This window comes from Klebsiella electrica, from assembly GCF_006711645.1.
Taxonomy (GTDB): Bacteria; Pseudomonadota; Gammaproteobacteria; order Enterobacterales; family Enterobacteriaceae; genus Klebsiella; species Klebsiella electrica.
In genome coordinates this window covers 402707-861989 of sequence record NZ_CP041247.1, presented here as the reverse complement: position 1 = coordinate 861989, position 459283 = coordinate 402707, and the positions used below count along the sequence as shown (strand labels likewise).

Genomic DNA, 459283 nt, shown 5'->3' with positions numbered 1-459283 from the left:
TCACGCGCCAGGTTTTCCGCCGTGACTCCCATGTGGTAGTCGTTGAAGGCATCCCACAGGCCATCGTGAACCAGGCTGTCAATCAACTGGCTGTTGCCCAGCTGAGCGCCGGTACGGCTATCGGTGAGAACGTGCGGCGCCCGGCTCATATTTTCCTGGCCGCCGGCAATCACCACGTCGGCTTCGCCGCACTGGATTGCCTGTGTCGCCAGATGCAGCGCCTTCAGTCCGGAACCGCAGACATCGTTAATCGTAATGGCGGAAACGGTATTCGGCAGCCCGCCGCGGATCGCCGATTGACGGGCCGGGTTTTGCCCGGTCCCCGCGGTCAGTACCTGCCCGAGGATCACCTCATCAACACGTTGCGGATCGATGCCGGTACGTTCCACCAGCGCCTTAACCACAAGACTGCCCAACTCTACCGCAGAGTGGCGCGACAACGTCCCCTGAAAACACCCGATAGGGGTGCGCAACGCACCAACGATTACGACATCTTTCATCCTCTACCTCTGCCCTGCCTCTGCGCAAAGAAACAGCAACATAGTAGAGAATTGTTATCAAAAAATTTCGCAATTGTTTAAAAAAAGTGAGACAAATCACAAAGATTAGCCCCGCGTGGCGGGTTCCTGGCACTGTAAATGCTGACGCAGCCAGCTTCCGGCTTTCCCCGGCGGCGCCTTCTTATTCCACAGTAAATCAACGGAAATCGCCCGCGGCCAGCCGGGAATGTTCAGCGCCACCAGCGTGCCTGAACCGGCAAACTCCTCCACCAGCGCGCAGGGTAAAATGCACCATCCCAGCCCCTGTACCGTCATACTGAGCAGCAGTAAATAGTTCGGCGCCGACCAGACCTGCCCTTTCGCCGGCTCGAGCGAGCTGGCCAGAAAAGTGCTCAGGCGTAGTTCTCGCCAGCTATGCAGCTCATCCCAGGCGACCCGCCCCTGTGCCGCCAACGGATGCGCGGGGGCCACGTAGATAGCCATCGCCGTTTGTAACGGCAGGCGGGTACTACCAATCTCCGTCGGATAGCTATCCCTGGCCTCAATCAGCCCCACCTGCGCGCGCTCCTTCTGCAACAGGTCAATGACATCCTCATCTTCCCCTATCAGACACTCAAACTCGGTGTGGGGAAAACGACTATCGAACTGCTGCAGCAGATCCTCCAGCACATCCGGGTGCAGCGTATCGGAAAGCACAAACGTCAGGCGCGCTTCCGTTTCATCAGACAGGGAAATCGCCAGCTCATCGAGCCGATCGCTGGCCGCCAGAATCGCTTTGACATAACTCAGAACCTGTTCGCCCTGCGGCGTCAGCGTGGGATGGCGGGTCGTGCGGTCAAACAGCGCGACGCCCAGATCGGCTTCAAGGTTGGAAATGGCGGTGCTGATGGTGGACTGGCTTTTGCGCAGCCGACGGGCGGCGGCGGAAAACGACCCGCAGGCCACGGCTTCAACAAATGCGGTGAGAGCTTCAGGAGAATAGCGCATGAACTATCTACTTTATCGATGGAATCTATCTTTTGTTTATCATATTTATCCATAAAATGCGGAGGAATTTCTCAGAATCGGTTCTCTCCCTGTCGCAGAAGAACCGGTCAGAACAACGGCTTTTTCGGAGGTAGCAAGCCATGCAACAGAACACATTTCAGCGCAAGACGCTGACAGAGCGCATTATCCATGCGGTCAGTTTTGAAGGACTCGCCACATTAATTCTCGCCCCGACCGCCGCCTGGCTGATGCAGCGTTCGGTTCTTGAAATGGGTGGGTTGAGCGTGCTGCTCGCGACGCTGGCGATGGTATGGAACCTGATATACAACGCCGCTTTTGACCGCCTCTGGCCGGTATCTCGCGTGGCGCGGACCCTGAAAGTCCGCGCGCTGCACGCCATCGGCTTCGAGTCCGGGTTTATTGTTATCGGGATCACCGCCGTGGCGCTGCTTCTCGGGGTCTCGCTGATCCAGGCGATTATGCTGGAAATCGGCTTTATGCTGTTCTTCCTGCCCTACACCATGCTGTTTAACTGGGTATGGGATACGCTGCGCGAGCGCGTACTGAAGTATCGCCAGCAGCGGATCCTGGCGCGCAGCTAACGGTTCTTCATCGCCGGGAGGATACCCGGCGCCCCCGGCCTTATTTGTCATCCGAAAGTATCGCAACGGCCCATTCATTGTTGTGGTAAATTACACTCCTTTTTTTTGTTCTTACGGTTGATAAATTCACACAATGTCTAAAATTTGGTCTAAAGAAGAAACTCTTTGGAGTTTTGCCTTATATGGCACTGCCGTAGGCGCTGGCACCCTGTTTTTGCCGATCCAACTGGGGTCTGCCGGCGCCATTGTTCTGTTTATCACCGCGCTGGTCGCCTGGCCGTTAACCTACTGGCCGCACAAAGCGCTGAGTCAGTTCATCCTCTCCGCGAAAGCTGCGCCCGGCGTCGGGATCACCGGGGCGGTAAACCATTACTACGGCAAGAAAGTGGGTAATCTGATCACCGCGCTCTATTTCCTCGCCTTCTTCGTGGTGGTGCTGATTTATGCCGTGGCCATCACCAACTCGCTCGCCGAGCAGCTGGCAAGGCATACGCCGATTACCCCCGTCGTTCGCGCCATGCTAAGTCTGGCCGTGGTCATGGTGTTGAACCTGATCTTTTTGATGGGTCGCCATATCACGATTAAGGTGATGGGTTTTTTGGTGTTCCCGCTGATTGCCTGCTTCCTGTTCTTGTCTCTCTATTTAATCGGCGACTGGCAGCCTGAGCATCTCACCAGCCAGTTGCAGCTGACCTCACAGACCTTTCACCAGGTCTGGATCTCGATTCCTGTGATGGTTTTCGCTTTTAGCCATACACCCATCATTTCCACTTTTGCTGTCGATCAGCAGGAGAAATATGGTGAGCTGGCGATGGGTAAATGCAAAAAAATCATGAAAGTGGCCTATACCATCATCTGCGCCAGCGTGCTGTTTTTTGTCTTCAGCTGCCTGCTGGCGATACCGGTCTCCTATATCGAAAACGCACGTAACGAAGGGGTGACCATCCTCTCCGCGCTGTCGATGATGCCAGGCTCCCCGGCGTGGCTGTCGGTAACAGGCATCGTGGTCGCCGTCGTGGCCATGTCGAAGTCATTTCTCGGCACCTATTTTGGCGTGATTGAAGGCGCCAGCGAAATCGTGAAAACGTCGCTCAATCAGGTCGGCATTCGCAAAAGCCGCGCCTTTAACCGCGCGATGTCGATTCTGCTGGTCTCGACGCTGACGTTCATGGTTTGCTTTATCAATCCGAACGCCATTTCCATGATCTACGCCATCAGCGGCCCGCTGATCGCCATGATCCTGTTCATCATGCCGACGCTGTCGACCTATATCATTCCCGCGCTCAAACCCTACCGTTCAGTGGGTAATTTCATCACCCTGGTGGTCGGACTGCTGTGCGTTTCGGTCATGTTCTTTAGCTAATCTTCCCCTCTGCGGCGGCGGTTATCACTGCCGCCGCACGTTCTGCCAATATTCCTGCCATCCGGACTTCTTCGCCAGGTTTACACTTAGGGTTTGCACATCAGGGGGGAGTCGTCATGTCCAGCGTAAAATTATCCGGAAGCGGAACATTAGGTCAGCGCCAGGTCTATCGTCTGGGCTACGGAGCCATGCAGTTAGCCGGCCCCGGCGTATTCGGCCCGCCAGCCGATCCGCAGGCCGCTATCCGTGTCCTGCACGCCGCGATAGAGGCGGGAGTCAATCATATTGATACCTCCGATTTTTACGGTCCGCATATTACTAACCAGCTGATTCGCAAAGCGCTCCATCCTTATGCCGACGATCTTTGTATCGTGACGAAAGTCAGCGCTCGTCGCGATGAAAAGGGCAACTGGCTACCGGCGATGTCGCCTGAGGAGCTCACGCAGGCGGTGGAAGATAACCTGCGTAATCTGGGACTCGATGTCCTGGAGATCGTGAATCTGCGCAGTATGCTTGGTACCCACGGACCGGTAGAAGGTTCGCTGGAAGCACCGCTGACCACGCTGCTTGAGCTTAAAGAGCGTGGCCTTATCCGCCACATCGGCCTTAGCAACGTGACCGCAAAACAGGTGGCCGATGCGCAAAAGATGACGCCCGTTGTTTGCGTGCAAAACCAATATAACGTCGCCAGTCGCGCAGACGATGCGCTGATTGATGAACTTGCCGCACAAAATATTGCCTACGTCCCTTTCTTTCCGCTGGGGGGATTTACCCCGCTGCAGGCCCAGGAGCTGAACGACGTTGCCGCCGCGCTGGAGGCGACGCCGATGCAGGTTGCGCTCGCCTGGCTGCTGCAGCGTTCGCCTAATATTCTGCTGATCCCGGGCACCTCTTCGCTCCAGCACCTGCAGGAGAACCTGGCCGCAGGCGCGTTAACCCTGCCTGCGCAAGCCATCGCTACATTAGCAAAACTGCAGCGCTGACCCCCATCGGCACGCCTGTGCATTTCCCTGTGCGCAGGTCCGTGCCGGACGCCATTTTCTCTCCAGCTATTTGTCTGGAATTAGCCCAACGCGGCTGGCACTATATATCCTAAAAACGGCGATATGTTTGCACTATTCTGCGCTCAACAACCCTATATATAGCATTGATTTATACTCTTTTGACAAGTCTCCTTATTGGGGACTTTTGTCGTTTATGCCTTCCCCGGAATTTTTTCAACGCTTAATTACAGGAAAAACAATATCTGATTCGACGTTTATACAAATCAATTTTGCGATAAAGATAGCCAATAACATCGGACGCTCATAAAAACATCTGGTTAATGCAATCAGAATGTTGGTATAGGCATAAGAAAAATTAACTACACACAATAAAAAATCAACAAGGATTTTACATGACAGAGGGAACAATAAAGACCAGTCGGTATGAAATCATTGCTATTTTCAGGGAGGAACTGAGAAAACGCTCCGGGATAGAGATTTTCTTTAATAACAAAAACATCATGACCCAGATTACCCGGGTAGATTTTGCTGAGTTCCATATCGTCACTCATAGCAAGATCCCACCCGGACATAAATATAAATTCATCCTGCATAGTGATTCAGGAAAGATTGAATTCAGTTCGACGCTAAAGAAGAGTTATAACACCGATGCGGAGCGTGGCAATAAAGTCTCCTTTGCCTTACCGGAATGCATTCACGTGGTACAAAGACGCCGCGATCCCCGCATTCGTCTGCACAACCGTTATGACTTTTTTTGCCGTGGTCGACACAGGAATGGCGAAAACTATCTTTTCGAGATTAAAGATATTTCGGATGGCGGCTGCGCGCTGATGGCGAAAAGCCCGAATCTGAAGTTCCTCACGCATAATTCAATCCTCAAAAATTCAGTTCTGTCTCTGGCTGAGTATGGTGAAATCACCATTGATTTAGCCATTAAAAATGTTGTTGAAATGACCTTCGATGAAGACAGTGAAAGCTATCACCAGGTTTCCTGTCAGTTTAAATTCCGCCACCGCGAAGATAAGATCAAAATAGAGAAAATGCTGCTCGATTTGATTCTGGAAGCTAAGCGAAAAAAGAGAGTCTGACCCCTTGGACAGGATATTTTTATATACCGATGATAATTTAATCGGTCAATCAATTCATAGGTATCTGGTTGATAACAATAAAGACATTACCACCTTCCGTTATCAGGATATCACTCAGGGGGCAATCGCTCCCCTGTCTGGGATCGTTATTTTTAACGTCATTCATAAGGACTTTTCTGCTGCCAACACGATGTTATTGCTCAACAATATGCGCTGGTGTCTTCTGCACTGCACCCGGGTAATCCTGGTGGTCAGAAGCGATATCGCCAGCCTGTTCAGCGAGCTAATAACCATAGATAACACTATGATTCTTACAGAAAAAACATCGTTACACGATTTTTATCGCGCCGTCAGCGCAAGCGCTGACGGCGGCGATTTTTCCCTGCCGAAGAAGCTCTCCGCCAGAGAACGCCAGGTGCTGGAGCTGACCATGGCCTGCCATAACAACAAAAAGATTGCCAGCCTCCTGAATATTGACCATAAAACTGTTTACAGCCACAGGATTCATATCATGCAAAAACTAGGCATGCATAGCTCGCGGGCGATGCACGATAGAATCGTCGACATGTATCAATGCTAGGCTGTGTCCCTTAATCGTCTGAGCTATAGTAACCATCTGTTTCTACAACATATTGAACTATGGCCCGCTACGACCTTCCCGATGAAGCATGGGATATCATCCAGCCTTTACTGCCCGCTCAACCTGCAACACCACGGGCCGGACGCCCATGGGCGGAGCATCGTATGATCATCAATGGCATGTTCTGGGTGTTGTGCTCTGGTGCCCCATGGCGTGATTTACCTGAACGATACGGCCCATGGAAAACCGTATATAACCGCTTTAACCGGTGGTCTAAGTCGGGTGTGATTAATATTATTTTCAACAGGTTGCTTTCTTCTCTTGATGCTCACGGCCTCGTTGACTGGTCAGCTACTGCGCTGGATGGCAGCAATATCCGGGCACTCAGGTGCGCCGCCGGCGCGCAAAAAAACATCCCGATATCGCCGGAGATCATGGGCTGGGTCGCTCTCGCGGTGGTTTTGGCACCAAAATCCATATGGCGACGGATGCAGGCGGTCTCCCGTTAAATATCGTGCTGAGTCCCGGACAGGCTCACGAAAGCCAGTTCGCATTACGCCTTCTGGACGGAATTGGTGTTCAGCGCCAGAACGGCAGCATGAAACGTCGTGGTTATGCGGTGCTGGCTGACAAAGCCTACTCAGGACATGCGCTTCGCAATGAGCTGAAACGAAAAGGGATAAAAGTGGTTATCCCGCGGAAATCTAATGAAAAAATGGCAGCAGATGGTCGTTCACAGCTTGATCGTGATGCTTATCGTAATCGCAACGTTGTTGAGCGGTGTTTTGGCTGTCTGAAAGAATACCGTCGCATTGCCACGCGTTACGACAAAACGGCGAGGAATTATCTGGCGATGGTGAAACTGGGTTGCATTAGACTGTTTTACAAAAAATTATGCAATTAAAGGACACAGCCTAGAAAAACCATACCCCAATCACAACCGGACAATTAATTGAAAGGTTACTTTTAATAAACATTCCAAACTGCAGGTATGTCACTTATAATATTTTCACCCTGCAGTAATGTTCTGTAAAATTCCTGACACGAAAAAATGAACGCTAAAATATTTTCTGACCATAACTTATCCCGTGACGACATCTCTGTTCGCTATGTTTTTCAAAAAATGTTCTCTCCGCAGGACACCCTCGTTGCAGTGGAATGTTTAAGCCGCTTCGACTCTATTCCTGTGGCCCCTGAATTTTTCTTCCGTCATGCCAATGCAGCGCTTCGTGAAAGTATTTTCATGGAGCAACTGGCATTGATTGAAAAGCATCAGGCATGGTTTATTGATAATGGCATCTCCGCCACAATCAATGTCGACGATCATATTCTCGGCATTTTGCATCAGCCGCAAATCGAAGCCTACATTAACCATCTGAAGTGTGTGCATTTTGAAGTTACGGAAAATGCCAAAGGCCTGCTTAATAATGCATTAGCCAGCTGGAACGGTCCGCAGACGTCCACATTGTGGCTCGACGATTTTGGTTCTGGTTATGCCGGCATTAGTGCTATTCGCGGATATCATTTTGAATATGTCAAAATTGACAAAGATTTATTCTGGCATCTCATGCAGAAAGAATACGGGCGGCCGCTGATGGATGCCCTGGTGACCTTCCTCTCACGCAATAACCACAATGTTATTATTGAAGGTGTCGAGAGCGAAGCGCATAAAAACTGGCTGCAGGGAATGGAGTGGTTTGCTATTCAGGGTCATTACTGGAAAGAAGTCAGCATTGAACAACTGGTTCAGGAAAAGGTTAGCGTATAAAAATACCGGGGTCATGCGGTATTTTTATACGCTAAATACCGCACGCTTAATTATACACCAGTTCCCAGGTTGCCCAGCTGGTCAGTGGACCGGTTGTCGCCTTTTCCGGGGACGGCGTGACGTAGCCGATATAATAAGTAAATACGCCGCCATTAACCGATTTTTCAACAATCGGCACGCGGTTTTGTTGCGGATCGGCGGGGACAATTTTATTACTCTTATCCAGCGTATTGTTATCATTCGTTGACAGCGCCAGATAGATATTTCGCGCCCCATCCGGTAGCGTGTTCGCCAGATAGCCCGCATTTTCATTCGCGACAGCTTTGATCGTAAATCCATCAATCCAGCGCACATTCACCGCACGAATCTCATTTTTATCCGCCGCGCCGCCATCGTGGCGGAGCTGGCAATTCGACAACTCAAGCGTGAAAGACTGCGGCTTCATAAAGGCGCCGGCCCCGCGGTCGTGGACTTCCGCCAGGTTCACCGGCGCCAGCCAGACGTTGCCGCTACCGTCATTATTACCGCCGTTAAGCGCGACGCTGCAGGAGATATCCGTTACCCGGCCAACAAAATCAACGCGTCCGTTATCATAATTGGTCATAAAACCGTAGGCCGACGAAGCGGCAAGCATCGCGCCAGCAACGGCCAGCCTGATGCATTGTTGGCTATATGTGCCACATCCATATTGCTTCATGCCCGCCTCCTGAATTAATCGTACGTCAGGTTAAAGATCATGTGCGATTCCACCTCGCCGGTGCTCGTGGCCGCCGCATACTGATAAAAACGCGCAAAGAAAGGCAACGTGATGTAGCGAGTTTCCTGATTGTTTAAGGTACCGATATTGTACTTTTTGTTGAACTCAACCGGCGCGCCAGATTTCAGTACCTGGATCCCAATCCCTTTGGCAATAGAGCTACCGGCTTTTTCGTTCAACAGCGCTCCCTGCGTGACGGTAGTGCCGGTTGCCAGAGTACCGGAGAATGAGGCTTCGATATTGGCATAACCGGATGCGCTTAGCCCGCCGCTGCACTGCAGCTCAATATTAAAATTTTTGCCGCCGGCGTAAGTGCCGACGCCGTTCAGATCGCTGCGCTTAATGGTCCCGACATCAACGTTCATATTCTTCCCGCTGAGTACCGAACAGGACGGCGAAACCACGGTTATGGCATTGGCGCTCAGAAACGTCACCAGGATCGGGTTATTACCGTATTCCCAGTCATAGGAGGTATATTTGCCCGCCGCCAACGTACCGCTGCCGGTGACGCTCGCGGTTTTAATGACCTCCAGCGTAAAACGCGACCCTTCAAGAGAAAAATTCCCCCCCCCTGTCGTAAACGAACCGGGATAGACAATATTGACTGTTGAACCACCGCGACTGAAACGCAGTCCGATGCCAGGTACATTGGTGGAATAAACTTTGTTTCCCAGGTCAGTGACCCCTGGAGCAACAATGCTGGCTTTGAAAACGGTGGTACCGGAGCATCGATAGTTAACGCCAGTTCCCGCAGGCATAGTCCAGTTTTGTGTGGCGATGACGCTCCCCACGGCTAAATCAGGATTCACAACCACTCTGCCTATGGCCATATCCAGCTGAACCGTAGGTGCCGGACCACGGGTACAGGCAGCCCAGGCAGAGGTGGTTCCCAGCACCAGCAAGCCAATAAAAAGTGTCAGTCGTTTACTCAGCGACATAGCGTTTCCTTTGTTTTTGCCTGACTTAAATTTACCGAACACTGTCCGCCGCTCCACTTAACGGTCGCGCGCTGAACGCTGGCATCGCTGATAAACATCATGCTGCCCTGGCCGACAACGCCAATCTCTTTGCCGCTCGGATCAAAAATGCTGGCTGCGAACGGTAGCGGCTGGTTATTCGCCTGACGCGCCTGAATCGTCATGTTGTTCTGTACCGTGGTGCCAAACGAGACCTTCACGATGCTGCCTTCCCACGGCACTACCTGGGCCACGGTACGATCGAAGGCAATATCATCCTTGCTGCCCTTCGGGTCGATCTCGATGGCGTTAATCCGGTACGGGCGCAGATAAGGCAGGATGGCATAGCCGTTGCTGTCGACGCGGGTACCCGGCGAGCCTGGCAACATAGCGCCTGCGGCATCTTTGGCTTCAATCAGCGCCATGGTGTTGCCGCTCTCCGGTGAGAACACCACGCCATGACGATGGGCGATCAGCGTCCCGCTGGCGCCCAGCCCGCTCTGCCGGTAACCTTCGCCCTGGCTATAGCTACCGTTAAGGGTGGTCCACGGCGTGCGGTAACTGCCGTTTAAGGCGACATCATGCTGACCACCGCTCGCCGCCGTAGTTGAAATGCCGTAGTTGAGGTTGTTCTCACTATCCAGCGAGCCGTTGATCCCTATCTGCGAGCTGCTAAAGCGCGAGTTATTAAACGAGGTATTCGACGTCAGGTTGGCGGTGCGGTTTTCGCCAAACCACAGCGGATAGCTGAAGTTCAGCGAGATGCGATCGTCACGCCGGTGGCCGGCATTATCCGGCGTATACACGCGCTGCGCGCTGGCTGACCATGAGAGGCGACCGAACATATTGTTGTAGCTAAGCTGGTACTGCTTCTCGGTACCCGAACGGTTCCAGTAATCTGCAATCTGGCCGCTGAGATAAAAACCGCCCCAGCCGTCCGGCAGGTTCTGGTTAACGGTGAAGGTCATCCCGTTTTTCTGCCGCCACAGGGTATAGTTGCTATTGCGGTTCTTCTCCTGATCGACGGCATACAGCGCGTCGTTCAGGTTATAGTAGCCTTTCGTGGAGTAGCGGTACGCCGCCAGCACGATGCTGGTCTGGGTATCGGTAAACATCCGGTTAAAGGTGGCGCGATAGCTCTGCCCTTTTTCATCAAGGGTATCGCTATTCAACCGCGACTGGGTAATGTCAAATGACAGCGCGCCAATACCGGTATTCATCCCGGTACCCAGCAAAAACGCCTGATAATCATCAAAACCCGTCACGCCGGTGTAGCCGGTAAACATGTTGCTCAGGCCACGCTGCCAGGTGGCCTGGTAGAGCATAGGCTTATTGCGCAGCGAATTATCATCGACTTTACCGGCCGACAGCGCATAGCGGGTCATGCCGGGACGCAGCAACTGCGCCACCGACGCATACGGCACGCTGAAGACCTGCACCGATCCATCGGCCTCTTTTACCGAAACCTCAAGGTCGTTACCGTATCCGGACGGGTAAACATCCTGCAAAGTGAAAGGCCCCGGCGGTACCGTGGTCTGATAAATAATATTGTTGCCCTGGCGCACCGTCACCAGGGCGTTGCTCTGCGCGACGCCGCGAATTTCAGGCGCATAGGAGCGCATCCCGTCCGGGAACATGTTGTCATCGGTTGACAGGTTGACCCCACGCAGGCCAATGGTGTCGAAGAATTCGCCGTTGGTAAATATCTGCCCGCCGCTGACAATCGAGTTGATTTGCGGGATCGGGCGCTGAAGATAGGTCTGGTTGCTGTTCCAGTGCGCCTTCCCCTGCTGCTGCTGCCAGTTGAGGTTGCCGATATGCTTGAGCAGCCAGCCATCCCACGACAGACCGGCATTCATGCCGAGATAGGCGCTGCTGTTATCCGAACCGTTCGCCGCTGAGCTGTGGCTGGTCCAGGTGTTCGCCATCCAGCCAAGATTGAGCGCCGCAATGCCTTTATCCCAGAATTCCGGGCTGACAAAATTTTTCAGGCGTTGATCTTCGTAGATTTGCGGTACGGAAACTTCCAGCCGCAGAGAGGACTGTATCAGGTTATCTTTGACGTTTTCTTCATTACGCCACTCCTTCAGACGTCCACAGTAACCTTCCTGCTGACTGAGCTGAGGATTGAGCTTTTCTGCCGAAATGCCATAGCGCTCAAGCATGTCACGGGTGTAGCAGACCCCCATGTTGCCATCTTTATCGCGGGTGACATTCAGCTCATAGCGCCCTTTCCACTCATTGTTGGTATACACATCGAGCGAATAGGTCCCTTCCGTAATGGCGCTGGCGGAGAAGCGAGACAGATCGACCTTTTCCCGGCTACCAACGATAAAACCATCGTTAAACTGGTAAACCGTTCCCGCGCTTTCCTGTCCGCTGGAAAATGGCGGAAAGCAGAACAGCGCCACGGCGATCGCTGTACTTAATCTTCCCGGGCAGATAGACCTCTGCTTCATGATAGTGTCCCTTATTTAACGGTTACTTTCACTGCCACATCTGCGCCATAGTCATTGATATTATTGATAGTCAGGGTCTCGCCTCGGCTCACGGAAGAAGAGAGGGCCACGGTCTGACTGGACTGCGGAGCAAGCATCACCGTTTTGCTGTTCAGGGCTTGACTGCCATCGCGGGAAATACGGCTTACGGTGAGATAAAATGGCGTAGGGTTGCTGATTGACAGGCTGCTCCCGCTGGCTGAAAGCGCTAATTTCTCCGGCGCCGCGTCGCGGTTACCCAGCCCGGCAGGACGGTAGATGAACTTAAAGCGCGAACGGATCGCCAGTTGCAGAATGTTCTGCCCTTCATTTTTTTTATTAGCCTCTACCGGCGGGATTTCCAGCAGATTCAGCCACCACAGCGTTTCTTTATTTTGCGCCAGTCCAGCGGCGCTACCCAATTTAATACGTAAAGTCTGGCCGCTCTTTGCATCGACGCGTGAAATCGGGGGCGTAATAATAAACGGTGTGGTAATCGTATCCGGCGTAGCATCGGCATTGCCGTTATCCAGCCAGGCTTGCGCCAGCGCCGGACGGTCTGCGGTATTAGAAAGCTGTACCGTTATTTCTTTTTCATTTCCCGGATAAATAAAGCGGGTGCCGTTGACAATAATATTATTGGCACTGGCCGCAAAACTAAAAATGAAACAGAAAAAAAGGACAATATGCTTCATGCTGACCTCAGAAGAAAAAAATAAGCGGCAGCAATGGCCGCTTTATCATTGTTTTAAACCGCCTGGAACAAGGCGGTTTTATTTCTGGCGATAATTACTGGTAAGTAATTTCGTAGGTCGCGTAGCTGTTAACCACACCGGTAGTTACAGTATTCGGAGTACTGGTCGCGTAACCAACGAAATAAGTGAAGCGTGCGCCATCCTGAACGGCAGAAGAATCACCGGTAGCTTTAGGCTGAGTGCTGTCGCCCGGGATGATTTTGTTGCTCAGGTTGGTCGCAGCGTCAGTAGACAGAACCAGCTGGATGTTTTTCGCGCCAGCCGCTTCGGTGTTAGCCAGGTAGCCAACCTGCTTGCCCGCTGCGCTTGCCAGCAGGTTACCGCCGGTCCAGTTCACGCCCAGTTTGCTCACGTCATCCTGCTTAGTACCGTCGGCAGCCTGACAGTTGGAAACATCGATGGTGAACGATTTCGGTTTCAGGTAGGTGTCTGCGGTGGCAGCTTTCACTTCGGTCAGCGTAACCGGAGACAGGTATACGTTAGCATCGCTACCCTGGCCGTTGACGGAAACAGTACAAGATACATCGGTAACTTTACCGAAGAAATTAACCTGGCCACCACCCACGGTAGTATTAGCAGCATTCGCCGCGGTCATACCGAAAAATGCTGTTGCCATCGCTGCAGAGAGAAGAACCTTTTTCATTGCCATTTCCTTGTCAGAGTGAGTTTTATATCAATGAACCAACAGTAAATCTGCACAGAGTCAGAAGCGTTATGCGATGCTCACTTGTGCAACTGTGAATAGAAACTTCGACTGACCGGAAGCCGCAATATTTAAGGCGTCAGGACGCGAATTCCGTAAAGAATCCGTTAATGCTGTCGGCGTCAAAGAATGCTATTTTCGTTGGTAAATATACATTTGCTTATAACTTGTTACACCGGCCCCATGATAGATTTAAATTATCAATAACCATGAAACAATAGTTAAAAACAACACTCAGATTATTTACATCAGAAGGGACAAGGCGCGAGGGAGATATTTCGAACGGGAATTATCATGGTAAATAATACGAAGCCATGACTATAGAGAACACTCTGAATAATACTGAGAGGTGGGTTACTGAAATAGCATAAAGCTGGTTAAAAAAGTTTTTAATCCTGGCCATCTGACGTTGAGCGGCCCGCTACAGCTGCAGGTCGAAGCGCTGGCGCAGCGCGAGCCGGCCTGCGCGGGTGATACTCACTTCGCGAAATCCCGGCGTCAGGGTGAACCAGCCTTTTCGTTGACCATGGTCCAGCAATGCGGCCCCCACGGCGCCACCGGGATGGAAACGCCGCTCGCTCCAGTCCAGACATGCGCAGCATACCCTGCGCCGGTTCCCGCCCGGCAAGATAATGCCTGAACGGGCAAACTGCGTCTCGCCGAATGCTGTCAGCGCGCTACCGTCCGGCACGATCCACGCCTCGCGCAACAGAAAATCATAGATAGCCACCGCCACTTCACCGGCAAGGTGATCGTAGCAGGTCCGGGCGGTACGCAGATTCGCCGGGGTCCGGGTCGTCAGCACAATGGCGCTTTTTCCGGCCATCGCCATCATATTCTCCAGCAGTCCGGCGACATCGGCGCCCGCCAGCCGGTAATAGCGATGCCGCCCCTGCGCCAGACAAACCAGCAAACGGGAACTGACCAGACGGCTGAGATGGGCGCTGGCGGTCGAGGCCGAGACCTCGGCCACCGTCGCCAGCTCCGTCGCGGTCCACGCGCGCCCATCCATCAATGCACAAAGCATTTTCATCCGTGACGTATCGGCCATGGCAGATGCCAGCGCCGTGATGGCAACGGCCAGCGACTCATCATCTTCAATAACATGGGCGGGTTTTAGCATAACGCCTCACAACGTCGTGGCCCAGGAACGCGTGACTTCCTGCGCCAGTGGAAAGTTATCGGTCACCAGAATCAGACGGTTAGCATGATCGCTGTATTGCGTCAGGATATTCACTCCGTGGGCGGCCAGCGCGTGGGCTATCGCCCCCAGCTCGCCGGGCTGTTCCTGTTTTAAGCGGCGAATAAGCGGCAGGTAAACGCCCGTTACCGGGATCCCTGCCTGCTCCAGCACCGCTCTGGCCCGCTCCCCCTCGGCCACCAGAAAATGGGCATGGCATTGCTTGCCGACGGTGAAAACCCCTCCCCCTTCAAGTCCCACGCCATGTTTCCCCAGCGTGTGACCTAACCGCGCCAGCTGGCCGGGACTATCTGGCAGGATCACATGAATATCATACATCGCCGCGCTCCTCCCGCACTTCTGAGCCCCAGGCGCGAATGACCTGCACAATGCGAATCTGGTAAGAGGCAAAAAGGGTCGCTTTCCCCTCCTGCTGGGCCGCCTGATGACAGAGATTGTTTTTCCAGGCCCGCACCGCCTGTTCATCACGCCACCAGGACAGGGACAGGATCTTGCCCGGCGTGGTCAGGCTTTGAAAACGTTCAATGCTAATAAAGCCGTCAAGCGTAGCGAGCAACGGCTTCAGCTCCGCCGCCAGCGCCAGGTAACGGGCCTGTTTTGCCGGGGTGACATCGGCTTCAAAGAGTACCGCAATCATCGTGTCGTCCTTCCTCAATCCACAGTGACGCCACTTTATCGTATCCCCACAGGCCGATACTTCGCTGCTAAACGAAGTATGCCCACCCCTGGAAAGCGGGAAAAAGGCCGCCCGTACATTCATTCAGGCAATCCCTTTGCGTAATTTTTCAAAAAAAGCACATAGCGATAACAATATTTTTCCATTCATAACACCCGTTAAGAACAGAGCAACACGTTGTTTTTTAATTAAAAAATAAAAATACCTTCAAGATTTGGTCATCTTACTGACATGAAAGTGTGATCTAAATCGCACTTTTTGCCACTCCGCTTATAATTAGCAGGCTTATTATAAGCTCATCGAAAGCACCACGCTTTCCACCTGAAAAGTTAAAAGGAAAAACACCATGAAAAACGTAAAATTACTTGCCGCCGCCGGTATGCTCTCTCTGGTTTCTTTCGCCAGCTTCGCTCAGCACCCGGTCAGCGTAACGGCTGATACCCTCGACAGCGCAGAAGCGAAAATTGCGACCATCGCTAAAGATCAAGGCGCGTCTTACCACATTACCGAAGCCTATACCGGTAACCAGGTTCATATGACCGCTGAGCTGTCGAAATAAGAGAATGGTTGCAGAGGGAGCTGCCGGACAGGCCGCCAGACGGCGGCTGGTTTCGCTCCCACCGCCCCCTAACCCCCTAGCAATGTCGGGCCCCTTTATGGGGCTTTTTTTGTTAAGGCGCGCTGTATCGACAGCACGCTCAGCAACACCACGATAAGCCCCACCAGCGCGACCCCTTCAATCTTCTGACCGAGAAAGATCCAGCCCAGAAGCACTGCCGTTACCGGACTCAGCAGGCTGAGCGCGGATACAGCGACCGATGGGAGACGGCTAATGCCGCGAAACCACAGCCCGTACGCAATCATCGCGCCAGCCACGCAAAGCCACAGATAGCCTGCCGCCTGAGTCAACGTCACCCCCTGCAGCGGCGGATCCACCAGCCATGCCACGGGAGCCAGCACCACGCCGCCAGTCAGCAATTGCCAGCCGGTCAGCGCCACCACCGGCAGCGAAATCGCCCAGCGACGAGACAGCCAGGTACCCAGCGCCATGCTGACCGCCCCTGAAAACGCCGCCATGATCCCCAGCGGATCCAGCACCGTATGCGGCGACAGCAGCAGCAGCGCCATGCCGATAATGCCGGTCACGGCCGAGAGCACCGCCACCCACGGCGAACGCTGCCTGTCGACACACCATGCCAGCATCATGACCAGCAGCGGCTGAATGGCCCCAATCACTGCCGCCAGCCCGCCGGGTAAACGGTAAGCGGCAATAAACAGCAGTGCCTGAAAAGCGCCAATATTGAGGATCCCGGTCACGATAAGCTTCCACCACTCATTGCGCAGAGGAAAACGGCGGCACCAGATAAGCAGCGCGATCCCTGCGGGCAGCACCCGCAGTAGCGCCGCAATAAAAGGTCTGTCCGGCGGCAAAAACTGGGAGGTGACAATGTAGGTCGTCCCCCAGATAGCCGGGGCCAGGGCAGTCAACAGCAAATCGATAACGGGCGAGCGTGAGAAAAAGGTCATGATTTTATCTTCATATCAAGGTAAATTAGTGGCCAAAGTATGTATCGATAAATATCTTGATATCAAGATAAGTGAGCACAATTGGACAAATCATCCCAGGCTGACGCCGTAGATCGGATTCTTGAACAGTGGCAACGGGAGCGCCCGGATCTCGATTGCAGCCCAATGGGCCCCATCGGGCGCCTGAAGCGCTGTACTCTCCTGCTGGAACCGCGCATCGAGTCCGCCTTTATTCGCCACGATCTGGTGCGCTGGGAGTTTGACATGCTGGCCACCCTTCGCCGGTCCGGCGCGCCGTTTATCCTCTCTCCGACCCAGCTTTTCTCTACGCTAATGATCACCTCTGGCACCATGACGCATCGGCTTAAGGCGCTGGAAAAACGCGGATTTATTACCCGCTTACCCGACCCTGACGATGCGCGAAGCCTGCTGGTCGCCCTGACTGAAAAGGGACGCGCGCGGATCGATGAGGCGGTGGAAAGCCACGTGGAAAACGAACGCCAGCTGCTGGCCGGACTCTCCGCAGAGCAGCGCCAGCAGCTGGATCAGGCGCTCAAGGTCTTTATGCGCCTGCTGGAAGGGTCCTAGCAACCGGCAGCAATATAATCGCCGTTGGCGCTCATCGGGACTACGGTCAGAAACAGCACGCAGGCAAAGAGCATCAGAAGGACGCCGCCGGCAATTTTTACCGCCGGCAGCAGCCATTTCAGGCGACCGTCATCCCAGGCCACCAGGCTGACCGCCCGCTCACGCGCATAGCGTACTGCCAGCGAGAGGCCGAGAATCGATAATGCTGTCCCCAGCGACATCGTCATGACCGCGGCAATTCCCCAACTGACGATGCCCAGCGCATTGGAAAACAGCAGGATCATTATCGCCCCACTGCAGGGTCTGGCGCCGATGGCCAGGACCACGCCGAGCCGGGTTTTCCAGTCAACATTCGCCAGCTCGCGGCCAACGCCATGGTGCCCGCAGCCGCAGTTTTCGCTATGTTCATGCAGCGGAGTCAGCGTCGCGATCGTCATTTTTCGCGGCCGCAGGCTTTTGAGCGTTTGATAAATCACAAATGCGCCAAACGCCCCCACCATCAGGGCGCTGATTTTCTCTACGTACCAGCGGCTGGTGCTGAGATCGCCGGATGCAAGATTCAGCCCGACGGCCAGAATAAACACAAACAGGATAGCGCTCACCCCCTGCATCAGGCTGCCAAGAAATGGCACCACCCGCGCCGCCAGCAGGCTCTCTTTGTTGGTGCTGAGGTAGGTGGTGACGATAAATTTACCGTGCCCGGGGCCAACGGCATGCAGCACCCCATAAAGGAATGCGCCACCCAGCAGCCACATTCCGCCGCTATACTGATGGTTATTAAGCTGCAAAAGATACATCACCAGGTAGCGATGGAGCGTCATTTGCGTCGCCAGACACCACTGTAAAAAAGCCCCCCAGTGTGCATACAGCGTCAGTCCGGCCCACAGCAGCGCCAACAGTGGTAACCCCAGCGACAGCAGACGCCAGTCACGGGTAAGCATGCGAGTTGTCATCATTTTTTACCATTAAGTGAATCTGAATTGTCGCCCGGCGGTGGCGACAAGCGGTGCCACCAGACAGCCACGAGAGCCGCTTTCATAAAGAAGAGTTCCCCTTCTTCTGGGTGGTCAACGTTTATGCAAAGTATACGCAGTTGATGGAAATCGAATGAAAAAAATCGACAGGTAGCCTGGGGCTTCGCTGTCCTGTGATTTCCCGACGGATGACCCACCCGTACCTTTCTGAGTCGTCTGCTGCCAGCCGATGAACGCATCGCTATTCTGGCGCCAATCTCCCTGATGACCCTGCGTTTATCGAGGGCGCGGTTGCCGCGCCCGCCCCTTAAGATTCAGCGCAACATCTCTCCCTTTAGCAGCAATGCCCGCCTGCCAGCGGGCAGATCAACGCGTCAGGTTTACGCTTTCCAGCGGAAAGGGACGATCCTGCACCACGGTTTTCATCACCAGCGTCGAGCGCAAATGCTGCACGCTGGGCATCGCCGAGAGTTTGTCGTCATACAGTTTTTGAAACGCCTGGAGATCCCGGGTGACCACGTGCATCAGGTAGTCCGGATCGCCAAACAGCCGTTGGGCCAGCACGATCTGGGGGATCTCTTCAACCGCCTCTTCAAACGCGCTCACCGCTTTTTTATCGCCTTCTTTTAAGGTCGCAAACACGATGGCCAGGAAATTAAAGCCCATTTTCAGGGGATCCAGGTTAACCCGATAGCCGGTGATAACCCCTTCCTGCTCCAAAGCCCGCAGCCGTCGATGACAGGGCGAGAGGCTCAAATTGACCCTTTCAGCCAGCTCGGTAATCGACAGACGACCATCGGATTGCAGCTCAGCAATAATTTTTCGATCTATGCTATCCATTTGGAAGATTTTCTCTTAAACAGGTTATTTTCAGCATAACATTGAAAGCTTATTTCCCGTAAATCCCGATATTCTTTTCCTCAACAGAATACGGATACAGACGGGGGATCGTTATGCGCAAGACCTTAAAACACGGTGGAGAGAACCGATCATGGAGATGAGTTTTATCGCCGGATTCTGGGTGGTCTCTTTCCTGCTGATCATCACGCCCGGCGCCGACTGGGCCTACACCATCAGCGCCGGCATACACGGACAACGGGTGCTCCCTGCGGTTGTCGGGCTGATGTCCGGGCATCTGCTGGCGGCCATGATCGTGATCGCCGGGATCGGCGTGGCCGTCACCAGTCACCCGCTGGTGTTGTCGCTGATCACTCTGCTGGGCGCGGCCTATCTGCTGTGGTTGGGGATCGCGATTTTGCGGCATCCCGCCACGCCTGACGCCGCACCGCAGCAGGCCGGAAGCTGGAACCGTTGGGCGCTAAAAGGGTTATGTATTAGCGGGCTGAATCCAAAAGTCTTTCTCTTATTCCTCGCCCTGCTGCCCCAATTTACCGATCCTGAAGGACGCTGGCCGCTGGCGCTGCAAATGTCGGCTCTGGGCAGTATTCACCTGCTGACCTGCACACTGATCTATTTTCTGGTTGGCTACGGGTCAAAAAGGCTATTAACCCACCGGCCAGCAGCGGCAAGAAGGGTCAGCATGATTTCCGGAGCAATGATGGTCGCGATAGCTATTTTACTCTTCTACAGCCAGCTGAAATAAAGCCGCAGACCCGGGATGAAAAAAATAGATTGACCTCAGTTTAAGTTATTTGTGCCCTCCCGACAGGAGGGCCATCGCCCCGGCTGAATATTTCGCAACGAGATTTTGCATCTATTTGCCGTGAAAAACACCGTTTCCCTCCGCTACCGGTGAAGGACTCCAGATAACTCCAGTAACCTCCATAAAATCGCAAAACAGCTGCTTAACAAACAACGGGATAGCTAGCCATCGCAAGCGAAAGGAGTCAAATCACTCCAGTAAATCCATAGCCTTCTCCATTTTCAGCGCGCCGTGCTGACCAAATCGCCCCCTGCTCCTTTAGCGAAATTAAGCCCTGCGGCGAGGGAGCGCTGAGGTCTGCGGGCTTATTATGACTATTCTCAAACATAATTTTGCAGTATGGTTTAGGCGCTGTTGTAGTGATGCGGTGAATGCTATCCAGGCGAGTATATCGTTCTTCGCATTCTGCGAAGTGCTTCGCAGAATATTCACCAGACCACAGCCGGAATTCACTTTAGTGAGGAATGGCCGCGGTTTAACGAGCATTTAATTATTAGCAGATCAGACACGAAAATCATTCAACCTGCGCCGCGGCGACAAGGGAGAACCCGGAGATGATTTATCCATCCCCCTCTGCTGAGAGATGCGCAAATCGCGATATCTCCAGGCACAGCGGTATGTATAAGGATGTTGATATCCGTAGGGCTGGCGTCGGAGCAAGGCCCTGCGCCTCAGTATCCCCGGCGTTCGCAACCAGGAGGAATGAAGAATGATCGGGACAGGCTACCCCCCAGGAACAGCATCATTGTTTAACAAAAGAATATTTAATTCATTGCGTTACATGAAGCCGTCCGTTCCAGCACGTGGAGATACTTCATGATTCAACTCACTACCTGCCTTCTGATGACCCGGTTCAGCTTGCTACGAGCTGAAGTGCGTGACATGTTTTAAAAGTACCTGGCGCGATGGCGAAATATAAGAGAAAAAATGTTCAACTGGACAACAATACTGACCTGACGACAACGAATAGTTCGTAATGTACGCCTGCAATTAAAAGGGAATATAATGAAGAATAATGCCGATATCAAAAAAAGGAACTTCCTTACTCAGAATGAGATTGAGTCGCTTCTTAAAGCAGCGAATACCGGGGCACATGCTGCCCGCAATTATTGTCTGACATTACTCTGTTTTATTCATGGATTCCGCGCCAGCGAAATTTGTCGCCTGCAAATATCCGATATTGATTTACGCTCTAAGTGTATTTATATCCATCGACTTAAAAAAGGTTTTTCCACTACCCATCCTTTACTGAATAAAGAGATTCAGGCACTAAAAAACTGGCTGGATATTCGAAAAACCTATCCACATGCCGACAGTGAATGGCTGTTTTTATCGCGTAAAGGCAATCCTCTTTCCCGCCAACAGTTTTACCAGATTATATCCTCCTCCGGAGGCGCCGCTGGATTAACCATTGAAATTCATCCCCACATGCTTCGCCATTCATGCGGATTTGCGCTGGCGAATATGGGCATCGATACCCGCCTTATTCAGGACTACCTCGGCCACCGAAATATCCGCCATACCGTCTGGTATACGGCGAGCAATGCCGGGCGCTTTTACGGCATCTGGGACAATGCCAAACAGAAGCAACGTAACAGCATTTTGCAATGATGCTCCGGGCGTCAAAAGGAGTTGACGCCCGATACTGTCGATGGTGTGAAAATGAACAGCAGCCGAACACATTAATCAATATTAACCATACGCTAATTACGATTATTGTTCCCGCAAGTTCTTATTTCATTCATAATCCGCTTCCGCTTGATACCCTTGTAAATACTCAGGATTTAAGTTCGTTATTTATTGTCTGATAAAACCATTCAGCATTATATTTTCTGTCTAAACCCATCCCCTGATTAACTTTTTTCCTTGTGATTTGATGTACCTGGCGAGAAGCCTTGATGCTCCTGTTGTGATATGTCATAAAATCTATAAAAATAAGAATTGTCGTCTGGCTATATTTTAACTATGTGTAAATGTAATGTGACCATCTATTTTTACAGTTCCAACCTTATGGCAACGTGAAGAATGAACTGTATCTGTGCCTTTATATAATACGCCCGTCACACTGCGGATTATTTTTTAACCGTCCTGATAATTGCTTCAGGGCGCTGTCTTCGTGCAAATTAATTTCAGGAGCATTGTTGTGAATCGACGTCGTTTTCTTACCGCCAAAGAAGTTCAGGCCATGATGCAGGCGGCACGGCAGGGACCAACCGGAGAGCGGGATTATTGCCTTATCCTGCTGGCCTTTCGTCACGGGATGCGCATCAGCGAACTGTTGGATCTGCACTATCGCGATCTTGACCTCAATGAGGGCCGCATCAACGTCCGTCGGTTGAAGAATGGATTTTCGACCATCCACCCACTGCGATTCGACGAGCTGGAAGCGATTGCGCGCTGGACCCAGGTTCGCGCGGGCTGGAAGGCGGCACAAAAAACCAATGCGATTTTTATTTCACGCCGCGGCACCCAGCTTTCCCGCCAGCAGGCCTATCGGATCATCCGTAGCGCCGGAGAAGAGGCCGGAACCGCTACCCATACCCACCCGCATATGCTGCGCCATGCCTGCGGCTATGAACTGGCGGAAAGAGGCACAGATACACGTTTAATTCAGGATTATCTGGGTCATCGCAATATTCGGCATACAGTACGTTATACCGCCAGCAATGCCGCGCGTTTCGCGGGGTTATGGGAAAGAAATAACTTGCTTGAAGAAAATTCTCACGGTCAAAAGAAATGATTTATCTATTTAATAAATAAAGATAAATTTAAAAACGAACAAGTCAATTGGGGCCAAACTGTTTATATCATAAAAATGTTTTGCAAACTTTTGCAACCGGCAAGTACATATATTCTCACAAATTAATTTCATCTGATTGATTACAATCACATTTTACCTTTAAGAAACTTTACTTATCTCTCCATCCTTTCCGCTTACCCGCCACCTCATCCGCGCTGGCCTCGCCCGACAACTGACACTCTTCAAAACAAAAACTCAGACAATGAAACTAATAAACAAAAACAAAATAGATTAATAAACCAAAAACAGTCTATAAAAACATAAAAATTAGATATTTATCTCAATGAGTCAAAATGGCCCCAATTGACTCATCAGTTGGGCGAAAACTGCGCAGAGCCGGCAGTCGAACCATTCGGCTGATACATGGAATGCCTGGAAGGCACGACGACTGCCAATTTCGGTTCGTAATATCGACATTGTTTAAAGGAAAACAGCATGAAAATCAAAACACTGGCTATCGTTGTTCTGTCAGCCCTGTCTCTGAGTTCCGCGGCGGCCCTGGCTGACACCACCACGGTTAATGGCGGCACAGTGCATTTCAAAGGGGAAGTGGTCAACGCGGCCTGTGCCGTTGATGCTGGCTCTATCGATCAGACCGTTCAACTGGGCCAGGTTCGTTCAGCCAAACTCGCTACTGCAGGCAGCACCAGCTCTGCGGTCGGTTTTAACATCCAGCTGGATGATTGCGATACTACCGTTGCAACCAAAGCTTCCGTTGCGTTCTCCGGTACTGCCGTAAACAGCACCAACAGCACCGTTCTGGCGCTGCAGAACTCTGCTGCCGGTAGCGCGACCAACGTCGGCGTACAAATCCTCGACAGCACCGGTACTCCGCTGGCGCTGGACGGCGCCACCTTCGGTGCGGCGACTACCCTGAACGACGGCACCAACGTTATTCCTTTCCAGGCTCGCTACTTCGCGACTGGCGCGGCAACCGCAGGTATTGCTAACGCCGACGCAACCTTCAAAGTGCAGTACGAATAATTCACTCATTACGCAAGGACGCAGCCCGGGCCAGGATGGCCCGTTATCAACAACAGGACTGGGGTGATAACGATGCAAGGAATGAAATCTGGCCTGCTGTTTTTTTTACTGTCGCCGCTCGCGCTGGCCGGAAACCACTGGAATGTGACGTTACCCGGCGGAAACATGCGCTTTCAGGGCGTCATTATTGCCGAATCCTGCCGCGTTGAAGCAGGAGACCAGCAGTTGACGGTCAACATGGGGCAGATCAGCAGCAATCGGTTTCATTCGCCAGGGGAAGATACTGACCCTGTTCCTTTCGATATCCATCTCCAGGATTGCAGCACCGCCGTCAGTCAACGGGTTGGCGTCGCCTTTCATGGCGTTGCCGATGGCAAAAATCCGGACGTGCTCTCGGTTGGCGAAGGCCCCGGCATCGCAACCGGTATCGGCGTCGCGCTGTTCGACAAAGAAGATCGCCTGATTCCGCTCAACAGCCCACCGGGCGCCTGGTCACGACTGTATACCGGCCCCACCACGCTCCATTTTGTCGCCAGATATCGGGCGACCGGACATCAGGTTACCGGCGGAGCCGCAAATGCTCAGGCCTGGTTCTCTCTGACCTATCAGTAATTAACCAGCAGGCATACCGGATGCAGGACATAACGGTGAGTATAAAAGGGGAAAACGTGAGAAAAACACTGGGGATGACACGCTGCTTACTGGCGGGCTTATTGATGACAGCGACCGCCGGTTTCGCTGCGCGTACCGAAGCGGGCGTGGCGCTGGGAGCCACCCGGGTTATTTATCCCGCCGGACAAAAACAGGTTCAGTTGGCGGTGACCAACAATGACGACAACAGCACCTATCTGATTCAGTCGTGGGTCGAAAACGCCGACGGACAAAAAGACGGGCGCTTTGTGATCACCCCACCGCTGTTCGCTATGCAGGGTAAAAAAGAGAATACGCTGCGCATAATCGATGCGACCAACGACACGCTGCCGCAGGACCGGGAAAGTTTGTTCTGGATGAACGTGAAAGCCATCCCCTCCATGGATAAATCAAAGCTTAGCGATAACACGCTGCAGCTGGCGATTATCAGCCGCATCAAGCTCTATTACCGCCCGGGGAAACTCGCGCTGTCGCCGGATCAGGCGGCGGAGAAGCTGACGTTTCGCCGCAGCGCCAACACGCTGACGCTGAAGAATCCCACCCCCTACTACCTGACGGTGACCGAACTCAATGCCGGCACTCGGGTGCTGGAAAATGCGCTGGTCCCGCCGATGGGGGAAGCCTCGGTAAAAATCCCGTCCGACGCCGGACGAGACATCACCTACCGGACGATTAACGACTACGGCGCACTGACCCCACGGATGAAGGGCGTACTGCAATAACCACGGGGAAATCGCGTTCTCCCCAGAAATATAAAAAGAACTGACAGCCGGGCGACTTCGGACCGGAGGGACTATGTCACATCTGAAATATGGATCGGACCGCCAGGGCGCCCGGCATGCGCGGCGCCGCGCGTCGGGATCGGCTCGCGTATTTGCCCGGTTCCCTTTTGCCCTTTTGCTGGCCATGCAGGCCTTTTCCGCGCAGGCGGAACTGTACTTTAACCCACGCTTTCTCGCCGATGATCCTGCCGCAGTGGCGGATCTGTCGGGTTTCGAAAAGGGTCAGGAGGTGCCGCCTGGCACCTACCGGGTCGATATCTATCTGAATAACGGCTTTATGACCACCCGCGATGTGACCTTCAGGAGCGGAGAGAACCACCACGGCCTGACCCCCTGCCTGACCCGCGGCCAGCTGGCCAGCATGGGCGTCAACACCGCCGCCGTGTCCGGCATCAATGCCCTCGCGGCCGATGCCTGCGTGCCGATGTCGGAGATGATCAAAGAGTCGACCAGTCGTTTCGACATCGGCCAGCAGCGCCTGTATTTGACCGTGCCGCAGGCTTTTATGGGCAATCGCGCGCGCGGATATATCCCGCCCGAACTGTGGGATGACGGCATCACCGCCGGGCTGCTGAACTACAACTTTACCGGCAACAATGTCCATAACGACATCGGCGGCAGCAGCAACTATGCGTATTTGAATCTGCAAAGCGGCCTCAACCTCGGTGCCTGGCGCCTGCGCGATAACACCACCTGGAGCTACAGCAGCGGCGGCAGTTCATCGAACAACGAGAATAAATGGCAGCACGTCAATAGCTGGATCGAGCGGGACATCGTTCCCCTGCGCTCGCGCCTGACGCTGGGCGACAGCTATACCAACGGCGACGTGTTCGATGGTATCAACTTCCGCGGCGCCCAGCTGGCCTCTGACGACAATATGCTGCCGGACAGCCAGAAGGGGTTTGCCCCGGTGATCCACGGTATCGCCCGCGGCACGGCGCAGGTCTCGATCAAACAAAACGGCTATGAGATCTATCAGAGTACGGTGCCGCCGGGACCGTTTACGATCGACGATCTCTATGCCGCCGGGAACGGCGGCGATCTGCAGGTTACGGTAAAAGAAGCCGATGGCACCCGCCAGGTGTTCACCGTCCCCTGGTCCACCGTGCCGGTCCTGCAACGTGAAGGCCATACGCGTTTTGCCCTGACGGCCGGGGAATACCGCAGCGGCAACGATCGGCAGGAGAAGCCCACCTTCTTCCAGGGCACGCTGCTGCACGGCTTACCGGCAGGCTGGACGCTGTATGGCGGTACCCAGCTGGCAGACCGCTACCGGGCATTTAACCTCGGGCTGGGGAAAAATATGGGCGAATTCGGCGCCGTATCGCTGGACATCACCCAGGCCAACGCCACGCTCCCCGATGACAGCGATCGCCAGGGGCAGTCGCTGCGCTTCCTCTATAACAAATCACTCAATGAGGTGGGCACCAACATTCAGCTGGTCGGCTATCGCTACTCCACGCGCGGCTATTTCAGCTTCGCCGATACCACCTACAGCCAGATGAGCGGCTACGACGTGGTGACCCAGGATGGCGTGATTCAGGTGAAGCCGAAGTTTACTGACTACTACAACCTCGCCTACAGCAAACGCGGCAAGGTGCAGGTCAGCGTGACTCAGCAGATCGGGCGTACCTCCACGCTCTATTTAAGCGGCAGCCATCAGAGCTACTGGGGCAGCGGCAAAGCCGATGAACAGCTGCAGGCGGGGCTGAACGCCGCCGTCGACGATATCAACTGGACCCTGAGTTACAGCGTGACCAAAAACGCCTGGCAGGAAGGACGCGATCAGATGCTGGCGGTCAACGTCAATATTCCGTTCAGCCACTGGATGCGCTCCGACAGCCAGTCCGCGTGGCGACACGCCAGCGCCAGCTACAGTATGTCGCACGATCTTGATGGCCGGATGACCAACCTCGCCGGGCTGTACGGCACGCTACTGGAGGACAACAACCTGAGCTACAGCGTGCAGACCGGCTATGCCGGCGGCGGCAACGGCGGGAGCGGCGGCACCGGATACGCGGCGCTGAACTATCGTGGCGGCTACGGTAACGCCAACGTCGGCTACAGCCGCAGCGATGGTCTGAAACAGCTGTACTACGGCGTGAGCGGCGGCGTGCTTGCCCACGGCAACGGCATCACCCTGAGCCAGCCGTTGAACGACACGGTGGTGCTGATTAAAGCCCCGGGGGCCGACAACGTGAAAGTGGAAAACCAGACCGGGGTACGTACCGACTGGCGCGGCTATGCGGTGTTGCCATACGCCACCGAATATCGTGAGAACCGCGTGGCGCTGGACACCAACACGCTGGCTGACAACGTCGACCTGGATGATGCGGTGGTCAGCGTGGTGCCCACGCACGGCGCCATCGTGCGTGCGGATTTTAAAGCACACGTCGGGATGAAGCTGCTGCTGACGCTGACCCGTCATGGCAAGCCGGTCCCGTTTGGCGCCATGGTGACCTCAGCCAGTAACCAGAGCAGCAGCATCGTGGCCGATAACGGGCAGGTTTACCTGAGCGGTATGCCGCTGGCCGGCAAAGTACAGGTGAAATGGGGTGAAGGCCCCGATGCCAGCTGCGTGGCCGAATATCAGCTGCCGCAAGAGAGCCAGCAGCAGGCGCTGAGCCAGCTGTCTGCCGTCTGTCGCTAAGGAAGAAATGATGATGACCAAATCGCTGTATCTGCTGGGGGCCGTGCTGTCGCTGACCATCGCCAACGCGTTCGCCGCCGACAGTACCCTCACCATCAGCGGATATGTCCGGGATAACGCCTGCGCGGTGGCGGGCGAGTCGAAAGACTTTACCGTCGACCTGATGGATAACGCCGCTAAACAGTTCAACACCATTGGCGCGACAACGCCCGTGGTGCCGTTTCGCATCGTGCTGTCGCCCTGCGGCGGTTCGGTGACGGCGGTCAAGGTGGGCTTTACCGGCGTGGCGGATAACGACAATACCAGCCTGCTGAAGCTGGACAGCGGCGCATCGGCTGCGGCGGGCATGGGGGTGCAGATTCTCAATGGTCAGCAGACGATGCTGCCGCTGAACGCCCCCGCAACGGCAATCGCCTGGACGACTCTGACGCCCGGGCAGACCAATACCCTGAACTTTTATGCGCGGTTGATGGCCACCCGGGTGCCGGTGACCGCCGGGCACGTCAACGCGACAGCGACATTCACGCTGGAATTTCAGTAACCGGAGGTTGAGATGAAATGGATCCCCCGAGAATGGCTTCTGGCGGGCGCGCTGGCTCTGGCCTGCTCTCCCCTGCAGGCGGCCGATATCAGGATCACCGTTAACGGCAAAGTGGTCGCCAGACCCTGCACGGTTTCCACGAAAAACGCCACCGTCGATCTCGGCGACCTGTATACCTTCAGTCTGATCCCGGCGGGCGCCGCTTCGGCCTGGCACGGCGTGGCGCTCGATCTGAGCAACTGCCCCGTCGGTACCTCGCGCGTCACCGCCAGCTTTAGCGGTACGGCGGACGCCACCGGGTATTACAAAAACCAGGGGACCGCCGGCAATATCCAGCTGGAGCTGCAGGATGACGGCGGAACCACGCTGAACAATGGCGCCACTAAATCGGTGCAGGTGGATGACTCGACGCAGTCCGCCCGCTTCCCGCTGAAGGTCAGAGCATTGACGGTCAACGGCGGCGCCACTCAGGGAACCATTCAGGCGGTGATTAGCGTCACCTACACCTACGCCTGAATCAGGAGAGTAAGTTGATGAAAAAAATGATAACCCTGTTGACCACGCTGCTACTGTTGGGCTGGTCGGTGAATGCCTGGTCCTTTGCCTGCAAAACGGCCACCGGGGCGACGATCCCCATCGGCGGCGGCAGCGCGAACGTTTACGTCAACCTGACGCCAGCGGTGAACGTCGGGCAGAACCTGGTGGTCGATCTCTCCACGCAAATCTTCTGCCATAACGACTATCCGCAAACCATTACCGACTACGTGACCCTGCAGCGAGGCTCCGCCTATGGCGGGGTGCTGTCGAGTTTTTCCGGTACCGTAAAGTATAACGGCACCTCCTACCCCTTCCCTACCACCACGGAAACCTCGCGGGTTATCTACAATTCAACCGCCGATAAACCCTGGCCAACCGTGCTCTATCTGACGCCGATCAGTACCGCCGGCGGGATAGCGATCGCCTCCGGCTCCCTGATCGCCGTGCTGATTCTCCACCAGACCAACAACTATAACGGCGACTCCTATCAGTTTGTCTGGAACATTTACGCCAACAATGATGTGGTGGTGCCGACCGGCGGCTGCGATGTTTCCGCCCGCGATGTCACGGTGACGCTGCCGGATTATCCTGGCTCCATGGCTGTTCCGGTCACGGTCCACTGCGCGCAAAACCAGAATCTCGGCTACTACCTTTCCGGCGCTACCGCCGATACCGCCAGTTCGGTCTTCCGCAATACCGCGTCGACGTCGGCGGCGCAGGGGATTGGCGTGCAGATGACGCGTAACGGCAGCATCGTCCCCGCCAACAGCACGGTGTCGCTGGGTACGGTCGGCACTTCGCCGGTCAATCTGGGGTTAACCGCCACCTATGCGCGAACCACGGGTCAGGTGACGGCGGGGAACGTGCAGTCCATTATCGGGGTGACATTTGTCTACCAGTAATGGCGATGCGACGCAGGCCTCCCCGCCGGTAGACTATATCCTCTCGCCGTGTGCGATGGCTGGCGAGGGGTTGTCTGCAATGATGGACGACGGCGGCGGCCTGCCGCCGCCCAGGCGCCTGTTCCCTCAGCTTCACGAGGCGCTGTTAATCCCCGACATCGTGACCGTCAGGCGTATCGTGGTCTTTCTCCCCGACGATCCGTTCTGGCTGCTGCTTACCCTGCGGCAGGCGGCACTGCTGCTGAAACACAGCGCCGTTCCGCTGCCGATGCTGATCCTCAGCCGTAGCCCGGCCAACTGGCTGTGGCAAACGCTGTTACACCAGGTCGGCAGACCGCGCCATCTGGCCTGGGTACGGGCCGTCGCCTCTGATTTACCCTGCCGACAGCTGGCGGCGCTGCTCAGGCCCGACGGCGGGCAAAGCTATCCCCTGCTGGCGCAGCTGGCGTCTCAGGAGAGGGTCATCTGCGCTAAGCCAGCCGCCGGCGTGAGCAAACCGGAACTGAGTACCGCGCTGGACTGGCTGCGGGGATTCAGCATCAATGATCAGGCGCAACGTCGGGGGCTTAGTCACAAAACCCTCTACACCCAGAGAAGCTCAGGACTGAAAAAGATGGTTGAACATCATCCCCATCTGGCCAGCCGTTTCCCCGGCAGCCACACCAAAGGGCAGAAAACGAGCGCGGTCGCCGCGCTCTCCGCTTTTGAACGTGAATTCATCCATGCCATTCACTGTCGGCAAATTTTCCCGGTGTTTCAGCCCATCACCGATGGTCGCCTGATGTTGCAGGGCATCGAGGTGCTGTCGCGCTGGCGACGCAATAGCAATGTGCTGTTGCCCGGCGAGTTTTTGCCGCAGATACGCTCGGAGTATGCCTGGCTGCTGCTCACGGCGTTCGTCCTGCAGGAGGCCGTGCAGAACATCAATCAATACCCGGGCGACTATTATTTCGCGATTAACATCCCGCCGATCATCGCCACCAACGCCAACATTATCCGGATGATGGAGGCGGCGCGTCAGCAGTTACAGGAACCGCAGCAGGGCGAGAGGCTGGTACTGGAATTTGCCGAAACTGTCGATCTTAACCTGCACAGTAAAACGGGCGACACGATCACCCACTTACAGCAGCAGGGCTTTCGCATCATGCTCGACGACTGCTTTTCACGCAGCAGCGTCCTGTTTCCGGTCCGCACCGTGCGCTTTAATGAGTACAAGCTGGATATCAGTATCGTGAACGATCTGCAGCGGGATCCGCACGCGCTGGCGCTGATCAAGAGCCTGATCTATTACTGCCAGCTCTCCGGCAGTCGCTGCATTGCTGAGGGGGTCGATAGCCTGGAAAAATTCAATATGCTGAAGGCGTTGGGAATCGATCGTTTCCAGGGCTATATCATCTCACCGCCGGTCACTGGCGATAACCTGGAGGATCTTATTCAGCGCTTTTCACCAGGACGCCACCCTACCAGTATTGCCGGATAAGTCGCCCTCGAGTTCCACTTCCGCCCGGCATGAAAAAACCGACCATCCGGGTCGGGATTCTCATTTAAGCCTCAGTCCCGATACCGATTGAAACCGCCATTGCGGATTGATGGCAGAACCCCTGGCACCCGGTTCGCCGTCGCAGCGGGACTAACGGGAGTAGTCCGCCAGTTATCGATGAGCAGCAGCGGGTGTAAGCACACCTGTTTTAGTTCCACGCACTTTTTGAGATTTCCGCTTTTTCAGCCATCAGCCGGTACTCTTCCGGCGTCAGATTATTCAGGGATTCATGAGGTCGCTCACTGTTATATTCACCCAGCCAGCGTTCTGTGATTTCCCGCGCTTCATTCAGTGTTCTGAACAGGTAAAAATCCAGGATTTCTGTCCGGCTTGCGGCGTCGCCAGTGGTGCCGGGTTATGCACTGGCAGCCGCTGTTTTCCCTTACGACGAAAATGTTGCGATCGCTCCAGTTTTTGCCGCCGGGGAGGATAACAGCGACAGCAAAACGCCGGATTGCCCCAGCGGGCAGGTGTATGACAGTACGACAAAGCAGTGCGTAACCCCGCTTCCCAACTGAAGCAAAACGCGCTCACCTTGCAGGCGGCGCTTTCATAGCAAAAGAGGCGCGCCAGTTAATGCACGTTTAGACGTGCCTGGTGCAGGCGGGCCTGAATCGCAATATTGATTGTCACGTTGTCATCAACCAACACCGCGAAACTGGCCATGTTGAATGCTGAGCGTGAAATCGTTGTTGATGCATCCAGGGAAATGTTCTCCGCCCCGCCAGGTCCGGCGGTTTTCCCGTTCAGTGAGGCATCCAGAATGACCGGGCGCGCGACATTCTTAACCGCCAGGGTGCCCAGAATCCGATAATGGCCCTGCCCCAGAGCCACCACCCGACTACTGGTGAACGTAATGTTCGGATAGCGTTCAGCGTCAAAAAAGAGAGCGCTTTTCATCTGATAGGTTAACAGCCGGTTAGAGGCATTCAGCGTCGCCACCGGAATGGCAACATGGATATTGTCGTCTCTATCGTTTCCGGCATTGAGTGAGATATCACCCGTTACATTTCTCAGAGTGGCCTCAGACATATCGCCAAATGCATGCCAGGAGAGGGTAATGGTGGTTTCCTGCGTGTTGATAAGGTAGTCAACCGGGCTGGCATATAACGAAAAGGAGCTGAGCAGAAATTCCAGGGCGATGACAGGCACGATACGCGTCATGTTGATAATCCTTGGGGATGTTTAACGTGTAAACGTGTCAACCCTCTTTTTTATTCGATCATCCCTTGTACTTAGCCTGAAGTGCTGCGCGCGCGGGAAGTTCGATTTCACCTACTACGATTGCAGTGCTTCGTGGGTTGGGCCCTGGAAGTAGATGTGACTTATTATGGCAACTACGCGGTTGAGCCAGCACAAAACGCATCCTCTCCCAGACCGACCGCCCGTTCATCAGACGCTCCCCCATTCTCGATTGACTCCTGATAATGGTATCTAATCCCGTCAGTTCGAAATCCGCTGGGTAGAGCCCGGTAACCCGTACATTTTCTTCCGGGAGCTGCTGTGACAACTTAGTTACAAACCCGCGAATCTTATGTTTACTGGCGAAAAAAGCGGGATGAGTAATGGAATCCGTAAAATTCGGCATACCGCATGTAGAGATGATTGCGACGATATCCGCACTCTCTGAACGCCGTAGCCCGGGCAGCAACGCCTGCATCAGCAGAATCGAACCTATCAGGACTGAACTGACGGTAGTGATAATTTTTGCTTTAGGATACCCGTCAGATGTGCCTGACAACCGCTGCGCAGCATTGAGGATTAAAATGTCGATGAGCTTGTCTGAAGCTGACAGCCGGGCAGAAAAGTGAGAAAGAGATTCAGGCCGGGCTAAATCACAGGGATACCCTTTGGCGATGCCACCTTCCACAGTGATGATGCCGCAGGTTTTTTGAATATCCTCAGCCCACCGTGCGCAAAAAGCCACCTCAACGCCCTCACGAGCCAGCCACACGCACAGCCTATGCCCGTCTCGCTCCGCAAATAACACGCCTGCGACCAGGGGCATAGACTTAAACCAGTTTACGCTAAGCGCCGGGTGGCAAAGCGCACGCCTTGCCACTGCCCGAAGACACAAGATGCCGCACCTTGTCAGGTGGTAAAAATAATGAAAGTCCCTGACGGACTTCACACCAGACCGCCACGATGATGCCGGGCGGAATATTGGCTTTAAATGGGATAAGACTATGGGTTCACAGGTATCCGCAGCGGAAGATTCACTGCTGCGGCACAGGTCGTTCGTCACCTTTTGGCTGGCGCGCACCTGTTCATCATTTGGTTTTCAGATGTTTTCGGTTGCCGTTAGCTGGCAAATTTACGCCATCACCCATAGCGCGATGGCGCTCGGGATGATCGGTCTGATGCAATTCTTACCCTCGGTCCTGCTGGCTCTCCCTGCGGGACACCTTGCGGATCAGTTCGATCGGCGGCGGATCGTGCTGCTTGGGCAGTTTATTGAATGGGTCGCATTACTCGGGCTGGTCGCCCTGACGCTACTGCATTGGGCGGACAAAATTGAAATCTGGGGGCTGGTCTTTTTAATCTCGGTGGCAAAAGCGCTGGAGTGGCCGGCGATCACTTCGATGCTGCCGACGCTGGTGCCGCCGCCGATCCTTGCGCGCGCGATGGCGGCCAGTTCCGTCGGAGGACAGGCGGCGGTGATTATCGGCCCCACCCTTGGCGGTCTGCTGTACGTGGCGGGTCCGGAGGTGGTGTATGGCGTATCCGCGCTGTTCTACCTGCTCTCTCTTGTGCTGGTGAGCCAACTGCGCTACGAGCGGCCGCCGCAAACCCGCCTGCCGATGAACCTCAAGAACCTGTTTGCCGGGGTACATTTTATCCGCGAGCGAAAAGATGTGCTGGGCGTGATTTCGCTCGATCTGTTTGCCGTCCTTCTTGGCGGCGCGACGGCGCTGTTACCGATCTTCGCTCAGGATATTCTCCATACCGGCCCCTGGGGACTGGGGATGCTGCGCGGTGCGCCATCGGTCGGTGCGCTGCTGGTGGGCGTCTGGCTCAGTCGCCACAAGCTGGAGAAGAACGTGGGTCTGATCATGTTCGCCTCGGTGGCCGGCTTTGGCCTGGCGACGCTGGTGTTTGCGCTTTCTGCCCGGCTGTGGCTTTCCCTGCTGGCACTGGCCGCGCTGGGCGGGTTTGATATGGTGAGCATGGTGATTCGCGGCGCGCTGGTGCAGCTGGATACGCCAGACGATATGCGCGGTCGCGTGAATGCGGTGAACGCCATCTTCATTAATACCTCAAACCAACTGGGGGAATTTGAATCCGGCCTGCTGGCGGCGTGGATCGGCGCCGTACCGGCCGCGGCGCTTGGCGGGATTGGCACGCTGGTGGTGGTCGCGATATGGATGACCATTTTCCCGCATCTGCGCAAAAGGCAGAAGCTGGAAAATGAAGGCGCGAGCTGATTGCAAAAACGCGCCGACAGCGATGATGGACATTATGCGATACGCTGGAGCCATACTGGTGCATGACTATTATTCGCCATCAGCGGCAGAAACAGGCATCCCGGATGCAACCGCCCTTCATCACCAATAATTGAGCACCGGCTGAGACCGGTGCCTTTATTTCAGGCCCGGATATCATCGTACTCGCGGGTATTATCAAACTCATGTTTAGCGAAGGGACAGAGTGGGATAATTTTACGCTGCTCTGCGCGCATCTTTTCCACCACTTTCGCCACCAGCTGTTTACCCACCCCCTGCCCTTTCAGGCTCTCATCGACATCGGTATGTTCAATAATGCTGAGATGCTCGCCGGTGGGGACAAAAACAATTTCCGCCACCTGATTCCCCGCCGCATCATTGACGTAAAACTTGTTATGACCTTCCAGTATTTCCATCATTTCCTCGCTTATTTCTGGCGATACTTCAGAGCGCCGCTCGGGCAGGTGTCGATTACCCGCACGACGGTGGCGACATCCACTTCATCCGGGATGATCCACGGTTTACGCTTCAGGTTGAAGAGTTTTGCGCTACCGCGAACGCAGTTTCCCGAGTGCTGGCAGATGTCCGTGTTGAAGTAGACATCAATCCTCTCTCCGGTATATGCGCGGTAGCCCGCCTCCAGTAATTCCTTATCCATGACATTGCCTCAGTTGTTTTTATTGTTCAGGAGCTAAGCATAGTCCTGCCAGCGCAGACCAGCTATGAGGATATCCCAAAACCTCCGCTCATATTTGTGCTGAACTGTCTGTATTAATGCGAAATAAACGATTTTATATTCACTACAACCTCAGCCTCGACCTTGATTACCCAGTTAAAATAGCGCATGCGAATTTCCCCATTCGCTTTTATTTCGCCGAAAGGGCGATTAAACTCACACCACAATGGTATGAGTGCTCAGGAACTATCCTTTGAATTATCGAGTGAAGCTGGCCCGCCCGGCGCTATTATTTATGTTCTCCTTTCTCTCTGGTTGTTCATTATCACCAGCGATTCCGGTATTAGGCGCCGCATTTCCTGGCTGGTTCTTCTGTTTATTGGGCGGCGTGTTGTTACTCATACCCTGTCATATCCTGATCGTCCGCAAAGGCTGGCAATCGCGTTTTTCTCCGCTGGTATTTAGCTACCTGGCTCTGATGTTCCTGTTCGCCACGCTCCTGTGGTTCCTTTTCTTTGTGTACTAAGCCCCTATGACAAACTCCAGCTCAAGCGTATTACGGAAAAAGTGGCCTCTGCTGGCCCTCGTCCTCGCCGCGATCGTGGCGCTTATCCTGGTTATCTGGCAGCTTCAGACCTCGCCGGAAACCAACGATGCCTACGTCTACACCGATACCATCGACGTGGTGCCGGAGGTGAGCGGCCGGATCGTGGAGATGCCGATCCGCGACAACCAGCGGGTGAAAAAAGGCGATCTGCTGTTTCGTCTCGATCCGCGCCCGTACCAGGCGATGCTCGATGATGCCCGGGCGAGGCTGGCCACCCTGGATGCGCAAATCATGCTGACCCGGCGCACAATCAAGGCCCAGGAGTACAACGCCCAGTCCGTCGCCGCCGCGGTAGAGCGCGCAAAGGCGCTGGTTAAACAGACCACCTCGTCACGTACGCGTCTTGAGCCGTTAGTCCCGCAGGGCTTCGCGTCGCAAGAAGATCTCGACCAGGCGCGAACCGCCGAAAAAGCCGCCCGCGCGGAACTCGACGCCACCCTGCTGCAAGCGAAACAGGCCTCGGCCGCCGTCACCGGCGTTGACGCCATGGTTGCCCAGCGGGCGGGGATTCTGGCGCAGATCGCGCTGGCGGAACTGCACCTGGAGTTTACCGAAGTCCGGGCGCCATTTAACGGCGTGGTGGTGGCGCTAAAAACCACCGTCGGCCAGTACGCTTCGGCGTTAAAACCGGTGTTTACCTTAATGGATGACGATCGCTGGTATGTCATCGCCAACTTCCGCGAAACCGATCTTAAAAACGTCCGCCCCGGCGTAGCGGCCAGAGTCACCATCATGACCAACCATGATAAATCGTTCGCCGGCGTGGTCGATTCCGTCGGCTCCGGCGTGCTGCCTGAAGGCGGGAGCGTGATTGAAGGCCTGCCGATTATTCAGAAGAGCATCAACTGGGTTCATGTGTCGCAGCGTTTCCCGGTGAAGATCGCGGTAAAAGATCCTGACCCCGAACTCTTCCGCATGGGTGCCTCCGCCAGCGCCGTTCTTCAGCCTCAGTAAGGAGGCGCTATGCAGAACCTCTGGTCATTTCTCACCCGCGAACTCCGCGACGCACCGGGACGGGCAAACTACACCCTGCGTCTGACCCTGAGCTGCGCGGTGCTGATCGCCCTGTTTATGGCCCTGCAGATCCCTTTTTTAGCCGTGGCGCTGATCGTGGTGTTTTACGTCAGCCAGCCCAACGTGCTGATGATAAAGCTGGTGAGCGTGGTCTTTTTCCTCACCGTCAGCGTGGCGCTGGGCGGTGTGCTGCTGATCATCAAATGGACTTATGACTACCCGCTGATCCGCCTGGTCGCCTCGGTCGTGCTGTTTTTCGGCGCCATCTATCTGATGCGGGTGCTGGGCAAGCTGGGGATGGCCTTTTTCGTCGTCGCTCTGGTGGTTATCTACGCGCAGACGTTCCCCTCGATGACCAGCCAAAGTGAGATTCTGGTGCGCCTGCTGCTCTGGCTGTGGGTAGCCATCAACCTCGCCATTGTGGTCACGCTGCTGGTCAACGCCGGTTTTCAGCAGGCTTTTCCCGGCTATCAGTTCAAAGCGAGGATGGTGGTTTTGCTCCGCGAGGTGGCGACGCTTCTCGCCCGACCGAATGCCAGCTCTGCGCCGACGTTCAAAGAAATTGCCCGACAGTTCGCCGAGCTTCAGTCGCTGTATAAGCAGGCGACCCGCTCCAGCCCCGAGATAGCCGACAGCCCGCAGGCGTGGCAATCCCTGATGGCCGCCACCCTTCACTGCTATCACCTGGCCGCGCTGCTTCAGCCGGAAGAGGCCCCTTCCGCCGGGCGTCTACAGCTTGCCGCCGCGCTCTCGACGCTGGCGCAGAATCTGGACGTCAGCACTCTCCCGGCAATCCTGCCGGAGGCCACTGCGCGGGATACGGCAAACCCTGTTATTTTGCAGGAGATGGCGACTACGCTGAACCAGCTGGCGCGCGGCGAACCGGTGCCGCTGCCGGCGGGGGAAGAGGAAAAAGCGCCTCTGCTGCTGCCTGACGCCTGGTCGAACCCCGCCTATTTGCACTTCGCGCTCAAAACGCTGCTGGCAACGCTGCTGTGCTACGTTTTTTATACCGCCGCCGACTGGCAGGGGATCCACACAATTATGCTCAGCTGCGTGATTGTCGCTCAGCCGGGGCTCGGCGCGACGCTGCAGAAGACCTGGCTGCGCATCGGCGGCGCCCTGCTCGCTACCCTGCTGGCGCTGCTAATGATCGTGTTTATTCAGCCGCATAGCGAATCACTCGTCGGTCTGCTGGCGATGACTCTGCCGGTGATGGCGCTGTCGGCCTGGATAGCCTCGGGGTCTGAACGCATCGCCTACGCCGGGATTCAGATCGGTTTTACCTTCTCGCTGGCGTTTCTCAGCTGGTTTGGGCCACTGACTAATTTGACCGAACTGCGCGATCGCGTCATCGGTATTTTGCTCGGCGTACTGGTCTCTTCGATTGTCCACCTCTACCTGTGGCCGGATAGTGAAGCCCCGCAGCTCAAATCGCGGCTGGCCGACCTCTACCGGCGGATTGCGAATGACCTGCGCGCCAGTCGCGACGAGGTGAAATTAGTCCCGCTGTTTCACGCCCTGAACCGCGCCGAAACGCTGATGCATCGGGTGGCGGCTGAACCGCTGAATGCATATGCCCACCCGCATCCCGAGGCGAAAACCTGGCCGGTGAAGGCCACCTGGACGCAGGCCCTCGAAATCGTGCGCTTCAGCGAAGGCTACCGGCTGTACGCCGCCCCGGGAGATACCTTTCTGCGCCGCTGCGCCGGGTCGCTTGAGACCTACGCCGATGATATCGACCAGCAGCAGACGCCCATGCCGTTCGGCGAGCTTCAGCCCGACCCCGGCAATCCTTTTGGCCCCCCGCTGGTCACCCTGCTGACGACATTGCCAGGCTGGTCGTCCGCCCCTTCAGCGCTTTCGCGACAGGCAGATAAGTCATGAGAAAAATGGACACCGCAGCCCGCTTCCTGCGCTACTCACCGCTCGCCTTCGCCCTGACGCTGGTTACCGGCTGCGCCTTAATTCAGGACGATCCGGGCCAGGTCACTATCGTAAACCCGCAGCAGGCTGAACTCGCGCAGGTGATTCACCTCGCCAACAGCGGCTGGCCAGCGGCCAGATGGTGGGAAGGCTATCACGATGCCCAGCTCAATATGCTGGTCAACCGCGCGCTGCAAAACTCCCCGACCCTGCAGGCCGCCCGGCTGCGGATTGCGCAATCGCAGTCCACCATTGAGCTGGCGCAGTCGGCAATGGGCGTCCAGGCCACCGCCGTGGCGGCCCAGAACCGGCTGCGGGTTACCAACAAACAGTTCACCTGGCCCTACTCTTATTCGCTGCCGGTCGATAAAAACGGTCCGTGGTACACGCTGAATACCGTCGGCGTCGGCGCCACGCTGAATATTGATTTGTGGGGAGCCGATCGCGCCCGCGTTGCCGCCGCCATTGGCGAGAAAAATGCGCGGCAGGCCGAAACGGCCGGAATCGAGCTGGATCTCGCCAGCAGCGTGGCGCAGCTGTACTTTGCCATGCAGGCCACCTTCCAGAAGATTGCCTTGTTGCATCAACTGGAAGAGATTGCCCGTCTCTCTGTGCAGGCGCATGAGCACCGCACCCGGCGCGGCGTTGAGGATAGCGTGGATATCGCCAATGCCCAGGCCGAGCTGCTGGCGGCGCAACAACAGGTGATTACGGCAAACGGGACGTTGACGCAGTACCGGGAAACATTGCGGGCGCTGATCGGTGCCGATGCGCACAGCATGCCGGAGATCCACCCGGTCCCGCTGCCGACGCTACAGGAGACGCTGCCCGACTCGCTCTCCTTTGAACTGCTGGCCCGCCGCCCGGACCTCCAGGCGCTGCGCGGCTATGTCACGGCATCGTTAAGCCAGGTCGATGCGGCGAAAGCGGCATTTTACCCGCACTTTGATATCAAGGCATTCTGGGGATACAACGCCCTGAGCGTCGGGGATCTGTTTAAATCGTCCTTCCAGCAGTTCAACCTGCTGCCAGGCCTGTATCTGCCTCTGTTCGACGGCGGCCGACTGAATGCCAATCTGCAATCGGTCCGTACCGCCAGCAATATTCTGATCAAGCAGTACAACCAGGCGGTACTGGATGCCGTGCGCGATGTGGCGATCGGCTCCAGCGAGCTGAACGATCTGAATCAGCAGGTGGTGTTACAGAAGCTGAAGGTGACGGCCGCCATGGCCACCTCCCGCAGCGCCAGCGCCCACTATCAGCGAGGGCTGGTCAGCTACTATGCGGCTCAGGAAGCGCGTCGGCCCGTCATCGCTCAACAACTGCTCCTGCTGGATATCCAGGCGCAGCGGTTGAGCAGCGACATTACGCTGATTAAGGCCTTAGGCGGGGATTACCGCGGCCCGGCGCTGGAGAATCTGGGGCAACAGGCGCGCTGAGGCGCCGCTTGCGCGTCAGTCGAATAACTGCCACTCGCGCGCCCGATTCAACGCCTGAATCCGACCATTGACCTGTAGCTTTTCGTACAGCTGTTTGAGATGCCATTTCACGGTTTCGGCAGTAATTCCTAAGGCCCGGGCGATCTCTTTATTGGAGTAGCCTTCGGCGATCAGCCCCAGCGTCTGCTGCTCCCGCTCGGTCAGGCGAAGCTGCGCGGGCGCCCGACGGCTGGCCAGCGGCAGGACTCCGGCCGCGCTGAATCTGGCGAGATGCTGCGCCAGCGCCTCGCTGAAGCCCTCATCGTGCCCCCCGCGTTGCTGAATTGCCGCCAGCAATGAGGCCATCTCCTCTCCGCCATCGAGCAGGCTGCGCCACAGCTTCTGCTGAAAGGCGCGACGCAGCGTCGGGATCCCCAGCGTTATCGCCCGCTCCTGTTCTCCGGCGCGCCACAGGGCAATGGCCTGCATAAGCCGCAGGCGTACCGCAAACAGCCACTCGCCGCCGCGCTCCTGCTCAGCGGCCAGCGTATCGAGCTGCCGCGCCGCCGCCAGCGGTTGTCCGCCGGCCATCAGCATCCGGCTGTGGCTGAGGGTTAAACAGGCGCTCACCACGTCATTTTTCTCCGCGCCGGGGGACAGCCCCTGCAGGCGAAGAAGCAAACTGTCGGCCGCCGCGCTATCGCCGACGTGGAGCGCATTGGCAATACGCTCAGCCAGCAGCGGCGCCTGCGCCCGCAGCCATCCGCGCTGAACCGCCAGACCTTCGGCATGCAGCAGCAGCGATGTCATCTCATCCGTCTGCCCATGACGTTGCGCCAGCCTCGCCAGCACGATGTAACAGCGGCTAAACCCATCCGGCGGGCAAAAGTCATCGATCGTCTCAAGACGTAGCGTCAGCAGAGTGGGGATGCGCTGCACCTCCCCCTGCTCCCAGGCGATTTCGGCCAGAATCGGCGCCAGGGTGGCGCCGCTGCTGGAGTGAGAACCGGTCTGCTGTTCGGCATACTGTAGCGCCCGCTCCGCCTGCCGCTGCGCTTCGGCCAGATTGCCCTGGCGCAGGTATCCCTGGGCCATGACAAACGCCCGGTAGACCTCCACGAACAGATTACGATTCGCCACCCGCACGCCCGATACCCGCTGCTGGACATCCAGCGCCTGCTGTGGCCGGGCGTTCGCCAGATGGCAGTAGCTGAGAATATTGCATACCAGACCATCCACCCAGATATCGCCGCAGGGCACCTCATGCAGCAGCGGTTCCACGATAGCAATGCTCCGGGCAATATTGTCGGCGAAGGCTTCGCAGATAGCCCGGACGACGCGGAGCTTCACCCATGAACTGTGGGCAATCTCGCTGCGGTTGGCGACCGCCAGCGACTCAATGGCGTCCAGCAGTTGGCGGGCATCGTGAAAGCGAAAGCGGTGCGCGAGCGCCCAGGCGAGATTGGTTTGCAGCTCGATACGGGAAGGGTCCAGATTGGCCGGCAGATAGCGGATCCAGCGCACCATCGTCTCGATATCGCCCTCTTCCGCCAGTGACTGCACGCCGGCTTCCGCATGCCCGGCGCCCGTTTTTCCGCCTTCCAGCGCATGGCGAATCGCCTCCGCCCACAGCTGCTGGCCGGCAAACCAGTTGCTGGCCTGTTCATGCAGCACGCGGATATCCACCTGCGCACTGTGCTGCAGACGATACAGCAGCGCTTCACGCATCAGCGGGTGGTAACGGAACCAGAACCCGTCCGTATCAAGGGCGGAGAGAAACAGATTGTGCCGGGCTATCCACGCCAGCATGGCTTCTCCGTTGCGTTTCCCGGTCACGGCATCGCACAGCGACGGATGCAGGCGGTTGAGTATTGAGGTGCGCAGAAGAAAGTCCAACACCCCGGCGGGCAATGGCGCAAAGATCACCTCTTCCAGATAGCGGGAGAGCGCGCGGGAGGTGGTATTCAGCTTGCCGTCGGTCGGGCAATAACGGGCGCTGCCGCTTGCTAAAGCCGCCATTTTCATACCGGCAACCCACCCCTCCGTGCGGGCAATCAGGCGTGGGATCTCCTGCGGGTCCGGCGCCGGGGAGATCGAGGTTGAAAAATAGGTTCTGGCCTCCGCGACATTAAACCGCAGCGCATGATCATCGATCTCCACCAGCCGATCCTGCATGTGCAGACGACTCAGCGCCAGGGGCGGCTGGCTGCGACTGGCAATAATCAGATGCAGAGACGGCGGCGCGTGATTCAGCAGCCAGTTCATACCATCATGAATCTCCGGGTGGGCGATATTCTGGTAATCATCGAGAATCAGAGACAGCGGAGCCGGATAATCATGCAGCTGGTTGACGAGACCGGCGAGAAACAGCCGGAAGTCGTCCCCGGGAGCGCCCTCCGGCAGAGCCTTCTCCGCTTGCCAGAGCGGCCGCAGCGCCGCCTGCAGATAGCGCATAAACAGCAAGGGCGTATTGTCATCTTCGTCAATGCTCAGCCACGCCAGCGAATCGCCCTGCTGCTGTCGATGCTGATACCACTGGGCCAGCAGCGTGGTTTTGCCGAACCCGGCGGGGGCGCATACCAGCGTCAGCGTGCTGGCGAGCGCGGCGTCCAGCCGCTGCAGCAGACGTTCGCGCGGCTGCAATACCCCCGGCGAACGCGGCGGCGTAAAGCGAGTCGCAATAAGCGGCAAGGTGCGCGCAAGGCGGAACGGTTCTTGATGAACAAATCCGCTCAATGCGTCATCCGTCGGGGGTAACAATTCCATAGCGCCATGACCTCCTCATCCCATGCATACGCCATTATCCCCCCCAACCGGGGGGTAGGCCACGTTTATCCATACCTATAAAGTAGTTTTATCCTTTGCCACCGATGGGCGATACGCCAGGTCTGCGCCTGCGTACAGCGAACCTTTCTCCATCAGGCATCCATCGTTTCTTAATCAGTACAAGGTGTGTACAGAAATGGCTATCGAAAATAAAGTTGCTTTAGTCACCGGTGCCGGTCAAGGCATTGGCCGCGGTATTGCTTTACGTCTGGCCAAAGAGGGTGCGTCGTTAATGCTCGTCGACGTGAACCCGGAAGGGATTGCGGCGGTTGCCGCCGAAGTTGAAGCGCTGGGTCGTAAGGCCGCCACCTTTGTGGCGAATATTGCCGAACGTGACCAGGTGTATGCCGCCATTGACCAGGCGGAAAAAGAGCTGGGTGGTTTTGATATCATCGTCAACAACGCGGGGATTGCCCAGGTGCAGGCGATCGCCGACGTGACGCCTGAAGAGGTCGATCGCATCATGCGTATCAACGTTCAGGGGACGCTATGGGGCATCCAGGCCGCGGCGAAAAAATTCATCGACCGTAAGCAAAACGGCAAAATTATCAACGCCTGCTCCATTGCCGGCCACGACGGTTTTGCTCTGCTGGGGATCTATTCCGCCACTAAATTTGCCGTTCGCGCCCTGACCCAGGCGGCGGCGAAAGAGTACGCCAGCCGTGGGATCACCGTAAACGCCTACTGTCCGGGGATTGTGGGGACCGGCATGTGGACCGAAATCGATAAGCGTTTTGCCGAAATTACCGGTGCGCCGGTCGGCGAGACCTATAAAAAATATGTTGAAGGGATTGCGCTCGGCCGTGCGGAAACGCCGGACGATGTGGCGAGCCTGGTCTCTTATCTGGCCGGCCCGGATTCCGACTATGTTACCGGCCAGTCGATCCTGATCGATGGCGGGATTGTTTATCGTTAATGCCCGCTGCGGGTCGTCTCAGACAGACGGCCCGTTTTCCCGCCCTCTTCTTCTTACACACCCGCTGACCTCCCCTGAGCGCGTGCCTCCTCGCGCTGGCTGATGGCTATTTGCCGTTAAACTGCAGGCGAAAAAAAAGCTGGCGCATCACGCGCCAGCCTGCAGAGTGTCGCTTTCCGTTGCCATCAGGCTTGGGTCAGCGGTTTCTGTGCGGCTTTGTCCTGGGTGTTTTCCAGCATCCGACGCACCGGTACGATCAGCACGCAAAGCACGGCGGCGCAGATCAGCAGCGCAATCGAACAACGCGCGAAGAGGTCCGGCAGCATATCCAGCTGGTCGGCCTTCACATGGCCGCCGATCAGGCCAGCCGCCAGGTTACCCAGCGCACTGGCGCAGAACCACAGCCCCATCATCTGGCCGCGCATTCTTTCCGGCGCCAGCAGCGTCATGGTCGCCAGGCCAATCGGGCTCAGGCACAGCTCGCCCAGGGTCAGCATCAGAATACTGCCTACCAGCCAGAATGGTGATACGCCGGTCCCACCGTTGTTCAGCACGTTCTGTGCCGCCAGCATCATCAGGCCAAAGCCCGCTGCGGCGCAGAGAATGCCGATGACGAATTTGCTGATGCTGCTCGGGCGGACGCCATTACGCGCCATCGCCGGCCATGCCCAGCTAAATACCGGCGCCAGCAGAATAATAAACAGCGCGTTGATTGACTGGAACCAGACCGCCGGGATCTCAAAGCTGCCGATCATACGGTTGGTATAATCATTGGCGAACAGGTTGAAGGAGGTCGGCTTCTGTTCAAATGCTGACCAGAAGAAGGCGGCGGAAACCAGCAGAATAAAGCACACCAGCAGACGGGCGCGCTCTTTGCGACTCAGTCCGGCGAAGGCAAACAGATAGATAAAATAGAGAACGACCGAAGCGGCAATCACGTATACCAGCATGCTGGCAACGGCAACAGGGTTAACCACAATCACGCCCTGCGCAATCAGCGTGATAATCACCGCGGCGCCCACTGCCAGCGCCAGCAGCCAGGCGCCCACGCCGTTCTTCTTCGCCACCGGACTGTTCCAGGTTGAATCGAGGCCCACTTCGCTGTCGTAACGCTTCATCGCCGGTACCGCGAAGACCCGGAAGATAACCAGCGCCACCAGCATCCCGATGCCGCCGATGCCAAAGCCCCAGTGCCAGCCGTGTGATTTAATCAACCAGCCGGAAATCAGCGGCGCGATGAACGACCCCATGTTGATGCCCATGTAGAAAAGTGAGAATCCACCGTCACGACGCGCATCTCCCTTCTTGTACAGCGTGCCAACCATAACCGAGATACAGGTTTTGAACAGACCCGATCCCAGCACGATGAACATCAGCCCGATAAAGAACAGGTTGTCGCCCAGCACCGCTGACAGGGCAATCGACAGATGACCCAACGCGATGAGAATCGACCCGTACCAGACCGCCTTTTGCTGGCCCAGCCAGTTATCCGCCAGCCAGCCGCCCGGCAATGCCGCGAGGTACATACTGCCGGCGAAGATACCGACGATCGCCGAGGCATTTTCACGCGCCAGCCCCATTCCGCCGTCGTAAACCGTGGCGGCCATAAACAGAATCAACAGGGGACGAATGCCGTAAAACGAGAATCGCTCCCACATTTCGGTAAAGAACAACGAACCCAGCGGATAAGGATGACCAAAGAAGGTCCGGCTTTCATTTTTATTCACAGAGGAATGCATAACTTCTCCAGATAAGGTGCACCGCAGCGCAGAGAGACCGCGGAAAGCGTGTTAGCCATTTTTACACTGGCCAATCATTTACATGGGGCATGATGTTTTTTAACTATTTGATAACCAGTATCTGGTTTTGTCTAGCCCCTTACCCCCATCTTTTAGATGAAAAGTCGACAAACGTCTACTTTTATAGATTTAAAGTTGGCTGACAACAAAATATGATTGACATCTCAAATGATAATAATGCATATAATTATTTGTTTATAAACAACAAGTTAATAAACTATGCATTCATACTCATGGATAGCATGCGTCGCGGATAAAACGCGATAGAAAGTAGGGTAAATACGAGGTTGGTCTTCACGACAGGGGAAAGTCTCGATAAATCACGCTCTTGATGATTTAGTCACCGCGTGATGCTCGCGTACGCAAACGGCGGCGAGGCGGACAGAAGCCATATGCCGCAGGCGACGGCTATAAACGACTCCATATCTCAATCTATTCAATAACCTGACGCGGTGCAGAATAACAAATACCGTACTCCGCGCATTGGGTTCTGCCCGCCCTTGCCAGCGGACAGGGCCACGCTGAACCGCCGTTCTGTCCCGGGCCTCCAGTCTATGGCCATTCCCGGTTCTGAAGCACCACCCGATAGCCGTCATCATCGACGAAGGTGTTGCCATTGATATCCCAGTAAGGGTTAAACGAACTCAGCGCCCGAAAACCCGCCGCCGTCATCCTGGCGCACGCCCGCTGCCAGTCTGCTTTATCGGGGTAATACAGCACGAGCAGGTCTTCATCGGTCGGCGCAGGGTGTCGCGGATGTTCGTGACAGTGGGTGAACTCGATATGCCAGGCCAGCTCCGGACGGCCCACCATGACCCCGCTAAAGCCGGCATGATTGACGAAGTCCGCGATTCGCATGAGCTCCAGCCCTTGAGTATAGAGGGCGCAGGTACGTTCAAGGTTGGTGACGGGTCGGGCAATTCGCATATGGCTGAACATGATAACGGGCTCCCGCGGGGCAAAATAAGTTTCCGGAATGGGCAACATCGCCCCTACTGTACCCGGGTTTCAGATGGCGATTTGTCGAGAAGAGCCGTGGTTTTGCCCGTCAGTCCCCTGTGGCAGCGGAACAGCATTGCCACAGGAGAGAAACGTTAATCAGGCTTTACTGGGTAATGCGCTTACGGCATGTGAACTTTTCACTGTCAACGTGACTAGCGCAGAACATAGCAGAGCGGCGATCATAAAGATAAATGCGCTGTTGTAGCTTCCACCGCTGGTTTGGATCAGCCAGCCGATGATCGGTGCTGAAACAACCCCCGCCATCTGACCGCCAAAGTTAACGATACCAGACGCCCGCCCCATGATATTGCTGGGGATGGTATCCATCAAAATGCCCCAGAAAGTGGCCATGGCGAAGAACATGAACAGAGCTGAAACGCACTGATAAACCACCGCCATATCCGCGCTGCTCACGCTGAAGGTCAGGTAGAGGAAACCCGCGGCAATAACTGAGGTCACAACATATAAAGTTTTACGCTGAGGTTTGAATTTGTCTGAGCAATATCCGCCTAACAATGTTCCACCTGCGCCAAACAGGAAGGGGATTGCCGCCATCACACCGGTTTTGGCTAACGAGAACTCACGAACGGTAATCAGGTAGCTTGGTAACCAGGTTGAAAATCCCCAGAAGGTAATATCAAACAAAAACCAGATACCAGCCATCTGCCAAAGCACCGGCATTTTCAGCACGTCTTTAAACGCAATAGCGCTGGTGTCTTGTAAACTGCCCCGATCGTCAGCGGCCAACTCCACCAGATCCTGTTGCGTGATAGCAGGATGATCTTTCGGGTTGTCTCGCGTAAACAAGTAGATACCCGCAGCAATAAACAGCCCCGGAATACCCAGCACAATAAAGACCATGTGCCAACCAAACGCTCCGATAATGCTCGCCGCAACCACAACCGCCAGCGCCGGGCCTAAGGTATTTACCGTAGACTGAATAGCCGTGGCGCGGCCACGCTCTTTCGACGGGAAGTAGGTCGAAATCATCTTCCAGGATGCCGACGGGAAGCACCCTTCACCGATACCAAAGAAAAAACGTACGGCCAGCATCAGCGGCAACGTCAGCACCGCGCCGGTTAAGCTGGTAAAAACGGACCACCAGGCGATACCAATGGCCATAATTTTACGCGAGCCAAATTTATCCGCCAGCAACCCGCCGGGAATTTGAAACGCGGCATAACCAATAAAAAAGGCGCTAATAATTAAGCCCTGCTGCGTTGTATCAAGATTTAAATCTTTGCCGATATAGGGTAACGAAACGCTCATGACCATTCTGTCGAGGAAAGAGAGTAGCCACGCCAGCCAGATCAAGGTCAGGACGGTATATCTTGCTTTCCAGGTCTTTGGTTTACCTGAAGGTAAAGATGTTTGTAGGTTCATTGTGATGTCCTTAGGGTGTAGCGATCTCCCGCAACCATTTATGATCGCGGCAGATCAATGCGTGTTTAGCGTTATTTATTGATATTGTTTTCTAATAACCGTACCGCTACAGGCGTAACTTTCTGTGCCATTAATTAAGGCAATACGTCCATTGACCATCACGACTTCAATACCTTCCGGATACTGATTTGGCTCAACAAACGTTCCCTTATCCGCAATGGTGTCGGGATCGAACATCACAATATCCGCCGCATACCCGACTTTAAGCAGCCCGCGATCTTGCAGACCCAACACCTCAGCGGGTTTACCTGTCATCTTGCGAATTGCCGCTTCCCAACTCAGGCACCCTTCCTCGCGCACATATTTACCCAGGACGCGAGGGAATGCGCCAAACACACGTGGATGGGGTTTGCCTGCCCCCATTAAACCGTCAGTACAGACGTTCTGCTCTGGCCGGCAGAGAAACTTAATCACGTGCTCTTCAGTCCCGTAGAAATCGACCATCCCCACGGCGTTTTCTTCTTCAAAGAGCAGATCAAAGGTGGCGTTGTACGGATCTTTACCGCGTAATTCCCCCAACTGAACAAGATTCAGGCCCACGGCATCCTGATTCTTTGCCGTTTTCACGCTAGTGACAAAAATCTGCTCCAGGCCAGCAAAGTCAATAAAGTTATCCCACCCTGCAATACCTTGCTGAATGTCCTCGATCATTTTGGCGCGCAGTTCAGGCGAGGCCAGACGCTCAAGTAATTTGTCAGTGCCGCCGGAGTGAACCCAGGGCGGCAGGATCACACCAAGCATGGTGCTGCCTGCCACATAAGGATACTGGTCGTAAGAGATACGAATCCCCTCTTCCTGCGCCTGCTCCAGCATGCCCAGCATCTGGTCGATGAGCCCCCAGTTTTTCTTACCGCAGACTTTCATATGCGAAATATGCAGCCAGACGCCGGTAGCTTTAGCGATATCGATAAGCTCTTGCGTTGAATTGATGATGTCGTCAGCTTCACTGCGCTGGTGTACCACAAAGATCCCGTCATATTTCGCCGTCACCTTGCACAGCGCGATCATTTCGGCGGTATCGCCAAAGGCACAGGGCATATAGATAAGACCGGTGGACAGACCAAACGCACCGGCCTTTAACTCACGCTCCAGCACTTCACACATCTTCGCCACATCTTCACGGGTGGAGGGGCGCCCATCCAGCCCCATCGCTTCCATGCGCACATTACCGTGCGGAACCAGATATGCCAGATTGGTCGCCGGGTGGCGGGATGCCAACAGGTTGAGATAACCGTCCGTGTTTTTATATTTCCAGTCGATTTTGTCGGTATCACCATCCAGTCCGGCAATATTTTTACGCCAGGCCGGAATATATGCTTCAGGCAACGGCGCCAACGCGACGCCATCCTGCCCCAGCAGTTCCGTAGTAATACCCTGACGAATTTTCGCCGACAGCGCGGGATGAATAATGGCCGACAGATCTGAGTGTGTGTGGGTATCGATAAAGCCAGGGCAAATAATTTTTCCTGTCGCATCAATTATCTGTTCATTAATACCTGCGTCAATGTGACCTATTGCGACAATACGTCCTTCATCAACCATTACATCGGTAATGGTGCCTGGCTTGCCCGTCCCGTCGATGACCTTTCCGTTTTTAAAAATGGTTTTCATCGTTATTCTCCATAGCCGTGTCGCTTCACAACACGGCTTGTAAGGTAAGAGGTTGTTATCTTTATTTTTATTGGCGATAGAGTGTCTGGATGATGCTGTAATAGCCGCTGGCCGAACCGGTTAACTGATCGATCTCAATATACTCATCAATGGTATGCGCCAGGTTTTCACGCGAAGGTCCGAAGCCAACAGTCTTGATCCCCGCTTCGCCCGCGTAGTGGCTGCCATTAGTGCAAAAGGAATACTGAGTGATGGTCGGATCAAATCCAGCCTCACGAACGCCAGCCAGCACGGCCTGCACGAATTCATCGGACTCTTCATACACCCAGCCAGGAAAGAAGCGTTCGCCCTCGATGGTGGCTCCGGTATAGCAAGACTCATGACCCACCGCATAGGACACGCGGGCTTTAAACTGCGGATCTTGCGCAATAAACTCTGCAAGCGCATTTTCCAGCGGGGCCAGCACGCTTTCTTTGCTTTCCCCCACCAGCAAACGGCGATCGTAGGTTGCGCGGCAGTAATCCGGCACCACCGATGCGCCCGGATAGGGCGAAGATTTAATGTCGGTCAGTTCCAGGATGCCGGGGCCGAGCACCGGATGCGTTGGCGGAGTGATAGTGCGGATTTTGTCGATCAGCCGCGCCATGGTGTACACCGCGTTAATTCCGGCCTGCGGGTTGGCGGAATGCGCGGGTTTACCCAATGTTTCAACCACAATTTCAGCGCGACCACGCTGACCAATTTTCAGGTTTAATTCGGAAGCTTCCCCAATGATGACGTAGTCAGGCTTATAGCGTTCACTGACCAGACGGGCGGCAATGCCTTCAAAGCACTCTTCATGGACGATACAGGCGACGTAAATTTTTCCGGCGAAGTTACGCTGATTGTCCTGAGCGAAAAAACCAACGGCTGAGATCATCGCCGCTACCGCGCCTTTCATGTCCGTTGTGCCACGGCCATACATTTTGCCATTTTCGATATCGCCACCGTAGGGGTCCCGGGTCCACTTCTCCTCATTCACCGGCACTGTATCAATATGACCATCGAGAACCAGCGTTTTCCCCGGCTGATTGCCCACGATGCCACCAACGATATTGCCGTACTTATCGACATGAATGTCATCGAACTGGTAATGCTGCATCATGATTTTTATGGCATTAACCACGTTCCCTTCCTGGCCGGAATAACTTTTCTGCTGGATCAATGCCCGGCAGTTTTTAACCACTTCTTCATAACGATTTGCAGATAGCATGGTGTTTCTCCGTTATCACTCTCAATCAGGAAGTGACTGGTGGATGACCGGATACTGACCGCCCCAGACAATATCAAGATATTGCTGCGGGTCGGTATCGCCTTCGGTACTAATCAGCAACACGCGGGAATGTTCGTCGAGCCCCAGTTGTTCACGGGTTTGCGTCAGCGCAGGAGAGGTCATCAGTAGTGCCAGAAGACCGGTGGTCACTGCGCCAGACTCTCCGGAAACAATCCGCGGATCGCCCGCTAACGGATTGCCCAGCATGCGCATACCGAGCGCGGCGACATCATCAGGACAGGAGGCGAATGCGGTAGCATAGTCGCGCAGCAGTTTCCAGCCGATGCTGTTCGCTTCACCACAGGCGAGACCGGCCATCACCGTCTGCAAATCGCCGCCTACCGCCACAGCATCCCCCTCTTTCGCCAGTGCCGACTGGTAGAGGCAATCGGCAATTAACGCTTCAGCGACGATCACTTTCGGGCGGTTTTCCCCCCAGGCAGCCGTCACCATTCCCTGAACCATTCCGGCAAACGACCCTACGCCCGCCTGAACAAAAACGTGAGTAGGGGCAACCTGATGGAGCTGGTCTATCGCCTCCAGCATCAACGTGCCATAGCCCTGCATAATCCACAGCGGGATCTTTTCATACCCTTCCCATGCGGTGTCCTGGACCACAATCCAGCCGTGTTTTTCCGCCTGTTCGGCAGTCATACGCACGGCATCGTCATAGTTCATATCGACGATGTCAGCCGTTGCCCCTTCATTGCGGATCGACGCCAGACGTTGCTGAGAAGATCCCTTCGGCATGTAAACCACGGCATGTTGCTTCAACTGGCGCGCCATCCACGCCACGCCACGACCGTGGTTTCCATCGGTGGTGGTGGCAAACGTGACGGTCTTCAGGTCATGACGGACTTCCTCACTGGTCATGACCGCAAACGGCAGCTCGCTGATATCTTTCCCCACTAATTCCGCGATGTGACACGCCATCGCATAGGCGCCCCCCAGCGCTTTAAAGGCTTTTAAGCCAAAACGCTGAGATTCATCTTTGAGGTAAATATTTTTAACGCCCAGTCGTTTTGAAAGCGCAGGTAGCGAATAGAGCGGAGTCGGCGCATAACCCGGAATCGAGCGATGAAAATTCAACGCCTTTTCCAGTTCCTGGCGACTAAACGGCGCTAGCGGCGCGCTGGGCTGCCGGGTAAACGGTGTCCGGTTGATAAAAAATGATAAGTTTTCCTGCATCATAAACCTCATTGTCCTGGTATTTCATTCCCTGTCATGGGTCTGGTACCGCGATATTTCCGATATCGGCATTCCTGAAATGCAAAATGCTTACCAGTTTTTTAGAAAGTAAAAACACCCCTTAAAAAACCTTTTACCTCAATGAATTGAACAAAAAAATAATTGCCAGCAAAAATCAACCGTCGTTAATTTATCGCCTCACCTTGATAAATTCTCATGAATGAGAATTTATGTGATCGCTGAAGATAAAACAAAAAAAACGGACAAAAACAGAACGATAGATTGATTTTTCGCAAATCAATTTTGCCTTAACTCGCCTATTTATCATTTTATTTGAGAAATGCCACCTGTCGGAGACGTACGATGATTTCAGTGCTCAGTAATATTCAGGATGATATCTGCAATTATGCCGACGCTATTTCTGGCATAACCGGGACAGATGTAGAAATCATTGATGAATCTTTAATGCGCATCGCCGGCACGGGTAAATACCGGCACATGCTTAATAAGAACGTGGCACAAAATGGCTACATCTATCGTCATGTTTTACAGGTACGAGAAACGGTACTCATCAAAAATCCTGGCGAACATCCTCTGTGTCAGCGCTGTGAAAAACATCACTATTGTTCCGAAATGCTGGATTTGAATGCCCCGATTTTTCTCAACAATCGCGTCATCGGGGTGATCGGAATTATTTGCTCAACCCAGGCACAGCGAGACACGTTACTAAGCCAAATCGATAAATTTGTCACTTTTATTGAGCAAATTGCCGTAATGATCTCCAGTAAGGTCTTTGAGTGTCTGGAACGTTTGCGCGCACAGGAAACACTCGGCGCATTCCGTCGTCTGATTGATGCCATGGATCGCGGTGTCGTCGCGATTGATGGCAATGGCCGAATCTGGCATGCCAACCATTCAGCCGATCGTATCCTCAACCGGGACGTTCAGGGATTGCCATTAACCATCGAAACAACCGGGGACATTTTGTATGGCGATGAGGAAGCGTGGCTGACGCTTGAAGGCCAAAAACACCATGTACTGTGCAAGCAAATTTCGCTCTCCTCGTCAGACAACGATCGGTTAACCATGGTTATCTTTCGGGATGCGCACGACTATCTGAGTACCATCACCACGTCCCCTTATGAGTCCGATACGCAGGTGCGGCTGATTGGCCACTCTCCGTCAATGGAACAGCTCAGAAGCACCATTGGCAAAATCGCCAACAGTTGCGCCAGCGTGCTGATTACCGGGGAAAGCGGTTCAGGGAAAGAGGTCGTAGCATTTGCCATTCACCAGAACAGTCCACGTAAAACCGCCCCATTCATAACAATTAACTGCGCCGCCATCCCCGAGCAACTGCTGGAAAGCGAACTGTTTGGTTACGTCCGCGGCGCGTTCAGCGGCGCAGATCCTAAAGGGCGAATTGGAAAATTTGAACTGGCTAACGGGGGCAGTCTGTTTCTGGATGAGATCGGCGATATGCCGCTGCACCTGCAGGCCAAGCTACTCAGAGTTTTGCAGGAAAAGGCTATTACCCGCGTTGGTTCGAATAACACTATTAATATTGATGTGCGCATTATTGCCGCGACCAATAAAAACATTAGCGCGATGGTGGAAAATAATCAGTTTCGCGAAGATCTTTTCTATCGTCTTAACGTAGTCCCTCTGGTTCTTCCTTCTCTGCGGGAACGACGGGCTGATATCGCAGTCCTCGCCCAATATTTTGCCGATGAGTTCTCAGTAAGTTACCAGCGGCCAGGGCAAAAACTCCCTGATGACGTTATTAACCGCCTCTATGCCTGGCACTGGCCGGGTAATATCCGTGAATTACGCAACGTCATAGAATATATTTTTGTAATGCGCGGGGAAACCGCTGGAATCAATGCCAGCCACCTTCCCCCTTATCTACTCACTGCGGACGATGGCAGAAAATCCATAATGACTGCGCAGTCCGGGCAACTAGCCAACCAGGGAAGGCAAGCAGAAAGGAAGGTTATTGAAGCGGCTTTACAAAGATTTAGTCCCGGCGTGGAGGGGAAAAAACAAGCTGCGACCGAACTGGGGATCAGTATTGCCACGTTATACCGAAAGATAAAACTATACGGTTTATAAAACCTTTCTTCTTGACGCCATAAGTTCACATTCATCAGGGCAGGTATAGACGATGCGAAACGTTCGGATTTTTAGGTGGGCTGCGGTACTGATGGGTATCGTGGCTTGCTACGGGGTGTATAAGGCGCTCAACTCTCCAGTCATTCAGACTGTTTATAAGGTTGAGAAAATCAATTCTAAGGTGTCACTATACATTACAGAGGGCAGCGCAGGTGCTACGACAAACTTTGTGTACCAGTTTTATTTAGTCCCTCCAGAAGTTAGCAAAGACGCTTTCCTGAAAGGTGTGGGAGATAAGTATCACGCCTTTTTATCAACATCTGACGCAAGCGCAAAGGTAGACATAAGTGATGGCGCTATTCACCTGAACGTGAAAGGCAACATATATCGCTTCACTAATGGGGCGAGCTACTCAACCACAATCTACCTGAATGCCTCACCATTCTAAAAACGTAGTCAGCTTTCACGCTGGCTATTTCTTATGATTTAATAAAACAGCCATGATTAATATATTTTGTTACATAAAAAAACACTCAACGGATGAAATTAACACTCAACTTACTTAATTAAATTAATGACAGGATGTGGTCAATACGTATTTAATCTTAATTAACAAATATATTTAAATCAGAGGAAATGTGACGAATATCACGGTAACTCATTTTTATAATCGAGATGCGAAAAAACTCAATTGTATGATAAAGTGAGAGGTGTCTATATCAGGGATATCAAAACTAAACTGGAGACTAACCAATGTCATATTTCCCTGAAGTTGAACAAATTAAATTCGAAGGTACTGGAAAATATAATCCTCTTGCTTTCCGTCATTACAATCCGGATGAGATCATCCTCGGTAAAAGTATGAGAGATCATCTGCGCTTTGCCGCCTGCTACTGGCATAATTTCTGCTGGAATGGGCAGGATATGTTTGGTCTGGGGGCATTCGACCGCCCCTGGCAGAAGCCTGGTAATGCGCTGGAAATGGCGAAATTAAAAGCCGATGTCGCCTTTGAATTCTTCAAAAAATTGAATGTGCCTTTTTATTGCTTCCATGATACGGATGTTTCACCAGAGGGCAATAGTCTCAGCGAATATCGCCAGAACCTGGCGGTCATGACAGATATTCTGGCCCAGAAACAGGAAGAAACGGGCCTGAAGCTGCTTTGGGGAACGGCTAACGCATTCTCTAACCCACGCTATGCGGCAGGTGCGGCAACAAATCCAAATCCTGAAGTGTTTGCGGTCGCTGCGACTCAGGTTGCTCATGCGATGGATGCTACAAAACGACTTGGCGGTGAAAACTATGTGCTGTGGGGAGGCCGTGAGGGCTATGAAAGCCTACTGAACACAAACTTACGCCAGGAGCGTGAGCAGATTGGTCGTTTTATGCAAATGGTTGTTGAGCATAAATATAAAACGGGTTTTACCGGGACACTACTGATTGAGCCCAAACCTCAGGAACCAACCAAACATCAATATGATTACGATGTGGCGACGGTTTACGGGTTCCTGAAACAATTCGGGCTGGAGGATGAAATCCGGGTAAATATTGAGGCCAATCATGCCACACTTGCCGGGCATTCCTTCCACCACGAAATTGCCTCTGCCATTGCGCTGGGGATATTTGGTTCTGTTGATGCTAACCGTGGCGATCCTCAACTGGGATGGGATACTGACCAGTTCCCGAATAGCGTCGAAGAAAATGCACTGGTCATGTATGAAATACTGAAAGCGGGAGGATTCACCACCGGTGGACTGAACTTTGACGCTAAAGTCCGTCGTCAAAGCACAGATAAATACGATCTGTTCCTCGGCCATATTGGTGCGATGGACACCATGGCTTTATCTCTGAAAATCGCGGCCCGAATGCTCCAGGATGGCGCGCTTGAGCAGTCTGTCATCGCCCGCTATGCTGGATGGAATCAGGAACTGGGACAAAAAATCCTTTCTGGTGATATGAGTCTGTCCCAACTGGCGGAATTTGCCGAAACAGAAAACTTCCGTCCGCAACACACCAGCGGTCATCAGGAAGCAATGGAAAATCTCGTTAACGCTTATATTTTCAGTTAATCCAGCTTTATAAAACAGGATAATCCGCTGATAAATATCAGCGGATTATCCGTTAATGCTCTGAACCACAAATAGATTTATTTGGCTGAGATCTTTCCGCCCTACAGGATTAAATATGAGCACAAAAATGAACTCGTACACGCTGGGTGTCACGTTAGTCGCCACCCTCGGAGGACTGCTGTTTGGCTATGATACGGCAGTAATTTCTGGCACAGTCGGATCGCTTAACAATGTTTTTGTTGTACCCCGGGATTTAGCTGAAGGGGCCGCTAACTCATTGTTAGGTTTTTGTGTTGCCAGTGCATTAATTGGTTGTATTATTGGTGGTGGGCTGGCCGGAATATTAAGCAGTAAGTTTGGCCGAAAAAGATCATTAATGGTTGCTGGTCTTTTATTTTTTATTTCCGCACTGGGGTCATCATTTCCAGAAATAGGGCATCACGCGATCGATAGTACGGCAGGCGTACCAACTTATCTGAGTGACTATGTAAGTACGTTTGTTATTTATCGTATTCTCGGCGGTATTGGGGTTGGGATAGCCTCGATGATTTCACCGATGTATATTGCGGAGATAGCACCAGCTAACATACGCGGCAGGCTCGTTTCTTTTAACCAGTTCGCTATTATATTTGGTCAGCTATTGGTTTACTGTGTTAACTATTTCATTGCCCGCAGCGGTACGCCAGAGTGGCTGGATACCATGGGTTGGCGTTATATGTTCCTTTCCGGGGCAATACCTTCACTGATCTTCTTTGCGCTGTTATTTACCGTACCGGAAAGTCCACGCTGGCTGGCAACCCGTGGTCAGAATGCTCAGGCGTCCGTTATTCTGGAAAAACTGTTGGGTAAAGTTGCGGGTCAGGCTGAATTTAAGAATGTGGTGAAATCAGTAAGCGTCGATACCGTACAATCGGCCCCTCTCTTTTCCTTTGGTATTGCCATTGTTGTAATTGGCGTGATGCTGTCGGTATTCCAGCAGTTCGTGGGGATCAATGTGGTGCTGTATTATGCGCCAGAAGTTTTTAAAGAAATTGGTTCAAGCCAGGATACAGCGTTGCTGCAAACAATCATTGTTGGCATTATCAATCTGCTGTTTACGGTGATTGCTATTATGACTGTGGATAAATTTGGGCGTAAGCCACTGCAGATCATCGGAGCGCTGGGGATGGCTTTCGGGATGTTGCTGCTGGGTACGGCGTTCTATGCTCACTGGGCTGGCGGTGTCGCACTCTTCGCTATGCTGCTGTATGTTGCCATGTTTGCGGTGAGCTGGGGGCCAGTCTGTTGGGTTCTGCTGGCGGAAATTTTCCCGAACCGTATTCGCTCAAAGGCACTGGCTATTGCGGTAGCTGCACAATGGATCGCAAACTATTTCGTAAGCTGGACATTCCCGATGATGGCGAAGTCCACCTACCTGCAAACTCATTTCAACAACGGATTCGCATACTGGGTTTATGGTGTTATGGGGATTCTGGCCGCGCTGTTCATGTGGAAATTCGTCCCAGAAACTAAGGGTAAAACTCTGGAGGAACTGGAAGCACTCTGGAAAAAACCTGACTCGTATAAACATAGAAAGCCGGTTGTATAAAGTTGTCTTTAAAACAGAACTGACTATGCGTACCTGTGATGTATCTGGATAGTACCGTTATTTCCATGCACACAACGTTACCTTATTGCGTTGAGTGCGGAAATATAAGTAATAAACAACAATATCAATGAATTACGGATAATTTTTATGTAAAAAGGCTCGGAAGGGCCTTTTTATTTCCTACAGAAAAATACTTAAGGCGTTTTCTTTGGGCTGTATGAGGATGCGACTGCCGCCAAAGCTGAGTTTTACTGTCATCTCACCCTATAACTTAGCGTGACAGTGGCTAAGGACGGATCACAATGGTAGAGCCCACAGGAGACAAAACAGAAGGTTATTTAAGTTACTGATAGAGAAAGGTTTTAAGGCTTCTCCGTCAGGCGGAGAGATCTGGAGCGGGCGAAGGGAATCGAACCCTCGTATAGAGCTTGGGAAGCTCTCGTTCTACCATTGAACTACGCCCGCTTTAAGGTGCGAGGGCCATTATAGTCCTTACGCACCGTCTTACAAGACTGAATCTTGCTAACTGCTGATAAAATAACCTCTTAGCACTTAGGTTTACTGCCCTGCGGCGGTAAATAGCGCAGTGGATCGATAGCCGTCGCCCGGTAGCGAATCTGGAAATGCAGGCGCACAGAATCGGCGTCGCTACTTCCCATTGTGGCTATCTGCTGGCCAATCTTCACATTCTGACCGTTATTGACCATCATTTTGTCATTATGGGCATAGGCGCTGATGTAATCCTCACCGTGTTTAATCATGATCAGATTACCGTAGCCGCGGAGCTGATTACCGACGTACACCACTTTACCCGCCCCTGCCGCGTAGACCGGCTGACCGCGCGTGCCGGCAATATCAATCCCCTTATTACCGCCATCATTTGATGAATAAGGCAGAATAACTTTACCGCTGGTCGGCCAGCGCCAGCAGCGTTGCCCCACCGGTGGCCAGGAGACCGGCGGCAGCGTCGCCGGCGGCTTACTGGCCGCGGTGCGCGTACCGGCGCGACTCTTCGCGGATGAGCCACCCTTTGTGGTACCCGAACCCGGATTCAGCTTCAGACGCTGTCCAACCTCAATGGTATACGGTGGGGAGATATTATTCAGTCGGGCCAGATCGTTAATGCTGGTACCAGTCGTCCGGGAAATACGGTACAAGGTATCGCCGCGTTTAACGGTGTAGACGGAAGCGGAATCAGATGAACTGGAACACCCTGCAATCACCAGGCTGCTGACCAACATCATCATGATAAAAAAGCGTTTTCTCATCAGGCGTCCTGCACTCAGCACAGCTCTCATCTCTTCACAACGGACGACTATCATACCAGCCCGCAGGCAGATCCCCAATCGATACGCTTGTGTTGGCGGATTCGGGTATCCCCCCTCAGCAGTGCCGACAGCGTGTTTTGGTAATGCCTTTCACGCGGTTATCGGCTACCCTAGTGGCGAGTACGTGACCAGGCGAGTGTATGCCGGGTCACTTTTATTATCAGGAGTTGTCATGACCGGGGAACATGTCATTTTGCTCGATGAGCAAGATAAGCCTGTTGGCAGGCTGGAAAAATATGCCGCCCATACCCTCAATACCCCTTTGCACCTCGCCTTTTCCTGCTGGTTGTTTAATGACCATGGCCAGCTACTGGTGACGCGTCGTTCACTGGGCAAAAAAGCCTGGCCCGGCGTCTGGACCAACTCCGTCTGCGGACATCCTCAGAGCGGAGAGACGTTTGACCAGGCCGTGACGCGGCGCAGCCGTTTTGAACTCGGCGTTAACATTGCCAACATCACCTCCGTTCACCCGGCGTTTCGTTACCGGGCGGTGGCCCCAAACGGGATTGTCGAAAACGAAGTCTGCCCGGTTTACGCCGCACGGATTATCAGTCCGCTGCAGGCCAATAGCGACGAGGTTATGGACTATCAATGGTGTGAGCTGGAGGATTTACTGCAGTCGTTGGCGCTCACGCCGTGGGCCTACAGCCCGTGGATGGTGCTCGAAGCGGCTGATGATAACGCCCGACAAGCGTTAAGAAACTATGTCGCGCAGCTGCGCTATTAGCCGTAATGCCGGATAGCGGTTTTTTCGCCGCCTGTCCGCCCCCTCTCTCGACTCGTGCAGCGGGTGGCTGAGGCACAAACAAAAAACCCCGGCATAGCCGGGGTTGCGCTTTGGGCGGTCGGTCTTATTTAACCGGACGCATCGCCGGGAACAGGATGACGTCGCGGATGGTGTGACTGTTGGTAAACAGCATTACCATACGGTCAATACCGATACCCAGACCTGCGGTCGGCGGCAGACCATGTTCCAGCGCGGTCACGTAGTCTTCATCGTAGAACATGGCTTCATCGTCACCAGCGGCTTTCGCATTCACCTGGTCCTGGAAGCGCTGCGCCTGGTCTTCGGCGTCGTTCAGCTCGCTGAAGCCGTTACCGATTTCACGACCGCCGATAAAGAACTCAAAGCGGTCGGTGATTTCCGGGTTCTGGTCATTACGACGCGCCAGCGGAGAGACTTCGGCCGGGTATTCGGTGATAAAGGTCGGCTGAATCAGGTGCGCTTCCGCCACTTCTTCAAAGATCTCCGTCACGATACGACCCAGACCCCAGCTCTTCTCAACGTGAATGCCGATGGACTCTGCAATCGCCTTCGCAGAATCGAAGTTATCCAGATCCGCCATCTCGGTTTGCGGACGGTATTTCTTGATAGCTTCACGCATGGTCAGTTTTTCAAACGGCTTGCCGAAGTCGAAGGTCTGATCGCCATAAGGAACCGCGGTGTTGCCCAGAATATCCTGCGCCAGGGTGCGGAACAGGGATTCGGTCAGCTCGATCAGATCTTTATAGTCCGCGTACGCCATGTAGAGTTCCATCATGGTGAACTCTGGGTTGTGACGCACGGAGATGCCTTCGTTACGGAAGTTACGGTTGATTTCGAACACGCGTTCGAAGCCGCCCACAACCAGACGCTTCAGGTACAGTTCCGGCGCGATACGCAGGTACATGTCCATATCCAGCGCGTTGTGATGGGTGATGAACGGACGGGCAGACGCACCGCCGGGGATCACCTGCATCATTGGGGTTTCCACTTCCATAAAGTCGCGCCCCACCATGAACTGGCGGATACCGGCCAGAATCCGGGAGCGAATCTTAAAGGTCTTACGGGATTCGTCGTTAGAGATCAGGTCCAGATAGCGCTGACGGTAGCGCGCTTCCTGATCCTGCAGACCGTGGAATTTGTCCGGCAGCGGGCGCAGGGCTTTGGTCAGCAGACGCAGTTCGCTGCAGTGGATAGAGAGCTCGCCGGTTTTGGTTTTGAACAGCTTACCGCGCGCCGCGATGATATCGCCGAGGTCCCATTTTTTGAACTGCTCGTTGTAGACGCCTTCCGGCAGATCGTCACGCGCGACGTACAGCTGAATGCGGCCGCCGACGTCCTGCAAAGTGACGAAAGAGGCTTTACCCATAATCCGGCGGGTCATCATACGGCCAGCAACGGAGACTTCAACGTTCAGTGCTTCCAGCTCTTCGTTTTCTTTCGCATCGAAGTCAGCGTGCAGTTGGTCAGAGGTATGGTCACGACGGAAATCGTTCGGGAACGGAATACCCTGCTCACGAAGCTGAGCCAGCTTTTCACGACGGGCTTTCAGTTCATTATTAAGGTCAATTGCCGCGTCAGCGCCCTGTGCTTGTTGTTCAGACATGTTGGTTCCTCATAACCCTGCTTTCAAACTTGCTTCGATAAATTGATCCAGGCTGCCGTCCAGCACGGCCTGAGTATTGCGGGTTTCCACCCCGGTGCGCAGATCTTTAATGCGGGAGTCATCCAGCACGTAAGAACGGATCTGGCTGCCCCAGCCGATGTCGGATTTGGTATCTTCCATCGCCTGCTTCTCGGCATTTTTCTTCTGCATTTCCAGCTCATAAAGCTTGGCTTTCATCTGCTTCATGGCCTGGTCTTTGTTCTTGTGCTGCGAACGGTCGTTCTGGCACTGCGTCACTAAGCCGGTCGGAATGTGGGTGATACGCACCGCGGATTCCGTACGGTTAACGTGCTGACCACCCGCGCCGGAGGCGCGATAAACGTCGATGCGCAGGTCCGCCGGGTTGATTTCGATATCAATGTCTTCATCCACTTCCGGATAGACGAACGCGGAGCTGAAGGAGGTGTGGCGGCGGCCGCCGGAATCGAACGGGCTCTTACGCACCAGGCGGTGGACGCCGGTTTCGGTACGCAGCCAGCCGTAGGCGTAATCGCCGATAATCTTGATGGTCACGGACTTAATGCCCGCCACTTCGCCTTCAGACTCTTCAATAATTTCGGTCTTGAAGCCACGCGCTTCGGCCCAGCGCAGATACATACGCGTCAGCATGCTGGCCCAGTCCTGCGCTTCCGTACCGCCGGAACCGGCCTGAATATCGAGATAGCAATCGGCGCTGTCGTACTCGCCGGAGAACATGCGACGGAACTCAAGCTGCGCCAGTTTCTCTTCCAGCACGTCAAGTTCGGCAATGGCTTCGTTGAAGGTCTCTTCGTCGTCGGCTTCGACAGCCAGCTCCAGCAGTCCGGAAACATCTTCCAGCCCCTGAGACATTTGATCCAACGTGTCAACGATGGCTTCCAGTGAAGAACGCTCTTTACCCAGCGCCTGTGCGCGCTCGGGTTCGTTCCACACGTCCGGCTGCTCCAGCTCGGCGTTTACTTCTTCCAGACGCTCTTTCTTGGCATCGTAGTCAAAGATACCCCCTAAGAACGTCGGAGCGCTCCGTGAGGTCCTGAATGCGGTTTTTTACCGGATTTATTTCAAACATGATCGATTTTCTTTTAATGGATTGGTCAAAATGCGGTGATAAGAGCGGAATTGTACCGGATCCCCGCTCTCTTTTATAGACACTTCGGCCTTCCGTCAGCCTGTTTGTTGCCGACTTTTTCGTCAGACCGGCCAGAGATGGTCGATGATAAGCTGCAGGCTGCGATTGCCGCGGAACTCATTAATATCGAGCTTATAGGCCAGGGTGACTTCGCGCACGCCGTTATCCGGCCAAATCGAAGTATCAACGTTGAAGGCAATCCCGTCCAGCAGCGGGCCGCCGCCAACCGGCTCGACCATCACCTTGAGATGCCGCTCGCCCACCAGGCGCTGCTGTAGCAGACGGAAACGACCGTCAAACAGCGGCTCCGGGAACATCTGTCCCCAGGGCCCCGCTTCACGGAGCAGATGCGCGACCTCCATGCTCATCTCGGCCGCATCCAGCGGACCGTCAGAGACCACTTCCCCCTGCAACAGCGCCGGATCCAGCCATTCGGTGACCAGGTCGCCAAAACGCTGCTGAAACTCCTCAAAGCGCGCCTCTTCCAGCGACAGTCCCGCCGCCATCGCGTGGCCGCCGAACTTAAGAATGAGCCCCGGATGCAGCGTATCAAGACGTTCAAGCGCATCGCGCATATGCAACCCCTGGATAGAGCGCCCGGAGCCTTTTAACAGCCCGTCGCCGGTTGGGGCGAAGGCAATAACCGGGCGATGGAAGCGCTCTTTAATCCGCGACGCCAGAATCCCGACCACCCCCTGGTGCCACTGCGGATGATACATCGCCAGCCCGCCGGGCAGCGTGTCGCCGCTGCGTTCAAGTTGCTGGCACAGCGTAAGCGCTTCCGCCTGCATCCCTTGCTCAATCTCTTTGCGCGTCTGGTTCAGCGCATCCAGTTCATTGGCCAGCATCCGCGCTTCGCCGACGTTATCGCACAACAGCAGCGCCACGCCGACCGACATATCATCCAGCCGGCCTGCCGCATTCAGCCGCGGTCCCAGGGCAAACCCCAGGTCGCTGGCCGCCAGCTTTTGCGGATCGCGGTTGGCGATCTCCAGCAGCGCTTTGATCCCCGGACGGCACTTACCGGCACGGATACGGCTCAGCCCCTGCCAGGTGAGAATGCGGTTATTAGCATCGAGCGGCACGACGTCAGCCACCGTCCCGAGCGCGACCAGATCCAACAGTTCGGCGAGATTCGGCGGCGCGATGCCCCGCTCTGCAAACCAGTTTTTATCACGCAGGAAGGTGCGCAGCGCCAGCATCAAATAGAACGCCACCCCGACGCCGGCCAGCGATTTCGAAGGGAAATCGCAGTCGCGCAGGTTCGGGTTGACGATAGCCTCCGCCGCCGGCAGCGTCTCACCCGGCAGGTGGTGATCGGTCACCACCACCGGAATACCCAGCGCATGAGCATGATCGACGCCGCTATGCGACGAGATACCGTTATCCACGGTCATAATCATCTGCGCGCCGCGGGCGTGGGCCTGATCGACCACCTCGGGACTTAACCCGTAGCCATCTTCAAAGCGATTGGGTACCAGATAAGAGACATTACTGTAGCCGAGCGCGCGCATTGCCAGCACGCTCAGCGCGGTGCTGGTCGCGCCATCGGCGTCAAAATCACCGACCACAACAATGTGCCGCTGTTGCCTGAATGCGCCGTAGAGCATCTCCACGGCTTGTTCGATGCCGGTCAGTTGCGTCCACGGCAGCATGCCTTTGACGCTGCGCTCCAGCTCCTGCGCATGCAGGACGCCGCGGCTGGCGTACAGCCGCTGCAGCAGCGGCGACAGGTCGGCGGGGAGTTCAGCCCCTTCAACCACCTCACGGCGGCGTAGTTGTATCTGTTGTTTCACGCGAATTATTTACCGCTTGTCTGTTTTTGATGCTCATCAAGGAAGGCTTTCAGCTCTTTCGGCCCCTGATAACCCGGAAGCACGTAGCCGTTGCTCAGCACCATCGCCGGCGTTCCATTGACGCCAAACTGCACGCCAAGCGTGTAGTGTTTGCTGATATCAACCGGGCAGCTCGCCGGCTGGATGCCTTTACCGCTCATCGCGTCATCCAGCGCTTTGTTACGATCTTTGGCGCACCAGATAGCTTTCATATCCTGCGCGGTCTGGCTTTGCAGCCCCTGGCGCGGGAAGGCCAGGTAGCGAACGGTAATCCCCAGCGCGTTGTAGTCGCTCATCTCTTCGTGCAGCTTGTGGCAGTAGCCGCAGGTAATGTCGGTGAAAACGGTGATTACGTGTTTTTCCTGCGGCGCTCTATAGATAATCATCTCTTTTTCCAGCGCATTCAGCTTGCCCACCAGCAGCGCGTTGGTGACGTTTACCGGCTGTGCGCCGCCGACGTCGTACATCGGCCCCTGGATGACGTGTTTACCGTCATCGGTCACATACAGCACGCCGCTGTCGGTCAGTACGGTGCTCATTCCGGCAACCGGCGAAGGCTGAATATCCGTACTCTGTACGCCCAGTTTTGCCAGCGACCGTTTGATAGCCGCGTTATCCGCATGGGCCGCACCGGACAGCGTCGCCGCCAGCAGCGTAAACATCAATAAACCTTTTTTCATACTCAGTCCTTTTATTCAGCACTCACGCCCGCGGGTGGTGCTGTTGATGAAGTTGTCTCAGACGCTCGGTCGCAACATGGGTGTAGATCTGCGTCGTAGAGAGATCGCTGTGTCCCAACAGCATCTGTACCACGCGTAAGTCTGCGCCATGGTTGAGTAAATGCGTGGCAAACGCATGGCGTAAAACGTGCGGGGAGAGCTTCGCGCTATCTATCCCGGCCAGCACGGCATAGTGCTTAATCCGATGCCAGAAGGTCTGGCGCGTCATTTGCTGCGCGCGCTGGCTGGGGAAAAGCACATCGGATGCCACGCCGTTCAGCAGCCAGGGGCGCCCGTACTCCAGGTAGTTCTCAACCCACAGCACCGCCTCTTCGCCAAGCGGAACCAGCCGCTCTTTGTTGCCTTTGCCGACGACCCGCAGGACGCCCTGGCGCAGGCTGATGTCGCTCATCGTCAGACCCACCAGTTCCGACACGCGCAGGCCGGTGGCATACAGCACCTCAAGCATCGCTTTATCGCGCAATTCCAGAGGCTGATCGACCAGCGGCGCCTGCAGCAGGCGATCGACCTGCGCCTCGCTCAGATCTTTCGGCAGCCGCTGCGGCAGCTTCGGCGACGCCAGCAGCGCGCTGGGGTCATCCGGGCGGATTTTCTCCCGATAGAGGTGCTGGAAGAAACGGCGCACGGCGCTCAACAGGCGCGCGGTACTGGTGGCTTTATAGCCGCCCGTTTGTCTCTCAGCCAGCAGCGCCTGCAGATCCTCGCCGCTCACGCTAACCAGCGACGACCCGCGATGATGCAGCCATTCCACGACCATGGTCAGATCCCGACGGTAGGCGCTCAGCGTATTTTCCGCCAGATTGCGCTCCAGCCACAAGGCATCAAGAAACTGTTCGATTCGTGCGAGATCCTCTTTCACATCGCCCTCTTTGCTCGTTAAAACGGCTTCAGTATACCCAAATAAGTGGCCCGACTGGGCAAAAACGGCGGCGCTGTTTTTGCCGGCGGCCTGACAGAGCAGCTTAAGTATGCGGCTGACGACGGCTTTCTGATAAACTAGCCGCAAAATCACCGCATGAATTGAGATGTTTACGCCATGAACATAGGTCTTTTTTACGGCTCCAGTACCTGCTACACCGAGATGGCAGCGGAGAAGATCCGCGATATCATCGGCCCGGAATTAGTGACGCTGCATAATCTGAAAGATGATTCCCCTTCCCTGATGACACAGTATGACGTGTTGATTCTCGGCATCCCGACGTGGGATTTCGGCGAAATTCAGGAAGACTGGGAAGCCGTCTGGCAGCAACTGGATACACTGGATCTGCAGGATAAAATTGTGGCGCTGTATGGCATGGGTGACCAGTTGGGTTACGGCGAATGGTTCCTTGACGCGCTGGGAATGCTGCACGACAAACTGAGCGCCAAAGGCGTGAAGTTTATCGGTTACTGGCCGACGGAAGGTTACGAATTCACCAGCCAGAAACCGATTATCGCCGATGGCCAGCTGTTTGTTGGCCTCGCGCTTGATGAAACGAACCAGTATGACCTGAGCGACGAGCGCATCCAGAACTGGTGCGAACAAATCCTCGGCGAAATGGCAGAGCAATTCGCCTGATTTGCTTAATCCTGTGCCGGTTTTTGTAACACCAACCGGCGCAGATCTCGCCACTCTCTGGCATCCATACTGTCTGCAGCGACCCACAGATGCTGACGGCGGCGCGTTTGCATATCCTGCAGGCGCAGCAACATCCCGCTATTAATCACCCACGGCGTGCCGACAATCTCCCATTCCGCTTTTTGCCAACGCAAACGCGAATCGGTCATCAGCTTTATTTCCCCCCGGCAGGCGTGGATCCGCCGCTGGCTGCGCACGCTGTCGAACACCACCAGCGACAGCAGCAGTAGCCAAAGCGGTGTGTAGCTCAGCGGCCACGGCATCAGCAGCACAATAGCCGCCACAACGCCATGTAGCAGCAACGAGAACCACTGTGAACGCCAGGAAATGCGTAAATCAGATTGCCACAGGACCACGTTCCCGATTCCGAGTCTGGATTAATTTTACCATCCGTTGCAGTTGCGCATCAGCCGGTTCGCCATGATTCATCAGCCAGTTAAACAGATCCGGATCGTCGTTTTCTAACAGGCGGATGAACAGCTGTTTGTCTTCATCGCTGAGCGTATCGTACTCATACTCGAAAAACGGCATGATGGAGATATCAAGTTCACGCATACCCCGGCGGCATGCCCAGTGGATGCGGGCTTTATTCGTAATGTCCATGTTGTCCTTCCAGCATAAAAAGAGTCTGACATCGTCCTTCAGGGCGCCGAAAAGCGGCCTGAACAGACGTTGTTGATAGGTTAGTGTAACCCGTTTTTTGCACTTACTTTACAGCAATATCGAGAACAGAGAACGCCATTCCACAAAAACCACAGCGAAGATATGGACTTATCCCTCACCTTTGTTTCCCCATTTGTGCTTTCAGGGCACAAATGGCCTGCCAAAAGCGCTTGCATTGCACCATAGCTCTTTTACCATTAGCTATTCACTCTGCGTTAAGCTATTCAGGACATGACTATGGCTTTTACACCTTTTCCTCCGCGTCAGCCCTCCTCTTCCGCTCGTCTGCCGTTAACGCTGATGACCCTGGATGACTGGGCGCTGGCGACGATTACCGGTCAGGATGGCGAGAAGTATCTGCAGGGGCAGATTACCGCCGATGTCAGCGCGTTAACCGACGATCGGCATCTGCTTGCCGCGCACTGCGATGCCAAGGGCAAGATGTGGAGCAACCTGCGAGTCTTCCGCCGTGGCGGTGGTTTCGCCTGGATTGAACGCCGCAGCCTGCGCGAAGCGCAGCTCACCGAACTCAAGAAATATGCGGTGTTCTCCAAAGTGACCATTGCCGCCGATGATGAACACGTCCTGCTGGGCGTTGCCGGTTTCCAGGCCCGCGCCGCGCTGGCGCCGCTGTTCAGTGAACTTCCGGGCAGCGACAAACCGTTGGTCACCGATGGCGTGACCAGCCTGCTGTGGTTTGAACATCCGGCGGAGCGCTTTCTGCTGGTGACCGATGTGGAAACCGCTACCCGCGTGGCCGACGCGTTGCGCAGCGACGCGCAGCTAAACAACAGCCAGCAGTGGCTGGCGCTCAACATCGAAGCCGGTCTGCCGGTTATCGACAGCGCCAACAGCGCGCAGTTCATCCCGCAGGCAACGAATCTGCAGGCGTTGGGCGGTATCAGCTTCAAAAAAGGCTGCTATACCGGCCAGGAAATGGTCGCCAGGGCGAAATTCCGCGGCGCAAACAAACGCGCACTGTGGTATCTGGCCGGAAAGGCGAGCCGTGTCCCGGAAGCCGGAGAAGATCTTGAACTGAAAATGGGTGAAAACTGGCGCCGGACCGGCACCGTGCTGGCGGCGGTGCTGCTGGATGATGGTCAGTTGCTGGTGCAGGTGGTGATGAATAACGATATGGAGCCAGACAGCGTATTCCGCGTGCGCGATGATGCCGGCACATTAAACATCGTCCCACTGCCATACTCGCTGGAAGAAGAGTAGATTTTCGTTTCCGGGTAATAGCGATGTTGATGCTATAACCCGGCCAGCACCACCCCGGACTGCGTGGACCTGTAGCCCCGCCGCCGGGGAGTTACCCGATGATGCGACGTTTTATTTATACCTGGCCGACATACAAATAAATAGCCAGGAAGTGACATACGCTGCCGCCCAGCACAAAACCGTGCCAGATAGCATGGTTATAAGGAATGCGCTTGCAGACGTAGAAGATAACCCCCAGCGAATACACCACGCCCCCGACCGCCAACAGCGTGACGCCCCCAGCCGCCAGTTTGATCGCCAGTTGATAAACCACAATCAACGACAGCCAGCCCATCGTCAGATAGGTCACCAGAGAGAGGACCTTAAAGCGGTGCGCAATGGTGAGCTTAAACAAGATCCCCAGCAGCGCCAGGCTCCAGATGACAACCATCAGGCCGCGCGCAAGCGGTGAATTGAGCCCTACCAGGAGAAAAGGCGTATAGGTTCCCGCAATCAGCAGATAGATGGCGCAGTGATCGAATTTTTTCAGCCACTGCTTGGCTCGCTGATGAGGAATCGCATGATAGAGGGTGGAGGCGAGGAACAGCATAATCATGCTGCCGCCGTACAGACTATAGCTGGTTATCGCCGTTGCGCTGGCATTGCTGTCTACCGCCTGCACCAGCAGGAGGACCAGGCCGACGATGCCAAACACCAGCCCGATACCGTGACTGATACTGTTGGCAACTTCCTCTGCCAAAGAATAACCCTGCGTGATTAATGGTTTGCGAACCATATTTGACTCCGAAAACAAGAACGCTTTCAATGCCCGTCTAGGGTAACTGAGAATGATTCCAGTGAACACCTGTTAGCCAAAATAAAAAGATGAATATTTGTAAACATTGTAAAATCATAACGTTACATTAAAATTTCAACTAACAGCCGTTCGCTGTTCTATCAAAGCTTTTTGAATTCAATAACATAAAACTGGTCTTCGCCGGGATAGATCGCCGTAATCACCTGCCGCAGCTGCGCGAGGGTCATATTCTCCTGTTCGGCATGGCGTTCCGTGAGGCTGTCGAGCGTCACCGTGGACGTCGCCGTCACGCTAATCGTGCAAAAATAGCCGTCATCTTCATAACGGCCGACGCGCAGCACGTCGCCGGTTTTAAAATGCGACTCGGCGGCATTACGAATGGTGATGGTTTTACGCCCGGCGAGGATGTCGTCCTGAAAGCGCTGAAAAAAGGTTATGTCATTCGGCTGCATGGTATAATTCCATCCTGGTTATGATGAATTGTGAGTTATTACTGTGAGTATGTTTTCCCACGCCGCGATCGCCAGTCTCAATAATCTTGAGATGATGGTCTACCACTACGTCATTAAAAATCGTGACAAAGTGATGTATATGACCATCCGCGAGCTGGCAGAAGCCGCCGGGGTCTCGACGACCACCGTCCTGCGCTTTTGTCGTAAGCTGCAGTGCGAAGGCTACTCGGAGTTTCGCGTCCGCTTTAAATTATATCTTGAGCAGAACCAGCCTCAACAGGCAAATATCGGCGCCAGCGAAATTATGAGTTTTTTTAAAAGCGTCAACAATGACGAATTTGATCATTTACTCGAGCGCGCCGTCGATATTATTCTCGCATCGGAACGTATTATATTTGTCGGCGCAGGCACCTCCGGCGCGCTGGCAAAATATGGCGCACGCTTTTTCTCCAACGTCGGGAAATTCAGCAATCATATCGACGACCCTTATTTCCCGGTCACCAACGACATGGCGCGTAACGCGCTGGCGATCGTCCTGTCCGTTTCCGGGGAGACCGAAGAGATTCTCCGCTTCGCCAGCCAGTTCAGCCTGCATAACTGCAAGGTGATGTCGGTCACCAGCCATGAGCACTCCCGACTGGCGAAGCTGGCGGACTTTAACCTCTCCTGGCACGTCCCGCAAACCCGCATCGGCGGCGTGTATGATATTACCACCCAAATTCCGGTTATTTATATTCTGGAATCCCTGGGGCGTAAATTAGCCCGTAAACTCAGCTGAAAATAACACCCTGTTTTTTCGATGTAACATATTCCAGCTGAGGGAAATTGTTATATCGTGACATTTATTTCCCCTTTGTTAGACTCGCCAACAGATGCTATTTGACGAGACGAGCAAAGATGAAAAAAATCACCTTACCAAAAGACTTTTTATGGGGCGGCGCGGTCGCGGCACACCAGGTGGAAGGCGGCTGGAATAAAGAGGGCAAAGGCCCGAGCATTTGCGATGTGCTGACCGGCGGCGCCCACGGCGTTCCACGCGAAATCACCCATGAAGTGGAAGCCGGGAAATACTACCCGAACCACGAAGCCATCGACTTCCACGGCCGCTACAAAGAAGACATCAGGCTGTTTGCCGAAATGGGCTTCAAGTGTTTTCGTACCTCCATTGCCTGGACCCGTATCTTCCCGCAGGGTGATGAAACTCAGCCCAACGAAGAGGGGCTGCAGTTTTATGACGACATGTTCGATGAGCTGCTGAAGTACAACATCGAGCCGGTTATCACCCTCTCCCACTTCGAAATGCCGCTGCATCTGGTGCAGCAGTACGGTGGCTGGACCAACCGCAAAGTGGTCGATTTCTTTGTGCGCTTCGCCGAAGTGGTCTTCGAGCGCTATAAGCACAAAGTGAAATACTGGATGACCTTCAACGAGATCAATAACCAGCGCAACTGGCGCGCCCCGTTGTTCGGCTACTGCTGTTCCGGCGTGGTCTATACCGATCACAAAAACCCGGAAGAGACCATGTACCAGGTGCTGCATCACCAGTTCGTTGCCAGCGCGCTGGCGGTGAAGGCGGCGCGACGCATCAATCCGCAGATGCAGGTCGGTTGTATGCTGGCAATGGTGGCGCTCTATCCGTTCTCCTGTAAACCTGACGATGTGATGTTCGCTCAGGAGTCGATGCGTGAACGTTACGTCTTTACCGACGTGCAGCTGCGCGGTTACTACCCGACCTACGTTCTCAATGAGTGGGAGCGTCGCGGGTTTAACATCGCGATGGCAGCGGGCGATGAGCAGATCCTGCGCGAAGGCACCTGCGATTACCTCGGTTTCAGCTACTACATGACCAACGCGGTCAAAGCGGAAGGCGGCAGCGGCGATGCCATCTCCGGCTTCGAAGGCAGCGTACCGAACCCGCACGTCAAAGCCTCCGACTGGGGCTGGCAGATTGACCCGGTGGGCCTGCGCTACTCGCTGTGCGAACTGTACGAACGCTATCAGAAACCGCTGTTTATCGTTGAAAACGGCTTCGGCGCCTACGACAAAGTGGAAGAAGACGGCAGCATCAACGACGACTACCGTATCGACTACCTGCGCGCGCATGTGGAAGAGATGATCAAAGCGGTGACTTACGATGGCGTCGAGCTGATGGGCTACACCCCGTGGGGCTGTATCGACTGCGTCTCCTTTACCACCGGCCAGTACAGCAAGCGCTACGGTTTTATTTACGTGAACAAGCATGACGACGGTACCGGCGACATGTCCCGCTCGCGCAAAAAAAGCTTCAACTGGTATAAAGAGGTCATTGCCAGCAACGGTGAAAATCTCTGATTCCCTCTCAGCAGCGCCCTCTCCTCGCCAGAGGGGAGGGTACTGCCCGCCTTACAGACAGTTCTCTACAGCTTTTAACATTGCTAAAACGCATTCGCCCGAGCGGCGGTGACTGGCATCATAATCCCCGGCTTGCGCTACGCTTAGCCGGGCTACAAGTGCCGGATGGTAGCCGTTATTTGCCGCCGACCAGCGGCTGTAGCCCGGATAAGGCGTAGCCGCCATCCGGGTTCGCACATCTTATTTGCCACCGGCCAGCTCCAGGAAACTACCTGTCACATAAGAGGCTTTGTCGCTCAGCAGCCAGGCGATGGCCTGTGCGACCTCCTCCGGCTGCCCGCCGCGCTGCATCGGCAGCCCCGCTTTCACCCGATCCACGCGCCCGGGCTCGCCGCCCGACGCGTGCATCCCGGTGTAGATAAAGCCGGGACGCACGCCGTTGACGCGAATCCCCTGCGCCGCCACTTCCAGCGACAGTCCGGTGGTCAACGTATCCACGGCCCCTTTCGAGGCGGCATAATCCACATATTCCCCCGGCGCGCCCAAACGCGATGCCGCCGATGAAACATTAACGATAGCCCCGCCTTTGCCGCCGTGGCGATGTGACATCCTCTTCACCGCCTCCCGGCAACAGAGGAAATAACCGGTGACATTGGTACTCAGCACCTGATTAATCCGCGCAGCGGTAAGGTTTTCCACGGTGCTTTGTGCAAACAGGATACCGGCGTTGTTAACCAGCGCGGTCAGCGGCTCCTCAAGACGGTCGATCCCGTCAAACATCGCCACCACCTGCGCCTCATCGCTGATATCTGCCCCCAGCGCAACGGCTTTACCGCCGAGGACGACGATCTCGTTGACCACCGCCATCGCCGCACCGATGTCGTGATGATAATTAACCACCACGGTATACCCTTCCTGCGCCAGCAGCAGCGCCGTCGCCTGACCTATTCCGCGGCTGGCGCCGGTAATCAGTGCTATAGCCATCCTCTCCCCCAAAAAATAAAGGCGCCGAAGCGCCTTTAAAAGATAGTCCAGTCAGTGGATTACTGGTATTCGCTCATCGGTACACAGGAGCAGAACAGGTTACGGTCGCCGTAGACATCGTCCAGACGCTTCACCGTCGGCCAGTATTTATTCGCCAGACCAGCCGGGAATACCGCCAGCTCGCGGGTATACGGATGATGCCATTCCGCCACCAGCTCACCTTGGGTATGCGGGGCGTTCACCAGCGGGTTATCTTCCAGCGGCCACTCGCCCGCTTTCACGCGATCGATTTCACTACGAATCGCCAGCATCGCCTCTATGAAGCGGTCCAGCTCAACTTTGCTTTCTGATTCCGTCGGCTCAACCATCAGAGTACCGGCAACCGGGAAGGACATCGTCGGCGCGTGGAAACCGAAGTCGATCAGACGCTTAGCAATATCCAGCTCGCTGATACCGGTCTCTTCTTTCAGAGGACGAATATCCAGAATACATTCGTGCGCCACGCGACCGTCGCGACCGGTATAAAGCACCGGAAACGCCTCTTTCAGGCGGGTCGCGATGTAGTTAGCATTGAGGATTGCCATCTGGCTCGCCTGCTTCAACCCTTCGGCCCCCATCATACGGATATACATCCAGCTGATTGGCAGAATGGAAGCGCTGCCGAACGGTGCAGCGGAAACCGCGCCCTGACGGGTCAGCATCCCTTCTATCTGTACCACGCTGTGGCCCGGAACAAACGGCGCCAGATGCGCTTTGACGCCAATCGGTCCCATACCCGGACCGCCGCCGCCGTGCGGAATGCAGAAGGTTTTGTGCAGGTTAAGGTGCGAGACGTCCGCGCCGATAAAGCCCGGAGAGGTAATGCCGACCTGGGCGTTCATGTTGGCGCCGTCGAGGTAAACCTGCCCGCCGGACTGATGCACTATCTCGCACACTTCGCGGATCGTCTCTTCGTAAACGCCGTGCGTTGACGGGTAGGTCACCATAATGCAGGAGAGATTTTCACCCGCCTGCTCCGCCTTGAGGCGCAGATCCGCAAGATCAATGTTGCCGTTTTTATCACAGGCGACAACCACAACCTGCATACCGGCCATCTGTGCCGATGCCGGGTTGGTGCCGTGCGCAGAACTTGGGATCAGGCAGATGTCGCGATGGCCTTCATGGCGGCTTTCGTGATAGTGGCGAATAGCCAGCAGGCCCGCATACTCGCCCTGCGCGCCGGAGTTTGGCTGCATGCAGACGGCGTCGTAGCCGGTCAGTTTTACCAGCCAGTCAGAGAGCTGGGCGATCATCTGGTGGTAGCCTTCCGCCTGCTCCGCCGGGCAGAACGGGTGCAGCTCGGCAAATTCAGGCCAGGTGATCGGGATCATTTCCGCCGCGGCGTTGAGCTTCATGGTACAGGATCCCAGCGGGATCATCGCCTGGTTCAGCGCCAGATCTTTACGCTCCAGCGAATGCATGTAGCGCATCATCTCGGTTTCGCTGTGGTAACGATTGAACACCGGGTGCGTCAGGATCGCGTCGTTACGCAGCATGCTTTCCGGGATCGAGCGGCTGTCGAGCGCCACGTCTTTATCCAGCGTCTCAATATCCAGACCATGATCGTCGCCAATAATGGCGCGGAACAGGTTCAGCACATCTTCGCGGGTTGTCGCTTCATCAAGGGTGATACCAACGGCATTATGGATGTCGCTGCGCAGGTTAATTTCCAGCGCTTCGGCGCGTGCCAGCACCGCCGCTTTGTCGACCACTTCCACGCACAGGGTGTCGAAGTAGTGGGCGTGGCGCAGCCTGAGTCCTTTTTTCTGCAGCCCGTCGGCCAGAATATCGGTCAGGCGATGGATACGGCTGGCGATGCGCTTGAGGCCCTCTGGCCCGTGGAACACCGCGTACAGGCTGGCGATGTTTGCCAGCAGTACCTGGGAAGTACAAATATTGGAGTTCGCTTTCTCGCGACGGATATGCTGTTCGCGGGTCTGCATCGCCATACGCAGCGCGGTGTTACCGGCGGCATCTTTTGATACGCCGATAATACGGCCCGGCATCGAGCGTTTAAATTCATCTTTTGCGGCAAAGAAAGCCGCGTGCGGGCCGCCGTAGCCCATCGGCACGCCAAAACGCTGGGCGGAGCCAAAGACGATGTCGGCCCCCTGTTTGCCCGGCGCGGTCAACAACACCAGCGCCATGAAGTCGGCGGCGACGCTGACCACGACTTTGCGCGCTTTCAGTTCGGCGATCAGCGTGCTGTAGTCATGAACTTCGCCGGTGGTGCCCACCTGCTGCAGCAGTACGCCGAAAACGTCCTGATGGTCGAGCGCTTTTTCCGCCTCATCAACGATGACATCAAAGCCAAAGGTTGCGGCGCGGGTGCGCACCACGTCCAGGGTCTGCGGATGTACATCGGCGGCAACGAAGAAGCGATTCGCATTCTTCAGCTTGCTGACGCGTTTAGCCATCGCCATCGCTTCAGCACCGGCGGTCGCCTCATCCAGCAGCGAGGCGGAGGCGATATCCAGCCCGGTCAGATCGAGGGTCACCTGCTGGAAATTCAGCAGTGATTCCAGGCGGCCCTGGGAAACTTCCGGCTGGTAAGGGGTGTAAGCGGTATACCAGCCCGGGTTTTCCAGCATATTGCGCTGAATAACCGGCGGCAGCTGCACGGCGGTGTAGCCCATGCCGATGTAAGACTTGAAGCGCTTGTTGCGACCGGCGATCGCCTTCAGCTCCGCCAGCGCGGCGAATTCGGTAGTCGCGTCACCCACCTGCGGAGGGGTCGCCAGCTGAATATCCTGCGGCACAATCTGGCCAGTCAGAGCGTTAAGCGAATCGGCGCCGACGATATTCAGCATCTCCTGCTGTTGCTGAGCATCCGGACCGATGTGACGTTCAATAAAGGCGCCGCGGTTTTCAAGCTGACCTAAAGTCTGAGTCATGAGCGAGGGTTCCTGAAACGTGCAGTGAATCGTATGTGTCTTTACTTACCTGAACAGACAAAAATCATTCACGCTGCCGGCAGCGGATGCCCGCAGCGTGAAGGGGTAAGATATTTACTCGTTTTCCAGCAGCGCCGTATAGGCAGCCGCGTCAAGCAGGGCCGCAACCTGTGTTTCATCGCTGGCCTTAATTTTGAAGATCCAGCCGTCTGCGTACGGGTCGCTGTTCACCAGCTCCGGAGAGTCGTTCAGCTCTTCGTTCACCGCCACAATCTCGCCGCTAATCGGGGCATAAATATCCGAAGCCGCTTTCACCGACTCGGCAACTGCACAGTCGTCGCCTGCTTCAACAGTTGTGCCGACGTCCGGCAGATCGACGAAAACCATATCGCCAAGCAGTTCCTGGGCATGTTCGGTGATCCCGACGGTGTAGGTGCCGTCAGCGTCTTTACGCAGCCATTCGTGTTCTTTACTGTATTTCAGTTCTGCTGGTACGTTGCTCATCAATTAATCTCCAGAAAAGGGGGAATCACACCACGGCTTTGCCGTTGCGTACAAAAACAGGTTTAGTCACTTTTACCGGCATTTCGCGGTTGCGAATTTGCACAATGGCCGTCTCGCCGATACCGGCCGGTACGCGCGCCAGCGCGATACTGTAGCCCAGCGTCGGCGAGAAGGTGCCACTGGTGATAATACCTTCTTTCTGATTACCGTCTGCATCGCTAAAGCGCACCGGCAAACCGCCGCGCAGGACGCCTTTCTCGGTCATCACCAGTCCCACCAGTTGCTCGGTACCTTTTTCACGCTGCAGTTCCAGCGCTTCGCGGCCGATGAACGCGCGATCGGCGGGTTCCCAGGCAATGGTCCAGCCCATATTCGCCGCCAGCGGAGAGATGCTTTCATCCATCTCCTGACCATACAGGTTCATCCCCGCTTCCAGACGCAAGGTATCGCGAGCGCCCAGACCGCACGGCTTCACGCCAGCGTCCAGCAGGCCACGCCAGAAATCAGCGGCCTGCTCATTCGGCATAGCGATTTCGTACCCGGCTTCACCGGTATAACCGGTGGTCGCAATAAACAGATCGCCGGCCTGCACGCCAAAAAACGGTTTCATCCCTTCTACAGCCTGACGCTGTGCGTCGGTGAACAGGGTTGCCGCTTTCGCTTTCGCCTGCGGCCCCTGTACGGCAATCAGCGAAAGATCGTCACGGACCGTCACCTCAAGGCCATAGGGTTCAGCCTGCCGGGTAATCCAGGCGAGATCTTTTTCACGGGTGGCGGAGTTAACCACGAGGCGGAAATAATCTTCGCGAAGGAAATAGACAATCAGGTCATCGATGACGCCGGCGGACGCGGTAAGCATGCCGGTATACAGCGCTTTGCCAGGCACCGTCAGCTTCGCGACGTCGTTAGCCAGCAGATGGCGCAGGAACTCCCGAATGCGGCTGCCGTGGAAATCGACGATGGTCATGTGCGAAACATCGAACATTCCGGCGTCGCCCCGCACCGCATGGTGCTCATCAATCTGGGAACCATAATGTAGCGGCATCATCCAGCCATGGAAGTCCACCATGCGAGCGCCGCACAGCGTGTGTTGTTCATACAACGGAGTCTGTTGAGCCATCTTTTCCTCATCGAATAAAACGGAACCCGCTACTGGGGTGGGCGATGTCATTGGGGCGATTTTGCACCAGGAAATCCGCCGTCGGCGCGATGTCCAGGTGCCGACGCAAACGTTCTCTTTGGCCTGAACTTACCACCGAACCCGGCGCTAAACCATAAGCTAAATCAGGACATCACATTAGCTTATGACTAAAAGTCGCTAAAAAGACTACAGAGTTATTGACTGGGAAAAAGCGATTTAAGCCACATAAAATTAACATCTGAGACTGACAACACCGAGCATGATGGTATTTTATGCGAAAAAAGAGGCCTGATTTCTGTTTCAAAAAAAGAGAGGCATTAATAAAACTAATGCGAAAAAATGGGTGAAATTAGATTATTTCAAATGAGAGGAGAAAACCCGGCGCGGAGCCGGGAGAGAGAAGTGTGACGCGCTTAACGTAACCAGGCAGGAAGATCGTTTAGGCCCATTGCCTGGCGGATCAACTGCGGTTTGACGCCGGGTAGCGTATCCGCCAGTTTGAGGCCAATATCGCGCAGCAGTTTCTTCGCCGGGTGGCTGCCGGAGAACATTTCGCGAAAGCCCTGCATCCCCGCCAGCATCATCGCGGCGCTGTGCTTGCGGCTACGTTCATAGCGACGCAGGTACAAGTGCTGACCGATATCTTTGCCCTGCGCATGCAGACGACGGAGTTCATCGATCAGTTCCGCTGCGTCCATAAAGCCCAGGTTCACCCCCTGGCCGGCCAGCGGATGGATGGTGTGCGCGGCATCGCCAACCAGCGCCAGGCGATGGGCGGCGAACTGGCGCGCGTAGCGACCGGTCAACGGGAAAGTCTGACGCTCGCTTGCCAGCTGGCACAGACCAAGCCGGTTATCGAAGGCAATATTCAGCGCCTGATTAAACACCGCCTCGTCGGCCTGCTGCATCCGCTGCGCTTCCTGCGGCGCTAGCGACCAGACTATCGAACACAGATGCGGATCGCTCAGCGGCAGAAACGCCAGAATGCCGTCGCCGTGGAACGCCTGTCGGGCAATCGCCTGGTGCGGCTCTTCGGTACGAATGGTGGCCACCAGCGCATGATGGCGATAGTCCCAGAACGTCAGCGATATATCCGCTTTGTTGCGCAACCACGAGTTCGCGCCGTCGGCGCCGACCACCAGCCTGGCGGTCAACATCTTGCCATCCTGCAGGCTGAGAAATGCTTCGTTTTCTCCCCATGCCACCTGCTGCAACTGAGCCGGGGCCAGCAGCGTGACGTCGGCACAACGCTGCGCCTTTTGCCACAGCGCATGATGAACGACCGTATTTTCAATAATATGGCCAAGGTGGCTGAAACCCATACTCTGATCATCAAAGCTGATGTGGCCAAAGCTGTCCTTATCCCACACTTCCATTCCGTGATAGCAGCTGGCGCGCCGGGCGATAATCTCCGGCCAGACATCCAGCCGGGTAAGCAGTTTTTCGCTGGCGGCGTTAATGGCGGATACCCGCAGCGCCGGCGGCGCGTCGGCGTTTAACGGCTGCGGCTCGGCTTGTTCCAGCACCGCAACCCGCAGCCCGCTGCCCTGTAAACCGCAGGCGACCGCCAGGCCCACCATGCCACCGCCAACAATGGCAACATCAACACTTTGCACGTTCAACTCCTTAACGAGGAACCCAACCGAGGGTACGCTGCGCCAGCGCGTCGCGCGCCGGGGTGAATAATTCCATCGCCATCAGACCCACGTTGCGCCCCACCACCAGCGGTGCCCAACGATTAGCAAACAGATGCACCAGCCCATCGGTCACACCGATGGTCGCGGCCTTATCATCCGCTCGCCGCGCCTGATAGTGACAAAGAAGCGAGTAATCGCCGGGATCCTGGCCGTCAGCGCAGGCCTGCGCCAGCGTTTCCGCCAGGCTCATCACATCCCGCAGGCCGAGATTAAAGCCCTGCCCGGCGATGGGATGCAGCGTCTGCGCCGCATTACCGACCAGCGCCAGGCGATGGGAAACCGGACGCGTAGCGGTAGTCAACGCCAATGGATAAACGCTGCGCTTCCCGGCATGCGTGATGCGCCCCAGCCGCCAGCCAAACGCCTGCTGCAGCTGCTCGCAAAATTGTGCGTCGGACCAACCCAGCACCTCATCGCGCCGCGACTGCGGGTGGCACCAGACCAACGAACAGCGTCCGTGCGACATCGGCAGCATGGCCAACGGACCCTGTTCGGTGAAGCGTTCGAAGGCGCGCCCTTCATGGGGCAACGCCGTGCTGACGTTGGCAATAATCGCCAGCTGTTCGTAGGGCTGCTGCTGCCAGCTCATGCCGCAGCGGGCGCCCAGCGTGGAGCGCGAACCGTCGGCGGCGACCAGCAGCTGGCCTTCAATCGTCTCGCCGCTGTCGAGGGTCATGCTGACGCCCTCCTCCCGTCGGGTGACGTCTTCAACTTTCGCCGGGCAATGCAAGGTAATCCCCGGCGCTTCGCGCAGTTGCGCAAACAAGCGCTGGCCGATATCGTGCAGCTCCACCACCTGGCCTAGCGCCGCCAGACCGTAATCCTGCGCCTCGAGAGTCACGAATCCCGCGTGCCCACGGTCGCTGACGTGGACGCGCTGAATCGGCGTCGCGCAATCGGCAATGCCTTGCCAGATGCCGATACGCGCCAGCTGCTGGCAGGTTCCCGCCGCCAGCGCAATCGCGCGGGCATCAAACCCCGGATGCTGCGATGAATCCGGCGGCGCCGCCTCGACCAGATGCACCGGCAGCGCGCCGTCGGTTAAACGGGAAATAGCTAACGCCAGCGTCGCCCCGGTCATCCCTCCGCCAACGATCAGGACGCTCATGACCGCCTCACCGCCGCCATCAGCGCCTCGATATCGTCGGCTTTTTTCACCACGCCAGCGGTCAGGTTTTCGTTACCGTCTGCGGTAATGACAATATCGTCTTCAATACGCACGCCAATGCCGCGATACTGCGGCGGCACATCGGCGTCGACGGCAATATAGAGACCCGGTTCGACGGTCAATACCATGCCCGGCTCAAGGAGACGCGAACGATCGACATCGTAGCGGCCGACATCATGGACATCGAGTCCCAGCCAGTGGCTCAGGCCGTGCATAAAGTACGGACGGTGGGCGTTGTTCACCATCAGCTCGTCGATATCCCCTTTGAGGATGCCGAGGCGCGCCAGACCGCTAATCATGATGCGCACCACCTGCTGGTTAACCTGCTGAATCGAGGTGCCAGGACGGTAAAGCTCTAGCGCGGTTTCCAGCGATTCGAGGACAATATCGTAAATCTCGCGCTGCGCCGGGCTGAATTTACCGTTCACCGGGAAGGTGCGGGTAATATCGCCGGCATAGCCGCGGTATTCACAGCCGGCGTCAATCAGCACCAAATCGCCATCGCGCAGCTCGGATTCGTTTTCCGTGTAATGGAGAATACAGCCGTTTTCCCCACCGCCGACGATGGTGTTATAGGAAGGAAAACGGGCGCCGTGGCGGTTGAATTCATGCAGAATTTCTCCTTCCAGCTGGTATTCGAACATGCCCGGACGGCATTTCTGCATCGCACGGGTATGCGCCAGCGCGGAAATTTCGCCAGCGCGACGCATCACCTCCAGCTCTTCCGGCGATTTAAACAGGCGCATCTCATGCACCATCGGCCGCCAGTCAATCACTGAGCCGGGCGCCTGCAGATTCTGGCGCACGCCTTTACGCAGTTTTTCCAGCGCGGTGAAAACGATTTTGTCGGCATAGGCATATTCGCCCTGGGCAAAATAGATAGCATCAAGGCCGTTAAGCAGCTGGAATAATTGCTGATTAATTTCGCTGAACGCCAGAGCGCGGTCGACGCCCAGCTTTGACGGCGCGGCCTCCTGCCCCAGACGACGGCCGAACCAGATCTCTGCTGTCAGATCGCGGACGCGGTTAAACAGCACGCTATGGTTGTGAGTGTCGTCGCTTTTAATCAACACCAGCAGGGCTTCCGGCTCATTAAATCCCGTGAAGTACCAAAAATCGCTGTTCTGCCGGTAGGGGTATTCTGAATCGGCGCTGCGGACCGCTTCCGGTGCGGCGAAAATCAGCGCGGCGCTGCCTGGCTGCATCTGCGCCAGCAATGCCTGGCGACGAGAAAGAAATTCCTGCTGTGTCATGACGCCCCCTCAACAAATTATCGTTAGTGTAATGTTGGCTTGCGAACTTCCGGTGCGGTTGGCTGCTGGCGAGAAAAGGTTTCGTGGCACAGCAGCGCAGCGACGCGCACATACTCGATAATCTCTTCCAACGACATCTCCAGCTCTTCCTGATCTTCGTCTTCGTCGTACCCCAGTTGCGCAATGTTACGCAGGTCGTCGATGGCTTCGCCGGTGTCGTCTTTGATTTTATCCAGTTTAGGCTGCGTGACGCCCAGTCCGAGCAGGAAATGGTTAACCCAACCGGCCAGCGCGTCGGCGCGTTCAAACACGCTGACCGCGTCACCTTCCGGTAAATAGAGCTGGAACAGGAAACCGTCGTCTTCCAGCGAGTCGCTGGTCACGGAATGGATGGCGCGCAGAGACTCGGCCAGCTCATGCCCGAATGCGAGGCCTTCGTTTGTCAGGTCGTGCACCAGCGGCTGCCAGCTGCTGTCTTTATTGCCGCCGCACAGGATCCCACTGATCAAACCGTGCATTTCGGCCGGGGTTAAGCCCACGCCCTGTTGGTTCAGTAACTGGTCTACGGCGTTGTAGCCAGGCATTTCGTTCTGTATAGACATGCGCATTCGTCATCGTTGGGAGGAATATTCATGATATGCTACCACTTTGGACCCTGGTGAACCAGAATAGGGCTTGTACCTTCGCACCAGGGTAGCTATAGTGTCGCCCCTTTGCAGCCCCGGATTCGGGCGTGAAGGCCGCGCAGTCAATCAGCAGGAAGGTGGCATGTCTGCACAACCCGTCGATCTCCAAATTTTTGGCCGTTCACTGCGTGTGAATTGCCCGCCTGAACAAAGGGATGCCTTGAATCAGGCAGCTGATGACCTGAATCAGCGGTTGCAAGATTTAAAAGAACGCACTAGAGTCACAAATACTGAGCAGTTGGTCTTCATCGCCGCGTTGAACATCAGCTACGAGTTGACTCAGGAAAAAGCGAAAACCCGCGATTACGCCTCCAACATGGAACAGCGTATTCGGATGCTTCAGCAGACCATCGAACAAGCGTTGCTTGAGCAAGGTCGCATAAGCGAAAGAACCGGGCCGAAGTTTGAATAACACTTTGCAGTTAACTGTGTTAGAGTAAGCGCAAGAACAAAATTTCTCTGAGATGTTTGCAAGCGGGCCAGTCCCCTGAGCCGATATTTCATACCACAAGAATGTGGCGCTCCATGGTTGGTGAGCATGCTCGGTCCGTCCGAGAAGCCTTAAAACTGTGACGACGCATTCACCTTGAACCAAGGGTTCAAGGGTTACAGCCTGCGGCGGCATCTCGGAGATTCCCTTCTTTTTCGTTTCATCCCCCCTAAGTTAATTTTCGGCTTTTGCCGTCGTGTATTAAACTACGCCTGTTTGTATCGTTTGCTTACCGATGAGACTCAGGTATGACTCTACTGTCAGATCCCCCCTATACCAGGCAGCAAATTCGCCAGCAGATCCGACAACGCCGACGCGCGTTAACGCCGGAGCAGCAAACGCAGTTCGCCCTCCAGGCGGCGGACAGAATGATGGCGTATACGCCGGTTCTGCTCGCGCATACGGTCGCGGTATTTCTTTCGTTTGATGGCGAGCTGGATACGCGGGCGCTGATTGATCAGCTCTGGCGGGCGGGCAAACGGGTGTATCTCCCCGTGCTTCATCCGTTCAGCCCCGGCAATCTTCTGTTTCTGCACTACCACCCAAGCAGCGATCTGGTGGTGAATCGCCTGAAAATCCGCGAACCGAAGCTCGACGTCCGGGATGTCCTCCCTCTGAGCCAGCTGGATGTACTGGTAACGCCGCTGGTCGCGTTTGATGCCGCGGGACAGCGCCTGGGAATGGGCGGCGGATTTTACGACCGGACGCTGCAAAACTGGCGGCAGCATCGCCTGCAGCCGGTCGGCTACGCTCATGATTGCCAACAGGTCGACGCGCTGCCGACGGAGCAGTGGGATATCCCGCTGCCCGCAGTCATCACGCCGTCAAAAACCTGGCTCTGGTAAAATGCCCGAACAATTGACATTGCTGATTTTTTCACCTAAATTCCTGGGTAAAGGGTGAGGGAGGCGAACCTCCCTCCTGCATTCTCTCTGTTAATATACCGGCCAGGCAATGATTAACAGGATAAGCAGCATGATAAAGAGTCTCATCATCGTCCCTTTCCTTTTAGAGCCCCTGCCTCGGTAGGGGCTTTCCCGTTTCAGCCCCACGCTGAGTCTTTATCGTAGATTCCTTTCTTTCAGGCACAACGACTTCAATCGGCTTTAATCACCGTTTGCGGCAAGACTCGCAAAGCGTTTGGTATGGCGACGGGAAATTGCAGAAGGGTCTATCAGGAGAAAAGGGGCAGGTCGATGACCTGCCCGCTGGTAAAAAAGGAGTTAGAACAGCAGACGGGCGCGAATGGTACCCGGGATTGCCTTCATGGCCTGCAGCGCTTGCTGAGCTACATCTTCTTCAGCTTCGATATCAATCACCACATAGCCCATCTGCGGCGTGGTTTGCAGATACTGTGCTGCAATGTTGATGCTCTGCGCAGCAAAGATCTGGTTGATAGCGGTGAGCACGCCCGGACGGTTTTCGTGGATGTGCAGCAGACGGCGTCCGCCGTGCAGCGGCAGAGAGACTTCCGGGAAGTTCACCGCAGAGAGCGTTGAACCGTTGTCGGAATACTTCGCCAGCTTACCGGCCACTTCCAGACCGATATTTTCCTGCGCTTCCTGAGTCGAGCCGCCGATATGCGGCGTCAGAATGACGTTGTCAAACTCGCACAGCGGCGAGGTGAACGGATCGCTGTTGGTCGCCGGTTCGGTCGGGAAGACGTCAATCGCCGCCCCCGCCAGGTGCTTACGCGCCAGCGCATCGCACAGCGCAGGGATATCCACAACCGTACCGCGCGAGGCGTTGATCAGCAGCGCGCCAGGTTTCATCAGCGCCAGTTCCTGCGCACCCATCATATTTTTGGTGGAGGCGTTTTCCGGCACATGCAGACTGACTACATCGCTCATATTCAGCAGGTCGGAGAGATGCTGGACCTGGGTGGCGTTACCCAGCGGCAGTTTGCTTTCGATATCATAGAAATAGACGTGCATACCCAGAGATTCAGCCAGAATACCCAGCTGGGTACCAATGTGACCGTAGCCGATAATCCCCAGTTTTTTACCACGCGCTTCAAAACTGCCGACCGCCAGTTTGTTCCACACGCCGCGGTGCGCTTTGGCGTTAGCTTCCGGTACGCCGCGTAGCATCAGCAGCAGTTCGCCAATGACCAGCTCAGCAACGGAGCGGGTATTTGAGAACGGCGCGTTGAAAACGGGAATCCCGCGTTTCGCTGCCGCGTCTAAATCAACCTGGTTGGTACCGATACAGAAACAGCCGACCGCCACCAGTTTTTCCGCTGCGGCGAAGATCTCTTCAGTCAGATGCGTACGGGAACGCAGGCCAATGAAATGGGCATCACGGATCGACGCTTTCAGCGCTTCGCTGTCCAGCGCACCTTTATGAAATTCGATATTGGTGTAGCCCGCCGCGCGAAGATTCTCCAGCGCTTTTTGATGCACACCTTCAACCAGCAGAAACTTAATTTTGTCTTTTTCCAGTGATACCTTAGCCATTTCCCCGTCCTGTTTTGTCTTATCTGATGTCGTGCCGAACGAAAGTTCTTCTCAGCAACATATCAAAAAAAACTATCGCGGCAATATGAACGTTTGCGTCGACGACCTGAAGAAATATCACGCAGAGGGAAATGACAGGACAAAACACCAGAAAGAAAAGAAAAGGTAGATTGTTACTAAGGCATAGCACATAAATGTGACAGAAGTCACCAAATTCAGCCTGGAGAAAAAATATTTGCGGGGGAGCCATTCGCCCCCCCAATTATATTATTTTACGATGGTTTTCACGCCATCGGCGGTTCCGATCAGTGCCACATCCGCTCCGCGGTTGGCAAACAGGCCGACGGTGACGACGCCAGGAATACCGTTAATTTTATTTTCCAGCGCGATGGCATCCAGAATTTCCAGGCCGAACACGTCAAGAATCACGTTACCGTTGTCGGTCACCACGCCCTGGCGATACTCCGGACGACCGCCCAGCTTCACCAGCTCACGCGCAACTGCGCTACGCGCCATCGGGATGACTTCTACCGGCAGCGGGAATTTGCCCAGAATATCCACCTGCTTAGAGGCATCAGCGATACAGATAAACTTGTCGGCTACCGAGGCGATAATCTTTTCGCGGGTTAACGCCGCCCCACCACCTTTGATCATCTGCATATGGCCGTTAATCTCGTCAGCGCCATCAACATAGATCCCCAGACGGTCCACGCTGTTAAGATCGAAAACCGGAATGCCAAGGCTTTTCAGTTTTTCGGTGGAGGCATCAGAGCTGGAAACAGCGCCTTCAATCTGCCCTTTCATGGTGCCCAGCGCATCGATAAAATGCGCGGCCGTGGAGCCCGTGCCGACACCCACGATGGTGCCCGGTTGTACATACTGCAATGCCGCCCAGCCTACTGCTTTTTTCAGTTCATCTTGCGTCATGATTATGGTCCGAGATGTGAATACCTGTGGCGCATTATAGAACACCGGGGGCGGAATTGTCCCTGCGGCACGGTCACACAACTGAACAGACCATTTTTCATCTTCATCAAAAGCGAATTTATGTCATAGTGCGAGTTAATGAAAAGTGATAGGGGTACGCCAGAATAATGAAACGACCGGACTACAGAACATTACAAGCGCTGGATGCGGTGATCAGAGAACGTGGGTTTGAGCGCGCCGCGCAGAAGCTATGCATTACACAGTCCGCCGTCTCTCAGCGTATAAAACAGCTGGAAAATATGTTCGGCCAGCCGCTGCTGGTCCGTACCGTGCCGCCGCGTCCGACCGAGCAAGGACAGAAACTGCTGGCTCTGCTGCGTCAGGTTGAACTGCTTGAAGAGGAGTGGCTGGGCGATGAACAGACCGGCTCCACGCCGCTGCTGCTGTCGCTGGCGGTCAACGCCGACAGTCTGGCGACCTGGCTTTTGCCCGCGCTGTCTAACGTCCTTTCCGACTCCCCTATCCGCCTCAATCTGCAGGTGGAAGATGAAACCCGAACTCAGGAACGCTTGCGCCGCGGCGAAGTGGTCGGCGCGGTGAGTATTCAGCCGCAGGCGCTGCCAAGCTGTCTGGTGGATCAACTCGGGGCGCTGGACTACCTGTTCGTCGCCTCGAAAGAGTTTGCGCAACGCTATTTCCCTAACGGCGTCACCCGCTCAGCGCTGCTGAAAGCGCCGGTTGTCGCTTTCGATCATCTGGATGATATGCATCAGGCGTTTTTACAGCAGAACTTCGATTTGCCGCCGGGCAGCGTCCCGTGCCATATCGTTAACTCTTCTGAAGCCTTTGTGCAGCTTGCGCGCCAGGGCACCACCTGCTGTATGATCCCGCATCTGCAGATTGAAAAAGAGCTCAACAGCGGCGAGCTTATCGACCTCACGCCGGGGCTGTTTCAGCGTCGGATGCTCTACTGGCACCGCTTCGCGCCGGAAAGCCGGATGATGCGTCGGGTCACCGATGCATTGATCGATTACGGCCACAAGGTGCTGCGCCAGGACTAAACGCCGGTGATAAAAAAGCCACTTCAGATGAAGTGGCTTTTTGTTTTATGGCTTACTGTGCCGCATCAGGCTGCTTAGCCGGCGCTGCGGGGGCCGCAGCGGGCTGAGCGGGCTGCAGTTCAAACACCACATCGACCTGATCGTCAAACTGAATGGTCGCCTGCTCGTAGGTTTCCTGCGCGGAAACCGGCGCCGCATCGGCCGCCTTCATCATGCGTACCATCGGGCTCGGCTGATAGTTCGACACATGGTAACGCACGCTATACACCGGTCCCAGCTTGCTGTGGAAGCCTGACGCCAGCTCTTGCGCCTGATGTACCGCGTCATCAATGGCCGCTTTACGCGCTTTATCTTTATAGGCATCCGGTTGCGCAACGCCCAGCGAAACAGAACGAACTTCATTCAGACCCGCTTTCAGCGCGCCATCCAGCAGGCCGTTCAGCTTGTCCAGTTGACGCAACGTCACTTCGACGGTGCGCACCGCGCGGTAGCCTTTCAGAATGCTTTTGCCATTCTGATAGTCGTAATCAGGCTGGGTACGCAGGTTTGCTGAGTTGATATCTTTTTTGGCGATGCCATTCTTTTCGAGGAAAGAGAGATACTGCGCCACGCGATCGTCGGCCTGTTTTTTCGCCGATGCGGCGTCTTTCGCGGCAACGTTCACTTCAATCGCCAGAGTGGCGATATCCGGTACAGCGGCGACGCTGGCGGTACCCGAGGTTACAATGTGTGGGCCATTCGGCAATTCATTTGCCTGTACTGCCACCGCACTCAATCCGATTGCTGCCGCGAGGGCCATGAGTTTTAACTTCACTGTCGTGTCTCCATCTTACATTGGGTCGCCCGTCTACGGACGCATGTCTGCAAGCTTAACGCGTCCGCAGCGAAAGTCCATCGGACTAAGCCTGGTAAAAAAGGGCCTGGACATGCTGGAGACCATCTTTCGCCAGCTGCAGCGCAATAAACCCCATCACCAGACCAACCAACACATTAATAATCCGCTGCGCTCGCGCAGTACGCAAGCGTGGCGCCAGCCACGCCGCCAGCAGCGCCAGGCCAAAGAACCACAGGAATGACGCGCTAATGGTGCCTAACGCAAACCAGCGCTTTGGCTCCACGGCCAGCTGTCCCCCCAGGCTGCCCAGCACGACGAAAGTGTCGAGATAGACATGCGGGTTAAGCCAGGTGACCGCCAGCATGGTGACGATAATTTTCCAGCGCCCCTGCTTCATGACTTCCGCGCTGGCCAGTTCCAGGTTGCTGCTCAACGCCGTTCTCAGAGCGCCAAAACCATACCATAGCAGAAAGGCCACGCCTCCCCAGGTGACCAGCGCCAGCAGCCACGGCGACTGCATCAGCAATGCGCTACCGCCAAAAATACCGGCGCAAATCAGCAACAGATCGCTCAAGGCGCACAGGAGCGCGATCATCAAATGATACTGCCGACGAATCCCCTGATTCATCACAAAAGCGTTTTGCGGGCCAAGCGGCAGGATCATCGCAGCGCCCAGCATAAGCCCCTGAAAATAATAAGATAGCATAATAAAAACCCTACTCTTTCGTCATAAGCGCAGACTATACAGAAGCGTTTTTATTAGAGGAAATGGAAAATATTTATTAACTATTAGCGATGCTAATAACAGGCCCGACAGGAGACGCCGGGCCGGGGAGATTACTCAGAAGGCTCTTTGAGACTTTTAACATTCACATCCATCTGCGGATAGGGAAAGTTGATACCGTTGGCATCAAAATCGCGCTTCACACGTTCCAGCACATCCCAGTAGACGTTTTGCAGATCGCTGCTTTTACTCCACACGCGTACCACAAAATTGATGGACGATGCGCCGAGTTCATTCAGACGGACAACCCTTTCACGATCTTTAAGGATGCGATCGTCGGATTCAATAATATCGGTGATCAGCTTCTTCACCAGCTCAATATCGGAGTCATACCCCACGCCAATGATAAGTTCATTACGGCGTGCCGGCTCGCGCGAGAAGTTAGTGATATTGCCTTCGATCACCTTCTTATTCGGGATGATGATGATTTTTCCGTCAGCCGTGCGCAGCGTAGTGGAGAAAATTTGCACGTTGAGCACCGTCCCCGCCGTGCCGCCAAGATCAACGTATTCCCCTGCGCGGAACGGACGGAAAGTCACCAGCAGCACACCGGAGGCAAGGTTCGCCAGCGAGCCTTGCAGCGCCAGGCCTACGGCTAAACCGGCGGCGCCGAGGACGGCGATCACCGATGCCGTCTGCACGCCTACGCGGCCTAATGCGGCAATCAGGGTGAACGCGACAACGGCATAGCGCACCAGGGCGGACAGAAAATCGGCAACGGTCGCATCAATCTTACGCGCCAGCATCAGTCGGTTCACCGTATTAGAGATGACCCGTGCCACAATCATACCGACGATAATAATCGCGATAGCGGCAACGATATTGACGGCATAGCTCAGCAGGACTTCCTGATTGCGCACCAGCCAGGAACTGGCGTTGTGTAGGCTATCGCCAACGTTCAACTCTTCCATTTAATCTTCCTTATGAATACCCGTAGGGGGAATAAAAAACCAAACCTGTACAGTGACAGGTTAACTAAGGGTAAACAATATGCCCGTGTTTTGCCAAGTTGATCACAGTTCACCGCGAGATATCGCGTTGTTCAACCATAAAAAAAGCCCGCTGTGCAGCGGGCTTTCGGGCAAGAAAAAGATTTTTCTTACAGAACGTCTACCGCGTTCAGCTCTTTAAATGCCTGCTCCAGACGAGTCACCATGGACGTCTGTGCAGCACGCAGCCATACGCGCGGATCGTAGTATTTCTTGTTCGGCTGGTCTTCGCCTTTCGGGTTGCCCAGCTGGCCCTGCAGGTAAGCTTCGTTGGTTTTGTAGTACTGCAGGATACCGTCCCAGGTTGCCCATTGGGTGTCGGTATCGATGTTCATTTTGATAACGCCGTAGCTTACGGAGTCTTTGATTTCCTGAGCGGAAGAACCGGAACCGCCGTGGAAAACGAAGTTCAGGCTGTTGTGCGGCAGGTTGTGTTTCTTAGAAACATATTCCTGAGAATCGCGCAGGATGGTCGGGGTCAGGACGACGTTACCCGGCTTGTACACGCCGTGTACGTTACCGAAGGAAGCGGCGATGGTGAAACGCGGGCTGATTTTGCTCAGCTCAGTGTACGCGTAATCAACGTCTTCCGGCTGAGTGTACAGGGCAGAAGCGTCCATGTGGCTGTTGTCCACGCCGTCTTCTTCGCCACCGGTGCAACCCAGTTCGATTTCCAGCGTCATGTCCATTTTGGCCATACGCGCCAGATATTTAGAGCAGATTTCGATGTTTTCGTGCAGGGACTCTTCAGACAGATCGATCATGTGAGAAGAGAACAGCGGTTTGCCGGTAGCAGCGAAGTGTTTTTCACCCGCGTCCAGCAGGCCGTCGATCCACGGCAGCAGTTTCTTCGCGCAGTGGTCGGTGTGCAGAATAACCGGCACGCCGTAGTGTTCAGCCATCTGATGAACGTGATGTGCGCCAGAGATAGCACCGAGGATTGCTGCGCCCTGAGGAACGTCAGTTTTCACGCCTTTGCCAGCGATAAACGCAGCGCCGCCGTTGGAGAACTGAACGATAACCGGAGCACGAACTTTTGCAGCAGCTTCCAGAACGGCGTTGATGGAGTCAGTACCCACACAGTTAACCGCCGGCAGAGCAAAGTTATTTTCTTTAGCTACCTGGAACACTTTCTGAACGTCGTCGCCAGTGATGACGCCCGGTTTTACGAAATCAAAAATTTTAGACATGTTACTTAATCCTGTATCTGTATCTTCGACCGTTGAAGAAGGTTCGCGAGCCTTTAAGCGCGCTGAAAAACAGGCGGGTTACCCCGCCTGAACTGAATTACTTCTTAGCGCGCTCTTCGAGCATGGCTACTGCTGGCAGAACTTTGCCTTCCACGAATTCGAGGAATGCGCCGCCGCCAGTGGAGATGTAGGAAATTTTGTCCGCAATGCCGAACAGGTCAATCGCGGCCAGGGTGTCACCGCCGCCGGCGATGGAGAAACCTTCGCTGTCAGCGATGGCGTTAGCCACGATTTCAGTCCCTTTGCGGAAGTTCGGGAATTCGAATACGCCGACCGGACCATTCCACAGAATAGTTTTCGCGTTTTTCAGGATTTCAGCCAGTTTCTGTGCGGAAACGTCGCCGAGGTCCAGGATCTGCTCGTCATCTTTGATGTCAGTAACAGATTTCAGCGTTGCGGTCGCTGTTTCGGAGAACTCAGTTGCCACGCGAACGTCGGTCGGAACCGGGATGTCGCAGGTGGTCAGCAGACGTTTCGCTTCGTCAACCAGGTCAGCTTCGTACAGGGATTTACCGACGTTGTGGCCCTGAGCGGCAACGAAGGTGTTGGCGATGCCGCCACCGACGATCAGCTGGTCAGCGATTTTAGACAGGGAATCCAGCACGGTCAGTTTAGTGGAAACTTTAGAACCACCCACGATAGCAACCATCGGACGAGCCGGCTCTTTCAGCGCTTTACCCAGCGCGTCCAGTTCAGCCGCCAGCAGCGGGCCTGCGCACGCAACATCGGCGAATTTACCGATACCGTGAGTGGAAGCCTGAGCGCGGTGTGCGGTACCGAAAGCGTCCATCACAAACACGTCGCACAGCGCCGCGTATTTCTTAGACAGCGCTTCGTCGTCTTTCTTCTCGCCTTTGTTGAAGCGAACGTTTTCCAGCACGACCAGTTCACCGGCAGCCACTTCAACGCCATCCAGGTAGTCTTTAACCAGACGTACCGGGTTAGACAGTTTGTCTTTCAGGTAATTAACAACCGGCAGCAGAGAGAATTCTTCGTTGTACTCGCCTTCGGTCGGACGACCCAGGTGAGAAGTAACCATCACTTTAGCACCCTGTTTCAGCGCCAGCTCAATGGTCGGCAGAGAAGCACGGATACGCGCGTCGCTGGTTACTTTCCCGTCTTTGACTGGTACGTTCAGATCGGCACGGATAAAAACGCGTTTACCAGCCAGATCCAGATCGGTCATCTTAATTACAGACATGGTGAATCCTCTCAATGATTCTTAAAGTTTTGCAGACGCCATGCGCTCCATCGCGAGCAATGTTGCGCAGGGATGTCTCACCTGAAACCAATAACGGCCATCGCTAACGTCGTGTCGAGCATCCGGTTAGCAAAGCCCCATTCATTATCACACCAGACCAATGTTTTGATCAGATGGGCACCACTGACCCGGGTTTGCGTGCCATCAACGATAGCGCTGTGCGGGTCGTGGTTGAAATCTATCGAGACCAACGGCAATTCCGTATAGTCAACTATACCATGAAATGCACCTTGTGCTGCTTTTTGCAGCAACTGGTTGACTTCGTTAGCCTTTACGGGTTTTTTCACCGTCACGCTAAGGTCAATTGCCGTCACATTAATCGTCGGTACGCGGACCGCAATCGCCTCGAAACGGTCGTTAAACTGCGGGAAAATTCGCGTGATCCCCGCAGAGAGTTTGGTATCAACCGGAATAATCGACTGGCTGGCCGCGCGCGTACGGCGCAGATCCGGATGATAAGCATCGATCACCTGTTGATCGTGCATGGCGGAGTGGATTGTCGTTACCGTTCCTGACTCGATGCCGTAGGCATCATCTAACAGTTTTATGACCGGGATAATGCAGTTGGTCGTGCAGGAGGCGTTAGAGACAATACGGTGCTCCGGGCGCAACTCATCATGGTTGACGCCAAATACAACGGTTGCGTCGAGATCGCTGCTGCCGGGGTGGGAAAAGAGCACTTTCTTCGCCCCTGCCCGAATATGGGCTTCGCCGTGTTCGCGGCTGCCGTATACGCCGGTACAATCGAGAACAATATCAACCGCCAGCTCCCGCCAGGGCAACGCCTCAATCGAAGGTTCGTGCAGCAGACGTATGGCATCATCGCCGACGTAAAGCTGCTCTCTCTCCTGGCGAACATCCCAGGCAAAGCGCCCATGACTGGTGTCATATTTCAACAAATGCGCGATGCCCGCCGCATCCGCCAGCTCGTTGATTGCCACCACGGTGATTTCCGCACGACGCCCGGATTCATATAAAGCGCGAACCACGTTGCGTCCTATGCGACCGAAGCCATTAATCGCGATGCGTATGGTCATAGGTCTCCTGCAAGGTTGTCCCTGATTTGAGATGGCTGACAGAGTAATCCAGCAACGCCCGAAGGGAAACCTTACCCGTCGCAAACTGCGACTGATTGATTAATTGTCGAACATTTAAACGACTGAAACGCTTCAGCTAGAATAAGCGAAACGAGGAATAAAAGGAATGTCTGTCCAGCGGAAGAAGTGAGTTATCTGACATAAATCACATTTTGGTTGGAATAATACGCAATCTGTCGGCGGCTATCGGGAATAACGGGGCGAAAAAAAGCCGGGCGTTTATCCCGGCTTGTTCTGCGGTTATCGCCCGGATAACCGGGCAGATAACGACTACAGCAGCGCTTTCGCTTTAGCGACCACGTTGTCAACGGTGAAGCCGAACTCTTCGAACAGCAGCTCTGCCGGCGCAGACTCACCGAAGGTGGTCATGCCAACAATAGCGCCGTTCAGGCCGACGTATTTGAACCAGTAGTCGGCGATGCCGGCTTCGATGGCCACGCGAGCAGAGACCGCTTTCGGCAGTACGGATTCGCGGTACGCCGCATCCTGCTTGTCGAACGCGTCGGTGGACGGCATGGAGACCACGCGCGCCTTCACGCCTTCGGCAGTCAGTTTATCCCACGCGGCAACCGCCAGTTCAACTTCAGAACCGGTGGCGATGAAGATAAGCTCTGGCTGACCTGCGCACTCTTTCAGCACATAGCCACCGCGAGCGATGTCTTTCAGCTGCTGTTCGCTACGATCCTGCTGCGCCAGGTTCTGGCGGGAGAGGATCAGCGCGGTCGGGCCGTCGTGACGCTCAACGCCATATTTCCACGCCACCGCCGATTCCACCTGGTCACACGGACGCCATGTGGACATGTTCGGGGTCACGCGCAGGGAAGCCACCTGCTCTACCGGCTGGTGAGTCGGGCCATCTTCGCCCAGACCGATAGAGTCGTGGGTGTAGACCATCACCTGACGCTGTTTCATCAGCGCCGCCATACGCACCGCGTTACGGGCATATTCCACGAACATCAGGAAGGTGGATGTGTACGGCAGGAAACCACCGTGCAGAGAGATCCCGTTGGCGATCGCGGTCATGCCGAATTCACGCACGCCGTAATGGATATAGTTACCGGCGATGTCTTCGTTAATCGCTTTCGAACCAGACCAGAGAGTCAGGTTGGACGGCGCCAGGTCAGCGGAACCACCGAGGAATTCTGGCAGCAGCGGGCCAAACGCTTCAATCGCATTCTGCGACGCTTTACGGCTGGCGATTTTCGCCGGGTTAGCCTGCAGCTTAGCGATAAATTCACTGGCTTTGGCGTCGAAGTCAGCCGGCATTTCGCCCTTCATACGACGGGTGAATTCAGCCGCTTCCTGCGGGAAGGCTTTGGCATAAGCCGCGAACTTCTCGTTCCAGGCCGCTTCTTTCGCCTGACCGGCTTCTTTGGCATCCCACTGCGCATAGATGTCAGACGGGATTTCGAAGGCCGGATGTTTCCAGCCCAGCGCTTCGCGGGTCAGCGCGATTTCTGCATCACCCAGCGGTGCGCCGTGAGAGTCGTGAGTACCGGCTTTGTTCGGCGAACCGAAACCGATGATGGTTTTGCACATCAGCAGGGACGGTTTGTCGGTAACCGCACGCGCTTCTTCTACCGCGCGTTTGATGGCGTCAGCGTCGTGACCGTCAACGCCGCGCACCACGTGCCAGCCGTAGGCTTCGAAACGCTTCGCGGTGTCGTCGGTGAACCAGCCTTCTACATGACCGTCGATGGAGATACCGTTATCATCATAGAACGCCACCAGTTTACCCAGTTTCAGGGTACCGGCCAGGGAGCAGACCTCGTGAGAGATCCCTTCCATCATGCAGCCGTCGCCCATAAAGGCGTAGGTGAAGTGGTCGACGATATCGTGGCCCGGACGGTTGAACTGCGCAGCCAGCGTTTTTTCCGCGATAGCCATGCCCACGGCGTTAGCAATCCCCTGGCCCAACGGGCCGGTGGTGGTTTCAACGCCAGCGGTGTAGCCCACTTCCGGGTGGCCCGGAGTCTTAGAGTGCAGTTGACGGAAGTTTTTCAGCTCTTCGATCGGCAGATCATAACCGGTGAGGTGCAGCAGGCTATAAATCAGCATCGAGCCGTGGCCGTTGGACAGCACAAAGCGGTCGCGGTCGGCCCAGGCCGGATTCTGCGGGTTATGGTTCATGAAATCACGCCACAGGACTTCGGCAATGTCAGCCATACCCATCGGGGCACCCGGGTGGCCGGATTTGGCTTTCTGTACAGCATCCATGCTCAGCGCACGAATAGCGTTAGCAAGCTCTTTACGTGAGGACATTTTGACTCCAGTTCGGACTGTTGAAGGCCATACCCTTAACGACTTGACGAGAGCGCGTTTTGGGCTACGCCAGAAAAAAGTGTCAACAATGTAACCCAAGCGAGAAAGCATGTACATGGAGCATCCTTTTGTGGTTTAAGAAATCTCCGGAACACGTTGTGCTGCCACGGAATCCTCTCGCCCGCGTCACACAATAGTCTTTATAATTTGTACAGGATGCGACAACCTTATTGTTGCCTTTTTCAGTCAGAAAATCGTACGAGTGTGGAAGATAAAAATGAAAATTCGCTCAACTATTCTTGCCCTTGGGATCGCAGCAACGCTCACCGGATGCCAGAACATGGACTCCAACGCCCTTCTCAGTTCGGGCGCTGAAGCTTTTCAGGCTTACTCCCTGAGCGACGCCCAGGTTAAAAGCTTAAGTGACCAGGCTTGCAAAGAGATGGACAGCAAAGCCACAATTTCGCCCGCCAGCAGCGAATACAGCAAGCGCCTGAGCAAAATCGCCGCCGCGCTGGGCGACAATATCAACGGTCAGCCGGTGAATTACAAAGTGTATGAAACCAAGGACGTCAACGCGTTCGCAATGGCTAACGGCTGCATCCGCGTCTATAGCGGCCTGATGGACATCATGGACGATAACGAAGTTGAAGCAGTGATCGGCCATGAGATGGGCCACGTCGCCCTCGGCCACGTGAAGAAAGGTATGCAGGTCGCGCTCGGTACCAACGCCGTTCGCGCCGCCGCCGCTTCGGCGGGCGGCATCGTCGGCAGCCTGTCGCAATCTCAGCTTGGCGATCTGGGCGAAAAACTGGTGAACTCGCAGTTCTCCCAGCGCCAGGAGTCCGAAGCGGACGACTACTCCTACGATCTGCTGCGTAAACGCGGGATTAACCCGGTGGGGCTGGCCACCAGCTTCGAGAAACTGGCTAAGCTGGAAGCCGGTCGCCAAAGCTCAATGTTTGACGATCACCCGGCCTCCGAAGCGCGTGCCCAGCATATCCGCGATCGCATGAAGGCAGACGGCATTAAGTAAGAAGCACGAATGAACGCTGCTGCGCATGCGTCGCGCAGCAGCAGTGAGCGCGTAGGGTTTATTCGCCTTTTTTCGCCGCCTGAATGTAGAGCATTTCCAGTGCCAGGGTCGCCGCCGCCAGCGCGGTGATCTCGGACTGATCGTAAGACGGAGCCACTTCAACCACGTCCATACCGACGATGTTCAGATCCTTCAGACCGCGTACCAGCTTAATCGCGCGATCGGAGGTCAGCCCGCCGATCACCGGCGTACCGGTCCCCGGCGCAAACGCCGGATCCAGCGCATCGATATCGAAAGTCAGGTACACCGGCATATCGCCAACGATCTGTTTCACCTGAGCGATGATGTCATCCACGGAACGATCGTTCACCTGGCAGGCATCCAGTACGGTAAAACCGTTATCTTTGTCGAACTCAGTACGAATACCGATCTGCACAGAGTGGTTCGGATCGATCAGGCCTTCATTCGGCGCGGTAAAGAACATGGTGCCGTGGTCAAATTCGCAGCCGTTGGCGTAGGTGTCGGTATGGGCATCGAAGTGCACCAGCGCCATTTTGCCAAAGTGCTTCGCATGAGCGCGCAGCAGTGGCAGGGTCACAAAGTGGTCGCCGCCGAAGGAGAGCATACGCTTCCCGGCCGCCAGCAGTCTTTCCGCATGCGCCTGCAGTTTTTCGCTCATTTCGCGCGCATCACCGAAGGCGTAAACCAGGTCGCCGCAGTCAACCACGTTCAGACGCTCGCGCATATCGAAGTTCCACGGGAAGCGGTTATGTTCCCACGCGAGGTTGGTGGAGACCTGACGAATCGCCGCCGGGCCATGACGGCCGCCCGCGCGCCCGGAGGTCGCCATATCAAAAGGCACGCCGGTAATCACCCAATCCGCATCGCTGTCGTACGGCTGGAAGTTCAACGGCAGACGCAGAAAACCAAACGCGTTAGATACCAGGGAATTATCGTATTGATGACCTAAAGTGCTCATGTCCTGACCTCTTTTACAGTCGATACATTAAAAACAGATGAAAAAAAATCCCCTCCGCGTCGTTAGGCCCGACGAGGAAGGGATTGATTCGTAAATTGCTTATTGGAGCGAATTATCGCCGTTAATTCATACGGGTTCAAGTGAGTATAGCATTCTGCCGGATGGCGACTTCGCCTTATCCGGCCTACATTCATAGGCCCGATAAGCGCAGCGCCACCGGGCAACAACGGTTACTCGTCTTCCAGATAAGTATATCCGTACAGCCCCGCTTCAAACTCTTCGAGGAACTGCTGTTGCAGCGCGTCGTCGAGGCCGGAGTTTTTCACCTGATCGCGGAACTGGGTCAACAGCGTGTTCGGATCGAGCTGCACATATTGCAGCATATCCGCCACGGTATCCCCTTCGTCGGAAAGCTCAACCTCCACGCTGCCGTCAGGGAAGACGAATACGTCCACCGCTTCGGTATCGCCGAACAGGTTGTGCATGTTGCCGAGGATCTCCTGATAGGCGCCAACCATAAAGAAGCCCAGCATCGGCGGGTTTTCAGGATCGTATTCCGGCATCGGCATGGTGGTGGCAATCCCGTCGCCATCCACGTAATGGTCAATCGCGCCATCGGAGTCGCAGGTGATATCCAGCAGCACCGCGCGGCGTTCAGGCACCATGTTCAACCCTTCCAGCGGCATCACCGGGAACAGCTGATCGATACCCCATGCATCCGGCATCGACTGGAACAGCGAGAAGTTGACGTAAATCTTATCCGCCATTCGTTCCTGCAGTTCGTCGATAATCGGACGATGCGCGCGGTTGCTCGGATCGAGCTGCTTCTGGACTTCATGGCACATGTTCAGATACAGCTGTTCCGCCCAGGCGCGCTCCTGAAGATTGAAGGTACCGGACGAGTAGCCGATATGAATATCATGCAGGTCCATCTGGCTGTCGTGCAGCCATTCGCGCAACGAGCGGCGGTTGCCGGTCTCGTGCATCTCCTGCCAGGTTTCCCACATACTTTGCAGCGGACGCGCCGCGTCTTGCGCAGGCGGGGTCGCTTCGGTGTATTCGTTGCGCTCAACGCCGATGATGTTGGAGACCAGCACGGTGTGGTGTGCGGTGACCGCGCGACCCGACTCGGTAATCACCGTCGGATGCGGTAGGCCATTCTCTTCACAGGCATCGCCAATCGCCCAGATAATGTTGTTGGCGTATTCGTTCAGGCCGTAGTTTACCGAGCAGTCAGACTGCGAGCGCGTCCCTTCGTAGTCCACGCCCAGACCGCCGCCGACGTCGAAGCACTGAATATTGACGCCCAGTTTATGCAGCTCGACGTAGAAACGCGCCGATTCGCGCACGCCGGTGGCGATATCACGAATATTGGCCATCTGCGAGCCGAGGTGGAAATGCAGCAGTTGCAGGCTGTCCAGGTGCCCCGCCGCGCGCAGAATCTCAACCAGTTGCAGAACCTGGGTTGCCGCGAGGCCGAACTTCGATTTTTCACCGCCGGAAGACTGCCATTTACCGGAGCCCTGCGAGGCCAGACGCGCACGCACGCCCAGGCGCGGAACGACATTCAGGCGCTCGGCTTCTTCCAGCACAATCGCGATTTCCGACATTTTTTCGATGACCAGATAGACCTTGTGGCCCATCTTTTCGCCGACCAGCGCCAGACGGATATACTCGCGGTCTTTATAGCCGTTACAGACGATCACGCTGCGGGTCATACCGGCATGCGCCAGTACCGCCATCAGCTCCGCCTTGGAGCCTGCTTCCAGACCCAGCGGTTCACCGGAATGGATCAACGACTCAATCACGCGGCGATGCTGGTTAACCTTGATCGGATAGACCAGGAAGTAATCGCCGTTGTAGCCATAGGACTCACGCGCGCGTTTAAACGCGGCGTTAATCGAGCGCAGGCGATGTTGCAGGATCTGCGGGAAGCAGAACAGTGCCGGCAGGCGCTGCCCCTGCGCTTCGCGTGCTTTCACCAACTCTGCAAGGTCAACGCGCGCTTCCGGGACGTCGGGATCCGGGCAAACGCTGATATGGCCCAGTTCGTTAACGTCGTAGTAGTTATTACCCCACCAGGCAATATTGTAAGTACGTAGCATTTTGCTGGCTTCCTGGGAGCTCATCGCAACCTCCTGCATGGAACGTAGTACACCGTGTTCGCCTGCTGACGAAGGCGAAACTGAAGACATGTCGTCAGACATAGCGAACCTCAAATTGTAATATTGACTACTATCGCAGTCCGAAGACGCGATAACAACCCATGAACAGTGCTAAACCCCAGCAGATAGTGCTGGCTTTGCGACTGCGCGACCGGTTTCTTATTCATATCATAGTAAAACACATACCCGAACTTAGTATGACAGTCCGGAGAAACCACGAGAAAACCCTTGCGACAGCAAGAGCGCCCTTGTTCAGTTTTCAGATAGCCTGCCGGCTCTGGAATCCTGAGAAGCGCCGAGACGGGTAGAACATCGGCTGATTTGCATGAAAGAGATGCAGATTGCGGGATAGCGACGCGCGACGGAACGACGCGACGAGTCGGATGAAAAACGTGGGTTCATTATCTGATATCACCTCCACACTACCCCGAAACGGGCCAGCGACAAGCCAAAGCTAGACATACCGCAGTAAGGCGCTAAACACCGCTGCGGATTTCTGTAAAAACAGACTGCTTAACCCGGCTGGAAGTGGCGACACGAGATGGGCTTCGTGCGCTTTTTTTTAATGAGCCGCGCGCGGCGTTTTATACCGATAAGCCGGCTAAAATGCAAAATAAAAATGGGCGAGTTGCCGCGAATGGCAGGAAAAATTGCCACCCTCTATTTTTCAACAATGCGACCTGCATCAAAAAAGGCTGGAAATGGGATTAAGATTCGACCTAGAATAGCCATCCAGAAGTTAATCCGTCTATACTGATTAACACTCAGACTGCTCGTGTCACTACCTGAAAGCTTTGGTAGAATCATCTATCAAAGTAAATCCACACAACAGTATGAGCTACACAAATACTTAACAGGTAAAACAAAACATGGCAAAACACCTCTTTACGTCCGAGTCTGTATCAGAAGGGCATCCAGACAAAATTGCTGACCAAATCTCCGATGCCGTGCTGGATGCGATCCTCGAACAGGATCCGAAAGCGCGTGTCGCGTGTGAAACTTATGTCAAAACTGGCATGGTGCTGGTCGGCGGTGAAATCACCACCAGCGCATGGGTTGATATCGAAGAGATTACCCGTAACACGGTTCGTGAAATTGGCTACGTGCATTCCGATATGGGCTTTGATGCCAACTCCTGCGCCGTTCTGAGCGCGATTGGTAAACAATCCCCGGATATCAATCAGGGCGTTGATCGCGCCGATCCGCTGGAGCAAGGCGCGGGTGACCAGGGCCTGATGTTTGGCTATGCCACCAACGAAACCGACGTTCTGATGCCAGCGCCAGTCACCTATGCTCACCGTCTGGTGCAGCGTCAGGCTGAAGTGCGCAAAAACGGCACCCTGCCATGGCTGCGCCCGGACGCGAAAAGCCAGGTGACCTTCCAGTACGACGACGGCAAAATCGTCGGTATCGATGCCGTGGTTCTGTCTACTCAGCACGCGGAAGACATCGATCAGAAATCCCTGCAGGAAGCGGTGATGGAAGAGATAATCAAGCCGGTTCTGCCGACCGAATGGCTGAACAGCGCGACCAAATTCTTCATCAACCCGACCGGTCGTTTTGTTATCGGCGGCCCGATGGGCGACTGCGGCCTGACCGGTCGTAAAATCATCGTCGATACCTACGGCGGCATGGCTCGTCACGGCGGCGGTGCGTTCTCCGGTAAAGATCCGTCTAAAGTTGACCGTTCTGCAGCCTATGCCGCACGCTATGTGGCGAAAAACATCGTTGCGGCTGGCCTGGCCGACCGTTGTGAGATTCAGGTCTCCTACGCTATCGGCGTGGCGGAACCGACCTCCATTATGGTGGAAACGTTCGGTACCGAAAAAGTGCCGTCCGAGCAGCTGACTCTGCTGGTGCGTGAATTCTTCGACCTGCGTCCTTACGGCCTGATCCAGATGCTGGATCTGCTGCACCCGATCTACAAAGAGACCGCAGCATACGGTCACTTCGGTCGTGAACATTTCCCGTGGGAAAAAACCGACAAAGCCGCTCTGCTGCGTGAAGCCGCCGGCCTGAAATAATCCCGACGTTTTTTCCTGCCAGGGCCAGCCTCGTGCTGGCCTTTTTATTTTCCCCTTCCGCCCTCTCCGCCACCCCACATTGTCACGGCGTGCATCCCTTTTCAGCCCCCTGAAATGAAAGCGATTACATAAGAGCTGTAGCCAAAAAACAACTAAGATTACGGATTAGTGAAACAATTTTTCATCATATTGCATGATGTTTCAGGGTTGTCTGAGTAGCGCTTTTTTCAGGTACAGCTATAATAATTTATCTATTTGAAATTAATGGATTTTAATAGATTACGTTTCTTTACCTTAGTGTAACCGATTACACAGCCGTGATTGATATCACGTTTTTTTGCGATAGACTCTCCTACCCTAAGCATCGACAGTATCAATAACTCAACCGGAGGGCGTTATGCCTGACAACAAAAAACAAGGGCGCTCGAACAAAACGATGACGTTCTTTGTCTGTTTCCTCGCCGCGCTGGCGGGCCTGCTTTTCGGCCTTGATATCGGTGTTATTGCGGGTGCCTTACCCTTTATTGCCAACGAGTTCCAGATAAGCGCTCATACTCAGGAATGGGTGGTGAGCTCCATGATGTTCGGCGCCGCCGTCGGTGCCGTCGGCAGCGGCTGGCTCTCCTTCCGTCTCGGGCGGAAAAAGAGCCTGATGATCGGCGCGATCCTGTTCGTCGCCGGTTCGCTGTTCTCCGCTGCCGCCCCGAACGTTGAAGTGCTGCTCGTCTCCCGCGTGCTGCTCGGCCTGGCCGTTGGCGTCGCGTCGTACACCGCGCCGCTGTACCTGTCGGAGATTGCGCCCGAAAAAATCCGCGGCAGCATGATTTCAATGTATCAGCTGATGATCACCATCGGGATCCTCGGCGCCTATCTGTCGGACACCGCCTTCAGCTACAGCGGCGCATGGCGCTGGATGCTGGGGGTGATTATCATCCCGGCAATTCTGCTGCTGATTGGCGTTATCTTCCTGCCGGACAGCCCGCGCTGGTTTGCGGCCAAACGCCGCTTTGTCGACGCCGAACGCGTCCTGCTGCGCCTGCGCGACACCAGCGCTGAAGCCAAACGCGAGCTGGATGAAATTCGTGAAAGCCTGAAGATCAAGCAGTCTGGCTGGGAGCTGTTTAAAGAAAACAGCAACTTCCGCCGCGCCGTGTTCCTCGGCATCCTGCTGCAGGTGATGCAACAGTTCACCGGGATGAACGTCATCATGTATTACGCGCCGAAGATTTTTGAACTGGCGGGTTATGCCAATACCACCGAACAGATGTGGGGGACTGTCATCGTCGGTCTGACCAACGTGCTGGCGACCTTCATCGCTATCGGGCTGGTTGACCGCTGGGGGCGTAAACCGACGCTGATCCTCGGCTTTATCGTCATGGCCGCCGGTATGGGCGTGCTGGGCGCGATGATGCACATGGGTATTCACTCAGCCACCGCCCAGTACTTCGCCGTACTGATGCTGCTGATGTTTATCGTTGGCTTCGCCATGAGCGCTGGCCCGCTGATCTGGGTGCTGTGTTCTGAAATTCAGCCGCTGAAAGGCCGCGATTTCGGCATCACCTGCTCTACGGCCACCAACTGGATCGCCAATATGATAGTCGGCGCCACCTTCCTGACCATGCTTAACTCGCTGGGCAGCGCGAACACCTTCTGGGTCTACGGCGGTCTGAACGTCCTGTTCATTCTGCTGACGCTGTGGCTTATCCCGGAAACCAAAAACGTTTCGCTGGAACACATCGAACGTAACCTGATGAAAGGCCGCCCGCTGCGCGAAATCGGCGCTCGCGACTGACCGTTAACGCTTCCTCCCCTGGCGGGAGGAAGCGTCTGCCTCTTGCTCTCCCCGTCACGGCGCACTATCCTCTGGCGCTATGAAAACGCCCCGAATTCCCATCGCCATTCAGCAGGCCGTTATGCGCAGCCTGCGGGAAAAGCTCGCCCAGGCCAACCTCAGGCTTGACCGTCAATACCCGGAACCGAGCCTGGTTTACCAGCAGCGCGGCACCTCCGCCGGTACCGCCTGGCTGGAAAAGAACGAAATTCGCCTCAACCCGGTGCTGCTGCTGGAAAACCAGCAGGCCTTTATCGATGAAGTCGTCCCGCATGAACTGGCGCATCTGCTGGTCTGGAAACACTTCGGCCGCGTGGCGCCGCACGGCAAAGAGTGGAAATGGATGATGGAGAGCGTGCTCGGTGTCGCCGCCCGTCGCACCCATCGTTTCGAACTCGACTCCGTTCGCCGGAACACCTTCCCTTACCGCTGCCAGTGCCAGCAGCATCAGCTCACCGTCCGTCGCCACAACCGCGTCGTTCGGGGTGAAGCGACTTACCGCTGCGTTCGCTGCGGCGATCTGCTGGTCGCCGAAGAGTAAATATCGGCTACAACTGGAAATTTTCTGATCTGACTGATTGCATCTGACAATCGCATTCGCTACGTTGCGGGCTCGTTTTGACACGGAGTTCACGATGTCCCGTATTTATGTGTTTGCCGCGGCGTTTCTGACCGCCGCCTGTAGCGGCCAGGTCGCGGCCGAAGGAATCACCAGTTTTGCCCAGGCGAAAGCCGCCGGGGTAAAGGTCAATGCCGATGCCCCCGGCGATTTCTACTGCGGCTGTAAAATCGACTGGCAGGGGAAAAAAGGCGTTATCGATCTGGAATCTTGCGGTTATAAAGTGCGTAAAAATGAAAACCGCGCCAGTCGGGTCGAGTGGGAGCACGTCGTTCCGGCCTGGCAGTTTGGCCACCAGCGCCAGTGCTGGCAGGACGGCGGGCGGAAAAACTGCGCCAAAGACCCGGTCTATCGCCAGATGGAAAGCGATATGCACAACCTGCAGCCGGCCGTGGGCGAAGTTAACGGCGACCGCGCCAACTTTATGTATGGTCAGTGGAACGGCGGCGAAGGCCAGTACGGCCAGTGCGCCATGAAGGTCGACTTTAAGGATAAGGTTGCCGAGCCGCCCGCCCGCGCCCGCGGTGCTATCGCCCGTACCTACTTCTATATGCGCGATACTTATCAGCTGACCCTCTCCCGCCAGCAAACCCAGCTTTTTACCGCCTGGGATAAGTTGTATCCGGTCACCTCCTGGGAGTGCGAACGCGACGAGCGCATCGCTAAAGTACAGGGCAACCACAATCCGTACGTCCAGCGAGCTTGCCAGGCGCAAAAGAGCTAACCTACACTAGCGGCAATTGTTAATTTGCAGGCGCCGCGTTCCCACGAAATGGAAAAGCGGCGCCTGCGCGAAGAACGGAATACCCAGCATGCGCATCCCTCGCATCCACCACCCGGAACCTATTACCGTAGGCAGTCAAATCGCCCTCTCTGACGATGCCGCCAATCACGTTGGCCGCGTATTGCGTATGGGCAAAGGCCAGGCCATCCAGCTTTTTGACGGCAGCAATCAGGTTTTCGAGGCGGTGATCGCCGAAGCCGGCAAGAAAAACGTGTTAGTTGACGTGATCGGCAGCGAAACAGACGATCGCGAATCCCCTCTGCATATTCACCTGGGCCAGGTGATGTCGCGCGGCGAAAAGATGGAATTCACCATCCAGAAATCGATTGAACTCGGTGTAAGCCTCATAACGCCACTGTTTTCCGAGCGCTGCGGCGTTAAACTGGACGCCGAACGTTTGCAGAAAAAGATCCAGCAGTGGCAGAAAATCGCCATCGCCGCCTGCGAGCAGAGCGGCCGCAACGTGGTGCCGGAGATTCGCCCGGCGATGCAGCTGGAGGCCTGGTGCGCTGAAGCGGATAATGGTCTGAAGCTCAATCTACACCCGCGCGCCAGCGCCAGTATCAACACGCTGCCATTGCCGGTTGAACGCGTTCGTTTGCTGATTGGCCCGGAAGGCGGCCTGTCAGCGGAAGAGATAGCGATGACCGCTCGCTACCAGTTTACTGATATTCTGTTGGGACCGCGCGTTCTGCGTACAGAGACAACTGCGCTCACTGCCATTACCGCCCTGCAGGTGCGTTTTGGCGACTTAGGTTGAAGCGTTAACGGAGAATAACAATGATCAAGCTCGGCATCGTGATGGACCCCATCGCAACCATCAACATCAAGAAAGACACCAGCTTCGCTATGTTGCTGGAAGCCCAGCGTCGCGGCTATGAACTCCATTATATGGAGATGAACGACCTGTACTTAATCAACGGGGACGCCCGCGCCCGTACGCGTAAGCTGAGCGTGGAGCAGAATTACGATAAGTGGTACGAGTTTACCGGCGAGCAGGATCTGCCGCTGGCGGATCTCGACGTCATTCTGATGCGTAAGGATCCGCCGTTTGATACCGAGTTTATTTACGCGACCTACATTCTTGAACGTGCCGAAGATAAAGGCACTCTGATCGTCAACAAACCGCAGAGCCTGCGCGACTGTAACGAAAAGCTGTTTACCGCCTGGTTTGCCGATCTGACGCCGGAAACGCTGGTGACCCGCAATAAAGCCCAGCTGAAAGCCTTCTGGGAAAAGCACGGCGACATTATTCTCAAACCGCTGGACGGTATGGGCGGCGCCTCTATTTTCCGCGTAAAAGAGGGCGATCCGAACCTGCCGGTGATTGCGGAAACGCTGACCGAGCTGGGCAGCCGTTACTGCATGGCGCAGAACTACCTGCCGGCCATTAAAGATGGCGATAAGCGCGTGCTGGTTGTCGACGGCGAGCCGGTGCCTTATTGCCTGGCGCGTATCCCGCAGGGTGGGGAAACCCGTGGAAATCTTGCGGCCGGCGGCCGCGGCGAAGCGCGTCCGCTGAGCGATAGCGACTGGGCCATTGCGCGCCGCGTCGGGCCGACGCTGAAAGCCAAAGGGCTGATCTTCGTCGGTCTGGATATCATCGGCGATCGTCTGACGGAAATTAATGTCACCAGCCCAACCTGCGTACGCGAAATTGAAGCGGCGTTCCCGATCTCCATCACCGGTATGCTGATGGACGCTATCGAGAAGCGCCTCAATAAATAAATGACATCGGGCGGCTGCCGCAGCGAGCCCCCGGGAGCATAGTCCACTATGTGACCGGGTTGAGCGAGAAAATCAACGCCCCGGTCGCCTGAAAGATACGCCGCGAGATTCAACGAAAGATTTCAGGCTACAGGCAGGCGATGACGCAGCGAGTGCCCGGGAGCATAGTCCACTATGTGACCGGGTTGAGCGAGGAAATCAACGCCCCTGTCGCCTGAAAGATAAAGTTGAATCGACAGGTCCTTGCTTTACCCGCATACTGGGTGCTGCTTTTTGAACCAGGAACAGAACCTCTGACAATGAATTTACAGCATCACTTTCTGATTGCCATGCCTGCTCTTCAGGATCCGATATTCCGCCGCTCCGTGGTCTATATCTGCGAATACAACGACGATGGCGCCATGGGCATTATCATCAATAAGCCGCTGGAAAACTTGCAGATTGACGGAATTCTGGAAAAGTTAAACATTGTCGCTGAACCGCGCAATCCGGAGATTCGTCTGGATAAGCCGGTGATGCTCGGCGGGCCGCTGGCGGAAGATCGCGGTTTTATTCTGCACTCACCGCCTTCTGATTTTTCCTCCAGCATCCGCATCTCCGATAACACGGTGATCACCACTTCCCGCGACGTACTGGAAACGCTCGGTACGGACAAGCAACCGGCTAACGTCCTGGTTGCGCTGGGTTATTCCTCCTGGGAAAAGGGTCAGCTGGAACAGGAAATCCTTGATAACGCCTGGCTGACGGCCCCGGCGGATCAGAATATTTTGTTTAAAACGCCTATTGCCGAGCGTTGGCGCGAGGCGGCGAAACTGATCGGTATTGATATTGTGACGATGCCCGGCATAGCGGGGCACGCATAATGAGCGGAACATTATTAGGTTTTGATTTCGGCACCAAAAGCATCGGCGTTGCGGTCGGCCAACGCATTACCGGTACCGCACGCCCTCTTCCCGCGCTGAAAGCGCAGGACGGTAAACCGGACTGGAACGTTATCGAAAAGCTGCTTAAAGAGTGGCAACCAGAGGCGGTCATCGTCGGCCTGCCGTTGAATATGGACGGCACTGAGCAGCCGCTCACCGCGCGCGCACGTAACTTCGCCAATAAAATTCACGGCCGCTTTGGGGTGAAAATCACGCTGCACGACGAGCGCTTGAGCACGGTAGAAGCCCGCGCCGGGCTGTTTGAGCACGGCGGGTTCCGCGCCCTGAACAAAGGCAGTATTGATTCAGCCTCTGCGGTGATAATCCTGGAAAGCTACTTCGAGCAGGGCTTCTGATCCCGCTCGCCATGATGATGGCGCCCACTTCTGCAAAGTGGCGCCATCGCACTTTCGCCTGTCTTAATGCCTAGTGACGCAAATGTTCATTCGCCCAGCTGACGGCCTGGGTGCGGTTTTTTACGCTCAGCTTACGGAAAACATTGTACAGATGCGTGCGTACCGTGTTTTCACTGATAAACAGCGCACGAGCAATATCCATATTGGTTGCGCCGCAGCGTAATTCATTGAGAATTTCACATTCACGCTCGGTCAGCGGCGACCTCTCCGTCGGCAGCGATGTCTGATCCACGGCATACATCGCCGGGTGCATCACGCTCAATTCAGCCGTCTGTTCGCCATTAAGTACGGCCTTAACGCCCTCAATTAAACGCGATTCATCATCGTCATGGCGGAAAACGCCGTACAGCGCAGGCCACTGCGTCATTTCATAAAGCTCATATTTTTGTGCGCTATTGATAATCAGCAGTCGCGGATTTTCCGCATAAGACCGAATAAGATCTCGCCACAGCCCATTGAGCTTTTTATTCGATACAGCAATATCAAATAATATTACTGATTCTTTCGGCAACCGTTGAGTTAGCGGTTTGTTAATATTATGAAGCGTCACCATAACCGACAAAGTATCGGTCAGGTAAGTGGCAAACGCCTTACTCTGAATTGACGGATGAGTAATAAAAACAATCTGACAAGAATTGGATGAATTGCCTGAAAAATTAATCACTTAAAACTCTCCTTAGCAAATACCCACCATCGTAGCGGTTAAATGAATTAAACTTAAAATTACAAAAAATTAATAAATTTACATTTTAAAAAAATATTTCATAGGAAACGTCCTATCTCCATAAACAGCATAAGTCGAACATATGAAAAGTGTCAAAAGATAATCTTATTTTTTTCTTTATTTTGCGAGAAAAATGTCAACTACCATTTCATGGGGGTCATTAATTTGACGTAGTCATTTAGTCGTATGTGATATTCATCCCTAATAACCGCAAACATTCATAAAACATTACGATAACAACGCACTGGCATGACAACTGGATATTAAAACGGCGCTTATAACAGGCCCGCTGCCACACGCTGTTGAAAACTTTGCGTAAAAGTCAGCATGCCGGCTTGTTGCCCGGTTTGCATCACCCCCGGCAGTTGATGAGTTTTCCCTTCGCGGATCAAATTCGCTACCGCCAGGGTGTTCAGCAAAAGCTCGTATAGCGCAACTCTTCCCCCTGACGCTGTCGGCAGTAATTTTTGTGCCAGCACCGCACATAAACTTCCCGCTAGCTGGCTACGTATGGGTTCTTTTTCCTGCGCGGGGAAGACATCCACCAGTCGCTCAATCGCCTGCGCCGCACCTCGGGTATGCAGCGTGGCCATCACCAGATGTCCGGTCTCGGCAGCGGTCAGCGCCAGGCGGATCGTTTCGCTGTCGCGCAGCTCACCCAGCAGAATCACATCGGGATCCTGGCGCAGTGCCGCCCGCAGCGCCGAGGAAAAAGAGGGGCAGTCGCGCCCGATTTCACGCTGCTGAATCAGACATCGCTCGCTGTGATGGACAAACTCCACCGGATCTTCAAGGGTCAGAATATGCCCTTCGCGCTGCTGGTTGAGATGATTGACCATCGCCGCCAGCGTGGTCGACTTACCGCTGCCGGTGGCGCCGGTTACCAGAATCAAACCGCTTTCTTCATTCAGCAGTTCCGTCAGCGCCGCGGGCACATGCAGCGCCTCAATCCGGGGGCAGCTTTCCGGCAACAGGCGCAGCGCTAACGAAATCCCCTGAGCGTGAGAAAATGCGTTGGCACGAAGGCGCGGTACGCCGACGGGGGCTAAGGCAAAATCGACCTGTCCGTTGGCCAGCCAGTGCGCGCGCTGATGCTCATCGAGCCACGTATCAAGCCATTTCACGATATCCGGCGTGTGAAATGGCGCCGGCTCAAGCTTTCCCTGCCGACGCCAGCGCGCTGCCGAGGTATTGCACAGGTGTAGATCGGAGACATTATGCTTTACACTAAGGGCCACGATTTCTTCCAGCTCCATAACACATCCTCGGAATATGAACGATATTGCGCATAACCTGGCACAGGTCCGGGACAAAATCTCAGACGCTGCCGCACGCTGCGGCCGCGCTCCAGAAGAAATTACGTTGCTTGCAGTGAGTAAAACTAAGCCTGCGAGTGCGATTGAAGAAGCGATAGCCGCAGGCCAGGTGGCTTTTGGCGAAAACTACGTCCAGGAAGGGGTGGAAAAAATCCGCTACTTCCAGGAAGCGGGCACCTGTTCGCTGCAGTGGCACTTTATCGGGCCGCTGCAGTCCAACAAAAGTCGTCTGGTGGCGGAACATTTTGACTGGTGCCACACCGTCGATCGTCTGAAAATCGCCATGCGGCTTAGCGAGCAGCGCCCTTCGCATCTTCCGCCGCTTAATGTCTTGATTCAAATAAACATTAGTGACGAACAGAGCAAGTCGGGCCTTCCGCTGTCAGCGCTGGATGCGCTGGCAGCGGAGATTGCCGCTCTGCCCAACCTGCAGCTACGCGGGTTAATGGCTATTCCGGCGCCTGAGTCAGAATATGTAAGGCAGTTTGCCGTGGCCCAACAAATGGCGGTAGCATTTGCGCGATTGAAAACGCAATACCCTACGGTCGATACGTTGTCTTTGGGCATGTCGGATGATATGGAAGCCGCAATCGCGGCGGGAAGCACGATGGTGCGCATCGGTACCGCAATTTTCGGTGCGCGCGACTACAGCAAAAATTAAGGAATCTGAGGAACGCCATGAAGACGTTGACTTTCCTGCTGGCAACGGTCATTGAACTCTACACGATGATCATGTTGCTACGCGTCTGGATGCAGTGGGCACGCTGCGATTTTTACAACCCGTTTTCGCAGTTTATCGTTAAGGTCACCCAGCCTGTCGTGGGGCCGCTGCGACGCATTATCCCGGCCATGGGGCCCATCGACAGCTCCTCGCTGCTGGTCGCCTTTATTCTCTGCGTCGTGAAAGCCATCGTGCTGTTTATGGTGGTCACCTTCCAGCCGATTATCTGGATCTCCGCGCTGCTGATTCTGATAAAGACCGTCGGCCTGCTGATATTCTGGGTGCTGCTGCTGATGGCTATCATGAGCTGGGTAAGCCAGGGTCGTAGTCCGGTGGAGTTTGTTCTGATGCAACTGGCCGATCCGCTGCTGCGCCCGATCCGCAAAATGCTGCCGTCGATGGGGGGTATCGACTTCTCGCCGATGGTGCTGGTGCTGCTGCTGTACGTGGTCAATATGGGCATCGCCGAACTGCTGCAGGCGACGGGTAACGTCCTGCTTCCGGGGCTGTGGATGGCGCTATGAGTGCCGTCGAAGCCTGCGCCGACGGGCTGGTGTTGCGGCTGTATATTCAGCCCAAGGCCAGCCGTGACAGCATCGTTGGTTTACATGGCGACGAACTGAAAGTCGCCATTACCGCTCCCCCCGTAGATGGCCAGGCCAATGCCCACCTGGTTAAATTCCTCGCCAAACAGTTTCGTGTCGCGAAAAGCCAGGTTCTGCTTGAAAAAGGGGAGCTTGGCCGCCACAAACAGATAAAAATCATCAACCCGCAACAGATCCCGACTGCGGTCGCGGCACTGACAAAATAGACAGGATTAATGATGCAAAAAGTTGTTCTCGCCACCGGTAACGCCGGGAAAGTTCGCGAGCTAGCCTCGCTGCTGGAAGATTTTGGACTGGATATCGTTGCGCAAACCGATCTGGGCGTAGATTCCGCCGAGGAAACCGGACTGACCTTTATCGAAAATGCGATTCTGAAAGCCCGTCATGCCGCGCAGATAACCGGTTTACCGGCAATTGCCGACGACTCAGGGATTGCGGTAGATGCGCTGGGCGGCGCGCCGGGGATCTATTCTGCTCGCTACTCCGGGGAAGACGCCAGCGACCAGCAGAACCTGGAAAAGCTGCTCGATGCCCTGAAGGAGGTCCCGGACGACCAGCGTCAGGCGCAGTTCCACTGCGTGCTGGTCTATCTGCGCCATGCTGCCGACCCGACGCCGGTTGTTTGTCACGGCAGCTGGCCCGGGGTCATTACCCGTCAGGCGGCGGGCAACGGTGGTTTCGGCTACGATCCGATTTTCTTTGTTCCGTCCGAGGGCAAGACCGCGGCGGAGCTGAGCCGTGAAGAAAAAAGCGCGATTTCCCATCGCGGACGCGCGTTAAAACTGTTACTGGAAGCATTACGTAATGGCTAATTTGCCGCCTCTGAGCCTGTATATTCATATTCCCTGGTGCGTGCAGAAATGCCCGTACTGCGACTTTAACTCGCATGCGCTAAAAGGCGAGGTGCCGCACGACGATTATGTGCAGCATCTGCTGACCGACCTGCGGGCCGATGCCGCCTACGCCCAGGGACGTGAGATCGGCACGATTTTTATCGGTGGAGGAACGCCGAGCCTGCTCTCCGGGCCGGCGATGCAAACCCTGCTCGACGGCGTGCGCGACTGCCTGCCGCTGGCCGCGGGTGCGGAGATCACCATGGAGGCCAACCCAGGCACCGTGGAGGCCGATCGCTTCGTGGAGTACCAGCGGGCGGGCGTCAACCGCATCTCCATCGGCGTGCAAAGCTTTAGCGAACCGAAACTACAACGCCTGGGCCGCATTCACGGCCCCGCAGAGGCGAAACGGGCGGCGCAACTGGCCAGTGGTCTCGGGCTGCGCAGCTTCAATCTCGACCTGATGCACGGCCTGCCGGACCAGTCGCTGGAAGAGGCGCTGGACGATCTGCGTCAGGCCATCGAGCTGAATCCACCGCATCTCTCCTGGTATCAGCTGACCATTGAGCCGAATACCCTGTTTGGCTCCCGTCCGCCGGTGCTGCCGGATGACGACGCCCTGTGGGATATCTTTGAGCAGGGACATCGTCTGCTGACGGCGGCAGGTTATCAGCAGTATGAGACCTCGGCCTACGCGAAGCCGGGCTACCAGTGCCAGCACAACCTCAACTACTGGCGTTTTGGCGACTACCTTGGTATCGGCTGCGGCGCGCACGGGAAAATCACCTTCCCGGGCGGGCGCATTCTGCGTACGGCAAAAACGCGCCATCCGCGGGGCTATATGGAAGGTCGCTACCTCGAGCGCCAGCATGACGTGGCAGCCGCCGACAAACCCTTCGAGTTCTTTATGAACCGCTTCCGTCTGCTGGAAGCGGCGCCACGCAGTGAATTCAGCCGCTATACCGGTCTGGAAGAATGCGTGATCCGGCCGCAAATTGATGCCGCCATCGCCCAAGGCTACCTGGCGGAAGATGAGCACAACTGGCAGATAACCGAGCACGGCAAGCTGTTTTTAAACTCGCTGCTGGAACTGTTTCTCAGCGAAGAGTAATCCCCACGGGCGGTCCTCGACCGTCCGTGGTTGTTCTTTGCTCCCCCACTTCTCCGTCCGTTTTTTGTCCGCGAACCGGTCAAATTGCCCGATCGTTTTTTATGCAATTCTTTGCAGCCAATCACAAATCCGCATCGACTTTTTTCCATTTCTTGACTCCGTTTTAGCGCGGTGGTAATCCTGCTTCATCGGTTGAGCAAATGTAAAACCGAAGTATCCTACATGTGAATTATTAGTAACTCTTATTAAAAAAGTCTTTATGACGTCGGCTCCGGCCGGCGGGCTCAAGCATATAAAAAAGAGGGTAATATAATGAATTACCGTAATATTTTTATCGCACTCGCCACCATATCCGGTGGTATCGCCGCCTCGGCGCAAGCCGCCGAATCCGCTACCGTGGCATTTCTCATGCCCGACCAGGCCTCCACGCGTTATGAGCAGCATGATTTCCCCGGTTTCAAAGCGGAAATGAGCAAACTGTGTGCAGAGTGTAAGGTCATTTATCAAAACGCTAACGCCAGCGCGACGCTGCAACAGCAGCAGTTCAATTCGGTCATTGCCCAGGGGGCGAAAATTATCGTCCTCGATCCGGTGGACTCCTCCGCGGCGGCGGCGCTGGTCGAAAATGCCCAGGCTCAGGATGTTAAAGTGATCGCTTACGATCGCCCGATCCCCGGCAAGCCTGCCGATTTTTACGTCTCGTTTGATAACGAAGGTATCGGCTATGCGATTGCTAAATCGTTGGTCGACCATCTGAAAGCGAGCGGCGTGGCGAAAGATGCCGGCGTTCTGCAAATTAACGGCTCGCCGACCGATGCCGCCGCCGGGTTGATTCGCGACGGTATCCATCGCGGCCTGAAAGAGTCGGGGTATAAAACGCTGGCGGAGTTTGATACGCCGGAATGGGCGCCGCCAAAAGCGCAGGAGTGGGCCGCCGGGCAAATAACCCGCTTCGGGGACAAAATTAAAGGCGTCGTCGCGGCCAATGACGGCACCGGCGGCGGCGCCATTGCCGCCTTTAAAGCCGCCGGCGTACAGCCGGTTCCGCCGGTCACCGGTAACGATGCGACGATTGCCGCGCTGCAGCTCATCATCGCTGGCGACCAGTACAACACCATCTCCAAACCGTCAGAAATCGTTGCCGCCGCGGCGGCGAAAGTGGCCGTGGAACTCATGCAGGGTAAGAAACCGCAGGCGAGCACCACGCTGTACAACACGCCTTCTCAGCTGTTTACCCCGGCGGTCATCACCGCCAAAAATATCAAAGCGGAAATTTTCGATAAAAAGATCCAGACCTACGCTCAGGTGTGTACCGGTGAATACACCGCGGCCTGCCAGAAATTAGGTATTGAGAAGTAATGCTGCCCCTGCGTCCGTCGTCGCCGACGGGCGTAGTTTCGCCATCATTGAGGTCTTTTTTATGTCGCAACAACAAGACATTGTCGCCAGCACCAGGCAACCTATTTTGAAACTGAGTCATGTTTCTAAGCACTTCGGCGCGGTCTCCGCCCTGACGGATATCGAGCTGGAGGTTCATGCCGGCGAAGTGGTCGCGCTGGTGGGCGATAACGGCGCGGGAAAATCCACGCTGGTGAAAATTCTCGCCGGCGTACACCAGCCCACGACCGGCACTATTGAGTTTGACGGCAAGGTCATCACTCTCGACAGTCCGGGCAAGGCGCTGGAGTACGGTATCGCCACGGTCTTTCAGGATTTAGCGCTGTGCGAAAATCTCGACGTCGTCGCGAACCTGTTTTTAGGCCACGAGATTTCGCCATTGCAACTGGACGAAGTGGCGATGGAGGTACGGGCATGGACGTTATTGCAGGAGCTGGCGGCCAGAATCCCGTCGGTGCGCGAGCCGATTGCCTCGCTTTCCGGCGGCCAGCGCCAGACGGTGGCAATTGCGCGTTCGCTGCTGATGAACCCGAAAATCATCATGCTTGATGAGCCCACCGCCGCGCTCGGGGTGGCCCAGACGGCGGAAGTGCTCAATCTGATTGAGCGCGTTCGCGAGCGCGGCCTCGGCGTCATTATCATCAGCCACAACATGGAAGATGTCCGTGCGGTGGCCGATCGCATCGTGGTGCTGCGGCTCGGACGCAATAAAGGCATCTTTACCCCCGACGCCTCAAACCAGGATCTGGTGGCGGCCATTACCGGTGCAACAGAAAATGCCGTGTCACGTCGCGTCGAACGGAAATCGCAGTCTGGCACTTGCGGAGTGATTTAATTTTATGAACAGCAAGACAGCATCCCGCCCCGCTCTTGATCGCAGCGATGAGCGCGTCCGGCACAACGACGGCCTGTTCGGCGTGGTACGTGCGCAGATCAATCGTATCAAAACCGGCGATCTGGGTACCGCGCCGGTCATCGCCGGGCTGATCGTTATCTCCCTGGTTTTCACCTGGCTCAACCCGGTCTATATCGCCCCCAATAACCTCGTTAACCTGCTTTTTGACTGCGCTACCGTGGGATTTATCTCTCTGGGGATCGTCTGCGTACTGATGCTCGGCGAAATCGATCTTTCGGTGGGCTCAATGAGCGGACTCTCTTCGGCGATCGTTGGCGTACTGTGGGTTAATGCCGGCTGGCCGGTTGCCGCGGCGATTGCCGTGGCGCTGCTGTGCGGTCTCGCCGTCGGGCTGCTTTACGCTCTGCTGTATAACCGCGTCGGCATGCCGAGCTTCGTGGCGACGCTCGCCGGTCTGCTGGCGCTGCTCGGGCTGCAGCTGTATATTCTCGGTCCCAGCGGCAGCATTAACCTGCCCTACGCCTCGCCGCTGGTGCGCTTTGGCCAGCTACTGGTGATGCCGGGCTGGTTCTCTCATCTTATGGCGCTGTTGCCCGGACTGGCGATGCTGATATTTGGCCTCAAAACGCGTACGCGCCGCCTGGCGGCGAACCTGTCGGCGGAAGCCGTCAGCTCGCTGTTGTTGCGCGCGATTCTGCTGACGGTGATTTTTGAAGCCGCCGTGCTCTATCTCAATCTCGGGCGCGGCGTGCCGTGGATTTTCGGCCTGTTCGTCGCCTTCGTGATGCTGCTCAACTATGCGCTCAAGCGGACGAAATGGGGGCGCTCCATGTTTGCCGTTGGCGGCAACCGCGAAGCGGCACGCCGTTCGGGGATCAACGTGCGGGCTATTTACGTCAGCGCCTTTGTGCTCTGTAGCACGTTCGCCACCTTCGGCGGTATTCTGGCCGCTTCCCGGCTGGCCTCGGCAAGCCAACAGGCCGGGACCGGCGACGTGAACCTGAACGCCATTGCGGCGGCGGTTATCGGCGGCACCAGCCTGTTCGGCGGGCGCGGCAGCGCCTGGTCCGCTCTGCTGGGGATCATCGTGATTCAGTCGATTTCGAATGGTTTGACGTTGTTGAATTTGCCGTCATCGCTGCGCTACATCATTACCGGCTGCGTGCTGGCGATTGCGGTGATTATTGACTCGCTGGCCCGCCGTTCCCGCGTATCGCACGGACGCGCCTGAGAGGTGTACGCGGTGTGCCCCGGCGAGAGCCGCGGCACACCGCAAAGAACGTTATTTCAGGGAACTCACCAGCGCCTTGCGGCTGTCTTCAAGGGAGACGACCCGGCTACAAACGTCTTTGCCAAATTTCTGGAAATCCGCTTCCTGATTTTTCCATTCATCCTGAATCGCCGTTTGCAGGCCGCCGAGGCTGCCGAGGATCCCCTGCAGCGGATTGCCTCCGCCTTTCAGAACCGCCTTCGCGCCCATCTCGTTGATACTGTCCTGCAGAATACCGCCCATCGCCTGATTAATCAGTTGCTGGCCGTCGGCGCGCACCTGATCGATCGCTTTGTAATGGAAAGTGAGGCCGTCGCTGCGACGTTCAATAATGCGGTTCATCTGGGTTTTCAGCTGCGCGTCAAGTTTGGTCAGACGACCATGCATACTGCTGCTGGCGCCAACCTGTTCGGTAATGATTTTATCCAGCGCCTGACGCCCTTTTTCGACGCGTGAACGCGCGCCGTCATCAATCCACGGCAGGCTGCTGCGCAAGCCGGCCTGATAGTCCTCGGCCTGCTCGCGCTGGGCCGCAGTCAGAGGATACTGTTTTCCGTTATAGGTCAGATTGCCGTCCGGCTTAATCACCAGATCGCCGTTCTCCCCTTTGACCTGCACCTGATGCGGGCTGAGGATCACGTCGTCACGCGGCGTGACGCTACATTGGTAGTCCGCGTGCGCGGACAGAGCGGTAACGGACAGCGCCACCGCCAGCAGCGTTTTGCGCATCATAAAACTCCCTTAAGACAAAACGGGTCGGCAGTTGCCGACCCTTGTCAAACTTAGTCCCACCAGACGTCAAAAAGTTCGCTGGTGCGCACATCGGTCAGCCCGCGTTCTTCCAGCCACTTACGCACGATAGCCTGATGCTCTTCGGTACATTTACCGATTTCCTGCATGCAGATCAGCCCTTCCCAGGAGAGGTAACCGCTGCCGTCAAACGCCAGTTTGTTCGGCTCAATCACCTCCTCAATCAGGTCATTGACGGTGCTATCGATATGCTCTTCAGTACTCCCTTGCGGAAAACGCCATGCGACGGAAAAACCGATTTCCTGAAACTCGTCGATATGCATTTTTTTACGCAGACGACGGCTACGATTCTTTGCCATTATTTCACCCTCTCGAACATTAAGTCCCATACGCCGTGGCCAAGACGATGACCACGCTGTTCAAATTTGGTTACCGGACGCGATTCCGGGCGCGGTACATAATCGTTGCTTTCTGACAGGTTACGATACCCTTCCAGCGATGACATCACTTCCAGCATATGCTCGGCATACGGCTCCCAGTCGGTCGCCATGTGGAAGACGCCGCCCAACTTGAGCTTGCTTTTTACCAGCTCCGCAAAAGGCGCCTGTACGATACGGCGTTTATTATGCCGCGCTTTATGCCACGGGTCAGGGAAAAACAGCTGCACCATGTTAAGAGAATTATCCGCAATCATGGTGTGGAGCACTTCGACCGCATCGTGACACATCACGCGCAGGTTGTGTACGCCCTCTTCTTCGGCGGAGGCCAGGCAAGCGCCGACGCCCGGCGAGTGCACTTCGATACCGAGGAAATTCTGTTCAGGCCTGGCTTTCGCCATCGCCACCAGCGAAGCGCCCATGCCGAATCCTATCTCCAGCGTCGTCGGCGCATTGCGGCCAAACAGCGCGGCGAAATCGAGCGGCGCATCGTTGAACTCAACGCCCATCACCGGCCAAATGTTATCCAGCGCATGCTGCTGCCCTTTGGTCAGGCGGCCCTGGCGGCGGACGAAGCTACGAATACGGCGCAGCGGGCGGCCGTTTTCATCGAATTCCGGAGATATGACGTCGTTTTTCATAAAAGTTAGGTCTGCTTGTGAGAGTGTGCGGAAAACGGGCATTATCCAAAGTTAACCGACGGATGCAAGGGTTTACAGCCTGTCGCCCTTATGCTGCAATCTGCCACCCTGATATCGCGATTCCGGAGCTGTAGCTTTGACTTTTCTCGCCACGCAATTTTCAGCCCAGGTGCTGGACTGGTACGACAAATACGGGCGTAAAACCCTGCCATGGCAAATGGGTAAAACGCCTTACAAAGTATGGCTCTCCGAGGTGATGTTGCAACAAACGCAGGTCGCCACGGTTATTCCCTATTTTGAACGCTTTATGGCGCGCTTCCCGACGGTTATCGATCTGGCCGAGGCGCCGCTGGATGAAGTGCTGCATCTCTGGACCGGCCTGGGCTATTACGCCCGCGCGCGCAATTTACATAAGGCGGCGCAGCAGGTGGCGAGCCTGCACGGCGGCGAATTTCCGCAAACCTTTGATGAAGTGGCGGCGCTGCCCGGCGTCGGGCGTTCCACGGCCGGGGCGATTTTATCCCTCTCCCTTGGCAAGCATTACCCGATTCTCGATGGCAACGTGAAGCGCGTGCTGGCCCGCTGCTATGCGGTCAACGGCTGGCCGGGGAAAAAAGAGGTTGAGAAACGATTATGGCAGATAAGTGAAGAGGTCACGCCGGCAAAAGGAGTCGAGCGCTTTAACCAGGCAATGATGGATCTGGGGGCGATAGTCTGCACCCGTTCAAAACCGAAATGCGAACTTTGTCCGTTAAGTAACGGTTGCATCGCTTACGCAAATCATGCATGGGCACAATATCCGGGCAAAAAACCGAAGCAGACCATTCCGGAGCGAACGGGCTATTTCCTGCTGATGCAGCACGGCAACGAGGTGTTGCTTTCCCAGCGTCCACCGGTCGGCTTATGGGGCGGATTATTCTGTTTTCCGCAGTTTGAAGAGGAGGCCGCGCTGCGCGAATGGCTGGCTCAGCGTGGGATAAAGGATGATAATCTGACGCAATTGACCGCGTTCCGCCACACTTTCAGCCATTTCCATCTGGATATTGTGCCGATGTGGCTTAGCATAGATTCATCTGGCGCATGCATGGATGAAGGCAGCGCACTCTGGTATAACTTAGCGCAGCCGCCGTCGGTTGGACTGGCGGCTCCCGTGGAGCGCTTGTTGCAACAGTTGAAGGCCGGGGCTCTTGCATAGCTTTCTGGCGACTAAAGAGGATGACTAATGAGCAGAACGATTTTTTGTACTTTCCTGCAGCGTGAAGCGGATGGCCAGGATTTCCAGCTGTATCCGGGTGAGTTAGGCAAACGCATCTATAACGAGATTTCGAAAGAGGCGTGGGCTCAGTGGCAGCACAAGCAAACCATGTTAATCAACGAGCAAAAGCTCAATATGATGAACGTGGAGCATCGCAAGCTGCTGGAACAGGAGATGATCCAGTTCCTGTTTGAAGGGAAAGATGTGCATATTGAAGGCTACACGCCGCCTGAAAAAAAGTAAGAGTCCTCTGACTCTTAAGCACAACAAACACAACGCACACTCCCGGAATGATGAAAAAATATTTAGCGCTAGCGCTCATTGCGCCTTTGCTCGTTTCGTGTTCCAGCTCAAATAAAAAGGGCGATGGGTATAACGAAGCCTGGGTTAAGGACACCAACGGCTTCGATATCCTGATGGGCCAGTTCGCCCACAACATCGAAAATATTTGGGGTTATAACGAAGTCCTGCTCGCCGGGCCGAAAGACTACGTTAAGTATACCGATCAGTATCAGACCCGTAGCCACATCAACTTTGATGAGGGCACCATCACCGTCGAGACCATCGCCGGTACCGATCCGACCGGGCGCTTACGCCAGACCATCATTAAGACGCTGTTGATGGGCGACGATCCGGGGTCAATCGACCTCTATTCCGATGCCGACGATATCCAGATTTCGAAAGAGCCGTTCCTGTACGGACAGGTGGTGGATAACCACGGCGATCCGATTCGCTGGGAGTGGCGGGCCTCGCGCTATGCCGATTATCTGCTGCAAACGCGGCTGAAAAGCCGCAGCAACGGCCTGCGGATGATCTACAGCATCACCATTAATCTGGTGCCGAACCACCTCGACAAACGCGCGCATAAGTATATCGGCTACGTTCGCCAGTCGGCGCGCAAGTATGGCGTCGATGAGTCGCTGATTCTGGCGATTATGCAGACCGAATCCTCTTTCAACCCGTACGCCGTGAGCCATGCTGACGCGCTGGGCCTGATGCAGGTTGTGCAGCACAGCGCCGGGAAAGATGTCTTCCGCGCGCAGGGGAAATCGGGCCTGCCGAGCCGCAGCTATCTCTTCGATCCGGAGAATAACATTGATACCGGCACCGCCTATCTGGCAATGCTGAATAATGTGTATCTGTCAGGTATTGATAATCCGACCTCGCGCCGCTATGCCGTGATCACCGCGTATAACGGCGGCGCGGGAAGCGTATTGCGGGTATTCTCCAGCGATAAGATCCAGGCAGCCAATATTATCAACAGCATGACGCCGGGGGATGTCTATTCCACCCTCGCCAACCGTCACCCGTCGGCGGAATCGCGCCGCTATCTTTATAAGGTCAATACGGCGCAGAAATCCTATCGCCGGAAATAAGTCTGTCTCCTCGCCCGGCCCTTTCCAGACGTGAAAGGGCCGGGTTTTCCCGCGTTTCCCCCATCTTCTCCATAGGAAAATGTTATTTGCATCACAATCTAATCTGCAAATTAATGGGGATTGCATTTTTTTGCGGAAGGTAACAAAACATCGCGGCGTTAACTGATAGGATTTCATCAAATTGCAACCCCGAATGTAATTATCAAAACACATCCCCCGCTTACTCGTGAGGAAAATAACATGAACCTTAAGCTGCAGCTTAAAATATTGTCGTTTCTGCAGTTCTGCCTGTGGGGTAGCTGGCTGACTACACTTGGCTCCTATATGTTTGTGACGCTCAAGTTCGACGGTGCGTCTATCGGCGCCGTTTACAGCTCACTCGGCATTGCGGCGGTGCTGATGCCAACGCTGCTGGGTATCGTGGCGGATAAGTGGATCAGCGCGAAGTGGGTTTACGCGCTGTGCCATCTGGTGGGGGCCGGTACGCTGTTTATGGCGGCCCAGGTCACCACGCCGGGGGAGATGTTCTTTGTGATTCTGCTTAACTCGCTGGCCTATATGCCAACGTTGGGCTTAATCAACACGATTTCCTACTACCGCCTGAAATCCGCCGGTCTTGATATTGTGACGGATTTCCCACCGATTCGTATCTGGGGCACCATTGGCTTTATCATGGCGATGTGGGGCGTCAGCTTCGCAGGTTTCGAACTGAGCCACATGCAGCTGTACATCGGCGCGGCGCTCTCCGTGGTCCTCGCGCTGTTCACCCTGACGCTGCCGCACATTCCGGTCTCCAATCAGCAAAAAAACCAGAGCTGGAGCAGCATGCTTGGCCTCGACGCCTTTGCCCTGTTTAAAAACAAGCGGATGGCGATTTTCTTTATTTTCTCCATGCTGTTAGGCGCAGAGCTGCAAATCACCAACATGTTCGGGAATACCTTCCTGCACAGCTTCGATAATAACCCGCTGTTCTCCGGGAGCTTTATCGTTGAGCACGCATCGGTGATGATGTCTATCTCCCAGATCTCCGAAACCCTGTTCATACTGACTATCCCGTTCTTCCTGAGCCGCTATGGCATCAAGAACGTGATGATTATCAGTATTTTCGCCTGGATGCTGCGCTTCGGTCTCTTCGCCTATGGCGATCCGACACCGTTCGGCACCGTGCTGCTGGTTCTGTCGATGATTGTTTACGGCTGCGCCTTCGACTTCTTCAACATCTCCGGTTCGGTGTTCGTCGAGAAAGAGGTGAGACCCGAAATCCGCGCCAGCGCCCAGGGGATGTTCCTGATGATGACCAACGGCTTCGGCTGTATTCTCGGCGGCGTGGTGAGCGGGAAAGTTGTCGAGATGTATACCACCAACGGCATTACCGACTGGCAGCCCGTGTGGCTGATCTTCGCCGCCTACTCGCTGGTTCTGGCCATTGCCTTCATCGCGCTGTTCAAGTACAAGCACGTTCGCGTGCCGAACGGTGCGCAGCCGATTGCGCATTGATCCTTGATGTGTTGTGCCCGGTGGCGGCTACGCCTTACCGGGCCTACAAACCGCAAACCGTAGGCCGGGTAAGCGTTAGCGCCACCCGGCTATTTTATTGCAGAGAGCACCCACCCCACCGACAGCAAATCCGCACTGCCGCCCGGGCTCAGATTGCGTTCAATCAATGCCTTATCCATCTTAAGCAACGTCTCGCGATCCCAGCCATTAGCCAGTAATTCCCGCGCGTAGCCCTGAACGTAGCGCAGCCCTTCAATACCGCCGCGCGACACCAGATTACTGTCCGGATTCACCGCCATCAGGCGCAGGAGCAAATCATGCAGCTGGCGGCCGTTCCACTGCGGCAAGACACGACGCACCGTCGCAAAACCGCTTTCCGCTTCACCGCGTGCGCCGGTTAAGCCCAGTTGCTGAAACTGACGTTCGCCTGCGGTTGCTGCCGCGCTGCGACCCGCCAGTTCGCGCGCCACCAGCCCCTGACACAGCATCCCCACTTCGCTACAGAGGCTTGATGCGGTCACCTCCCGCACTCTTCCGGCGGCAAAACAGAGCAGCCCGAGAGAAAATATCCCCCCTTTATGAGTATTCACGCCGCCGGTGGCGGCATACATCGCCTGCTCGCAGGCCATGCCCATCGGGCGCAGCAGGCGCAGCTGCTCGCCTGGCGGTTGGTCGGCGCAGTCGCTCCCTAGCCTGGTAAAGCGGGAGAACCACGGCGTAATCGCGGTAATACTGCGGGCAAACAGCGCGTGGTCCATGTCGTGGTGGGCCCCGTTGTTGAGTCGGTCGACCAGCCCTGGTTTGGGCGTCAGCTCCAGCTCCTGCCACAGGGCCTCTTCCGCCAGACGAGGAACGTCAATGGCACCGCACTTAGTCGCGAGCAAACCAGTCATTGATTATCTTCTCCACGCCTGCCACCACCTGCCCGACCGGATGTTTGCGCGAGCGCGAGCAGACATGCGCCGGCTCATCACACACCAGGCAGCGGCGCATGTGCAGCCCCAGCGACAGGCGGCCAACGTGGCCCTCCTGCGGACAGATCACATCCAGGTCCCACAGCCTGCCGAGCGGATGACTCTGCTCCAGCGCCACGCAGTGAGCCTTAATCTCCGGGGCATGGTGCGCCACGGACCACATCGCTTCAGGCCCTGTCGGGAGCCACAGCACCTGGCGCTCCCGCACCGGCCAGCGATTCTCCCATAGCAGCTGGTCGCACATCTGGAGCGCCACGCCCATCGTATTGCGGTAACGGAGACTATTTTTTACCGTTCCCGGCGTCACCAGGGTCAGCGAAATAATCGGCTGTTGATAACGTCTTAGCCAGTCAGCCTGGCGCGCCGCGCGGCACTCTTTCGCCGCCAGCCACGCCTCCAGGCTGACACCCGCCTCCACGGGTGTCGCGGTTATCATGTTGCTACTCCTTAACCTGACGCACGGTATCGATCACCCGCCCGTCGCGGTAGCGAATGACGCCGACAATTTTGTCGGTGAACTCAATCGGTCTGGGAACCCCGCAGAGCGAGATAGCCCGCGCATACAGCGCGTCGATATCGACGATGTTCATCCCGGCGGTAATCAGGCGCGCGCGGATCTCCGGTCGTGCCGGATTCACCGCAATGCCGTGGTCGGTGACCAGGACATCGATGCTTTCTCCCGGCGTCAGCCGCGTCGTCACTCGCTTCACTACCGTGGGAATGCGGCTACGCAGCAGCGGGGCGACGACAATCGTCAGGTTGGCCGCCGCCGCCACATCGCAGTGACCGCCGGACGCCCCGCGCATGACGCCATCGGAACCGGTAATCACGTTAACGTTGAAATCGACGTCGATTTCCAGCGCGCTGAGAATAGCCACGTCCAGCTGGTCGCAGCTCGCCGCCTTGCTGCCCGGGTTGGCATAAACGTTGGTGGAGATCTCCACGTGATTGGGGTTGCGCGCCAGCGAAGCGGCCGCCTGACCGTCGAAGCACTGGGTATCGAGCAGCTTTTCAATCAGCCCCTTCTCATGCAGATCCACCAGACTGCCGGTAATCCCCCCCAGCGCAAAACGGGCTTTCACGCCGCTGCGCTCCATCTTCTCCTCCATAAAGCGGGTGCAGGCGGTGGCCGCCGCGCCAGAACCGGTCTGCATGGAGAAGCCGTTACGGAAATAACCGGCATGCTCAATCACATCCGCCGCATAGCGGGCGATCATCAGTTCACGCGGATTGCTGGTGACGCGCGCCGCGCCGACGCTGATCTTCGCCGGGTCACCCACGCTATCCACCTGCACAATGTAATCCACCTGATCCTGCATCAGGCTGGCGGGCATATTGGGGAACGGCACCAGCTCTTCCGTCAGCAGCACCACTTTATGGGCAAAGTGCGCATCGACCATCGCATAGCCGAGCGAACCACAGCAGGAGCGCCCGTGGGTGCCGTTGGCATTGCCGAATTCATCGCTGCACGGTACCCCGAGAAACGCGACGTCAATGTTCAGCTCACCATCCTGTAATAATTTCACCCGCCCGCCGTGGGAATGGATCTGCACCGGCTCATCCATCACGCCGTGGGAGATAGCCTCCGCCAGTTTCCCGCGCATCCCGGAGGTATAAATGCGGCGAATCACCCCGCTCTGGATATGTTCGATAAGCGCATCGTTACAGGTCATCAGTGAACTGGAAGCCAACGTCAGGCCTTTAAAACCCATTTGCGCCAGCTGCGCCACCACGCTGTTAATCACCCGATCGCCTTCACGGAAAGCATGGTGAAAAGAGATAGTCATTCCATCCTGCAGGCCGCTGCGCGCCACCGCCTCCTCGAGGGATTCACACAGCTTACGACGATGTTTTTCCTCCACGTCGGCCAGCCATGGCGTGGCGCTGAGGGCAGAATCAAACGGTTTTAAATCCCGCAGATGGGGGAAGGTCGCATGGAGAAGTTCTGTCTGGTTCATTGTTTTATCCTTAACGGCGCACGCCGGAGGCGGCCGCGCGTTCCAGCACTCTCTGTGCGTGGTTAATAATCGGGGCGTCGACCATTTTGCCGTTGAGCGAGACCACACCCAGGCCATTGCGTTCCCCCTCCTGCGCGGCCTCAATCACTAACTGCGCGTGTTCGACCTCCTGCCGGGTTGGCGCATACGCATTGTGCAGCAGGTCAATCTGACGCGGGTTAATCAACGATTTGCCGTTAAAGCCCATCTTGCGGATCAACTCGACTTCGCGCAGGAATCCGGCTTCGTCGTTCACATCTGACCACACCACGTCGAAGGCATCGATACCGGCTGCCCGCGCGGCATGCAGTACCGCACAGCGGGCGTAGAACAGTTCGGTGCCGTCGCTGCGTTCGGTCTGCATGTCCATCACATAATCAAAGGCCGCCAGCGCAATGCCAATCAGCCGCGGGGAACGGCGGGCAATGGCGACGGCGTTAATGACGCCAACGGCCGACTCAATCGCCGCCATGATGCGGGTGGAACCCACTTCACGCCCGCAGTCGCGCTCGATACGCACCAGGTGGCTTTCCAGTTCGTCGATATCTTCCGGGGTATCGGTTTTCGGCAATCGGATCACGTCCACGCCAGCCCGTACGGCGGCTTCCAGATCCAGCAAGCCAAACGGCGTACTCAGCGGGTTAATGCGTACCACGGTTTCGATATCCTGATACATCGGGTGCTGGAGCGCATGCCAGACCAGCAGGCGCGCGCTGTCTTTCTCGCGCAGCGCCACCGCGTCCTCAAGATCGAACATGATCGAGTCCGGACGATAGATAAAGGCGGTAGAAAGCATGGCTGCGTTAGCGCCCGGCAGGAATAACATGCTACGACGGAGCCTGTTCATCACAGTGTCCTCCAGTCGATATGCGGCTCATCGGCGGCGCGCAGCACCGCGCTTTGCAGTCGCGCGCGAATGACGCAATCCAGCGCGCCTTTGTCTTCGATGATAATCAATCCCTGCCGCACCGCCATGGCGCGCAGCGTTTCCTCAACCACCTGACGAATCTGTTCGCCAAACTGCTTTATCACTTCACTGTGGATGACAATCTCCAGCTCGCCGTCGGCGGGGGCGATTTTCACCATCAGGTCGCTGGACTCCTGGGTACCGGCCAGCGCCTCCCTTATAATTTTCATGGTAGTTTCCTGATAATTAAGCGACTTCCGCGCTGTAGTGCGCTTCGAGATGCGCGAAAGTGGATTCCGGGACAATGTCCCGAATACGAGAATACTGTTCTGTCTTCAGTAAACGGCGGACTTCCGAGGCCGAAATGGCGCTCCCTGCCGCCTTGATACGCGGCATCTCCACCACCTCGATGCTGCCAGCCAGCCGTTCATGCAGCGTCTGGTTGTACTGACGGGTGATATCGCAAAACGGCTCGGAGCCGATAAAACGATGGGTAATGCCGAGAGCGGGCGCGATGTAGTCGCGAAAGATCAGCACGTCGATTTCGCTCCACGCCTGCTGCACTTTCCCGCTCTCTTTGAGGAAGTAGGCGGGAAAAGTGGCACGCGAGATGATGTACTGCGAGCCCTCGTGTACGGAGACATTCGCCAGATGCGCCACCCCGGCCCGTACCATCTCCAGACGCGCGGCGAACGGAAAGAAGGAGGCATCTTCGCGTACCACAAACAGATGCAGCCAGTCGCAGCGTGCCGCCGCGTGTTCCACCAGATGGCGGTGGCCAAGCGTGAACGGATTCGCGTTCATGACAATCGCCCCGATATCCTTGCCGGGCCGGCGCAGAGCGCGCAGCGAACGGCAGTAGCGGGCGATGCCCTGCGGCGTGTTCTCCATCAATACCGCGTTATTGCCACTGCGGGCGACAGGCCAGAAGCCGCTGCGGGTAAAGCGCTCCTCATTACAGGGCCGGGTGCAGAGGAAGAGATGAAAATGGCCGCGCGCGAGGGCGACGTTTTCCACTTCCGCCAGCAGCCGCGCGCTGAGATTCACACCGCGCAGCCGCTCATCGACCGCCACGCATTTGATAACGTTGGCGGCCAGCCCCGCGCAGCCCACCAGTTGCCTTGCGCACCAGGCTTCAACAAACAGCGTAATATCGTTGTCCATCCCCAGACCGCTGTCCGTCAGCAGGTAACGAATCTGGCTCAGACGTTCCGGGTGTTGGGCGACTTCCGTGAAACGAAAGTCGATAGCGGGTTGCGAGTCCATCTTCACGCCTTACTCAGTGTGCCGTCGTCAGCGGGTTGGCTGGCGCTTCCATGATCACATTGCTGAGATGGCCAATATGCTCAATCTCAACCTCGATGCGATCGCCCTCCTGCATAAACAGCGGCGGGTTACGCTTTTTCCCCACCCCACCCGGCGATCCGGTGATGATCACATCGCCCGGGCTTAAGCGGGTGAAGGTGCTGATATACTCGATCAGCTCCGCCACCTTGTGGATCATGCTGCTGGTGTTGTCATCCTGCACCATGCGGCCGTTCAGCCAGGTGCGGATCGTCAGTTGATGCGGATCCGGGATCTCATCAGCGGTCGCCATCCACGGGCCGAATGCGCCGGTCTGCCGCCAGTTTTTCCCCGCGGTAAACCAGCTGTGCTGCCAGTCGCGTGCGGAGCCATCCATGTAGCAGCTGTAGCCGGCAACATGGCGCAGCGCCTCCTCGCGGCGGATGTTCTCGCCGCCTTTGCCGATAATCACCGCCAGCTCGCCTTCGTAGTCAAATTCGCGGGAATGGCGCGGTTTCAATACCGGCGCGTTGTGCGCCGTCTGGGAATCGGCAAAGCGGACAAACAGCGTCGGCGCCGGGTTGTGCTGATCGAACTCTTTGCGCTTATCGGCATAGTTCATCCCCACGCAGAGGATCTTTTCCGGCTGTTCAATCACCGGCAGGAAGGTGACGGCCTCCATCGGCACATCCACCGCGTCATGGAGATAACGGGTGGCCTCCGCCAGCCCGTTGCCTTGCAACAGCGCCTTGAGGTCGCTGTAGCGGTCGCCGAGACGGCGACCTAAATCAATGATGCCTTCCGCTTTGACGATGCCGAAGCTGCGGACGCCCTGATAGATAAAGCTTGCGAGTTTCATTGTTTTTTCCTGAAAACTTAAACGAGGAAGTTGCCCAGAATCAGCAGCGAGATTGAGACGTTAATCGCACCGCCGATACGGGTGGCAATCTGGGCGAACGGCATCAGGCTCATACGGTTGCCGGCGGTCAGAATCGCCACATCGCCGGTTCCGCCCTGTCCGCTCTGGCAGCAGGAGACGATGGCGACATCAATCGGGTGCATGCCAATCTTTTTGCCGACGAAGAAACCGGTCGCCACCAGCGCAGAGACGGTGCTGATAATCACCAGCAGGTTACTGACGGTGAAAGCGGCGACCAGTTCGTGCCACGGGGTGATAGCCACGCCGACGGCAAACAGGATGGGATAGGTCACAGAGGTCTGGAAGAATTTGTAGACCACCTGCGAACCTTCAAGAATGCGCGGGGAGACGCCGTTAAACAGCTTCACCAGCACCGCCATAAACAGCATGCCAACCGGTGCAGGCAGACCAATCAGCTTGTGACCCAGCATCCCCAGCATATAAAGCAGTACCGCCAGCAGCGCGCCGGAGGCGATGGTGGTGACGTCGACTTTTCCGGAGGAGGCAGGCTGTGCAGCGGTTTCATCGCTATTCGCGCGGTTGGGCATCAACTGGCCTTCACCGGTCAGGTGCGGATAGCGTTTGCCAAGCTGGTTCAGACAGCCGGAGATGATAATGGCGGTGAGGCCGCCGAGCATCACCATCGGCAGGACGCGTCCCAGCGCCACGCCCTGATCCATATGCAGCAACGTCGCATAGCCTATCGAGAGCGGGATCGCCCCTTCACCCACGCCGCCCGCCATGATCGGCAGGATGATGAAGAAGAAGATCTGGAACGGTTCAAGGCCGAGTGCCAGCCCCACGCCCATGCCGACGATCATGCCGACAATTTCACCGCACAGCATCGGGAAGAAGATGCGCAGAAAGCCCTGGATCAGCACCGTGCGGTTCATACTCATGATGCTGCCGACAATAATGCAGCAGATGTAGAGGTAGAGAATATTGGTGGATTTGTAGAATTTGGTGGTGGACTCCACCACCACATCCGGCAGCAGGCCATAGTAGACCAGCGCCGAAGGGATGAAGGTCGCGCAAATCGCCGCCGCGCCGAGTTTGCCGACGATCGGCAGGCGTTTACCGAACTCGCCGCAGGCAAAACCAAAAAACGCCAGCGTGGCAACCATCACCACGATATCGCTCGGTAACTTCCCCCCCAGACAATCGATGGCGATAAGCAGCCCGGCAAGAACAAACAGCGGTAAAGGAATGATCCCCACTTTCCAGCTATCCATAATATGCCACCAGCGCTCTTTGAACGAAGGTTTGTGAATATCAATTGGATCCTGAGTAACAGAGAAAGAATCGTCAGTCGTGCTCATAATTAAGCCCCTTGGTTATTTTGTGCAGGCAGCTTAATGTGCCCAAAGCAGACTTAATGTGAGGATCAGCATATTAAAACCGAAACTTTAATGGGGGCTATGGTTTTAATGGTTTCTTTTATTTTATGTGATTCACAGTTTATTTATTAGCGTGGTTTTTATGGTTTATTTTCTAAAATGAACAAACGAATAACATTTATTAACGTAAATTTAAGATATGCTGCGGCAGCAATATTTTCGGCGTGCCGGGCGCTTGTGCAAAGGATCACAAGTTTCCGGCAAAGCAGATGCCAGCCGGAAAAAAGATGATATATTAGCCACTTCCATTGATAGCCTGCGTGATAGCGATGAAAATGTCATTTCAAATAAAGCTGTTCATTTCACTGACGGCCTTTTTCTCAGTACTGTTGGTGCTGTTGGGAGGCTATTATTATATTGATGTCGAAAAGCAGCTGTATATGGAAATGAGCATGCGGGCAAAAATACAAGCAGAAGAAATCGCCATCATCCCTGTATTACGCGAAAATATCGCCAGAAAGGATATTCCTGCAATCACTAATTTTATGCAAAAAATAGCGGCGCGCAGCGACGCCAGTTTTATTGTCGTCGGCGATAACCAGGGCCGTCATTTGTTTCATTCGGCCTTCGCCGACCGGGTCGGCACTCTGCTTGTCGGCGGCGATAACGAGGAGGTGCTGAAGGGCGAAACCACCACCACCATTCGCCAGGGCGGTCTGGGGATTTCGCTACGCAGCAAAGCACCTGTCTTCAGTGAAGATGGTCAGGTGGTGGGTATTGTCTCCGTGGGCTATCTCACCAGCTACCTTGATACCATCACCGTCAGTAAAGCCGTCAATATCCTGATCGCTGCCATTTTGCTGCTCGTGGCCCTGTTTGTGTTCTCGTGGTTTTTCACCCGCAGCATTAAGAAGCAAATTTTCTCGCTGGAGCCGCGTGAAATCGGCCTGCTGGTGCGCCAGCAAAAGGCGATGATGGAGTCTATCTACGAAGGGGTGATCGCTATCGATGACCATTTGCGGATCGAGGTGATCAACCAGGCGGCGCGGAAGCTGCTGGGCCTGAACCAACCCGCCCGACAGCTACGCGGACAGCCGATCGGCCAGGTGATCGCCCCCGTCCCCTTTTTCTCGCCGCCAACGATGTTGCAACGGGACACGCATGATGAGATCTGTCGGTTCAACGATCTGACGGTGATCGCCAGTCGCGTACGGATCATGCTGGAAGATTCGCTGCAGGGCTGGGTGATTACCTTTCGCGATCGCAATGAGATAGACACCCTCAGCGCCCAGCTCAGCCAGGTGAAACGCTACGTCGACAATCTGCGCATCATGCGCCACGAGCAGCTCAACCGCATGACCACCCTCTCCGGCCTGCTGCATATGGGGCGCTATGAGGAAGCCATCCACTCTATTCAGGCCCAGTCAGAACATGCCCAGGAGCTGCTGGACTTTATCTCGTCGCGCTTTCATTCACCAACGCTGTGCGGTCTGCTGCTAGGCAAGGCCTCCCGCGCCCGCGAAAAAGGGGTGCAACTCAGCTTCGATCCGACCTGCCGGATGGAAAGACCCTTCGGACAACTTGCCGAATCAGAGCTGATTTCAATTATCGGCAACCTGCTGGATAACGCCATTGAGGCGACGCAGCGCGCGCCGCTGCCGCACGAGCCGGTAGAGGTGCTGATCAAGCTGAATGCGCAAGAGCTGATCGTCGAAGTGGCCGATCGGGGGGTCGGCATTACGCCCGCCTTGCGCGAGCGGATATTTGAACGCGGCATCACCACCAAAACCTGCGGCGACCACGGTATCGGGCTGTACCTGATCGACAGCTATGTCAGCCAGGCTGGCGGGGCGATCGAAGTCGCCGACAATATGCCCCGCGGCGCGATTTTTTCACTGTTTATTCCCGCCACGGGAACCGCCTGGCGCCCGGAACGGGAACTGGAAGAGACCGACTATGCAACATGAACTTATCGATGTACTGATCGTGGAAGACGAGCACGCCCTGGCGCTGCTGCATGCGGAGCTGATTGGCAAACATCCGGGACTGCGGCTGGTGGGCATTGCCTCATCCCTGGCCGACGCGCAGACGCAAATTGAGAGTAAGCGACCGCAGCTGGTGCTGCTGGATAACTACCTGCCGGACGGAAAAGGAATCACGCTTATCGATAATGCGATGCTGGCACGTACCCACTGTTCGGTCATTTTTATCACTGCCGCCAGCGATATGGATACCTGTAGCCTGGCTATCCGCAACGGCGCATTCGACTACATCCTCAAGCCGGTATCGTGGAAGCGTCTGAACCAGTCGCTTGAGCGCTTTATGCAGTTTGCTGAACAGCAGCGGGTATGGAAGATTGTCGATCAGCAAAACGTGGATTCCCTGTATCAACTGCAGGCGAAAAACTACCGCCAGGATAGCGGCAGCAAAGGCATAGAGGGGAATACGCTGGCGCGGGTGCAAAATCTCTTTAGCCACCATACGCTGCGCTGCTTTTCGGTGGACGAAGTCGCGAGTACGACGGGGCTGAGTAAAACCACCGCCCGCCGCTATCTGGAACACTGCGTGGAGAGCGGTTTTCTCAGCGTGGAGATGCAATACGGCAAGATTGGCCATCCGCGCAGAATGTACCGACATAGCGCGGGCTGAGCCGCCGCCCCTCTCCCGACACTTCGCGGGAGAGGGGCCGGTATTAAGAAAGGCGCACAGCAGCCTGGTTCAGGACATAGCCGTACAGCCGCTTGATGCCGTCAGAGTCCGTCTCGCTATAGACCCCCTGCAGCTCGGGTGAAAAACCGGGCAGCATGTTGACGCCCTCTTCCAGCGCCAGGAAATAGCGCAGCACCGCGCCGCCCCAGATTTCTCCCGGCACCACGCACAGCACGCCCGGCGGATAGGGCAGCGCCCCTTCAGCGGCAACCCGGCCTTCCGCCTCGTTTAACCGTACCAGCTCAACGTTGCCGCGAATAAACTCGCGGTTGGCATCCTGCGGGTTCATCACCACGCGCGGGAAACTGTGCTTACGGAACATCTCTTTTTGCAGATCCTTCACGTCAAAGCTGACGTACAGATCATGCATCTCCTGGCACAGCTCGCGGAGGGTGTAATCGCGATAGCGCACCGGATATTTGTTATAGATAGTCGGCAGCACGTCGGCAAGCGGCGTGTCGGCTTCGATGTGCTGTTCAAACTGCGCCAGCATCGCCACCAGGCGGGCCATTTTTTCCGTACTCTCGGCCGGCGTAAGCAGGAACAGGATCGAGTTCAGATCGCACTTCTCCGGCACAATGCCGTTCTCACGCAGGTAGTGCGCCAGAATGGTCGCCGGGATACCAAACCCGGTATATTCGCCGCTTTCGGCATCAATGCCCGGGGTAGTCAGCAGCAATTTACACGGGTCGACAAAGTACTGCTCGCTGGCATAACCGTCAAAACCGTGCCAGCGGGCGCCCGGTTCAAAGCTGAAGAAACGCCGCTCGCGGGCAATCGTCTCGGTAGGATAATCCTGCCACGGGCGCCCCGCCACTACCGGCGGGATAAACGGCTGAATCATTTTGCAACTGGCGATAATCGCCTTGCGCGCTTCAATCCCCTGCACCACGCACTCCGCCCACAGTCGGCGGCCGCTCTCTCCTTCGTGGATTTTAGCGTTCACGTCCAGCGCCGCAAACAGCGGGTAAAACGGGCTGGTAGAAGCATGCAGCATAAAGGCGTTATTTAGCCGCTTATGCGGACAGAATCGCGCCTGGCCGCGCAGGTGGTTATCTTTTTTATGGATCTGCGACGTTTGCGAGAACCCCGCCTGCTGCTTATGCACCGACTGGGTAACAAAAATGCCCGGATCGTTTTCATTCAGATCCAGCAGCAGCGGCGAGCAGTCGGCCATCATCGGAATAAACTGTTCATAGCCTACCCACGCGGAATCAAACAGAATGTAGTCGCACAGGCCGCCGATTTTATCCACCACCTGACGGGCGTTGTAGACCGTTCCGTCATAGGTGCCCAGCTGAATGACCGCCAGGCGAAACGGCCGCGGCGTATCGGCTTTTTCCGGCGCCACTTCCCGAATCAGATTACGCAAGTAGTGTTCATCAAAACAGTGGTTATCGATGCCGCCGATAAAGCCAAACGGGTTTCGCGACGCTTCGAGATAGACCGGGGTGGCCCCCGCCTGAATCAGCGCGCCGTGGTGGTTGGATTTGTGATTGTTGCGGTCGAACAACACCAGGTCGCCGCGCGTCAGCAGCGCATTACACACGACTTTATTCGCCGCCGAGGTGCCGTTGAGGACAAAATAGGTTTTGTCGGCATTAAAGACCCTGGCCGCGAACTTCTGCGCGTGCTTCGCCGAGCCTTCGTGGATCAGCAGGTCCCCAAGTTTCACATCGGCATTGCACATATCGGCACGAAAGACGTTCTCGCCAAAGAAGTCAAAAAACTGGCGGCCCGCCGGGTGTTTTTTAAAGAACGCGCCGTGCTGATGCCCCGGGCAGGCAAAGGTGCTGTTGTCCATCTCGACGTACTGCGTCAGGGTATTGAAGAACGGCGGGAGCAGATTCTCTTCATAGCTGCAGGCGGCGGCCTCCAGTTCGAGCCACTCCTGCTCCTTCCCGCCAATCATCGCCGTCACGCCGTCTGGCTTTTCCATGTCGCTATCGGTCAGCAGATAGACCGGCAGGTTAAAGCCGCTGCGTTTCAGCAGAGAGAGGATGCCGCTGCGGCTGTCCGCTGCGGTAATGACGACTGCCGCCACATCGGTAAAATCAGTACTGTCCAGCGCCACTACGCGGCGGTGGGTAGAGAGATGAGAGACCAGCGCGTGGCTGGCGGCAATGTGCAGTGATTTCATTAGCGCGAATACCCGTTTCCGGAGAGTAAAAGGCTTCAGGCAAAGCGTTAATACCTTGCCCAACGAAATGTCAGGGTCCGACTGGATTCCAGCTCCGACCGCCAGACATCAGTAAAAGCAGACCGGGTCCGATTTTACTGTTGTCCTGCAGTGAGCCTGCGCTGCCTTCACCGCATGAGGTGCAGGGAATCAGAATGCAGAGTAGCAAGATGAGACGGCTTACGCATCCGCGTACAGCGGCAATGATGATGTACGGAGGGGGAGATCATCGGCGGCCTCATCGCTGAAGAGAAGAAAATTCGCGCAATAATGTCACCTTTAACATACCTGCGCAAGATGAAATCTGTATGCAAATACGATACGTATTTGCAGGCCTTTACCCTGCTTTCGGGTCATAATAATGCCGTTGTCAGGGATAATTTACAGGAGCACTGCTGTGGTGACAGGACCTTTTATTAATGCCGGCGCGGTCCTTTTAGGCGGCGTACTGGGCGCGCTGTTAAGTCAGCGGTTGCCGGAGCGGATTCGGACATCGATGACCTCTATTTTTGGTCTGGCCTCATTGGGGATTGGTATTTTGCTGGTAGTGAAATGCGCCAACCTGCCGGTGATGGTGCTCTCCACGCTGGTCGGCACGCTGCTTGGCGAAGCCTGTAATATGGAAAAAGGCATCAATACCGTGGTCAGCAAACTGCAGCAGTGGCTCACGCCGACAGGTAAAAAAAAGGCGCAGTTGAATACGTCATTTATTCAGAGCTATGTCGCCATTATTGTTCTGTTCTGCGCCAGCGGTACCGGAATTTTCGGCGCCATGCGCGAAGGGATGACCGGCGATGCCAGCATTCTGATCGCCAAAGCTTTCCTCGACTTTTTCACCGCCACGATTTTCGCCTGCACGCTGGGGTTTGCCGTTTCAGCCATTTGCGTACCAATGCTGCTCATCCAGCTCACGCTGGCGGCCTGCGCGTCGCTGATCATGCCGCTCACCACGCCGATGATGATGGCCGATTTCAGCGCCGTCGGCGGCATGCTGCTGCTGGCGACCGGGCTGCGCATCTGCGGAATTAAGATGTTTGCGGTGGTGAACATGCTGCCGGCCCTGCTTCTGGCAATGCCGATTTCAGCGGCCTGGACGCTTTTTTTCACCTGAAAACGGGTGCTTTTAATTCAAACTGGTGATAGATTGTGCAGTCTGCATCGATTTGAATAAATTTCGTTGACGAAGCGAGGCGAATCGGTTTTAATGCGCCCCGTTGCCCGGATAGCTCAGTCGGTAGAGCAGGGGATTGAAAATCCCCGTGTCCTTGGTTCGATTCCGAGTCCGGGCACCACTCATTTAAAGAAACCAGCTTAACGGCTGGTTTTTTGCTTTCTGGGGTTCCGGTAGATTTCTGGTCGTGTCGACCACAGGAGACACTGCTTTTACACCTTGGGCCCTCCTGAGCATTGTCCTTTATAGATGCCCTTCCGGTCACTGTGCCAACGTCTGCTGGTCTTCACTCTGCCAATAAATACTATTTCCATTAGGTATACCTATTGGTGAATTGATCATTGCAAGGCAGAATCCGGTCTTTGTCCGGTCAGGAGAAGACAAGCAGCATCGCTTCACTTCGGAGCTCTGCAAAACACTACCGCGCTGGTAGGCTTGCTCAACCCTTCACAATCCCGGAAAGTATTCCCGGCCTTGCTCACGGTACTCAATAAAATCGGTTATCAGCCCTCCGTCAACCAACTTTTCCCAGCCACTGTTAAGCCTCCAGTAAGTGAAGTTAATGGCGGCGTTAAAATCCCTGCTGAGCAGCAATTTAGGTCTGGCATAGCGTCAATGAAGGTCCGTTCCGTGCCAGAAGCGGACTGATTGCACTTCAGCCGCCCGGCGGCCCTCAGTGTCAGGATAGTTGTCACCCCCTCTGAAAAATCAATCTGAGGGCGACGGAGTGACAAATGAAACGAATTTCCCCTGAACGAAAAGCCAGCACACTGGCAAAACTGCTACCGCCCTACAACATGACCGTTGCCGCTGTTGCGCAGATGGAAGGAATATCCGAAGCTACCCTGTATAACTGGCGTAATCAGGCTAAATCAGAGGGAAAACCGGTGCCCGGCGCAGACAAAACAACAGACCAGTGGTCCGCAGAAGCGCGTTTTGCCGCTATTGTCGAAACAGCCACATTCAGCGAAGCTGAAGTGGCAGAATAATGCCGTAAAAAAGGCCTTTATCCGGAACAACTTATTCAGTGGAAACAGGGCTTTTTGCAGGTCTCTGCGCCTGTGGATAAAGCGGCCCTGAAACAGAGCCAGAAAGAAATTAAACAATTGAAAAAAGAGCGGGTTCGTAAAGAAAAGGCTCTCGCGGAGGCTGCTGCCATACTGGTTCTGCGAAAAAAGCTCAGGGACTACTACGGGGAAACGGACGGGGACGACTGACCCAGGAAGATGAGCGGCGGCAGTTTATTCTGTGGGTTAATGAAGCCGTGGGAGCCGGAGCCCGGCGTGTCATCGCCTGCCGTGAAGTTCAGCTGAGCCTGCGTACCTGGCGCCGCTGGCAGTGCTGCCCCCGTGACCGCAGGACTGAAACCATCAGGCCGGTACCGTTTAACCGGCTATCTCCTGAGGAAGAAAGCCGGATACGGGATATCGGATATCTGCCATCAGCAGGAATATGCCAGCCTGCCGCCATCCCAAATCGTGCCACGACTGGCAGACAAAGGCCTTTATCTGGCCAGTGAATCGACGTTTTACCGCGTACTGCGGCGCTCAGGAGAAGTGCACCGCCGAGGACGTCAGGCGCGGATGCAGAAAATGACACCACCCACAACGTACACGGCGATGGAGCCCTGCCAGGTGTGGTCCTGGGATATAACCTGGTTACCGTCAACGGTGCGTGGCCGCTGGTTTTATCTGTACATGATAATCGACCTGTACAGCCGTAAAATCACCGGTTATGAGGTGCATGAAACAGAAAGTGGTGAACAGGCTGCAGCACTGATGCAACGCAGCGTTCTGCGTGAAGGCTGCTGGCGTCAGCCGCTGATGTTGCACGCCGATAACGGAGCGGCGATGAAATCTCAGACGTTGCAGATGAAACTGTATGAACTGAATATCACGGCCTCCCACAGCAGGCCACGGGTGAGTAATGATAACGCGTATGCCGGGTCGCTGTTCCGGACGCTGAAATATGTGCCCCAGTGGCCGTCATCAGGGGTCAGAACACTAGAGGATGCGCGTCACTGGATGGATAAATTTACCCGGTGGTATAACGAAGAACACCGTCACAGTGGAATACGCTATGTGACTCCGGGAGAGCGGCATCGGGGTGAGGACAGCGTCCTGCTGAAACAGCGTGATACCCTGTACAGGCAGGCACAGAAAGCGCACCCGGAGCGCTGGTCAGGTCAGACAAGAAACTGGCAACCGCAGGGCTCTGTAACACTGAATCCGGAACGGGAAAAACAGGCCGCGTAAATTAACTAAGGGTGCCAACTACCTTGACACTTACCGCCTATACCACACCCCATCACGTTGATACGCGACCAGATTGCCATACTGCACCAACAAATTTATCGAGATGGAAACAAGGAATCGTATCATTTTCGAGCGTTTGACCACAGATCTACAATTGTGATAACCCTAAGATAGGTATCGTATTTTAAGGAACTTTATCTTTAATTGACTACGTAAGGAAAGGGTTATGCACAATCAGCATGATGTGTTCATAGACGCTATACATACCAAAAAGAAACTAAGAATACGATTCTACTCTGAAGACGATGGGCGTTACATTGAAAGAGTATGTGCACCAATGGATCACGCTGCCGGAACTAGAATCAAAGATGGGATCCCACGATATTGGGTTTGGGATTTTGAGAGCGATAAAACTAATCACACCCTCCCTTTAAGGGAAGAGCGTATCGAGTATATGATTGATACAGGCGATCATTTTGAACCTAGTTCCTTTGTTTCATGGCGTCCAGCATGGGTAATTGATAGGGATTGGGGCCAGTACAGCTGAGTTCTATTGGCTGCATCAAGGTTATCTTGCAGCCGCTATTTAGCGGCTTTATACCCTAACTCTGTCGATGAACGTTTGAAAGGGATCTTTAGATGGGTGTTGAATTCCGCTTCATATATAAGAATTCCTTTCTTATATCAATAACCTATTCACTCCTTCCTTAAGCACAGAGTAAACTAGGCTGTGTCCTTTAATTGCATAATTTTTTGTAAAACAGTCTAATGCAACCCAGTTTCACCATCGCCAGATAATTCCTCGCCGTTTTGTCGTAACGCGTGGCAATGCGACGGTATTCTTTCAGACAGCCAAAACACCGCTCAACAACGTTGCGATTACGATAAGCATCACGATCAAGCTGTGAACGACCATCTGCTGCCATTTTTTCATTAGATTTCCGCGGGATAACCACTTTTATCCCTTTTCGTTTCAGCTCATTGCGAAGCGCATGTCCTGAGTAGGCTTTGTCAGCCAGCACCGCATAACCACGACGTTTCATGCTGCCGTTCTGGCGCTGAACACCAATTCCGTCCAGAAGGCGTAATGCGAACTGGCTTTCGTGAGCCTGTCCGGGACTCAGCACGATATTTAACGGGAGACCGCCTGCATCCGTCGCCATATGGATTTTGGTGCCAAAACCACCGCGAGAGCGACCCAGCCCATGATCTCCGGCGATATCGGGATGTTTTTTTGCGCGCCGGCGGCGCACCTGAGTGCCCGGATATTGCTGCCATCCAGCGCAGTAGCTGACCAGTCAACGAGGCCGTGAGCATCAAGAGAAGAAAGCAACCTGTTGAAAATAATATTAATCACACCCGACTTAGACCACCGGTTAAAGCGGTTATATACGGTTTTCCATGGGCCGTATCGTTCAGGTAAATCACGCCATGGGGCACCAGAGCACAACACCCAGAACATGCCATTGATGATCATACGATGCTCCGCCCATGGGCGTCCGGCCCGTGGTGTTGCAGGTTGAGCGGGCAGTAAAGGCTGGATGATATCCCATGCTTCATCGGGAAGGTCGTAGCGGGCCATAGTTCAATATGTTGTAGAAACAGATGGTTACTATAGCTCAGACGATTAAGGGACACAGCCTAGCTAACGATCTGTTTCACTTGCAAATCGGCAGCCAATAGCCAGCGCTAAGGGAGTGTTCATGTTCAGTCAGGTTGACATCGATAGTTTCGGTAGTTTTGCGGGCCTCAGTTGGAGAAAGAGCCTTAAGGATGCAGGTAACAACGTCCAGAATTTCAAGAGGCTCAACATCCTCTACGGACGGAACTACTCTGGTAAAACGACACTCTCGCGGATTTTCCGCGCTTTGGAAACGGGGCGCATTCCACATAACTACGTGGATCCAAATTTCACTATTCGTGGTGACAAAGGTGATGTGACACAGGTAGGCCTTGTCGGTCATGGCTATGATGTTCGGGTCTACAATCGGGACTTTGTGAGCGATAACCTAAGCTTTTTGGTCAATCAAACCGACGGAGAGATCAAGACGTTTGCTATCGTTGGTGAAAAGAATAAAGAGATCGAAGATGCCATTATCGCAATCCAAACTAAGCTAGGCAGTGTTGAGTCGGAGGCAGGCCTCCGACATGAACTTGAAGCTAAAAAGAAAGAACGAGATCGAACTAAAGGCAATCATAATACTGCGTCTGATGCTCTGGAAGGCAAACTTCGTTCTCATGCCAACAGTAAGATTAAGCAGAACCGCATATACGGCCCTGCTGTTTACAATATAGACAGCATCAAAAGAGACATTGACTCAGTCAAAAAACCTAGCTTCATACCGCTGACAACCGAAGAACAAGCATCCAAGGTCAACCTATTGAAGCAAGAAGCCTTACCTGATATCGCTGATACCGTATCGATAAGCCTCAACTTTGAGTCAATAAAAAAGGTGGCTGAAGAACTCCTTTCAAGATCGATCAAGCCAACTACGGCGATTCAGGAACTGTTGAATGAGGCGGCTCTTCAAACGTGGGTGAAGCAAGGCATACCTCTACATAAAGATAAGCGGAACACTTGCGCCTTCTGTCGTCAGAACCTTCCTCATGACATCTGGCAGGTATTAGACTCTCACTTCAGTAAAGAATCCTCGGATCTGGAGTCGTGTATCGATTCATGCCTGACTTCCATCGCCAGCGAAATCCAAGCCATTCCTAACTTCTTGACTTTGACTGGTGATAAGTTCTATGCAGAAGAAAAAATCTTATTTGAAGCCAGCAAGAGAGAACTTGCTGAATACCTGAATAGCTACATGCAGGATATCAAAACTCTGAAGGCTGCATTGGATAAGAGAAAGAACACCATTTTTCAGCAGGTTGCCATACCTGTCTACATTCACGATTCGAATGCAATTCAGCGATGCGTAGGCGACATCAATAATCTGATCAGTAGAAACAACAGCCGTACAAGTTCACTGGAAAAAGATAAAAATACTGCTCGCGAATCTCTTCGACTTACCGATGTGGCTTCCTTTATCGGAGACATTACCTACGATACTGAGTTGACCCGTATTGCCAGTCTCAAAACAGATGCTGACACTGCCAACACTGCATTTACCGAGGCAGAAGTCGAAATTATCAAACAAGAAGCCGAAGTGACCCGCCTACAGGGCCAACAGAAGGATGAACGCAAGGGCGCGAAGCGAGTGAATGACCTACTCAGTCACTTCTTTGGTCACGATGGCATCAAACTTGAAGCCAAAGACAATGTTGAGCAGACTTCGGTTAAGTTTGAAGTCACAAGAGATGGTGAATCAGCCTACAACTTGAGCGAAGGCGAATGCAGTCTGATTGCTTTCTGCTACTTCATAGCCAAGCTGGAAGAGCCAGACAGCAAAGGTAAGGATCTGATCATTTATATAGATGACCCAATTTCCAGCCTAGACGGGAATCACATCTTCTTCATGTTCAGCTTGATTGAAAGCCTGATTGCGAAACCCATCAAGAATGCAGATGGAACAAACAGCTTTCGCTACAAGCAGCTTTTTATATCCACCCACAACCTAGATTTCTTGAAGTATCTAAAGAAAATATCACTTCCGAATGAGAAGAATCACGGCGGATGCCAACATTTCATCGTGGAGAGAAACGGAGGGGCAAGTCAGATTTCCCTGATGCCTTCGTATCTGCGAGACTACATCACAGAATTCAACTACCTATTTCATCAGATCTACAAGTGCCGTAATCAAGGTGGAGCGAATGAATCTCATGAACCATTTTATGGATTTGGTAACAACCTCCGTAAGTTCCTTGAGGCATTTTTATTCTTTAAGTTCCCCCACCAAGATGACAAGAACGATGCCTTTGAACGGATCAAGAAATTCTTTGGCGATGAGGATCCGACTGCGATAGCTCTTGTGAATAGACTTAACAACGAGTTTTCACATCTCGAATCGATCCCTGATCGTGGATTCAGACCCGTGGAGATTCCAGAAATTTCCAAGGTGGCAAACTACGTATTGGACAAAATTTATGCAGCAGATCCGCATCAATACAACTCCCTGTTAAAAAGCATCGGCGAACCACCAAGGACACCTTAGGAAACAGAGCACAAAGAGTTTTTAACGGTGAGCGAGGCACCATTCGTGTCTGGAATGCGTCTCTCAAAGACGCCGGAAGAGTACCGGCTGCGATCTACTCCTCTAATGATTGGCATGCAGTGGTTCTAGGCTGTGTCCCTTAATCGTCTGAGCTATAGTAACCATCTGTTTCTACAACATATTGAACTATGGCCCGCTACGACCTTCCCGATGAAGCATGGGATATCATCCAGCCTTTACTGCCCGCTCAACCTGCAACACCACGGGCCGGACGCCCATGGGCGGAGCATCGTATGATCATCAATGGCATGTTCTGGGTGTTGTGCTCTGGTGCCCCATGGCGTGATTTACCTGAACGATACGGCCCATGGAAAACCGTATATAACCGCTTTAACCGGTGGTCTAAGTCGGGTGTGATTAATATTATTTTCAACAGGTTGCTTTCTTCTCTTGATGCTCACGGCCTCGTTGACTGGTCAGCTACTGCGCTGGATGGCAGCAATATCCGGGCACTCAGGTGCGCCGCCGGCGCGCAAAAAAACATCCCGATATCGCCGGAGATCATGGGCTGGGTCGCTCTCGCGGTGGTTTTGGCACCAAAATCCATATGGCGACGGATGCAGGCGGTCTCCCGTTAAATATCGTGCTGAGTCCCGGACAGGCTCACGAAAGCCAGTTCGCATTACGCCTTCTGGACGGAATTGGTGTTCAGCGCCAGAACGGCAGCATGAAACGTCGTGGTTATGCGGTGCTGGCTGACAAAGCCTACTCAGGACATGCGCTTCGCAATGAGCTGAAACGAAAAGGGATAAAAGTGGTTATCCCGCGGAAATCTAATGAAAAAATGGCAGCAGATGGTCGTTCACAGCTTGATCGTGATGCTTATCGTAATCGCAACGTTGTTGAGCGGTGTTTTGGCTGTCTGAAAGAATACCGTCGCATTGCCACGCGTTACGACAAAACGGCGAGGAATTATCTGGCGATGGTGAAACTGGGTTGCATTAGACTGTTTTACAAAAAATTATGCAATTAAAGGACACAGCCTAGTGATGTATACATCGACATTTTGAGGGCATTCCCCATAAAAACTCTTTTTCGACAGATAGATGGTATTTTTAGAAAAACATATGGTGTAAGTCATGAAAATAGCCAAAAGTGAAGCAGATATTCGCGATTTTTTAGCCAAAAATCTCGACATGATCGAGCCAGGATTGATGCTGCAGAAAAAAGAGCAGTATTTAAAGAATGACAATGGGGCCTCTGGTTTCGTTGATATTTTCGCCCGTGATCAGAAAGGGCGAATCGTTATCATTGAAATAAAAAAATCGGATGCTGCTGCACGTCAAGGCCTACAAGAACTAGCAAAGTATGCAGCATTGGTTCGCGCAAGATCTCTGATTAAATCGACCGAGTATAGGTTGATCATACTATCAGTCGAATGGCACGAATTGCTGACTCCTTTTTCTGAATTCTATCATAACACTCGCTACGCCCTGAAAGGTGGGAAAATCTCATTGGGGAACGATGGGCTCCCAGAACACATCAAATGGATTTCTCCTTTACCAAAACAGGCTGAGAGATCCTTTTCTCGGCGACATTTCATTTGGGAATATAACGATATTAAAAAAGCTCGTGCTGGCGCGCAAGCTGGGACCCAATACATGCAGAGAATCGGTCTGCACAACTTCATCTTCGCAGTTATAACGCTCGCCGATGGAAGTCATGGCATCTCACATCTTGTATATTTTTCTCAACAAGAGGAAAGTGCTGAATTCTACCAAGAAATAATAAACAGACGCTTCTTCGGAGAAGCTTTAGAGGAGTTTAATGACTGGCTGGAGGGGATGTCCGAGCCCAGTGACATTTTAGGTGAACTCGCCGACAAAGTCTGGGAGGACAACGAAGAAATCTCATTATATGAAAAAATGGGTGCAGAAGGATTACAGATTTCCCATCCGGAAAAAGCTCAGTATTGGCTCTCAGATGATATGGTTAAAGATGTTGAGATCATTCGGTCTGGACTTTTTGTTGAAGCTAACTTGTCAGATCGTGATCTACTGGCTGAGTTGCGAGGAATGCAAGGTGGATCAACCTATAATATGGATATTGTTGCATCTTTAGCATATAAGCCTGAGATTGATGCGCTTTTAACTGCTACTGATGACGTGTTTTTCTTTAACCCAATCTGGAGGACTAATGTGCATAGTATCGTAGCCCATGCCCTTCATAGGAAAGCAGAATCACTTGAACTGAAAACCTTCTCAAATGACGACATATTGAAAACGTTAGTCTGGACCCCATTTGATCCCCAGAGATATCTTCCTTATCTTATAGTGAAGCTCAACTTTGCGGACCACGAGGAAGTATTTGTAGGCGTAATAGAGTGGAACAGACATAGTCCAAACTGGAAGGATATGGTTGATATTTATTTTGATGGTGATGCTGGTAACCTTATGTTTCACCGTCATTTTGGATCGATCCGTTCACTGGATGGGGAAATTATGGAATTATTGGGATTGAACTACACTCTGCTTCATAAGGATAGGCTTGACAATGAAGAGCCAGCTCAACCAATTATTTTCCAAGGACTTTCATTTTCTCAGAGAAAAAGTTCTCGAAAGGAATATATCGAAATTCTGTCTTGTCAGGATTTCATGTCGAATGCTATTAGCAACGAAGCTAGTTTTGATTTTGAGTTCTCGACAATGTTGAAAACTCGGATGAAAAACTGAAAATTCCCAGCTCATCAGGGGATGATTCAATACTTAAATTACTAACATTTTCTCTCTAAATCTGACACGAGTTTTGAAAATCCCCGTGTCCTTGGTTCGATTATTCGCGGCGAGCCGCTCACCCCTTCGGGGCCAGCGCGACAGGCGCGCTGTTCAACGCCTGCGGCGTTAGCCCGAGTCCGGGCACCACTATTCTTATGTTACGCCTTACTGTGCATTACAGTATTTTACCAGTACTTTGAAATAAAATTACTGTAACGCATTTTTATTCATCGACATCACCCATGTTATGAATGTTCGCAATGGCACCGGGATATGCTTACGGCTTGGGTAGTAAATATTGAAATTATCCGCAGGATAATTAAAATCAGACAGTAACCGGATAAGTCTGCGTTCTTTAATTTTCTCCATAACAAGATTTTCATAAACAAATGCAATTCCTAACCCGGATTCCGCAGCCTGGATCATTGCCACATCGGAATCAATAACCAGATCACCTTTAACAGAAACTTCCGTGGTATTTCCCTGAGGGCTGATAAATTCCCAACGATATAACTCACCACCAGGAAAGCAGCGATTAATACACCTGAAATTAACGAGATCCTTTGGTGAAGAGGGTTCGCCTGCTTCTTTTATGAAATCCGGGCTTGCCACTGGAATAAGAGAGAGTTTTTCTCCAAATGGAATCGCAATCATATCTTTAGGAACATCTTGCGTATAGCGTATACCTGCATCGAAACCTGAGTCTATAATATTGACTTTCCTGTCGGTTGCGAATAGCTCAAGTTTAATATCTGGATATTCATTTTTGAACTTAACGAAGTAGCGTTGAAAGAAGAGATCAAGCACAACTCGTGGCAAATTTACTCTTACCACGCCTTCCGGTTTTGCCCTGTGATAATTAAGATTATCAATGACGCGCCGGTAGTCATTTAAGACTGGAGTAACGTCATTAAGAAACTCATCACCGACAGCGGTCAACGAAAGACTCCGGGTCGAACGATTTAAAAGTCTGACACCCAGTTTTTCCTCAAGGTTATTTATTGCAATCGTTAAAGTGGGTGGTGAAACATTCAACTCTTTTGCTGCCTTACGAAAACTCCCGTGTTTCACAATAAGAATTAGCATTTCAATAAGTTGCAAATCGGGGATGTTTTTCATTGTTAAATTCCATAAAACACTGCATTAGAGATATATTAATTGTTATAAATATAAAATGGAAGTATATATTTAATAACATTTTACATGCGAGGAAAATAAGGTGAAAACACGTTATCTAGGAAAGGATAAATTCCAGGTTTCTGCATTAGGTCTTGGATGTATGGGAATGAGCTTTGCCTATGGTGGCGCCGAAGAATCTCAGGCTATTAACACCATCCACACTGCGGTTGATTTGGGTGTCACCTTCCTTGATACCGCAGAAGTTTATGGCCCCTTTGATAATGAAGTGCTGGTCGGTAAAGCCATCAAAGGAATTCGCGATAAGGTACAGATTGCGACTAAATTTGGTTTCCGCATCCTTCCTACCGGGCAGGGGCTTGAGCGCATGGCTGGCGTTGACAGTCGCCCGGAACATATCCGCGAAGCTGTCGAAGGTTCACTTAAACGTCTTAACATCGAGACTATTGATTTACTTTATCAACACCGTGTTGACCCTACTGTACCCGTTGAAGATGTTGTGGGAACAATGGCTGAACTCCTCAAGGAAGGGAAAATTCGCCATATCGGGCTTTCAGAGGTATCTGCTGAGACTTTACGCCGGGCCAGCAAAGTTCATACTATCACCGCAGTTCAGACTGAATATTCTCTCTGGACTCGTGAGCCGGAAGAAAGCATCATCAAAGCCTGCCGCGAGTTAGGTGTTGGGTTTGTGCCGTATAGTCCTTTGGGACGTGGATTCTTGACCGGGAAAATCACGGATCAGTCAGGCTTCGCCGATGATGATTTTCGTCGAAATCTTCCTCGCTTCCAGAAAGAAGCCATGCAGAAAAACCAACAATTGCTCAGCCAGCTGCAGGATGTAGCCAGTAAATACCGCTGTACCCTGGCACAACTGGCCCTCGCCTGGGTGATGAGCAAGGGAGATGATATTGTTCCCATTCCTGGTGCGCGGAAAATTGAGCATTTGAAAGATAATGCTGGAGCGGCCAGCCTGAACATTTCCAGCGATGATATTAAATCCATTGACCATATCTTCACTCCTGCCAATGTTTACGGATTGAGATATAACCAGGGTGACTTCAATTTAATCGACAAATAATCTCCAGCAATGAATTCTCCCGCCTTTTCTGGCGGGAGATGAGGTTTCATATGAATACAGCCGTATCCCGGGCATCAGGAATGCCTGCAGCCATTTACGCTTTGTCTGTTGGTTCTTTTGGTATTGGTACTACAGAATTTGTTATTATGGGTTTACTTCTTAATGTTGCCAACGACTTTAATATATCCATAACTTTGGCGGCGTATTCCATCACCGCTTATGCATTTGGTGTAGTTATCGGGGCACCTTTACTTACCCCGTTGCCTAGTCGATATAAGAAGAAGCCAGCCCTTATTTTTCTGATGTGCATCTTCTCTGTAGGTAATCTGTGGTGTGGAATTTCAGGAAGCATTACCACTCTGATTATAGCCAGAATCATCACCGCTTTCGCTCATGCTTCTTTTTTTGGGATCAGCTCAGTGTACGCATCTGAACTTGCACCACCAGATAAAAGAGCCTCTGCTGTATCGGCCGTGTTTCTCGGCGCGACATTAGCCAACATTATGGGAGTCCCTCTTGGCGCATGGGTAGGACAACTGTTTGGCTGGCGATACACTTTTTTTATGGTGACCATTATCGGTATATTATCAGCAATATCCGTAATGGTTTTTGTCCCTAACCTGGAAACAAAAAATGAAAACACTGTAAAAATAAAGAATGAATTAAAAGTAATAATATATCCGAAGGTTTTAAAAAGTTTATTGATTACAGCATTTTGTTTTTCTGGCGTATTTGCAGCATTCACTTATATCGCACCAATGCTAAAAAATGTTACAGAGTTGAATGAAAAATACATTCCAGCTGTTCTTGTTTTATTTGGTATCGGCATGGTGGCAGGTAATCACATTGGCGGAAGGTTGACCGATAAAGGAACGCGAAAAGCGCTTCTCATCACATTGTCTTTTCTCATTGCTGTGCTGTGCTTCTTCCCTGTTGCCATATTGACAATACCAACTGCCTGTATCGCGGTTTTTTTACTGGGAATGGCTATGTTTTCAACAATTCCACCATTACAGGTTCAGGCACTCGATAGCAGTGATATATCAAAAAGTATGGTGTCTTCCTGTAACATTGCTGCATTTAATTTAGGCAACGCTGCCGGTGCCTGGTTTGGCGGATTACTCATCACTTACGGCGTATCACTTTCCCATATTCCGTTAGCGGGGGCGCTGTTAACTGCCACCGGCTTCATAATCGCTTATGCAACCCTGTAGTTCATTTAAGGTAAGAGAGTTAATATGAAATATCGTTATTTAGGTTCAACAGGACTATCAGTATCTGAATTGTGCTTTGGTGCCATGACTTTTGGTGAAAAAGGGGCTTTCCTTGGTGCGCCAGGGCGTAACTGGTCTGAATTTGGTGTTGTTCCGGAAAACACCGCTTATGACCTCGTCTACAAAGCGCTGGATGCCGGGATCAACTTTTTCGATACAGCTGACTGCTATAAAAATGGTCAGGGTGAAGAACTGCTGGGTAATGCTCTAAAGGGAAATCGTCAGAAAGTCATCATCGGCACCAAAGGCCGCTGGCAAACAGACCCTAATCCGAACTCCCTGGGAGCCTCTCGTTACCACATTATCAATGCAGTCGAAGATAGTCTGAAGCGCCTTAAAACTGATTATATCGATATATATCACCTGCATGGCTTTGATCCTCGTACATCACTGGAGGATACTCTGCGAACCCTCGACAATCTGATCCGTGCAGGGAAAGTCCGTTATATCGGTGTGTCTAACTACGCAGCCTGGCAACTGGCAAAGCGTTGGGCATTTCTGAACGCCTCGGACTGGAAAAATTCTGCGTATATCAGGGATATTACAATATTGCAGCGAGAGAGCTTGAGCATGAAATCGTCCCACTGAGTGTCGATCAGAACGTTGGAATTACAGTCTGGAGTCCTCTCGCTGGAGGATTCCTGACCGGGAAATATCCGCGCAACCAGGCCTTCCCTGAGGGCAGTCGCCTCGCGAACGCCACCCCCTTTGAATCAGCTCCTATAGCTAACCGCGAGCAGGCTTACCAGACACTGGAAGTCATGCAAGAAATCGCAAGACAGCATAATTCCACCGTTGCTCAGGTGGCCCTTAACTGGCTACGTACCCGACCAGGGATCACTTCTCTTGTCATTGGCGCAACAAAACTCTCGCAGCTTGAAGATAATATTGCTGCACTTTCCTGGGATCTCACCCAGGAGGAAATTGATATTCTCAACAAAGTGAGTGATAAAGAAAAACCTTATCCCTACTGGCATATCTGCAATGTCGCTGGTGACCGCCGTATTGAAGGTGATGTTTATCCGTAATGGATATTAATTAGTCAGCACTCATATGCCCCACCCGGGGCATATAGAGAGGTATTATCGTGAAAAAAATTCTCATTGTAGGCGCCGGTCCTGTAGGCTTAATGACGGGTTGCTACCTGAATAAGTACAATATCGATTTTGATATTATTGATAAAAATACAGAGAGCACAACGTACTCTAAAGCCTTGAGTGTAAGCCCCGCTACCATCAAGGCATTCCACGGATTAAACCTTTCAGAAAAATTAATAGAAAAGGGTCGAAAGGTTGATTCAATACATGCTTATTATAAGAACAACAAATTTCTTCATATAAATAACAAGTATATACCTTCATGTTATAAATTCCATGTTAGCATCCCTCAACCGGAGACAGAGGGTTTACTTGAGGATTACCTTTACAGCTTCGGACACCGTGTTAAACGCGGGCATAAGCTGATATCCTGGACGAAAGAAAATGGAGTTTATAAAACATCGCTTTTAGATGAAAACAAAAAAGAGTATACGTTACCATATAATTTCATTATTGGCGCTGATGGCGCTGCCAGTACCGTCCGAGAATTAGCAAACATTGGTTTTGCCGGGCATGATTATGACATGCATTTTGTTATGGCAGATGTATTGTTTGATAATAAAGTGGATTTACCGGGGACGTCATATCACATCGATGAGTCAGGATTCCTTATTTTCCTGCCAATGCCGAATAACATGGTCAGGATTGTTGTTAAAAAAGAAGGAAAATTGCCGTCTCCTCGCCCAGTGCCAGATCTAAAGGAGATAAATTATTATCTTTCAAAATACTACAATCAGGTAGGTACAGCGTGTGATTTGATATGGTCATCAAGTGCAAACTTCTATAACAGAATTGCTGACGCAAACCATAAGGGAAATGTATTTCTTGCTGGAGACTCATACCACCTGTTTAGTCCGATTGGTGGACAAGGAATGAATACCGGGATTCAGGATGCTGTAAACCTTTCCTGGAAACTCGCATTTTATATCAAAGGATTTGCAACTGCTGAACTATTAAACACATACAGTTCTCAACGCTTCACCGCTGTAAAACAAGTCCTGAATTCGACGGACTATGACACGGGCCTGATTGCGGGGATTTTACCCAAAAAAAGTGTTGATGCGGTTTATTATCCCGAATACTGTAACCGTAATTTTTATCGACAGGATTTACCACTAAAATACGCTGGTTTTTCGGCAATCCAGGAATCTTTACCAGAGAGTATGGCTGGGCACCATGTGCCATATTTTGATTTCACATCCAACAAATATGGATTTAAAAACACATACGATGCTTTTGCTACGGGCAAGGTTATTATTTTCTCAACTAAAAAAGAATGCTCTTCACTTTCACTAATAAAGAATAATTCATACATCAGATTTTTCTCCGTAGAAAAAGATGATTTTGATTTTATGAAGTTACTTAACATAGAAAATGATGAGTATACCGTTCTTAATCCAGATGGATACATTGGATTTACTGGTAACGAATCAGATTTAACCAAATATCTTTCGTTTTTATATGACCAGGAATTATCATGGAAAAAGTTTATATAGTGTCTGCATGCCGTACCCCTGTCGGCAGCTTTCTTGGGGCATTAAAACCTGTATCCGCTGTTGAACTCGCAACTTTAACAGTTAAAAGCAATCTGGAAAAAGCCAAAATCCAACCGGAATGGGTTGATGAGGTGATATGTGGAACAGTATTGTCATCCGGGCAAGGCATGGGGCCAGCACGCCAGGTAGCCTTGAAAGCTGGAATCCCGGCAGAAAAGGTGGCCTATACGCTGAACATGATATGTGGCAGTGGGATGAAAAGCATTTTTGAAGGAATGAACCATATACAATGTGGATATTCGGATATCGTTGTAGCCGCTGGTATGGAAAACATGAGTCAGGCCCCTTACCTGCTAAAAGGTGATATCAGATTTGGTGTTAAATATGGGAACTTCCAGACTGTAGATTCCATCCAGACAGATGGTTTAACTGACGCAATTTCCCATATTCCAATGTGAGAAACGGCAGAATCTATTGCAGATCTATATAAAATATCAAGATCAGAACAGGATGAATATGCTTTCAATAGCCATAAGAAAGCTTCAGGTGCCAGTAAGGCTGGACTGTTCTCATCTGAAATCATCCCTGTGCCCGTACAAGACAAACGGGGAACAACTTTTGTTACAGAAGATGGGCATATCAGGCATGATATCTCTTTAGCACAACTTGAAAAACTAAAACCGGTGTTCAAGACTGACGGTACTGTTACGCCGGGTAATTCGTCTGGTATTAATGATGGAGCTTCTTCTGTGATCCTTGCATCAGAAGAGGCTGTAAAGAAATACAACTTAAACCCTATGGCTGAGATTTTATCATTTGGTGAAGGAGGTGTTGATCCCAAAGTCATGGGGTTGGGGCCTGTCCCAGCAATACAAAATGCGTTACTCCGTTCTCGCTTTCTTCTTAGGGATATTGAACTCTTCGAGATCAACGAGGCTTTTGCCGCCCAGGTTATTGGCGTCGTCAAAAATCTCTCACATGAACATAACGTTCAGGAAAGCGAAATTTTAGAAAAACTAAATATCAATGGCGGCGCCATTGCACTTGGTCATCCTCTGGGCTGTTCTGGAAACCGTATAGTCGTTTCTTTGATTCACTCAATGCATCGTGAGAAAAAGGGAACGGGACTGGCATCGTTGTGTATCGGCGGTGGTATGGGCATAGCACTTATTTTGAAAAACGTCTGAGAGGTGATACATGGAAAAATTAATTGTAGTTGGTGAGAAGTTTACAGACTTCGCAGAAAGAAATGAAAACGTACTGACCGTAAACGAATTTGAACGTTTTGTCTGGTCTGGTGAAATTCAAAATGTTAAGAAAATCATCATCGGCCAAGGAGTTGAACTCGACGACATATCACGAACCATTTGCATCATTCGTCAACATTACCCTGATAAAATCAATGAGATAGTTAATCTGCAGGAACTCTATTATCAAAATAACAGAGATCATCAAAAGCTGGTTCATAAACGCAAAAAAGAAAATATCCTTATCACCTCACCCGAAAGAATAGATAGTAACAATTACAGTGCAAAATTGATTTTGCAAGATTCATCCGAATTATTATGCGATCATCAAACGGGTCAGCATATTCAAGGAATGGTTCTTATTGAAGCGGCAAGACAAACTATCATCGCCACTTCCGAGAAATACTTACTCCAGGAGGCAGGAATTACGATTTCGGAAAAATATTTCACACTAACATCGCTGAATGTTTCGTTTTCATCTTTCGTATTTCCATTACCTGTAACTGTTACTTTAAACGTTTTATCGAAAAAAGCTCATCACATGGTAAGTTTGCATGTGAATGTACTGTCTGTTTTGAACAGACAGGTACGAAGAAAGCAGAAGTATGTTTTACCTTCTGTGTATATGACCTTAACTACATAACTAAAAAAGAATGTGAGCAAGCATCTCTTTGCCATAAAAACTATCTTGTCAGTATTTAACCGGAATCTAAAATTATGAGTATTGCTTTTTTTGACTTTGATGAAACCGTTATAACGGGAAAAAGCATGTTCGTATTCCTGCGGGAATATTCCGAACACTTTCAGTTAAAATGTGGATTATCGTTATCTCAAATAATGAAAAAAATTCATGAACTCAGTAACGCAGGGCAGGATCGCGAGGATATTAACCGATATTATTATTCACTCTTTAAAGGTGAAGAACAATTCCAGATTAGAATGTTAGCTAAAAAATCATTCAATAAAGGATGTTATAATTTCAACTCTGAGGTTGTAAAAAAAATCAAATACCATCAGTCTCGAAATGACGATGTAGTGTTCGTTTCCGGGGCAATGACAGATATTATCCACCCTGCAATGGAGGCGTTGGAAGTAAAAAACTCGATATGCTCCGAACCAATCGTATCAAATGGTTTCTATACAGGTGAGCTAACTAAGGTTTCCATTGGTTATCATAAAGCCGTATATGCCCGACATTACGCTCAAAATCATGATCAACAGCTTGCAGAATGCTATGCTTATGGTGATCATATTTCTGATATTGAGCTGTTACAGTTGGTTGGTCATCCCTGTGCTGTCAATCCATCCCCCGAACTAATAGCCGAAGCTGAAAGACAAGGCTGGCCAATATTGTATTCTCAGAGTAGCGGTCATTTGTGACAAAGTAGATTAAATAAATTTATTCAAATCAGAGGAGTTGAATTTTTCAAAAAAATCATATTTATATTTTTCGCAACGGGATGAGCACAGGTTTCAAATCTTACATATCCCAAAACCTGTGGACAACAAAAAATCTCATAGCATATAAATCATTTGTGTGTTCAATCCAATTGTACAGAAGCATGAGTTATCCCTTTATGAGCATACTCTAGGATATCTTTGCAATGGGGAAAGATCAAATCAACCATCAGATAAATTAGAGTTCCCACCTCATAAAACGACAACTTCTTTTTGGATATAATACAAAACAGTCATTAACAAATAAACACTTCCATTATACAGTAATATTGTTCTTGCTCATGGAGATTAATAAATGTTAAGAAAAATCGCTATAATTTCTATCCTTTTCGCCGGGTTTTCAGGGGCCGTATTTGCAGAAAATATAAGTAAAGATGTTGAACTCACCAGTCTTCAGCTCGCTGACACACCAAACGGCCTGAAGAATATAACCGGAACAGGTACCAATAAGAGCAATCATGAAATCGATATGGTGATTATTAAGTTCAATCTGCTCCAAAACGGACAAATTATTGGACAGGCGGTGGACATGGTCAACCATATCGAACCAGGGCAAACCTGGAAAATATCCGCAGTATATAACAGCATTGCTCTCAAACCCGACAGTTTCAAAGTGACAGAGGTTTCTGTCCACTAACGATTCTATAGTCGATACGTTACCAGCTTAAACTGACTGGATTTTTTATCATACAGTCTGATTACTACGCAAACGAAAAACCAAAGCGTCGTTAATCAGACTGGTTGACAGTTTCGGAACAGTGATATGGAACAATGTATCTATACCGTTCGGCGCAGAAAAACGTGAAATCTTTCTCTTCCGCACGATAGACGAACTGGCACAGGCTCCCGGCAGTCACGACCAAATGCCGTCGATGAGGAAATCTATAGCGGCCTTTACCTGAGTGCGGTACTGCGAAGCATCACAGAACATCACCCCCAGCGCCCGGACAGGGACACTCGCCAGTTCGTGAGTCATGACAGCGTATTCCTGGCCGTCCGTCAGTCTGACCACGGGGACAAGGCGATCCGGGCGGCGGCCTGCCGGATATCTGTCAACAGGCAGCAACGGGATCACGATCCGGCGGTTCAGTTGTCCAATAATATCGCTTGTGACATCAAGCAACAGTGGGTAAACGGCGCTTTTACCGGTATTCCCGTATACGGTGAACTGCATGGTTAAAATGTCCTATATTCATCACTGAAACAGCCATGTTCATCATGAAAACGGTTTAATGCGTCGATGGCCTCCCTGTTCTCTTCCTGCCATTTTTTCGCTTCATAGTGGCGAAGCTCCGCATCGAGGGCGGTTGTCAGGGTCGCACTGAGGTTAATGCCTGCCTCACGCGCCCGGCTCAGTAAGGCTCGCTCTACCGTCATGGTCACACTCTGTGTGCTGCGTTGTTTCGCTGTCATGGTTTCTCTCCCGCAATGAATACGTGCAAATTGCACGGCCCGATGCACTTATCATAGCACCAAAAACAGGTCCTGCTACCGTTGCAGTCTTTCACATTTAACAATGGGTCGTTATACCTGTTCCGTTATCAACAGTAATCACCGGTATAAAATGTCGTTTGCGGGATGGGCGGGCTCTTTGCCGCCCGCACCCGCAGCCTGCGAATTTTCCGGGCACCCGATGCCCGGAAAATTCGCAGGGAAATTGCTCCCCCTGTTACTCTGCCTACCCCAATATAAGGTTAAAGCCGCATTCCTTTGCGGCTTCCCGTTCTTCAACTCAAACCTTATCCATCAGATAACGATGCGCCTTCGATGCTGCGCTGGCGGCTTTGAAAATATAGCGCTTGTCGTTTTTCAGTGCTTTCAGCCAGGAAGCAATATAGCTTTCGTGCTGAACCTCTCCGACAATTCCCAGATCCGCCATCAGGAACGCGCTTCCCAGCTCGGCGATCAGCTCCTCAAATGCATAATCCTCACTACCGAATCTTCCTTTCATTTCACGGTCAAGACGTGTTTTACCACCGCTCCAGTGCACCAGCTCATGCAGGCCGGTGGCGTAGAAATTAGCGGCATCGGAAAAAAGCTGACGCTCCGGCAGCCAGACCTCATCGGTTGAGGGCCTGAAAAAGGCGTTTTGTCCTTTCTCTATGATGTTTACGCCGCTACTCTGGAAAAGATTTTCAGCCTGCGGCAACGGCTCGAACGTTTCAGCGGGACTCACTGCCTCAGTAGTCAGGGAAAGACCGTCAATTTGCTGAACGTTAAACACAGTGAAGGTTTTCAGCATCGGGATATGATCGATTTCTCCGGCGTCGTTCTCCTTCTCCAGTGTGGTATAGAAAATAGCGGTCGTGCCATGCTCACCTTTGCGAACCTGCCCGCCCTCTGCCTGAGCCTGTTTATAGGTCATCCAGCGTGAATCACTGAATCCCTGTTCTGACGCACTGCACCACAGCAACATGATATTCATCCCGCTGTAAGCCGCGCCGGTGGCGTAGTTGGAAGGTAAACCGGACATGCCCGGTACGCGCTGCCACGGACACGTCCAGGGCTTAACGCCTGCTTCCAGTGCGCTAATGATGCTATCGGTGACGGTCTGATAAATGTCGGTTTTGGTTTTAGACCATTTCGTTTTTGAGGAGCCTGACGGGTCCAGCGGGGATACGCTGGTCGCCGCTGCGGTGTTAGGGGCGCTGGTCTGGGTATGCAGGGAAATTGTCATGGTTTTTTCTCCGTCAGTGGTGTGATTTTCGTCTTCGTATCGCCTGACGGTTCGCTTTCCCGGCGTCGTTCTGGCCCGCAAGGGCGCAGAATGCGTGCCATTTACCCTTGCGGGACGGGTTGTGCCGGGAAACGATTAACCGGAAGCGAATACGGAGAACGGGAAACACACGGGAGAAAAAATCTGCCCCTGCATAGCTGGACTTAGCGCCCCTTGCTCCGCAGCGGTGAAATGAAGTTTGGTGAAACAGCGTTCAGATGTAGACGTTTGGGCAGGAGTCTCTTTTTATCTTGGCACCGATATTCGGAAGGGTCCAAGTACGCGCAACTAAAATAGTTATCCTTACAACCCCCAAATTTGTTAGTACATAAAGTGAAAACTCATGAAACAATAAACCTCAATAATTTCAATGAATTAATATTACACATCCACTAAAATATAAATAACCAGTATCTACAAAAACTCATCCCGCTGTTGACATACATTTCTATTAGTTAATAATTCATGATATACGAGTGGTGGTGTATCATAAACGCACCAAAATAAATATAACTAATTGTTTTATAGAGATTTAATGGATGCGTGGATACAAGAATGGCGTAGATAGTCTACTACAATGGCAGGATCTATCTGCCCCGTTAAGCACTGCGCAAGGTGTAGGAAATGTTCCGTTCCAAAGATGGTTCAAATTTAAAGAGGCATTTTCGCCCAAATTTGTACATGATGTTATCCAAAGATCCTCTATCGAGGTAAAAAATATTTTGGACCCCTTCGGTGGTTCAGGTACAACAGCACTTACATCTCAGCTCATGGGGATTAAGCCAACAACAATCGAGGTCAACCCCTTTCTTGCTGATTTGATCGAAAGTAAGCTCACTAGCTATAATAGCGAAAGCTTAATTGACGATTGGTCATATGTTATGAAAATCGTTGATACTCAAACCCCAAACCTGGCTCTGCTTTATAAAAACGCGCCAAAAACACTTTATCATAATAATGAAGAATTTAGGTGGGTCTTTAATAAAGAAATAATTTATAGAATCGCGCAATATAGAGAATCATTTGAAAAAATAGAAAAAAATGAAAATAAAAATTTGTTAAAAGTTCTTTTGGGAGCAATTCTTATCCCTTTTAGCAATGTACTAATAAATGGTAAAGGTAGGCGGTATAGAAAAAATTGGCAGTCTTTAACATACTCTACAGATTCTTTTGATGCAGCACTACGCCAGAAAGTTGACGATGCTATTTTTGATATAGTTCGTTATTCAAAAACAAAATCGGAAGAATATAGACTTTTTAGAGGGGACTCTAGGAAGTTAATATCAGAAGTGGAAACCAGTGACTTGGTATTATTTTCACCGCCATATCCTAATACGTTTGATTACACTGACATATATAATGTTGAACTTTGGGCCTTAGGTTATTTAAATGATTCGGAAGATAATAAAAAATTAAGATCCAACACGTTACGTTCTCATGTTCAAATAAAAATGTTTTCTTCACCGCAACCAATTTCACCAACGCTATCTGAGACATTAGATAAATTAGATGGGAAGCGAAAAGAACTTTGGAACAAAAATATACCCGACATGATTAGTTATTATTTTCATGACATAAATGTAATAATGACAGAATCTATGCGCGTTCTTGAGAATAACGGAATGGCAGTGATTGTAATTGGTGACAGTAGATATTCAGATATAAAAATAGACACAACAAAAATAACCTGTGAGCTTGCAAAGGAAATTGGATTTACTATCAAAGATCTACAGGAAATTAGAATAATGAAATCCAGTGCTCAGCAGGGATGGGCTAAAAATCTAAGTGAGACCGCTATATTTTTGGAAAAAAAATAATTAAAGGACAATATCATGATTTGTTTCCCTGTAATACGCAGTATTGATATAAAAGGGTTTCAGATATATAAAAATGAGAATAATGATGGTATATCTCATGAGCTTAATGGTGGCATTCACTTAATTATTGGTGTAAATGGATTAGGAAAAACAACATTACTAAGTGCGTTATTTAGACTCTTAGTAGGTCCCAAAGATATCCCCAAAAGCGATACGGCACTTCTGGGAAGTACCGGCCATACATTGGCACAATGGAGAAAAAATTCATTCTTCCGTAATCGAGTTAAAGATGGAGCAATTAATTCTTTCATTAAATGTAAAGTATCATTTGGCGATAATATCCTCGAGATTGAAAGGAAACTATCTAATCTTGAAGTAGTTGGGTTATCTAAAAATGGGGTTATTTTAGAAGCATCACAGGATGAATATGAAAGACAAATTATCGAACTTTCCGGGGCAGCCGATTATGTAGATTTTTATTATATAATTAAATACTTGCTATTCTTCTTAGAAGATAGGACAGAGCTTATTTGGGATAATCGAGCTCAATTTGAAATGATGCGTATTTTATTTTTTGACGCAGAATCATCTAGAGAAGCTGTAAAACAATATGATATCGCTCAAAAAGCAGATAGCAAATACAGGAATTTAAATGCCTCGTTAACAACAATTAGAGATAGATTAAAAGAAAAAAGCGATGCTGAATCAGAGAAAAATAGGGCCACATATATATTGGAGAAAACAAAACTATCAGCTCTAGAAGAGGCCTTTAAAGAATCACAAGATAATTACATCAATCAAAAAAACATATTGGAAGATGAAAGATTAGCAAAGGCGACTTATTCCAGAGATCTAGATGAATTAAAATATGCAATAGACTACAACCAGCATTTAATATATGGACATTACCTACCAGATAACGATGCGACATTAGAGTATATACTAAAGAGCTTAAATTCTGGAGCCGGATGCCTGGCATGTGGGAACGAAAGTGCCAGCCCTGATTATTTTCGTAAAAAGTTTTCTTTAGATAAGCGATGCCCTATTTGTAATTCACAAATAGAAGGTAAAGAAAAAAATGATCACTCCATTGAGCATTTAAATAATGAACTTAAAATTTTATATGCAAAAATGGATATATTAGAAGATTCTATATCTTCTAAAACAACTATTATTGAAGAATTAAAAGAAGGTGTGTATGTAATTGAAAACATACTTAGAGACTCAATGCTAGAATTGAAAGCATCTCAAAACAGAGTTAAAAATCTTGAAAAAAACATGCCCCTAGACGAAACTGAAAAACAGGAACTCCAACGCATAATAGATTTTAGAGAAATAGAACTCCGTGAGCAAAATAATATACGAAACGAAGCAAATGCAAAGTATTTAAACATTTTAACAATTAATAATGAAAAACTAAATGTGAAAATGAAACTGCTTGAGCAGAGGTTTAAATATTACAGCAAGAATCTATTAGCAGAAAGAGTTTTTATCCGTTATGAAACCCAATCAAGAAAAATTGGCCAAGGAATTTCCGCAATTGATTTCCCATGTTTTAAGGTATTAATGACATCTGGTGTTTTTGATAGAGAGCCATCAAAGAGAGAGACTGCCGACTCTGTATCGGAATCTCAGAAGGAATTCATAGACTTAGCATTTCGATTATCTCTGATTGATGTTATTAGTGCGGAAAACCAATCACCCGCAATGGTTGTTATGGAAACACCAGAAGCTAGTTTGGACAGCTTATTTATACATGAAGCAAGTAGATTATTCAGAGAGTTTGCTAATGCCCAAGATGGGAAAAACATTTTCTTAGCAAGCACCAATTTAAATAAAAGTGAAATGATTCCAGCTCTATTGGGGGCTATTTCTTCACCTGCCACATACGATAAGTCTGATAGTGATATCATTCTTAATAAATTAGGCCAAGAAACATCAATAAAAACAGCAGATGGAATCTGTCGTGAAAATAGAAGTAAACATATTATTAATTTACTAAATCTTGCGGCTCCAAATTTATCATTAAAAAATAATTGGAATGAGTATAATTTAATGTTTTCTAAAGCAGTATACCCTGAGGACTATGAGGATATCGCAGATGAAAGATAACATTGAACTTTCGTCAAGGGGATGGTTACTTTTATTTTTTGAGGCCGCTGAAAGAAATGGAATATATCCTATAGCCATGGATATGCTGCATAAACTTATATATCTTGCAAATGTATTGTCCCCTGTTTCTGATGTGAAAATGCCTAACCATTATACATTAAAGCACAGACGAGGCCCTTATTTTCCAAGAGCTCAGCTTGATATTGGGATATTGGTGGCCCAACAACTTGTTGAGTCACAAAGTGTAGTTGCGATAAAAGATGAACATGGTTTTTGGCTTAAAGGGAATTATAGAATAACAAAGGAAGGGTTAGATATAACCGAAGAAATAAATGACGATACAATTCTTGAAAACTACTCAATCTTTTTGCGTGAATTCTTCAGATCTTTAACATATTTATCAAAAATACAGATACACGAAATAAATAATTTTGAAATACACTATAAAATAGTTTCCGATGGGCTTGGTGTAGATATATCTACCCCCGATAATAATTTTACAAAAGAAGCAATATCGCATTTATTTCCTCAAGAACGCAGTCAGACCACAAGAGAAGGAATTCATCGTTACATTGCTTACTTAAAAAATGCTTTTGATAACATGGGAGCTAAACATAATGAAAATTAATAAAAATAATTTAAATAGCATTATGGAGCCAGATAGTGTTGAGAAAACACGACAGAGCATCCCTGAATCAAGTAGTAGCCTGCCATCAAACTCGAGTGCAGATCCATATAGTTTTATAGTTAAAGTAAAATCCTATTTAAATAATAGAATAAAAGTTTCAAATGATATAAGATCCATTGGCGATTGTTTATTTGTCTTAGTACCTAATGACATTAAACGTGATCTTGAAAATCTTGGTCAAGAAGTAAATCGTTTTTTCTCATTCACATCAATTGATATTAAAGGAAAAGTAATTCTTTCATTAGATACTAATTTATCCCGCGTTAGAGTAATAGACACTGAATATGACAAATGCAATAGTAATATTGACATTCAGAACATGTTTTCTTCCGAGATAGATAATATATTAAAATTCAATCCAAAAACGCTTTGCTATGCCCGATATGAAAATGAAAATTCCGTTCTAAATTCATACCCAGAAGGAGATGAAAATGAAGGGGAATCAAGCCCAATAATAACGAAAAAGGTTATTTACAATTGTTCCGATCTAGAAAGACATACTAATGACTTTTACTCAAAAGAACTAATGTACCCTAGTTCGACAATGATGATATGGGATAGTCAAAAAGAATTCACTCTAACCAAAAAGGCCGAGACAAGAATATCTGCGAGGCTGGCGGATAGTCTTCAAAATAAACTAGGGCCAGAAAACGTCATATCAGAAGGAACTGTTAATAGCGGACGAATGGATATATACATCTGCCCTAGCGCAATGATAGAAGAACACGGCCCATGTGTTATAGAGCTAAAGGTTTTAAGAAACGGAAATGGTCTAAACCATGATAGACGTTGGTTATACAAGGGGGTTTTACAAGCAAGGGATTATGCGACGGATAAAAATGCAAAATCAAAATACCTTTTATCTTTCGATGGCAGAGAAAAGTGCATTGAAATAGATTCAATCATTAAACTAGCAAATAGGTATAGTGTTAAATATATTAATTATAGAATGTATAACAAAACAGACCAAGCACGAGATGAAGAAGTAGAAAATCTAGTTGGTCCAATTGATGACTAGTTCCCACGTTGCCGCTTGAAATAATTCTGGCGGCTTTGAGTTCATTTAAAGTAAAACACAACCCAAGTATTTCCAATAAAAATTATTACTTTTATCTACACATGAATTAATTAGATTATCTATTATTAACAAGTGACCTACCTGCTAAAACTTAAATAAATTGAGTGAAATTTCACTCAATCAAAAAGATGCGAACCAACCCCATTAATTTGTGATCACATACACATTCACTATCAAAATATGATGCTTTCTATTATTCTAGCAAGCCTAAGTGAATTAGTTTGTTATATTACTACGCCTGCCGCGCCGTAATAGCGTCCTGCACGCTGTCGTCCAGATTGCGGGTCATCAATTCAGCAAACGGAGTGACCTTCATAACCCAGAAATAACCATAACATAGATCTCTACTAACTCCTGCACTTGCTGTTTTTATATAAAAACACTTCTATAAGTATAAAATAAAGGCTATACTAACCTTACTCTAATTTAAATAAAATCATAACTAAGATGGGGCGGCAGAGGTGTAGCCGTGCGCACGACATAAAAAAAGATGCAGGCGAGTCGTATGTCGCCTGTAACAGTTTTCAGGAGGTCAAGCCTGGAACCTTAATTTTCAGGCACGAATTGGGGATACTGCGGTTAATTAATGGCAGCAAGCAGAATTAACAGGAAAAACGGCACTAATGTTTCGTTTACCTGCAATTTTGTAAGAAAAAATAAATCCGCATAATAAACCACATTATTTTCATTGATTGACTCAATATTTAGTGTTACAACATATCTATTTTCACTTATTTATTAATGAAGGTATTTTATGGATAATATAATCTTATCGGGAATGCTTCGAGAGTTTGTAATTAAAAACAATTTGGAAAATGATAATCAAGATTTACAATTTGAAAAATTCGTCAATTATTGTCTATTGAAATCTGATCATTATGATTCTTTTGAATTTGATAAAGTCAGTACTGGCGAATGTATTGGAGTTGATGGTTTTGCCATTTCAATTGGCGGAGTAATTATTGATGAAATGACTGATTTGGAGAATTTCACACGAGCACAGTTTGAGGTTAACTTCATATTTTCTCAAGCAAAAACATCCACTAAATTTGATTTCGGAGATTTTTTAAAATTCACCTCAACCGTAAAGACTTTTTTCGGCAAAGATAAACAAGCGGTACCAACTCAGTTACATAAAGCATTTGATCTTAAAACCTATATTTATAATAAAAGCGCCAAATTAAAACATTTACCAAGTATTGAATTAGATTTTGTCTACACTGGTCATTTTGATAATAGTAACAATGACATCATTTCTCAAAAGGATACGTTCTTACAAGATATGCGGTCAATGCCATATTTATCTTCATCTGTAACATGCAATATATATGATGGAGACGCAATTGCAAAACTATACAGAGAAACACAGAATGACATTTTTGTAGAAATACCATTCGAACGACATGTATCGCTCCCAAAAATAAAAGGAGCAAAATCGGCTTATTTAGGTGTGGTAAAATGTTCTGATTATGTAAAGATAATACAAAAGAGCAATGGTGATATTAATAAAGGGTTATTCTTTGAGAATGTACGTGACTTTCTTGGTAATCAAAATCTAGTTAATGATGATATAGCTCAAACCATCAAGAAAACAGAGGAAAGAGACAGATTTGCTATACTCAATAACGGATTAACTATCGTCGCAAAGGGAATAATTCCATCTGGAGATAATTTCCAATTATCTCAATTCCAAGTTGTAAATGGGTGTCAAACCAGTCATGTTCTTTATAATAACAGAACACTTTTGACTGATGATATGTATGTGACAATAAAACTTGTCGAAACCACAGACATTGATTTAAGTGGGCAAGTTATATCAACCACTAACAGTCAATCACAAGTTACAAAAGAAGCATTTGCAACAATTCGCCCATATCATCGCTTTGTTGAAGACTTTTTTAATGCGATGAGAAACAATGTTGGGTATGAATATTATTATGAACGCAGACCTCATCAATATGATCATGAACAAGAGATAAAACAACAATTTATTACTTCCGCCCCAACATTGATTAAATCTTTTGTGTCCACAGTTCTGGAAGAACCCCATAAAGTCCATTATTACTATGGAACATTACTATCTGAATATAATCAGAATAAATCCAGTGAACTCTTTTCCGAAGATGATTATCCTGGATTATATTTTGCGGCCCATCATATTACTTTCAGAACAAAAGGCTACGCCTATAAGGATCGCCAATTAAGAGAATGGAGTTTCCATCTTGCTCTATTAATAAAAAGAGCCATTGCTCCTGAGTTATGTAGAGGGATGGCTATTATTGACAAAAGATTTTTACAGCTAATGATAAGGATTGATGAAAATATCGAATCAGCATTTAATATAGCAGCCAATTTCTTAAAATCAAAAAAAATAAATGCAAAAGAAAACAGAAACCCTGATATTACTAAAAAACTTATAGCCGATTTCATGCGCTATTTATCAACAAATCCTATAGATAAAAAGACAAAAGGTAAATCACAAGCATCAGATAAAAATTTCACCTTAAAAAATGGCGAATACATAGGGATAATTGATAACATCATACACAATAAAAGAAAAATCAGAATTCAGCATGGTCCTTTCAAAATAGAAGGGGAAGCTGTTAATGATGAAGTATTTAAATTAATGCCTGGAGATAAAGTCCTATTTAAAATAAGACAGGATAAAATTACAGTTGAGCCTTACATACATACCATTTAATTAACAATACACCCCATTATATATTTAATGGGGTTAGTATTTAGTATCATCACTGCTGCTTTTCATTTATTATATAAATCACATTTTTAATTATAAATAAAATCTAAATAACTTCTCAAAATAATAGATCACCTGAAGGGAACTCAGTCCGGATTGAGCGTTCTGATCAATCGCAAAATCAAAACAAACCACTAACCGGACTGCGCAATGCCGATCATAACAGCAATTACTGATGAAGAACGACGACTGATGCGTAAAGAAGCCCGGCAAACCCGCGATAAAAACCATTCCCGGCGGCTTATTGCTCTGCTTATGCTGCATCGGGGAATAACCGTTACCGAGGTCGCCAGGCTGCTCTGTGCCGCCCGTTCGTCCGTCGGCAGATGGATAAACTGGTTAACTTTATATGGTGTTGACGGCTTAAAGAGCCTCCGGCCCGGGCGCGCTTCACAGTGGCCGGTCGCCGATATCCTTCGGACTTTGCCGCTGTTGGTACAACGTTCCCCCGGGGATTTCGGCTGGCTGCACTCGCGCTGGAGCACAGAGTTACTGACCCGTATCGTCAACCGGCTTTTCGATGTGACTCTTCACCGTTCCACCTTACACCGCTACCTGAAACAGGCGGGAATGGTCTGGTGCAGAACCGCGCCAACATTGAAAATCAAAGACCCACACTATGAGGAAAAGCAGCTTGCCGTCGGGCAGGCGATGGCTCAGGAGCAGATAAACCATCCCATGTTTTATCAGGATGAAGTCGATATCGACCTGAACCCGAAAATTGTCGCAAACTGGATGCCTAAAGGGCATCAGAAACGCATCGCCACGCCGAGACAAAACCAGAAACATTATCTGGCCGGCGCACTGCATTCATGATCTACATATGAAAATACGGGTCAAGCCAAGGGTCTTGACAACAGGCAGGAATAAAATTTATGCTAATTTTCAAATTAATAGATAACTGAATGATCCCGAGTCCGGGCACCACTATTTAAAGAACCCGCCCACAAGGCGGGTTTTTGCTTTTGGGCTTCTGGTAGATGTCTGAGTATGCAGGTCAACCTGGCAGCCACCTTCCCTCCCCCCTGGCACTATTTCCACTCCTTTCTGATTACACTACCGTCTGGAAAATCACACCTTCGGCCTTCTCTGTGTACTGGGAAAGCTGGTTGAAGTTCAGATAACGGTAAGTGTCCGCCGCGGTCTCATCCACCTGCGCGACGAAGGTCTGGTACTCTTCCGGCGTCGGCAGTTTGCCGAGCAGGGAAGCGACCGCGGCCAGTTCCGCAGAGGCCAGATAAACGTTAGCGCCGGTCCCTAAACGGTTCGGGAAGTTACGGGTCGAAGTGGACACCACCGTCGCACCGTCCGCCACGCGCGCCTGGTTACCCATACACAGGGAACAACCAGGGATTTCGATACGCGCACCGCTCTTACCAAACACGCTGTAGTAGCCTTCTTCCGTCAGTTGCGCCGCATCCATACGGGTTGGCGGAGCCACCCACAAAGGAAAAAACCAAAGCGTCGTTAATCAGACCGTTTGACGGTTTCAAAACAGTGATACGGAACAATGTGTCAGTTCCGTTCGGCGCAAAAAGCAGTGAAGCTTTTCTTCTGCGTACGATAGCCGAACTGAAGCAGGTGCCCGGCAATCACGGCTAAATGCCGTCAATGAGAAAATCAATTGCAGCCTTTACCTGCGAACGGTACTGCGCAGCATCGCAGAACACCGCCCCCAGCGCCTGAACCGGGATACTTGCCAGCTCGTGGGTCATTACCGCGTATTCTCTGCCGTCTGTCAGACTGACGAAGGGAACAAGGCGATCCGGGCGGTGGCCTGCCGGATACCTGTCAACCGGCAGCAGCGGGATCACTATCCGGCGGTTCAGTTGTCCAATAATATCGCTGGTGACATCGAGCAGCAGAGGGTAAACGGTGCTTTTACCAGTATTCGCATATACGGTGAATTGCATGGTTAAAATGTCCTGTATTCATCGCTGAAACAGCCATGCTCATCATGGAAACGATTTAGTGCTTCAATGGCTTCCCTGTTCTCTTCCTGCCATTTTTTCGCTTCATGGTGCCGAAGCTCGGCATCTAACGCGGCTGTCAGGGTCGCACTCAGGTTAATGCCTGCCTCACGCGCCCGGGCCAGTAAGGCGCGTTCCACCGTCATGGTCACGCTCTGTGTGCTGCGTTGTTTCGCTGCCATGGTCCCTCCCCTGCAATGAATACCGTGCAAATTACACGGCCTAATGCACTTATTATAGCACTGAAAACAGACCCGGCGACCATTGCCGCCCTTCACATTTTACAGTCGGTCGTCATACCTGTTCCGTCGTCCACAGCAATTGTCAGTATCCCTGCAAAACGAATCATTCACTTTTAGAGATCTTCCGACATACTAAAGCCCGATTCACCAAACACCTGATCATTGCCGTTCTGAAGTCCGTCGAAGCCGGACGTACCGTTAAGGATGTCTGCCATGAAACCGGTATCTCTGAACAACTGGAAAGCGAAGTCTGATGGTATGGAAGCCTCTGATATCAAAAAGATGACTAAGAACTGCTTCCCGCGTTATGGCGACTGACGTCTGCATACCAAAACGGTCGATATCATCGACAACCGCTTGTTTCAGCGCTTCATGCGTCGCGAGTCCAGGATACGAGCAAGAGATGAACTCCCCCATTTTCTGCCATCATCAATAGGTGATTTCTTTGCCCTCCCTTTTTACCACTACCAGTTCATTAATATGTGAAGAAAAGACCCTGGCTTTATATTTCAGGGACCTCTGTGTTCTCTTTTTTACCCGTTTTCCATTGTGCGACCTTAAGTGTAGTGACCACCAGCAGAGACAAAATCGCCAGCAATAAAGTGCTTACCCCGAGCGTCCTGCCGAAGCCCATACCGGTATCCGTTAGTTTTACGGCGAAAAAGCTAATGGCTCCGGCGCTCACAGTCTGAATAAACCCGGTAACCGATGCCGCAATACCTGTCTTCGTGCCTTTAATTTGCAGGGCGATAAAATTCGCCGTCGGGTAATAAGCGCCAAGGCTTAAGTTAAAAATCATCGCACCGGCGATGCATAAGAGCAGTGAATGGCTGCCAAGAATAAAAGGGACAACCGACAACGCATTAACAATAAACAATACCCACGGATTAATCATTCGTTCGAACTTCGCCATCTGATTTCCGAGGATAAAAAACAGTACGGATGCTGAGAAAAGCAGAGAATAGTTCAGCGTACTCAGACCAAACTGCTGCATAAAAATAGCCGGAGACAGCGAGATATAGCAAAACAGCGAACTCAGGATAAGTGAGACCAGCAGCGTCCCCTGGATAAACGCCGGGGTGACAAACCCGGAAGATGAGGGGAGCACCGCCGCATCATGGCGCGCAAGGGCGCGCGGAGACAACAGCAGGGTCACGACGCTAAACAGGGCCATCACAAGGAACAGGCTGTTCCAGTTCAGATGCCCAAGAATCAAAGCCCCGACCAGCGGCGCAATCAGAGGAACAACCGCACTGGCCGAAGAGATATCGGAAAGCGCGCGCTTGAGGATCAGCGGGGAAAACGTCTCTTTTGCTATCGCTTTGGAAAGCACCGGCCCGGCCCCCGCGCCTACGGCCTGTAACGCTCTGCCAGCCAGTAACGTCATTAAACTTTCGGACATAAAGCAAAGAATGCTTCCGGCGAGGAAAAGTAAAAAACTGGCCGTCAGCACCCGTAATTTACCCAGTTTTTCGCCGATGAATCCTGATAATAACTGGCTACCGGCGTATATCACCAGAAAACCGCTAATTGTCAGTTGAATGGTCGAATAATCAGTATTGAAAGCATTTTGTAATATCGGTAATGCCGGCACCATCATATCCGTGGCCAGCGCGGAAACCGCTGCGGCGAGAATAAGATACAAATACATCCTGAACATCGCTAATTCGTCCTTAAATTATGAACTCATTCCATTACTATTTATGCATGCACTGTGGCTTTTTTAGCCAGTGAACAGGTGGCGATCCCAGTCAAAATTAACAGCGTGCTCAGCAAGTGATAAAGATGTGGCTGGGTATGCAAAAAAAGAATACTTAATATGCCACCGGAAAGCGGAATAATATGGGTATAAATTTCACCACGCGTTGCACCAATGGCGGCGATGCCTTTGTTCCAGAACAGATAGGCCAGCCACGAGGGAAAAATCACCAGGTACGCCAGTCCGCTGAGGAAATAGATATCGTGGTATGCGGCGAATGAGGTCGTCGGGTATCGCCACAGCCAGAAAGTCACCACCGGAATAAGAATCAGGGCGCCGAGAAATGAACTGGCGGCAACGAAAGCGTTAGCGGGTATGCGGCGATCCTTATTACGCAGCAGCGAACAATACAACGCCCAGCTCAACGCCGATCCCATCGCCCATAGATCGCCATGGCTAAAACTTTTCAGCCCCGCTGATTGCCTCAGGTTACCGTGCAGCAGGAGGACCAGCACGCCGGCGGTGCTAAAGATCACGCCCAACCAGTTACGCGCCGATACCCGATCGTGGAAAATCAGACGATTAATAATAAGCACCATGCAGGGGGTCGCTGACATGTAAATCGCCGCATTCAGCGCGGAGGTCGACTGCAGGCCAATATAGAGGGTTAAAGGAAAACTCACCTGCCCGCACAGCGTTAAAATCAGCAGCGTAGAGGCATTCTGGCGAAGCAGTTGCTGACTTTCGCGAATTTGTCGATGATAGAGCACCACCAGCAGCAGCGCCGTTAACGCCCATCTTGCTTCCGTCATGAGAATCGGATCCGCACCCTGAACGAGAATATGTCCAACGACATAATTCCCTCCCCAGAACAGGGCCGCCAGCGTGAGTAACAGGTAAGGCATGCTGATTCCTTGCATCACTTCAGACTGTACTAAATAGTAACGTTTTATTTTTAATAACATCAACTATTTTTTAATATTATTGAAATAAAACAAGTTACACCATTAAAATCAATTAATTATAAAAAATACACGCCAGTTATAAAATAAACTTGCAGCACCATTATCGGTACTATAACGTATATATACCATGCGCTTTACAAGGATAAATTAATGCGCACAGCTGAAAATCCTCTCGCCGGAAACAAACATCATTCCGATAATCCTTTTGACATGGACAGACTGCCGCTGGACGAAATGATTGACCGGCTCATCAACAGTGACGAACTTTCGCTGACGCTGACGGCCACTCCGCAGCTTGCAGAAAAGGTCTGGTATTTGATGGAAAACACCTGCATCAGGGCGTTTACTGCGGGCGATCTACAGGCGAAAAAATTTGCCCTCGGCGCGCTTTTCCAGCTTTACCAGACCTGGCTGGCTGAGCCGCTATCCATGGCCGCCAAAAACCAGTTTCACCCCCTGCTCACCAGGATCCGGAATTACATCGAGTCCGAATGGCTGCGGGCGGAAAAGAAACACATGGTTTGCCATAAACCGGTTCTCAACGCCGGGAATATTGTTGCAGAACTGCGTAAGCTGTGTGAGATGCACCCGGCCTCACATCACCCTCTGTTTGACTTTCTCGCAACATCAGCTTCCGCAACACAGATAGATTATTTCTTCAAAAGCGACAGCGCGCTGAATCTGCTTTTTTTCGATCTGGTCGCTATGGGTCTTGTCGGTTCCCTGCCAGAAACGCGCGCTGAAATTGCCCGGAATCTGTGGGATGAGATAGGCCAGGGAAGTCATGAAATCACGCACGTCAATCTGTATAAGGATTTACTGAAGCGTCGGGATATTGCCTTACCCGATAATCATTTTACCCATCTGTATGACTGGCAAGGACTTGCTGGCTATAACGCGTTCATGCTTGGCGGGGTTAACCGGCAGCATTACTACAAATCGCTTGGCGTGATGGCGATGACAGAATTACTCGATCCTCCCCAGTATCAAAAACTTGTCGCAGGTTGCCTGCGTATTGGGATGACAGAACGCGATGTGCATTATTATGCAGAACACATCACGGTTGATATCGGGCACGCCGACGGATGGCTGAATAACGTTATCGTACCGACAGGTAAAAGACATCCCGCGGCGATGGAGGAAGTGTACTTCGGCGCCGCGCTTCGTCTGCAAACCTGTAACGATTACTACGATCGCCTGCTGGAGACGTTACGCGCACTTGAAATACCTGGCATGGCGCGATGATCAGAGCGTCCCGCCTTCGGAATAAATAAGTGCTTTCGCCGCACTCCAGGCCGTCATTCCCGGGGGAATCTCCCGGCACTCAGATGACTCAGCCTGTTGGGCGGCGATTGCGCCATCGATAAGCATGACCATCATCATCGCCACCCGTTCCGCCGGTTCCGGTTTCAATACACTCACGAGAATGTCGCAAAAAAACTGGTAGAGACGTGATTTAAACGTCGAGCAGGTCACCCGGATAGCCTGGGAAGAAGCGCCATATTCGAAGAGCGCGCGGGTGAACATGCAGCCATGAAAATCTTCGCATTTAAACCAGTCGTTATAGTATTCAAAAACGGCAAACAGCTTCTCCCGCGCCGAGGCTTTATCCGCAACAATATTCTGCAGATCCTGCATAAACTCGAGTTCTTTCAGCTGTAAAATGGCGAGGATGAGCGCTTCTTTATCCGGATAGTAGCGGTAGAACGTCATTTTGGAGATGCCCGCATTCTCCGAAATCCGGTCAATGCTTGGCGACTGATACCCCTCTTTGTTGAACAGAGACATGGAATGGCGGAGAATTTCCGCTTGTTTTGGCTTCATACATCGTTTTCCTGTGAAAGGATTCAATATCAGCTTTATGCTGGAAATATTAAGCGCTCAACATTCAATTGATAGACGACTTCGCACGTCCCCCCAACAAACCGCCAGCGCTAAGACCTTATCTCCAAAGATATGCCGTTCCGGGGAAAATCCCCTGCCCTTCCATGCTGACGTCAGAATCTTACCAGGATGACCGGGAGCTTTCTATACAGGCCAGTTCAAAAACGAAGCCAGCCTGCTGGCGCACCAGCTTTCGTCCAGGCCCCGAAATAGCGACCCGATAACCGGCGCTTATAAATAGCGCTTTCCCTCGTTCAGCACATGCTCTACGAAGCGGGTCAGCTTCGGCAGCGGACGAAGATCCTGCCGCCAGAGTAAATGTACCGGGCGTGGGTGGGGAGTATAGGCCTCCAGCACGCGCACCAGTTTGCCGCTGGCCAGCGCCTCGCTCAGTAAGACCTCCGGCTGCAGCAATAGCCCGGCTCCGGCTATCGCCGCCATGCGCAGGCCGTAACCATCATTGCAGCGCAAAATCGCATCGCGCTTCCAGCTCACCGCGTCTTGCGCGCCCGGCAATGTCCACTCATTGCGCGCCGTCCATACCGTATGGGACAGACAAAGATGATCGACCAAATCCGCCGGTACGACTGGCGTACCGTGACGAGCCAGGTAAGCGGGCGCGGCGCAAATCACCATCCGATAAGGACAGAGATATTTCGCCACCAGATCGGTGTGGTGAATATCGCCAATACGGATCGCCAGATCAAAGCCCTCATCGACGAGATCGATCATCCGGTTAGTCAGATCCAGTTCGATGCGAACATCCGGCCACGCCTGTAAAAAAGAAGCGGTCAGCGGCGCAATCACGCAGGCGCCAAAAGAGGTCGGCGCGCTGATACGCAGCGTCCCGGCCGGCGCCAGTCGCAATCGTTCGACCGAGCTTTCGGCGATAGCGACCTGTTCAAGTACCCGTTTGGCCTCTTCATAATAGACTCGCCCGGCATCGGTCAGGCTCTGGCGCCGGGTGTTGCGCTCAAGCAGGCGGGTACCAAGCTCTCGCTCCGTCAGGGCGATATATTTACCGACCATGACCGCCGACATCTCCAGTCGCGATGCCGCGTCGGTAAAACTGCCGCACTCCACCGCGGTAATAAACGTCTCCATTGCGCGTAGCTTATCCATATTACAAACCTTTGGTTAGTAATCATCTAACTTTTAGCCAGTTTATCCGATAACTGTTTTATTAAAGAATAGAGGCTCACAACCGATCAGGAGTCAGTCATGAAAATTGTCGTTATTGGTGCCAGCGGTACCGTCGGGCGCGCCGTCGCCGAAGAACTGAACCGTCAACATGACGTCATTCGCGTCGGTCGCACTCAGGGCGACCTTCAGGTAGATATCACCTCTCAGCCGAGCGTCGACGCTCTCTTTGCAAAAGTCGGCCAGATCGATGCGATTGTCTCGGCCACCGGCAATCTGTTCTTTGGCCCCCTTTCGTCCATGACGGACCGCGATTTCAACCAGGGCCTGCAGGACAAGCTGCTGGGGCAAGTGCGCCTGGCGCTTACCGGGCAGCATTATCTCAATGATGGCGGTTCGATTACGCTTATCAGCGGCATCGTGGCCCATGAGCCGATTGCCCAGGGCGTCAACGCCACGACGGTGAATGCCGGGCTGGAGGGCTTTGTCCGCGCCGCCGCCTGCGAACTGCCGCGTGGCATCCGCATCAACCTGATAAGCCCTGGCGTATTGACGGAGTCGCTCGCCGCTTATGACGGTTTCTTCCCCGGTTTCTCCAGCGTCCCCGCCGCCGCCGTTGCCCAGGCCTATCGCCGCAGCGTGGAAGGCATACAGAGCGGACGGGTGTACACCGTCGGCTATTGACCGCGAAGAGCGCGGGCAGTATCTGCCCGCTCAGACATTGCCTGCTCCCCCCGCTAAATAGCGGGGAAAGAGGCTTGCGACAAGGCGCCCGACCCCGGGCGCAAAAGATTCAGGAGACCGCCATCCAGTGGCGCAGATTATCCAGCATCGCCAGACAGCATTCCAACTGAGTCAGGGCAATAAATTCATCCGGCTTGTGTCCCTGCGCCATACTTCCCGGCCCGCAAATCAGCGTTGCCACGCCCGCTTCGTCAAACAGCCCGCCTTCAGTGCCGAAGGCGACGGTGGAGAACGTATCATTGCCCGCCCATTGCGCCAGCCAGCCGGCAAAGGCCGACTGCGGATCGCTCAGCAGGCCGGGATACTGACTGAGCGGCTGAAAACGGATTGTGGCCTCCGCCGCCACCTTGCGCATCGCCGGCACCAGTTCATCTTCGGCATACGCCTGCAGTCCGCTGAGCGTCTCGTCGAGCGACAGGTCCGGCAAATGGCGGATTTCAAAATCGAACTGGCAGCGCTCAGGCACAATATTGAGCGCCGCGCCGCCCGTAATCAGCCCCACCTGCACGGTACTGTACGGCGGGTCGAAGCGCGCGTCCTGTCTGAGCGCCAGCTTTTTCCCCAGCACGCCTAAGCGGGTAATCAGCTTCGCCGCATACTCAATAGCGTTCACGCCATCGGGGGCATAGGCCGAATGGCAGGCCTTACCGTGAATATGGCAGCGCATGGCTAATTTGCCTTTATGACCGTAGACCGGGCGCATCTCCGTCGGCTCACCGATAATGCACAGGGCGGGCTTATCCTTCGAGGCCTTAAGATGATTCGCCAGACTGCGGACGCCGAGGCATCCCACCTCCTCATCATAGGAAAAGGCCAGATGCAGAGGCATACTTAACGGTTGTGCGAGGAAGGCGGGAACAGAGGCCAGCACACAGGCGATAAAGCCCTTCATGTCGGTGCTGCCGCGCCCATAGCACAGGCCATCGCGCAGGGTGAGCGCAAAAGGAGGGACCGTCCAGCGCTGGCCGTCAACCGGGACCACATCGGTATGACCGGAGAGCATCACTCCCCCCGCGCCCGGTGGCCCCAGGCGGGCATAAAGATTGGCTTTTTTGCCGTCATCATCGTAGAACAGCCGGGATGCAATGCCAAAACCGCGAAGAAAGCGGTTGATGTAATCGATCATCTCGAGATTGGATTCGCGACTGGTGGTATCAAAAGCCAGCAGCGTTGCCAGTATCGACTGCACCTCATTATTCATCGCCCGGAACTCCGTAACTGGGGGCCTCCCGCGGGTCGAGCGCGCGCGTGATATAGGCCTGCATCTGCGGCTCATAGGCCTGCCAGAGCGCGGCCAGTTCGCCAATGGGATCGTCCTCGCTCCAGTCAATGCGCAAATCCACCAGCGGCCACGAATAGTCATCCACGACCTTCACCGCCGCAGAGTGAACCGGGCCAGCCTCACCGCCGCAGGCCAGACCGGCCTGTAGCGCGGCCAGTAGCCGCAGCGCCATTTCACCTTCGCTGTGCTGGAAACCGGCCACCATCGCCTCAATGACCGCCGTGCTGGCCAGCATATTGCCAGCGGCGATGCAGTTCTCGCCTTCGGCGACATGATAGATACCGAGGGTTTTATCGCCGCTGAAGGCGGCGGTTTGTCCGTTGGCGTCGATGGCGATAATCTGCCGGTAGCGGCTGAAATCATCCTCCGCCAGCGCCCTGCGCAACGCGATGTCCGGCGCTAAACCCTGTTCCAGCTGCGCCAGCGCCAGCTGGCCCAGCGTCGGTAACGTGATGTTCTGACTGGATACCGCCCCCACTCCGGCCTGTAGCCAGGGACAGCGGGCGCCGACGGCAATGCTGGAGGAGCTGAGCGCAATACCAAACTGCCCGCTTTCCGGGCAATATGCTGCGATAGAAAAGGTCATCGTCGCCCCTTACTTCACGAAATCATCGGGAATAACGGCAATCACGTCGATCTCCATCAGCCATTGCGGCTGCGCCAGCGCTGAAATCACCAGCCCCGTGGAGATCGGGAAAACCCCCTTCAGCCATTTACCCACTTCCTGATACACCGGCTCACGATAACGCGGGTCAATGATATAGGTGGTGGTTTTCACGATGTGCGACAGGTCGCTTCCGGCCTCCTCCAGCAGCTGTTTGACGTTTTTCATCGCCTGCTCGGCCTGAGCCTGCGGGTCGCCCAAACCGACCAGGTTACCGGCAAAATCCGTTCCCACCTGACCGCGCACGTAGACGGTATTCCCGGCGCGAACCGCCTGGCATAAATCGTTATCCAGGCTCTGGTTGGGGTAGGTCTCTTTGGTATTAAACATGCGAATACGGGTATGTGTTGGCATCTTTTTTATCCTGTTTAATGGCGCGTGTTTAGCGCCGATCGGCAGCCTGGTACTGGCTGTACTTACGCTGGGTGGCAATATGGTCGGCAATGTGTTTCGCGTCATGCCAGACGCCCCAGATGAAGGTCGATCCCCGGCGCGACAGCCAAGGCAATCCGAGGAAATAGACCCCAGGTTCGCTGGAGACGCCGCGTTGATGCTGCGGACGATGTTGCTCATTAAAAGCCTTCACGTTGAGCCAGCTATAATCCACGGCGTAGCCGGTCGCCCAGATAATGGTGGTAATCCCCGCCTGCGCGAGGTTCAGGGAGAGGAGCGGCGAAGTCATGCACGGCGGATCAGGTAAAAACTCGCGGGCGGCAGGTTCTTCCGGCAGATCCAGGCCATTGGCCGCAATGTAGGCATCTGCGGCATCCAGCAGCGCCAGATAGTTCTCATCCCCGCGGCGGATGTTGTCGCACAGATCCGGCTGGAAGGTCGCCGTCCCGGATTCAAAGGCTTTCGTCAGCCCGACCAGGGTGATGCCGCGGTGCGCCAGCTCGCGGAAGTCCACGGTGTGCCCGCCATGGGCGCCGCTGACGGCGATAGTGACATGTTCTTTGCCCGGCGCGCTGGCGGGGGCATCCCACATGCCCAGCACCCCCAGCCACCAGCAAAAATCCCGGTTGCGGTATGCACGCGGGGGACGATCGTGCGCGCCGACGGATAAATAGACCTTGCGGCCAGCGCGCTGAAGTTCGTCAGCAATCTGCACGCCGGAAGAGCCCGCGCCGACAACCAGCACCGCGCCCTCAGGAAGCTGCTGCGGATTGTAGTATCGGGCGGAGTGAATTTGATGAATGCCGCTCTCTTTCGGCGCAATCGCGGGAATGACCGGTTTTTGAAACGGTCCGGTCGCGGCAACAATACGCTGGGCTTCAATGATGCCCTCCGTGGTCTCGATGGTAAAACCCGGGCGTCCGCTGTTGCGCACTGCGCTTTTGACTTCAACGCCGGTACGCACCGGCAGATTGAAGGCCCTGACGTAATCTTCAAAGTATGCCGCGACATCGTCTTTAGGAATGAAACTGTCGGGATTGCCCCCCTTAAATTCCATCCCCGGGAAACGGTCGTGCCACGCCGGACCATTCGTCACCAGCGAGTCCCAACGGCCGGTTCGCCAGGCCTCAGCGATGCGGTTTTTCTCGATAACCAGATGTGAGATCCCCAGCGTCGTCAGATGCTCACTCATGGCAATACCGGCCTGACCTCCGCCAACAATCAACGTATCAATGTTCGTGTCTTCTACGGTCATAAATGTGTCCTTCGAATGGTGTTCAATCGCCGGGAATAAACCACTGCACAGGACCGAGGTTAATAAACCGTAACAAGCAGGTAAATTATTATAAATTTAGAACCTGAGAATAAAATAGTGATGCAGAGTGCAGCACATTGAATCTACAAGGTAAAAAAAATATTTCGCCGCAAACCGGGTAAAAATATAATGAGTCAAAGGGCGAATTATTCAAGAAAAATAAATAGCAAGTTCTTCGACATATAAAAAATATCGCCAGAGAATCGTTTTTTCCTATGCAGATAATCCGCTAGCGGCGAGCCAGACGGCCCCCCGCCTGGCACGACGGCACGGAATGTTGCGGCGATTCGGGATTGCCTGCGAAGCCGATACTTTCCGTTATTTTCGCTATCGTTAATGAAGCACCGTTAACATCACTTCACGTCATCGATAAAATTCAGTATTAAAAGCCAGTACCGGCGTTGATATATTCCATAAGCAGCGTAACGATCGGCTGTTGTTTATTTTTTAGCGATGCCTGCTATGACTCAGAATACTGATGCGGCGACGCTTTGTTAGCCGGGCATCGCCCTGGCTCGCGCGGTGCGAAGGTGAAATGATGCCTGCGGGATGACATCCTGTTTGCGCAGCAGGTACACTATCCCCTCTGTTTCCTCTTCCTGATCCCATCGATGCTGAAGAAATTACCTTTTGTTATTCCGCTGCTGGCGCTGCTCGCGCTGCTTGTCTGGTGGCGCATGCCGCACTATTGCGCAGAAGATGAGGCTTACTACCGCTCGGTGTTTTGCGTCATCGACCACCAGGACAGCCGGGCGTTTCTCCGTGATATGGAAAACATTGTCGAAGGCGGCAATTCCGATTATGCGCTGCACAAAAACCACTATATCCCGGCACTTGGCGAGCGAATGCGCCAGACCTGGCTACAGTTAAGTCAGGAAGAGCAGGACAGCATCCGTGAGGATCAGTCGCGCTGCCGCCAGTTGATGAGCGCAAAGCAGCGTTAACGACTCTTTTGTATTCGCGGGCCAGGCGGCAATGGGCGACGCCCTGTCCCGTCCTCGTATTCCCACTCAAATAGTAAGGAAAAGCGTTCTTGCCCGCGACGATAAAAAAGAGTTGATCTGTCATGCACAAGCTCTTACTTTGCTAACCAGTTTTTCACATGAGATAAGACGATGCCGACAATAACAGTCAGTAGTATGCAAGAAGCGAAAGAGTTAATTCACTGCGGGAAATACAGGGAAATCGTGCTGAATTTTGATATTGATGCTGATGATTTCTTCACCCTCGCCACCACCCAGTCCGCGACTAAAGTCACGATGATCAACAGAAACAATCACTCACCGGTAAAAAAAGAAAAATAATAAAAAACCTCTGAGGGATTCTTTATGTGGCTATTTATTGGCACACTCGGCACGGCGTTTCTCTCCTCACTGATGCTGATTTGGCTCGATGACCGCATCGCCGAAAGCGACTAAACCAGATTAACACTCCGTGCCGCCCGGCGGCGCGGAGTGATTTATAGACAGCTACAGCGATTTCGCCAGACGTTCAACGGCCGTCATCAGCCCTTCCTCCGGGACCGTCGAGTAGGACAGACGCAGCGTACGGGTATCCGGATTATCGTGATAAAACGCTTCGCCGGGGACAAACACCACGCCGTTTGCCAGCGTTGTCTTCATCCACGCCATCGTATCGAACGAATAGCGGAAGCGAGCCCACAGGAACATCCCACCTTTAGGTCGGCTGAAGGCAATGTGCTCCCCGAGACGCGACTCCAGCGCATCCGCCAGCGCCACACACTTCTTACGATAATCCTCACGGATCAGCGCGATCTGGTTATCCAGGCGATTCATCGCCAGATACTCCGCCGTGATCACCTGCGACAGCATATTGGTATGCAGATCCGCCGCCTGCTTGACGATCACCGTCTGCTGCGCCAGCCAGTCCGGCATCACAATCCAGCCGATACGCATCCCCGGAGCGAGAATTTTGGAGAAAGTGGAGGTGTAGACCACCTGATCTTCGCAGCCCAGCTCAACCGCGTGCTGATACAGCGGACGGCGGACTTCATCGGTAAAGCTGATTTCGCCATAGGGATCATCTTCGATAATGACAAAATCATGCTGTTTCGCCAGCGCCACCAGACGGCGACGGCGATCTTCGCTCAGGGTTTTTCCACCGGGGTTGCCGAAGGTGGGCACCAGATAAACGGCTTTGACGCGGGTCGTTTCCAGCAGGTCGGCCAGCTGTTCAACCAACATCCCGTTATCGTCGGTATCGACGCTGAGAATATTGGCCTGCGCCAGCTGGAATACCTGCAGCGCCGCCAGGTAGGTCGGGCGCTCAACCACAATCGCATCGCCCGGATCGAGCAGCGTGCGGGCCACAATATCCAGCGATTGCTGAGAGCCGGAGGTGATATAGACATGGCTGGCCTGGCAGTCAACGCCGCGCGCCTGACACAGTTCACTTACGGCCTGACGCAGCGGCGGATAGCCTTCGGTCAAACCATACTGAAATGCATCGTTAAAGCGCCCGCTCATCACCTGCTGCACAGCCAGATTCAGGCCTTCGGTATCAAACAACTCCGGAGCCGGAATCCCGCCGCCCAGGGAGATAACGCCGGGCAGTTTACTGTGCTTAAGAAGTTCGCGGACGGCGGAGGGCTTGAGTTCACCCGCGCGGGCGGCGAGTCGCCTGTCGTGCATATTATTTTCCTTTTCTGTCTTGTTGTTTTCTTTGTGACTTAGCGTATTTGCAGGATTTGTTGCCCGGACAGGTCGTTTACGGCGCTGTCCGGGCTGCCGGCTACCGGCCGTCGCTGTCTTTCAGCACAATTAACGGTTCGATATCACTCTCTTTTTTGACCACCAGCGAATCATCGCCGCGCAGACAAGTACCGCCGTAGTTACCGCCGACGGTAAACGTACACACCTGAATGTATTTACCATCCACCTTCGGCAGGCACCAGAGCTGCTGGTAAATATTTTTACGATCGACAAACTGCCCGCTGGTTTTATCCAGCACTTCATCTTGCGGACCAATCAAATCGATGTTGTTGCCGCAGCGGCCAGAGATAGGCTTCACCGCATAGCCGGTTTTCGCCAGCTCATCGTTGATTACAAAATCGGTATCCAGCAGATAGCGGTGGTTGGGGAACAGCGACCACAGTACCGGCAGAATGGCCTTGTTACCGGGGATCACCGTCCACAGCGGTTCGAAAACCAGCACTTCCGGGCGCAGCAGCACATCGATCAGCCGCACGGCGTTTTGCGGATGCCCGGTACGGATCGGCACGGCGGCGTACTCATCGGCGCTGACCTCGCGCACCTGTTCGATGGCGGTTTCCCAGGCCCAGGTTTTCCAGACGCAGTTCACCAGACGCCCGTCGCCGTCGATCAGCTGCCCGGCGGCGTCCCAGTGCAACTCATCAAGGCCAAAGAGGATCTTACTTTCGAACCCCGCCTGCGTGAGCGAGCGCTGGATAAACAGCGCGTGGTAGTTCTCCTCCAGATCCTTGTCCTGCATGATATGCACGAAAGGACGGGCGCGGCTGTGTTTCCAGGCGCCCGCCAGCTCATCAAGCAGATTTTCCGCCGGGTTGTGTCCGCTGCCGTAATAGCCCTGTTTCAGCCACTGTTCGAGGATCAGCCCGCCTTCGGTATGACAAGAGGCGGAGTCGGCGTTGTATTCATAGACCTTCAGCCCGCGCTCATCCATACAGAAATCCATGCGGCCGGTGATCATATGATGACGGCGTCGCTGCCATGAGAGACGCAGGCGCGGCCAGAGAATTTTGGGGATATCAAACAGCGCCAGCAGATGGTCATCTTTCATCACCTTATCGGTGGCGTGCAGGTACATCAAATGCAGCTCGTTGGTCGCTTTGATAAGCTCCTGCTCGGCGCTTTCGGTAATGGTGAAGTATTGATAGGGATCCTGATTGATGAAGTGACCATTGGCGGCCACGTAGGCTTTCTGCAGCGAATCTTTCTCGTTCAGCCAGTTACCGCGGAACTGGCCTTTATTCGGCAGTCTCGCTCCCTGAATCGCCATCGCTTCGCCCGGCAGCACCGGCTGCGGCAGACTGTGCTCGGTATCGGCGGTCTGAATCATCCAGCCTAATATTTCGGTATCGGCAAAGGTGTCTTTGATGGTGTAGAAACCGTCTTTCACTTCCAGCGTTAATTCGCGAGTCCACTGCTGGCCCTGCGGCAGCGGCGCGTGAATCACGTTTTGCTCGGCGATGCGGACCTTATTGCCGACCAGTTGCGTAATCACCGCGACATGGCCGGTATGCTTAAACTCGCCGCCCTTCTGCCAAATCAGCAGCGAACCGGCTATCGGCGGACGGCGGGCGCCGTTTGCAAAAGCCTGTAGCGGCAAAATATTGTCATTAACCACTTCACGCAGAAAACGCAGGGAGAAGATTTCATAGGCCATGCCGACATCGGTAAAGACAAAACCGTAGGTGAGGAACAAAAAACGGCGCGCGAATTCAACGCACTGCCATTTGTGCCCCATATACTCATTGTCGATGTAACTGCGGAACGTGGCGTCATCCGGATAGTCGCGCGGATTTAAACTGCTGTAATTCGATGAATAAATTGCTACGCCCCCCGGCGCGTAGCCTAACAACGTACCAAAAGGGGCATCACTACTTGTCGATCCTTTGCTCATTAGCCTGACCTCAAATTAATGCAGCCCGGGCAGTTGGCGGAACAAAACTCCCTCTTCTTATCCTGCCGCAGGCACTTACCAGACAGAGGTGCAATGATGATACCACTCATTGGATTCAGCGATCGTGCCCCGCGGGAAAATAACCCGGCGCCTTTGGGTAAAAGTGATATCGTTAGTTGTAATATCTCCCCGTAATACTTCAGGTTGCATTGCCGCTGACAACCGCCTGGATGATGTAGGGAACCATAACGAAGAATGAGACAACGTCAGGAGTTGATTATGAGCGCACAACCGCATCTGCAGGCTCAACCGCTGGTCTGGGGCCACGGCCCACGTACTTTTGAGGTATTCCTTGAGCCAACCTGCCCGTTTTCCGTCCGGGCGTTCAATAAGCTTGACGATCTGCTGGACGAAGTCGGCGCGGATAATGTGACTATCAAGATTCGCCTGCAGTCGCAGCCGTGGCATCTTTTCTCCGGCGTCATCGTGCGCTGCATTCTTGCCGCCTCGACGCTACCGCACGGCAGAGAGCAGGCGCACAGAGTGTTAAAAGCGGTCGCCGACCATCGCGAAGAGTTTGAATTTACCGATCATTGCAGCGGGCCGAATATGGAGACCACGCCGCAGCAGATTATCCAGCGCATTGAGCACTACAGCCAGGTTCTGCTCTCTACGGCCTTTGCCCGCCCTGAGCTGCAGGCTGAGATTAAATGGCATTGCAAATACGCGCGACAGAACGGTATTCATGTCTCGCCGACCTTTATGGTCAACGGCCTGGTGCAGCCGGACCTCGGCAGCGGCGACGATATCAGCGTATGGGCCGCGCGGATTATGGCCTGAGTCCTCCTCGCCCCGGTTGCGCGACGCTGACCGGGGCCAATAAGCCTCACACTGTTAAACCTGCCTGGAATCTCCTGCTACACTCCCTCAACGGCTCACTAAAAAGGCAGGTCCTCATGTCAGAGAATAACTACCAACCCCCTAAAGTGTGGGAGTGGAAGCAAAACAACGGCGGCGCGTTCGCCAACATCAACCGTCCCGTCTCCGGCGCCACCCATGAAAAAACGCTACCGGTTGGCTCACATCCGCTGCAGCTTTACTCCCTGGGCACGCCCAACGGCCAGAAGGTGACCATCCTGCTGGAAGAGCTGCTGGCGCTTGGCGTGAGCGGCGCGGAATACGATGCCTGGCTGATCCGCATTGGCGAAGGCGATCAGTTCTCCAGCGGTTTTGTTGAGGTGAACCCCAACTCAAAAATTCCCGCGCTGAGCGACCACTCGACCACTCCGCCGACGCGCGTATTTGAGTCCGGCAGCATTCTGCTTTACCTCGCTGAAAAATTTGGTTTCTTCCTGCCTAAAGATCCCGCAGGGCGGACCGAGACCCTGAACTGGCTGTTCTGGTTACAGGGCGCCGCCCCGTTCCTCGGCGGCGGTTTTGGTCACTTCTTTAACTATGCGCCGGTGAAAATCGAGTACGCGATTGACCGCTTCACGATGGAAGCCAAACGTCAGCTCGACGTGCTGGATAAACAGCTCGCCCGCAACCGCTATGTTTCCGGGGAAGAGTACACCATCGCCGATATGGCCATCTGGCCGTGGTACGGCAATGTCGTGCTGGGTGGGGTGTATAATGCCGCGGAATTCCTGGACGCCGGCAGCTATAAAAACGTCCTGCGCTGGGCGCAGGACATTGGCAATCGTCCGGCAGTCAAACGCGGACGAATCGTCAACCGGACCAACGGCCCGCTTAACGAGCAGCTGCACGAACGCCACAGCGCCAGCGACTTTGATACCCTGACCGAAGACAAGCGCCAGGCATAACCTCTCACCTACCGGGGGCTTCGGCCTTCGGTAGTTAACTTTCCAGCCGGTATCCCGCCATAAAGTAACGCATCGCGATACAGGAATGTCCTTCCCTGAAGAAATCCATGACCATGTTTCTGTCCAGGCCATAGCGGCGGGTGAGGATCCCGGCCTCCCAGGCGCTAAGCTGGCGATCGCCGGTTTTTTCAAACATGCGCTGAGAATAACCGAGGACAAAGCCACGTTTATAATCCGCGCAAAAACCGGCTGCGTTGCTGGCGCTTTCCGCCTGAGACGCCTTCAGCCCCGCCATTAAACCTTTGCCAAAATGGTTATCCATCGCTTTTCCCTCCTCAATCGCTATATATAAAATTATATAGCGATTTTTTGAGCGAGTGCCAGCGCTATTTCCGCCCTTTTTAGCCGAGATATTTGGCAAACCACGCCAGCGTTCGCTGCCAGGCAAGCTCGGCGGCAGCCCGGTCGTAGCGCGGCGTGGAGTCGTTGTGAAAACCGTGGTTCACCTGCGGATAGATATAGGCTTCGAACACTTTATGCTGCGCCTTCAGCGCCTGTTCATAAGCGGGCCAGCCATCGGTGATGGGTTTATCCAGCTCCGCATAGTGCAGTAGCAGCGGGGCATGGATTTTCCCGACCTCCGCGATCGGCGGCGGGCGGCCATAAAACGGCACCGCGCAGGCCAGCTCCGGGATCGCCACGGCGGCGGCATTGCAAACCCCGCCGCCGTAACAAAACCCGGTTATCCCCACTTTTCCGCTCGCCTGCGGATGTTTTTCCATAAAGGCGACGGCGGCAAAAAAGTCGTTCATCAGCTTCTGCGGATCGACTTTCTGCTGAAGCTCGCGCCCTTCGTCATCATTGCCGGGATAGCCGCCCACCGAACTCAGGCCATCCGGTGCCAGCGCGATGTAACCGGCTTTAGCCACCCGGCGGGCGACATCTTCGATATAGGGATTCAGTCCGCGATTCTCATGCACGACGATCACCGACGCCGGTTTTACGCTGGATTTCGTCGGCACCACCAGATAACCACGCACCTCGGCGTGACCCTCGGGCGAAGGATAGCGAATATATTGCGCATGGATATCCGGGTCGGTAAACGAGATCTGCCCGGCAAGCGCGTAGTTCGGTTTCAGCAGGTTAAACAGCGCCAGGGCGGTCATGCCGCCGACGGCGTACTTTCCGGCCAGCTGCAAAAATTCCCTCTTGCTGATTTTGCCGTGCGCGTAATAGTCGTAATACTCCAGCAGCTCTTGCGGAAAATCTTTCGCCGTCAGTCGCGTCATCATCTCTTCTCCGGATATTCCCCCCTTTAAGCAAAGCAGAAGCTCGCGGTGACGCCAGCAATCTTACACATTGTGATCCAGCGAACGCTGCTGGCGTACCATACCAGTTAAAATGGGAACGACGTTTTAATTTATAAGGAGAGAGCATGTCCTGGTTAGCTGATCCCACCCGCTACGATCGCATGCAGTACCGCTACTGCGGTAAAAGCGGCCTGCAATTGCCCCTTTTGTCGCTGGGACTGTGGCACAACTTTAGTCACGGTCACGCGCTGGATGACCAACGCGCCCTGTTACGCAAAGCCTTTGATCTGGGCATTACCCATTTCGATCTGGCGAATAACTACGGGCCGCCGCCCGGCAGCGCGGAGGAGAATTTTGGCCGCCTGCTGCGCGAGGATTTCGCCGCCTACCGCGACGAGCTGATTGTGGCGACGAAAGCGGGCTATTCCATGTGGCCAGGCCCCTATGGCAACGGTAGTTCACGAAAATATCTGCTCGCCAGCCTCGATCAGAGCCTGCAGCGGATGGGACTGGATTACGTCGATATTTTCTATTCGCATCGCGTCGATGAAAATACGCCGATGGAAGAGACCGCCGCGGCGCTGGCACAGGCGGTGCAGAGCGGTAAAGCCTTGTATGTCGGCATCTCCTCCTATTCGCCGGAACGTACGCGGCAAATGGCCGCGCTTTTGCGCGACTGGAAGATCCCGCTGCTGATTCACCAGCCGTCTTATAACCTGCTCAACCGCTGGGTCGACACCAGCGGGCTGCTGGATACGCTGGAGGAGAACGGCGTCGGCTGTATCGCCTTTACGCCGCTGGCGCAGGGCCTGCTGACCGGCAAATATCTACAGCAGATCCCCGAAGGTTCGCGGATGTTCTACGAAGGGAAAAGAGCGCGCGGCCTGACGGAGAATATGCTCAGTGAGTCAAATCTGCACAGCCTGCGCTTACTGCAGGAGATGGCCCACAGCCGCGGACAGAGTATGGCGCAAATGGCGCTGAGCTGGCTGCTGAAGGATAGTCGGGTCACATCAGTGCTGATTGGCGCCAGCCGCCCACAGCAGCTGGAGGAGAACGTACAGGCACTGAATAATCTGACGTTTAGCGCAGAAGAGCTGGCGCAGATTGACCAGCATGTCGCGGATGGCCAGCTCAATTTATGGCAAACCTCGTCGGATCAATAAGTCACTCACCCGGCGGCGCTGCGCCGCCGGGCAGGTGTCTCAGTGCTTAACCTTGGTCAGACGATCGAGATAACCCATCACAAACGCCGACAGCACAAAGGTCAGATGGATAATGACGTACCACATCAGCTTGTTGTCCGGTACGTTTTGCGCGTCCATAAACACCCGCAGCAGATGGATAGAGGAGATGGCGACAATGGACGCCGCCACTTTATTTTTCAGCGAGGTGGCGTCCATTTTGCCCAGCCAGCTGAGCTTTTCTTTACCTTCATTGATATCCAGCTGGGAGACAAAATTTTCGTAGCCGGAGAACATCACCATCACCAGCAGGCCGCCCACCAGCGTCATATCGACCAGCGACAGCAGCGTCAGAACCAGATCCGACTCGCTCACGCTGAAGATGTGCGGCAGGATGTGGAAAATCTCCTGAAAAAATTTGATCGACAGCGCAATCAGCCCGAGCGATAGACCAAAATAAACCGGCGCCAATAACCAGCGGGAGGTATACATAGCATTTTCCAGAAAGCGTTCCATAAGATCCTGTGAGTTAAGCAAAAGTCCGCCATTATATCGCAACCCGCCGCAGCGATTGCAACCTCCCGCCATATCGCCGCTGAATATCGGGCATAAAAAAGGCTGGCACATGGCCAGCCTGATAAAGGTCGTCGGGAGGGTTATTTCGCTTTTACGCTTTCTTCGCCCACCAGACCAATTTTCAGATAACCCGCCTGGTGCAGAGTATCCATGACCTTCATCATGGTCTCATAGTCCACGGTTTTATCCGCACGGAAGAAGACGGTGGTGTCTTTCTTCCCTTCCGTCAGCGTATTCAGCGCGCCGATCATGCTCTCTTCGGTGATCGGATCGTTGCCGAGGAACATGCTGTTATCCGCTTTCACCGACAGATAAATCGGCTTTTCCGGACGCGGCTGTGGCTGACTTGAGGAGGCCGGAAGGTTGACCTTCACATCCACGGTCGCCAGCGGCGCCGCCACCATAAAGATGATCAACAGCACCAGCATGACGTCGATAAACGGCGTGACGTTGATGTCATGCATTTCGCCGTTATCATCGGGGTTTTCGTTAAAATGCATTGCCATAAAGCATTAACCTACTCGTAATTTTTGCGCGGTACGAACCGGTTTTACGCCGCTGGCGCTCAGATCCAGGTCACGGCTTTGCAGCAGCAGCACCTGCGCGGCGACATCGCCGAGCGACGCTTTGTAGCTGCCGATCATGCGGGCAAAAATATTATAGATAACCACGGCTGGAATCGCCGCAAACAGGCCGATGGCCGTCGCCAGCAGCGCTTCCGCGATGCCCGGTGCCACCACCGCAAGGTTAGTGGTCTGCGTCTGCGCAATGCCGATAAAGCTGTTCATGATACCCCAGACGGTACCAAACAGGCCGACGAACGGGGAAATCGCCCCGATGGTCGCCAGATAACCGTTGCCGCGCCCCATGTAGCGACCCACGAACGCTACGCGACGCTCAAGGCGGAAACCGGTACGTTCTTTAATCCCTTCGTTATCTTCAACGCCTTCAGAGAGCGCCAGTTCGTTCTGCGCTTCATTGATAAGCTGGATGCTTAAGCTTTTCGGGTGGAAACTGTTTGCGATATCGCTGGCCTGATCGAGGGAACGCGCATCGCCGAGCAGCTGCTGTTCACGCTTGAGGCGGCGCTTACTGGAGAGGATTTCAGCACCTTTGCCGAAAAAGATAGCCCAAGTGACTACCGACGCCAAAATCAGGCCAATCATCACGACCTTAACGACAATATCGGCATGATGATACATACCCCAAACGGACAGGTCCGCCTGCATCAAATTATTACCCACGCTGAATCTCCAGGACGTCAATCACAAAATCTGAGCACAATCATATCAAAAAAGCCCCGAATTGATAGTGGTTCTCATTAGTATTTACACTGTGCAGCAAATCACGTTTAGATTCCTTGCGCTTACGCAGTAAAAAAGTGGCCGACCGCGGATTTCGCAAAATTTTTGCCCGTATCGGCCATTCCCCGGTACAGGGTGAGCCATTCGTGCTAGTTTAGACGTCCAGACGTATAAAACCAGGTAAAAAAACATGGCTGATAAACATCTTGATACCGCGCTGGTCAATGCCGGGCGCAGCAAAAAATATACTCAGGGCTCGGTCAACAGCGTGATTCAGCGGGCTTCATCGCTGGTGTTCGAGAGTGTCGAAGCTAAAAAGCACGCCACCCGCAACCGGGCAAAAGGCGAACTGTTTTACGGTCGTCGCGGGACATTGACCCACTTTTCGTTACAGGAAGCGATGTGCGAACTGGAAGGCGGCGCGGGATGCGCGCTGTTTCCCTGCGGCGCCGCAGCCGTTGCCAATACCATTCTGGCCTTCGTCGAACAAGGCGACCATGTCCTGATGACCAACACCGCGTATGAGCCCAGCCAGGACTTTTGCACTAAAATCCTCGCGAAGCTCGGCGTCACCACCAGCTGGTTCGATCCGCTAGCTGGCGCCGATATTGCCCGCCAGATTCAACCGAACACCCGGGTGGTGTTCCTGGAATCACCCGGCTCTATCACCATGGAAGTTCACGACGTTCCGGCAATTGTTGCCGCCGTCCGCCGCGTTGCTCCGCAGGCGATTATCATGATCGACAACACCTGGGCTGCCGGCGTGTTGTTTAAAGCGCTGGATTTCGGCGTCGATATTTCGATTCAGGCCGGGACGAAATACCTGATTGGCCACTCTGATGCAATGGTCGGCACCGCGGTATCCAACGCGCGCTGCTGGGATCAGCTGCGGGAAAATGCCTACCTGATGGGGCAAATGGTCGATGCGGATACCGCCTATATGACCAGCCGCGGCCTGCGCACCCTTGGCGTCCGCCTGCGTCAACATCATGAAAGCAGCCTGCGTATCGCCGAATGGCTGGCGCAACATCCGCAGGTCGCGCGCGTCAACCACCCGGCGCTACCGGGCAGCAAGGGTCATGAGTTCTGGAAGCGCGATTTTACCGGCAGCAGCGGTCTGTTCTCATTTGTCCTCAATAAACGCCTGACCGACGCCGAGCTTGCTGCGTATCTCGACAACTTCAGCTTGTTCAGCATGGCCTATTCCTGGGGCGGTTTTGAATCGCTGATTCTGGCTAACCAGCCGGAACAAATCGCCGCCATCCGTCCGGAAGCTGAAGTCGATTTCAGCGGTACGCTGATTCGCGTCCATATCGGTTTAGAAAATGTTGACGATCTGTTGACGGATTTAGCGGCAGGCTTCTCGCGTATCGTGTAAAGTGACAGCGAGTGGCAACAATAGCGGACGTTTTACGTAAGGCGGCCGCTGTTGTTGCGCCCGAGATCAAGGTGTTCGGGGCTCTTCAGGAGTACACTAGTCAAAAATACGGTACCACTTAGGAAAGTCCATGGTTGTCATTCAAGAGATTGTCGCCGCCCTGTGGCAACATGATTTTGCCGCGCTGGCAAACCCCCAGGTCGTGGGCGTTGTATATCTGGTCATGTTCATGACATTGTTTCTGGAAAACGGTCTGCTGCCCGCTTCATTTTTACCCGGGGACAGCCTGCTGCTGCTCGCCGGAGCGCTCATAGCCAAAGGCGTCATGGACTTTGTGCCGACTCTAGCCATCCTTACCGCCGCTGCCAGCCTCGGCTGCTGGTTGAGCTATCTGCAAGGGCGCTGGCTCGGCAATACCGAAACCGTCAAAGGCTGGCTCGCCCATCTGCCGCAGAAGTACCATCAGCGCGCGACCTGTATGTTTGATAAACATGGTCTTCTGGCGCTACTGGCCGGTCGTTTCCTCGCCTTCGTGCGCACCCTGCTGCCAACGATGGCCGGCATTTCCGGGCTCTCCAACCGCCGCTTTCAGTTCTTCAACTGGCTCAGCGCGCTGCTGTGGGTAGGCGTGGTCACCGGTCTGGGCTATGCGCTCAGCATGATCCCGTTCGTGAAGCGACATGAAGACCAGGTCATGACCTGCCTGATGATTCTGCCGATCGCGCTGCTGGTGGCCGGGCTGGTGGGCACCCTGGTGGTGGTTATCAAGAAAAAATTCTGTAACGCCTGACAGAGCCTTCCCGGGAGTGGCGCAGCAGCCCTTCCCGGGACTGATTTCCCGTCACATGCCCTGAATCGTTCTGATCCGCGCCGCATCTTCTCCCGGCGTCATACCAAAATAGCGTTTAAATTCACGGCTAAACTGCGACGCGCTCTCGTAGCCGACGCGCATCGCCGCGGCGCTGGCTTTCATCCCGTCATGAATCATCAGCATCCGCGCCTTATGTAAGCGATAGCTTTTGAGGTACTGCAGCGGTGAGGTGCTGGTCACCGATTTGAAATTATGATGAAACGCCGAGACGCTCATGTTGGCCTCCGCCGCCAGTTGATCGACACTGAGGTTTTCGGTGTACTGGCTTTCAATGCGCTTCAGGACGCGGCTAATCAGGCTGAAGTGGGTTTGTCGGCTGACCAGCGCCAGCAGCGCCCCGCCGCATGGCCCGGTGAGCACGTAATAGAGGATCTCGCGGATGATCTGTTTGCCGAGAATACGCGCATCCAGCGGCCGCTCCATCACATCCAGCAGCCTTTCCGCCGCGCACAGGATCTCCTCCGATAGCGCCGCCGAGTTGATGCCGCTGGAGGCCATCGAGGGCTGAAACAGCGCGTCCTCGCCAATGTCCATCAACAGCTCCTGTAGCTGAAGAATATCCACATTCAGGCGCAATCCCGCAAGCGGCACCTCTGGCGTCGCGAAGGTCTCGCACTCAAACGGCAGCGGCACCGTCAACAGCAGGTATTCATTGGTGTCATAGCGGAAAGTCCGCTCATTGATGTAGCCAATTTTATGACCTGAAAAGAGAAAAACAATGCCTGGCTGGTACATTACCGGCGTGCGGGTACCCGGCTGCGTGCCGTACAACAGGCGAATATCGGGCAGCAGCGCGCTGAGATTTTCTTCTTTATCTTTCAGTGCATTAACCTTTTCCGTCAGCAGCTGGCATATCTCGGCGCGGTTCATTTTCGGTAATTCTCCAGACGTTTTCTCACCTCTGCATTGTGCGCATCTTTCTGCCTTTTCTCCAGCCCGATGGAGAAATGGGCAAGACAACGGCAGGAATGTGCATTGAGAGGAACCGGCGACGAGACCACAATGATCGTCATCTGGCCGAGGCCTCCTCTCAGCCGGCAGTTTTCTTTTTTTGAGGGCACGAATAATGAATAATTTCGATCTACATACCCCAACCCGCATCCTGTTTGGTAAAGGCGCCATCGACAACCTGCGCGCTCAAATCCCGGCGGATGCCCGGATTCTGGTGACCTACGGCGGCGGCAGCGTGAAGAAAACCGGCGTGCTCGATCAGGTCCTCAACGCCCTGAACGGCTTCGACGTTCTGGAGTTTGGCGGGATTGAACCAAACCCCTCTTACGAAACGCTGATGAAGGCGGTGAAAATCGCCCGTGAACAAAACGTCACCTTCCTGCTCGCCGTCGGCGGCGGTTCGGTACTGGATGGCACCAAATTCATCGCCGCGGCGGCGCACTATGATGAAAACGTCGATCCGTGGGAAATTCTCGAAACCTACGGCAGCCATGTGACAAGCGCTATTCCGATGGGCTCCGTGCTGACGCTGCCGGCAACCGGTTCCGAATCCAATAAAGGCGCCGTGGTTTCGCGTAAAACCACCGGTGACAAACGCGCCTTTATGTCTTCTCATGTGCAGCCGGTGTTTGCGATCCTCGATCCGGTTTACACCTATACCCTGCCGCCGCGTCAGGTGGCCAATGGCGTTGTTGACGCATTTGTCCATACCGTTGAACAGTACGTCACCTATCCGGTCGATGGCAAAATTCAGGATCGCTTTGCCGAAGGCATCCTGCTGACCCTGATTGAAGAGGGCCCGAAAGCGCTGAAAGAACCAGAAAATTACGACGTTCGCGCCAATATCATGTGGGCCGCGACCCAGGCGTTAAACGGCCTGATCGGTGCCGGTGTTCCCCAGGACTGGGCAACGCATATGCTGGGTCACGAACTGACCGCGATGCATGGCCTCGACCATGCCCAGACGCTGGCTATCGTGCTGCCAGTATTGTGGAATGAAAAACGCGAGACTAAACGCGCGAAGCTGCTGCAGTATGCCGCCCGCGTCTGGAATATTACCGAGGGTTCTGAAGACGAACGTATCGATGCCGCGATCGCCGCGACGCGTCACTTCTTCGAACAGCTCGGCGTACCGACCCGTCTTTCCGACTACGGTCTGGACGGTAGCTCCATTCCGGCGTTACTGGCTAAACTGGAAGAGCACGGCATGACGGCGCTGGGTGAAAATAAGGATATCACCCTTGAGGTCAGCCGCCGGATTTACGAGGCGGCACGCTAAGTTTCCCTTTCCCCCTCTCTTCTCCTTGCCGTGAACTTGCGGGAAGGAGAAGAGTTTTACTACCGTTTTTAGCTATTTCGTCCAGACTTAATGCTACCCCTTAGCGGAATGTACACCGCTGAGTTTCATTAACAGGAGGAAGGCATGACACATCCAACCGTTATAAAACTGCACGACGGCAACCTGATGCCACAACTGGGTCTCGGCGTGTGGAAAGCAGGCAACGAGGAAGTCGTCTCCGCCATTCATAAGGCGCTGGAAGTCGGTTATCGCTCTTTTGACACCGCCGCCGCCTACCAAAATGAGACCGGTGTCGGCAATGCGTTACGCAGCGCAGACATCCCCCGCGATCAGCTGTTTATTACCACGAAACTGTGGAACGACGACCAAAAACGTCCTCGTGAGGCGCTACAAGAGAGCCTGCGTAAACTGCAGCTCGATTACGTCGATCTCTATCTTATGCACTGGCCGGTTCCGGCGATTGATCACTATGTTGACGCCTGGAAAGGCATGGTTGAGCTGCAAAAAGAGGGGCTGGTCAAAAGCATCGGCGTCTGTAACTTCCAGGTGCATCATCTCCAGCGACTGCTGGATGAAACCGGCATCGTGCCGGTGATAAACCAGGTAGAGCTTCATCCTTTACTCCAGCAACGTCAGCTTCATGCCTGGAACGCTACGCATAAAATTCAGACGGAATCCTGGAGCCCGCTGGCGCAGGGGGGAGAAGGCGTTTTCGACCGGAAAATTATTCATCACCTGGCGGATAAATACGCTAAAACCCCCGCGCAGATTGTTATCCGCTGGCACCTGGACAACGGGCTGGTGGTGATTCCGAAATCCGTGACGCCGGCCCGTATTGCGGAGAACTTCAACGTCTGGGATTTCCGTCTCGATAAAGACGAACTGGGTGAGATGGCGAAACTGGACCAGAACAAACGTCTGGGACCGGATCCGGATCAGTTCGGCGGATAACATATAAAAAGGCCGGATGGCGGGATGCCGATCCGGCCGGTGGTTCACCGTTTTACTGGCCCGGTCAGCGCTGCGCCGCCGGGCCATCCGACAAACTTAACGGCTGGCGACCTTACCGCGTTTTATCGGCTTCCTCGCCGTCTCCCCACCGTTCGAACGCTGATGCGTAATCGGCGTATGCTTGGTCAACGCCGGGCGGGTATTGCGGTTCTGACGACGCGCTTCGCGCATCTCATCCAGCGTCGGAGCAGGCACCAGACAGTCGCGGCGCGATCCAATCAGATGCTTCTTGCCCATGCTCTCCAGCGCCTGACGAATCAGCGGCCAGTTCGCCGGATCGTGGTAACGCAGCAGCGCTTTATGCAGACGGCGCTGTTTATCACCTTTCGGCACCACAACGTCTTCACTCTTATAGCCAATCTTAGCCAGCGGGTTCTTGCCGGTGTAATACATGGTGGTCGAGTTGGCCAGCGGCGACGGATAGAAGTTCTGCACCTGGTCGAGACGGAAACGGTGTTTTTTCAGCCACAGGGCCAGGTTCACCATATCTTCGTCGCGCGTACCCGGGTGCGCGGAGATAAAGTACGGAATCAGGTACTGCTCTTTGCCCGCCTGCTTCGAATAGGTATCGAACAGCTCTTTAAAACGGTCATAGCTTCCCATACCCGGCTTCATCATTTTTGACAGCGGGCCTTCTTCCGTATGTTCCGGAGCAATTTTCAGATAGCCGCCGACATGGTGAGTCGCCAGCTCTTTGATATAGCGCGGATCCTCGACGGCGATGTCATAACGCACGCCTGAGGCGATAAGGATTTTTTTAATCCCTTTCAGATCGCGGGCGCGACGATAGATATTGATCGTCGGCTCATGGTTGGTATCCATGTGCGGGCAGATATCCGGATAGACGCAGGATAAACGGCGACAGGTTTGTTCCGCGCGCGGCGACTTGCAGCGCAGCATATACATGTTGGCCGTCGGGCCGCCAAGATCGGAGATAACACCGGTAAAGCCGGGAACCGTGTCGCGAATCGCTTCGATTTCGTTGATGATCGAATCTTCGGAACGGCTCTGAATGATGCGGCCTTCATGCTCGGTGATAGAGCAGAAAGAACAGCCGCCGAAACAGCCGCGCATAATGTTTATCGAGAAACGAATCATCTCGTAAGCCGGAATACGGCTATCGCCATATGCCGGGTGCGGGACGCGCTTATACGGCAGCGCAAAAACGCTGTCCATCTCTTCCGTCGACAGCGGGATAGCCGGCGGGTTAACCCAGATATAACGCTCGCCGTGCTTTTGCATCAACGCGCGCGCGCAGCCCGGGTTGGTCTCATGATGCAGAATACGCGACGCATGCGCGTACAGCACCTTGTCCCCTTTGACCTTCTCAAAGGAAGGCAGCAGGACGTAGGTTTTTTCCCACGGCTTCGGACGCGGCGGTTGCACGGTGACGCGTTTGGCTTCTTGTTTTGGCGGCGCGACGGTGTTGTTATCCGCACACGGCAGGTCTTCGCCATACGGGTGCGGGATGGGGTCAATTTTACCCGGCGTATCCAGACGGGTAGAGTCCACGCCGCTCCAGCCCGGCAGCGCCTCTTTGACCATAATGGCGGTATTACGCACGTCGCGAATGTGGCTAATCGGCTCACCGGCGGCCAGACGATGCGCCACTTCCACCAGCGGACGTTCGCCATTACCGAACATCAGCATATCGGCCTTCGAATCCACCAGCACCGAACGGCGCACGGTATCAGACCAGTAATCATAATGCGCGGTACGGCGCAGGCTGGCCTCGATCCCCCCGAGGATCACCGGGACATCCTTCCACGCTTCTTTACAGCGCTGGGTATAAACCAGCGTGGCGCGGTCAGGACGTTTACCGGCGACATTGCCCGCGGTATACGCATCATCGTGGCGCAGTTTACGATCGGCGGTGTAGCGGTTGATCATCGAGTCCATATTGCCGGCGGTGACCCCGAAGAACAGATTCGGTTTGCCGAGGCGCATAAAGTCATTTTTATTGTTCCAGTCAGGCTGAGAAATAATCCCGACGCGGAATCCCTGCGCTTCCAGCATGCGTCCGCAAATCGCCATCCCAAAGCTCGGATGATCGACATATGCATCGCCGGTGACCAGGATAATGTCGCAGCTATCCCAGCCAAGTTGATCCATCTCTTCGCGTGACATTGGTAAAAATGGCGCCGGGCCAAAGCAGGCGGCCCAGTACTGCGGCCAGGAAAAAAGGTCACGATCCGGTTGGATCAGGGATATTGCGCTCATATTGCTTCCGGGAAAAGTGATAAAAAAATAATCAAAGGGCGGCGATTATAAGCCGGATCGACGAAAGAAATGAAGGGAGATTTTCGGATACCCTGACCGCGATTCGGCCAGGGTATCCGCCATTACGGTGCCGGGTTAACCAGCATCTGGCCAATTGAGCCACGGTCGGCCAGCTCCAGCGTCTGGCTCAGGAACTGGAACGGGAAGTGCGGCCAGGAAGGCTGCGCGTAGTACACCAGCAGCTCCACCTGTCCGTCGACCCAGACGGTATCTTTCCAGCCGCGGTCCTCCGGGAACGGTGCGGACCCGTTCACGTTACGTACCTGGAACATCACGCCTTCTATATGGAACGACTGCGGCCGATCGGCGCGCACCGTCCAGCGCTCCCAGGTGCCCTGCTGGGCGGTGATATCAATGCGCTGCGGATCCCACAGATTGCCGTTAATCCCCGGATCGTCGCCGAGGGAGATATCCCGCGAGCGAAGCGGCGTGCCGGGCAGGAACTCCGTCGGCAGCAGACGTACCGGCAGACTATCGGTGACCAGCGGCAGCAGGCCCGTCGGACGCAACGTTAATAGCAGCGTAGAAATCAGAATGCTCGACGGTTCGAAGAAGCCACGGATACGGTCAACGATGCTTGCCGCTTCGCCGCAGGTAATCGACACCTCATCGCCGTTGGTCATATTCACCAGAATTTCTCGCCGCTCGCCGGGAGCCAGCGACAGCTGTTTCAGCGAAACCGGGGCGGATAAAAAGCCCTGGTCGCCGGAGATAACATGTATCAGCCGGCCATCGCTCATCTGCAGCTGATAGCGACGGGAGTTAGAGGCGTTCAGCAGGCGCAGGCGCACCCAGCCGCGCGACACTTCGACATACGGGCTCTGCACGCCGTTCACCAACAGCGTATCGCCGACAAAACCGCCGCTGCCGGGTTCGCTGTATTCCGGGGTACCGAAATTATCCAGTCGCTTGTCCTGAATAATCACCGGGAAGTCATCCACGCCGTAATGATTAGGGATTGGCAGGTTCTTACTGACCTCATCCTCCACCAGCCACATGCCGGCGAGGCCGTTATAGACCTGTTTCGCCATATGGTTTGGCGTGTTGGCCTGATACCACAGCGTGGCGGCACTCTGGCGAATCGGCAGCACCGGCGCCCAGTCGGCGTTCGGCGACATCATTCGCGCCGCGCCGCCAATCAGCGGACCGGGAACCTGCAGGCCCCGGATGGTCATGGCGACGTTTTCCGTCAGTCGGTTGCTGTAAATGAGCTTAACATCATCGCCATTCCACACGCGGATCGTCGGCCCGAGGTAGCGGCCGTTCACGCCCCATACCGAGGCGCGCGTTCCCGGGGTAAATGACCAGTGCGCCCGCTGCAGAGTTAAAAACAGCGGCTGACCGCGGCGGGATTCCAGCAACGGCGGAACCGGCAAGGCTGGCTGCTGGCCGGCGGCATGTGCGTTCAGCGGCACGGCTCCCGCGCACAGCGCTACGCCTGAAGCCTGGATAAACTGACGCCGACTGAGTGACATATTAACTCCATGGAATACTAACTCATCAAAAAGGGAATTCGTTTCCCGCTAGCCCTGCGCTCGCGTTATCGCAGCAGTTCCTGTTTATTTCTTTGCCGCCGCTTCGCGCTCAGCAACTTCGCGATCCAGCTCTTCAATCTTCGCCGCCATCAGCTCGCGGCAGTGCGTTGCCAGCGCACGTACGCCCTCTTTACCAAACTGGCTGGTATCGACCGGCGGCAGCATTTCGACAATCACCAGACCATTGTTCAGGCGATTGAGGTTAATTTTATTCGATGTATTGGAAACGCATACCGGAATAATCGGCACGCCTGCGGCAATAGCCGCGTGGAAAGCGCCGGTTTTAAAGGGCAGCAAACCGCGACCGCGGCTACGCGTACCTTCCGGGAACATCCAGAAAGAGATTTTGCGTTTTTTAAACGTATCAACCACCTGCGAGATAGTGCCATGCGCTTTCGCCCGGTTATTACGGTCAATCAGCAGGTTCCCCGTCAACCAGTAGAGCAGGCCAAAGAACGGGATCCACACCAGGCTCTTTTTACCCACGGTCACGGTCGGCGGCTGTACGATGTTTGACGCCGTCACCATATCATAGTTGTTCTGATGGTTAGCGATGTAGATAGCATTACCGTAGCTCTGTGCATCAGCGGGCTTACGCGTTTCTACCTTCAGGCCGAACAGCGGAGAGAGTCGGCCAAACAGATGCCCGAAGGTGGCAACGTGTTTAGGATTACGCGGGCTGAACAAGCAGTAAATACAGCCAAATATACACACGAAGATACAGTAAATAACAACAACAATTAGTCGAAAAATAAATAGCATAGCTACCTCTAAAACCCAAACCGCTTAGAATAATACCCGTTAAACTTCAGCTCGTATGCGCGCGAACGGCGATATCGCCCGGTACATCGTCAGCGCACGACGCGCCTGTCACGCTCGTCGTCGCGTTTAAGCGTCACTCACGTCTATAGGGTACTGACTCGCTGTTTAGCAGATTGCAGGCGTCGGGTGTCATTTGCTGACCGCCCAACGTATCTTGAATGATTTTGCGCCTATTGTTAATCGCAACACCTGAATAAACAACGATTTTGCGGCAAATTTTAGCATCCCCTGCCTGCCAGCAGGGGGATGCCCGTCTTACTCTTCGCTATCGTCCGCCGACGAGGCCCGACGCGGCGAATCGATTTCCACACGATCGATTTTCTGCAGTCCGCGCATCAGCGAGCCGCGACGACCGCTTTCGCCGGTGACTTTTTGCAGCTCTTCCGGACGCAGTTTAATCTTGCGCTTCCCGACGTGGATAGTCAGCGTGCTCTGCGGCGGCAGCACGAACAAGTGCGCCAGGCCATCCTGACCGGAAGCCGCTTCCGCCGACGGAATATTGATAATCTTATTCCCCTTACCTTTTGACAGCTGCGGTAAGTCGCTGACCGGGAACATCAGCATGCGCCCGGCAGAGGTGATCGCCAGCAGCATGTCAGCATCATCTTCGATCACCAGCGGCGTCATGACGCGCGCGTTATCCGGCAACGTAATCAGCGCCTTGCCCGCGCGGTTGCGCGCCACCAGATCGTTAAAGATACAGACGAAACCGTAGCCAGCGTCGGAGGCCATCAGCAGCTTGCGATCGTCGCTTTCCATCAGCATATGTTCAACGCTGGCGCCCGGTGGTAGCGTCAGTTTGCTGGTAATCGGCTCGCCCTGACCGCGTGCCGACGGCAGCGTGATCGGATCGATGGCATAGCTACGCCCGGTGGTATCAATAAACACCACCGGCTGGTTGCTCTTGCCTTTCGACGACGCTTTCCAGCTATCGCCCGCTTTATAGCTCAGACCCTGCGCGTCAATATCGTGGCCTTTGGCGCTCCGCACCCAGCCCATTTGCGACAGCACGATGGTCACCGGCTCAGACGGCAGCATGTCGTGCTCGCTCATCGCTTTTGCTTCTTCGCGCTCGCGCAGCGGTGAACGACGATCGTCGCCAAAGGTCTCGGCGTCGGCCTGCAGCTCTTTCTTCAGCAGGTTGTTCATCTTCCGTTCAGAGGCCAGAATCGCCTGCAGCCGATCGCGCTCTTTTTCCAGATCGCTCTGCTCGCCGCGGATCTTCATCTCTTCCAGTCGGGCGAGGTGGCGCAGTTTCAGCTCAAGGATCGCTTCCGCCTGGGTTTCGCTGATGCCAAAACGCGACATCAGGGCCGGCTTCGGCTCATCCTCGTGGCGGATAATTTCAATCACTTCATCGATATTAAGGAACGCGACCAGCAAACCTTCGAGAATGTGCAGGCGCTTGAGCACTTTCTCCAGGCGGTAGTTCAGACGGCGACGCACGGTATCGCGGCGGAAGGTCAGCCACTCCGCGAGGATCTCCAGCAGGTTTTTCACCGCCGGACGGTTGTCGAGGCCGATCATGTTCAGGTTGATGCGATAGCTTTTTTCAAGATCGGTGGTCGCGAACAGATGATTCATCACCTGTTCCATATCCACGCGATTCGAACGCGGGACGATCACCAGGCGCGTCGGGTTTTCGTGGTCCGACTCATCGCGCAGATCGTCAACCATCGGCAGCTTTTTGTTGCGCATCTGAGCGGCGATTTGCTCCAGCACACGGGCGCCGGAAACCTGATGCGGCAACGCCGTAATCACTACCGCGCCATCCTCTTTTTTCCATACCGCACGCATCCGCACCGAACCGCGACCGTTCTGGTAGATTTTGCGGATCTCCGCGCGCGGAGTAATGATTTCGGCTTCGGTCGGGTAGTCTGGCCCGTGAACGATATCCAGCAGCTCGTCGAGCGAGGTCTGCGGTTTTTCGATCAGGGTAATCGCCGCCTGCGCCACTTCACGCAGGTTGTGCGGAGGAATATCGGTTGCCATACCGACGGCGATGCCGGTAGTGCCGTTCAGCAGGATGTTCGGCAGACGCGCAGGCAGCATTTTCGGCTCCTGCATCGTCCCGTCGAAGTTCGGCACCCAGTCGACGGTTCCCTGTCCCAGTTCGCCCAGCAGCAGTTCCGCATACTTTGACAAACGGGATTCGGTATAACGCATCGCGGCGAAGGATTTAGGATCGTCCGGCGCCCCCCAGTTCCCCTGCCCATCCACCAGCGGGTAGCGGTAGGAGAAGGGCTGCGCCATCAGCACCATCGCTTCATAGCAGGCGCTATCGCCGTGCGGGTGGTATTTACCCAGCACATCACCCACGGTGCGGGCGGACTTTTTGAACTTCGCGCTGGCGTTCAGCCCCAGCTCAGACATCGCGTAAACGATGCGACGCTGGACCGGCTTCAGACCATCGCCAATAAACGGCAACGCCCTGTCCATGATGACGTACATGGAATAGTTCAGGTAAGCATTTTCCGTAAATTCATGCAGCGCAAGGCGCTCTGCCATATCGCTCATTAATCGTGAATCCTCAATCTGCGTACCGACCGTGCGGGCGGCAAAACTACCCGCGATAATACCCGATCTCACGCCCTGAGTCACAGGCCGTGAGATCGGCTGAGGATTCCGTTAGCGCTAATCAGCGCAGCGGCAGATAAATATCGGTCTGGAGCTCGTGTTCGCCGACTTCATGCACGAAGTTGAGGTAACGGAAAAACAGCGGAAAATCGCGTAGCGTTTCACCCGACGTCGGTAGCCAGTCGCGGTAGAGAGACCAGACGCTTTGCGCGAGCGTATCCAGAGAGCCGTGGTGACGCGCCAGCGCGCATCGCCCGCCCGGAATAGCGCCATTCACCACGCCAAAGGCGTTTTCCGCTATCGGTTCATTGACCGACCCGCAGATATCAAAACGAAAATCGTCAGCGGGAGTGGTCGCAGGATCGTCCCACGACACGCCCCAGGTCGCGCAGGTGGCGACCGGCGATAACCCGCTCGCCTTGCGCCAGGCGATAAACTGCGCCGCCGTAGCATTGACCAAATCAGGACTGCCGCGGTGGCGCAACATCGCCACCTGGGTGTCAGGGAACTGGACTATTTTAACTGTCATCGGATGTTGCTCCTGTAATGTATGTTTCGGTACGCGTCGATGCCACTCCTGCCAGTCCGGCTGTTGACGGAACTGGCTGGGGCTTTGAGCGAACGCGGCACGGAAGGCACGACTGAACGACTCCGGATTCTGAAACCCGGCATCAAGGGCAATATCGATGATTTTATCCTGCGGCCTGAACGCCAGGCGCCAGCAGGCGCGGCGCAGACGTAGCCACTGGATATAGCGATACAGCGGTACGCCGCTACAGGCGGTGAATTGCCGGTGAAAGTGATACGGCGAGCAATGCGCGATCGCGCTCAGCGTCTCCAGCGACAGGGGCTCATCCAGATGACGCTCAATGTATAAACACACGCGCTGAAAACGCCCGACGTACGCCGGGTTCATCCTAGTCTCGTTCATCGTCTCCTCCTGCGGACATACTCTGGCAGAGCGAGGATAGCGATTCCTGACCGATCTTGCGCGATGTCGGGCTTACGGTGCGACTTTCGTTATTTGCTTCACATCGATTTCGACCGAGTTCCAGTCTTTGTCGACCTCCCCCTGGATCTCAACGCTGTCCTGCGGCGTGACGGTCAGACCGTTCCAGCGCTTATGATCGATATCCACATTCACCGTCCCGGAGGCGTCCTGGAATTTATACAGATCGTCAGAGACCCGCTGCACTATTTTACCGCGCAGGGTCACCCAGGTGTCATCACGCAACGATTTGGCGTTTTCCACCGTCGTGACGCTCCCGCCCGGGCCAATAAAACCGCCTTTTTGCGTTGACGTCTGACTGGTTTGCGTCGCCCCCGGTCCGCTAAAACCCCCTTGTTCAGCAGCCAGCACCGGCAGACAAACTAAAGCGACGATCGCGGTCATTGCAGCCATTTTCTTCATAAGATGTTCTCCTTGTCTGGTTATATGACCCTGATTACATCAGGCAAAACTTAACAACTTCTTAAGCAGAAAAAAGAAATTTTATTCCTGTACAGTGCCTGCCACAACGCGGTTTACTGCGCGTATTCATGACAGCCACAGGAGCGGCCAATGCGCATTTTAGTGGTGGAAGACGATAAGCTCATCGGCGATGGCATTAAAGTCGGGCTGACGAAAATGGGCTTCAGCATCGACTGGTTTACCCGCGGTGAAGAAGGTAAAGCCGCGCTCTATACGGCGCCCTATGATGCGGCGATCCTCGATCTGACGCTGCCCGGCATCGACGGGCTGGATATCCTGCGCGCATGGCGTAATCAGGGCCGCCACGAACCGGTACTGATCCTCACGGCCCGCGATGCGCTCAGCCAGCGGGTTGAAGGGCTGCGCCTCGGCGCCGATGACTATCTGTGTAAACCTTTCGCGCTGATTGAAGTTGCCGCCCGGCTGGAGGCCCTGATTCGTCGCGCCCACGGCCAGAGCAGCAGCGAACTGTGCCATGGCCACGTTGCGCTCGATCCCATTGGCCTGACCGTGACGACGAACGGCGACAACCTGGTGCTGAAGCCAAAAGAGTTCGCCTTGCTGGAGCTGCTGATGCGCAATGCCGGACGCGTTCTGCCGCGCAAGCTCATTGAAGAGAAACTCTATACCTGGGATGACGATGTCTCCAGCAATGCGGTCGAGGTGCACGTTCATCACCTGCGCCGTAAGCTCGGCAGTGAATTTATTCGTACCGTTCACGGGATCGGCTATACCCTCGGTGATGCATGAAACGACTTAGCCTGCGCGTCCGCCTGACGCTGCTTTTTTTCCTGCTGACCAGCGCGGCCTGGGGCATCGCCTGTGTTATTGCCTGGCAACACACCACGGACAAGCTGGATAAGCTCTTTGATACCCAACAGCTGCTGTTTGCCCGTCGGCTGAGCGCCATCAATTTCGACGAGCTACACGCGCTCACGGCCCCGATGCAGACAAAAAAGAAGATCAAACACGGCCATCTCGATGACGACGCGCTGGCGTTCACGATTTTCACGGCTGACGGTAAGCGTCTGCTTCACGACGGCGAGAATGGTCAGGACATCCCGTGGCAAAATCGTCGGGAAGGCTTCAGCGATGGCTATCTGGATAACGATGATGATGAATGGCGCTTCCTGCAGTTAACCACCGGCGATGGCCGCTACCGTATTGTCGTGGGTCAGGAGTGGGACTACCGGCGGGAAATGGCGCTGGATATCGTCACCTCCCAGTTGACTCCCTGGCTGGTGGCGCTACCGCTGATGTTCCTGCTGCTGATTGTGCTGCTGAGCCGGGAGCTGGCGCCGTTAAAACAGCTGGCCAGAACGCTGCGCCTGCGCGCGCCGGACTCGGCGGAATCGCTTAACGTCGACAAGGTGCCCAGTGAAGTCCGGCCGCTGGTCGATGCCCTGAATCAGCTGTTTGCTCGTACGCATGACACCATGATACGCGAGCGCCGGTTTACCTCCGATGCCGCACACGAGTTGCGCAGCCCGCTTGCGGCGCTGAAGGTGCAGACCGAAGTCGCGCAGCTGTCAATGGACGACCCGCAGGGGCGGGAGAAAGCGCTGGCGCAGCTGCATGAAGGAATTGACCGCGCAACCCGGCTGGTAGACCAGCTTTTAACGTTGTCGCGCCTCGATTCTCTGGCGCAGCTTGAGGATGTGCATACGATTGCCATCGATGAGCTGCTGCAATCGTCGGTCATGGAGATGTACCACACTGCGCAACAGGCGGGCATTGAGCTACGCCTGCATCTGCACGCAACGCAGGTCACGCAGCCTGGCCAGCCGCTGCTACTGAGTCTGCTGGTACGCAATCTGCTGGATAATGCCGTGCGCTACAGCCCGCGCGGCAGCCAGGTCGATATCACTGTTGATGCTCGTGAGTTTTCCGTACGCGATAATGGCCCAGGCGTCAGCCCCGCAGCGCTAGCGCGCATCGGCGAGCGCTTCTATCGCCCTCCCGGCCAGGATGAGCCCGGTAGCGGACTGGGCTTATCAATCGTCCGGCGCATTGCCGCGCTGCACCGGATGACGGCAGACTTCAGCAACGCGCCCGGAGGCGGTTTTACGGCGCGCGTGCGCTGGTAGCCATTATTGCAATTAACGCAAAAGACTTTGCACATTTTGCTCATTTTACCGCCCCGCCTTGCGGGATAAAATCAGTGACAAACTCGAAACCTGAAGGGTAAAAAATGAGCAATATCCTGATTATCAACGGCGCGAAGAAATTCGCCCATTCAAACGGCCAGTTGAATGACACCCTGACCGAGGTCGCGGATGGCTATCTGCGCGACGCCGGGCATGATGTTAAAATCGTCCGTGCGGAAAGCGATTACGACGTCCAACAAGAAGTGCAGAATTTCCTCTGGGCCGATGTGGTTATCTGGCAAATGCCGGGCTGGTGGATGGGCGCGCCGTGGACCGTGAAGAAATATATTGATGATGTCTTCACCGAAGGCCACGGCTCGCTGTATGCCAGCGACGGGCGCACCCGCTCCGACGCCAGCCAGAAATACGGTTCCGGCGGCCTGATTCAGGGCAAGCAGTACATGCTCTCCCTGACCTGGAACGCGCCGATGGATGCCTTCACCGATAAAGATCAGTTCTTCCACGGCGTGGGCGTTGACGGCGTGTATCTGCCGTTCCATAAAGCCAACCAGTTCCTCGGCATGACCCCTCTGCCGACCTTTATCGCCAACGACGTCATTAAAATGCCGGATGTTCCGCGTGACATAGCAGAATATCGCAAGCATCTGGCGCAGATTTTTGGTTAACTAAAGATCTACATACAGAAGGAGTTGAGTTAATCATGTTGACAGTGATCGCAGAAATTCGCACACGCCCGGGCCAACACCATCGCCAGGCGGTACTTGATCAGTTTGCAAAACTTGTTCCGGTCGTTTTACAGGAAGAGGGCTGCCACGGCTATGCGCCGCTGGTTGACCACGCCGCCGGCGTGAGTTTCCAGAGCACCTCGCCGGATTCAATCGTCATGGTTGAACAGTGGGAAAGCGTTGCCCATCTCGAAGCGCATCTGCAAACTCCGCATATGAAAGCCTACGCTGAAGCGGTAAAAGGCGACGTGCTGGAGACCAGCATCCGCATTCTGCAGTCCGGCATTTAAGGTCGCACGAAGAAAAACACCCGAAGTGAGTCAGAACTGGCGGGGCGCCAGTTCTGATTAAGCAGCAGGTCAGGCTTCCAGATCCGCCATATCCCCTTTCTCCTGCAGCCAGTTACGACGATCTTCCGAACGTTTCTTGGCTAACAGCATATCCATCATCGCCGTGGTCTGCTGCTCATCCTCATCGCTGATAATCAACTGCACCAGGCGGCGGGTATTCGGGTCAAGCGTGGTTTCGCGCAGCTGCATCGGGTTCATCTCACCCAGCCCTTTAAAGCGCTGGACGTTCGGTTTGCCCTTCTTCCGTTTGAGCTGCTCCAGCACGCCGGCTTTCTCTTCTTCCGTCAGGGCGTAGTAAACCTCTTTGCCGAGATCGATACGGTACAAAGGCGGCAGCGCAACGTGGACGTGCCCGTGTTTCACCAGCGTGCGGAAGTGCTTCACAAACAGCGCGCACAGCAGCGTGGCAATGTGCAGGCCGTCGGAGTCCGCATCCGCGAGAATACAAATCTTGCCGTAGCGAAGCTGACTTAAGTCGTCGCTGTCCGGATCGATACCGATCGCCACCGAAATGTCGTGGACCTCTTGCGACGCCAGCACTTCATCAGACGAAACTTCCCAGGTATTAAGGATTTTACCCTTCAGCGGCATGATCGCCTGATATTCCCGATCGCGCGCCTGCTTGGCAGAACCGCCCGCCGAGTCCCCTTCCACCAGAAACAGCTCGGTACGGTTCAGATCCTGAGCGGTACAGTCCGCCAGCTTACCCGGCAACGCGGGACCGCTGGTCAGCTTTTTACGCACCACCTTTTTCGCCGCGCGCATCCGGCGCTGGGCGCTGGAGATGGCCATTTCGGCAAGCAGCTCCGCGGCCTGAACGTTCTGGTTCAGCCACAAGCTAAAGGCATCTTTTACCACGCCGGAGACAAACGCCGCGCACTGACGCGAAGAGAGGCGCTCTTTGGTCTGACCGGCAAACTGCGGATCCTGCATTTTCACCGACAGCACGTAGGCACAGCGATCCCAGATATCTTCCGCAGACAGCTTCACGCCGCGCGGCAGGATATTGCGATATTCACAGAACTCGCGCATCGCTTCGAGCAGCCCCTGGCGCAGACCGTTAACATGGGTACCGCCCTGCATGGTCGGGATCAGGTTAACGTAGCTTTCGGTCAGCAGCTCCCCGCCTTCCGGTAGCCACAGCAGCGCCCAGTCGACCGCTTCGGTTTCGCCGGAGAAGTTGCCGACGAACGGTTTTTCCGGCAGCAGCGGCAGGCCGTTCACCGCTTCGCACAGGTAGTCAGTCAGGCCGTCCTGGTAACACCAGCGCTGTTCGCTGTTGTTTACCTGGTCACGGAAGACAATCTCGACTCCAGGGCAGAGCACGGCTTTGGCTTTGAGCACATGCGTCAGGCGCGAGACGGAAAAGCGCGGGCTATCAAAGAAATGCTCATCCGGCCAGAAATGCACGCTGGTTCCGGTATTGCGTTTACCGCAGGTGCCGGTGACGTGGAGATCTTCAACTTTATCGCCATTCTCGAAGGCGATGCTGTAGATCTGGCCATCGCGGCGGACGTTCACTTCCACGCGCTTCGACAGGGCGTTGACCACCGAAATACCCACCCCGTGCAGCCCCCCCGAGAACTGGTAATTCTTGCTGGAGAATTTGCCGCCCGCATGCAGCCGGCACAGGATCAGCTCAACCGCCGGAACCCCTTCTTCCGGGTGGATATCAACCGGCATCCCGCGGCCATCGTCGATCACTTCCAGCGATTGATCGGCATGAAGAATGACCTCCACGCGTTTCGCATGGCCAGCCAGTGCTTCATCCACACTGTTATCAATAACTTCCTGACCTAGATGGTTAGGACGTGTTGTGTCAGTGTACATCCCTGGACGGCGGCGAACCGGCTCTAGCCCGGTGAGTACCTCAATGGCATCAGCGTTATATGAAGATTGCGTCATGGTGTGTATTCGTAGGTAGTCCAGGAATGCTTAACGCAAACCCAGAAAATCGATAATCTGAGTGAAATGATCTTCAAAGCCGACAAATGCGTGATTGCCGCCCTCCTCTACCGTCTGCCGGCATGAGGCGTAGTAAGCAACGGCCTGGCGGTAATCAAGCACTTCATCGCCCGTTTGCTGCAACAGCCAGATTAAATCAGGCGCTTCCAGCGGGTCGATTTGCATGACTTTGAGATCGTAAATATGGCGTGACTCTAGCACATATTGCTGCCCCGTGTACGGATTCTCATTGGGGCCAAGGAAATTGTTCAGCAGTTCAAACGGGCGCACCGCCGGGTTAACCACCACCGTCGGCAGCATAAAACACTGCGATAGCCAGGTGGCATAGTAGCCTCCCAGCGAAGACCCCACCACCCCCAGCGGTTCCCCGCCGCGTTCCAGCACAATGGCTTCCAGCATCTCCGCCGCGTCTGCCGGGTAAGCGGGCAGCTCAGGCACCACCATCGTAATCTCGGGAAAGGTCTGCGTCAGCCAGTCCTTCAGCGCCGTCGCTTTGGCCGACCGCGGTGAACTGTTAAAACCATGCAGATAAAGGAGCGTAGCCATCAGTATCCTTCTGAAGCGATATCCGGGTGAAACTTCACGCCGTTAAGGCGGCAAACCTCGGTGGTCAAAGTACCGTCGGCGTGCAGTTCCAGCCAGCGCCAGCCGGGAGAAAGGGTGTCCAGGGTAAAATTGGCGCAGTGCGGCTTAAATTGTACGCAGGTCGAAGGCGTGGCCATCATCCGCCGCCCGTTCCAGTTGAGGTCCAGTTCCTGGTGAATATGGCCGCAGAGTAAATGCTTTACGCGCGGAAAAGCGGACAGCGCGCGATCCAGAGCCCCGGCATTACGCAGGCTGTGTTGATCCAACCAGCTACAACCCGAAGGGAGCGGATGGTGATGCAACAGCAGCAGCGTATGGCGCTCAGGCTCTTCCGCCAGCTTCTGTTCCAGCCACTCAAGCTGAAAGTCGCTCAGCTCGCCGTGGGGAACGCCAAACACCTGGCTGTCGAGCAGCAAGATTTGCCAGTGCTCGCCCAGCAAGACCCGCTTGGCCGGGGAAATACCCGATTCCAGCAGCGTGCTGTACATCGCCGGCTGGAAGTCATGGTTGCCCGGCAACCAGACGCAGGGCGCGGCAAAACTCGCGATACCTTCAGCAAAGTGCTGATAGGCCGCGGCGGAATGGTCCTGCGCCAGATCGCCTGTTGCCACTATAAGATCGCATGGACGCTGTGAGGCATGGATGGCATCCAGCACGGCCTGGTAGCTTTCCCAGGTATTGATACCTAACAGCGTTTCATGTTTTTCAGCAAACAGGTGAGTATCAGTAATTTGTAATATCCTGACTCTGGTCTCACCAGCCAGAGGCAGATTTAACAGGCTTTCCAAATGGTGTCCTTAGGTTTCACGACGCTAACAAACCGGAATCGCCATCGCTCCATGTGCTAAACAGTATCTCAGCCAGTCCGCCAGGAACTGATTAATTTGATGCTTTTCGTCGCGTTGATGCAACTTTTTATTAGGATAATCATACTTTGCTTTGAAGCGAAAGATCTGCTGAGTCGAACACACTTCAGCGACCATCGCATCATGATACAGGCGTACCGTCATTGACGGTAAACTCCAGTAACTTACCGCCGGAACCGTCTGCTCAATTGACACTAATGTAGTGTAGCGGGTCGACTCGACGATAGTTAATCGATATTGCGCATTGCCCACCTGATAGCCCGCGACATCGCCGGCTGCATCGGTTCGAGGCAACAAGCGGCGCAACTGAGCAAAATTGGTTTCACACAGGCGCATCATTTCCGGGAAGTCAGGTGTATAACGCTTCATTTTGTCCACTCATTACGTAAATTGTGATAATGCAGCTGCAGCCATTGCAAGGCAATGACAGAGGCCGCGTTGTCGGTTTTCCCCTCTTCAACCCACTGGTAAGCCTGCTCCCGGCTGACCACATGCACCCGGATGTCTTCATTTTCATCCGCCAGACCGTGAATCCCTTTTGCCGTTGTGGCATCGACTTCACCAACCAGAATCGACAGCCTTTCGCTGGTGCCGCCAGGGCTTGCCAGATAGCTCAGGACCGGTTTTGTCCGTCCGACGACCAGTCCGGCTTCTTCTACCGCTTCGCGGCGGGCAACGTCCTCGGGGGTTTCACCGTCTTCAATCATACCGGCGACCATTTCCAGTAGCCACGGGCTCTCGCTGGTATCATACGCGGCGATGCGGATTTGCTCGACCAGCACCACTTCATCACGTATCGGGTCAAAGGGTAGCAAGACTGCGGCATGCCCGCGCTCAAAAATTTCGCGCGTCACCTCGCCGCTCATCCCGCCGTTAAACAGGCGATGGCGAAAACGGTATAAATCCAGCGAAAAAAAACCACGATAAAGCGTTTCGCGTGCAATAATTTCTACATCGTTTTTCGAGAAGGTAATTCCTTGCTGATTGAGCTTGCTCATTGTCTCTGTCCCGCGCCTCCGAAAGTAAGGATTTATAAGCCGTTTGGCTATCGTTTTACAGTCCGTATGTTAGATTGGTGCAAATTACCGCCGGATGGCACGTAACGCCAACTTTTTACTGCGGCAGAGTCGATACAATCAGCGAATATTTTTAGAATTTGGGCAGCGCTTTATGCTTCACAACAAGGAATGCAAATGAAGAAACTTTTCCCCATCCTCATCGGTCTGGGCCTGACTGGCTTCAGCGCCATGAGCCAGGCAGAAAACCTGATGCAGGTTTATCAGCAGGCGCGCGTCAGCAACCCTGACCTGCGTAAATCAGCAGCCGATCGTGATGCTGCATTCGAGAAGATCAACGAAGCACGTAGCCCGTTACTGCCTCAGCTTGGCCTGGGCGCGGATTATACTTACACCAATGGTTATCGCGACAGCAACGGCGTGAACTCGAACGTCACCAGCGGCTCGCTGCAGTTAACGCAGGTTCTTTTCGATATGTCGAAATGGCGCTCGCTGACGCTACAGGAAAAACAAGCTGGCATTCAGGACGTCACCTATCAGACCAACCAGCAAACGCTGATTCTGAACACCGCGACGGCTTACTTTAACGTCCTGAACGCCATTGATACGCTTTCCTATACCGAAGCACAGAAACAGGCCATCTACCGCCAGTTGGATCAGACCACCCAGCGCTTTAACGTTGGTCTTGTGGCGATCACCGATGTGCAGAACGCCCGTTCGCAATACGACTCCGTACTGGCAAACGAAGTGACCGCGCGCAACAACCTCGACAACGCGGTAGAAGCGCTGCGCCAGGTAACCGGCAACTACTATCCACAGCTGTCATCGCTGAACATTGGCGGTTTTAAAACCAACAAACCGCAGACGGTGAACGCGCTGCTGAAAGAAGCGGAAAACCGCAATCTGTCGCTGCTGCAGGCGCGTCTGAGCCAGGATCTGGCCCGCGAACAGATTCGCCAGGCGCAGGACGGCCATCTGCCGACCCTGAATTTAACCGCCTCGACCGGGATCTCGAACACCACCTACAACGGTTCAAAAACCAACGATCCAACGCGCTATGGCGACACTGATGCCGGGCAGAACAAAATCGGCCTGAATTTCTCGCTGCCGCTGTACCAGGGCGGGATGGTTAACTCGCAGGTGAAACAGGCGCAGTACAACTTCGTCGGCGCCAGCGAACTGCTGGAAAGCGCGCATCGCAGCGTGGTTCAGACCGTGCGTTCTTCCTTTAATAACATCAATGCCTCTATCAGCAGCATCAACGCCTACAAACAGGCGGTGGTTTCTGCGCAAAGCTCCCTTGATGCCATGGAAGCAGGCTATTCCGTGGGGACGCGTACCATCGTCGACGTCCTGAATGCCACAACGGCCCTGTACAGCGCCAAACAGCAGCTCTCCAGCGCACGTTATAGCTACCTGATTAATCAGCTGAATGTCAAATCTGCTCTCGGGACACTGAATGAGCAGGATCTGGTTGCGCTGAACAACACGTTGGGCAAACCTGTGTCGACCTCGCCAGATAGCGTCGCGCCGGAAACCCCGCAGCAGGATGCTAACGCTGATGGCTACAGCAGCAATGCAGCCCCGGCGGCGACATCGGCGTCAACCCGCGCCACGAAAACCAGCGGCACCAATCCTTTCCGCCAGTAATCGTCATTACGTCATGGCGCTTCGCTTAACGAATTCCGCTAAGCGAAGCGCTAAACGTAAGGCAACGTAAAGATCCCCTCCTTTCCGCCCCTCTTCGCTTCATTTTCCACCACTCATCCTCTATCCTGAGCGTTAACAATTTGCAATACCACTGGGTCCTGGAAGACAAATATGAAACGGACAAAAAATATTAATCATGCCTCGTTCCGTAAAAGCTGGAGCGCTCGCCATCTGACACCGGTCGCCCTTGCCGTTACGGCCGTATTTATGCTTGCCGGTTGTGAAAAAACCGACGAGACGGTTTCTTTGTACCAAAACGCCGATGACTGCTCTGCCGCCAATCCGGGAAAAAGCGCAGAATGTACCACCGCTTTCAACAATGCTCAGAAAGAAGCGGTACGTACCGCGCCGAAATACGCCACGCGTGAAGATTGCGTCGCTGAATTCGGCGAAGGCCAGTGCCAGCAAACGCCGGCTCAGGCGGGCGTAGCGCCGGAAAACCAGGCGCAGGCGCAAAGCAGCGGCAGCTTCTGGATGCCGCTGATGGCAGGCTACATGATGGGCCGTCTGATGGGCGGAGGCATGGGTGCACAGCAGCCGCTGTTCAGCTCGAAAAACCCGGCCAGCCCAGCCTATGGTCAGTACACCGATGCCGGTGGTAAGAGCTACGGCGCGGCGCAACCGGGTCGGACGATGAACGTACCGAAGACGGCGATGGCGCCAAAACCGGCCACCACCAGCACCGTCACCCGCGGTGGGTTTGGTGAATCGGTCGCGAAGCAATCCGCCATGCAGCGCAGCGCTGCGGGTACCTCTTCTTCCCGCTCAATGGGCGGATAAATCACATGGAAAGAATCAGCATCACGGAGCGCCCGGACTGGCGTGAAAAGGCGACCGAATACGGCTTCAACTTTCATACGATGTATGGCGAGCCGTACTGGAGCGAAGAGGCCTATTACAAACTGACGCTGGCGCAGGTTGAGAAGCTCGAAGAGGTCACCGCCGACCTGCACCAAATGTGTCTGCAGGCGGTAGAAAAAGTTATCGCCAGCGATGAGCTGATGGCGAAGTTCCGCATCCCGAAACATACCTGGGGCTTCGTGCGCCAGTCGTGGAAAACCAACCAGCCGTCGCTCTACTCACGCCTCGATTTGGCGTGGGATGGCACAGGCGAGCCGAAGCTGCTGGAGAACAACGCCGACACGCCGACCTCGCTGTATGAAGCCGCCTTCTTCCAGTGGATTTGGCTGGAAGATCAGATCAACGCCGGCCAGCTGCCGGCAGGCAGCGACCAGTTCAACAGCCTGCAGGAAAAGCTGATCGAGCGTTTTGCCGAGCTGCGCGAGCAGTTTGGCTTCCAGCTGCTGCATATGGCTTGCTGTCGCGATACGGAAGAAGATCGCGGTACCGTGCAGTACCTGCAGGACTGTGCCGCAGAAGCGGGTGTGGCCACCGAGTTTCTGTATATCGAAGATATCGGTCTGGGTGAAAAAGGTCAGTTTACCGACCTGCAGGATCAGGTGATTGGCAACCTGTTCAAGCTCTACCCATGGGAGTATATGCTGCGCGAGATGTTCTCCACCAAACTGGAAGACGCGGGCGTACGCTGGCTGGAACCGGCGTGGAAGAGCATCATTTCGAACAAAGCTTTACTTCCGCTGCTGTGGGAGATGTTCCCGAACCACCCTAACCTGCTGGCAGCTTACTTCAGCGAAGATGCGCATCCGGAAATGGAGAAGTACGTCATTAAGCCTATTTTCTCCCGTGAAGGAGCCAACGTGTCGATCGTGGAAAACGGCAAAGTGCTGGAAGCGGTAGAGGGTCCATACGGAGAAGAAGGCACCATCGTGCAGGAGTTCTATCCGCTGCCGAAGTTTGGCGACAGCTACACGCTGATCGGCAGCTGGCTCATCAACGATCGGCCAGCCGGTATCGGCGTACGCGAGGATCGGGCGTTGATAACCCAGGATCTGTCGCGTTTCTACCCGCACATTTTCGTCGAATAAGATATCCCCGGCGGCGCTGACGCCTGCCGGGGTTATTACACTCTCTTCTACGCCCCAATCAGCACCGACAGCATGCTCAGCGATCCCATCTCCATCCCTTCCACCGGAATAGATATCGGTTCTTCGCCGTCCCAGGTGCCCAAAGCGTAGAGCAGCGGCAGGAAGTGATCCGCGGTCGGGTTAGAAAGCGAGCCTCCCTCATGCGCCAGATAGTTCACCAGCGGATGCTCTGCAACCGGTCCCTTCCAGCTCAGGTTGCTTTTCACGTAGTCATTAAATGATTCTGCCCACGGGTAAGGCGTACTCTCGCCATGCCAGCGTGCCGTTCTCAGGTTATGCACCACGTTACCGCTCGCCACCAGCATGATGCCTTCATCTCGCAGCACCGCCAGCTTACGCCCCATTTCCATATGCCAGGCTGCCGGTTTGGTGCTGTCGATGCTCAACTGCACCATCGGGATGTCCGCATCGGGGTACATTTTTATCAGCACGCCCCATGAGCCATGATCGAAACCCCAGGCTTCTTTATCCAGGGTCACAGGGACCGGCGCCAGCAACTCAACCAGACGCTGCGCCAGTTCCGGAGAACCGGGAGCCGGATAATGCGTATCGTACAGCGCCTGCGGGAAGCCGCCAAAATCGTGGATCGTCTTCGGCGTTTCCATAGCCGTGACCCCGGTACCGCGAGTAAACCAGTGCGCAGAAACCACAACAATGGCTTTTGGCCGCGGCAATGTTTCGCCCAGCTGCCGCCAGGCGCGGGTATAGATGTTATCTTCCAGCACGTTCATCGGGCTGCCGTGGCCTAAAAACAACGCTGGCATTCGGGTACGGGACATGGTGATATCCTTAAACAGAGGAATGGTGATGTCTTTACATTACGCGTTTTTGCGTCAGGATAAACTCAGATAAGCATGATGATGATCGTCAGAAAATTTGAATGTAATTCGCTGTAAAGGGCTGCCTCCCCCTCTCGCCGTTAGCAGGGAATCTCGATATCATTAATGATAATCATTATCAAAGGAAATGAATAATGTCGTCACCTTTAATATTGACGCTGCTGGCGGGTAGCGCCACATTTATCGGCGCTATTTTCGGCGTCCTCGGTCAGAAGCCATCCAACCGGCTGCTGGGATTTTCCCTCGGCTTTGCCGCGGGCATCATGCTGCTTATCTCACTGATGGAGATGCTTCCCGCCGCGCTGAACGCGCAAGGCATGTCGCCGCTGCTCGGTTACGGCATGTTTGTCATCGGCCTGCTGGGCTATTTTGCGCTCGACCGTATGCTGCCCCACGCGCATCCGCAGGATCTGCTGCCACCGGGTATGCCGCGCCCACGTAATCTTCGCCGAACCGCAATGTTATTGACTCTGGGCATCAGCCTGCACAACTTCCCGGAAGGGATCGCCACCTTTGTGACGGCCAGTAATAACCTCGAGCTGGGGATGGGCGTCGCACTGGCGGTCGCTTTACACAATATTCCCGAGGGGCTGGCGGTGGCTGGCCCGGTTTATGCCGCCACCGGTTCACGGCATAAGGCGGTACTGTGGGCAGGGCTTTCCGGGATGGCGGAAATTCTCGGCGGCCTGCTGGCCTGGCTGATCCTCGGTAGCCTGGTGTCGCCCGTCGTAATGGGCGCCGTTATGGCAGCCGTTGCCGGGATCATGGTGGCGCTGTCGGTTGATGAGCTGATGCCGCTGGCAAAAGAGATCGATCCGCAGAGCAACCCAAGTTATGGCGTGCTGTGTGGGATGTCGGTGATGGGGTTAAGCCTGGTTGTGCTGCAGGCCATGGGCATTGGCTGAAGCTAAAAAACAACAAAGCCCACGCTGAGGTGGGCTTTGCCATGATGCGGGGCCACAATCAGCTGGCTTTGCGCTCATGTTCGCGACGATAGGCCACCAGATCTTCAATGGTGACGACAGCCATATCATGCTTCTGCGCGAACGCAATGCACTCCGGCGCGCGCGCCATAGAGCCATCGTCATTCGTCAGTTCACACAGCACGCCAGCCGGTTTAAAGCCCGCCAGCGTTACCAGGTCAATGGTCGCTTCCGTGTGACCGCCGCGGGTCAACACGCCGCCCGGCTGCGCGCGCAGCGGGAAGACATGGCCGGGACGGTTGAGGTCAGAAGGTTTAGCACCGTCGGCAATAGCCGCGCGCACGGTGGTCACGCGGTCAGCGGCGGAAACGCCGGTGGTGACGCCTTCCGCAGCTTCGATGGTCACGGTAAAGCCGGTGCCGTATGCGCTGGTGTTGTTTTCCACCATCATCGGCAGATCAAGCTGCTTACGACGTTCATCGGTCAGGCACAGGCAGACAATGCCGCTGCCGTGGCGGATGGTCAGCGCCATCTGCTCGACGGTCATGGTTTCGGCGGCGAAAATCATGTCGCCTTCGTTTTCACGGTCTTCATCATCAAGCACCATCACCCCGCGGCCTTCGCGCAGTGCATTTAAAGCGTGTTCCACACGTTCAAAAGCGGTACCAAAAGAGGAAAGGAGCGTCTGATTCATGGTAAATAAACCTCATTAAAATTATGGTTACCAGAATCAGGGCAGTCTTAGGAGCGCCGGTTTAGCGGCAAAAGTCAACGCAAGCGGATCGAGACCCGACTGAGCCGTTACTCTCTCCCATCCGGACTTTAACCGTCGGCCCCGGAATTACACCGGATCTGCTGACCTTTCTGCTGGTGCAGAAAGCGCTCGCGGGCTTTCAACGCGATGGTTGATTTACCGCCGGTGGGGAATTTCGCCCCGCCCTGAGAATAAGCAAGGTAACTATAACGCTATTGATTATCCTCGGCAATGCATAAGCTTCAAACATTTCTGGTTTATAGGCAGCGTCGATCGCACTACAATGAACGACAAACCGACCAGAGCAGGAAACCACCATGATTGACCCGAAAAAAATTGAACAAATCGCCCGCCAGGTCCATGAATCGATGCCGAAAGGCCTTCGCGATCTTGGGGAAGATGTCGAGAAAAAGATCCGTCAGGTACTCCAGTCTCAGCTGACCCGCCTGGATTTGGTCAGTCGCGAAGAGTTTGATGTGCAGACGCAGGTGCTGCTGCGCACTCGCGAAAAACTGGCGCTGCTGGAGCAGCGTATCAGCGATCTGGAAAGCCGCGCGGCGGCCCCGAGCGTCGATGAGAAGCAGTAAAAACAACGGGCCCTCAGGCCCGTTGTTGTTTCAGTGTTCTAGCTCTGGCCGCGACTCAGCCTCTGCACTGACCTGACGGCAGTAGAGTTCATACCGTTGGCAAAACCACTCACGATGATCTTCATCCATATTGCCAATAATAGCCTGGAGATCAACGGTGTGTCCCTGTGCATGCATTCTGGCGAAACTCAGGGCCAGAAAATCAAAGTTCTTCATTGAATACAGTTCGTGATGATTCATCCGCATACTCCTTCAGCCGTGTGTGTTCTGATTGGTCATATGCTTTCTACAAACTTCAGTATTTATACTTACGCTAACGCTTTTTGGACGAAAAATGCGCTCAAATCGCCTGTTTATTGCGCTGAATCATTTCTGCCATCATTAAATAAAAAAAACCGGCGATCTGACGATCGTCGGCTTTTCGAGTCGGGCATTATCCGGAGTTCTTCGGCCTCGCGATGCGCAACCCCACACCCGAGAACGCCCGACCGGCGTCACAAATTACTTACTGCTGTCTTTCTGGATCTTCTTAATAATGTTGGTGGTCGAGCAACCATCTTCAAAGTTCAGCACCAGCACGTCGCCGCCGTTCGCCCAGACTTCCTCACTACCCGCGATATCTTCCGGCTTATAGTCGCCGCCTTTGACCAGCAGGTCCGGCAGAATGCCGGCGATCAGGCGCTGCGGCGTATCCTCTTCAAATGAGACGACCCAGTCGACGGCTTCCAGCGCGCCGAGCACGATCATCCGCTGCTCCAGCGGGTTGACCGGACGAGACTCGCCTTTCAGACGTTTGGTCGACGCATCGCTGTTGACCGCAACGATCAGGCGATCGCCCAGTTTGCGCGCATTGGCCAGATAAGAAACGTGGCCCGCATGCAGAATGTCAAACACGCCGTTGGTCATCACCACTTTCTCGCCGCGCTTACGTGCCGCCGCAACGGCCTGTTTCAGCTCGTCTTCGTTCATCACGCCGAACCCGGTCTCCGCGCGCCCGCGCACGGCGTTTTCCAGCTCGATCGGTGAAACGGTGGATGTCCCCAGCTTGCCGACCACGACACCGGCCGCCGCGTTGGCGAAGTAGCACGCCTCTTCCAGCGTGTTGCCGGAGGCCAGCGTCGCCGCCAGCACGCCAATCACCGTATCGCCGGCGCCGGTGACGTCATACACTTCTTGCGCCTGAGTTGGCATATGCAGCGGCGGACGGCCCGGCTGCAGCAGCGTCATCCCCTGCTCGGAGCGGGTTACCAGCAGGGCGGAGAGTTCGAACTCAGCAATAATTTTCAGGCCGCGTTCGACAATGTCCGCTTCATCCTTGCACTTGCCCGCGACGGCTTCGAATTCGGAGAGGTTCGGCGTCAGCAGCGTGGCGCCGCGATAGCGTTCAAAATCGGTGCCTTTCGGGTCGATCAGCACCGGTACGCCCGCATCGCGCGCCAGCTTAATCATGGTCTGCACGCTGGCCAGCGCACCTTTGGCATAATCGGACAGCACCAGCGCCCCGATGGTACCCAACGCCTGCTGAATGCGGTCGTGCATCGGCTGCGGATCGACGCCGGAGAATCCCTCTTCGAAATCCAGGCGGATCAGCTGCTGGTTGCGCGACAGCACGCGCAGCTTGGTGATGGTCGGGTGAGTCGGTACGGAGACGAAATCGCACTTCACGTTGACATCCGCCAGCGCTTTACTAAGCGCACGCGCGGCGTCATCAATCCCGGTCAGGCCAACCAGGCGGGAAGTCGCGCCGAGAGAGGCGATGTTCATCGCCACGTTTGCCGCACCGCCGGGACGCTCTTCGATATTTTCCACCTTGACCACCGGTACCGGGGCTTCGGGGGAAATACGGCTGGTGGGACCATACCAGTAGCGGTCCAGCATGACATCGCCCACCACCAACACTCCTGCACGTTCAAACTCCGGCAGCGTTACTTTCATGACTCTCTCCTGCGAGATACAAACTTTGCGCGCGATAATAGCACACCCGGTTTTTTAGTTAAGCCATCAACCACTTCTGCCAGCTGGCGCTCACCTGCTGACGTTCATGGGTAAAGGCGTCCGGAGCGACGTTCCCCGGCTGTTCCTGCAAGGCCAGACGATGCAGCGCATCGCGCAGCGTGGTGTAGGCATGGGTCAGCGCCCGCGCTTCTTCATCATCCATAATGTCGTTTTGCGCCAGCAGTTCCAGAATGCGCACGTTATCAGACCAGCGCGTCAGCTTCGGCTTCTCGTGCGCATAGCGTAGGACCAGATACTGGGTAATAAATTCAATGTCGGTAATGCCCCCGGCATCGGCTTTAATATCAAAGCGATCCCGCTGCTTATTGCCGAGATGGGCGCGCATTTTCTCGCGCATTTCCCGCACCTCGGTCTGCAGCGTCGCCCCTTCACGCGGCGCGCTGAGAATATCGCGACGGATAGTATCAAAACGCACCTGCAGTTCGGGATCGCCATAGACCACGCGGGCGCGCACCAGCGCCTGATGTTCCCAGGTCCAGGCTTCATTCTTCTGGTAATCGGCAAACGAATCGGCCGTGGTGACCAGCATGCCCGCGGCGCCAGACGGACGTAAGCGAGCATCCACTTCGTAGAGAATCCCTGAAGAGGTGCGGGTGCTGAAAAGGTGCATAATACGTTGGGCGAGGCGCAGATAGAACTGGCGACCGTCGATTTCGCGCTCCCCGTCGGTCATCACCTCCATCGGACAGTCATGCAGGAACACCAGGTCAAGGTCCGAACTGTAGCCCAGCTCCCAGCCCCCCAGTTTTCCGTAGCCGACAACCGCAAAACCACGCCCCTGACGATCATGCAGGTGCGTCGGCTGGCCATAACGCGCCACCATCTGCATCCACGCCTGCTGCACCACCGCATCAATCATCGCTTCGGCCAGCCAGGTTAAGTGATCGCTCACTTTCATCACCGGCAACGTCCCGGCAATATCGGCGGCGGCAATATGCAGCAGCTGCGCCTGCTTAAACTGGCGCAGCGCCTCCAGTTGCTGCTCTTCGTCCTCTTCCGGCACACGCAGCAGATATTGCCGCAGCTCATCGCGATAGGCATCGGTCGCCGTCGGCTGATACAGCGTATTGGGATCCAGCAGTTCATCCAGCAGCAGCGGATGGCGCGCCAGCTGGCTGGCAACCATTGGCGAGGCGGCGCAAAGGCTAATCAGATGTTTCAACGCGCCGGGATATTCGCTGAGCAATTCGAGGTAGGTGGTTCGGGTGACGATACCGGTCAGAAGCGGCGTAATGCGCGCCAGCGGCACCGGCGCATCGGCCCGCGAACACACTTCGCTGAGCAGATGCGGCATCAGTTGATCCAGCACCTGGCGCCCACGCGGGCCGATGGTGCGTTTATCCAGCTCTTTACGGAAATCGGCAATCAGCGCCAGCACGCTGCGACGGTCGTCATCCGCAAGGTGGACCAGCGCCGGGCTGGCGTCATCCTCTTCCAGCGCATCCTGCCACAGCTCGCGCCAGTACTCCTCCAGCAGCTCATCCGGTGATTGCGCTTCATCATCGCCAATCAGCTCGTTGAACACCCGCCGTACGCTGGCCATTTTCTCTTCCAGCTGCGCGCTCAGCGCTTCCCAGTCATCAACATGCATCCCCCACGCCAGGCGGGCGCGGTTAAGCGCATCCTGCGGCAGAGTTTGCGTCTGCTCGTCGTTGATGCTTTGCAGCAGGTTTTCCAGGCGGCGTAAGAACAGGTAGGCGTCACGCAACCGGGCAGCATCGCCTTCCGGCAGCAGGTGTAGCTCATCGATCGCTGCCAGCGTCGGAAGCAGCGCCCGCTGCTGCAGCGCCGGTTCACGCCCGCCGCGGATCAGCTGGAAGACCTGCACGATAAATTCGATTTCGCGGATACCGCCCGCGCCGAGCTTGATATTGTCCTTCAACCCGCGACGGCGGACTTCACGGGCAATCATCCCCTTCATATTACGCAGCGACTGGATCACGCTGAAGTCGATGTAGCGGCGGAAGACGAACGGCCGCAGCATGGCGCGCAGTTCGTTGGCGTAGGTGCCGTCATTATCGCCCATGATCCGCGCTTTGACCATCGCATAGCGCTCCCAGTCGCGCCCTTGTTCCTGATAGTAATCTTCCAGCGCGGCAAAGCTCAGCACCAGCGGCCCGCTGTCGCCGAAGGGGCGCAGGCGCATATCAACGCGATACACAAAGCCATCCTGAGTTGGCTGATCGAGGACTTTTATCAGCCGCTGGCCGAGGCGGGTAAAAAACTGCCCGTTATCCAGCTCGCGGCGCCCGCCGCGGGTTGCGCCATGTTCCGGCCAGGCAAAAATCAGATCGATGTCCGACGAGAAATTGAGTTCGCCTCCGCCCAGCTTCCCCATTCCGAGGATCAGCAGCGGCTGCGCTTTTCCTTCGGCGCTGGAAGGGGTCCCCCATTCGTGACAGCAGGCGGTGTAAAGCCAGTCGCGGGCGGCGACAATCAGCGTCTCCGCCAGCGTGCTTAACTGCTGCAAACTGCTCTCTTCACTGACCAGCGACAGCGCCTGTGCCCAGGCGATGCGCACCATGATCCGGCGGCGAAACAGGCGCAGCTCACGCATCAGCGCCGCTTCGTCGTTGACCCCGTCCAGGGCAGCCTGTAGCCAGTCGGCATAGTGACGCCACTCTTGCGCCTCAGGGGGCGAGTTTTCAAGTTCGCTCAGCCACTGCGGCTGCGCCACCAGACTCTGCTGGACGAAATCGCTGAACGCCATCACCGACTGCGCCTGCGGACTTAACGTGGGTAATGGAAAATCCGCCGGCAGTCGGTCTACAACCGTCTGCCAGTGCTGCTGTAACTGTGAAGAAAGCGGCATGATAGGGGTCTCCCTGGCCTGAAATTATCGTTTTCCACTGTGCAGCCAGAATGGCTCCGCGGCCAGCGCCTGGCGGCGGAAATATTCAATGACGCTGCGATCTTTGTGCTCAATAGCGCGACGGACTTCCAGCCAGTTCTCCAGCCAGGGGGCCGCCGCAGCGGCATAGGCGCCGGCAAGCAGCTGAATGCAGTCGATGTCGCGGGACAGACGCGGCAGCTGGCCGTCGTAATCGTCCCCCGGTATCTGCTGGAACGCATTTTTTAACTCCGCCGCCGCCCGCGACAGCTGGATATCGGCGAAACGTTTAAAAGAGCCGGCGATCTTCTTCTGCGCATTCTCATTTAAAAAGACGCGCCAGCTGCGGTTCACCAGCCATTCGGTCAATGCGAGCTTCGCGCTGACTGCGGCAAGGCTGAACAGCGCGGAAGGCTCCTTACCGGCCTGCGTCAGAGCAGCTTCCGCTTCAGCGAGCTGTTCACGCAGCGGCGCGGTGGCCTTACGCGGCACGATGCCGCCAAACAGCACCAGCGCATGACGCACCCGGGCGATAGCGCGGAGGATCTCCCCTTTTGCCAACGGATTACCGCGGCTCCAGACCTCGTCATGATACAGCCAGTGCGCCAGCGCGTTTTCCAGCGCGGCCTCCAGCCCCTGCTCTACGCTGGCTTTGGGCGCCACCTGCAGAACGCCGAATGGCTGTACCGGGCGCACGTCGTTCCCCTGAGCAAGATGGTAGCCGCGCGCCGCTTTGCTGAGACTTCCCTGGCGCAACACGCCGGTTTCCAGCAGACGACGGGCGAGAACCAGCACATCTTCCGTCTTGCCAGAGAGCAGCTCCAGCTCCAGCTCGCAAATCGCTTCCTGATGCTCAGGGGTTTTCACCTCTCCGCGATCGAGCGCGATTTCAATCTGGCTCTCCCCTTCGCTGACCACCCATTTTTCACGCGCAAAATCGGTACTGAACAGCGGCTGTACGTTTTGCGCCAGCTCCGCGGGCAGCTCGCCCTGCGGCCAGACCTCGGCAGGAAGGCGCTCCAGCGCCAGTTCCGGGCTTTCCAGCGGAATGTTGAACTCCGGACGCTGATGCAATCCGCCCACCACGCGACCGGCGATTTTCAGGGTCATTTCATAACGGCCGCGATCGCCGCGGATGCGCAGCCCCATATCATGACGACGCAGCCAGTTGTCCGCCGTTTCATAATAAATATTGAGCAATTGACCCGCGGGCGTGTGCTGGGCGTTAAGCGCATTAAGGTGCTGGCGCAATGTTTCCACGCCGCTGTCGGAGACGATAAATTTTAATTCGATTTCTTGAGCCATGACTGAATTCTTCCGCTTCTTTGCGCTGCCGGGAAAATACGGCGAACTATCGCCGATATTTTTTGTCAGTAGATAGTATTTTGCGACGATTCTCCATGCAATGCGCATTTTGCCGGGCCACCTCCCGGATGTTTCCGATTGTGGCAGAAAACTTTGCGTCGCTATGGCGATGCCACTACTATCGTTCAACTTTTTACGATCAAACGATGACCTGATGCCAAAATTACGCCTTATCACTTTTACTTTACTGGCGCTCAGCGCCGCCACGGCGGTTCATGCAGAAGAAAAACGTTATGTTTCTGATGAACTGAACACCTGGGTTCGCACGGGGCCGGGCGATAATTATCGTCTTCAGGGCACCATTAACGCCGGGGAAGAAGTTTCTCTGCTGCAGACCAATGACAGCACCGGCTATGCCCAAATCCGCGACGGCAACGGCCGTACCGCCTGGATTCCGCTGAAAGAGCTGAGCAACGAGCCCAGCCTGCGCACCCGCGTGCCGGATCTGCAAAATCAGGTGAAAACCCTGACCGACAAACTGAATAACATCGACACCACCTGGAATCAGCGCACCGCCGACATGCAGAAAAAGGTCGCCGGCAGCGATACCGTGATCAACGCGCTGAAAGACGAAAACCAAAAGCTGAAAAATGAGCTGGTTGTCGCCCAGAAGAAGGTGAATGCCGCGAATCTGCAGCTGGATGATAAGCAGCGCACCATTATCATGCAGTGGTTTATGTACGGCGGCGGCGTGCTTGGCGTCGGACTGCTGCTCGGACTGGTGCTGCCGCATCTGGTCCCGAGCCGTAAACGTAAAGACCGGTGGATGAACTAATTCGTCTTCTCTGCCAGACTTACGTATCATCTTGAGCAAAGTAGATACGGGAGAGTCGGGCGTGAAGATTTATCTGGTCGGTGGTGCAGTTCGGGATGCGTTATTAAGACTACCGGTCAAAGACAGAGACTGGGTCGTGGTCGGCGCCACGCCTGAACAGTTGCTTGAAGCGGGCTACCAGCAGGTAGGCCGCGATTTCCCCGTATTTTTGCACCCGAAAAGCCGGGAAGAGTATGCGCTGGCGCGTACCGAGCGTAAATCGGGTTCCGGCTATACCGGTTTCACCTGCTATGCCGCCCCGGACGTCACGCTGGAGCAAGATCTGCTGCGCCGCGATCTGACGGTCAATGCGCTGGCTCAGGATGCCGATGGCCTGATTGTCGATCCCTACGGCGGCCAGGCCGATTTGCGTCTGCGCCTGCTGCGCCACGTCTCACCCGCCTTCAGCGAAGACCCGCTGCGCGTTCTGCGCGTGGCGCGCTTCGCAGCCCGCTATGCCCATCTGGGCTTTCGTATTGCCGACGAAACCATGGCGCTGATGCGCGCCATGGCCGATGCCGGCGAACTGGCGCATCTGACGCCGGAGCGGGTCTGGAAAGAGACGGAAAACGCCCTTGGCACCCGGAATCCCCAGGTCTTTTTCCAGACTTTACGCGACTGCCGCGCGCTCGGCGTACTGTTCCCGGAAATCGACGCGCTGTACGGCGTTCCGGCGCCCGCCAAATGGCATCCTGAAATCGACACCGGCGTGCATACGCTAATGACTCTGACGATGGCGGCGATGCTGTCGCCGGAGATTGACGTGCGCTTTGCAACGCTGTGCCACGACCTCGGCAAAGGGCTGACGCCAAAAGCGCTCTGGCCGCGCCACCACGGCCACGGCCCGGCAGGCGTCAGGCTGGTCGAGCAGCTTTGCGCCCGTCTGCGCGTGCCGAACGATATTCGCGATCTGGCAAAGCTGGTCGCCGAATTTCACGACCTGATTCATACCCTGCCCATACTGCAGCCTAAAACGCTGGTCAAACTGTTTGATAATATCGACGCCTGGCGTAAGCCGCACCGGGTCATGCAAATCGCTTTAACCAGCGAGGCCGATGTGCGCGGACGTACCGGTTTCGAAGCCCGCGACTACCCGCAGGGACGCCTGCTGCTTGAAGCCTGGCACATCGCCCAATCGGTCTCTACGAAAGAGGTGGTTGCTCAGGGCTTTAAAGGGCCGGAGATTCGTGAGGAGCTGACGCGGCGCCGTATTCTGGCGGTCGCGAAATGGAAGGAAGAGCGCTGCCCTCAGTCTGGCGACTGAGGGCCCGGTTTTACCGGCGCGTAAAACTCAGAAGAAGATAACGTAAACCATTGCCGCGACGACAAAACGGTAGATAGCAAACGGGATAAACGAGATACGTTTGATCAGCTGCAGGAAGGTTTTAATCGCGATCAGCGCCACGATGAACGCCATGATAAAGCCGACGGCAAACATCGGAATATCGCTGGCGTTGAGGAAACCGATGCTCTTATACACATCCAGCACGGTCGCCCCCATCATCATTGGTACCGCCAGCAGGAAGGAAAACTCCGACGCTGCATAGCGGCTTACGCCCATCAACATCCCGCCGGAAATGGTCGCACCGGAGCGAGAGAAGCCGGGCCACAGCGCCAGGCACTGGAAGCAGCCGATGATAAATGCCTGGCGATAGGTCATATCATCAATGCCGACAGCACGCGGCTGTTTTGGCTTCAGCACTTCCGCCGCGATCAGCAGAAAGCCCCCCACAATCAGCGCATACATAACGTTGACCGGGTTGAACAGCGATTTGATGGTATCGTGGAACACCAGGCCCAGCACCACTGCCGGCGCCATCCCTAATAAAATATGAATCAGCGATAAACGGCCGCCTCCCTGGCCTTCATGTTCCGGTGGTTTGCCGAAATGAATACCGATCAAACCAAACAGACGACGCCAGAACATCACGACAACAGCAAGAATAGAACCTAACTGAATGACCACCTCAAAAGTATTTGCCGTCTCACCTTCGAAACCCAGAAGATGACCAACAATAATCATATGGCCAGTACTGGAAACAGGTAAAAATTCCGTCAAACCTTCAACCACACCCAATATTGCCGCCACCAGCAGCGAGTGTATATCGCTCATCCAATAAACCCTTTAAAAGTAAAATGAAAAAACCAGATACGCTGAACCATTCCATCAGGTGATATTGATGCGGCCAGTCTGGAGACGGACGGCGCATGAAACCGGAGCGTACACGGAGTACGCGAAAATTTCGAGTGCTGTCCTGACACCAGGTGACAATAAAATATCCCGATAGCCGAATCCTGCGACCGGTATAAACACAAATTGTTTAACGAGTATGACCTGAAAAGTTTTGTTTCAGATTAAGCTACGCCCGACTGCGTTCGATAATTACGCCCACGTTTGCCGCCCGGGCAACGGCGCCCGGTTTGCTGACTTTAATCCGCACCCACGGCGAGGGGAATTTTTCCAGCAGCAGATCGGCAATCTCTTCCGCGACGCGTTCAACCAGCGCGAAACGCCCACCTTCAACGTGACCAATCACCAGCTCGCTGATATCAGCATAGCTGAGGCAATCACTGACATCATCGCTGCTCGCCGCTTTGCGGTTGTCCCACGCCATTTCGATATCGAACACCAGCTTCTGTTCAATGGTTTGTTCCCAGTCGTAAACACCGATAGTAGTGATTACCGAAAGTTGCTCTATAAATACAATATCCATCACGACCTGCCTGCTTTTTGGCTAAACCGGATACCACTTCCGGCGAATTATGCGTATTATCCACAGATGCAAAGACATCCCCTAAATAATTCGTATTGCAGGAAAGCGGCGGCGCAGCTAGCGTTCTGGCTCAATGCACGCTCCGGTGACGGCACGAAAGAAGCGCGCCGGCGCACCAGCGAGGCGAAGGATAGCGGGGACAAAACGACATTTTCAAAATGGAACAGCTGATGAGTGCAATCGCGCCTGGACTGGTTATCCTTGCCTACCTCTGCGGCTCAATTTCCAGCGCCATTCTGGTGTGTCGTCTCGCTGGCCTGCCCGACCCTCGCGATAGCGGTTCCGGCAATCCCGGGGCGACAAACGTACTACGAATTGGCGGCAAGGGAGCAGCCGTAACGGTTCTTATTTTTGATGTGCTCAAAGGCATGCTGCCCGTCTGGGGGGCCTGGGCGCTCGGTCTGACGCCGTTCTGGCTGGGTCTGGTCGCCATTGCAGCCTGCGTGGGCCATATCTGGCCGGTATTTTTTAACTTCCGCGGCGGTAAAGGCGTGGCGACCGCTTTCGGCGCTATCGCGCCCATCGGCTGGGATTTGACCGGCGTCATGGCGGGCACCTGGCTGCTGACCATCCTGCTCAGCGGCTATTCGTCGCTCGGGGCTATTGTCAGCGCGCTGATTGCCCCCTTCTACGTCTGGTGGTTCAAACCGCAGTATACCTTCCCGGTTTCCATGCTCTCCTGCCTGATTTTGCTGCGCCATCACGACAATATTCAGCGCCTGTGGCGCCGTCAGGAAACTAAAATCTGGGCCCGGTTGAAAAAGAACAAAAAAACGCCTGAGCAGAAATAATCTGCCGCCCGGCGGCGCGCGCCGGGTCCCCTTTACCCCGACATTCTCTCTGTATTGCCCTTTTTGGCAGCCAATCATCCTGAACTCACCCGCTGAAAAAAGATAATCATTTCGCAACAATCACTTAGCTATGTCTTATAACCAAAAATAATTTATCCCCGTCCGCCGCGATGTTTACTCTGAATCTTTTATACGACAGCGCAGAACAACATCATGACAGACGTAATCAACGCGACTCCGGTCGCAGCGGCAGGGTCGCTTGGCGGGGAAGTTCGATGGATACGCGGCGCCGCTGACGTGTCGCGTTTAATCAATGAAGGCAGCAGCGGGCGCAATAATGCGCGGATTGTCATGGGCATCGCCCTCGGCGGTATCTTTCTCGACGCCTACGATCTTGGCTCCCTGGCTTTCGGCCTGAAGGATATCACCCGCGAGTTTAACCTGACGCCAGCGGGGACCAGCATGGTGGCTTCGGCCATCACCTTTGGGGCTATCGTCGGCGCGCTGCTGGGCGGCTACCTGACGGATAAAATTGGCCGCTACCGCGTGTTTATGGCCGATATGCTGTTTTTTGTGGTCGCTGCGATCGCCTGTGCGCTGGCCCCCAACGAATACGTTCTGACCGGCGCCCGTTTTGTCATGGGTCTCGGCGTCGGTATCGACCTGCCGGTGGCGATGGCCTTCCTGAGTGAATTCTCAAAGCTTAAGGGGCCGGGCAACAAAGCGGCCAGCGTCGCCATGTGGTGTCCGACGTGGTACGCCGCTATCAGTATTTCCTATCTGCTGGTGCTCTTGTTCTATGCCGTACTGCCGGAAAGCCACAGTGACTGGCTGTGGCGGCTGATTCTCGGTTTCGGCGCGGTTCCTGCGCTGGTGATTATCGCCATTCGCAGCCGCTATATGAGCGAATCGCCGGTGTGGGCCGCTAATCAGGGCAATCTGCGCGAGGCCGCCGCCATTCTCCGCACGGCCTATAACATCAATGCCCACGTGGCGCAGGACGCGCTGGATAACCCGACGCCGGTGGTTAAAAAAGCGCAGTGGAGCAACTATTTCCGTCTGTTCCAGGGCGTCTATCTGCGGCGAACCACCCTCGCCACGCTGCTGTCGGTCGTCTCTTCCTTCGCCTATAACGCCGTCGCCTTCGGTCTGCCGGTGATTATCTCCAGCTTCTTTGTGCAGTCGATGCTGAACACGATTGTCATCTCGCTGGCGCTGAACCTGCTCTTTGCGTTCGTCGGCGGTCTGCTGGCGGTGCGGCTGGTGCCGCACTTAGGGGCGTGGAAGATGTCGCTGGCGGGCTACAGCTGCCAGCTGGCGGCGCTGCTGGGTCTGGCGCTGATTGGCCGCCCCGACGGCGCGGGCGAAGGTATCGCGGCCGTGGCGATGCTGGCGCTATTCCTCTTTGGTCAGGGATTTGGTCCTGGCGCACACACCATGACGTTCGCGTCGTTGAGCTATCCAACGTCGCTGCGCGGCGTCGGCGTTGGCCTGAACCAGACCCTGATGCGCAGCAGCTCGACCCTGTCGCTGTTCCTTTTCCCGCTGCTGGTTGCAGCCCTGGATACCCAGGTCTTTTGGATTATCGCCGCCGCGCCGCTGATTGGCCTGCTGTCGCTGCTCGCGATCCGCTGGGAGCCGTCGGGCTATGACATTGACGCCGAAGATTATCAGGCGTAATAATCTTGTTGCTAAACGGCCGTCGCTCAGGCGGCTGTTTTCTCGTTTTTAACTCATAAGCTTTTCATATGATCGAGATACTTTCGCGCCGATCAATACTCATCGCTGCTGTTTTATCTTGATTTTGCAGGGGCGCAACCACATTGCACAGCACCGTGTTACCAGAGAATAAAAAAGGCTGGCAGGCTACGCTGGACCTTCATTTTCAACATCGCGGCGGCAAAACGGTACTCACCTCCGCCCGTCATGTCGGTCCGCTCACCGTCCAGCGTCCCTTTTATCCCGAAGACGATACCTGTCATCTCTACTTACTCCACCCGCCGGGCGGGATCGTCGGTGGTGACGAGCTGACGATTCGCGCCGCTGTTGATAGCGGCTGCCACACGTTAATCACCATGCCCGGTGCCAGTAAGTTTTACCGCAGCAGCGGCGCGCAGGCCCATTTACATCAGCGCCTGACGCTGGCGGAACGCTCGACGCTGGAGTGGCTGCCGCCGGACGCGATCTTCTTTCCCGGCGCCCAGGCCCGCCTGCATACCGCCTTTCACCTTTGCCCTTCCAGCACGCTGCTGGCCTGGGATCTGCTGTGCCTTGGCCGTCCGGTCATCGGTGAGCGCTTTAGCCATGGTGCCCTCAGCAACCGTCTTGAAGTATGGATGGATGAATCACCGCTGCTGATCGAACGCCTGAACCTGGCCGACGGGCGCCTGGCCTGCGTGGCGCAATGCCCGTGGGTCGGCACTCTGCTGTTCTATCCCGCCAGTGAAGCCCTGCTTGACGGCGTGCGGGAACGACTCACGTCGCTGGGCAATTATGCCGGCACCACGCTGACTGACGGCCTGCTGACGGTACGATTTTTAAGTGACGATAACTTACTTTGCCAGCGGGCGATGCGTGACATCTGGCAGTTTATGCGCCCGCATCTGACCGGAAAGTCCCCGGTCCTTCCCCGAATCTGGTTGACCTGAGAGAACGCTATGGAACTGACCCCCAGAGAGAAAGACAAGCTGCTGTTGTTCACCGCCGCGCTGGTGGCGGAACGTCGTCTGGCCCGCGGCCTGAAGCTGAACTACCCGGAGGCCGTAGCCTTAATCAGCGCCTTTATTATGGAAGGCGCCCGCGACGGTAAAAGCGTGGCGGCGCTGATGGAAGAAGGCCGCCATGTGTTAAGCCGCGAACAGGTCATGGAAGGCGTACCCGAAATGATCCCCGACATCCAGGTCGAGGCCACCTTCCCGGATGGCTCGAAGCTGGTCACCGTCCACAATCCGATTATCTGAGGTTTCGCGATGATCCCAGGTGAATACAAGGTGCAGCCCGGACAGATAGCTCTGAACGTTGGCCGCGCCACCCGCAGCATTATCGTTGAGAATCATGGCGACCGACCGATTCAGGTTGGATCGCATTACCATTTTGCCGAGGTCAATCCGGCGCTAAAATTTGACCGGGCGCAGGCCACCGGCTATCGCCTGAACATCGCCGCCGGTACCGCGGTCCGCTTTGAGCCGGGGCAAAAACGTGAAGTGGAGCTGGTCGCGCTCGCCGGTCGTCGCGCGGTATACGGTTTTCGCGGCGACGTGATGGGAAATCTGGAGGCAAACGATGAGTGATATTTCACGTCAGGCCTATGCCGACATGTTTGGCCCCACCACCGGCGATAAAGTGCGCCTGGCGGACACTGAACTGTGGATCGAGGTCGAAGACGATCTGACCACCTACGGCGAGGAGGTCAAGTTCGGCGGCGGCAAGGTCATCCGTGACGGTATGGGCCAGGGACAAATACTCGCTGACGACTGTGTCGATCTGGTGCTGACCAATGCGCTGGTAGTCGATCACTGGGGGATCGTCAAAGCCGACATTGGCATCAAAGAGGGGCGCATCGTCGCCATCGGCAAAGCGGGTAATCCCGATATCCAGCCCAACGTCAATATCCCCATTGGCGCGGCAACGGAAATTATCGCTGCCGAAGGCAAGATTGTCACCGCCGGCGGCGTCGATACTCACATTCACTGGATCTGCCCGCAGCAGGCGGAAGAGGCGCTGGTCTCCGGCGTCACCACCATGGTTGGCGGCGGAACGGGCCCGGCGGCGGGGACACACGCCACCACCTGCACGCCGGGACCGTGGTACATCTCGCGGATGCTGCAGGCCGCGGACAGCCTGCCGGTGAATATCGGTCTGCTGGGCAAAGGTAACGGTTCGAACCCGGACGCGCTACGCGAACAGGTCGCGGCAGGCGTTATCGGCCTGAAAATTCATGAAGACTGGGGCGCCACGCCGGCAGCCATCAACTGCGCGCTGACGGTTGCCGACGAAATGGATATTCAGGTAGCGCTGCACAGCGACACCCTGAATGAATCGGGTTTTGTTGAAGATACGCTGGCGGCGATTGCCGGACGGACGATCCACACCTTCCACACCGAAGGCGCCGGCGGCGGCCATGCGCCGGATATTATTACCGCCTGCGCGCACCCGAATATTTTGCCCTCCTCCACCAACCCGACGCTGCCCTACACCGTCAATACCATTGACGAACATCTGGATATGCTGATGGTCTGCCACCATCTCGATCCGGATATTGCCGAAGACGTGGCGTTTGCCGAATCGCGCATTCGCCGGGAAACCATTGCGGCAGAAGATGTCCTGCACGATCTCGGCGCCTTCTCTCTGACCTCTTCCGATTCACAGGCGATGGGGCGCGTGGGCGAAGTCGTTCTGCGTACCTGGCAGGTGGCGCACCGGATGAAGGTCCAGCGCGGGCCGCTGGCGGAAGAGAGCGGTGATAACGACAATTTCCGCGTGAAGCGCTATATCGCCAAATACACCATCAACCCGGCGCTGACCCACGGTATCGCCCATGAAGTCGGATCGATTGAAGTGGGCAAACTGGCGGATCTCGTGCTGTGGTCGCCGGCATTTTTCGGCGTTAAGCCAGCTGCGGTTATCAAGGGCGGCATGATTGCCATTGCCCCGATGGGCGACATCAACGCCTCGATTCCGACGCCGCAGCCGGTGCACTACCGCCCGATGTTCGGCGCGCTGGGCAGCGCTCGCCATCACTGTCGCCTCACCTTCCTGTCGCAGGCGGCAATCGACAGTGGCGTGGCACAGCGTCTGAATCTGCACAGCGCCACAGCGGTGGCGAAAGGCTGCCGGACGGTACAAAAGACCGACATGATCCATAACGGCCTGCAGCCCAACATCACCGTCGACGCGCAAACCTATGAAGTGCGTATCGATGGCGAACTGATCACCAGCGAACCGGCAGATGTCCTGCCGATGGCGCAACGTTATTTTCTGTTTTAAGGAGTCCGGATGCTCTATCTGACCCAACGAGTGGATTCACCTGGCAAACTGACCGCCAGCCTCACGCTGCCGATCGATGTGCGGGTGAAAAGCCGTATCAAAGTCACCCTCAACGACGGTCGCGAAGCCGGTCTGTTGTTGCCGCGCGGCCTGCTGCTGCGCGGCGGGGATGTGCTCAGCAATGACGACGGCAGCGAGCTTGTGCAAATTATCGCCGCTGATGAAGGCCTGTCTGTGGTGCGTTGTGACGATCCGTTCACCCTGGCGAAAGCCTGCTATCACCTCGGCAACCGCCACGTTCCGCTGCAAATCATGCCCGGCGAACTGCGCTATCATCACGACCATGTGCTGGACGATATGCTGCGCCAGTTCGGCCTGGAGGTGACTTTCGCCCATCTGCCGTTTGAACCGGAAGCCGGTGCCTACGCCAGCGAAAGCCACGGCCACAGCCATGGTCATCATCACGATCATGGCCACGATCATCACCATCACGAGCACAGTCACTAAATGCCCACGCCGGAAAAACGCCTGCGGCTGATGCAGCTGGCCAGCAGCAATCTGCCGGTCGGCGGCTATAGCTGGTCGCAAGGTCTGGAATGGGCGGTGGAAGCAGGCTGGGTGCCCGATGCCGCCGCTTTTGAACGCTGGCAGCTGCAGCAGATGGAACAGAGCTTTTTTACCGTCGATCTTCCTCTGTTCGCCCGGCTGTATCGGGCATGCGAAAACGACGATCTACCGTCAGCACAGCGCTGGACCGCCTGGCTGCTCGCCTGCCGCGAAACCCGCGAACTGCGTGAAGAAGAACGTAATCGCGGCGCGGCCTTTGCCCGCCTGCTGGCCGACTGGCAGCCGGATTGCCCGCCGCCGTGGCGCGTTTTGTCCCGGCAGAGCCAGCTCGCCGGCATGGCCTGGCTCGGCGTGCGTTGGCAAATCGCGCTGCCCGACCTGGCGCTGAGCCTTGGCTACAGCTGGATCGAAAGCGCGGTGATGGCGGGCGTTAAGCTGGTTCCCTTCGGCCAACAGGCGGCCCAGCAGCTGATTTTACGCCTGTGCGATCGCTACGCGGCGGATATGGCCTGCGCCCTTGCGGCGCCGGATAGCGCGATAGGTTCCTCCACGCCGCTGGCCGCCATAGCTTCCGCCCGGCATGAAACCCAGTATTCCCGATTATTCCGTTCCTAGGAGAGAGTATGCACAATAACAAACACCCGCTGCGCGTCGGCGTCGGCGGCCCGGTCGGTTCCGGGAAAACGGCCCTGCTGGAAGCGCTGTGTAAAGCCATGCGCGACACCTGGCAGCTCGCCGTCGTGACCAACGACATCTACACCAAAGAAGATCAGCGTATTCTCACCGAAGCGGGCGCGCTGGCACCGGAGCGTATCGTCGGCGTCGAAACCGGCGGCTGTCCGCATACCGCGATCCGCGAAGACGCCTCGATGAACCTGGCGGCGGTAGAAGCGCTAAGCGAAAAATTCGGCAACCTCGATCTGATCTTTGTGGAAAGCGGCGGCGATAACCTGAGCGCCACCTTCAGCCCGGAGCTGGCGGATCTGACCATCTACGTCATTGACGTGGCGGAAGGGGAAAAGATCCCGCGTAAAGGCGGGCCGGGGATCACGAAGTCGGACTTCCTGGTGATCAACAAAACCGACCTTGCACCGTATGTGGGCGCGTCGCTGGAGGTCATGGAGCGCGACACGATGCGTATGCGCGGCGACCGCCCGTGGACCTTTACCAACCTGAAAAGCGGCGATGGCCTGAATAACATCATCGCTTTCCTTGTCGACAAAGGCATGCTGCGCTAAGCGCGCCTGCACCATCCCGGCGCACCTGCGTCCGGATGGTGCGCCTCCTGCCCCCGCTTTATTCATCCCCGCCCCATCAGCGCCCGGCGCAGCGGTTGTGCGAAGTGGCATAAGGTTTGCTAATTACAGTCATGCCTGACCATTAAGGAATGACTATGTCATCACTGGATATTAAAACTGAGTTACCTGCACAGACCGGGGCTTCCGGCTCTAAAGAAACCCTCGAAGACTATACACTCCGCTATGCTCCTCTGAGTTTCCGCCGCTGGGGACCAGGCGTTGTCGCCGTGACCGCGCTGGGCGGTATCGCCTATCTGGCGGACTTCTCCATCGGCGCCAGCATCGGCATGGCATGGGGCACCACCAACGCCATTTACGCCATCCTGCTGGCGGCGCTGGTTATCTTCCTCACCGGGATCCCGCTGGCGATTACCGCCGCCCGCTATAACATTGACCTCGACTTAATCACCCGTAGCGCCGGATTCGGCTATTTTGGCTCGGTGATCACCAGCATTATCTTCGCCGGTTTCACCTTTATCTTCTTCGCCCTTGAAGGGTCGATCATGGCCCAGGGGCTACTGGTTGGGTTAGGGATCCCGCTGTGGATGGGCTATCTCATCGCCACCCTGATGGTGCTGCCGCTGGTGGTTTACGGCATGAAAGCCCTGACCCGCCTGCAGGTATGGACCACGCCGCTGTGGCTGGTGCTGATGGTGGTGCCGGTGGCCTGGCTGATTGCCAAAGACCCGGAGCTGGTGGATGGTTTTATGAACTTCGCCGGCAAGAATAACGCGGCGCAGGTCGATTTAACCGCCATAATGCTCGGCGCCGGGGTGTGCCTGTCGCTGATTATGCAAATCGGCGAGCAGATCGATTATCTGCGCTTTATGCCGCCTAAAACGGCGGAAAACAGCAAAAGCTGGTGGCTGGCGGTCTTCTCCGCAGGCCCGGGCTGGGTGGTATTAGGCGCAATAAAACAGATCATCGGCGCCTTCCTCGGCTTCTATCTGCTGACCCGCTTCCCGGCGGTACACAACACCGAGCCGGTACAGCAGTTCGTCAGCGTCTTTGATAACCTGGTGCCCGGCTGGCTGGCGTTAACCCTGGCCGTAGTGCTGGTGGTCATTTCACAGATTAAAATCAACGTCACCAACGCCTATTCTGGCTCGCTGGCGTGGACCAGCGCCTGGACGCGCACCACCAAACGCTATCCGGGGCGGATTATCTTCGTCATCGTCAACCTCGCCATCGCGCTGGCGCTGATGGAAGGCGATATGTTCAGCGCCCTGTCGTGGATTCTTGGCTTCTACTCTAACTTTGCCATTGCCTGGGTGGTGGTGGTTGCCACCGATATCACCGTCAACAAAGGCCTGCTCCGGCTCGCCCCGGCGCAGCCGGAATATCGTCGCGGGATGATCTACAACGTTAACCCGGTGGGGGTGGTTTCGTTTGCTCTGGCGGCCGGCCTGTCGATCTGCGCCTTCTTCGGCCTGCTCGGTGCCACGCTGGCACCGTTCTCGCCGCTGATTGCGCTGGTCGTGGCGCTGGTGATGACGCCGCTGATGGGTATCCTCACCGGCGGGCGCTACTACATCAAGCAGTACGATGACGGGATTAGCGAGCCGCGCTACGATGCGCAGGGCAATGCGTCCATCACCGTTTACCAGTGCGTCAGCTGTGAAGAAGAGTATGAACGTCCGGACGTGATGCACTCGCACAAACATCAGGGCGCGATTTGCTCGCTGTGTAAAAGTATGGAGTAAAGCAGAAAAGCAGGCCGACAGAACGTCGGCCTGTGCAGCCGATTACGCCGCCGGCAGTTCAGCGAGCGGCCAGCGCGGACGCACGGTCACGCCGAGATCCGCTTTAGCGCCGCTGCGCAGACGAACCATCCCGGCATAGGCGATCATTGCGCCGTTATCGGTGCAGAACTCCGGGCGCGCATAGAACACTTCGCCGCCGCGCTTTGTCATCATCTCCGCCAGCTTCGCGCGCAGCGTGCGGTTGGCGCTCACGCCACCGGCCATCACCAGGCGTTTAAAGCCGGTCTGCTCCAGCGCGCGACGACACTTAATCATCAGCGTATCCACCACCGCATCTTCAAACGCCCGGGCGATATCTGCGCGGGTCTGCTCGTCGTCATCGTTATTGCGAATCGTGTTAGCCGCAAAGGTTTTCAGGCCGGAAAAGCTGAAATCCAGACCGGGACGGTCGGTCATCGGGCGAGGGAAAACAAACCGCCCTTCGCTGCCCTGAGCCGCCATCTTAGACAGCATCGGACCGCCGGGGTAATCGAGCCCCAGCAGCTTAGCGGTTTTATCAAACGCCTCCCCGGCCGCATCATCGATAGACTCGCCGAGCAACTCGTACTGACCAATACCGGTTACGCTAATCAACTGGGTATGGCCGCCAGAGACCAGCAGCGCCACAAACGGGAAGGCGGGAGGATTATCCTCCAGCATCGGCGCCAGCAGATGTCCTTCCATATGGTGTACCGGAATCGCCGGTACGTTCCAGGCAAACGCCAGCGAACGCCCTATTGTTGCGCCAACCAGCAGCGCCCCAACCAGGCCCGGACCTGCGGTATAGGCCACGGCATCAATCTCTTTGGCCGTCAACCCGGCCTCTTTCAACGCCGCCTGAATCAGCGGAACGGTTTTACGCACGTGGTCGCGCGAAGCCAGCTCGGGCACCACGCCGCCGTAGTCAGCATGTAATTTCACCTGACTATACAATTGATTGGCTAGCAGGCCTTTTTCGTCGTCATAAATGGCGATGCCGGTTTCATCGCAGGATGTTTCAATACCCAGTACACGCATGTCTTGTTTTACCTCGCTCTAATACCGCGCAGTTTAGGACCAATGCGGGTTGATGTATACCCTCAGCGTGCCAGCCAGGCGCATCGGGACAAGCGGCAGCGGCCGCAAAACCCGCCCGGTCGCGCATTGCCCGTCATGCGGTGCCAGAAAGGCCGGCAGGCGGCGCAGATAAAACTTTGTTCGCCCCAGGAACAAGCCTCGTGTATACTCCTCACCCTTATAAAAGTCCTTTCAAAAAAGGCAGCGGTGCTTTACAAAGCAGCAGCAATTGCAGTAAAATTCCGCACCATTTTGAAATAAGCTGGCGTTGATGCCAGCAGCAAACCGAATTAATCAAAGGTGAGAGGCACATGCCGGTAATTAAAGTACGTGAAAACGAGCCGTTCGACGTAGCTCTGCGTCGCTTCAAGCGTTCCTGTGAGAAAGCAGGTGTTCTGGCGGAAGTTCGTCGTCGTGAGTTCTATGAAAAACCGACTACCGAACGTAAGCGCGCTAAAGCTTCTGCAGTGAAACGTCACGCGAAGAAACTGGCTCGCGAAAACGCACGCCGCACTCGTCTGTACTAATCGGTTGAGGGCCAACGCCCTCAATTCAGACTGAGTTGTTGTTGTAAGGCCGTGCTTCCGGAAGGAATGCGCGGCTTATTTTCGTTTATGCATTAGCAGATACACAGCATCATGAAAGAACGTGTTCAGCCCACGCTGAGACCGTCTGATGATCGTGTGTATAGTTTACGGGGCCTATGGCTGGACGAATCCCACGCGTATTTATCAATGATCTGCTGGCGCGCACCGACATCGTCGATCTCATCGACGCGCGGGTAAAGCTCAAAAAGCAGGGCAAGAACTACCACGCGTGCTGTCCATTCCATAACGAAAAAACCCCCTCTTTTACCGTCAACGGTGAAAAACAGTTTTATCACTGCTTTGGTTGCGGTGCGCACGGCAACGCTGTCGACTTCCTTATGAACTACGACAAACTCGAGTTCGTGGAGACGGTTGAAGAGCTGGCCGCCATGCACAACCTCGAAGTGCCATACGAAGCAGGCAACGGGCCGAGTCAAATAGAGCGCCATCAGCGGCAGAGTCTCTATCAATTGATGGACGGCCTGAATGCGTTTTATCAACAGTCCCTGATGCAACCCGCCGCCGACCCTGCGCGCCAGTATCTGGCGAAACGTGGCTTAAGCAGCGAGGTCATTGCGCGCTTCGCGATTGGCTACGCCCCGCCCGGTTGGGATAACGTCTTAAAACGTTTTGGCGGCAATCAAGAAAACCGCCAGTCGCTTATCGATGCCGGCATGCTGGTGACCAACGATAAGGGGCGCAGTTACGACCGCTTCCGCGAACGGGTCATGTTCCCTATCCGCGATAAGCGAGGCCGGGTGATTGGTTTTGGTGGCCGCGTGCTGGGCGATGCCCTGCCGAAGTACCTTAACTCCCCGGAAACCGATATTTTCCATAAGGGTCGTCAGCTGTACGGCCTGTATGAAGCACAGCAGGATAACGCCGAACCACCACGTTTGCTGGTTGTCGAAGGTTATATGGACGTTGTGGCGCTGGCGCAGTTCGACATCAACTACGCCGTCGCGTCGCTGGGGACCTCGACCACTGCCGACCATATTCAGCTTTTGTTCCGGGCGACCAATCAGGTCATCTGCTGTTATGACGGCGACCGGGCTGGCCGCGATGCCGCCTGGCGTGCGCTGGAAACGGCGCTGCCGTACATGACCGACGGTCGTCAGCTACGCTTTATGTTTCTGCCCGACGGCGAAGACCCGGATACGCTGGTGCGTAAAGAGGGGAAAGCGGCATTTGAAGCGCGGATGGAGCAGGCTCAGCCGCTCTCCACGTTTTTGTTCAACAGCCTGCTGCCGCAGGTCGACTTGAGCACCCCGGACGGGCGCGCACAGCTCAGTACTTTAGCGCTGCCGCTCATCACCCAGGTACCGGGTGAAACGCTGCGCATTTATTTGCGCCAGGAGCTGGGCAACAAGCTGGGGATTTTAGATGACGCTCAGCTTGAACGTTTAATGCCTAAACAGACAGAAAGTGGTACTCCGCGCCCCGCGCCGCAGCTAAAACGCACGACCATGCGTATACTAATAGGACTGCTGGTGCAAAACCCGGATCTGGCGCCGCTGGTTCCGCCTTTAGAGGGCCTGGATCAGCGCAAAATGCCCGGGCTTGGCCTGTTCAGCGAACTGGTCAAAACCTGTTTGTCTCAGCCAGGTCTGACCACCGGGCAACTTTTAGAGCAGTATCGCGGTACAAATGAGGCCGCAACCCTTGAAAAACTGTCGATGTGGGACGATATAGCAGATAAAGATATCGCGGAAAAAACCTTCACCGACGCGCTCAACCATATGTTTGATTCACTGCTGGAACTGCGGCAAGAAGAGTTGATAGCCCGCGACCGTACACACGGTTTAAGCAGTGAAGAACGCCGGGAACTCTGGACCATCAGTCAGGAGCTGGCAAAAAAATGAATTGCACGGCTTAAGTGCCGAATATCGTTCGGGAAGCCCCCGACAGCCGCGCTGAGGCGCAGCGGCAATAATATAAGTACGCCCTCGCTTTAAATGTTGGCAGTTTGTCTGTCGACACCAATCAAACGAATTAAGTGTGGATACCGTCTTATGGAGCAAAACCCGCAGTCACAGCTGAAGCTTCTTGTCCAACGTGGTAAGGAGCAAGGCTATCTGACCTATGCCGAGGTCAATGACCATCTGCCGGAAGATATCGTCGACTCCGATCAGATCGAAGACATCATCCAAATGATCAATGACATGGGCATTCAGGTGATGGAAGAAGCACCGGATGCCGATGATCTGCTGCTGGCTGAAAACAGCAACAACACCGACGAAGATGCAGAAGAAGCTGCTGCGCAGGTGTTGTCCAGCGTGGAATCTGAAATCGGACGTACAACCGATCCGGTGCGCATGTATATGCGTGAAATGGGTACCGTAGAACTGCTGACGCGTGAAGGCGAAATCGACATCGCCAAGCGTATTGAAGATGGGATCAACCAGGTTCAGTGCTCCGTTGCTGAATATCCGGAAGCCATTACCTATCTGCTGGAGCAGTACGACCGCGTTGAAGCTGAAGAAGCGCGCCTGTCTGACCTGATTACCGGTTTCGTTGATCCGAACGCCGAAGAAGACCTGGCGCCAACCGCGACGCACGTCGGCTCTGAACTCTCTCAGGAAGAGATGGATGACGACGAAGACGAAGATGAAGACGATGACGACGACAGCAGCGATGACGACAACAGCATCGACCCTGAGCTGGCGCGTGAGAAATTCGCCGAGCTGCGTACGCAGTACGAGCTGACCCGCGATACTATCAAAGCAAAAGGCCGTAGCCACGCCGCAGCTCAGGAAGAAATTCTCAAGCTGTCCGAAGTGTTCAAACAGTTCCGCCTGGTACCGAAACAGTTCGATTACCTGGTCGGCAGCATGCGTAGCATGATGGACAGGGTCCGTACTCAGGAACGCATCATCATGAAACTGTGCGTCGAACAGTGCAAAATGCCGAAGAAAAACTTCATCACCCTGTTCACCGGCAACGAAACCAGCGAAACCTGGTTCAACGCGGCTGTCGCCATGAACAAGCCGTGGTCTGAAAAGCTGCACGACGTCAAAGAAGACGTTCAGCGCGGCCTGCAGAAGCTACAGCAGATTGAAGAAGAAACCGGCCTGACCATCGATCAGGTTAAAGATATCAACCGTCGTATGTCTATCGGTGAAGCGAAAGCCCGCCGCGCGAAGAAAGAGATGGTTGAAGCGAACTTACGTCTGGTTATCTCTATCGCCAAGAAATACACCAACCGTGGCCTGCAGTTCCTCGATCTGATTCAGGAAGGTAACATTGGCCTGATGAAAGCGGTTGATAAGTTCGAATATCGTCGCGGCTACAAGTTCTCTACCTACGCCACCTGGTGGATCCGTCAGGCGATCACCCGCTCTATCGCGGATCAGGCGCGCACCATCCGTATTCCGGTGCATATGATTGAGACCATCAACAAACTCAACCGTATCTCCCGCCAGATGCTGCAGGAAATGGGTCGTGAGCCGACGCCGGAAGAGCTGGCTGAACGCATGCTGATGCCGGAAGATAAAATTCGTAAAGTGCTGAAAATTGCCAAAGAGCCAATCTCCATGGAAACGCCGATCGGCGACGATGAAGATTCACATCTGGGCGATTTCATCGAGGATACCACCCTCGAGCTGCCGCTGGACTCCGCGACCACGGAAAGCCTGCGTGCCGCCACTCACGATGTGCTGGCAGGCCTGACCGCCCGTGAAGCGAAGGTTCTGCGTATGCGTTTCGGTATCGATATGAATACCGACCACACGCTGGAAGAAGTCGGCAAACAGTTCGACGTTACCCGCGAACGTATCCGTCAGATCGAAGCGAAGGCACTGCGCAAGCTGCGTCACCCGAGCCGTTCTGAAGTGCTGCGTAGCTTCCTCGACGATTAATCGTTGCCGGAAACAGAAAAAGCTCCCTGCGGGGGAGCTTTTTTTTTGCCTTCTGTTCACTCTGTTAGCGTCAGAGACTGTCGGTGCCGGTACTTACGACAGGCTAGCGACCTCGCGATGCCAGCGCATCATCCAGTTCGCGATACGCCTCCACCAGCTTATCCAGCGTCGCCCGGTTCAATCCGCTGGGGTTTGGCAGCACCCACACCTCCGTATCGCCGATGGTCACCTGCTGCTTGCCCCAGCGCGCGCCGCGTACCTGAAACGCTTTCTCAAAGGCCTGTTTGCCGAGAATCGCCAGCGCCTGCGGCTGATACTGTTCAATTTTCAGCACCAAATCCCGCCCGCCGCTACGTAGCTCCTGCAAGGCGACCTCGCTGGCCTGAACCGTCGGGCGTTCCACCAGCATCGTAATCCCACAGCGCGTATCGAGCAGCTGCAGCTCCTCTTCCGGCTTCAACAGACGGTCGGTAAAGCCAGCCTGGTAGATCACTTTCCAGAAACGATTGCCCGGATGCGCGAAATGAAAACCGGTATGGGCAGAGGACTTCCCCGGATTAATGCCGCAAAAGACCACCCTCAGGTCCGGCGCCAGAATGTCGTTAATCATCTTTCCCCCGCTCAATGCCTAAAAGGTGATTATAAAGGATTGAAAATGCATTGTTTATAAAAACAGCAGCCGTGCGTTTTGCGCTGGATTGCGTCTGCCAGTTACTTTATAATCCCTCGCCACGGCCCCTTAGCTCAGTGGTTAGAGCAGGCGACTCATAATCGCTTGGTCGCTGGTTCAAGTCCAGCAGGGGCCACCAGACACCGCAAGGGCTGGCGAGAAATCGCCGGCCCTTTTGCTTTTCTCCGGAGGTGCTGTCGAGGTGCCATCAGTGAGTAAGGCAGAATATAAATCACCTGGCCGGTAGTAAAAACCCGGCGTTGCCTCGCCAGACACCGCAAGCGCCAGCAAGAAGCCTCCGGCAGCGTAATTCTTTCGCAACCCAAAGAGAATAAAGAGAAGGATCAAAGCCTTATCTTTCTCATTGACCTGTTTTTAGTGCCCCAATAATAACGACCTCCGGATTGCTGCACATTCATGCTTATGGCCCACAATGCCTTCTCACAGGGCATTCATTTTTTTGTCACATAAGGCAATTATTCTTTCGCCATTTTGAGCACCATGTAAGGAATAAACTGTGAATTCAATGATTAAAGCTCTGATGCTGGCGTTACCTGTCTTAAGTGCATCAGCAGTCGCCGCTGATAATAAACTGTGCGAACCAAAGGCTTATGAAATGGCCCTTCGATATCAGCAAAAATCGGCTGAAGTTATGGCGCTTCAGATTCAGACATATCGCTTTGCCACCGAACGTTTTAATGAAAAAGTCAATGGACTGAAAGCACCGGAAAAATATGCCGTCGTAATGGATCTTGATGAAACGGTGCTCGACAACACACCATTGTTGGCACGGGACATGGAACAGTGTCATGACTATACAAAATGGGATACCTGGGGCGACTGGGAAAAACAGGGTAATCCGGGTTTGATCCCAGGAGCAAAAGCTTTCCTTGATAATGTGGCTCACCACAACGTTCGTATTTACTATGTATCTGACCGTACTAATGAAAACAAAACAGACACGCTCAATACTCTAAAATCTCTCGGCCTGCCGCAGGTCTCTGAAGAGAGCGTCCTTCTTGATACAGGAACCAAAGAAGAACGTCGCCAGGCCATCATGAAAAACCAGCAGATCATTATGCTGTTTGGCGACAGCCTGCCAGATTTTGCCGCTCAATTTAAAAATAAGAAGCCCACCGAGGAGCAACGTCAGTTGGTTGAATCAAACGCACAGCATTTCGGCGTTGACTGGATTGTTCTTCCTAATGCGGCTTATGGCTCATGGTCAAAGGCAAAACTTGATAGCTGGAAAACACCCGCTGTTAAATAACCACGGCAGACCTTCTCTATTGATTCGCTATTGAGTGGGAAGGTCATCTTCACCCGATGCGCATCGGGTATACCGCCCCCCTGCGCATGGCGGTGTCTTCGGTTTCATCGCTCATCAGCGTCAGAAAGCACCGCATCATGTTCAGGCGCGAAAAAAAAGAGATGAATAAACGTTTCTCGATGAGAGGAATGTATTGCTGGCTGCGGGTGTTCAGAATTTCCTGTCATGCTCAATACATCGCTTAGCGCGGCAATATCAAATTACTCTGCCCGTTCAGCGGCGGCAAAAATATAAGGAGCGACGTTAACAACGTTGCTCCTTTTTTATCTTATGGTGCAGCATCTTCAAAATGTGCCGCTTGCACCCGTTCCCGGAGCTGCTCCCGCATATAGGAAGAGAAGTACTCTGGATTTTTAATCACAATACGGTTGCCAGCGGCGATTTTCTCCGCCCATCCGGCCACTTTATGGGTGAACCCGGAATTCCATCCTTCCTGTTCACCGCGAGCCATGACGTCGTCCGCACTAGCCGGAACGCCTAACTCATGGAGATATTTTAAAAGGCCCTTGGCCGTACTTTCATCCATTGAAGCCGGGACCGGTTCCGATGTGTTCATACCACCAATAAAATCTAATGCTTTATCTATCGCTGTTGGCATGCTCTTATCCTTAAAATTAACCATGTGATGAACATGTTTATAATATGGACCCAAGTCCGCGGCGATATCAAAGAGATCGTTGCCTTTCTTTGATTCAGACCTCAGTCAAACGTTTGCATGGCGTTTTTCTGCCCGACAAGTCCATAAACACCGTGACCGACAGCTAATACCCGGTTAACGGCAATTGCGGACCCTGAATCGCGGAGAGCGCGGAAAACTAATCGTGGATTTTGCGCTTGAACTGGCTGGCATCGATATCGTACTGCTTCATTTTGCGCCACAGCGTCGTACGCCCGATATTGAGCAGATGGGACATCTCCTGTACCCGGCCGCTGGTGACGCGGGCGGCATGGATAATGGCCTCTTTTTCAATAGCGCTGAAGGTCAGGCTGGCAGGCAGCAGGGGCGAGGCGGTATCGCCGCCCGGCCGCTCGGAAAAGAGATATTCCGGCAGGTTGCTCAGGCGGATATGGCCGTTATCGCTGCTGATGGCGATATTTTCAATAATGCTGTTTAACTCAAAGTCATTGCCGGGCCAGGAGTAGTTCACCAGCTGCGCCAGGGCATCGTCGTCCACTTGCAGGCGCGATGAAAAGCGCTTTTCCAGGCTACGCAGGCGGTTGTGCACCAGCGAGGGAATGCTGTTGCGCCGCGATCTCAGCGGCGGAATGACTATCTCAAACGAGTGCAGCGCGTAATAAAGCTGGCGACTAAAGCGGTTCTGCTCCACCAGATTAGCCAGATCAACGGTGGTAGTGGCAATCACCTTAACGTCCACCGGAATCAGGCGTCGGGCATCGAGGCGGGTTAACACCCCCTGCTTAATCACCTGCAGCAGCGCGGACTGCAGCTCCGGCGCGAGGTACTCTATTTTCTCCAGAAACAGAGTGCCGCCGCTGGCCAGCTCCAGGCGACTCAGGCGCCCGTTTTCGTCATCGGTCGGTGCGCTGCCCATAAAATCCTCGCCCAGCACGCTGTCGGCATACAGCTGACAGTTGACCGCAATATAGGGACCGTCCGCCCGTTCGCTTTCATTATGAATAGCCTGGGCGAGCAGCTCTTTACCCACCCCCTCTTCCCCGCAGAGCAGGACCGGAAAACCGCCCCGCGCCGCCTGACGGCCAAAATGAATCAGCCGTCGCGTTTCCGGGTCGTCCGCGGACATCTGCGCCAAAGTGTGGCTCACTTTCCCTAACTGGCTGGTCATCAGCTGGCGCATCTGCTCCACCGGATGCAGCAATAAAATAAAGCTGTTGCCCTGCTCTTCGACGATCGGCTTGAGGGTAATGACGGCATCGATAAACTGATGCTGGCTCTCAAACGTCACTTCCGCATGGTTCAGGGCGCGCGCGTGCTTAATCGCCCGGCGCAGCAGGGCCGGCAGCGTCACCAGTTCATTAATATTTTTTCCCTGGCTGGTCTGGGCATCCAGATGCAGGAGCGTCGCGGCCTGGACGTTAAGAAACTGCAATACCCCCTGCTCATTCCACGCCATCACGCCGTCATCCATGCTTTCCAGCAGGCCATACATCTGGTTGAGATGGCGGTTCGATTCAGCCAGCAGGCTGTCGGTCAACAGCGAGTTGCCCACTTCCCGGGCGATAGCCAGCGTCAGAGACAAATCAGAGGAGGCCTGCTGCCCGGTCAAACAGCACAGCGAGATGGATCCAAACAGGCGACCGTGATTATCAAACACCGGCGTGGAGCTAAATGACCACCCGTGCAGCGCCTGTTTAAAATGTTGCTCACCGGTGGTTTTCACCGGTTGCCCCAGCATCGAGGCCAGCGAGAGCGCGCAGCTGCCGATAATGCTTTCCGCGCAGTAGCTGCCCTCAAGAAAACCGAGTTCCGCGAGCTGCGCCAGCGTCTGCGGTTCGCCGCAGCGGCTGAGAATACAGGCAGACTCATCAAGAATAAACAATGCGCAGGGTCGGCTATCCATAAACTCCCAGGCATCTTCCAGCGCCGCCTGACCGATGGTCAGCAGCGCGGTTTTACGTCGGCAGATTGATTCGAAGGTCAGACCCTGCGCCTGATGCGGTTTATGCCAGGTCTCCCGTGGCATAAACCGGCTGCAACGCTGCCATGACTGACTGATAACGGAAGATACTGTTTTTCCGGAGTCCGGAGTCTGCGCCGCCATGTCCTTTTCCGCTGTTTAAAATAGATAACCCCTCCGACAGAAACAGCCGGAGGGGGCACACGCTTCTTCCTGCAAAAAGCAGCTTAGCGAGACGTTAGCGCGCCAGCCACTGCTGGCCGAGCAAATCGGCCGTCAGGATCGCGGCGTAAACCTGGTCGGCCGTCACCGGGAATGGCATGTTATGGATCGTTTCGCCTTCCGCGCAGGTCGCTTGCGCGACCGCCTGAATTTTCCCTTCAATGCCCTCTTTGACGCCTATTTGCGCCAGGGTCACCGGCAGACCGACTTTCTGGCAGAAGCCCAGCACCGTTTCAATCTCTTCCAGCGGACTGTTTTGCAGCACCAGCTGCGCCAGAGTGCCAAACGCCACTTTTTCGCCGTGATACAGATGATGGCACTCTTCGAGAATGGTGAAGCCGTTATGAATGGCGTGCGCCGCCGCAAGACCGCTGCTTTCAAACCCAATGCCGCTGAGGTAGGTGTTGGCTTCGACAATGCGCTCCAGCGCATCCGTCACCACGCCAGCCTGCGCCGCCAGGCGCGCTTTTTCGCCTTCGGCCAGCAGCGTATCATAACACAGGCGAGCCAGGCTCAACGCCGCCGCCGTGGACTGTCCGCCGGCCATGCTGGTCGCCCTGGCGTCAAAGCAGGCCTTCGCTTCAAACCAGGTCGAGAGCGCATCGCCCATCCCGGCCACCAGCAGGCGCACCGGCGCTTTGGCAATGATCGCCGTATCCATGACCACCATATCCGGGTTTTTCGGATAGATCAGATACTCTTCAAACTCGCCGGCTTCGGTGTAGATAACCGACAGCGCGCTGGTTGGCGCATCGGTAGAGGCAATCGTCGGGATCACCACTACCGGCAGCTTCTGGTAGAAGCCAATGGCTTTAGCGGTATCAAGCGTCTTCCCGCCGCCAATCCCTACCACGCCGCGGCAGCCGTGCTGCTGCAGAATGGCAATCAGGCGGTTGATCTCCGCGTGGCTGCATTCGCCGTTAAAACGGGCGGCGTGGCAGCTTAAACCGTGATTATGCAAACCATTGAGTACGTTGTCCCCCGCCAGCTTCATCACGAAGTCATCGGCAATGACAAAAAAGCTGTCCGCCAGATTTTTAGCATACTGGCCAAAAAGCGTCGATGCGTCAGGACCCTGAAGATATTTGGCCGGAGATTGAATAACTTTTAGCATTCCTTTCACCCTCAAATAAGTACATGTTTTACATGATGAGCCCTGGCGTCATCCTGTTCTGCCTACGGTTCATGGCGGAAACGAATCGTGACCGGAGCGATGCAAACACTGTAGGGCGAGCGGTGAACAAAAAAATTTTTCCCGTTTTTGTTCTGATATGAAACAGAGAATATTTTTTAGCGTTCCATATTGGAACATTAGTTAGCGGAAAATGGTGGGATTGCGATCCCGATCCGTCCATTCACCGTCATGCCACAAAAAAACGGATAATCTGCCAACATGGGTAGCATCGGCAGCAGAAAAAAAACTGAGAAACGCATCCGCAGCCCCCCGGTTGCCGCAGATGACCGCGGGGCGAAAAAATAGCCTTAGCTCGCATTTCTCCCTTTTCCTCGCCGATGACGTTTCATAACGGAACAAAAATAAATAAGCATGTTCCGTTATGAAACTCGTTTGCACGACATTTTTTTTTCCGTTAACTCAGCCAGAATCATAACGTCGCCGGGTGGTTCTTCACGCCAGACGATCCCCTACACGATGACCGCCTCTGTGAGTAGAGAGGCCGCATCACGCCGACGGAGCATAAATAATGAAAAAACTGATTAACCGTGTCGAAGATGTCCTGAGTGAACAACTACTGGGCCTCGCCAGAGCCCATCCTGAATTAACGCTGCATCAGGATCCGGTGTATGTCACCCGCGCCGATGCGCCGGTCGCCGGGAAAGTGGCGCTGCTCTCCGGCGGCGGCAGCGGACATGAGCCGATGCACTGCGGCTATATTGGCAAAGGTATGCTTGCCGGTGCCTGCCCGGGCGAGATTTTCACCTCCCCGACCCCGGATAAAATGTTCGAGTGTGCGATGCATATCGACGGCGGCGAAGGCGTGCTGCTGCTCATCAAAAACTACACCGGGGATATCCTTAATTTCGAAACCGCCACCGAACTGCTGCACGAAAGCGGCGTCAAGGTGACTACCGTGGTGATCGATGACGACGTGGCGGTCAAAGACAGCCTCTACACCGCCGGACGCCGCGGCGTCGCCAACACCGTGCTGATTGAAAAACTGGTTGGGGCAGCCGCCGAACGCGGCGATTCGCTGGAAGCCTGCGCGGCGCTGGGCCGCAAGCTTAACAACCTCGGCCACTCCATCGGGGTGGCGCTGGGTGCCTGTACCGTACCGGCCGCCGGACAGCCGTCATTTGAATTACAGGATAATGAGATGGAGTTCGGCGTTGGTATCCACGGCGAGCCGGGTATTGACCGCCGCCCCTTCAGTTCTCTCGACTGCACCGTCGATGAGATGTTCGACACCCTGCTGGAGAACGGCACATACAGCCGCACGCTGCGTCAGTGGGATACCGTCAAAGGGAGCTGGCAGGACGTCACGCAAAGCAAACAGGCGTTGCAGAAGGGCGACCGCGTCATCGCGCTGGTCAATAACCTTGGCGCCACCCCGCTGTCGGAGCTGTACGGCGTATACAACCGCCTGGCCACGCGCTGCGCGGAGAGCGGCATCACTATCGAGCGCAACCTCATCGGCAGCTACTGTACCTCGCTGGATATGGTGGGCTTCTCCCTCACTCTGCTGAAAGTCGATGACGACACGCTGGCATTATGGGACGCCCCCGTTCATACCCCGGCGCTGAACTGGGGCCATTAAGGAGCACGACATGTCACTGAACAGAACGCAAATCGTTAACTGGCTCTATCGCTGCGGCGACATTTTTACCAAAGAGAAAGATTTTCTGACCGGTCTGGATAAAGAGATTGGCGATGCCGACCACGGTCTGAATATGTATCGCGGCTTCAGCAAGGTGGTGGAAAAACTGCCGTCCATTGCCGATAAAGACATCGGTTTTATTCTTAAGAACACCGGAATGACGCTGCTCTCCAACGTCGGCGGCGCCAGCGGCCCGCTGTTCGGCACCTTCTTTATTCGCGCAGCCCAGGTGACGCAGGCGCACCAGAGTCTGACCCTCGACGAGCTACACCAGATGATGCGCGAAGGGGCGGACGGGGTGGTCAACCGGGGGAAAGCGGAACCCGGCGATAAAACCATGTGCGACGCCTGGCTTGCGGTTGTCGAGTCACTGCGCCAGTCCAGCGAACAGCACCTGTCGGTTCAGCATGCGCTGGATGCCGCCGCGACACAGGCAGAGGAAGCCGCCCGTTCCACTATCACCATGCAGGCCCGCAAAGGCCGCGCCAGCTACCTCGGCGAACGCAGCATCGGGCATCAGGATCCGGGCGCAACCTCAGTGATGTTCATGATTCAGGAACTGGCTGCCGCAGCCAAAGAGTAAGGATAACGCGATGGTAAACCTGGTGATTGTTTCTCATAGCGCCCGACTGGGCGAAGGTGTCGGAGAACTGGCCCGGCAGATGTTAACAGGCGATGGCTGTAAGCTGGCGATCGCCGCCGGCATTGACGATCCGCAAAACCCGATCGGCACCGATCCCATTAAGGTGATGGAGGCCATTGAATCCGTTGCCGATACCGACCACGTGCTGGTGATGATGGATATCGGCAGCGCCCTGCTCAGCGCGGAAACCGCGCTGGATCTCCTCGATCCGGCGATCGCGGCGAAGGTTCGCCTGTGCGCCGCGCCATTGGTCGAAGGCACGCTGGCGGCAACGGTCAGCGCCGCCAGCGGATCGGATATCGATAAAGTGATCGCCGACGCCATGAGCGCCCTGGAAGCTAAGCGCGTACAGCTGGGATTACCATCGCTCGCCCAGAACGGTCCCGAGGCCACGCCGATGGCCGACGATCTGAGCGGCGAGTCCGTCTCCGTGGTGATTAAAAACCATAACGGCTTACACGTTCGTCCGGCATCGCGGCTGGTTGCCGCGTTATCCGGATTCAATGCCGAGCTGGTACTGGAGAAAGGCGGCAAATGTGTCTCACCGGACAGCATTAACCAGATTGCCCTGTTGCAGGTACGCTGCAACGATACATTAAGGCTGCTGGCCCGCGGGCCGGATGCCGAAGCGGCGCTGGCGGCATTTCAGGCGCTGGCGGCGGAGAACTTTGGCGAACTGCCGGACGCCGCGCCCGCGGTCTTTACTCCTCCCGTCTCGCGCGTGCAGGGAAAAGCGCTCCGCTACCCGCTGCCTGCCCTCCGGCCAGTCCGGCAAACCGGTGCCGACATCGCCAGCGAACAGCGACGCCTGCAGCAGGCGATCGGCCAGACGCTGGACGATCTCAATGCACTGACCACGCTGGCGGAAGAGCGCTATTCTGCCGATATCGCGGCCATTTTTTCCGGCCACCACACGCTGCTCGACGACCCGGATCTCTATGAATCAGCCCGCGATATCGTGCGCCAGGAACAATGCAATGCGGAGTGGGCGTGGTATCAGGTGCTGGCCGATCTCAGCCAGCAGTATCGCCAGCTGGACGATGCCTATCTGCAGGCGCGCTATATTGATGTCGACGATCTGCTGCACCGGACTTTGCGCCATCTGCAAGGCGGCAGCGAAGAGCCGCTGGCGGTGCATGAGCCGACGATTATCATCGCCGACGATCTCTTTCCTTCCAGCGTCCTGCAGCTGGATCCTCGCCTGGTCAAGGGGATCTGTCTGCGGGCAGGAAGCGAGGCATCTCACGGCGCGATCATCGCCCGTCAGGCCGGGATCGTCTGCCTGTGCCAGCAGGGAGATGCCCTGCAGCCGATACGCGATGGTGAATCCCTTACGCTGGATGTCGCCGGAAAACGCGTGATCCGCGCCTGACGTTCTCTTCGTGACTCTCTGTACTTGATTCTTCACGCCTCCGGGGATTCTGTTTTCACTCAATCTCCTGCAAGCGTGATGTCTCAATTCTTTTTCATCAGCGCCCCGCCTCATCGCCGAGGTCACTGAAGGAACGATGGCCGCCAGCCGGTGCAACAACCTGGCCGTCTGGTAGCCCGGCAAGGCGTTAACGCCGCATCCCGGGGCTCGCTCCTGCCGCAATCCGGCCTATTTACGGTGCCAGTAGGCCTGGGAGCGCACCAGCTGCGGGTCAATTTCGTCATTTTCAAACCGACCGAGTCGTGTTTTCACCACCTCACCTTCACCGGTTACCCAGATAAAGTAATCTTCCGCAGGTACGCTAACCTGCGCCAGACGTTCGGCCACCACGGACGAATGATGGCCGACGTTCCACTCAATCTGAAAGTCCTGCAGATCCGCGAGATAATCTTTATACGACGCCTCGCCGATCGTCACCAGCGCCGTCACCTGCGGGCGCACGGGCAGACGGCTGAGGTCCAGCAGGCGGCGGCGTAGCGCAGGCATCCCGGATTCATCACAAACATACAGCTGCCAGGCGTAATCTTCCGGCACCACCAGCGAACCGCGCGGGCCGCCAATCACCAGCTTATCGCCGACGTTTGCCGCCAGCGCCCAGCGGCTGGCAATACCGCCGTCGTGAATAAAGAAGTCATACGCCAGTTCATGCCGTTCGGCATCATACAGCGGCGTGTAATCACGGGTCGCCGGACGGGGGCCCTCGCCCCAGTTAATGCCCTCTTCGGTCACCTGCGGTGGCGTAAACGTGGTGCCGGCTTGCGGAAAAAAGAGTTTGGTATGGTCGTCAAACCCCTGAGAGACGAATCCCTCCAGCGCGTCTCCGCCCAGCACAATACGCTGGAAGGCGGTGCCAACGCGCTCAACGCGCAGCACGGTTAACTCGCGAAAACGCAGCGCATTACGAACGCGCTGCGGGTACTGAGGTTGTTTCGTTTTTATCATCGTCATTCGCCTTCGTGAAATTTATCGATATATCTAAATCTTCCGCAAATGATAATGATTGCTATTAAAAAGGAATGCAACTCTTTTTTGATATAACCATAGCAAAAAGCAATAAAGTACAAAAACAAAAAATAAAACAAATAAATCATATAATTATAAAATAATCATTCTTCTTACTTGCTAAGATATAAAATTTAGATATAAATTAGATATATCAAAAAAAAACAGGAGCAAACTATGCGACATCATCATGAAGAAGGTCGTGGACGCCACGGTGAACACGGCGAACGCGGGGAGCATGGCCGCCGGGGCGGCGGTGGTGGACGCCGCCAGCGTTTCTTTGGTCACGGCGAACTGCGTCTGGTGATCCTCGACATCCTCACCCGCAACGCCAGCCATGGCTACGAGCTGATTAAAGAGATAGAAAACCTGACCCAGGGCAACTACAGCCCAAGTCCGGGCGTGATCTATCCAACCCTCGATCTCCTTCAGGATCAGGGCCTTATCAGCGTCGAAGAGGAAAATGGCCGCAAAAAAATCGCCATAACCGCAGAGGGCAGCCTTCTGCATGCCGGGAATCTGGAACAGCTCGGCCATATCCAGGAACGTTTGCAGGCCCGTATGGTCGGCTGCGAGCTGCGTAAAAACCCGCAAATGAAGCGGGCGCTGGAAAACTTTAAAGCCGTACTGGATTTAAAAGTTAACCAGCAGCCCCTCAGCGAAGCCCAGCTGAAGCAGATTGTCGCCGTTATTGACCGCGCGGCGATGGAGATTTCCCAGCTCGATTAATCTCGCGGAGTCTCTTCCCCTGCCCCCATTTTGGGCAACCTGCACCGCCGCGACGCACGCGGCGGAATACTCCCGGTCGATTGCCTCGCCCGTTCAGGAGTAAAACATGCCAAAAATATCGCTGTGAGATTAAATTTCGCACAAATGCGTTTTCGCGCTGCGTTTATCCCGATTTTCAGCTGCCGTGCCGAAGTGGCGTAATCCCTGCAATACTTAATTCAGTATCATGTGATACGCCCGTCCCAGGAGCTCACTTTGAACAGGTTACCTTCCAGCGCATCGGCTCTGGCCTGTAGCGCACACGCACTGAATCTCATTGAGAAGCGCACGCTTGATCATGAGGAGATGAAAGCACTTAACCAGGAGGTCAGGGAATATTTTAAAGAGCATGTGAATCCCGGTTTTTTAGAGTACCGAAAATCGGTTACTGCTGGCGGGGATTACGGAGCCGTAGAGTGGCAAGCGGGAGGGTTAAATACGCTTGTCGACACTCAGGGACAAGAGTTTGTCGATTGCCTGGGTGGCTTTGGTATTTTTAATGTAGGGCACCGTAATCCAGTTGTGATTTCCGCCGTCGAGCATCAGCTCGCTAAACAACCTCTTCATAGCCAGGAACTGCTTGACCCGCTGCGGGCCATGCTGGCAAAAACGCTGGCGGCCTTAACGCCCGGCAAACTGAAATACAGCTTCTTCTGTAACAGCGGCACAGAGTCGGTCGAAGCGGCGTTGAAGCTCGCTAAAGCCTACCAGTCGCCGCGCGGTAAATTTACGTTTGTTGCCACCAGCGGCGCCTTCCACGGTAAATCGCTGGGCGCGCTCTCGGCTACCGCCAAATCCACTTTCCGTAAGCCTTTTATGCCATTGCTGCCGGGATTCCGTCATGTACCGTTCGGCGACATCAACGCGATGCGTACGCTGCTGAGCGAGTGTAAGAAAACCGGTGATGATGTCGCGGCGGTGATCCTTGAGCCGATACAGGGCGAAGGGGGAGTGATCCTGCCGCCGCCCGGCTACCTGCCCGCGGTGCGTAAGCTGTGCGATGAGTTTGGTGCGCTGCTGATCCTCGACGAAGTGCAGACCGGCATGGGGCGTACCGGCAAGATGTTTGCCTGCGAGCACGAGAACGTCCAGCCGGACATTCTGTGCCTCGCCAAAGCGCTCGGCGGCGGCGTGATGCCGATTGGCGCGACGGTGGCGACCGAAGAGGTGTTTTCAGTGCTGTTCGACAACCCGTTCCTGCACACCACCACCTTCGGCGGCAACCCGCTGGCCTGTGCCGCGGCGCTGGCCACCATTAACGTCCTGCTGACGCAGAATCTGCCGGCCCAGGCGGAACAGAAAGGCGATCTGCTGCTGGACGGTTTCCGTCAACTGGCCCGCGAGTACCCGGATCTGGTGAATGAAGTTCGTGGTAAAGGGATGCTGATGGCGATTGAGTTCGTGGATAACGAAATAGGCTACAACTTCGCCAGCGAGATGTTCCGCCAGCGGGTGCTGGTGGCCGGAACGCTGAATAATGCCAAAACCATTCGTATTGAACCACCGCTGACGCTGACGATTGAGCAGTGTGAACAGGTCATCAAAGCGGCGGGTAAAGCGCTGGCAGCCCTGCGGGTGTCTGTGGAGCAAGCCTGAAGATAGTCAGCAAAAGCCCGGCGAAAACGATGTTCGCCGGGCTTTTTTACGCCTGCCATTCCGTCATATCGGCCAGACAAATGCGGTACTGCCCGACTTTCACCTTCATGTCATATGCCGTTTGCCTGTACGGTTAATATGTCGCACGCTCATTCCATGAGTCTGTATAGATAATATTGCCATCGCAATGCTTCCAGGTAATTTTTTCATAGCGCATAAGCACCGTTTCAAGATGCGTTCCGGTATCTGCCCCTGGGTATAAATCCGGCGTGATTGATGTCAGCTTTACATTTTCAAGAATAATATTGAAGTACTCCTGCTCTAACCCGGCCTCAATAATCTGATACAGTTTGAACATCGCAGATTGCAAAGTTCTCCCGGTACTTAACGCCCGGTAAAGCATGGGAGTGACACGGTAAAATTCCTTCTGAAACATAATCGGCATATGAATACGCGTGCCGGTCAACTTTCCGGTATTGCCGTCAATCGGAATATTGACGTTATGGGTAAACGATTTCAGCTCGATAGCCCCTTCACGACCTGATACCAGCGACGGGCCGACCATCGGTGAACCATTTTCATCCGTTAACCATAAATAGGCTGGATTAGACATAAAAATCCTTTTCGTAGAAATTATTTATCGTACTTATCGAATCGTGCCGTAAATTTAGGCAATATAATGATCAGTACTATCATTGAAAAAATGGTTAAAGCAAACCAGTAAGTCGGAAAAAATTCAAGATAAAAAAAGCCAAACCCAATGAAGCAGACCAGAATAAGTCCTTCGTTAAAAATAAGTGACAGTAAAGTTTTAAACATGACACTTACTCTTTATGGCGTTATAACACTCATCGAAATCCTGATAAGATTTTATCTTAACATTTTTGATAACTTCGGATAGAACAGGTTCAAGGAAGTAATAAAGCATTTCTAATTCTGCGTTGTAGAGTATCGCGAAGTATTTTGGATCCAGTGTTTTCAGCCTACGGGCAGCAAGGGCACATTTCTGATCGGTCCCGAATATCTGGAACATCCAAACAACACCAGGAACCCGTGCAGCGAGCCTTTCAACAACCGTACGAGACACTAAATCTGACATAGATAATGCCTCTGCCAGGGTAACAGCAAGGCCCAACTGCACTGCTCTACTTTCTGGCATTCGGGCAACCACCCTTGTAGCTGTTGAATCAACAGAACGCACAATACCCTTTGAATTTCCGTTTTCCGTATCGTCTATGACCATTCGAAAGTAGAGATAGAATATATGGACTATCACGTCACGGTACCGATAGATGGAGCGAATGGAATACATCATCCTTTTTTCTTCGGAGTATAATTGCCCGCAAACATCATGATATCTGGGGATAAGACAAGAAGAATACCAGCTTACCCGCTCAACCCCAGAGTAAATATCAGAACCAATACCCTTCATTGCTTTCCATGTGGAGATTACGCCCTGCTGTCCATACACCGCTAGCTGTCTGTCGCTCTGCAACTTCATCTTTAAATAGTCCGAGGCTTTCATCGAGTATCCTTACTATCAGCATGGCTAACCCCGAATGTATGCAAAAAAAACAAACAACTCAAATAAAACAAACCAAAAACCTTTATTTATTTTGTACCAGACCGCCAGGAGCGCTAATTCATTTTTAAATATACAGTTCCTTGCAGAATATATTAATACGTTGAATACATCGCGAAGATAATGTACTCACCGTCCGGTTTATCATTGCGGTAAACCCTACCTACGATACAAAAGAAAGTTTAAAGCACTCCCCTCTCACCAGAAGCATGGCCTGCGATAATCCGCTCGCCGCAGAGATCCCGCAGGCCAGGGTGCACGGCTATTCCGGCAATAACCCCACGAAACTGCGTTTCTTACGCGGTTCCGACATCATCTCGTCGAGCTTTTCCACGCAGGCCAGGTAGTGTGGGGTTTTCTTATGCGCCAGCACCGCCTCATCATCTTTATAGGCTTCATAGATAAAAAAACGGGTCTTCATCTCCGGGTCCTGCAGCACGTCAAATCGCAGGTTGCCCGGCTCTTTCAGCGCCCCTTCATGGTTAGCGCGAAAGACGTCGAGAAACTCCGCCACCCGCTCTGGCCTGATATTAATCTCCACCAGCGTCACGTTCATTTTCGCTCTCCCTGTTTCTCTTCCTGCCAGAACTGATACGCCTCGCGGGCGCTCATATTCTCATGGACCACTTTTTTCACCGCCTTTAACATCGCCCGCGGCGCGCTGGACTGGAAGATATTGCGCCCCATATCGACGCCGGACGCCCCCTGATCAAGCGCCCGCCAGCACATCTCCAGCGCTTCATGTTCCGGCAGCTTTTTGCCCCCGGCGATCACAATCGGCACCGGACAGCTGGCGGTGACTTTTTCAAAACCCTCTTCGACAAAATAAGTTTTGACGAACTGCGCCCCCATCTCGGCGGCAATGCGGCTGGCGAGCGAGAAATAGCGGGCATCGCGGGTCATCTCTTTCCCCACGCCGGTCACCGCCAGCACCGGCATGCCATAACGGTTGCCCGCATCCACCAGCTTAATGATGTTATTGATCGACTGGTGTTCATATTCGCTGCCAATATAAACCTGCGCCGCCACCGCGCAGACGTTGAGGCGCAGGGCATCTTCCATCGCCACGGCAACGCACTCGTTGGAGAGCTCGCTTAAAATAGAATTACCGCCGGACGCGCGCAGCACCACCGGCTTGTTAGTGGCCGCCGGAACCTGGCTGCGTAGCACGCCGCGAGTACACATCAGCACGTCGGTCTCAGCAAACAGCGGCGCGATAGAGAGATCGATACGTTCAAGTCCGGTGGTCGGCCCCTGGAAGTAGCCGTGATCGAAAGCCAGCATCACCGTACGGTTGCTCTGCGGATTAAAGATACGCGCCAGCCGGGACTGCATCCCCCACTCCAGCGAGCCACAGCCTTTCAACGTATAGAGCGTATTCTTCTGCGGCCGATCAAACCCGAAGTCTTTCCCCTCTTTGATATCGTCTAAATCTGCCATCTCATCCTCCATCAGAAATCGTAGTTATTGATGTTCTCTTTGGTGAACACCACGCGCTCCGGCAGCAGTACGATACCGTTGCCTTTCGCTTCATACTGGTAGCCCTGCACGCTGTTTGGCTCGACCTTCAACGTGCCGATATCTTTGATGTCCACGCTATCGCCAACGTTAAGATCGCCTTTTTTCAGCAGCCGATCGGCAACGTTCACCGCAATTTTTCCCTGCTGCACCACATCCCACAGGCCGAAGGCTTTTACCGTGCCGCGCTCAACATAGGGGCGCATGACATTTGGCGTGCTGAAGCCGACAATCGCCACGCCCTGGCGTTTGAGGTTTTCTGCCGCCTGCGCGGCGGCCGGCAGCGCGTTGGCATCCGGGGCGATAATGGCGTCGAGATCCGGATACGCTTTTAAGATCCCCTCGGCGGTTTGCAGCGATTTGGTGGCATCGTTATAGCCAAACTGCGTCGTTACCACCTCCCACTGCGGATGCTCTTTTGCGATTTTGGCTTTCGCCTCTTTCACCCACTGGTTCTGGTCGGTCACCGTCGGGCTGGAGTAGAAAAACGCCACTCTAGCGGCGGGTTTGGTCACCTGTTTTTCCGCCATCTCAACCAGCAGGCCGCCGAGTTGCTGCGGAGTGCCCTGGTTGATGTAAATGCTGCGGCACTCGGGTTTAGTATCGGAGTCCCAGGTCAGGACCTTCACGCCGCGCTGCATCGCCCGCTTCAGCGCCGGACACAGGCCATCCGGCGACACCGCCGAGACGATAATCGCGTTGTAGCCCTGATTGACGAAGTTGTTGATCAGCTGTACCTGGCCGGACACGCTTGGTTCGGTCGGGCCGTCGTAGGTAACGTCCACGCCAAGCGCTTTGCCTGCTTCTTTCGCGCCGTTGCCGCCGCTGGTAAAGAAGCCCACCCCGACCAGCTTAGGAATAAAAGCGATGCGGTCTGCCGCCTGAGCCACCGCGACACTCATGGCCAGCGCCAGGGCACTGATTTGCAGGATATGTTTTGCTTTCATCGTGTTATACTCCGATTGTTTTACGCGAGAGAAGACGCCGCCAGGTCATCCGCACCCATTCGCGGTGTAGACTCAGCGAACGCCCCATCACCACCACAACCAACAGCGCCCCTGACAGCGCGCTCGACACCTGGTTGGGGATGCCGACCATCTGTAAACCCTGTTGCAGGTACCCCACCAGCAGTGCCGCCAGCGCCGTACCGAGTATCGAACCCGACCCGCCATAGATATTCGCCCCGCCGAGCACGGCGGCGGTCAGCGCCGGCATCAGCAGGTCGCGGCCTAAATCCGAACGCGCCGAACCGAAATAGGAGACCAGAATCAGCGCGGCAATTGCCGACGCCACGCCCACCAGGCCATACAGCACGTACGGCATGCCGTTGACCGACAGCGCGGCATAGCGTGCCGCTCTGGGGTTTTGTCCAAGTAAAAAGAGGTGGCGGCCAAAACGCCCGCGATGGGTCAGCAGCCAGAAGAAAAAGGTGATGATGGCAAACATCACCAGCGGCAGCGGTAGGCCAAACAGTGTCAGGTTGGCAAAAGCGGTAAAGCTATCGGGGAAGCCGCCAATCCCTTCATAGCCCGTCGCCCCGGCCATCCCCGAAAGCAGCAGCGCCCCGCCGCCGTAGAGGTACAGCGTGCCGAGGGTTATCACCAGCGGGCTGATGCCGGTGTAGTGAATCAACGCGGCATTCACCAGGCCGCACAGCAGGCCAATGACCAGAGTGAGTGGAATCGCCAGCGCCATCGGCCAGCCCGCCTGCATCATCACCCCCAGCGCAATGGCGCACAGGCCGATGGTAGAGCCCAGCGAAATATCGATGCCGCCGCTGATGATAACCAGGGTCAATGGCAGGGCCACAATACCGATACAGATAAAGTCGCTGGTGCTGAACAGCAGCATGTTGATATCCAGCATGCGCGGATTGATCGCCCCAAACAGCAGGATCTCCAGCACCAGTAATGCCAGCAGCGCGCTTTCCCAGTTGAGTTTCATCTACGCCACCTCTTTGTTTTTACGTTTTTCGAACGGGGTGACGTGCTTTCCCCCTTTGTTGCCGGGCTGAAAACGGCTGTACTTCAGCGCCCGCTGATGCCGCGCCAGCGCCTGGCGCAGTCGCCCGTCGAGCACCAGCACGCCCAGCAATACCAGCCCGGCAATAAAGTCGTTCCACCATGCCGGCAGCCGCAGCAGCACCAGTACGGTATCGATTTGGGTGAGGAAAAAGGCGCCGAGAAAAGCGCCGACGAGGGTTCCGGTCCCGCCGAGCAGCGAGATCCCGCCCAGCACGCAGGCGGCGATCGCTTTCATCTCCAGCCCGCTGCCGGTCTGGTTGGGGACAAAGCCAATCTGCGCGGCAAAGACGATCCCGGCGCAGGCCGCCAGCATGCCATTGAGCGTAAAGGCCAGCATCCGCGTGCGGTTGACCGCGACGCCCAGTTGACGCGCGGCGGCCAGGTTATCGCCCACGGCATAAAAATCGCGGCCAAAGGCGGTGCGTGCCAGCAGCCAGGCTCCGCTCAGCAGCAGCGCCAGCACCAGCCAGCCCAACGGTGACACGCCGATGAAGAACGGTTCCGAAAGCGATTTCAGGCTATCGGGCAACCCCTCGATCCATTTGCCTCCGGTCCACAGCAGCATCATTCCGCGATACAGCCCCAGGGTGCCGAGCGTCGCGACAATCGCCGGAATACGCAGACCGACCACCAGCAGGCCGTTAAAGGCCCCCGCCAGCGCACCAATCGCCAGCGCAAAGCCAATCGCCGCGGTCAGGCCGTAGCCGCTATTGAGCGCGGCGCCGACCGCAATCGCGCTCAGGCCGACGGTCGAGCCGACGGAGACGTCGATATTGCGGGTCAGCATCACCAGCGTCGCCCCCAGCGCCAGCAGGCAGAGGATTTGCGAACTGGCAAAAATCATCGCCAGAATTTGCAGGTTGAACCAGGCGGGGTTGAGCGCAATCAGCAGCGCAAAGAGCGCCAGAATCGCCAGCAATGCGCTCAGCTCGCGGTTTCGGAGTAACGTTTTCATGACTGCCCTCCAAAGGCCAGGGTCATCATGCGATCGACGGTGACCGCCTGTCGCAGCAGTTCCCCGCTCTGCCGGCCCTGGTGCATAACCACCACCCGGTCGGCCAGCCCGACAAACTCATCCAGATCGCTTGATATCATCAGCACCGCCACATTTTGCGCGGCGACGCTTTTCAGCAGTTGATAGATGTCGGCCCGGGCGGACACATCCACACCGCGCGTCGGTTCATCGACAATCAGCAGCAGCGGGTTGGCTTCCAGACAGCGGGCCAGCAGCACCTTTTGCTGGTTGCCGCCGGAGAGCGTGCGCACGGTCTGATCGCTGTGATTGAGTTTGATGCCCAGCGCCCGGTGGTAGCGCTCCACCACCGCCGCTTCGCGCTGGCGCTGCTGCCACCACGACGGCTGGTTAAATAGCACCGTGTTCCAGCGCACCGGGGCATCGAGAAACAGCCCCGAGACCTGCCGATCCTCCGGCAGATAAACCAGCCCGCTGGCGAGCCGCGCGCGCGTGCTGTCGCGACTGATATCGCGGTTTTCCAGCCAGATTCGACCGGCTCGTGGCGGGCGCAGGCCGTAGAGCGTCTCGGCAAATTCGCTGCGCCCGGATCCCACCAGCCCGGCGAGGCCAACGATCTCCCCGGCGCGGATCTCCAGACTGAGATCGATAAAGCCTTCCCCGGTCAGAGAGTCCACCCGCAGCACCGGGAAATCCTGCGGCTGAGTGCGGCGATTCCCCGGCAGCGCCAGCCATAGCTTCTGGGTATCGCTGAGATCGTGTCCGCGCACGCCGGGGGTCATGGCCTCGATCAGCTCAGCGTCGCTGTAGCTCGCGGTGTCGCCGCTCAGCACCACCGCGCCGTCGCGCATGACCGAAATATGGCTGGCGATCTGACGGATCTCCGGCAGCTTATGCGAGATAAACACAATACCGACGCCGAGCCCCTGCAGAGCGCGGATCTGACGAAACAACCTCTCCGTCTCGCCGGGGGTTAACGAAGCGGTGGGTTCATCGAGGATCAGGATCTGCGCATCGCGCATCAGACCGCGCAGGATCTCCACCATCTGCTGATCCGCCACTTCCAGCGTCCCGGCCACCGCCTCCAGATTGAGCTGGCAGTTCAGCTGCCGCAGCGTCTCCTGCAGCCGCCCGTTGTTATCGGGCCGTCCGGGCAGGCGGAAAAGAATATTTTCCCGAACCGTCAGGTTGGGAAACAGCATCGGTTCCTGAGGAACAAGGTAAACGCCCAGCTGATGAGCCAGCGCCGGGTTGAGACGCGCAAAAGCGCGGCCACCAAGAATGAGTTCACCCTCGTCGGGCGTTTCCACCCCGGCGATAATCTTCATCAGCGTCGATTTTCCCGCGCCATTACCGCCCATCAGCGCATGCACCTGGCCGGAAAAGAGCGTGAAATCAATGTCCTTTAACACGGCGATACCGGAGAACTGTTTGCGAATCTGACGGGCTTCGAGCAGTGGCTTCATCATCGCGCCTCGCATGAACAAATGATTTTTTAATTTAACAATGTTCAAAAGCGTAGACGGTGAACTATATTTACAACCGTGCAAAGATCACAATTTCATGCTTTAGATAGTTGGAAAAAACCTGCAAACAATGAAAGATCGGTTTTGCCGGGCGGCTCACACTTTCCGACCGCGCAATAGCGAACATATGATCTAAATTTTTATAAGAGTTCACTTTATGAGCGAAAAACGCATTACGGAAGAGAGCCGCTACGCGGGACTGGCGTTAGCCGAAGAGGAGCTGGTGGCACGGGTAGCCTGGTGTTATTACCACGACGGATTGACGCAGAACGATATCGGCGAGCGCCTGGGGCTGCCGCGGTTAAAGATCTCCCGCCTGCTGGAGAAAGGCCGCCAGTCCGGGGTGATCCGCGTGCAGATCAACTCCCGCTATGAAGGGTGTCTGGCGCTGGAAACCGAGCTGCAACAGCGTTTTGACCTGAAGATTGCCCGCGTGCTGCCGGCGCTCAATACGCCGCCGATGAATACACGACTGGGCATCGGCGCGGCGCAATCGCTGATGGGGGTACTGGAACCGGGACAGCTGCTGGCGGTGGGATTTGGCGAAGCCACTATGAGCTGTTTGCAGCACCTGAGCGGGTTTATCAGTTCGCAGCAGGTGCGTCTGGTGACGCTTTCCGGCGGCGTGGGTCCCTATATGACCGGTATCGGCCAGCTGGATGCCGCCTGTCGCGTCAGCATCATTCCGGCGCCGCTGCGGGTCTCTTCGGCCGACGTGGCTGACATTCTGCGGCGCGAGTCGAGCGTCCGGGATGTGATCCTGGCGGCCACCGCGGCGGATGCGGCGGTCGTAGGCATCGGCGCCATCGACCAGCGCCGCGACGCGACTATCCTGCGCTCCGGCTACATCAGCGAAGGTGAACAGTTGATGTACGCCCGTAAAGGCGCGGTGGGCGACATTTTAGGTTATTTCCTGCAGGCCGACGGCAGGCGGGTTGAGGATCTGGAGATTCACCGGGAATTACTCGGCGTCACCCTCGACGAACTGGCGCAACTGCCAACGATTGTCGGCGTTGCCGGTGGCACGGAAAAAGCGCAGGCGATTTATGCCGCCCTGACGGGCAAACGCATCAATGGCCTGGTAACGGAAGAGACAACAGCACGCGCGGTGCTCACGCTGGCCTCCTGACGGACGGCCCTGCGCCGCGCAACAACCGCGAGGCGCATGTCATGAGTTACCTGTTAGCGTTAGATGCCGGGACCGGCAGTATTCGGGCGGTGATTTTCGATCTCAGCGGCCACCAGGTCGCGGTCGGCCAGGCGGAATGGAAGCACCTGAGCGTGGAAAATGTTCCCGGCTCGATGGAGTTTGACCTTACCACCAACTGGCTGCTGGCCTGCCAGTGTATCCGCCAGGCGCTGGCAAACGCGCACCTCCAGGCGGGCGATATTCAGTCCGTCGCCTGCTGTTCCATGCGCGAGGGGATTGTGCTTTACGACCGCAACGGCGAGGCTATCTGGGCCTGCGCCAACGTCGATGCCCGCGCCAGCCGTGAAGTTGCGGAGCTTAAAGAGATCCATGATTATCATTTTGAATCTGAAGTCTATGACGTCTCGGGCCAGACGCTGGCATTAAGCGCCATGCCGCGCCTGCTGTGGCTGGCCCACCATCGCCCGGATATCTACCGTCAGGCCGCCACCATCACCATGATTAGCGACTGGCTGGCGGCAAAACTCTCCGGCGAACTGGCCGTCGATCCCTCCAACGCCGGTACCACCGGCATGCTCGACCTGTTCAGCCGCGACTGGCGACCAGCGCTGCTTGATATGGCCGGGTTGCGTGCCGATATTCTCTCCCCGGTTAAAGAAACCGGCACTCTGCTCGGCGCCGTGAGCAAGGAGGCCGCACGGCAAAGCGGCCTGCGGGAAGGCACGCCGGTGGTCATGGGCGGCGGCGATGTGCAGCTCGGCTGCCTGGGTCTGGGAGTGGTACGCGCTGGTCAAAGCGCGGTGCTGGGGGGCACCTTCTGGCAACAGGTGGTGAATCTGCCGAAGGTCCGTACCGACCCACAGATGAATATTCGCATCAACCCGCACGTCATTCCCGGCATGGCGCAGGCCGAGTCGATCAGCTTCTTCACCGGCCTGACCATGCGCTGGTTCCGCGATGCGTTTTGCGCCGAAGAGAAGCTGGTTGCCGAACGCCTGGGGGTGGATGCCTATGCCCTGCTCGAAGAGATGGCCAGCCGCGTACCGGCGGGTTCCCACGGCGTGATGCCGATCTTCTCCGATGCCATGCACTTTAAGCAGTGGTATCACGCCGCGCCGTCGTTTATTAACCTTTCTATCGATCCAGAGAAATGCAACAAGGCCACTCTGTTCCGGGCGCTGGAAGAGAACGCGGCAATTGTCTCCGCCTGCAACCTGGCGCAAATATCCCGCTTTTCCGGCGTGACCTTCGACAGCCTGGTGTTTGCCGGAGGCGGGTCGAAAGGGGCATTGTGGAGCCAGATTCTCAGCGATGTCACCGGCTTGCCGGTGCGGGTCCCGGTGGTGCGTGAAGCCACGGCGCTGGGCTGCGCGATCGCCGCCGGAACCGGCGCCGGTTTGTACAACGATATGGCCAGCACCGGCGAGAAGCTGGTGAGCTGGCATCGGGTGTTTACCCCCGATCCGGCACACCGCGAACTGTACCAGGGGATGATGGAGAAATGGCAATCGGTCTATGCCGACCAGTTGGGGCTGGTCGACAGCGGGCTGACCACCTCGATGTGGCAGGCGCCAGGCCTTGAGCGGCGCCCGCCTGTCGTTCCGGCACCCTGAGCGTCCATTCCTGCCCATGCCCCCTTCCCACAGCGGAGGGGGACATTCTCGCCATCGTTATTTGAATCCCATCACAATCACCGCACGCCCTTTTTCACTTTTCGCTGACGACGGCTAAATTAGTAACTCATCCGACCACATAACAATAATGTTACATATAAGAGACTGGAAGCCATGATGAGCCACTATCCGTCGTTATTCGCCCCGCTCGACCTGGGGTTCACCCAGCTGAAAAACCGTGTGCTGATGGGGTCCATGCACACCGGGTTGGAAGAACATGCCGACGGTGCAGAGCGACTGGCGGCCTTCTACGCCGAGCGTGCCCGCCACGGGGTCGCGCTGATCGTCACCGGCGGAATTGCGCCAGCGGCCTCCGGCGTCACAATGGCTGGCGGCGCGGTGCTCGATGATAGCTGCCATCTCGCGCACCATCGGTACATTACCGATGCGGTCCATCGCGAAGGGGGCAAAATCGCCCTGCAAATTTTGCATACCGGCCGCTATAGCTATCAGCCGCGGCCGGTTGCCCCGTCGGCATTGCAGGCGCCAATTAACCGCTTTACCCCGCATGCGCTCAGCCATGATGAGATCTTACAGCTAATAGAGGATTTCGCCCGCTGCGCGCAGCTGGCCCGCGAGGCCGGCTACGATGGTGTCGAAGTCATGGGTTCAGAGGGGTATTTAATCAACGAGTTCCTCGCCGCACGCACCAACCAGCGCGACGACCCGTGGGGCGGCGATTACGTCCGCCGCATGCGCTTTGCCGTAGAAGTGGTGCGTGCGGTACGCGAACGAGCCGGCCATGACTTTATTATTATCTACCGCCTGTCGATGCTCGACCTGGTCAACGACGGCAGTACGCTGCCGGAAGTGATTGAACTGGCGCAGGCTATCGAGGCGGCTGGCGCGACCCTCATCAACACCGGTATCGGCTGGCATGAAGCGCGGATTCCGACCATTGCGACGCCGGTCCCGCGCGGCGCCTTCAGCTGGGTCACCCGGAAGCTGAAAGGCGCGGTGTCGATCCCCCTGGTCACCACTAACCGCATCAACGATCCGCAGGTCGCGGAGGCTCTCCTCGCCCGCGGCGACGCCGATATGGTGTCAATGGCGCGCCCGTTTCTTGCCGATGGCGAATTCCTTGCCAAAGCGCAAAGCGGGCGCGCCGATGAGATCAACACCTGTATCGGCTGCAACCAGGCCTGCCTGGATCAGATCTTCGCCGGGAAAGTGACCTCCTGCCTGGTCAACCCGCGAGCCTGCCACGAAACCCTGATGCCGGTTACGCCTGCTGCCGGGCCAAAGCGCCTGGCGGTTGTGGGCGCAGGCCCCGCCGGTCTGGCCTTTGCCGTCAATGCCGCCGCGCGCGGCCACTCTGTCACCCTGTTTGATGCGCAGCAGGAGATTGGCGGGCAGTTTAATATCGCCAAACAGATCCCCGGCAAAGAGGAGTTTTACGAAACGCTGCGCTACTACCGGCGCATGCTGGATCTGCACGGCGTTAATCTGCAGCTGGGCCAGCAGGTCACGGCGGATCGCTTGCTGCCATTTGACGAAACGATCCTCGCCACCGGGATCGCCCCGCGAATGCCGGAGATCGCCGGAATAACGCACGCAAAAGTTCTGAGTTATCTCGATGTCCTGCGCGACAAGGCGCCGGTGGGTCAGAGCGTTGCGATTATCGGCTGCGGCGGGATCGGCTTTGATACCGCGATGTACCTGAGCCAGCCGGGCGTTGCCACCAGCCAGAATATCGACGCCTTCTGCAGAGAATGGGGCATCGATACCACGCTGCAGAGCGCAGGCGGACTGCGTGCGGAAGGGCCACAGCGGGAGAAAAGCCCGCGGCGCATTGTGATGCTCCAGCGCAAGGCCAGTAAACCCGGCGATGGATTAGGGAAAACCACCGGCTGGATCCATCGGGCGACGCTGCTGGCCCGCGGCGTCAACATGATCCCTGGAGTCAGCTATCAGAAGATCGACGATGAGGGATTACATGTCACGATCGGTGGCGAAGTCCAAATATTGCGTGTTGATCAGGTGATTATCTGCGCCGGTCAGGAGCCGAAACGCGAGCTGGCGGATCCGCTGCGCGCGACAGGGAAAGTGGTGCATCTGATTGGCGGGTGCGATGTCGCGATGGAGCTGGACGCTCGCCGCGCCATCGCCCAGGGGACGAAACTGGCGCTGGAGATTTAACGGGATTTCCCGGGGGCGCTGCGCTTGCCCGGGCTACACATGCTGGAGATTTAACAGGATTTCCCGGGGGCGCTACGCTTGCCCGGGCTACATGTGCGGGCGACGTGAGATGAGTAGCCCGGCTAAGGCGAACGCCGCCAGCCGGGATGTCCTGGCGGTCTGCGATTAGCGCAACTTACGCAGTTTCACCGCTTTCAACACCACAAATTTATTGTTGGTGGCGACGGTAGCGCAATTACCGAAAATTTTCTTCAGCTTGTGGAAATAATCCAGATGGCGGTTGGCCACAATATACAGCTCACCGTTGATCTTCAGGCAGCGGCGCGCGTGGTGGAACATCTCCCAGGCGATATTATCGGTTAACGCGTGTTTCTGGTGGAACGGCGGGTTGCACAACACGGCGTTGAAGCGGAAAGGTTCCACGCCGGACAGCGCGTTATTAATCATAAACTCGCAGCGATCCAGCGCCTCGGGCATGTTGGTCTCCACGTTCAGGCGACTGGAGGCGACGGCCATCGGCGACTCATCGACGAACACCACGTTAGCCTGCGGGTTCTTCTCCAGCAGCGTCAGGCCAATCACTCCGTTACCACAGCCCAGATCGACAATCTCGCCTTCAAGATCTGCCGGCAGGTGTTCGATAAAGAATCGCGCGCCGATATCCAGCCCGGTGCGGGAGAACACGTTCGCGTGGTTGTGAATGGTCCAGTCGGTCCCCTCCAGCTTCCAGTTCAGCGTCTGCGGCGCATCGGCAAGTTCTGGCTTACTGAAAGTACAGTTGATCAGGCGGGCTTTCTTCCAGGCCAGAGTGGTAGTAGTCGGCCCCAGCACTTTCTCAAACAGCTCCAGCGTAGAAGTATGGATATCGCGCGCCTTTGCGCCGGCGATAATGCGGGTTTGCGGCGTCACGACCTGGCGCAGCGCGCGCAGCTGCTGCTCGAGCAAGGCCAGCGTTTTCGGCACTTTCATCAGGACAACGCCTGGCGCCGACGGATACTCCGCGGTGCTGTCGAGAAACTTGACGCTGGATTCCGCAATATCGTTATGGCGTAAATTCTCACGCGTGGCGAGTTCGGTGAGGTAAGAGTCGCCGATGCTAAACGGCGTATGCTCCGCCAGCGCGCAGCTCAGTGCGCCAAAGGTATCGTTGAAAATCAGGACCGGGCCGTTAATCTCCGTGTCATCCAACTGCTGCAGCAGATATTCATCCGCCGCTTCCCACGCCAGTAGCGGGTTAACGTCATCCGTTTCTGGAAAACGTTTTAGTGTCAGTGAACGGAAACCGTTGTCTAAGTGGCTCATCGGCCCTCCTGAGTGGTAAAATTTCGGCGTTATCCCTGAAAGGGTGCGTGAGTATACCCTTTTTATACACAAAATCATTCAAGATGCGCCGATGCAGCCTGAAGGAGGATGTGAAGATCTTTTATCTGGAGCCGTCATGAGTCAACTCACTTACCTGCAGGGCTATCCGGAGAATTTACTTTCTCAGGTCCGCACATTGATTGCCGAACAGCGCCTGGGGGCGGTCCTGCAGAAACGCTACCCGGAAGGCCATGACGTCAATAACGATAAGGCGCTATATCAATACACCCAGGATCTGAAAACCCGCTATTTGCGCGGCGCGGCGCCGGTCAATAAGGTGATGTACGACAGTAAGATCCACGTCCTGAATAACGCGCTAGGTCTGCATACCGCCATTTCGCGGGTTCAGGGCGGTAAGCTGAAAGCGAAAGCCGAAATCCGGGTGGCGACGGTGTTCCGCGATGCGCCGGAGGCATTTTTACGCATGATCGTGGTGCATGAGCTGGCGCACCTTAAAGAGAAGGAGCACAACAAGGCCTTCTATCAACTGTGTTGCTATATGGAGCCGCAGTACCACCAGCTGGAGTTCGATACCCGTCTGTGGCTGACGCATCTTTCGTTAAATCGTTCTGCGTAGTCGCGCACTGGTTTTGTCATGATGGCATGTTAGAGTGGCCCAAGGTCCCCTTTAACGGAGTTCGTTAACGTTTATGATACGTTTCGCTGTTGTTGGCACAAACTGGATAACAAAACAGTTTGTCGATGCCGCCCATGAAACGGGCAAATATAAACTCACCGCCATTTACTCCCGCAGTCTTGAACAAGCGCAGGCCTTTGCCAGCGATTATCCCGTCGAGCAGCTGTTTACCTCGCTGGACGAGCTGGCGCAAAGCGATGCCGTCGACGCGGTGTACATTGCCAGCCCGAACTCCCTGCACTTCCCGCAAACAAAGCTGTTTCTGAGCCATAAAAAGCACGTAATTTGCGAAAAACCGCTGGCCTCAAACCTGCGGGAAGTCGAAGACGCTATCCGTATCGCTCGCGAAAACCAGGTGGTGCTGTTCGAAGCCTTCAAGACCGCCAGCCTGCCGAATTTTCTGCTGCTGCAACAGTCGCTCGGCAAGGTAGGTAAACTGCATAAAGCGTTTATCAACTACTGCCAGTACTCCTCCCGCTATCAGCGCTATCTCGACGGTGAGAACCCGAACACCTTCAACCCGGCCTTCTCAAACGGCTCGATTATGGATATCGGTTTCTATTGTCTGGCCTCGGCGGTGGCGCTGTGGGGCGAGCCGCGCGCGGTTCACGCCAGCGCCAGCCTGCTGGACAGCGGCGTTGATGCCCAGGGCAGCGTGATCCTGAACTACGCCGATTTTGACGTCACCCTGCACCACTCCAAAGTGAGCGACTCCACGCTGCCAAGCGAAATTCAGGGCGAAGCCGGTGCGCTGACGATCGAAAAAATCTCCGAGTGCCAGAAGATCTGTTTCATCCCACGCGGCGGGAAGGCTCAGGATCTGACGCAGCCGCAGCATATCAATACCATGCTGTACGAGGCAGAAGAGTTTGCACGTCTGGTGGAGAACAACCAGGTTGTTCACCCGGGGCTGGAAGTCAGCCGCATTACGGCGAAGCTGCTGAGTGAAATACGCCGCCAGACCGGCGTCGTATTCCCGGCGGATAATCCGCAGGTGGCGTAAAAGAGTGTAAAGGGAGCGTCAGCCACCATTGACGCCATTTATCCCTTGTCATATTTTGTTACCTGCAAAGGGGAGTAACTTCCTTGCCGGTGGATCGTCATTACGATGCGTGTAAAGCCGCATCCGGTCGCCGGGCAATAATAAAAGGTCCTGCCGTTATCGCGCGCTTCTTTTATTGTTGTAAGTGAGACCTTGCCGGAAGGCGAGGTCTATGCATAAACACGCAGCGGCTGCCGTCTTCCGACGTCAGCCGTTTTGTTTTTATGTAAGGAATTAAGTAATGAATACTGTCGGCACACCGTTGTTATGGGGCGGATTCGCCGTGATCGTGGTGATCATGTTAGCCATCGATCTGCTTCTTCAGGGACGGCGTGGGGCGCATGGCATGACCATGAAACAGGCCGCGGGTTGGTCAATTCTCTGGGTCACGCTCTCCCTTCTCTTTAACACCGCTTTCTGGTGGTATCTGGCGCAAACCGCAGGCCGCGCCGTCGCCGATCCGCAGGCGCTGGCTTTCCTTACCGGCTATCTGATTGAAAAAGCGCTGGCCGTGGACAATGTCTTTGTCTGGCTGATGCTGTTCAGCTACTTCTCCGTGCCGCCTGCGCTGCAGCGCCGGGTACTGGTTTACGGCGTACTGGGCGCGATCGTGCTGCGTACGGGAATGATCTTTGGCGGCAGCTGGCTCATTTCCCAGTTCGAGTGGTTGCTCTATCTCTTCGGCGCTTTCCTGCTGTTTACCGGCGTGAAGATGGCGCTGGCGAAAGAGGATGATGCCGACATCGGCGACAAACCGCTGGTACGCTGGATCCGCAGCCACCTGCGGATGACCGATAAGATTGAAGGCGAGCGCTTCTTTACGCGGCAAAACGGCGTCCTGTTCGCCACGCCGCTGCTGCTGGTGCTGATCCTGGTCGAACTGAGCGACGTGATTTTCGCGGTCGATAGTATCCCGGCAATCTTCGCCGTCACCACCGATCCGTTTATCGTGCTGACGTCGAACCTGTTCGCGATCCTCGGCCTGCGCGCCATGTACTTCCTGCTGGCTGGCGTCGCAGAGCGCTTCTCCATGCTGAAATATGGTCTGTCGATCATTCTGGTCTTTATCGGTATCAAGATGCTGATCGTCGACGTCTACCATATCCCGATTGGCGTCTCGCTCGGCGTGGTTGGCGGTATTCTGGCGCTGACGCTGCTGATTAACGCCTGGGTCAATCAGCAACACGACAAGCAAAAACAGCGGTAATCAGCGACAACATGGCCGGGGGAGACCGTTTTCACCCGGCCCGTTGCTCCCGCAGGCCTGGCAAATATGGACGATGGTGGACAAAACCGCCGCATTTAGCGCGCAGGAGGGGTCTCTTCCTGCACGCTCCTTTCCACTTTAAACGGATCGATACCACGCTTTTGCATCCGCCGGAAGCGCACGATATTCAGGCCGTTCATCACCAGAAAGCTCCCTTCAATTAACGTGCCGCCGATCGACCCCAGCCAGAAGTTATGCATAACCCAGCAGGCGGTCGCACACCACATCACACAGCGAACGGTCAGCCCCCGACAGCGAAAGAGTGCCCAGGTGCTGGCAAGCGTCGCAATAATGGGCAATAGCTCCATCGCATGCTGGATTTTTGCCAGTCCAAACACCAGCGTGAGCACAATAAAAACGGCCATCACCCAGAGCTTACGGGTACGCATCGAGACAAGGGTTCGTATGGTATTCAGCTCGGCGCTTATCCCCGCCGGGTACGCTCCCATCAAAAAGAAGTGCACGCCGATGGTTGCGCTATAGACCGCCAGCTGTAGTTTAAATCGACGCTCGTCGCGATTGATAAAAGTGGTGATACCGATCAGAAAGGCGATGACGCCAACGCCCTGGGCCAGCCAATACGCGGTCATGGGAAGTCCTTATCAGGAAATACACAAACAAACGGCGCTCCATATTATGAAACGCCGTTTTTAACAGCAACGATAATGCTACCCTCAACAGACCAGGGGCAACGGCAGGGGATAATAGCGGGTTCCTACAACGTTACGCCACTCTTAAAGATAGCCAGCTCACGGAAGTCATTACGCTCATTGCAGGTCGGTTTGCCATTGACGATATCAACGAGGGTATCCACGAACTCTTCCAGCAGTTGAGGCATCGCTTTACCGTGAATCAGTTGGCCGGCGTCGAAATCGATCCAGTGTTTCTTTTTCGCCGCCAGCTCGCTGTTGGTCGAGATTTTCACCGTCGGCACGAAACCGCCGTAAGGCGTGCCGCGACCGGTGCTGAACAGCACCATATGACAGCCCGCGCCGGCCAGCGCGCTGGTGGCCACCGCATCGTTGCCCGGCGCGCTCAGCAGGTTGAGGCCATGCACTTTTAAACGTTCGCCATAGCGCAGGACATCCACCACCTCGCTGGAGCCCGCTTTCTGCGTACAGCCCAGCGACTTATCCTCCAGCGTGGTGATCCCGCCCGCCTTATTCCCCGGCGACGGGTTCTCGTAAATCGGCTGGTTATGCGCAATGAAGTACTGCTTAAAGTCATTGACCATCGTCACCAGCTTGTCGAAGGTCTTTTCATCGCGGCAGTGGCTCATCAGCAGCTGCTCGGCGCCGAACATTTCCGGAACTTCCGTCAGTACGGTGGTGCCACCGTTGGCTATCAGGTAATCCGAGAAGCGTCCCAGCATCGGGTTCGCGGTAATCCCCGACAGGCCATCTGAACCGCCGCACTCGAGGCCAAACTTCAGCTCACTCAGTTTGCCTGGCTCACGTCTGTCGTGACGCATCACCTCATAAAGCTGATGCAGATGCTCCACTCCCGCTTCCACTTCGTCGTCCTGCTTCTGGCAGATCATAAAGTGAACGCGCTGCGGATCGAACTCGCCAAGGGTTTCGCGGAACGCGTCGACCTGGTTGTTCTCGCAACCGAGGCCAATCACCAGCACGGCCCCGGCGTTCGGGTGACGCACCATGTTTTGCAACATGGTACGGGTATTGATGTGATCATCCCCCAGCTGCGAGCAGCCGTAAGTGTGATTGAAGAGGAAGACGCCATCGGTGCCTTCCGCTTCGTTGGTCTCTTTCAGAAACCGGTTCTGAATCTGACGGGCGATACCGTTGACACAGCCGACGGTCGGCAGGATCCAGAGTTCATTGCGCACCCCGACCTCACCGTTAGCACGACGATAGAGCTGCACGTCGCGGTCGGCCGGCTGCGCCGAAGGCCCGGCAAGATCCGGTTGATAGCGATACTCGTCAAGGTCGCTCAGGTTGGTTCGCGTATTATGGGCATGAATATGCTCCCCAGGCGCAATATCCGCCAGCGCATGACCAATGGGCAGACCATACTTGATGACGTTTTCACCCTTCGCAATCGCGCGTAGCGCGAACTTATGACCACGTACCACGTCCTGGCTTAAGGTAACTGCATCATCATCAATGGTGACCTGGGTACCCGCCGCCATATCTGCTAACGCGACAGCAACGTTATCCTGCGAATGGATTTTAATGTATTGCATAACAACCGGCCTCTGGTCTTAATTCAATTCAATCGCGAAGTAATCACGCGCATTGTTAAAGCAGATATTTTTCACCATCTCGCCGAGCAGCTGAATATCCGCCGGCGCTTCGCCCGCGGCAACCCAGCGGCCGATCATCTGGCACAGAATGCGGCGGAAATACTCATGACGGGTGTAGGACAAGAAGCTGCGGCTGTCGGTCAGCATGCCGACGAAACGGCTGAGCAGACCAAGCTGAGCCAGCTGGGTCAGCTGACGCTCCATGCCGTCTTTCTGATCGTTGAACCACCAGCCGGAGCCGAACTGCATCTTGCCCGGCATCCCTTCTCCCTGGAAGTTGCCGATCATCGTACCCAGCACTTCGTTATCGCGCGGATTCAGGCAGTAAAGAATGGTTTTCGGCAGCAGGTTTTCTTCATTCTGCTTGCTCAGCAGACGGGACAGCGCTTCCGCCATTGGACGATCGTTGATGGAATCAAAGCCAACATCCGGCCCTAACAGTTTGAACTGACGCTGGTTATTGTTGCGCAGCGCGCCAATGTGATACTGCTGCACCCAGCCACGACGGGCGTATTCTGCGCCGAGGAAGACCAGCACGGCCGTTTTAAACTGCGCAACGTCATGCTCATTCAACGCTGAACCGGCCAGGCGGCGAGCAAGGATGCTATCGAGTTCGGCTTCGCTGGCTTCGGCAAACAGCACCACATCCAGCGCATGATCCGAGACTTTACAGCCGTGCGCGGCGAAGTGATCCAGACGTTTCATCAGCGCAGCCTGCAGATCGGCAAAGCGATGGATATCGGTATCCGAGACTTCACCCAGCTTCGCCATATAGTCGTTAAACGTCGCCTGCTCAATGTTGAACGCTTTATCCGGACGCCAGCTTGGCAGCACTTTGGTGGTGAAGGTCGTCTCTTTCGCCACCGCCGCATGATGTTCCAGCGAATCAATCGGATCATCGGTGGTGCCGACCATTTTCACGTTCATTTGCGTCATGATGCCGCGGGCGGAGAAGCTCTGCTGGGCCAGCAGATCGTTACACTGATTCCAGATTTCATCCGCGGTGGACGGGGAGAGCAGCTTACCAGTAATACCAAACGGGCGGCGCAGCTCCAGATGTGTCCAGTGATAAAGCGGGTTGCCGATCGTATGCGGTACGGTTGCCGCCCATGCGTCAAACTTCTCGCGGTCCGAGGCATCGCCGGTACACAGGCGCTCGGCCACGCCATTGGTGCGCATCGCGCGCCATTTGTAGTGGTCGCCTTTCAGCCAGATGTCATACAGATTTTGAAAGCGATAATTTTCGGCAATCTGCTGCGGCGGCAGGTGGCAGTGATAGTCGAAAATCGGCTGGTCTTTGGCGTAGTCGTGGTACAAACGGCGGGCAAACTCGGTATCAAGCAGAAAATCTTCGGTCATAAACGGTGTCATTTTCATTTCCTCTTCGCCCCATTGAGGAGCCCTTCAGATGATTGACGATCATGCTGACAAAGTTATCACACCAATTTCCACAGGCCGAAATCTTTTTCGTGAGTTAGATCAATAAACGCTGACAAAAAAAGTCTCCTTTCTGGCGTAAACCCTTGCGCAAGCCGCGCCAGTACTGGCTTTGCTCGCAAGAAATAATACCCCCATGAACTTTCCCACTTTTGTGACAGTACTCAACCTTTAAAGTTGTATGACAAGTTATCTTTCTGCCGTCGCAACATATAAACCACAGGAATGTACTGGCGATGATTCATTACATCGCATTGACCGGTATGGATACCGAATTGAGCAAAACAATTAATGGCAAGGTTCGGGCCATATGGGTTTTCCCTGCTGGGCCCTCCATTTCTCCTTCTCAACCCTGCTACAGGGTTTGAAGATGGCCGCACGCGCTGCGGAGATATAACAAACGATGAGGTTTTACATGCGTAAAATTAAAGGGTTACGTTGGTACATGATCGCACTGGTGACAATGGGCACCGTGCTGGGTTACCTGACACGTAACACTGTGGCTGCGGCTGCGCCAACTCTGATGGAAGAGTTACACATCTCCACCCAACAGTATTCCTATATCATCGCAGCCTATTCAGCTGCTTATACCGTCATGCAGCCGGTGGCGGGCTACGTCCTTGATGTACTGGGCACGAAGATCGGCTATGCCTTCTTCGCTATCGCGTGGGCCGTTTTCTGTGGTTCAACGGCGCTGGCGGGCAGTTGGGGCGGATTAGCGCTGGCTCGTGGCGCGGTCGGCGCAGCGGAAGCGGCGATGATCCCGGCAGGCCTGAAGGCCAGCTCCGAATGGTTCCCGGCAAGAGAACGTTCTATTGCCGTGGGTTACTTCAACGTCGGCTCTTCAATCGGCGCGATGATCGCCCCGCCGCTGGTGGTCTGGGCGATTGTAATGCACAGCTGGCAGATGGCGTTTATTATCTCCGGTGTCTTAAGCTTTATCTGGGCAATGGCGTGGCTGGTCTTCTATAAACACCCCCGCGACCAGAAAAAATTAACCACCGAAGAGCGCGACTACATCATCGGCGGTCAGGAATCACAGCACCAGACCAACAACAGCAAGAAAATGTCGCCGTGGCAGATCCTGCGCAACCGCCAGTTCTGGGGCATTGCCCTGCCGCGCTTCCTGGCCGAGCCAGCCTGGGGGACCTTCAACGCCTGGATCCCGCTGTTCATGTTTAAAGTCTATGGTTTTAACCTGAAAGAAATCGCCATGTTCGCGTGGATGCCAATGCTGTTTGCCGACCTGGGCTGCATTGTTGGTGGCTATCTGCCGCCGCTGTTCCAGCGCTGGTTTGGGGTTAACCTGATTGTGTCGCGTAAAATGGTCGTGACCATGGGCGCACTGCTGATGATTGGCCCGGGGATGATCGGCCTGTTTACCAGCCCGTTCGTGGCTATCGCCCTGCTGTGCGTCGGCGGCTTTGCTCACCAGGCGCTGTCCGGAGCGCTGATTACGCTCTCTTCTGACGTATTTGGCCGTAACGAAGTGGCTACGGCAAACGGCCTGACCGGTATGGCGGCCTGGATGGCGAGCACCATGTTCGCCCTGGTGGTTGGCGCTCTGGCGGATACCATCGGTTTCAGCCCGCTGTTCGCCGTACTGGCGGTCTTCGATCTGCTGGGCGCCCTTGTCATCTGGACCGTTCTGAAGAACAAGTCGGCCGATGACGACGCCCCACCGCTCAAAACGACTAAGCCGGCGACGCAAAACTAGCCCTGATATAGTGAGAAAAGTTGACCAGGCCGCCTCTTCGAAGGCGGCTTTTTCATGCCTTAATGTGGTGAGATGCGGGTAAAAGTGGTATAACAAATCCAATATTGTCGCCATCTTCCGGGAGTGAATATGGAAATCACAGAACCGCGTCGTTTGTATCAGCAGCTTGCTGCCGAGCTGAAGGCGCGCATTGAACAAGGTGTCTACCTTGTGGGCGATAAGCTGCCTGCAGAGCGTTTTATCGCCGATGAAAAGAGCGTCAGCCGCACCGTGGTTCGCGAAGCCATTATCATGCTGGAAGTGGAAGGCTATGTGGAGGTGCGCAAGGGCTCCGGCATCCACGTCATCTCCAACCATCCGAAGCATCAGCAGGCGGTTGATGAAACCCTGGAGTTCGCCAGCTACGGTCCCTTTGAGCTGCTGCAGGCGCGTCAGCTGATTGAAAGCAATATTGCCGAATTCGCCGCCACCCAGGTGACCAAGCAGGACATCATGAAGCTGATGGAGATTCAGGAGAAGGCGCGTAAAGAGAAATGTTTCCGCGATTCGGAATGGGATCTCCAGTTTCACGTCCAGGTGGCCCTGGCGACGCAAAATACGGCATTAGCCGCTATTGTTGAAAAAATGTGGACCCAGCGCGTGCATAACCCGTACTGGAAAAAGCTCCATGACCATATCGACCTGCGCACGGTGGATAACTGGTGCGACGATCATGACCAAATTCTGAAGGCGCTGATTCGCAAAGATCCGCACGCGGCGAAACTGGCCATGTGGCAGCACCTGGAGAACACTAAGCTGATGTTGTTCAACGAAACCAGCGACGATTTTGAATTCAATGCCGACCGCTATTTGTTTGCAGAAAATCCGGTCGTTCACCTCGATACCGCCGCCAACGGCGCAAAATAAGCGGTTATCTTCATTTCAGGCAGGCGGCCAGCGCCTGCCCGCAACCCCGCCAGGGTAAGCAAACATCTATAGTGTCAGCCTGTGTAAAGACACTCGCCACCCGCCGCCGCAATCAGCAAAATCAACCCGCATCTGACTGCAATTTTTCTGACGTAAACTCAGTGCATTTGTTACAATTAGATGCATTTTGACGTTCTGAAGCGAGCTTGCGCTGATTTCACTTTTAACAGGGAACCGTTCAGAACGCACCGACAGCGACCCTAATCGAATAAGAATCTATATCGCTATACACACTGCGTTCAGGCATAACGTTAACCGCTGTACCAGGAATCGTGAATGGAACTATTAACCCAATTGTTGAATGCTTTATGGAGCCAGGACTACGAGACCCTCGCGAATCCCTCCATGATTGGCATGCTTTATTTTGCCTTATTTATGATTTTATTCCTTGAAAACGGCCTGCTTCCCGCCGCCTTTTTACCCGGCGACAGCCTGCTGGTGCTGGTCGGCGTTCTGATAGCTAAAGGCGCAATGGGTTTTCCGGAAACCCTGCTTCTGCTGACGACGGCAGCCAGCCTGGGGTGTTGGCTCAGCTATATTCAGGGCCGCTGGCTCGGCAATACGCGGATTGTGCAAAACTGGCTTTCACATTTGCCCTCCCACTACCACCAGCGCGCGCATCACCTGTTTCATAAACACGGGCTCTCCGCCCTGTTGATGGGCCGTTTTATCGCTTTCGTTCGTACGCTGCTGCCGACTATTGCCGGACTTTCAGGTCTGAGCAATGCCCGCTTCCAGTTCTTTAACTGGATGAGCGGTCTGCTGTGGGTTCTGATTCTGACTTCCCTGGGTTACCTGCTGGGTAAAACCCCGGTGTTCCTCAAATATGAGGATCAGCTGATGTCCTGCCTGATGCTGCTGCCGGTCGTGCTGCTGGTATTTGGCTTAATCGGCTCGTTAGTGGTCCTGTGGAAGAAAAAATACAGAAGCCGGAGCTGATGATGGCCATAAAAAGCCTCTCCCGATACCGGATTAGCTGGCTGCTGGGCGGTTCTGTTTTTTTGTGCGCGCTGATCTGGCTATGGCTGGCGGCGCAGCAACAGGAATCAACCCTGACTATCCACCCTGTCTCCCGGAGCGTTAGCATACCTGACGGTTTTTCCGTCTGGCATCATCTTGACGCCAACGGGATTCGTTTTAAAAGTATCACTCCGCAAGAAGACGGCCTGTTGATTAAATTTGATTCCAACGCCCAGGGCATCGCCGCAAAAGAAGTGTTGGGCCGCGCCCTGCCACATGGTTATATTATTGCTTTGCTGGAGGACGAGAATACGCCGACAGCATGGCTCTCCCGTCTGCGCGATGCGCCACACAGATTTGGATAACCAGCCAAAATTCTGAATATTTTCACGCAGTTTGGTGGTTTCTCGTTTTACTTACTATGCTTAAGACTGCGGGAGCCGCCGGGCTGACGTTTATCGACTGGATCGGGCATATCTCCCGGTATGCCCTCACACAATGGAAGGTAGCATTCATGAAATACCGCATAGCTCTGCTGCTGGTCCTGGGTTCGCTTAGCGCCAGCGCCTTTGCCAACACTCCCTGTCAGGAAAAAGAGCAGGATATTAAGCGTGAGATTAGCTACGCTGAAAAACACCACAATCAGAGCCGTATCGATGGCCTGAATAAGGCACTCAGCCAGGTCAAAGCAAACTGCAGCGACAGCCAGCTCAGAGCCGCTCATCAGCAAAAAATCGCCAGACAGCGTGAAGAGATTGCTGAACGTCAGCGCGACCTGAAGGAAGCCCGGAAAAAAGGTGATGCGGATAAAATCAGCAAGCGCCAGCACAAACTTGATGAAGCGCAGCAAGAGCTGAAAACGCTCGAGTCGCGTGATTACTAGTTAGTTACTTTTTACGTTATGGACCCACTCTACAGGAGAGAAAGATGCCTAAAGACAACGTTGCAGACGATCTGCGTGCAGAACTGAAGACTCTGGCTGATACCCTGGAAGAAGTGCTGAACTCCTCCACGGATAAGTCAAAAGAAGAGATTGGCAAACTGCGTAGCAAGGCAGAAAGCGCGCTGAAGGAAAGCCGCGTCCGTTTGGGTGAAACCAGCGATGCCATCGTCCGACAAACGCGTGAAACCGCCGCCCGCGCCGACGAGTACGTCCGCGAAAATCCGTGGACCGGTGTAGGTATTGGCGCAGCCGTCGGGCTGGTGCTGGGTGTCCTGCTGACGCGTCGTTAATTATGGCGGATTCTCAATACACGCAGGGACCGGGCAAGAGCGTTTTCGGTATTGGCCAGCGGATCATGACGCTGCTGGTTGAAATGGTGGAAACGCGCCTGCGCCTGGTGGTCGTGGAGCTGGAAGAAGAGAAGGCGAACCTCTTCCAGCTGTTTTTGATGCTGGGGCTGACGCTGCTGTTTGCCGCCTTTGGCCTGATGAGCCTGCTGGTTCTGATAATCTGGGCCATCGATCCCCAGTATCGGCTGTATGTGATGATTGCGACCACCGCCGTTCTGCTTCTCAGCGCATTAACTGGCGGCATCTGGACGCTGCGTAAAGCCCGCCGTTCGACTTTCCTGCGCTTGACGCGCAAAGAGCTGGCGGAAGACCGCGCGCTGCTGGAGGAAGAACGCCGATGAGCAGTAAACAGCAACGCGAGCAGCGCAAAGCGCTGCTGTTGCGCGAGATCCAACAGCAGCGGCTGGATTTAATCGCCAGCCGCCGCGACTGGCTTGACGCGACCGCCCCGTTAGACCGCGGCTGGCAAACCTTCCAGCACCTGCGCTCCTGGGCGGTGGTCGGCAGTGGTCTGATGGCCGTCTGGTCCGTTCGTCATCCGCGCTTTTTACTGCGCTGGACTAAACGCGGCTTCGGTCTCTGGAGCACCTGGCGCATGGCAAAACGCCTGCTGCGCCAGACATCATCCCTCTAAACCTCTTCCCGTCCCCTACTTTCTTTGTTCCGCGGCGTAAATGCCTCCGTGCATGACGCGGCTCTTCATCGCCACGGCGACCGCCGGCGACGGCGGTCATCCCTGCTCATTGCCCAGGTTACCGCTGTCTGCCGCTCGCAATCACTCAGAATCTTTGATGAAGATCTACAGTTTTCCTTGCTAACAATTCTTTTCGAGCCTCGCTACTATTCTCTCCATCGACAGCAAACCCGCGTAACTACGCAGGATTGCACCAAAAAACAAAATCGCCGCCCTTTGGGTTTTCTGGAGTAAGAAATGAAAAAATTAGAAGATGTTGGTGTACTGGTAGCACGCATTCTGATGCCAATCCTGTTTATCACCGCAGGTTGGGGAAAAATCACCGGTTATGCGGGTACTCAACAATATATGGAAGCCATGGGCGTACCGGGCGCATTACTGCCGTTAACCATTCTGCTGGAGTTCGGCGGCGGTCTGGCGATTCTGTTCGGTTTCCTGACGCGTACCACCGCGCTGTTCACCGCAGGCTTCACCCTGCTGACCGCGTTCCTGTTTCACAGCAACTTTGCTGAAGGCGTGAACTCACTGATGTTCATGAAAAACCTGACCATCGCAGGCGGTTTCCTGCTGCTGGCCATTACCGGTCCAGGCGCATTCAGCATCGACCGCGTGCTGAATAAAAAGTGGTAAGCGCACTATACTGAGTGAAGAACAAAGCGAGGAGATATCTCCTCGCTTTTGCTATCTGAAGCCTGAAGGAGGAAAAAATGGGACAATTAATTGACGGCGTCTGGCACGATACCTGGTACGACACCAAATCCACCGGAGGGCGTTTCAAGCGTTCCGTTTCAGCCTTCCGTAACTGGCTGACTGCCGATGGCGCACCGGGCCCTTCCGGCGACGGCGGCTTTGCCGCAGAAAAAGATCGCTATCATCTGTACGTATCCCTCGCCTGCCCGTGGGCGCACCGCACGTTAATTCTGCGCAAGCTCAAAGGCCTGGATCCTTTCCTTTCCGTCTCGGTAGTACACCCCCTGATGCTGGAAAACGGCTGGACTTTCGACGACGATTTTCCCGAGGCGACCGGCGATACGCTGTATCAACATGAATTCCTCTATCAGCTCTACCTGCACGCCGATCCGCACTACACCGGACGCGTCACGGTGCCGGTGCTGTGGGATAAAAAGCAGCATACGATCGTCAGTAATGAGTCGGCTGAAATCATCCGCATGTTCAACACCGCCTTTGACGGCCTCGGCGCCACCGCCGGCGATTACTACCCGCCCGCGCTGCGCGAAGAGATCGATGCGCTTAACGGTTGGATCTACGACAACGTCAATAACGGCGTCTATAAAGCCGGGTTCGCCACCAGCCAGCAGGCCTATGATGAAGCGGTCGATGCCGTGTTCACCTCGCTGGAGCGCCTGGAGCAGATTCTGGGCCAGCATCGCTATCTGACAGGCAGCCAGTTGACCGAAGCCGATATTCGTCTGTGGACTACCCTCGTGCGTTTCGACCCGGTCTACGTGACCCACTTTAAGTGCGACAAACACCGTATCAGCGATTACCCCAATCTGTATGGTTTCCTGCGTGATATCTACCAGATACCGGGCATTGCGGAAACAGTGAGTTTTCCCCACATCCGCAACCACTACTATCGCAGCCATAAAACGATAAACCCAACCGGGATTATCTCCGTCGGACCTCATCAGGATCTCAGCGAGCCGCACGGCCGGGATCGTCTGTTCCGCTAACCTGCCGGGCGCCATTCCCGGCGCCCGATATTTTCAGATCCTGAATATTTACCCGCCAGCTATTCACGTCTATTCTTATTGCGATCGCTTTAAAAACAAGTGATTGACCGTTAACCGAGGCGTAAAAATGGACTGGTATTTAAAAGTACTGAGAAACTATATTGGATTTGGCGGCCGCGCACGCCGCAAAGAGTACTGGATGTTTATTCTGGTCAACATCATCCTGACCGGCGTACTGAGCATCATCGATAAAATGCTGGGATGGCAACGCGCAGGAGGTGAAGGCATCCTGACGACGATTTATGGCGTGCTGGTCTTTTTACCATGGTGGGCGGTGCAGTTTCGCCGTTTACACGATACGGATCGCTCGGCGTGGTGGCTGTTGCTGCTGCTGATTCCGGTTATTGGCTGGCTTATCATCCTGCTCTTCAATTGCCAGAACGGTACGCCCGGCAACAACCGTTTCGGGCCGGATCCCAAACCCCTGTCATCGTGAAAGATGCGCTCCTCCCGCGGAAGGAGCGCATAGCGGATTTATTTCCCGGCAAACAGCTTAGGGATCTCGCGCAGACACCATGACTTCGCTTCGCCCATGCTGTCGCGGCGCCACGCCATAATGATGTCGATTTCATTGGTATATTCCGGGCTGACAACCCGTAAGCGCCCTTCGGCGATGTCTTTCTCGACCAGCGGATAGGGCATCGTCGCCACCCCCAGCCCTGCCAGCAGAGCCTGACGTTTATCTTCAATGGTACTGACCGTCAAGCGCGGCTGTTTGTCGAGCAGCTGTACCGTCAGAACCGGACGCTCGCGGGCGGTATCGGCCACCGCCACGCCGCGATATTTTACCCGCGTCACCTCGGAAAGCGGCTCCGGCTCCTGGTGAATGGGGTGATCCGGCGCAGCGACATAGACGTTCAGCACCGAATAGAGTTTGCGAGAGTTAATCTCCGATGAGGAACGAAAATGCATGTCCGGGGCGACCACGATATCCGCGCGCCCCTGTTCCAGCCGCTCCCATGCGCCGGCCAGCACTTCGGTAAGCACCGACAGCTGGGTATTTGATTTGGTTGCCAGCTTCTCAATCAGCGGAAAAAAGTCCAGGGTCGGAACCAGGGCTTCGGTCACGATGGTCAGATGCGTTTCCCAGCCGCGCGAAAGCGCTTCGGCATCGGTGGTGAGTTTATCGGCCGCTTCCAGCAACACGCGCCCGCGTTCCAGTAACATCCGCCCAACGTTGGTGAATTTTGTCCGATGTCCTGAGCGGTCAAACAGCACCACATCCAGCTCCTCTTCCAGCTTTTGCATGGTGTAGCTGAGGGCAGAGGGCACTCGTCCGAGTTCATCAGCCGCAGCAGCAAAGCTCCCGCGCCTGTCGATAGCGTCCATTACGCGTAACGCTTCCAGCGTTAATGCTCTCTCTCTGGCCATAGCACTCTCATTCAGGAAATTTGAATATACCGGGCAGAATATCTGGCTAACAATACAGCGTCCATACCTTTACCATTGATTTAGTGTAAAGAGAGGTCAAGAAAATGATTACTACCCGAACAGCCAAACAATGCGGACAAGCAGATTTCGGCTGGCTGCAGGCCCGCTACACCTTTTCCTTCGGACACTACTTTGACCCTAAACTGTTAGGCTACGCGTCTTTACGCGTCCTCAACCAGGAAGTTCTGGCACCCGGCGCGTCGTTTCAACCGCGTACCTACCCGAAAGTCGATATCCTGAACCTGATTCTGGAAGGGGAAGCGGAATATCGTGACAGTGACGGCAACCATGTGCAGGCAAAGGCCGGTGAAGCGCTGCTGATATCCACTCAGCCTGGGGTGAGTTACAGCGAGCACAATCTGAGTAAAGACGGTTCGCTGACGCGGATGCAGCTGTGGCTGGATGCCTGCCCGCAGCGAGAAAATCCGCTGGTGCAGAAAATGGCTATCGCCGGTAGCGGGCAACAGCTGCTCGCGTCGCCTGACGGCGCGCAAAACAGTTTACAGCTGCGTCAGCAGGTGTGGATCCACCATCTCGATCTCGCCAAAGGCGAACAGGTTGATGTCCGGCTCCACGGACCGCGCGCCTACCTGCAATCGATCCATGGAACGGTGCATGCGGTCGCCGATGAAGAAGAAAAACAGGCCCTGACCTGCGGTGACGGAGCGTTTATTCGTGACGAAGCTAACATTACCCTCGTTGCCGACACGCCGTTGCGCGCTTTACTGATAGATTTACCGGTGTAATAACGGGAGTCATGGAGTCTGTCAGTGAGTAAGCATAAGAAGAAAGCAAAGAAAGTCGTATCGTCGCCCGAGCCGCTGTTAACGGAGCCAACGCAGGTCGTCAGTTTTGGTTATGAACAGATGCTCAGCGAACTGGAAGCCATTGTTTCAGAAGCCGAGATGCGGATTCAGGATGAAGAAAGCGCCGCCTGAACGGTCACCTTCGGAAATAGCAAAACGCCCTGCTTAGCTTATCCTACGCAGGGCGTTTTTGAATGAGTTGAAGCTGACTGATAAGCCGGTTTCGTTCAACCATACGTCAGGTATCTACGGCGCAGGGGTTGTCTTGTGTCGCAGACTGTATCTCACTTTGTGTCTCAGAGCAAAGCCCGCTAAGAGACGTGCCTTTTACACCCAACTATGTTTTATCGCCAGCATCAAAATCCCTGAGATTACAAAAAATACTATACTAGGCTGTGTCCTTTAATTGCATAATTTTTTGTAAAACAGTCTAATGCAACCCAGTTTCACCATCGCCAGATAATTCCTCGCCGTTTTGTCGTAACGCGTGGCAATGCGACGGTATTCTTTCAGACAGCCAAAACACCGCTCAACAACGTTGCGATTACGATAAGCATCACGATCAAGCTGTGAACGACCATCTGCTGCCATTTTTTCATTAGATTTCCGCGGGATAACCACTTTTATCCCTTTTCGTTTCAGCTCATTGCGAAGCGCATGTCCTGAGTAGGCTTTGTCAGCCAGCACCGCATAACCACGACGTTTCATGCTGCCGTTCTGGCGCTGAACACCAATTCCGTCCAGAAGGCGTAATGCGAACTGGCTTTCGTGAGCCTGTCCGGGACTCAGCACGATATTTAACGGGAGACCGCCTGCATCCGTCGCCATATGGATTTTGGTGCCAAAACCACCGCGAGAGCGACCCAGCCCATGATCTCCGGCGATATCGGGATGTTTTTTTGCGCGCCGGCGGCGCACCTGAGTGCCCGGATATTGCTGCCATCCAGCGCAGTAGCTGACCAGTCAACGAGGCCGTGAGCATCAAGAGAAGAAAGCAACCTGTTGAAAATAATATTAATCACACCCGACTTAGACCACCGGTTAAAGCGGTTATATACGGTTTTCCATGGGCCGTATCGTTCAGGTAAATCACGCCATGGGGCACCAGAGCACAACACCCAGAACATGCCATTGATGATCATACGATGCTCCGCCCATGGGCGTCCGGCCCGTGGTGTTGCAGGTTGAGCGGGCAGTAAAGGCTGGATGATATCCCATGCTTCATCGGGAAGGTCGTAGCGGGCCATAGTTCAATATGTTGTAGAAACAGATGGTTACTATAGCTCAGACGATTAAGGGACACAGCCTAGTCAGACCAAGAAGTGCCTCTACATAAAATGGTCTGATAATCCGTTTCGGTAGTCCCCGGATGAAATCTTTATCATCATTTTTGGTCAGTATTGAGCTTTTATTCCACAATAGCGGCATAAATATGAACTGCGTTTTTATGCCGTATGCGCCCTTGAAGTAAAGTGAGTTAACGTTCTCGAACAGTAATACGGCATCGGGAAGGCAGCCAAACTTCTCTTTGTATAGCTGACAGACCTCTTTAAATCTTTTCCTGTTCAGAAGTGAGGCTATTACACTGGCAATGATGAACACAGTACCAAGGCAAGTAGCCACGAGGAATACTTTATCTGGAGTATTAATCATTGCTGCTTACCTTGTATAAAAGCTCGCCGGAGTACTCTCCTACCGCAGATAATGCCTTATCACTACCGTATGCTATACCACCACTTACGCCGATCGTGCAGAGCAAGGCACCTGCGCCGCCAGCCTCTATTGTTGCAGCCCCCAGTACCACTGCGCAGATTGAACTTGCTGCGCTGCCTTGGATAATTCTGCTTGCCAAAGCCCCCCAGCTAAGCTACCTGCAAACTCACCAATGGAAGTAAACGAGATTTTGGCGCAATCCCGCCCTACGGTGCAGGCTTCAGTGATCTTTGCGGCAGTATCCAATGCTGAAAGGCCAATGCCGATCTTCCCGGCTGTTTCCATCCATTTGACGTATTTCGCCAGCTTCTCGATGTGTGTCGCGTAACCTTCGATATCGCTAACGCCTGTTTCATTCCACCGATGAGTGATTGAACGGCTGGAGAGGCCAAGAGCACTTTTCAGGTCAGTGTATTCATTGAACATGAAGCGGTACTTCCACAGAATTGATTATCATCACTTTTCTACATTTCTGGTTGAGTCAGCTAGACTGGTTTGCTTTTTGAGCCAAGTGTCAAATTTCTCCGGCCGAAAGTTGCAGGGTAAGATCACTGGAGTAAAATGTCCTACCTAGCAATACCTCCAAAAGAATGGCTTGTTCTTTGTTGATATTGTAAACACCAATACCATGCATGAAATCAGCTTTATCCTCAGCGTTTAATCCCATAATTTCGGCTAATGTATTGGCATTTTTTTCTGGTATATCGATTTCAAAAAGTAAATTTTCATCTACCTTGCTGTAAGCATCAATTGTGTAAACTATCATTATTTCTCCACCTTTCTGGTTGGATTAGCAGGTTTTGTTTGCTCTCCAGTAATATGATTGAACTCGCCTAAGTGATTGCGACCAGAACGATCATACACCTCGACTGTGCCATGCTGTGAATCCCATTCATAAATTTTCCCCTCAGAATCTTTCCATCTATTTCGCAATTTCCCACCACCTTTCACAGGGGTTTTAGCCTGTGCTTTTTTTGCATCAGGGAATGCCGGCAACGGCGGATTTTCTTTTGGAGGTGTATGGTATTTGTGAGCCGCGTTTAGATAGATATAAACTGGGTCAAAGATCCCGGCTGGATGTACAAGAATATAATCCCGGAAGGAGCGTTCTCCCGGTGCGGGTGTTTCCGTTGACCACGGGCTGTCGATTTCACTTTCCGGGTAAACCAGCACGTTCGGCGGAATGTAGACGTTATCCTGCTTGCCAGTGTTGGAAGGTGAAGCATATCCAGGATCATCTGGTGTCCAGACAATAATCGGTTTAGTTGCACCATCTTCCCAGAATTCGTAATTCCCCGTAGTGGTGTTCTTCTGAAGCATACGCACCGGAACTTTATCCCGCCCGCCTCTGGCGCTGACGTGGAATCCTTTCGGTCTCATGGTGCCGTACTGGTCAGCCTCCCAGCGAAAACGCACGCGGGTTGGAACATCTTCTTTTTTCTGTGCTGCCTGTTCAAGGCGCATCCTGTCGATATAGTCCTGCTCGCCGCTGTTGAGTTTTGGCGAGTAGAACATACCGAATAGAAAAACTGTTGAGGGGTTAGGCGTAATCCAACGACCAGCGGCAGTAAGGTTCCCGCCGATTTTTTGCAATGTCGCATACCCGGCCTCAGTCGTCGCACCTGTCGTAATCCCGGCAGTTGTCGCGGCTCTTGCTGTTGCCGTTCCTGCTGTCACAGCGGCTTTAGTTGTATCCGGGGAACTGAAAAGGCGCTTATACCACGGGCGGTTGTCTTCTGGTGGTGGTGTTGGTTCAGCTGGTTTGTGTTTCTTTGCTGCCTGTGCATGCTGAACGGGTTCTTCTTCTGGTTGTTCCGCTTGAGGAGTTGCACAGTAATAGCCAGCATGACCGAAATTATCAACGGATTCCTGATCGGTCCCTGCGTCGGTGCAACCTTCCCCCCGTAGACAGGATTTTGCAAAGACAGGTAATGCACTCATCGCTGCCGCAGCGGCGGCGGCGGCGGCGGCGGCGGCTTTATTTACTGGTGGTTCTAAAACACCGAAAGGATCATTGACCTGCACCGTTCCGGGGGCGATAAGGAAGTTTGAGCCCATCGGGCAATCGCAGTGAATGACCGAACCATCTACGGCGACAGCTTCGCCATTCGTTTGTCGGTGATCGCCGGTAATAATTACCCCTACTTCCCCGCATTTCGGGCAAGGTGTGGTCTTATCACCAATGTAGAGTTTTAACTTGCCCATGACCGACATACCGGGGCGAGCGGCAATACATTGTGCGCCTGTTGAGGTTTTATCCCCGTGTAGCCCAACATTTTTACCGTGAACCGTACAGCCTCTGTTTACCGATGCCATAGTGACCGCCTTATTTCAGAAAGTTTTCTGGTAAGGATTCTCCGGCCCGGACTGACCTTCTGACACTTCCCTGAGGGCTACTGATTATTTCGTCGCCGTTATCGAGTGAACTACCAACAAGAGCGACGGAGTCACCAGAAGTATTTCCTGCCCCGGTGCTAATCTTCGCGGAGGCTCCATCCGGATAACGAACCTCATCACCCACAAGAGAAACATTTAGCCGTACACCGCCCTCAATTTCGATCTGCTGCCCGTTGTATTCACTGAAAACCGTTCCTCCATCGCGTGTTAAGCTGCCTTCTGTAGCGACCAGATAAGCGGCTGTAACTGGATGAGCGAGGTTGTAGTCATTTCTTTCAGCGATCAGGCTACGGGCTTCTTCGTTCATTTCCGCGAGCTGCTCAGCTGTGAATGGTGACTGGTCAAAGGCTGCCAGTATTTCGGCGGTAAGTTCATTAGTGTATTGCTGCATAAGTCCCTCTGCTTGTTGTGAATTTTCCCTCATACGTAATCTATTGTACAAATAACGCCCACACCAAGGAAGTTATTTTCAATAAAAATAAAACGCAATTTCAAAATATTCGTTGCATGAATATTTCGTAGATTTTCATCCGGTCTGTGAAATATCAAAGAAAGGACTTCATGGATGATGTGATTGTCCCGCTTCAGAGCGGCGGAGGCGAAAGTATCTTGGGTGGGTACGATGATGACTAGTGAAAAAGGGTATTGCTCATTGAACGAGTTGAAGCTAACCGCTAAGACGCTTTGTCTTTAGGGATAGCGTCGTGGACAGTCATTCATCTTTTTTTATTTCTATGCAATAAGCAAAAACCCCCGCCATTACTGACGGGGGTTTTCGGTGAATGAGGAAGCTGACCGATAAGCCGGGTTCTGTCGTGGACAGTCATTCATCTAGGCCAGCAATCGCTCACTGGCTCAAGCAGCCTACCCGGGTTCAGTACGGGCCGTACCTTGTGAACCCCTATTTGGCCTTGCTCCGGGTGGAGTTTACCGTGCCGCGAACTGTTACCAGTCGCGCGGTGCGCTCTTACCGCACCCTTTCACCCTTACCTGATCCCGCTTGCGCGGGCCATCGGCGGTTTGCTCTCTGTTGCACTGGTCGTGGGTTTCCCCCCCAGGCGTTACCTGGCACCCTGCCCTATGGAGCCCGGACTTTCCTCCCCTCCGCCCGTCTCCCCCGAAGAGGACGACGACGAAGCGGCGACTGTCTGGTCAGCTTCGGCGCGAAGTATAAAAGGTTTACCGCCGGTTGTCATCCTTCCATCACAATCCCGACCTGCAAAGTCGCGGCAACATTCCGTGAAGCGCGATAAATATTGTCCGACGCGCCGCGAAAGGCCTCCTCCAGGCTCGTAATAGTGGTCAGCACGCTGAATACCGCGTCGATGCCATACTGATGTACCACGCCGACATCGCGGGCCAGGCTACCGGCAATACCAATCACCGGCTTATGGTATTTTTTCGCCACGCTCGCGACGCCGACCGGCACCTTACCGCTAATGCTTTGACTGTCGAGCCGTCCTTCACCGGTCACCACCAGCGAACAGTCAAGAATATGCTCTTCCAGATTCAGCGCCTGGGTCACAATCTCAATACCACTACGTAATTCAGCATTCAGAAATGCCATCAGCGCCGCGCCCATGCCGCCTGCGGCACCGGCTCCGGCGACCTCTTTGACATCGACGCGCAGGGTTCGCTTAATGACATCGGCATAGTGCTCAAGATTACGATCCAGCTCGAGGATCATCGCTTGCGTCGCTCCTTTTTGCGGGCCGAAAATCCACGAAGCGCCCGTCTCGCCAGTCAGTGGGTTAGAGACATCGCAGGCCACGCGAATTGAACATCCCTGCAAACGAACATCCAGCGCCGACAGGTCAATCGAATTCAGGCAGGCAAGACTGCCACCGCCGTCGCCAATATCCACGCCGTTCGCGTCGCGAAGCCGCGCGCCCAGCGCCTGCACCATCCCTGCCCCCCCGTCGTTGGTCGCGCTGCCGCCAATGCCAATAATGATATTTCTCGCCCCATGCTCCAGCGCCTGCAAAATCAGCTCACCGGTGCCGCGCGAGGTCGTCAACAGCGGATTACGCTGCGCGGGAGGCACCAGCCCCAGCCCGCTGGCCGCCGCCATTTCAATAAATGCGGTTTGACCATCCCCGGAAAGCCCCCAGCAGGCATCAACCGGTACACCCAGCGGCCCCGTCACACACGCGCTCATTTTGGTTCCCTGGGTCGCGGCGATCATCGCCTCAACAGTCCCTTCTCCGCCATCGGCGAGCGGAACCCTCACGTAGAGCGCATCGGGGAAAATCTCCCGAAAACCTTTTTCTATAGCCTGTGCAACCTCAGTGGCCGAGAGACTTTCTTTATACGAGTCTGGGGCGATTACGATTTTCATAGTGATTAGCCTGACAGTGCCGCGCAAGGCAAGAATGACAGGGCGTCCTGCGCCCTTCTTGTTAGCGAGTGACTTCCACTTTCGCCAGTTTTTCGTAGTAACACGCAAGCGCGCTGTGGTCGGCGGTACCCAGACCGTCCGCGCGCAGCGCCTGCATCATCTCCATCACCGCCGCGGTCAGCGGCAGCTGTGCGCCCACCCCGTGGGAGGTATCCAGCGCATTCGCCAGATCTTTGATATGCAAATCGATACGGAAACCCGGTTTAAAGTTGCGATCCATCACCATGGGCGCTTTGGCATCCAGCACGGTGCTGCCGGCCAGACCGCCGCGGATTGCCTGATACACCAGATCCGGGTTCACGCCAGCTTTGGTCGCCAGGGTCAAGGCTTCAGACATGGCCGCAATATTCAGCGCCACGATCACCTGGTTGGCCAGCTTGGTCACATTACCGGCACCGATATCGCCGGTATGCACGACAGAGCCCGCCATCGCTTTCAGCAGGTCATAATATTGGTCAAAAATCGCTTTATCGCCGCCAACCATGACGGACAGAGTAGCGTCGATGGCTTTCGGCTCGCCGCCGCTGACCGGCGCATCCAGCATATTTACGCCTTTCGCCTTTAGCGCATCGCTGATTTCGCGACTCGCCAGCGGCGCGATAGAGCTCATATCAATCAGCACGGTGCCCGGCTTCGCCCCTTCGATAATGCCGCCGTCGCCCAGCGCCACCTCTTTCACATGCGGGGAGTTCGGCAGCATGGTAATGATCACCTCACACTGTTCAGCTATCGCTTTCGCCGAAGCGGCGGTTTCAGCGCCTGCGGCAATCACTTCTGCGATGGCTTGCGGATTACGATCGGCAACCACCAATGAGTAACCCGCTTTGAGGAGGTTTTTACTCATGGGTTTACCCATGATGCCAAGGCCAATAAAACCAACTTTCATTGTCATGTCTTTCTCTCTTATTCCGGTGACGGTTATTTCTTAAAGGAATCAGCCAGTTTCTGCGTGGCGGAGCGGAATACGCCCAGATCGCTGCCGACGGCGATAAAGGTCGCGCCCCATGCCAGATAGCGGCGCGCATCCGCGTCTACCGGCGCCAGAATGCCGCTCGGCTTGCCGTGCTTTTTCGCGCTCGCAAAGATGTGCTGGATAGCCTGCTGGACCTGCGGGTGAGAGGCGTTGCCCAGATGTCCCAGCGCGGCGGCCAGGTCGCTTGGGCCGACAAAAATACCGTCGACGCCCGCCGTAGCGGCAATCGCATCAACGTTGTCCACCCCCTGCTGGCTTTCAATTTGCACAAGGATGGTGATGTTTTGGTTCGACTGCGCGAAGTAATCCGGCACCGTGCCAAACATGTTGGCGCGGTGCGACACGGAGACGCCGCGAATCCCTTCCGGCGGATAGCGCGTGGCGGCGACGGCGTTGATCGCTTCTTCTTCGCTTTCCACGAACGGGATCAGAAAGTTATAGAAACCAATATCCAGCAGGCGCTTAATGATCACCGGTTCGTTGGTCGGTACGCGCACAACCGGCGCGCTGACGCTGCCTTTCAGCGCCATCAGTTGGGGGATAAAGGTAGAGATATCGTTCGGCGCATGTTCGCCGTCCAGTACCAGCCAGTCGAAACCGGCCAGGCCTAATACTTCGGTGCTGATGGGGCTGGCCAGAGCGGACCAGCAGCCAATTTGAATCTGATGCGCCGCCAGCGCCGCCTTAAATTTGTTGGGAAAGATATCGTTATTCATCACTTATACCTTGTCGCTTAACCGTTAATTATTTCTGCAGTTCCATATATTGAATGTCGCCGACAATAAACGGGGGATAATTCATTGCCATCAGGCCAGACATCCGCCGAAGATTCGCGCTGCGTTGAATCAGAGCCTGTCGCTTCATTTATTTATTATTGGCGGATCTCTTAATGTATAAACCGCGATAAGAAGCATATATTTACTCATCCGGCGCATAGTAAGCATGACTCAGTATAATCAGCTCACGACAATAGAACACCGTGCATAAACCCCATAAAATAGAATAAATAATCATTAAAATTGTGCATACGCCATAATCAGTGGGCGCTGATGCACAGTTCCATGGATTGCCCCCGGCAGCGGATTTGCTCCCGCAACAATGAGTGACTGGGATCACACATCTCAAGCAAAACACCTGACATTCTTGGCCCAGGAAATTCGTTCATCAGAAACTGAATAGCCGTTTTATTTTATTATTCGCACCTTGCTGGAGAATACTGGACAATGGCTGACATTGAAATCAGACAAGAATCGCCGACGGCGTTTTATATAAAAGTACACGAGACGGATAATGTAGCGATTATTGTTAACGATCGAGGTTTAAAGGCCGGAACGCGTTTCCCTGATGGGCTAACGCTCATCGAGCATATTCCGCAAGGTCACAAAGTGGCATTGGTTGATATTCCCGTGCACGGTGAAATCCTCCGCTATGGCGAAGTCATTGGCTACGCGGTGCGTGATATCCCGCAGGGTAGCTGGATTGACGAATCGCTGGTCGAACTGCCGAAGGCGCCGCCGCTGAACACGCTGCCGTTGGCAAACAAAATTCCGCAGCCTTTGCCTGCGCTGACCGGCTACACCTTTGAAGGGTATCGCAACACCGATGGCAGCGTCGGAACCAGAAACCTGCTCGGTATCACGACCAGCGTGCACTGCGTCGCCGGCGTCGTCGATTATGTGGTGAAAATTATTGAACGAGACCTGCTGCCGAAATACCCGAATGTCGACGGCGTGGTCGCTCTCAACCACCTGTATGGCTGCGGCGTGGCGATCAACGCCCCGGCCGCCGTGATCCCCATTCGCACAATCCATAACCTCGCGCTGAACCCCAATTTCGGCGGTGAAGTCATGGTGGTGGGGCTCGGCTGTGAAAAGCTCCAGCCGGAACGCCTGCTTCAGGGCAGCGAGGATGTCGAGCCCGTCGCCGTCGACAGCGCCAGTATCATCCGCCTGCAGGATGAACAGCATGTCGGGTTCCAGTCAATGGTTGACGATATTTTGCAGGTAGCGGAACAACATCTGGCAAAACTGAATGCCCGTCAGCGTGAAACCTGTCCGGCTTCTGAACTGGTGGTGGGCATGCAGTGCGGCGGCAGCGATGCCTTTTCCGGGGTGACCGCCAACCCGGCGGTCGGCTATGCCTCCGACCTGCTGGTCCGCTGTGGCGCAACCGTCATGTTTTCTGAGGTGACTGAAGTTCGCGATGCTATCCATCTGCTGACGCCGCGGGCCATCAACGAAGAAGTGGGTAAGCGTCTGCTCGAAGAGATGGCCTGGTACGATAACTATCTCGATTCAGGTCAAACCGATCGCAGCGCCAACCCTTCCCCCGGCAATAAGAAAGGCGGCCTGGCGAACGTGGTGGAAAAAGCGCTGGGCTCGATCGCCAAATCCGGCAAGAGCGCGATTGCCGAGGTCCTCTCACCGGGTCAACGCCCAACCAAACGCGGCCTGATCTTCGCAGCGACGCCGGCCAGCGACTTTGTCTGCGGCACTCAGCAGGTTGCTTCCGGGATTACGGTCCAGGTGTTTACAACCGGGCGCGGCACGCCATATGGCCTGGCCGCCGTGCCGGTCATCAAGATGGCAACCCGTACCGAGCTGGCAAACCGCTGGTATGACTTAATGGATATCAACGCCGGGACTATCGCCACCGGCGAAGAGACGATTGAAGAGGTTGGCCAGAAGCTGTTCGGGTTGATTCTTGATGTCGCCAGCGGCCGCAAGCAAACCTTCTCCGATCGGTGGGGCCTGCATAATCAACTGGCGGTCTTTAATCCGGCGCCGGTGACCTGATTGCCCGTCGGGCGGCGCGACGCCAGCCGCCTGACCGCAGACTCTCTTCCCTCAGGAAGGGGGTCTATGCCGCCTCCTGGCGCTTCACCAGCCGCACATCAATCCCGCTCTTACGCAGTCCTTCCAGGCTTTCCGTCGGAATCCCTTCATCGACAATAATCATATCAATGCGTTGCGTATCGATGATCTTATGCAGGCTCGAACGATTAAATTTGGTGGAATCGGTGACGACAATAATGCGTTCCGCCACTTCACACATCCGTCGGTTCAGGCGGGCTTCATCTTCATTGTGGGTGCTCACACCGCGATCGAGGTCGATGGCGTCGACGCCAAGAAAAAGCATATCGAAGTGGTAATTCAGCAAAGACTGTTCGGCCTGATCGCCATAAAACGACTGCGACTGACGGCGCAGATGTCCGCCGGTCATTAACAGTTCTACCCCTTCGGCAGCCAGTAGCGCATTCGCCACATTCATCCCGTTGGTCATCGCAATAATGTCCGAATGCTGATGCAGCATGCGGGCGATTTCATAGGTGGTGGTCCCGGAGTCGAGAATAATGCGATGCCCCGGCTGAATCAGTTCTACCGCCGTCCGCGCAATGCTGCGCTTCACTGCGGTATTGAGCGAACTTTTATCTTCCACCGACGGTTCGGGAGCCGGCATGGTCCCATCGCAGATCAGCGCGCCACCGTAGGCGCGAACCGCAATCCCCTGTTTTTCAAGGAAGGCCAGATCGTTGCGAATGGTGACCGTCGAGACGCCGTATAAAAGGGAAAGATCGTTCACCTGCACGCTTCCCTGCTGCCGTAAGCGCTGGATAATCTGCTCCCGCCTTTCACTGGTGCCGCTGGTGCGCTTATCTGCAGAAGAGTCGCTGCCGCTCATAAGTATTCCTTTCATCAAATCTTTCGTTTCATTTCGATTCCCCTATTAACACCTTTCTTTTAGCGGAAAGCAAGCCCCACAACGCCAGGGGGAAGCGTAACGCCCCTCGCTGAAACCTTTCATTATGTTTCTTTTGTGAAACAGATCGGAAAACTATTATCTTTCGTTTTATTTTTACACCACCATGAAGCAGTATTAAATGAAATAAAACGAAAGATTAATCTCATTACCATCCGAAATGGAGAGGAAAGTGAAACATCTGACAAAAATGGTGGCGCAGCATAAACAAGGTGGGGGCAACGGTATTTATGCCGTCTGTTCCGCCCATCCACTGGTACTTGAGGCCGCCATTCGTTACGCCCGGGCGCAGCAGACCCCGCTACTGATTGAAGCCACATCCAATCAGGTCGATCAGTTTGGCGGTTATACCGGCATGACGCCGGCTGATTTCCGCGGCTTTGTCCACCAGCTCGCCGATTCGCTCGATTTTCCTCAATCACAGTTGATCCTCGGCGGCGATCATCTTGGGCCCAACCGCTGGCAAACCCTGCCTGCTGCCCAGGCGATGGCGAATGCCGATGATTTAATAAAAAGCTACGTCGCCGCCGGTTTTAAAAAGATCCACCTCGATTGCAGTATGTCCTGCGAAGGCGATCCGTTACCGCTAACCGATGACATCGTCGCCGGACGCGCCGCGCGGCTGGCTCAGGTGGCGGAAGAGACCTGTCGCGAACGTTTTGGCGAATCTGACCTGGTCTACGTCATCGGCACCGAAGTCCCCGTCCCAGGCGGGGCCCATGAAACCCTGACCGAACTACAGGTCACGACGCCTGATGCCGCGCGTGCGACGCTGGAAGCACATCGGCATGCCTTTGAGCTACGCGGGCTGACCCACATCTGGACACGTATCGTCGGGTTAGTGGTACAGCCCGGCGTCGAATTCGATCACACGCATATCATCGACTATCAACCCCTGCGAGCCAAAGCGCTTAGCGCCATGGTTGAAGACTATGACGCGCTGGTCTTTGAAGCCCACTCGACCGATTACCAGACGCCGCAGGCGCTGCGGCAGCTGGTTAAAGATCACTTTGCTATTTTGAAGGTTGGCCCGGCGCTCACCTTCGCCCTGCGTGAAGCGTTGTTCTCACTGGCGGCAATCGAGGAAGAACTGCTGCCTGCGAAGGCCTGCTCCGGACTGCGTCAGGTGCTGGAAAACGTGATGCTCGATCGCCCGGAATACTGGCAAAACCACTATCACGGCGATGGCCATGCGCGGCGTCTGGCGCGAGGCTATAGCTATTCAGACCGCGTGCGCTACTACTGGCCGGATAGGCAAATCGATGAGGCGTTTACCCGCCTGGTGCGTAATCTCGCGGACTGGCCGCTCCCGCTGCCGCTCCTCAGTCAGTATATGCCGCTGCAGTACATCAAAGTTCGCGAGGGCGATCTCAAGGCGGAGCCGCGAGAACTCATCCTCGATCACATTCAGGACATACTGCAGCAGTACCACGCCGCCTGTGTGGGCATGACGTCCCATAACGCATAACAACGAAGAGGAAAACGCGATGCCAAACATTGTCTTAAGCCGTATTGATGAACGTTTGATCCACGGTCAGGTGGGTGTCCAGTGGGTCGGATTTGCCGGAGCGAACCTGGTACTGGTGGCCAATGATGAGGTTGCTGCAGACCCGGTACAACAGAACCTGATGGAAATGGTCCTGGCGGAAGGGATCGCCGTACGATTCTGGTCACTGCAAAAGGTTATCGACAATATCCACCGCGCCGCCGATCGACAAAAGATTCTGCTGGTCTGCAAAACACCCGCCGATTTCTTACGCCTGGTCGAAGGCGGCGTTCCCGTCACACGTATCAACATAGGCAATATGCACTACGCCAATGGCAAACAACACATTGCCAAAACGGTTTCTGTAGACGCTGACGATATTGCGGCGTTTAACGGCCTGAAGGCCGCCGGGGTGGAATGCTTTGTTCAGGGCGTTCCGACAGAACCCGCTTTGGATCTCTTTAAACTACTCTGAGGGATTCATAATGGAAATCAGTCTGTTGCAGGCATCTGCGTTGGGCATTCTGGCCTTTATTGCGGGCCTGGATATGTTCAATGGCTTAACACACATGCATCGCCCGGTGGTGCTCGGCCCGCTGGTTGGCCTGATTCTCGGCGATCTGCATACCGGTATTTTAACCGGCGGTACGCTGGAACTGGTCTGGATGGGGCTGGCCCCGCTGGCCGGTGCTCAGCCGCCAAACGTGATTATCGGCACCATCGTCGGCACCACCTTTGCCATTACCACCGGCGTGAAACCTGACGTTGCCGTCGGTGTCGCCGTGCCCTTCGCCGTCGCAGTACAAATGGGGATCACCTTCCTGTTCTCGGTGATGTCAGGCGTGATGTCCCGCTGCGACCGTATGGCAGCGAATGCCGATACCCGCGGTATTGAACGGGTGAACTATCTGGCGCTGCTGGCGCTGGGGGTTTTCTATTTTCTCTGTGCTTTTCTGCCGATCTATTTCGGCGCGGAACATGCGAAAACGGCCATTGATGTCCTGCCTGAGCGCCTGATCGACGGTCTCGGGGTGGCTGGCGGCATTATGCCTGCTATCGGCTTCGCCGTGCTGCTGAAAATCATGATGAAAAACGTCTATATCCCCTATTTTATCATCGGTTTTGTCGCCGCAGCCTGGCTGAAGCTACCGGTGCTGGCCATTGCCGCCGCGGCGCTGGCAATGGCGCTAATAGACCTGCTGCGTAAATCTCCTGAACCGACTGCATCTGCGGCACAGAAAGAGGAATTCGAAGATGGCATCTAATCAAACCACTCTGCCAGGCGTCTCCGCCCCTGAAGAGACGCTGCTTTCCGGCGTGAATGAAAACGTCTACGAAGACCAGAGTCTCGGTGCGGAGCTGACGAAAAAAGACATTAACCGCGTCGCCTGGCGCTCCATGCTTTTGCAGGCCTCGTTCAACTATGAACGTATGCAGGCTTCAGGCTGGCTGTACGGTCTGCTGCCGGCGTTGAAAAAGATCCATACCAATCAACGCGACCTGGCGCGAGCCATGAAAGGGCATATGGGGTTCTTCAACACCCACCCTTTCCTGGTGACATTTGTTATCGGCATCATTCTCGCCATGGAACGCTCCAAGCAGGATGTCAACAGCATTCAGAGCACCAAAATTGCCGTGGGTGCCCCGCTCGGCGGGATTGGCGATGCAATGTTCTGGCTGACGCTACTGCCCATTTGCGGCGGGATTGGGGCCAGCCTCGCGCTACAAGGCTCTATCCTCGGCGCGGTGGTGTTTATTGTGCTGTTTAACGTGGTCCATCTCGGATTGCGCTTTGGTCTTGCGCACTACGCGTATCGTATGGGGGTGGCGGCGATCCCTTTGATTAAAGCCAATACCAAAAAAGTCGGACACGCGGCGTCGATTGTTGGCATGACGGTCATTGGCGCGCTGGTGGCCACCTATGTCCGCCTCAGCACCACGCTGGAGATCACCGCGGGTGATGCGGTGGTGAAACTGCAAACCGATGTCATCGATAAACTGATGCCGGCGTTTCTGCCGCTGGTTTATACCCTGACCATGTTTTGGCTGGTGCGCCGCGGCTGGAGCCCGTTGCGCCTTATCGCGCTCACCGTTGTGCTGGGCGTTGTGGGTAAATTCTGCCACTTCCTGTAAAGACAAAGAGGTATTCGATGTTAGGCATTATTTTGACGGGGCATGGCGGCTTTGCCAGCGGTATGGAAATGGCGATGAAGCAAATTCTGGGTGAACAATCGCAGTTTATTGCTATCGACTTTCCAGAAACCTCAACCACGGCCCTGCTGACTGCGCAGCTTGAGCAGGCAGTCAACGCACTGGATGCGCAGAACGATATCGTTTTTCTGACCGATCTCCTGGGGGGAACCCCCTTTCGCGTAGCCTCGACGCTGGCAATGCAAAAACCCGGGCGCGAGGTGATTACCGGCACGAATTTGCAGCTACTGCTTGAAATGGTGCTGGAACGAGAAGGGCTGAACAGCGAGGCGTTTCGCCTGCAGGCGCTGGAATGCGGGCATCGCGGGTTAACCAGTCTGGTCGATGAACTGGCGCGCTGTCGCGAAGAAAAACCGGTTGAGGAAGGAATATGACGCACATTCTGCGTGCCAGACGCTTGCTAACCGAGCAGGGCTGGCTTGCCGATCATCAGCTTCGTATGGACGCGGGCGTAATCACCGCCATCGAGCCCATCCCGGTTGGCGTCACCGCTCGCGATGCCGATCTGCTTTGCCCGGCCTACATCGATACGCATGTTCACGGCGGCGCGGGCATGGATGTGATGGACGAGGCAGCGGAAGCACTCGACAGGCTGGCGATGTATAAAATTCGCGAGGGAGTGGGAGCCTGGCTCCCCACCACCGTCACCGCGCCGTTGCAGGCCATCCACCGTGCGCTGGAACGTATCGCCCGGCGCACGCTTTCCGGCGGCCCCGGCGCCCTGGTACTGGGGAGCTATCTTGAAGGCCCCTATTTCACGCCAGAGAATAAAGGCGCCCATCCCCCTGAGTTGTTCCGTGAACTGGATATCGCCGAGCTGGATACGTTGATTGCTCGCTCCCGGAAAACGCTGCGGGTCGTGGCCCTGGCGCCGGAAAAAGCGGATGCCATACGGGCGATTCACCATCTTAAACAGCAGGGTATCCGCGTCATGCTGGGCCATAGCGCCGCTACCTATGCACAGACCCAAGCGGCATTTACCGCAGGCGCCGATGGGCTGGTGCATTGCTACAACGGCATGAGCGGATTACATCATCGGGAGCCTGGGATGGTCGGTGCCGGGTTAACCAGCCGGCACGCATGGCTGGAACTTATCGCCGATGGCCATCATGTCCACCCTGCCGCCATGCAATTGTGTTGCCGCTGCGCCAAAGAGAGGCTGGTCCTGATCACCGATGCGATGCGGGCAGCTGGCATGCCGGATGGCCACTATTCGCTGTGCGGCGAAGAGGTAGAAATGCGTAAGGGCATCGTACGTACCGCTGCCGGTGGCCTCGCGGGCAGCACGCTCTCTCTTGATGCCGCCGTTCGCAACATGGTTGAACAAGCAGGGGCCGCGCCAGAAGAGGCCATTCATATGGCATCGCTCCACCCTGCTCGTCTGTTGGGTATCGACGATCGGCTGGGATCGCTGCGGACGGGAAAGTGCGCGAACGTTATTGCGCTGGATGACAACCTGCATCTGCAAAAGATCTGGGTTCAGGGACAGGCTCTCCCTCTTTAATCCTTTCGTTATGCATCACATTGGCCTTCGACCTGGTGCCGAAAGGCCTTTCCTTTTCTTTCTAAAATAGCGACAAACAGATAATAAAATTAAATAAAACATTATTTATCATAGTGTTAAAAACAAAATTCTCTTAAAGGTCACAGTTTTCGTTTTATTTCCAACTGCTTTCGTTGAACTTTCGATTTCTTTCCTATAGATTTTATCTAACTGACCACATGAATAAGTGAAACGAAACGAAAGATAGCGACATTTTTGCCAGCGTCTGATGTGGAATTCACACGACTAAGGACCGAGTTATGCCTGAAACCTATACCGCCGCCTGTGCCTCGACTGGCACCTGGACTGAAGCAGAGATTCGTCAACAGCCCTCCTGTTGGCTTCGCTCACTCAACAACATCGACAATAATCGTGCAACGATCGACAGCTTCCTCGCCCCGCTGCTGCGGAAAAACGATCTGCGGATTGTCCTGACTGGTGCTGGCACTTCTGCCTTTATCGGCGAGATCATCGCGCCCTGGCTGTCGCGCCAGAGCGGAAAAAATATCAGCGCGATCCCGACCACTGACCTGGTCAGCAACCCCATGGACTACTTTAACGCCGCGCATCCGCTGCTGCTGGTCTCCTTCGCCCGCTCCGGCAATAGCCCGGAGAGCGTCGCCGCCGTTGAGCTGGCCAATCAGTTCGTACCGGAATGCTACCACCTGTCGATTACCTGTAATGAAGCCGGCAACCTGTACCAAAATGCGGTGAACAGCGATAACGCCTTTGCGCTATTGATGCCGGCAGAAACACACGACCGCGGCTTCGCAATGACCAGCAGTATCACCACCATGATGGCAAGCTGCCTTGCGGTATTCGCACCGGAGAAGATCAACAGCAAAACCTTCCGTGACGTGGCGGATCGTTGCCAAACGATCCTCACGTCGCTGGGTGATTTTAGCGATGGTGTATTTGGTGATGAGCCGTGGAAACGGATCGTCTATCTTGGCAGCGGCGGATTACAGGGCGCGGCGCGTGAATCGGCCCTCAAGGTCCTGGAGCTGACCGCCGGCAAACTGGCGGCATTTTATGACTCTCCGGTCGGCTTCCGCCACGGCCCTAAATCGCTGGTGGATAGTGAAACGCTGGTGGTGGTGATGGTGTCCAGCCATCCCTATACCCGTCAGTACGATCTCGATCTACTGGCCGAACTGCGTCGCGACAACCAGGCCATGCGCGTGGTGGCGATAGCCGCCGAAAGCGCTGCCGCTGTCAAAGCTGGCCCACACATCCTTTTACCGTCGGCTTCCCGCGTCTTCAGCGATGTTGAGCAGGCGTTCTGCTTTCTGATGTACGCCCAGACATTTGCGCTCGCACAATCTATCCGCGTTGGCAATACGCCGGATACCCCTTCCGCCAGCGGTACGGTTAACCGCGTGGTGCAGGGTGTCGTCATTCACCCCTGGAATGCTTGAGAGGAACGCATCATGAGTATTATTTCAACAAAATATCTCCTGCTGGACGCCCAGGCAAAAGGCTATGCGGTCCCGGCATTCAACATTCATAACGCCGAGACGATCCAGGCGATCCTCGAAGTCTGCAGTGAAATGCGATCGCCGGTGATCCTCGCAGGGACGCCGGGCACGTTTAAGCACATCGCGCTGGAGGAGATCTATGCACTATGCAGCGCTTACTCCACCACCTACGACATGCCGCTGGCGCTGCACCTCGATCATCATGAATCGCTGGAAGATATTACCCGTAAAGTGAATGCCGGCGTCCGTAGCGCCATGATCGATGGCAGCCATTTCCCGTTTACTGAGAATGTCCGGCTGGTGAAATCTGTCGTGGATTTTTGCCATGCCCGTGATTGCAGCGTAGAGGCAGAACTCGGACGCCTGGGCGGCGTGGAAGATGACATGAGCGTTGATGCTGAAAGCGCTTTTCTGACCGATCCGCAGGAGGCAAAACGGTTTGTTGAACTGACCGGTGTTGACAGCCTCGCGGTGGCTATCGGCACCGCCCACGGACTCTATAGCAAAACGCCAAAAATCGACTTCCAGCGTCTGACGGAAATCCGTGAGATCGTGGATGTACCGCTGGTGCTGCACGGCGCCAGCGACGTACCTGACGATTACGTCCGCCGCACCATCGAACTGGGGGTGTGTAAAGTCAACGTCGCCACCGAGCTAAAAATCGCCTTCGCCGCGGCGGTCAAAAAATGGTTCGCCGAAAATCCGCAGGGTAACGATCCTCGCTACTACATGCGCGTCGGTATGGATGCCATGAAAGAGGTGGTCAGACACAAAATCACCGTCTGCGGCTCAGCCAGCCGTCTACTGCTGCCCGCTGAAGCCTGATCGCTTTCGCAGGCGGTCATGATACGCCTCTGTCCCACAGCGTTATTCCCGACAGGATAACGCTGATAAAACGAAAACGAAGGACCTCTGCCCCATGAAAAAAGCGCTCAATGTTTCGTTGCTCGCCCTGTTTATTTCACAAAGCGCCTTTGCGGCGAACTATGCCCTGAATAACGACAGTATGGCTTTCTCATTCGATGATGCCAGCTCGGCTGTGGTGGTTAAAGATACCCATTCCGGCCATCAGCTGTCGCCTCAGGAGCCATTCTTTCTGACGCTGCCGGACGAGACCGTTATCCATGCGGCCGACTTTAAAATCAGACACGTTGAGAAAAAAGAGAATGCGCTGGTGGTGGAGTACGCTCACCCTGATTTCAACGTGACCATGACGCTGAATTTGCTGAAAGGCAAGTACGCCAGTATCGATTACACCCTTGCCGCCGTGGGTAAAGCGCAGAATGTCGCGAAAATCACCTTCTTCCCGACCAAAAAGCAGGCGCAGGCGCCTTACGTGGATGGCGCAATTAACAGTTCGCCGATTATTGCCGATACGTTTTTCATGTTGCCGAATAAGCCTGTCGTCAATACTTATGCCTATGAAGGCACCACCCATCTCAACGTCGAACTTAAAACGCCCGTCCAGCCAGAAACGCCGGTGAGCTATACCACCTGGTTTGGCACCGTGGCAGAAACCAGCCAGCTGCGCCGCAGCGTTAACCAGTTTATCAATGCCGTTCGCCCGCGCCCTTATAAACCCTACCTCCACTACAATAGCTGGATGGACATCGGCTTCTTTACCACCTACACCGAGCAGGACGTGCTGGGGCGTATGGATGAATGGGATAAGGCATTTATTACCGGCCGCGGCGTACCTCTCGATGCTTTCCTGCTGGATGATGGCTGGGACGATCGTACCGGCAGATGGTTATTTGGCCCGGCATTCAGCCAGGGTTTCAGTAAGGTCAGGGAGAAAGCGGACAGCCTGCATAGTTCGGTTGGTTTATGGCTCTCGCCGTGGGGCGGTTACAATAAACCGCGCGATATTCGCGTCTCTCATGCCAAAGAGTATGGTTTTGAAACGGTCGACGGTAAATTTGCGCTCTCCGGGCCTCGTTATTTCAAGAACTTCAATGAACAGATCGCCCGTCTGATTAAGAACGAACACATCACCTCCTTCAAACTGGACGGCATGGGCAACGCCAACTCGCATATTCAGGGTAGCCCGTTTGCTTCCGATTTCGATGCCTCCATCGCCCTGCTGCACAACATGCGTAGCGCCAACCCGAACCTGTTTATCAACCTGACGACCGGCACCGATGCCAGCCCGTCGTGGCTGTTCTACGCTGATTCAATCTGGCGTCAGGGCGATGATATCAATCTGTACGGTCCCGGAACGCCGGTACAGCAGTGGATGACCTATCGCGACGCGGAAACCTGGCGCTCGATCGTGCGTAAGGGGCCGTTATTCCCGCTTAATTCCTTGATGTATCATGGCATTGTCAGTGCAGAGAATGCCTATTACGGACTGGAAAAAGTGCAGACCGACAGCGATTTTGCCGATCAGGTGTGGAGCTATTTCGCCACGGGAACCCAGCTACAAGAGCTTTACATCACGCCGTCCATGTTGAACAAAGCCAAGTGGGACGTTCTGGCAGAGGCGGCAAAATGGTCGCGTGAGAATGCCCGCGTACTGGTGGATACACACTGGGTCGGCGGCGATCCGACGGCGCTTGAGGTATATGGCTGGGCATCCTGGAGCAAAGACAAGGCGATACTGGGGCTGCGTAACCCTGCTGATAAAGCGCAAAGTTACTACCTGAACCTGAAAAAAGAGTTTGAAATTCCTCAGGGCGAAGCAACCCGGTTCACCCTGACCGCTCGCTACGGCAGTAACCCAACGGTTCCGGAGCAATATCAGGACGCCGTGGTGATTACGCTACAGCCGCTGCAAACGCTGGTTTTTGAAGCCACGCCGACCCAATAAGATCGATGGCCCGGAGTTCCCGGGCCTGTCTCTTATCCCTGCTGCTCCAGGGCATATTTATACAGCGCATTTTTTTTCACGCCGTGAATTTCCGCGGCCAGCGCAGAGGCTTTTTTCAGCGGCAGTTCCGCCTGCAGCAGGGCCAGCGTGCGCAGCGCGACTGCCGGCAGGGCCTCTTCCTGCGCTTTAAACCCTTCGACGATCAGCACCATCTCGCCTTTACGTCGGTTCTCATCTTCTTTCACCCACGCCAGCAACTCGCCAATGGGCGCGCCGTGAATGGATTCCCAGGTTTTGGTCAGCTCACGCGCCAGCACCACGTAGCGGGATTCTCCCAGCACCGTGCAGATATCTTCCAGGCTTTCCAGCAGGCGGTGGGTTGATTCGTAAAAGATAATCGTGCGCGGCTCTTCTTCCAGCGCCTTCAGGGTATCGCGGCGACCTTTCGATTTTGCCGGCAGAAAACCTTCGTAGCAGAAACGATCGGAAGGCAAGCCCGCCGCGCTTAACGCCGCAATGGCGGCACAGGGGCCCGGAAGCGGCACCACGCGGATATTCGCTTCGCGACAGGCCCGTACCAGGTGATAGCCAGGATCGTTGATCAGCGGTGTCCCGGCGTCAGACACCAGCGCAATGTTCTGCCCGTCTTTTAATTTCGCCAGAAGTGTTTCAGCTTTTTGCTGTTCATTGTGGTCGTGCAGCGCAAATAAACGGGCGTTAATCGCAAAATGCTGGAGCAGCAAACCGGTGTGGCGGGTATCTTCCGCAGCAACTAAATCAACGGCTTGTAGCACTTCCAGGGCACGCTGCGTGATATCAGACAGATTTCCGATCGGAGTGGGCACAATATAGAGCTGCCCCTGAGAATTATCTGCTGATTCGTGTTGTTTCATTGTCTCGTCCGTATTGCCGAATTAATATTGAGCATTGAGCCAAAAAAATATCACTGGATACATATGGTACCGTCAACATTTCTTCGTTCTAAACCCGCGCGTTGTCTGCCCGTACTGCTGGCTGCATTGATCTTCGCTGGCTGCGGCACCCATACCCCGGATCAAAGCACGGCGTTTTTACAGGGTACGGCACAGGCAGATTCCAGTTACTACCTCCAGCAAATGCAGCAAAGTTCGAATGATAGCAAGACCAACTGGCAATTACTCGCCATTCGTGCACTGTTGCAGGAAGGCAAAAAACAGCAGGCCATCGATCTGTTCAACCAGCTGCCGTCTAATCTCAACAGCACCCAGACCCGCGAACAATCCCTGCTGGCCGTCGAAGTGAAGCTGGCGCAGAACGATTTCCAGGGCGCTCAGGCGCTGCTGGCTAAGCTCGATCCTGCCAGTTTTGAGCACAATCAGCAGCCGCGATACTGGCAGGCGCAGATTGATGCCAGCCAGGGCCGTCCGTCAATTACCCTGCTGCGCGCCCTGATCGCCCGGCAAGCGCTGCTGAGTCAGCCGAAACAACAGCAGCAGAATATCGACGCGACCTGGAAAGCGCTCACCTCAATGACCCAGGATCAGGCTAACGCGCTGATCATCAATGCCGATGAAAACGTGCTCCAGGGATGGCTGGATCTGCAACACATGTGGTTTGACAACCGCAACGATCCCACTCTGCTCAAAGCCGGCGTGAAAGACTGGCAAACCCGCTATCCGCAGAACCCTGGCGCGAAAATGTTGCCAACGGCGCTGGTGAATATGCAAAATTATAAACCGGCTTCAACCAATAAGATTGCGCTCCTGCTGCCGCTCAACGGCCAGGCCGCCGTCTTCGGCCGTACCATTCAGCAGGGATTTGAAGCAGCGAAAAATGGCGCGCCGACCGTTGCCGGAAGCGCCGTTCCTGCCCAGGTTGCGCAGGCCGCCAGTGTCGCCAGTAGCGACGTCGTGAGCCCTTCGCAGGCGGAAGTAGGCGACCTGACCTCGGCCAATACCACGCCGACTCCTGTGCAGGCGCCGGCAGCCGATCGGGCACCGGCTCCGGTGACGGCACCGACCGCCGCTCAGGCCGCCGTGGCGCCGAATCAGCCAGCCACCAGCAATACTGGCACGACGAGCGCTCAACCCGCGGTCACCGCCCCGCAGGCCCAGACGGTTGCCACGGCCCCGGCCAATCCTGCGGCTGAACTGAAAATTTACGACACCACCGCGCAACCCATGAGTCAGTTGCTCGCGCAGGTACAGCAGGATGGCGCCACCCTCGTCGTCGGCCCGCTACTCAAAGATAACGTCGAGGATGTCATCAAGAGCAACACCTCGCTCAACGTGCTGGCGCTGAACCAGCCGGAGAAAGTCGAAAATCGCGCCAATATTTGCTATTTCGCCCTTTCGCCGGAAGATGAAGCCCGTGACGCGGCGCGTCATATTCACGATCAGGGCAAACAAACGCCGCTGCTGCTGGCACCTCGCGGCGCACTCGGCGATCGCGTAGTGAGCGCCTTTGCCAACGAGTGGTTAAAACTGGGCGGTGGTACCGTCCTGCAGCAGCGCTTCGGCTCAACTTCCGAGCTGAAATCCAGCGTCAACAGCGGTATCTCTCTGAGCGGAACGCCCGTTTCTACGCTGCCGTCAGCGGCTGACAGCGCCACCGGCAACCCGGAAGAGGCTCCGGTGAGCAGTAGCGGTGGCGTCGATGCCGCCTGGATCCTGGCGACGCCGGAACAGATTGCCTATATCAAACCCATGATCGCCCTGCGCAACGGCAGTCAGAGTAATGTCACCCTGTACGCCAGCTCCCGTAGCGCCCAGGGCACTGCCGGTCCGGATTTCCGCCTTGAGATGGAAGGTTTGCAGTATAGTGAGATCCCGATGCTGGCCGGCAGCAACCCGGCGCTGATGCAGCAGGCGCTCACCGCCGTGCGTAACGATTATTCGCTGGCGCGCCTGTATGCGATGGGCGCGGATGCCTGGTCGCTGGCCAACCATTTCGCCCAGATGCGCCAGACGCCGGGCTTCGAGCTGAACGGTAACACCGGCGATTTGACGGCCACGCAGGACTGCGTGATCAACAGGAAATTGTCATGGCTCAAGTACCAGCGCGGACAGATTGTCGCCGCCAACTAACCAAACAGACCGGAGATGCCTGGGAAAACCAGGCTCGCCGGTGGCTGGAAAGCCAGGGTCTGCGTTTTATCGCCGCCAACGCTCGTGAGCGAGGTGGCGAAATTGACCTCATCATGCGCGATGGCGCGGTAACCGTTTTTGTGGAGGTGCGCTATCGGCGCAGCGCAAGCTACGGAGATGCCGCCTCCAGCGTCACGCAAAAAAAACAACAAAGACTCCTCCAGGCTGCTCGCCTGTGGCTCTCCCGACAGAATGGGAGCTTTGACACTGTGGATTGCCGTTTCGATGTGGTAGCCTTCACCGGAAACGACATCCAATGGCTGAAAAACGCCTTTGGCGAATAGCGTAAATGAATTAAGGGATCCCGTGCTCGATAGAATTAAAGCCTGCTTCACTGAAAGCATTCAAACCCAAATTGCAGCAGCGGAAGCTCTCCCGGATGCCATCTCTCGTGCGGCCTTGACCCTGGTTCAGTCGTTACTCAATGGCAACAAAATCCTCTGTTGTGGCAATGGCACCTCTGCCGCCAATGCACAGCATTTTGCTGCCAGCATGATTAATCGTTTTGAAACAGAGCGTCCTGGTTTACCCGCCATTGCACTAAATACCGATAATGTGGTCTTAACCGCAATTGCCAACGATCGCCTGCATGACGAAATCTACGCCAAGCAGGTTCGCGCGCTAGGCCACGCAGGTGATGTTCTGCTGGCTATTTCCACGCGCGGCAATAGTCGGGACATCGTGAAAGCCGTTGAGGCTGCGGTCACCCGCGATATGACCATCGTCGCACTTACCGGCTACGATGGCGGTGAGCTGGCGGGTCTGCTGGGGCAGCAGGATGTCGAAATACGTATTCCGTCCCATCGCAGCGCGCGAATTCAGGAAATGCATATGCTCACCGTTAACTGCCTGTGCGATTTAATTGATAACACGCTTTTTCCACACCAGGACGATTAAGGAGAACACATGAAGGCTCTCTCGCCCCTTGCCATCATTCTTTCTGCGCTACTGCTACAAGGATGCGTTGCCGCAGCGGTAGTCGGAACGGCCGCTGTCGGCACCAAAGCCGCCACGGACCCGCGTACGGTAGGTACTCAGGTTGATGACAGTACGCTGGAACTGCGCGTCAACAGCGCGCTGTCGAAAGACGAGCAAATTAAGAAGCAGGCCCGGATTAACGTGACGGCCTATCAGGGTAAAGTCCTGCTGACCGGTCAGTCTCCGGTGGCAGACCTCTCCGCGCGCGCGAAGCAAATTGCGATGGGCGTCGAAGGGACAACGGAAGTCTTTAACGAAGTGCGTCAGGGCCAGCCGATTGGCTTAGGTACCGCCTCTTCCGACACCTGGATTACCACAAAAGTGCGCTCTCAGCTGTTGGGATCCGATCAGGTAAAATCGTCAAACGTCAAAGTAACGACCGAGAATGGCGAAGTGTTCCTGATGGGTCTGGTCACGGAACGTGAAGGTCGCGCGGCGGCAGATATTGCCAGCCGGGTCAGCGGCGTGTCGCGCGTCACCACCGCCTTTACCTATATCAAATAAACGCGCCCCCCGGCTTGCGCTACGCTGAGCCGGGCTACGGATGTGCTGTCCCGTAGCCCGGGTGAGGCGTGTACGCCGCGACCCGGGTGAATGATATCAACCCCAGCCCGCCAGCCAGCACGCCACACCGCGCCACCGGTCCCGTAGCCCGGGTGAGGCGTGTACGCCGCGACCCGGGTGAATGATATCAGCCCCAGCCCGCCAGCCAGCCACCGCGCCACACCACCAGCCCCGTAGCCCGGGTAAGGCGTTTACGCCGCGACCCGGGTGAATGATATCAACCCCAGCCCGCCAGCCAGCCACCGCACCGCACCACCAGCCCCGTAGCCCGGGTAAGGCGTGTACGCCGCGACCCGGGTGAATGATATCAACCCCAGACCGCCAGTCACCGCACCGCACAGCGCCACCAATCCCGTAGCCCGGGTGAGGCGTGTACGCCGCGACCCGGGAGGGTTATATCAGCGCCAGTCCGCCAGTCACCGCACCGCACAGCGCCACCAACCCACCGGTCAGCCACAGCGCTTTCGCCGGAAAAGCCTTACGCAACATAATCAACGACGGCACGCTGACCGCAGGCAACGTGATAAGCAGCGCCAGCGCCGGGGCAAACCCCATTCCCGCCAGCATCATGGTTTGGACGATAGGGATCTCCGCCGCGGTAGGGATGACAAACAGACAGCCGGCTATCGCCATCGCTATCACCCAGAACAGGGTATTCCCCACCACGCCATCGGCATGCGGGAACAGCCAGACGCGCGCCGCTCCCAGCACCAGGACCGCCAGAATATAGACCGGGATAGTGTTCCAGAACAGGGTCCAGAGCGCGCTCAGCCAGCGGGTGAAAAAAGGCCCCTGTGCGGTATCACCGACAGCCGGAAGGTCTGACGGTTGCGTTGCCGCCTCTTTGACCCATTTTTGCACCAGCGTCGCCACGATCAGCACCGTTGCCAGCCCGGCAACCAGGCGAATCAAGGCAAACTGCCAGCCCAGCACAAAGCCCATAAATACCAGCGTTGCCGGATTCAGCAGCGGGTTGCCCATCCAGAATGCCAGCGCGCCGCCCATCGATACCTGCTGCTTACGCATTCCCGCCGCGACCGGTGCGGCGCAGCAAGTACACATCATACCGGGCAGAGAAAACAGCACACCTGAGAGCGTACCGCGAAATCGCGATTGACCCAGCGTACGCAGCAGCCAGTCGCGTGGGATCAGCACCTGAATCAGCGAACCGAGCAGCACGCCCAGCACCGCCGCTTTCCAGACCGCCAGGAAGTAGACCACCGCGTAGTCCCATGCCGCTTTCAGCGGGTTAGCGTCGGCCTGGGCCAAAATTGATTTGCCGATACTGTGGGTTTCTGCGGCCGTAAACGCCTTGCCATAGTAAGGCTGCCATTTAACGAACCACAGGCCAACGATAACAACGAGAAAAAACAGCGCGGGCTTCCACCATTGAAACGGTGATGCCGCCCGAGATGAAGACTGACCAGCCATAGTATTCCCCAGGAAGGATGTGGTGATGTGAAGCGCAGAATACTACCCTTCGCGGGTCGCAATTTCACGCAGTTTTGCCGATGGCAGAATCGTCACGCCTTCCCGTCCAGGGGTCAGCGCTTCGCTCAGCATCGCTTGCGCCACCTCATGGGCAGGGATAGATTTCCAGTTTCCCGGCAGCAGTCGGAACAATGGCGCCAGCACCGCTTCGTTTGCCCTTTTTTTATCGCGATCGCCCAGCAGCATCGACGGGCGCAAAATCGTCAGACGCGTCCACGGCTGTGCACGCAGCGCCTCTTCCATTTCGCCTTTAACGCGGTTGTAGAAGAACATCGAATGCGGGTTGGCCCCCATCGCGCTGACCACCAGCATGTGCTTCGCGCCCAGCCGGAGCCCGGTGAGCGCCGTATCCACCACCAGTTGGTAGTCGGCCTGAATGAAGGCGGCTTGACTGCCCGCGTCTCGCAGCGTAGTCCCCAGACAGCAAAACACGATATCGACGGGGTCAACAACCTGCGCCAACGCATCGCTCAGCTGAGGGGCATGTGGATTCAGCACCCCCTCGGCATCCGCCAGCGGGCGGCGGGTTGCGGCAGTTATCGCCGCAATGCCCGGCGCCTGAATTAACAGTCGAAGCAAGTGCCCACCAACCAACCCGGTAGCCCCTGTTATTAGCACCTGGCTCATTATGCCCCCTGAAAAATCAACCCTTCAGCAGCGGATGCCGCGGTAACAAAAGTATGCGGGAAATGTCAGACTCTGCACGCCCGTTACGACTTCACTGGCTATCGGATTGACGGAGCCAGTGTAACTTGGTGCCGAACCCCAGCGTGTTATCGGTAAACTTGAGCTCATCCGGACGGATTTCCCAGACCGGCGCCCGCAGCATCCTGGCGATCGGAAAGCGGTTGACGTACCGCGCGCGCATCGCCGCTTCCTCGTCGCCGGAAAGACGGCGAATTTCACCTTTAAACTGGACGCCGCGAATGCGGGCTACGGTTTTCGGCTGGCCATTTACGGTGCCGGCAACCTTTGCGCGCAGGCCGGTCATCTGCCCGTGGCGGGTATGGTCATCACTCAGGAGATAGAAGGCGACGTTTTGCGCGTCATACACATAAAACGCATTGGCGCACCACAGCTCTCCCTCACTGGCAACGCACCAGCTAATCACATGCTGTTTGCCAAGCCAGCGGCTGATAGCAGCAAGCGTATCCATCTTTACTCTCCGGTATGTTATGGTGCATCTACCTTAACATACCGACCTTTCTACCGTGCGCTGGTTTCTCTATCTGATACGTACCGCCGATAATCGCCTTTATACCGGGATTACTACCGATGTTGCGCGCCGTTTTTGTCAGCATCAGGATGGCAAGGGAGCAAAAGCATTGCGGGGAAAAGGCGAGCTGCAGCTGGCGTTCAGTCAGGAAGTTGGTGAACACTCACTTGCATTACGACTGGAGTATCGCATCAAGCAGCTAACGAAGCGCCAGAAAGAGCGCCTCGTTGCCGGTGATGGTTCTTTTGAGACTCTGCTGGAGAGCCTCAGAGGCGGTTAAAGCGATCGCAGTACTCGACCAGCCCATGCACCCCTTCCAGCGCGTCATCGGCCAGCGGGCGTACCTGGAACGCCTCGGCGGTATCCGGCCAGCGGCAACGCAGATCGAAGCGGGCAGCCGGCTCAAAGCCAAGGCGCCCGTAGAGGGCCGGATCGCCCAGCGTCACCACTGCGGCATAGCTAAACTCATTTAATGAATCCAGCCCTTCGTAGACCAGCTGGCTGCCGATGCCCTGGCCGCGATAGTTTTCATCTACCGCCAGCGGCGCCAGTCCGACCCACTGCAGCTCTTCGCCTTCAACGGATACCGGGCTGAAGGCGACGTAGCCAATAACCTGCCCTTCATCATCTGTCGCCACCACGCCCAGCGTGATCAGACCGTCTTCACGTAAATCGTGCACCAGCTGCGCTTCGGCATCGCTGCCAAACGTACGGCGCAATAACGCGTCGATTCCCGGTGCATCAATCCCAATTTCAACTCGAATCAGCATGCCTCACCTACCGATGTCTGTTCAGGTTTCCGCGGGCCGTTTAGCCCCGCTTCAACAAAGTCAGCCAGCTGCAGCAGCATCACGCGCAGCGCTTTTGGCATCTGCTCCAGCTCAATGGCATCCATCAGGTTTTTTACATACAGCCCCAGCTCAGTATCGCCTTCGATGACCAGCCGACGCTGGAAGAACAATGTATCCGGATCCTGTTTACGCGCGACAATCATCAGCAGATCGCTGGCATCGGCGCTGAAGCTCACATCCGCTTCGGCCGTAGAGCTGACCACCAGACGCCCATCGCTCACCGAGGTATACCACAGCAGACCGATATCACGCACATTAATACTTAACCAGCGGCCTTCGAGAAAATCCAGTTCGCCATCCTCCAGAGCCTGACGAAACTGCCAGCTTAATACCTGCTCCAGCACCTGGCGCTTGAGGGCAAAAGGCGCCAGCTTAACCGGCACGCTCATCAAAGACGGGCCAAAGTGGACCAGCCGGGAACGCAATTTATCCAACACAAGCCTTACTCCATGAAAGCAATAGTTCCGCTATTGTGCCATATCAAATAAACGACATAGCGGCGTAAATCAACAAAATCACCACGACGGGTACCTATTATTGGCGCCGCCAATACGCTTTTAACTGCCTCAAATCAAAAATTGTCACCAGAAGGTTAACTAAAATCCCTGCTCATTAACCCTATCAGCGTCCCTTCGGGCCGCATTTTTCAGGAAAAGTTATGGAGCTGCTCTGCCCAGCCGGCAACCTTCCGGCACTTAAGGCGGCCATCGAAAACGGTGCCGACGCCGTCTATATCGGGCTGAAAGATGACACCAACGCCCGCCACTTTGCCGGTCTTAATTTCACCGAAAAGAAACTGCAGGAAGCCGTGAGCTTTGTGCATCAGCACCGTCGTAAGCTGCATATTGCGATCAATACCTTTGCGCATCCTGACGGCTATGCCCGCTGGCAGCGCGCGGTAGACATGGCGGCGCAGCTGGGCGCGGATGCTTTAATCCTTGCCGATATCGCCATGCTGGAATACGCCGCGGAGCGTTATCCACATATTGAACGCCACGTTTCGGTACAGGCGTCAGCAACCAATGAAGAGGCGGTGCGTTTCTATCAGCGCAATTTCGATGTCGCCCGCGTCGTGCTGCCGCGCGTGCTGTCAATTCATCAGGTAAAACAGCTGGCCCGCACAACGCCGGTGCCGCTGGAGGTCTTCGCCTTCGGTAGCCTGTGCATCATGGCGGAAGGCCGCTGCTACCTCTCTTCCTACCTGACCGGCGAATCGCCAAATACCGTCGGCGCCTGTTCCCCTGCGCGCTTTGTTCGCTGGCAGCAAACGCCGCAGGGTCTCGAATCACGCCTCAACGAAGTGCTGATCGATCGCTACCAGGATGGTGAAAATGCGGGCTACCCGACGCTGTGCAAGGGCCGCTATCTGGTAGATGGCGAGCGCTATCATGCACTGGAAGAGCCGACCAGCCTGAATACGCTGGAGCTCCTGCCGGAACTGATGGCGGCAAATATTGCGTCGGTGAAAATTGAAGGTCGTCAGCGCAGCCCGGCCTATGTCACCCAGGTGGCGAAAGTCTGGCGTCAGGCGATCGACCGCTGCAAAGCCGATCCGCAAAACTTTATTCCGCAATCCGCATGGATGGAGACGCTCGGTGCGATGTCCGAAGGGACACAAACCACCCTTGGCGCCTACCACCGTAAATGGCAGTGAGAAAAGTCATGAAATATTCATTAGGGCCGGTGCTTTACTACTGGCCGAAGGAGACGCTGGAAGATTTTTACCAGCAGGCCGCGCGCTCCAGTGCCGATACGATCTATCTGGGCGAAGCCGTATGCAGCAAACGTCGCGCCACCAAAACAGGCGACTGGCTGGAGATGGCGAAAGCGCTGGCCGGCAGCGGTAAGCAGGTGGTGCTCTCCACGCTTGCGCTGGTGCAGGCCTCTTCCGAACTCAATGAGCTGAAGCGCTATGTCGATAACGGCGAATTTCTGATCGAAGCCAGCGATCTTGGCGTCGTCAATATGTGCGCAGAGCGCAAACTGCCGTTCGTCGCCGGACATGCGCTCAACTGCTATAACGCCGTCACCCTGCGTCTGCTGCGTAAACAGGGAATGATCCGCTGGTGTATGCCGGTTGAACTGTCTCGCGACTGGCTGGTGAATCTGCTCACCCAGTGCGAAGATCTTGGTTTGCGCGATCAGTTCGAAGTGGAAGTCCTGAGCTACGGCCATCTGCCGCTGGCCTATTCTGCGCGCTGCTTTACCGCACGTTCCGAAGATCGGCCAAAAGACGAATGCGAGACCTGCTGCATCAAGTACCCGAACGGGCGCAGCGTGCTGTCCCAGGAAAATCAGCAGGTGTTTGTCCTGAATGGTATTCAGACCATGAGCGGCTATGTCTATAACCTCGGCAACGAACTGGCGTCGATGCAGGGGTTGGTCGATATGGTGCGCCTGTCCCCGCTGGACAACGATACCTTTGCCATGCTTGATGCTTTCCGCGCCAATGAAAACGGCGCCTCGCCGCTGCCGCTGATCGCCAACAGTGACTGTAACGGTTACTGGAAACGGCTGGCCGGGCTGGAACTGCAGTCCTGAAAATAGCTCACTTTGTTAACAGCATGCTTCGTCTTTTCATGCAGTATGAACGCTGCAGCTTTTCTGGCCGACGCTCGCTGAATGCGCCAGGCTGGAAGAAGACCTTCAATCTGATGACGATGCTGTAACAAAGTGAGCCTTTATGACTGACAAATCTATTCCGTTCTCGGTGCTCGATCTGGCACCGATCCCCGAGGGTTCTTGCGCCAAAACGGCCTTCTCACACTCTCTGGATCTCGCGCGTCTGGCTGAAAAACGCGGCTATCACCGCTATTGGCTGGCGGAGCACCACAACATGGTTGGCATCGCCAGCGCCGCAACCTCGGTGCTTATCGGTTATCTGGCAGCGAATACCACGACGCTGCACCTGGGATCCGGTGGCGTGATGTTACCCAACCATTCACCGCTGGTGATCGCCGAACAGTTCGGTACGCTCAATACCTTGTATCCCGGTCGTATTGACCTCGGGCTTGGCCGGGCGCCGGGCAGCGACCAGCGCACGATGATGGCGCTCCGCCGCCATATGGGTGGGGATGTTGATAACTTCCCGCGCGATGTCACCGAACTGGTGGGCTGGTTTGATGCCCGCGATCCCAATCCGCACGTGCGTCCGGTTCCCGGCTACGGCGAGAAGATCCCGGTGTGGCTGTTAGGATCCAGTCTGTACAGCGCGCAGCTGGCGGCACAGCTTGGGCTGCCTTTTGCCTTCGCCTCGCACTTCGCGCCGGATATGTTATTCCAGGCGCTGCATCTCTACCGCACCCAGTTCAAACCGTCCGAACGCTTAGCGAAACCGTACGCCATGGTATGTATTAATATCATCGCCGCCGATAGCAACCGTGATGCCGAATTCCTGTTCACCTCGATGCAACAGGCATTCGTGAAACTGCGTCGCGGCGAAACCGGTCAGCTGCCGCCGCCGGTGGAAAATATGCATCAACTGTGGTCCGCCTCTGAACAGTACGGAGTACAGCAGGCGCTCAGCATGTCGCTGGTGGGGGATAAAGCCAAAATCCGCCATGGGCTGGAATCCATTCTGCGGGAAACCCAGGCCGATGAGCTGATGGTCAACGGGCAGATCTTTGATCATCAGGCGCGTTTGCATTCGTTTGATTTAGCGATGCAGGTGAAAGAGGAGTTGCTGGGGTAGTTTTTGCCGGATGGCGGCGGCGTCTTATCCGACCTGCTCATTCCCTGTAGGCCCGGTCAGCCTCGCGCCACCGGGCATTCTCACTTCGAGTCGACAGGGTCACTTTTTGCCGGATGGCGGCGGCGTCTTATCCGGCCTGTTCATTCCCTGTAGGCCCGGTAAGCCTCGCGCCACCGGGCATTATTCTGCTTACTGATAAACAGGCAACAGATTAAAGCTCGATAAAAAATGCACGATAATGTTGCCGACGCCAAACAGCAGAATCAGCACAATCATCGGCGTTCCGCCCCAGACACGAAACTGTGGACTACCGAAGCGTTTACGCGATGCGCGGGCTAACAGGGCCGGGACAATCGCCGCCCAGATGGTTGCGGCTAAACCGGCATAGCCGATGGCATACAGGAAACCATTGGGCTGCAGCAGGCCGCCAATGATCGGTGGCACAAAGGTCAGGAGCGCAGTCTTAAAACGGCCGAGAGCCGAATCATCAAACCCAAACAGGTCCGCCAGATAGTCAAACAGGCCCAGAGTGACGCCAAGGAAAGAGCTGGCAACGGCGAAGTTCGAGAACACCACCAGCAGCAGGTCCAGACTACGGCTGTTGAGCACTCCGCTCAATGCCTGTACCAGCACATCAATGTTACCGCCCTTCTGCGCGATGCCGATAAACTCAGGGCGTGGAATGTTGCCCATCGTCACCAGTAACCAGACGACATACAGTCCGAGGGCCAGCAGCGTGCCGTACACCAGGCAGCGGATAATGGTCCGGGGATCTTTGCCGTAATACTTCATCAGGCTCGGTACGTTACCGTGATAGCCAAAGGAGGCCAGGCAAAACGGCAGCGTCATCAGCAGATACGGCGTGTAGGAAGCATTTTTTTCGGCAACATTAAACAACGTCGTCGGTTCAACATGTCCCAGCAGGCTGCCAAAGGTCAGGAAGAAGGTGATGACCTTTGCTCCCAGCACGATTGCCGTCATTCGGCTCACCGCTTTGGTGCTCAACCACACAATAAAAGCCACCAGCAGCGCAAAGCCAAAGCCCGCCGCCCACGCCGGCACATTCAATGAAAGCTCAGAGAAGGTATGGTGCAGTATGGAGCCGCTGGCCGAGATATAGGCATAGGTCAGGATATAGAGCACAAAAGCGATCGACAGACCGTTGACCAGATTCCAGCCTTTGCCGAGCAGGTCTTTGGTGATGGTGTCGAAGCTGGAACCAATGCGGTAGTTCAGGTTGGCTTCCAGAATCATCAGTCCGGAATGGAGCATGCAAAACCAGGTAAAGATCAGCGCTGCCAGCGACCAGAAGAACCACGCGCCGGACATGACCACCGGCAGCGAAAACATGCCTGCGCCAATGATGGTTCCGCCGATTATCACCACGCCGCCAAACAAGGACGGTCGGGTTGCCGTAGTGGTAAGTGTCGCCATTTGCCGAAATCTCCAGTCAATCATGCTTTTCGTTGTTAACGCGCAGCACTGTACCAGTACACGAGTACAAAGGAAATAAAAAAAGCCCCAATCATCACGATCGGGGCTGTATTATTTACTTTACGCTAGCGGAGTGCATTAATTACGCATCGCCACCGAAACGACGACGGCAAGCGGAATCATCACGGCGCGGAGCCGCAGACGCATCATCACGACGCGGGGCACGAGCACTGTCACGACGTTCGCCGCTGAAACGACGACCATCACCACGGCCGCCTTCGCGACGCTCACCGAAGTTGCGGCCGCCTTCACGACGTTCGCCACCGAATGCACGACCACCTTCACGACGTTCACCGCCGCCACGACGTTCGCCGCCACGGTCCGGACGCGGCTGAGCATCGCCCAGCAGCTGCATGTTCATCGGCTTGTTCAGGATGCGAGTACGCGTGAAGTGCTGCAGAACTTCGCCCGGCATGCCTTTCGGCAGTTCGATCGTGGAGTGGGTACCGAACAGCTTGATGTTACCGATGTAACGGCTGCTGATATCGCCTTCGTTAGCGATAGCGCCAACAATATGACGAACTTCAACGCCATCATCGCGGCCCACTTCAATGCGATACAGTTCCATATCGCCCACATCGCGACGTTCGCGCTTAGGACGGTCTTCGCCGCTACGCTCCGGACGGTCGCCACGCGGGCCACGGTCATTGCGGTCGCCACGACGTTCGAAACGATCGTCACGGTCGCGGAATTCACGCTTAGGACGCATCGGCGCATCCGGCGGCAGAATCAGCGGACGTTCGCCCTGAGCCATTTTCAGCAGTGCTGCGGCCAGAGTTTCGATATCCAGCTCTTCATCTTCAGCAGACGGCTGGATTTTCGCCAGCAGCGCGCGGTACTGATCCAGATCGCTGCTTTCCAGCTGCTGCTGAACTTTGGCAGCAAATTTTTCCAGGCGGCGTTTGCCCAGCAGTTCAGCGTTCGGCAGCTCTACTTCTGGAATCGTCAGCTTCATGGTGCGTTCGATGTTACGCAGCAAGCGGCGTTCACGGTTCTCAACAAACAGCAGCGCGCGGCCAGCACGACCCGCACGACCGGTACGGCCGATACGGTGAACGTAAGACTCGGAGTCCATCGGGATATCATAGTTAACAACCAGGCTGATACGCTCAACGTCGAGGCCACGAGCCGCAACGTCGGTCGCAATCAGGATATCCAGACGACCATCTTTCAGACGTTCCAGAGTCTGCTCACGCAGCGCCTGGTTCATGTCGCCGTTCAGCGCGGCGCTGTTGTAGCCGCTACGCTCCAGCGCTTCAGCCACTTCCAGGGTCGCGTTTTTGGTACGAACGAAGATAATCGCCGCATCAAAATCTTCTGCTTCCAGGAAACGCACCAGCGCTTCATTTTTACGCATACCGTAAGCAGTCCAGTAGCTCTGGCTGATGTCCGGGCGAGTGGTGACGCTGGACTGGATGCGCACTTCCTGCGGCTCTTTCATAAAGCGGCGGGTAATGCGACGGATTGCTTCCGGCATGGTGGCGGAGAACAGAGCGGTCTGATGACCTTCCGGGATCTGCGCCATAATTGTTTCTACGTCTTCGATGAAGCCCATACGCAACATTTCGTCAGCTTCATCCAGTACCAGACCGCTCAGTTTAGAGAGATCAAGAGTACCGCGCTTCAGGTGGTCCAGCAGACGACCTGGGGTCCCCACAACGATTTGTGGTCCCTGGCGCAAAGCACGCAGCTGCACGTCATAACGCTGGCCGCCGTAAAGGGCTACCACGTTTACGCCGCGCATATGTTTAGAGAAGTCCGTCATTGCTTCAGCGACCTGAACCGCCAGTTCGCGGGTCGGCGCCAGCACCAGAATTTGCGGTGCTTTCAGCTCAGGATCAAGGTTGTTCAGCAGCGGTAAAGAGAACGCTGCGGTTTTACCGCTACCCGTCTGGGCCATACCCAGAACGTCGCGGCCGCCCAGCAGATGCGGAATGCACTCAGCCTGGATCGGAGATGGTTTTTCGTAACCCAGATCGTTAAGCGCTTCAAGGATGGGAGCCTTCAGGCCCAGATCTGCAAAAGTGGTTTCGAATTCAGCCATGTAGTACGTGTGCCTCAAAATTAATGGCGGCCAGTCTACATAACTCAACGTGAAAATTTAGAGTAATTTTCATTGAAAAGTGTGAACCGGCTCAAAGTAGGTGTATTAACGAACAACAACGCCCTCACCCGTGAAGGTGATGGCAAACAAAAAATGGGCTGATGTGTTCGTCAGCTATTGCTGGTCCGATTCTGCCAGGTCATCTTGCTCCTGGCCCAGGAGCGATAATTCCAACAATGCGTATCGGTGCTCAACGTAGTTGTGAACGTTGTTTGCGACCGCCAGTTTGAACAGTGCCGTAGCGCTGTCCTTGTCCCCCAGACTTAGGTAGTACTTACCTAAATAGAAGTTGGTTTCACTGAGATGCTCAGCGAGCGAGGTGTTATCCGTTGCGTCTGCCTTCAAACGGTCCATCAACGTTTTTTCGTTGATGTCGCTAAGGTAGAACTCGACAATGTTCCATCCCCATTGTTCTTTATCCGATTTGTCGAAGCGCTGTTTCAGTGCTTCAAGCGCCCGCTTCTCGTCGAGTTTACGCTCAGCGAGGTAAAGCCACAGGCTACGGAAAGGATCATTGGGATCGTCTTGATAAAACGCCAGCAGATCATCTTGCGCTAACTTAGCGCGACCGCCGTAATACAGGGCGATGCCGCGATTCAAGTGCGCGTAGTTGTAAGTTGGATCAAGCTCAAGTACAGAATCAAACGCTTCATAGGCAGCATCAAAATTGCCTGCCTGCGTTAAATAAATGCCTAAGTAATTGAATACTTCGGGCATATCAGGTCGGATTGCCAACGCTTGTGAAAAATCATTTCGCGCTAATGCCCTCAGACCGAGACTATCATACAACACTCCGCGCTCATATAAAAGCTGTGCGCGTTCGTCATCGGTTAAAGCCCGACTGGCAAGAATTTGTTCCATGCGCGCCAGAATCACTTCTTGCTGCAAAGTCGGTTGCAATGGCACCGCGAGGACTGCGTCCTTACGCCAGGCAGAGTTGCTGCATCCTGCCAGCGTGAGAGCTGTCGCCACGAAACACCAGCGCAAAAAAGGCTTCATTTCCCACTCCCGAAGACAACGATTGGATGAACGTCCAGTTCCCCGGCTGCAAACAAGGCGTCCTGCCCGTAATACGCCCTCCGCCAACGCGGAGGGCAAACGGCAACCTTACTCGCCCTGCTCAGCAACCGGAGCTTCCGGTGCAGCGGCAGGCTGAGTCTGTTCAGCTGCTTCTTTAATGCTCAGACGAACACGGCCCTGACGGTCAACTTCCAGAACCTTAACCGGCACTTCCTGGCCCATCTGCAGGTAATCGGTCACTTTCTCTACGCGCTTATCGGCGATCTGAGAAATATGCACCAGACCTTCTTTACCGCCGCCGATGGCAACAAATGCGCCAAAGTCAACGATACGGGTCACTTTACCCGTGTAAACACGGCCAACTTCGATCTCAGCAGTGATCTCTTCGATACGACGGATAGCATGCTGCGCTTTGTCGCCGTCGGTCGCTGCGATCTTCACGGTACCGTCATCTTCGATTTCGATGGTGGTGCCGGTCTCTTCGGTCAGCGCACGAATCACAGAACCGCCTTTACCGATCACGTCTTTGATCTTGTCCGGGCTGATCTTGATGGTGTGGATACGCGGTGCGAATTCGGAGATATCGCCGCGCGGCGCGTTAATCGCCTGCTCCATTACGCCCAGGATGTGCAGACGTGCACCTTTCGCCTGGTTCAGAGCAACCTGCATGATCTCTTTGGTGATGCCTTCAATTTTGATATCCATCTGCAGCGCAGAGATACCGTCGCGGGAACCCGCTACTTTGAAGTCCATATCACCCAGGTGGTCTTCGTCACCCAGAATGTCAGACAGTACGACGTAGTTGTCGCCTTCTTTCACCAGACCCATCGCGATACCCGCAACGGCGGCTTTCACCGGCACGCCAGCATCCATCAGCGCCAGAGAAGCACCGCACACGGAAGCCATGGAGGAAGAACCGTTAGATTCGGTGATTTCAGACACCACGCGAACGGTGTACGGGAATTCTTCCGTGGTCGGCATAACGGCCAGTACGCCGCGCTTAGCCAGACGACCGTGACCGATTTCACGACGCTTCGGTGAACCCACCATCCCGGTCTCGCCGACGGAGTACGGAGGGAAGTTGTAGTGGAACAGGAAGGAGTCAGTACGCTCGCCCATCAGTTCGTCGATGTTCTGCGCATCACGTGCGGTACCCAGCGTCGCAGTCACCAGCGCCTGGGTTTCGCCACGGGTGAACAGTGCGGAACCGTGAGTACGCGGCAGTACGCCGGTACGAACGTCCAGACCACGGATCATATCTTTTTCACGGCCATCGATACGCGGCTCGCCTGCCAGTACGCGGCTACGTACGGCATTTTTCTCGATAGCGTGCAGGATTTCACCCAGTTCGTTAGCATCCAGGGTTTCATCTTCAGCAATCAGAGTCGCGATAGTTTCTGCTTTGATCACGTCAATCTGAGCGTAACGCTCTTGTTTATCAGTGATACGGTAAGCATCGCTCAGACGCGCTTCGGCCAGGGCAGCAACGCGCGCATTCAGCGCTTCGTTGACGGCTTCCGGCTGCCAGTCCCAGCGCGGTTTACCCGCTTCTTTAACCAGCTCGTTAATGTTCTGAATGACAATCTGCTGCTGCTCGTGGCCAAAGACCACCGCGCCCAGCATCTGGTCTTCGCTCAGCAGTTCAGCCTCAGATTCAACCATCAGCACGGCCGCTTCGGTACCGGCAACAACCAGGTCCAGCTTACTTTCTTTCAGCTCGTCCTGAGTCGGGTTCAGAACGTACTGGTCGTTGATGTAACCCACGCGGGCAGAACCGATAGGACCGTTGAACGGAATACCGGACAGGGACAGCGCTGCGGAAGCACCAATCATCGCCACGATATCCGGGTTAACCTGCGGGTTAACGGAAACAACGGTAGCGATAACCTGCACTTCGTTAACAAAGCCCTCCGGGAACAGCGGACGAACCGGACGGTCAATCAGACGCGCGATCAGGGTCTCGCCTTCGCTTGGACGGCCTTCGCGACGGAAGAAACCACCCGGGATTTTACCTGCTGCGTAAGTACGTTCTTGATAGTTAACAGTCAGCGGGAAGAAGTCCTGACCTGGTTTCGCTTTTTTCTGACCCACAACGGTAACGAATACCGCGGTGTCATCCATGCTAACCATGACAGCAGCAGTGGCCTGACGAGCCATCATGCCGGTTTCCAGTGTTACGGTATGTTGGCCGTACTGGAATTTACGAACGATCGGATTTAGCAAAATTCTATCCTTTATATCAATAGGTGACGCTATATCCACGACATAACGTCAGTTGACCCGATCTCCTGCATCCTCGCGACTAATGACAACCTTTACCCGCCCCTGCGGATCAAGCCTCTCATTAGCCGCGCGAACCTCTGCACGAAGATCATTAATAGCAACAATACATGAGTTTTTAGTGAATTGCTGCCGCCTGGTCGAAAAAAGGGGCCCTGAGGCCCCTTTTTCTGAAACTCGCAGAATTAGCGACGCAGACCCAGACGCTCGATCAGCGAAGAGTAACGTGCAACATCTTTACGTTTCAGGTAGTCGAGCAGTTTACGACGCTGGGAAACCATGCGCAGCAGACCACGACGGCTGTGGTGATCTTTTTTATGCTCGGAGAAGTGACCCTGCAGATGGTTAATCTGTGCAGTCAGCAGTGCAACCTGAACTTCGGTAGAACCGCTGTCGTTTTCGCCACGACCAAACTCAGAAACGATTTTTGCTTTAGCTTCAACGCTTAGAGACATTTTAAAACTCCAGATTTAAAAGAAAGAAAGGGTGCCGATCTCTAATTCAGCGACCCCTGATGCAACGCCCGAAAATGTTAAAACACTTTTGCGGACATTAAGCGGCGATATTCTACCCGCAGCTGACTGTTATCGCAAGAACAGCCCTCAAGCCGGGTATTCGACAACCAGACGACGCGGCGCCACACGGCCTTCATCGTCAATCTCACCCATACCGAGAAACTTCCCGTCTTCACCTTCCGTCACCCGCACCAGGCCCTGTAGCGGGGCTCCCGTTGTACGGACCGGATTGCCATTCTTAAAGTAAATAGCCGATGTTTCGGGAATATTAACCAGCGGATAGTCCGACGCCGGGCTGTCCATAGCCATCAGCAGCGGATCGAGCAGCTGAGCGGCAGGAATATCCTGCGCCATCGCCTGTTCAACCAGCGCCTGCAGCTGCTCCAGCGTCACCATCCGCTCAACCGGATATTTGCTGACGGCCAGACGGCGTAGATAAATAACGTGTGCGCCACAGCCCAGTTTCTCACCCAGATCGTCAATAATCGTCCGAATATAGGTGCCTTTGGAGCAGTGAATTTCCAGCTCCAGCTCATCCCCTTCGTGGCGGATAAACAGCAGCTCATAGACGTTAATCGGCCGGGCTTCACGCGGGACATCAATCCCCTGACGGGCATATTCGTAGAGCTTTTTCCCCTGGTATTTCAGCGCCGAATACATCGACGGTACCTGTTGGGTTTCGCCACGGAAACTGTCCAGCGCCGCCGCCAGCTGTTCGTCGCTGAAGGCCAGCGGACGTTCTTCCACCACCAGGCCGTCGGCGTCAGAGGTGTCGGTACGCTGTCCGAGCTTCGCAATCACCCGATAGCGCTTATCGGAATCCAGCAGATACTGGGAAAATTTGGTGGCTTCGCCGAGACAAATCGGCAGCATGCCGGTTGCCAGCGGATCCAGCGCACCGGTATGCCCTGCGCGGTTCGCGTTATAGATACGTTTGACTTTCTGCAGTACATCGTTGCTGGACGCGCCCTGAGGTTTATCCAGCAACAGCACGCCATGCACATCGCGACCGCGACGACGAGGACGACTCATCAGTCCTCCTTGCTGTCGTCCGGGTTCACACGACGCTCATCGTCATGCTTCACCACGCTGGTTACCAGGTTAGACATACGCATCCCTTCAACCAGTGAGTTGTCGTAGAAGAAGGTCAGTTCCGGCACGATACGCAACCGCATCGCTTTCCCCAGCAGGGAACGGATAAAGCCGGATGCTTCCTGCAATGCTTTGATGCCGGCTTTAACTGCGGCTTCGTCTTTGTCGTTCAGAAAGGTCACGAAGACTTTGGCATAAGCCAGATCGCGGGACATTTCAACGCCGGAAACGGTGGTCATCATACCCAGACGCGGGTCTTTAATTTCGCGTTGCAGGATGATAGCAATCTCTTTTTGCATCTCCTGAGCCACGCGCTGCGGGCGACCAAATTCTTTCGCCATAATAAATTCTCCAGATAAAGACAAAAAAGGGGCCATAAGCCCCTTTTTAGAATGATTGCCGGGTGGCGCTTTGAAGCCTGATGGCGCTACGCTTATCAGACCTACAACCCGGACGTAGGCCCGGTAAACGCAGTGCCACCGGGCATAACGAAGATTACGCGATGGTACGCTGGATCTCGATGATTTCGAACACTTCGATCATATCGCCAACGCGAACGTCGTTGTAGTTCTTCACGCCGATACCACATTCCATGCCGTTACGGACTTCGTTAACGTCATCTTTGAAGCGGCGCAGGGACTCCAGCTCGCCTTCGTAGATAACCACGTTGTCACGCAGAACGCGGATTGGGTTATGACGTTTAATCGTCCCTTCGGTAACCATACAGCCCGCGATAGCACCGAATTTCGGCGATTTAAAGACATCGCGCACTTCAGCCAGACCAATGATCTGCTGTTTCAGTTCCGGAGACAGCATACCGCTCATCGCCGCTTTCACTTCGTCGATCAGGTTATAGATGACGGAGTAGTAGCGCAGATCCAGGCTTTCAGATTCAATCACTTTACGCGCAGAGGCATCGGCACGCACGTTGAAGCCCACCAGGATGGCGTTGGATGCCGCAGCCAGGGTCGCGTCGGTTTCGGTGATGCCACCTACGCCAGAACCGATGATCTTCACTTTGACTTCGTCGGTAGACAGTTTCAGTAAAGAGTCGGAGATCGCTTCCACAGAACCCTGAACGTCCGCCTTCAGTACGACGTTCACTTCGTGAACTTCGCCTTCAGTCATGTTAGCGAACATGTTCTCGAGTTTAGATTTCTGCTGACGCGCCAGTTTAACTTCACGGAATTTGCCCTGACGATACAGCGCAACTTCACGCGCTTTCTTCTCGTCACGAACGACGGTCACTTCATCACCCGCAGCCGGAACACCGGACAGACCGAGGATTTCCACCGGAATGGACGGACCCGCTTCCAGAACTTCCTGACCCAGTTCGTTACGCATCGCACGAACGCGACCGTATTCGAAGCCGCACAGTACGATATCGCCCTTGTGCAGAGTCCCTTCGCGAACCAGAACGGTTGCCACCGGACCACGACCTTTATCCAGGAAGGATTCGATAACCGCGCCGCTGGCCATACCGTTACGTACCGCTTTCAGCTCCAGAACTTCAGCCTGCAGCAGAATAGCATTCAGCAGGTCATCAATACCGGTACCCGCTTTCGCAGAAACAGGGATGAACTGAGATTCGCCGCCCCACTCTTCCGGCATTACGCCGTACTGAGACAGTTCGTTTTTAACGCGATCCATGTCCGCTTCAGGTTTGTCGATCTTGTTGACCGCAACCACTACCGGCACCTGAGCCGCTTTTGCGTGCTGGATAGCTTCGATAGTCTGTGGCATCACGCCATCGTCGGCAGCGACAACCAGAACAACGATATCCGTTGCCTGCGCACCACGAGCACGCATTGAGGTAAACGCGGCGTGGCCCGGGGTATCCAGGAAGGTGATCATCCCGTTTTCAGTTTCAACGTGATAGGCACCGATGTGCTGGGTAATACCACCCGCTTCGCCGGATGCCACTTTGGTTGAACGAATGTAGTCCAGCAGAGACGTTTTACCGTGGTCAACGTGACCCATGATGGTCACAACCGGTGCACGGGCTTCTGCCGCAGCGCCGGTATCACGGTCGCTCATTACCGCTTCTTCCAGTTCGTTCTCACGACGCAGGATAACTTTGTGGCCCATCTCTTCGGCAACCAGCTGTGCGGTTTCCTGGTCGATGACCTGGTTGATGGTCGCCATCGCGCCCAGCTTCATCATCGCTTTGATGACCTGAGAGCCTTTGACCGCCATCTTGTTAGCCAGCTCGCCAACGGTGATGGTTTCACCGATGATAACGTCACGGTTTACAGCCTGCACAGGCTTCTGGAAGCCCTGTTGCAGAGAAGAACCTTTACGCTTGCCGCCTTTGCCGCCACGAACGGCTGCACGGGCTTCTTCACGATCGGCTTTTGATTCGGCGTGCTTGTTGCCTTTCTTCGGACGCGCAGCTTTGCTGTTGCGACCGCGACCACGACCGCCTTCAACTTCACGATCGTTATCATCTTCAGCCTGACGAGCGTGCTGAGACGTCGTCACGTGATAATCGCTGGTTTCTTCTGGAGCGTCTGGCGTTTCGGTCCAGTTCTTTTCGTTTTCTGCAGCCATACGGCGTGCTTCGTCCGCTACGCGGCGCGCTTCTTCTTCAAGCTTGCGACGTGCTTCTTCTTCCGCTTTACGTTTCAGCTCTGCTGCTTCGTTTTCACGGCGGATCTTTTCAGCCTGGGCGCTTTTTGTCATGTCGTCGGTTTGTTGATTGCTCACTTTGTCTTTTTCCGCAGCTTCACGTTTCGCTTTCTCAGCGACTTCACGTTTAGCTTGTTCTGCGGCCTCACGTTCAGCTTTTAATTGCGCCTCTCGCTTGGCAGCTTCTTCTGCCTCGCGGTGGGCCTGCTCTTCCGCTTCACGCTGCGCCTGCTCTTCCGCGGCAAGGCGTTCTGCCTCTTGCGGGTCGCGTTTCACAAAGGTGCGCTTCTTGCGGACTTCGATTTGTACCGATTTACTTTTACCACCGGTACCTGGAATATTTAACGTGCTGCGCGTTTTGCGCTGCAGCGTCAGCTTGTCGGGCGCCGAACCGTGTTCGCGGTTCAGGTGCGTCAACAAGGTCTGCTTCTCTTGCGCCGTCACAGAATCATCAGCCGATTTGCGAATCCCTGCATCAGCAAATTGCTGTATCAGGCGATCCACAGAGGTCTGAATCTCTGAGGCCAGCGCTTTAATGGTCACATCTGTCATGCTGTTCCTTCCTGCTACAGTTTATTACGCTTCGTCGCCGAACCAACAAATATTACGGGCGGCCATGATGAGCTCTCCGGCTTTTTCGTCGGTCAACCCTTCGATATCAGCCAGATCATCAATGCCCTGCTCGGCGAGATCTTCCAGCGTACAAACACCACGGGCAGCCAGTTTGAAAGCCATCAAACGTTCTAAACCTTCCAGATTTAATAAATCATCGGCAGGTTTAGTATCTCCCAGGCTTTCTTCCTGAGCCAGCGCCAGCGTGGTCAGCGCGTTTTTCGCACGCTCGCGAAGTGCTTCAACGGTGGCTTCATCCAGACCGTCGATTTCCAGCAGTTCTTTCACCGGCACATAGGCCAGTTCTTCCAGCGTCGCGAAGCCTTCTTCAACCAACAGCGTGGCGAAATCTTCATCAATATCAAGATATTTGGTGAAGGTATCGATAGCCGCGTGGGCTTCGGCCTGATGCTTCGCCTGCAGGTCGTCAACGGTCATTACGTTGAGTTCCCAGCCGCTCAGCTGTGAGGCCAGACGGACGTTTTGACCGTTACGGCCAATCGCCTGCGCCAGATTGCCCGCTTCAACCGCGATATCCATGGTGTGTTTATCTTCATCCACCACGATAGATGCGACGTCAGCCGGTGCCATCGCGTTAATCACGAATTGCGCCGGGTTATCATCCCACAGGACGATATCGATACGCTCGCCGCCCAGTTCGGTCGAAACCGCCTGAACGCGTGCGCCACGCATACCTACGCAAGCGCCAACCGGGTCGATACGCTTATCGTTGGTTTTCACCGCAATCTTGGCACGGGAACCCGGATCGCGAGCGGCAGCTTTGATTTCGAGAACTTCTTCGCCGATTTCCGGTACTTCAATACGGAACAGTTCAACCAGCATTTCCGGCTTAGAACGGGTCACGAACAGCTGAGCGCCGCGCGCTTCCGGACGAACCGCATACAGGACACCGCGAATACGGTCACCCGGACGGAAGTTCTCACGCGGCAACATATCTTCACGCAGGATCACGGCTTCAGCATTGCTGCCCAGATCGAGAGTGATGTTATCGCGGTTTACTTTCTTCACCACGCCGGTGATGATTTCACCTTCGTGCTCGCGGAACTGATCGACAACCATGGCGCGTTCAGCTTCACGCACTTTCTGTACGATAACCTGTTTCGCGGTCTGCGTAGTGATACGGTCGAAGGTGACAGATTCAATCTGGTCCTCAACGTAGTCACCGGGATTCATGCTTTCGTCTTCGTAGCGCGCCGCTTCCAGCGTAATTTCGCGCGTCGGCTGGGTCACTTCTTCAACGACCAGCCAGCGACGGAAAGTGTCGAAATCACCGCTTTTACGGTCAATCTCTACGCGAACGTCGATCTCTTGTTCATATTTTTTCTTGGTAGCCGTTGCCAGAGCACTTTCCAGCGCTTCGAAAATCTTTTCGCGCGGCAGCGCCTTTTCGTTGGAAACGGCTTCAACAACAGCCAAAATTTCTTTGTTCATCGGGGCCTTTCACCTCAATCCAGACTGTTAAAAGTGGGGAACCAGGTTCGCCTTCTGGATGTTACTCAGCGCGAACACTTCATCTTTGCCTTCGACGGTTACCGTGATCATTTCACCGTCTACCGCTTTGATAATGCCCTGCCATTTGCGACGGTTCTGTACCGCCATACGCAATACCAGCGCGACTTCCTCACCGGAAAAACGCTCATAGTGTTCGGCGGTAAACATCGGGCGATCGAGACCAGGTGAAGACACTTCCAGGTTGTAAGCTACGGTGATGGGATCTTCGACATCCATGACAGCGCTGACCTGGTGGCTCACATCAGCACAATCATCAACATTGATGCCATCATCACTATCAATATAGATGCGCAGTGTGGATGTGCGACCGCGAATGAATTCGATGCCGACCAGCTCAAAGCCAAGCGCCTCAACTGGCGCCGTGAGCATCTCTGTTAATTTTTGCTCTAATGTGGACAAACCCACCCCCAAGACATAAAAAAAGGGCGTATAGCCCAGTTATTCTGAAGTCAGATAACAAAAAACCCCGATAAATCGGGGTTTTAGATAACTGAACCCTGCGATCGCAACTGCGATCTGGAACACCTTCCAGGAGAATTCTTTCAAATTCGGATACGAAGGACCAGGTCCTCACAGTATATTTGAAAAAGTACTCAATGGGAAAGTGGTTGCGGGGGCCGGATTTGAACCGACGACCTTCGGGTTATGAGCCCGACGAGCTACCAGGCTGCTCCACCCCGCGCCTGAAACGTGGCATATTTTACTCTTATTGAGCAAAAGACGCAAATACTGCTGGGATTTGGTACCGAGGACGGGACATAAAATCGTGGTAAAGTTTATTGATAAACTCTATATTTTGTCAACACGTATTTTATCTTCTCCTGTTCTCGTTTGTGCTGCCATCTCGCTCTTTTTTAGCAAAAAAGCAATGAAGCACTTCCTGTCATCCGCAAAAGATGATTAAATGAAAACTCACAATTAATGCATAAACATGCAATAAAAACCTATTCCATTTGACGCCATTGTTACCGCCTCTTTGGCTACGGAAAGCGCGCAGTCACCAGCGCAGCGTCAAAGCTCGTGAAGATTATGCTCTTTGTCCGGAGAAAAACCGGCAGGCAGAATAGTCAAATGGGACAGGTTCTACGACTTGATAAACCGAACTCACAACAGTCTATCTAGCAGGGTTTTATTTTATGACGACGATTCTTAAGCACCTCCCGGTTGGTCAACGTATTGGTATCGCTTTCTCCGGTGGTCTGGATACCAGCGCCGCACTGCTGTGGATGCGCAAAAAAGGCGCAGTTCCTTATGCCTATACCGCAAACCTGGGCCAGCCTGACGAAGACGATTACGATGCCATCCCTCGTCGCGCCAAAGAGTACGGTGCAGAAGGCGCTCGTCTGATCGACTGCCGTAAGCAGCTGGTCGCAGAAGGCATCGCCGCGATTCAGTGCGGTGCTTTCCACAATACCACCGGCGGTTTAACCTACTTTAACACCACCCCGCTGGGCCGCGCGGTAACCGGCACCATGCTGGTTGCCGCGATGAAAGAAGATGGCGTCAACATCTGGGGTGACGGCAGCACTTACAAAGGCAACGATATCGAACGTTTCTATCGCTATGGCCTGCTGACCAATGCCGAGCTGAAAATTTACAAACCGTGGCTGGATAGCAACTTTATCGATGAGCTGGGCGGTCGTCAGGAAATGTCCGAGTTCATGATTGCCTGCGGCTTTGACTATAAAATGTCCGTTGAAAAAGCCTACTCCACCGACTCCAATATGCTGGGCGCAACGCACGAAGCGAAAGATCTGGAGTTCCTCAACTCCAGCGTGAAAATCGTTAACCCGATCATGGGCGTCAAGTTCTGGGACGAAAGCGTTAAAATCCCGGCCGAGGAAGTGACTATCCGTTTCGAGCAGGGTCACCCGGTGGCATTGAACGGTAAAACCTTCAGCGATGACGTCGAGCTGATGCTGGAAGCAAACCGCATCGGCGGCCGTCATGGTCTGGGCATGAGCGACCAGATTGAAAACCGTATTATCGAAGCGAAAAGCCGTGGGATCTATGAAGCCCCGGGGATGGCGCTGCTGCATATCGCTTACGAGCGTCTGCTGACCGGCATTCACAACGAAGATACTATCGAGCAGTACCATGCCCATGGTCGTCAGCTGGGCCGTCTGCTGTATCAGGGCCGTTGGTTTGATTCCCAGGCGCTGATGCTGCGTGATAGCCTGCAACGTTGGGTGGCCAGCCAGATTACCGGCGAAGTGACGCTGGAGCTGCGTCGCGGCAATGATTACTCCATCCTGAACACCGTCTCCGATAATCTGACCTACAAGGCAGAGCGTTTGACGATGGAAAAAGGCGACTCCATGTTCTCCGCAGAAGATCGTATCGGCCAGTTGACAATGCGTAACCTGGATATCACCGATACCCGTGACAAGCTGTTTGGTTACGCGCAATCTGGCCTGCTGAGCGCCTCTACGGCTACCGGCCTGCCGCAGGTTGAAAACCTGGAAAACAGAGACAAATAATCTCCGTTCATCGACACTCTCAGCCGACGCTAACCCGTCGGCTTTTTTTAAGCCTGAAATCTGACGATAAAAATCAGGCCCTGCGGTTATTCACAAAACGAACGCTCCGCCACAGAAACGTGGATCACGCTGCCTCATCATTTATTTCTTACGTATTAATGCTCGCCGGACGGCAACTGATAAAGCATTCACACAGCAAATGATAACCAGCGATACCTTATCGCATCATTTTATCTCTGCGGAATAAATACGGTTTTCATCACGACGAAGGGAGGGTATGGCGGAACTCATGGCGAAATGATGAGCTTAATCGAAATACAAAAAAAGACGCTTTTCAGCGTCTTTCTTGCGGAATATTGGTACCGAGGATGGGACTCGAACCCACAAGCCCGTTAGGGCACTACCACCTCAAGGTAGCGTGTCTACCAATTCCACCACCTCGGTACGGATACTGCTTATCAGTGCGGGATATCGCTGCTCGGCTGTGCCGGAGCTGCTGGCTGAGTCTGCTCGGTTTTCGGCGCGCTCAGATTGTCCCACTCACTTCCTTTATTGGTCTTGTTGCTGTTGATATTGCCCAGCACCAGACTGATGATGAAGAACAACGCAGCCAGGATACCGGTCATGCGGGTCATGAAGTTACCAGAACCGCTGGATCCAAACAACGTGCCGGAAGCGCCTGCTCCGAAGGAGGCTCCCATATCAGCGCCTTTACCTTGCTGCAGCATGATCAGACCCACGAGGCCAATCGCTACAATAAGGAAAACAACTAAAAGAGCTTCTTGCATAATCAACCTGTTCCTTGCGGATTCGCCGCATACCAATTGCTTCAACCAATAAAGCGGGAGGTTTTAATGTTTCCCACTGAAGCGGGTGTGAATACTAACCAAAGCGAATGACCTTCGCAAGGGCAATTTCAGCGCATTGTATCAACTGCGGAAAAAAACAGCAAAAAACGATTTTTGGGCGAAGAAAAGGCGGCAAGCGCCGCCTTTTTAAACACTTAGCGCCCTGTCAGTCCGCATGATTATTTCACGCTGCCCGGCGCTGACGGCACCACTGCGCAGACGAGAAAATCAATCACCGGCTTAATCAGGCGTTTTTCACCGCATCGGCGATACGATGCGCGAACTCATGTACCTGCTCTTCGTGCTCGCCTTCGACCATGACGCGAATGAGTGGCTCGGTACCTGATTTGCGTAGCAGCACACGGCCACGGTTGCCCAATGCCGCTTCCACTTCAGCCATGACCGCTTTCACATTTTCATGTTCCAGCGGGTTACCGCTACCTTCAGTGAAACGAACGTTGACCAGGATTTGCGGGAACATTTTCATACCGCTACACAGGTCATGCAGACTCATATGGTTACGCACCATCGCCGCCACAACCTGCAGACTCGCGACGATACCGTCACCGGTGGTGGTTTTATCCAACAGGATAACGTGGCCAGAGTTTTCCGCCCCGATACGCCAGCCTTTCTCCTGCAGTTTCTCAAGGACATAGCGGTCACCCACTTTAGCCCGGACAAACGGAATGCCTAGCTGTTTGAGCGCCAGCTCCAGCCCCATATTACTCATTAACGTTCCCACCGCGCCGCCGCGCAGTTGGCCCTGCCGCAGACCTTCGCGGGCGATGATATACAGAATCTGGTCGCCATCGACCTTGTTACCTTCATGGTCGACCATAATGACCCGGTCGCCATCGCCATCATAGGCGATACCCAGATCGGCTTTTTCGGCCAGTACGCGCGCCTGCAGGGCGCGAACGTCGGTCGCGCCCACTTCTTCGTTGATATTGAGCCCGTCCGGCTCACAACCAATCGCAATCACCTTTGCACCCAACTCGCGGAACACATTCGGCGCAATGTGATAGGTCGCGCCATGCGCGCAGTCGACCACCACTTTTAGCGCATTCAGGCTCAGTTCGTTCGGGAAAGTACCTTTGCAGAATTCAATATAACGACCGGCGGCATCGACAATCCGGCTGGCTTTGCCCAGTTCGGCCGAATCGACGCAGGTCAGCTCTTTTTCCATTTCCGCTTCAATCGCCTCTTCTACGTTATCCGGCAGCTTTGTGCCTTCAATAGAAAAGAACTTGATCCCGTTGTCATAGAACGGGTTATGCGAAGCTGAAATGACAATCCCTGCTTCAGCACGGAAGGCTCGCGTCAGGTAAGCCACCGCCGGAGTCGGCATCGGGCCGGTGAAAGAAGCAGAAAGCCCCGCCGCAGCCAGTCCCGCCTCCAGCGCCGATTCCAGCATATAGCCGGAGATACGGGTATCTTTACCAATAATGATTTTGCGTGAACCGTGGCGCGCCAGCACCTTGCCCGCAGCCCAGCCCAGTTTGAGCACGAATTCCGGGGTAATTGGCGCATCACCCACGCGGCCACGGATACCATCGGTGCCAAAATATTTGCGGTTACTCATAACGTTTATTTTCCTTTGTGCTCAGAGTGGCTTCCACCACGCGTAGCGCTTCTACCGTTTCTTTGACGTCATGGACGCGAATAATCTGCGCGCCCTGCATCGCTGCAATCACTGCACACGCCAGGCTGCCGTTGAGGCGTTCCGTCGGCCCGACGTTAAGCAGTTGGCCAATCATCGATTTACGCGACATACCGACCAGCAACGGGAGACCGAACCGGTGGAACTCGCCGAGTCGAGCAAGTAGCTCATAATTATGGGTAAGATTTTTACCGAAACCGAATCCTGGGTCGAGTAACAATTTCTCTTTTGCGATACCCGCCTGCTCACAGCGCACGATATGCTCGGTAAAAAAGCGGGCGACATCGGCAAAGACATCATTGTATTTCGGCGCTTCCTGCATCGTTTTTGGCTGTCCCTGCATATGCATCAGACACACCGGCAGGCCGGTTTGCGCAGCGGCTTCCAGCGCCCCAGGCTCGGTCAGCGAACGGATATCGTTAATAATATGCGCGCCTGCCCGTGCGGACTCACGGATCACTTCTGGCTTCGAGGTGTCTACCGAGATCCAAACTTCAAAACGTTGAGCAACGGCTTCCACGACCGGAATCACACGCGCCAGCTCTTCTTCGACGCTCACATCCAACGCTCCCGGGCGGGTCGATTCGCCGCCGATGTCAATGATAGTCGCTCCCGCGTTTATCATCAGATTGGCATGCTTAACCGCCTCCACGAGCGAGTTATGTGTGCCGCCATCGGAGAATGAATCTGGCGTGACGTTAAGGATCCCCATCACATGCGGATGGGAGAGGTCGAGGGTTGAGCCCTGGGCTACGAGTTTCATCGCGAAATCCATAAATCCGGAAGGTTAATAAAAAGAAAAACCCCGGAGCGGCAAGCGCCCCGGGGTTTCGATATACACAACAACATCAACAGCAGCAGCTAACTTATTTGTCGCCCAGTTGCTCTGACATGGTATTACCCGGGTTCGGCGTACGCGGTTCATCGACCGGACGCGGCGCACTCGGGGTGCCATTATTGCCAGAGTTATTGGTGCCGTTCGGATCTTCCCATCCCGCAGGTGGGCGAACTTCACGACGGGCCATCAGGTCATCAATCTGCGGTGCGTCGATGGTCTCATATTTCATGAGCGCATCTTTCATCGAATGCAGGATGTCCATGTTGTCATTCAGAATCTGACGCGCACGACCGTAGTTACGTTCAATCAGCGCTTTCACTTCCTGATCGATGATCCGTGCCGTTTCATCGGACATATGTTTCGCTTTCGCGACGGAACGGCCGAGGAACACTTCCCCCTCTTCTTCCGCGTACAGCAGCGGACCGAGTTTGTCGGAGAAGCCCCATTGCGTCACCATGTTGCGCGCCAGGTTGGTCGCGACTTTAATATCGTTCGACGCACCGGTAGAAACATGTTCCACACCGTAGATAATCTCTTCCGCCAGACGACCGCCGTAGAGGGTCGAAATCTGGCTTTCCAGCTTCTGACGGCTGGCGCTGATAGCATCGCCTTCCGGCAGGAAGAACGTCACACCCAGCGCACGACCGCGTGGGATAATCGTCACCTTGTGCACCGGATCGTGTTCCGGCACCAGGCGACCGATAATCGCATGGCCCGCTTCGTGGTAAGCAGTAGATTCTTTCTGCGCTTCCGTCATCACCATGGAGCGACGTTCCGCGCCCATCATGATTTTGTCTTTCGCTTTTTCGAACTCGACCATCGATACCACGCGCTTGTTGCCACGGGCAGCAAACAGAGCGGCTTCGTTGACCAGGTTCGCCAGGTCAGCGCCCGAGAAGCCCGGGGTACCGCGCGCGATAATTGCCGCGTCGATATCCGGCGACAGCGGGACGCGACGCATGTGAACTTTCAGAATCTGTTCACGACCGCGCACATCCGGCAGCCCCACGACAACCTGACGGTCAAAACGGCCTGGACGCAGCAGCGCCGGGTCAAGCACGTCCGGACGGTTGGTCGCCGCGATAACGATAATGCCTTCGTTACCTTCGAAGCCATCCATCTCAACCAGCATCTGGTTCAGCGTCTGTTCGCGTTCATCGTGACCGCCACCCAGACCAGCGCCACGCTGGCGACCGACGGCGTCGATTTCATCGATGAAGATAATGCACGGTGCCGCTTTCTTGGCCTGTTCGAACATGTCACGCACACGAGATGCGCCCACGCCGACGAACATTTCAACGAAGTCAGAACCAGAAATGGTGAAGAACGGCACTTTCGCTTCACCGGCGATAGCTTTCGCCAGCAGCGTTTTACCGGTACCCGGAGGGCCGACCATCAAGACACCTTTCGGGATTTTACCGCCCAGCTTCTGGAAGCGGCTCGGTTCACGCAGGTATTCAACCAGCTCACCGACTTCCTCTTTCGCTTCATCGCAACCGGCGACATCGGCAAAAGTGGTTTTGATCTGGTCTTCCGTCAGCATACGGGCTTTGCTTTTGCCAAAGGACATCGCGCCCTTTCCGCCGCCGCCCTGCATTTGCCGCATGAAGAAGATCCAGACGCCGATCAGCAACAGCATCGGGAACCAGGAAATAAAAATGGAAGCCAGCAGGCTCGGTTCTTCCGGCGGTTCGCCAACCACTTTGACGTTTTTCGTCAACAGGTTATCGAGCAGCTTCGGATCGTTGACCGGAATGTAAGTCGTGTAACGGTTACTATCGTTCTTGGTAACGTTGATCTCACGTCCGTTGATACGCGCTTCGCGAACCTGGTCCTGATTGACCTCTTGCAGGAAGGTTGAATAATCCACCTTACGGCCATTAGACTCGCTGGGCCCAAAGCTCTGGAATACTGACATCAGCACAACGGCAATGACCAGCCAGAGTATTAGGTTTTTCGCCATGTCACTCAAGGGATTAACCTCTTATTACAACTGTGTTAAAAACAGCGTCAGGATACTCTATATCCAGCGTCTTTCAAACTTTCGTTTGAAATCTACCGGTTATGGTTTACGCCCGGTCGCTACAATGTACACTTCACGCGAACGCGCGCGAGAAGAGTCCGGCTTACGAACTTTGACCTTCGTAAACAGGGAGCGAATTTCTCTTAGATACTCATCGAAGCCTTCGCCCTGGAACACCTTCACTACAAAACTACCACCCGGCGCTAATACATCACGAGCCATTCCAAGCGCCAGCTCCACCAAATACATGGCCCGGGGAATATCCACCGCCGGTGTTCCACACATGTTTGGTGCCATATCGGACATGACAACCTGCACTTTACTGTCACCTACGCGCTCAAGTAACGCTTTCAGAACTAATTCATCACGAAAGTCGCCCTGAAGGAAGTCCACACCAACAATTGGATCCATCGGTAAAAGATCGCAAGCGATGATGCGACCGCTGTTTCCGATTTGCGTAACCGCATATTGCGACCAGCCACCGGGTGCAGCGCCGAGGTCAACAATGGTCATCCCCGGTTTAAAAATCTTGTCACTTTGCTGTATTTCATCAAGTTTAAACCAGGCACGGGAACGTAACCCCTTTTTCTGCGCCTGTTGAACATATTTATCGCTAAAGTGTTCCTGAAGCCAGCGGCTTGAGCTGGCAGAACGCTTTTTACCTGTCATTTAACATTCCCGTTTCGGGTTCATCATACTTTGCGACGTAAAAATCGACACGGTAGTTTGGCGATATATGGGAGATGGCGGTAGAATGAACCGTTTTCAATCCCAACGTAAGCAAAAAAATACGATGAATCTGAGTACTAAACAAAAACAGCACCTGAAAGGTCTGGCACATCCGCTCAAGCCGGTAGTTATGCTTGGCAACAATGGTTTGACCGAAGGGGTACTGGCCGAGATCGAACAAGCGTTAGAGCACCATGAACTCATCAAGGTGAAAATCGCATCGGAAGACCGCGAAACTAAAACCTTGATCGTGGAAGCTATCGTGCGCGAAACCGGCGCCTGTAACGTACAGGTCATCGGTAAAACGCTGGTCCTGTATCGCCCAACTAAAGAGCGTAAAATCTCGCTGCCACGCTAAGAATATCCTGAATCTCGACACAACTTTGTGTAAAACGAGGGATTTCTACGGGTAGACGAGCAAAATGCCATGCTCCGGACGTTGATAAAAGGCCGCTATGCGGCCTTTTTCCTTTCTTTACAATCCATCAACATGGTAGCGGGAAATACGAACTAAAGGTACTCGACCTTGATAATTTCGTATTCTACTTCGCCGCCTGGTGTGCGGATTGTCACTACATCATCCTGTTCTTTACCGATCAAACCACGGGCAATCGGTGAATTCACCGAGATCAGATTTTGCTTAAAATCAGCCTCATCATCACCCACGATGCGGTAAGTCTGTTCTTCATCGGTATCGAGGTTCAGGACCTTGACCGTCGCACCAAAAATCACCCGCCCGTTGTTCGGCATTTTGGTGATATCGATAACCTGCGCATTGGACAGTTTAGCTTCAATATCCTTAATACGGCCTTCGCAGAAACCTTGCTGTTCGCGGGCTGCGTGGTACTCAGCGTTCTCTTTCAGATCGCCATGTTCGCGCGCATCGGCAATAGCAGCGATGATTTCAGGACGACGAACGGACTTCAGAAAATCCAGTTCTTCGCGAAGTTTTTCAGCACCACGTAAGGTCATCGGAATAGCTTGCATTTGTTATACCTCTTTATCATTCCTTCATGGAACGGACGCCGCCGTTCCGCCACCAGTCAGGCCTTGGGCAGGACAGGAGCAAAAAGAAAACCAACCCGGAAAACATTCCCCAGGTCAGCAGCAATTTTCAATTTGATACGTATTTTACCCTGAAGTTCACTATGGGTCATCGTTTACTTTACAGGGTATTGCACCGTAGTATGACGGCTCGGTTTCAGGTTGTTAGCGCGAGATTATGCGATTTCCCAGATTTATCATCGGATTGACTGCCGGTATAGCGCTCAGCGCTCAGGCGGCGAACATTGACGAATATATCACCCAGCTTCCTGCAGGTGCTAACCTCGCCTTCATGGCGCAGAAGGTTGGCTCCCCGACGCCGGAGATAGACTTCCACAGTCAGCAAATGGCGCTCCCCGCCAGTACCCAGAAGGTGATAACCGCGCTGGCCGCTCTGCTGCAGCTCGGGCCGAACTTTCGTTTTACCACCACGCTGGAAACCAAAGGCAGCCTTGAAGGCGGCGTGCTAAAAGGCGACCTGATAGCCCGTTTTGGCGGCGATCCGACGCTGAAACGTCAGGATATTCGCAATATGGTGGCAACGCTAAAAAAAGCAGGCGTCCAGCGGATCGAGGGGAACGTGTTGATTGATACCTCGGTCTTCGCCAGCCATGACATGGCCCCAGGCTGGCCGTGGAACGACATGACCCAATGCTTTAGCGCCCCACCGGCGGCCGCTATCGTCGATCGTAACTGTTTTTCTATCTCACTTTATAGCGCACAGAAACCTGGCGATCTGGCCTTTATTCGCGTCGCGTCGTACTACCCGGTGACGATGTTTAGCCAGGTGAGAACGCTGGCCCGCGGCTCCGCCGAGGCTCAGTACTGCGAACTCGACGTGGTGACAGGCGACCTGAACCGTTACACCCTGACGGGTTGTCTGCCACAGCGTAGCGAGCCTTTACCGCTGGCTTTCGCCATTCAGGACGGCGCGAGCTATGCTGGCGCGATCCTGAAGTCCGAACTGACCCAGGCGGGGATTACCTATAGCGGGACGCTGCTGCGCCAGACTCTGGCGAACGATCCGGGAACCGTGCTGGCTACCACACAATCAGCTCCGCTGCACGATCTCCTGCGGATCATGTTAAAAAAATCAGACAACATGATTGCGGACACCGTCTTTCGCACCATCGGTCACGCTCGTCTCGGCGTACCGGGAACCTGGCGCGCCGGTTCGGATGCGGTACGCCAGATCCTGCGCCAACAGGCCGGCATCGATCTGGGTAATACGATTATCGCCGACGGTTCCGGTCTGTCGCGGCATAACCTGATTGCGCCGGCGACCATGATGCAGGTGCTGCAATATATCGCCCAGCACGATAATGAACTCAACTTCATCTCGATGCTGCCGCTGGCTGGCCACGATGGCTCGCTACAGTATCGCGCTGGCCTGAATCAGGCAGGCGTTGATGGTAAAGTGTCGGCCAAAACCGGTTCTCTGCAGGGCGTTTACAACCTCGCAGGCTTCATCACCGCCGCCAGCGGGCAAAAAATCGCCTTCGTACAATATCTGTCAGGATATGCGGTACCGCCTGCGGATCAGCGCAACCGCCGGATCCCGCTGGTACGCTTCGAGAGTCGGTTATATAAGGATTTGTACCAGAACAACTAAGACAAAAGGGCCGCATCAGATGCGGCCCTTTTTCGTGCGTTCTGAAGCGCTTTCCGGCATATCCGGGCAGCGTCGCCCCGATCGGCAATATACCGGGGCGCTCCAGCAACTTAACGCTTATAGATGAACTCGACGCCTTCTTCGTCGTCTTCGTCCCAGTCGTCATCCCAGTCTTCGTCGTCTTCGACTGCAACTTCGGCTTCTTCAAGCTGCTGGCGGTGGTAGTCATCCCACATAAACTCGACTTTTTCAGGCGCTTTCTCTTCCGCTGCATGCACGATTGGGTTTTCGATGATAAAGGTCATCACGTCCCAGCACAGATCTTTGACGCCCTGCTGGCTTGCCGCGGAGATCAGGTAGAACTTCTCTTCCCAGCCCAGCGCATCGGCAATGGCTTTCGCCTTCGCTTCAGCTTCCGCTTTATCCATCAGGTCAATCTTGTTGAAGACTAACCAGCGTGGCTTCTCAGCCAGCTTCTCGCTGTATTTCTCCAGCTCACCGATGATAATGCGCGCGTTCTCAACCGGATCAGAACCATCAATCGGTTCGATATCGATGAGGTGCAGCAGCACGCGGCAGCGTTCAAGGTGCTTCAGGAAGCGAATACCGAGGCCTGCGCCTTCTGCTGCGCCTTCGATAAGCCCAGGAATATCGGCGACAACGAAGCTCTTCTCGTTATCCATACGCACAACGCCAAGGCTCGGCACCAGCGTGGTAAACGGATAATCGGCCACTTTCGGCTTCGCCGCAGAAACGGCGCGAATGAAGGTAGATTTACCGGCATTCGGCATACCCAGCATCCCGACGTCTGCCAGCAGCATCAGCTCCAGCTGCAGATCGCGCTTGTCACCCGGCGTCCCCATCGTTTTCTGACGCGGAGTACGGTTGACGGACGATTTGAAACGGGTGTTGCCCAGACCGTGCCAGCCGCCTTTAGCGACCATCAGACGCTGACCATGCTGAGTCATATCGCCCATGACTTCGCCGGTCCCTTGATCGATAACACGGGTCCCTACAGGTACTTTTATCGAGACGTCTTTACCACGTTTGCCGGTACAGTCGCGGCTCTGACCATTCTGTCCACGCTCGGCGCGGAAAGATTTTTCAAAACGGTAGTCGATCAGGGTGTTCAGGTTTTCGTCCGCTTCCAGCCAGACATCACCGCCATCACCACCGTCGCCGCCGTCCGGGCCGCCTCTCGGGATATATTTTTCACGGCGGAAGCTAACGCAACCATTGCCGCCATCACCTGCTACGACCAGGATTGTTGCTTCATCAACAAACTTCATTTTACTCTCCGAAAATCATTCGCCTGAGCGGGGCAGCGGTACAACCGCTTCACGCTTACGTAAGCCACCCCAAAGACGGTGGCCTATGGCGGAATACATCGCGCCCGCAACCACGACAAACGCACCGAGATAACCTAACAGGTTTAACATCGGTCTGGCGAAAACATCGGGCCAGGCCAGTGATAATAAATCTGAAAAAAGCAGCGTAAACAAAGGCGTTAAGGTAATCAACGCGCTCACCTGAGCTGCCTGCCAGCGCGCCATGGCTTCCGCCAGCGCACCGTAGCCTACCAGGGTATTTAACCCACAGAAAATCAGGCACGCCAGCTGCCAGTGGCTTAACGCCAGAACCTGCGAGAGCGTCGCCAGCGGCAGCAACGCTATCGTACATAAAGTGTACAGCAAAAAGAGGATCTGCTGTGACGCCAGGCGGCGTAATAACACCTTTTGCGCGACGCCGTAGCTGACCCAGACCGCAGCCGCTGCAACGCCAAAAATTACCCCCCACGTGTAATCCGTCAGGCGGGTAAAAATCTCAATCAGGCTGGTGTTAAAGAACATCACCAGCCCGCAAATCAACATCAAGGCTCCCACAACCTGGGTACCGCGCATTTTCTCCTTAAGGATGAATACGCTGGCCACCATCATGCCGACCGGAGATAGCTGGCCGATCACCTGAGACGCCGTGGGGCTAAGATATTGCAGGGAAGAACTGAACAGAATGAAGTTACCAAACAGGCCGCCCGTCGCAATGGCCAGCAGCACCAGCCAGCGCGGTTTGCGAAACAGGCGCAGCGGCGGCAGTCTACCTCTGATAGCGAGGATTATGCCAAGGCCGATGCTTGCCATCAGAAAGCGATAAAACACCACCGTCGGCGGTTCCATCACTTCAAGGACCTGCTTCATGGCAATGGGCAGTGCCCCCCAGCACATCGCGGTGGTGAGCGCCAAAACAATGCCAATGCCGGCCTGCTGCTTCATACCCGTTTTCCCTGCAGAAAAATATCCGGGATTCTAATGTAAAAAGCCCCGCAACACGTTGCGGGGCTTTAATCCGTTACCGGACCACGAAAAACTTACTCAGCAACGATGCTGATGTATTTACGGTTGTTCGGGCCTTTAACTTCAAATTTCACTTTACCGTCTGCTTTAGCAAACAGAGTGTGGTCACGACCGCAACCTACGTTGGTGCCTGCGTGGAATTTGGTGCCACGCTGACGAACGATGATGCTACCCGCCAGAACGGATTCGCCACCGAAACGCTTAACGCCCAGGCGTTTAGCTTCTGAGTCGCGACCGTTACGAGTTGAGCCGCCAGCCTTTTTATGTGCCATTTAAATCTCTCCTCAGGTCTTAGGCGCTGATGCCAGTAATTTTCACATCAGTGAACCACTGACGATGGCCCTGCTGCTTACGGTAGTGTTTACGACGACGAAACTTAACGATTTTAACTTTCTCGCCACGACCGTGAGCAACAACTTCAGCTTTGATTACGCCGCCCTCAACGAAAGGAACGCCGATCTTGATTTCTTCACCGTTTGCGATCATCAGCACTTCAGCGAACTCAACAGCTTCGCCAGTTGCGATGTCCAGCTTTTCCAGGCGAATGGTCTGACCTTCGCTTACTCGGTGTTGTTTACCACCACTTTGGAAAACCGCGTACATATAAAACTCCGCTTCCGCGCACCTCTTCGTGTGATTCAGAGTGCGCTATAAATATTCACAATAGGGCGCGAATATTACGCAAAACGCGAGCCTTTGACAAGAGCGATTAGCGATCAACGCAGAAAAAAAACACAACTTTCACGCTAACGTTTATCTATGGCAATTTTTCAGTACAATCATAGCTTCGTTTAATTCTATCTTAATCCTTCTGTGAACCCACCTGGATTCGCGGTAACAGGACATGTGGCCCGGCTTTTGCGATGAATTTAGAAAAAATCAATGAGTTAACCGCGCAGGATATGGCGGGTGTCAATGCGACAATCCTTGAGCAACTTGACTCAGATGTTCAGCTTATCAATCAATTAGGCTATTACATCGTTAGCGGAGGCGGTAAACGTATTCGTCCGATGATTGCGGTTCTTGCTGCCCGGGCAGTGGGTTACCAGGGCGAGGCGCATGTCACTATTGCCGCACTGATCGAATTTATTCATACCGCTACCTTGCTGCATGATGATGTCGTTGATGAATCCGATATGCGCCGCGGCAAGGCGACGGCAAACGCCGCTTTTGGCAACGCGGCCAGCGTGCTGGTTGGTGATTTTATCTATACCCGCTCTTTCCAGATGATGACCAGCCTCGGCTCGCTAAAAGTGCTGGAAGTGATGTCTAAAGCCGTTAACGTCATTGCCGAGGGCGAAGTGCTGCAGTTGATGAACGTCAACGACCCGGACATCACTGAAGAAAACTATATGCGGGTCATTTACAGCAAAACTGCCCGCCTGTTTGAAGCCGCCGCGCAGTGTTCCGGCATCCTGGCGGGTTGTACCACCGAACAGGAGCAAGCGCTGCAGGATTATGGTCGTTATCTCGGCACGGCATTCCAGCTGATCGACGATTTACTGGACTACAGTTCTGACGGCGAGCGCCTCGGCAAAAACGTGGGTGATGACCTGAACGAAGGCAAACCGACCTTACCGTTATTGCATGCCATGCGTCACGGTACTCCGGAGCAGTCAGCGATGATTCGCGGCGCGATTGAGCAAGGCAACGGGCGTCACCTTCTTGAGGCGGTTCTCGAGACGATGGCGACCTGCGGTTCCCTGGAGTGGACCCGTAAACGCGCGGAAGAGGAAGCGGACAAAGCCATTGCTGTACTTCAGGTATTACCGGATTCCCCGTGGCGTGAAGCGCTTATCGGTCTTGCCCATATCGCGGTTCAGCGCGACCACTGATCCCCCCAGCCCCGTTCCCGTGCCCGGCGCGGGAACGCCCCAGAAGTTCCAGTAAAATTCGCGAAATGTCTTTTATCCTGGTATATTCCGAATATTGAGACACCTTACAAGAACTTGTTAGAACTTAATTAAACCTGGGAGTATAGTCATTCCGTTGCTCACATATCAGGCAAACGGGATTATCACCACCAGGAGAATTTATGGAAAAGTTCATCGACTGGCATCCGGCAGACATCATTGCCGGACTGCGCAAAAAAGGGACGTCGCTGGCAGCGGAGTCGCGGCGTAACGGTTTGAGTTCTTCAACGCTGGCGAATGCATTGACCCGGCCATGGCCAAAAGGCGAACTGATCATTGCTCATGCGCTGGATACCAAGCCGTGGGTTATCTGGCCCTCACGCTATCATGACCCGGAGACACATCAGTTTATCGACAGAACGCAGATGATACGCCAGAAGAAAGAGAGTGTATGAAGACGGTTCGCTAAGTGAAACAGAACGGAATAAAAAACAGCCCCAGGACACACGTCAAGGGGCTGTTATCACTACAGATTTACTCGCCTTTTACGCGTTCGATATTCGCGCCCAGCGCCTGCAGTTTATCTTCAATGCGCTCGTATCCACGATCGATGTGGTAGATACGATCGACAATCGTGGTCCCTTCCGCGATACAGCCAGCGAGGACCAGACTTGCTGACGCTCGCAGATCGGTCGCCATCACCTGAGCACCGGAGAGTTGCGCCACGCCGTGGCATATCGCCGTATTGCTTTCGATCTCCGCGTGCGCGCCCATACGGATCAGTTCCGGAATGTGCATGAAACGGTTTTCAAAGATCGTTTCGGTAATCACGCCGGTCCCTTCCGCCACCAGGTTCAGCAGCGTGAACTGCGCCTGCATGTCGGTCGGGAATCCCGGGTGTGGCGCGGTGCGCACATTAACAGCTTTCGGACGGTTGCCGTGCATATCCAGGCTAATCCAGTCTTCGCCGGTTTCAACATCAGCGCCCGCATCGCGCAGCTTGGCCAGTACGGCATCCAGGGTATCAGGCTGTGCGTTGCGGCACACAATTTTACCGCCGGATATTGCCGCAGCGACCAGGAAGGTACCGGTTTCGATACGGTCAGGCAGAACGCGGTATACGCCGCCACCCAGACGCTCTACGCCTTCGATGGTGATACGGTCAGTTCCCTGACCTTTAATTTTCGCGCCCAGCGTGTTGAGGAAGTTCGCCGTATCGACGATCTCCGGCTCGCGTGCGGCGTTTTCAATAACGGTGGTGCCTTCCGCCAGCGTCGCCGCGCTCATAATGGTCACGGTCGCGCCAACGCTGACCTTATCCATCACAATATGCGCGCCTTTAAGACGTCCATTAACCGACGCCTTCACATAACCTTCTTCCAGTTTGATCTCTGCGCCCAGTTGCTCAAGGCCAATAATATGCAAATCGACCGGACGCGCGCCGATAGCGCAACCGCCCGGCAGAGAAACCTGACCCTGACCAAAGCGTGCCACCAGCGGGCCCAGCGCCCAGATAGAAGCACGCATCGTTTTGACCAGATCGTACGGCGCGCAGAAGACGTCGACCGGGCCCGCATCGATCCAGACTGAGCCATTGCGCTTCACTTTGGCACCGAGCTGGCTCAGCAGTTTCATCGTGGTATCGATGTCTTTCAGTTTAGGTACGTTCTGGATCTCAATCGGCTCATCTGCCAGCAGTGCGGCAAAGAGGATCGGCAGGGCGGCATTTTTCGCACCGGAGATGGTGACTTCCCCCTGGAGGCGTGTCGGCCCCTGAACACGGAATTTATCCATTGATTCTGTTCTCTGTTAAGAATTCACATACGCTGCGGGGAACATCCCTGCAGCTTAAAAGCCGTTGAGTTTGCGGTCCCGGGCCCATTCTTGCGGGGTAAACGCTTTGATCGACAGAGCATGAATGCGGTTGTCGGCAATGTATTCCATCAGCGGAGCGTAGACAGCCTGCTGTTTTTTTACCCGGCTCATGCCGTCAAACATCTCACCCACAGCAATAACCTGAAAGTGACTGCCATCGCCAGAGACGTGGACTTCCTGAAGGGAGAGTGCGTTCATCAGCACGGTCTGAATTTCATGATTTTCCATGGGTTCAAATTTTATCTGGTAGTGAAAATAGCCCAACATCTTAGAGGAAAGTGACGCGGTCTTAAATAAGCAAAAAGCCCCATCGAAGATATTGATGGGGCTTTCAGGATAACCTCAGCAGTAACACACTGAAAAATTATGGGATCATATCGGCGGGAAGGTTGTAAAGACTGACTAAAGTTTGCAGGTTGTCGCTCTTGCCAGTCAGTGTCGCTTCCAGACCCTGGTGGCGAATTAAGGCCACAAAATGCACCAGCAGCGCCAGGCCGGCGGTATCCACCCGGGTCAGCGCGCTCAGGTCGATAGTCGACACGCCCTCGGTCGCCTGCGCACGGGCTTCCCACAGCGGGACCAGCAGATCCTGGTCCAGCTCCCCGTGCAGCGCCAGTCGCTCGCCGTCGCGAGTCCAGCTCAGCTGCCCGGTCATTATTTTTTCTGTTCCAGCGTGATCGGCTGCGCGGAGATCGCTTTCAGTTGCGCGGTCAGGCCATCAACGCCTTTGGTGCGCAGCAGATCGCTCCACTCATTTTGTTTGGTGGTGATCATGCTGACCCCTTCGGCAATCATATCGTAAGCCTGCCAGTTGCCAGTCTGGGTGTTTTTACGCCACTGGAAATCCAGCCGTACCGGAGGGCGGCCATTCGGATCGACGATCGTCACGCGGATAGGGATGATCGTCGCATCGCCCAGCGGTTGTTCCGGAGCAATCTGATAGGTCTGGCCATGATACATCGCCAGCGCCTGGCCATAGGCCTGCTTCAGGTATTCGCGAAAGGCGACAAAGTAGGCTTCGCGCTGCGCTGGCGTCGCATCTTTATAATAGCGGCCCAGAACCAGCGCGCCGGCATACTTCACCTGAACATACGGCATCAGCTCCTGGTCAACGATATCACGCAGATAGTTCGGGTTAGCCTGAATCTTCGCCTGTTCATTTTTCAGACGATCGAAGGTTTTCTGCGCCGCTTCGTTCATCAGTTTATAGGGGTTGGACTGATCCGCCGCCGTAGCAGCCGTCAAGGGAGCAATCACCAGCATGGCGATCATCAGTAAGCGTTTAAACATAGGGTGTCTCTCCTGAAATTAATGCGTCGTGGCGGCCGGTGGCGTCGCGCTAGTATGACTCTCTGCCGCTGCCGGATCATCGCCAGAATTCTTATTGTCACCGCCCTTACTGCTATAAAGGAACTGACCAATCAGGTCTTCCAGAACCATGGCGGACTTGGTGTCCTGAATCGTGCTGCCGTCTTTAAGGATAGACGTCCCCAGTTCCGGATCGTCGAAACCGATATTCAGCGCCAGATACTGCTCTCCCAGCAGACCTGAGGTACGAATAGCCAGCGAGCTGGAATCAGGAATATGGTTGTAGCTCTCATCAATATCGAGCGCCACGCGCGGCAGGTAGGTTTTCGGGTCAAGCGTGATATCCGCCACCCGGCCCACGACCACACCGCCAATACGGACCGGAGAACGCGCCTTCAGCCCGCCAATATTGTCAAAGGTGGCATAGATCCGATACGTCGGCTCGCTACGTAAAGAGGTCACGTTGGCGGCTTTGAGACAGACAAACAACGCCGCCAGCAACGCAACCAGTAAGAACACACCTACCCAGATTTCACTTTTTTTCGTTTGCATGAACTCAATTCCCAAACATCAGCGCAGTCAGCACAAAATCCAGCCCCAGAACCGCCAGCGACGAATGCACCACGGTACGCGTCGTTGCCCGGCTAATCCCGGCGGAAGTGGGGATAGCGTCATAACCATTAAATAACGCAACCCATGTCACCGTAATGGCGAACACCAGACTCTTAATCAGGCAGTTAACCAGATCCATTCGCCAGTCAACGGCATTTTGCATCGCGGTCCAGAAGAAGCCGCTGTCGATGCCCTTCCAGCTTACGCCCACCAGCGAACCGCCCCAGATACCCACGGCGACAAAAATAATGGTCAACAGCGGCAGCGAGATAACCCCGGCCCAGAAGCGAGGCGAAATCACGCGACGCAGCGGATCGACCGCCATCATTTCCATGCTGGAGAGCTGCTCGGTCGCGCGCATCAGGCCAATTTCCGCGGTCAGCGCGGAACCGGCACGGCCGGCAAACAGCAGCGCAGCGACCACCGGCCCCAGTTCGCGTAGCAGGGATAGCGCCACCAGCATGCCTAAACTGGTTTCCGCACTATAAGTGGTGAGCACCAGATAGCCCTGCAGCCCCAGCACCATGCCGATAAACAGCCCCGACACGATGATAATCAGCATCGATAGCACGCCGACGTTGTAGAGCTGGCGAACCAGCAGCGGCGCATGCTTACGAAATTCCGGCTTGCCCACCACCGCATTGAAAAGCATTAATCCGGCACGCCCGAAAGCCGCGGTCGTTTTAATTCCCCGGTGTCCGAGTGATGCCAGCACGTTTAGCAGCATCAGTTGCTCGCTCCCTTGCCTAATAAATCATGCTGATAGTCACCGGCCGGATAGCGGAACGGTACCGGACCATCGGCAATACCATCAATGAACTGGCGAACCCGAGGATCGCCGTTTTCACGCAGCGACTGCGCGCTGCCGTGAGCCACGATTTTTTTGTCCGCCACGATATACGCGTAATCAGCAATGCTCAGCACTTCCGGCACGTCATGTGACACCACGATACAGGTCACGCCCAGCGTGCTGTTGAGCTCTGAAATCAGCTTAACCAGCACCCCCATGGTGATGGGATCCTGCCCGACAAACGGTTCGTCGAACATAATCAGGTCCGGCTCCAGCGCGATGGCCCTGGCCAGGGCGGCACGGCGCGCCATACCGCCTGAGAGTTCAGAAGGCATTAATTTCGCTGCCCCGCGCAGGCCGACCGCCTCCAGCTTCATCATCACCGTCGTATGCAGTAGCGCCTCCGGCAAACGCGTATGTTCGCGTAGCGGGTAGGCTACGTTATTGAACACGTCCATATCAGTGAACAGCGCTCCGGACTGAAACAGCATGCTCATACGCTTACGCACGGTATACAGGCGCGAGCGTGACATCTGCGGCACGTTTTCACCATCGAACAGGATCTCACCTTTATCCGGCGGGATCTGCCCACCGATCAGGCGCAGCAGCGTCGTTTTACCGATCCCCGATGGTCCCATAATCGCCGTGATCTTACCGCGCGGCACTGACAGCGAGATATCGTCGAAGATGACACGATCGCCGCGAGAGAAGCGGATACCGCGTACTTCGACCAAATTCGCCAGAGTTTGGCTCATAAAATCATCCTTACTAAACATCCCCCGGGCTAAGCATGGCGCGTACCTTCGCCACAAACCCAACATTTTTACAGAATCTTACCTGCACGGGTTAGCGAAAGCTGGCATTTGTTTTACTTTTGACAAACATAAAGTCAAAATTAAGAATTCGTTACGCTGCAGATGGATCGGTACAGCGAATCGACGATTATACCTGAAGAAAGGACTTTAGATGCTTTTAGCGACGGCTCTGTTAATAATTGGTTTACTGCTGGTAGTCTACAGCGCCGATCGTCTGGTTTACGCCGCTTCAATACTTTGCCGCATGATAGGGATCCCGCCGCTTATCATCGGCATGACGGTGGTCAGTATCGGTACCAGCCTGCCGGAGATCATCGTTTCCGCCGCCGCATCTCTGCACGGACAGACCGATCTGGCGATCGGCACGGCGCTCGGATCCAATATTACCAATATATTATTAATACTCGGCCTCGCTGCCTTGTTGCGTCCATTTACCGTGCATTCTGATATCCTGCGCCGCGAGTTACCGTTAATGTTGCTGGTCAGTTTGCTGGCAAGCTTTGTGCTGTACGATGGGCAACTGTCGCGTATGGACGGCCTTTTCTTACTGGCGCTCGCCCTGCTGTGGCTGCTGTTTACGATTAAAATCGCCCGGCTGTCGGAGCGTCAGGGCAGCGATAGCCTGACCCGGGAACAGATGGCGGAGCTTCCGCGGGAAGGCTCGCTTCCCGTGGCCCTGCTCTGGCTGGGCGTAGCCATGATTGTGATGCCTATGGCAACCCGCATGGTCGTGGATAATGCTACCGTGCTGGCAAACTACTTCGCTATCAGCGAACTCACCGTCGGCTTAACGGTGGTGGCGATCGGCACCAGCCTGCCGGAACTGGCGACGACGATAGCCGGGGCGCGAAAAGGGGAAGACGATATCGCTATCGGGAATATTATTGGCGCGAATATCCTGAATATCGCCCTCGTTCTCGGATTACCGGCACTGATCGCCCCGGGAGCGTTCGCGCCGGAGGCCTTTACGCGCGACTACGCCGTGATGCTGTTCGTCAGCGTGATATTCGCCCTGCTATGCTGGCGTCGCAAATGGCAACCCGGTCGCCTGGTCGGCGCGCTGCTGGTCGGCGGTTTTGTGGTTTGGTTGGCGATGCTGTACTGGGCAGCACCGCTCTTCGTTGAATGAATCGGGATAAGATTATGTCGCAGATAGATTTGCCAACGGATTTTGACTTTCAACGGGTAGGACGTGAAGTTCTGGAAATTGAACGTGAAGGTCTGGCTCAGCTCGATCGATACATTAATGAAGATTTCACCCATGCCTGCGAGAAGATCTTCCGCTGCGCGGGGAAAGTCGTGGTGATGGGGATGGGCAAATCCGGCCATATCGGGCGTAAAATGGCGGCCACCTTTGCCAGCACCGGTACGCCGTCGTTTTTCGTTCACCCCGGCGAAGCGGCCCACGGCGATTTAGGCATGGTGACACCGAAGGATGTGGTTATCGCGCTCTCGAACTCCGGCGAGTCGAACGAGATCCTGGCGCTGATTCCGGTACTTAAACGCCAGCAGGTGTCGCTTATCTGCATGACCAGCCGCCCGGAAAGCAGCATGGGGCGCGCGGCGGACATCCACCTTTGCGTGAAGGTAGAGAAAGAAGCCTGTCCGTTAGGGCTGGCGCCGACCTCCAGCACGACTGCCGCACTGGTTATGGGCGATGCGCTGGCGGTTGCCCTGCTGGAGGCGCGCGGCTTTACCGCCGAAGATTTTGCGCTGTCCCACCCCGGCGGCGCACTGGGTCGTAAGCTGCTGTTGCGGGTCAATGATATTATGCATACGGGTGATGAAATCCCGCACGTCAATGTGCAGGCCACCCTGCGTGATGCGCTGCTGGAAATCACACGTAAAAATTTAGGCATGACGGCTATCTGCGATGATGACATGAACATCATCGGTATTTTCACCGATGGCGACCTGCGCCGGGTGTTTGATACCGGCGTCGATATGCGTAATGCCCGTATCGCCGACGTCATGACGCCGGGCGGTATTCGCATTCGTCCCGGTATCCTTGCCGTCGATGCGCTGAACCTGATGCAATCTCGCCATATCACCTGCGTGTTAGTTGCCGATGGCGACCGTCTGTTGGGTGTGGTACATATGCACGATCTCCTGCGCGCAGGCGTAGTGTAAGTAAGGATAAAATAATGAATAATGCTGATGCTCTGCAGGAAACCTGCTATGGGCCAGTAAGCCCTGAATTTATCGATCGGGCGGCGAAGATCCGTTTATTGATCCTCGACGTAGACGGCGTGCTGTCCGATGGCCTGATCTACATGGGCAACAACGGTGAAGAGCTGAAGGCGTTTAACGTTCGCGACGGCTACGGAATTCGCTGTGCGCTGACATCAGGTATTGAAGTGGCGATTATTACCGGACGAAAAGCTAAACTGGTAGAAGATCGTTGTCAGACGCTGGGCATCACGCACCTGTATCAGGGCCAGTCCGATAAACTGCTGGCATTCCGCGAATTATTGAGCAAGCTGGCCGTTCGCCCGGAGGAAGTGGCCTACATCGGCGATGACCTGATCGACTGGCCGGTGATGGCCGAGGTCGGCTTAAGCGTGGCGGTGGCGGATGCGCACCCGTTGCTGCTGCCGCGAGCGGATTATGTTACACGAATCGACGGTGGACGCGGGGCGGTACGCGAAGTCTGCGATTTGTTACTATTGGCACAGGGCAAGCTGGATGAGGCCAAAGGGCAATCAATATGAGTAAAACCAGACGTTGGGTTATCATTTTACTATCGCTGGTCGCGCTTATTCTGATCGGCCTGAATCTGGCGGGTACGGACGATACCACCGTGCAGGAGATCAATCCTGATGACCCGACCTATACCAGTGAACATACCGACACCGTTGTTTACAGCCCGGAAGGGGCGCTTAATTATCGCTTAATCGCTGAACATGTGGCCTATTTTTCCGCCCAGGAGGTATCGTGGTTCACCCGACCGGTGATGACCACGTTTGATACCAACAAGGTACCCACCTGGTCTATCAAAGCGGATAAAGCCAAACTGACCAACGATCGCATGCTGTATCTTTACGGACACGTCGAAGTCAATGCGTTGACCGCTGACTCTCAACTGCAAAAAATTACGACGGATAACGCCCAGATAAACCTGGTGACGCAAGATGTTACCTCTGATGACCTGGTGACGTTGTACGGGACGACATTTAATTCCAGCGGCCTGAAAATGCGCGGAAATTTACGCAGCAAAAATGCCGAGCTGATTGAAAAGGTTAGAACCTCTTATGAAATTCAGAACAAACAAACTCAGCCTTAAAATTGCGCTCGCCAGCGCATTACTGGCCGCCAGCCTGCCGGCACTGGCAAAAACCGGTGACACCGATCAGCCGATTCACATTGAATCCGATCAGCAGTCGCTGGATATGCAGGGCAATGTTGTCACGTTTACCGGCAATGTGGTCGTCACCCAGGGCACCATCAAAATTAACGCCGATAAGGTGGTGGTAACCCGTCCAGGCGGAGAAAAAGGCAAAGAGGTTATCGACGGTTATGGCAATCCGGCGACCTTCTACCAGATGCAGGATAACGGTAAGCCGGTCAAAGGCCACGCGTCAAAAATGCGTTATGAATTACAGAACGATTTTGTGGTTCTGACCGGTAACGCGTACCTTGAGCAGCTCGACAGCAACATCCAGGGCGACAAAATCACCTACCTGGTCAAAGAGCAGAAAATGCAGGCGTTCAGCAATAAGGGCGGACGCGTGACGACGATTCTGGTCCCTTCGCAGCTGCAAGACAAAAGCACCAACCAGCAAAAGAAGGGTAACTAATTCGTTATGGCAACATTAACCGCAAAGAATCTCGCCAAGGCGTATAAAGGCCGCCGCGTGGTGGAAGATGTCAGTCTGACCGTGAACTCTGGCGAGATCGTTGGCCTCCTCGGGCCAAACGGCGCCGGTAAAACCACGACCTTCTACATGGTGGTCGGCATTGTGCCGCGCGACGCTGGCAACATTATCATCGACGATGAAGATATCAGCCTGCTGCCGCTGCATGCCCGCGCGCGTCGGGGTATCGGCTATCTGCCGCAGGAAGCCTCTATTTTCCGCCGTCTGAGCGTGTACGATAATTTAATGGCGGTTTTGCAGATCCGTGACGATCTCAGCAGCGAGCAGCGTGAAGACCGCGCGAAAGAGCTGATGGAAGAATTTCATATTGAGCATCTGCGCGACAGCCTGGGGCAGGCGCTTTCCGGCGGTGAACGCCGCCGCGTTGAGATAGCCCGCGCGCTGGCCGCTAATCCGAAATTCATTCTGCTGGATGAGCCCTTCGCCGGCGTTGACCCCATTTCCGTTATCGATATCAAACGGATAATCGAGCATCTGCGTGACAGCGGTCTTGGCGTGCTGATCACCGACCATAACGTCAGGGAGACGCTGGCCGTCTGCGAACGCGCCTATATCGTCAGCCAGGGTCACCTGATAGCCCACGGCACACCGCAACAAATCCTTGAAGACGAGCAGGTTAAGCGCGTGTATCTTGGGGAAGACTTCAGACTCTGATAGGGTAGAGGTTACAGACGTTTTAGCCGGAGATATTAGCCCTGAATATGAAGCAAGGTTTGCAATTAAGGCTAAGCCAACAGCTTGCCATGACGCCACAACTGCAACAGGCTATTCGCTTGCTGCAGCTGTCCACGTTAGAACTCCAGCAAGAACTCCAGCAGGCGCTGGAGAGTAATCCGCTGCTTGAGCAAACCGATCTTCACGATGAGGTAGAAACCAAAGAGGTTGAGGACCGCGAATCGCTGGACACCGTCGACGCTCTTGAACAAAAAGATATGCCGGAAGAGCTGCCGCTCGACGCCAGCTGGGATGAAATCTACACCGCCGGCACGCCGTCCGGGAACGGCGTTGATTACCAGGACGACGAGCTGCCTGTTTATCAAGGCGAAACGACCCAAAGCCTGCAGGATTACCTGATGTGGCAGGTTGAACTGACGCCGTTTACCGACACCGATCGCGCGATTGCCACATCGATTGTCGATGCCGTCGATGACACCGGCTACCTCACCATTCGGCTGGAAGATATTGTCGAGAGTATCGACGATGACGAAATTGGTCTCGAAGAAGTTGAAGCGGTACTTAAGCGCATCCAGCGCTTTGACCCGGTCGGCGTCGCGGCAAAAGATCTGCGCGACTGTCTGCTGGTTCAGCTTTCACAATATGCCAAAGAGACGCCGTGGCTGGAAGAAGCCCGGCTTATCATCAGCGATCATCTCGATCTGCTCGCCAACCACGATTTCCGCTCCCTGATGCGCGTCACCCGACTGAAAGAAGAGGTGCTGAAAGAGGCGGTTAATCTGATCCAGTCGCTCGATCCGCGCCCCGGTCAGTCGATCCAGACCGGCGAGCCGGAATACGTCATTCCCGACGTACTGGTACGTAAGGTCGGCGGCCGCTGGGTCGTGGAGCTTAACTCCGACAGCATCCCACGCCTGAAGATCAACCAGCATTATGCGGCCATGGGCAACAGCGCGCGCAATGATGCAGACAGCCAGTTTATCCGCAGCAACCTGCAGGAGGCTCGCTGGCTAATCAAGAGTCTGGAAAGCCGCAATGATACGCTGCTGCGCGTTAGCCGCTGCATCGTTGAACAGCAGCAGTCCTTCTTCGAACAAGGAGAGGAGTTCATGAAACCGATGGTACTGGCCGATATCGCCCAGGCCGTCGAAATGCATGAATCCACTATTTCACGCGTGACCACCCAAAAATATCTGCACAGTCCGCGCGGTATTTTTGAGCTGAAATATTTCTTTTCCAGCCACGTCAATACAGAGGGCGGCGGCGAGGCATCGTCGACGGCCATTCGGGCGCTGGTGAAGAAGTTAATCGCCGCGGAGAATCCCGCGAAGCCGTTGAGTGACAGTAAGCTGACCACCCTCCTGTCTGAACAGGGTATTATGGTGGCACGTCGTACCGTCGCTAAGTACCGAGAGTCTTTATCCATTCCGCCATCTAACCAGCGTAAACAACTGGTTTGATACAACCGATAAGGAAGACACTATGCAGCTCAACATTACAGGACACAACGTCGAAATAACCCCTGCACTGCGTGAATTCGTTAATGCGAAGTTCAGCAAACTGGAGCAGTTTTTCGACAGGATCAATCAGGTCTATATTGTGTTAAAAGTAGAGAAGGTGACGCAAATTGCGGACGCCAATCTGCATGTCAACGGTGGCGAAATCCATGCCAGTGCGGAAGGGCAGGATATGTATGCCGCTATCGATGGACTCATCGATAAGCTGGCAAGACAGCTAACAAAACATAAAGATAAACTAAAACAACACTAATTGTCCGGGCGTCGCCCTTGCCTGCTGCTGGCTTTTATCGGTAGCCGGCAAGGGACGCGCTCAGGTGAAATTATGATGAACAACGATTCGGCTCTACAACTGAGCAATGTCCTTAATCAGGAATGTACCCGTAGCCAGGTTCACTGCCAGAGCAAAAAGCGCGCGCTGGAAATCATCAGTGAGCTGGCAGCGAAACAGTTAGGTTTGCCGCCGCAGGTGGTGTTTGAGGCGATCCTCACCCGCGAGAAAATGGGCAGTACCGGGATTGGCAACGGGATTGCTATTCCGCACGGTAAACTCGAAGAGGATACGCTGCGCGCCGTCGGCGTGTTTGTCCAGTTGGAGACACCGATCGCATTTGATGCCATCGACAACCAGCCGGTCGATCTGCTGTTTGCGCTTCTGGTTCCGGCCGATCAGACCAAAACCCATCTGCATACGCTCTCGCTGGTTGCCAAACGGCTGGCGGATAAAACCATTTGCCGGCGCCTGCGCGCGGCGCAAAGCGATGAAGAGCTGTATGAGATCATCACCGAAGCAGGAAGCAACGATGACGTATAACCGCCGTCGCCCCCTACCCTTTATCGTACTGAGGAGAAACGGTACATGGTACTGATGATCGTCAGCGGCCGCTCAGGCTCGGGGAAATCCGTCGCTCTGCGGGCGCTGGAAGATATGGGCTTCTACTGCGTGGATAACCTGCCGGTAGTGCTGTTGCCTGAACTGGCGAGATCGCTGGCCGACAGAAACATCTCTGCCGCCGTCAGCATTGATGTGCGTAACATGCCGGAATCGCCAGAGATCTTTGAACAGGCGATGAAAAACCTGCCTGAGGCATTTTCCCCTCAGCTACTGTTCCTTGATGCTGACCGCAATACGCTGATTCGCCGCTACAGCGACACCCGTCGTCTGCATCCGCTCTCAAGTAAAAACCTGTCGCTGGAAAGCGCCATTGACGAAGAGAGCGCGCTGCTGGAACCGCTGCGTTCCCGCGCCGACCTGATCGTCGACACTTCAGAGATGTCGGTACATGAGCTGGCAGAAATGCTACGTACCCGCCTGCTCGGCAAGCGCGAACGTGAGCTGACTATGGTCTTTGAATCCTTTGGCTTTAAGCACGGTATCCCGATTGATGCCGATTATGTCTTTGACGTCCGCTTCCTGCCAAACCCGCACTGGGATCCGAAACTGCGTCCAATGACCGGTCTGGATAAGCCGGTGGCCGCCTTCCTTGACCGACACACGGAAGTTCACAATTTTATTTACCAGACCCGCAGCTATCTTGAGCTATGGTTACCGATGCTGGAGACCAATAATCGCAGCTATCTGACGGTGGCGATTGGTTGTACCGGCGGTAAACACCGTTCGGTCTACATTGCCGAACAGCTGGCTGATTACTTCCGCTCGCGCGGTAAGAACGTGCAGTCTCGCCATCGGACGCTGGAAAAACGCAAATCATGACCGTAAAGCAGATCGTTGAAATCACCAATAAGCTGGGGATGCATGCCCGCCCGGCGATGAAGCTGTTTGAACTGATGCAAAATTATGATGCGGAAGTCCTGCTGCGCAACGACGAGGGGACGGAAGCGGAAGCCAATAGCGTGATTGCCCTACTCATGCTCGACTCAGCCAAAGGTCGGCAAATCGAGATTGAAGCCAACGGCCCGCAGGAAGTCGAGGCGCTGGCGGCGGTTATTGCGCTGTTCAACGCCGGTTTTGACGAAGACTAAGCATTCCTGCCTCGTCCCCGGCGGCGCGACGCTGACCGGGGCTATTGTTTCCGCTGCCGCCTCACTTCAGCCTGTTCACCTGCATAAATTCTTCTCCGCCTAGCTGACGCATCTGACGCAGGATCCACGCCTGCCGACTGCGAACATAGCCGGACGGCGCATCGGCGCGAAAGCGGATCGGATTGGGTAATACCGCCGCCAGGAGCGCCGCTTCAGAAGCGGTTAACTGACTCGCTGGCTTATGAAAGTAGCGCTGTGATGCCGCTTCGACGCCGAACGTCCCTTCACCAAACTCAGCGATATTCAGGTAGACGGTCAGAATCCGTTTTTTACTCCACACCGTCTCGATGCCTACCGTTAACCCGGCCTCCAGCCCTTTGCGCAACCAGCTGCGGCCATCCCACAAGAACAGGTTTTTCGCCGTTTGCTGCGAGAGCGTGGAGGCGCCGCGCACGCGGTTTTCCTGACGTTCATTGTGCGCCAGCGCTTTTTCTATCGCTGAGACATCAAAACCCCAGTGCTCGGGGAATTTTTGATCCTCCGCGGCGATGGCCGCCAGCCCCATCCACGGCGAGATCTCGTCCATCCCGACCCAGTCGGAATGGGCGACATACTGAAAATTACCGCTCAGCCATGCGCCAACTTGCCGCTCGAGCATCACGGCTGAAAACGGCACCGGCAGAATGCTAAAGAGCGCGATGCCGCCTCCCCAAAAAGCCGCCGCAATCAGCAGAATGCGCAATAAAAGACGTTTAATCATTCGCAACGGGGCCGAACGCACGCTCATGCAGTCAGAACCAGTACACGGGCCACCAGCTTCTCAATCCCGCTTGCCGCTTCCGCAATGTTCTGCGCCAGCATCCAGGCCGGGGTCGTCACCACCTTATGCTCTTCATCGACGACGATATCATCGACCGGGCAAGGAACGTGTTCTGCGCCCATCTCCTCCACCACCTCAGCGGTATCAAGATCGGTGCCGATGGTTATCCGCAGCGGGATCGGGAAAATTTTTGGCAGCAGCGCCGGGGCGATACACATAAAGCCCAGGGGTTTGCCCGCCTCGTGCATCGCCAGCGTCAACGCTTTCAGGTCGCTATCGACCACGCATTCAGCCCCTTGCGAGGCAAAATTGCTGAGGTTCTTCGCCGCACCAAATCCACCGGGGACAATCAACGCATCCAGGTCTTCAGCCCGGGCCGCGGCCAGAGGCTGGATATCGCCACGGGCAATACGCGCGGCCTCAACCAGAACGTTGCGGCTTTCAGCCATCGGCTCACCGGTCAGGTGATTGATCACGTCCGTTTGCGCTTTATCCGGCGCGAAACAGACGGCCTGTGCGCCGCTACGGGCGATCGCTAACAGGGTGATGACCGCTTCATGGATCTCCGTTCCGTCATAGACGCCACAGCCGCTCAATACCACGCCAATCTTTTTCATACCGCCAACTCCTTAGTGCAACTTGCTGAAACCAGTCAAAAATTTTGATTTACACGCATTGCTTCACATATTTTACTGATTCACGTAACAAATTATTTAAGGTTTGCTATCTTAATGAGCGAGCAAACTAAATCCTCAGGTTGCGCTACGTAAAAATATCTCTAAAAATTCTGGCGCAACAAGCAGTTCCCTGGTGTTGGCGCAGTATTCGCGCACCCCGGTTTATCCGGGGTCATTTTTTATGTGCCGCCGCAACCCATGCTTTCAGCACCGCCACATCGTTTTGCCACTCGGATTTCATCTCTTCAACCCATTCACCAACGTTATCTGACCATGCCGGCAGGTCCGGAGTCTGAATCTGCTGTCCCAGCTGTTGAATATGCCGCAGGCCAATCGACCCCGCCGCGCCTTTAATTTTATGCCCTTCATCGACGATCCCTTTCTGGTCGCGGGCGGTCAGGTTGGACTCCAGCACCGCCATATAGCCCGGCATCATCCTCTCGAAAACCGCAAGGCCATCGTTGATAAGCTTTGGCCCCACCAGCTCGATATACTGCTCAAGCATCGGAATATCCAGCACGGACGCCGATTTACTCACATCCACGGTCGGCATTTCGCACTCATCCTCCTCCGGCGAATCCCAGAATTTTTTAATCATGGCCGTCAGCGCCGGTACCGATAGTGGTTTACTCAGGACGTCGTCCATTCCGGCATCGAGATACTCTTTTTTATTCTTCAGCACGTTGGCGGTGAGGGCCACCAGCGGCGGTAGGTCATCGGCGGCAAAGTGCTGCTTAAGATGACGCGAAATATCCAGGCCCGTCATGTCCGGCAGCTGGATATCCAGCAGCACCAGGTCGTACTCGCCCGGTTTAAACATCTCCAGCGCGGCCTTACCGGTCATCGCCACATCGACGCTGTTACCCAACTTCTCCAGCACCGAGCGCGCCACAATCACGTTGAGCTCGATATCCTCGACCAGCAGCACGTTCAGCGCCGGCAGGGGCATCTCATCTTCAGTCAGCATATCTTCCACTTCTTCCGCCACCGCCGGCGCATGCACGGTCAGCGTAAATGTGGCTCCCAGACCCGGTTGGCTGGAGACATTAATATCGCCGCCCATATTGCGCGCCAGACGACGCGATACGGCAAGACCGATCCCGGTGCCCGTCGCAGGCTTGCCGCCGTGGCTGTCTTTCACCTGATAATACATGGCGAAGATCTTATCCTGCTCGGCTTCGGGAATGCCGATACCGGAGTCTTCCACTTCAAAATGCAGGATATCGCCTTCATCGTAGCGAACGCGGACGGTGACATTTCCCCCCTGCGGCGTGAATTTCACCGCATTACTGATGAGGTTCCACAAAATCTGCCGCAGACGCGTCCCGTCGGTCACCACTTTATGTGGCAGCGGCAGCGTCGGTTCCAGGAGGAAGCGCAGACCTTTCTGCTGCGCCTGCAGGCCGGAGAGGTTTTCCAGATCGGCAAGGAAACCGGTGAAATCGACCTGCTGGTTATCCAGCTGGACTTTACGGCGCTCCATTTTATCCATGTCGATAATATCGTTGAAGATATTCCCCAGCGTCACCGCGGAGACATGGATGGTTTTGAGGTATTTTTCCTGCTCGCCGCTCAGCTCGGTATCCAGCAAGATACGGCTCAGTCCCACGATGCCGTTAAGCGGCGTGCGCAGTTCGTGGCTGATCGTTGAGATGAAGGTGGTCTTATCACGGCTGGCGCGCTCCAGCGCATCCTGGTAGCGCTTACGTTCGGTAATATCGCGGCCAAAGCCCATCAGTCCACGGCGCTTGCCGACGCGGTCATAGTAAGGAACCTTGCGGATTTCAAAACAGGCTTTACGCCCGTCCGGATAATCCAGCCACTGCTCGTAGGTCAGCGATACATTATGGCGGAAAACTTTTTCGTCAGTCTCCAGCACTTTAACCGCCGCTTCTTCGTTATAGACATCCTGAGGTTTCAGGTGGATAAGCTGCTTTTCGCTTTTCCCGGTCAGCAGTTCCATTGCCCGGTTGCAGCCAGAAAACTCTTTGTCTTCATTGCGATAGAATACCAGATCCGGCGAGGCATCAAGGAAAGAACGGAGGAAGGAGGATTGCTGCTCCAGCTGAATTTGCGTCTCTTCGCGCTCTTTCATCTCAATTTTCAGCTGTTCCAGCGTCGTCTCGCGCTCAGCTTCCGCTTTCTCACGTTCGCCAATCTCCTGATTGAGCTGCGCGATATTATCTTTGAGCTGCACGTTAAGCTGCAGGTCGCGCTCACGCATCTCCTCGAGTTTTTCCACCAGCCGGGTAAGACGCTGCCGCGACTCTTCCAGTTGCTCCACCACCACCGACAAAAAGTAGACCGCCCAGGGGGTTATCAGCAGACCAAAGAAGATAGAGCGGATAACGTCGATGCTCTCAACCTGGCCATGCAGAACCATCGTGACGGCCATCTGTACCACAATCGCCAGCACCACCAGGGCGAGGGCGAGCAGCATGGAAAAACGCACCAGACCCAGCTTCATCATCAGGTCGACATAGTACTGCGCCAGCATACGAATTTGCTTCATAAGGGATTCCTTCGCGACAACTCCGCACAATAATACTCAATTCTGAGCAATACGCTGTAAGTTGTGCGAAAAATGCGGGCGCCACTACTCTAAAACCGCGCGCGGTACCCAGGCTCGTCCCAGCGCCGAGCCCTGCACGCCGTGTTGATTGAGATAGCGGTCCAGTTCAACCATCCCGGTCCAGCGGTTCTCGCACCACAGGGGGGCCAGTAGCGTCGGACGCCGGGCGCTGGCGGAAATACGGTGATAGATAACCTCAGGCGGGGTGTGGCGAATCATCTCCCCGACCGTGACCGTATACTCATCCAGCGCAATCGCCGTCAACCGCCCCGCCTGCCAGGCTTTGGCCATCGTACTGCCGGTGACAATATGCAGCGGATGCAGTTTGATGCCATCCACGCCGGTATCCACAACCTGTTCCAGCATTTGCAGGCAATGGCTCTGCGCCTCGCCCGGTAACCCGACAATCAAATGTGTGCAGACCTTCAGCCCGCGCTCTCGCGCCAGACGGGTCGTGCGCTGATAACAGGCAAAATCATGACCGCGATTAATCCGCCGCAGCGTTTTGTCATGCGCGGTCTGTAAGCCAAGCTCCAGCCACACTTCGTAGCCCTGTTCCCGATAGCCGCTGAGCAGATCTAATACCGCCTCCGGAACGCAGTCAGGACGAGTCCCCACGCACAGCCCAACGATACTGGCCTGACTGACCGCCTGCTGATACATCGCGCGCAGCACCTGAACTTCGGCAAAGGTACTGGTGTAAGCCTGAAAATAAGCCAGATAGCGCTTTGCGCGATTAACCCGCTGCGCCTGGTGCGCCAGCTGTTCAGCAATGGAGTGGTGCTGCTGCTCTTCGTCAGCAAAAGAGGCGACGTTGCAAAACGTGCAGCCTCCGCGGCCGAGGGTGCCATCGCGATTCGGGCAGCTAAACCCGCCATGCAGCGTCAGTTTATGGACCTTTTCGCCATAGCGCCGCGAAAGATCCCCACCAAACATATTGACTAATTTTTGTAACTGCATAATCTGATAGACCGGCCTGAAGAAAGGGGCCAAGCCTGCCATTTTTAGCCACCGACGGCGATGACCTGGATCAATCGTCAGCGCGGCCGTTCAGCTCATTGCATAAACACTCAAGATAACTGCAATTTCATTCACTCACTCTGTGATGAGTTTTCCTTATACTTAACCTCAAGTTTGCCATTATCTTCATCAGGGCAAAAAACAGTGTTATTTGCCACCTCAAAGGAAACAAGCAGATAAATACTCTGCGATAAACGGGCAGTTCAGCACAGAACGATAATGTTACGCTATCGATATAGTGAGACAGATCACACTAGATTATGCTTTCCGCTACGTTTCAGCACCGCTTAAAACGCAACTATTATTTTAATAATCATTATGTTAAACGCTGTATAGCACATTTTTGCATAAATAAGATTGCCATTTGACGTAAGTGCGGATTCCCGATAAGTTGGGAATCCGCTGGAAGCTTTCTGGATGAGCACTCTGCTCATCATATTTATGCAGTAATTGAGATTCCCTCTTACAGCAAGTCCTCAAACTTGCGTACCGATGCGAAAAGGATTTAAAGAGGGCGAATGCGAGGTGCAAACCCCGTCGCCATGCTCTTTCTGTGCCCGTGCGCAATCGGTATCGGAGGGTGTCCCGTAGAGCCTGGGGAGGTTCACTGATATGTTGTACGATAAATCCCTTGAGAGGGATAACTGTGGTTTCGGCCTGATCGCCCACATAGAAGGCGAACCTAGCCACAAGGTAGTGCGAACCGCTATACACGCACTGGCCCGAATGCAGCACCGCGGCGCGATCCTTGCCGATGGTAAAACCGGCGACGGTTGTGGCTTGCTGCTGCAAAAACCTGACCGTTTCTTCCGTATCGTTGCGGAAGAGCGCGGCTGGCGTTTAGCCAAAAATTACGCCGTCGGGATGTTATTCCTTAATAAAGATCCTGAACTGGCAGAGACGGCACGCCGCATCGTTGAAGAAGAACTACAACGTGAAACCCTGTCTATCGTCGGCTGGCGCGAAGTGCCGACCAACGAAGGGGTTCTCGGTGAAATCGCCCTCTCCTCGCTGCCCCGTATTGAACAAATTTTTGTTAACGCCCCGGCAGGCTGGCGCCCGCGCGATATGGAACGTCGTTTGTTCATCGCCCGTCGCCGCATTGAAAAGCGTCTGCAGGAAGATAAAGATTTCTACGTTTGCAGCCTGTCGAATCTGGTGAACATTTACAAAGGTCTGTGTATGCCGGCTGACCTGCCGCGCTTCTACCTGGACCTCGCGGACCTGCGTCTGGAGTCGGCAATCTGCCTGTTCCACCAGCGCTTCTCCACCAACACCGTGCCGCGCTGGCCGCTGGCGCAGCCGTTCCGCTACCTGGCGCACAACGGCGAAATCAACACCATCACCGGCAACCGCCAGTGGGCGCGCGCGCGTACCTACAAGTTCCAGACGCCATTAATTCCGGACCTGCACGATGCGGCACCGTTCGTCAACGAAACGGGCTCCGACTCCAGCTCCATGGATAACATGCTTGAGCTGCTGCTGGCCGGCGGTATGGATATCGTGCGCGCCATGCGTCTGCTCGTCCCGCCAGCCTGGCAGAACAACCCGGATATGGATCCGGAGCTGCGCGCCTTCTTCGATTTTAACTCCATGCATATGGAGCCGTGGGACGGCCCGGCGGGCATCGTGATGTCCGACGGTCGCTACGCCGCTTGTAACCTCGATCGTAACGGTCTGCGCCCGGCGCGCTACGTCATCACTAAAGACAAGCTGATCACCTGCGCTTCAGAAGTGGGGATTTGGGATTACCAGCCTGACGAAGTGGTCGAAAAAGGCCGCGTTGGTCCGGGTGAACTGATGGTTATCGATACCCGCGGCGGACGCATTCTGCACTCCGCGGAAACCGATGACGACCTGAAAAGCCGCCACCCTTACAAAGAGTGGATGGAGAAGAACGTTCGTCGCCTGGTGCCGTTTGAAGACCTGCCGGACGAAGACGTCGGCAGCCGTCAGCTGGATGACGATACCCTCGCCAGCTTCCAGAAACAGTTCAACTACAGCGCAGAAGAGCTGGACTCCGTCCTGCGCGTACTGGGCGAAAACGGCCAGGAAGCCGTCGGTTCAATGGGCGACGATACCCCATTTGCCGTGCTCTCCAGCCAGCCGCGTATCATTTACGACTACTTCCGTCAGCAGTTCGCGCAGGTCACTAACCCGCCGATCGACCCGCTGCGTGAAGCCCACGTAATGTCGCTGGCTACCAGCATCGGTCGTGAAATGAACGTCTTCTGCGAAGCGGAAGGCCAGGCCCACCGCCTGAGCTTCAAATCACCGATCCTGCTGTACTCCGATTTCAAACAGCTCACCACCATGAAAGAGGAGCACTATCGCGCCGATACGCTGGATATCACCTTTAACGCCGCGGAAACCTCGCTGGCCGACACGGTGAAAGCGCTGTGTGATAAAGCCGAACAGATGGTCCGTAACGGTACCGTGCTGCTGGTGCTCTCCGATCGTAATATCGCGAAAGATCGTCTGCCGGTTCCGGCACCGATGGCGGTAGGCGCGATTCAAACCCGCCTGGTGGATAAGAGCCTGCGCTGCGATGCCAACATTATCGTTGAAACCGCCAGCGCCCGTGACCCGCACCACTTCGCGGTGCTGCTGGGCTTCGGCGCCACGGCTATCTATCCGTACCTGGCCTATGAAACGCTGGCGAAACTGGTCGATAACAAGGCCATTGAGAAAGACTACCGTACAGTGATGCTGAACTACCGTAACGGCATCAACAAAGGCCTGTACAAGATCATGTCCAAGATGGGGATCTCGACCATCGCCTCCTACCGCTGCTCGAAGCTGTTCGAAGCGGTTGGCCTGCATCGTGAAGTTTCCGACCTGTGCTTCCTCGGCGTTGTCAGCCGCATCGGCGGCGCGGGCTTTGATGACTTCCAGCAGGATCTGCTGAATCTGTCCAAACGCGCCTGGCTGGTCCGTAAACCGCTGGATCAGGGCGGCCTGCTGAAATACGTTCACGGCGGCGAATATCACGCCTATAACCCGGATGTCGTTCGCACGTTGCAGCAAGCGGTACAGAGCGGCGAATACCAGGACTATCAGCAATATGCGAATCTGGTGAATGAACGCCCGGCGGCAACGCTGCGCGATCTGCTGGCGCTGAATCCTGGCGATGACGCCATCAGCATCGACCACGTTGAATCGGCCAAAGAGCTGTTCAAACGCTTCGATACCGCCGCCATGTCTATCGGTGCGTTAAGCCCGGAAGCCCATGAGTCGCTGGCGGAAGCGATGAACAGCATCGGCGGCTTCTCTAACTCCGGCGAAGGCGGCGAAGACCCGGCGCGCTATGGCACCAATAAAGTGTCGCGTATTAAACAGGTCGCTTCTGGCCGCTTCGGCGTGACTCCGGCTTACCTGGTCAACGCCGACGTTATCCAGATTAAAGTCGCCCAGGGCGCGAAGCCAGGCGAAGGCGGGCAGTTGCCGGGCGACAAAGTCACGCCGTATATCGCCAGACTGCGCTATTCGGTCCCGGGCGTGACCCTGATTTCGCCGCCGCCGCACCACGATATTTACTCTATCGAGGATCTGGCGCAGCTGATCTTTGACCTTAAACAGGTCAACCCGAAAGCGATGATTTCCGTGAAGCTGGTTTCCGAACCGGGCGTCGGCACCATCGCCACCGGCGTGGCCAAAGCCTATGCCGATCTTATCACCATCGCCGGCTACGACGGCGGTACCGGCGCCAGCCCGCTCTCTTCAGTGAAATATGCGGGCTGCCCGTGGGAACTGGGCCTCGTTGAAACCCAGCAGGCGCTGGTGGCTAACGGCCTGCGTCATAAGATTCGCCTGCAGGTGGACGGCGGCCTGAAAACCGGCCTTGATATCATCAAAGCGGCGATTCTCGGCGCAGAAAGCTTCGGCTTCGGCACCGGTCCGATGGTTGCGCTCGGCTGTAAATATCTGCGTATCTGCCACCTGAACAACTGCGCAACCGGCGTAGCAACTCAGGATGAAAAACTGCGTAAGAATCACTATCACGGCCTGCCGTTCAAAGTGACCAACTACTTTGAATTTATCGCCCGCGAAACCCGCGAGCTGATGGCTGAGCTTGGCGTGAAGCGTCTGGTGGACCTGATTGGCCGCACCGACCTGCTGAAAGTGCTGGATGGCTTTACCGCGAAGCAGCAGAAGCTGGATCTGAGCAAACTGCTGGAAACCGCCGAGCCGCATCCGGGTAAAGCGCTGTACTGCACCGAAAGCAACCCGCCGTTTGATAACGGGGTGTTGAACGCGCAGCTGCTGCAGCAGGCAAAACCGTTCGTGGACAACAAGCAGAGCAAAACCTTCTGGTTCGATATCCGTAACACCGATCGTTCCGTTGGCGCTTCGTTGTCTGGCTATATCGCCCAGACCCATGGCGATCAGGGGCTGGCAGCAGACCCGATTATCGCGCACTTCAGCGGTACCGCAGGCCAGAGCTTCGGCGTGTGGAATGCCGGTGGCGTGGAGCTGCACCTGACCGGCGACGCGAACGACTATGTGGGTAAAGGGATGGCTGGCGGCCTGCTCGCCATTCGTCCTCCGGTAGGTTCTTCCTTCCGTAGCCACGAAGCGAGCATCATCGGTAACACCTGCCTGTACGGCGCGACCGGCGGTCGTCTGTACGCAGCGGGCCGCGCAGGCGAGCGTTTTGCGGTGCGTAACTCCGGTGCCATCACCGTGGTAGAAGGCATCGGCGATAACGGCTGCGAATACATGACCGGCGGCATCGTCTGCGTACTGGGTAAAACCGGCGTCAACTTTGGCGCAGGGATGACCGGCGGCTTTGCTTACGTCCTGGATGAAGACGGCGATTTCCGTAAACGTGTGAACCCGGAACTGGTGGAAGTGTTGGACGTTGACTCTCTCGCTATCCATGAAGAGCACCTGCGCGGTCTGATTACCGAACACGTGCAGCTTACCGGTTCGTCTCGTGGCGAAGAGATCCTGGCCAACTGGCCGGCTTTTGCCGCGAAATTCGCGCTGGTTAAACCAAAGTCCAGCGATGTTAAAGCACTGTTGGGTCACCGTAGTCGTAGCGCAGCAGAGCTGCGTGTGCAGGCGCAGTAAGGAATTCAGATGAGCCAGAACGTATACCAGTTTATCGACTTACAGCGCGTTGATCCGCCAAAGAAACCGCTGAAGATCCGTAAAATTGAATTTGTCGAAATTTATGAGCCGTTTTCAGAAGGCCAGGCCAAAGCTCAGGCAGATCGCTGCCTGTCCTGCGGCAACCCGTACTGTGAATGGAAATGTCCGGTCCACAACTACATCCCTAACTGGCTGAAGCTCGCCAATGAAGGACGTATTTTTGAAGCGGCAGAGCTGTCGCATCAGACCAACACCCTGCCGGAAGTCTGCGGGCGCGTCTGCCCGCAGGACCGTCTGTGCGAAGGCTCCTGTACGCTGAACGACGAGTTTGGCGCGGTGACTATCGGTAACATCGAGCGTTATATCAACGATAAAGCGTTCGAGATGGGCTGGCGCCCGGATCTCTCCGGCGTGAAACCCACCGGTAAAACCGTGGCAATTGTTGGTGCCGGTCCGGCGGGACTGGCCTGCGCAGACGTCCTGACCCGCAACGGCGTCAAATCGGTGGTATTCGATCGCCATCCGGAAATCGGTGGCCTGCTGACCTTCGGTATCCCTGCCTTTAAGCTGGAAAAAGAGGTGATGACCCGTCGCCGTGAAATTTTCACCGGCATGGGTATTGAGTTCAAACTCAATGTCGAAGTGGGCCGTGACGTTCAGCTTGACGATCTGCTGAAAGATTACGACGCCGTCTTCCTTGGCGTGGGGACCTATCAGTCCATGCGAGGCGGGCTGGAAAACGAAGAGGCAAATGGTGTCTTTGATGCACTGCCATTCCTGATTGCCAACACCAGGCAGACCATGGGCTTTGGCGAAACGGCGCACCAGCCGTACGTCAATATGGAAGGTAAACGCGTGGTCGTGCTTGGCGGTGGCGACACCGCGATGGACTGCGTGCGTACTTCCGTACGCCAGGGCGCAACTCACGTTATCTGCGCCTACCGTCGCGACGAAGAAAACATGCCGGGTTCCAAACGCGAAGTGAAAAACGCGCGCGAAGAGGGCGTCGAGTTCCAGTTCAACGTTCAGCCTCTGGGCGTGGAAGTGAATGCTAACGGCAAAGTGTGCGGCGTGAAAATGGCGCGTACCGAGATGGGCCAGCCGGATGCCAAAGGCCGTCGTCGTGCGGAGATCGTCGCGGGCTCCGAGCACGTTGTCCCGGCGGATGCGGTGGTCATGGCGTTTGGTTTCCGTCCGCATAGCATGGAGTGGCTGGCGAAGCACAACGTTGAGCTGGATTCCCAGGGCCGTATTATTGCGCCGGAAGGCCATGAAAATGCGTTCCAGACCAGTAACCCGAAAATCTTTGCCGGCGGCGATATCGTGCGCGGTTCCGATCTGGTGGTAACGGCGATTGCCGAAGGTCGTAAAGCGGCTGACGGGATCCTGAACTACCTGGAAGTGTAATACCGGATAAACGTTTCTACCGGTTATGAGATAAAGCCCGATGGTGCAAACCATCGGGCTTTTTGCGCATGGGGGCTGGAATTGTGGCAACGGTTTTCTTGCCGGTTGGTATGAGAGTCTTTTATAGGGTGGTCCGAGGGAAAAAGGGGGGATGGCTATATGCCGGGTGACGGTGGAATATGCCACCGAACTTAAGCGCAATCCAGCCAGAACCCCCTTCCCCGAACCGCCGTTGACACGAACACCACGACTGGCCATTTAAAAAGGGCCCCATGCTAAACATGGGGCCCTTCTATACCCGCTACCGGGAACAAACCAATTCTTATTACTTCACGACGCGCAGCGCCGGACGCCCACCGCGCGGCGGCGGCGGCGTATCATCCGGGTCATCATCATGATGATCCGGCTTATCGCCGTCGATCACCGACATGACCGTCTCGCTTTCATTGCTTACCGATGTATCGTCATCATTCAGGGTGGTGACGTCTTCATCGTAAGCCGCTTCAGGTTCGAACATGGTGCCCGCGCCGTTTTCACGAGCATAGATAGCCAGTACAGCAGCCATCGGCACGGAAACATTACGCGGGACACCGCCGAAGCGCGCGTTGAAGCGCACTTCGTCATTCGCCAGTTCCAGATTACCCACGGCGCGCGGAGCAATATTCAGAACGATTTGCCCGTCGCGCGCGTACTCCATCGGAACCTGCACGTTTGGCAGTGTCACATCCACAACCAGGTGCGGAGTCAGCTGGTTATCCAGCAGCCACTCATAGAACGCCCGCAGTAAGTACGGGCGACGCGGCGTTAGCTGCGATACATCCATCGGTTAGCCCCGACCGAGACGCATTTCACGCTCGGCTTCAGTTAAAGAAGCGAGGAAAGAATCACGTTCGAAGACGCGAGTCATATAGCCCTTGAGCTCTTTCGCGCCGGCACCAATAACTTCAACACCGAGAACCGGCAAACGCCACAGCAGCGGCGCCAGATAGCAATCAACCAGGCTGAACTCATCGCTCAGGAAGTAAGGTTTCTGAGTGAAGACAGGCGCAATCGCCTGCAGCTCTTCACGCAGCTGTTTGCGTGCGGTATCCGCTTGCGCTGCGGTACCGGTCTGAATGGTATTCATCAATGAATACCAGTCTTTCTCGATACGCTGCATGTACAGACGACTTTCTCCACGCGCGACCGGATAGACCGGCATTAACGGTGGATGCGGGAAACGCTCATCCAGATATTCCATAATGATGCGGGATTCCCACAGAGTGAGCTCACGATCCACCAGCGTAGGTACGCTTTGATTCGGGTTGAGGTCAATCAGATCCTGAGGCGGGTTGTCCTTCTCCACGTGCTCTATCTCAAAACTAACACCTTTTTCTGCCAGCACGATGCGGACTTGGTGGCTATAGATGTCAGTAGGACCAGAAAACAGCGTCATTACCGAACGTTTGTTGGCAGCGACAGCCATGAAAACCTCCAGGTATATTCAGAATTTTTGTACTGCTGCCAGCCACGTATGGCCAGCCAGATGTAAAAACCCCATTCGCGTGAAGTCATTATTGTTTATGCGAAAAAACAAAAAACGAACAATCACCAGCATTTGGGCAGAAAATTGGATGATAGTTTACCAGATCTTGAAGGCATTGTGGTGAGGGGATTCTGGAAATGCTGAAAAAGTGGTAAGAACAGGCGATTTCCTTGTGGATAACCGCAGGTTTATGCATAAAAAAACCCGCCGAAGCGGGTTTTTTCGCAAATTGTTCTGCGTAAGCAGAAAACAATTAACGTTTGGAGAACTGAGGACGACGACGTGCTTTACGCAGACCGACTTTCTTACGTTCAACCTGACGAGCATCACGGGTAACGAAGCCAGCTTTACGCAGTTCGCCACGCAGGGACTCATCATACTCCATCAGAGCGCGGGTGATACCGTGACGGATCGCACCAGCCTGACCAGAGATACCACCACCTTTAACGGTGATGTACAGATCCAGTTTCTCAACCATGTCGACCAGTTCCAGCGGCTGACGAACTACCATGCGGGCAGTTTCACGACCGAAGTACTGTTCCAGAGAACGCTGGTTGATAACGATTTTACCGCTGCCTGGTTTGATGAAAACGCGAGCTGCGGAACTTTTGCGGCGACCAGTGCCGTAATATTGATTTTCAGCCATTGCCTATAATCCCGATTAGATGTCAAGAACTTGCGGTTGCTGTGCCGCGTGGTTGTGCTCGTTACCCGCGTAAACTTTCAGTTTACGGTACATAGCACGACCCAGCGGGCCTTTTGGCAACATGCCTTTAACCGCGATTTCAATCACACGCTCAGGACGGCGAGCAATCATCTCTTCAAAGGTCGCTTCTTTGATACCACCGATGTGGCCGGTGTGATGGTAGTACATTTTGTCTTCGCGCTTGTTGCCGGTTACAGCAACTTTTTCTGCGTTCAGAACGATGATGTAATCACCAGTATCGACGTGCGGAGTGTATTCCGCTTTATGCTTACCGCGCAGGCGACGAGCCAGTTCAGAAGCCAGACGGCCCAGAGTTTTACCGGTCGCGTCAACAACATACCAGTCGCGCTTTACGGTTTCTGGTTTAGCTGTAAAAGTTTTCATTAAAAGCTTACCCAAATAATAAGTTACACGTTGGTGAACACCCAAACGTTTAGTCAGTTGAGGTTCACACGACATTGTCCAGCAAACCTACCCCTTCGAATAGCCTATGCCGGCACTATAGAAAGTTTTGGGAAAAAAACCTTCTTGTAACGTGGGGTCGCAAGATTATAGAGAAGTCGGGGCCAAAGATCGACCCCTTTATGTGATTTGAACCGGCTTTTTTCGGCGGCGCGTTGCCACGCGATACCCTTGCGTCATGGCAACACGACGCGTGCCGTTAAGGCATATGCGGGCGTTTCAAATACTCTTCGCTTTGCATTTCCTGCAGGCGCGATAAGCAGCGCTGAAACTCAAACTTCAGTCGCTCCCCCTGATAAATGTCATACAGCGGCACCGCGGCGCTGACGACCAGCTTAACGTGCCGCTCGTAGAACTCATCCACCAGGGCGATAAACCGCCGGGCTTCGCTCTCCAGCAGTGTGGTCATTACCGGGACATCAAATAACATGACGGTATGGAACAGGCGCGAAAGCGCGATGTAATCGTGCTGGCTGCGCGCATCCACGCACAGTGTGGCAAACGAGGCCGCCAGCGTCTGGTTTTCGACGCCTAATGTCGGCAGCGGTCGATGGTTAATTTCCAGCGTAGGCGTCTGCTCGCGTTTCGCTCCCGCTAATGCCAGCCACAGTTTATCCATCTGCTGCTGCGTCTGCGCATTGAGGGGCGACAGCCACAGATGGGCCTGCGTCAGCGTGCGCAGACGGTAATCAATGCCCGCATCGACGTTCATAATGTCGCAATGCTGTTTAATCGCATCGATTGCGGGCAGGAAGCGGGCGCGCTGCAGACCGTTGCGGTAGAGCTCATCTGGCGGGATGTTCGAGGTGGCCACCAGCGTGATGCCACGCGCGAACAGGGCTTTCATCAGGCCGCCCAGCAGCATGGCGTCAGTAATATCGGAGACAAAGAACTCATCGAAACAGAGAACGTCGGTTTCCGCCTTGAAGCGGTCGGCGAGGATTTCCAGCGGATCGCTGTGTCCCTGCAGGGTAATCAGCTCTTCATGGACACGCAGCATAAAGCGATGGAAGTGCAGGCGCTGCTTACGATCGCCGGGCAGGCTATGATAAAACAGGTCCATCAGCCAGGTTTTCCCTCGCCCGACGCCCCCCCACATGTACAGGCCGCGCACCGCTGCAGGCTCGACGGCAGGTTCGCGCTTACCCAGCCACTTGCCGAATTTTGCCCGCAGGCCGCTGCTTTGCGGTGCCGGAGCGGGTTTATTCTGCAGTTCATGATAAATCGTATCGAGGCGGTTTACCGCTTCTTGCTGGACGTCGTCAGGTTGATGGCTGCCCTCTTTGAGGGCTAAAAGGTAACGCGATGTTGGGGACAGGCTTTGCATGATCTTATTGTTATTCCTTGAAAACCGTAATGCTGAAGCTCACGATTGACGAAAAAAAGGCCGTTCTACACTACGCGATGATACGCCAGGATTCCACTTCTGTGGAATTAGCGGTTATAGTGGCACTATCGGGCGCAGGCGGAGAGCCTTACAGCCACACCCTACGGAACCACAAAACAACGGGAGATGTACATGACCTGGGAATATGCGCTAATTGGGCTAGTTGTCGGTATCATCATCGGTGCCGTCGCCATGCGTTTTGGCAACCGCAAATTACGTCAACAACAGGCGCTGCAGTTCGAACTGGAAAAGAATAAAACAGAGCTTGAAGAGTATCGTGAAGAGCTGGTCAGCCATTTTGCCCGCAGCGCTGAACTGCTGGACAACATGGCGGATGACTACCGTCAGCTGTATCAACACATGGCGAAAAGCTCCAGCAGTCTGCTGCCGGATGCGATGGCAGAAGCCAATCCGTTCCGCAACCGTCTTGCAGAATCGGAGGCCAGTAACGATCAGGCGCCGGTTCAGATGCCGCGCGACTATTCTGAAGGCGCATCCGGCCTGCTGCGCGGTGGCGCAAAACGCGACTGATTTATCCCTGCCGGCAAAAAATATTACCCGGGCGCGCACTCTGCGCCCGCCTCAACCCCACATCCCAGCTATTATTTAATCATTGACCGCATTGTTAGCCGGTTGAAAATTCAATAACATCAGGCCATCCGGGACGTTTTTCCATACACCTCAGGTTACGAGAGCCAGCATCTAATGAAGAAACAGACTTTGCTGTTGAGTGCGTTAGCGTTAAGCATCGGGTTATCGTTGTCGGTTTTACCTACGGCGACGGCATCGTTACCCACGCAGGTACCCGGCCAGGGGGCGTTGCCAAGCCTTGCGCCGATGCTGGAAAAAGTGCTGCCTGCGGTCGTAAGCGTACAGGTTGAAGGGACCGCCGCCCCCGCGCAAAACATGCCGGAAGAGTTGAAAAAGTACTTTGGCGACAATGCGCCGCAGGAGCAGGCTCAGCCTTTTGAAGGTCTGGGCTCCGGGGTCATCATCGATGCCGCCAAAGGCTATGTACTGACTAATAATCACGTGATCAGCCAGGCACAGAAAATCAGCGTTCAGCTCAACGATGGCCGCGAATTCGATGCGAAGCTGGTCGGCAGCGACGATCAGAGCGATATCGCCCTGCTGCAACTACAAAATCCCAGCCATCTGACGCAAATCGCCATCGCCGACTCCGATAAACTTCGCGTTGGCGATTTCGCCGTGGCCGTCGGGAATCCGTTTGGCCTCGGGCAGACCGCCACATCCGGTATTATCTCCGCGCTCGGTCGCAGCGGGCTGAACCTTGAAGGGCTGGAGAACTTTATCCAGACCGATGCCTCTATCAACCGGGGTAACTCCGGCGGCGCGCTGCTGAACCTGAACGGCGAGCTGATTGGTATCAACACCGCGATTCTGGCGCCAGGCGGCGGCAGCATCGGCATTGGCTTTGCCATTCCGAGTAATATGGCGAAAACCCTCGCTCAACAGCTGATCCAGTTTGGCGAAATCAAACGCGGTCTGCTGGGAATTAAAGGCATGGAAATGAGCGCAGATATCGCTAAAGCGATGAATATCGACGCTCAGCGCGGGGCCTTCGTCAGCGAAGTCTTAGCGAATTCAGGTTCGGCGAAAGCCGGGATTAAATCCGGCGATGTGATTGTCAGCATGAACGGTAAACCGCTGAGCAGCTTTGCCGAGCTGCGTTCGCGCATTGCCACGACGGAGCCTGGCACCAAAGTGAAGCTGGGCCTGTTGCGTGACGGGAAACCGCTGGATGTCGAAGTCACTCTGGATAAGAGCACTTCGTCTACCGCCAGCGCCGATCTTATCATCCCCGCGCTGCAGGGGGCATCGCTGAGCGACGGTCAAATGAAAGACGGCACCAAAGGCGTCACCGTCGACAACGTCGACAAAGGAAGCCCGGCGGCGCAGGTTGGCCTGCATAAGGACGATATCATTATTGGCCTTAACCGCGAGCGCGTGCACTCTATTGCCGAACTACGTAAAGTGCTGGAGAGCAAACCGGCTGTCATCGCCCTGAACATCGTGCGCGGTAACGAAAGCATCTATCTGTTGCTGCGATAACGCGTATTTCCGGACATCGCCCGCCGTGCGATGTCCGGATAACTCGTGCTATGCTGCGCATGTCCATCCATCAACGATACCGGTATCATGCCTGGAAAGCTTTTACGTTCTGTACTCATGGGGTTACTCGTCGGCGGCCTGCTTCTGGCCTTGATGCCTTCGCTGCGTCAATGGCATCTGTCGACGGCGACCCAGTACGATAGCGCGGACGAATCGCCCGCCAGCTATAATTCTGCCGTTCGCCGCGCCGCACCTGCGGTGGTCAACGTCTATAACCGCGCGCTGAACAGCACCAGTCATAATCAGCTGACTCTGGGCTCCGGCGTTATCATGGACCAGCGTGGTTACATCCTGACCAATAAACACGTCATCAATGATGCGGATCAGATTATTGTCGCCCTGCAGGATGGCCGCGTTTTTGAAGCCTTACTGGTTGGCTCTGATACCCTGACTGACCTGGCGGTTCTAAAAATTAACGCCAACGCCGGCCTGCCGGTCATCCCTATCAACCCGAAACGGGTGCCGCATATCGGCGATGTGGTCCTTGCAATTGGTAACCCTTACAACCTCGGTCAGACGATTACTCAGGGGATTATCAGCGCCACCGGTCGTATTGGCCTGAACCCTACCGGGCGACAAAATTTTCTGCAAACCGATGCCTCAATCAACCACGGTAACTCCGGCGGCGCGCTGGTGAACTCACTGGGCGAACTGATGGGCATCAACACGCTGTCATTTGATAAAAGCAACGATGGTGAAACGCCGGAAGGGATCGGCTTTGCGATTCCCTTCCAGCTGGCAACCAAGATCATGGATAAGCTGATCCGCGATGGCCGCGTGATCCGTGGTTATATCGGTATCAGCGGCCGCGAAATTGCGCCGCTGCATGCTCAGGGCGGCGGCATCGATCAGCTGCAGGGGATTGTGGTGAATGACGTCGCCCCGGATGGTCCGGCGGCTCAGGCCGGTATCCGCGCCAACGACGTGATCATTTCGGTGAATGACAAACCGGCGGTCTCCGCCCTCGAAACCATGGACCAGGTCGCGGAAATCCGCCCTGGCTCAGAAATTCCGGTGGTTATCATGCGCGATGACAAAAAAATCACGCTGCATATCGCTGTTCAGGAATATCCGGCGACCAACTAACCGCCATAAAAAAACCGGAGCCACTCAACTGCTCCGGTTTTTTATCGCATCGCCATGTTATTTATTGACGAACTCTTCGCCCATAGCGATATCTTTCTTCAGCGTATCCAGCATCCCTTCCAGCGCCTGTTGCTCAAATGCGCTCAGCTTACCGAAAGGTCGACGCTCTTCGATGCCGTTTTTGCCCAGCAGTAACGGCTGCGAGAAGAAACGCGCGTGCTGGCCATCGCCTTCAACATAAGCGCATTCGACCACGCCTTTCTCACCCTGCATCGCGCGCACTAAGGAAAGACCAAAGCGTGCGGCCGCCTGACCCATCGAGAGCGTGGCCGAACCGCCACCGGCTTTGGCCTCAACAACTTCGGTGCCGGCGTTCTGGATGCGTTTTGTCAGATCGGCGACTTCTTGCTCGCTGAAGCTTACGCCCGTAATCTGCGACAATAACGGCAGGATGGTCACGCCGGAGTGGCCGCCAATAACCGGCACTTCAACGTCAGATGCGGATTTACCTTTCAGCTCAGCCACAAAGGTATTTGAACGGATGATGTCCAGCGTAGTGACGCCAAACAGTTTGTTCTTATCGTAAACGCCCGCTTTTTTCAGCACCTCTGCCGCAATGGCCACCGTCGTGTTCACCGGGTTAGTAATGATACCGATGCAGGCTTGCGGGCAGGTTTTCGCTATCTGCTGTACCAGGTTCTTCACGATACCCGCGTTAACGTTAAATAAATCGGAGCGATCCATGCCTGGCTTACGGGCGACACCAGCAGAAATCAGCACCACATCAGCCCCGACAAGCGCCGGAGTTGCGTCTTCACCGGAGAAACCTTTGATTTTTACATCGGTAGGGATATGGCTAAGATCAACCGCCACGCCCGGCGTGACCGGAGCAATGTCGTACAACGAGAGTTCTGAACCTGAAGGCAGTTGGGTCTTAAGTAGTAGGGCAAGCGCCTGGCCGATTCCACCAGCGGCGCCGAGGACTGCAACTTTCATCCTAAACTCCTTATTATGGTTAATATAGTCTTTCGTTACTCCGTCGCCTGGACCTTAATTCACAAGATGAACAATTACAATAGGTTTGGTTGAAGAATGCGTTCTGTTGCGCAGCGATGCATCCGCTTCACATTTTCATCCCTGAGACTGACCATCCAGCAAAGCGTAGTACCGGATCGACTGTTGGTTACAATACACCCAGCTCGCTCGGCAAAACAACATCATTCTCATAACATTTGGTTTACTTTTACGGTGATTTACGCGCTGTGATGAAGGCATGTTCCTCAGCAGGGTTATTTGCTAAAATATGCCCCCTTCATAACATTATTTACTTTATCCTTCTGCGGATTATTTGCATAAAAATTCATTTCTATGCATAATGATGGTATTTTTACCACCATAATTGGGTGACTTATGCGAAGTTCGGCAAAACAAGAAGAACTGGTTAAAGCGTTTAAACTGCTGCTTAAAGAAGAAAAGTTCAGCTCTCAGGGTGAAATCGTCCAGGCGCTGCAGGAAGAAGGTTTCGATAATATCAACCAATCGAAAGTCTCCCGCATGTTGACTAAATTTGGCGCGGTTCGTACCCGTAACGCCAAAATGGAGATGGTCTATTGCCTGCCTGCCGAGCTTGGTGTTCCGACGACCTCCAGCCCGCTGAAAAACCTCGTGCTCGATATCGACTATAACGATGCCGTCGTGGTTATCCATACCAGCCCGGGCGCTGCGCAGTTGATTGCTCGCCTGCTGGACTCTCTCGGCAAAACGGAAGGCATTCTCGGCAGCATTGCCGGCGATGACACCATCTTTACGACCCCGGCCAGAGGCTTCACCGTCAAAGATCTGTACGACGCCATTCTCGTTCTGTTTGAACAGGAACTCTGAGGGCCCCCCCTCTGGTTCCTGCCAGAGGGCCGTTGCAAAAATATTGCATTTCTTTAACAGTTAGTGTGGTTTTCGCCCTCTATACATACTTTTACCGAATGTGCCGGCCATAAGCGCACAAAACATCAAAATCCCCTATCCATATGATTTTAATCGCTATATTAGAGTTGCGTAGCGAGTAAATGACATTTCTAATTCTTATATGTTATAAAAAAGACAATTCTTTGTAATTATTTACTCAAATAACAATTAGCAGAGTATTAATATTTTTGGTGATTAGTGTATACTTGATTTTGTGATGAGGGTCACGAAACGAAGAGCCCTCAATAATAAGATTCGACGAGGTGAACATCATGAAAATCAAAACCACTGTAGCTGCACTAAGCATCCTGTCCGTTCTGTCCTTTGGCGCTTTCGCCGCTGACTCTATCAACAGCGATCAGGCGCAAGGCCGTCAGTCAATCGGTACCATTTCCGTCGGCGCGGTGAGTTCTTCCCCGATGAGTATGCATGAAATGCTGAACAAGAAAGCCCAGGAAGAAGGGGCATCTTCTTATCGCATTATCGAAGCCCGTACCGGTGACCACTGGCACGCTACGGCAGAGCTTTATAAATAAGACGTAACGATTGTCGGTTACTTACTGAATACGAATAATTTCCAGCGGCCCAGGTCCATTCAAAGCCTCCCGCCGCTGCAACAAATGGTTGGAGTAAAGATTATGAAACGTTCAATGATCATCGCATCCCTGGGCCTGGCTTCCGTTCTCTCCTTCGGCGCCAGCGCCGCCGTACATCAGGTCAACGCGGAACAAGCTCAAAATCTGCAGTCGATGGGCACTATCTCTGTTTCACAGGTAGGCAGCGCCCCGATGGATATGCGCCACGAACTGGCGGCTAAAGCCGAAAAAGAAGGCGCCAGCAGCTACCGTATTATCGAAGCCCGTACCGGCGATAGCTGGCACGCTACCGCTGAGTTGTACAAATAAACCCTCGTCGTCTTGTCCGACGACTTGCCCCCGCCTGTCGGGGGCTTTTTTATGCCTGCCTGGCGTTAAACCGCAGCTCCCCTTCCAGTTCTTCTTCCGCTTCATCGAACAGCAATATCAAGGCGCCAAAGCGCCGACGCTGCTTATCGTTTAAGTGAATAAACTCAATCTCCAGCGGCAACGGCAGCAGACCGCCGGTTACGGCTTCCCACAATGAATCCAGATTGTTCACCTGCTCGCGGTTGAGCGAGAAGCTCTGTGAAAACTCACGATAGAAATCCTGCTGATCGGCTATATCATCAAAATCAAATGTATAGATAGTCATCGCCCACACCCTGTCAACATCGCGCTATTGTCACCCGCCAATACTGTCCATGCATCCACGTGCCGGGGTTCTCTCCCTGCTTCCCTGAACGAAACGCGAATATCCCCGACGATTAAGTATAGTGATAAAAAAACCGACGCTTCCGCGTCGGTTCAGGTTAGCTATTGGTCAAGACATGCTGGTACTTACGCAGCATCTCCACCAGCCGCCGGACCGGTTCCGTCACCTGCGGCGACGCCTCCCAGACCTGCAGTTTTTCCTGATAAACGTCGAGCTCTTCTAACAAACGAGCGAAATAGCGACGTCGTTTATCATCACTGACTGCGGAAATGACATGGTCCGCGGTGCGTCGCAGCTGGCGGTGAAATGCCGACAGATCGTCGTTTACCGGCACAGGCGCATCGCGCAGACGCTGATGGGCAATAATCAGGGTCAGCGCCAGGCGGAAACGGGCAATATCACCGGGGAACTTATTCAGCAGCAGGAACAGCTGCTGATACAGCGCCGGCAAATGGTTCTCTTTGCGACGCGCGGTATTGGTCGTCAGCGATGACACCGCGGCCGAAACAAACTGATTCAGCAGCACACGCCCGGTACGCGCTTGTGAATTATCCCGCACCAGCAGAATCACCATCAGCGCAAGAAAACAGCCGACGATCTGGCCCAGCGCGCTATCGAGAAACTGGCTGAACTGAAACTGCATCGGGTTATCCAGTACCAGAATGTTGATGGTACTCGCCAGCGCGCCCAGCGATCCCAGCCGCCGCTTTTGCACCTCAATACCGATAAAGAACGCCATCGCCGCCAGGCTGATACACAGCAGCAGCATACTCTGCTGCGTGGCGGGCATAATCACCAGGAAGAACAGCGCCCCCAGCGGTAAGGCCGCCAGCGTACCGTAGAGAAAGTCTATCGCCACCATGCGTGGGTTAGGCAGGCGCATGGCGAGCGACGTCACTACCGCGATCATCACCATCGCCCCGCTGCCGGAAGTCCAGCCGGTCCACAGCCAGAACAGCGTCCCAAGGATGCAGGAAATGGAGGTGCGCCAGAAGTTGACCATCGCATGATGATGCTCGGCGGAACCCGCCTTTATCACCACTTCCCCCTGCAGCACTTCATCTTCAACCCGGCTAATCCTGGTATTGCCGACCACGCCGCGCTTCAACAGCAGATAGCGCGTCGCGGCGCCAACCCAGCTGTAAATCGTTACCGGCGTATTGTGCTCCCCCTTCCAGGTCAGAAAGCGGCGCATTCTTTTCAGCTGTCGATGGACGTCCTGCACGGTTTCAACCGGTTCGGCAAACAGCTCGCGGTAATCATTGGTGACGATTTCCGGGCGCGAATTCTGGATCAGGTACGTTTCGCAGGCCTGGGTAATCAGGGTTAAAGAAAGAGTATTAATCGCCTTCAGGCGCTGGTTCACCTTCGCCCAGCGCGAGGATTCCATAATCAGGTTGCCGCGCATTCCTTCCAGCGCGCTGGTCCGCCGCACCAGTGAACCCCATGCTTTATCGACCACTTCGCTGTCGCCATGCGCCACGCAAAGCTGCATCAGGCGGTACTGTTCTACCAGCAGGTTATCCAGTTCAAGATCGATCTCTTTCTTAATCGAGCGCGGGGAAAATAGCAGATCCGCCATGATGGCGCTGACAATACCCACCACAATCTCGCTGCAACGCTCAACGGCAAACTGCGGCGCCAGCATCGGGTCAGTATGAATGGTGATAACAATGATAAGCGCAGTATAGCCGGCCAACCCCCAGGCGTAGGAGTTTTCGACGCGAACCAGTGAGGAGATCCAGGTGCAGAAGCCCGCCCACAGACAACATACCAGCAGCATCAACAGCGGCGCACGAATCATCAGAATGATTATCGCCAGCGCCGCAATACAGCCGATAAACGTCCCGGCGATACGCAGCATCCCGCGATAGCGGATCGCGCCAGAATAGGGCTCTCCACCGGCGGCGAACGCCGGACCGGCGGTGACAATGGCCGCGGTGAGCACCGCCCAGCGCGGTGTTTCCAGTTGAAAATGGAAGCCGACAAAAAGCGACAGCACCACCGCGCACGCTAATTTAATCGCGAAGCGAAGGTGCCGGGGATAAATGGTGAAGATCCCCATAGCGATTAACCAAACTCACGCAGGCGCATCGCCAGTTTCTGGAAGAAGTTCGCCTGGGTTGTATCGCGGTCTTGTTTACCGGTAATCACCACCGTCGCGGTTGTCCCCGCAGGCCACAGATTGCCCTGCTGCTCATCGAGTCGAATGCGAACCGGCACGCGCTGGGCCAGACGAACCCACTCAAGGTTAGAGTCCACGGAAGCCATCCCTTTGGCGTCGCTACTGCTGCTGGCGTTGGTTACCCCGGCGGCGATGCTGTCCACCGTACCTTTAATCGAGTGGCTGCTTCCCAGCGGGGTAATTTCCGCGCGGTAGCCCTGGCGTACCCCTTCCAGTTTGGTCTCTTCCAGGTAGGCCACCACGTAAAAGGTACCTTGTTTAACCAGCGCCACGGCTGTCGAACCGCGGGTAATAAATTCACCGCTGTAAACATTGAGGTTGGTCACCCAACCATCGGCTGGCGCGCGTACAACCGTGCGTTCCAGATCGAGCTTCGCCAGATCCCGACTGGCCACGGCTTTCGCCAGCTGATGCTCTGCCGTTTGTAAGACGTTATTGGCCTGGTCTATCTCTTCACGAGACATCGCCTGTACGCCCAGCTTATTACGGCGGCCGGCTTCAACACGTTTTTCCTGCGCCAGAGTCTGGTAGTAGTAAACATCGGCCTGAGCTTCTTCGAGGGCTTTCTGATAACGCGGCTGATCAATCACAAACAAAACCTGGTCTTTCTTAACCAGTTGGTTATCCTTGATATTTACCTGCGAAATCAGCCCCGAAACATCGGGTGCGATCGCCACGATGTCGGCGCTGAATCGCGCGTCGCGCGTCCAGGGAGACGCGGTGTAATAGACCCAGGCGCGAAAAATCGCGACAAATGCCAGGATAACCAGTATCACAGTGATTGCGGTACGGAAGATATTTCTTGTTAGTGTTTTCACATCGACCTCAAACGAACAAACGCGATATCAGATAAAAAAGGCAGCAATATAACGCGGTATTAAACAGTGCAGGGTGCCAGACAAAATCATAGATGCCGGTGGGAACCAGCAGTCGGTGTACCAGCCAGAAGATGGCCAGCGAGATTAGCAGCTCAAAGAAGATCGGCGGAAACGACAAGCCGAAAATCACGATGACAGGAAACAGACTCATGATGACCTTGGTAAGAAGCGTACAGGTGATGTAGTGAAGCGTTTATTATGTAGCTAACAATATAGTAACGTAATAATTGCAGCATGATCTATATTATGTGATCTAAATCACTTTTAAGTCAGAGTGAATAATGGAACGATTAAAACGCATGTCCGTTTTTGCCAAAGTGGTTGAACTTGGTTCATTTACCGCCACGGCACACCAGCTCCAGATGAGCGTTTCATCCATCAGCCAGACTGTCTCCAGACTGGAAGATGAACTCCAGGTGAAGCTGCTTAACCGCAGCACCCGCAGGCTTGGCTTAACAGAAGCCGGTAAGATCTATTACCAGGGCTGCCGACGCATGCTGTTCGAAGCGCAGGATGTCCATGAGCAACTGTACGCGTTTAATAATACGCCCATCGGTACGCTGCGCGTCGGCTGCTCTTCAACTATGGCACAGAATGTGCTGGCCCACATTACCGCCGGAATGCTGAAAGAGTACCCGGGCTTATCCGTTAACCTGGTCACCGGCATTCCGGCGCCGGATCTGATTGCTGACGGCCTGGATGTGGTGATTCGTGTCGGGGCATTGCAGGATTCCAGTCTCTTTTCACGCCGGCTTGGCTCGATGCCGATGGTGCTCTGCGCGGCGAAAAGCTATCTGCAACAGGCGGGGATCCCGGAAAAACCAGCCGATCTCGCCAGCCATTCGTGGCTTGAGTACAGCGTGCGCCCTGATAATGAATTTGAAATCATCGCCCCGGAAGGGATCTCAACCAAACTGATCCCGCAGGGCCGCTTTGTCACCAACGACCCCATGACGCTGGTACGTTGGCTGACCGCTGGCGTTGGCGTGGCTTACGTTCCGCTGATGTGGGCAATCGAAGAGATCAACCGCGGCGAGCTGGAAATCCTGCTGCCAAGCTACCAGTCCGATCCTCGCCCTGTGTACGCGGTGTATACCGAGAAAGACAAGCTGCCGCTGAAGGTTCAGGTCTGCATTAATTCACTGACGGAGTATTTTGTCGAGGTGGCAAAAATTTACCAGGGGATGCACGGCCGGGGAATTTGCCGCTAGCGGCGACCCACAAAGCAGGAGTGTCGCCGGTGCAGGCTGCGCCTTCGCAAGATGCGAAGGCGCATTCAGAACATTCAGGCGGTTCCGCCAACGGTAAGGTTATCGACTTTCAGCGTCGGTTGGCCAACGCCTACCGGCACGCTCTGGCCCTCTTTACCGCACACGCCGACACCGCTATCAAGCTTCAGATCGTTACCGACCATGGAAATCTGCTGCATCGCTTCAATCCCGGAACCAATCAGGGTCGCGCCCTTCACCGCTTTTGTGACCTTCCCTTTTTCGATCAGGTAGGCTTCTGAAGTGGAGAACACAAACTTACCGGAGGTGATATCGACCTGACCGCCGCCAAAGTTAGGGGCATAGATACCGTAATCGACCGATTCAATAATTTCCTGCGGCGTCGATTTACCTGCCAGCATGTAGGTGTTGGTCATGCGCGGCATCGGCAGATGGGCGTACGACTCGCGACGGCCGTTACCGGTCGGCGCAACCCCCATCAGACGCGCGTTGAGTTTGTCCTGCATATAGCCTTTCAGGATACCGTTCTCAATCAACACGTTGTACTGACCCGGCGTCCCTTCGTCATCAACGGCCAGCGAGCCGCGGCGATTGGCAATGGTGCCATCATCCACCACGGTGCACAGTTCGGAAGCCACCAGTTCGCCCATATGGCCGCTGAATACCGAGGTCCCGCGACGGTTGAAGTCGCCTTCCAGACCGTGTCCTACCGCTTCATGCAGCAACACGCCAGGCCAGCCGGCGCCCAGCACCACCGGCAGCATGCCCGCCGGGGCGGCAACGGCGGACAAATTCACCAGCGCCATGCGCACCGCTTCTTTCGCCCAGGCATCGGCGCGGACTTCACCGTCTTCGGCGGCCAGGAAATAGTCATAGCCAAAACGACCGCCGCCGCCGCTGGAGCCGCGCTCGCGTTTACCGTCGTCTTCTACCAGCACGCTGACCGACAGGCGCACCAGCGGACGAACGTCCGCCGCTAACGTCCCATCGGTCGCCGCAACCAGAATCAATTCATACACGCCGCTCAGGCTGGCGGACACTTCCTGCACCCGTTTATCCGCAGCGCGGGCGGCTTTATCGACGCGACGCAGGATATCCAGTTTCTCTTCGCGGCTCATGCTTTGCAGCGGATCGATACTGGTATACAGCGCGCCGTATTCTACCGCTCCCAGGGTACGCACTTTACCGTCGCCGCTATCGCGCACGATGGTACGAGCCGCCTGCGCGCTCTGTTCCAGCGCCAGCCGGCTGATTTGGTCGGCATAAGCAAAACCCGTTTTCTCGCCGCTGACCGCACGAACGCCGACGCCCTGGTCGATATTGTACGAACCATCTTTAATGATGCTGTCTTCCAGAACCCAGGATTCGTGATAGCTCGACTGAAAATAGAGATCGCCGTAATCCAGACGGCGCTCGGCCAACTGGCCAAGAATGGCAAAAAGATCCTGATGATTCAGGCCATTTGCTGACAGTAATTGTTCACTTACCAGGTTCAGACTCATCGTTATGCTACTCGTTTGTTGCCGCCTGTCAGGCGGAAATAAAAAACGCTATCTATTGAGAGTGCGGTAATTCCCCGCAATCGTCAAATCATTGCTTTTTGTCGCTACGCGCCTGGCGCAGGACTTCATTGATCTGCGGCTGATCGATAGGGCCAGTGATGCGATAGCGCAGGATTGACACTTTGTTCCACAGCGGCCCCAGCACTTTGCTGGCGGCAAACACCGCGGCGCCGACTATCGGGTTAATCGCAAACGCTGTCGCCACACCAACGGTCGCCGAAATTTCCGGGGCCACGACCGCCTGCATATCCAGCTGGCGACGTACCAGGTCAATCGAGCCTTTCATAGCGATATCCGCCTCAAGGCCATCCACCAACGTATCATCCGTATTCAGCACGCCGTCTTTAATCCATGCCGTGCTGTTGATCGAATCAAAATAGAAGCCTTCGCTAAAGGTATCGCTAAAGTCGAAACGCAGTTTTCGCAGCAGCGCATCGACGCTCAGCAGACGCAACAGCTGCCCGGCATGACCGGTGCTGATGTCGGTAAATTCGCCTTTTCCAAGATGGCTTTTCAGCACCCCATTGAGCGACGCCACATCCGGCTGCCACGGTGGGGCACGCCAGTGCAAATCATAATCGATATCGAACGACGACCCTTTCACCGGCGTTGAAATACCGAAAAAGCTGGCGAAGGAATCCGTTTTATTCCCATGGAGTTTACCTTTCAGCGACGTGCGCACGCCGCCGGGGGCATTGACCCATACGCCGTCGGAAGTCAGACGGCCAAAGCCGGTATCCACCAGCCCGTTAGCCAGCGCCAGGGTATCGCCTTTAATGGAGAAATCACCGTCGATCCGTCCATATTTTTGCCCCCATAACCAGCACTCTGCGCAGCGCAGCTGGAGATCCGGCCAACCGCGAAAATCAAGGCGGTTACTGGCCAGCGGACTCGTCTCGCTGGACGCACTCTTCTGAGCGGCCGCCGGGTTGTAATACAGGTAGCGAATGGCGGCCTGCCAGGGGGCATTTTGCCGCATGGTCAAAGAGGCGTTGATTTCCCGCCCCTGGGCTTCAATCTTCGAACCACCGGCATCCGGTTGGCTCACCAGACTCACGTTGTTCCAGTTTTGGCCAGCAAACGTCAGCGACGGCGTACGCAACGTCATACGTTCCGGGAAGAGAATATTGCTGCTGACTTCATTGACGGCGCCGCCCTGGAAAAGCGCCAGCCACTGCGCGCCATCCATCGGCGGCATATTCAGCTCAACGCCAGCCTGATCCGGCAGCGGAGAAATGGCTTTGCTGTCAGAGGTTAAAATCGCCCGATCCAGCGTCAGCTTACGGTTCAGCAACCAGCGGCTGTTGAAATGATTTTTGCCGCCGATAGCGCCGGTCAACTCGAAGCTGTTTAACCCGCCTTCGACATTAATTTTTACCGCAAGCGGCTCACCCGCCTTTTTATTGACCGGAGAAGGTAAGTCGCTACTTACATTTTTCAGATCGCCATTAATATCAACCTTATAGCTCGCATTCCCATGATACGGCAGCTCAATGGCCACCTTACCGTCCCACGGCACGCTACCGCTCACGGCATCATTGACCGCTTTAGGCAGGAGACCGGTACGCGACGGCTGCCAGCTGGCATTCATTCCAACGTTGACCTGGAAAGCCTTAGGTCCCTCGGTGGTAGAAAAATCGAGATTCAGCGGCTGATTAAACCAGCTGGCTTTCAGGGGCTCGCTCTTCAGAGCCCCATTGATAAAGCTGAACTTGCCGGTCAGATCCTTCAACGTTGCATCAATCGGTTTGATAAACAGGCTGTTGTTCACCAGATTGACATCGCCTCTGGCGGTGGTCAGCTCGCCATCCAGTGGAATATCAAGATGTAAGCGAGCGCTTACATTCCCATTCAGCTGTAGCTCATCCAGTGCCGAACCCAGCGTCTCTTTCAGCGGCGTCTCTTTAAAATAAGGGCCGACATCTTTCCCAGGACCGTTGATATCGGCATCAATAAGCAGTTTTTCCTGCGAATAATCGGGGATAACCGCATCAAGGTTGCTGGCGGTAACATTACCGAGCATCGCCTTATCGGCCTTCATCCATAAACCGTTGTTGATGAAGTCGAGGTTGATATCCAGACCGGTTAATGCCGGCCAGTCGGGTTGAAAGGCAAAAGTGGCGTTGGTTAATGGCACCGAAACCTGGAACTGGCCTTCATTATGCAGATACGGGAACAGGTGCGGATTACCGCCGTAAACCAGAGTCGCGTTGGTTGACTGCCCGCCTTTTATCGCGCCGCTGAGATAATCCACCAGCTCTTTGCCCATCAGGTTCTCCGGGAAATAGCGCCATGCCTGACCACCGTCATTGGTGCTGATCCCCGCCAGAATCCCCAGCCACGGTTCATCACCCTGCGGCTGTAAATAGCGGAATCCTCCTCGCGCGCGGACCCCGGTCGCCTGCACGTCAATGTTGCGCCCGTCGAGCATAAAACCTTTGTCATTCTTCACCCAGTTGAGGGTGGCATCACCTTTGGCGATTTCCAGCGGGGCGCGGAAGACCGTGGCATAAGGCATTTTTGCCTCGCTCATACTGGCGTGCAGCGTACCGTTCTCCACGCTTCCGGCAACGCTACCGGAGAAATGCTCGGCCCCAGGCAGCAGCTTCCACTGCTTCCAGGAGAGAGAGCTCCAGCTAGCCTGGAAACGGGACTTCTCCGCCGCCTGCAGCGGGATATCCAGCGCCAGCAGATCGATTTTGCCGGCAGGTTGCGTGGTGCGCCAGACTTCGCCCAGCTCAGGGGCCAGCTTATCGGCAATAGGTTGCAGCCCGGTCAGGCCATTCAAATCAAGGTTACTGGCGCGGACACGCAGCTCATCGCTGCGCGAGCGGTCATTGCCGCCGACATCCTGCGCCGGGATCCACGCCATTGCCAGCGCGCCGCGCGGCCAGGCTTTGCCGTCGATCGAGATCCGGGTATCCGGGATATGGAAGCCCCAGCCCTGCTTCTCGCGGAAGACATGGGCCGTCAGATTATCCACCGTCAATCGATGGGGCTGACTATCCCCCTGCCAGCTGGCGCCGCCCTTCTTCAACCAGACGTCGCCGCTGGCGATATCGCCTTTGTCGATGGTCATCCAGCCTTCGAGGCTAAAGCGGGCATTTTGCAACGCAATATTGTCCTGCATCCAGCGGCCCAGCCACGGCTTCACGTCAATATCGTCCGCCTGCAGCCATACGCGCCCTTTGTTCAGCAGGCCATTTTCATCACGCAGATCCATGCGTACCTGCATCACCCCATGCTGGCCGTTGAGGCTGGAGAGGCTCAATTGCCCTTCTGCGCGATGGCGGTTATTGGTGTTCAGCCAGGTGAGCTGCGGGACCGCTAATTCCGCGCGTTGCCCGGAAATGGTTACGAAACTCAAATGGCTATCGCGGAGAATAAAGTGGTCGAACTGGCGCAGGAAGAGATCGCCAATATGGTCGGTTTTCAGGCTATCGCCGCCATCGTTGGTCTGGATAGGCGAATTGGTATGGATTTTCAACTGCCAGAAGGTGAGATCGCGGAACTGCCAGCGCATGTGCAGCAGACTTTGCCAGACATCCAGCGCCAGAGTAACCCGTTTAACAGAGAGCTGACCGCCGTCCTTCAGACCCGCGGAGACATCACGCACGTCGAGCGTCGGGCCAAAATTTTCCCAGCGGGCCGTGAGCTGTGAAGCATTGACCGGCGAGCCGGAAATCGCCGAGATTTTTTCCAGCAGCTGCGGGCGCCATGCGTCCAGCTGCGGCAGAACGAGACGCAGGCCGCTCACCAGCAGCGCGACGACAACTGTCAATGTTGCCGCGGTGAGCAGTAATATCCCGGGCAGTCGCCTCACGCCTCTCTCCTTGTCTGACCTTTACACGTCATCCGTCTATTTGCCTCCGCGTCAGCGGCGTTGACTTCCGGGATAAGGCGTCGTTTAGCCATACTCCCGGGCACCAGAACAGAGGCAAACCAGATGCTTACATCATAACGACATCGAACTGCTCTTGATTATAGAGCGGTTCAATTTGTACTTTGACCTGTTTGCCGACAAAGATTTCGACTTCCGCCAGCGCGTGCGACTCTTCCCCTTTCAGGGTTTCCGCAACCGCAGGAGAAGCATAGACCAGGAAACGATCGGAATCGTAGGCATGATGCACACGCACAATCTCACGCATGATTTCATAACACACTGTTTCCACCGATTTCACCGTACCGCGTCCGTGGCAGGTAGGGCAATCCTTACACAATACGTGCTCAACGCTTTCACGAGTCCGCTTACGGGTCATCTCTACCAGGCCAAGCTGGGAGAAGCCGTTAATGCTGGTTTTGACCCGATCTTTACTCAACGCCTGTTCCAGTGAATGCAATACCCGGCGGCGGTGATCTTCATTATTCATATCGATGAAATCAATAATGATAATCCCGCCCAGATTGCGCAGACGCAGCTGGCGGGCGATCGCCTGGGTCGCCTCAATATTGGTATTAAAAATCGTATCGTCGAGATTGCGGTGGCCGACAAATGCCCCGGTATTGATATCCACGGTGGTCATCGCTTCGGTTTGATCGATAACCAGATAGCCGCCGGATTTCAGCTCCACCTTACGCTCCAGCGCGCGCTGAATTTCGTTCTCGACGTCAAAGAGATCGAAAATCGGCTGACGGCCGCTGTAGTGCTCCAGCTTGCTGGTCATTTCCGGCATATATTCGGCGGTAAACTCGACCAGCGATTCATACGTCAGGCGAGAATCAACGCGAATACGGTCCAGATGCTCATCGGCAAAATCGCGCAGCACGCGCTGAGCCAACGCCAGTTCACCGTACAGCTGATAACGGGTCTGCTGCCGTTTTTTGCGCTCCATGACCTTAGTCCATACGCGCTTGAGGTAGGCCGCATCGGCGGCTAACTCCTGTTCGTGCACCCCTTCTGCGGCGGTACGGATGATAAAACCGCCCTGCTCATCGCAGTAGTCGGCCACCACCTTCTTTAACCGTTCGCGTTCAGCTTCACTCTCGATACGCTGTGACACGCCGACGTGAGAAGCCCCGGGCATAAAGACCAGATAGCGGGAAGGCAGCGTAATGTCCGTCGTCAGGCGAGCGCCTTTCGTGCCGAGCGGATCTTTCACTACCTGAACCATCAGGTCCTGGCCCTGACGAACCAGTTCGGAAATATCGCGCACGGTAAACTGCTTTTGTTCTTCCCCGGCGACGCATTCAGTATGCGGCATAATATCTGACGCATGCAGAAACGCGGCCTTATCCAGGCCAATATCTACAAAAGCCGCCTGCATCCCCGGCAGTACACGACTGACACGACCTTTGTAGATATTGCCTACGATTCCGCGCCGCGCTTCACGCTCAATATGAATTTCCTGAAGAATACCGCCATCGATGTACGCAACGCGCGTCTCAGATGGCGTTACGTTAACTAATAATTCTGCCGTCATCTTTATCCCTTTTCTTCACGCAGTGAGTTAAAGTTACTCAGCAACTCATACGTTTCTACCAGCGGTAAGCCGACCACGGCGTGATAGCTGCCATTAATCTTCCTGACGAAACAGCCACCCAACCCTTGAATACCGTATGCGCCTGCTTTGTCCAGAGGTTCGCCGCTGGCCACATAGCTGGCAATGTCCTGTTCTGAGAGCAGACGGAAGGTCACTTCCGTCACCACCAGGCAATCCAGCGTCAACTGCTTATCCGCCAGCGCCACGGCTGTCATGACCTGATGCGTCTTACCGGAAAGCATACGCAGCATCTCTGCAGCGTGCCCGGCGTCGCGTGGTTTTTCCAGCACTTCGCCGTTCAGGATGACAATGGTATCCGCCCCCAGCACCGGCAGATCGCGCGCTGCCAGTGCGACGCCCGCCTGTGCCTTCTCGCGCGCCAGACGCACAACATAGTGCCCGGCGCTCTCCTGTGGCAGGCGCCGTTCTTCAATGCCGGGAACCAGACGTTCAAAAGAGAGCCCCAGTTGCGTCAGCAGTTCCTGCCGACGCGGAGAGCCTGAAGCGAGATACAGAGTTGTCATATCAACCTTATTGCACCGCGAATTGCTGACGGACTTTCCGCATCAGCAGGAATAACCATGGCCAGAGCACACCGTTTACTACACTACTCCAGAACACTTCCGGACGGAAAGAGACGTTGATCACTAAAAACTCGGCCCAGAAAACAACGATATCCACGGCAAGGGATAGCATCATCACCACCAGCGCCTGCTGCCAGAGCGCCAGGTTGCGAAACAGCTGATATTTCAGCGCCACCAGATAAGCAATGATACTTAACGATAGCGCGCGAACGCCCAGTGTCGACCCACTGATGAGATCGAGGATAGCCCCCATGACGAAACCGGTGCCTACGTTCACCCGATGCGGTAAGGCGAGGATCCAGTAAAGCAGGATCAGGAATACCCAGTTTGGCCGGAAGACGGTCAGGTCCGCCGGCCAGGGCATAACCTGCAGCAATAGTGCGATAAGAAACGAGAGCCAGATAACCCAGCGTCCCTGGCTTCGATAACTTGCCACTATTGCCCCCCAGCAGGCAGAGGTTGCGCGGACGACGCCACGCCGGTTGCTGGCGCCGGCATTTGCGGCCCCATGGCATCCGGTGCCGGCAGAACCTGCGGCATCATCTGCATCAGGCGCTCATTGGCGACGCGGTGCACTTCTTCCGGCGTCATCGGGTTGGCCCCGTTACGATCGGCCCCCCACAGCAGCAGGAGATAGCGCAGACGCTGCAGACCCGCCGTCGGGCGCGCCTGAATGACCGTATACGCGCGCTGCGTGTCGAGCTTCACCGAAGACACCACGCCGACCGGATAGCCTTCCGGGAAGCGGCCACCGAGACCGGAGGTCACCAGCACATCGCCGACGCGAATATCGGTGTTCGCCGGCAGGTGCTCAAGCTGCAAATCGTCAGTGCACCCGTTACCCGCCGCAATCACGCGAATATCATTGCGCAGAACCTGAATCGGCAACGCATGCGTCGCATCGCAGATGAGCAACACGCGGCTGGTTAACTTCGCCACCGCGACGACCTGACCCACAACGCCTTTGTCGCTGATCACCGGCTGGCCTTCGTACACGCCGTTCACGCTGCCCTTATCGATGACAACCTGGTCACTGTAAGGATCGTTAACCGTCGAGATGACCTGAGTCACCATTTTTTGCTCATCCTGGCGCAGCGGCGAGCCCAGCAGCTCGCGCAGACGCGCGTTCTCCTGTTTGTACTGGCCCAGCATCAGCAAATCGCTGTTCTTCAGCAGCAGTTCCTGACGCAGCGCGCGGTTTTCCAGTTCGAGCTGATCGCGGGTTGCCAGCGTTTGCGATACGCTGTCCAGCAATTCCCGGGGACCATTTGAGATAAAGTAGAAAGGGCTGACGGCAGTGTCCATGTACGTTCTGATCTGACTGAACGTACCCAGGCGGCTGTCGGCGATAATCACGCCAAGCGCCACCAAAACCGCCAGGATAAGGCGAATCTGTAGCGACGGGCCACGGCTAAAAATTGGCTTCATAGGCTATGCGTATTCTCGTGTCAGTTAAGACCAAGGGTAGCTTTTGAGGCTACCCTGGACCTTCGGCTGACTACTCTTCGCTAAACAAGTCGCCGCCGTGCATGTCGATCATTTCCAGCGCTTTACCGCCGCCACGCGCGACGCAAGTCAGTGGATCTTCTGCAACTACGACAGGAATACCTGTCTCTTCCATCAACAGACGGTCGAGGTTGCGCAGCAGGGCGCCACCGCCAGTCAGAACCATACCGCGCTCGGAGATATCGGAAGCCAGCTCCGGCGGACACTGTTCCAGCGCTACCATCACCGCGCTGACGATACCGGTCAGCGGTTCCTGCAGCGCTTCGAGAATTTCGTTCGAGTTCAGAGTAAAGCCGCGTGGCACGCCTTCTGCCAGGTTACGGCCGCGAACTTCGATTTCACGCACTTCATCGCCCGGATACGCCGAACCGATTTCATGCTTGATACGTTCAGCCGTCGCTTCACCGATCAGGGAGCCGTAGTTACGACGCACATAATTAATCACGGCTTCATCGAAACGGTCACCGCCGATACGTACGGAAGAGGAGTAAACCACGCCGTTCAGGGAGATAACCGCCACTTCTGTGGTACCGCCACCAATATCCACCACCATAGAACCGGTCGCTTCAGAAACCGGTAAGCCTGCACCGATCGCAGCCGCCATCGGCTCTTCAATCAGGAAGACTTCACGAGCGCCAGCGCCCTGAGCGGATTCACGAATCGCACGACGCTCAACCTGGGTTGCACCGACCGGTACGCACACCAGAACGCGCGGGCTTGGGCGCATGAAGCTATTGCTATGCACCTGCTTGATGAAGTGCTGGAGCATTTTTTCGGTAACGAAGAAGTCGGCGATAACGCCGTCTTTCATCGGGCGAATCGCCGCGATGTTGCCCGGTGTACGCCCGAGCATCTGCTTCGCTTCATGACCAACTGCAGCGACGCTTTTCGGCGAACCGGCACGATCCTGACGAATGGCCACAACGGAAGGCTCATTCAATACGATGCCTTGTCCTTTTACGTAAATCAGGGTATTCGCGGTACCCAGGTCAATGGACAGGTCATTGGAAAACATGCCACGAAATTTTTTTAACATACTAAGGGATAATCCTGAAAGCTGGGGCGGAAAACAAAATCCGCTTACTTTACCAACCACACGCAGCAGCGACAAGGCGCAAAAATCATCTGCTACGGTGAAAATTAGTGCAGCGCATTTCCTTTGTTACAAATTGACCGGGTTCATTCAGTGGCGAAATCGTCAACAGCGCTCCGCGCCTGAATCCATAACCCGTCAAAGGTCAGTTGCTGGCATTTACATTGCGATAATCCGGCAGGTAGACAAGCACACCCCCTTCACTATGGCGCGCATTATTCTACGTGAAATCACGCTAAACGGCAGATCAAACCGAGTATCTTTGCGAATATTTTTTCACATTAGTGTCAAGTGGCTGTGAGGCGGCAAAAAATTCCCCCTGCCCACCCGTAACACCGCATTGAGACAGCACCTGCCACTCACTGCGACTGCGAACGCCGGTTGCAAAAACCTGGACCGGCATGCCCTTACAGGCCTCTACCAGGCTCTGAACCAGCAGCTGGTTCTCACTGCGCTTTTCGATATTGCGCGACAGTCCCTGATGCAGCTTAATGACTTCGACATCCAACTGCTTGATCCAACTGGTTCCAACCAGCGTTAATCCGGCCTGCACAACGGCAACGCGAATACCCAGAGCGTTGACCAGGCGCATTACCGGTTGTAGGCGGCCGATATATTGACAAACATCTGCCTCTGCAAGTTCAAAAATAATCCGTCGACGTTGCGATTTTTCACTCTGCATCAAGCTATCACGCAGCCAACGCTGAAATCTCGGCCGGATCAATGATTCCACCGTCACCTGCAGCGCAAGGTTTTCCTCCGGCCAAAAACTTAAAAAAGGCAGCAATCGCGTGATCTGCAGGCGGTCGTACTCTTCCGCCAGACCAAACTGTTGCACCATTGGCATATATTCTGCCGCGCTCACCTCTTCCTTCCCGTCATACAATCGCGATATCAGTTCACGATGATGGACGCGCCCGTCGCGGGTAACGGCTGGCTTATGGTACAGTCGCGGTCCGCCGCGACTTAGCATTTGTTCAATCAGCGTACGCCAGCGGACGTTACCGCGCCCTTTCTCCGGTAACGAGTCATCGTAGACTGCCCAGCTATTGCTGCCCTGCAGCACCGCATTGCGTGTCGCTGCCTCGGCGCGTTCCATTACCAGCGCCGTCGTCTGCCCGCTGCGGAAAGCGCAAAGGCCAATATGCATCATGTCATCGCGATCAAGGATCCGCGTCGGCGGCAGCGCATCCACCGCTTTTAACAGCAACCCGGCGATGCTATCGGCCTCTTTTAAGGTACGGTGAGGAAGGAGTACGGCAAAATCATTGCGGTGGTAGCGTGCCAGTAGCGCCCCAGGATAGCGCATAATAAAAGTCGACAGCAGGTTGATAAGCGTGAAGTAGTGTTCTTCGGCTGCGGCCCGCCCCCAGTTATCACGCAGTAGATCGAACTCCGGCAGGCGAATCATCATCACGATACCGTGCGAACCCACCTTTTCCGGATCTTCCAGCAACATTGCCAGCTGATTATCAAAAAACAGGCGATTATTCAGCCCGGTCTTCGAGTCTTGCGCAGCATAAGAACGAATCAGCGTATCCATGCGGCTGCGCTGATCGCTGGCAAACTGCAGCTCGGAAAGCAGCATATCCAGCGCGCTGCTGGTGCTTGCCGGCCACTCATGTACCGACCCTCGTACCTGCGGCCCGCGTTCGCCGTTGAGGATCCGCGCGGCGCGCACCTCCAGCAGCTCCTGACCCGCCAGCTGACGGCGAATCCAGCGCACGGAGAAAAAGATAACCAGAACCATAAAGCCGATGGCTATCGATAAGGGCGCGGTGATATGCAGCGAGCGGAAATAATTCACCATCGGGTCGAGATAGACCAGGTGAATTGTCATACCGGGGTGTTTTAACGACGGCACCGTTATTTCACGATACTGATTCTTACTCCCCGGCGGACGGTAGCTGTCGCTACGCGAGTGATCGTACACCGGCTTTCCGTTGAGCAAAAAATCGACCCGCACAATCTCCACCGGCGTCATCAACTCATCCATTTGCGGTTCGAGCTTATCGAACGAGGATGAGATCAGGCGGTTATCCAGCATCGTCGCCACGGCCTGGACACGATTCTCCATTTTCAACTGGATACCGTTATAAAAACTCAGCGAAGCACCTATGAGCGTGACAAAGATGGTCAGGCTGGTAAGCAGCGTGACAAATGCTGAGAACTTCGTCGTTAATCGCATCCCTGTGTTAACTCCGCGAGTGAATGACCGCCCGATAGATTTTCAGGCTCCTGTGCTGGCGCTTTACCTAAAGTAAGCACTAACTTTCTAAAGCGCGAGGCATACTATCAAAGCTGACGTTTCTGGCAATTTATTGCGTTATATCGGCGTAATAATGTCGATAGCGAGTATAGTCTGCAGAAAAATTTTTCCAATCTTTGTACAAATAAGGAGCCGCTTATGCAGGCTTTAATATTAGAACAGCAGGATGGCAAAACAATCTCTTCCGTGCAAACCATCGACGCCGACCAGCTGCCGCAGGGTGATGTCACCGTCGATATTCACTGGTCCAGCCTTAACTATAAAGATGCGCTGGCGATCACCGGTAAGGGAAAAATCATCCGCAACTTTCCGATGATTCCTGGCATCGATTTCGCCGGTACCGTTCACTCCAGCGAAGATCCGCGTTTCCACAGCGGGCAGAAAGTGCTGCTGACCGGCTGGGGCGTCGGTGAAAATCACTGGGGCGGCCTGGCCGAACGTGCGCGCGTGAAAGGCGACTGGCTGGTCGCGATGCCGGAAGGTCTTGATGGCCGTAAAGCGATGGCGATCGGTACCGCCGGCTTCACCGCGATGCTGTGCGTCATGGCGCTGGAAGATGCCGGCATCCGTCCGCAGGACGGGGAAATCATTGTGACGGGCGCCAGCGGCGGCGTCGGTAGCACCACTATTGCGCTGCTGCATCAGCTCGGCTATTCGGTCGTCGCGGTCTCTGGTCGCGACAGCACTCATGAGTATCTGAAAAGCCTCGGCGCGCAGCGCATTCTCGGCCGCGAAGAGTTTGCCGAAACCCGTCCGCTGGAAAAACAGCTGTGGGCTGGCGCGATTGATACCGTCGGGGACAAGGTGCTGGCGAAAGTACTGGCGCAGATGAATTACGGCGGCTGCGTCGCCGCCTGTGGTCTGGCCGGAGGCTTTGCGCTGCCGACGACGGTGATGCCGTTTATTCTGCGTAATGTTCGCCTGCAGGGCGTCGATTCCGTCATGACGCCGTCCGCGCGTCGCGCTGAGGCCTGGCAACGTCTGGTACGTGACCTGCCGGAATCGTTCTATGCCGCGAGCGCCACGGAAATTACGCTGGCCGAGGCCCCGGCGTTCGCCGATAAGATGATGAATAATCAGATCCAGGGGCGGACGCTGGTGAAGATCGCCTAATCTGCAATTTTTCGTGACATATTCGCGATAAGTCGCCGCCTCCGTCATGCTTAGGAAAAAGCATGCCGGAGGATGTCATGAAAGCCAAAAAACTCACGGAAGCCGATGTCACGGCAGAATCCGTTTTTATGCTGCAGCGCCGCCAGGTTCTGAAGTCACTCGGGATCACCGCAACGGCCCTTTCTCTTTCCCCCACGGCGCGAGCCGATCTGCTGGACTGGTTTAAAGGCCATGACCGCCCGCCGGCGCCCGCCGGGAAGCCGCTTACTTTCAATAAACCCGCCGAATGGCAAAGTAAGCTCGCGCTGACGCCGGAAGATAAAGTCACCGGCTACAATAACTTCTATGAATTTGGCCTCGATAAAGCCGATCCGGCCGCCAATGCCGGCAGTCTGCGCACCGACCCGTGGACGCTGACCATCGGCGGGGAAGTGGCCAAACCGCTGACGCTCGATCATGACGACCTGACCCGGCGCTTTCCGCTGGAAGAACGCATTTACCGGATGCGCTGCGTAGAGGCCTGGTCAATGGTGGTGCCCTGGGTCGGCTTCCCGCTACATAAACTGCTGGCGCTGGTTGAGCCCACCAGCAACGCCCGTTTTGTCGCGTTTAAAACCATTTATGCGCCGGACCAGATGCCGGGACAAAAAGATCGCTTTATCGGCGGGGGACTGGCTTATCCTTATGTAGAAGGTCTGCGGCTGGATGAAGCCATGCACCCTCTGACGCTGCTCAGCGTCGGCGTTTACGGTAAAGCGCTGCCGCCGCAAAACGGCGCGCCTGTCCGGCTGACCGTCCCGTGGAAATACGGTTTTAAAGGTATCAAATCCATCGTCAGCATCGAGTTGACGCGCGAGCAGCCCCCCACCACCTGGAATCTGGCCGGGCCGGGGGAATATGGCTTTTACGCTAACGTCAATCCGCACGTCGATCATCCGCGTTGGTCGCAAGCCACAGAGCGTTTTATCGGCTCTGGCGGCGTGCTCGATGTTAAGCGCCAGCCGACGCTGTTATTTAACGGTTATGCTGATGAGGTGGCATCGCTCTATCGGGGACTGAATCTGCGGGAGTACTACTAGTGCGTCTGAGCGTAAAACAGATTACCTGGCTGAAGGTGGGGCTCCATCTGGCCGGCTTCTTACCCTTTATCTGGCTCTTCTGGGCCGCACAACAGGGCTACTTTAGCGCCGACCCGGCAAAAGATATCCAGCACTTTACCGGTAGGATGGCTCTTAAATTTTTGCTGGCGACCTTGCTCGTCTCACCGCTCGCGCGCTACGCTAAACAACCGTTGTTGATTCGTACCCGGCGTTTACTCGGGCTGTGGTGTTTTGCCTGGGCAACGCTGCATCTCACCAGCTACACGCTGCTGGAGTTGGGTATCCACAATCTGGCGCTGCTGGGCTCGGAGTTAGTCAGCAAACCTTACCTGACGTTGGGTTTTATCAGCTGGTTGATTTTGCTGGCGCTGGCCGCCACCTCAACACAGGTGTTGCAGAGAAAACTGGGTCGCCGCTGGCAAACTTTGCACAACTTTGTTTATCTGGTGGCAATCCTTGCCCCCATTCACTATCTGTGGTCGGTGAAGATCTTATCCCCGCAGCCGGTGATTTATGCCGTGCTGGCCGCGTTGCTTTTAGCATGGCGTTACAAGAAGTTCCGTCAGTGGTGGCGATAATCATCGGATATGTGCAGTTTCCCGCAGATCTTTTATCAACCGCGACGCTTTGAACGATAGCGGTTGATAATCTTCCCTGATAAGACCAGTATTTAGCTGCCAAATGCTACGAAATCGTTATAATGTGCGACTTTGGTTTTCCTGACGGGGTTTTCGGGCCCTGAAAAGGTGACAAGCGCGCTTCGAAGGTATATTTTGTTTTTTACCCGAGAATGGCAGGAGATAGCCACACAATGGCTGACAAGTTTCGCATTTTGCTTTTAAACGGACCCAATCTTAACATGCTCGGCACCCGTGAGCCTGAGAAGTATGGCACCCTTAAGCTTTCTGAGATTGTTAACCGTCTGCAATCAGAAGCTTCGGCTCTGAACGTGGCGCTGGATCACCTGCAGTCCAATGCGGAGTTCGCGCTCATCGACCGAATTCATCAGGCTAAAGACACTGTAGACTATATCCTGATTAATCCGGCCGCGTTTACGCACACTAGCGTGGCTATCCGCGATGCATTGCTTGCGGTCAGTATCCCGTTTATCGAGATTCACCTGAGCAACGTACATGCACGCGAACCGTTCCGTCACCACTCCTATCTGTCGGATATCGCCTCGGGCGTCATCTGCGGACTCGGTGCGGACGGCTATTCATACGCTTTACAGACGGCGGTAAAACGCCTGTCACAATCACACTAAACAAAGAGTACGGAACCCACTCATGGATATTCGTAAGATTAAAAAGCTGATCGAGCTGGTTGAAGAATCAGGCATCTCCGAACTGGAAATTTCTGAAGGCGAAGAGTCTGTACGCATCAGCCGTGCCGCGCCGAATGCGGGCTACCCGGTCATGCAGCAGGCTTATGCCGCGCCGATGATGCAGGCCCAGGCACCGGTTGCAGCAGCACCGGCCTCCGCTCAGGCAGACGCGCCGGCGAAAGCTGAAATCAGCGGTCACATCGTACGTTCCCCGATGGTTGGTACTTTCTACCGCACCCCGAGCCCGGACGCAAAAGCGTTCGTGGAAGTCGGTCAGAAAGTTAACGTGGGCGACACCCTGTGCATCGTAGAAGCGATGAAAATGATGAACCAGATCGAAGCCGATAAATCCGGCGTGGTGAAAGCCATTCTGATCGAAAGCGGCCAACCGGTAGAATTTGATGAGCCGCTGGTAGTCATCGAGTAACGAGGCGAACATGCTGGATAAAATTGTTATCGCTAACCGAGGCGAGATTGCACTGCGTATCCTGCGTGCCTGTAAAGAACTGGGCATCAAGACCGTCGCTGTGCACTCCACTGCGGATCGCGATTTAAAACACGTACTGTTAGCGGATGAGACGGTCTGTATCGGTCCGGCTCCGTCCGTAAAAAGCTATCTGAATATCCCGGCAATCATCAGCGCAGCGGAAATTACCGGCGCGGTGGCTATCCACCCGGGTTATGGCTTCCTGTCCGAGAACGCCAACTTTGCTGAGCAGGTTGAACGTTCCGGCTTCATCTTCATCGGCCCGAAAGCCGACACCATTCGTCTGATGGGCGATAAAGTGTCTGCGATCACCGCGATGAAGAAAGCGGGCGTACCGACCGTTCCGGGTTCTGACGGCCCGTTGGGCGACGATATGGATGCGAACCGCGCTCATGCAAAACGCATCGGCTATCCGGTTATCATCAAAGCCTCCGGCGGCGGCGGCGGACGCGGTATGCGCGTTGTACGCAGCGATGCCGAACTGGCCCAGTCCATCTCCATGACCAAAGCTGAAGCAAAAGCTGCATTCAGCAACGACATGGTATATATGGAAAAATACCTGGAAAATCCGCGTCACATCGAGATCCAGGTACTGGCTGACGGCCAGGGCAACGCTATCTATCTGGCGGAACGCGACTGCTCCATGCAGCGTCGTCACCAGAAAGTGGTCGAAGAAGCGCCGGCGCCGGGCATTACCCCGGAACTGCGTCGCTACATCGGCGAACGCTGCTCTAAAGCGTGTATCGACATCGGTTATCGCGGCGCAGGCACCTTTGAGTTCCTGTTTGAAAACGGTGAGTTCTACTTCATTGAAATGAACACCCGTATTCAGGTTGAACATCCGGTAACCGAAATGATTACCGGCGTTGACCTGATCAAAGAACAGCTGCGCATCGCGGCTGGCCAGCCGTTGTCCATCAAGCAAGAAGAAGTCCAGGTTCGCGGCCATGCGGTGGAATGCCGTATCAACGCCGAAGACCCGAACACCTTCCTGCCGAGCCCGGGTAAAATTACCCGCTTCCACGCGCCGGGTGGTTTTGGCGTACGCTGGGAGTCTCATATCTACGCAGGCTACACCGTACCTCCGTACTATGACTCAATGATTGGCAAGCTGATTTGTTACGGCGAAAACCGTGATGTGGCGATTTCACGCATGAAAAATGCGCTGCAGGAGCTGATCATCGACGGCATCAAAACCAACGTCGATCTGCAGATTCGCATCATGAATGACGAGCATTTCCAGCATGGTGGCACCAACATACACTATCTGGAGAAAAAACTCGGTATGCAGGAAAAATAATCCTGTATTCACAGCAGAAGGCCGGATAATCCGGCCTTTTTTCTTTTTCTCTCCCCTCATCTTTACCATGCGGTACAATCCCCGCTTTCTTCATCCTCCCGGGACACAAAAATGGACAAACGGTTTGTTCAGGCCCACAAAGAAGCGCGCTGGGCGCTGTGGCTGACCTTTCTCTATCTTGCCGCCTGGCTGGCAGCGGCTTATTTGCCGAATAACGGCATCGGCATCACCGGGCTGCCGCACTGGTTCGAAATGGCCTGCCTGCTGGTACCCCTGCTGTTTACTTTGCTGTGCTGGGCGATGGTACGCTTTATCTTCCGCGATATTCCTCTGGAGGATAACGATGCAGCTTGAAATCATCGTCGTCCTGATTGCGTACCTGTTCGTGGTATTCGGGCTGTCAATCTATGCCATGCGTCAACGCAGCAACGGCAGCTTTCTGAGCGAGTACTTCCTCGGCAGCCGCTCAATGGGCGGCTTCGTGCTGGCTATGACGCTCACCGCCACCTACATCAGCGCCAGCTCATTTATCGGTGGGCCGGGAGCCGCGTATAAATACGGGCTCGGCTGGGTCCTGCTGGCCATGATTCAGGTGCCGACAATCTGGCTCTCACTGGGGATCCTCGGTAAAAAATTTGCGATCCTGGCCCGCCGCTACAACGCCATCACCCTCAACGATATGTTGCAGGCTCGCTACCAGAGCCGGGCGGTGGTCTGGATTGCCAGTATCAGCCTGCTGGTCGCCTTCGTGGGGGCCATTGCCGTGCAGTTTATCGGCGGCGCGCGACTGCTGGAGACCGCGGCAGGCATAAAATATGAGACAGGCCTGTTGATCTTTGGGATTACTATTGCGCTGTATACGGCATTCGGTGGTTTTCGCGCCAGCGTCCTGAACGACACCATGCAAGGTATGGTCATGCTGATAGGGACCATCGTGCTGCTGGTCGGCGTCGTACACGCCGCTGGCGGGCTGCACAGCGCAGTAGACACGCTGCAAAAGATTGACCCACAGCTGATATCGCCAGAAGGTGTTGATGGTATCCTCACGCCGACCTTTATGACCTCGTTCTGGGTGCTGGTTTGCTTCGGGGTGATCGGCCTGCCGCATACTGCCGTGCGCTGCATCTCCTACAAAGACAGTAAAGCCGTCCACCGCGGCATTATCATCGGTACCGTGGTCGTGGCGTTGCTGATGTTTGGCATGCATCTGGCCGGCGCGCTTGGTCGCGCGGTTCTGCCGCATCTGACCGTTCCGGATCAGGTCATCCCGACATTGATGGTGCAGGTTTTGCCGCCGTGGGCCGCGGGCCTGTTCCTCGCCGCACCGATGGCAGCGATCATGTCAAACGTTAATGCCCATTTATTGCAGGCATCGGCTACGATCATTAAAGATCTTTGGTTAAGCGCGCAGCCCGCCAAAAAGCACAATGAACTGAAGCTGAAGCGGATCTCCACGGCCACGACGCTGGTCATCGGGATCCTGATGATCCTCGCCGCCTGGCGGCCACCTGAAATGATCATCTGGCTGAATCTGCTGGCCTTCGGCGGCCTGGAAGCGGTGTTCTTATGGCCGCTGGTGCTGGGTTTGTACTGGGAGCGTGCGAATGCCGCCGGCGCACTCAGCGCTATGCTGGTGGGCGGGGTATTATATGCCCTGCTCGCTACGTTTAATGTTCAGTACCTGGGCTTTCATCCTATTGTGCCCTCGCTACTGCTAAGTTTGCTGGCTTTTGTCGTGGGAAACCGTTTTGGTCAGCCCGTTCCACCAGCCCCTGTTATCACTACTGACAAATAAAGAGTTTTGCTATGCCATGGATCCAACTGAAACTGAATACCACCGGCGCACATGCTGAAGAGCTCAGCGACGCGCTAATGGAGGCCGGCGCGGTCTCTATCACCTTCCAGGATACCCACGATACGCCGGTGTTCGAGCCACTGCCGGGTGAAACCCGCCTGTGGGGAGACACCGATGTTATTGGCCTGTTCGATGCTGAAAGCGATATGCATGAGGTCGTGGCGATTCTCGAGCAGCATCCGCTGCTGGGCGCCGGTTTCACGCATAAAATCGAGCAGCTGGAAGATAAAGACTGGGAACGTGAATGGATGGATAATTTCCACCCAATGCGTTTCGGCGAGCGCCTGTGGATCTGCCCAAGCTGGCGCGAAGTACCGGATGCCAACGCGGTCAACGTCATGCTCGACCCGGGTCTGGCGTTTGGTACCGGCACGCACCCGACCACTTCTCTCTGTCTGCAATGGCTGGACGGACTGGATCTGACGGGCAAAACGATTATCGATTTCGGCTGTGGTTCGGGCATTCTGGCGATTGCGGCGCTGAAACTGGGCGCCGCAAAAGCTATCGGTATCGATATCGATCCGCAGGCGATTCAGGCCAGTCGCGATAACGCCGAACGTAACGGCGTCTCCGATCGTCTGGAGCTCTATTTACCGCAGGACCAGCCAGAAGCGCTCAGCGCCGATGTGGTGGTCGCCAACATCCTGGCAGGGCCATTACGTGAGCTGGCCCCGTTAATCAGCGTGCTGCCCGTTTCAGGCGGTTTGCTGGGCCTTTCCGGTATTCTCGCCAGCCAGGCTGAAAGCGTCTGCGAAGCCTATGCCGATCGCTTTGCCCTCGACCCGGTGGTGGAGAAAGAAGAGTGGTGTCGGATCACCGGTCGCAGAAAGTAACCCTCGAATGCGGTCTGCGGGCCGCATTTTTGTTTCCAGTAGCCGCTGAATGACGTCAAGAAATGGGAGCCAGATCGCATTACGATGCGCTTTTTTGACTACAAAAACAGCGTTTTATGCCGCTAACAGTCCCCTTTTTCTAAGAAAAATCGAGAAGTTTTGTGATTTTATAAATGGACACAAATTATTCACCACCAACTAAGGTGATGATTAATATAATAATTTAACCATCTCTTTTCTGGCAGTGTTGGATTCATTGATCTGTGACAGAGGATTGCTCAAAGTTTGGCCTTTCATCTCGTGCAAAAAATGCGTAATATACGCCGCCTTGCAGTCACAGTATGGTCATTTCTTAACTCATGCGCATCGGACACTATCAGCTCAGAAATCGCCTGATCGCAGCGCCTATGGCTGGCATTACTGACAGACCATTCAGGACGCTGTGCTACGAGATGGGAGCAGGTTTAACCGTTTCCGAGATGATGTCCTCTAACCCGCAGGTTTGGGAGAGCGACAAATCCCGTTTACGGATGGTGCACGTGGATGAGCCCGGTATTCGTACCGTGCAAATCGCCGGGAGCGTACCGGAAGAGATGGCCGCAGCCGCCCGTATTAACGTGGAAAGCGGTGCCCAGATTATTGATATTAATATGGGGTGCCCGGCGAAAAAGGTGAATCGTAAGCTCGCAGGTTCAGCCCTCTTGCAGTATCCCGATCAGGTGAAGTTAATCCTGACGGCGGTCGTCAAGGCAGTGGACGTTCCCGTGACACTCAAGATTCGCACCGGTTGGGAGCCGGAACACCGTAACTGTGTAGAAATTGCCCAACTGGCTGAAGAGTGTGGCATTCAGGCTCTGACTATTCACGGACGCACCCGCGCCTGCTTGTTTAACGGAGACGCTGAATACGACAGTATTCGGGCAGTTAAGCAGAAAGTTTCCATTCCGGTTATCGCGAATGGTGACATTACTGACCCGCTTAAAGCCAGAGCTGTGCTCGACTATACGGGGGCTGATGCCCTTATGATAGGCCGCGCAGCTCAGGGAAGACCCTGGATCTTTCGGGAAATCCAGCATTATCTGGACACTGGGGAGCTGCTGCCCCCGCTGCCATTGGCAGAGGTTAAGCGTTTGCTTTGCGCGCATGTTCGGGAATTGCATGACTTTTATGGCCAGGCAAAAGGGTACCGAATTGCACGTAAACACGTCTCCTGGTATCTACAGGAGCACGCCCCAAATGACCAGTTTCGGCGCACATTCAACGCCATAGAGGATGCCAGCGATCAGCTGGAGGCGTTGGAGGCATACTTCGAAAATTTTGCGTAAACAGAAATAAAGAGCTGACAGAACTATGTTCGAACAACGCGTAAATTCTGACGTACTGACCGTTTCTACCGTTAACTCTCAGGATCAGGTAACTCAAAAACCCCTGCGTGACTCGGTTAAACAGGCACTGAAGAACTATTTTGCTCAACTGAATGGTCAGGATGTGAATGACCTGTATGAGCTAGTACTGGCTGAAGTTGAACAGCCCCTGTTGGACATGGTGATGCAATACACCCGTGGTAACCAGACCCGCGCGGCCCTGATGATGGGCATCAACCGCGGTACTCTGCGTAAGAAACTGAAAAAATACGGCATGAACTGATACTAATCAGTTAATTGCTTGTTATAAAAGGCGCTCTTCGGCATGGGGAAGCGCCTTTTTATTCTCTGATATAGCGAACTTCTCCGACTGCCAGAGCGGACATCGGCATTGCACATCGCTGGAATGTGGATACTGGTCAGCGGCATGATTGCTTTGTCGAAGAGTATGATTGCAAATCCGGGCAGCCGTTTTATCAAATTGCACCTGCCACCTTCCCGAACCTCATCGAAGATGACGCGAAAGCAGAAGCTGCTGCACATCTCTCGCCAGTCTGTCCCTTAAGCTTATCGCTAGCGTAACCAGTCTTACCGCGCTGACACAGCTGTAATCAACGTCACGGAATAGCAGCCCGCTCGCTAAAAGGGATTGAGGGCACGCCGTCTCTCCGGTTTGATATCCGCCAGGAACACCCCTTGCTCTCCAGGTGCAATAAAACCCTCTCTGATGCGCCCGTAGCGCGCTGATGGTCTGCCTTCGATGCAGATTTCATCTCAGACCTGGCGCCCTGTTGTGGTAGCGTCTGCGCCGCTATTTATAAGGGTTACATTTGGCTTTGGCGTTAAGTTACGGACAGTAAACGGGATGGACAATGCCGCCGACATAAGTAAGATCTCCGTTCACGAGCGGGCGCCACTTCGCACCTTTTTCGCCAGTCAACCCGTAGACGGACAAGTTAAAAATCAATTTGTTAGATTATCAGCCGATGAATAATACGGCTCTCACTTCTCTTTCGTTATTTTATTCTGCATATTTTCCTCATCATTCCCGCGTGTTCTCCATGATATTTACGCTGATCATAAATTGATATTATTTCGGCCACGGGCCTTTATATGGCCAATGGTAAAATAGGCTATGCCGTCATATATCGACACCGGTACAACCTGACGGATTATAGAGGCCTACCATGAAAAAATTTATTTTAGTGACGCTGCTGACAACATTGCTCGCCGGCTGTGCCCATGACTCTCCCTGCGTACCGGTCTATGATTCTCAGGGGCGATTAGTCCATACAAATACCTGTATGAAAGGCACCACTCAGGATAACTGGGAGACCGCTGGCGCTATTGCAGGAGGCGCTGCAGCGGTTGCAGGCCTGACGCTGGGCATTGTGGCCCTGACCCGCTAAATCCCCCCTGGCATCATGTAGCGCGAATAAACTGCCGCCAAAAAAAGGGCTCAGTCGAAGACTGAGCCCTTTTTGTTCGATAACCGTCCGTTTCCTACGATTCTCGGCAGCCATTCACCAGGCAGTACAGAGATAGAGATCGCCGATCTACTGTAAAAGTATTGCTCTCGGCGTGATAAAACTGAAATGCAAAAAGGCCCAGTCTTTCGACTGGGCCTTCTGCTTTATTTGATGCCTGGCAATTCCCTACTCTCACATGGGGAGACCCCACACTACCATCGGCGCTACGGCGTTTCACTTCTGAGTTCGGCATGGGGTCAGGTGGGACCACCGCGCTGTTGTCGCCAGGCAAATTCTTTAAAATACTGTTTCTAACTTAAAAAGTGGTGCTGATACCCAGAGTCGAACTGGGGACCTCACCCTTACCAAGGGTGCGCTCTACCAACTGAGCCATATCAGCACGCTTAATTTGGTACCAGGCATAATTTTCGGGCCGTTGCTTCGCAACGTTCAAAAGTATTCGCTTTTGCTCTGCTACTCTGTCGAATAGCAAACTGCCTCGAAATTCAGTGCCATACTGCTAATTTGATGCCTGGCAGTTCCCTACTCTCACATGGGGAGACCCCACACTACCATCGGCGCTACGGCGTTTCACTTCTGAGTTCGGCATGGGGTCAGGTGGGACCACCGCGCTAGTGCCGCCAGGCAAATTCTTTATGCTCGTCCTGTGTCTTTTGCGCTCATACTGCGTTGCCTGCGCTCGCGAGCGTCAGTCACATACTTCAGTATGCTCCTTCCTTCGCTTCGCTGGCCGCCTTGTCTCAGCGCAAAATCCTTCGGACTCTGAATCTAAGCTGAAAATCTTCTCTCAAATCCGCCAAAACAGCTTCGGCGTTGTAAGGTTAAGCCTCACGGTTCATTAGTATCGGTTAGCTCAACGTATCGCTACGCTTACACACCCGACCTATCAACGTCGTCGTCTTCAACGTTCCTTCAGGACTCTCAAAGAGTCAGGGAGAACTCATCTCGGGGCAAGTTTCGTGCTTAGATGCTTTCAGCACTTATCTCTTCCGCATTTAGCTACCGGGCAATGCCATTGGCATGACAACCCGAACACCAGTGATGCGTCCACTCCGGTCCTCTCGTACTAGGAGCAGCCCCCCTCAATTCTCCAGCGCCCACGGCAGATAGGGACCGAACTGTCTCACGACGTTCTAAACCCAGCTCGCGTACCACTTTAAATGGCGAACAGCCATACCCTTGGGACCTACTTCAGCCCCAGGATGTGATGAGCCGACATCGAGGTGCCAAACACCGCCGTCGATATGAACTCTTGGGCGGTATCAGCCTGTTATCCCCGGAGTACCTTTTATCCGTTGAGCGATGGCCCTTCCATTCAGAACCACCGGATCACTATGACCTGCTTTCGCACCTGCTCGCGCCGTCACGCTCGCAGTCAAGCTAGCTTATGCCATTGCACTAACCTCCTGATGTCCGACCAGGATTAGCTAACCTTCGTGCTCCTCCGTTACTCTTTGGGAGGAGACCGCCCCAGTCAAACTACCCACCAGACACTGTCCGCAACCCGGATGACGGGTCTACGTTAGAACACCAGCCATTAAAGGGTGGTATTTCAAGGTCGGCTCCATGCAGACTGGCGTCCACGCTTCAAAGCCTCCCACCTATCCTACACATCAAGGACCAGTGTTCAGTGTCAAGCTATAGTAAAGGTTCACGGGGTCTTTCCGTCTTGCCGCGGGTACACTGCATCTTCACAGCGAGTTCAATTTCACTGAGTCTCGGGTGGAGACAGCCTGGCCATCATTACGCCATTCGTGCAGGTCGGAACTTACCCGACAAGGAATTTCGCTACCTTAGGACCGTTATAGTTACGGCCGCCGTTTACCGGGGCTTCGATCAAGAGCTTCTCCTTACGGATAACCCCATCAATTAACCTTCCGGCACCGGGCAGGCGTCACACCGTATACGTCCACTTTCGTGTTTGCACAGTGCTGTGTTTTTAATAAACAGTTGCAGCCAGCTGGTATCTTCGACTGAGTTCAGCTCCATGAGCAAGTCACTTCACTTACCATCAGCGTGCCTTCTCCCGAAGTTACGGCACCATTTTGCCTAGTTCCTTCACCCGAGTTCTCTCAAGCGCCTTGGTATTCTCTACCTGACCACCTGTGTCGGTTTGGGGTACGATTTGATGTTACCTGATGCTTAGAGGCTTTTCCTGGAAGCAGGGCATTTGTCACTTCAGCACCGTAGTGCCTCGTCATCACACCTCAGCGTTGAATAAACGACCGGATTTACCTAATCGTTCCGCCTACATGCTTAAACCGGGACAACCGTCGCCCGGCCAACATAGCCTTCTCCGTCCCCCCTTCGCAGTAACACCGAGTACAGGAATATTAACCTGTTTCCCATCGACTACGCCTTTCGGCCTCGCCTTAGGGGTCGACTCACCCTGCCCCGATTAACGTTGGACAGGAACCCTTGGTCTTCCGGCGAGCGGGCTTTTCACCCGCTTTATCGTTACTTATGTCAGCATTCGCACTTCTGATACCTCCAGCAACCCTCACAGGCCACCTTCAACGGCTTACAGAACGCTCCCCTACCCAACAACGCATACGCGTCGCTGCCGCAGCTTCGGTGCATGGTTTAGCCCCGTTACATCTTCCGCGCAGGCCGACTCGACCAGTGAGCTATTACGCTTTCTTTAAATGATGGCTGCTTCTAAGCCAACATCCTGGCTGTCTGTGCCTTCCCACATCGTTTCCCACTTAACCATGACTTTGGGACCTTAGCTGGCGGTCTGGGTTGTTTCCCTCTTCACGACGGACGTTAGCACCCGCCGTGTGTCTCCCGTGATAACATTCTTCGGTATTCGTAGTTTGCATCGGGTTGGTAAGTCGGGATGACCCCCTAGCCGAAACAGTGCTCTACCCCCGAAGATGAGTTCACGAGGCGCTACCTAAATAGCTTTCGGGGAGAACCAGCTATCTCCCGGTTTGATTGGCCTTTCACCCCCAGCCACAAGTCATCCGCTAATTTTTCAACATTAGTCGGTTCGGTCCTCCAGTTAGTGTTACCCAACCTTCAACCTGCCCATGGCTAGATCACCGGGTTTCGGGTCTATACCCTGCAACTTAACGCCCAGTTAAGACTCGGTTTCCCTGCGGCTCCCCTATTCGGTTAACCTTGCTACAGAATATAAGTCGCTGACCCATTATACAAAAGGTACGCAGTCACCCCATAAAGAGGCTCCCACTGCTTGTACGTACACGGTTTCAGGTTCTTTTTCACTCCCCTCGCCGGGGTTCTTTTCGCCTTTCCCTCACGGTACTGGTTCACTATCGGTCAGTCAGGAGTATTTAGCCTTGGAGGATGGTCCCCCCATATTCAGACAGGATACCACGTGTCCCGCCCTACTCTTCGAACTCACAGCCTGTGCATTTTAGTGTACGGGAGTATCACCCTGTACCCTGCGACTTTCCAGACGCTTCCACTAACACACAAACTGATTCAGGTTCTGGGCTGCTCCCCGTTCGCTCGCCGCTACTGGGGGAATCTCGGTTGATTTCTTTTCCTCGGGGTACTTAGATGTTTCAGTTCCCCCGGTTCGCTTCGTTAAGCTATGTATTCACTTAACGATAGTGTGACGAATCACACTGGGTTTCCCCATTCGGAAATCGCCGGCTATAACGGTTCATATCACCTTACCGACGCTTATCGCAGATTAGCACGTCCTTCATCGCCTCTGACTGCCAGGGCATCCACCGTGTACGCTTAGTCGCTTAACCTCACAACCCGAAACTGTTTCGTAAAACGGTTCGTGTTGCGAAAATTTGAGAGACTCGGACACACCTTTCTTCCTTTCTTATTACGGAGAAAGGAAACAGTGTGTCGTTTCAATTTTCAGCTTGATCCAGATTTTTAAAGAGCAAAATTTCACAATGCACTTCGCAGTACATTTTGAAATTTATCATTCATCAGACAATCTGTGTGAGCACTACAAAGGCAGGTTCTTCAGGTAAGGAGGTGATCCAACCGCAGGTTCCCCTACGGTTACCTTGTTACGACTTCACCCCAGTCATGAATCACAAAGTGGTAAGCGCCCTCCCGAAGGTTAAGCTACCTACTTCTTTTGCAACCCACTCCCATGGTGTGACGGGCGGTGTGTACAAGGCCCGGGAACGTATTCACCGTAGCATTCTGATCTACGATTACTAGCGATTCCGACTTCATGGAGTCGAGTTGCAGACTCCAATCCGGACTACGACATACTTTATGAGGTCCGCTTGCTCTCGCGAGGTCGCTTCTCTTTGTATATGCCATTGTAGCACGTGTGTAGCCCTACTCGTAAGGGCCATGATGACTTGACGTCATCCCCACCTTCCTCCAGTTTATCACTGGCAGTCTCCTTTGAGTTCCCGGCCGGACCGCTGGCAACAAAGGATAAGGGTTGCGCTCGTTGCGGGACTTAACCCAACATTTCACAACACGAGCTGACGACAGCCATGCAGCACCTGTCTCAGAGTTCCCGAAGGCACCAAAGCATCTCTGCTAAGTTCTCTGGATGTCAAGAGTAGGTAAGGTTCTTCGCGTTGCATCGAATTAAACCACATGCTCCACCGCTTGTGCGGGCCCCCGTCAATTCATTTGAGTTTTAACCTTGCGGCCGTACTCCCCAGGCGGTCGACTTAACGCGTTAGCTCCGGAAGCCACTCCTCAAGGGAACAACCTCCAAGTCGACATCGTTTACAGCGTGGACTACCAGGGTATCTAATCCTGTTTGCTCCCCACGCTTTCGCACCTGAGCGTCAGTCTTTGTCCAGGGGGCCGCCTTCGCCACCGGTATTCCTCCAGATCTCTACGCATTTCACCGCTACACCTGGAATTCTACCCCCCTCTACAAGACTCAAGCCTGCCAGTTTCAAATGCAGTTCCCAGGTTGAGCCCGGGGATTTCACATCTGACTTAACAGACCGCCTGCGTGCGCTTTACGCCCAGTAATTCCGATTAACGCTTGCACCCTCCGTATTACCGCGGCTGCTGGCACGGAGTTAGCCGGTGCTTCTTCTGCGAGTAACGTCAATCGATGAGGTTATTAACCTCACCGCCTTCCTCCTCGCTGAAAGTACTTTACAACCCGAAGGCCTTCTTCATACACGCGGCATGGCTGCATCAGGCTTGCGCCCATTGTGCAATATTCCCCACTGCTGCCTCCCGTAGGAGTCTGGACCGTGTCTCAGTTCCAGTGTGGCTGGTCATCCTCTCAGACCAGCTAGGGATCGTCGCCTAGGTGAGCCGTTACCCCACCTACTAGCTAATCCCATCTGGGCACATCTGATGGCATGAGGCCCGAAGGTCCCCCACTTTGGTCTTGCGACGTTATGCGGTATTAGCTACCGTTTCCAGTAGTTATCCCCCTCCATCAGGCAGTTTCCCAGACATTACTCACCCGTCCGCCACTCGTCACCCGAGAGCAAGCTCTCTGTGCTACCGTTCGACTTGCATGTGTTAGGCCTGCCGCCAGCGTTCAATCTGAGCCATGATCAAACTCTTCAATTTAAGTTTGATGCTCGTGTTTCTTTATTTCTAAAGAAAAGAACTTCGTAATGAATTACGTATGTTCACTCACTGAGACTTGGTATTCATTTTTCGTCCGAGGACGTTAAGAATCCATGTCACTTTGAGTGCCCACACAGATTGTCTGATAAATTGTTAAAGAGCAGTTGCGACGGCGCTTAGCGCTCTGTCGCGAGGTGGCGTATATTACGCTTTCCTCTTTCAGAGTCAACCCTGAATTTCAGATTTTTTTCTCTGCCGACCCGGCTTACTCTGTGAACTCGTTCACATGTGCCGTGTCAGTGGGAGCGCATTATAGGGATCCCATTTTATTGCACAAGTCTTTTATCGATCTTTTTTTTCAAGTGATGGTTTTTCGCCCTTTTCGCGGCGTTATTGTTCAGATTGCTCAATTTTCACCACAATAAGGGGTTGCAGGTGGCCGCAAAAGCCACCAGAGTCTTGGTACAACCCAGGTTCATTGAGGTAACCATGTCCGCTAATTTACGTCCTTATAAAGATTTATTCCCTCAAATCGGCCAGCGAGTGATGATCGATGCCACCAGCGTAGCGATCGGCGATGTCCGAATGGCTGATGATGTCAGCATCTGGCCGCTGGTTGCGATTCGCGGAGATGTTAACTATGTAGCAATCGGTGCCCGCACTAACATTCAGGACGGCAGCGTGCTGCATGTCACCCACAAATCCGCCTCTAACCCTCAGGGAAATCCGCTGATCATTGGTGAAGAGGTCACCGTTGGTCACAAGGTCATGCTGCATGGCTGTACTATTGGCAATCGGGTGCTGGTTGGCATGGGCTCGATTTTACTGGATGGCGTAGTAGTAGAAGACGATGTGATGATTGGTGCCGGTAGCCTGGTCCCGCAAAACAAACGGCTGGAAAGCGGCTATCTCTATTTTGGCAACCCGGTGAAACAAATCCGCCCCCTGACGGAGGCGGAACGGGCAGGTCTGCTCTATTCAGCAAACAACTATGTGAAATGGAAAAACGATTATCTGGATCAGGATAACCATACCCAGCCCTGATTATCTTCCTGCTGGTCGCGGATCAATACTTCAGCTTCTTCTTCCAGATCCCAGCGATGTCCACAAAACGCGGCCAGCCACTGCCCGGGGGTATCACCACCGAAGCGCTGTTTTAACGTTACGCCTCTGATTGCGCAGGTGAGCTGCATACCATTAGCCAGTGCGGGAAAGGTGACACACTGCCGGTCGCTATCCCACTCCTCTCTGTCAGGAAACTGAATCGACTGATTCACGTATTCAGTTCCTTATGCAAGGCCTGAATAACCGGTGTAATCTCGGGCAGAACTCCATGCCAGAGCAAAACGGCGTGGGCGGCCTGCGCCACCAGCATACCCAGCCCATCGGCACACATTTTCGCACCATGCTCCTGGCACCAGTGTAAAAACGGCGTGCTGCCCTTCTGATAAAACATGTCATAACAATAGACGTGCGTGTTGATTAGGGACGCGGGAACTGCCGGCACATCGCCGCTGATACCGCTGGAAGTTGCATTAATAATGAGATCGAACTCATGCTCAGCCAGCGATCCCATCTCAAGCGCGCATACACTACCGGTATGCGCAAACAGCGTCGCCAGCTCCTGCGCGCGGGAATAAGTCCGGTTGACGATAGTGACAGCGCAATCCAGTGACAGCAGGGGTAGCAAGACACCCCGCGATGCCCCGCCAGCCCCGATGAGCAATACCCGATAGCCCGGTTTAATGAACCCCAACCGCTCCAGATCGCTCAGCAGTCCAATCCCGTCGGTGTTGTCCCCTAGCAAACGTCCATCGTCCAGCCTTTTTAGGGTATTCACCGCCCCCGCCAGAGCCGCACGTTCGGTCAGTTCATCCGCTCGGGCAAACGCTTCCTCCTTGAACGGAACGGTAACGTTAGCGCCCTTTCCCCCTTCGGCGAAGAAGGTATCCAGAGTAGAGCGAAAATCGTCCAGCGGCGCCAGAACTCGCCCATACGGATGCACAATCTGCAACTGCTGCGCAAAGCGCTGGTGAATAGAGGGGGACTTACTGTGGGCGATCGGATTGCCGAAGACAGCGTAGGTTTGCATAAATTACCCCTGGCGAAAGAGTTCGCCCGTCAGGGCATCGCGAATTTCAGACGGATTCTGACGCCCACCCGTTGCACCATCGACGACCGGGAAACTGGCGCCAAACTGAGCCAGAACTTCAGCCGTGGTGCGGCAAGGCGGCTGACCGGATAAATTCGCGCTGGTTGAAACCAGCGGTTTGCCATAAGCCTCGCACAATTCGACCACCAGCGGATGATCGCTGACGCGTACCGCCAGGGAATCAAAGCGCCCGGTCAACCAGCGTGGCGTTGTGGCGCGGGCCGGAAAGACAAACGTGACCGGTCCCGGCCAGCAGGAGAAGATCGCCGCTCGCTGTTTATCATTAAGCTGCGAATCATCAATATAAGGTGTCAGTTGTTCGTAGCTGGCCGCGATCAGAATGAGCCCCTTCTCGACGGGGCGTTGTTTAAGCGCCAGCAGGTGCATGACTGCCGTTTCGCTGTCAGGATCGCAGCCTACGCCAAAAACGGCTTCTGTCGGATAGGCGATGACATGTTCGTTAAGCAGTACCGTCACGGCATGGGCGACGGTTTCTGATTGCAGGTTCTTATTCACTGATTTGTTCCGCCGGGATCGGCTTTCCACATTGTTTACTGGCACAAAAGCGTTTTACGCCCTGCGCCGTTTTCTTTTCGATTAATAGCGGATAGTGGCATTCAGGGCATTCACCCGCTACCGGTTTGAAGTTGATAACGAACTGGCAATCGGGATAACGATCGCAGGAATGAAAGGTTTTGCCGAAACGAGAACGACGCTGAACCAGCTGCCCTTGCCCACACTGCGGGCAGGAAATCGCTGTTTCATCAGGTTTATCAATAGTTTCAGTATGTTCACATTCCGGGTAACGGCTGCAGCCAATAAACATACCGAAGCGTCCCTGACGTAACACCATAACGGCACCGCAAGACGGACATTCCTGCCCCTCCAGTACCTTTACGATATGTCCGTCCGCCTGATTTTTCAGCGGACGGACATAGTCACAGTCCGGATAGTGTGAGCAACCGAGAAACGGCCCGTGTTTCCCGGAGCGAATTACCAGTTCAGCCCCGCACTGTGGGCAGGGCTCATTTTTACGCACCGAAAACAGTGCTGATTTGGTCATAACAACTCGATGTTGCCGCAATAAGATTAGTGCAGCATACCTTCATTTACTTCGAAGAGTAATTCTTCCATTTGTTGATAGGCATTTTCGCAGCCCGGAATATTAAACAGTACCATCAGGATCACCCATTTCAGGTCTTCCAGATCGAATTCTGCTGTATCCAGCGCCAGCACGCGCTCTATCACCATTTCCCGTGTTTCGAGGTTCAACACCTGAATCTGCTCGAGGAATAATAAAAATCCCCGGCAACTGGCATCCAGACGCAGACACTCTTCTTCGGTATAAATCCGCAAAGAGAGCGGGTCAGAAGCAAGCTGCATGGGAGCAACGAGCCCCTCCTGATAGTCAGCCAGTTTCTCTAGCCACATCAACGCGTTATAAATATCTTCCCGATCGAATCCTGCATCGGTGAGATCCCGGGTCAGTCTATCCTGATCCACGCGCATTTCTGCTTCGTTTTGGATGTAAGTCTCAAACAAATACATGAGTACGTCGAACATGGCTTGCCCTCCTTAATCGGACATAGCCGCCGGGTACAGCTGCGATCCAGCCTGCTAACTCCAGTTCAAGTAGCTGAGCTACGGTCACTGGCACAGATTGGCCGGCACGTTCAGCGACAACGTCAACAGGTGTTACCTCATCTCCTACGTTAGCCAGGAGCTCTGGAAATGGCAATGCCAGGGGAGGCGGATCCATGCAATTATTTATATTGTCAGGCACATCCTGGAGCCATCGCAGTTCCTGCTGGCAATAGTCGATGATATCTGCCGCTGATGTCACGGGGATGGCACCTTGTTTAATCAGCCAGAGTGGACCTTCGGAACCCGGATTACCTACCGGCCCAGGTAGGGCAAAAACCTCTCTTCCTTGCTCCAGCGCACAGCGAACGGTCACCAGCGAGCCGCTTTTCAAAGCGGCCTCAATCACCAGCACGCCAATACTCAGTCCGCTGATAATTCGATTCCGACGAGGGAAGTTTCCCGGCCACGGGGAGGCTGAAAGAGGGAACTCAGACAGCAATGCTCCCCCGCTCTCCACTATATTCCCGGCTAATGCATGATGACGGCGTGGGTAGATTGCGCCTAATCCATTGCCAAGTACGCCGATTGTCTTCCCGCACGCCTCAAGTGCGCCGCGGTGAGCGACACCGTCAATGCCGATCGCCAGACCGCTGGTAATGGTGATACCGAGACGCGCCAGGCTTTCACTGAACAGTTTCCCCCAGCGAGCACCGTACCAGGAGTGGGAACGGCTGCCGACAATGGCCAGTTGCAAACTGCTCAACACGGTCAAATCTCCACAAACGAAAAGCGCGCCGGGATAGTCAGCAATGGCGCGCAGTCGGGGTGGGTAGAATGGATTATCAGCGAGTAACAGGTGGTGCCCGGGTTGCTCCAGCCACAATAGCGTAGACGCAAGCTCTTGTTGGCCAACGGATAGAAATTGCTTCGCTTGCGCTGCGCTCAGACTACAGGCGTACAATGCTTCGCGATCTGGCACCGAGGCCGCGCGCAGTATTCTGGCAGCCATCACCATGTTGTCACCATAAAGGTTGCTCACCTTCATCAGACGCAGCCAGATCTCCGTAGGTGTCATCCTTGTCCCCTGCCATAAGTGGCTTTAACAATCTTTGCGATTGGACAGCGAGACTGTCAATTACAGGGGGTTTTGTCTAGAATAGAGCTAATAATCTTATCAACTCCTGAATACGACTCTGGATCTTTATGGCAGTTTTGCAAGTGTTACATATCCCGGACGAGCGCCTTCGCAAAGTCGCTGAACCGGTAAAAGAAGTCAATGCAGAAATTCAACGCATCGTCGATGATATGTTCGAGACGATGTACGCGGAAGAAGGTATTGGTCTGGCCGCCACCCAGGTAGATGTTCATCAGCGCATTATCGTTATCGATGTTTCAGAAAACCGTGAAGAGCAGCTGGTGTTAATCAACCCTGAGCTGTTGGAAAAAGACGGTGAAACGGGCATCGAAGAAGGTTGCTTGTCTATCCCGGAACAGCGCGCACTGGTGCCACGTGCCGAAACCGTGAAGATTCGTGCATTGGATCGCGAAGGCAAGCAGTTTGAACTGAATGCTGACGGCCTGCTGGCTATCTGTATCCAGCATGAAATGGATCACCTGGTAGGCAAACTGTTTATCGATTATCTGTCGCCGCTTAAACAACAGCGTATTCGCCAGAAAGTTGAAAAACTGGACCGTTTGCGTACGCGTGCCTGAGGACAAGGACTAACGTGTCACAATCACTACGTATTATCTTTGCGGGAACTCCCGATTTTGCAGCGCGTCATCTCGATGCGCTGCTGTCGTCTGGGCACCAGATTGTTGGCGTATTTACCCAGCCCGATCGCCCCGCAGGCCGCGGTAAAAAGCTCATGCCGAGCCCGGTAAAAGTGCTGGCTGAAGCTAATAATTTACCGGTATTTCAGCCTGTCTCCCTGCGCCCGCAGGAAAATCAGCAGCGGGTTGCCTCGCTGAATGCCGATGTCATGGTCGTTGTTGCCTACGGATTGATTCTGCCCAAAGCGGTTCTGGATATGCCACGGCTGGGCTGTATCAACGTACACGGCTCTTTGCTGCCGCGCTGGCGCGGAGCGGCGCCTATTCAGCGCTCGCTCTGGGCGGGTGATGCTGAAACCGGTGTGACCATCATGCAGATGGATGTCGGTCTGGATACAGGTGACATGCTGTATAAACTCTCCTGTCCAATCGCTGCGCAAGATACCAGCGCCAGTCTGTATGACAAGCTGGCAGAACTTGGCCCACAAGGGTTGCTGGAAACGTTAACTCAGCTCGCAAACGGTTCGACTCAGCCGGAAGTCCAGGATGAGGCGCTGGTGACCTATGCCGAGAAGCTCAGTAAAGAAGAAGCCCGCATTGACTGGTCTCTTTCCGCTGCGCAACTCGAACGTTGCATTCGCGCATTCAACCCATGGCCTATGAGCTGGCTGGAAATTGATGAGCAACCGGTGAAAGTGTGGCAGGCATCCGTCATTGCTGAAACCCGCCGCGCTGAACCTGGTACGATCGTGGCCGCTGGCAAGCAAGGCATTCAGGTCGTAACCGGCGATGGCATCCTGAACCTCGAGTTGTTGCAGCCGGCAGGTAAAAAAGCGATGAGCGCCCAGGACTTGCTAAATTCTCGCCGGGAATGGTTTATCCCCGGTAACCGTCTCTCCTGACGGTAGTCACTGTCTAAAGCCCGGATTTACCGGGCATTTTTATTTTGCGGTTATGAAAAAAAAACTAAATTTACGCAGCCTGGCGGCGAAAGCCATTGAGCAGGTTGTCGAACAAGGTCAGTCATTAAGTAACGTTCTGCCGCCATTGCAGCAAAAGGTCGGGGAAAAGGACAAAGCGCTGCTGCAAGAGCTGTGCTTTGGCGTTCTGCGTACCCTCAGCCAGTTGGACTGGCTGGTTAACAAACTGATGGCTCGCCCGATGACTGGCAAACAACGCACCGTTCACTATTTAATTATGGTGGGGTTTTATCAACTGCTCTATACCCGCATTCCGGCCCATGCTGCGCTGGCGGAAACGGTGGAAGGCGCGGTAGCCATCAAACGCCCGCAGTTGAAGGGACTAATCAACGGTGTTTTACGTCAGTTTCAGCGCCAGCAGGAAGCTTTGTTGGCTGAATTTGCCCAAAGCGAGAGTCGTTTTCTTCATCCGGCATGGTTGCTCAAGCGTCTGCAAAAATCATGGCCGCAGCAATGGCAGGCTATTGCTGATGCAAATAACCAACGCCCGCCTATGTGGCTGCGCGTAAACCGCAATCATCATTCGCGCGATGAGTGGCTCGCGCTTCTGGAAGAGGCCGGACTGCAAGGTTTTACCCATCCTGATTATCCTGATGCGGTGCGCCTGGCAACGCCGGCACCCGTTCAGGCATTACCCGGATTCGACCAGGGCTGGGTTACCGTCCAGGATGCTTCAGCCCAGGGCTGCATGCGCTATCTGAGCCCAGAAAACGGCGAGAAAATCCTCGATCTGTGCGCAGCCCCTGGCGGCAAAACGACGCATATTCTGGAAGTGGCACCGCAGGCCAGCGTCATGGCGGTTGATATTGATGAGCAGCGCCTGTCGCGCGTCTATGACAACCTGAAGCGACTCGGAATGAAAGCGCAGGTGAAACAGGGAGATGGCCGCTATCCCGCTCAGTGGTGCGAAGACGAACAGTTCGATCGCATTCTGCTCGATGCTCCCTGCTCGGCAACAGGCGTCATTCGTCGTCATCCGGATATTAAGTGGCTACGCCGCGATCGCGACATTGCCGAGCTGGCCCAACTGCAGGCGGAGATTCTTGACGCCATCTGGCCTCATCTGAAACCTGGCGGAACACTGGTCTATGCAACCTGCTCAATTCTTCCAGAAGAGAATAGTCAGCAAATTGCTGCGTTCCTGAAGCGCACGCCAGATGCAGAGCTCAGCCTCACCGGCACACCTGAGCAACCGGGCAGACAAAATTTGCCCGACGCAGAAGAGGGTGACGGGTTCTTTTACGCTAAGCTGATCAAACATCGGAAATAATGGATCACTGCTGATGAAGATTATTATTCTGGGCGCCGGTCAGGTAGGCGGAACGCTTGCGGAAAACCTCGTCGGAGAGAACAACGATATCACCCTGGTCGACACCAATGGTGACCGCCTGCGCAGCCTGCAGGATAAATTCGACCTTCGCGTTGTTCAGGGACACGGCTCCCACCCGCGCGTGCTGCGTGAAGCGGGCGCCGACGACGCCGACATGCTGGTTGCCGTAACCAGTTCAGATGAAACCAATATGGTGGCCTGCCAGGTCGCTTATTCCCTGTTCAATACGCCTAATCGTATTGCGCGTATTCGTTCTCCGGATTACGTACGGGATGCCGAAAAGCTATTCCATTCGGAAGCGGTGCCTATCGATCATCTTATCGCGCCCGAACAGCTGGTTATCGACAATATCTACCGACTCATTGAATACCCAGGCGCACTGCAGGTCGTAAACTTTGCCGAAGGCAAAGTCAGCCTCGCGGTGGTAAAAGCCTACTACGGCGGTCCACTGGTGGGGAATGCGCTCTCGACAATGCGTGAACATATGCCGCATATCGATACTCGCGTAGCGGCCATTTTCCGCCACGACAGACCCATTCGCCCGCAGGGTTCGACCATCGTTGAAGCCGGCGATGAAGTGTTCTTTATTGCCGCATCACAGCATATTCGAGCCGTCATGAGCGAACTGCAGCGCCTGGAAAAACCCTATAAGCGCATCATGCTGGTTGGCGGGGGGAATATCGGCGCAGGTCTTGCTCGTCGTCTTGAGAAAGATTACAGCGTTAAGCTTATCGAACGCGATCAGCAACGTGCCGCCGAGCTTGCGGAAAAACTGCAGAATACGATTGTTTTCTATGGCGATGCCTCGGATCAGGAGCTGCTGGCGGAAGAACACATCGATCAAGTCGATCTCTTTATTGCCGTCACCAACGATGATGAAGCTAACATCATGTCCGCAATGCTGGCCAAACGGATGGGCGCCAAAAAAGTCATGGTGTTGATCCAGCGGAAAGCCTACGTCGATCTGGTGCAGGGTAGCGTGATCGATATTGCTATATCACCGCAGCAAGCCACGATCTCCGCCCTGCTGAGCCATGTGCGTAAGGCCGATATTGTTGGCGTGTCGTCACTGCGTCGCGGTGTCGCGGAGGCCATTGAAGCGGTGGCTCACGGCGATGAAAGTACCTCACGCGTAGTGGGACGCTCGATCGATGAGATCAAGCTACCGCCTGGTACGATCATCGGCGCCGTCGTCCGTGGCAATGACGTGATGATCGCCAATAATAACCTGCGTATTGAACAGGGCGATCATGTGATTATGTTTTTGACGGACAAAAAATTTATCTCGGATGTCGAAAGACTTTTCCAGCCCAGCCCTTTCTTCCTGTAATTCCCCAGGGCGCCATGCGAGCGCCCTTTTTATTATCCCTTATTAATCAAGGGATGATATTTTTCTGCAAATATTTACTGGTTATGGAAAATGAAAATACATTTGTTAAACTTAACGTATCAACTGACTCAAGGAGAATAGAATGAGTTTTTTAAAAGAGTTTCGCGAATTCGCGATGCGTGGGAACGTTGTCGATTTGGCAGTGGGTGTGATCATCGGTGCGGCATTCGGTAAAATTGTATCGTCATTAGTGGCCGATATTATTATGCCTCCACTGGGTTTGCTCATTGGCGGGATCGACTTTAAACAGTTCGCTGTGACGCTACGCGATGCGCAGGGAGATGTCCCGGCCGTTGTCATGCATTATGGCGTGTTTATTCAAAACGTATTTGATTTCATCATTGTCGCATTTGCCATCTTTATGGCGATCAAACTGATGAATAAACTGAATCGTAAGAAAGAAGAAGCGCCAGCTGCGCCACCGGCACCTACGAAAGAAGAAGTTTTGTTAAGTGAGATTCGCGATCTGCTGAAAGAACAAAATAAACGTTCGTAATCAGGCAACAGAAAGCAGAAGGCCAGTGGTAAAAAAGTGATTCACTCTTTTGCCACTGGCCTCCCGGTCATTCCGCCCCGCATGTTTTTCCTTACGTTGGTAGCTGCCTTTCCCCTTCCGGTTTTTCTCTACTCGCTGTCTGAATAACGGGTCATGTAGCAACGCCTCAATGGCATTGTCTTTTATTTGCCCTTTCGTGTGTTGATAGCGGCTCATAATAGCTCCTGAATGTGAATGAGATCGGCGCGAGTGTAGATCCGCGCAATGAAAAAATCAACGTTCCGCTGTGGTACTACTGGCTCCTTGTTCAAGGGACTCGAGAATAGAACAATACACGCTGCTATGAGCCGTACCGCAGCAGGCATCATTGAGTCGTTGCAATGAACGGCGCATTGTTTGTAACTCTTTAATTCGTGCTTCCACTTCGCTCAGACGCGCCTGAACAATACCTTTCGATTCCTGACAGGTATGATGCTCCGGATCGACGCGGATCGACAGTAATTCGCGGATCGCCTCCAGCGTAAACCCAAGCTGACGGGCATAGCGGATGAAACGCAGGCGCTGAAGATCGTTCTCGGTATAGAGGCGAAATCCACCTTCTGTGCGTACATCGTGAGCCATCATCTGCTGTTTTTCATAATAGCGAATGGTATCGGGCGTGACATCAGCCAGCTTTGCGAGTTCACCAATACGGTACATGCTTACCCCTCATCAATTTTGTTCTGAAGCCTGTCTGCATATTCACCACGTAAAAAATCGGTATTCAATCCCGCCTGGCGTAATTTCAGTTCCAGCAAAGCAAGTCGGCGGCTGAGCTCTGCATACTGCGGATCGTCCGGACGGACCGCTTTTAATAAATCGACCAGCGCAACGGCTTCTCTTCGTTGCTCAAGCTCAGGGGGCAGACAGCCGGCATTTTTGAGTAAGCGGTAGCCCGCGCGTAATTCGGGTGGCACATGCAGGTCATCATCCAACGTCAACGGTGTGCCGCTGCCGGGAAGATTATCAAACTCGCCTTTGCTTTGTGCGTCAAGGATATGGCGTTCTGCCCACTGGTCCAGTAACCACATTATACGGCTCCCAGGGATGAACAAAAAGAGTACAGCTATTGTAATGAAGCAGGAATCGGGGGGATATAAAAAAACCCGCCGAAGCGGGTTTTTTTACGTTACTACAGATTACTCTGCAGCAGCTTCTGCTTTCAGCTCAGCACGATCAACCAGCTCGATGTATGCCATCGGCGCGTTGTCGCCTGCACGGAAGCCACACTTCAGAATGCGAGTGTAACCACCGGCGCGGCTCGCGAAACGCGGGCCCAGCTCGTTAAACAGTTTTGCCACGATCTCGTTATCACGAGTACGGGCGAATGCCAGACGACGATTAGCAACGCTATCAGTCTTGGCAAGAGTAATCAGCGGCTCAACTACGCGACGCAGTTCTTTCGCTTTCGGCAGGGTCGTCTTGATGATTTCATGACGAACCAGCGAACCAGCCATGTTACGGAACATAGCCTGGCGATGGCTGCTGTTGCGGTTCAGTTGACGACCACTCTTACGATGGCGCATGACCTTATCCTTCTCAGTAAAACCTTAACCTGTGATCCGGTTACTCGTCAGCAATGCTTGCCGGTGGCCAGTTTTCCAGGCGCATGCCCAGAGACAGACCACGTGAAGCCAGCACGTCTTTAATCTCGGTAAGAGATTTTTTACCCAGGTTCGGCGTTTTCAGCAACTCAACCTCGGTACGCTGTACCAGATCACCGATATAGTGGATAGCTTCTGCCTTGAGGCAGTTAGCAGAGCGGACAGTCAATTCGAGATCGTCAACAGGGCGCAGCAGGATCGGATCGAATTCTGGTTTCTCTTCTTTCACTTCCGGCTGACGTACATCACGTAAGTCAACGAAAGCTTCCAGTTGTTCTGCCAGGATTGTTGCCGCACGACGAATCGCCTCTTCAGGATCGATTGTGCCGTTGGTTTCCATTTCGATGACCAGCTTGTCCAGGTCGGTACGCTGTTCTACACGCGCTGCTTCAACATTGTAGGCAATACGCTCTACCGGGCTGTAGCATGCGTCGACCAGCAGACGGCCGATTGGGCGCTCATCTTCTTCCGAATGAATTCGGGCAGAAGCCGGCACATAACCGCGACCGCGCTGAACTTTGATACGCATGCTAATCGCAGCGTTCTCATCGGTCAGGTGGCAGATCACATGTTGCGGCTTGACGATTTCGACATCACCGTCATGGGTAATGTCGGCTGCGGTCACAGGGCCAATGCCAGATTTATTCAAAGTAAGGATGACTTCATCTTTACCCTGAACTCTCACCGCAAGCCCTTTCAGGTTGAGCAGGATTTCAAGGATATCTTCCTGAACGCCTTCTTTGGTGCTGTACTCGTGCAGTACACCATCAATCTCAACCTCGGTCACCGCGCAACCCGGCATCGATGAGAGCAGAATACGGCGCAGTGCGTTACCCAGAGTATGGCCAAAGCCACGCTCTAAAGGCTCAAGGGTCACCTTGGCGTGCGTCGAACTCACTTGCTCGATATCGACCAGGCGCGGTTTTAGAAACTCTGTCACAGAACCCTGCATTGTGTCCTCTCTTTGGTACTAAGCTTTACTTGGAGTAAAGCTCGACGATCAGGTGTTCGTTAATGTCCGCAGACAGATCAGAACGTTCCGGCTGACGCTTGAACGTACCTTCCATCTTGCCAGCATCAACTTCCAGCCAGGTTGGCTTTTCACGCTGCTCAGCCAGCTCCAGAGCGGCTTTCACGCGAGATTGCTTTTTCGCTTTCTCACGAATGCTAACAACGTCGTTCGCTTTAACCTGATAAGAAGCAATGTTAACAACACGACCGTTTACCATGATAGCTTTGTGGCTAACCAGCTGACGTGATTCAGCACGAGTCGCGCCGAAGCCCATACGGTATACAACGTTGTCCAGACGACCTTCCAGCAGAGCCAACAGGTTTTCACCGGTGTTGCCTTTCAGACGTGCTGCTTCTTTATAGTAGTTACGGAACTGACGCTCCAGCACACCGTACATACGGCGAACTTTTTGCTTTTCACGCAACTGCACACCATAGTCAGACAGACGCGGTTTACGCGCACCGTGCTGGCCAGGAGCTTGTTCAATTTTACACTTGGTATCGATCGCGCGAACGCCAGACTTAAGGAATAAGTCGGTGCCCTCACGACGGCTCAGCTTGAGCTTAGGACCCAAATATCTTGCCATTTTCTTTCTCCAACAATCCTAGAAACGAGCGCGTTATACGCGACGTTTTTTCGGCGGACGACAACCGTTATGAGGGATCGGAGTCACATCAGTAATATTAGTGATGCGGAAACCAGCGGCGTTCAGTGCACGAATGGTAGATTCGCGACCCGGACCCGGACCTTTGACCATAACTTCCAGATTCTTGATGCCGTATTCTTTTACGGCTTCAGCGCAACGCTCTGCTGCAACCTGAGCTGCAAACGGAGTGGATTTGCGAGAACCACGGAAACCGGAACCACCGGCTGTTGCCCAACCCAGTGCGTTACCCTGACGATCGGTAATGGTAACGATGGTGTTGTTAAAAGAAGCATGGACATGAGCCACGCCATCAGAGACTTGTTTTCTTACACGCTTACGTGCACGAACTGGTGCCTTTGCCATTATTCAATCACCCCGATTATTTCTTGATCGGTTTACGCGGACCCTTACGGGTACGTGCGTTGGTCTTAGTACGCTGACCGCGAACCGGAAGACCACGACGATGGCGTAAACCACGATAGCAACCAAGGTCCATCAGACGCTTGATGCTCAGGGTGATTTCACGGCGCAGATCACCTTCAACGACAAATTTACCTACTGCTTCACGCAGGGATTCAATTTGTTCTTCAGACAGCTCACTGATCTTAACATTTTCAGCGATACCCGTGTCAGCACAGATGGCTTTAGAGCGGGTCTTGCCGATACCGAAAATAGCAGTTAATGCGATTACGGTATGTTTGTGATCAGGAATGTTAATGCCTGCTATACGGGCCACTATGCACTCCTACTATTTAATATGTACGCACCATGCTGAAAAGCCCGTTTTCAGGATACTCAAATGGAAACGCACAGACATACAAAAGATTGGCTGGCTAATCTAGCCAGCTCAATCCAACTTTGCAAGAAAAATATGCGAAAAAATCAGCCTTGGCGCTGTTTATGCTTTGGCTCGGCACTGCAAATCACGCGGATGACGCCATCACGCTTAACGATTTTGCAGTTACGGCATAATTTCTTGACGGAAGCACGAACTTTCATTTTTACTCTCCGTAACTTCTCGGGCGCCCTGTTAGCGGCCGTAGCCTTTCAGGTTCGCCTTCTTCAATGCAGACTCGTACTGACTTGACATCATCAGAGTTTGCACTTGAGCCATAAAGTCCATAATCACAACGACAACAATAAGCAGCGAGGTTCCACCGAAGTAGAACGGCACTTTCATTGCATCACGCATGAACTCCGGGATCAGGCAGATAAAGGTAATGTATAACGCACCAACCAGGGTCAGGCGAGTCATCACTTTATCAATATACTTCGCCGTTTGCTCTCCCGGACGAATTCCTGGTACAAATGCACCGGACTTCTTCAGGTTATCTGCTGTTTCACGCGGGTTGAAAACCAACGCCGTGTAGAAGAAACAGAAGAATATGATTGCAGACGCATAGAGTAACACATAAAGCGGTTGCCCAGGCTGCAAATACAGCGAAATTGTTGTCAGCCAGTTCCAACCGGTTCCGCCCCCGAACCATGACGCGATGGTCGCAGGGAACAGAATAATACTGGAAGCGAAGATTGCCGGGATAACCCCTGCCATATTCACTTTCAGCGGTAAATGTGTGCTCTGTGCAGCATAGACACGACGACCTTGTTGACGCTTCGCGTAGTTCACCACAATGCGGCGTTGACCACGTTCTACGAATACAACAAAGAAGGTCACGGCAAATACTAATACTGCAACCAACAGCAACAGGAGGAAGTGCAGGTCGCCTTGACGCGCTTGCTCGATAGTATGGGCGATGGCTGGCGGGAGACCCGCAACGATACCAGCGAAGATAATGATCGAAATACCGTTACCGATACCACGTTCAGTAATCTGTTCGCCGAGCCACATCAGGAACATAGTCCCTGTGACCAGACTTACAACAGCGGTGAAATAGAATGCAAAGCCTGGATTCATCACCAGGCCCTGCATACCAGGCATATTCGGCAGACCGGTAGCAATACCGATCGACTGGAATATCGCCAGCACCAGAGTACCGTAGCGGGTGTACTGGCTGATCTTACGACGACCAGACTCCCCTTCTTTCTTTATTTCTGCCAGCGGCTGATAAACAACCGTCAACAGTTGGACAATAATCGATGCCGAAATATACGGCATGATACCCAAAGCAAAGATAGAAGCACGGCTGAGAGCACCACCAGAGAACATGTTGAACATTTCAATGATGGTGCCTCGCTGTTGCTCAAGCAGTTTGGCAAGTACAGCGGCATCAATACCAGGGATCGGAATAAAAGAACCAATACGGAACACAATCAGCGCACCGATAACAAACAAAAGTCTGCGTTTCAGTTCGCCAAGTCCACCTTTGGCACTTTGAAAATCTAATCCCGGTTGCTTAGCCATCTGCTACTTATTCCTCAATTTTACCGCCAGCAGCTTCGATAGCAGCACGAGCACCTTTAGTCACACGCAGGCCACGAACAGTTACCGGACGAGCTACCTCACCAGACAGGATCACTTTCGCGAACTCAATCTGAATACCGATAATGTTAGCTGCTTTCAGCGTGTTCAGGTCGACTACATCGCCTTCTACGTGAGCCAGATCAGACAGACGAATTTCTGCAGTGATCATCGCTTTACGAGAAGTGAAGCCGAATTTCGGCAGACGACGGTACAGAGGCATCTGACCACCCTCGAAACCGCGACGTACGCCACCGCCAGAACGAGAGTTCTGACCTTTGTGACCACGACCACCGGTTTTACCGAGGCCAGAACCGATACCACGACCAAGGCGTTTACCCGCCTTTTTGGAGCCTTCGGCCGGAGACAGAGTATTTAAACGCATCTCTTACTCCTCAACTTTAACCATAAAGGAAACCGCGTTGACCATACCACGAACGGCAGGAGTATCCTCGCGTTCTACGGTGTGACCAATACGACGCAGACCCAGGCCAAGCAGCGTTGCCTTGTGTTTCGGCAGACGACCGATTGCACTGCGGGTTTGAGTAATTTTAATAGTCTTTGCCATGGTTTATTTCCCCAGAATTTCTTCAACGGATTTACCACGCTTGGCAGCGACCATTTCTGGAGAATTCATATTTTCCAGGCCATCAATAGTTGCACGAACCACGTTGATCGGGTTGGTGGAACCATATGCTTTAGCCAGAACGTTATGAACTCCAGCAACTTCCAGAACGGCGCGCATTGCACCACCGGCGATGATACCGGTACCTTCGGAAGCTGGCTGCATGAATACACGAGAACCCGTGTGAACACCTTTAACCGGGTGTTGCAGGGTGCCGTGGTTCAGCGCGACGTTAATCATATTGCGACGGGCTTTTTCCATCGCTTTCTGGATCGCTGCTGGAACTTCACGCGCTTTACCGTAACCAAAACCTACGCGGCCATTACCATCACCAACTACAGTCAGAGCTGTGAAGGAGAAAATACGACCACCTTTAACGGTTTTAGATACGCGGTTAACCGCGATCAGCTTTTCCTGCAGTTCGCCAGCTTGTTTTTCGATGTGAGCCATCTTACACCTCTACCTTAGAACTGAAGGCCAGCTTCACGGGCAGCATCTGCCAGTGCCTGGACACGACCATGATATTGGAACCCGGAACGGTCAAAGGAAACATCTTTGATGCCTTTTTCCAGAGCGCGTTCAGCAACAGCTTTACCCACAGCTGCAGCCGCGTCTTTGTTACCGGTGTACTTCAGTTGTTCAGCGATAGCTTTTTCTACAGTAGAAGCAGCTACCAGAACTTCAGAACCGTTCGGTGCAATTACCTGTGCGTAAATATGACGCGGGGTACGATGTACCACCAGGCGAGTTGCACCCAGCTCCTGGAGCTTGCGGCGTGCGCGGGTCGCACGACGGATACGAGCAGATTTCTTATCCATAGTGTTACCTTACTTCTTCTTAGCCTCTTTGGTACGCACGACTTCGTCGGCGTAACGAACACCCTTGCCTTTATAAGGCTCAGGACGACGGTAGGCGCGCAGATCTGCTGCAACCTGGCCGATCACCTGCTTATCAGCGCCTTTCAGCACGATTTCAGTTTGAGTCGGACATTCTGCAGTGATACCGGCCGGCAGCTTGTGTTCAACAGGATGAGAGAAACCTAAAGCCAGGTTTACTACATCCCCTTTAACCGCTGCACGATAACCTACACCAACCAGCTGAAGCTTTTTAGTGAAGCCTTCGGTAACACCGATAACTACTGAGTTAAGCAGGGCACGCGCGGTACCAGCCTGAGCCCAACCGTCTGCGAAACCATCACGCGGACCGAAGGTCAGTGCATTATCTGCATGTTTAACTTCAACAGCATCGTTGAGAGTACGAGTCAGCTCGCCATTCTTACCTTTGATCGTAATAACCTGACCGTTGATTTTTACGTCAACGCCGGCAGGAACAACGACCGGTGCTTTAGCAACACGAGACATTTTTTCCTCCGATTAGGCTACGTAGCAGATAATTTCGCCACCAAGACCAGCCTGGCGCGCTGCACGATCAGTCATAACACCTTTAGAGGTAGAAATAACTGCGATACCCAGACCCGCCATAACTTTCGGCAGCTCATCTTTACGTTTATAGATGCGCAGACCTGGGCGGCTGACACGCTGAATGCTTTCTACAACAGCTTTACCCTGGAAATACTTAAGAGTCAGTTCCAGTTCCGGCTTGATGTCGCCTTCAACTTTAAAATCTTCAATAAAGCCTTCTTCCTTCAGCACGTTGGCAATTGCCACTTTCAGCTTGGAGGAAGGCATGGTGACCGCAGCTTTATTCGCGGCCTGACCGTTACGGATACGGGTCAGCATATCCGCGATCGGATCTTGCATGCTCATCTGTCTTTACTCCCGTGATTCAATTGGTGACAATTACCAGCTAGCCTTTTTCAGACCCGGGATTTCACCGCGCATGGCGGCTTCACGGACCTTGATACGGCTCAACCCGAACTTCCGCAGGAAACCATGCGGACGACCTGTTTGACGGCAGCGATTACGCTGACGAGACGGGCTGGAATCACGCGGCAGAGTCTGCAGCTTGAGAACGGCATTCCAACGATCTTCGTCGGTTGCGTTCACATCAGAGATGATAGCTTTCAGTTCAGCGCGTTTAGCGAAGAATTTATCAGCTAAAGCCACGCGCTTTACTTCGCGTGCTTTCATTGATTGCTTAGCCATTAAGTAACCCTACCTTACTTGCGGAACGGGAAGTCAAAGGCAGCCAGCAGAGCGCGGCCTTCTTCATCAGATTTCGCAGTAGTGGTAATGGTAATATCCAAACCACGAACGCGGTCGACTTTATCGTAGTCGATTTCTGGGAAGATGATCTGCTCACGGACACCCATGCTGTAGTTACCACGACCGTCGAAAGACTTAGAGGACAAGCCACGGAAGTCACGGATACGCGGTACAGCAATAGTGATCAGGCGCTCAAAGAACTCCCACATGCGTTCGCCACGCAGAGTTACTTTACAGCCGATCGGATAGCCCTGACGGATTTTGAAGCCTGCAACTGATTTGCGTGCTTTGGTGATCAACGGCTTTTGACCGGAGATTGCTGTCAGATCAGCTGCTGCGTTATCCAGCAGTTTCTTGTCAGCGATCGCTTCACCAACACCCATGTTCAGGGTGATCTTCTCGACCCGAGGGACTTGCATGACAGAATTGTAGTTAAACTCAGTCATGAGTTTATTAACTACTTCGTCTTTGTAGTAATCATGCAGTTTCGCCATCGTACTACTCCAAATTACTTGATAGTTTCGCCGTTAGACTTGAAGAAACGGACTTTTTTGCCGTCTTCGAATCTAAAGCCTACACGGTCAGCCTTGCCGGTTGCCGCATTGAAGATTGCAACGTTAGAAACCTGAATAGCAGCTTCTTTTTCAACGATGCCACCCGGTTGGTTCAGAGCCGGAACCGGCTTCTGGTGTTTCTTAACCAGGTTGATACCTTCAATAATGAGCTTGCCGGAAGACAAGACATTCTTAACTTTACCGCGTTTACCTTTATCTTTACCGGTTAACACGATAACTTCGTCATCACGACGGATTTTCGCTGCCATGATTCGCTCCTTAGAGTACTTCTGGTGCCAGAGAGATAATTTTCATGAACTTCTCGGTACGAAGCTCACGAGTTACCGGCCCAAAAATACGCGTACCGATGGGCTGCTCGCTGTTATTGTTCAGAATAACGCATGCATTACCATCGAAGCGAATGACAGAACCGTCCGGGCGACGAACACCCTTCTTGGTGCGCACCACTACCGCCTTCAGCACATCACCTTTTTTGACCTTACCACGCGGAATTGCTTCCTTGATGGTGATCTTGATGATGTCGCCTACGCCTGCGTAGCGACGGTGCGAGCCACCCAGAACCTTGATACACATTACGCGACGTGCACCGGAGTTGTCGGCGACGTTCAGCATAGTCTGTTCTTGGATCATTTTAGTGCTCCGCTAATGTCAACTACTACTGAGACCCAAAGTCGGGCCGTTAAAAATCCCCATATCGAGGGCGCGGCATTATAACACCGGAAATCGGATATGGGTAGAAAAAATAAACGGCTCATCGCTGAGCCGTTTATCCGTTGAGAATACAGGCTCTATTACAGAACTGCTTTCTCTACAACGCGAACCAGCGTCCAGGACTTGGTCTTGGACAGCGGACGGCATTCGCGGATTTCGACCACGTCACCGATACCGCATTCGTTGTTCTCGTCATGTACGTGCAGTTTGGTCGTACGCTTGATGAACTTACCGTATACCGGGTGTTTCACCACACGTTCGATAGCAACAACAATGGATTTCTCCATTTTATTGCTAACTACGCGACCTTGCAGAGTACGGATTTTATCGGTCATTACGCACCCGCCTTCTCAGTCAGTAAAGTCTTAACGCGTGCAACATCACGACGCACTTGCTTCAGCAGATGAGTCTGTTGCAGCTGGCCACTTGCAGCCTGCATACGCAGGTTGAACTGCTCGCGCAGCAGGTTCAGCAGCTCAGCGTTCAGCTCTTCAACGCTTTTTTCACGCAGCTCTTTTGCTTTCATTACATCACCGTCTTAGTTACAAAGGTGGTTTTGATAGGCAGTTTCGCTGCTGCCAGGCCGAAGGCTTCACGGGCCAGCTCTTCCGGTACGCCGTCCATTTCATAAAGGACTTTACCCGGCTGAATCAAGGCAACCCAGTACTCCACGTTACCTTTACCTTTACCCATACGAACTTCCAGCGGCTTCTCGGTGATCGGTTTGTCCGGGAATACACGGATCCAGATCTTACCTTGACGCTTAACTGCACGGGTCATAGCACGACGTGCTGCTTCGATCTGACGTGCAGTCAGACGACCACGGCCAACAGCTTTCAGACCGAAAGTGCCGAAGCTAACATCCGTACCCTGCGCCAGACCACGGTTGCGGCCTTTGTGCACTTTACGGAATTTTGTACGCTTTGGTTGTAACATCAGCGACGCTCCTTATTTACGGCCTTTACGCTGCTGCTTTTTAGGTTGAGCAGCCGGTTCCGGTTGTTCAACAGCAGCCATACCACCCAGGATCTCGCCTTTGAAGATCCATACCTTAACGCCGATTACACCGTAAGTGGTGTGCGCTTCAGAGGTGTTGTAGTCGATGTCAGCACGCAGAGTGTGCAGCGGTACGCGACCTTCACGGTACCATTCGGTACGTGCGATTTCCGCGCCGCCCAGACGGCCGCTAACTTCAACTTTGATACCTTTAGCGCCCAGACGCATTGCGTTCTGTACAGCACGCTTCATCGCACGACGGAACATAACACGACGTTCCAGCTGAGAAGTGATGCTGTCAGCAACCAGTTTAGCGTCCAGTTCTGGCTTACGAACTTCGGCGATATTGATCTGTGCAGGAACGCCAGCGATATCCGCTACGACCTTGCGCAGTTTTTCTACGTCTTCGCCTTTCTTACCGATAACGATGCCCGGGCGAGCAGTGTGAATGGTCACACGGATGCTCTTAGCCGGACGCTCGATAACGATACGAGATACGGACGCTTTAGCCAGTTCTTTAGTCAGGAACTGACGTACTTTAAAATCGCTGTCCAGGTTGTCAGCGAATTCTTTGGTGTTCGCGAACCAGGTAGAGTTCCATGGTTTGACAATACCCAGGCGAATACCATTAGGATGTACTTTCTGACCCATTGCTAGTCTCCAGAGTCTCAGCGATCGGACACAACCACAGTGATGTGGCTGGTGCGCTTCAGGATGCGATCTGCACGACCTTTCGCACGCGGCATAATGCGCTTCATGCTCGGGCCTTCGTCTACGAAAATTTTCGCAACTTTCAGATCGTCAATGTCAGCGCCATCGTTGTGTTCAGCGTTAGCAATGGCAGATTCCAGTACCTTCTTGACCAGTACAGCAGCTTTCTTGTTGGTGTAGGTCAGAATATCCAGGGCCTGCGACACTTTCTTACCGCGAATCAGGTCTGCTACGAGGCGAACCTTCTGAGCAGAAGAACGAGCATGGCGATGTTGAGCTAAAGTTTCCATCTCTTCCTCCTACCTTATTTCTTCTTCGCTTTTTTATCAGCAGCGTGGCCGCGATAAGTACGAGTCGGTGCGAATTCACCCAGTTTGTGACCAACCATTTCGTCGGAAACAAAAACTGGAACGTGCTGACGACCATTATGGACAGCGATGGTCAAACCGATCATGTTAGGAAAGATCGTTGAACGACGGGACCAAGTGCGCAGGGGCTTCTTGTCTCCGCTTTCCACCGCTTTCTCTACCTTCTTCAGCAAGTGCAGGTCAATAAAAGGACCTTTCTTGAGAGAACGTGGCATGGCTTATCCTCTAAAATTATTTGCTACGGCGACGTACGATGAATTTATCAGTACGCTTGTTGCTGCGGGTCTTCTTACCTTTGGTCTGCAGGCCCCACGGGGATACCGGGTGCTTACCAAAGTTACGACCTTCACCACCACCATGTGGGTGGTCGACTGGGTTCATCGCAGTACCGCGAACGGTAGGACGAACACCACGCCAGCGTGCAGCACCTGCTTTACCCAGTACGCGCAGCATATGCTCAGCATTGCCAACTTCGCCCAGAGTAGCGCGGCAGTCTGCTTCGACTTTACGCATTTCACCAGAACGCAGACGCAGGGTGACATAAGCACCGTCACGAGCAACGATCTGAACGTAAGTACCAGCGGAACGAGCCAGCTGACCGCCTTTACCTGGTTTCATTTCTACGTTATGAACGGTAGAACCAACCGGGATATTGCGCATCGGCAGGGTGTTACCTGCTTTGATTGCAGCATCAACGCCAGACTGAATCTGGTCGCCAGCTTTCAGGCCTTTAGGGGCCAGGATGTAACGGCGTTCGCCATCTTTGTACAGAACCAGCGCGATGTTCGCGGAACGGTTCGGATCGTACTCAAGACGCTCAACAACTGCCGGGATACCATCTTTGTTGCGTTTGAAGTCAACAATACGGTAAGCCTGCTTGTGGCCACCACCGATATGACGGGTGGTGATACGGCCATTGTTGTTACGACCACCGGATTTGCTGTTTTTTTCCAGCAACGGAGCAAAAGGTTTGCCCTTGTGCAGCTCAGGGTTAACCACTTTAACAACGTGGCGACGACCCGGAGATGTCGGTTTACATTTAACAACTGCCATTGTATTACTCCTCCGACTTACTCAGCGCCGCCAACGAAGTCCAGATTCTGGCCTTCTTTCAGGGTGACGTAAGCTTTTTTCCAGTCGCTACGACGACCGATACGCTGTCCGTGACGTTTAACTTTCCCTTTAACGACCAGGGTGTTAACGACTTCGACTTCGACTTCAAACAGTTTCTGCACAGCAGCTTTGATTTCTGCTTTGGTCGCGTCTTTAGCAACTTTGAGAACGATGGTGTTTGTTTTTTCCATCGCAGCAGACGCTTTTTCAGAAACGTGCGGTGCACGCAGCACCTTCAGCAGACGTTCTTCACGAATCATGCCAGCATCTCCTCAACTTGCTTAACAGCATCAGCAGTCATTACGACTTTGTCGAAGGCGATCAGGCTAACCGGGTCGATACCAGTTGCATCGCGTACGTCAACCTTGTGCAGGTTGCGCGCAGCCAGGAACAGGTTCTCGTCCAGCTCACCGGTGATGATCAGCACATCTTCCAGAGCCATGTCTTTCAGTTTCTGTGCCAGCAGCTTAGTTTTAGGCGCTTCAACAGAGAACTTCTCGACAACGATCAGACGATCCTGACGTACCAGTTCGGACAGAATGCTTTTCAGCGCGCCGCGGTACATCTTTTTGTTAACTTTTTGACTGTGGTCCTGCGGACGAGCAGCGAAGGTTACGCCACCGGAACGCCAGATCGGGCTCTTGATAGAACCTGAACGCGCACGGCCGGTACCTTTCTGGCGCCACGGCTTTTTGCCTGAACCAGTTACTTCAGCACGAGTCTTCTGAGCACGAGTACCCTGACGAGCACCAGCTGCATAAGCAACAACAACCTGGTGTACCAGCGCTTCGTTGAAATCACGACCGAAGGTAGTTTCGGAAACAGTCAGCGCGCTCTGCGCGTCTTTCAATACTAATTCCATTGCTATCTCCTCACGCCTTCACAGCTGGTTTAACGATCAGGTCGCTACCGGTTGCACCCGGGACAGCACCTTTAACCAGCAGCAGGTTGCGCTCAGCGTCAACACGTACTACGTCCAGGCTCTGAACGGTGACACGCTCATTACCCAGCTGACCTGCCATTTTCTTGCCTTTGAACACTTTGCCCGGAGTCTGGTTCTGACCGATAGAACCCGGAACGCGGTGGGACAAGGAGTTACCGTGAGTCGCGTCCTGGGTACGGAAGTTCCAGCGCTTAACGGTACCAGCAAAACCTTTACCTTTAGAGGTACCGGTTACGTCAACTTTTTTAACGTCAGCAAACAGTTCAACGCTAATGCTCTGACCTACGGTGAATTCTTCGCCGTCAGCAAGACGGAATTCCCACAGACCACGGCCAGCTTCTACGCCAGCTTTAGCGAAGTGACCAGCTTCCGGCTTGGTTACACGGTTAGCTTTTTTAGCACCGGTGGTAACCTGAATTGCGCGGTAACCATCGTTAGCCAGGTCTTTGACCTGAGCAACACGGTTTGCTTCAACTTCGATTACGGTTACTGGGATAGATACGCCATCTTCAGTGAAGATGCGGGTCATGCCCACTTTTTTACCGACTAAACCAATCATTGTTTCAACCTCTCAATCGCTCGATGACCTGATTAACCCAGGCTGATCTGCACGTCTACACCGGCAGCCAGATCCAGACGCATCAGAGCATCAACGGTTTTCTCAGTTGGCTCAACGATGTCAACCAGACGCTTGTGAGTGCGGATTTCGTACTGATCGCGCGCATCTTTGTTGACGTGCGGAGAGATCAGAACGGTAAAGCGCTCTTTGCGGGTCGGCAGCGGGATCGGACCACGAACCTGCGCACCAGTGCGCTTGGCAGTCTCGACGATTTCCGCGGTTGATTGATCGATCAGACGATGATCAAACGCTTTAAGACGGATACGGATTCTTTGGTTCTGCATGAGACCAGAGCTCCAATTATTTATAGACGAAATGGTTACTCCTCATACCCATTACGATTGATGGGAGAGTGTAACCGTTCTTACATAGTTCCCCAATTGGGAACATTGTTTGATAGCTAAAAGCTCTATCAGGGTTCATATCGAACCAGCCAGCCAATTTTGACAGGCCCGCGCATTATACGCAAATTCGCGCCAGACGCAAGTGCTGCATACAAAATCAGCAAGCATTTTTGCGTGCCGCGGCGGACAGGCATAGAAAGTAATGAAAACCGAGCGAATACCGTGGATGACGCCTCGCGATACTGAAGGTAGGGCTTTGCCATTCATCCCTTTTTCGACCAGACTCCGCGCATATTCCCCATTGCAGGCAGCCTCACCGATGATGCACCTCTCATTACTTGTCTATAGCGGTTTATCCCTCACCCTCTGCTGGTACGATCTGCGCTACGGTCTGCTTCCCGATCGCCTGACCTGCCCTCTGCTCTGGAGCGGGCTGCTCTGTTGTCTTTACTATGCCCCGCTTCAATTAGAATATGCCGTTGGCGGCGCCATCGGTGGCTATCTGGCTTTCGCGTTGCTCTATTGGCTTTACCGGGGTATTCGTGGTTATGAAGGGTTAGGCTATGGGGATGTCAAATTGCTGGCCGCACTAGGCGCGTGGCACGGCTGGCAGATGCTGCCGCAGTTGGTTTTTATGGCGACTGTCTTCGCCGGTGGAGTCATGCTGCTATTGATTATTCTCGGGAAAGTGCAGGGGTCATTAAACAACCCGCTGCCTTTTGGCCCTTTTTTGGCTGCAGCGGGTTTTTGGTGCGGGTGGCAAACGCTTGTCAGTCAGCCACTTTGATTTGTGACTGGAGATAGTTTTGCAACCCTAATTTACCAATCAGATCCAGTTCCGTTTCCAGCCAGTCAATATGGCCTTCTTCGTCTGTCAGGATTTCAATAAGCATGTCGCGACTGACATAGTCATGGACGCTGTCGGCATAAGCAATCGCTTCACGTAGGTCTTTTGCGCCTTCGAGTTCCAGTCGTAAATCAGACTGCAGCATCTCTTCGACATCTTCACCGATGCCCAGCTTGCCAAGATCCTGCAAATTGGGGATACCTTCAAGAAAGAGAATTCGCTCGATGTACTTATCGGCGTGTTTCATTTCATCGATGGATTCATGATATTCAACGTCATTGAGACGCATCAGGCCCCAGTTCTTGAACATTCTGGCGTGAAGAAAATACTGATTTATTGCGACCAGCTCATTTCCCAACAATTTGTTGAGATAACTTATGATTTTGACATCACCTTTCATTATATAGTCCCTCCGCTTCCACTTATTGAAGCGTAGTTCGGGCTATAAAGATGTCAAAGAAAAGCCTGAGCGCTTAAGCGCTCTCCTGGTATTCCGGCATACGAGTTAATTCATCTTCCATAATCTCACGGGCGGCGCGGACACATTTACCACATTGATTTCCAACAGGAATGAATTTGCGCAATTGCTGAAAAGACTGTGGATGAAATTGACGTACGGCCTGACGAATTTTTTTATCGTTTACACCATTACACAAACAAACGTACATACCGACTCCCGTTCGATTTATGCTCAAAAGTGTAAATGAGAATAGTTATAATTACAATAGTGTGTTGCTTAAATAATCAAAGAGAAGCTCTTTTTGCGTCTCAACGTCATTCTGGTCGACGTTAAATGACGGGCAGCAAAAAGGGCGCCGAAGCGCCCTTTTTAATTCAGAACTAAAGAATTAGCTCAGAACTTTAGCAACAACGCCCGCACCAACGGTACGGCCGCCTTCACGGATTGCGAAACGCAGACCGTCGTCCATCGCGATCGGGTGAATCAGGGTAACAACCATTTTGATGTTGTCGCCCGGCATTACCATCTCTACGCCTTCCGGCAGTTCGATGGTGCCAGTCACGTCAGTTGTACGGAAGTAGAACTGCGGACGGTAGCCTTTGAAGAACGGAGTATGACGGCCGCCTTCGTCTTTGGACAGAATGTACACTTCAGATTCGAACTTGGTGTGCGGCTTGATTGAGCCCGGCTTAGCCAGTACCTGACCACGTTCGATTTCTTCACGTTTGATACCACGCAGCAGAACACCTACGTTCTCACCAGCACGGCCTTCGTCCAGCAGTTTGCGGAACATTTCAACGCCAGTACAGGTAGACTTCGCTGTGTCTTTGATACCAACGATTTCAACTTCTTCGCCCACTTTGATGATACCGCGCTCTACACGACCGGTAACAACGGTACCACGACCGGAGATGGAGAATACGTCTTCGATCGGCAGCAGGAACGGCTTGTCAATCGCACGCTCTGGTTCCGGGATGTAAGAATCCAGGTAGCCTGCCAGTTCGATGATTTTCGCTTCCCAGTCTGCTTCGCCTTCCAGCGCTTTCAGCGCGGAACCGCGAACGATCGGGGTATCGTCGCCCGGGAAGTCGTACTGAGACAGCAGCTCACGAACTTCCATTTCAACCAGTTCCAGCAGCTCTTCGTCATCAACCATGTCGCATTTGTTCAGGAACACGATGATGTACGGAACGCCTACCTGACGACCCAGCAGGATGTGCTCACGAGTCTGCGGCATCGGGCCGTCAGTCGCAGCAACAACCAGGATCGCGCCATCCATCTGAGCAGCACCGGTGATCATGTTTTTAACATAGTCGGCGTGGCCCGGGCAGTCTACGTGTGCGTAGTGGCGAGTCGGGGTGTCATATTCAACGTGGGAAGTGTTGATGGTGATACCACGAGCTTTTTCTTCCGGCGCGTTATCGATCTGGTCGAATGCACGAGCAGAACCACCGTAGGTTTTAGCCAGAACGGTAGTGATTGCAGCGGTCAGAGTAGTTTTACCATGGTCAACGTGGCCGATAGTACCGACGTTGACGTGCGGTTTTGTACGTTCAAATTTTTCTTTAGACACGGCTATATTCCTTACTATAGCGCTCTCCCCTTCAGGAGAGAGCACGGGATTTTGGTTTTAACCCTACGGCTTATTTACCACGGGCTTCAATTACGGCCTGAGCAACGTTGTTCGGCGCGTCATCATACTTCAGGAACTCCATGGAGTAAGAAGCACGGCCTTTGGTCAGGGAACGCAGCTGAGTTGCATATCCGAACATTTCAGACAGCGGAACTTCAGCGTGAATCACAACGCCAGTAACGTTGGATTCTTGACCACGCAGCATACCACGACGACGGCTAAGGTCACCGATGACGTCACCAGTGTTCTCTTCCGGAGTTTCTACTTCAACCTTCATGATCGGCTCAAGCAGAACTGGTTTCGCTTTCTTAAAGCCATCTTTGAAGGCAATAGAAGCGGCCAGTTTAAACGCCAGTTCAGAGGAGTCAACGTCATGGTAAGAACCGAAGTGCAGACGCACACCGAGATCAACTACCGGGTAACCTGCCAGCGGACCAGCTTTCAGCTGTTCCTGGATGCCTTTATCAACGGCCGGGATGTATTCGCCAGGAATTACACCACCTTTGATGTCGTTGATGAACTCGTATCCTTTCGGATTTGAGCCCGGCTCCAGCGGGTACATGTCGATAACAACATGACCATACTGACCGCGACCACCAGACTGCTTGGCATGTTTACCTTCGATATCGGTAACTTTCGCACGAATCGCTTCGCGGTAAGCAACCTGAGGTTTACCGACGTTCGCTTCAACGTTGAATTCACGCTTCATACGGTCAACGATGATGTCGAGGTGCAGCTCACCCATACCGGCGATAATGGTCTGGTTAGATTCTTCGTCAGTCCATACGCGGAATGACGGGTCTTCTTTCGCCAGACGACCCAGAGCCAGACCCATTTTTTCCTGGTCAGCTTTGGTTTTCGGTTCAACAGCGATGGAGATTACCGGCTCAGGGAATTCCATACGCTCCAGAATGATCGGGTGATCCGGGTTACACAGGGTGTCACCAGTAGTCACGTCTTTCAGACCGATAGCAGCAGCGATGTCGCCCGCGCGAACTTCTTTGATCTCTTCACGTTTGTTAGCGTGCATCTGTACGATACGACCGAAACGCTCACGTGCAGATTTCACGGAGTTCAGGATGGTATCACCAGAGTTAACCACACCGGAGTAAACGCGGAAGAAGGTCAGGTTACCCACGAACGGGTCGGTAGCGATTTTAAATGCCAGAGCAGCAAACGGCTCGTCATCGCTAGCGTGACGCTCAGCCGGAGTATCTTTACCGTCGTCCAGAATACCGTTGATCGCAGGTACATCAACCGGGGATGGCAGGTAGTCAACTACCGCATCCAGCATCGCCTGAACACCTTTGTTCTTAAATGCAGAACCACAGGTTACCAGGATGATTTCGTTGTTCAGAACACGCTGACGCAGAGCTTTTTTGATCTCTTCTTCAGTCAGTTCTTCACCACCCAGGTATTTCTCCATCAGCTCTTCTGAAGCTTCTGCAGCGGACTCGATCAGGTTCTGGTGCCATTCGTCAGCCAGGTCCTGCATGTCAGCCGGGATATCTTCATAGGTGAAGGTGACGCCTGCGTCTTCTTCGTTCCAGTTGATGGCTTTCATTTTCACCAGGTCAACAACACCGGTGAAACCTTCTTCAGCACCAATTGCCAGCTGCAGCGGAACCGGGTTCGCGCCCAGACGGGTTTTGATCTGACCAACAACTTTCAGGAAGTTCGCACCCATGCGGTCCATTTTGTTAACGAACGCAATGCGCGGAACTTTATATTTGTTTGCCTGACGCCATACGGTTTCAGACTGCGGCTGAACACCACCAACTGCGCAGTAAACCATTACTGCACCATCAAGCACACGCATGGAACGTTCTACTTCGATAGTGAAGTCAACGTGCCCCGGGGTGTCGATGATGTTAACGCGATGCGGTTCATACTGCTTAGCCATACCAGACCAGAATGCAGTAGTCGCTGCGGAGGTGATAGTGATACCACGCTCCTGCTCCTGCTCCATCCAGTCCATGGTTGCTGCGCCGTCATGAACTTCACCGATTTTGTGGTTTACACCGGTGTAGAACAGAATACGTTCGGTAGTAGTAGTTTTACCGGCGTCGATGTGCGCACTGATACCGATGTTACGGTAGCGTGCGATGGGTGTTGTACGAGCCATTTGATTCCTCGTTTATTTCTTTAGGCGTTCAGTTAAGTTATCCAGCACGGGCGACTTACCTGAAGCGCCCGCCTGGTGACTATGACTCCGAAGGGATTACCAACGGTAGTGAGCGAACGCCTTGTTGGCTTCTGCCATACGGTGAACGTCTTCACGTTTCTTAACTGCAGTACCTTTGTTGTCTGCAGCATCAGAAAGTTCGTTCGCCAGACGCAGAGCCATGGATTTATCACCACGTTTACGAGCAGCTTCTACGATCCAACGCATTGCCAGGGCATTACGACGAACCGGACGGACTTCAACTGGAACCTGATAAGTAGAACCACCTACGCGGCGGGACTTAACTTCGACGGTCGGACGAACGTTGTCCAGAGCGACTTCGAAAGCTTCCAGTTCATTTTTACCAGAGCGCTGAGCCAGGGTCTCCAGCGCGCTGTATACGATAGCTTCTGCAGTAGATTTTTTACCATCTACCATCAGGATATTTACAAATTTTGCCAGCAGTTCTGATCCGAACTTAGGATCTGGAAGGATTTTACGCTGACCAATGACGCGACGACGTGGCATGGAAATACTCCGTTGTTAATTCAGGATTGTCCAAAACTCAAAGAGTTTAGTTTGACATTAATATAAAACGTTTGGCCTTACTTAACGGAGAACCATTAAGCCTTAGGACGCTTCACGCCATACTTGGAGCGAGCTTGCTTACGGTCTTTAACGCCGGAGCAGTCAAGCGCACCACGAACGGTGTGGTAACGAACACCCGGAAGGTCTTTAACACGACCGCCACGGATCAGGATCACGGAGTGTTCCTGCAGGTTGTGACCTTCACCGCCGATGTAGGAGGTGACTTCGAAACCGTTAGTCAGACGAACACGGCAAACTTTACGCAGTGCGGAGTTCGGTTTCTTAGGAGTGGTGGTATATACGCGAGTACATACGCCACGTTTCTGCGGGCAGGCTTCCAGTGCAGGCACGTTGCTCTTTGCAACTTTGCGTGCGCGTGGTTTGCGTACCAGCTGGTTAATTGTTGCCATTAAATAGCTCCTGGTTTTAGCTTTTGCTTCGTAAACACGTAATAAATCGCCTCATATAATATGAGGACGCAGAATTTTAGGGCGGTGCCGAAAAGGTGTCAAGAAATATACAACGATCCCGCCATTACCAGGACAACTGTCCAGGATGTTTGACCGACATTCTGACGAAATCAGTATAGCCAACCCTGACGACACTGTCCGCAATTTGACCAGCCAGCCCGCGGGCATCGATATCGTCTTGCAGAGCATGAATGGTTATGGGGGCAGACTGCAGGATTTCAAGGAAGGGCCCGCCGGCGATGGCCGCAATCACGCCATCAGAAAGCAGCAGGAGATCGTCGCCATCCCTTACCAGGCGTAGCATCGCGCGGAGATCGGTATGCCACGGGGACGTGCTGAGTGTGTGGAGCATTCAGTCCTCAGAAACGCAAAATCACGTTGAAATCATCAAGCCGGGCGCGCAGCGCTTCTGGCTCAAGCCACCCGGCGTCTACGACCCACGACGTCCCGGCATTCAGGCCGCGTTCGCGGGCGGACGCTGCGCATATCCAGCACGCGTCAATATCGTACAGCGGCAAAAGTTTAAAGGTCGCGATGTAATCGCGGGCAAGCACCGCCGACGGCTGTTGCCCGGGCAGCAGCTGAAAGACGCCGTCGCCGATAAAGAACACGCCGATCTCATCGCTCAGCGCTGAAGTCGCCAGCAGCGCATCCAGGCCTTCCCGACCCGCAGCAGAACCATGCGGGGCAGAAGAAAAAACAAAGGCAACGCGTTTCATCAGAACTGCACCATCCGATCGCAGGTTAATGAGGCTTCGGCCAGCGCACCCAATCCGCTCAGCGTGAATCCAGGCTGCAGATTATGACCAGGTAACCCCGCCTGCTGAGCTTCTTGTTCATCGGTGACACCGCGACGCAGGGCTGCCGCCACGCAGATGTGCAGCGCGACGGCATGATCGTCATGCAGCCGCTGCCATGCGCGGACAAGGTCAAATTCATCGCTGGCGGGCGCAGTCAGCTGGTTTGCGTTGTAAACGCCTTCACGATAGAAGAAGACACAGGCCAGCTCATGACCCTCTTGCAACACGGCCTGGGCAAACTGCCAGGCGCTGCTGGCCTGCTGCGTACCGTAGGCAGGGCCCGTCACCGTAATGGCAAAACGCATTACTTATCCAGCCCCTGGAAATCGCCGCTCTTAAACTGACGAATATAGAGATAGACCGTATGTTTGGAAATATTCAGCCGATCGGCCACCTGGTTGATGGCATCTTTGATATCAAAGATCCCTTTCTCGTAGAGATTCAGGACAATCTGGCGATTTTTAGCATTGTTGGAAACATTGCGGTCGGCATTGACTTCTTCGATAGTGAACTCAAGAGTCTGAGCGACCAAATCATCAACGGACGAGGCAAAGTTAACCTGAGAGTTCACTTCCGGCGTTTCCGGCGGAATAAAGGTGCTCATTATCTGTGAGAACGGCACATCCAGGTTCATGTTGATGCACAGCAGGCCGATGACCCGGTGTTCACGGTTGCGAATGGCAATCGTGACGGACTTCATCAGGACACCGCTTTTGGCCCGCGTAAAGTAGCACTTGGATACGCTGCTGTCGGCCCCCGTCATATCATGCAGCATGCGCAGCGCAAGATCGGTAATCGGCGAGCCGATTTGGCGCCCGGTATGTTCACCGTTGGCGATGCGGATGGCGGAGCATTTCAGATCCTGTAAAGAATGCAGCACTATCTCGCAATGGGAACCAATGAGCATCGCTAACCCGTCCACAACCGCTTCATAGGATTTGAGGATATCGAAGTCGGTCTGGTCGAAAGGACGTTGATCCAGCAGGTCAAGCTCACTGGTTTCGTTGGTTAAAAGCGACCTGGACATGAAAAAAAGCACTCCTTTTCAGGAGCCTGTCATTTTTACACAAAACCGTTCAAGGTGCGCCACGGTGCACGTCCGAGACATTCGTCACAACGAATTTGACCAGCCGTAAGCTGGCGCGGCAAGAGGCAAACCTGTCTCTTATCCCGTCTCAGGGCTGATTCCAGTGCGTAACCGGAATAAGCGGATGCAGCCAATGCAGAGGCAGCTTGAAGGATGAGGTGTAGCTTGTCAGGGCAGGCTCATCATCATTATTAAGCTAACTAAAGTAATACAGCGCTTGAGGCACTTTCCAGTTTTAATTATATCTGCCCCAAATAAAAAAGCCGCCGCCTTTAACGGCGGCGGCGTAAACCAGATTACTTCTTCGCGTCTGCGCTTTGCGCGTCAGCTTTGGCATCAGCCGCCGCTTCAGGCTTGGCATCGGCTTTCGGCGCCGGTTTGATATCCAGCAGTTCTACGTCGAAGACCAGCGTGGAGTTAGCCGGAATACCCGGGACGCCAGTTTTGCCGTAAGCCAGATCCGGCGGGATAACCAGCTTGATTTTACCGCCTTTCTTGATGTTTTTCAGACCTTCAGTCCAGCCCGGGATAACGCCGTCCAGACGGAAGGAGAGCGGCTCGCCGCGGGTGTAAGAGTTATCGAACTCTTTACCGTCAATCAGCGTACCTTTGTAGTTCACGACAACCGTGTCACTGTCTTTCGGTGCGTCGCCGGTCCCTTCTTTCTCAACTTTGTACAGCAGGCCAGATTTAGAGGTTTTTACGCCCTTCTCTTTTGCGAAGGTGTCGCGATAGGCTTTGCCTTTCGCATCGTTTTCAGTCGCGTCTTTTTCCATTTTCTGCTGAGCAGCAGTTTTTACGCGGGTTTCGAAGGTTTGCAGGGTCTGCTCGATTTCTTGATCGGACAGTTTGCTTTTATTCGCAAAAGCGTCCTGAACACCGGCGATCAGCTGATCTTTATCCAGCTTGATACCCAGTTTCTCTTGTTCTTTCAGGGAGTTTTCCATGTAACGTCCCAGTGAAGCACCCAGCGCATAAGCAGATTTTTGATCGTCATTTTTAAATGCCGCTTTGCTATCCGTTGCAGGTGCCGTCTTCGCGGCAGCATCAGCCGCAAAGGTCAGCGGTGCATTCAGGGCGACAGCCATCGTGGTCGCCAGCAGCGTTACTTTAAACAGTGATTTCATCCATTTCTCCAGGGCCGGGGCATCTCACCCCAGGGTTATCGTAAAAAGCAAAAAAGGTACTATAAAACGTTGCAGAGCAAATCTACATACAGACCTTCCTGAATATCGCCAGTTTTCAGACTATTTTTGTATAAATAAGTTTCCTGTCTTACGCGAGGTTGCTGCGCGAAGGGTGAAAGTTGAGTAGAATCCGCTCGCGAGATAAGACAGAAGAGGTTACTCATGCACGACAGTACACTGGAGACTCGCCTGGCGGAGCTGGAAAGCCGGCTGGCGTTTCAGGAAATCACCATTGAAGACCTCAACAAGACCGTCACCGCCCATGAGATAGAAATGGCGAAGATGCGTGAACATATGCGCCTGATGGTTGAAAAACTGAAAGCCACCCAGGCATCGCATATCGCATCACAGGCAGAAGAAACGCCCCCGCCACATTATTGAGGCGTAAAAAAAGCGGGTTTCCCCGCTTGATTGTCTCCGGCAGCGCTATGTCTACCGGATTAAATACCCTGAGAATTTCGAGTCGCAGAACGGCGGCAGGCTTGGGAACTCCCGGCAGCATAGAGAACGATGTCACCGGGGTTTGAAAGCCAGGCTAACGCGCCTGCGGCTTGAAAGGCAGACGGATATTAGTGACAGCCGCAGCCGCCGTTACCACAACCGCCTTTGCCATGTTCATGACCGTGGTCGTGATCATGGCCGTGGCCGCCGCAGCAACCTTCATGATCGTGGTCATGCTCGTGGCCGTGGGCACCGTGCACGTGACCATGCTCCAGCTCTTCTGCAGTCGCTTCGCGAAGCGCAACAACTTCAACGTTGAACTTCAGATTCTGGCCAGCCAGCATGTGGTTACCGTCAACCACGACGTGCTCGTCATCCACTTCGGTGATTTCAACCGGTACTGGACCCTGGTCGGTTTCCGCCAGGAAGCGCATGCCAACCTGCAGTTCATCAACGCCCATGAAGACGTCTTTAGGAACACGCTGAACCAGATTTTCGTCGTACTGGCCGTACGCATCGTTCGCGCCGACTTCTACGTCAAATTTGTCGCCCACTTCATGGCCATCCAGCGCATTTTCCAGGCCGGAAATCAGGGAGCCGTGACCATGCAGGTAGTCCAGCGGCGCGCTTACCGGAGACTCATCAACCAACACACCGTCTTCTGTACGTACCTGATAGGCCAGGCTGACCACCAGGTCTTTTGCTACTTTCATGATATCTCCTGAGCATGGGAAGAATAGTGGCGCAGATTGTAGCGGAATTCTGCAGCCGTGTACCCTCTAGCTTAAAAAAAGGCGACGGATAACGCTAGTCCGGATGAAAAATGCCAATCACTTGCTCATCTTTGCGTACGTGCTCCTGTGCCTCTTTATCCGCCTCACGCATCTGGTGGCCACACTTAACACACTCAACAATATCGACATTATTCTCACGCCACATTGCCAGAGAATCCTGCGCCTGACACGCCGGACATTTTGCGCCGGCAATAAAACGTTTACGCACTGCCATCATGATTTGACCCTTATTCAAACTCATCCCAACCGTCAAGCTGCCTGCTCTCTTTCTGCATCTCGCGCTGGAAAATCTCTTCCAGCTCGCGGCGAGCCTCCCGCACGCGTGATATCTGCAGCGTATCAGTATTCACGGGCATTAACTCACGCAGCATACGCATATCCAGACGACGGAAGTGCAGCTGAGCACGCTGCGCCTGATGCGGATGCATGCCCAGGGTAATCAACGCTTTGCGCCCAAGCTCCAGCGCGCTGGAAAACGTTTCACGCGAAAATTGTTTCACGCCGGCCTGCAGCAATTCATGCGCCTCAACACGACCCCGGGCGCGCGCCAGGATATTCAGATGCGGAAAGTGTTGCTGGCACATCTCCACCAGCTTCATGGTATCTTCCGGCTCGTTGCAGGTGATAACAATCGACTGCGCATCCTCCGCCCCCGCCGAGCGCAGTAGTTCCAACTGCGTCGCATCGCCAAAATAGACCTTATAGCCATATTTCCGCATCAGGTTAACCGCGCTGATATCGCGCTCCAGCACGGTGATCCGCATCTTATTGGCCATCAGCAAACGGCCAATAACCTGTCCGAAGCGGCCAAAGCCGACAATAATCACCTGCGGTTTATCGTCCTCAACCCACGGCGCTTCATCTTCCTCTTCCGGCTGGTTAAAGCGTCGGGAGAGAATTTGATCGATAAGCGTCATCAGCAACGGCGTCGTCATCATCGAGAGCGTGACCGTCACCAGCAGCAGCGCCATCTGATCGTCTTCGAACAGCCGCAGCGAGGCCGGAAGTGAAAACAGCACAAACGCAAACTCGCCCCCCTGGCTCAACACCCCCGCAAACTGCATCCGTTCCGAGCTACGCACCCCGTATACCCGAGCCAGACCGTACAGCACGAAGCTTTTTACCGCCACCAGCACGGCAACGCTTGCTGCTACCCACAGTAAGTGGGTGTAGAGCACGCCCAGATTCAATGCCATGCCGACGGAAATAAAGAACAGCCCGAGCAAGAGCCCTTTAAACGGCTCAATAGCGATCTCCAGCTCATGGCGATACTCGCTTTCAGCCAGCAGCACGCCAGCAATGAAGGTACCGAGCGCCATAGACAGACCGAGCGCGTCCATAAACAACGCCGAACCCAGCACCAGCAGCAGCGTTGCGGCGGTGAAGACTTCCCGCACCCCGGAGCCAGCGATAAATCGAAAAACAGGTCGTAGCAGAAAACGGCCGCCAATCAGCATCCCACCGAAGGCCAGAACCTTCAGCCCGACGGTCACCCAGTTAAGATGGCCATCCCCGGAGCCAGCCAGCAGCGGTACCAGTGCCAGCGCAGGGATCACGGCCAGATCCTGAAACAGCAGCACGGAAAAACCCAGTTGCCCGGACTCGCTGCGACTCATTCCTTTCTCACGCATCAGCTGCAGCGCCATTGCCGTGGACGACATCGCCAGCCCAATACCGCCGACCACCGCCGCCTGCCAGGAAAACCCGGTCACCATCAGTAATCCGCCGAGAATACCCGCACTGAGCATGACCTGCGCCGCCCCGACGCCAAAAATGGAACTGCGCAGGCGCCAGAGCTTCGCCGGATTCAGCTCCAGCCCGATGATGAACATCAGGAACACGACGCCCAGTTCGGAGAAGTGCAAAATCTCATCGACATCGCTAATAAATCCCAGCCCCCACGGGCCAATGGCAATTCCGGCAAGCAGATAGCCTAATACCGCGCCGATGCCCAGCCGGGCGGCCAGCGGTACCGCCACTACGGCAGAAAACAGAAATAATACCCCCGCTAACAGCAGATCAGCGCCCTCCATTTATGCCTCCTGCCGCGATAGGGTTCGCCAGCCAGTCGCGATACGCGCGCGCATGATTTTTCAGGTCATCAGGCGATTGCCGGCGAGCCCAGTAGACAATAATCGGGCTCATCCAGTGCATCCGGCACATGCCGGCAGTCAGTTCAAATGGACGCAGGATATCGTTCATGGGATAGCGATTGGCATCACGTCGGTAGGCGCTCTCGGGCTCACCAGTGGTGATCACGCTACGCCAGTACTTTCCCGCCAGTTGGTTCCCTCCGGCGCCGCTGGCAAAGCCGCGGGTCAGCACCCTGTCCAGCCACTCCTTCAGCAATGCCGGGCAGCTCCACGTGTAGAGCGGATGCTGGAAAACAATCACCTCATGCTGGCGCAACAGCTCCTGCTCATGGGCAATATCGATAAAAAAATCTGGGTAGTGTGCATAGAGATCGTGCACGGTGACATTAGGCAACTGTAAAGCCGGTTCAAGTAAAACCCGGTTGGCCACGGAATCCTGAGATTCTGGGTGGGCATACAGCAGCAAAACCTTCGCTGTCTGAGACATCATTCCCCTCCCGAACGTCTTCTGGTGGCCTGTACAACGGCTGCGTCCCGACGCAACCAGAATGACTTTGTGTATCATCTTCGTTTTGGGCTACCATTGCGGCCCGGTGGAGCAATTTGCTACCACATTACATTATCATAATGACAAACTAACATAGTCAGAACATACGGCGCCTTATGATTGTTTTCTCCTCGTTACAAATTCGTCGCGGCGTACGGGTCCTTCTGGACAACGCCACCGCTACCATCAATCCTGGCCAGAAGGTCGGCCTGGTGGGCAAAAACGGCTGCGGCAAATCCACGCTGCTAGCGCTTTTGAAAAACGAGATTAGCGCCGACGGCGGCAGTATGACCTTTCCGGGTAACTGGCAGCTGGCGTGGGTTAATCAGGAGACTCCTGCGCTGGCGCAGCCAGCCATTGATTATGTTATTGATGGCGATCGCGAATATCGCCAGTTCGAAGCCGATTTACACCAGGCCAATGAGCGCAATGACGGCCACGCTATCGCGACGGTGCACGGTAAACTGGACGCCATCGATGCCTGGACTATCCGTTCGCGCGCCGCCAGCCTGCTACACGGGCTGGGATTCAGCAATGAACAGCTTGAAAGCCCGGTCAGCGACTTTTCCGGCGGTTGGCGGATGCGTCTGAACCTCGCCCAGGCGCTGATTTGCCGTTCCGATCTGCTGCTGCTCGATGAACCGACCAACCACCTCGATCTCGATGCGGTCATCTGGCTGGAGAAATGGCTGAAAGGCTACACCGGCACGCTGATTCTGATCTCTCACGATCGTGACTTCCTCGATCCGATCGTCGATAAAATTATCCATATCGAACAGCAAACAATGTTCGAATACACCGGCAACTACAGCTCATTTGAAGTACAGCGCGCAACCCGCCTGTCACAGCAGCAGTCGATGTATGAAAGCCAGCAGCTGCGCGTCGCGCATCTGCAAAGTTATATCGACCGCTTTCGCGCCAAGGCTACCAAAGCCAAGCAGGCGCAAAGCCGTATTAAAATGCTGGAACGCATGGAGCTTATCGCCCCGGCTCACGTCGATAACCCGTTCCACTTTAGTTTCCGCGCGCCGGAGAGCCTGCCAAACCCGCTGCTGAAAATGGAAAAAGTCAGCGCTGGCTATGGCGAACGGGTGATTCTGGACTCTATCAAGCTAAACCTGGTGCCCGGTTCGCGCATTGGCCTGTTAGGGCGTAACGGCGCCGGCAAGTCGACGCTTATCAAGCTGCTGGCCGGCGAACTCCAGCCGCTGCACGGCGATATTGGCCTCGCTAAAGGCATTAAGCTCGGCTACTTCGCTCAGCATCAGCTGGAGTTCCTGCGCGCTGACGAATCGCCATTGCAGCACCTGGCTCGCCTGGCGCCTCAGGAGACAGAGCAGAAGCTGCGCGACTATCTCGGCGGGTTTGGTTTCCAGAGCGATAAGGTCAACGAAGAGACGCAGCGTTTCTCCGGTGGCGAAAAAGCCCGTCTGGTGCTGGCGTTAATCGTCTGGCAGCGCCCTAACCTTCTGCTGCTCGATGAACCGACCAACCACCTCGATCTCGATATGCGTCAGGCCTTAACCGAAGCGCTGATTGATTTCGAAGGCGCACTGGTGGTGGTCTCGCACGATCGTCACCTGATCCGCTCTACCACCGACGATCTCTATCTGGTGCATGACGGCAAAGTCGAACCGTTCGATGGCGACCTGGAAGATTATCAGCAGTGGCTCAGCGACTCGCAGAAGCAGGAAAGCTCGTCGTCTGACGTGGCGAAAGAGAGCGGTAACAGCGCCCAGGCCCGCAAAGACCAGAAACGTCGGGAAGCGGAGTTACGGACGCTCACGCAACCGCTGCGCAAAGAGATTACCCGTCTTGAGAAAGAGATGGATAAGCTCAACGCGCAGCTCGCTCAGGCGGAAGAGAAGCTCGGCGACAGCGGGCTGTATGACGCCTCGCGCAAAGCGGAGCTGACCACCTGTCTACAGCAACAGGCCAGTGCCAAATCAGGTCTGGAAGAGTGTGAAATGGCCTGGCTGGAAGCACAAGAGCAGCTGGAGCAGATGCTGCAGGAAGGCTAGAGCCGGTTATGCTAAAGCAGGGGGCATAAACGCAGCGGCGCCGGGTTATGGGAATGCGCCGTTATCTGCCCCCGGCTAAAAACCGTAACACTCATCTGCGAAGAGGCATTGCCATGGTAAAAAACACGCTTATCTCCCTCTCACTGCTTTGCGCCCTGACCCACTCCGCCTTTGCCGCCTACACCGCGAGCGAATTAAAGAACAAAGAAAACGTCATCGCTTTTTATAATAAAGCGCTGAACGATAAAGACTTTGATGCCGCAAAAATCTACCTCGGAAAGGAGTATATCCAGCATAATCCTGGCGCGAAGGATGGGCCCGAAGGCTTTCGTCAATTCATCGCCTTTCTGAAAGACAAATTCCCCGACTCTCACAGCGAGATTAAACGCGTGATTGTCGACGGCGACTATGTCGTTCTGCACGTTGCGTCCACCGGCCGCGAGCCGGGCCTCACCCGGGCGATTATCGATATTTTCCGCCTCGATGCGCAGAACAAGATCGTTGAACACTGGGATGTTATTCAGACGGTTCCGGAAAAAACCGCCAGCGGCAACAGCATGTTTTGAGCCAGTCTCACAGCCATTTGCGCCGGGCGGTGGCTGTGTCCCCTTATCGCCTTCCCGGGCTGCGGACCCTCCTTATCCCGCAAGCACTCATCATCCGGCGGCAATTTCGTGTAACCTATAGCACGGGCCGCAAGACCACATATTGGATAACCTGCGTACTTCATGCGCGGTATACTGTTTTATAAGATGATTAACTGCTCTGGTGCTATGGTAGAAATCACCCCCACAGAAATGACGCCCCCCGAAGACGACTCGCGCGAGTTCCACCCTATGCGCGGCGTGGGCAATCGTCATCTGCAGACCATGCTGCCGCGCCTGATTCGCCGTAAGCTGGGATTCACGCCGCACTGGCAGCGCCTTGAACTCCCGGACGGTGATTTTGTCGATCTGGCGTGGAGCGAAGACCCCGCCGGGGCGCAACACAAACCGCGACTGGTCGTGTTCCACGGGCTGGAAGGCAGCCTGCACAGCCCCTATGCTCATGGTCTTATCCATGCGGCCATGCAGCGCGGATGGCTGGGCGTGGTGATGCATTTTCGCGGCTGTAGCGGCGAACCCAACCGCAATAACCGCATCTATCACTCGGGTGAAACCGAAGATGGCAGCTGGTTCCTGCACTGGCTACAACGCGAATGGGGCACGGCGCCGACCGCCGCCGTCGGCTATTCGCTGGGCGGCAATATGCTGGGCTGCCTGCTGGCCAAAGAAGGCGATAATGTCCCGCTGGATGCCGCGGTTATCGTCTCAGCCCCGTTCATGCTCGAAGCCTGCAGCTATCATATGGACAAGGGCTTTTCCCGGGTTTATCAACGTTATCTGCTCAATCTGTTAAAGGCCAACGCCGCGCGTAAGCTGAAAGCCTATCCCGGTTCGCTCCCGGTCGATCTGCGCCAGCTTAAAGGCATGCGCCGCATCCGCGAGTTTGACGATATGATCACCGCCAGGATTCACGGTTTTGCCGATGCGCTGGACTACTATCGCCAGTGCAGCGCCATGCCGCGGCTCAGCGACATTACGAAACCGACGCTGATCATTCACGCGAAAGACGATCCGTTTATGGACCACCACTCCATTCCGCCACAAGAACAGCTCCCGGCAAACGTCGAGTATCAGTTGACAGAAAATGGCGGACACGTCGGATTCGTTGGCGGCACGCTGCGCAAACCGGAAATGTGGCTGGAAAGGCGTATCCCGGACTGGTTAACCCGTTGGTTGGGAGCACAAAAATGATTATTCCCTGGCACGATCTGGATCCCGAAACGCTGGATAACCTGATCGAAAGCTTTGTGTTGCGTGAAGGCACCGATTATGGTGAACATGAACGCTCGCTGGCGGATAAAGTCGCCGACGTCAAACAGCAATTGAAAAGCGGAGAAGCCGTACTGGTGTGGTCAGAACTGCACGAGACGGTCAACATCATGCCCCGCAAGCAGTTTCACGGCTAAGGCGGCACCACACATCGTTTTAATCTGGGAGTTGTTATGTCTGCCAAACATCCGGTGATTGCCGTCACGGGCTCCAGCGGCGCGGGAACCACGACCACCAGCCTCGCCTTTCGTAAAATTTTTGCCCAGCTAAACCTGCGTGCCGCTGAGGTGGAAGGCGACAGCTTCCATCGTTATACCCGCCCGGAAATGGACATGGCGATCCGCAAAGCGCGCGATCAGGGCAAACACATCAGCTATTTCGGCCCGGAAGCCAACGACTTTGGCCTGCTGGAAAACACCTTCATTGAGTACGGGCGTAACGGTAGCGGCCAGTCGCGCAAATATCTGCACACCTATGATGAAGCGGTGCCGTGGAATCAGGTGCCGGGTACATTCACACCGTGGCAACCGCTACCGGAACCGACCGATGTCCTGTTTTATGAAGGGCTGCACGGCGGGGTTGTCACGCCGCAGTATAACGTTGCGCAGAATGTCGACCTGCTGGTCGGCGTGGTGCCTATCGTTAACCTGGAATGGATTCAGAAGCTCATCCGCGATACCAGCGAACGCGGCCACTCCCGCGAAGCGGTGATGGATTCCGTGGTCCGTTCAATGGAAGACTATATCAATTTCATCACACCGCAGTTTTCGCGCACCCATATCAACTTCCAGCGCGTTCCCACCGTCGATACCTCCAACCCGTTTGCGGCGAAGGGCATCCCGTCATTGGATGAAAGCTTTGTGGTGATCCACTTCCGCAACCTGCGGGATATCGATTTTCCCTGGCTGCTGGCGATGCTGCAGGGTTCGTTTATCTCACATATCAATACGCTGGTGGTGCCGGGCGGGAAAATGGGGCTGGCGATGGAGCTCATCATGACGCCGCTGGTGGAGCGCTTGATGGAAGGCAAAGCGATTTAAATTGGGCGGCGCGACAAAACGGTGTCAACCCGGTACGCTCGCGCCACCGGGTATCTGGCATTACGCCTCCACCACCTCAAACGAGTGGGTGATGTTCAC

At 54.4% G+C, this 459283-nt stretch carries 451 protein-coding genes, 6 tRNA genes, 4 rRNA genes, 2 other RNA genes, 11 pseudogenes and 1 riboswitch (2 of these 475 cut by a window edge); of the genes and pseudogenes, 214 read left to right on the top strand and 260 right to left on the bottom strand.

Features of this window, described 5'->3' with window-relative positions; genetic code table 11:
• On the bottom strand, positions 1-500 hold the start of the coding sequence (locus Electrica_RS04170) for an acetyl-CoA C-acetyltransferase (protein WP_100684381.1). The gene continues 679 nt to the left of window position 1, outside the view; the window shows 500 of its 1179 coding nt (coding positions 1-500); the start codon lies at positions 498-500; its stop codon lies beyond the left edge, outside the window.
• Positions 501-605: 105 nt separating this feature from the next.
• Positions 606-1487: a LysR family transcriptional regulator gene (locus Electrica_RS04165; protein WP_141963568.1), complete on the bottom strand. Its 882-nt coding sequence runs from the start codon at positions 1485-1487 to the stop codon at positions 606-608.
• 140 nt (positions 1488-1627) lie between these two features.
• Between Electrica_RS04165 and Electrica_RS04160 the strand changes: the two genes are divergently transcribed.
• The 7 genes from Electrica_RS04160 (at position 1628) to mrkJ (ending at position 7892) form a co-directional block, all read left to right on the top strand.
• On the top strand, positions 1628-2089 hold the full coding sequence (locus Electrica_RS04160; RefSeq protein WP_141963565.1) for a multidrug/biocide efflux PACE transporter: 462 nt from the start codon (positions 1628-1630) through the stop codon (positions 2087-2089).
• A gap of 133 nt (positions 2090-2222) precedes the next feature.
• Positions 2223-3452, top strand: a complete 1230-nt coding sequence (locus Electrica_RS04155) for an amino acid permease (protein ID WP_100684378.1) — start codon at positions 2223-2225, stop codon at positions 3450-3452.
• Positions 3453-3568: 116 nt separating this feature from the next.
• Positions 3569-4435: an aldo/keto reductase family oxidoreductase gene (locus Electrica_RS04150; RefSeq protein WP_131048645.1), complete on the top strand. Its 867-nt coding sequence runs from the start codon at positions 3569-3571 to the stop codon at positions 4433-4435.
• Positions 4436-4848: 413 nt separating this feature from the next.
• Positions 4849-5544, top strand: a complete 696-nt coding sequence (locus tag Electrica_RS04145; protein ID WP_141963563.1) for a flagellar brake protein — start codon at positions 4849-4851, stop codon at positions 5542-5544.
• A 4-nt stretch (positions 5545-5548) separates the two neighbouring features.
• The gene (locus Electrica_RS04140) at positions 5549-6124 is read left to right on the top strand and encodes a response regulator transcription factor (RefSeq protein WP_131048643.1); all 576 of its coding nucleotides are present in this window, start codon (positions 5549-5551) and stop codon (positions 6122-6124) included.
• A 59-nt stretch (positions 6125-6183) separates the two neighbouring features.
• A protein-coding gene (locus tag Electrica_RS04135) for an IS5 family transposase (protein ID WP_141963343.1) occupies positions 6184-7028 on the top strand; the annotation gives its coding sequence in 2 pieces (ribosomal slippage) (positions 6184-6529 and positions 6529-7028; 846 coding nt in all).
• Between the two features lie 147 nt (positions 7029-7175).
• Positions 7176-7892, top strand: a complete 717-nt coding sequence (gene mrkJ / locus Electrica_RS04130) for a cyclic-di-GMP phosphodiesterase MrkJ (protein WP_141963560.1) — start codon at positions 7176-7178, stop codon at positions 7890-7892.
• A gap of 46 nt (positions 7893-7938) precedes the next feature.
• Here the strand turns inward: mrkJ and Electrica_RS04125 are convergent, their stop codons facing one another.
• The 8 genes from Electrica_RS04125 to Electrica_RS04090 all read right to left on the bottom strand — a co-directional run bounded on the left by Electrica_RS04125 (position 7939) and on the right by Electrica_RS04090 (position 15378).
• A complete protein-coding gene (locus tag Electrica_RS04125; protein WP_407081249.1) occupies positions 7939-8526 on the bottom strand; it encodes a fimbrial protein in 588 nt (195 codons plus the stop codon).
• A 77-nt stretch (positions 8527-8603) separates the two neighbouring features.
• On the bottom strand, positions 8604-9587 hold the full coding sequence (locus Electrica_RS04120; protein ID WP_131048640.1) for a fimbrial protein: 984 nt from the start codon (positions 9585-9587) through the stop codon (positions 8604-8606).
• Positions 9578-12064 (bottom strand): fimbria/pilus outer membrane usher protein, encoded by a 2487-nt coding sequence (locus Electrica_RS04115; RefSeq protein ID WP_141963556.1) that lies wholly within the window; start codon positions 12062-12064, stop codon positions 9578-9580. Before Electrica_RS04115 ends, Electrica_RS04120 begins: the two co-directional genes overlap by 10 nt.
• An 11-nt stretch (positions 12065-12075) precedes the next feature.
• Complete coding sequence (locus Electrica_RS04110; protein WP_100684370.1) at positions 12076-12777, bottom strand: fimbrial biogenesis chaperone; 702 nt, start codon at positions 12775-12777, stop codon at positions 12076-12078.
• 94 nt (positions 12778-12871) lie between these two features.
• Positions 12872-13480, bottom strand: coding sequence for a fimbrial protein (locus Electrica_RS04105; protein WP_131048638.1), 609 nt, complete (start codon positions 13478-13480; stop codon positions 12872-12874).
• Between the two features lie 481 nt (positions 13481-13961).
• Positions 13962-14663: an ArsR/SmtB family transcription factor gene (locus Electrica_RS04100; RefSeq protein ID WP_141963554.1), complete on the bottom strand. Its 702-nt coding sequence runs from the start codon at positions 14661-14663 to the stop codon at positions 13962-13964.
• Between the two features lie 6 nt (positions 14664-14669).
• Complete coding sequence (locus Electrica_RS04095) at positions 14670-15059, bottom strand: amino acid-binding protein (RefSeq protein WP_100684367.1); 390 nt, start codon at positions 15057-15059, stop codon at positions 14670-14672.
• Positions 15052-15378, bottom strand: coding sequence for an antibiotic biosynthesis monooxygenase family protein (locus tag Electrica_RS04090; protein WP_100684366.1), 327 nt, complete (start codon positions 15376-15378; stop codon positions 15052-15054). The genes Electrica_RS04095 and Electrica_RS04090 overlap by 8 nt, the downstream gene beginning before the upstream one ends.
• Positions 15379-15763: 385 nt before the next feature.
• Here Electrica_RS04090 and Electrica_RS04085 point away from each other — a divergent pair, with 385 nt between their 5' ends.
• Entirely contained in the window at positions 15764-15976 is a 213-nt protein-coding gene (locus Electrica_RS04085) for a YdgH/BhsA/McbA-like domain containing protein (RefSeq protein WP_015585822.1), read from the top strand.
• Between the two features lie 95 nt (positions 15977-16071).
• Here Electrica_RS04085 and Electrica_RS04080 read toward each other — a convergent pair whose 3' ends face one another.
• Positions 16072-16944, bottom strand: a complete 873-nt coding sequence (locus Electrica_RS04080; protein WP_100684365.1) for an EamA family transporter — start codon at positions 16942-16944, stop codon at positions 16072-16074.
• Positions 16945-17025: 81 nt separating this feature from the next.
• Between Electrica_RS04080 and Electrica_RS04075 the strand changes: the two genes are divergently transcribed.
• Positions 17026-17532 (top strand): MarR family winged helix-turn-helix transcriptional regulator, encoded by a 507-nt coding sequence (locus Electrica_RS04075; protein WP_141963552.1) that lies wholly within the window; start codon positions 17026-17028, stop codon positions 17530-17532.
• On the opposite strand, the gene Electrica_RS04070 is transcribed toward Electrica_RS04075, so the two are convergent.
• Positions 17529-18485 carry a nickel/cobalt transporter gene (locus tag Electrica_RS04070; RefSeq protein WP_142255836.1) on the bottom strand — a complete coding sequence of 319 codons (957 nt, stop codon included), beginning with the start codon at positions 18483-18485 and terminating at the stop codon, positions 17529-17531. The two genes, Electrica_RS04075 and Electrica_RS04070, sit on opposite strands and share 4 nt — an antisense overlap.
• Before the next feature lie 387 nt (positions 18486-18872).
• The gene (locus Electrica_RS04060; protein ID WP_141963550.1) at positions 18873-19346 is read right to left on the bottom strand and encodes an Lrp/AsnC family transcriptional regulator; all 474 of its coding nucleotides are present in this window, start codon (positions 19344-19346) and stop codon (positions 18873-18875) included.
• Positions 19347-19497: 151 nt separating this feature from the next.
• Between Electrica_RS04060 and Electrica_RS04055 the strand changes: the two genes are divergently transcribed.
• From Electrica_RS04055 to Electrica_RS04005, 11 genes are all read left to right on the top strand, one after another.
• Complete coding sequence (locus Electrica_RS04055; protein ID WP_141963548.1) at positions 19498-20109, top strand: LysE family translocator; 612 nt, start codon at positions 19498-19500, stop codon at positions 20107-20109.
• 1065 nt (positions 20110-21174) lie between these two features.
• Positions 21175-21780: a tyrosine-type DNA invertase gene (locus Electrica_RS04050; RefSeq protein WP_100684360.1), complete on the top strand. Its 606-nt coding sequence runs from the start codon at positions 21175-21177 to the stop codon at positions 21778-21780.
• 532 nt (positions 21781-22312) lie between these two features.
• Entirely contained in the window at positions 22313-22909 is a 597-nt protein-coding gene (gene fimE, locus Electrica_RS04045; protein WP_131048633.1) for a type 1 fimbria switch DNA invertase FimE, read from the top strand.
• Between the two features lie 495 nt (positions 22910-23404).
• Positions 23405-23953 (top strand): type 1 fimbrial major subunit FimA, encoded by a 549-nt coding sequence (gene fimA / locus Electrica_RS04040; protein WP_131048632.1) that lies wholly within the window; start codon positions 23405-23407, stop codon positions 23951-23953.
• A 72-nt stretch (positions 23954-24025) separates the two neighbouring features.
• The gene (fimI, locus tag Electrica_RS04035; protein ID WP_100684357.1) at positions 24026-24565 is read left to right on the top strand and encodes a type 1 fimbrial minor subunit FimI; all 540 of its coding nucleotides are present in this window, start codon (positions 24026-24028) and stop codon (positions 24563-24565) included.
• A gap of 35 nt (positions 24566-24600) precedes the next feature.
• The gene (locus Electrica_RS04030; RefSeq protein ID WP_141963546.1) at positions 24601-25326 is read left to right on the top strand and encodes a fimbria/pilus periplasmic chaperone; all 726 of its coding nucleotides are present in this window, start codon (positions 24601-24603) and stop codon (positions 25324-25326) included.
• Between the two features lie 73 nt (positions 25327-25399).
• The gene (locus Electrica_RS04025; RefSeq protein ID WP_141963544.1) at positions 25400-28036 is read left to right on the top strand and encodes a fimbrial biogenesis usher protein; all 2637 of its coding nucleotides are present in this window, start codon (positions 25400-25402) and stop codon (positions 28034-28036) included.
• A 10-nt stretch (positions 28037-28046) separates the two neighbouring features.
• Positions 28047-28577 carry a type 1 fimbrial adaptor subunit FimF gene (gene fimF, locus Electrica_RS04020; RefSeq protein WP_131048628.1) on the top strand — a complete coding sequence of 177 codons (531 nt, stop codon included), beginning with the start codon at positions 28047-28049 and terminating at the stop codon, positions 28575-28577.
• 12 nt (positions 28578-28589) lie between these two features.
• Positions 28590-29093, top strand: coding sequence for a type 1 fimbrial minor subunit FimG (gene fimG / locus Electrica_RS04015; RefSeq protein WP_100684354.1), 504 nt, complete (start codon positions 28590-28592; stop codon positions 29091-29093).
• Between the two features lie 17 nt (positions 29094-29110).
• A complete protein-coding gene (locus tag Electrica_RS04010) occupies positions 29111-30016 on the top strand; it encodes a fimbrial protein (protein ID WP_131048627.1) in 906 nt (301 codons plus the stop codon).
• Complete coding sequence (locus tag Electrica_RS04005; protein WP_167686217.1) at positions 30003-31496, top strand: EAL domain-containing protein; 1494 nt, start codon at positions 30003-30005, stop codon at positions 31494-31496. Before Electrica_RS04010 ends, Electrica_RS04005 begins: the two co-directional genes overlap by 14 nt.
• Positions 31497-31704: 208 nt before the next feature.
• On the opposite strand, the pseudogene Electrica_RS04000 reads toward Electrica_RS04005, so the two are convergent.
• From Electrica_RS04000 to Electrica_RS03990, 3 genes and pseudogenes are all read right to left on the bottom strand, one after another.
• Positions 31705-31884, bottom strand: a pseudogene (locus Electrica_RS04000) (integrase core domain-containing protein); the annotation flags it as partial.
• A 245-nt stretch (positions 31885-32129) separates the two neighbouring features.
• Positions 32130-32720: a YceI family protein gene (locus Electrica_RS03995; RefSeq protein WP_141963542.1), complete on the bottom strand. Its 591-nt coding sequence runs from the start codon at positions 32718-32720 to the stop codon at positions 32130-32132.
• A 114-nt stretch (positions 32721-32834) separates the two neighbouring features.
• Positions 32835-33564 (bottom strand): annotated as a pseudogene (locus Electrica_RS03990) (SDR family oxidoreductase).
• 178 nt (positions 33565-33742) lie between these two features.
• Here Electrica_RS03990 and Electrica_RS03985 point away from each other — a divergent pair.
• Positions 33743-34981, top strand: coding sequence for an MFS transporter (locus tag Electrica_RS03985; protein WP_131048625.1), 1239 nt, complete (start codon positions 33743-33745; stop codon positions 34979-34981).
• Positions 34982-35142: 161 nt separating this feature from the next.
• Here Electrica_RS03985 and Electrica_RS03980 read toward each other — a convergent pair whose 3' ends face one another.
• On the bottom strand, positions 35143-35415 hold the full coding sequence (locus Electrica_RS03980; protein ID WP_100684349.1) for a GNAT family N-acetyltransferase: 273 nt from the start codon (positions 35413-35415) through the stop codon (positions 35143-35145).
• A gap of 11 nt (positions 35416-35426) precedes the next feature.
• On the bottom strand, positions 35427-35657 hold the full coding sequence (yjdI, locus tag Electrica_RS03975) for a 4Fe-4S mono-cluster protein YjdI (RefSeq protein ID WP_100684348.1): 231 nt from the start codon (positions 35655-35657) through the stop codon (positions 35427-35429).
• Between the two features lie 313 nt (positions 35658-35970).
• Between yjdI and Electrica_RS03970 the strand changes: the two genes are divergently transcribed.
• Genes Electrica_RS03970 through Electrica_RS03955 form a run of 4 tightly spaced genes read left to right on the top strand, consistent with a single transcriptional unit; the run spans position 35971 to position 40661 of the window.
• On the top strand, positions 35971-36201 hold the full coding sequence (locus Electrica_RS03970) for a YtcA family lipoprotein (protein ID WP_407081248.1): 231 nt from the start codon (positions 35971-35973) through the stop codon (positions 36199-36201).
• A gap of 6 nt (positions 36202-36207) precedes the next feature.
• Positions 36208-37236, top strand: a complete 1029-nt coding sequence (mdtN, locus tag Electrica_RS03965; RefSeq protein WP_141963538.1) for a multidrug transporter subunit MdtN — start codon at positions 36208-36210, stop codon at positions 37234-37236.
• Between the two features lie 9 nt (positions 37237-37245).
• A complete protein-coding gene (locus tag Electrica_RS03960; RefSeq protein ID WP_141963536.1) occupies positions 37246-39183 on the top strand; it encodes an FUSC family protein in 1938 nt (645 codons plus the stop codon).
• Between the two features lie 5 nt (positions 39184-39188).
• Positions 39189-40661, top strand: a complete 1473-nt coding sequence (locus tag Electrica_RS03955) for an MdtP family multidrug efflux transporter outer membrane subunit (protein WP_208764242.1) — start codon at positions 39189-39191, stop codon at positions 40659-40661.
• A 15-nt stretch (positions 40662-40676) separates the two neighbouring features.
• Here Electrica_RS03955 and Electrica_RS03950 read toward each other — a convergent pair whose 3' ends face one another.
• Positions 40677-43406 carry a LuxR C-terminal-related transcriptional regulator gene (locus tag Electrica_RS03950; protein WP_141963532.1) on the bottom strand — a complete coding sequence of 910 codons (2730 nt, stop codon included), beginning with the start codon at positions 43404-43406 and terminating at the stop codon, positions 40677-40679.
• Positions 43407-43602: 196 nt separating this feature from the next.
• Here Electrica_RS03950 and Electrica_RS03945 point away from each other — a divergent pair, with 196 nt between their 5' ends.
• Positions 43603-44382 carry an acetoin reductase gene (locus Electrica_RS03945; protein ID WP_131048619.1) on the top strand — a complete coding sequence of 260 codons (780 nt, stop codon included), beginning with the start codon at positions 43603-43605 and terminating at the stop codon, positions 44380-44382.
• Positions 44383-44567: 185 nt separating this feature from the next.
• Here the strand turns inward: Electrica_RS03945 and Electrica_RS03940 are convergent, their stop codons facing one another.
• The 6 genes from Electrica_RS03940 to dpaL all read right to left on the bottom strand — a co-directional run bounded on the left by Electrica_RS03940 (position 44568) and on the right by dpaL (position 52737).
• Positions 44568-46121 (bottom strand): peptide MFS transporter, encoded by a 1554-nt coding sequence (locus Electrica_RS03940; RefSeq protein ID WP_100684341.1) that lies wholly within the window; start codon positions 46119-46121, stop codon positions 44568-44570.
• 612 nt (positions 46122-46733) lie between these two features.
• A complete protein-coding gene (locus Electrica_RS03935) occupies positions 46734-47120 on the bottom strand; it encodes a VOC family protein (RefSeq protein ID WP_131048618.1) in 387 nt (128 codons plus the stop codon).
• A gap of 159 nt (positions 47121-47279) precedes the next feature.
• Positions 47280-48566 carry an MFS transporter gene (locus Electrica_RS03930; protein WP_100684339.1) on the bottom strand — a complete coding sequence of 429 codons (1287 nt, stop codon included), beginning with the start codon at positions 48564-48566 and terminating at the stop codon, positions 47280-47282.
• Between the two features lie 75 nt (positions 48567-48641).
• Positions 48642-50237, bottom strand: coding sequence for an N-acyl-D-amino-acid deacylase family protein (locus Electrica_RS03925; RefSeq protein WP_131048616.1), 1596 nt, complete (start codon positions 50235-50237; stop codon positions 48642-48644).
• Between the two features lie 67 nt (positions 50238-50304).
• On the bottom strand, positions 50305-51489 hold the full coding sequence (locus Electrica_RS03920; RefSeq protein WP_100684337.1) for a YgeY family selenium metabolism-linked hydrolase: 1185 nt from the start codon (positions 51487-51489) through the stop codon (positions 50305-50307).
• A gap of 21 nt (positions 51490-51510) precedes the next feature.
• Positions 51511-52737, bottom strand: a complete 1227-nt coding sequence (gene dpaL, locus Electrica_RS03915; RefSeq protein WP_100684336.1) for a diaminopropionate ammonia-lyase — start codon at positions 52735-52737, stop codon at positions 51511-51513.
• Between the two features lie 363 nt (positions 52738-53100).
• Here dpaL and Electrica_RS03910 point away from each other — a divergent pair, with 363 nt between their 5' ends.
• The 4 genes from Electrica_RS03910 (at position 53101) to xylE (ending at position 58507) form a co-directional block, all read left to right on the top strand.
• The gene (locus Electrica_RS03910) at positions 53101-54849 is read left to right on the top strand and encodes a sigma-54 interaction domain-containing protein (RefSeq protein WP_141963530.1); all 1749 of its coding nucleotides are present in this window, start codon (positions 53101-53103) and stop codon (positions 54847-54849) included.
• Between the two features lie 52 nt (positions 54850-54901).
• A complete protein-coding gene (locus Electrica_RS03905) occupies positions 54902-55297 on the top strand; it encodes a hypothetical protein (protein WP_141963528.1) in 396 nt (131 codons plus the stop codon).
• A 305-nt stretch (positions 55298-55602) separates the two neighbouring features.
• Positions 55603-56919: a xylose isomerase gene (gene xylA, locus Electrica_RS03900; protein WP_141963526.1), complete on the top strand. Its 1317-nt coding sequence runs from the start codon at positions 55603-55605 to the stop codon at positions 56917-56919.
• A 115-nt stretch (positions 56920-57034) separates the two neighbouring features.
• Positions 57035-58507 (top strand): D-xylose transporter XylE, encoded by a 1473-nt coding sequence (gene xylE / locus Electrica_RS03895; RefSeq protein ID WP_141963524.1) that lies wholly within the window; start codon positions 57035-57037, stop codon positions 58505-58507.
• Between the two features lie 391 nt (positions 58508-58898).
• Here the strand turns inward: xylE and Electrica_RS03890 are convergent.
• Both Electrica_RS03890 and actS read right to left on the bottom strand, forming a co-directional pair.
• Positions 58899-58972 (bottom strand) — tRNA-Gly (locus tag Electrica_RS03890).
• Between the two features lie 80 nt (positions 58973-59052).
• Entirely contained in the window at positions 59053-59775 is a 723-nt protein-coding gene (gene actS, locus Electrica_RS03885; RefSeq protein WP_141963522.1) for an amidase activator ActS, read from the bottom strand.
• Positions 59776-60007: 232 nt separating this feature from the next.
• On the opposite strand from actS, the gene idi reads away from it, so the two are divergent.
• Positions 60008-60562: an isopentenyl-diphosphate Delta-isomerase gene (gene idi / locus Electrica_RS03880; protein WP_131048610.1), complete on the top strand. Its 555-nt coding sequence runs from the start codon at positions 60008-60010 to the stop codon at positions 60560-60562.
• A gap of 124 nt (positions 60563-60686) precedes the next feature.
• Here idi and lysS read toward each other — a convergent pair whose 3' ends face one another.
• From lysS to xerD, 5 genes are all read right to left on the bottom strand, one after another.
• Positions 60687-62204, bottom strand: a complete 1518-nt coding sequence (lysS, locus tag Electrica_RS03875; RefSeq protein ID WP_100684299.1) for a lysine--tRNA ligase — start codon at positions 62202-62204, stop codon at positions 60687-60689.
• A 9-nt stretch (positions 62205-62213) separates the two neighbouring features.
• Positions 62214-63312 (bottom strand): peptide chain release factor 2 gene (gene prfB / locus Electrica_RS03870; RefSeq protein WP_100684298.1). Its coding sequence is split into 2 segments (ribosomal slippage): positions 62214-63236 and positions 63238-63312, totalling 1098 coding nucleotides; the frame shifts between segments, so codons are not numbered across the junction.
• Positions 63313-63434: 122 nt separating this feature from the next.
• Positions 63435-65168 (bottom strand): single-stranded-DNA-specific exonuclease RecJ, encoded by a 1734-nt coding sequence (recJ, locus tag Electrica_RS03865; RefSeq protein WP_141963520.1) that lies wholly within the window; start codon positions 65166-65168, stop codon positions 63435-63437.
• Positions 65169-65173: 5 nt separating this feature from the next.
• A complete protein-coding gene (gene dsbC / locus Electrica_RS03860; RefSeq protein ID WP_141963518.1) occupies positions 65174-65887 on the bottom strand; it encodes a bifunctional protein-disulfide isomerase/oxidoreductase DsbC in 714 nt (237 codons plus the stop codon).
• Between the two features lie 22 nt (positions 65888-65909).
• Positions 65910-66806 carry a site-specific tyrosine recombinase XerD gene (gene xerD, locus Electrica_RS03855; RefSeq protein WP_100684392.1) on the bottom strand — a complete coding sequence of 299 codons (897 nt, stop codon included), beginning with the start codon at positions 66804-66806 and terminating at the stop codon, positions 65910-65912.
• 177 nt (positions 66807-66983) lie between these two features.
• Here xerD and fldB point away from each other — a divergent pair, with 177 nt between their 5' ends.
• Positions 66984-67505: a flavodoxin FldB gene (gene fldB, locus Electrica_RS03850; protein WP_100684295.1), complete on the top strand. Its 522-nt coding sequence runs from the start codon at positions 66984-66986 to the stop codon at positions 67503-67505.
• A gap of 5 nt (positions 67506-67510) precedes the next feature.
• Here the strand turns inward: fldB and Electrica_RS03845 are convergent, their stop codons facing one another.
• Both Electrica_RS03845 and sdhE read right to left on the bottom strand, forming a co-directional pair.
• Complete coding sequence (locus tag Electrica_RS03845; RefSeq protein ID WP_100684294.1) at positions 67511-67921, bottom strand: protein YgfX; 411 nt, start codon at positions 67919-67921, stop codon at positions 67511-67513.
• On the bottom strand, positions 67902-68168 hold the full coding sequence (gene sdhE, locus Electrica_RS03840; protein WP_004867358.1) for an FAD assembly factor SdhE: 267 nt from the start codon (positions 68166-68168) through the stop codon (positions 67902-67904). The genes Electrica_RS03845 and sdhE overlap by 20 nt, the downstream gene beginning before the upstream one ends.
• Before the next feature lie 297 nt (positions 68169-68465).
• Between sdhE and ygfZ the strand changes: the two genes are divergently transcribed.
• Positions 68466-69449, top strand: coding sequence for a tRNA-modifying protein YgfZ (ygfZ, locus tag Electrica_RS03835; protein ID WP_141963516.1), 984 nt, complete (start codon positions 68466-68468; stop codon positions 69447-69449).
• A gap of 115 nt (positions 69450-69564) precedes the next feature.
• Here ygfZ and trhA read toward each other — a convergent pair whose 3' ends face one another.
• Positions 69565-70224: a PAQR family membrane homeostasis protein TrhA gene (gene trhA / locus Electrica_RS03830; RefSeq protein ID WP_131048604.1), complete on the bottom strand. Its 660-nt coding sequence runs from the start codon at positions 70222-70224 to the stop codon at positions 69565-69567.
• 161 nt (positions 70225-70385) lie between these two features.
• A complete protein-coding gene (gene yqfB, locus Electrica_RS03825) occupies positions 70386-70697 on the bottom strand; it encodes a N(4)-acetylcytidine aminohydrolase (RefSeq protein WP_131048603.1) in 312 nt (103 codons plus the stop codon).
• A 49-nt stretch (positions 70698-70746) separates the two neighbouring features.
• Between yqfB and Electrica_RS03820 the strand changes: the two genes are divergently transcribed.
• A complete protein-coding gene (locus Electrica_RS03820) occupies positions 70747-71475 on the top strand; it encodes a MurR/RpiR family transcriptional regulator (protein ID WP_131048725.1) in 729 nt (242 codons plus the stop codon).
• 119 nt (positions 71476-71594) lie between these two features.
• On the top strand, positions 71595-73028 hold the full coding sequence (locus Electrica_RS03815) for a 6-phospho-beta-glucosidase (RefSeq protein WP_141963514.1): 1434 nt from the start codon (positions 71595-71597) through the stop codon (positions 73026-73028).
• Between the two features lie 240 nt (positions 73029-73268).
• Here Electrica_RS03815 and Electrica_RS03810 read toward each other — a convergent pair whose 3' ends face one another.
• The 8 genes from Electrica_RS03810 to Electrica_RS03775 form a co-directional block, all read right to left on the bottom strand.
• Entirely contained in the window at positions 73269-74012 is a 744-nt protein-coding gene (locus Electrica_RS03810) for an SDR family oxidoreductase (RefSeq protein ID WP_131048601.1), read from the bottom strand.
• Positions 74013-74071: 59 nt separating this feature from the next.
• The gene (gene gcvP / locus Electrica_RS03805; RefSeq protein ID WP_141963512.1) at positions 74072-76945 is read right to left on the bottom strand and encodes an aminomethyl-transferring glycine dehydrogenase; all 2874 of its coding nucleotides are present in this window, start codon (positions 76943-76945) and stop codon (positions 74072-74074) included.
• Positions 76946-77059: 114 nt separating this feature from the next.
• Positions 77060-77449 (bottom strand): glycine cleavage system protein GcvH, encoded by a 390-nt coding sequence (gene gcvH, locus Electrica_RS03800; protein WP_141963510.1) that lies wholly within the window; start codon positions 77447-77449, stop codon positions 77060-77062.
• 25 nt (positions 77450-77474) lie between these two features.
• Positions 77475-78569, bottom strand: a complete 1095-nt coding sequence (gene gcvT / locus Electrica_RS03795) for a glycine cleavage system aminomethyltransferase GcvT (RefSeq protein WP_100683392.1) — start codon at positions 78567-78569, stop codon at positions 77475-77477.
• Positions 78570-79003: 434 nt separating this feature from the next.
• Positions 79004-80206 (bottom strand): FAD-dependent 2-octaprenylphenol hydroxylase, encoded by a 1203-nt coding sequence (gene ubiI, locus Electrica_RS03790; protein ID WP_141963508.1) that lies wholly within the window; start codon positions 80204-80206, stop codon positions 79004-79006.
• Between the two features lie 10 nt (positions 80207-80216).
• Positions 80217-81395 carry a 2-octaprenyl-6-methoxyphenyl hydroxylase gene (ubiH, locus tag Electrica_RS03785; RefSeq protein ID WP_141963506.1) on the bottom strand — a complete coding sequence of 393 codons (1179 nt, stop codon included), beginning with the start codon at positions 81393-81395 and terminating at the stop codon, positions 80217-80219.
• Positions 81392-82708, bottom strand: coding sequence for a Xaa-Pro aminopeptidase (gene pepP / locus Electrica_RS03780; protein ID WP_141963502.1), 1317 nt, complete (start codon positions 82706-82708; stop codon positions 81392-81394). The genes ubiH and pepP overlap by 4 nt, the downstream gene beginning before the upstream one ends.
• 23 nt (positions 82709-82731) lie before the next feature.
• Positions 82732-83310 carry a YecA/YgfB family protein gene (locus Electrica_RS03775; RefSeq protein ID WP_133121729.1) on the bottom strand — a complete coding sequence of 193 codons (579 nt, stop codon included), beginning with the start codon at positions 83308-83310 and terminating at the stop codon, positions 82732-82734.
• A gap of 166 nt (positions 83311-83476) precedes the next feature.
• Between Electrica_RS03775 and zapA the strand changes: the two genes are divergently transcribed.
• The 3 genes from zapA to Electrica_RS03760 all read left to right on the top strand — a co-directional run bounded on the left by zapA (position 83477) and on the right by Electrica_RS03760 (position 84729).
• A complete protein-coding gene (gene zapA, locus Electrica_RS03770) occupies positions 83477-83806 on the top strand; it encodes a cell division protein ZapA (protein ID WP_141963500.1) in 330 nt (109 codons plus the stop codon).
• A 41-nt stretch (positions 83807-83847) separates the two neighbouring features.
• A non-coding RNA gene (ssrS, locus tag Electrica_RS03765) (6S RNA) lies at positions 83848-84031 on the top strand.
• Positions 84032-84132: 101 nt separating this feature from the next.
• On the top strand, positions 84133-84729 hold the full coding sequence (locus Electrica_RS03760) for a 5-formyltetrahydrofolate cyclo-ligase (protein ID WP_100683398.1): 597 nt from the start codon (positions 84133-84135) through the stop codon (positions 84727-84729).
• A gap of 378 nt (positions 84730-85107) precedes the next feature.
• Here the strand turns inward: Electrica_RS03760 and serA are convergent, their stop codons facing one another.
• Positions 85108-86340, bottom strand: a complete 1233-nt coding sequence (gene serA / locus Electrica_RS03755; protein ID WP_141963498.1) for a phosphoglycerate dehydrogenase — start codon at positions 86338-86340, stop codon at positions 85108-85110.
• A 267-nt stretch (positions 86341-86607) separates the two neighbouring features.
• Positions 86608-87267, bottom strand: coding sequence for a ribose-5-phosphate isomerase RpiA (rpiA, locus tag Electrica_RS03750; RefSeq protein ID WP_004867416.1), 660 nt, complete (start codon positions 87265-87267; stop codon positions 86608-86610).
• A gap of 167 nt (positions 87268-87434) precedes the next feature.
• On the opposite strand from rpiA, the gene argP reads away from it, so the two are divergent.
• Positions 87435-88328, top strand: a complete 894-nt coding sequence (gene argP / locus Electrica_RS03745; protein ID WP_004867418.1) for a DNA-binding transcriptional regulator ArgP — start codon at positions 87435-87437, stop codon at positions 88326-88328.
• Positions 88329-88380: 52 nt separating this feature from the next.
• Here argP and Electrica_RS03740 read toward each other — a convergent pair whose 3' ends face one another.
• The 7 genes from Electrica_RS03740 to tkt form a co-directional block, all read right to left on the bottom strand.
• On the bottom strand, positions 88381-89142 hold the full coding sequence (locus tag Electrica_RS03740; protein WP_131048593.1) for an oxidative stress defense protein: 762 nt from the start codon (positions 89140-89142) through the stop codon (positions 88381-88383).
• A gap of 85 nt (positions 89143-89227) precedes the next feature.
• Complete coding sequence (gene argO, locus Electrica_RS03735; RefSeq protein WP_131048592.1) at positions 89228-89869, bottom strand: arginine exporter ArgO; 642 nt, start codon at positions 89867-89869, stop codon at positions 89228-89230.
• Positions 89870-90000: 131 nt separating this feature from the next.
• The gene (gene mscS / locus Electrica_RS03730; protein ID WP_100683402.1) at positions 90001-90858 is read right to left on the bottom strand and encodes a small-conductance mechanosensitive channel MscS; all 858 of its coding nucleotides are present in this window, start codon (positions 90856-90858) and stop codon (positions 90001-90003) included.
• A gap of 188 nt (positions 90859-91046) precedes the next feature.
• Entirely contained in the window at positions 91047-92126 is a 1080-nt protein-coding gene (gene fbaA / locus Electrica_RS03725) for a class II fructose-bisphosphate aldolase (protein WP_100683403.1), read from the bottom strand.
• 97 nt (positions 92127-92223) lie between these two features.
• Positions 92224-93387 carry a phosphoglycerate kinase gene (pgk, locus tag Electrica_RS03720; protein WP_141963496.1) on the bottom strand — a complete coding sequence of 388 codons (1164 nt, stop codon included), beginning with the start codon at positions 93385-93387 and terminating at the stop codon, positions 92224-92226.
• Positions 93388-93464: 77 nt separating this feature from the next.
• Positions 93465-94484: an erythrose-4-phosphate dehydrogenase gene (epd, locus tag Electrica_RS03715; RefSeq protein ID WP_100683405.1), complete on the bottom strand. Its 1020-nt coding sequence runs from the start codon at positions 94482-94484 to the stop codon at positions 93465-93467.
• A gap of 330 nt (positions 94485-94814) precedes the next feature.
• Positions 94815-96806 (bottom strand): transketolase, encoded by a 1992-nt coding sequence (tkt, locus tag Electrica_RS03710; protein ID WP_141963494.1) that lies wholly within the window; start codon positions 96804-96806, stop codon positions 94815-94817.
• A gap of 277 nt (positions 96807-97083) precedes the next feature.
• On the opposite strand from tkt, the gene loiP reads away from it, so the two are divergent.
• A complete protein-coding gene (gene loiP / locus Electrica_RS03705) occupies positions 97084-97842 on the top strand; it encodes a metalloprotease LoiP (RefSeq protein ID WP_141963492.1) in 759 nt (252 codons plus the stop codon).
• A gap of 58 nt (positions 97843-97900) precedes the next feature.
• Here the strand turns inward: loiP and speB are convergent, their stop codons facing one another.
• From speB to Electrica_RS29425, 4 genes are all read right to left on the bottom strand, one after another.
• Positions 97901-98821, bottom strand: coding sequence for an agmatinase (gene speB / locus Electrica_RS03700; protein ID WP_100683422.1), 921 nt, complete (start codon positions 98819-98821; stop codon positions 97901-97903).
• Between the two features lie 230 nt (positions 98822-99051).
• Positions 99052-101028 (bottom strand): biosynthetic arginine decarboxylase, encoded by a 1977-nt coding sequence (speA, locus tag Electrica_RS03695; protein WP_100683423.1) that lies wholly within the window; start codon positions 101026-101028, stop codon positions 99052-99054.
• Between the two features lie 8 nt (positions 101029-101036).
• On the bottom strand, positions 101037-101153 hold the full coding sequence (gene yqgB / locus Electrica_RS03690; RefSeq protein ID WP_117433773.1) for an acid stress response protein YqgB: 117 nt from the start codon (positions 101151-101153) through the stop codon (positions 101037-101039).
• Positions 101154-101238: 85 nt separating this feature from the next.
• A complete protein-coding gene (locus Electrica_RS29425) occupies positions 101239-101313 on the bottom strand; it encodes a hypothetical protein (RefSeq protein ID WP_418343590.1) in 75 nt (24 codons plus the stop codon).
• A gap of 542 nt (positions 101314-101855) precedes the next feature.
• Between Electrica_RS29425 and metK the strand changes: the two genes are divergently transcribed.
• From metK to ruvX, 8 genes are all read left to right on the top strand, one after another.
• A complete protein-coding gene (gene metK, locus Electrica_RS03685) occupies positions 101856-103010 on the top strand; it encodes a methionine adenosyltransferase (RefSeq protein WP_100683424.1) in 1155 nt (384 codons plus the stop codon).
• 397 nt (positions 103011-103407) lie between these two features.
• Positions 103408-104802 (top strand): sugar porter family MFS transporter, encoded by a 1395-nt coding sequence (locus Electrica_RS03680; protein WP_100683425.1) that lies wholly within the window; start codon positions 103408-103410, stop codon positions 104800-104802.
• Positions 104803-104881: 79 nt separating this feature from the next.
• A complete protein-coding gene (locus tag Electrica_RS03675) occupies positions 104882-105382 on the top strand; it encodes a SprT family zinc-dependent metalloprotease (RefSeq protein ID WP_131048588.1) in 501 nt (166 codons plus the stop codon).
• 94 nt (positions 105383-105476) lie between these two features.
• Positions 105477-106184 carry a deoxyribonuclease I gene (gene endA / locus Electrica_RS03670; RefSeq protein WP_100683427.1) on the top strand — a complete coding sequence of 236 codons (708 nt, stop codon included), beginning with the start codon at positions 105477-105479 and terminating at the stop codon, positions 106182-106184.
• 88 nt (positions 106185-106272) lie between these two features.
• Positions 106273-107004 (top strand): 16S rRNA (uracil(1498)-N(3))-methyltransferase, encoded by a 732-nt coding sequence (rsmE, locus tag Electrica_RS03665; protein WP_141963490.1) that lies wholly within the window; start codon positions 106273-106275, stop codon positions 107002-107004.
• Positions 107005-107024: 20 nt separating this feature from the next.
• Positions 107025-107972, top strand: a complete 948-nt coding sequence (gene gshB / locus Electrica_RS03660; protein WP_141963488.1) for a glutathione synthase — start codon at positions 107025-107027, stop codon at positions 107970-107972.
• Between the two features lie 299 nt (positions 107973-108271).
• The gene (locus Electrica_RS03655) at positions 108272-108835 is read left to right on the top strand and encodes a YqgE/AlgH family protein (RefSeq protein WP_100683430.1); all 564 of its coding nucleotides are present in this window, start codon (positions 108272-108274) and stop codon (positions 108833-108835) included.
• Positions 108835-109251 (top strand): Holliday junction resolvase RuvX, encoded by a 417-nt coding sequence (ruvX, locus tag Electrica_RS03650; protein ID WP_004867490.1) that lies wholly within the window; start codon positions 108835-108837, stop codon positions 109249-109251. The genes Electrica_RS03655 and ruvX overlap by 1 nt, the downstream gene beginning before the upstream one ends.
• A gap of 70 nt (positions 109252-109321) precedes the next feature.
• Here the strand turns inward: ruvX and Electrica_RS03645 are convergent, their stop codons facing one another.
• On the bottom strand, positions 109322-109975 hold the full coding sequence (locus Electrica_RS03645; protein ID WP_141963485.1) for a LuxR C-terminal-related transcriptional regulator: 654 nt from the start codon (positions 109973-109975) through the stop codon (positions 109322-109324).
• A 335-nt stretch (positions 109976-110310) separates the two neighbouring features.
• Positions 110311-111291 carry a type IV pilus twitching motility protein PilT gene (locus Electrica_RS03640; protein WP_141963483.1) on the bottom strand — a complete coding sequence of 327 codons (981 nt, stop codon included), beginning with the start codon at positions 111289-111291 and terminating at the stop codon, positions 110311-110313.
• A 16-nt stretch (positions 111292-111307) separates the two neighbouring features.
• Between Electrica_RS03640 and Electrica_RS03635 the strand changes: the two genes are divergently transcribed.
• The 8 genes from Electrica_RS03635 (at position 111308) to Electrica_RS03600 (ending at position 118106) form a co-directional block, all read left to right on the top strand.
• On the top strand, positions 111308-112012 hold the full coding sequence (locus Electrica_RS03635; protein WP_131048583.1) for a YggS family pyridoxal phosphate-dependent enzyme: 705 nt from the start codon (positions 111308-111310) through the stop codon (positions 112010-112012).
• A gap of 17 nt (positions 112013-112029) precedes the next feature.
• A complete protein-coding gene (locus tag Electrica_RS03630; protein ID WP_100683434.1) occupies positions 112030-112596 on the top strand; it encodes a YggT family protein in 567 nt (188 codons plus the stop codon).
• Positions 112593-112883 carry a DUF167 family protein YggU gene (gene yggU, locus Electrica_RS03625; RefSeq protein ID WP_032690761.1) on the top strand — a complete coding sequence of 97 codons (291 nt, stop codon included), beginning with the start codon at positions 112593-112595 and terminating at the stop codon, positions 112881-112883. The genes Electrica_RS03630 and yggU overlap by 4 nt, the downstream gene beginning before the upstream one ends.
• A gap of 12 nt (positions 112884-112895) precedes the next feature.
• Entirely contained in the window at positions 112896-113489 is a 594-nt protein-coding gene (locus tag Electrica_RS03620; protein ID WP_100683436.1) for an XTP/dITP diphosphatase, read from the top strand.
• Complete coding sequence (gene hemW, locus Electrica_RS03615) at positions 113482-114621, top strand: radical SAM family heme chaperone HemW (protein WP_131048582.1); 1140 nt, start codon at positions 113482-113484, stop codon at positions 114619-114621. Before Electrica_RS03620 ends, hemW begins: the two co-directional genes overlap by 8 nt.
• 312 nt (positions 114622-114933) lie before the next feature.
• On the top strand, positions 114934-115980 hold the full coding sequence (locus Electrica_RS03610; RefSeq protein ID WP_100683438.1) for an ABC transporter substrate-binding protein: 1047 nt from the start codon (positions 114934-114936) through the stop codon (positions 115978-115980).
• 61 nt (positions 115981-116041) lie between these two features.
• On the top strand, positions 116042-116854 hold the full coding sequence (locus tag Electrica_RS03605) for an ATP-binding cassette domain-containing protein (protein ID WP_131048580.1): 813 nt from the start codon (positions 116042-116044) through the stop codon (positions 116852-116854).
• Positions 116855-116858: 4 nt separating this feature from the next.
• Positions 116859-118106, top strand: a complete 1248-nt coding sequence (locus tag Electrica_RS03600; RefSeq protein ID WP_141963481.1) for a sugar ABC transporter permease — start codon at positions 116859-116861, stop codon at positions 118104-118106.
• Between the two features lie 51 nt (positions 118107-118157).
• Here the strand turns inward: Electrica_RS03600 and Electrica_RS03595 are convergent, their stop codons facing one another.
• From Electrica_RS03595 to trmB, 3 genes are read right to left on the bottom strand one after another with little or no spacing between them, the layout of a single operon-like run.
• Positions 118158-118877, bottom strand: a complete 720-nt coding sequence (locus Electrica_RS03595) for a YggN family protein (RefSeq protein WP_141963479.1) — start codon at positions 118875-118877, stop codon at positions 118158-118160.
• 50 nt (positions 118878-118927) lie between these two features.
• Positions 118928-119254 (bottom strand): YggL family protein, encoded by a 327-nt coding sequence (locus Electrica_RS03590; protein WP_131048577.1) that lies wholly within the window; start codon positions 119252-119254, stop codon positions 118928-118930.
• The gene (gene trmB, locus Electrica_RS03585) at positions 119254-119973 is read right to left on the bottom strand and encodes a tRNA (guanosine(46)-N7)-methyltransferase TrmB (RefSeq protein WP_131048576.1); all 720 of its coding nucleotides are present in this window, start codon (positions 119971-119973) and stop codon (positions 119254-119256) included. The genes Electrica_RS03590 and trmB overlap by 1 nt, the downstream gene beginning before the upstream one ends.
• 136 nt (positions 119974-120109) lie before the next feature.
• Between trmB and mutY the strand changes: the two genes are divergently transcribed.
• From mutY to Electrica_RS03565, 4 genes are all read left to right on the top strand, one after another.
• A complete protein-coding gene (gene mutY / locus Electrica_RS03580) occupies positions 120110-121168 on the top strand; it encodes an A/G-specific adenine glycosylase (RefSeq protein WP_141963477.1) in 1059 nt (352 codons plus the stop codon).
• A gap of 27 nt (positions 121169-121195) precedes the next feature.
• Complete coding sequence (locus tag Electrica_RS03575; protein WP_004867532.1) at positions 121196-121471, top strand: oxidative damage protection protein; 276 nt, start codon at positions 121196-121198, stop codon at positions 121469-121471.
• A gap of 50 nt (positions 121472-121521) precedes the next feature.
• Positions 121522-122604, top strand: coding sequence for a membrane-bound lytic murein transglycosylase MltC (gene mltC, locus Electrica_RS03570; RefSeq protein WP_142255834.1), 1083 nt, complete (start codon positions 121522-121524; stop codon positions 122602-122604).
• 240 nt (positions 122605-122844) lie between these two features.
• Positions 122845-124101 (top strand): nucleoside permease, encoded by a 1257-nt coding sequence (locus Electrica_RS03565; protein ID WP_131048574.1) that lies wholly within the window; start codon positions 122845-122847, stop codon positions 124099-124101.
• An 89-nt stretch (positions 124102-124190) separates the two neighbouring features.
• Here the strand turns inward: Electrica_RS03565 and citG are convergent, their stop codons facing one another.
• The 8 genes from citG to Electrica_RS03525 are packed head-to-tail and all read right to left on the bottom strand — an operon-like array spanning position 124191 to position 131501.
• A complete protein-coding gene (citG, locus tag Electrica_RS03560) occupies positions 124191-124994 on the bottom strand; it encodes a triphosphoribosyl-dephospho-CoA synthase CitG (RefSeq protein ID WP_141963475.1) in 804 nt (267 codons plus the stop codon).
• Entirely contained in the window at positions 124972-125511 is a 540-nt protein-coding gene (gene citX / locus Electrica_RS03555) for a citrate lyase holo-[acyl-carrier protein] synthase (protein ID WP_131048572.1), read from the bottom strand. The genes citG and citX overlap by 23 nt, the downstream gene beginning before the upstream one ends.
• A 4-nt stretch (positions 125512-125515) precedes the next feature.
• Positions 125516-127033, bottom strand: coding sequence for a citrate lyase subunit alpha (gene citF, locus Electrica_RS03550; protein WP_141963473.1), 1518 nt, complete (start codon positions 127031-127033; stop codon positions 125516-125518).
• Positions 127034-127043: 10 nt separating this feature from the next.
• Positions 127044-127919, bottom strand: a complete 876-nt coding sequence (gene citE / locus Electrica_RS03545; protein ID WP_004867558.1) for a citrate (pro-3S)-lyase subunit beta — start codon at positions 127917-127919, stop codon at positions 127044-127046.
• Positions 127919-128209 carry a citrate lyase acyl carrier protein gene (citD, locus tag Electrica_RS03540; protein ID WP_141963471.1) on the bottom strand — a complete coding sequence of 97 codons (291 nt, stop codon included), beginning with the start codon at positions 128207-128209 and terminating at the stop codon, positions 127919-127921. The genes citE and citD overlap by 1 nt, the downstream gene beginning before the upstream one ends.
• A gap of 16 nt (positions 128210-128225) precedes the next feature.
• The gene (gene citC / locus Electrica_RS03535) at positions 128226-129245 is read right to left on the bottom strand and encodes a [citrate (pro-3S)-lyase] ligase (protein ID WP_141963469.1); all 1020 of its coding nucleotides are present in this window, start codon (positions 129243-129245) and stop codon (positions 128226-128228) included.
• A gap of 13 nt (positions 129246-129258) precedes the next feature.
• Entirely contained in the window at positions 129259-130122 is an 864-nt protein-coding gene (locus tag Electrica_RS03530) for a fumarylacetoacetate hydrolase family protein (protein WP_131048570.1), read from the bottom strand.
• A gap of 17 nt (positions 130123-130139) precedes the next feature.
• Positions 130140-131501, bottom strand: coding sequence for a 2-hydroxycarboxylate transporter family protein (locus Electrica_RS03525; protein ID WP_100683453.1), 1362 nt, complete (start codon positions 131499-131501; stop codon positions 130140-130142).
• Between the two features lie 217 nt (positions 131502-131718).
• Between Electrica_RS03525 and Electrica_RS28355 the strand changes: the two genes are divergently transcribed.
• The 3 genes from Electrica_RS28355 to Electrica_RS03515 are packed head-to-tail and all read left to right on the top strand — an operon-like array spanning position 131719 to position 134168.
• Positions 131719-131940 carry a hypothetical protein gene (locus Electrica_RS28355; protein ID WP_167686208.1) on the top strand — a complete coding sequence of 74 codons (222 nt, stop codon included), beginning with the start codon at positions 131719-131721 and terminating at the stop codon, positions 131938-131940.
• Positions 131849-133486 carry an ATP-binding protein gene (locus Electrica_RS03520; protein ID WP_131048569.1) on the top strand — a complete coding sequence of 546 codons (1638 nt, stop codon included), beginning with the start codon at positions 131849-131851 and terminating at the stop codon, positions 133484-133486. The genes Electrica_RS28355 and Electrica_RS03520 overlap by 92 nt, the downstream gene beginning before the upstream one ends.
• Positions 133476-134168, top strand: coding sequence for a response regulator (locus Electrica_RS03515; RefSeq protein WP_141963467.1), 693 nt, complete (start codon positions 133476-133478; stop codon positions 134166-134168). The genes Electrica_RS03520 and Electrica_RS03515 overlap by 11 nt, the downstream gene beginning before the upstream one ends.
• A 43-nt stretch (positions 134169-134211) precedes the next feature.
• Here the strand turns inward: Electrica_RS03515 and Electrica_RS03510 are convergent, their stop codons facing one another.
• On the bottom strand, positions 134212-136368 hold the full coding sequence (locus Electrica_RS03510; protein WP_141963465.1) for an ornithine decarboxylase: 2157 nt from the start codon (positions 136366-136368) through the stop codon (positions 134212-134214).
• 436 nt (positions 136369-136804) lie between these two features.
• Here Electrica_RS03510 and Electrica_RS03505 point away from each other — a divergent pair, with 436 nt between their 5' ends.
• The 4 genes and pseudogenes from Electrica_RS03505 to Electrica_RS03490 all read left to right on the top strand — a co-directional run bounded on the left by Electrica_RS03505 (position 136805) and on the right by Electrica_RS03490 (position 140380).
• Positions 136805-137518, top strand: a complete 714-nt coding sequence (locus Electrica_RS03505; protein WP_131048567.1) for a DUF554 domain-containing protein — start codon at positions 136805-136807, stop codon at positions 137516-137518.
• A gap of 105 nt (positions 137519-137623) precedes the next feature.
• Positions 137624-137699: transfer RNA gene (locus tag Electrica_RS03500), tRNA-Phe, on the top strand.
• Between the two features lie 613 nt (positions 137700-138312).
• Positions 138313-139833, top strand: a pseudogene (locus Electrica_RS03495) (IS3 family transposase).
• Positions 139834-140059: 226 nt separating this feature from the next.
• A complete protein-coding gene (locus Electrica_RS03490) occupies positions 140060-140380 on the top strand; it encodes a hypothetical protein (RefSeq protein ID WP_019211386.1) in 321 nt (106 codons plus the stop codon).
• A 190-nt stretch (positions 140381-140570) separates the two neighbouring features.
• On the opposite strand, the gene Electrica_RS03485 is transcribed toward Electrica_RS03490, so the two are convergent.
• A protein-coding gene (locus tag Electrica_RS03485) for an IS5 family transposase (RefSeq protein ID WP_141963343.1) occupies positions 140571-141415 on the bottom strand; the annotation gives its coding sequence in 2 pieces (ribosomal slippage) (positions 140571-141070 and positions 141070-141415; 846 coding nt in all).
• A gap of 121 nt (positions 141416-141536) precedes the next feature.
• Between Electrica_RS03485 and Electrica_RS03480 the strand changes: the two genes are divergently transcribed.
• The 3 genes from Electrica_RS03480 (at position 141537) to Electrica_RS03470 (ending at position 146665) form a co-directional block, all read left to right on the top strand.
• Positions 141537-143933, top strand: coding sequence for an AAA family ATPase (locus Electrica_RS03480; RefSeq protein WP_167686214.1), 2397 nt, complete (start codon positions 141537-141539; stop codon positions 143931-143933).
• A 188-nt stretch (positions 143934-144121) separates the two neighbouring features.
• Positions 144122-144966 (top strand): IS5 family transposase gene (locus Electrica_RS03475; RefSeq protein WP_141963343.1). Its coding sequence is split into 2 segments (ribosomal slippage): positions 144122-144467 and positions 144467-144966, totalling 846 coding nucleotides; the frame shifts between segments, so codons are not numbered across the junction.
• 106 nt (positions 144967-145072) lie between these two features.
• Positions 145073-146665: an endonuclease NucS domain-containing protein gene (locus Electrica_RS03470; RefSeq protein ID WP_141963461.1), complete on the top strand. Its 1593-nt coding sequence runs from the start codon at positions 145073-145075 to the stop codon at positions 146663-146665.
• Positions 146666-146914: 249 nt separating this feature from the next.
• Here the strand turns inward: Electrica_RS03470 and Electrica_RS03465 are convergent, their stop codons facing one another.
• Positions 146915-147826, bottom strand: a complete 912-nt coding sequence (locus Electrica_RS03465) for a LysR family transcriptional regulator (RefSeq protein WP_141963459.1) — start codon at positions 147824-147826, stop codon at positions 146915-146917.
• Positions 147827-147926: 100 nt separating this feature from the next.
• Between Electrica_RS03465 and Electrica_RS03460 the strand changes: the two genes are divergently transcribed.
• The 8 genes and pseudogenes from Electrica_RS03460 (at position 147927) to Electrica_RS03425 (ending at position 156134) form a co-directional block, all read left to right on the top strand.
• Positions 147927-148925 (top strand): aldo/keto reductase, encoded by a 999-nt coding sequence (locus tag Electrica_RS03460; protein WP_141963457.1) that lies wholly within the window; start codon positions 147927-147929, stop codon positions 148923-148925.
• 50 nt (positions 148926-148975) lie between these two features.
• Entirely contained in the window at positions 148976-150139 is a 1164-nt protein-coding gene (locus tag Electrica_RS03455; RefSeq protein WP_141963455.1) for an MFS transporter, read from the top strand.
• 24 nt (positions 150140-150163) lie between these two features.
• Positions 150164-151227, top strand: a pseudogene (locus Electrica_RS29245) (aldo/keto reductase).
• A gap of 59 nt (positions 151228-151286) precedes the next feature.
• Positions 151287-152792, top strand: a complete 1506-nt coding sequence (locus tag Electrica_RS03445) for an FAD-dependent monooxygenase (protein WP_141963453.1) — start codon at positions 151287-151289, stop codon at positions 152790-152792.
• Positions 152774-153979 (top strand): annotated as a pseudogene (locus tag Electrica_RS03440) (acetyl-CoA C-acetyltransferase). The gene Electrica_RS03445 and the pseudogene Electrica_RS03440 overlap by 19 nt, the downstream one beginning before the upstream one ends.
• Before the next feature lie 10 nt (positions 153980-153989).
• Positions 153990-154682: an AfsA-related hotdog domain-containing protein gene (locus tag Electrica_RS03435; protein WP_227699459.1), complete on the top strand. Its 693-nt coding sequence runs from the start codon at positions 153990-153992 to the stop codon at positions 154680-154682.
• A 74-nt stretch (positions 154683-154756) separates the two neighbouring features.
• A complete protein-coding gene (locus tag Electrica_RS03430; RefSeq protein ID WP_141963451.1) occupies positions 154757-155419 on the top strand; it encodes an HAD family hydrolase in 663 nt (220 codons plus the stop codon).
• 373 nt (positions 155420-155792) lie between these two features.
• Positions 155793-156134: an FxLYD domain-containing protein gene (locus Electrica_RS03425; RefSeq protein ID WP_141963449.1), complete on the top strand. Its 342-nt coding sequence runs from the start codon at positions 155793-155795 to the stop codon at positions 156132-156134.
• Positions 156135-156350: 216 nt separating this feature from the next.
• Here the strand turns inward: Electrica_RS03425 and Electrica_RS03420 are convergent, their stop codons facing one another.
• The 3 genes from Electrica_RS03420 to Electrica_RS03410 form a co-directional block, all read right to left on the bottom strand.
• Positions 156351-156671, bottom strand: coding sequence for a CcdB family protein (locus tag Electrica_RS03420; protein WP_141963447.1), 321 nt, complete (start codon positions 156669-156671; stop codon positions 156351-156353).
• A 2-nt stretch (positions 156672-156673) separates the two neighbouring features.
• On the bottom strand, positions 156674-156910 hold the full coding sequence (locus Electrica_RS03415) for a type II toxin-antitoxin system CcdA family antitoxin (RefSeq protein WP_141963445.1): 237 nt from the start codon (positions 156908-156910) through the stop codon (positions 156674-156676).
• A gap of 319 nt (positions 156911-157229) precedes the next feature.
• The gene (locus Electrica_RS03410) at positions 157230-158174 is read right to left on the bottom strand and encodes an ArdC family protein (protein ID WP_141963443.1); all 945 of its coding nucleotides are present in this window, start codon (positions 158172-158174) and stop codon (positions 157230-157232) included.
• Between the two features lie 578 nt (positions 158175-158752).
• Between Electrica_RS03410 and Electrica_RS03405 the strand changes: the two genes are divergently transcribed.
• The 6 genes and pseudogenes from Electrica_RS03405 to Electrica_RS03380 all read left to right on the top strand — a co-directional run.
• Complete coding sequence (locus tag Electrica_RS03405; protein ID WP_141963441.1) at positions 158753-160030, top strand: DNA methyltransferase; 1278 nt, start codon at positions 158753-158755, stop codon at positions 160028-160030.
• Between the two features lie 15 nt (positions 160031-160045).
• Positions 160046-162142, top strand: coding sequence for an AAA family ATPase (locus Electrica_RS03400; RefSeq protein ID WP_141963439.1), 2097 nt, complete (start codon positions 160046-160048; stop codon positions 162140-162142).
• Positions 162132-162770, top strand: a complete 639-nt coding sequence (locus Electrica_RS03395) for a hypothetical protein (protein ID WP_141963437.1) — start codon at positions 162132-162134, stop codon at positions 162768-162770. The genes Electrica_RS03400 and Electrica_RS03395 overlap by 11 nt, the downstream gene beginning before the upstream one ends.
• On the top strand, positions 162760-163848 hold the full coding sequence (locus Electrica_RS03390) for a hypothetical protein (protein WP_141963435.1): 1089 nt from the start codon (positions 162760-162762) through the stop codon (positions 163846-163848). The genes Electrica_RS03395 and Electrica_RS03390 overlap by 11 nt, the downstream gene beginning before the upstream one ends.
• Positions 163849-164662: 814 nt before the next feature.
• On the top strand, positions 164663-166609 hold the full coding sequence (locus Electrica_RS03385; RefSeq protein ID WP_141963433.1) for an AIPR family protein: 1947 nt from the start codon (positions 164663-164665) through the stop codon (positions 166607-166609).
• A gap of 207 nt (positions 166610-166816) precedes the next feature.
• Positions 166817-167479, top strand: a pseudogene (locus Electrica_RS03380) (IS630 family transposase); the annotation flags it as partial.
• A 238-nt stretch (positions 167480-167717) separates the two neighbouring features.
• On the opposite strand, the pseudogene Electrica_RS03375 reads toward Electrica_RS03380, so the two are convergent.
• The 3 genes and pseudogenes from Electrica_RS03375 to Electrica_RS03365 form a co-directional block, all read right to left on the bottom strand.
• A pseudogene (locus Electrica_RS03375) lies at positions 167718-168113 on the bottom strand (aconitase family protein); the annotation flags it as partial.
• Positions 168114-168264: 151 nt separating this feature from the next.
• Positions 168265-168579, bottom strand: coding sequence for a CcdB family protein (locus Electrica_RS03370; protein ID WP_100683472.1), 315 nt, complete (start codon positions 168577-168579; stop codon positions 168265-168267).
• Between the two features lie 2 nt (positions 168580-168581).
• Complete coding sequence (locus tag Electrica_RS03365; RefSeq protein ID WP_100683473.1) at positions 168582-168818, bottom strand: type II toxin-antitoxin system CcdA family antitoxin; 237 nt, start codon at positions 168816-168818, stop codon at positions 168582-168584.
• Between the two features lie 179 nt (positions 168819-168997).
• Between Electrica_RS03365 and Electrica_RS03360 the strand changes: the two are divergent.
• Positions 168998-169163, top strand: a pseudogene (locus tag Electrica_RS03360) (transposase); the annotation flags it as partial.
• A 217-nt stretch (positions 169164-169380) separates the two neighbouring features.
• On the opposite strand, the gene Electrica_RS03355 reads toward Electrica_RS03360, so the two are convergent.
• Positions 169381-170538, bottom strand: coding sequence for an MFS transporter (locus Electrica_RS03355; protein ID WP_141963431.1), 1158 nt, complete (start codon positions 170536-170538; stop codon positions 169381-169383).
• Positions 170539-170579: 41 nt separating this feature from the next.
• The gene (locus Electrica_RS03350) at positions 170580-171482 is read right to left on the bottom strand and encodes a DMT family transporter (RefSeq protein ID WP_141963429.1); all 903 of its coding nucleotides are present in this window, start codon (positions 171480-171482) and stop codon (positions 170580-170582) included.
• 270 nt (positions 171483-171752) lie between these two features.
• Here Electrica_RS03350 and Electrica_RS03345 point away from each other — a divergent pair.
• A pseudogene (locus Electrica_RS03345) lies at positions 171753-172812 on the top strand (iron-containing redox enzyme family protein).
• Here the strand turns inward: Electrica_RS03345 and Electrica_RS03340 are convergent.
• Together Electrica_RS03340 and Electrica_RS03335 are read right to left on the bottom strand one after the other, a co-directional pair.
• A complete protein-coding gene (locus Electrica_RS03340; RefSeq protein ID WP_141963425.1) occupies positions 172788-173366 on the bottom strand; it encodes a TetR/AcrR family transcriptional regulator in 579 nt (192 codons plus the stop codon). The pseudogene Electrica_RS03345 and the gene Electrica_RS03340 sit on opposite strands and share 25 nt — an antisense overlap.
• Before the next feature lie 291 nt (positions 173367-173657).
• The gene (locus Electrica_RS03335) at positions 173658-174548 is read right to left on the bottom strand and encodes a LysR family transcriptional regulator (protein ID WP_100683478.1); all 891 of its coding nucleotides are present in this window, start codon (positions 174546-174548) and stop codon (positions 173658-173660) included.
• Between the two features lie 99 nt (positions 174549-174647).
• Here Electrica_RS03335 and Electrica_RS03330 point away from each other — a divergent pair, with 99 nt between their 5' ends.
• Positions 174648-175250, top strand: a complete 603-nt coding sequence (locus Electrica_RS03330) for a short chain dehydrogenase (protein WP_141963423.1) — start codon at positions 174648-174650, stop codon at positions 175248-175250.
• A gap of 109 nt (positions 175251-175359) precedes the next feature.
• Here the strand turns inward: Electrica_RS03330 and argE are convergent, their stop codons facing one another.
• From argE to Electrica_RS03310, 4 genes are read right to left on the bottom strand one after another with little or no spacing between them, the layout of a single operon-like run.
• Entirely contained in the window at positions 175360-176511 is a 1152-nt protein-coding gene (gene argE / locus Electrica_RS03325; RefSeq protein WP_141963421.1) for an acetylornithine deacetylase, read from the bottom strand.
• Positions 176504-177178, bottom strand: a complete 675-nt coding sequence (locus tag Electrica_RS03320; RefSeq protein ID WP_141963420.1) for a DUF1028 domain-containing protein — start codon at positions 177176-177178, stop codon at positions 176504-176506. Before Electrica_RS03320 ends, argE begins: the two co-directional genes overlap by 8 nt.
• 9 nt (positions 177179-177187) lie before the next feature.
• Positions 177188-177610 (bottom strand): RidA family protein, encoded by a 423-nt coding sequence (locus Electrica_RS03315; RefSeq protein WP_004867660.1) that lies wholly within the window; start codon positions 177608-177610, stop codon positions 177188-177190.
• 28 nt (positions 177611-177638) lie between these two features.
• Positions 177639-178904 carry a flavin-containing monooxygenase gene (locus tag Electrica_RS03310; RefSeq protein WP_141963418.1) on the bottom strand — a complete coding sequence of 422 codons (1266 nt, stop codon included), beginning with the start codon at positions 178902-178904 and terminating at the stop codon, positions 177639-177641.
• Positions 178905-179575: 671 nt separating this feature from the next.
• Between Electrica_RS03310 and Electrica_RS03305 the strand changes: the two genes are divergently transcribed.
• Positions 179576-179908, top strand: coding sequence for a hypothetical protein (locus Electrica_RS03305; protein ID WP_141963416.1), 333 nt, complete (start codon positions 179576-179578; stop codon positions 179906-179908).
• 171 nt (positions 179909-180079) lie between these two features.
• Positions 180080-180268 (top strand): hypothetical protein, encoded by a 189-nt coding sequence (locus tag Electrica_RS03300; protein ID WP_100683484.1) that lies wholly within the window; start codon positions 180080-180082, stop codon positions 180266-180268.
• 165 nt (positions 180269-180433) lie between these two features.
• On the opposite strand, the gene Electrica_RS03295 is transcribed toward Electrica_RS03300, so the two are convergent.
• Positions 180434-181615 (bottom strand): aminotransferase-like domain-containing protein, encoded by a 1182-nt coding sequence (locus Electrica_RS03295; protein WP_100683485.1) that lies wholly within the window; start codon positions 181613-181615, stop codon positions 180434-180436.
• 100 nt (positions 181616-181715) lie between these two features.
• Positions 181716-183587 (bottom strand): bifunctional glutathionylspermidine amidase/synthase, encoded by a 1872-nt coding sequence (gss, locus tag Electrica_RS03290; RefSeq protein ID WP_131048547.1) that lies wholly within the window; start codon positions 183585-183587, stop codon positions 181716-181718.
• A gap of 279 nt (positions 183588-183866) precedes the next feature.
• On the opposite strand from gss, the gene Electrica_RS03285 reads away from it, so the two are divergent.
• Together Electrica_RS03285 and yghU are read left to right on the top strand one after the other, a co-directional pair.
• Complete coding sequence (locus tag Electrica_RS03285; protein ID WP_131048546.1) at positions 183867-184427, top strand: DsbA family protein; 561 nt, start codon at positions 183867-183869, stop codon at positions 184425-184427.
• 116 nt (positions 184428-184543) lie between these two features.
• A complete protein-coding gene (yghU, locus tag Electrica_RS03280) occupies positions 184544-185410 on the top strand; it encodes a glutathione-dependent disulfide-bond oxidoreductase (RefSeq protein ID WP_100683488.1) in 867 nt (288 codons plus the stop codon).
• A gap of 34 nt (positions 185411-185444) precedes the next feature.
• Here the strand turns inward: yghU and Electrica_RS03275 are convergent, their stop codons facing one another.
• Together Electrica_RS03275 and yghX are read right to left on the bottom strand one after the other, a co-directional pair.
• Positions 185445-185732: a DUF2623 family protein gene (locus tag Electrica_RS03275; RefSeq protein WP_100683489.1), complete on the bottom strand. Its 288-nt coding sequence runs from the start codon at positions 185730-185732 to the stop codon at positions 185445-185447.
• A gap of 79 nt (positions 185733-185811) precedes the next feature.
• Positions 185812-186699 (bottom strand): YghX family hydrolase, encoded by an 888-nt coding sequence (gene yghX, locus Electrica_RS03270; RefSeq protein ID WP_142255832.1) that lies wholly within the window; start codon positions 186697-186699, stop codon positions 185812-185814.
• A 146-nt stretch (positions 186700-186845) separates the two neighbouring features.
• Between yghX and mgrA the strand changes: the two genes are divergently transcribed.
• Positions 186846-187886, top strand: coding sequence for an L-glyceraldehyde 3-phosphate reductase (gene mgrA, locus Electrica_RS03265; RefSeq protein WP_131048545.1), 1041 nt, complete (start codon positions 186846-186848; stop codon positions 187884-187886).
• 39 nt (positions 187887-187925) lie between these two features.
• Here the strand turns inward: mgrA and Electrica_RS03260 are convergent, their stop codons facing one another.
• The 3 genes from Electrica_RS03260 to exbB all read right to left on the bottom strand — a co-directional run bounded on the left by Electrica_RS03260 (position 187926) and on the right by exbB (position 189724).
• Complete coding sequence (locus Electrica_RS03260) at positions 187926-188420, bottom strand: TIGR00645 family protein (RefSeq protein ID WP_100683491.1); 495 nt, start codon at positions 188418-188420, stop codon at positions 187926-187928.
• A gap of 140 nt (positions 188421-188560) precedes the next feature.
• Positions 188561-188986, bottom strand: coding sequence for a TonB system transport protein ExbD (exbD, locus tag Electrica_RS03255; RefSeq protein ID WP_100683492.1), 426 nt, complete (start codon positions 188984-188986; stop codon positions 188561-188563).
• Between the two features lie 6 nt (positions 188987-188992).
• The gene (exbB, locus tag Electrica_RS03250; RefSeq protein WP_141963414.1) at positions 188993-189724 is read right to left on the bottom strand and encodes a tol-pal system-associated acyl-CoA thioesterase; all 732 of its coding nucleotides are present in this window, start codon (positions 189722-189724) and stop codon (positions 188993-188995) included.
• A 250-nt stretch (positions 189725-189974) separates the two neighbouring features.
• Here exbB and metC point away from each other — a divergent pair, with 250 nt between their 5' ends.
• Together metC and yghB are read left to right on the top strand one after the other, a co-directional pair.
• Positions 189975-191162: a cystathionine beta-lyase gene (gene metC / locus Electrica_RS03245; RefSeq protein ID WP_100683494.1), complete on the top strand. Its 1188-nt coding sequence runs from the start codon at positions 189975-189977 to the stop codon at positions 191160-191162.
• 130 nt (positions 191163-191292) lie between these two features.
• Positions 191293-191952, top strand: coding sequence for a DedA family general envelope maintenance protein YghB (yghB, locus tag Electrica_RS03240; protein ID WP_100683495.1), 660 nt, complete (start codon positions 191293-191295; stop codon positions 191950-191952).
• Positions 191953-192003: 51 nt separating this feature from the next.
• Here the strand turns inward: yghB and Electrica_RS03235 are convergent, their stop codons facing one another.
• Positions 192004-192903: an AraC family transcriptional regulator gene (locus Electrica_RS03235; RefSeq protein WP_131048543.1), complete on the bottom strand. Its 900-nt coding sequence runs from the start codon at positions 192901-192903 to the stop codon at positions 192004-192006.
• A gap of 196 nt (positions 192904-193099) precedes the next feature.
• On the opposite strand from Electrica_RS03235, the gene yqhD reads away from it, so the two are divergent.
• Both yqhD and dkgA read left to right on the top strand, forming a co-directional pair.
• The gene (gene yqhD, locus Electrica_RS03230) at positions 193100-194263 is read left to right on the top strand and encodes an alcohol dehydrogenase (RefSeq protein WP_131048542.1); all 1164 of its coding nucleotides are present in this window, start codon (positions 193100-193102) and stop codon (positions 194261-194263) included.
• Between the two features lie 144 nt (positions 194264-194407).
• A complete protein-coding gene (dkgA, locus tag Electrica_RS03225) occupies positions 194408-195235 on the top strand; it encodes a 2,5-didehydrogluconate reductase DkgA (RefSeq protein WP_100683498.1) in 828 nt (275 codons plus the stop codon).
• Positions 195236-195331: 96 nt separating this feature from the next.
• Here the strand turns inward: dkgA and Electrica_RS03220 are convergent.
• The 6 genes and pseudogenes from Electrica_RS03220 to Electrica_RS03195 form a co-directional block, all read right to left on the bottom strand.
• A pseudogene (locus Electrica_RS03220) lies at positions 195332-197604 on the bottom strand (YgiQ family radical SAM protein).
• Between the two features lie 33 nt (positions 197605-197637).
• Entirely contained in the window at positions 197638-199050 is a 1413-nt protein-coding gene (gene ftsP / locus Electrica_RS03215) for a cell division protein FtsP (RefSeq protein WP_141963410.1), read from the bottom strand.
• Positions 199051-199134: 84 nt separating this feature from the next.
• Complete coding sequence (gene plsC, locus Electrica_RS03210; protein ID WP_100683501.1) at positions 199135-199872, bottom strand: 1-acylglycerol-3-phosphate O-acyltransferase; 738 nt, start codon at positions 199870-199872, stop codon at positions 199135-199137.
• A gap of 315 nt (positions 199873-200187) precedes the next feature.
• Positions 200188-202449 carry a DNA topoisomerase IV subunit A gene (gene parC, locus Electrica_RS03205; RefSeq protein WP_141963408.1) on the bottom strand — a complete coding sequence of 754 codons (2262 nt, stop codon included), beginning with the start codon at positions 202447-202449 and terminating at the stop codon, positions 200188-200190.
• Between the two features lie 121 nt (positions 202450-202570).
• A complete protein-coding gene (locus Electrica_RS03200) occupies positions 202571-203440 on the bottom strand; it encodes an AraC family transcriptional regulator (protein WP_131048538.1) in 870 nt (289 codons plus the stop codon).
• A 72-nt stretch (positions 203441-203512) separates the two neighbouring features.
• Positions 203513-203920: a YgiW/YdeI family stress tolerance OB fold protein gene (locus Electrica_RS03195; RefSeq protein WP_131048537.1), complete on the bottom strand. Its 408-nt coding sequence runs from the start codon at positions 203918-203920 to the stop codon at positions 203513-203515.
• Between the two features lie 150 nt (positions 203921-204070).
• On the opposite strand from Electrica_RS03195, the gene qseB reads away from it, so the two are divergent.
• The 4 genes from qseB to Electrica_RS03175 all read left to right on the top strand — a co-directional run bounded on the left by qseB (position 204071) and on the right by Electrica_RS03175 (position 207103).
• Positions 204071-204730: a quorum sensing response regulator transcription factor QseB gene (qseB, locus tag Electrica_RS03190; protein ID WP_141963406.1), complete on the top strand. Its 660-nt coding sequence runs from the start codon at positions 204071-204073 to the stop codon at positions 204728-204730.
• Positions 204727-206067 (top strand): quorum sensing histidine kinase QseC, encoded by a 1341-nt coding sequence (gene qseC / locus Electrica_RS03185; RefSeq protein ID WP_141963404.1) that lies wholly within the window; start codon positions 204727-204729, stop codon positions 206065-206067. Before qseB ends, qseC begins: the two co-directional genes overlap by 4 nt.
• Positions 206068-206171: 104 nt before the next feature.
• Positions 206172-206753, top strand: a complete 582-nt coding sequence (locus Electrica_RS03180) for an NAD(P)H-dependent oxidoreductase (protein ID WP_100683505.1) — start codon at positions 206172-206174, stop codon at positions 206751-206753.
• Positions 206754-206788: 35 nt separating this feature from the next.
• The gene (locus Electrica_RS03175) at positions 206789-207103 is read left to right on the top strand and encodes a putative quinol monooxygenase (protein ID WP_004867760.1); all 315 of its coding nucleotides are present in this window, start codon (positions 206789-206791) and stop codon (positions 207101-207103) included.
• 69 nt (positions 207104-207172) lie between these two features.
• Here Electrica_RS03175 and parE read toward each other — a convergent pair whose 3' ends face one another.
• Genes parE through nudF form a run of 5 tightly spaced genes read right to left on the bottom strand, consistent with a single transcriptional unit; the run spans position 207173 to position 211577 of the window.
• Positions 207173-209068, bottom strand: a complete 1896-nt coding sequence (gene parE / locus Electrica_RS03170) for a DNA topoisomerase IV subunit B (protein WP_131048534.1) — start codon at positions 209066-209068, stop codon at positions 207173-207175.
• A 30-nt stretch (positions 209069-209098) separates the two neighbouring features.
• Positions 209099-209674, bottom strand: coding sequence for an esterase YqiA (gene yqiA, locus Electrica_RS03165; protein ID WP_100683507.1), 576 nt, complete (start codon positions 209672-209674; stop codon positions 209099-209101).
• Complete coding sequence (cpdA, locus tag Electrica_RS03160; protein ID WP_131048533.1) at positions 209674-210501, bottom strand: 3',5'-cyclic-AMP phosphodiesterase; 828 nt, start codon at positions 210499-210501, stop codon at positions 209674-209676. Before cpdA ends, yqiA begins: the two co-directional genes overlap by 1 nt.
• Before the next feature lie 24 nt (positions 210502-210525).
• On the bottom strand, positions 210526-210948 hold the full coding sequence (locus Electrica_RS03155) for a DUF1249 family protein (protein WP_004867771.1): 423 nt from the start codon (positions 210946-210948) through the stop codon (positions 210526-210528).
• Positions 210945-211577: an ADP-ribose diphosphatase gene (nudF, locus tag Electrica_RS03150; protein ID WP_141963402.1), complete on the bottom strand. Its 633-nt coding sequence runs from the start codon at positions 211575-211577 to the stop codon at positions 210945-210947. The genes Electrica_RS03155 and nudF overlap by 4 nt, the downstream gene beginning before the upstream one ends.
• Before the next feature lie 195 nt (positions 211578-211772).
• Here nudF and tolC point away from each other — a divergent pair, with 195 nt between their 5' ends.
• From tolC to Electrica_RS03135, 3 genes are all read left to right on the top strand, one after another.
• On the top strand, positions 211773-213245 hold the full coding sequence (gene tolC / locus Electrica_RS03145; protein WP_141963400.1) for an outer membrane channel protein TolC: 1473 nt from the start codon (positions 211773-211775) through the stop codon (positions 213243-213245).
• Positions 213246-213416: 171 nt separating this feature from the next.
• The gene (locus tag Electrica_RS03140; RefSeq protein ID WP_100683511.1) at positions 213417-214085 is read left to right on the top strand and encodes a DUF1190 family protein; all 669 of its coding nucleotides are present in this window, start codon (positions 213417-213419) and stop codon (positions 214083-214085) included.
• A 5-nt stretch (positions 214086-214090) separates the two neighbouring features.
• Positions 214091-215251, top strand: coding sequence for a glutathionylspermidine synthase family protein (locus tag Electrica_RS03135; RefSeq protein WP_100683512.1), 1161 nt, complete (start codon positions 214091-214093; stop codon positions 215249-215251).
• Positions 215252-215298: 47 nt separating this feature from the next.
• Here Electrica_RS03135 and ygiD read toward each other — a convergent pair whose 3' ends face one another.
• The gene (ygiD, locus tag Electrica_RS03130) at positions 215299-216090 is read right to left on the bottom strand and encodes a 4,5-DOPA-extradiol-dioxygenase (RefSeq protein WP_141963398.1); all 792 of its coding nucleotides are present in this window, start codon (positions 216088-216090) and stop codon (positions 215299-215301) included.
• Positions 216091-216284: 194 nt separating this feature from the next.
• Between ygiD and zupT the strand changes: the two genes are divergently transcribed.
• The gene (gene zupT / locus Electrica_RS03125; protein WP_141963396.1) at positions 216285-217055 is read left to right on the top strand and encodes a zinc transporter ZupT; all 771 of its coding nucleotides are present in this window, start codon (positions 216285-216287) and stop codon (positions 217053-217055) included.
• Between the two features lie 58 nt (positions 217056-217113).
• On the opposite strand, the gene ribB is transcribed toward zupT, so the two are convergent.
• On the bottom strand, positions 217114-217767 hold the full coding sequence (gene ribB, locus Electrica_RS03120; protein WP_100683515.1) for a 3,4-dihydroxy-2-butanone-4-phosphate synthase: 654 nt from the start codon (positions 217765-217767) through the stop codon (positions 217114-217116).
• A gap of 105 nt (positions 217768-217872) precedes the next feature.
• Positions 217873-218024: riboswitch (FMN riboswitch) on the bottom strand.
• Between the two features lie 120 nt (positions 218025-218144).
• On the opposite strand from ribB, the gene ubiK reads away from it, so the two are divergent.
• Complete coding sequence (ubiK, locus tag Electrica_RS03115) at positions 218145-218414, top strand: ubiquinone biosynthesis accessory factor UbiK (RefSeq protein WP_100683516.1); 270 nt, start codon at positions 218145-218147, stop codon at positions 218412-218414.
• 30 nt (positions 218415-218444) lie between these two features.
• On the opposite strand, the gene glgS is transcribed toward ubiK, so the two are convergent.
• The 4 genes from glgS to Electrica_RS03095 all read right to left on the bottom strand — a co-directional run bounded on the left by glgS (position 218445) and on the right by Electrica_RS03095 (position 224565).
• A complete protein-coding gene (gene glgS, locus Electrica_RS03110; RefSeq protein WP_141963394.1) occupies positions 218445-218654 on the bottom strand; it encodes a cell surface composition regulator GlgS in 210 nt (69 codons plus the stop codon).
• A 261-nt stretch (positions 218655-218915) separates the two neighbouring features.
• The gene (gene hldE / locus Electrica_RS03105) at positions 218916-220349 is read right to left on the bottom strand and encodes a bifunctional D-glycero-beta-D-manno-heptose-7-phosphate kinase/D-glycero-beta-D-manno-heptose 1-phosphate adenylyltransferase HldE (protein ID WP_141963392.1); all 1434 of its coding nucleotides are present in this window, start codon (positions 220347-220349) and stop codon (positions 218916-218918) included.
• Between the two features lie 58 nt (positions 220350-220407).
• Positions 220408-223245 carry a bifunctional [glutamate--ammonia ligase]-adenylyl-L-tyrosine phosphorylase/[glutamate--ammonia-ligase] adenylyltransferase gene (gene glnE, locus Electrica_RS03100; protein WP_165785355.1) on the bottom strand — a complete coding sequence of 946 codons (2838 nt, stop codon included), beginning with the start codon at positions 223243-223245 and terminating at the stop codon, positions 220408-220410.
• Positions 223246-223266: 21 nt separating this feature from the next.
• Positions 223267-224565 (bottom strand): CYTH domain-containing protein, encoded by a 1299-nt coding sequence (locus tag Electrica_RS03095; protein ID WP_141963389.1) that lies wholly within the window; start codon positions 224563-224565, stop codon positions 223267-223269.
• 214 nt (positions 224566-224779) lie between these two features.
• On the opposite strand from Electrica_RS03095, the gene Electrica_RS03090 reads away from it, so the two are divergent.
• The gene (locus Electrica_RS03090; RefSeq protein ID WP_100683521.1) at positions 224780-225400 is read left to right on the top strand and encodes a TIGR04211 family SH3 domain-containing protein; all 621 of its coding nucleotides are present in this window, start codon (positions 224780-224782) and stop codon (positions 225398-225400) included.
• A 61-nt stretch (positions 225401-225461) separates the two neighbouring features.
• Entirely contained in the window at positions 225462-226703 is a 1242-nt protein-coding gene (locus Electrica_RS03085) for a multifunctional CCA addition/repair protein (RefSeq protein WP_141963387.1), read from the top strand.
• Positions 226704-226730: 27 nt separating this feature from the next.
• On the opposite strand, the gene bacA is transcribed toward Electrica_RS03085, so the two are convergent.
• Both bacA and folB read right to left on the bottom strand, forming a co-directional pair.
• Positions 226731-227552: an undecaprenyl-diphosphate phosphatase gene (gene bacA, locus Electrica_RS03080; RefSeq protein WP_131048525.1), complete on the bottom strand. Its 822-nt coding sequence runs from the start codon at positions 227550-227552 to the stop codon at positions 226731-226733.
• Positions 227553-227799: 247 nt separating this feature from the next.
• Positions 227800-228153: a bifunctional dihydroneopterin aldolase/7,8-dihydroneopterin epimerase gene (folB, locus tag Electrica_RS03075; RefSeq protein ID WP_100683524.1), complete on the bottom strand. Its 354-nt coding sequence runs from the start codon at positions 228151-228153 to the stop codon at positions 227800-227802.
• A gap of 230 nt (positions 228154-228383) precedes the next feature.
• Between folB and plsY the strand changes: the two genes are divergently transcribed.
• Entirely contained in the window at positions 228384-229004 is a 621-nt protein-coding gene (plsY, locus tag Electrica_RS03070; RefSeq protein ID WP_004867810.1) for a glycerol-3-phosphate 1-O-acyltransferase PlsY, read from the top strand.
• A 213-nt stretch (positions 229005-229217) separates the two neighbouring features.
• Entirely contained in the window at positions 229218-230684 is a 1467-nt protein-coding gene (locus Electrica_RS03065) for an MFS transporter (protein WP_141963385.1), read from the top strand.
• A 67-nt stretch (positions 230685-230751) separates the two neighbouring features.
• Here the strand turns inward: Electrica_RS03065 and Electrica_RS28750 are convergent.
• A pseudogene (locus Electrica_RS28750) lies at positions 230752-230838 on the bottom strand (short-chain dehydrogenase); the annotation flags it as partial.
• On the opposite strand from Electrica_RS28750, the gene Electrica_RS03060 reads away from it, so the two are divergent.
• The 8 genes from Electrica_RS03060 (at position 230828) to Electrica_RS03025 (ending at position 237558) form a co-directional block, all read left to right on the top strand.
• Positions 230828-231652: an urease accessory protein UreD gene (locus Electrica_RS03060; RefSeq protein WP_141963383.1), complete on the top strand. Its 825-nt coding sequence runs from the start codon at positions 230828-230830 to the stop codon at positions 231650-231652. The pseudogene Electrica_RS28750 and the gene Electrica_RS03060 sit on opposite strands and share 11 nt — an antisense overlap.
• 9 nt (positions 231653-231661) lie before the next feature.
• A complete protein-coding gene (locus Electrica_RS03055) occupies positions 231662-231964 on the top strand; it encodes an urease subunit gamma (RefSeq protein WP_004867816.1) in 303 nt (100 codons plus the stop codon).
• 9 nt (positions 231965-231973) lie between these two features.
• Positions 231974-232294: an urease subunit beta gene (locus tag Electrica_RS03050; RefSeq protein ID WP_131048522.1), complete on the top strand. Its 321-nt coding sequence runs from the start codon at positions 231974-231976 to the stop codon at positions 232292-232294.
• Positions 232287-233990, top strand: a complete 1704-nt coding sequence (gene ureC / locus Electrica_RS03045) for an urease subunit alpha (RefSeq protein ID WP_141963381.1) — start codon at positions 232287-232289, stop codon at positions 233988-233990. The genes Electrica_RS03050 and ureC overlap by 8 nt, the downstream gene beginning before the upstream one ends.
• A gap of 9 nt (positions 233991-233999) precedes the next feature.
• The gene (gene ureE / locus Electrica_RS03040; RefSeq protein ID WP_141963379.1) at positions 234000-234497 is read left to right on the top strand and encodes an urease accessory protein UreE; all 498 of its coding nucleotides are present in this window, start codon (positions 234000-234002) and stop codon (positions 234495-234497) included.
• A complete protein-coding gene (locus Electrica_RS03035) occupies positions 234498-235172 on the top strand; it encodes an urease accessory protein UreF (protein ID WP_131048519.1) in 675 nt (224 codons plus the stop codon).
• An 8-nt stretch (positions 235173-235180) separates the two neighbouring features.
• Complete coding sequence (ureG, locus tag Electrica_RS03030; RefSeq protein ID WP_141963377.1) at positions 235181-235795, top strand: urease accessory protein UreG; 615 nt, start codon at positions 235181-235183, stop codon at positions 235793-235795.
• A 155-nt stretch (positions 235796-235950) separates the two neighbouring features.
• Complete coding sequence (locus tag Electrica_RS03025; protein WP_141963375.1) at positions 235951-237558, top strand: purine-cytosine permease family protein; 1608 nt, start codon at positions 235951-235953, stop codon at positions 237556-237558.
• Positions 237559-237600: 42 nt separating this feature from the next.
• Here Electrica_RS03025 and tsaD read toward each other — a convergent pair whose 3' ends face one another.
• Entirely contained in the window at positions 237601-238614 is a 1014-nt protein-coding gene (tsaD, locus tag Electrica_RS03020) for a tRNA (adenosine(37)-N6)-threonylcarbamoyltransferase complex transferase subunit TsaD (RefSeq protein ID WP_100683533.1), read from the bottom strand.
• A 350-nt stretch (positions 238615-238964) separates the two neighbouring features.
• Between tsaD and rpsU the strand changes: the two genes are divergently transcribed.
• The 3 genes from rpsU (at position 238965) to rpoD (ending at position 243097) form a co-directional block, all read left to right on the top strand.
• A complete protein-coding gene (gene rpsU, locus Electrica_RS03015; protein ID WP_001144069.1) occupies positions 238965-239180 on the top strand; it encodes a 30S ribosomal protein S21 in 216 nt (71 codons plus the stop codon).
• 176 nt (positions 239181-239356) lie between these two features.
• Entirely contained in the window at positions 239357-241102 is a 1746-nt protein-coding gene (gene dnaG / locus Electrica_RS03010; RefSeq protein WP_100683534.1) for a DNA primase, read from the top strand.
• Positions 241103-241252: 150 nt separating this feature from the next.
• The gene (gene rpoD / locus Electrica_RS03005; RefSeq protein WP_100683535.1) at positions 241253-243097 is read left to right on the top strand and encodes an RNA polymerase sigma factor RpoD; all 1845 of its coding nucleotides are present in this window, start codon (positions 241253-241255) and stop codon (positions 243095-243097) included.
• Positions 243098-243200: 103 nt separating this feature from the next.
• Here the strand turns inward: rpoD and mug are convergent, their stop codons facing one another.
• Positions 243201-243707, bottom strand: a complete 507-nt coding sequence (gene mug, locus Electrica_RS03000) for a G/U mismatch-specific DNA glycosylase (RefSeq protein ID WP_100683536.1) — start codon at positions 243705-243707, stop codon at positions 243201-243203.
• Positions 243708-243830: 123 nt separating this feature from the next.
• On the opposite strand from mug, the gene Electrica_RS02995 reads away from it, so the two are divergent.
• Together Electrica_RS02995 and Electrica_RS02990 are read left to right on the top strand one after the other, a co-directional pair.
• Positions 243831-243906: transfer RNA gene (locus Electrica_RS02995), tRNA-Ile, on the top strand.
• A gap of 387 nt (positions 243907-244293) precedes the next feature.
• Positions 244294-245037: a 5'-nucleotidase, lipoprotein e(P4) family gene (locus Electrica_RS02990; protein ID WP_202395484.1), complete on the top strand. Its 744-nt coding sequence runs from the start codon at positions 244294-244296 to the stop codon at positions 245035-245037.
• A gap of 328 nt (positions 245038-245365) precedes the next feature.
• On the opposite strand, the gene Electrica_RS02985 is transcribed toward Electrica_RS02990, so the two are convergent.
• The 3 genes from Electrica_RS02985 to Electrica_RS02975 all read right to left on the bottom strand — a co-directional run bounded on the left by Electrica_RS02985 (position 245366) and on the right by Electrica_RS02975 (position 249030).
• The gene (locus Electrica_RS02985) at positions 245366-245719 is read right to left on the bottom strand and encodes a DUF1889 family protein (protein ID WP_141963373.1); all 354 of its coding nucleotides are present in this window, start codon (positions 245717-245719) and stop codon (positions 245366-245368) included.
• Between the two features lie 193 nt (positions 245720-245912).
• The gene (dhaR, locus tag Electrica_RS02980) at positions 245913-247838 is read right to left on the bottom strand and encodes a dihydroxyacetone kinase operon transcriptional regulator DhaR (RefSeq protein ID WP_141963371.1); all 1926 of its coding nucleotides are present in this window, start codon (positions 247836-247838) and stop codon (positions 245913-245915) included.
• A gap of 94 nt (positions 247839-247932) precedes the next feature.
• Positions 247933-249030, bottom strand: a complete 1098-nt coding sequence (locus Electrica_RS02975; protein WP_141963369.1) for a glycerol dehydrogenase — start codon at positions 249028-249030, stop codon at positions 247933-247935.
• Between the two features lie 589 nt (positions 249031-249619).
• Here Electrica_RS02975 and dhaK point away from each other — a divergent pair.
• From dhaK to dhaM, 3 genes are read left to right on the top strand one after another with little or no spacing between them, the layout of a single operon-like run.
• The gene (gene dhaK, locus Electrica_RS02970; RefSeq protein WP_141963367.1) at positions 249620-250690 is read left to right on the top strand and encodes a dihydroxyacetone kinase subunit DhaK; all 1071 of its coding nucleotides are present in this window, start codon (positions 249620-249622) and stop codon (positions 250688-250690) included.
• A 10-nt stretch (positions 250691-250700) separates the two neighbouring features.
• Positions 250701-251333 (top strand): dihydroxyacetone kinase subunit DhaL, encoded by a 633-nt coding sequence (dhaL, locus tag Electrica_RS02965; protein ID WP_131048515.1) that lies wholly within the window; start codon positions 250701-250703, stop codon positions 251331-251333.
• A gap of 10 nt (positions 251334-251343) precedes the next feature.
• Positions 251344-252765: a dihydroxyacetone kinase phosphoryl donor subunit DhaM gene (gene dhaM / locus Electrica_RS02960; protein WP_141963365.1), complete on the top strand. Its 1422-nt coding sequence runs from the start codon at positions 251344-251346 to the stop codon at positions 252763-252765.
• 228 nt (positions 252766-252993) lie between these two features.
• On the opposite strand, the gene Electrica_RS02955 is transcribed toward dhaM, so the two are convergent.
• A complete protein-coding gene (locus tag Electrica_RS02955) occupies positions 252994-253767 on the bottom strand; it encodes a siderophore-interacting protein (protein WP_160704417.1) in 774 nt (257 codons plus the stop codon).
• Positions 253768-254004: 237 nt separating this feature from the next.
• On the opposite strand from Electrica_RS02955, the gene Electrica_RS02950 reads away from it, so the two are divergent.
• Both Electrica_RS02950 and ygjG read left to right on the top strand, forming a co-directional pair.
• Positions 254005-254556: a PadR family transcriptional regulator gene (locus Electrica_RS02950; protein ID WP_100686359.1), complete on the top strand. Its 552-nt coding sequence runs from the start codon at positions 254005-254007 to the stop codon at positions 254554-254556.
• Positions 254557-254811: 255 nt separating this feature from the next.
• A complete protein-coding gene (gene ygjG, locus Electrica_RS02945; RefSeq protein ID WP_167686213.1) occupies positions 254812-256191 on the top strand; it encodes a putrescine aminotransferase in 1380 nt (459 codons plus the stop codon).
• A 133-nt stretch (positions 256192-256324) separates the two neighbouring features.
• Here the strand turns inward: ygjG and Electrica_RS02940 are convergent, their stop codons facing one another.
• The 8 genes from Electrica_RS02940 to lsrA all read right to left on the bottom strand — a co-directional run bounded on the left by Electrica_RS02940 (position 256325) and on the right by lsrA (position 263754).
• A complete protein-coding gene (locus tag Electrica_RS02940; RefSeq protein ID WP_141963361.1) occupies positions 256325-256804 on the bottom strand; it encodes an Hcp family type VI secretion system effector in 480 nt (159 codons plus the stop codon).
• 198 nt (positions 256805-257002) lie between these two features.
• Entirely contained in the window at positions 257003-257716 is a 714-nt protein-coding gene (locus Electrica_RS02935) for a hypothetical protein (RefSeq protein ID WP_141963359.1), read from the bottom strand.
• A 319-nt stretch (positions 257717-258035) separates the two neighbouring features.
• Positions 258036-258329 (bottom strand): (4S)-4-hydroxy-5-phosphonooxypentane-2,3-dione isomerase, encoded by a 294-nt coding sequence (lsrG, locus tag Electrica_RS02930; RefSeq protein ID WP_131048509.1) that lies wholly within the window; start codon positions 258327-258329, stop codon positions 258036-258038.
• Positions 258326-259213, bottom strand: a complete 888-nt coding sequence (gene lsrF / locus Electrica_RS02925; protein ID WP_100686366.1) for a 3-hydroxy-5-phosphonooxypentane-2,4-dione thiolase — start codon at positions 259211-259213, stop codon at positions 258326-258328. Before lsrF ends, lsrG begins: the two co-directional genes overlap by 4 nt.
• 11 nt (positions 259214-259224) lie before the next feature.
• Positions 259225-260238, bottom strand: a complete 1014-nt coding sequence (gene lsrB / locus Electrica_RS02920) for an autoinducer 2 ABC transporter substrate-binding protein LsrB (RefSeq protein WP_141963357.1) — start codon at positions 260236-260238, stop codon at positions 259225-259227.
• A gap of 4 nt (positions 260239-260242) precedes the next feature.
• Positions 260243-261235 (bottom strand): autoinducer 2 ABC transporter permease LsrD, encoded by a 993-nt coding sequence (gene lsrD, locus Electrica_RS02915; protein ID WP_141963355.1) that lies wholly within the window; start codon positions 261233-261235, stop codon positions 260243-260245.
• Complete coding sequence (gene lsrC / locus Electrica_RS02910; RefSeq protein ID WP_100686369.1) at positions 261236-262270, bottom strand: autoinducer 2 ABC transporter permease LsrC; 1035 nt, start codon at positions 262268-262270, stop codon at positions 261236-261238.
• Positions 262267-263754 (bottom strand): autoinducer 2 ABC transporter ATP-binding protein LsrA, encoded by a 1488-nt coding sequence (lsrA, locus tag Electrica_RS02905; protein ID WP_142255831.1) that lies wholly within the window; start codon positions 263752-263754, stop codon positions 262267-262269. The genes lsrC and lsrA overlap by 4 nt, the downstream gene beginning before the upstream one ends.
• A 217-nt stretch (positions 263755-263971) precedes the next feature.
• On the opposite strand from lsrA, the gene lsrR reads away from it, so the two are divergent.
• From lsrR to Electrica_RS02890, 3 genes are all read left to right on the top strand, one after another.
• Positions 263972-264943, top strand: coding sequence for a transcriptional regulator LsrR (gene lsrR, locus Electrica_RS02900; protein WP_004867898.1), 972 nt, complete (start codon positions 263972-263974; stop codon positions 264941-264943).
• Between the two features lie 41 nt (positions 264944-264984).
• Positions 264985-266577, top strand: coding sequence for an autoinducer-2 kinase (gene lsrK / locus Electrica_RS02895; RefSeq protein ID WP_141963353.1), 1593 nt, complete (start codon positions 264985-264987; stop codon positions 266575-266577).
• Between the two features lie 177 nt (positions 266578-266754).
• Positions 266755-268776, top strand: coding sequence for an NADPH-dependent 2,4-dienoyl-CoA reductase (locus tag Electrica_RS02890; protein WP_142255830.1), 2022 nt, complete (start codon positions 266755-266757; stop codon positions 268774-268776).
• Between the two features lie 165 nt (positions 268777-268941).
• On the opposite strand, the gene rlmG is transcribed toward Electrica_RS02890, so the two are convergent.
• A complete protein-coding gene (gene rlmG / locus Electrica_RS02885; protein ID WP_131048504.1) occupies positions 268942-270078 on the bottom strand; it encodes a 23S rRNA (guanine(1835)-N(2))-methyltransferase RlmG in 1137 nt (378 codons plus the stop codon).
• Between the two features lie 136 nt (positions 270079-270214).
• Between rlmG and Electrica_RS02880 the strand changes: the two genes are divergently transcribed.
• The 3 genes from Electrica_RS02880 to Electrica_RS02870 all read left to right on the top strand — a co-directional run bounded on the left by Electrica_RS02880 (position 270215) and on the right by Electrica_RS02870 (position 273024).
• Positions 270215-270715, top strand: coding sequence for a M48 metallopeptidase family protein (locus tag Electrica_RS02880; protein ID WP_131048503.1), 501 nt, complete (start codon positions 270215-270217; stop codon positions 270713-270715).
• Between the two features lie 73 nt (positions 270716-270788).
• Entirely contained in the window at positions 270789-271778 is a 990-nt protein-coding gene (locus Electrica_RS02875; protein ID WP_131048502.1) for a Gfo/Idh/MocA family protein, read from the top strand.
• Between the two features lie 280 nt (positions 271779-272058).
• The gene (locus Electrica_RS02870) at positions 272059-273024 is read left to right on the top strand and encodes a TerC family protein (protein WP_141963351.1); all 966 of its coding nucleotides are present in this window, start codon (positions 272059-272061) and stop codon (positions 273022-273024) included.
• A gap of 95 nt (positions 273025-273119) precedes the next feature.
• Here Electrica_RS02870 and Electrica_RS02865 read toward each other — a convergent pair whose 3' ends face one another.
• The 3 genes from Electrica_RS02865 to uxaC form a co-directional block, all read right to left on the bottom strand.
• The gene (locus tag Electrica_RS02865) at positions 273120-273674 is read right to left on the bottom strand and encodes a YgjV family protein (protein WP_100685499.1); all 555 of its coding nucleotides are present in this window, start codon (positions 273672-273674) and stop codon (positions 273120-273122) included.
• Between the two features lie 125 nt (positions 273675-273799).
• Positions 273800-275287, bottom strand: coding sequence for a UxaA family hydrolase (locus Electrica_RS02860; RefSeq protein WP_141963349.1), 1488 nt, complete (start codon positions 275285-275287; stop codon positions 273800-273802).
• A gap of 18 nt (positions 275288-275305) precedes the next feature.
• A complete protein-coding gene (gene uxaC / locus Electrica_RS02855) occupies positions 275306-276718 on the bottom strand; it encodes a glucuronate isomerase (protein WP_141963347.1) in 1413 nt (470 codons plus the stop codon).
• A gap of 481 nt (positions 276719-277199) precedes the next feature.
• Between uxaC and Electrica_RS02850 the strand changes: the two genes are divergently transcribed.
• The 11 genes from Electrica_RS02850 (at position 277200) to Electrica_RS02800 (ending at position 284604) form a co-directional block, all read left to right on the top strand.
• On the top strand, positions 277200-278501 hold the full coding sequence (locus tag Electrica_RS02850) for an MFS transporter (protein ID WP_100685502.1): 1302 nt from the start codon (positions 277200-277202) through the stop codon (positions 278499-278501).
• A 129-nt stretch (positions 278502-278630) separates the two neighbouring features.
• Positions 278631-279407 carry a transcriptional regulator ExuR gene (gene exuR, locus Electrica_RS02845; protein ID WP_100685503.1) on the top strand — a complete coding sequence of 259 codons (777 nt, stop codon included), beginning with the start codon at positions 278631-278633 and terminating at the stop codon, positions 279405-279407.
• A gap of 336 nt (positions 279408-279743) precedes the next feature.
• Positions 279744-280406 carry a DedA family general envelope maintenance protein YqjA gene (gene yqjA / locus Electrica_RS02840; RefSeq protein WP_100685504.1) on the top strand — a complete coding sequence of 221 codons (663 nt, stop codon included), beginning with the start codon at positions 279744-279746 and terminating at the stop codon, positions 280404-280406.
• 2 nt (positions 280407-280408) lie between these two features.
• Positions 280409-280792, top strand: a complete 384-nt coding sequence (gene mzrA / locus Electrica_RS02835; protein ID WP_131048498.1) for an EnvZ/OmpR regulon moderator MzrA — start codon at positions 280409-280411, stop codon at positions 280790-280792.
• Between the two features lie 149 nt (positions 280793-280941).
• The gene (locus tag Electrica_RS02830) at positions 280942-281310 is read left to right on the top strand and encodes a DUF1090 domain-containing protein (RefSeq protein WP_100685506.1); all 369 of its coding nucleotides are present in this window, start codon (positions 280942-280944) and stop codon (positions 281308-281310) included.
• Positions 281311-281354: 44 nt separating this feature from the next.
• On the top strand, positions 281355-281660 hold the full coding sequence (locus Electrica_RS02825; protein WP_004867946.1) for a DUF883 family protein: 306 nt from the start codon (positions 281355-281357) through the stop codon (positions 281658-281660).
• Between the two features lie 2 nt (positions 281661-281662).
• A complete protein-coding gene (locus tag Electrica_RS02820; protein ID WP_131048496.1) occupies positions 281663-282061 on the top strand; it encodes a phage holin family protein in 399 nt (132 codons plus the stop codon).
• Positions 282058-282354, top strand: coding sequence for a YqjK-like family protein (locus Electrica_RS02815; protein ID WP_100685509.1), 297 nt, complete (start codon positions 282058-282060; stop codon positions 282352-282354). Before Electrica_RS02820 ends, Electrica_RS02815 begins: the two co-directional genes overlap by 4 nt.
• 297 nt (positions 282355-282651) lie before the next feature.
• The gene (locus tag Electrica_RS02810; protein WP_004867955.1) at positions 282652-283044 is read left to right on the top strand and encodes a DoxX family protein; all 393 of its coding nucleotides are present in this window, start codon (positions 282652-282654) and stop codon (positions 283042-283044) included.
• Positions 283045-283121: 77 nt separating this feature from the next.
• Positions 283122-284108 (top strand): glutathione S-transferase family protein, encoded by a 987-nt coding sequence (locus Electrica_RS02805; protein WP_131048495.1) that lies wholly within the window; start codon positions 283122-283124, stop codon positions 284106-284108.
• Between the two features lie 127 nt (positions 284109-284235).
• Positions 284236-284604 carry a DUF805 domain-containing protein gene (locus tag Electrica_RS02800; RefSeq protein WP_100685511.1) on the top strand — a complete coding sequence of 123 codons (369 nt, stop codon included), beginning with the start codon at positions 284236-284238 and terminating at the stop codon, positions 284602-284604.
• A gap of 38 nt (positions 284605-284642) precedes the next feature.
• Here Electrica_RS02800 and Electrica_RS02795 read toward each other — a convergent pair whose 3' ends face one another.
• The gene (locus Electrica_RS02795) at positions 284643-285539 is read right to left on the bottom strand and encodes a LysR family transcriptional regulator (protein WP_131048494.1); all 897 of its coding nucleotides are present in this window, start codon (positions 285537-285539) and stop codon (positions 284643-284645) included.
• A 104-nt stretch (positions 285540-285643) separates the two neighbouring features.
• On the opposite strand from Electrica_RS02795, the gene Electrica_RS02790 reads away from it, so the two are divergent.
• Both Electrica_RS02790 and Electrica_RS28350 read left to right on the top strand, forming a co-directional pair.
• On the top strand, positions 285644-286345 hold the full coding sequence (locus Electrica_RS02790) for a pirin family protein (RefSeq protein ID WP_141963345.1): 702 nt from the start codon (positions 285644-285646) through the stop codon (positions 286343-286345).
• An 18-nt stretch (positions 286346-286363) separates the two neighbouring features.
• On the top strand, positions 286364-286537 hold the full coding sequence (locus Electrica_RS28350; RefSeq protein ID WP_227699467.1) for a hypothetical protein: 174 nt from the start codon (positions 286364-286366) through the stop codon (positions 286535-286537).
• Positions 286538-286807: 270 nt separating this feature from the next.
• Here the strand turns inward: Electrica_RS28350 and Electrica_RS02785 are convergent.
• From Electrica_RS02785 to garL, 9 genes are all read right to left on the bottom strand, one after another.
• A protein-coding gene (locus tag Electrica_RS02785; RefSeq protein WP_141963343.1) for an IS5 family transposase occupies positions 286808-287652 on the bottom strand; the annotation gives its coding sequence in 2 pieces (ribosomal slippage) (positions 286808-287307 and positions 287307-287652; 846 coding nt in all).
• Positions 287653-288184: 532 nt separating this feature from the next.
• Positions 288185-288544, bottom strand: coding sequence for a hypothetical protein (locus tag Electrica_RS02775; protein WP_228267387.1), 360 nt, complete (start codon positions 288542-288544; stop codon positions 288185-288187).
• An 88-nt stretch (positions 288545-288632) separates the two neighbouring features.
• Positions 288633-288884 carry a DUF7683 domain-containing protein gene (locus Electrica_RS02770; protein ID WP_100685515.1) on the bottom strand — a complete coding sequence of 84 codons (252 nt, stop codon included), beginning with the start codon at positions 288882-288884 and terminating at the stop codon, positions 288633-288635.
• Complete coding sequence (locus tag Electrica_RS02765) at positions 288884-290323, bottom strand: colicin E3/pyocin S6 family cytotoxin (RefSeq protein ID WP_266095175.1); 1440 nt, start codon at positions 290321-290323, stop codon at positions 288884-288886. The genes Electrica_RS02770 and Electrica_RS02765 overlap by 1 nt, the downstream gene beginning before the upstream one ends.
• A gap of 121 nt (positions 290324-290444) precedes the next feature.
• Complete coding sequence (locus Electrica_RS02760; protein ID WP_227521314.1) at positions 290445-290906, bottom strand: hypothetical protein; 462 nt, start codon at positions 290904-290906, stop codon at positions 290445-290447.
• 392 nt (positions 290907-291298) lie between these two features.
• An RNA gene (rnpB, locus tag Electrica_RS02755) (RNase P RNA component class A) lies at positions 291299-291675 on the bottom strand.
• A 32-nt stretch (positions 291676-291707) separates the two neighbouring features.
• The gene (gene garK, locus Electrica_RS02750) at positions 291708-292853 is read right to left on the bottom strand and encodes a glycerate 2-kinase (RefSeq protein WP_141963339.1); all 1146 of its coding nucleotides are present in this window, start codon (positions 292851-292853) and stop codon (positions 291708-291710) included.
• A 61-nt stretch (positions 292854-292914) separates the two neighbouring features.
• Positions 292915-293805, bottom strand: coding sequence for a 2-hydroxy-3-oxopropionate reductase (gene garR, locus Electrica_RS02745; RefSeq protein WP_100685518.1), 891 nt, complete (start codon positions 293803-293805; stop codon positions 292915-292917).
• Positions 293806-293831: 26 nt separating this feature from the next.
• Positions 293832-294602, bottom strand: coding sequence for a 2-dehydro-3-deoxyglucarate aldolase (garL, locus tag Electrica_RS02740; protein ID WP_141963338.1), 771 nt, complete (start codon positions 294600-294602; stop codon positions 293832-293834).
• A gap of 507 nt (positions 294603-295109) precedes the next feature.
• On the opposite strand from garL, the gene garD reads away from it, so the two are divergent.
• Positions 295110-296681 carry a galactarate dehydratase gene (gene garD / locus Electrica_RS02735; RefSeq protein WP_141963337.1) on the top strand — a complete coding sequence of 524 codons (1572 nt, stop codon included), beginning with the start codon at positions 295110-295112 and terminating at the stop codon, positions 296679-296681.
• A 64-nt stretch (positions 296682-296745) separates the two neighbouring features.
• On the opposite strand, the gene Electrica_RS02730 is transcribed toward garD, so the two are convergent.
• On the bottom strand, positions 296746-297567 hold the full coding sequence (locus Electrica_RS02730; RefSeq protein ID WP_131048589.1) for a DeoR family transcriptional regulator: 822 nt from the start codon (positions 297565-297567) through the stop codon (positions 296746-296748).
• A gap of 250 nt (positions 297568-297817) precedes the next feature.
• Between Electrica_RS02730 and kbaZ the strand changes: the two genes are divergently transcribed.
• The 9 genes from kbaZ (at position 297818) to Electrica_RS02685 (ending at position 307172) form a co-directional block, all read left to right on the top strand.
• Complete coding sequence (gene kbaZ, locus Electrica_RS02725) at positions 297818-299113, top strand: tagatose-bisphosphate aldolase subunit KbaZ (RefSeq protein ID WP_228267385.1); 1296 nt, start codon at positions 297818-297820, stop codon at positions 299111-299113.
• A gap of 19 nt (positions 299114-299132) precedes the next feature.
• Positions 299133-299606, top strand: a complete 474-nt coding sequence (gene agaV / locus Electrica_RS02720; RefSeq protein WP_141963334.1) for a PTS N-acetylgalactosamine transporter subunit IIB — start codon at positions 299133-299135, stop codon at positions 299604-299606.
• Between the two features lie 10 nt (positions 299607-299616).
• A complete protein-coding gene (agaW, locus tag Electrica_RS02715; RefSeq protein WP_100685523.1) occupies positions 299617-300396 on the top strand; it encodes a PTS N-acetylgalactosamine transporter subunit IIC in 780 nt (259 codons plus the stop codon).
• Positions 300386-301264 (top strand): PTS N-acetylgalactosamine transporter subunit IID, encoded by an 879-nt coding sequence (gene agaE, locus Electrica_RS02710; protein WP_015585675.1) that lies wholly within the window; start codon positions 300386-300388, stop codon positions 301262-301264. The genes agaW and agaE overlap by 11 nt, the downstream gene beginning before the upstream one ends.
• 17 nt (positions 301265-301281) lie before the next feature.
• The gene (gene agaF / locus Electrica_RS02705) at positions 301282-301716 is read left to right on the top strand and encodes a PTS galactosamine/N-acetylgalactosamine transporter subunit IIA (RefSeq protein WP_141963332.1); all 435 of its coding nucleotides are present in this window, start codon (positions 301282-301284) and stop codon (positions 301714-301716) included.
• Entirely contained in the window at positions 301713-302846 is a 1134-nt protein-coding gene (gene nagA / locus Electrica_RS02700) for an N-acetylglucosamine-6-phosphate deacetylase (RefSeq protein ID WP_141963330.1), read from the top strand. The genes agaF and nagA overlap by 4 nt, the downstream gene beginning before the upstream one ends.
• A 299-nt stretch (positions 302847-303145) precedes the next feature.
• On the top strand, positions 303146-304303 hold the full coding sequence (locus Electrica_RS02695; RefSeq protein ID WP_141963328.1) for an SIS domain-containing protein: 1158 nt from the start codon (positions 303146-303148) through the stop codon (positions 304301-304303).
• Positions 304304-304315: 12 nt separating this feature from the next.
• Positions 304316-305188 carry a tagatose-bisphosphate aldolase subunit KbaY gene (kbaY, locus tag Electrica_RS02690; protein ID WP_141963326.1) on the top strand — a complete coding sequence of 291 codons (873 nt, stop codon included), beginning with the start codon at positions 304316-304318 and terminating at the stop codon, positions 305186-305188.
• 94 nt (positions 305189-305282) lie between these two features.
• On the top strand, positions 305283-307172 hold the full coding sequence (locus Electrica_RS02685) for an alpha-galactosidase (protein ID WP_141963324.1): 1890 nt from the start codon (positions 305283-305285) through the stop codon (positions 307170-307172).
• Positions 307173-307204: 32 nt separating this feature from the next.
• Here Electrica_RS02685 and rsmI read toward each other — a convergent pair whose 3' ends face one another.
• Complete coding sequence (gene rsmI, locus Electrica_RS02680) at positions 307205-308065, bottom strand: 16S rRNA (cytidine(1402)-2'-O)-methyltransferase (RefSeq protein WP_141963322.1); 861 nt, start codon at positions 308063-308065, stop codon at positions 307205-307207.
• 63 nt (positions 308066-308128) lie between these two features.
• Here rsmI and Electrica_RS02675 point away from each other — a divergent pair, with 63 nt between their 5' ends.
• Genes Electrica_RS02675 through dolP form a run of 4 tightly spaced genes read left to right on the top strand, consistent with a single transcriptional unit; the run spans position 308129 to position 311779 of the window.
• Complete coding sequence (locus Electrica_RS02675) at positions 308129-310237, top strand: penicillin-binding protein activator (protein WP_141963320.1); 2109 nt, start codon at positions 308129-308131, stop codon at positions 310235-310237.
• A complete protein-coding gene (locus Electrica_RS02670) occupies positions 310195-310581 on the top strand; it encodes a YraN family protein (RefSeq protein WP_100685531.1) in 387 nt (128 codons plus the stop codon). Before Electrica_RS02675 ends, Electrica_RS02670 begins: the two co-directional genes overlap by 43 nt.
• Positions 310582-310603: 22 nt before the next feature.
• Entirely contained in the window at positions 310604-311194 is a 591-nt protein-coding gene (diaA, locus tag Electrica_RS02665; protein WP_004868024.1) for a DnaA initiator-associating protein DiaA, read from the top strand.
• A gap of 9 nt (positions 311195-311203) precedes the next feature.
• A complete protein-coding gene (gene dolP / locus Electrica_RS02660) occupies positions 311204-311779 on the top strand; it encodes a division/outer membrane stress-associated lipid-binding lipoprotein (protein WP_100685532.1) in 576 nt (191 codons plus the stop codon).
• A 453-nt stretch (positions 311780-312232) separates the two neighbouring features.
• On the opposite strand, the gene Electrica_RS02655 is transcribed toward dolP, so the two are convergent.
• The 3 genes from Electrica_RS02655 to Electrica_RS02645 form a co-directional block, all read right to left on the bottom strand.
• Entirely contained in the window at positions 312233-313270 is a 1038-nt protein-coding gene (locus Electrica_RS02655; RefSeq protein ID WP_131048481.1) for a permease, read from the bottom strand.
• 42 nt (positions 313271-313312) lie between these two features.
• A complete protein-coding gene (locus Electrica_RS02650) occupies positions 313313-313957 on the bottom strand; it encodes an NAD(P)H-binding protein (RefSeq protein WP_141963318.1) in 645 nt (214 codons plus the stop codon).
• Positions 313958-314048: 91 nt separating this feature from the next.
• The gene (locus tag Electrica_RS02645; protein ID WP_141963316.1) at positions 314049-314486 is read right to left on the bottom strand and encodes a YhbP family protein; all 438 of its coding nucleotides are present in this window, start codon (positions 314484-314486) and stop codon (positions 314049-314051) included.
• Positions 314487-314541: 55 nt separating this feature from the next.
• Here Electrica_RS02645 and Electrica_RS02640 point away from each other — a divergent pair, with 55 nt between their 5' ends.
• Positions 314542-314826 carry a GIY-YIG nuclease family protein gene (locus Electrica_RS02640; RefSeq protein ID WP_004868040.1) on the top strand — a complete coding sequence of 95 codons (285 nt, stop codon included), beginning with the start codon at positions 314542-314544 and terminating at the stop codon, positions 314824-314826.
• On the opposite strand, the gene Electrica_RS02635 is transcribed toward Electrica_RS02640, so the two are convergent.
• Both Electrica_RS02635 and ubiT read right to left on the bottom strand, forming a co-directional pair.
• A complete protein-coding gene (locus Electrica_RS02635; RefSeq protein WP_100685536.1) occupies positions 314813-315316 on the bottom strand; it encodes a GNAT family N-acetyltransferase in 504 nt (167 codons plus the stop codon). The genes Electrica_RS02640 and Electrica_RS02635 overlap by 14 nt on opposite strands.
• Positions 315310-315834 (bottom strand): ubiquinone anaerobic biosynthesis accessory factor UbiT, encoded by a 525-nt coding sequence (gene ubiT / locus Electrica_RS02630; RefSeq protein ID WP_100685537.1) that lies wholly within the window; start codon positions 315832-315834, stop codon positions 315310-315312. The genes Electrica_RS02635 and ubiT overlap by 7 nt, the downstream gene beginning before the upstream one ends.
• Positions 315835-316055: 221 nt before the next feature.
• Between ubiT and ubiU the strand changes: the two genes are divergently transcribed.
• The 3 genes from ubiU (at position 316056) to Electrica_RS02615 (ending at position 319088) form a co-directional block, all read left to right on the top strand.
• Positions 316056-317051, top strand: a complete 996-nt coding sequence (gene ubiU, locus Electrica_RS02625; protein WP_131048478.1) for a ubiquinone anaerobic biosynthesis protein UbiU — start codon at positions 316056-316058, stop codon at positions 317049-317051.
• A gap of 8 nt (positions 317052-317059) precedes the next feature.
• Positions 317060-317938 carry a U32 family peptidase gene (locus tag Electrica_RS02620; protein ID WP_100685539.1) on the top strand — a complete coding sequence of 293 codons (879 nt, stop codon included), beginning with the start codon at positions 317060-317062 and terminating at the stop codon, positions 317936-317938.
• 142 nt (positions 317939-318080) lie between these two features.
• Entirely contained in the window at positions 318081-319088 is a 1008-nt protein-coding gene (locus Electrica_RS02615) for a luciferase-like monooxygenase (RefSeq protein WP_141963314.1), read from the top strand.
• A 189-nt stretch (positions 319089-319277) separates the two neighbouring features.
• On the opposite strand, the gene mtr is transcribed toward Electrica_RS02615, so the two are convergent.
• The 12 genes from mtr to Electrica_RS02555 all read right to left on the bottom strand — a co-directional run bounded on the left by mtr (position 319278) and on the right by Electrica_RS02555 (position 333048).
• Positions 319278-320522, bottom strand: a complete 1245-nt coding sequence (gene mtr / locus Electrica_RS02610; RefSeq protein WP_141963312.1) for a tryptophan permease — start codon at positions 320520-320522, stop codon at positions 319278-319280.
• Between the two features lie 142 nt (positions 320523-320664).
• The gene (locus Electrica_RS02605) at positions 320665-322626 is read right to left on the bottom strand and encodes a DEAD/DEAH family ATP-dependent RNA helicase (RefSeq protein ID WP_141963310.1); all 1962 of its coding nucleotides are present in this window, start codon (positions 322624-322626) and stop codon (positions 320665-320667) included.
• On the bottom strand, positions 322619-322699 hold the full coding sequence (yrbN, locus tag Electrica_RS02600; RefSeq protein ID WP_099001532.1) for a protein YrbN: 81 nt from the start codon (positions 322697-322699) through the stop codon (positions 322619-322621). Before yrbN ends, Electrica_RS02605 begins: the two co-directional genes overlap by 8 nt.
• Before the next feature lie 101 nt (positions 322700-322800).
• Entirely contained in the window at positions 322801-323685 is an 885-nt protein-coding gene (gene nlpI, locus Electrica_RS02595; protein WP_100685543.1) for a lipoprotein NlpI, read from the bottom strand.
• A 108-nt stretch (positions 323686-323793) separates the two neighbouring features.
• Complete coding sequence (gene pnp, locus Electrica_RS02590; protein ID WP_141963308.1) at positions 323794-325929, bottom strand: polyribonucleotide nucleotidyltransferase; 2136 nt, start codon at positions 325927-325929, stop codon at positions 323794-323796.
• A 242-nt stretch (positions 325930-326171) separates the two neighbouring features.
• Complete coding sequence (rpsO, locus tag Electrica_RS02585; protein WP_004868066.1) at positions 326172-326441, bottom strand: 30S ribosomal protein S15; 270 nt, start codon at positions 326439-326441, stop codon at positions 326172-326174.
• Positions 326442-326588: 147 nt separating this feature from the next.
• Complete coding sequence (gene truB / locus Electrica_RS02580; RefSeq protein ID WP_131048472.1) at positions 326589-327533, bottom strand: tRNA pseudouridine(55) synthase TruB; 945 nt, start codon at positions 327531-327533, stop codon at positions 326589-326591.
• On the bottom strand, positions 327533-327934 hold the full coding sequence (gene rbfA, locus Electrica_RS02575) for a 30S ribosome-binding factor RbfA (protein ID WP_004106092.1): 402 nt from the start codon (positions 327932-327934) through the stop codon (positions 327533-327535). The genes truB and rbfA overlap by 1 nt, the downstream gene beginning before the upstream one ends.
• 154 nt (positions 327935-328088) lie before the next feature.
• Positions 328089-330773, bottom strand: a complete 2685-nt coding sequence (gene infB / locus Electrica_RS02570) for a translation initiation factor IF-2 (protein WP_100685546.1) — start codon at positions 330771-330773, stop codon at positions 328089-328091.
• Positions 330774-330797: 24 nt separating this feature from the next.
• Positions 330798-332285: a transcription termination factor NusA gene (nusA, locus tag Electrica_RS02565; protein WP_032690584.1), complete on the bottom strand. Its 1488-nt coding sequence runs from the start codon at positions 332283-332285 to the stop codon at positions 330798-330800.
• A gap of 27 nt (positions 332286-332312) precedes the next feature.
• Positions 332313-332765, bottom strand: a complete 453-nt coding sequence (rimP, locus tag Electrica_RS02560) for a ribosome maturation factor RimP (RefSeq protein ID WP_004868075.1) — start codon at positions 332763-332765, stop codon at positions 332313-332315.
• A gap of 206 nt (positions 332766-332971) precedes the next feature.
• A tRNA-Met gene (locus tag Electrica_RS02555) sits at positions 332972-333048 on the bottom strand.
• Between the two features lie 454 nt (positions 333049-333502).
• On the opposite strand from Electrica_RS02555, the gene argG reads away from it, so the two are divergent.
• A complete protein-coding gene (gene argG / locus Electrica_RS02550; protein ID WP_131048471.1) occupies positions 333503-334846 on the top strand; it encodes an argininosuccinate synthase in 1344 nt (447 codons plus the stop codon).
• 357 nt (positions 334847-335203) lie between these two features.
• Here argG and Electrica_RS02545 read toward each other — a convergent pair.
• The 6 genes from Electrica_RS02545 to rlmE form a co-directional block, all read right to left on the bottom strand.
• Positions 335204-335290, bottom strand: a tRNA-Leu gene (locus tag Electrica_RS02545).
• Between the two features lie 14 nt (positions 335291-335304).
• The gene (gene secG / locus Electrica_RS02540) at positions 335305-335634 is read right to left on the bottom strand and encodes a preprotein translocase subunit SecG (protein ID WP_100684841.1); all 330 of its coding nucleotides are present in this window, start codon (positions 335632-335634) and stop codon (positions 335305-335307) included.
• 304 nt (positions 335635-335938) lie between these two features.
• On the bottom strand, positions 335939-337276 hold the full coding sequence (gene glmM / locus Electrica_RS02535) for a phosphoglucosamine mutase (protein ID WP_141963306.1): 1338 nt from the start codon (positions 337274-337276) through the stop codon (positions 335939-335941).
• Positions 337269-338117 carry a dihydropteroate synthase gene (folP, locus tag Electrica_RS02530; protein ID WP_141963304.1) on the bottom strand — a complete coding sequence of 283 codons (849 nt, stop codon included), beginning with the start codon at positions 338115-338117 and terminating at the stop codon, positions 337269-337271. The genes glmM and folP overlap by 8 nt, the downstream gene beginning before the upstream one ends.
• A 103-nt stretch (positions 338118-338220) precedes the next feature.
• On the bottom strand, positions 338221-340155 hold the full coding sequence (gene ftsH, locus Electrica_RS02525) for an ATP-dependent zinc metalloprotease FtsH (RefSeq protein WP_141963303.1): 1935 nt from the start codon (positions 340153-340155) through the stop codon (positions 338221-338223).
• Between the two features lie 99 nt (positions 340156-340254).
• Positions 340255-340884, bottom strand: a complete 630-nt coding sequence (gene rlmE, locus Electrica_RS02520) for a 23S rRNA (uridine(2552)-2'-O)-methyltransferase RlmE (protein WP_004106110.1) — start codon at positions 340882-340884, stop codon at positions 340255-340257.
• 124 nt (positions 340885-341008) lie between these two features.
• Between rlmE and yhbY the strand changes: the two genes are divergently transcribed.
• Positions 341009-341302 carry a ribosome assembly RNA-binding protein YhbY gene (gene yhbY / locus Electrica_RS02515; protein ID WP_004139797.1) on the top strand — a complete coding sequence of 98 codons (294 nt, stop codon included), beginning with the start codon at positions 341009-341011 and terminating at the stop codon, positions 341300-341302.
• Between the two features lie 152 nt (positions 341303-341454).
• Here the strand turns inward: yhbY and greA are convergent, their stop codons facing one another.
• On the bottom strand, positions 341455-341931 hold the full coding sequence (gene greA, locus Electrica_RS02510) for a transcription elongation factor GreA (protein ID WP_004868107.1): 477 nt from the start codon (positions 341929-341931) through the stop codon (positions 341455-341457).
• A 235-nt stretch (positions 341932-342166) separates the two neighbouring features.
• Between greA and dacB the strand changes: the two genes are divergently transcribed.
• Positions 342167-343600, top strand: a complete 1434-nt coding sequence (dacB, locus tag Electrica_RS02505) for a serine-type D-Ala-D-Ala carboxypeptidase (RefSeq protein ID WP_100684845.1) — start codon at positions 342167-342169, stop codon at positions 343598-343600.
• Between the two features lie 110 nt (positions 343601-343710).
• On the opposite strand, the gene cgtA is transcribed toward dacB, so the two are convergent.
• The 4 genes from cgtA to rplU all read right to left on the bottom strand — a co-directional run bounded on the left by cgtA (position 343711) and on the right by rplU (position 346554).
• On the bottom strand, positions 343711-344889 hold the full coding sequence (gene cgtA, locus Electrica_RS02500) for an Obg family GTPase CgtA (RefSeq protein WP_100684846.1): 1179 nt from the start codon (positions 344887-344889) through the stop codon (positions 343711-343713).
• 15 nt (positions 344890-344904) lie between these two features.
• On the bottom strand, positions 344905-345870 hold the full coding sequence (locus Electrica_RS02495; RefSeq protein WP_100684847.1) for a DMT family transporter: 966 nt from the start codon (positions 345868-345870) through the stop codon (positions 344905-344907).
• A gap of 95 nt (positions 345871-345965) precedes the next feature.
• Complete coding sequence (rpmA, locus tag Electrica_RS02490) at positions 345966-346223, bottom strand: 50S ribosomal protein L27 (RefSeq protein ID WP_003861831.1); 258 nt, start codon at positions 346221-346223, stop codon at positions 345966-345968.
• 19 nt (positions 346224-346242) lie between these two features.
• On the bottom strand, positions 346243-346554 hold the full coding sequence (gene rplU / locus Electrica_RS02485; protein WP_004106123.1) for a 50S ribosomal protein L21: 312 nt from the start codon (positions 346552-346554) through the stop codon (positions 346243-346245).
• 260 nt (positions 346555-346814) lie between these two features.
• Between rplU and ispB the strand changes: the two genes are divergently transcribed.
• Both ispB and sfsB read left to right on the top strand, forming a co-directional pair.
• Positions 346815-347786 carry an octaprenyl diphosphate synthase gene (gene ispB / locus Electrica_RS02480; protein ID WP_141963301.1) on the top strand — a complete coding sequence of 324 codons (972 nt, stop codon included), beginning with the start codon at positions 346815-346817 and terminating at the stop codon, positions 347784-347786.
• Between the two features lie 200 nt (positions 347787-347986).
• Positions 347987-348259 carry a DNA-binding transcriptional regulator SfsB gene (gene sfsB / locus Electrica_RS02475; protein ID WP_100684849.1) on the top strand — a complete coding sequence of 91 codons (273 nt, stop codon included), beginning with the start codon at positions 347987-347989 and terminating at the stop codon, positions 348257-348259.
• A 79-nt stretch (positions 348260-348338) separates the two neighbouring features.
• On the opposite strand, the gene murA is transcribed toward sfsB, so the two are convergent.
• From murA to mlaF, 7 genes are all read right to left on the bottom strand, one after another.
• Positions 348339-349598, bottom strand: a complete 1260-nt coding sequence (gene murA / locus Electrica_RS02470; RefSeq protein WP_131048467.1) for a UDP-N-acetylglucosamine 1-carboxyvinyltransferase — start codon at positions 349596-349598, stop codon at positions 348339-348341.
• A 54-nt stretch (positions 349599-349652) separates the two neighbouring features.
• Positions 349653-349907: a BolA family iron metabolism protein IbaG gene (gene ibaG / locus Electrica_RS02465; RefSeq protein WP_015585657.1), complete on the bottom strand. Its 255-nt coding sequence runs from the start codon at positions 349905-349907 to the stop codon at positions 349653-349655.
• A 136-nt stretch (positions 349908-350043) separates the two neighbouring features.
• Positions 350044-350334: a lipid asymmetry maintenance protein MlaB gene (mlaB, locus tag Electrica_RS02460; RefSeq protein ID WP_100684851.1), complete on the bottom strand. Its 291-nt coding sequence runs from the start codon at positions 350332-350334 to the stop codon at positions 350044-350046.
• A complete protein-coding gene (gene mlaC / locus Electrica_RS02455) occupies positions 350334-350969 on the bottom strand; it encodes a phospholipid-binding protein MlaC (RefSeq protein ID WP_141963299.1) in 636 nt (211 codons plus the stop codon). The genes mlaB and mlaC overlap by 1 nt, the downstream gene beginning before the upstream one ends.
• A gap of 18 nt (positions 350970-350987) precedes the next feature.
• Entirely contained in the window at positions 350988-351539 is a 552-nt protein-coding gene (mlaD, locus tag Electrica_RS02450; protein ID WP_141963297.1) for an outer membrane lipid asymmetry maintenance protein MlaD, read from the bottom strand.
• 4 nt (positions 351540-351543) lie between these two features.
• Positions 351544-352326: a lipid asymmetry maintenance ABC transporter permease subunit MlaE gene (gene mlaE / locus Electrica_RS02445; protein ID WP_032690569.1), complete on the bottom strand. Its 783-nt coding sequence runs from the start codon at positions 352324-352326 to the stop codon at positions 351544-351546.
• Positions 352326-353144, bottom strand: a complete 819-nt coding sequence (gene mlaF, locus Electrica_RS02440; protein WP_100684854.1) for a phospholipid ABC transporter ATP-binding protein MlaF — start codon at positions 353142-353144, stop codon at positions 352326-352328. Before mlaF ends, mlaE begins: the two co-directional genes overlap by 1 nt.
• A gap of 211 nt (positions 353145-353355) precedes the next feature.
• On the opposite strand from mlaF, the gene Electrica_RS02435 reads away from it, so the two are divergent.
• The 11 genes from Electrica_RS02435 to npr all read left to right on the top strand — a co-directional run bounded on the left by Electrica_RS02435 (position 353356) and on the right by npr (position 361254).
• Complete coding sequence (locus tag Electrica_RS02435; RefSeq protein WP_100684855.1) at positions 353356-354333, top strand: calcium/sodium antiporter; 978 nt, start codon at positions 353356-353358, stop codon at positions 354331-354333.
• The gene (kdsD, locus tag Electrica_RS02430; RefSeq protein WP_407081244.1) at positions 354330-355334 is read left to right on the top strand and encodes an arabinose-5-phosphate isomerase KdsD; all 1005 of its coding nucleotides are present in this window, start codon (positions 354330-354332) and stop codon (positions 355332-355334) included. Before Electrica_RS02435 ends, kdsD begins: the two co-directional genes overlap by 4 nt.
• Positions 355335-355348: 14 nt before the next feature.
• Positions 355349-355915 (top strand): 3-deoxy-manno-octulosonate-8-phosphatase KdsC, encoded by a 567-nt coding sequence (gene kdsC, locus Electrica_RS02425; protein WP_131048465.1) that lies wholly within the window; start codon positions 355349-355351, stop codon positions 355913-355915.
• Positions 355912-356487: an LPS export ABC transporter periplasmic protein LptC gene (gene lptC / locus Electrica_RS02420; protein WP_100684858.1), complete on the top strand. Its 576-nt coding sequence runs from the start codon at positions 355912-355914 to the stop codon at positions 356485-356487. The genes kdsC and lptC overlap by 4 nt, the downstream gene beginning before the upstream one ends.
• Positions 356456-357001 (top strand): lipopolysaccharide ABC transporter substrate-binding protein LptA, encoded by a 546-nt coding sequence (gene lptA, locus Electrica_RS02415; protein ID WP_100684859.1) that lies wholly within the window; start codon positions 356456-356458, stop codon positions 356999-357001. Before lptC ends, lptA begins: the two co-directional genes overlap by 32 nt.
• Before the next feature lie 6 nt (positions 357002-357007).
• A complete protein-coding gene (gene lptB, locus Electrica_RS02410; protein ID WP_004206203.1) occupies positions 357008-357733 on the top strand; it encodes an LPS export ABC transporter ATP-binding protein in 726 nt (241 codons plus the stop codon).
• A 47-nt stretch (positions 357734-357780) separates the two neighbouring features.
• The gene (gene rpoN / locus Electrica_RS02405; RefSeq protein ID WP_131048464.1) at positions 357781-359214 is read left to right on the top strand and encodes an RNA polymerase factor sigma-54; all 1434 of its coding nucleotides are present in this window, start codon (positions 357781-357783) and stop codon (positions 359212-359214) included.
• A gap of 22 nt (positions 359215-359236) precedes the next feature.
• A complete protein-coding gene (gene hpf, locus Electrica_RS02400; RefSeq protein WP_004868168.1) occupies positions 359237-359524 on the top strand; it encodes a ribosome hibernation promoting factor in 288 nt (95 codons plus the stop codon).
• A 72-nt stretch (positions 359525-359596) separates the two neighbouring features.
• Positions 359597-360085: a PTS IIA-like nitrogen regulatory protein PtsN gene (ptsN, locus tag Electrica_RS02395; protein ID WP_015585655.1), complete on the top strand. Its 489-nt coding sequence runs from the start codon at positions 359597-359599 to the stop codon at positions 360083-360085.
• Between the two features lie 45 nt (positions 360086-360130).
• Complete coding sequence (gene rapZ, locus Electrica_RS02390; RefSeq protein WP_004868172.1) at positions 360131-360985, top strand: RNase adapter RapZ; 855 nt, start codon at positions 360131-360133, stop codon at positions 360983-360985.
• Positions 360982-361254 (top strand): PTS phosphocarrier protein NPr, encoded by a 273-nt coding sequence (gene npr, locus Electrica_RS02385; protein WP_004868176.1) that lies wholly within the window; start codon positions 360982-360984, stop codon positions 361252-361254. The genes rapZ and npr overlap by 4 nt, the downstream gene beginning before the upstream one ends.
• A gap of 61 nt (positions 361255-361315) precedes the next feature.
• Here npr and mtgA read toward each other — a convergent pair whose 3' ends face one another.
• From mtgA to Electrica_RS02365, 4 genes are all read right to left on the bottom strand, one after another.
• Positions 361316-362041: a monofunctional biosynthetic peptidoglycan transglycosylase gene (gene mtgA, locus Electrica_RS02380; RefSeq protein ID WP_131048463.1), complete on the bottom strand. Its 726-nt coding sequence runs from the start codon at positions 362039-362041 to the stop codon at positions 361316-361318.
• Positions 362038-362691, bottom strand: a complete 654-nt coding sequence (gene elbB, locus Electrica_RS02375; protein WP_131048462.1) for an isoprenoid biosynthesis glyoxalase ElbB — start codon at positions 362689-362691, stop codon at positions 362038-362040. The genes mtgA and elbB overlap by 4 nt, the downstream gene beginning before the upstream one ends.
• 232 nt (positions 362692-362923) lie before the next feature.
• Complete coding sequence (arcB, locus tag Electrica_RS02370) at positions 362924-365263, bottom strand: aerobic respiration two-component sensor histidine kinase ArcB (RefSeq protein WP_100684863.1); 2340 nt, start codon at positions 365261-365263, stop codon at positions 362924-362926.
• 84 nt (positions 365264-365347) lie between these two features.
• Positions 365348-366283 (bottom strand): TIGR01212 family radical SAM protein, encoded by a 936-nt coding sequence (locus Electrica_RS02365; RefSeq protein ID WP_141963295.1) that lies wholly within the window; start codon positions 366281-366283, stop codon positions 365348-365350.
• Positions 366284-366955: 672 nt separating this feature from the next.
• Between Electrica_RS02365 and gltB the strand changes: the two genes are divergently transcribed.
• Both gltB and Electrica_RS02350 read left to right on the top strand, forming a co-directional pair.
• The gene (gene gltB, locus Electrica_RS02355; protein WP_131048459.1) at positions 366956-371416 is read left to right on the top strand and encodes a glutamate synthase large subunit; all 4461 of its coding nucleotides are present in this window, start codon (positions 366956-366958) and stop codon (positions 371414-371416) included.
• Between the two features lie 9 nt (positions 371417-371425).
• Complete coding sequence (locus Electrica_RS02350; RefSeq protein ID WP_141963292.1) at positions 371426-372844, top strand: glutamate synthase small subunit; 1419 nt, start codon at positions 371426-371428, stop codon at positions 372842-372844.
• Between the two features lie 325 nt (positions 372845-373169).
• Here the strand turns inward: Electrica_RS02350 and sspB are convergent, their stop codons facing one another.
• From sspB to zapE, 5 genes are all read right to left on the bottom strand, one after another.
• Positions 373170-373667: a ClpXP protease specificity-enhancing factor gene (gene sspB / locus Electrica_RS02345; RefSeq protein ID WP_141963290.1), complete on the bottom strand. Its 498-nt coding sequence runs from the start codon at positions 373665-373667 to the stop codon at positions 373170-373172.
• Between the two features lie 3 nt (positions 373668-373670).
• Positions 373671-374309: a stringent starvation protein SspA gene (sspA, locus tag Electrica_RS02340; RefSeq protein WP_004868218.1), complete on the bottom strand. Its 639-nt coding sequence runs from the start codon at positions 374307-374309 to the stop codon at positions 373671-373673.
• A gap of 313 nt (positions 374310-374622) precedes the next feature.
• A complete protein-coding gene (gene rpsI, locus Electrica_RS02335) occupies positions 374623-375015 on the bottom strand; it encodes a 30S ribosomal protein S9 (RefSeq protein ID WP_003025138.1) in 393 nt (130 codons plus the stop codon).
• Between the two features lie 15 nt (positions 375016-375030).
• Complete coding sequence (gene rplM, locus Electrica_RS02330; protein WP_004868222.1) at positions 375031-375459, bottom strand: 50S ribosomal protein L13; 429 nt, start codon at positions 375457-375459, stop codon at positions 375031-375033.
• A gap of 277 nt (positions 375460-375736) precedes the next feature.
• On the bottom strand, positions 375737-376864 hold the full coding sequence (zapE, locus tag Electrica_RS02325; protein ID WP_141963288.1) for a cell division protein ZapE: 1128 nt from the start codon (positions 376862-376864) through the stop codon (positions 375737-375739).
• A gap of 192 nt (positions 376865-377056) precedes the next feature.
• Between zapE and zapG the strand changes: the two genes are divergently transcribed.
• The 3 genes from zapG (at position 377057) to degS (ending at position 380143) form a co-directional block, all read left to right on the top strand.
• Entirely contained in the window at positions 377057-377455 is a 399-nt protein-coding gene (gene zapG / locus Electrica_RS02320; RefSeq protein ID WP_100684869.1) for a Z-ring associated protein ZapG, read from the top strand.
• Between the two features lie 174 nt (positions 377456-377629).
• On the top strand, positions 377630-378997 hold the full coding sequence (gene degQ / locus Electrica_RS02315) for a serine endoprotease DegQ (protein ID WP_141963286.1): 1368 nt from the start codon (positions 377630-377632) through the stop codon (positions 378995-378997).
• Positions 378998-379084: 87 nt separating this feature from the next.
• Entirely contained in the window at positions 379085-380143 is a 1059-nt protein-coding gene (degS, locus tag Electrica_RS02310; protein WP_100684871.1) for an outer membrane-stress sensor serine endopeptidase DegS, read from the top strand.
• A 57-nt stretch (positions 380144-380200) separates the two neighbouring features.
• Here the strand turns inward: degS and mdh are convergent, their stop codons facing one another.
• Positions 380201-381139 carry a malate dehydrogenase gene (gene mdh, locus Electrica_RS02305; RefSeq protein ID WP_131048455.1) on the bottom strand — a complete coding sequence of 313 codons (939 nt, stop codon included), beginning with the start codon at positions 381137-381139 and terminating at the stop codon, positions 380201-380203.
• Positions 381140-381553: 414 nt separating this feature from the next.
• Between mdh and argR the strand changes: the two genes are divergently transcribed.
• The 3 genes from argR to yhcN-B all read left to right on the top strand — a co-directional run bounded on the left by argR (position 381554) and on the right by yhcN-B (position 383010).
• Positions 381554-382024 (top strand): transcriptional regulator ArgR, encoded by a 471-nt coding sequence (gene argR / locus Electrica_RS02300; RefSeq protein WP_100684873.1) that lies wholly within the window; start codon positions 381554-381556, stop codon positions 382022-382024.
• Positions 382025-382377: 353 nt separating this feature from the next.
• Positions 382378-382641, top strand: coding sequence for a peroxide/acid stress response protein YhcN (gene yhcN / locus Electrica_RS02295; protein WP_100684874.1), 264 nt, complete (start codon positions 382378-382380; stop codon positions 382639-382641).
• Positions 382642-382743: 102 nt separating this feature from the next.
• Positions 382744-383010: a DUF1471 family stress response protein YhcN-B gene (gene yhcN-B / locus Electrica_RS02290; protein ID WP_004868249.1), complete on the top strand. Its 267-nt coding sequence runs from the start codon at positions 382744-382746 to the stop codon at positions 383008-383010.
• Between the two features lie 49 nt (positions 383011-383059).
• On the opposite strand, the gene Electrica_RS02285 is transcribed toward yhcN-B, so the two are convergent.
• From Electrica_RS02285 to aaeX, 4 genes are all read right to left on the bottom strand, one after another.
• Positions 383060-383335 carry a barstar family protein gene (locus Electrica_RS02285; RefSeq protein WP_100684875.1) on the bottom strand — a complete coding sequence of 92 codons (276 nt, stop codon included), beginning with the start codon at positions 383333-383335 and terminating at the stop codon, positions 383060-383062.
• A gap of 157 nt (positions 383336-383492) precedes the next feature.
• Complete coding sequence (gene aaeB / locus Electrica_RS02280; protein ID WP_141963284.1) at positions 383493-385460, bottom strand: p-hydroxybenzoic acid efflux pump subunit AaeB; 1968 nt, start codon at positions 385458-385460, stop codon at positions 383493-383495.
• Positions 385461-385465: 5 nt separating this feature from the next.
• Entirely contained in the window at positions 385466-386398 is a 933-nt protein-coding gene (gene aaeA, locus Electrica_RS02275; protein ID WP_100684877.1) for a p-hydroxybenzoic acid efflux pump subunit AaeA, read from the bottom strand.
• A 7-nt stretch (positions 386399-386405) separates the two neighbouring features.
• The gene (gene aaeX / locus Electrica_RS02270) at positions 386406-386609 is read right to left on the bottom strand and encodes a p-hydroxybenzoic acid efflux pump operon protein AaeX (protein ID WP_004868260.1); all 204 of its coding nucleotides are present in this window, start codon (positions 386607-386609) and stop codon (positions 386406-386408) included.
• Between the two features lie 130 nt (positions 386610-386739).
• Between aaeX and aaeR the strand changes: the two genes are divergently transcribed.
• Positions 386740-387669, top strand: a complete 930-nt coding sequence (gene aaeR, locus Electrica_RS02265) for an HTH-type transcriptional activator AaeR (RefSeq protein WP_100684878.1) — start codon at positions 386740-386742, stop codon at positions 387667-387669.
• Between the two features lie 74 nt (positions 387670-387743).
• Here the strand turns inward: aaeR and tldD are convergent, their stop codons facing one another.
• From tldD to csrD, 8 genes are all read right to left on the bottom strand, one after another.
• Positions 387744-389189, bottom strand: coding sequence for a metalloprotease TldD (gene tldD, locus Electrica_RS02260; RefSeq protein ID WP_100684879.1), 1446 nt, complete (start codon positions 389187-389189; stop codon positions 387744-387746).
• An 88-nt stretch (positions 389190-389277) separates the two neighbouring features.
• Positions 389278-393072, bottom strand: coding sequence for an AsmA2 domain-containing protein YhdP (gene yhdP / locus Electrica_RS02255; RefSeq protein ID WP_141963282.1), 3795 nt, complete (start codon positions 393070-393072; stop codon positions 389278-389280).
• Positions 393073-393199: 127 nt separating this feature from the next.
• Positions 393200-394669 (bottom strand): ribonuclease G, encoded by a 1470-nt coding sequence (gene rng, locus Electrica_RS02250; protein ID WP_032690542.1) that lies wholly within the window; start codon positions 394667-394669, stop codon positions 393200-393202.
• A gap of 2 nt (positions 394670-394671) precedes the next feature.
• Positions 394672-395253 (bottom strand): Maf family protein, encoded by a 582-nt coding sequence (locus Electrica_RS02245; RefSeq protein ID WP_100684881.1) that lies wholly within the window; start codon positions 395251-395253, stop codon positions 394672-394674.
• Between the two features lie 7 nt (positions 395254-395260).
• Positions 395261-395749, bottom strand: coding sequence for a rod shape-determining protein MreD (gene mreD / locus Electrica_RS02240; protein WP_004868276.1), 489 nt, complete (start codon positions 395747-395749; stop codon positions 395261-395263).
• The gene (gene mreC / locus Electrica_RS02235; RefSeq protein ID WP_141963280.1) at positions 395749-396741 is read right to left on the bottom strand and encodes a rod shape-determining protein MreC; all 993 of its coding nucleotides are present in this window, start codon (positions 396739-396741) and stop codon (positions 395749-395751) included. Before mreC ends, mreD begins: the two co-directional genes overlap by 1 nt.
• Before the next feature lie 70 nt (positions 396742-396811).
• Entirely contained in the window at positions 396812-397855 is a 1044-nt protein-coding gene (gene mreB, locus Electrica_RS02230) for a rod shape-determining protein MreB (RefSeq protein ID WP_002918653.1), read from the bottom strand.
• Between the two features lie 304 nt (positions 397856-398159).
• Positions 398160-400100 (bottom strand): RNase E specificity factor CsrD, encoded by a 1941-nt coding sequence (csrD, locus tag Electrica_RS02225; protein ID WP_141963278.1) that lies wholly within the window; start codon positions 400098-400100, stop codon positions 398160-398162.
• A gap of 219 nt (positions 400101-400319) precedes the next feature.
• On the opposite strand from csrD, the gene acuI reads away from it, so the two are divergent.
• From acuI to Electrica_RS02165, 12 genes are all read left to right on the top strand, one after another.
• Complete coding sequence (acuI, locus tag Electrica_RS02220) at positions 400320-401294, top strand: acrylyl-CoA reductase (NADPH) (RefSeq protein WP_141963276.1); 975 nt, start codon at positions 400320-400322, stop codon at positions 401292-401294.
• A 77-nt stretch (positions 401295-401371) separates the two neighbouring features.
• Positions 401372-402373, top strand: a complete 1002-nt coding sequence (gene msrP / locus Electrica_RS02215) for a protein-methionine-sulfoxide reductase catalytic subunit MsrP (RefSeq protein WP_141963274.1) — start codon at positions 401372-401374, stop codon at positions 402371-402373.
• Positions 402373-402972, top strand: a complete 600-nt coding sequence (gene msrQ, locus Electrica_RS02210; protein WP_141963272.1) for a protein-methionine-sulfoxide reductase heme-binding subunit MsrQ — start codon at positions 402373-402375, stop codon at positions 402970-402972. Before msrP ends, msrQ begins: the two co-directional genes overlap by 1 nt.
• A 233-nt stretch (positions 402973-403205) precedes the next feature.
• Positions 403206-403658, top strand: a complete 453-nt coding sequence (aroQ, locus tag Electrica_RS02205; protein WP_100684887.1) for a type II 3-dehydroquinate dehydratase — start codon at positions 403206-403208, stop codon at positions 403656-403658.
• Between the two features lie 22 nt (positions 403659-403680).
• Entirely contained in the window at positions 403681-404145 is a 465-nt protein-coding gene (gene accB / locus Electrica_RS02200; RefSeq protein ID WP_100684888.1) for an acetyl-CoA carboxylase biotin carboxyl carrier protein, read from the top strand.
• Between the two features lie 10 nt (positions 404146-404155).
• Positions 404156-405505, top strand: coding sequence for an acetyl-CoA carboxylase biotin carboxylase subunit (accC, locus tag Electrica_RS02195; RefSeq protein ID WP_100684889.1), 1350 nt, complete (start codon positions 404156-404158; stop codon positions 405503-405505).
• 111 nt (positions 405506-405616) lie between these two features.
• The gene (locus Electrica_RS02190; RefSeq protein WP_100684890.1) at positions 405617-405859 is read left to right on the top strand and encodes a YhdT family protein; all 243 of its coding nucleotides are present in this window, start codon (positions 405617-405619) and stop codon (positions 405857-405859) included.
• Positions 405849-407300: a sodium/pantothenate symporter gene (gene panF, locus Electrica_RS02185; RefSeq protein WP_100684891.1), complete on the top strand. Its 1452-nt coding sequence runs from the start codon at positions 405849-405851 to the stop codon at positions 407298-407300. The genes Electrica_RS02190 and panF overlap by 11 nt, the downstream gene beginning before the upstream one ends.
• Before the next feature lie 11 nt (positions 407301-407311).
• On the top strand, positions 407312-408193 hold the full coding sequence (gene prmA, locus Electrica_RS02180) for a 50S ribosomal protein L11 methyltransferase (RefSeq protein ID WP_141963270.1): 882 nt from the start codon (positions 407312-407314) through the stop codon (positions 408191-408193).
• Between the two features lie 359 nt (positions 408194-408552).
• Positions 408553-409518 (top strand): tRNA dihydrouridine synthase DusB, encoded by a 966-nt coding sequence (gene dusB, locus Electrica_RS02175; RefSeq protein ID WP_032690532.1) that lies wholly within the window; start codon positions 408553-408555, stop codon positions 409516-409518.
• Positions 409519-409543: 25 nt separating this feature from the next.
• Positions 409544-409840 (top strand): DNA-binding transcriptional regulator Fis, encoded by a 297-nt coding sequence (fis, locus tag Electrica_RS02170; protein ID WP_000462905.1) that lies wholly within the window; start codon positions 409544-409546, stop codon positions 409838-409840.
• 904 nt (positions 409841-410744) lie between these two features.
• Positions 410745-410966 carry a lipoprotein gene (locus Electrica_RS02165; RefSeq protein ID WP_004868310.1) on the top strand — a complete coding sequence of 74 codons (222 nt, stop codon included), beginning with the start codon at positions 410745-410747 and terminating at the stop codon, positions 410964-410966.
• A gap of 233 nt (positions 410967-411199) precedes the next feature.
• Here the strand turns inward: Electrica_RS02165 and rrf (Electrica_RS02160) are convergent.
• From rrf (Electrica_RS02160) to Electrica_RS02135, 5 genes are all read right to left on the bottom strand, one after another.
• A 5S ribosomal RNA gene (rrf, locus tag Electrica_RS02160) occupies positions 411200-411315 on the bottom strand.
• Between the two features lie 35 nt (positions 411316-411350).
• Positions 411351-411426: transfer RNA gene (locus tag Electrica_RS02155), tRNA-Thr, on the bottom strand.
• 130 nt (positions 411427-411556) lie between these two features.
• Positions 411557-411672 (bottom strand): 5S ribosomal RNA (gene rrf / locus Electrica_RS02150).
• A gap of 192 nt (positions 411673-411864) precedes the next feature.
• A 23S ribosomal RNA gene (locus tag Electrica_RS02145) occupies positions 411865-414772 on the bottom strand.
• Positions 414773-415003: 231 nt separating this feature from the next.
• Positions 415004-416543: ribosomal RNA gene (locus tag Electrica_RS02135) — 16S ribosomal RNA — on the bottom strand.
• Together the 16S, 23S and 5S rRNA genes with 1 tRNA gene alongside form the textbook arrangement of a ribosomal RNA operon.
• Positions 416544-417032: 489 nt before the next feature.
• Here Electrica_RS02135 and Electrica_RS02130 point away from each other — a divergent pair.
• Positions 417033-417587: a gamma carbonic anhydrase family protein gene (locus Electrica_RS02130; RefSeq protein ID WP_131050676.1), complete on the top strand. Its 555-nt coding sequence runs from the start codon at positions 417033-417035 to the stop codon at positions 417585-417587.
• Here the strand turns inward: Electrica_RS02130 and Electrica_RS02125 are convergent.
• The 6 genes from Electrica_RS02125 to dprA are packed head-to-tail and all read right to left on the bottom strand — an operon-like array spanning position 417563 to position 421354.
• A complete protein-coding gene (locus Electrica_RS02125; RefSeq protein ID WP_141963266.1) occupies positions 417563-417820 on the bottom strand; it encodes a DUF1488 family protein in 258 nt (85 codons plus the stop codon). The genes Electrica_RS02130 and Electrica_RS02125 overlap by 25 nt on opposite strands.
• Positions 417817-418635 (bottom strand): shikimate dehydrogenase, encoded by an 819-nt coding sequence (gene aroE / locus Electrica_RS02120; RefSeq protein ID WP_100686334.1) that lies wholly within the window; start codon positions 418633-418635, stop codon positions 417817-417819. Before aroE ends, Electrica_RS02125 begins: the two co-directional genes overlap by 4 nt.
• A 3-nt stretch (positions 418636-418638) precedes the next feature.
• Positions 418639-419211 carry an L-threonylcarbamoyladenylate synthase type 1 TsaC gene (gene tsaC / locus Electrica_RS02115; protein WP_141963264.1) on the bottom strand — a complete coding sequence of 191 codons (573 nt, stop codon included), beginning with the start codon at positions 419209-419211 and terminating at the stop codon, positions 418639-418641.
• Positions 419204-419758, bottom strand: a complete 555-nt coding sequence (locus tag Electrica_RS02110; RefSeq protein WP_100686336.1) for a DNA topoisomerase family protein — start codon at positions 419756-419758, stop codon at positions 419204-419206. Before Electrica_RS02110 ends, tsaC begins: the two co-directional genes overlap by 8 nt.
• Positions 419759-419784: 26 nt before the next feature.
• Positions 419785-420258, bottom strand: a complete 474-nt coding sequence (gene smg / locus Electrica_RS02105; RefSeq protein WP_100686337.1) for a DUF494 family protein Smg — start codon at positions 420256-420258, stop codon at positions 419785-419787.
• Complete coding sequence (gene dprA / locus Electrica_RS02100; RefSeq protein WP_141963262.1) at positions 420230-421354, bottom strand: DNA-protecting protein DprA; 1125 nt, start codon at positions 421352-421354, stop codon at positions 420230-420232. Before dprA ends, smg begins: the two co-directional genes overlap by 29 nt.
• A 128-nt stretch (positions 421355-421482) precedes the next feature.
• On the opposite strand from dprA, the gene def reads away from it, so the two are divergent.
• The 5 genes from def to mscL all read left to right on the top strand — a co-directional run bounded on the left by def (position 421483) and on the right by mscL (position 426248).
• The gene (def, locus tag Electrica_RS02095; protein ID WP_141963260.1) at positions 421483-421992 is read left to right on the top strand and encodes a peptide deformylase; all 510 of its coding nucleotides are present in this window, start codon (positions 421483-421485) and stop codon (positions 421990-421992) included.
• 14 nt (positions 421993-422006) lie between these two features.
• Positions 422007-422954 carry a methionyl-tRNA formyltransferase gene (gene fmt, locus Electrica_RS02090; RefSeq protein WP_131050672.1) on the top strand — a complete coding sequence of 316 codons (948 nt, stop codon included), beginning with the start codon at positions 422007-422009 and terminating at the stop codon, positions 422952-422954.
• A 52-nt stretch (positions 422955-423006) separates the two neighbouring features.
• Positions 423007-424302, top strand: coding sequence for a 16S rRNA (cytosine(967)-C(5))-methyltransferase RsmB (rsmB, locus tag Electrica_RS02085; RefSeq protein WP_141963258.1), 1296 nt, complete (start codon positions 423007-423009; stop codon positions 424300-424302).
• A 13-nt stretch (positions 424303-424315) separates the two neighbouring features.
• Positions 424316-425692: a Trk system potassium transporter TrkA gene (gene trkA, locus Electrica_RS02080; protein ID WP_032690486.1), complete on the top strand. Its 1377-nt coding sequence runs from the start codon at positions 424316-424318 to the stop codon at positions 425690-425692.
• A gap of 142 nt (positions 425693-425834) precedes the next feature.
• Positions 425835-426248 (top strand): large-conductance mechanosensitive channel protein MscL, encoded by a 414-nt coding sequence (gene mscL, locus Electrica_RS02075; protein WP_100686342.1) that lies wholly within the window; start codon positions 425835-425837, stop codon positions 426246-426248.
• On the opposite strand, the gene Electrica_RS02070 is transcribed toward mscL, so the two are convergent.
• From Electrica_RS02070 to rpsJ, 31 genes are all read right to left on the bottom strand, one after another.
• Entirely contained in the window at positions 426249-426464 is a 216-nt protein-coding gene (locus Electrica_RS02070; protein WP_131050670.1) for an alternative ribosome-rescue factor A, read from the bottom strand.
• 57 nt (positions 426465-426521) lie between these two features.
• Positions 426522-426947 carry a Zn(2+)-responsive transcriptional regulator gene (gene zntR / locus Electrica_RS02065; protein WP_131050669.1) on the bottom strand — a complete coding sequence of 142 codons (426 nt, stop codon included), beginning with the start codon at positions 426945-426947 and terminating at the stop codon, positions 426522-426524.
• 2 nt (positions 426948-426949) lie between these two features.
• Positions 426950-427318, bottom strand: coding sequence for a DnaJ family domain-containing protein (locus Electrica_RS02060; protein WP_141963255.1), 369 nt, complete (start codon positions 427316-427318; stop codon positions 426950-426952).
• 108 nt (positions 427319-427426) lie between these two features.
• Complete coding sequence (rplQ, locus tag Electrica_RS02055; RefSeq protein ID WP_004868344.1) at positions 427427-427813, bottom strand: 50S ribosomal protein L17; 387 nt, start codon at positions 427811-427813, stop codon at positions 427427-427429.
• A gap of 40 nt (positions 427814-427853) precedes the next feature.
• The gene (locus Electrica_RS02050) at positions 427854-428843 is read right to left on the bottom strand and encodes a DNA-directed RNA polymerase subunit alpha (protein WP_002919219.1); all 990 of its coding nucleotides are present in this window, start codon (positions 428841-428843) and stop codon (positions 427854-427856) included.
• A 25-nt stretch (positions 428844-428868) separates the two neighbouring features.
• Positions 428869-429489 carry a 30S ribosomal protein S4 gene (gene rpsD, locus Electrica_RS02045; protein WP_004868345.1) on the bottom strand — a complete coding sequence of 207 codons (621 nt, stop codon included), beginning with the start codon at positions 429487-429489 and terminating at the stop codon, positions 428869-428871.
• A gap of 33 nt (positions 429490-429522) precedes the next feature.
• Positions 429523-429912, bottom strand: coding sequence for a 30S ribosomal protein S11 (rpsK, locus tag Electrica_RS02040; protein WP_004138423.1), 390 nt, complete (start codon positions 429910-429912; stop codon positions 429523-429525).
• 16 nt (positions 429913-429928) lie between these two features.
• A complete protein-coding gene (gene rpsM / locus Electrica_RS02035) occupies positions 429929-430285 on the bottom strand; it encodes a 30S ribosomal protein S13 (RefSeq protein WP_004106333.1) in 357 nt (118 codons plus the stop codon).
• Between the two features lie 146 nt (positions 430286-430431).
• Positions 430432-430548, bottom strand: coding sequence for a 50S ribosomal protein L36 (rpmJ, locus tag Electrica_RS02030; RefSeq protein WP_000868187.1), 117 nt, complete (start codon positions 430546-430548; stop codon positions 430432-430434).
• A 31-nt stretch (positions 430549-430579) separates the two neighbouring features.
• A complete protein-coding gene (gene secY, locus Electrica_RS02025) occupies positions 430580-431911 on the bottom strand; it encodes a preprotein translocase subunit SecY (RefSeq protein ID WP_004868351.1) in 1332 nt (443 codons plus the stop codon).
• A 7-nt stretch (positions 431912-431918) separates the two neighbouring features.
• Positions 431919-432353, bottom strand: a complete 435-nt coding sequence (gene rplO / locus Electrica_RS02020; protein WP_041142964.1) for a 50S ribosomal protein L15 — start codon at positions 432351-432353, stop codon at positions 431919-431921.
• A 3-nt stretch (positions 432354-432356) separates the two neighbouring features.
• Positions 432357-432536 carry a 50S ribosomal protein L30 gene (rpmD, locus tag Electrica_RS02015; RefSeq protein ID WP_001140434.1) on the bottom strand — a complete coding sequence of 60 codons (180 nt, stop codon included), beginning with the start codon at positions 432534-432536 and terminating at the stop codon, positions 432357-432359.
• 3 nt (positions 432537-432539) lie between these two features.
• Positions 432540-433043, bottom strand: coding sequence for a 30S ribosomal protein S5 (gene rpsE, locus Electrica_RS02010; protein ID WP_004106339.1), 504 nt, complete (start codon positions 433041-433043; stop codon positions 432540-432542).
• Positions 433044-433057: 14 nt separating this feature from the next.
• Positions 433058-433411 (bottom strand): 50S ribosomal protein L18, encoded by a 354-nt coding sequence (rplR, locus tag Electrica_RS02005; protein WP_000358960.1) that lies wholly within the window; start codon positions 433409-433411, stop codon positions 433058-433060.
• 9 nt (positions 433412-433420) lie between these two features.
• Positions 433421-433954 carry a 50S ribosomal protein L6 gene (rplF, locus tag Electrica_RS02000; protein WP_041142965.1) on the bottom strand — a complete coding sequence of 178 codons (534 nt, stop codon included), beginning with the start codon at positions 433952-433954 and terminating at the stop codon, positions 433421-433423.
• Positions 433955-433966: 12 nt separating this feature from the next.
• Positions 433967-434359 carry a 30S ribosomal protein S8 gene (gene rpsH / locus Electrica_RS01995; RefSeq protein WP_004106343.1) on the bottom strand — a complete coding sequence of 131 codons (393 nt, stop codon included), beginning with the start codon at positions 434357-434359 and terminating at the stop codon, positions 433967-433969.
• Positions 434360-434392: 33 nt separating this feature from the next.
• Entirely contained in the window at positions 434393-434698 is a 306-nt protein-coding gene (gene rpsN, locus Electrica_RS01990) for a 30S ribosomal protein S14 (protein ID WP_002919667.1), read from the bottom strand.
• Positions 434699-434712: 14 nt separating this feature from the next.
• Positions 434713-435252 carry a 50S ribosomal protein L5 gene (gene rplE, locus Electrica_RS01985; RefSeq protein ID WP_100686347.1) on the bottom strand — a complete coding sequence of 180 codons (540 nt, stop codon included), beginning with the start codon at positions 435250-435252 and terminating at the stop codon, positions 434713-434715.
• A gap of 14 nt (positions 435253-435266) precedes the next feature.
• On the bottom strand, positions 435267-435581 hold the full coding sequence (gene rplX / locus Electrica_RS01980) for a 50S ribosomal protein L24 (RefSeq protein ID WP_141963253.1): 315 nt from the start codon (positions 435579-435581) through the stop codon (positions 435267-435269).
• Positions 435582-435591: 10 nt separating this feature from the next.
• Positions 435592-435963 (bottom strand): 50S ribosomal protein L14, encoded by a 372-nt coding sequence (rplN, locus tag Electrica_RS01975; protein ID WP_002919748.1) that lies wholly within the window; start codon positions 435961-435963, stop codon positions 435592-435594.
• 161 nt (positions 435964-436124) lie between these two features.
• Positions 436125-436379 carry a 30S ribosomal protein S17 gene (gene rpsQ, locus Electrica_RS01970; protein ID WP_100686349.1) on the bottom strand — a complete coding sequence of 85 codons (255 nt, stop codon included), beginning with the start codon at positions 436377-436379 and terminating at the stop codon, positions 436125-436127.
• Entirely contained in the window at positions 436379-436570 is a 192-nt protein-coding gene (gene rpmC, locus Electrica_RS01965) for a 50S ribosomal protein L29 (protein ID WP_004868359.1), read from the bottom strand. The genes rpsQ and rpmC overlap by 1 nt, the downstream gene beginning before the upstream one ends.
• Positions 436570-436980 carry a 50S ribosomal protein L16 gene (rplP, locus tag Electrica_RS01960; protein ID WP_002919759.1) on the bottom strand — a complete coding sequence of 137 codons (411 nt, stop codon included), beginning with the start codon at positions 436978-436980 and terminating at the stop codon, positions 436570-436572. The genes rpmC and rplP overlap by 1 nt, the downstream gene beginning before the upstream one ends.
• 12 nt (positions 436981-436992) lie before the next feature.
• Positions 436993-437691 carry a 30S ribosomal protein S3 gene (gene rpsC / locus Electrica_RS01955; RefSeq protein WP_002919766.1) on the bottom strand — a complete coding sequence of 233 codons (699 nt, stop codon included), beginning with the start codon at positions 437689-437691 and terminating at the stop codon, positions 436993-436995.
• A 17-nt stretch (positions 437692-437708) separates the two neighbouring features.
• On the bottom strand, positions 437709-438041 hold the full coding sequence (gene rplV, locus Electrica_RS01950) for a 50S ribosomal protein L22 (protein WP_002919773.1): 333 nt from the start codon (positions 438039-438041) through the stop codon (positions 437709-437711).
• A 14-nt stretch (positions 438042-438055) separates the two neighbouring features.
• On the bottom strand, positions 438056-438334 hold the full coding sequence (gene rpsS / locus Electrica_RS01945; protein ID WP_001138115.1) for a 30S ribosomal protein S19: 279 nt from the start codon (positions 438332-438334) through the stop codon (positions 438056-438058).
• A gap of 16 nt (positions 438335-438350) precedes the next feature.
• Positions 438351-439172 (bottom strand): 50S ribosomal protein L2, encoded by an 822-nt coding sequence (rplB, locus tag Electrica_RS01940; protein ID WP_002919786.1) that lies wholly within the window; start codon positions 439170-439172, stop codon positions 438351-438353.
• 17 nt (positions 439173-439189) lie between these two features.
• Positions 439190-439492 carry a 50S ribosomal protein L23 gene (gene rplW / locus Electrica_RS01935; RefSeq protein ID WP_004868363.1) on the bottom strand — a complete coding sequence of 101 codons (303 nt, stop codon included), beginning with the start codon at positions 439490-439492 and terminating at the stop codon, positions 439190-439192.
• A complete protein-coding gene (gene rplD, locus Electrica_RS01930; protein WP_000424395.1) occupies positions 439489-440094 on the bottom strand; it encodes a 50S ribosomal protein L4 in 606 nt (201 codons plus the stop codon). Before rplD ends, rplW begins: the two co-directional genes overlap by 4 nt.
• 10 nt (positions 440095-440104) lie before the next feature.
• Positions 440105-440734, bottom strand: coding sequence for a 50S ribosomal protein L3 (rplC, locus tag Electrica_RS01925; protein WP_004868374.1), 630 nt, complete (start codon positions 440732-440734; stop codon positions 440105-440107).
• Between the two features lie 32 nt (positions 440735-440766).
• Positions 440767-441078 (bottom strand): 30S ribosomal protein S10, encoded by a 312-nt coding sequence (rpsJ, locus tag Electrica_RS01920; protein WP_001181005.1) that lies wholly within the window; start codon positions 441076-441078, stop codon positions 440767-440769.
• A gap of 379 nt (positions 441079-441457) precedes the next feature.
• Between rpsJ and Electrica_RS01915 the strand changes: the two genes are divergently transcribed.
• Positions 441458-441925 carry a prepilin peptidase gene (locus tag Electrica_RS01915; protein ID WP_100686350.1) on the top strand — a complete coding sequence of 156 codons (468 nt, stop codon included), beginning with the start codon at positions 441458-441460 and terminating at the stop codon, positions 441923-441925.
• Here Electrica_RS01915 and bfr read toward each other — a convergent pair.
• The 11 genes from bfr to fkpA form a co-directional block, all read right to left on the bottom strand.
• On the bottom strand, positions 441909-442385 hold the full coding sequence (gene bfr, locus Electrica_RS01910; protein WP_004868378.1) for a bacterioferritin: 477 nt from the start codon (positions 442383-442385) through the stop codon (positions 441909-441911). The genes Electrica_RS01915 and bfr overlap by 17 nt on opposite strands.
• A gap of 73 nt (positions 442386-442458) precedes the next feature.
• On the bottom strand, positions 442459-442653 hold the full coding sequence (gene bfd / locus Electrica_RS01905) for a bacterioferritin-associated ferredoxin (RefSeq protein ID WP_004868381.1): 195 nt from the start codon (positions 442651-442653) through the stop codon (positions 442459-442461).
• A 180-nt stretch (positions 442654-442833) separates the two neighbouring features.
• On the bottom strand, positions 442834-444018 hold the full coding sequence (gene tuf, locus Electrica_RS01900; protein WP_047663733.1) for an elongation factor Tu: 1185 nt from the start codon (positions 444016-444018) through the stop codon (positions 442834-442836).
• A 70-nt stretch (positions 444019-444088) separates the two neighbouring features.
• Positions 444089-446203: an elongation factor G gene (gene fusA, locus Electrica_RS01895; protein WP_100684399.1), complete on the bottom strand. Its 2115-nt coding sequence runs from the start codon at positions 446201-446203 to the stop codon at positions 444089-444091.
• A gap of 96 nt (positions 446204-446299) precedes the next feature.
• Positions 446300-446770: a 30S ribosomal protein S7 gene (gene rpsG, locus Electrica_RS01890; protein ID WP_004106370.1), complete on the bottom strand. Its 471-nt coding sequence runs from the start codon at positions 446768-446770 to the stop codon at positions 446300-446302.
• A 95-nt stretch (positions 446771-446865) separates the two neighbouring features.
• Positions 446866-447240, bottom strand: a complete 375-nt coding sequence (rpsL, locus tag Electrica_RS01885; RefSeq protein ID WP_002920115.1) for a 30S ribosomal protein S12 — start codon at positions 447238-447240, stop codon at positions 446866-446868.
• A 124-nt stretch (positions 447241-447364) separates the two neighbouring features.
• Positions 447365-447652, bottom strand: a complete 288-nt coding sequence (tusB, locus tag Electrica_RS01880) for a sulfurtransferase complex subunit TusB (RefSeq protein WP_141963250.1) — start codon at positions 447650-447652, stop codon at positions 447365-447367.
• A gap of 7 nt (positions 447653-447659) precedes the next feature.
• Complete coding sequence (gene tusC / locus Electrica_RS01875) at positions 447660-448019, bottom strand: sulfurtransferase complex subunit TusC (RefSeq protein WP_141963248.1); 360 nt, start codon at positions 448017-448019, stop codon at positions 447660-447662.
• Positions 448019-448405 carry a sulfurtransferase complex subunit TusD gene (gene tusD / locus Electrica_RS01870; RefSeq protein ID WP_100684402.1) on the bottom strand — a complete coding sequence of 129 codons (387 nt, stop codon included), beginning with the start codon at positions 448403-448405 and terminating at the stop codon, positions 448019-448021. The genes tusC and tusD overlap by 1 nt, the downstream gene beginning before the upstream one ends.
• A complete protein-coding gene (locus tag Electrica_RS01865; protein ID WP_004868391.1) occupies positions 448405-449127 on the bottom strand; it encodes a helix-turn-helix transcriptional regulator in 723 nt (240 codons plus the stop codon). The genes tusD and Electrica_RS01865 overlap by 1 nt, the downstream gene beginning before the upstream one ends.
• 356 nt (positions 449128-449483) lie before the next feature.
• Positions 449484-450314 carry an FKBP-type peptidyl-prolyl cis-trans isomerase gene (fkpA, locus tag Electrica_RS01860; RefSeq protein WP_100684403.1) on the bottom strand — a complete coding sequence of 277 codons (831 nt, stop codon included), beginning with the start codon at positions 450312-450314 and terminating at the stop codon, positions 449484-449486.
• Positions 450315-450536: 222 nt separating this feature from the next.
• Here fkpA and Electrica_RS01855 point away from each other — a divergent pair, with 222 nt between their 5' ends.
• Complete coding sequence (locus Electrica_RS01855) at positions 450537-450755, top strand: protein SlyX (RefSeq protein WP_100684404.1); 219 nt, start codon at positions 450537-450539, stop codon at positions 450753-450755.
• 188 nt (positions 450756-450943) lie between these two features.
• On the opposite strand, the gene slyD is transcribed toward Electrica_RS01855, so the two are convergent.
• The 4 genes from slyD to kefG form a co-directional block, all read right to left on the bottom strand.
• Positions 450944-451528, bottom strand: coding sequence for a peptidylprolyl isomerase (gene slyD / locus Electrica_RS01850; protein ID WP_100684405.1), 585 nt, complete (start codon positions 451526-451528; stop codon positions 450944-450946).
• A 94-nt stretch (positions 451529-451622) separates the two neighbouring features.
• Positions 451623-451823 (bottom strand): YheV family putative zinc ribbon protein, encoded by a 201-nt coding sequence (locus Electrica_RS01845; RefSeq protein WP_015585624.1) that lies wholly within the window; start codon positions 451821-451823, stop codon positions 451623-451625.
• A 13-nt stretch (positions 451824-451836) separates the two neighbouring features.
• Positions 451837-453642 (bottom strand): glutathione-regulated potassium-efflux system protein KefB, encoded by a 1806-nt coding sequence (gene kefB / locus Electrica_RS01840; protein ID WP_100684406.1) that lies wholly within the window; start codon positions 453640-453642, stop codon positions 451837-451839.
• A complete protein-coding gene (gene kefG, locus Electrica_RS01835; RefSeq protein WP_141963246.1) occupies positions 453629-454192 on the bottom strand; it encodes a glutathione-regulated potassium-efflux system ancillary protein KefG in 564 nt (187 codons plus the stop codon). Before kefG ends, kefB begins: the two co-directional genes overlap by 14 nt.
• 173 nt (positions 454193-454365) lie before the next feature.
• Here kefG and Electrica_RS01830 point away from each other — a divergent pair, with 173 nt between their 5' ends.
• The 5 genes from Electrica_RS01830 to Electrica_RS01810 all read left to right on the top strand — a co-directional run bounded on the left by Electrica_RS01830 (position 454366) and on the right by Electrica_RS01810 (position 459184).
• The gene (locus Electrica_RS01830) at positions 454366-456270 is read left to right on the top strand and encodes an ABC transporter ATP-binding protein (RefSeq protein WP_131049120.1); all 1905 of its coding nucleotides are present in this window, start codon (positions 454366-454368) and stop codon (positions 456268-456270) included.
• A 113-nt stretch (positions 456271-456383) separates the two neighbouring features.
• Complete coding sequence (locus tag Electrica_RS01825) at positions 456384-456836, top strand: nuclear transport factor 2 family protein (RefSeq protein ID WP_141963244.1); 453 nt, start codon at positions 456384-456386, stop codon at positions 456834-456836.
• 270 nt (positions 456837-457106) lie between these two features.
• Positions 457107-458066, top strand: a complete 960-nt coding sequence (locus Electrica_RS01820; protein WP_320416070.1) for a hydrolase — start codon at positions 457107-457109, stop codon at positions 458064-458066.
• Positions 458063-458281: a YheU family protein gene (locus tag Electrica_RS01815; RefSeq protein ID WP_004868412.1), complete on the top strand. Its 219-nt coding sequence runs from the start codon at positions 458063-458065 to the stop codon at positions 458279-458281. The genes Electrica_RS01820 and Electrica_RS01815 overlap by 4 nt, the downstream gene beginning before the upstream one ends.
• Positions 458282-458317: 36 nt before the next feature.
• Positions 458318-459184: a phosphoribulokinase gene (locus tag Electrica_RS01810; protein ID WP_141963242.1), complete on the top strand. Its 867-nt coding sequence runs from the start codon at positions 458318-458320 to the stop codon at positions 459182-459184.
• Positions 459185-459244: 60 nt separating this feature from the next.
• On the opposite strand, the gene Electrica_RS01805 is transcribed toward Electrica_RS01810, so the two are convergent.
• On the bottom strand, positions 459245-459283 hold the 3' end of the coding sequence (locus tag Electrica_RS01805) for an OsmC family protein (RefSeq protein ID WP_100684410.1). It continues 366 nt past the right edge of the window; the window shows 39 of its 405 coding nt (coding positions 367-405); the start codon falls outside the window, past its right edge; it ends in the stop codon at positions 459245-459247.

Coding starts and splice junctions, on each gene's coding strand:
- Electrica_RS03810 (WP_131048601.1), bottom strand. CDS start 74,012: ATGGCTATAGCACTGATTACCGGCGCCAGCCGCGGAATAGGTCAGGCG.
- Electrica_RS04165 (WP_141963568.1), bottom strand. CDS start 1,487: ATGCGCTATTCTCCTGAAGCTCTCACCGCATTTGTTGAAGCCGTGGCC.
- Electrica_RS02875 (WP_131048502.1), top strand. CDS start 270,789: ATGATACGTTTCGCTGTTGTTGGCACAAACTGGATAACAAAACAGTTT.
- citG (WP_141963475.1), bottom strand. CDS start 124,994: ATGACTGGTTTGCTCGCGACTAAGTGCGGTGCCATTGACGTTCCTCGT.
- idi (WP_131048610.1), top strand. CDS start 60,008: ATGACCGGGGAACATGTCATTTTGCTCGATGAGCAAGATAAGCCTGTT.
- Electrica_RS02805 (WP_131048495.1), top strand. CDS start 283,122: ATGGGACAATTAATTGACGGCGTCTGGCACGATACCTGGTACGACACC.
- Electrica_RS03095 (WP_141963389.1), bottom strand. CDS start 224,565: ATGGCTCAAGAAATCGAATTAAAATTTATCGTCTCCGACAGCGGCGTG.
- rplN (WP_002919748.1), bottom strand. CDS start 435,963: ATGATCCAAGAACAGACTATGCTGAACGTCGCCGACAACTCCGGTGCA.
- Electrica_RS03365 (WP_100683473.1), bottom strand. CDS start 168,818: ATGGCAGCGAAACAACGCAGCACACAGAGCGTGACCATGACGGTGGAA.
- Electrica_RS02825 (WP_004867946.1), top strand. CDS start 281,355: ATGCCTAAAGACAACGTTGCAGACGATCTGCGTGCAGAACTGAAGACT.
- kdsC (WP_131048465.1), top strand. CDS start 355,349: ATGAATAATGCTGATGCTCTGCAGGAAACCTGCTATGGGCCAGTAAGC.
- ptsN (WP_015585655.1), top strand. CDS start 359,597: ATGATGAACAACGATTCGGCTCTACAACTGAGCAATGTCCTTAATCAG.
- Electrica_RS02890 (WP_142255830.1), top strand. CDS start 266,755: ATGAGCCACTATCCGTCGTTATTCGCCCCGCTCGACCTGGGGTTCACC.
- mlaC (WP_141963299.1), bottom strand. CDS start 350,969: ATGTTTAAACGCTTACTGATGATCGCCATGCTGGTGATTGCTCCCTTG.
- prmA (WP_141963270.1), top strand. CDS start 407,312: ATGCCATGGATCCAACTGAAACTGAATACCACCGGCGCACATGCTGAA.
- endA (WP_100683427.1), top strand. CDS start 105,477: ATGTCCCGTATTTATGTGTTTGCCGCGGCGTTTCTGACCGCCGCCTGT.
- Electrica_RS03820 (WP_131048725.1), top strand. CDS start 70,747: ATGTTTTCCCACGCCGCGATCGCCAGTCTCAATAATCTTGAGATGATG.
- lysS (WP_100684299.1), bottom strand. CDS start 62,204: ATGTCTGAACAACAAGCACAGGGCGCTGACGCGGCAATTGACCTTAAT.
- csrD (WP_141963278.1), bottom strand. CDS start 400,100: ATGCGATTAACGACGAAGTTCTCAGCATTTGTCACGCTGCTTACCAGC.
- rlmG (WP_131048504.1), bottom strand. CDS start 270,078: ATGAGCCACTTAGACAACGGTTTCCGTTCACTGACACTAAAACGTTTT.
- garL (WP_141963338.1), bottom strand. CDS start 294,602: ATGAATAACGATATCTTTCCCAACAAATTTAAGGCGGCGCTGGCGGCG.
- kefB (WP_100684406.1), bottom strand. CDS start 453,642: ATGGAGGGCGCTGATCTGCTGTTAGCGGGGGTATTATTTCTGTTTTCT.
- Electrica_RS03195 (WP_131048537.1), bottom strand. CDS start 203,920: ATGAAGAAAATGGCTGCAATGACCGCGATCGTCGCTTTAGTTTGTCTG.
- Electrica_RS03595 (WP_141963479.1), bottom strand. CDS start 118,877: ATGATGCGCAAAACGCTGCTGGCGGTGGCGCTGTCCGTTACCGCTCTG.
- Electrica_RS03420 (WP_141963447.1), bottom strand. CDS start 156,671: ATGCAGTTCACCGTATACGGGAATACCGGTAAAAGCGCCGTTTACCCA.
- Electrica_RS03300 (WP_100683484.1), top strand. CDS start 180,080: ATGCCGACAATAACAGTCAGTAGTATGCAAGAAGCGAAAGAGTTAATT.
- Electrica_RS03490 (WP_019211386.1), top strand. CDS start 140,060: ATGCACAATCAGCATGATGTGTTCATAGACGCTATACATACCAAAAAG.
- yhcN-B (WP_004868249.1), top strand. CDS start 382,744: ATGAAACGTTCAATGATCATCGCATCCCTGGGCCTGGCTTCCGTTCTC.
- Electrica_RS03470 (WP_141963461.1), top strand. CDS start 145,073: ATGAAAATAGCCAAAAGTGAAGCAGATATTCGCGATTTTTTAGCCAAA.
- Electrica_RS02870 (WP_141963351.1), top strand. CDS start 272,059: ATGAATACTGTCGGCACACCGTTGTTATGGGGCGGATTCGCCGTGATC.
- rplM (WP_004868222.1), bottom strand. CDS start 375,459: ATGAAAACTTTTACAGCTAAACCAGAAACCGTAAAGCGCGACTGGTAT.
- plsC (WP_100683501.1), bottom strand. CDS start 199,872: ATGCTATTTATTTTTCGACTAATTGTTGTTGTTATTTACTGTATCTTC.
- gltB (WP_131048459.1), top strand. CDS start 366,956: ATGTTGTACGATAAATCCCTTGAGAGGGATAACTGTGGTTTCGGCCTG.
- Electrica_RS03355 (WP_141963431.1), bottom strand. CDS start 170,538: ATGTTCAGGATGTATTTGTATCTTATTCTCGCCGCAGCGGTTTCCGCG.
- Electrica_RS02110 (WP_100686336.1), bottom strand. CDS start 419,758: ATGACCAAATCAGCACTGTTTTCGGTGCGTAAAAATGAGCCCTGCCCA.
- Electrica_RS02935 (WP_141963359.1), bottom strand. CDS start 257,716: ATGAAAGCCTCGGACTATTTAAAGATGAAGTTGCAGAGCGACAGACAG.
- Electrica_RS03025 (WP_141963375.1), top strand. CDS start 235,951: ATGTCATCACTGGATATTAAAACTGAGTTACCTGCACAGACCGGGGCT.
- rplC (WP_004868374.1), bottom strand. CDS start 440,734: ATGATTGGTTTAGTCGGTAAAAAAGTGGGCATGACCCGCATCTTCACT.
- nusA (WP_032690584.1), bottom strand. CDS start 332,285: ATGAACAAAGAAATTTTGGCTGTTGTTGAAGCCGTTTCCAACGAAAAG.
- slyD (WP_100684405.1), bottom strand. CDS start 451,528: ATGAAAGTAGCAAAAGACCTGGTGGTCAGCCTGGCCTATCAGGTACGT.
- Electrica_RS03675 (WP_131048588.1), top strand. CDS start 104,882: ATGAAAACGCCCCGAATTCCCATCGCCATTCAGCAGGCCGTTATGCGC.
- Electrica_RS03425 (WP_141963449.1), top strand. CDS start 155,793: ATGTTAAGAAAAATCGCTATAATTTCTATCCTTTTCGCCGGGTTTTCA.
- tusB (WP_141963250.1), bottom strand. CDS start 447,652: ATGCTCCACACACTCAGCACGTCCCCGTGGCATACCGATCTCCGCGCG.
- Electrica_RS03340 (WP_141963425.1), bottom strand. CDS start 173,366: ATGAAGCCAAAACAAGCGGAAATTCTCCGCCATTCCATGTCTCTGTTC.
- dprA (WP_141963262.1), bottom strand. CDS start 421,354: ATGACACCTACGGAGATCTGGCTGCGTCTGATGAAGGTGAGCAACCTT.
- tkt (WP_141963494.1), bottom strand. CDS start 96,806: ATGTCCTCACGTAAAGAGCTTGCTAACGCTATTCGTGCGCTGAGCATG.
- Electrica_RS03180 (WP_100683505.1), top strand. CDS start 206,172: ATGAGCAATATCCTGATTATCAACGGCGCGAAGAAATTCGCCCATTCA.
- Electrica_RS01810 (WP_141963242.1), top strand. CDS start 458,318: ATGTCTGCCAAACATCCGGTGATTGCCGTCACGGGCTCCAGCGGCGCG.
- fbaA (WP_100683403.1), bottom strand. CDS start 92,126: ATGTCTAAAATTTTTGATTTCGTAAAACCGGGCGTCATCACTGGCGAC.
- ispB (WP_141963301.1), top strand. CDS start 346,815: ATGAATTTAGAAAAAATCAATGAGTTAACCGCGCAGGATATGGCGGGT.
- Electrica_RS03315 (WP_004867660.1), bottom strand. CDS start 177,610: ATGCCAACACATACCCGTATTCGCATGTTTAATACCAAAGAGACCTAC.
- Electrica_RS28355 (WP_167686208.1), top strand. CDS start 131,719: ATGCTGCGGCAGCAATATTTTCGGCGTGCCGGGCGCTTGTGCAAAGGA.
- nagA (WP_141963330.1), top strand. CDS start 301,713: ATGACGCACATTCTGCGTGCCAGACGCTTGCTAACCGAGCAGGGCTGG.
- uxaC (WP_141963347.1), bottom strand. CDS start 276,718: ATGACACCGTTTATGACCGAAGATTTTCTGCTTGATACCGAGTTTGCC.
- argO (WP_131048592.1), bottom strand. CDS start 89,869: ATGCTATCTTATTATTTTCAGGGGCTTATGCTGGGCGCTGCGATGATC.
- mlaF (WP_100684854.1), bottom strand. CDS start 353,144: ATGAGCCAAACTCTGGCGAATTTGGTCGAAGTACGCGGTATCCGCTTC.
- Electrica_RS04055 (WP_141963548.1), top strand. CDS start 19,498: ATGGAGATGAGTTTTATCGCCGGATTCTGGGTGGTCTCTTTCCTGCTG.
- Electrica_RS02775 (WP_228267387.1), bottom strand. CDS start 288,544: ATGTTCAATGAATACACTGACCTGAAAAGTGCTCTTGGCCTCTCCAGC.
- yqgB (WP_117433773.1), bottom strand. CDS start 101,153: ATGAATAAGAAACCGGTCGCGCAGTCGCAAAGCCAGCACTATCTGCTG.
- Electrica_RS02985 (WP_141963373.1), bottom strand. CDS start 245,719: ATGGTTAATTTTAAGGATAAGAGCATGCCAACAGCGATAGATAAAGCA.
- Electrica_RS03995 (WP_141963542.1), bottom strand. CDS start 32,720: ATGACGCGTATCGTGCCTGTCATCGCCCTGGAATTTCTGCTCAGCTCC.
- agaE (WP_015585675.1), top strand. CDS start 300,386: ATGGCATCTAATCAAACCACTCTGCCAGGCGTCTCCGCCCCTGAAGAG.
- bfd (WP_004868381.1), bottom strand. CDS start 442,653: ATGTACGTTTGTTTGTGTAATGGTGTAAACGATAAAAAAATTCGTCAG.
- Electrica_RS02790 (WP_141963345.1), top strand. CDS start 285,644: ATGATTACTACCCGAACAGCCAAACAATGCGGACAAGCAGATTTCGGC.
- kbaY (WP_141963326.1), top strand. CDS start 304,316: ATGAGTATTATTTCAACAAAATATCTCCTGCTGGACGCCCAGGCAAAA.
- Electrica_RS03350 (WP_141963429.1), bottom strand. CDS start 171,482: ATGCCTTACCTGTTACTCACGCTGGCGGCCCTGTTCTGGGGAGGGAAT.
- dusB (WP_032690532.1), top strand. CDS start 408,553: ATGCGCATCGGACACTATCAGCTCAGAAATCGCCTGATCGCAGCGCCT.
- Electrica_RS03635 (WP_131048583.1), top strand. CDS start 111,308: ATGAACGATATTGCGCATAACCTGGCACAGGTCCGGGACAAAATCTCA.
- elbB (WP_131048462.1), bottom strand. CDS start 362,691: ATGAAAAAGATTGGCGTGGTATTGAGCGGCTGTGGCGTCTATGACGGA.
- tusC (WP_141963248.1), bottom strand. CDS start 448,019: ATGAAACGCGTTGCCTTTGTTTTTTCTTCTGCCCCGCATGGTTCTGCT.
- xylA (WP_141963526.1), top strand. CDS start 55,603: ATGTCATATTTCCCTGAAGTTGAACAAATTAAATTCGAAGGTACTGGA.
- rpsC (WP_002919766.1), bottom strand. CDS start 437,691: ATGGGTCAGAAAGTACATCCTAATGGTATTCGCCTGGGTATTGTCAAA.
- rpsE (WP_004106339.1), bottom strand. CDS start 433,043: ATGGCTCACATCGAAAAACAAGCTGGCGAACTGCAGGAAAAGCTGATC.
- Electrica_RS04010 (WP_131048627.1), top strand. CDS start 29,111: ATGAAAAAAATGATAACCCTGTTGACCACGCTGCTACTGTTGGGCTGG.
- rplQ (WP_004868344.1), bottom strand. CDS start 427,813: ATGCGCCATCGTAAGAGTGGTCGTCAACTGAACCGCAACAGCAGCCAT.
- Electrica_RS03775 (WP_133121729.1), bottom strand. CDS start 83,310: ATGTCTATACAGAACGAAATGCCTGGCTACAACGCCGTAGACCAGTTA.
- accB (WP_100684888.1), top strand. CDS start 403,681: ATGGATATTCGTAAGATTAAAAAGCTGATCGAGCTGGTTGAAGAATCA.
- trkA (WP_032690486.1), top strand. CDS start 424,316: ATGAAGATTATTATTCTGGGCGCCGGTCAGGTAGGCGGAACGCTTGCG.
- lsrB (WP_141963357.1), bottom strand. CDS start 260,238: ATGAAAGCAAAACATATCCTGCAAATCAGTGCCCTGGCGCTGGCCATG.
- ureE (WP_141963379.1), top strand. CDS start 234,000: ATGCTCTATCTGACCCAACGAGTGGATTCACCTGGCAAACTGACCGCC.
- Electrica_RS04025 (WP_141963544.1), top strand. CDS start 25,400: ATGTCACATCTGAAATATGGATCGGACCGCCAGGGCGCCCGGCATGCG.
- Electrica_RS03945 (WP_131048619.1), top strand. CDS start 43,603: ATGGCTATCGAAAATAAAGTTGCTTTAGTCACCGGTGCCGGTCAAGGC.
- yjdI (WP_100684348.1), bottom strand. CDS start 35,657: ATGGATAAGGAATTACTGGAGGCGGGCTACCGCGCATATACCGGAGAG.
- rplV (WP_002919773.1), bottom strand. CDS start 438,041: ATGGAAACTTTAGCTCAACATCGCCATGCTCGTTCTTCTGCTCAGAAG.
- Electrica_RS01820 (WP_320416070.1), top strand. CDS start 457,107: ATGCGCGGCGTGGGCAATCGTCATCTGCAGACCATGCTGCCGCGCCTG.
- mdtN (WP_141963538.1), top strand. CDS start 36,208: ATGACAAACTCCAGCTCAAGCGTATTACGGAAAAAGTGGCCTCTGCTG.
- Electrica_RS03295 (WP_100683485.1), bottom strand. CDS start 181,615: ATGCACGACAGGCGACTCGCCGCCCGCGCGGGTGAACTCAAGCCCTCC.
- Electrica_RS03405 (WP_141963441.1), top strand. CDS start 158,753: ATGCGTGGATACAAGAATGGCGTAGATAGTCTACTACAATGGCAGGAT.
- exuR (WP_100685503.1), top strand. CDS start 278,631: ATGGAAATCACAGAACCGCGTCGTTTGTATCAGCAGCTTGCTGCCGAG.
- Electrica_RS02765 (WP_266095175.1), bottom strand. CDS start 290,323: ATGGGCAAGTTAAAACTCTACATTGGTGATAAGACCACACCTTGCCCG.
- lsrG (WP_131048509.1), bottom strand. CDS start 258,329: ATGAACGTGACGCTGGTGGAGATTAATATCAGGCCAGAGCGGGTGGCG.
- Electrica_RS03455 (WP_141963455.1), top strand. CDS start 148,976: ATGAATACAGCCGTATCCCGGGCATCAGGAATGCCTGCAGCCATTTAC.
- plsY (WP_004867810.1), top strand. CDS start 228,384: ATGAGTGCAATCGCGCCTGGACTGGTTATCCTTGCCTACCTCTGCGGC.
- dpaL (WP_100684336.1), bottom strand. CDS start 52,737: ATGCAGGAAAACTTATCATTTTTTATCAACCGGACACCGTTTACCCGG.
- Electrica_RS03260 (WP_100683491.1), bottom strand. CDS start 188,420: ATGGAACGCTTTCTGGAAAATGCTATGTATACCTCCCGCTGGTTATTG.
- Electrica_RS02820 (WP_131048496.1), top strand. CDS start 281,663: ATGGCGGATTCTCAATACACGCAGGGACCGGGCAAGAGCGTTTTCGGT.
- mltC (WP_142255834.1), top strand. CDS start 121,522: ATGAAAAAATATTTAGCGCTAGCGCTCATTGCGCCTTTGCTCGTTTCG.
- garD (WP_141963337.1), top strand. CDS start 295,110: ATGGCTGACATTGAAATCAGACAAGAATCGCCGACGGCGTTTTATATA.
- rplO (WP_041142964.1), bottom strand. CDS start 432,353: ATGCGTTTAAATACTCTGTCTCCGGCCGAAGGCTCCAAAAAGGCGGGT.
- Electrica_RS02615 (WP_141963314.1), top strand. CDS start 318,081: ATGACTGACAAATCTATTCCGTTCTCGGTGCTCGATCTGGCACCGATC.
- agaF (WP_141963332.1), top strand. CDS start 301,282: ATGTTAGGCATTATTTTGACGGGGCATGGCGGCTTTGCCAGCGGTATG.
- ureG (WP_141963377.1), top strand. CDS start 235,181: ATGCACAATAACAAACACCCGCTGCGCGTCGGCGTCGGCGGCCCGGTC.
- lptC (WP_100684858.1), top strand. CDS start 355,912: ATGAGTAAAACCAGACGTTGGGTTATCATTTTACTATCGCTGGTCGCG.
- rpsG (WP_004106370.1), bottom strand. CDS start 446,770: ATGCCACGTCGTCGCGTCATTGGTCAGCGTAAAATCCTTCCAGATCCT.
- Electrica_RS03330 (WP_141963423.1), top strand. CDS start 174,648: ATGAAAATTGTCGTTATTGGTGCCAGCGGTACCGTCGGGCGCGCCGTC.
- rpmA (WP_003861831.1), bottom strand. CDS start 346,223: ATGGCACATAAAAAGGCTGGCGGCTCAACTCGTAACGGTCGCGACTCA.
- Electrica_RS03575 (WP_004867532.1), top strand. CDS start 121,196: ATGAGCAGAACGATTTTTTGTACTTTCCTGCAGCGTGAAGCGGATGGC.
- rpiA (WP_004867416.1), bottom strand. CDS start 87,267: ATGACGCAAGATGAACTGAAAAAAGCAGTAGGCTGGGCGGCATTGCAG.
- Electrica_RS03430 (WP_141963451.1), top strand. CDS start 154,757: ATGAGTATTGCTTTTTTTGACTTTGATGAAACCGTTATAACGGGAAAA.
- mreB (WP_002918653.1), bottom strand. CDS start 397,855: ATGTTAAAAAAATTTCGTGGCATGTTTTCCAATGACCTGTCCATTGAC.
- rplE (WP_100686347.1), bottom strand. CDS start 435,252: ATGGCGAAACTGCATGATTACTACAAAGACGAAGTAGTTAATAAACTC.
- Electrica_RS03395 (WP_141963437.1), top strand. CDS start 162,132: ATGAAAGATAACATTGAACTTTCGTCAAGGGGATGGTTACTTTTATTT.
- agaW (WP_100685523.1), top strand. CDS start 299,617: ATGGAAATCAGTCTGTTGCAGGCATCTGCGTTGGGCATTCTGGCCTTT.
- Electrica_RS03950 (WP_141963532.1), bottom strand. CDS start 43,406: ATGGAATTGTTACCCCCGACGGATGACGCATTGAGCGGATTTGTTCAT.
- rng (WP_032690542.1), bottom strand. CDS start 394,669: ATGACGGCAGAATTATTAGTTAACGTAACGCCATCTGAGACGCGCGTT.
- tldD (WP_100684879.1), bottom strand. CDS start 389,189: ATGAGTCTGAACCTGGTAAGTGAACAATTACTGTCAGCAAATGGCCTG.
- Electrica_RS03515 (WP_141963467.1), top strand. CDS start 133,476: ATGCAACATGAACTTATCGATGTACTGATCGTGGAAGACGAGCACGCC.
- rpsH (WP_004106343.1), bottom strand. CDS start 434,359: ATGAGCATGCAAGATCCGATCGCGGATATGCTGACCCGTATCCGTAAC.
- rapZ (WP_004868172.1), top strand. CDS start 360,131: ATGGTACTGATGATCGTCAGCGGCCGCTCAGGCTCGGGGAAATCCGTC.
- dkgA (WP_100683498.1), top strand. CDS start 194,408: ATGACACATCCAACCGTTATAAAACTGCACGACGGCAACCTGATGCCA.
- Electrica_RS03760 (WP_100683398.1), top strand. CDS start 84,133: ATGACTCTACTGTCAGATCCCCCCTATACCAGGCAGCAAATTCGCCAG.
- arcB (WP_100684863.1), bottom strand. CDS start 365,263: ATGAAGCAAATTCGTATGCTGGCGCAGTACTATGTCGACCTGATGATG.
- rplP (WP_002919759.1), bottom strand. CDS start 436,980: ATGTTACAACCAAAGCGTACAAAATTCCGTAAAGTGCACAAAGGCCGC.
- pepP (WP_141963502.1), bottom strand. CDS start 82,708: ATGACACAGCAGGAATTTCTTTCTCGTCGCCAGGCATTGCTGGCGCAG.
- Electrica_RS03285 (WP_131048546.1), top strand. CDS start 183,867: ATGAGCGCACAACCGCATCTGCAGGCTCAACCGCTGGTCTGGGGCCAC.
- fimF (WP_131048628.1), top strand. CDS start 28,047: ATGATGACCAAATCGCTGTATCTGCTGGGGGCCGTGCTGTCGCTGACC.
- tusD (WP_100684402.1), bottom strand. CDS start 448,405: ATGCGTTTTGCCATTACGGTGACGGGCCCTGCCTACGGTACGCAGCAG.
- Electrica_RS02495 (WP_100684847.1), bottom strand. CDS start 345,870: ATGAAGCAGCAGGCCGGCATTGGCATTGTTTTGGCGCTCACCACCGCG.
- smg (WP_100686337.1), bottom strand. CDS start 420,258: ATGTTCGACGTACTCATGTATTTGTTTGAGACTTACATCCAAAACGAA.
- rpoD (WP_100683535.1), top strand. CDS start 241,253: ATGGAGCAAAACCCGCAGTCACAGCTGAAGCTTCTTGTCCAACGTGGT.
- parE (WP_131048534.1), bottom strand. CDS start 209,068: ATGACGCAATCTTCATATAACGCTGATGCCATTGAGGTACTCACCGGG.
- kdsD (WP_407081244.1), top strand. CDS start 354,330: ATGAATCGGGATAAGATTATGTCGCAGATAGATTTGCCAACGGATTTT.
- qseB (WP_141963406.1), top strand. CDS start 204,071: ATGCGCATTTTAGTGGTGGAAGACGATAAGCTCATCGGCGATGGCATT.
- Electrica_RS01830 (WP_131049120.1), top strand. CDS start 454,366: ATGATTGTTTTCTCCTCGTTACAAATTCGTCGCGGCGTACGGGTCCTT.
- folP (WP_141963304.1), bottom strand. CDS start 338,117: ATGAAACTCGTAGCCCAGGGCTCAACCCTCGACCTCTCCCATCCGCAT.
- Electrica_RS03530 (WP_131048570.1), bottom strand. CDS start 130,122: ATGAAACTCGCAAGCTTTATCTATCAGGGCGTCCGCAGCTTCGGCATC.
- Electrica_RS03090 (WP_100683521.1), top strand. CDS start 224,780: ATGCCAAAATTACGCCTTATCACTTTTACTTTACTGGCGCTCAGCGCC.
- Electrica_RS03055 (WP_004867816.1), top strand. CDS start 231,662: ATGGAACTGACCCCCAGAGAGAAAGACAAGCTGCTGTTGTTCACCGCC.
- argR (WP_100684873.1), top strand. CDS start 381,554: ATGCGAAGTTCGGCAAAACAAGAAGAACTGGTTAAAGCGTTTAAACTG.
- Electrica_RS03630 (WP_100683434.1), top strand. CDS start 112,030: ATGAAGACGTTGACTTTCCTGCTGGCAACGGTCATTGAACTCTACACG.
- rpsO (WP_004868066.1), bottom strand. CDS start 326,441: ATGTCTCTAAGCGTTGAAGCTAAAGCAAAAATCGTTTCTGAGTTTGGT.
- parC (WP_141963408.1), bottom strand. CDS start 202,449: ATGAGCGATATGGCAGAGCGCCTTGCGCTGCATGAATTTACGGAAAAT.
- msrP (WP_141963274.1), top strand. CDS start 401,372: ATGAAAGCCAAAAAACTCACGGAAGCCGATGTCACGGCAGAATCCGTT.
- Electrica_RS02950 (WP_100686359.1), top strand. CDS start 254,005: ATGCGACATCATCATGAAGAAGGTCGTGGACGCCACGGTGAACACGGC.
- accC (WP_100684889.1), top strand. CDS start 404,156: ATGCTGGATAAAATTGTTATCGCTAACCGAGGCGAGATTGCACTGCGT.
- rpsL (WP_002920115.1), bottom strand. CDS start 447,240: ATGGCAACAATTAACCAGCTGGTACGCAAACCACGCGCACGCAAAGTT.
- metK (WP_100683424.1), top strand. CDS start 101,856: ATGGCAAAACACCTCTTTACGTCCGAGTCTGTATCAGAAGGGCATCCA.
- lsrF (WP_100686366.1), bottom strand. CDS start 259,213: ATGGCAGATTTAGACGATATCAAAGAGGGGAAAGACTTCGGGTTTGAT.
- hpf (WP_004868168.1), top strand. CDS start 359,237: ATGCAGCTCAACATTACAGGACACAACGTCGAAATAACCCCTGCACTG.
- ygiD (WP_141963398.1), bottom strand. CDS start 216,090: ATGTCCCGTACCCGAATGCCAGCGTTGTTTTTAGGCCACGGCAGCCCG.
- fimG (WP_100684354.1), top strand. CDS start 28,590: ATGAAATGGATCCCCCGAGAATGGCTTCTGGCGGGCGCGCTGGCTCTG.
- fkpA (WP_100684403.1), bottom strand. CDS start 450,314: ATGAAATCACTGTTTAAAGTAACGCTGCTGGCGACCACGATGGCTGTC.
- Electrica_RS02795 (WP_131048494.1), bottom strand. CDS start 285,539: ATGGCCAGAGAGAGAGCATTAACGCTGGAAGCGTTACGCGTAATGGAC.
- Electrica_RS03985 (WP_131048625.1), top strand. CDS start 33,743: ATGGGTTCACAGGTATCCGCAGCGGAAGATTCACTGCTGCGGCACAGG.
- Electrica_RS03410 (WP_141963443.1), bottom strand. CDS start 158,174: ATGACAATTTCCCTGCATACCCAGACCAGCGCCCCTAACACCGCAGCG.
- dhaL (WP_131048515.1), top strand. CDS start 250,701: ATGTCACTGAACAGAACGCAAATCGTTAACTGGCTCTATCGCTGCGGC.
- Electrica_RS02130 (WP_131050676.1), top strand. CDS start 417,033: ATGTCCGCTAATTTACGTCCTTATAAAGATTTATTCCCTCAAATCGGC.
- Electrica_RS03335 (WP_100683478.1), bottom strand. CDS start 174,548: ATGGATAAGCTACGCGCAATGGAGACGTTTATTACCGCGGTGGAGTGC.
- yhcN (WP_100684874.1), top strand. CDS start 382,378: ATGAAAATCAAAACCACTGTAGCTGCACTAAGCATCCTGTCCGTTCTG.
- Electrica_RS01855 (WP_100684404.1), top strand. CDS start 450,537: ATGCACGACAGTACACTGGAGACTCGCCTGGCGGAGCTGGAAAGCCGG.
- Electrica_RS03480 (WP_167686214.1), top strand. CDS start 141,537: ATGTTCAGTCAGGTTGACATCGATAGTTTCGGTAGTTTTGCGGGCCTC.
- Electrica_RS04160 (WP_141963565.1), top strand. CDS start 1,628: ATGCAACAGAACACATTTCAGCGCAAGACGCTGACAGAGCGCATTATC.
- yqjA (WP_100685504.1), top strand. CDS start 279,744: ATGGAACTATTAACCCAATTGTTGAATGCTTTATGGAGCCAGGACTAC.
- mrkJ (WP_141963560.1), top strand. CDS start 7,176: ATGAACGCTAAAATATTTTCTGACCATAACTTATCCCGTGACGACATC.
- lptB (WP_004206203.1), top strand. CDS start 357,008: ATGGCAACATTAACCGCAAAGAATCTCGCCAAGGCGTATAAAGGCCGC.
- Electrica_RS04115 (WP_141963556.1), bottom strand. CDS start 12,064: ATGAAGCAGAGGTCTATCTGCCCGGGAAGATTAAGTACAGCGATCGCC.
- kefG (WP_141963246.1), bottom strand. CDS start 454,192: ATGATGTCTCAGACAGCGAAGGTTTTGCTGCTGTATGCCCACCCAGAA.
- Electrica_RS03305 (WP_141963416.1), top strand. CDS start 179,576: ATGCTGAAGAAATTACCTTTTGTTATTCCGCTGCTGGCGCTGCTCGCG.
- Electrica_RS03980 (WP_100684349.1), bottom strand. CDS start 35,415: ATGGAAATACTGGAAGGTCATAACAAGTTTTACGTCAATGATGCGGCG.
- zapG (WP_100684869.1), top strand. CDS start 377,057: ATGACCTGGGAATATGCGCTAATTGGGCTAGTTGTCGGTATCATCATC.
- Electrica_RS03415 (WP_141963445.1), bottom strand. CDS start 156,910: ATGACAGCGAAACAACGCAGCACACAGAGTGTGACCATGACGGTAGAG.
- Electrica_RS03905 (WP_141963528.1), top strand. CDS start 54,902: ATGCGAAACGTTCGGATTTTTAGGTGGGCTGCGGTACTGATGGGTATC.
- aaeR (WP_100684878.1), top strand. CDS start 386,740: ATGGAACGATTAAAACGCATGTCCGTTTTTGCCAAAGTGGTTGAACTT.
- ruvX (WP_004867490.1), top strand. CDS start 108,835: ATGAGCGGAACATTATTAGGTTTTGATTTCGGCACCAAAAGCATCGGC.
- Electrica_RS02285 (WP_100684875.1), bottom strand. CDS start 383,335: ATGACTATCTATACATTTGATTTTGATGATATAGCCGATCAGCAGGAT.
- Electrica_RS04120 (WP_131048640.1), bottom strand. CDS start 9,587: ATGTCGCTGAGTAAACGACTGACACTTTTTATTGGCTTGCTGGTGCTG.
- ribB (WP_100683515.1), bottom strand. CDS start 217,767: ATGAATCAGACGCTCCTTTCCTCTTTTGGTACCGCTTTTGAACGTGTG.
- yrbN (WP_099001532.1), bottom strand. CDS start 322,699: ATGAAAATTACTCTAAATTTTCACGTTGAGTTATGTAGACTGGCCGCC.
- xylE (WP_141963524.1), top strand. CDS start 57,035: ATGAGCACAAAAATGAACTCGTACACGCTGGGTGTCACGTTAGTCGCC.
- Electrica_RS04070 (WP_142255836.1), bottom strand. CDS start 18,485: ATGACAACTCGCATGCTTACCCGTGACTGGCGTCTGCTGTCGCTGGGG.
- ubiK (WP_100683516.1), top strand. CDS start 218,145: ATGATTGACCCGAAAAAAATTGAACAAATCGCCCGCCAGGTCCATGAA.
- npr (WP_004868176.1), top strand. CDS start 360,982: ATGACCGTAAAGCAGATCGTTGAAATCACCAATAAGCTGGGGATGCAT.
- murA (WP_131048467.1), bottom strand. CDS start 349,598: ATGGATAAATTCCGTGTTCAGGGGCCGACACGCCTCCAGGGGGAAGTC.
- Electrica_RS02060 (WP_141963255.1), bottom strand. CDS start 427,318: ATGTGGTTACTGGACCAGTGGGCAGAACGCCATATCCTTGACGCACAA.
- lsrK (WP_141963353.1), top strand. CDS start 264,985: ATGAGTTACCTGTTAGCGTTAGATGCCGGGACCGGCAGTATTCGGGCG.
- Electrica_RS03135 (WP_100683512.1), top strand. CDS start 214,091: ATGGAAAGAATCAGCATCACGGAGCGCCCGGACTGGCGTGAAAAGGCG.
- yqiA (WP_100683507.1), bottom strand. CDS start 209,674: ATGGCTACGCTCCTTTATCTGCATGGTTTTAACAGTTCACCGCGGTCG.
- yhbY (WP_004139797.1), top strand. CDS start 341,009: ATGAATCTGAGTACTAAACAAAAACAGCACCTGAAAGGTCTGGCACAT.
- Electrica_RS03910 (WP_141963530.1), top strand. CDS start 53,101: ATGATTTCAGTGCTCAGTAATATTCAGGATGATATCTGCAATTATGCC.
- Electrica_RS04155 (WP_100684378.1), top strand. CDS start 2,223: ATGTCTAAAATTTGGTCTAAAGAAGAAACTCTTTGGAGTTTTGCCTTA.
- Electrica_RS02860 (WP_141963349.1), bottom strand. CDS start 275,287: ATGCAATACATTAAAATCCATTCGCAGGATAACGTTGCTGTCGCGTTA.
- rplX (WP_141963253.1), bottom strand. CDS start 435,581: ATGGCAGCGAAAATCCGTCGTGATGACGAAGTTATCGTGTTAACCGGT.
- ftsP (WP_141963410.1), bottom strand. CDS start 199,050: ATGTCACTCAGTCGGCGTCAGTTTATCCAGGCTTCAGGCGTAGCGCTG.
- glmM (WP_141963306.1), bottom strand. CDS start 337,276: ATGAGTAACCGCAAATATTTTGGCACCGATGGTATCCGTGGCCGCGTG.
- Electrica_RS03035 (WP_131048519.1), top strand. CDS start 234,498: ATGCCCACGCCGGAAAAACGCCTGCGGCTGATGCAGCTGGCCAGCAGC.
- mtr (WP_141963312.1), bottom strand. CDS start 320,522: ATGGCGACACTTACCACTACGGCAACCCGACCGTCCTTGTTTGGCGGC.
- mug (WP_100683536.1), bottom strand. CDS start 243,707: ATGATTAACGACATTCTGGCGCCGGACCTGAGGGTGGTCTTTTGCGGC.
- Electrica_RS02880 (WP_131048503.1), top strand. CDS start 270,215: ATGAGTCAACTCACTTACCTGCAGGGCTATCCGGAGAATTTACTTTCT.
- sspA (WP_004868218.1), bottom strand. CDS start 374,309: ATGGCTGTCGCTGCCAACAAACGTTCGGTAATGACGCTGTTTTCTGGT.
- zntR (WP_131050669.1), bottom strand. CDS start 426,947: ATGTACCGTATTGGTGAACTCGCAAAGCTGGCTGATGTCACGCCCGAT.
- Electrica_RS02760 (WP_227521314.1), bottom strand. CDS start 290,906: ATGCAGCAATACACTAATGAACTTACCGCCGAAATACTGGCAGCCTTT.
- fldB (WP_100684295.1), top strand. CDS start 66,984: ATGAACATAGGTCTTTTTTACGGCTCCAGTACCTGCTACACCGAGATG.
- Electrica_RS02070 (WP_131050670.1), bottom strand. CDS start 426,464: ATGAGCCGCTATCAACACACGAAAGGGCAAATAAAAGACAATGCCATT.
- Electrica_RS03610 (WP_100683438.1), top strand. CDS start 114,934: ATGAATTACCGTAATATTTTTATCGCACTCGCCACCATATCCGGTGGT.
- mzrA (WP_131048498.1), top strand. CDS start 280,409: ATGGCCATAAAAAGCCTCTCCCGATACCGGATTAGCTGGCTGCTGGGC.
- bfr (WP_004868378.1), bottom strand. CDS start 442,385: ATGAAAGGTGATGTCAAAATCATAAGTTATCTCAACAAATTGTTGGGA.
- Electrica_RS04105 (WP_131048638.1), bottom strand. CDS start 13,480: ATGAAAAAGGTTCTTCTCTCTGCAGCGATGGCAACAGCATTTTTCGGT.
- ureC (WP_141963381.1), top strand. CDS start 232,287: ATGAGTGATATTTCACGTCAGGCCTATGCCGACATGTTTGGCCCCACC.
- rsmE (WP_141963490.1), top strand. CDS start 106,273: ATGCGCATCCCTCGCATCCACCACCCGGAACCTATTACCGTAGGCAGT.
- Electrica_RS03970 (WP_407081248.1), top strand. CDS start 35,971: ATGTTCTCCTTTCTCTCTGGTTGTTCATTATCACCAGCGATTCCGGTA.
- tsaD (WP_100683533.1), bottom strand. CDS start 238,614: ATGCGTGTACTGGGTATTGAAACATCCTGCGATGAAACCGGCATCGCC.
- Electrica_RS02850 (WP_100685502.1), top strand. CDS start 277,200: ATGCGTAAAATTAAAGGGTTACGTTGGTACATGATCGCACTGGTGACA.
- Electrica_RS03385 (WP_141963433.1), top strand. CDS start 164,663: ATGGATAATATAATCTTATCGGGAATGCTTCGAGAGTTTGTAATTAAA.
- mreC (WP_141963280.1), bottom strand. CDS start 396,741: ATGAAGCCAATTTTTAGCCGTGGCCCGTCGCTACAGATTCGCCTTATC.
- def (WP_141963260.1), top strand. CDS start 421,483: ATGGCAGTTTTGCAAGTGTTACATATCCCGGACGAGCGCCTTCGCAAA.
- Electrica_RS02190 (WP_100684890.1), top strand. CDS start 405,617: ATGGACAAACGGTTTGTTCAGGCCCACAAAGAAGCGCGCTGGGCGCTG.
- ubiU (WP_131048478.1), top strand. CDS start 316,056: ATGGAGCTGCTCTGCCCAGCCGGCAACCTTCCGGCACTTAAGGCGGCC.
- qseC (WP_141963404.1), top strand. CDS start 204,727: ATGAAACGACTTAGCCTGCGCGTCCGCCTGACGCTGCTTTTTTTCCTG.
- gcvH (WP_141963510.1), bottom strand. CDS start 77,449: ATGAGCAACGTACCAGCAGAACTGAAATACAGTAAAGAACACGAATGG.
- Electrica_RS02685 (WP_141963324.1), top strand. CDS start 305,283: ATGAAAAAAGCGCTCAATGTTTCGTTGCTCGCCCTGTTTATTTCACAA.
- Electrica_RS04050 (WP_100684360.1), top strand. CDS start 21,175: ATGAAGAATAATGCCGATATCAAAAAAAGGAACTTCCTTACTCAGAAT.
- Electrica_RS01865 (WP_004868391.1), bottom strand. CDS start 449,127: ATGTCCAGGTCGCTTTTAACCAACGAAACCAGTGAGCTTGACCTGCTG.
- dhaR (WP_141963371.1), bottom strand. CDS start 247,838: ATGGCGGCGCAGACTCCGGACTCCGGAAAAACAGTATCTTCCGTTATC.
- Electrica_RS03600 (WP_141963481.1), top strand. CDS start 116,859: ATGAACAGCAAGACAGCATCCCGCCCCGCTCTTGATCGCAGCGATGAG.
- mlaB (WP_100684851.1), bottom strand. CDS start 350,334: ATGACCGGGCAGCTGAGCTGGACTCGCGACGGCGAGCGACTGGCGCTG.
- Electrica_RS03200 (WP_131048538.1), bottom strand. CDS start 203,440: ATGAACGAGACTAGGATGAACCCGGCGTACGTCGGGCGTTTTCAGCGC.
- Electrica_RS04085 (WP_015585822.1), top strand. CDS start 15,764: ATGAAAAACGTAAAATTACTTGCCGCCGCCGGTATGCTCTCTCTGGTT.
- mlaD (WP_141963297.1), bottom strand. CDS start 351,539: ATGCAAACGAAAAAAAGTGAAATCTGGGTAGGTGTGTTCTTACTGGTT.
- Electrica_RS03155 (WP_004867771.1), bottom strand. CDS start 210,948: ATGAAGCGTTATACACCTGACTTCCCGGAAATGATGCGCCTGTGTGAA.
- citX (WP_131048572.1), bottom strand. CDS start 125,511: ATGATAACCGCGACACCCGTGGAGGCGGGTGTCAGCCTGGAGGCGTGG.
- Electrica_RS04090 (WP_100684366.1), bottom strand. CDS start 15,378: ATGATTGCGGTACTCTTTGAAGCCGATGTCACCCCGGCAAAACAGGCC.
- Electrica_RS03235 (WP_131048543.1), bottom strand. CDS start 192,903: ATGAACCGCGCCGAGATATGCCAGCTGCTGACGGAAAAGGTTAATGCA.
- garK (WP_141963339.1), bottom strand. CDS start 292,853: ATGAAAATCGTAATCGCCCCAGACTCGTATAAAGAAAGTCTCTCGGCC.
- rplD (WP_000424395.1), bottom strand. CDS start 440,094: ATGGAATTAGTATTGAAAGACGCGCAGAGCGCGCTGACTGTTTCCGAA.
- fusA (WP_100684399.1), bottom strand. CDS start 446,203: ATGGCTCGTACAACACCCATCGCACGCTACCGTAACATCGGTATCAGT.
- Electrica_RS03955 (WP_208764242.1), top strand. CDS start 39,189: ATGGACACCGCAGCCCGCTTCCTGCGCTACTCACCGCTCGCCTTCGCC.
- argP (WP_004867418.1), top strand. CDS start 87,435: ATGAAACGACCGGACTACAGAACATTACAAGCGCTGGATGCGGTGATC.
- rsmI (WP_141963322.1), bottom strand. CDS start 308,065: ATGAAACAACACGAATCAGCAGATAATTCTCAGGGGCAGCTCTATATT.
- Electrica_RS02350 (WP_141963292.1), top strand. CDS start 371,426: ATGAGCCAGAACGTATACCAGTTTATCGACTTACAGCGCGTTGATCCG.
- Electrica_RS03520 (WP_131048569.1), top strand. CDS start 131,849: ATGAAAATGTCATTTCAAATAAAGCTGTTCATTTCACTGACGGCCTTT.
- citD (WP_141963471.1), bottom strand. CDS start 128,209: ATGAAAATTATAAGGGAGGCGCTGGCCGGTACCCAGGAGTCCAGCGAC.
- Electrica_RS03925 (WP_131048616.1), bottom strand. CDS start 50,237: ATGAAAACCATTTTTAAAAACGGAAAGGTCATCGACGGGACGGGCAAG.
- Electrica_RS02730 (WP_131048589.1), bottom strand. CDS start 297,567: ATGAGCGGCAGCGACTCTTCTGCAGATAAGCGCACCAGCGGCACCAGT.
- Electrica_RS02670 (WP_100685531.1), top strand. CDS start 310,195: ATGGCTCAAGTACCAGCGCGGACAGATTGTCGCCGCCAACTAACCAAA.
- fis (WP_000462905.1), top strand. CDS start 409,544: ATGTTCGAACAACGCGTAAATTCTGACGTACTGACCGTTTCTACCGTT.
- citC (WP_141963469.1), bottom strand. CDS start 129,245: ATGGACTCGCAACCCGCTATCGACTTTCGTTTCACGGAAGTCGCCCAA.
- Electrica_RS02865 (WP_100685499.1), bottom strand. CDS start 273,674: ATGACCGCGTATTGGCTGGCCCAGGGCGTTGGCGTCATCGCCTTTCTG.
- Electrica_RS04125 (WP_407081249.1), bottom strand. CDS start 8,526: ATGCTTGCCGCTTCGTCGGCCTACGGTTTTATGACCAATTATGATAAC.
- mdh (WP_131048455.1), bottom strand. CDS start 381,139: ATGAAAGTTGCAGTCCTCGGCGCCGCTGGTGGAATCGGCCAGGCGCTT.
- metC (WP_100683494.1), top strand. CDS start 189,975: ATGGCTGATAAACATCTTGATACCGCGCTGGTCAATGCCGGGCGCAGC.
- sfsB (WP_100684849.1), top strand. CDS start 347,987: ATGGAAAAGTTCATCGACTGGCATCCGGCAGACATCATTGCCGGACTG.
- Electrica_RS02650 (WP_141963318.1), bottom strand. CDS start 313,957: ATGAGCCAGGTGCTAATAACAGGGGCTACCGGGTTGGTTGGTGGGCAC.
- rlmE (WP_004106110.1), bottom strand. CDS start 340,884: ATGACAGGTAAAAAGCGTTCTGCCAGCTCAAGCCGCTGGCTTCAGGAA.
- Electrica_RS03050 (WP_131048522.1), top strand. CDS start 231,974: ATGATCCCAGGTGAATACAAGGTGCAGCCCGGACAGATAGCTCTGAAC.
- yggU (WP_032690761.1), top strand. CDS start 112,593: ATGAGTGCCGTCGAAGCCTGCGCCGACGGGCTGGTGTTGCGGCTGTAT.
- greA (WP_004868107.1), bottom strand. CDS start 341,931: ATGCAAGCTATTCCGATGACCTTACGTGGTGCTGAAAAACTTCGCGAA.
- argE (WP_141963421.1), bottom strand. CDS start 176,511: ATGAATAATGAGGTGCAGTCGATACTGGCAACGCTGCTGGCTTTTGAT.
- yghB (WP_100683495.1), top strand. CDS start 191,293: ATGGTTGTCATTCAAGAGATTGTCGCCGCCCTGTGGCAACATGATTTT.
- Electrica_RS02245 (WP_100684881.1), bottom strand. CDS start 395,253: ATGACAACTCTGTATCTCGCTTCAGGCTCTCCGCGTCGGCAGGAACTG.
- Electrica_RS02620 (WP_100685539.1), top strand. CDS start 317,060: ATGAAATATTCATTAGGGCCGGTGCTTTACTACTGGCCGAAGGAGACG.
- gcvT (WP_100683392.1), bottom strand. CDS start 78,569: ATGGCTCAACAGACTCCGTTGTATGAACAACACACGCTGTGCGGCGCT.
- speA (WP_100683423.1), bottom strand. CDS start 101,028: ATGTCTGACGACATGTCTTCAGTTTCGCCTTCGTCAGCAGGCGAACAC.
- Electrica_RS04100 (WP_141963554.1), bottom strand. CDS start 14,663: ATGCTAAAACCCGCCCATGTTATTGAAGATGATGAGTCGCTGGCCGTT.
- rplR (WP_000358960.1), bottom strand. CDS start 433,411: ATGGATAAGAAATCTGCTCGTATCCGTCGTGCGACCCGCGCACGCCGC.
- Electrica_RS02955 (WP_160704417.1), bottom strand. CDS start 253,767: ATGATAAAAACGAAACAACCTCAGTACCCGCAGCGCGTTCGTAATGCG.
- dolP (WP_100685532.1), top strand. CDS start 311,204: ATGAAGGCTCTCTCGCCCCTTGCCATCATTCTTTCTGCGCTACTGCTA.
- sdhE (WP_004867358.1), bottom strand. CDS start 68,168: ATGGACATTACGAATAAAGCCCGCATCCACTGGGCATGCCGCCGGGGT.
- panF (WP_100684891.1), top strand. CDS start 405,849: ATGCAGCTTGAAATCATCGTCGTCCTGATTGCGTACCTGTTCGTGGTA.
- dnaG (WP_100683534.1), top strand. CDS start 239,357: ATGGCTGGACGAATCCCACGCGTATTTATCAATGATCTGCTGGCGCGC.
- yghX (WP_142255832.1), bottom strand. CDS start 186,699: ATGACGCGACTGACGGCGAAAGATTTTCCGCAAGAGCTGCTGGAGTAT.
- Electrica_RS03605 (WP_131048580.1), top strand. CDS start 116,042: ATGTCGCAACAACAAGACATTGTCGCCAGCACCAGGCAACCTATTTTG.
- actS (WP_141963522.1), bottom strand. CDS start 59,775: ATGAGAAAACGCTTTTTTATCATGATGATGTTGGTCAGCAGCCTGGTG.
- Electrica_RS04080 (WP_100684365.1), bottom strand. CDS start 16,944: ATGACCTTTTTCTCACGCTCGCCCGTTATCGATTTGCTGTTGACTGCC.
- Electrica_RS03565 (WP_131048574.1), top strand. CDS start 122,845: ATGAACCTTAAGCTGCAGCTTAAAATATTGTCGTTTCTGCAGTTCTGC.
- Electrica_RS03465 (WP_141963459.1), bottom strand. CDS start 147,826: ATGAAAAACATCCCCGATTTGCAACTTATTGAAATGCTAATTCTTATT.
- truB (WP_131048472.1), bottom strand. CDS start 327,533: ATGAGTCGTCCTCGTCGTCGCGGTCGCGATGTGCATGGCGTGCTGTTG.
- rpsI (WP_003025138.1), bottom strand. CDS start 375,015: ATGGCTGAAAATCAATATTACGGCACTGGTCGCCGCAAAAGTTCCGCA.
- glgS (WP_141963394.1), bottom strand. CDS start 218,654: ATGAATCATCACGAACTGTATTCAATGAAGAACTTTGATTTTCTGGCC.
- Electrica_RS02435 (WP_100684855.1), top strand. CDS start 353,356: ATGCTTTTAGCGACGGCTCTGTTAATAATTGGTTTACTGCTGGTAGTC.
- Electrica_RS04150 (WP_131048645.1), top strand. CDS start 3,569: ATGTCCAGCGTAAAATTATCCGGAAGCGGAACATTAGGTCAGCGCCAG.
- fimI (WP_100684357.1), top strand. CDS start 24,026: ATGCAAGGAATGAAATCTGGCCTGCTGTTTTTTTTACTGTCGCCGCTC.
- lsrA (WP_142255831.1), bottom strand. CDS start 263,754: ATGAAGCCACTGCTCGAAGCCCGTCAGATTCGCAAACAGTTCTCCGGT.
- yqfB (WP_131048603.1), bottom strand. CDS start 70,697: ATGCAGCCGAATGACATAACCTTTTTTCAGCGCTTTCAGGACGACATC.
- mlaE (WP_032690569.1), bottom strand. CDS start 352,326: ATGCTGCTAAACGTGCTGGCATCACTCGGACACCGGGGAATTAAAACG.
- Electrica_RS02675 (WP_141963320.1), top strand. CDS start 308,129: ATGGTACCGTCAACATTTCTTCGTTCTAAACCCGCGCGTTGTCTGCCC.
- Electrica_RS03320 (WP_141963420.1), bottom strand. CDS start 177,178: ATGACCTTTTCTATCGCAGCATATTGCCCGGAAAGCGGGCAGTTTGGT.
- rplW (WP_004868363.1), bottom strand. CDS start 439,492: ATGATTCGTGAAGAACGTCTGCTGAAGGTGCTGCGTGCACCGCACGTT.
- exbD (WP_100683492.1), bottom strand. CDS start 188,986: ATGGCAATGCATTTTAACGAAAACCCCGATGATAACGGCGAAATGCAT.
- Electrica_RS03655 (WP_100683430.1), top strand. CDS start 108,272: ATGAATTTACAGCATCACTTTCTGATTGCCATGCCTGCTCTTCAGGAT.
- Electrica_RS02770 (WP_100685515.1), bottom strand. CDS start 288,884: ATGATAGTTTACACAATTGATGCTTACAGCAAGGTAGATGAAAATTTA.
- mscS (WP_100683402.1), bottom strand. CDS start 90,858: ATGGAAGAGTTGAACGTTGGCGATAGCCTACACAACGCCAGTTCCTGG.
- gcvP (WP_141963512.1), bottom strand. CDS start 76,945: ATGACTCAGACTTTAGGTCAGCTTGAAAACCGCGGCGCCTTTATTGAA.
- dacB (WP_100684845.1), top strand. CDS start 342,167: ATGCGATTTCCCAGATTTATCATCGGATTGACTGCCGGTATAGCGCTC.
- rplF (WP_041142965.1), bottom strand. CDS start 433,954: ATGTCTCGTGTTGCTAAAGCACCGGTCGTTGTTCCTGCCGGCGTTGAC.
- gshB (WP_141963488.1), top strand. CDS start 107,025: ATGATCAAGCTCGGCATCGTGATGGACCCCATCGCAACCATCAACATC.
- Electrica_RS02635 (WP_100685536.1), bottom strand. CDS start 315,316: ATGCTGATTCGAGTTGAAATTGGGATTGATGCACCGGGAATCGACGCG.
- dhaM (WP_141963365.1), top strand. CDS start 251,344: ATGGTAAACCTGGTGATTGTTTCTCATAGCGCCCGACTGGGCGAAGGT.
- Electrica_RS03390 (WP_141963435.1), top strand. CDS start 162,760: ATGAAAATTAATAAAAATAATTTAAATAGCATTATGGAGCCAGATAGT.
- rpmJ (WP_000868187.1), bottom strand. CDS start 430,548: ATGAAAGTTCGTGCTTCCGTCAAGAAATTATGCCGTAACTGCAAAATC.
- epd (WP_100683405.1), bottom strand. CDS start 94,484: ATGACCATACGCATCGCGATTAATGGCTTCGGTCGCATAGGACGCAAC.
- Electrica_RS03940 (WP_100684341.1), bottom strand. CDS start 46,121: ATGCATTCCTCTGTGAATAAAAATGAAAGCCGGACCTTCTTTGGTCAT.
- Electrica_RS03930 (WP_100684339.1), bottom strand. CDS start 48,566: ATGAACCTACAAACATCTTTACCTTCAGGTAAACCAAAGACCTGGAAA.
- Electrica_RS01815 (WP_004868412.1), top strand. CDS start 458,063: ATGATTATTCCCTGGCACGATCTGGATCCCGAAACGCTGGATAACCTG.
- rpsQ (WP_100686349.1), bottom strand. CDS start 436,379: ATGACCGATAAAATCCGTACTCTGCAAGGTCGCGTAGTTAGCAATAAA.
- Electrica_RS03960 (WP_141963536.1), top strand. CDS start 37,246: ATGCAGAACCTCTGGTCATTTCTCACCCGCGAACTCCGCGACGCACCG.
- Electrica_RS02365 (WP_141963295.1), bottom strand. CDS start 366,283: ATGCAGTTACAAAAATTAGTCAATATGTTTGGTGGGGATCTTTCGCGG.
- sspB (WP_141963290.1), bottom strand. CDS start 373,667: ATGGATGTATCGCAGCTAACGCCGCGTCGCCCGTACTTACTGCGGGCG.
- Electrica_RS02605 (WP_141963310.1), bottom strand. CDS start 322,626: ATGGCTGAATTCGAAACCACTTTTGCAGATCTGGGCCTGAAGGCTCCC.
- lsrD (WP_141963355.1), bottom strand. CDS start 261,235: ATGAAACTCAACTGGGAAAGCGCGCTGCTGGCATTACTGGTGCTGGAG.
- trmB (WP_131048576.1), bottom strand. CDS start 119,973: ATGAAAAACGACGTCATATCTCCGGAATTCGATGAAAACGGCCGCCCG.
- nlpI (WP_100685543.1), bottom strand. CDS start 323,685: ATGAAGCCTTTTTTGCGCTGGTGTTTCGTGGCGACAGCTCTCACGCTG.
- Electrica_RS03175 (WP_004867760.1), top strand. CDS start 206,789: ATGTTGACAGTGATCGCAGAAATTCGCACACGCCCGGGCCAACACCAT.
- Electrica_RS02815 (WP_100685509.1), top strand. CDS start 282,058: ATGAGCAGTAAACAGCAACGCGAGCAGCGCAAAGCGCTGCTGTTGCGC.
- Electrica_RS02800 (WP_100685511.1), top strand. CDS start 284,236: ATGGACTGGTATTTAAAAGTACTGAGAAACTATATTGGATTTGGCGGC.
- Electrica_RS03400 (WP_141963439.1), top strand. CDS start 160,046: ATGATTTGTTTCCCTGTAATACGCAGTATTGATATAAAAGGGTTTCAG.
- Electrica_RS03275 (WP_100683489.1), bottom strand. CDS start 185,732: ATGGATAACCATTTTGGCAAAGGTTTAATGGCGGGGCTGAAGGCGTCT.
- dsbC (WP_141963518.1), bottom strand. CDS start 65,887: ATGAAAAAAGGTTTATTGATGTTTACGCTGCTGGCGGCGACGCTGTCC.
- zapE (WP_141963288.1), bottom strand. CDS start 376,864: ATGCAAAGCCTGTCCCCAACATCGCGTTACCTTTTAGCCCTCAAAGAG.
- Electrica_RS01825 (WP_141963244.1), top strand. CDS start 456,384: ATGGTAAAAAACACGCTTATCTCCCTCTCACTGCTTTGCGCCCTGACC.
- Electrica_RS03140 (WP_100683511.1), top strand. CDS start 213,417: ATGAAACGGACAAAAAATATTAATCATGCCTCGTTCCGTAAAAGCTGG.
- rsmB (WP_141963258.1), top strand. CDS start 423,007: ATGAAAAAAAAACTAAATTTACGCAGCCTGGCGGCGAAAGCCATTGAG.
- Electrica_RS02695 (WP_141963328.1), top strand. CDS start 303,146: ATGCCTGAAACCTATACCGCCGCCTGTGCCTCGACTGGCACCTGGACT.
- pgk (WP_141963496.1), bottom strand. CDS start 93,387: ATGTCTGTAATTAAGATGACCGATCTGGATCTGGCTGGTAAACGCGTT.
- lsrR (WP_004867898.1), top strand. CDS start 263,972: ATGAGCGAAAAACGCATTACGGAAGAGAGCCGCTACGCGGGACTGGCG.
- ubiH (WP_141963506.1), bottom strand. CDS start 81,395: ATGAGCGTCCTGATCGTTGGCGGAGGGATGACCGGGGCGACGCTGGCG.
- rpsJ (WP_001181005.1), bottom strand. CDS start 441,078: ATGCAGAACCAAAGAATCCGTATCCGTCTTAAAGCGTTTGATCATCGT.
- loiP (WP_141963492.1), top strand. CDS start 97,084: ATGAAAATTCGCTCAACTATTCTTGCCCTTGGGATCGCAGCAACGCTC.
- hldE (WP_141963392.1), bottom strand. CDS start 220,349: ATGAAAGTAACGCTGCCGGAGTTTGAACGTGCAGGAGTGTTGGTGGTG.
- aaeB (WP_141963284.1), bottom strand. CDS start 385,460: ATGGGGATCTTCACCATTTATCCCCGGCACCTTCGCTTCGCGATTAAA.
- Electrica_RS01845 (WP_015585624.1), bottom strand. CDS start 451,823: ATGGCAGTGCGTAAACGTTTTATTGCCGGCGCAAAATGTCCGGCGTGT.
- Electrica_RS03815 (WP_141963514.1), top strand. CDS start 71,595: ATGAAAAAAATCACCTTACCAAAAGACTTTTTATGGGGCGGCGCGGTC.
- citF (WP_141963473.1), bottom strand. CDS start 127,033: ATGAACCAGACAGAACTTCTCCATGCGACCTTCCCCCATCTGCGGGAT.
- Electrica_RS02810 (WP_004867955.1), top strand. CDS start 282,652: ATGAAAAAATTAGAAGATGTTGGTGTACTGGTAGCACGCATTCTGATG.
- mgrA (WP_131048545.1), top strand. CDS start 186,846: ATGTCCTGGTTAGCTGATCCCACCCGCTACGATCGCATGCAGTACCGC.
- agaV (WP_141963334.1), top strand. CDS start 299,133: ATGCCAAACATTGTCTTAAGCCGTATTGATGAACGTTTGATCCACGGT.
- Electrica_RS03640 (WP_141963483.1), bottom strand. CDS start 111,291: ATGGAGCTGGAAGAAATCGTGGCCCTTAGTGTAAAGCATAATGTCTCC.
- secY (WP_004868351.1), bottom strand. CDS start 431,911: ATGGCTAAGCAACCGGGATTAGATTTTCAAAGTGCCAAAGGTGGACTT.
- Electrica_RS04060 (WP_141963550.1), bottom strand. CDS start 19,346: ATGGATAGCATAGATCGAAAAATTATTGCTGAGCTGCAATCCGATGGT.
- lptA (WP_100684859.1), top strand. CDS start 356,456: ATGAAATTCAGAACAAACAAACTCAGCCTTAAAATTGCGCTCGCCAGC.
- hemW (WP_131048582.1), top strand. CDS start 113,482: ATGGCTAATTTGCCGCCTCTGAGCCTGTATATTCATATTCCCTGGTGC.
- rplB (WP_002919786.1), bottom strand. CDS start 439,172: ATGGCAGTTGTTAAATGTAAACCGACATCTCCGGGTCGTCGCCACGTT.
- Electrica_RS03370 (WP_100683472.1), bottom strand. CDS start 168,579: ATGCAATTCACCGTATATGCGAATACTGGTAAAAGCACCGTTTACCCT.
- acuI (WP_141963276.1), top strand. CDS start 400,320: ATGCAGGCTTTAATATTAGAACAGCAGGATGGCAAAACAATCTCTTCC.
- Electrica_RS03310 (WP_141963418.1), bottom strand. CDS start 178,904: ATGACCGTAGAAGACACGAACATTGATACGTTGATTGTTGGCGGAGGT.
- fimA (WP_131048632.1), top strand. CDS start 23,405: ATGAAAATCAAAACACTGGCTATCGTTGTTCTGTCAGCCCTGTCTCTG.
- degS (WP_100684871.1), top strand. CDS start 379,085: ATGCCTGGAAAGCTTTTACGTTCTGTACTCATGGGGTTACTCGTCGGC.
- Electrica_RS02050 (WP_002919219.1), bottom strand. CDS start 428,843: ATGCAGGGTTCTGTGACAGAGTTTCTAAAACCGCGCCTGGTCGATATC.
- trhA (WP_131048604.1), bottom strand. CDS start 70,224: ATGGTTCGCAAACCATTAATCACGCAGGGTTATTCTTTGGCAGAGGAA.
- rpmC (WP_004868359.1), bottom strand. CDS start 436,570: ATGAAAGCAAAAGAGCTGCGTGAAAAAAGCGTTGAAGAGCTGAACGCT.
- Electrica_RS04095 (WP_100684367.1), bottom strand. CDS start 15,059: ATGTATGATATTCATGTGATCCTGCCAGATAGTCCCGGCCAGCTGGCG.
- Electrica_RS03590 (WP_131048577.1), bottom strand. CDS start 119,254: ATGGCAAAGAATCGTAGCCGTCGTCTGCGTAAAAAAATGCATATCGAC.
- aroE (WP_100686334.1), bottom strand. CDS start 418,635: ATGCAAACCTACGCTGTCTTCGGCAATCCGATCGCCCACAGTAAGTCC.
- Electrica_RS02830 (WP_100685506.1), top strand. CDS start 280,942: ATGAAATACCGCATAGCTCTGCTGCTGGTCCTGGGTTCGCTTAGCGCC.
- Electrica_RS03935 (WP_131048618.1), bottom strand. CDS start 47,120: ATGTTCAGCCATATGCGAATTGCCCGACCCGTCACCAACCTTGAACGT.
- rplU (WP_004106123.1), bottom strand. CDS start 346,554: ATGTACGCGGTTTTCCAAAGTGGTGGTAAACAACACCGAGTAAGCGAA.
- nudF (WP_141963402.1), bottom strand. CDS start 211,577: ATGAGCAAGCTCAATCAGCAAGGAATTACCTTCTCGAAAAACGATGTA.
- tolC (WP_141963400.1), top strand. CDS start 211,773: ATGAAGAAACTTTTCCCCATCCTCATCGGTCTGGGCCTGACTGGCTTC.
- Electrica_RS02990 (WP_202395484.1), top strand. CDS start 244,294: ATGATTAAAGCTCTGATGCTGGCGTTACCTGTCTTAAGTGCATCAGCA.
- degQ (WP_141963286.1), top strand. CDS start 377,630: ATGAAGAAACAGACTTTGCTGTTGAGTGCGTTAGCGTTAAGCATCGGG.
- cgtA (WP_100684846.1), bottom strand. CDS start 344,889: ATGAAGTTTGTTGATGAAGCAACAATCCTGGTCGTAGCAGGTGATGGC.
- Electrica_RS02940 (WP_141963361.1), bottom strand. CDS start 256,804: ATGTCTAATCCAGCCTATTTATGGTTAACGGATGAAAATGGTTCACCG.
- Electrica_RS03065 (WP_141963385.1), top strand. CDS start 229,218: ATGACAGACGTAATCAACGCGACTCCGGTCGCAGCGGCAGGGTCGCTT.
- ftsH (WP_141963303.1), bottom strand. CDS start 340,155: ATGGCGAAAAACCTAATACTCTGGCTGGTCATTGCCGTTGTGCTGATG.
- rpsD (WP_004868345.1), bottom strand. CDS start 429,489: ATGGCAAGATATTTGGGTCCTAAGCTCAAGCTGAGCCGTCGTGAGGGC.
- secG (WP_100684841.1), bottom strand. CDS start 335,634: ATGCAAGAAGCTCTTTTAGTTGTTTTCCTTATTGTAGCGATTGGCCTC.
- garR (WP_100685518.1), bottom strand. CDS start 293,805: ATGACAATGAAAGTTGGTTTTATTGGCCTTGGCATCATGGGTAAACCC.
- Electrica_RS02165 (WP_004868310.1), top strand. CDS start 410,745: ATGAAAAAATTTATTTTAGTGACGCTGCTGACAACATTGCTCGCCGGC.
- rpsS (WP_001138115.1), bottom strand. CDS start 438,334: ATGCCACGTTCTCTCAAGAAAGGTCCTTTTATTGACCTGCACTTGCTG.
- Electrica_RS02645 (WP_141963316.1), bottom strand. CDS start 314,486: ATGGATACGCTTGCTGCTATCAGCCGCTGGCTTGGCAAACAGCATGTG.
- gss (WP_131048547.1), bottom strand. CDS start 183,587: ATGAGCAAAGGATCGACAAGTAGTGATGCCCCTTTTGGTACGTTGTTA.
- ygfZ (WP_141963516.1), top strand. CDS start 68,466: ATGGCTTTTACACCTTTTCCTCCGCGTCAGCCCTCCTCTTCCGCTCGT.
- citE (WP_004867558.1), bottom strand. CDS start 127,919: ATGAACAGGCTCCGTCGTAGCATGTTATTCCTGCCGGGCGCTAACGCA.
- rpsU (WP_001144069.1), top strand. CDS start 238,965: ATGCCGGTAATTAAAGTACGTGAAAACGAGCCGTTCGACGTAGCTCTG.
- Electrica_RS02655 (WP_131048481.1), bottom strand. CDS start 313,270: ATGGCTGGTCAGTCTTCATCTCGGGCGGCATCACCGTTTCAATGGTGG.
- Electrica_RS04145 (WP_141963563.1), top strand. CDS start 4,849: ATGACAGAGGGAACAATAAAGACCAGTCGGTATGAAATCATTGCTATT.
- Electrica_RS04110 (WP_100684370.1), bottom strand. CDS start 12,777: ATGAAGCATATTGTCCTTTTTTTCTGTTTCATTTTTAGTTTTGCGGCC.
- yqhD (WP_131048542.1), top strand. CDS start 193,100: ATGAATAATTTCGATCTACATACCCCAACCCGCATCCTGTTTGGTAAA.
- yghU (WP_100683488.1), top strand. CDS start 184,544: ATGTCAGAGAATAACTACCAACCCCCTAAAGTGTGGGAGTGGAAGCAA.
- zupT (WP_141963396.1), top strand. CDS start 216,285: ATGTCGTCACCTTTAATATTGACGCTGCTGGCGGGTAGCGCCACATTT.
- infB (WP_100685546.1), bottom strand. CDS start 330,773: ATGACAGATGTGACCATTAAAGCGCTGGCCTCAGAGATTCAGACCTCT.
- mtgA (WP_131048463.1), bottom strand. CDS start 362,041: ATGAGCGTGCGTTCGGCCCCGTTGCGAATGATTAAACGTCTTTTATTG.
- Electrica_RS03525 (WP_100683453.1), bottom strand. CDS start 131,501: ATGAGCACGACTGACGATTCTTTCTCTGTTACTCAGGATCCAATTGAT.
- Electrica_RS02975 (WP_141963369.1), bottom strand. CDS start 249,030: ATGCTAAAAGTTATTCAATCTCCGGCCAAATATCTTCAGGGTCCTGAC.
- serA (WP_141963498.1), bottom strand. CDS start 86,340: ATGGCTAAGGTATCACTGGAAAAAGACAAAATTAAGTTTCTGCTGGTT.
- rpsK (WP_004138423.1), bottom strand. CDS start 429,912: ATGGCAAAGGCACCAGTTCGTGCACGTAAGCGTGTAAGAAAACAAGTC.
- aroQ (WP_100684887.1), top strand. CDS start 403,206: ATGGCTGACAAGTTTCGCATTTTGCTTTTAAACGGACCCAATCTTAAC.
- bacA (WP_131048525.1), bottom strand. CDS start 227,552: ATGAGCGATATACACTCGCTGCTGGTGGCGGCAATATTGGGTGTGGTT.
- Electrica_RS03510 (WP_141963465.1), bottom strand. CDS start 136,368: ATGAAATCACTGCACATTGCCGCCAGCCACGCGCTGGTCTCTCATCTC.
- rpsN (WP_002919667.1), bottom strand. CDS start 434,698: ATGGCTAAGCAATCAATGAAAGCACGCGAAGTAAAGCGCGTGGCTTTA.
- aaeX (WP_004868260.1), bottom strand. CDS start 386,609: ATGAGTCTGTTTCCTGTCATCGTGATTTTCGGCTTGTCGTTTCCGCCG.
- dhaK (WP_141963367.1), top strand. CDS start 249,620: ATGAAAAAACTGATTAACCGTGTCGAAGATGTCCTGAGTGAACAACTA.
- rpmD (WP_001140434.1), bottom strand. CDS start 432,536: ATGGCAAAGACTATTAAAATTACTCAAACCCGCAGTGCAATCGGTCGT.
- rbfA (WP_004106092.1), bottom strand. CDS start 327,934: ATGGCGAAAGAATTTGGTCGCCCGCAGCGCGTGGCTCAGGAGATGCAA.
- Electrica_RS03620 (WP_100683436.1), top strand. CDS start 112,896: ATGCAAAAAGTTGTTCTCGCCACCGGTAACGCCGGGAAAGTTCGCGAG.
- argG (WP_131048471.1), top strand. CDS start 333,503: ATGACGACGATTCTTAAGCACCTCCCGGTTGGTCAACGTATTGGTATC.
- mscL (WP_100686342.1), top strand. CDS start 425,835: ATGAGTTTTTTAAAAGAGTTTCGCGAATTCGCGATGCGTGGGAACGTT.
- ibaG (WP_015585657.1), bottom strand. CDS start 349,907: ATGGAAAATCATGAAATTCAGACCGTGCTGATGAACGCACTCTCCCTT.
- Electrica_RS03920 (WP_100684337.1), bottom strand. CDS start 51,489: ATGCTATCTGCAAATCGTTATGAAGAAGTGGTTAAAAACTGCCGGGCA.
- lsrC (WP_100686369.1), bottom strand. CDS start 262,270: ATGAAAACGTTACTCCGAAACCGCGAGCTGAGCGCATTGCTGGCGATT.
- Electrica_RS01915 (WP_100686350.1), top strand. CDS start 441,458: ATGATGCACCTCTCATTACTTGTCTATAGCGGTTTATCCCTCACCCTC.
- Electrica_RS03680 (WP_100683425.1), top strand. CDS start 103,408: ATGCCTGACAACAAAAAACAAGGGCGCTCGAACAAAACGATGACGTTC.
- zapA (WP_141963500.1), top strand. CDS start 83,477: ATGTCTGCACAACCCGTCGATCTCCAAATTTTTGGCCGTTCACTGCGT.
- rpoN (WP_131048464.1), top strand. CDS start 357,781: ATGAAGCAAGGTTTGCAATTAAGGCTAAGCCAACAGCTTGCCATGACG.
- folB (WP_100683524.1), bottom strand. CDS start 228,153: ATGGATATTGTATTTATAGAGCAACTTTCGGTAATCACTACTATCGGT.
- Electrica_RS03435 (WP_227699459.1), top strand. CDS start 153,990: ATGGAAAAATTAATTGTAGTTGGTGAGAAGTTTACAGACTTCGCAGAA.
- speB (WP_100683422.1), bottom strand. CDS start 98,821: ATGAGCACTTTAGGTCATCAATACGATAATTCCCTGGTATCTAACGCG.